General features: G+C 66.0%; 415 protein-coding genes and 11 pseudogenes (2 of these 426 only partly in view). 185 read left to right on the top strand and 241 right to left on the bottom strand.

Going from position 1 to position 461,373, the window contains the following annotated elements:
• From BJ970_RS23595 to BJ970_RS23550, 10 genes are all read right to left on the bottom strand, one after another.
• Window positions 1–820 carry the 5' portion of a HoxN/HupN/NixA family nickel/cobalt transporter gene (locus BJ970_RS23595; protein ID WP_184728264.1) on the bottom strand. It extends 257 nt beyond the left edge of the window, so 820 of the gene's 1,077 nt are visible here — the first part of the coding sequence; it begins with the start codon at window positions 818–820; its stop codon lies beyond the left edge, outside the window.
• Between the two features lie 26 nt (window positions 821–846).
• Window positions 847–1,479 (bottom strand): GPR1/FUN34/YaaH family transporter, encoded by a 633-nt coding sequence (locus BJ970_RS23590; protein ID WP_184728263.1) that lies wholly within the window; start codon window positions 1,477–1,479, stop codon window positions 847–849.
• Window positions 1,480–1,587: 108 nt separating this feature from the next.
• The gene (locus BJ970_RS23585; RefSeq protein ID WP_221467289.1) at window positions 1,588–3,015 is read right to left on the bottom strand and encodes a purine-cytosine permease family protein; all 1,428 of its coding nucleotides are present in this window, start codon (window positions 3,013–3,015) and stop codon (window positions 1,588–1,590) included.
• Window positions 3,016–3,069: 54 nt separating this feature from the next.
• Window positions 3,070–3,543, bottom strand: a complete 474-nt coding sequence (locus tag BJ970_RS23580; protein WP_184728262.1) for a nitrile hydratase accessory protein — start codon at window positions 3,541–3,543, stop codon at window positions 3,070–3,072.
• On the bottom strand, window positions 3,540–3,899 hold the full coding sequence (locus BJ970_RS38990) for an SH3-like domain-containing protein (RefSeq protein WP_184728261.1): 360 nt from the start codon (window positions 3,897–3,899) through the stop codon (window positions 3,540–3,542). The genes BJ970_RS23580 and BJ970_RS38990 overlap by 4 nt, the downstream gene beginning before the upstream one ends.
• Complete coding sequence (locus tag BJ970_RS38985) at window positions 3,899–4,222, bottom strand: SH3-like domain-containing protein (protein WP_184728260.1); 324 nt, start codon at window positions 4,220–4,222, stop codon at window positions 3,899–3,901. The genes BJ970_RS38990 and BJ970_RS38985 overlap by 1 nt, the downstream gene beginning before the upstream one ends.
• Window positions 4,219–4,845 carry a nitrile hydratase subunit alpha gene (gene nthA, locus BJ970_RS23565; RefSeq protein WP_184728259.1) on the bottom strand — a complete coding sequence of 209 codons (627 nt, stop codon included), beginning with the start codon at window positions 4,843–4,845 and terminating at the stop codon, window positions 4,219–4,221. Before nthA ends, BJ970_RS38985 begins: the two co-directional genes overlap by 4 nt.
• A 65-nt stretch (window positions 4,846–4,910) precedes the next feature.
• Entirely contained in the window at window positions 4,911–6,734 is a 1,824-nt protein-coding gene (locus BJ970_RS23560; RefSeq protein WP_184728258.1) for a nitrilase-related carbon-nitrogen hydrolase, read from the bottom strand.
• 237 nt (window positions 6,735–6,971) lie between these two features.
• The gene (locus BJ970_RS23555) at window positions 6,972–8,144 is read right to left on the bottom strand and encodes an iron-containing alcohol dehydrogenase (RefSeq protein WP_221467288.1); all 1,173 of its coding nucleotides are present in this window, start codon (window positions 8,142–8,144) and stop codon (window positions 6,972–6,974) included.
• Window positions 8,145–8,148: 4 nt separating this feature from the next.
• Entirely contained in the window at window positions 8,149–9,642 is a 1,494-nt protein-coding gene (locus BJ970_RS23550; protein ID WP_184728257.1) for a CoA-acylating methylmalonate-semialdehyde dehydrogenase, read from the bottom strand.
• 109 nt (window positions 9,643–9,751) lie between these two features.
• On the opposite strand from BJ970_RS23550, the gene BJ970_RS23545 reads away from it, so the two are divergent.
• Entirely contained in the window at window positions 9,752–10,645 is an 894-nt protein-coding gene (locus tag BJ970_RS23545; RefSeq protein ID WP_184728256.1) for a LysR family transcriptional regulator, read from the top strand.
• Between the two features lie 10 nt (window positions 10,646–10,655).
• On the opposite strand, the gene BJ970_RS23540 is transcribed toward BJ970_RS23545, so the two are convergent.
• Window positions 10,656–11,720 (bottom strand): substrate-binding domain-containing protein, encoded by a 1,065-nt coding sequence (locus BJ970_RS23540; protein ID WP_184728255.1) that lies wholly within the window; start codon window positions 11,718–11,720, stop codon window positions 10,656–10,658.
• Window positions 11,721–11,819: 99 nt separating this feature from the next.
• Here BJ970_RS23540 and BJ970_RS23535 point away from each other — a divergent pair, with 99 nt between their 5' ends.
• A complete protein-coding gene (locus BJ970_RS23535) occupies window positions 11,820–12,266 on the top strand; it encodes a MarR family winged helix-turn-helix transcriptional regulator (RefSeq protein ID WP_184728254.1) in 447 nt (148 codons plus the stop codon).
• Between the two features lie 264 nt (window positions 12,267–12,530).
• Here BJ970_RS23535 and BJ970_RS23530 read toward each other — a convergent pair whose 3' ends face one another.
• The gene (locus BJ970_RS23530; RefSeq protein ID WP_184728253.1) at window positions 12,531–13,208 is read right to left on the bottom strand and encodes a GntR family transcriptional regulator; all 678 of its coding nucleotides are present in this window, start codon (window positions 13,206–13,208) and stop codon (window positions 12,531–12,533) included.
• A gap of 142 nt (window positions 13,209–13,350) precedes the next feature.
• On the opposite strand from BJ970_RS23530, the gene BJ970_RS23525 reads away from it, so the two are divergent.
• The 12 genes from BJ970_RS23525 (at window position 13,351) to BJ970_RS23470 (ending at window position 28,010) form a co-directional block, all read left to right on the top strand.
• Window positions 13,351–15,045, top strand: coding sequence for an L-lactate permease (locus tag BJ970_RS23525; protein ID WP_184728252.1), 1,695 nt, complete (start codon window positions 13,351–13,353; stop codon window positions 15,043–15,045).
• Between the two features lie 39 nt (window positions 15,046–15,084).
• Complete coding sequence (gene larA, locus BJ970_RS23520; RefSeq protein WP_184728251.1) at window positions 15,085–16,383, top strand: nickel-dependent lactate racemase; 1,299 nt, start codon at window positions 15,085–15,087, stop codon at window positions 16,381–16,383.
• A complete protein-coding gene (locus BJ970_RS23515; protein WP_184728250.1) occupies window positions 16,384–17,397 on the top strand; it encodes a glycerate kinase family protein in 1,014 nt (337 codons plus the stop codon).
• Complete coding sequence (larE, locus tag BJ970_RS23510) at window positions 17,394–18,236, top strand: ATP-dependent sacrificial sulfur transferase LarE (RefSeq protein ID WP_184728249.1); 843 nt, start codon at window positions 17,394–17,396, stop codon at window positions 18,234–18,236. Before BJ970_RS23515 ends, larE begins: the two co-directional genes overlap by 4 nt.
• Entirely contained in the window at window positions 18,236–18,919 is a 684-nt protein-coding gene (gene larB, locus BJ970_RS23505) for a nickel pincer cofactor biosynthesis protein LarB (protein ID WP_184728248.1), read from the top strand. Before larE ends, larB begins: the two co-directional genes overlap by 1 nt.
• Window positions 18,916–20,076: a nickel pincer cofactor biosynthesis protein LarC gene (gene larC, locus BJ970_RS23500; protein WP_184728247.1), complete on the top strand. Its 1,161-nt coding sequence runs from the start codon at window positions 18,916–18,918 to the stop codon at window positions 20,074–20,076. Before larB ends, larC begins: the two co-directional genes overlap by 4 nt.
• Window positions 20,077–20,891: 815 nt before the next feature.
• Window positions 20,892–22,277 carry an MmgE/PrpD family protein gene (locus BJ970_RS23495; RefSeq protein ID WP_184728246.1) on the top strand — a complete coding sequence of 462 codons (1,386 nt, stop codon included), beginning with the start codon at window positions 20,892–20,894 and terminating at the stop codon, window positions 22,275–22,277.
• Window positions 22,278–22,601: 324 nt separating this feature from the next.
• Window positions 22,602–24,089 carry an aldehyde dehydrogenase gene (locus BJ970_RS23490; protein WP_312864369.1) on the top strand — a complete coding sequence of 496 codons (1,488 nt, stop codon included), beginning with the start codon at window positions 22,602–22,604 and terminating at the stop codon, window positions 24,087–24,089.
• A gap of 14 nt (window positions 24,090–24,103) precedes the next feature.
• Complete coding sequence (locus BJ970_RS23485; protein ID WP_184728244.1) at window positions 24,104–25,252, top strand: zinc-binding dehydrogenase; 1,149 nt, start codon at window positions 24,104–24,106, stop codon at window positions 25,250–25,252.
• The gene (locus BJ970_RS23480) at window positions 25,249–26,451 is read left to right on the top strand and encodes a CaiB/BaiF CoA transferase family protein (RefSeq protein ID WP_184728243.1); all 1,203 of its coding nucleotides are present in this window, start codon (window positions 25,249–25,251) and stop codon (window positions 26,449–26,451) included. The genes BJ970_RS23485 and BJ970_RS23480 overlap by 4 nt, the downstream gene beginning before the upstream one ends.
• Window positions 26,452–26,463: 12 nt before the next feature.
• Window positions 26,464–26,865 carry a Zn-ribbon domain-containing OB-fold protein gene (locus BJ970_RS23475; RefSeq protein ID WP_184728242.1) on the top strand — a complete coding sequence of 134 codons (402 nt, stop codon included), beginning with the start codon at window positions 26,464–26,466 and terminating at the stop codon, window positions 26,863–26,865.
• Complete coding sequence (locus BJ970_RS23470; RefSeq protein ID WP_184728241.1) at window positions 26,865–28,010, top strand: thiolase family protein; 1,146 nt, start codon at window positions 26,865–26,867, stop codon at window positions 28,008–28,010. The genes BJ970_RS23475 and BJ970_RS23470 overlap by 1 nt, the downstream gene beginning before the upstream one ends.
• Before the next feature lie 74 nt (window positions 28,011–28,084).
• On the opposite strand, the gene BJ970_RS23465 is transcribed toward BJ970_RS23470, so the two are convergent.
• Window positions 28,085–28,801, bottom strand: a complete 717-nt coding sequence (locus tag BJ970_RS23465; protein WP_184728240.1) for a GntR family transcriptional regulator — start codon at window positions 28,799–28,801, stop codon at window positions 28,085–28,087.
• 328 nt (window positions 28,802–29,129) lie between these two features.
• Between BJ970_RS23465 and BJ970_RS23460 the strand changes: the two genes are divergently transcribed.
• Entirely contained in the window at window positions 29,130–30,491 is a 1,362-nt protein-coding gene (locus BJ970_RS23460) for an MFS transporter (RefSeq protein WP_184728239.1), read from the top strand.
• Here the strand turns inward: BJ970_RS23460 and BJ970_RS23455 are convergent.
• Window positions 30,488–30,838 carry a hypothetical protein gene (locus tag BJ970_RS23455; RefSeq protein ID WP_312864368.1) on the bottom strand — a complete coding sequence of 117 codons (351 nt, stop codon included), beginning with the start codon at window positions 30,836–30,838 and terminating at the stop codon, window positions 30,488–30,490. The two genes, BJ970_RS23460 and BJ970_RS23455, sit on opposite strands and share 4 nt — an antisense overlap.
• 503 nt (window positions 30,839–31,341) lie before the next feature.
• Here BJ970_RS23455 and BJ970_RS23450 point away from each other — a divergent pair.
• Complete coding sequence (locus BJ970_RS23450; RefSeq protein WP_312864367.1) at window positions 31,342–32,448, top strand: hypothetical protein; 1,107 nt, start codon at window positions 31,342–31,344, stop codon at window positions 32,446–32,448.
• 179 nt (window positions 32,449–32,627) lie between these two features.
• Window positions 32,628–32,906, top strand: a complete 279-nt coding sequence (locus BJ970_RS23445; RefSeq protein ID WP_184728238.1) for a hypothetical protein — start codon at window positions 32,628–32,630, stop codon at window positions 32,904–32,906.
• On the opposite strand, the gene BJ970_RS23440 is transcribed toward BJ970_RS23445, so the two are convergent.
• The 5 genes and pseudogenes from BJ970_RS23440 to BJ970_RS23420 all read right to left on the bottom strand — a co-directional run bounded on the left by BJ970_RS23440 (window position 32,884) and on the right by BJ970_RS23420 (window position 38,015).
• Window positions 32,884–33,474 (bottom strand): hypothetical protein, encoded by a 591-nt coding sequence (locus BJ970_RS23440; RefSeq protein ID WP_184728237.1) that lies wholly within the window; start codon window positions 33,472–33,474, stop codon window positions 32,884–32,886. The genes BJ970_RS23445 and BJ970_RS23440 overlap by 23 nt on opposite strands.
• A gap of 822 nt (window positions 33,475–34,296) precedes the next feature.
• Window positions 34,297–35,292 carry a DUF6454 family protein gene (locus tag BJ970_RS23435; protein ID WP_184728236.1) on the bottom strand — a complete coding sequence of 332 codons (996 nt, stop codon included), beginning with the start codon at window positions 35,290–35,292 and terminating at the stop codon, window positions 34,297–34,299.
• A 428-nt stretch (window positions 35,293–35,720) separates the two neighbouring features.
• Window positions 35,721–36,441, bottom strand: a pseudogene (locus tag BJ970_RS23430) (aldo/keto reductase); the annotation flags it as partial.
• 449 nt (window positions 36,442–36,890) lie between these two features.
• Window positions 36,891–37,037 carry a hypothetical protein gene (locus tag BJ970_RS23425; RefSeq protein ID WP_184728235.1) on the bottom strand — a complete coding sequence of 49 codons (147 nt, stop codon included), beginning with the start codon at window positions 37,035–37,037 and terminating at the stop codon, window positions 36,891–36,893.
• A 27-nt stretch (window positions 37,038–37,064) separates the two neighbouring features.
• Window positions 37,065–38,015, bottom strand: coding sequence for an NADP-dependent oxidoreductase (locus BJ970_RS23420; RefSeq protein ID WP_184728234.1), 951 nt, complete (start codon window positions 38,013–38,015; stop codon window positions 37,065–37,067).
• A gap of 132 nt (window positions 38,016–38,147) precedes the next feature.
• Between BJ970_RS23420 and BJ970_RS23415 the strand changes: the two genes are divergently transcribed.
• Window positions 38,148–38,636: a MarR family winged helix-turn-helix transcriptional regulator gene (locus BJ970_RS23415; RefSeq protein ID WP_184728233.1), complete on the top strand. Its 489-nt coding sequence runs from the start codon at window positions 38,148–38,150 to the stop codon at window positions 38,634–38,636.
• Between the two features lie 362 nt (window positions 38,637–38,998).
• On the opposite strand, the gene BJ970_RS23410 is transcribed toward BJ970_RS23415, so the two are convergent.
• A complete protein-coding gene (locus tag BJ970_RS23410; protein ID WP_246470983.1) occupies window positions 38,999–39,466 on the bottom strand; it encodes an amidohydrolase family protein in 468 nt (155 codons plus the stop codon).
• On the opposite strand from BJ970_RS23410, the gene BJ970_RS38160 reads away from it, so the two are divergent.
• Window positions 39,350–40,117, top strand: coding sequence for a GbsR/MarR family transcriptional regulator (locus tag BJ970_RS38160; protein WP_246471859.1), 768 nt, complete (start codon window positions 39,350–39,352; stop codon window positions 40,115–40,117). The two genes, BJ970_RS23410 and BJ970_RS38160, sit on opposite strands and share 117 nt — an antisense overlap.
• 68 nt (window positions 40,118–40,185) lie before the next feature.
• Here the strand turns inward: BJ970_RS38160 and BJ970_RS23405 are convergent, their stop codons facing one another.
• Window positions 40,186–40,719 carry a substrate-binding domain-containing protein gene (locus tag BJ970_RS23405; RefSeq protein ID WP_184728232.1) on the bottom strand — a complete coding sequence of 178 codons (534 nt, stop codon included), beginning with the start codon at window positions 40,717–40,719 and terminating at the stop codon, window positions 40,186–40,188.
• A 45-nt stretch (window positions 40,720–40,764) separates the two neighbouring features.
• Between BJ970_RS23405 and BJ970_RS23400 the strand changes: the two are divergent.
• Window positions 40,765–41,409, top strand: a pseudogene (locus tag BJ970_RS23400) (transposase family protein); the annotation flags it as partial.
• A gap of 19 nt (window positions 41,410–41,428) precedes the next feature.
• Here the strand turns inward: BJ970_RS23400 and BJ970_RS40130 are convergent.
• Together BJ970_RS40130 and BJ970_RS23390 are read right to left on the bottom strand one after the other, a co-directional pair.
• A complete protein-coding gene (locus BJ970_RS40130; protein WP_184728231.1) occupies window positions 41,429–41,734 on the bottom strand; it encodes a hypothetical protein in 306 nt (101 codons plus the stop codon).
• Window positions 41,735–41,776: 42 nt separating this feature from the next.
• Entirely contained in the window at window positions 41,777–42,550 is a 774-nt protein-coding gene (locus tag BJ970_RS23390; protein WP_184728230.1) for a helix-turn-helix domain-containing protein, read from the bottom strand.
• A gap of 241 nt (window positions 42,551–42,791) precedes the next feature.
• On the opposite strand from BJ970_RS23390, the gene BJ970_RS23385 reads away from it, so the two are divergent.
• From BJ970_RS23385 to BJ970_RS23375, 3 genes are all read left to right on the top strand, one after another.
• Window positions 42,792–43,850, top strand: a complete 1,059-nt coding sequence (locus BJ970_RS23385) for a carbon-nitrogen hydrolase family protein (protein ID WP_184728229.1) — start codon at window positions 42,792–42,794, stop codon at window positions 43,848–43,850.
• Entirely contained in the window at window positions 43,843–45,174 is a 1,332-nt protein-coding gene (locus BJ970_RS23380; RefSeq protein WP_221467286.1) for an MFS transporter, read from the top strand. Before BJ970_RS23385 ends, BJ970_RS23380 begins: the two co-directional genes overlap by 8 nt.
• Window positions 45,175–45,389: 215 nt before the next feature.
• Window positions 45,390–45,974 carry a phosphoribosylanthranilate isomerase gene (locus BJ970_RS23375; protein ID WP_312864366.1) on the top strand — a complete coding sequence of 195 codons (585 nt, stop codon included), beginning with the start codon at window positions 45,390–45,392 and terminating at the stop codon, window positions 45,972–45,974.
• Here the strand turns inward: BJ970_RS23375 and pdxR (BJ970_RS23370) are convergent.
• The 15 genes from pdxR (BJ970_RS23370) to pdxR (BJ970_RS23300) form a co-directional block, all read right to left on the bottom strand.
• A complete protein-coding gene (gene pdxR, locus BJ970_RS23370; RefSeq protein ID WP_184728227.1) occupies window positions 45,916–47,367 on the bottom strand; it encodes a MocR-like pyridoxine biosynthesis transcription factor PdxR in 1,452 nt (483 codons plus the stop codon). The genes BJ970_RS23375 and pdxR (BJ970_RS23370) overlap by 59 nt on opposite strands.
• A 63-nt stretch (window positions 47,368–47,430) precedes the next feature.
• A complete protein-coding gene (locus BJ970_RS23365; protein ID WP_184728226.1) occupies window positions 47,431–48,084 on the bottom strand; it encodes a B3/B4 domain-containing protein in 654 nt (217 codons plus the stop codon).
• Window positions 48,081–49,403: a Gfo/Idh/MocA family protein gene (locus tag BJ970_RS23360; RefSeq protein ID WP_184728225.1), complete on the bottom strand. Its 1,323-nt coding sequence runs from the start codon at window positions 49,401–49,403 to the stop codon at window positions 48,081–48,083. The genes BJ970_RS23365 and BJ970_RS23360 overlap by 4 nt, the downstream gene beginning before the upstream one ends.
• Window positions 49,400–50,506: an Ldh family oxidoreductase gene (locus BJ970_RS23355; RefSeq protein ID WP_184728224.1), complete on the bottom strand. Its 1,107-nt coding sequence runs from the start codon at window positions 50,504–50,506 to the stop codon at window positions 49,400–49,402. Before BJ970_RS23355 ends, BJ970_RS23360 begins: the two co-directional genes overlap by 4 nt.
• On the bottom strand, window positions 50,503–51,786 hold the full coding sequence (locus tag BJ970_RS23350) for a M20 family metallopeptidase (RefSeq protein ID WP_184728223.1): 1,284 nt from the start codon (window positions 51,784–51,786) through the stop codon (window positions 50,503–50,505). Before BJ970_RS23350 ends, BJ970_RS23355 begins: the two co-directional genes overlap by 4 nt.
• Complete coding sequence (locus BJ970_RS23345) at window positions 51,783–52,607, bottom strand: sugar phosphate isomerase/epimerase family protein (protein ID WP_184728222.1); 825 nt, start codon at window positions 52,605–52,607, stop codon at window positions 51,783–51,785. Before BJ970_RS23345 ends, BJ970_RS23350 begins: the two co-directional genes overlap by 4 nt.
• Complete coding sequence (locus tag BJ970_RS23340; RefSeq protein ID WP_184728221.1) at window positions 52,604–53,725, bottom strand: DegT/DnrJ/EryC1/StrS family aminotransferase; 1,122 nt, start codon at window positions 53,723–53,725, stop codon at window positions 52,604–52,606. The genes BJ970_RS23345 and BJ970_RS23340 overlap by 4 nt, the downstream gene beginning before the upstream one ends.
• Entirely contained in the window at window positions 53,722–54,852 is a 1,131-nt protein-coding gene (locus BJ970_RS23335) for a DegT/DnrJ/EryC1/StrS family aminotransferase (RefSeq protein ID WP_184728220.1), read from the bottom strand. Before BJ970_RS23335 ends, BJ970_RS23340 begins: the two co-directional genes overlap by 4 nt.
• The gene (locus BJ970_RS23330; protein WP_184728219.1) at window positions 54,846–55,808 is read right to left on the bottom strand and encodes a Gfo/Idh/MocA family protein; all 963 of its coding nucleotides are present in this window, start codon (window positions 55,806–55,808) and stop codon (window positions 54,846–54,848) included. Before BJ970_RS23330 ends, BJ970_RS23335 begins: the two co-directional genes overlap by 7 nt.
• On the bottom strand, window positions 55,805–56,611 hold the full coding sequence (trpA, locus tag BJ970_RS23325) for a tryptophan synthase subunit alpha (RefSeq protein ID WP_184728218.1): 807 nt from the start codon (window positions 56,609–56,611) through the stop codon (window positions 55,805–55,807). The genes BJ970_RS23330 and trpA overlap by 4 nt, the downstream gene beginning before the upstream one ends.
• Window positions 56,595–57,794, bottom strand: coding sequence for a tryptophan synthase subunit beta (gene trpB, locus BJ970_RS23320; RefSeq protein ID WP_184728217.1), 1,200 nt, complete (start codon window positions 57,792–57,794; stop codon window positions 56,595–56,597). The genes trpA and trpB overlap by 17 nt, the downstream gene beginning before the upstream one ends.
• Window positions 57,791–58,570, bottom strand: a complete 780-nt coding sequence (locus BJ970_RS23315; RefSeq protein ID WP_184728216.1) for an indole-3-glycerol phosphate synthase TrpC — start codon at window positions 58,568–58,570, stop codon at window positions 57,791–57,793. Before BJ970_RS23315 ends, trpB begins: the two co-directional genes overlap by 4 nt.
• Window positions 58,557–59,603: an anthranilate phosphoribosyltransferase gene (gene trpD, locus BJ970_RS23310; RefSeq protein WP_184728215.1), complete on the bottom strand. Its 1,047-nt coding sequence runs from the start codon at window positions 59,601–59,603 to the stop codon at window positions 58,557–58,559. Before trpD ends, BJ970_RS23315 begins: the two co-directional genes overlap by 14 nt.
• Complete coding sequence (locus BJ970_RS23305) at window positions 59,600–60,889, bottom strand: nucleotide sugar dehydrogenase (RefSeq protein WP_184728214.1); 1,290 nt, start codon at window positions 60,887–60,889, stop codon at window positions 59,600–59,602. Before BJ970_RS23305 ends, trpD begins: the two co-directional genes overlap by 4 nt.
• A 136-nt stretch (window positions 60,890–61,025) precedes the next feature.
• Window positions 61,026–62,480 (bottom strand): MocR-like pyridoxine biosynthesis transcription factor PdxR, encoded by a 1,455-nt coding sequence (gene pdxR / locus BJ970_RS23300; protein ID WP_184728213.1) that lies wholly within the window; start codon window positions 62,478–62,480, stop codon window positions 61,026–61,028.
• 22 nt (window positions 62,481–62,502) lie between these two features.
• On the opposite strand from pdxR (BJ970_RS23300), the gene BJ970_RS23295 reads away from it, so the two are divergent.
• Window positions 62,503–63,420 (top strand): DMT family transporter, encoded by a 918-nt coding sequence (locus tag BJ970_RS23295; protein ID WP_184728212.1) that lies wholly within the window; start codon window positions 62,503–62,505, stop codon window positions 63,418–63,420.
• A gap of 54 nt (window positions 63,421–63,474) precedes the next feature.
• On the opposite strand, the gene BJ970_RS23290 is transcribed toward BJ970_RS23295, so the two are convergent.
• From BJ970_RS23290 to BJ970_RS23275, 4 genes are all read right to left on the bottom strand, one after another.
• Window positions 63,475–63,618 carry a hypothetical protein gene (locus BJ970_RS23290; protein ID WP_184728211.1) on the bottom strand — a complete coding sequence of 48 codons (144 nt, stop codon included), beginning with the start codon at window positions 63,616–63,618 and terminating at the stop codon, window positions 63,475–63,477.
• A 2-nt stretch (window positions 63,619–63,620) separates the two neighbouring features.
• Window positions 63,621–64,046: a nuclear transport factor 2 family protein gene (locus BJ970_RS23285; protein WP_184728210.1), complete on the bottom strand. Its 426-nt coding sequence runs from the start codon at window positions 64,044–64,046 to the stop codon at window positions 63,621–63,623.
• Window positions 64,047–64,152: 106 nt separating this feature from the next.
• Window positions 64,153–65,037: an NAD(P)H-binding protein gene (locus BJ970_RS23280; protein ID WP_184728209.1), complete on the bottom strand. Its 885-nt coding sequence runs from the start codon at window positions 65,035–65,037 to the stop codon at window positions 64,153–64,155.
• Window positions 65,034–66,458: an MFS transporter gene (locus BJ970_RS23275; RefSeq protein ID WP_184728208.1), complete on the bottom strand. Its 1,425-nt coding sequence runs from the start codon at window positions 66,456–66,458 to the stop codon at window positions 65,034–65,036. Before BJ970_RS23275 ends, BJ970_RS23280 begins: the two co-directional genes overlap by 4 nt.
• Window positions 66,459–66,559: 101 nt before the next feature.
• On the opposite strand from BJ970_RS23275, the gene BJ970_RS23270 reads away from it, so the two are divergent.
• Together BJ970_RS23270 and BJ970_RS23265 are read left to right on the top strand one after the other, a co-directional pair.
• Window positions 66,560–67,000 carry a MarR family winged helix-turn-helix transcriptional regulator gene (locus BJ970_RS23270; protein ID WP_184728207.1) on the top strand — a complete coding sequence of 147 codons (441 nt, stop codon included), beginning with the start codon at window positions 66,560–66,562 and terminating at the stop codon, window positions 66,998–67,000.
• A 117-nt stretch (window positions 67,001–67,117) separates the two neighbouring features.
• Window positions 67,118–67,318 (top strand): annotated as a pseudogene (locus BJ970_RS23265) (maleylpyruvate isomerase family mycothiol-dependent enzyme); the annotation flags it as partial.
• Window positions 67,319–67,565: 247 nt separating this feature from the next.
• Here the strand turns inward: BJ970_RS23265 and BJ970_RS23260 are convergent.
• The gene (locus BJ970_RS23260) at window positions 67,566–75,608 is read right to left on the bottom strand and encodes a WXG100-like domain-containing protein (RefSeq protein ID WP_184728206.1); all 8,043 of its coding nucleotides are present in this window, start codon (window positions 75,606–75,608) and stop codon (window positions 67,566–67,568) included.
• 269 nt (window positions 75,609–75,877) lie between these two features.
• Window positions 75,878–76,102: a hypothetical protein gene (locus BJ970_RS23255; protein ID WP_184728205.1), complete on the bottom strand. Its 225-nt coding sequence runs from the start codon at window positions 76,100–76,102 to the stop codon at window positions 75,878–75,880.
• A gap of 372 nt (window positions 76,103–76,474) precedes the next feature.
• On the opposite strand from BJ970_RS23255, the gene BJ970_RS23250 reads away from it, so the two are divergent.
• The 3 genes from BJ970_RS23250 to BJ970_RS23240 all read left to right on the top strand — a co-directional run bounded on the left by BJ970_RS23250 (window position 76,475) and on the right by BJ970_RS23240 (window position 78,886).
• Window positions 76,475–76,678 (top strand): cold-shock protein, encoded by a 204-nt coding sequence (locus BJ970_RS23250; protein ID WP_184728204.1) that lies wholly within the window; start codon window positions 76,475–76,477, stop codon window positions 76,676–76,678.
• A 405-nt stretch (window positions 76,679–77,083) separates the two neighbouring features.
• Window positions 77,084–78,073: an amidohydrolase family protein gene (locus BJ970_RS23245; RefSeq protein WP_246470981.1), complete on the top strand. Its 990-nt coding sequence runs from the start codon at window positions 77,084–77,086 to the stop codon at window positions 78,071–78,073.
• 18 nt (window positions 78,074–78,091) lie between these two features.
• A complete protein-coding gene (locus tag BJ970_RS23240) occupies window positions 78,092–78,886 on the top strand; it encodes an IclR family transcriptional regulator (protein ID WP_184728203.1) in 795 nt (264 codons plus the stop codon).
• Between the two features lie 22 nt (window positions 78,887–78,908).
• Here the strand turns inward: BJ970_RS23240 and BJ970_RS23235 are convergent, their stop codons facing one another.
• From BJ970_RS23235 to BJ970_RS23225, 3 genes are read right to left on the bottom strand one after another with little or no spacing between them, the layout of a single operon-like run.
• Window positions 78,909–79,730, bottom strand: a complete 822-nt coding sequence (locus BJ970_RS23235) for a fumarylacetoacetate hydrolase family protein (protein ID WP_184728202.1) — start codon at window positions 79,728–79,730, stop codon at window positions 78,909–78,911.
• Window positions 79,731–79,733: 3 nt separating this feature from the next.
• Window positions 79,734–80,660: a VOC family protein gene (locus tag BJ970_RS23230; protein ID WP_184728201.1), complete on the bottom strand. Its 927-nt coding sequence runs from the start codon at window positions 80,658–80,660 to the stop codon at window positions 79,734–79,736.
• 25 nt (window positions 80,661–80,685) lie between these two features.
• Window positions 80,686–82,311 carry a bifunctional 3-(3-hydroxy-phenyl)propionate/3-hydroxycinnamic acid hydroxylase gene (locus BJ970_RS23225; protein WP_184728200.1) on the bottom strand — a complete coding sequence of 542 codons (1,626 nt, stop codon included), beginning with the start codon at window positions 82,309–82,311 and terminating at the stop codon, window positions 80,686–80,688.
• 247 nt (window positions 82,312–82,558) lie between these two features.
• Here BJ970_RS23225 and BJ970_RS23220 point away from each other — a divergent pair, with 247 nt between their 5' ends.
• Both BJ970_RS23220 and BJ970_RS23215 read left to right on the top strand, forming a co-directional pair.
• On the top strand, window positions 82,559–83,299 hold the full coding sequence (locus BJ970_RS23220) for an SDR family NAD(P)-dependent oxidoreductase (protein WP_184728199.1): 741 nt from the start codon (window positions 82,559–82,561) through the stop codon (window positions 83,297–83,299).
• A gap of 25 nt (window positions 83,300–83,324) precedes the next feature.
• On the top strand, window positions 83,325–84,827 hold the full coding sequence (locus BJ970_RS23215; protein ID WP_312864365.1) for an aldehyde dehydrogenase family protein: 1,503 nt from the start codon (window positions 83,325–83,327) through the stop codon (window positions 84,825–84,827).
• A 66-nt stretch (window positions 84,828–84,893) separates the two neighbouring features.
• Here BJ970_RS23215 and BJ970_RS23210 read toward each other — a convergent pair whose 3' ends face one another.
• Together BJ970_RS23210 and BJ970_RS23205 are read right to left on the bottom strand one after the other, a co-directional pair.
• Window positions 84,894–86,348 carry an aldehyde dehydrogenase family protein gene (locus BJ970_RS23210; RefSeq protein WP_184728198.1) on the bottom strand — a complete coding sequence of 485 codons (1,455 nt, stop codon included), beginning with the start codon at window positions 86,346–86,348 and terminating at the stop codon, window positions 84,894–84,896.
• Window positions 86,349–86,359: 11 nt separating this feature from the next.
• On the bottom strand, window positions 86,360–87,478 hold the full coding sequence (locus BJ970_RS23205; protein ID WP_312864364.1) for an NAD(P)-dependent alcohol dehydrogenase: 1,119 nt from the start codon (window positions 87,476–87,478) through the stop codon (window positions 86,360–86,362).
• Between the two features lie 260 nt (window positions 87,479–87,738).
• Between BJ970_RS23205 and BJ970_RS23200 the strand changes: the two genes are divergently transcribed.
• Together BJ970_RS23200 and BJ970_RS23195 are read left to right on the top strand one after the other, a co-directional pair.
• Window positions 87,739–88,911 (top strand): MFS transporter, encoded by a 1,173-nt coding sequence (locus BJ970_RS23200; RefSeq protein WP_184728197.1) that lies wholly within the window; start codon window positions 87,739–87,741, stop codon window positions 88,909–88,911.
• Window positions 88,904–89,815 (top strand): MBL fold metallo-hydrolase, encoded by a 912-nt coding sequence (locus BJ970_RS23195; protein ID WP_184728196.1) that lies wholly within the window; start codon window positions 88,904–88,906, stop codon window positions 89,813–89,815. Before BJ970_RS23200 ends, BJ970_RS23195 begins: the two co-directional genes overlap by 8 nt.
• Window positions 89,816–90,057: 242 nt before the next feature.
• On the opposite strand, the gene BJ970_RS23190 is transcribed toward BJ970_RS23195, so the two are convergent.
• On the bottom strand, window positions 90,058–90,825 hold the full coding sequence (locus tag BJ970_RS23190; protein WP_184728195.1) for an IclR family transcriptional regulator: 768 nt from the start codon (window positions 90,823–90,825) through the stop codon (window positions 90,058–90,060).
• Between the two features lie 204 nt (window positions 90,826–91,029).
• Here BJ970_RS23190 and BJ970_RS23185 point away from each other — a divergent pair, with 204 nt between their 5' ends.
• From BJ970_RS23185 to dmpG, 3 genes are all read left to right on the top strand, one after another.
• Window positions 91,030–91,296, top strand: a complete 267-nt coding sequence (locus BJ970_RS23185) for a hypothetical protein (protein ID WP_221467285.1) — start codon at window positions 91,030–91,032, stop codon at window positions 91,294–91,296.
• A 120-nt stretch (window positions 91,297–91,416) separates the two neighbouring features.
• On the top strand, window positions 91,417–92,364 hold the full coding sequence (locus BJ970_RS23180; protein WP_184728194.1) for an acetaldehyde dehydrogenase (acetylating): 948 nt from the start codon (window positions 91,417–91,419) through the stop codon (window positions 92,362–92,364).
• A complete protein-coding gene (gene dmpG / locus BJ970_RS23175; RefSeq protein WP_184728193.1) occupies window positions 92,361–93,380 on the top strand; it encodes a 4-hydroxy-2-oxovalerate aldolase in 1,020 nt (339 codons plus the stop codon). Before BJ970_RS23180 ends, dmpG begins: the two co-directional genes overlap by 4 nt.
• Window positions 93,381–93,390: 10 nt before the next feature.
• Here the strand turns inward: dmpG and BJ970_RS23170 are convergent, their stop codons facing one another.
• The 5 genes from BJ970_RS23170 to BJ970_RS23150 all read right to left on the bottom strand — a co-directional run bounded on the left by BJ970_RS23170 (window position 93,391) and on the right by BJ970_RS23150 (window position 99,045).
• On the bottom strand, window positions 93,391–93,852 hold the full coding sequence (locus tag BJ970_RS23170) for a hypothetical protein (protein ID WP_221467284.1): 462 nt from the start codon (window positions 93,850–93,852) through the stop codon (window positions 93,391–93,393).
• Window positions 93,833–94,291 (bottom strand): hypothetical protein, encoded by a 459-nt coding sequence (locus tag BJ970_RS37115; RefSeq protein ID WP_221467283.1) that lies wholly within the window; start codon window positions 94,289–94,291, stop codon window positions 93,833–93,835. Before BJ970_RS37115 ends, BJ970_RS23170 begins: the two co-directional genes overlap by 20 nt.
• Before the next feature lie 139 nt (window positions 94,292–94,430).
• Window positions 94,431–96,929, bottom strand: a complete 2,499-nt coding sequence (locus BJ970_RS23160; RefSeq protein WP_184728192.1) for an ATP-binding cassette domain-containing protein — start codon at window positions 96,927–96,929, stop codon at window positions 94,431–94,433.
• A gap of 41 nt (window positions 96,930–96,970) precedes the next feature.
• Window positions 96,971–98,047, bottom strand: coding sequence for an ABC transporter permease (locus BJ970_RS23155; RefSeq protein ID WP_184728191.1), 1,077 nt, complete (start codon window positions 98,045–98,047; stop codon window positions 96,971–96,973).
• A gap of 38 nt (window positions 98,048–98,085) precedes the next feature.
• Entirely contained in the window at window positions 98,086–99,045 is a 960-nt protein-coding gene (locus BJ970_RS23150; RefSeq protein ID WP_184728190.1) for a substrate-binding domain-containing protein, read from the bottom strand.
• Between the two features lie 455 nt (window positions 99,046–99,500).
• Between BJ970_RS23150 and BJ970_RS23145 the strand changes: the two genes are divergently transcribed.
• Window positions 99,501–100,499: a LacI family DNA-binding transcriptional regulator gene (locus tag BJ970_RS23145; RefSeq protein WP_184728189.1), complete on the top strand. Its 999-nt coding sequence runs from the start codon at window positions 99,501–99,503 to the stop codon at window positions 100,497–100,499.
• A gap of 168 nt (window positions 100,500–100,667) precedes the next feature.
• On the opposite strand, the gene BJ970_RS23140 is transcribed toward BJ970_RS23145, so the two are convergent.
• From BJ970_RS23140 to BJ970_RS23115, 6 genes and pseudogenes are all read right to left on the bottom strand, one after another.
• Window positions 100,668–102,167 (bottom strand): amidohydrolase family protein, encoded by a 1,500-nt coding sequence (locus BJ970_RS23140; RefSeq protein ID WP_221467282.1) that lies wholly within the window; start codon window positions 102,165–102,167, stop codon window positions 100,668–100,670.
• Between the two features lie 452 nt (window positions 102,168–102,619).
• A complete protein-coding gene (locus BJ970_RS39590) occupies window positions 102,620–103,642 on the bottom strand; it encodes a ketopantoate reductase family protein (RefSeq protein ID WP_184728187.1) in 1,023 nt (340 codons plus the stop codon).
• Window positions 103,643–103,657: 15 nt separating this feature from the next.
• On the bottom strand, window positions 103,658–105,118 hold the full coding sequence (locus BJ970_RS23130) for an NAD-dependent succinate-semialdehyde dehydrogenase (protein ID WP_221467281.1): 1,461 nt from the start codon (window positions 105,116–105,118) through the stop codon (window positions 103,658–103,660).
• 26 nt (window positions 105,119–105,144) lie between these two features.
• The gene (locus BJ970_RS39585; protein WP_221467280.1) at window positions 105,145–106,392 is read right to left on the bottom strand and encodes a M24 family metallopeptidase; all 1,248 of its coding nucleotides are present in this window, start codon (window positions 106,390–106,392) and stop codon (window positions 105,145–105,147) included.
• Window positions 106,389–107,375, bottom strand: a complete 987-nt coding sequence (locus tag BJ970_RS23120; RefSeq protein WP_281399474.1) for an NAD(P)-dependent oxidoreductase — start codon at window positions 107,373–107,375, stop codon at window positions 106,389–106,391. Before BJ970_RS23120 ends, BJ970_RS39585 begins: the two co-directional genes overlap by 4 nt.
• Window positions 107,345–107,698, bottom strand: a pseudogene (locus tag BJ970_RS23115) (VOC family protein); the annotation flags it as partial. The gene BJ970_RS23120 and the pseudogene BJ970_RS23115, both read right to left, overlap by 31 nt.
• Window positions 107,699–107,876: 178 nt before the next feature.
• On the opposite strand from BJ970_RS23115, the gene BJ970_RS23110 reads away from it, so the two are divergent.
• Window positions 107,877–108,947, top strand: coding sequence for a LacI family DNA-binding transcriptional regulator (locus BJ970_RS23110; protein WP_184728183.1), 1,071 nt, complete (start codon window positions 107,877–107,879; stop codon window positions 108,945–108,947).
• Between the two features lie 38 nt (window positions 108,948–108,985).
• Here the strand turns inward: BJ970_RS23110 and BJ970_RS23105 are convergent, their stop codons facing one another.
• The 4 genes from BJ970_RS23105 to BJ970_RS23090 all read right to left on the bottom strand — a co-directional run bounded on the left by BJ970_RS23105 (window position 108,986) and on the right by BJ970_RS23090 (window position 113,504).
• Window positions 108,986–110,113, bottom strand: a complete 1,128-nt coding sequence (locus BJ970_RS23105; protein WP_184728182.1) for a zinc-dependent alcohol dehydrogenase — start codon at window positions 110,111–110,113, stop codon at window positions 108,986–108,988.
• The gene (locus tag BJ970_RS23100; protein WP_184728181.1) at window positions 110,110–111,495 is read right to left on the bottom strand and encodes a M24 family metallopeptidase; all 1,386 of its coding nucleotides are present in this window, start codon (window positions 111,493–111,495) and stop codon (window positions 110,110–110,112) included. Before BJ970_RS23100 ends, BJ970_RS23105 begins: the two co-directional genes overlap by 4 nt.
• A gap of 31 nt (window positions 111,496–111,526) precedes the next feature.
• Window positions 111,527–112,954: an amidohydrolase family protein gene (locus tag BJ970_RS23095; protein WP_184728180.1), complete on the bottom strand. Its 1,428-nt coding sequence runs from the start codon at window positions 112,952–112,954 to the stop codon at window positions 111,527–111,529.
• 247 nt (window positions 112,955–113,201) lie between these two features.
• Window positions 113,202–113,504, bottom strand: a complete 303-nt coding sequence (locus BJ970_RS23090) for a Dabb family protein (protein ID WP_184728179.1) — start codon at window positions 113,502–113,504, stop codon at window positions 113,202–113,204.
• A gap of 2 nt (window positions 113,505–113,506) precedes the next feature.
• On the opposite strand from BJ970_RS23090, the gene BJ970_RS23085 reads away from it, so the two are divergent.
• The 3 genes from BJ970_RS23085 to BJ970_RS23075 all read left to right on the top strand — a co-directional run bounded on the left by BJ970_RS23085 (window position 113,507) and on the right by BJ970_RS23075 (window position 117,354).
• Window positions 113,507–114,661 carry a ketopantoate reductase family protein gene (locus BJ970_RS23085; RefSeq protein WP_221467279.1) on the top strand — a complete coding sequence of 385 codons (1,155 nt, stop codon included), beginning with the start codon at window positions 113,507–113,509 and terminating at the stop codon, window positions 114,659–114,661.
• 44 nt (window positions 114,662–114,705) lie between these two features.
• Complete coding sequence (locus BJ970_RS23080; protein WP_184728178.1) at window positions 114,706–115,383, top strand: helix-turn-helix domain-containing protein; 678 nt, start codon at window positions 114,706–114,708, stop codon at window positions 115,381–115,383.
• A 588-nt stretch (window positions 115,384–115,971) separates the two neighbouring features.
• Window positions 115,972–117,354, top strand: a complete 1,383-nt coding sequence (locus tag BJ970_RS23075) for an HNH endonuclease signature motif containing protein (protein ID WP_184728177.1) — start codon at window positions 115,972–115,974, stop codon at window positions 117,352–117,354.
• 123 nt (window positions 117,355–117,477) lie between these two features.
• Here the strand turns inward: BJ970_RS23075 and BJ970_RS39580 are convergent, their stop codons facing one another.
• Window positions 117,478–118,149: a GntR family transcriptional regulator gene (locus BJ970_RS39580; RefSeq protein WP_184728176.1), complete on the bottom strand. Its 672-nt coding sequence runs from the start codon at window positions 118,147–118,149 to the stop codon at window positions 117,478–117,480.
• Between the two features lie 23 nt (window positions 118,150–118,172).
• On the bottom strand, window positions 118,173–118,676 hold the full coding sequence (locus tag BJ970_RS23065; protein ID WP_184728175.1) for a VOC family protein: 504 nt from the start codon (window positions 118,674–118,676) through the stop codon (window positions 118,173–118,175).
• Window positions 118,677–118,789: 113 nt separating this feature from the next.
• Between BJ970_RS23065 and BJ970_RS23060 the strand changes: the two genes are divergently transcribed.
• The 3 genes from BJ970_RS23060 (at window position 118,790) to BJ970_RS38140 (ending at window position 122,813) form a co-directional block, all read left to right on the top strand.
• Window positions 118,790–120,970: an alpha-ketoacid dehydrogenase subunit alpha/beta gene (locus BJ970_RS23060; RefSeq protein ID WP_184728174.1), complete on the top strand. Its 2,181-nt coding sequence runs from the start codon at window positions 118,790–118,792 to the stop codon at window positions 120,968–120,970.
• 25 nt (window positions 120,971–120,995) lie between these two features.
• Window positions 120,996–122,246 carry a dihydrolipoamide acetyltransferase family protein gene (locus BJ970_RS23055; RefSeq protein ID WP_184728173.1) on the top strand — a complete coding sequence of 417 codons (1,251 nt, stop codon included), beginning with the start codon at window positions 120,996–120,998 and terminating at the stop codon, window positions 122,244–122,246.
• Window positions 122,247–122,519: 273 nt separating this feature from the next.
• Window positions 122,520–122,813 carry a hypothetical protein gene (locus BJ970_RS38140; RefSeq protein WP_246470977.1) on the top strand — a complete coding sequence of 98 codons (294 nt, stop codon included), beginning with the start codon at window positions 122,520–122,522 and terminating at the stop codon, window positions 122,811–122,813.
• A gap of 99 nt (window positions 122,814–122,912) precedes the next feature.
• Here BJ970_RS38140 and BJ970_RS23045 read toward each other — a convergent pair whose 3' ends face one another.
• A complete protein-coding gene (locus BJ970_RS23045) occupies window positions 122,913–123,425 on the bottom strand; it encodes a peptidoglycan-binding domain-containing protein (RefSeq protein WP_184728172.1) in 513 nt (170 codons plus the stop codon).
• Window positions 123,426–123,782: 357 nt separating this feature from the next.
• On the opposite strand from BJ970_RS23045, the gene BJ970_RS23040 reads away from it, so the two are divergent.
• From BJ970_RS23040 to BJ970_RS39575, 7 genes are read left to right on the top strand one after another with little or no spacing between them, the layout of a single operon-like run.
• On the top strand, window positions 123,783–124,661 hold the full coding sequence (locus BJ970_RS23040; RefSeq protein ID WP_184728171.1) for an FAD binding domain-containing protein: 879 nt from the start codon (window positions 123,783–123,785) through the stop codon (window positions 124,659–124,661).
• Window position 124,662: 1 nt separating this feature from the next.
• Complete coding sequence (locus BJ970_RS23035) at window positions 124,663–125,202, top strand: (2Fe-2S)-binding protein (RefSeq protein ID WP_184728170.1); 540 nt, start codon at window positions 124,663–124,665, stop codon at window positions 125,200–125,202.
• The gene (locus BJ970_RS23030) at window positions 125,199–127,577 is read left to right on the top strand and encodes an aerobic carbon-monoxide dehydrogenase large subunit (protein WP_184728169.1); all 2,379 of its coding nucleotides are present in this window, start codon (window positions 125,199–125,201) and stop codon (window positions 127,575–127,577) included. The genes BJ970_RS23035 and BJ970_RS23030 overlap by 4 nt, the downstream gene beginning before the upstream one ends.
• 11 nt (window positions 127,578–127,588) lie before the next feature.
• The gene (locus BJ970_RS23025) at window positions 127,589–128,467 is read left to right on the top strand and encodes an XdhC family protein (protein WP_184728168.1); all 879 of its coding nucleotides are present in this window, start codon (window positions 127,589–127,591) and stop codon (window positions 128,465–128,467) included.
• Window positions 128,464–129,354: an AAA family ATPase gene (locus BJ970_RS23020; RefSeq protein WP_184728167.1), complete on the top strand. Its 891-nt coding sequence runs from the start codon at window positions 128,464–128,466 to the stop codon at window positions 129,352–129,354. The genes BJ970_RS23025 and BJ970_RS23020 overlap by 4 nt, the downstream gene beginning before the upstream one ends.
• Complete coding sequence (locus BJ970_RS38135; protein WP_246470976.1) at window positions 129,347–130,555, top strand: vWA domain-containing protein; 1,209 nt, start codon at window positions 129,347–129,349, stop codon at window positions 130,553–130,555. The genes BJ970_RS23020 and BJ970_RS38135 overlap by 8 nt, the downstream gene beginning before the upstream one ends.
• On the top strand, window positions 130,477–131,499 hold the full coding sequence (locus BJ970_RS39575) for an AAA domain-containing protein (protein ID WP_312864466.1): 1,023 nt from the start codon (window positions 130,477–130,479) through the stop codon (window positions 131,497–131,499). Before BJ970_RS38135 ends, BJ970_RS39575 begins: the two co-directional genes overlap by 79 nt.
• 114 nt (window positions 131,500–131,613) lie before the next feature.
• Here BJ970_RS39575 and BJ970_RS38120 read toward each other — a convergent pair whose 3' ends face one another.
• Window positions 131,614–132,762: a WXG100 family type VII secretion target gene (locus tag BJ970_RS38120; RefSeq protein WP_184728166.1), complete on the bottom strand. Its 1,149-nt coding sequence runs from the start codon at window positions 132,760–132,762 to the stop codon at window positions 131,614–131,616.
• Window positions 132,763–133,488: 726 nt separating this feature from the next.
• On the opposite strand from BJ970_RS38120, the gene BJ970_RS23000 reads away from it, so the two are divergent.
• Window positions 133,489–134,217 (top strand): GntR family transcriptional regulator, encoded by a 729-nt coding sequence (locus BJ970_RS23000; RefSeq protein ID WP_246470975.1) that lies wholly within the window; start codon window positions 133,489–133,491, stop codon window positions 134,215–134,217.
• Here the strand turns inward: BJ970_RS23000 and BJ970_RS22995 are convergent.
• The 12 genes from BJ970_RS22995 to BJ970_RS22940 all read right to left on the bottom strand — a co-directional run bounded on the left by BJ970_RS22995 (window position 134,184) and on the right by BJ970_RS22940 (window position 147,931).
• Entirely contained in the window at window positions 134,184–135,590 is a 1,407-nt protein-coding gene (locus BJ970_RS22995) for an NAD(P)/FAD-dependent oxidoreductase (protein ID WP_184728165.1), read from the bottom strand. The genes BJ970_RS23000 and BJ970_RS22995 overlap by 34 nt on opposite strands.
• A gap of 20 nt (window positions 135,591–135,610) precedes the next feature.
• Complete coding sequence (locus tag BJ970_RS22990; protein WP_184728164.1) at window positions 135,611–136,504, bottom strand: dihydrodipicolinate synthase family protein; 894 nt, start codon at window positions 136,502–136,504, stop codon at window positions 135,611–135,613.
• Between the two features lie 94 nt (window positions 136,505–136,598).
• On the bottom strand, window positions 136,599–137,699 hold the full coding sequence (locus BJ970_RS22985; RefSeq protein WP_184728163.1) for a mandelate racemase/muconate lactonizing enzyme family protein: 1,101 nt from the start codon (window positions 137,697–137,699) through the stop codon (window positions 136,599–136,601).
• A gap of 67 nt (window positions 137,700–137,766) precedes the next feature.
• Window positions 137,767–138,654: a dihydrodipicolinate synthase family protein gene (locus BJ970_RS22980; RefSeq protein WP_184728162.1), complete on the bottom strand. Its 888-nt coding sequence runs from the start codon at window positions 138,652–138,654 to the stop codon at window positions 137,767–137,769.
• A gap of 83 nt (window positions 138,655–138,737) precedes the next feature.
• Window positions 138,738–140,240, bottom strand: coding sequence for an aldehyde dehydrogenase (locus BJ970_RS22975; RefSeq protein WP_312864362.1), 1,503 nt, complete (start codon window positions 140,238–140,240; stop codon window positions 138,738–138,740).
• Window positions 140,237–141,004, bottom strand: a complete 768-nt coding sequence (locus tag BJ970_RS22970) for an amino acid ABC transporter ATP-binding protein (RefSeq protein WP_184728161.1) — start codon at window positions 141,002–141,004, stop codon at window positions 140,237–140,239. Before BJ970_RS22970 ends, BJ970_RS22975 begins: the two co-directional genes overlap by 4 nt.
• Before the next feature lie 4 nt (window positions 141,005–141,008).
• On the bottom strand, window positions 141,009–141,980 hold the full coding sequence (locus BJ970_RS22965; RefSeq protein ID WP_221467277.1) for an amino acid ABC transporter permease: 972 nt from the start codon (window positions 141,978–141,980) through the stop codon (window positions 141,009–141,011).
• Between the two features lie 81 nt (window positions 141,981–142,061).
• A complete protein-coding gene (locus tag BJ970_RS22960) occupies window positions 142,062–142,925 on the bottom strand; it encodes a transporter substrate-binding domain-containing protein (protein ID WP_184728159.1) in 864 nt (287 codons plus the stop codon).
• A gap of 275 nt (window positions 142,926–143,200) precedes the next feature.
• On the bottom strand, window positions 143,201–144,592 hold the full coding sequence (locus tag BJ970_RS22955) for a flavin monoamine oxidase family protein (RefSeq protein WP_184728158.1): 1,392 nt from the start codon (window positions 144,590–144,592) through the stop codon (window positions 143,201–143,203).
• 64 nt (window positions 144,593–144,656) lie between these two features.
• Window positions 144,657–145,661 (bottom strand): proline racemase family protein, encoded by a 1,005-nt coding sequence (locus BJ970_RS22950; RefSeq protein ID WP_184728157.1) that lies wholly within the window; start codon window positions 145,659–145,661, stop codon window positions 144,657–144,659.
• A gap of 205 nt (window positions 145,662–145,866) precedes the next feature.
• Window positions 145,867–146,388 (bottom strand): hypothetical protein, encoded by a 522-nt coding sequence (locus tag BJ970_RS22945; protein WP_184728156.1) that lies wholly within the window; start codon window positions 146,386–146,388, stop codon window positions 145,867–145,869.
• A 1-nt stretch (window position 146,389) separates the two neighbouring features.
• Window positions 146,390–147,931 (bottom strand): molybdopterin-dependent oxidoreductase, encoded by a 1,542-nt coding sequence (locus BJ970_RS22940; RefSeq protein WP_512700297.1) that lies wholly within the window; start codon window positions 147,929–147,931, stop codon window positions 146,390–146,392.
• 259 nt (window positions 147,932–148,190) lie between these two features.
• On the opposite strand from BJ970_RS22940, the gene BJ970_RS38115 reads away from it, so the two are divergent.
• On the top strand, window positions 148,191–148,349 hold the full coding sequence (locus BJ970_RS38115; RefSeq protein WP_246471858.1) for a hypothetical protein: 159 nt from the start codon (window positions 148,191–148,193) through the stop codon (window positions 148,347–148,349).
• On the opposite strand, the pseudogene BJ970_RS40125 reads toward BJ970_RS38115, so the two are convergent.
• Window positions 148,319–148,687: pseudogene (locus BJ970_RS40125) on the bottom strand (SDR family NAD(P)-dependent oxidoreductase); the annotation flags it as partial. The gene BJ970_RS38115 and the pseudogene BJ970_RS40125 overlap by 31 nt on opposite strands.
• Window positions 148,688–148,770: 83 nt before the next feature.
• Between BJ970_RS40125 and BJ970_RS40120 the strand changes: the two are divergent.
• From BJ970_RS40120 to BJ970_RS22915, 3 genes and pseudogenes are all read left to right on the top strand, one after another.
• Window positions 148,771–149,070: pseudogene (locus BJ970_RS40120) on the top strand (Rieske (2Fe-2S) protein); the annotation flags it as partial.
• A gap of 28 nt (window positions 149,071–149,098) precedes the next feature.
• Window positions 149,099–149,524 (top strand): oxidoreductase C-terminal domain-containing protein, encoded by a 426-nt coding sequence (locus tag BJ970_RS38105; protein WP_184728155.1) that lies wholly within the window; start codon window positions 149,099–149,101, stop codon window positions 149,522–149,524.
• A gap of 303 nt (window positions 149,525–149,827) precedes the next feature.
• Window positions 149,828–150,400 carry a hypothetical protein gene (locus BJ970_RS22915; RefSeq protein ID WP_184728154.1) on the top strand — a complete coding sequence of 191 codons (573 nt, stop codon included), beginning with the start codon at window positions 149,828–149,830 and terminating at the stop codon, window positions 150,398–150,400.
• On the opposite strand, the gene BJ970_RS22910 is transcribed toward BJ970_RS22915, so the two are convergent.
• Window positions 150,397–150,705, bottom strand: a complete 309-nt coding sequence (locus BJ970_RS22910; RefSeq protein WP_184728153.1) for a hypothetical protein — start codon at window positions 150,703–150,705, stop codon at window positions 150,397–150,399. The genes BJ970_RS22915 and BJ970_RS22910 overlap by 4 nt on opposite strands.
• A gap of 133 nt (window positions 150,706–150,838) precedes the next feature.
• On the opposite strand from BJ970_RS22910, the gene BJ970_RS22905 reads away from it, so the two are divergent.
• Window positions 150,839–152,344 carry an aspartate aminotransferase family protein gene (locus BJ970_RS22905; RefSeq protein WP_312864361.1) on the top strand — a complete coding sequence of 502 codons (1,506 nt, stop codon included), beginning with the start codon at window positions 150,839–150,841 and terminating at the stop codon, window positions 152,342–152,344.
• A gap of 130 nt (window positions 152,345–152,474) precedes the next feature.
• On the opposite strand, the gene BJ970_RS22900 is transcribed toward BJ970_RS22905, so the two are convergent.
• The 3 genes from BJ970_RS22900 to BJ970_RS22895 form a co-directional block, all read right to left on the bottom strand.
• Entirely contained in the window at window positions 152,475–153,527 is a 1,053-nt protein-coding gene (locus BJ970_RS22900; protein WP_184728152.1) for a cytochrome P450, read from the bottom strand.
• Between the two features lie 94 nt (window positions 153,528–153,621).
• On the bottom strand, window positions 153,622–153,702 hold the full coding sequence (locus BJ970_RS40115) for a tryptorubin family RiPP precursor (RefSeq protein ID WP_221468181.1): 81 nt from the start codon (window positions 153,700–153,702) through the stop codon (window positions 153,622–153,624).
• A gap of 1,258 nt (window positions 153,703–154,960) precedes the next feature.
• Window positions 154,961–155,572 carry a TetR/AcrR family transcriptional regulator gene (locus BJ970_RS22895; RefSeq protein WP_184728151.1) on the bottom strand — a complete coding sequence of 204 codons (612 nt, stop codon included), beginning with the start codon at window positions 155,570–155,572 and terminating at the stop codon, window positions 154,961–154,963.
• Window positions 155,573–155,676: 104 nt separating this feature from the next.
• Between BJ970_RS22895 and BJ970_RS22890 the strand changes: the two genes are divergently transcribed.
• Together BJ970_RS22890 and BJ970_RS22885 are read left to right on the top strand one after the other, a co-directional pair.
• A complete protein-coding gene (locus BJ970_RS22890; RefSeq protein ID WP_184728150.1) occupies window positions 155,677–156,423 on the top strand; it encodes an SDR family oxidoreductase in 747 nt (248 codons plus the stop codon).
• 27 nt (window positions 156,424–156,450) lie between these two features.
• Window positions 156,451–157,338, top strand: a complete 888-nt coding sequence (locus BJ970_RS22885; RefSeq protein ID WP_184728149.1) for an SDR family oxidoreductase — start codon at window positions 156,451–156,453, stop codon at window positions 157,336–157,338.
• Here BJ970_RS22885 and BJ970_RS22880 read toward each other — a convergent pair.
• From BJ970_RS22880 to BJ970_RS22845, 10 genes are all read right to left on the bottom strand, one after another.
• A complete protein-coding gene (locus BJ970_RS22880; RefSeq protein ID WP_221467276.1) occupies window positions 157,310–158,314 on the bottom strand; it encodes a CaiB/BaiF CoA transferase family protein in 1,005 nt (334 codons plus the stop codon). The two genes, BJ970_RS22885 and BJ970_RS22880, sit on opposite strands and share 29 nt — an antisense overlap.
• Window positions 158,311–158,751, bottom strand: a complete 441-nt coding sequence (locus tag BJ970_RS37105) for an acyl-CoA dehydrogenase family protein (protein ID WP_221467275.1) — start codon at window positions 158,749–158,751, stop codon at window positions 158,311–158,313. Before BJ970_RS37105 ends, BJ970_RS22880 begins: the two co-directional genes overlap by 4 nt.
• Window positions 158,748–159,200 carry an MFS transporter gene (locus BJ970_RS39560; protein WP_312864475.1) on the bottom strand — a complete coding sequence of 151 codons (453 nt, stop codon included), beginning with the start codon at window positions 159,198–159,200 and terminating at the stop codon, window positions 158,748–158,750. Before BJ970_RS39560 ends, BJ970_RS37105 begins: the two co-directional genes overlap by 4 nt.
• Window positions 159,125–159,457, bottom strand: a complete 333-nt coding sequence (locus tag BJ970_RS39555; RefSeq protein ID WP_312864360.1) for an MFS transporter — start codon at window positions 159,455–159,457, stop codon at window positions 159,125–159,127. The genes BJ970_RS39560 and BJ970_RS39555 overlap by 76 nt, the downstream gene beginning before the upstream one ends.
• Window positions 159,458–160,534: 1,077 nt before the next feature.
• Window positions 160,535–160,912 carry a hypothetical protein gene (locus BJ970_RS22870; protein WP_184728148.1) on the bottom strand — a complete coding sequence of 126 codons (378 nt, stop codon included), beginning with the start codon at window positions 160,910–160,912 and terminating at the stop codon, window positions 160,535–160,537.
• Window positions 160,913–160,979: 67 nt separating this feature from the next.
• Window positions 160,980–161,537, bottom strand: coding sequence for a hypothetical protein (locus BJ970_RS22865; protein WP_184728147.1), 558 nt, complete (start codon window positions 161,535–161,537; stop codon window positions 160,980–160,982).
• A 62-nt stretch (window positions 161,538–161,599) separates the two neighbouring features.
• Entirely contained in the window at window positions 161,600–162,874 is a 1,275-nt protein-coding gene (locus BJ970_RS22860) for a hypothetical protein (protein ID WP_184728146.1), read from the bottom strand.
• Window positions 162,871–163,629, bottom strand: a complete 759-nt coding sequence (locus BJ970_RS22855) for an ABC transporter ATP-binding protein (protein ID WP_184729293.1) — start codon at window positions 163,627–163,629, stop codon at window positions 162,871–162,873. Before BJ970_RS22855 ends, BJ970_RS22860 begins: the two co-directional genes overlap by 4 nt.
• Before the next feature lie 2 nt (window positions 163,630–163,631).
• On the bottom strand, window positions 163,632–164,075 hold the full coding sequence (locus BJ970_RS22850; RefSeq protein WP_184728145.1) for a hypothetical protein: 444 nt from the start codon (window positions 164,073–164,075) through the stop codon (window positions 163,632–163,634).
• 645 nt (window positions 164,076–164,720) lie between these two features.
• Window positions 164,721–165,761: a helix-turn-helix domain-containing protein gene (locus BJ970_RS22845; RefSeq protein WP_281399597.1), complete on the bottom strand. Its 1,041-nt coding sequence runs from the start codon at window positions 165,759–165,761 to the stop codon at window positions 164,721–164,723.
• A 237-nt stretch (window positions 165,762–165,998) separates the two neighbouring features.
• Between BJ970_RS22845 and BJ970_RS22840 the strand changes: the two genes are divergently transcribed.
• Window positions 165,999–166,337, top strand: a complete 339-nt coding sequence (locus BJ970_RS22840) for a hypothetical protein (RefSeq protein WP_184728143.1) — start codon at window positions 165,999–166,001, stop codon at window positions 166,335–166,337.
• Window positions 166,338–166,498: 161 nt separating this feature from the next.
• On the opposite strand, the gene BJ970_RS38965 is transcribed toward BJ970_RS22840, so the two are convergent.
• On the bottom strand, window positions 166,499–166,630 hold the full coding sequence (locus BJ970_RS38965) for a hypothetical protein (protein ID WP_281399473.1): 132 nt from the start codon (window positions 166,628–166,630) through the stop codon (window positions 166,499–166,501).
• A gap of 154 nt (window positions 166,631–166,784) precedes the next feature.
• On the opposite strand from BJ970_RS38965, the gene BJ970_RS22835 reads away from it, so the two are divergent.
• Genes BJ970_RS22835 through BJ970_RS22825 form a run of 3 tightly spaced genes read left to right on the top strand, consistent with a single transcriptional unit; the run spans window position 166,785 to window position 171,851 of the window.
• Window positions 166,785–167,726 (top strand): ABC transporter ATP-binding protein, encoded by a 942-nt coding sequence (locus BJ970_RS22835; protein ID WP_184728142.1) that lies wholly within the window; start codon window positions 166,785–166,787, stop codon window positions 167,724–167,726.
• Complete coding sequence (locus BJ970_RS22830) at window positions 167,723–169,081, top strand: ABC-2 transporter permease family protein (RefSeq protein WP_184728141.1); 1,359 nt, start codon at window positions 167,723–167,725, stop codon at window positions 169,079–169,081. Before BJ970_RS22835 ends, BJ970_RS22830 begins: the two co-directional genes overlap by 4 nt.
• Window positions 169,082–169,085: 4 nt before the next feature.
• Window positions 169,086–171,851 carry a bifunctional YncE family protein/alkaline phosphatase family protein gene (locus BJ970_RS22825; RefSeq protein WP_184728140.1) on the top strand — a complete coding sequence of 922 codons (2,766 nt, stop codon included), beginning with the start codon at window positions 169,086–169,088 and terminating at the stop codon, window positions 171,849–171,851.
• A gap of 189 nt (window positions 171,852–172,040) precedes the next feature.
• On the opposite strand, the gene BJ970_RS22820 is transcribed toward BJ970_RS22825, so the two are convergent.
• The gene (locus BJ970_RS22820) at window positions 172,041–173,474 is read right to left on the bottom strand and encodes an MDR family MFS transporter (RefSeq protein WP_184728139.1); all 1,434 of its coding nucleotides are present in this window, start codon (window positions 173,472–173,474) and stop codon (window positions 172,041–172,043) included.
• Window positions 173,475–173,870: 396 nt separating this feature from the next.
• Window positions 173,871–174,128 (bottom strand): hypothetical protein, encoded by a 258-nt coding sequence (locus tag BJ970_RS22815; protein WP_184728138.1) that lies wholly within the window; start codon window positions 174,126–174,128, stop codon window positions 173,871–173,873.
• A 151-nt stretch (window positions 174,129–174,279) separates the two neighbouring features.
• Between BJ970_RS22815 and BJ970_RS22810 the strand changes: the two genes are divergently transcribed.
• A complete protein-coding gene (locus tag BJ970_RS22810) occupies window positions 174,280–174,675 on the top strand; it encodes a methyltransferase (RefSeq protein WP_281399596.1) in 396 nt (131 codons plus the stop codon).
• Window positions 174,676–174,768: 93 nt separating this feature from the next.
• Here the strand turns inward: BJ970_RS22810 and BJ970_RS22805 are convergent, their stop codons facing one another.
• The 8 genes from BJ970_RS22805 to BJ970_RS22765 all read right to left on the bottom strand — a co-directional run bounded on the left by BJ970_RS22805 (window position 174,769) and on the right by BJ970_RS22765 (window position 180,148).
• On the bottom strand, window positions 174,769–175,089 hold the full coding sequence (locus BJ970_RS22805; RefSeq protein ID WP_184728136.1) for a GYD domain-containing protein: 321 nt from the start codon (window positions 175,087–175,089) through the stop codon (window positions 174,769–174,771).
• Window positions 175,090–175,387: 298 nt separating this feature from the next.
• Window positions 175,388–176,200, bottom strand: coding sequence for a hypothetical protein (locus BJ970_RS37100; RefSeq protein WP_221467274.1), 813 nt, complete (start codon window positions 176,198–176,200; stop codon window positions 175,388–175,390).
• Window positions 176,201–176,515: 315 nt separating this feature from the next.
• On the bottom strand, window positions 176,516–177,043 hold the full coding sequence (locus BJ970_RS22790; RefSeq protein WP_184728133.1) for a DUF488 domain-containing protein: 528 nt from the start codon (window positions 177,041–177,043) through the stop codon (window positions 176,516–176,518).
• A 95-nt stretch (window positions 177,044–177,138) separates the two neighbouring features.
• Entirely contained in the window at window positions 177,139–177,228 is a 90-nt protein-coding gene (locus BJ970_RS22785) for a DUF2945 domain-containing protein (protein WP_221467273.1), read from the bottom strand.
• 30 nt (window positions 177,229–177,258) lie between these two features.
• Window positions 177,259–178,311 carry an alpha-hydroxy acid oxidase gene (locus BJ970_RS22780; protein ID WP_184728132.1) on the bottom strand — a complete coding sequence of 351 codons (1,053 nt, stop codon included), beginning with the start codon at window positions 178,309–178,311 and terminating at the stop codon, window positions 177,259–177,261.
• Complete coding sequence (locus tag BJ970_RS22775; protein ID WP_184728131.1) at window positions 178,312–179,625, bottom strand: MFS transporter; 1,314 nt, start codon at window positions 179,623–179,625, stop codon at window positions 178,312–178,314.
• Window positions 179,622–179,873, bottom strand: a complete 252-nt coding sequence (locus BJ970_RS22770; protein WP_184728130.1) for an aminopeptidase P family N-terminal domain-containing protein — start codon at window positions 179,871–179,873, stop codon at window positions 179,622–179,624. Before BJ970_RS22770 ends, BJ970_RS22775 begins: the two co-directional genes overlap by 4 nt.
• Window positions 179,870–180,148 carry an MFS transporter gene (locus BJ970_RS22765; protein WP_184728129.1) on the bottom strand — a complete coding sequence of 93 codons (279 nt, stop codon included), beginning with the start codon at window positions 180,146–180,148 and terminating at the stop codon, window positions 179,870–179,872. The genes BJ970_RS22770 and BJ970_RS22765 overlap by 4 nt, the downstream gene beginning before the upstream one ends.
• Before the next feature lie 232 nt (window positions 180,149–180,380).
• Here BJ970_RS22765 and BJ970_RS22760 point away from each other — a divergent pair, with 232 nt between their 5' ends.
• Window positions 180,381–181,061, top strand: a complete 681-nt coding sequence (locus tag BJ970_RS22760) for a TetR/AcrR family transcriptional regulator (protein ID WP_184728128.1) — start codon at window positions 180,381–180,383, stop codon at window positions 181,059–181,061.
• Window positions 181,062–181,157: 96 nt separating this feature from the next.
• Here BJ970_RS22760 and BJ970_RS22755 read toward each other — a convergent pair whose 3' ends face one another.
• On the bottom strand, window positions 181,158–182,339 hold the full coding sequence (locus BJ970_RS22755; RefSeq protein WP_184728127.1) for a CaiB/BaiF CoA transferase family protein: 1,182 nt from the start codon (window positions 182,337–182,339) through the stop codon (window positions 181,158–181,160).
• A gap of 377 nt (window positions 182,340–182,716) precedes the next feature.
• On the opposite strand from BJ970_RS22755, the gene BJ970_RS22750 reads away from it, so the two are divergent.
• The gene (locus BJ970_RS22750; RefSeq protein ID WP_184728126.1) at window positions 182,717–182,971 is read left to right on the top strand and encodes a hypothetical protein; all 255 of its coding nucleotides are present in this window, start codon (window positions 182,717–182,719) and stop codon (window positions 182,969–182,971) included.
• Window positions 182,972–183,145: 174 nt separating this feature from the next.
• The gene (locus tag BJ970_RS22745) at window positions 183,146–184,417 is read left to right on the top strand and encodes an MFS transporter (RefSeq protein WP_184728125.1); all 1,272 of its coding nucleotides are present in this window, start codon (window positions 183,146–183,148) and stop codon (window positions 184,415–184,417) included.
• 254 nt (window positions 184,418–184,671) lie between these two features.
• Here BJ970_RS22745 and BJ970_RS22740 read toward each other — a convergent pair whose 3' ends face one another.
• Entirely contained in the window at window positions 184,672–193,920 is a 9,249-nt protein-coding gene (locus BJ970_RS22740; RefSeq protein ID WP_184728124.1) for a WXG100-like domain-containing protein, read from the bottom strand.
• Window positions 193,921–194,238: 318 nt separating this feature from the next.
• Between BJ970_RS22740 and BJ970_RS22735 the strand changes: the two genes are divergently transcribed.
• The 3 genes from BJ970_RS22735 to BJ970_RS22725 all read left to right on the top strand — a co-directional run bounded on the left by BJ970_RS22735 (window position 194,239) and on the right by BJ970_RS22725 (window position 197,984).
• The gene (locus tag BJ970_RS22735) at window positions 194,239–194,979 is read left to right on the top strand and encodes a Crp/Fnr family transcriptional regulator (RefSeq protein WP_184728123.1); all 741 of its coding nucleotides are present in this window, start codon (window positions 194,239–194,241) and stop codon (window positions 194,977–194,979) included.
• Between the two features lie 123 nt (window positions 194,980–195,102).
• Window positions 195,103–195,939: a hypothetical protein gene (locus BJ970_RS22730; RefSeq protein WP_184728122.1), complete on the top strand. Its 837-nt coding sequence runs from the start codon at window positions 195,103–195,105 to the stop codon at window positions 195,937–195,939.
• The gene (locus BJ970_RS22725; protein WP_184728121.1) at window positions 195,936–197,984 is read left to right on the top strand and encodes a hypothetical protein; all 2,049 of its coding nucleotides are present in this window, start codon (window positions 195,936–195,938) and stop codon (window positions 197,982–197,984) included. The genes BJ970_RS22730 and BJ970_RS22725 overlap by 4 nt, the downstream gene beginning before the upstream one ends.
• A gap of 262 nt (window positions 197,985–198,246) precedes the next feature.
• Here the strand turns inward: BJ970_RS22725 and BJ970_RS22720 are convergent, their stop codons facing one another.
• Window positions 198,247–200,172 carry a helix-turn-helix transcriptional regulator gene (locus BJ970_RS22720; RefSeq protein WP_246470972.1) on the bottom strand — a complete coding sequence of 642 codons (1,926 nt, stop codon included), beginning with the start codon at window positions 200,170–200,172 and terminating at the stop codon, window positions 198,247–198,249.
• Window positions 200,173–200,205: 33 nt separating this feature from the next.
• On the opposite strand from BJ970_RS22720, the gene BJ970_RS38095 reads away from it, so the two are divergent.
• The gene (locus BJ970_RS38095; RefSeq protein WP_246470971.1) at window positions 200,206–200,709 is read left to right on the top strand and encodes a hypothetical protein; all 504 of its coding nucleotides are present in this window, start codon (window positions 200,206–200,208) and stop codon (window positions 200,707–200,709) included.
• 51 nt (window positions 200,710–200,760) lie between these two features.
• Here BJ970_RS38095 and BJ970_RS22715 read toward each other — a convergent pair whose 3' ends face one another.
• Window positions 200,761–202,851, bottom strand: a complete 2,091-nt coding sequence (locus BJ970_RS22715; protein WP_184728119.1) for a xanthine dehydrogenase family protein molybdopterin-binding subunit — start codon at window positions 202,849–202,851, stop codon at window positions 200,761–200,763.
• 385 nt (window positions 202,852–203,236) lie between these two features.
• On the opposite strand from BJ970_RS22715, the gene BJ970_RS22710 reads away from it, so the two are divergent.
• Window positions 203,237–204,058 carry an alpha/beta fold hydrolase gene (locus BJ970_RS22710; RefSeq protein WP_184728118.1) on the top strand — a complete coding sequence of 274 codons (822 nt, stop codon included), beginning with the start codon at window positions 203,237–203,239 and terminating at the stop codon, window positions 204,056–204,058.
• A gap of 131 nt (window positions 204,059–204,189) precedes the next feature.
• Here the strand turns inward: BJ970_RS22710 and BJ970_RS22705 are convergent, their stop codons facing one another.
• Window positions 204,190–205,056: an SAM-dependent methyltransferase gene (locus BJ970_RS22705; protein WP_184728117.1), complete on the bottom strand. Its 867-nt coding sequence runs from the start codon at window positions 205,054–205,056 to the stop codon at window positions 204,190–204,192.
• Window positions 205,057–205,266: 210 nt separating this feature from the next.
• The gene (locus tag BJ970_RS22700; protein WP_184728116.1) at window positions 205,267–205,803 is read right to left on the bottom strand and encodes a helix-turn-helix domain-containing protein; all 537 of its coding nucleotides are present in this window, start codon (window positions 205,801–205,803) and stop codon (window positions 205,267–205,269) included.
• A 224-nt stretch (window positions 205,804–206,027) separates the two neighbouring features.
• Here BJ970_RS22700 and BJ970_RS22695 point away from each other — a divergent pair, with 224 nt between their 5' ends.
• The 12 genes from BJ970_RS22695 (at window position 206,028) to BJ970_RS22640 (ending at window position 215,485) form a co-directional block, all read left to right on the top strand.
• A complete protein-coding gene (locus BJ970_RS22695; protein WP_184728115.1) occupies window positions 206,028–206,357 on the top strand; it encodes a hydrogenase maturation nickel metallochaperone HypA/HybF in 330 nt (109 codons plus the stop codon).
• 2 nt (window positions 206,358–206,359) lie between these two features.
• Window positions 206,360–207,109: a hydrogenase nickel incorporation protein HypB gene (gene hypB / locus BJ970_RS22690; protein WP_184728114.1), complete on the top strand. Its 750-nt coding sequence runs from the start codon at window positions 206,360–206,362 to the stop codon at window positions 207,107–207,109.
• Between the two features lie 143 nt (window positions 207,110–207,252).
• Complete coding sequence (locus BJ970_RS22685; protein WP_184728113.1) at window positions 207,253–207,474, top strand: hypothetical protein; 222 nt, start codon at window positions 207,253–207,255, stop codon at window positions 207,472–207,474.
• Between the two features lie 131 nt (window positions 207,475–207,605).
• Window positions 207,606–208,676 (top strand): NADH-quinone oxidoreductase subunit B family protein, encoded by a 1,071-nt coding sequence (locus tag BJ970_RS22680; protein WP_184728112.1) that lies wholly within the window; start codon window positions 207,606–207,608, stop codon window positions 208,674–208,676.
• A 28-nt stretch (window positions 208,677–208,704) separates the two neighbouring features.
• The gene (locus BJ970_RS22675) at window positions 208,705–210,510 is read left to right on the top strand and encodes a nickel-dependent hydrogenase large subunit (protein WP_184728111.1); all 1,806 of its coding nucleotides are present in this window, start codon (window positions 208,705–208,707) and stop codon (window positions 210,508–210,510) included.
• Window positions 210,511–210,528: 18 nt separating this feature from the next.
• Window positions 210,529–211,398 carry a NifU family protein gene (locus BJ970_RS22670; RefSeq protein WP_184728110.1) on the top strand — a complete coding sequence of 290 codons (870 nt, stop codon included), beginning with the start codon at window positions 210,529–210,531 and terminating at the stop codon, window positions 211,396–211,398.
• On the top strand, window positions 211,395–212,069 hold the full coding sequence (locus BJ970_RS22665) for a DUF5947 family protein (RefSeq protein WP_246470969.1): 675 nt from the start codon (window positions 211,395–211,397) through the stop codon (window positions 212,067–212,069). Before BJ970_RS22670 ends, BJ970_RS22665 begins: the two co-directional genes overlap by 4 nt.
• A complete protein-coding gene (locus BJ970_RS22660) occupies window positions 212,059–212,694 on the top strand; it encodes a DUF6084 family protein (protein ID WP_184728109.1) in 636 nt (211 codons plus the stop codon). The genes BJ970_RS22665 and BJ970_RS22660 overlap by 11 nt, the downstream gene beginning before the upstream one ends.
• Window positions 212,691–213,980: a hypothetical protein gene (locus BJ970_RS22655; RefSeq protein WP_184728108.1), complete on the top strand. Its 1,290-nt coding sequence runs from the start codon at window positions 212,691–212,693 to the stop codon at window positions 213,978–213,980. Before BJ970_RS22660 ends, BJ970_RS22655 begins: the two co-directional genes overlap by 4 nt.
• On the top strand, window positions 213,977–214,495 hold the full coding sequence (locus tag BJ970_RS22650; RefSeq protein ID WP_184728107.1) for a hydrogenase maturation protease: 519 nt from the start codon (window positions 213,977–213,979) through the stop codon (window positions 214,493–214,495). The genes BJ970_RS22655 and BJ970_RS22650 overlap by 4 nt, the downstream gene beginning before the upstream one ends.
• Window positions 214,492–214,683 carry a HypC/HybG/HupF family hydrogenase formation chaperone gene (locus BJ970_RS22645; protein WP_312864359.1) on the top strand — a complete coding sequence of 64 codons (192 nt, stop codon included), beginning with the start codon at window positions 214,492–214,494 and terminating at the stop codon, window positions 214,681–214,683. The genes BJ970_RS22650 and BJ970_RS22645 overlap by 4 nt, the downstream gene beginning before the upstream one ends.
• 10 nt (window positions 214,684–214,693) lie before the next feature.
• Complete coding sequence (locus BJ970_RS22640) at window positions 214,694–215,485, top strand: DUF6390 family protein (RefSeq protein WP_184728105.1); 792 nt, start codon at window positions 214,694–214,696, stop codon at window positions 215,483–215,485.
• Here BJ970_RS22640 and BJ970_RS22635 read toward each other — a convergent pair.
• Both BJ970_RS22635 and BJ970_RS22630 read right to left on the bottom strand, forming a co-directional pair.
• The gene (locus tag BJ970_RS22635; protein ID WP_184728104.1) at window positions 215,469–215,780 is read right to left on the bottom strand and encodes a hypothetical protein; all 312 of its coding nucleotides are present in this window, start codon (window positions 215,778–215,780) and stop codon (window positions 215,469–215,471) included. The two genes, BJ970_RS22640 and BJ970_RS22635, sit on opposite strands and share 17 nt — an antisense overlap.
• A gap of 144 nt (window positions 215,781–215,924) precedes the next feature.
• Window positions 215,925–216,248, bottom strand: a complete 324-nt coding sequence (locus BJ970_RS22630; protein WP_184728103.1) for a muconolactone Delta-isomerase family protein — start codon at window positions 216,246–216,248, stop codon at window positions 215,925–215,927.
• A 413-nt stretch (window positions 216,249–216,661) separates the two neighbouring features.
• Here BJ970_RS22630 and BJ970_RS22625 point away from each other — a divergent pair, with 413 nt between their 5' ends.
• Together BJ970_RS22625 and BJ970_RS22620 are read left to right on the top strand one after the other, a co-directional pair.
• Entirely contained in the window at window positions 216,662–218,974 is a 2,313-nt protein-coding gene (locus BJ970_RS22625) for an ATP-binding protein (protein ID WP_184728102.1), read from the top strand.
• 333 nt (window positions 218,975–219,307) lie between these two features.
• Window positions 219,308–219,733, top strand: coding sequence for an SsgA family sporulation/cell division regulator (locus tag BJ970_RS22620; RefSeq protein ID WP_446689093.1), 426 nt, complete (start codon window positions 219,308–219,310; stop codon window positions 219,731–219,733).
• 68 nt (window positions 219,734–219,801) lie between these two features.
• On the opposite strand, the gene BJ970_RS22615 is transcribed toward BJ970_RS22620, so the two are convergent.
• From BJ970_RS22615 to BJ970_RS22610, 3 genes are all read right to left on the bottom strand, one after another.
• On the bottom strand, window positions 219,802–219,939 hold the full coding sequence (locus tag BJ970_RS22615) for a hypothetical protein (protein WP_184728101.1): 138 nt from the start codon (window positions 219,937–219,939) through the stop codon (window positions 219,802–219,804).
• A gap of 318 nt (window positions 219,940–220,257) precedes the next feature.
• A complete protein-coding gene (locus tag BJ970_RS40360) occupies window positions 220,258–220,449 on the bottom strand; it encodes a barstar family protein (protein ID WP_446689101.1) in 192 nt (63 codons plus the stop codon).
• 115 nt (window positions 220,450–220,564) lie between these two features.
• Entirely contained in the window at window positions 220,565–221,350 is a 786-nt protein-coding gene (locus tag BJ970_RS22610) for a GntR family transcriptional regulator (protein WP_246470967.1), read from the bottom strand.
• Between the two features lie 66 nt (window positions 221,351–221,416).
• On the opposite strand from BJ970_RS22610, the gene BJ970_RS22605 reads away from it, so the two are divergent.
• From BJ970_RS22605 to BJ970_RS22595, 3 genes are read left to right on the top strand one after another with little or no spacing between them, the layout of a single operon-like run.
• Window positions 221,417–221,941, top strand: coding sequence for a DUF5943 domain-containing protein (locus tag BJ970_RS22605; protein ID WP_184728100.1), 525 nt, complete (start codon window positions 221,417–221,419; stop codon window positions 221,939–221,941).
• Window positions 221,942–221,979: 38 nt separating this feature from the next.
• Window positions 221,980–223,275 carry an MFS transporter gene (locus BJ970_RS22600; protein WP_184728099.1) on the top strand — a complete coding sequence of 432 codons (1,296 nt, stop codon included), beginning with the start codon at window positions 221,980–221,982 and terminating at the stop codon, window positions 223,273–223,275.
• Complete coding sequence (locus BJ970_RS22595; RefSeq protein ID WP_184728098.1) at window positions 223,272–224,930, top strand: amidohydrolase; 1,659 nt, start codon at window positions 223,272–223,274, stop codon at window positions 224,928–224,930. The genes BJ970_RS22600 and BJ970_RS22595 overlap by 4 nt, the downstream gene beginning before the upstream one ends.
• 225 nt (window positions 224,931–225,155) lie before the next feature.
• On the opposite strand, the gene BJ970_RS22590 is transcribed toward BJ970_RS22595, so the two are convergent.
• Window positions 225,156–225,998 carry an SAM-dependent methyltransferase gene (locus tag BJ970_RS22590; RefSeq protein ID WP_246470965.1) on the bottom strand — a complete coding sequence of 281 codons (843 nt, stop codon included), beginning with the start codon at window positions 225,996–225,998 and terminating at the stop codon, window positions 225,156–225,158.
• Between the two features lie 49 nt (window positions 225,999–226,047).
• On the opposite strand from BJ970_RS22590, the gene BJ970_RS22585 reads away from it, so the two are divergent.
• From BJ970_RS22585 to BJ970_RS22560, 6 genes are all read left to right on the top strand, one after another.
• A complete protein-coding gene (locus BJ970_RS22585; RefSeq protein WP_184728097.1) occupies window positions 226,048–226,320 on the top strand; it encodes a hypothetical protein in 273 nt (90 codons plus the stop codon).
• Window positions 226,321–226,456: 136 nt separating this feature from the next.
• Window positions 226,457–227,341 (top strand): hypothetical protein, encoded by an 885-nt coding sequence (locus BJ970_RS22580; protein ID WP_184728096.1) that lies wholly within the window; start codon window positions 226,457–226,459, stop codon window positions 227,339–227,341.
• Window positions 227,342–227,344: 3 nt separating this feature from the next.
• Window positions 227,345–228,877, top strand: coding sequence for a hypothetical protein (locus BJ970_RS22575; protein ID WP_184728095.1), 1,533 nt, complete (start codon window positions 227,345–227,347; stop codon window positions 228,875–228,877).
• Between the two features lie 165 nt (window positions 228,878–229,042).
• Window positions 229,043–229,465 carry a hypothetical protein gene (locus BJ970_RS22570; protein ID WP_184728094.1) on the top strand — a complete coding sequence of 141 codons (423 nt, stop codon included), beginning with the start codon at window positions 229,043–229,045 and terminating at the stop codon, window positions 229,463–229,465.
• Between the two features lies 1 nt (window position 229,466).
• A complete protein-coding gene (locus BJ970_RS22565; protein WP_184728093.1) occupies window positions 229,467–230,117 on the top strand; it encodes a DUF6338 family protein in 651 nt (216 codons plus the stop codon).
• Window positions 230,105–230,266: a hypothetical protein gene (locus BJ970_RS22560; RefSeq protein ID WP_184728092.1), complete on the top strand. Its 162-nt coding sequence runs from the start codon at window positions 230,105–230,107 to the stop codon at window positions 230,264–230,266. Before BJ970_RS22565 ends, BJ970_RS22560 begins: the two co-directional genes overlap by 13 nt.
• On the opposite strand, the gene BJ970_RS22555 is transcribed toward BJ970_RS22560, so the two are convergent.
• The 4 genes from BJ970_RS22555 to BJ970_RS38960 all read right to left on the bottom strand — a co-directional run bounded on the left by BJ970_RS22555 (window position 230,263) and on the right by BJ970_RS38960 (window position 235,553).
• Window positions 230,263–233,043, bottom strand: coding sequence for a CHAT domain-containing protein (locus tag BJ970_RS22555; protein WP_184728090.1), 2,781 nt, complete (start codon window positions 233,041–233,043; stop codon window positions 230,263–230,265). The two genes, BJ970_RS22560 and BJ970_RS22555, sit on opposite strands and share 4 nt — an antisense overlap.
• Before the next feature lie 170 nt (window positions 233,044–233,213).
• Complete coding sequence (locus BJ970_RS22550; RefSeq protein ID WP_184728089.1) at window positions 233,214–234,143, bottom strand: glycosyltransferase family 2 protein; 930 nt, start codon at window positions 234,141–234,143, stop codon at window positions 233,214–233,216.
• A complete protein-coding gene (locus BJ970_RS22545) occupies window positions 234,140–235,171 on the bottom strand; it encodes a polysaccharide pyruvyl transferase family protein (protein WP_184728088.1) in 1,032 nt (343 codons plus the stop codon). The genes BJ970_RS22550 and BJ970_RS22545 overlap by 4 nt, the downstream gene beginning before the upstream one ends.
• Window positions 235,172–235,418: 247 nt before the next feature.
• Window positions 235,419–235,553 carry a hypothetical protein gene (locus BJ970_RS38960; protein ID WP_281399469.1) on the bottom strand — a complete coding sequence of 45 codons (135 nt, stop codon included), beginning with the start codon at window positions 235,551–235,553 and terminating at the stop codon, window positions 235,419–235,421.
• Between the two features lie 96 nt (window positions 235,554–235,649).
• Between BJ970_RS38960 and BJ970_RS22540 the strand changes: the two genes are divergently transcribed.
• Window positions 235,650–236,009 (top strand): DUF4429 domain-containing protein, encoded by a 360-nt coding sequence (locus BJ970_RS22540; RefSeq protein WP_184728087.1) that lies wholly within the window; start codon window positions 235,650–235,652, stop codon window positions 236,007–236,009.
• 245 nt (window positions 236,010–236,254) lie between these two features.
• On the opposite strand, the gene BJ970_RS40420 is transcribed toward BJ970_RS22540, so the two are convergent.
• The 32 genes from BJ970_RS40420 to BJ970_RS22380 all read right to left on the bottom strand — a co-directional run bounded on the left by BJ970_RS40420 (window position 236,255) and on the right by BJ970_RS22380 (window position 270,815).
• Window positions 236,255–236,761: a helix-turn-helix domain-containing protein gene (locus BJ970_RS40420; protein ID WP_184728086.1), complete on the bottom strand. Its 507-nt coding sequence runs from the start codon at window positions 236,759–236,761 to the stop codon at window positions 236,255–236,257.
• A gap of 482 nt (window positions 236,762–237,243) precedes the next feature.
• On the bottom strand, window positions 237,244–238,131 hold the full coding sequence (locus tag BJ970_RS22530) for a hypothetical protein (RefSeq protein ID WP_184728084.1): 888 nt from the start codon (window positions 238,129–238,131) through the stop codon (window positions 237,244–237,246).
• 9 nt (window positions 238,132–238,140) lie between these two features.
• Window positions 238,141–238,713: a hypothetical protein gene (locus tag BJ970_RS22525; RefSeq protein WP_184728082.1), complete on the bottom strand. Its 573-nt coding sequence runs from the start codon at window positions 238,711–238,713 to the stop codon at window positions 238,141–238,143.
• A 98-nt stretch (window positions 238,714–238,811) separates the two neighbouring features.
• Complete coding sequence (locus BJ970_RS22520; RefSeq protein ID WP_184728081.1) at window positions 238,812–239,144, bottom strand: hypothetical protein; 333 nt, start codon at window positions 239,142–239,144, stop codon at window positions 238,812–238,814.
• Window positions 239,145–239,175: 31 nt separating this feature from the next.
• A complete protein-coding gene (locus BJ970_RS22515; RefSeq protein ID WP_184728080.1) occupies window positions 239,176–241,263 on the bottom strand; it encodes an ATP-binding protein in 2,088 nt (695 codons plus the stop codon).
• Window positions 241,260–243,884, bottom strand: a complete 2,625-nt coding sequence (locus BJ970_RS22510; protein WP_184728078.1) for a hypothetical protein — start codon at window positions 243,882–243,884, stop codon at window positions 241,260–241,262. The genes BJ970_RS22515 and BJ970_RS22510 overlap by 4 nt, the downstream gene beginning before the upstream one ends.
• A 4-nt stretch (window positions 243,885–243,888) precedes the next feature.
• Complete coding sequence (locus tag BJ970_RS22505) at window positions 243,889–245,094, bottom strand: hypothetical protein (RefSeq protein WP_184728077.1); 1,206 nt, start codon at window positions 245,092–245,094, stop codon at window positions 243,889–243,891.
• Between the two features lie 25 nt (window positions 245,095–245,119).
• Window positions 245,120–246,049, bottom strand: a complete 930-nt coding sequence (locus tag BJ970_RS22500) for a hypothetical protein (protein ID WP_184728076.1) — start codon at window positions 246,047–246,049, stop codon at window positions 245,120–245,122.
• Window positions 246,046–246,993: a hypothetical protein gene (locus BJ970_RS22495; RefSeq protein WP_184728075.1), complete on the bottom strand. Its 948-nt coding sequence runs from the start codon at window positions 246,991–246,993 to the stop codon at window positions 246,046–246,048. Before BJ970_RS22495 ends, BJ970_RS22500 begins: the two co-directional genes overlap by 4 nt.
• Window positions 246,990–247,970, bottom strand: coding sequence for a hypothetical protein (locus BJ970_RS22490; RefSeq protein ID WP_184728073.1), 981 nt, complete (start codon window positions 247,968–247,970; stop codon window positions 246,990–246,992). Before BJ970_RS22490 ends, BJ970_RS22495 begins: the two co-directional genes overlap by 4 nt.
• Before the next feature lie 15 nt (window positions 247,971–247,985).
• The gene (locus BJ970_RS22485; protein WP_184728072.1) at window positions 247,986–249,212 is read right to left on the bottom strand and encodes a hypothetical protein; all 1,227 of its coding nucleotides are present in this window, start codon (window positions 249,210–249,212) and stop codon (window positions 247,986–247,988) included.
• Window positions 249,209–251,191 carry a putative baseplate assembly protein gene (locus BJ970_RS22480; protein WP_184728071.1) on the bottom strand — a complete coding sequence of 661 codons (1,983 nt, stop codon included), beginning with the start codon at window positions 251,189–251,191 and terminating at the stop codon, window positions 249,209–249,211. The genes BJ970_RS22485 and BJ970_RS22480 overlap by 4 nt, the downstream gene beginning before the upstream one ends.
• Window positions 251,188–251,607: a gp25 family contractile injection system sheath assembly initiator gene (locus BJ970_RS22475; protein ID WP_184728070.1), complete on the bottom strand. Its 420-nt coding sequence runs from the start codon at window positions 251,605–251,607 to the stop codon at window positions 251,188–251,190. The genes BJ970_RS22480 and BJ970_RS22475 overlap by 4 nt, the downstream gene beginning before the upstream one ends.
• A 2-nt stretch (window positions 251,608–251,609) precedes the next feature.
• A complete protein-coding gene (locus BJ970_RS22470; protein WP_184728068.1) occupies window positions 251,610–251,999 on the bottom strand; it encodes a PAAR domain-containing protein in 390 nt (129 codons plus the stop codon).
• Window positions 252,000–252,097: 98 nt separating this feature from the next.
• Window positions 252,098–252,754 carry a phage baseplate assembly protein V gene (locus tag BJ970_RS22465; protein WP_184728067.1) on the bottom strand — a complete coding sequence of 219 codons (657 nt, stop codon included), beginning with the start codon at window positions 252,752–252,754 and terminating at the stop codon, window positions 252,098–252,100.
• An 8-nt stretch (window positions 252,755–252,762) separates the two neighbouring features.
• Window positions 252,763–253,836 (bottom strand): phage late control D family protein, encoded by a 1,074-nt coding sequence (locus BJ970_RS22460; protein WP_184728066.1) that lies wholly within the window; start codon window positions 253,834–253,836, stop codon window positions 252,763–252,765.
• Window positions 253,833–254,510 carry a CIS tube protein gene (locus BJ970_RS22455; RefSeq protein ID WP_184728065.1) on the bottom strand — a complete coding sequence of 226 codons (678 nt, stop codon included), beginning with the start codon at window positions 254,508–254,510 and terminating at the stop codon, window positions 253,833–253,835. The genes BJ970_RS22460 and BJ970_RS22455 overlap by 4 nt, the downstream gene beginning before the upstream one ends.
• Before the next feature lie 12 nt (window positions 254,511–254,522).
• The gene (locus BJ970_RS22450; protein ID WP_184728064.1) at window positions 254,523–254,729 is read right to left on the bottom strand and encodes a hypothetical protein; all 207 of its coding nucleotides are present in this window, start codon (window positions 254,727–254,729) and stop codon (window positions 254,523–254,525) included.
• The gene (locus tag BJ970_RS22445; protein ID WP_184728063.1) at window positions 254,726–255,166 is read right to left on the bottom strand and encodes a phage tail protein; all 441 of its coding nucleotides are present in this window, start codon (window positions 255,164–255,166) and stop codon (window positions 254,726–254,728) included. The genes BJ970_RS22450 and BJ970_RS22445 overlap by 4 nt, the downstream gene beginning before the upstream one ends.
• Window positions 255,159–256,760 (bottom strand): phage tail sheath family protein, encoded by a 1,602-nt coding sequence (locus tag BJ970_RS22440; RefSeq protein ID WP_184728062.1) that lies wholly within the window; start codon window positions 256,758–256,760, stop codon window positions 255,159–255,161. The genes BJ970_RS22445 and BJ970_RS22440 overlap by 8 nt, the downstream gene beginning before the upstream one ends.
• A 70-nt stretch (window positions 256,761–256,830) precedes the next feature.
• Entirely contained in the window at window positions 256,831–257,277 is a 447-nt protein-coding gene (locus BJ970_RS22435) for a phage tail protein (protein ID WP_184728060.1), read from the bottom strand.
• A gap of 28 nt (window positions 257,278–257,305) precedes the next feature.
• Window positions 257,306–258,889 (bottom strand): phage tail sheath family protein, encoded by a 1,584-nt coding sequence (locus tag BJ970_RS22430; protein WP_184728058.1) that lies wholly within the window; start codon window positions 258,887–258,889, stop codon window positions 257,306–257,308.
• Complete coding sequence (locus BJ970_RS22425) at window positions 258,890–259,561, bottom strand: Pvc16 family protein (protein WP_184728056.1); 672 nt, start codon at window positions 259,559–259,561, stop codon at window positions 258,890–258,892. It lies immediately after the preceding gene.
• The gene (locus BJ970_RS22420) at window positions 259,537–260,403 is read right to left on the bottom strand and encodes a hypothetical protein (protein ID WP_184728054.1); all 867 of its coding nucleotides are present in this window, start codon (window positions 260,401–260,403) and stop codon (window positions 259,537–259,539) included. Before BJ970_RS22420 ends, BJ970_RS22425 begins: the two co-directional genes overlap by 25 nt.
• A gap of 43 nt (window positions 260,404–260,446) precedes the next feature.
• The gene (locus tag BJ970_RS22415) at window positions 260,447–261,574 is read right to left on the bottom strand and encodes a collagen-like protein (RefSeq protein WP_184728053.1); all 1,128 of its coding nucleotides are present in this window, start codon (window positions 261,572–261,574) and stop codon (window positions 260,447–260,449) included.
• 1,206 nt (window positions 261,575–262,780) lie between these two features.
• On the bottom strand, window positions 262,781–263,197 hold the full coding sequence (locus BJ970_RS22410) for a YeeE/YedE thiosulfate transporter family protein (protein WP_184728052.1): 417 nt from the start codon (window positions 263,195–263,197) through the stop codon (window positions 262,781–262,783).
• Window positions 263,197–263,853: a YeeE/YedE family protein gene (locus BJ970_RS22405; RefSeq protein WP_184728051.1), complete on the bottom strand. Its 657-nt coding sequence runs from the start codon at window positions 263,851–263,853 to the stop codon at window positions 263,197–263,199. Before BJ970_RS22405 ends, BJ970_RS22410 begins: the two co-directional genes overlap by 1 nt.
• A 1,059-nt stretch (window positions 263,854–264,912) precedes the next feature.
• Complete coding sequence (locus BJ970_RS22400; RefSeq protein WP_184728050.1) at window positions 264,913–266,685, bottom strand: RND family efflux transporter; 1,773 nt, start codon at window positions 266,683–266,685, stop codon at window positions 264,913–264,915.
• On the bottom strand, window positions 266,678–267,499 hold the full coding sequence (locus BJ970_RS22395) for a DUF5666 domain-containing protein (protein WP_184728049.1): 822 nt from the start codon (window positions 267,497–267,499) through the stop codon (window positions 266,678–266,680). The genes BJ970_RS22400 and BJ970_RS22395 overlap by 8 nt, the downstream gene beginning before the upstream one ends.
• Window positions 267,500–267,575: 76 nt before the next feature.
• A complete protein-coding gene (locus tag BJ970_RS22390; RefSeq protein ID WP_184728048.1) occupies window positions 267,576–268,808 on the bottom strand; it encodes an ABC transporter permease in 1,233 nt (410 codons plus the stop codon).
• Window positions 268,805–269,530, bottom strand: a complete 726-nt coding sequence (locus tag BJ970_RS22385; RefSeq protein WP_376775072.1) for an ABC transporter ATP-binding protein — start codon at window positions 269,528–269,530, stop codon at window positions 268,805–268,807. The genes BJ970_RS22390 and BJ970_RS22385 overlap by 4 nt, the downstream gene beginning before the upstream one ends.
• Before the next feature lies 1 nt (window position 269,531).
• Window positions 269,532–270,815, bottom strand: coding sequence for an efflux RND transporter periplasmic adaptor subunit (locus BJ970_RS22380; RefSeq protein ID WP_221467272.1), 1,284 nt, complete (start codon window positions 270,813–270,815; stop codon window positions 269,532–269,534).
• A gap of 772 nt (window positions 270,816–271,587) precedes the next feature.
• Between BJ970_RS22380 and BJ970_RS22375 the strand changes: the two genes are divergently transcribed.
• From BJ970_RS22375 to BJ970_RS22355, 5 genes are all read left to right on the top strand, one after another.
• The gene (locus BJ970_RS22375; RefSeq protein ID WP_184728047.1) at window positions 271,588–271,962 is read left to right on the top strand and encodes a VOC family protein; all 375 of its coding nucleotides are present in this window, start codon (window positions 271,588–271,590) and stop codon (window positions 271,960–271,962) included.
• A 462-nt stretch (window positions 271,963–272,424) separates the two neighbouring features.
• Window positions 272,425–275,619 (top strand): DUF6603 domain-containing protein, encoded by a 3,195-nt coding sequence (locus BJ970_RS22370; protein ID WP_184728045.1) that lies wholly within the window; start codon window positions 272,425–272,427, stop codon window positions 275,617–275,619.
• Complete coding sequence (locus BJ970_RS22365) at window positions 275,616–277,886, top strand: hypothetical protein (RefSeq protein ID WP_184728044.1); 2,271 nt, start codon at window positions 275,616–275,618, stop codon at window positions 277,884–277,886. The genes BJ970_RS22370 and BJ970_RS22365 overlap by 4 nt, the downstream gene beginning before the upstream one ends.
• Before the next feature lie 8 nt (window positions 277,887–277,894).
• Window positions 277,895–281,452 carry a hypothetical protein gene (locus tag BJ970_RS22360; RefSeq protein ID WP_184728042.1) on the top strand — a complete coding sequence of 1,186 codons (3,558 nt, stop codon included), beginning with the start codon at window positions 277,895–277,897 and terminating at the stop codon, window positions 281,450–281,452.
• Window positions 281,453–281,463: 11 nt separating this feature from the next.
• Window positions 281,464–282,960: a hypothetical protein gene (locus tag BJ970_RS22355; RefSeq protein WP_184728041.1), complete on the top strand. Its 1,497-nt coding sequence runs from the start codon at window positions 281,464–281,466 to the stop codon at window positions 282,958–282,960.
• A gap of 154 nt (window positions 282,961–283,114) precedes the next feature.
• Here BJ970_RS22355 and BJ970_RS22350 read toward each other — a convergent pair whose 3' ends face one another.
• Both BJ970_RS22350 and BJ970_RS22345 read right to left on the bottom strand, forming a co-directional pair.
• Window positions 283,115–283,861: a class I SAM-dependent methyltransferase gene (locus BJ970_RS22350; RefSeq protein ID WP_184728040.1), complete on the bottom strand. Its 747-nt coding sequence runs from the start codon at window positions 283,859–283,861 to the stop codon at window positions 283,115–283,117.
• Window positions 283,862–283,931: 70 nt separating this feature from the next.
• The gene (locus BJ970_RS22345) at window positions 283,932–285,359 is read right to left on the bottom strand and encodes a radical SAM protein (protein ID WP_184728039.1); all 1,428 of its coding nucleotides are present in this window, start codon (window positions 285,357–285,359) and stop codon (window positions 283,932–283,934) included.
• A 934-nt stretch (window positions 285,360–286,293) separates the two neighbouring features.
• Between BJ970_RS22345 and BJ970_RS22340 the strand changes: the two genes are divergently transcribed.
• Window positions 286,294–287,931 carry an amidohydrolase family protein gene (locus BJ970_RS22340; RefSeq protein ID WP_184728038.1) on the top strand — a complete coding sequence of 546 codons (1,638 nt, stop codon included), beginning with the start codon at window positions 286,294–286,296 and terminating at the stop codon, window positions 287,929–287,931.
• Window positions 287,932–288,274: 343 nt separating this feature from the next.
• Here BJ970_RS22340 and BJ970_RS22335 read toward each other — a convergent pair whose 3' ends face one another.
• The 5 genes from BJ970_RS22335 to BJ970_RS22315 form a co-directional block, all read right to left on the bottom strand.
• Entirely contained in the window at window positions 288,275–289,297 is a 1,023-nt protein-coding gene (locus BJ970_RS22335; protein ID WP_184728037.1) for an NmrA/HSCARG family protein, read from the bottom strand.
• 50 nt (window positions 289,298–289,347) lie between these two features.
• On the bottom strand, window positions 289,348–290,175 hold the full coding sequence (locus BJ970_RS22330; protein ID WP_312864463.1) for a polysaccharide deacetylase family protein: 828 nt from the start codon (window positions 290,173–290,175) through the stop codon (window positions 289,348–289,350).
• 5 nt (window positions 290,176–290,180) lie between these two features.
• Window positions 290,181–291,437 (bottom strand): aminotransferase class I/II-fold pyridoxal phosphate-dependent enzyme, encoded by a 1,257-nt coding sequence (locus tag BJ970_RS22325; RefSeq protein ID WP_184728036.1) that lies wholly within the window; start codon window positions 291,435–291,437, stop codon window positions 290,181–290,183.
• A 51-nt stretch (window positions 291,438–291,488) separates the two neighbouring features.
• The gene (locus BJ970_RS22320; RefSeq protein WP_184728035.1) at window positions 291,489–292,598 is read right to left on the bottom strand and encodes an NDMA-dependent alcohol dehydrogenase; all 1,110 of its coding nucleotides are present in this window, start codon (window positions 292,596–292,598) and stop codon (window positions 291,489–291,491) included.
• A gap of 61 nt (window positions 292,599–292,659) precedes the next feature.
• Window positions 292,660–294,105, bottom strand: a complete 1,446-nt coding sequence (locus BJ970_RS22315; RefSeq protein ID WP_184728034.1) for an aldehyde dehydrogenase — start codon at window positions 294,103–294,105, stop codon at window positions 292,660–292,662.
• Between the two features lie 70 nt (window positions 294,106–294,175).
• Between BJ970_RS22315 and BJ970_RS22310 the strand changes: the two genes are divergently transcribed.
• Window positions 294,176–295,183: a GlxA family transcriptional regulator gene (locus BJ970_RS22310; protein WP_184728033.1), complete on the top strand. Its 1,008-nt coding sequence runs from the start codon at window positions 294,176–294,178 to the stop codon at window positions 295,181–295,183.
• A gap of 668 nt (window positions 295,184–295,851) precedes the next feature.
• Window positions 295,852–298,176, top strand: a complete 2,325-nt coding sequence (locus BJ970_RS22305; RefSeq protein ID WP_184728032.1) for an ATP-binding protein — start codon at window positions 295,852–295,854, stop codon at window positions 298,174–298,176.
• 151 nt (window positions 298,177–298,327) lie between these two features.
• On the opposite strand, the gene BJ970_RS22300 is transcribed toward BJ970_RS22305, so the two are convergent.
• Window positions 298,328–299,437, bottom strand: a complete 1,110-nt coding sequence (locus BJ970_RS22300; RefSeq protein ID WP_246470962.1) for a DUF418 domain-containing protein — start codon at window positions 299,435–299,437, stop codon at window positions 298,328–298,330.
• Window positions 299,438–300,074: 637 nt separating this feature from the next.
• On the opposite strand from BJ970_RS22300, the gene BJ970_RS22295 reads away from it, so the two are divergent.
• From BJ970_RS22295 to BJ970_RS22280, 4 genes are read left to right on the top strand one after another with little or no spacing between them, the layout of a single operon-like run.
• A complete protein-coding gene (locus BJ970_RS22295; protein ID WP_312864358.1) occupies window positions 300,075–301,118 on the top strand; it encodes an amidohydrolase family protein in 1,044 nt (347 codons plus the stop codon).
• A gap of 41 nt (window positions 301,119–301,159) precedes the next feature.
• Entirely contained in the window at window positions 301,160–302,662 is a 1,503-nt protein-coding gene (locus BJ970_RS22290) for an aldehyde dehydrogenase family protein (protein ID WP_184728029.1), read from the top strand.
• A complete protein-coding gene (locus BJ970_RS22285; protein WP_184728028.1) occupies window positions 302,659–304,017 on the top strand; it encodes an MFS transporter in 1,359 nt (452 codons plus the stop codon). The genes BJ970_RS22290 and BJ970_RS22285 overlap by 4 nt, the downstream gene beginning before the upstream one ends.
• Window positions 304,018–304,038: 21 nt before the next feature.
• A complete protein-coding gene (locus tag BJ970_RS22280; protein WP_184728027.1) occupies window positions 304,039–304,728 on the top strand; it encodes a VOC family protein in 690 nt (229 codons plus the stop codon).
• Window positions 304,729–304,739: 11 nt separating this feature from the next.
• On the opposite strand, the gene BJ970_RS22275 is transcribed toward BJ970_RS22280, so the two are convergent.
• The 4 genes from BJ970_RS22275 to BJ970_RS22260 form a co-directional block, all read right to left on the bottom strand.
• On the bottom strand, window positions 304,740–305,663 hold the full coding sequence (locus BJ970_RS22275) for a LysR family transcriptional regulator (RefSeq protein ID WP_184728026.1): 924 nt from the start codon (window positions 305,661–305,663) through the stop codon (window positions 304,740–304,742).
• Window positions 305,664–305,750: 87 nt separating this feature from the next.
• Window positions 305,751–305,999 carry a carboxylesterase family protein gene (locus BJ970_RS22270; RefSeq protein ID WP_312864462.1) on the bottom strand — a complete coding sequence of 83 codons (249 nt, stop codon included), beginning with the start codon at window positions 305,997–305,999 and terminating at the stop codon, window positions 305,751–305,753.
• A 189-nt stretch (window positions 306,000–306,188) separates the two neighbouring features.
• Window positions 306,189–307,007, bottom strand: a complete 819-nt coding sequence (locus BJ970_RS22265) for a beta-keto acid cleavage family enzyme (protein WP_184728025.1) — start codon at window positions 307,005–307,007, stop codon at window positions 306,189–306,191.
• Window positions 307,008–307,036: 29 nt separating this feature from the next.
• Window positions 307,037–307,810 (bottom strand): cyclase family protein, encoded by a 774-nt coding sequence (locus BJ970_RS22260; protein ID WP_184729285.1) that lies wholly within the window; start codon window positions 307,808–307,810, stop codon window positions 307,037–307,039.
• A 92-nt stretch (window positions 307,811–307,902) separates the two neighbouring features.
• Here BJ970_RS22260 and BJ970_RS22255 point away from each other — a divergent pair, with 92 nt between their 5' ends.
• Window positions 307,903–308,592, top strand: a complete 690-nt coding sequence (locus tag BJ970_RS22255) for a GntR family transcriptional regulator (RefSeq protein WP_184728024.1) — start codon at window positions 307,903–307,905, stop codon at window positions 308,590–308,592.
• Between the two features lie 228 nt (window positions 308,593–308,820).
• Here the strand turns inward: BJ970_RS22255 and BJ970_RS22250 are convergent, their stop codons facing one another.
• The 4 genes from BJ970_RS22250 to BJ970_RS22235 all read right to left on the bottom strand — a co-directional run bounded on the left by BJ970_RS22250 (window position 308,821) and on the right by BJ970_RS22235 (window position 317,319).
• Complete coding sequence (locus tag BJ970_RS22250) at window positions 308,821–311,343, bottom strand: MFS transporter (protein ID WP_184728023.1); 2,523 nt, start codon at window positions 311,341–311,343, stop codon at window positions 308,821–308,823.
• A gap of 5 nt (window positions 311,344–311,348) precedes the next feature.
• Complete coding sequence (locus BJ970_RS22245; protein WP_184728022.1) at window positions 311,349–311,858, bottom strand: MarR family winged helix-turn-helix transcriptional regulator; 510 nt, start codon at window positions 311,856–311,858, stop codon at window positions 311,349–311,351.
• Between the two features lie 418 nt (window positions 311,859–312,276).
• Window positions 312,277–314,571 carry a 2OG-Fe(II) oxygenase gene (locus tag BJ970_RS22240; RefSeq protein WP_246470960.1) on the bottom strand — a complete coding sequence of 765 codons (2,295 nt, stop codon included), beginning with the start codon at window positions 314,569–314,571 and terminating at the stop codon, window positions 312,277–312,279.
• Between the two features lie 354 nt (window positions 314,572–314,925).
• Window positions 314,926–317,319, bottom strand: a complete 2,394-nt coding sequence (locus BJ970_RS22235) for an SdrD B-like domain-containing protein (RefSeq protein ID WP_246470959.1) — start codon at window positions 317,317–317,319, stop codon at window positions 314,926–314,928.
• Window positions 317,320–317,686: 367 nt separating this feature from the next.
• On the opposite strand from BJ970_RS22235, the gene BJ970_RS22230 reads away from it, so the two are divergent.
• Window positions 317,687–318,400, top strand: a complete 714-nt coding sequence (locus BJ970_RS22230) for a hypothetical protein (protein ID WP_312864357.1) — start codon at window positions 317,687–317,689, stop codon at window positions 318,398–318,400.
• A gap of 7 nt (window positions 318,401–318,407) precedes the next feature.
• Here the strand turns inward: BJ970_RS22230 and BJ970_RS22225 are convergent, their stop codons facing one another.
• Window positions 318,408–319,631 carry a right-handed parallel beta-helix repeat-containing protein gene (locus BJ970_RS22225; RefSeq protein WP_312864356.1) on the bottom strand — a complete coding sequence of 408 codons (1,224 nt, stop codon included), beginning with the start codon at window positions 319,629–319,631 and terminating at the stop codon, window positions 318,408–318,410.
• 184 nt (window positions 319,632–319,815) lie between these two features.
• Between BJ970_RS22225 and BJ970_RS22220 the strand changes: the two genes are divergently transcribed.
• The 7 genes from BJ970_RS22220 to BJ970_RS22190 all read left to right on the top strand — a co-directional run bounded on the left by BJ970_RS22220 (window position 319,816) and on the right by BJ970_RS22190 (window position 324,999).
• The gene (locus tag BJ970_RS22220; protein WP_184728019.1) at window positions 319,816–320,967 is read left to right on the top strand and encodes a Dyp-type peroxidase; all 1,152 of its coding nucleotides are present in this window, start codon (window positions 319,816–319,818) and stop codon (window positions 320,965–320,967) included.
• Between the two features lie 106 nt (window positions 320,968–321,073).
• Window positions 321,074–321,598: a DUF2020 domain-containing protein gene (locus BJ970_RS22215; protein ID WP_184728018.1), complete on the top strand. Its 525-nt coding sequence runs from the start codon at window positions 321,074–321,076 to the stop codon at window positions 321,596–321,598.
• 176 nt (window positions 321,599–321,774) lie between these two features.
• Window positions 321,775–322,605: a class E sortase gene (locus tag BJ970_RS22210; protein WP_184728017.1), complete on the top strand. Its 831-nt coding sequence runs from the start codon at window positions 321,775–321,777 to the stop codon at window positions 322,603–322,605.
• On the top strand, window positions 322,606–322,764 hold the full coding sequence (locus BJ970_RS22205) for a hypothetical protein (RefSeq protein WP_010694616.1): 159 nt from the start codon (window positions 322,606–322,608) through the stop codon (window positions 322,762–322,764).
• A gap of 308 nt (window positions 322,765–323,072) precedes the next feature.
• Entirely contained in the window at window positions 323,073–324,446 is a 1,374-nt protein-coding gene (locus tag BJ970_RS22200) for a tyrosine-type recombinase/integrase (RefSeq protein WP_184728016.1), read from the top strand.
• The gene (locus BJ970_RS22195; RefSeq protein WP_184728015.1) at window positions 324,413–324,814 is read left to right on the top strand and encodes a hypothetical protein; all 402 of its coding nucleotides are present in this window, start codon (window positions 324,413–324,415) and stop codon (window positions 324,812–324,814) included. Before BJ970_RS22200 ends, BJ970_RS22195 begins: the two co-directional genes overlap by 34 nt.
• The gene (locus BJ970_RS22190) at window positions 324,811–324,999 is read left to right on the top strand and encodes a hypothetical protein (protein WP_184728014.1); all 189 of its coding nucleotides are present in this window, start codon (window positions 324,811–324,813) and stop codon (window positions 324,997–324,999) included. Before BJ970_RS22195 ends, BJ970_RS22190 begins: the two co-directional genes overlap by 4 nt.
• Before the next feature lie 166 nt (window positions 325,000–325,165).
• Here BJ970_RS22190 and BJ970_RS22185 read toward each other — a convergent pair whose 3' ends face one another.
• Window positions 325,166–325,477 (bottom strand): hypothetical protein, encoded by a 312-nt coding sequence (locus tag BJ970_RS22185; RefSeq protein ID WP_184728013.1) that lies wholly within the window; start codon window positions 325,475–325,477, stop codon window positions 325,166–325,168.
• A 175-nt stretch (window positions 325,478–325,652) separates the two neighbouring features.
• On the opposite strand from BJ970_RS22185, the gene BJ970_RS22180 reads away from it, so the two are divergent.
• Window positions 325,653–325,883, top strand: coding sequence for a hypothetical protein (locus BJ970_RS22180; protein WP_184728012.1), 231 nt, complete (start codon window positions 325,653–325,655; stop codon window positions 325,881–325,883).
• Between the two features lie 104 nt (window positions 325,884–325,987).
• On the opposite strand, the gene BJ970_RS22175 is transcribed toward BJ970_RS22180, so the two are convergent.
• Genes BJ970_RS22175 through BJ970_RS22165 form a run of 4 tightly spaced genes read right to left on the bottom strand, consistent with a single transcriptional unit; the run spans window position 325,988 to window position 327,918 of the window.
• Window positions 325,988–327,139: a methyltransferase domain-containing protein gene (locus BJ970_RS22175; protein WP_184728011.1), complete on the bottom strand. Its 1,152-nt coding sequence runs from the start codon at window positions 327,137–327,139 to the stop codon at window positions 325,988–325,990.
• A gap of 5 nt (window positions 327,140–327,144) precedes the next feature.
• A complete protein-coding gene (locus BJ970_RS38955; RefSeq protein ID WP_281399468.1) occupies window positions 327,145–327,276 on the bottom strand; it encodes a hypothetical protein in 132 nt (43 codons plus the stop codon).
• A 29-nt stretch (window positions 327,277–327,305) separates the two neighbouring features.
• Entirely contained in the window at window positions 327,306–327,743 is a 438-nt protein-coding gene (locus BJ970_RS22170) for a hypothetical protein (RefSeq protein WP_184728010.1), read from the bottom strand.
• Window positions 327,724–327,918, bottom strand: coding sequence for a hypothetical protein (locus BJ970_RS22165; protein WP_184728009.1), 195 nt, complete (start codon window positions 327,916–327,918; stop codon window positions 327,724–327,726). Before BJ970_RS22165 ends, BJ970_RS22170 begins: the two co-directional genes overlap by 20 nt.
• Window positions 327,919–328,080: 162 nt before the next feature.
• Between BJ970_RS22165 and BJ970_RS22160 the strand changes: the two genes are divergently transcribed.
• The gene (locus tag BJ970_RS22160) at window positions 328,081–329,199 is read left to right on the top strand and encodes a helix-turn-helix domain-containing protein (RefSeq protein ID WP_184728008.1); all 1,119 of its coding nucleotides are present in this window, start codon (window positions 328,081–328,083) and stop codon (window positions 329,197–329,199) included.
• 268 nt (window positions 329,200–329,467) lie between these two features.
• A complete protein-coding gene (locus BJ970_RS22155) occupies window positions 329,468–329,890 on the top strand; it encodes an AraC-like ligand-binding domain-containing protein (protein ID WP_184728007.1) in 423 nt (140 codons plus the stop codon).
• A 215-nt stretch (window positions 329,891–330,105) separates the two neighbouring features.
• Here the strand turns inward: BJ970_RS22155 and BJ970_RS22150 are convergent, their stop codons facing one another.
• Window positions 330,106–330,873 carry an IclR family transcriptional regulator gene (locus BJ970_RS22150; protein ID WP_312864355.1) on the bottom strand — a complete coding sequence of 256 codons (768 nt, stop codon included), beginning with the start codon at window positions 330,871–330,873 and terminating at the stop codon, window positions 330,106–330,108.
• Window positions 330,874–331,304: 431 nt separating this feature from the next.
• Here BJ970_RS22150 and BJ970_RS22145 point away from each other — a divergent pair, with 431 nt between their 5' ends.
• The 3 genes from BJ970_RS22145 to BJ970_RS22135 all read left to right on the top strand — a co-directional run bounded on the left by BJ970_RS22145 (window position 331,305) and on the right by BJ970_RS22135 (window position 333,949).
• The gene (locus BJ970_RS22145; RefSeq protein WP_184728005.1) at window positions 331,305–332,120 is read left to right on the top strand and encodes a GntR family transcriptional regulator; all 816 of its coding nucleotides are present in this window, start codon (window positions 331,305–331,307) and stop codon (window positions 332,118–332,120) included.
• 130 nt (window positions 332,121–332,250) lie between these two features.
• Window positions 332,251–333,675, top strand: coding sequence for an aldehyde dehydrogenase (locus BJ970_RS22140; protein ID WP_184728004.1), 1,425 nt, complete (start codon window positions 332,251–332,253; stop codon window positions 333,673–333,675).
• Window positions 333,676–333,745: 70 nt separating this feature from the next.
• Window positions 333,746–333,949, top strand: coding sequence for a 2-hydroxymuconate tautomerase family protein (locus tag BJ970_RS22135; protein WP_184728003.1), 204 nt, complete (start codon window positions 333,746–333,748; stop codon window positions 333,947–333,949).
• An 11-nt stretch (window positions 333,950–333,960) separates the two neighbouring features.
• Here BJ970_RS22135 and BJ970_RS22130 read toward each other — a convergent pair whose 3' ends face one another.
• The 10 genes from BJ970_RS22130 to BJ970_RS22085 all read right to left on the bottom strand — a co-directional run bounded on the left by BJ970_RS22130 (window position 333,961) and on the right by BJ970_RS22085 (window position 342,918).
• Window positions 333,961–334,170, bottom strand: coding sequence for a hypothetical protein (locus tag BJ970_RS22130; RefSeq protein WP_184728002.1), 210 nt, complete (start codon window positions 334,168–334,170; stop codon window positions 333,961–333,963).
• Window positions 334,171–334,323: 153 nt separating this feature from the next.
• Entirely contained in the window at window positions 334,324–335,223 is a 900-nt protein-coding gene (locus BJ970_RS22125) for a VOC family protein (RefSeq protein WP_184728001.1), read from the bottom strand.
• A gap of 159 nt (window positions 335,224–335,382) precedes the next feature.
• On the bottom strand, window positions 335,383–336,369 hold the full coding sequence (locus BJ970_RS22120) for a fumarylacetoacetate hydrolase family protein (protein WP_184728000.1): 987 nt from the start codon (window positions 336,367–336,369) through the stop codon (window positions 335,383–335,385).
• Window positions 336,366–337,058 (bottom strand): class II aldolase/adducin family protein, encoded by a 693-nt coding sequence (locus tag BJ970_RS22115; RefSeq protein WP_184727999.1) that lies wholly within the window; start codon window positions 337,056–337,058, stop codon window positions 336,366–336,368. Before BJ970_RS22115 ends, BJ970_RS22120 begins: the two co-directional genes overlap by 4 nt.
• 61 nt (window positions 337,059–337,119) lie before the next feature.
• Entirely contained in the window at window positions 337,120–338,028 is a 909-nt protein-coding gene (locus tag BJ970_RS22110; RefSeq protein ID WP_184727998.1) for a VOC family protein, read from the bottom strand.
• A 17-nt stretch (window positions 338,029–338,045) separates the two neighbouring features.
• The gene (locus tag BJ970_RS22105) at window positions 338,046–339,197 is read right to left on the bottom strand and encodes an oxidoreductase (RefSeq protein WP_184727997.1); all 1,152 of its coding nucleotides are present in this window, start codon (window positions 339,195–339,197) and stop codon (window positions 338,046–338,048) included.
• Window positions 339,198–339,679: 482 nt separating this feature from the next.
• Window positions 339,680–340,612 (bottom strand): DODA-type extradiol aromatic ring-opening family dioxygenase, encoded by a 933-nt coding sequence (locus tag BJ970_RS22100; protein ID WP_184727996.1) that lies wholly within the window; start codon window positions 340,610–340,612, stop codon window positions 339,680–339,682.
• Entirely contained in the window at window positions 340,612–341,550 is a 939-nt protein-coding gene (locus tag BJ970_RS22095) for an alpha/beta fold hydrolase (RefSeq protein ID WP_312864354.1), read from the bottom strand. Before BJ970_RS22095 ends, BJ970_RS22100 begins: the two co-directional genes overlap by 1 nt.
• A gap of 21 nt (window positions 341,551–341,571) precedes the next feature.
• Complete coding sequence (locus BJ970_RS22090; RefSeq protein WP_184727995.1) at window positions 341,572–342,087, bottom strand: cupin domain-containing protein; 516 nt, start codon at window positions 342,085–342,087, stop codon at window positions 341,572–341,574.
• A 15-nt stretch (window positions 342,088–342,102) separates the two neighbouring features.
• A complete protein-coding gene (locus tag BJ970_RS22085) occupies window positions 342,103–342,918 on the bottom strand; it encodes an SDR family oxidoreductase (RefSeq protein WP_184727994.1) in 816 nt (271 codons plus the stop codon).
• Window positions 342,919–342,939: 21 nt separating this feature from the next.
• Between BJ970_RS22085 and BJ970_RS22080 the strand changes: the two genes are divergently transcribed.
• From BJ970_RS22080 to BJ970_RS22065, 4 genes are all read left to right on the top strand, one after another.
• Window positions 342,940–343,785: an IclR family transcriptional regulator gene (locus BJ970_RS22080; RefSeq protein ID WP_184727993.1), complete on the top strand. Its 846-nt coding sequence runs from the start codon at window positions 342,940–342,942 to the stop codon at window positions 343,783–343,785.
• A gap of 436 nt (window positions 343,786–344,221) precedes the next feature.
• Window positions 344,222–344,377 (top strand): hypothetical protein, encoded by a 156-nt coding sequence (locus BJ970_RS22075; RefSeq protein WP_184727992.1) that lies wholly within the window; start codon window positions 344,222–344,224, stop codon window positions 344,375–344,377.
• 132 nt (window positions 344,378–344,509) lie between these two features.
• On the top strand, window positions 344,510–344,956 hold the full coding sequence (locus BJ970_RS22070; RefSeq protein WP_184727991.1) for a cupin domain-containing protein: 447 nt from the start codon (window positions 344,510–344,512) through the stop codon (window positions 344,954–344,956).
• Window positions 344,953–345,336, top strand: a complete 384-nt coding sequence (locus BJ970_RS22065) for a nuclear transport factor 2 family protein (protein ID WP_184727990.1) — start codon at window positions 344,953–344,955, stop codon at window positions 345,334–345,336. Before BJ970_RS22070 ends, BJ970_RS22065 begins: the two co-directional genes overlap by 4 nt.
• Before the next feature lie 334 nt (window positions 345,337–345,670).
• On the opposite strand, the gene BJ970_RS22060 is transcribed toward BJ970_RS22065, so the two are convergent.
• Window positions 345,671–346,372: a 2-keto-4-pentenoate hydratase gene (locus tag BJ970_RS22060; protein ID WP_184729281.1), complete on the bottom strand. Its 702-nt coding sequence runs from the start codon at window positions 346,370–346,372 to the stop codon at window positions 345,671–345,673.
• Between the two features lie 56 nt (window positions 346,373–346,428).
• Window positions 346,429–347,226, bottom strand: coding sequence for a 2-keto-4-pentenoate hydratase (locus BJ970_RS22055; protein WP_184727989.1), 798 nt, complete (start codon window positions 347,224–347,226; stop codon window positions 346,429–346,431).
• Window positions 347,227–347,644: 418 nt separating this feature from the next.
• Between BJ970_RS22055 and BJ970_RS22050 the strand changes: the two genes are divergently transcribed.
• The gene (locus BJ970_RS22050) at window positions 347,645–348,172 is read left to right on the top strand and encodes a nuclear transport factor 2 family protein (RefSeq protein WP_184727988.1); all 528 of its coding nucleotides are present in this window, start codon (window positions 347,645–347,647) and stop codon (window positions 348,170–348,172) included.
• 284 nt (window positions 348,173–348,456) lie between these two features.
• Here the strand turns inward: BJ970_RS22050 and BJ970_RS22045 are convergent, their stop codons facing one another.
• From BJ970_RS22045 to BJ970_RS22035, 3 genes and pseudogenes are all read right to left on the bottom strand, one after another.
• On the bottom strand, window positions 348,457–349,491 hold the full coding sequence (locus BJ970_RS22045) for a ketoacyl-ACP synthase III family protein (protein WP_184727987.1): 1,035 nt from the start codon (window positions 349,489–349,491) through the stop codon (window positions 348,457–348,459).
• Between the two features lie 36 nt (window positions 349,492–349,527).
• Window positions 349,528–354,624: pseudogene (locus tag BJ970_RS22040) on the bottom strand (type I polyketide synthase); the annotation flags it as partial.
• A 158-nt stretch (window positions 354,625–354,782) separates the two neighbouring features.
• Window positions 354,783–355,907, bottom strand: coding sequence for a nucleotide disphospho-sugar-binding domain-containing protein (locus BJ970_RS22035; RefSeq protein WP_184727986.1), 1,125 nt, complete (start codon window positions 355,905–355,907; stop codon window positions 354,783–354,785).
• Between the two features lie 386 nt (window positions 355,908–356,293).
• On the opposite strand from BJ970_RS22035, the gene BJ970_RS22030 reads away from it, so the two are divergent.
• The 3 genes from BJ970_RS22030 (at window position 356,294) to BJ970_RS22020 (ending at window position 358,803) form a co-directional block, all read left to right on the top strand.
• Complete coding sequence (locus BJ970_RS22030; RefSeq protein ID WP_184727985.1) at window positions 356,294–357,163, top strand: alpha/beta fold hydrolase; 870 nt, start codon at window positions 356,294–356,296, stop codon at window positions 357,161–357,163.
• Window positions 357,164–357,238: 75 nt separating this feature from the next.
• Entirely contained in the window at window positions 357,239–357,511 is a 273-nt protein-coding gene (locus tag BJ970_RS22025; RefSeq protein WP_184727984.1) for a hypothetical protein, read from the top strand.
• Window positions 357,481–358,803 (top strand): IS630 family transposase, encoded by a 1,323-nt coding sequence (locus BJ970_RS22020; RefSeq protein WP_221467270.1) that lies wholly within the window; start codon window positions 357,481–357,483, stop codon window positions 358,801–358,803. The genes BJ970_RS22025 and BJ970_RS22020 overlap by 31 nt, the downstream gene beginning before the upstream one ends.
• 496 nt (window positions 358,804–359,299) lie before the next feature.
• Here BJ970_RS22020 and BJ970_RS22015 read toward each other — a convergent pair whose 3' ends face one another.
• From BJ970_RS22015 to BJ970_RS21975, 9 genes are all read right to left on the bottom strand, one after another.
• On the bottom strand, window positions 359,300–360,019 hold the full coding sequence (locus tag BJ970_RS22015) for a U32 family peptidase (protein ID WP_184727982.1): 720 nt from the start codon (window positions 360,017–360,019) through the stop codon (window positions 359,300–359,302).
• Window positions 360,020–360,239: 220 nt separating this feature from the next.
• Window positions 360,240–361,013 carry an amino acid ABC transporter ATP-binding protein gene (locus tag BJ970_RS22010; protein ID WP_221467269.1) on the bottom strand — a complete coding sequence of 258 codons (774 nt, stop codon included), beginning with the start codon at window positions 361,011–361,013 and terminating at the stop codon, window positions 360,240–360,242.
• Entirely contained in the window at window positions 361,010–361,948 is a 939-nt protein-coding gene (locus tag BJ970_RS22005; protein WP_184727981.1) for an amino acid ABC transporter permease, read from the bottom strand. Before BJ970_RS22005 ends, BJ970_RS22010 begins: the two co-directional genes overlap by 4 nt.
• Before the next feature lie 40 nt (window positions 361,949–361,988).
• Window positions 361,989–362,870, bottom strand: a complete 882-nt coding sequence (locus BJ970_RS22000) for a transporter substrate-binding domain-containing protein (protein WP_184727980.1) — start codon at window positions 362,868–362,870, stop codon at window positions 361,989–361,991.
• Window positions 362,871–362,937: 67 nt separating this feature from the next.
• Window positions 362,938–364,317, bottom strand: coding sequence for a flavin monoamine oxidase family protein (locus BJ970_RS21995; protein WP_184727979.1), 1,380 nt, complete (start codon window positions 364,315–364,317; stop codon window positions 362,938–362,940).
• Window positions 364,318–364,380: 63 nt separating this feature from the next.
• Entirely contained in the window at window positions 364,381–365,391 is a 1,011-nt protein-coding gene (locus tag BJ970_RS21990) for a M24 family metallopeptidase (RefSeq protein ID WP_184727978.1), read from the bottom strand.
• A complete protein-coding gene (locus BJ970_RS21985) occupies window positions 365,388–366,173 on the bottom strand; it encodes an SDR family NAD(P)-dependent oxidoreductase (RefSeq protein WP_184727977.1) in 786 nt (261 codons plus the stop codon). The genes BJ970_RS21990 and BJ970_RS21985 overlap by 4 nt, the downstream gene beginning before the upstream one ends.
• The gene (locus tag BJ970_RS21980) at window positions 366,170–367,300 is read right to left on the bottom strand and encodes a mandelate racemase/muconate lactonizing enzyme family protein (RefSeq protein ID WP_184727976.1); all 1,131 of its coding nucleotides are present in this window, start codon (window positions 367,298–367,300) and stop codon (window positions 366,170–366,172) included. The genes BJ970_RS21985 and BJ970_RS21980 overlap by 4 nt, the downstream gene beginning before the upstream one ends.
• Before the next feature lie 4 nt (window positions 367,301–367,304).
• Window positions 367,305–368,279: a dihydrodipicolinate synthase family protein gene (locus BJ970_RS21975; protein ID WP_184727975.1), complete on the bottom strand. Its 975-nt coding sequence runs from the start codon at window positions 368,277–368,279 to the stop codon at window positions 367,305–367,307.
• A gap of 193 nt (window positions 368,280–368,472) precedes the next feature.
• Here BJ970_RS21975 and BJ970_RS21970 point away from each other — a divergent pair, with 193 nt between their 5' ends.
• The 3 genes from BJ970_RS21970 (at window position 368,473) to BJ970_RS21960 (ending at window position 370,844) form a co-directional block, all read left to right on the top strand.
• The gene (locus BJ970_RS21970; protein WP_184727974.1) at window positions 368,473–369,102 is read left to right on the top strand and encodes a GntR family transcriptional regulator; all 630 of its coding nucleotides are present in this window, start codon (window positions 368,473–368,475) and stop codon (window positions 369,100–369,102) included.
• A 194-nt stretch (window positions 369,103–369,296) separates the two neighbouring features.
• Window positions 369,297–370,478 (top strand): mandelate racemase/muconate lactonizing enzyme family protein, encoded by a 1,182-nt coding sequence (locus tag BJ970_RS21965; protein WP_184727973.1) that lies wholly within the window; start codon window positions 369,297–369,299, stop codon window positions 370,476–370,478.
• A gap of 153 nt (window positions 370,479–370,631) precedes the next feature.
• The gene (locus BJ970_RS21960) at window positions 370,632–370,844 is read left to right on the top strand and encodes a hypothetical protein (protein ID WP_184727972.1); all 213 of its coding nucleotides are present in this window, start codon (window positions 370,632–370,634) and stop codon (window positions 370,842–370,844) included.
• A gap of 470 nt (window positions 370,845–371,314) precedes the next feature.
• Here the strand turns inward: BJ970_RS21960 and BJ970_RS21955 are convergent, their stop codons facing one another.
• Both BJ970_RS21955 and BJ970_RS21950 read right to left on the bottom strand, forming a co-directional pair.
• Window positions 371,315–372,196, bottom strand: coding sequence for an MIP/aquaporin family protein (locus BJ970_RS21955; protein ID WP_281399593.1), 882 nt, complete (start codon window positions 372,194–372,196; stop codon window positions 371,315–371,317).
• Between the two features lie 97 nt (window positions 372,197–372,293).
• Window positions 372,294–373,244 (bottom strand): alpha/beta fold hydrolase, encoded by a 951-nt coding sequence (locus BJ970_RS21950; RefSeq protein ID WP_184727970.1) that lies wholly within the window; start codon window positions 373,242–373,244, stop codon window positions 372,294–372,296.
• 202 nt (window positions 373,245–373,446) lie between these two features.
• Between BJ970_RS21950 and BJ970_RS21945 the strand changes: the two genes are divergently transcribed.
• Window positions 373,447–374,067, top strand: coding sequence for a TetR/AcrR family transcriptional regulator (locus tag BJ970_RS21945; RefSeq protein WP_184727969.1), 621 nt, complete (start codon window positions 373,447–373,449; stop codon window positions 374,065–374,067).
• Window positions 374,068–374,211: 144 nt separating this feature from the next.
• On the opposite strand, the gene BJ970_RS21940 is transcribed toward BJ970_RS21945, so the two are convergent.
• Entirely contained in the window at window positions 374,212–375,360 is a 1,149-nt protein-coding gene (locus tag BJ970_RS21940) for a carboxylate-amine ligase (RefSeq protein ID WP_184727968.1), read from the bottom strand.
• 221 nt (window positions 375,361–375,581) lie between these two features.
• Window positions 375,582–375,842, bottom strand: a complete 261-nt coding sequence (locus BJ970_RS21935) for a hypothetical protein (protein WP_184729422.1) — start codon at window positions 375,840–375,842, stop codon at window positions 375,582–375,584.
• A 315-nt stretch (window positions 375,843–376,157) separates the two neighbouring features.
• Here BJ970_RS21935 and BJ970_RS21930 point away from each other — a divergent pair, with 315 nt between their 5' ends.
• The 4 genes from BJ970_RS21930 to BJ970_RS21915 all read left to right on the top strand — a co-directional run bounded on the left by BJ970_RS21930 (window position 376,158) and on the right by BJ970_RS21915 (window position 379,000).
• Window positions 376,158–377,069 (top strand): L-histidine N(alpha)-methyltransferase, encoded by a 912-nt coding sequence (locus BJ970_RS21930; RefSeq protein ID WP_312864352.1) that lies wholly within the window; start codon window positions 376,158–376,160, stop codon window positions 377,067–377,069.
• Window positions 377,070–377,132: 63 nt separating this feature from the next.
• On the top strand, window positions 377,133–377,786 hold the full coding sequence (locus BJ970_RS21925; protein ID WP_312864351.1) for a HemK2/MTQ2 family protein methyltransferase: 654 nt from the start codon (window positions 377,133–377,135) through the stop codon (window positions 377,784–377,786).
• Entirely contained in the window at window positions 377,779–378,027 is a 249-nt protein-coding gene (locus tag BJ970_RS21920) for a CDGSH iron-sulfur domain-containing protein (RefSeq protein WP_184727966.1), read from the top strand. Before BJ970_RS21925 ends, BJ970_RS21920 begins: the two co-directional genes overlap by 8 nt.
• On the top strand, window positions 377,987–379,000 hold the full coding sequence (locus tag BJ970_RS21915) for an iron-containing redox enzyme family protein (RefSeq protein ID WP_184727965.1): 1,014 nt from the start codon (window positions 377,987–377,989) through the stop codon (window positions 378,998–379,000). The genes BJ970_RS21920 and BJ970_RS21915 overlap by 41 nt, the downstream gene beginning before the upstream one ends.
• A gap of 268 nt (window positions 379,001–379,268) precedes the next feature.
• Here BJ970_RS21915 and greA read toward each other — a convergent pair whose 3' ends face one another.
• From greA to BJ970_RS21895, 4 genes are all read right to left on the bottom strand, one after another.
• On the bottom strand, window positions 379,269–379,739 hold the full coding sequence (greA, locus tag BJ970_RS21910; protein ID WP_184729277.1) for a transcription elongation factor GreA: 471 nt from the start codon (window positions 379,737–379,739) through the stop codon (window positions 379,269–379,271).
• 263 nt (window positions 379,740–380,002) lie between these two features.
• On the bottom strand, window positions 380,003–380,572 hold the full coding sequence (locus BJ970_RS21905; RefSeq protein ID WP_184727964.1) for a hemerythrin domain-containing protein: 570 nt from the start codon (window positions 380,570–380,572) through the stop codon (window positions 380,003–380,005).
• A 311-nt stretch (window positions 380,573–380,883) separates the two neighbouring features.
• Entirely contained in the window at window positions 380,884–381,834 is a 951-nt protein-coding gene (locus BJ970_RS21900) for a manganese catalase family protein (protein ID WP_184727963.1), read from the bottom strand.
• A 248-nt stretch (window positions 381,835–382,082) separates the two neighbouring features.
• Window positions 382,083–382,340 (bottom strand): molybdopterin-dependent oxidoreductase, encoded by a 258-nt coding sequence (locus tag BJ970_RS21895; RefSeq protein ID WP_312864461.1) that lies wholly within the window; start codon window positions 382,338–382,340, stop codon window positions 382,083–382,085.
• 275 nt (window positions 382,341–382,615) lie between these two features.
• Between BJ970_RS21895 and BJ970_RS21890 the strand changes: the two genes are divergently transcribed.
• Together BJ970_RS21890 and BJ970_RS21885 are read left to right on the top strand one after the other, a co-directional pair.
• Window positions 382,616–383,074 (top strand): SRPBCC family protein, encoded by a 459-nt coding sequence (locus BJ970_RS21890; protein WP_184727962.1) that lies wholly within the window; start codon window positions 382,616–382,618, stop codon window positions 383,072–383,074.
• A gap of 291 nt (window positions 383,075–383,365) precedes the next feature.
• Window positions 383,366–383,596, top strand: coding sequence for a DUF2188 domain-containing protein (locus BJ970_RS21885; protein WP_184727961.1), 231 nt, complete (start codon window positions 383,366–383,368; stop codon window positions 383,594–383,596).
• A gap of 214 nt (window positions 383,597–383,810) precedes the next feature.
• On the opposite strand, the gene BJ970_RS21880 is transcribed toward BJ970_RS21885, so the two are convergent.
• Both BJ970_RS21880 and BJ970_RS21875 read right to left on the bottom strand, forming a co-directional pair.
• Complete coding sequence (locus BJ970_RS21880; RefSeq protein WP_184727960.1) at window positions 383,811–384,614, bottom strand: cytochrome b family protein; 804 nt, start codon at window positions 384,612–384,614, stop codon at window positions 383,811–383,813.
• Window positions 384,615–384,781: 167 nt separating this feature from the next.
• Entirely contained in the window at window positions 384,782–385,648 is an 867-nt protein-coding gene (locus BJ970_RS21875) for an SDR family oxidoreductase (RefSeq protein WP_184727959.1), read from the bottom strand.
• A gap of 192 nt (window positions 385,649–385,840) precedes the next feature.
• On the opposite strand from BJ970_RS21875, the gene BJ970_RS21870 reads away from it, so the two are divergent.
• The gene (locus BJ970_RS21870; RefSeq protein WP_184727958.1) at window positions 385,841–386,146 is read left to right on the top strand and encodes a thiamine pyrophosphate-dependent enzyme; all 306 of its coding nucleotides are present in this window, start codon (window positions 385,841–385,843) and stop codon (window positions 386,144–386,146) included.
• Window positions 386,147–386,533: 387 nt separating this feature from the next.
• Window positions 386,534–386,725, top strand: coding sequence for a ubiquitin-like protein Pup (locus BJ970_RS21865; protein ID WP_184727957.1), 192 nt, complete (start codon window positions 386,534–386,536; stop codon window positions 386,723–386,725).
• 116 nt (window positions 386,726–386,841) lie between these two features.
• Here the strand turns inward: BJ970_RS21865 and BJ970_RS21860 are convergent, their stop codons facing one another.
• Window positions 386,842–388,029, bottom strand: a complete 1,188-nt coding sequence (locus BJ970_RS21860; protein ID WP_184727956.1) for a zinc-dependent alcohol dehydrogenase — start codon at window positions 388,027–388,029, stop codon at window positions 386,842–386,844.
• A gap of 172 nt (window positions 388,030–388,201) precedes the next feature.
• The gene (locus BJ970_RS21855) at window positions 388,202–388,600 is read right to left on the bottom strand and encodes a ChaB family protein (RefSeq protein WP_184727955.1); all 399 of its coding nucleotides are present in this window, start codon (window positions 388,598–388,600) and stop codon (window positions 388,202–388,204) included.
• A gap of 350 nt (window positions 388,601–388,950) precedes the next feature.
• Here BJ970_RS21855 and BJ970_RS21850 point away from each other — a divergent pair, with 350 nt between their 5' ends.
• Window positions 388,951–389,289 (top strand): hypothetical protein, encoded by a 339-nt coding sequence (locus BJ970_RS21850; RefSeq protein WP_184727954.1) that lies wholly within the window; start codon window positions 388,951–388,953, stop codon window positions 389,287–389,289.
• A gap of 110 nt (window positions 389,290–389,399) precedes the next feature.
• Here the strand turns inward: BJ970_RS21850 and BJ970_RS21845 are convergent, their stop codons facing one another.
• Complete coding sequence (locus BJ970_RS21845; protein WP_184727953.1) at window positions 389,400–389,588, bottom strand: hypothetical protein; 189 nt, start codon at window positions 389,586–389,588, stop codon at window positions 389,400–389,402.
• Between the two features lie 150 nt (window positions 389,589–389,738).
• Here BJ970_RS21845 and BJ970_RS21840 point away from each other — a divergent pair, with 150 nt between their 5' ends.
• The 9 genes from BJ970_RS21840 to BJ970_RS21800 all read left to right on the top strand — a co-directional run bounded on the left by BJ970_RS21840 (window position 389,739) and on the right by BJ970_RS21800 (window position 397,665).
• Window positions 389,739–391,763: a CocE/NonD family hydrolase gene (locus BJ970_RS21840; protein WP_184727952.1), complete on the top strand. Its 2,025-nt coding sequence runs from the start codon at window positions 389,739–389,741 to the stop codon at window positions 391,761–391,763.
• A gap of 294 nt (window positions 391,764–392,057) precedes the next feature.
• Window positions 392,058–392,255 (top strand): DUF2795 domain-containing protein, encoded by a 198-nt coding sequence (locus BJ970_RS21835; RefSeq protein WP_184727951.1) that lies wholly within the window; start codon window positions 392,058–392,060, stop codon window positions 392,253–392,255.
• 156 nt (window positions 392,256–392,411) lie between these two features.
• Window positions 392,412–392,597: a hypothetical protein gene (locus tag BJ970_RS21830; RefSeq protein WP_184727950.1), complete on the top strand. Its 186-nt coding sequence runs from the start codon at window positions 392,412–392,414 to the stop codon at window positions 392,595–392,597.
• 205 nt (window positions 392,598–392,802) lie between these two features.
• Window positions 392,803–394,056: an ATP-grasp domain-containing protein gene (locus BJ970_RS21825; protein ID WP_312864350.1), complete on the top strand. Its 1,254-nt coding sequence runs from the start codon at window positions 392,803–392,805 to the stop codon at window positions 394,054–394,056.
• A 448-nt stretch (window positions 394,057–394,504) separates the two neighbouring features.
• On the top strand, window positions 394,505–395,860 hold the full coding sequence (locus BJ970_RS21820) for an MFS transporter (RefSeq protein ID WP_221468162.1): 1,356 nt from the start codon (window positions 394,505–394,507) through the stop codon (window positions 395,858–395,860).
• 143 nt (window positions 395,861–396,003) lie between these two features.
• The gene (locus tag BJ970_RS21815; protein ID WP_184727947.1) at window positions 396,004–396,231 is read left to right on the top strand and encodes a hypothetical protein; all 228 of its coding nucleotides are present in this window, start codon (window positions 396,004–396,006) and stop codon (window positions 396,229–396,231) included.
• A gap of 207 nt (window positions 396,232–396,438) precedes the next feature.
• Window positions 396,439–397,077 (top strand): endonuclease, encoded by a 639-nt coding sequence (locus tag BJ970_RS21810; RefSeq protein WP_184727946.1) that lies wholly within the window; start codon window positions 396,439–396,441, stop codon window positions 397,075–397,077.
• 274 nt (window positions 397,078–397,351) lie between these two features.
• A complete protein-coding gene (locus BJ970_RS21805; protein WP_184727945.1) occupies window positions 397,352–397,504 on the top strand; it encodes an alpha/beta fold hydrolase in 153 nt (50 codons plus the stop codon).
• Complete coding sequence (locus BJ970_RS21800; protein ID WP_184727944.1) at window positions 397,501–397,665, top strand: hypothetical protein; 165 nt, start codon at window positions 397,501–397,503, stop codon at window positions 397,663–397,665. Before BJ970_RS21805 ends, BJ970_RS21800 begins: the two co-directional genes overlap by 4 nt.
• An 82-nt stretch (window positions 397,666–397,747) precedes the next feature.
• Here BJ970_RS21800 and BJ970_RS21795 read toward each other — a convergent pair whose 3' ends face one another.
• Window positions 397,748–398,392, bottom strand: a complete 645-nt coding sequence (locus BJ970_RS21795) for a phosphate signaling complex PhoU family protein (protein WP_184727943.1) — start codon at window positions 398,390–398,392, stop codon at window positions 397,748–397,750.
• Window positions 398,393–398,475: 83 nt separating this feature from the next.
• Here BJ970_RS21795 and BJ970_RS21790 point away from each other — a divergent pair, with 83 nt between their 5' ends.
• Entirely contained in the window at window positions 398,476–399,732 is a 1,257-nt protein-coding gene (locus tag BJ970_RS21790) for an IS701 family transposase (RefSeq protein ID WP_184726914.1), read from the top strand.
• Between the two features lie 293 nt (window positions 399,733–400,025).
• Here the strand turns inward: BJ970_RS21790 and BJ970_RS21785 are convergent, their stop codons facing one another.
• The gene (locus BJ970_RS21785) at window positions 400,026–400,382 is read right to left on the bottom strand and encodes an STAS domain-containing protein (protein WP_184727942.1); all 357 of its coding nucleotides are present in this window, start codon (window positions 400,380–400,382) and stop codon (window positions 400,026–400,028) included.
• Window positions 400,383–400,452: 70 nt separating this feature from the next.
• On the opposite strand from BJ970_RS21785, the gene BJ970_RS21780 reads away from it, so the two are divergent.
• A complete protein-coding gene (locus tag BJ970_RS21780) occupies window positions 400,453–401,673 on the top strand; it encodes a PP2C family protein-serine/threonine phosphatase (protein ID WP_184727941.1) in 1,221 nt (406 codons plus the stop codon).
• A gap of 541 nt (window positions 401,674–402,214) precedes the next feature.
• Here the strand turns inward: BJ970_RS21780 and gvpJ are convergent.
• Both gvpJ and BJ970_RS21770 read right to left on the bottom strand, forming a co-directional pair.
• Entirely contained in the window at window positions 402,215–402,556 is a 342-nt protein-coding gene (gvpJ, locus tag BJ970_RS21775; protein ID WP_184727940.1) for a gas vesicle protein GvpJ, read from the bottom strand.
• Between the two features lie 72 nt (window positions 402,557–402,628).
• Window positions 402,629–402,964, bottom strand: a complete 336-nt coding sequence (locus tag BJ970_RS21770) for a plasmid stabilization protein (protein ID WP_184727939.1) — start codon at window positions 402,962–402,964, stop codon at window positions 402,629–402,631.
• A gap of 459 nt (window positions 402,965–403,423) precedes the next feature.
• Between BJ970_RS21770 and BJ970_RS21765 the strand changes: the two genes are divergently transcribed.
• Window positions 403,424–404,269, top strand: coding sequence for a DMT family transporter (locus tag BJ970_RS21765; protein WP_221468160.1), 846 nt, complete (start codon window positions 403,424–403,426; stop codon window positions 404,267–404,269).
• A gap of 319 nt (window positions 404,270–404,588) precedes the next feature.
• Window positions 404,589–405,656 (top strand): NAD-dependent epimerase/dehydratase family protein, encoded by a 1,068-nt coding sequence (locus tag BJ970_RS21760; RefSeq protein WP_184729274.1) that lies wholly within the window; start codon window positions 404,589–404,591, stop codon window positions 405,654–405,656.
• A gap of 283 nt (window positions 405,657–405,939) precedes the next feature.
• On the opposite strand, the gene BJ970_RS21755 is transcribed toward BJ970_RS21760, so the two are convergent.
• From BJ970_RS21755 to BJ970_RS21745, 3 genes are all read right to left on the bottom strand, one after another.
• Window positions 405,940–406,098 carry a hypothetical protein gene (locus tag BJ970_RS21755; RefSeq protein WP_184727938.1) on the bottom strand — a complete coding sequence of 53 codons (159 nt, stop codon included), beginning with the start codon at window positions 406,096–406,098 and terminating at the stop codon, window positions 405,940–405,942.
• A gap of 432 nt (window positions 406,099–406,530) precedes the next feature.
• Complete coding sequence (locus BJ970_RS21750) at window positions 406,531–408,084, bottom strand: ISL3 family transposase (protein WP_446689100.1); 1,554 nt, start codon at window positions 408,082–408,084, stop codon at window positions 406,531–406,533.
• 158 nt (window positions 408,085–408,242) lie between these two features.
• Window positions 408,243–408,503 carry a hypothetical protein gene (locus tag BJ970_RS21745; protein ID WP_184727937.1) on the bottom strand — a complete coding sequence of 87 codons (261 nt, stop codon included), beginning with the start codon at window positions 408,501–408,503 and terminating at the stop codon, window positions 408,243–408,245.
• 2,064 nt (window positions 408,504–410,567) lie between these two features.
• On the opposite strand from BJ970_RS21745, the pseudogene BJ970_RS21740 reads away from it, so the two are divergent.
• The 3 genes and pseudogenes from BJ970_RS21740 to BJ970_RS21730 all read left to right on the top strand — a co-directional run.
• Window positions 410,568–410,936, top strand: a pseudogene (locus BJ970_RS21740) (transposase); the annotation flags it as partial.
• A gap of 166 nt (window positions 410,937–411,102) precedes the next feature.
• Window positions 411,103–411,549: a tyrosine-type recombinase/integrase gene (locus tag BJ970_RS21735; protein WP_246470954.1), complete on the top strand. Its 447-nt coding sequence runs from the start codon at window positions 411,103–411,105 to the stop codon at window positions 411,547–411,549.
• A 1,056-nt stretch (window positions 411,550–412,605) separates the two neighbouring features.
• Entirely contained in the window at window positions 412,606–413,082 is a 477-nt protein-coding gene (locus BJ970_RS21730; protein WP_184727936.1) for an RICIN domain-containing protein, read from the top strand.
• A gap of 791 nt (window positions 413,083–413,873) precedes the next feature.
• On the opposite strand, the gene BJ970_RS37095 is transcribed toward BJ970_RS21730, so the two are convergent.
• The 11 genes and pseudogenes from BJ970_RS37095 to ltrA (BJ970_RS21680) all read right to left on the bottom strand — a co-directional run bounded on the left by BJ970_RS37095 (window position 413,874) and on the right by ltrA (BJ970_RS21680) (window position 424,542).
• On the bottom strand, window positions 413,874–413,984 hold the full coding sequence (locus tag BJ970_RS37095) for a cysteine desulfurase (protein WP_221467267.1): 111 nt from the start codon (window positions 413,982–413,984) through the stop codon (window positions 413,874–413,876).
• Between the two features lie 21 nt (window positions 413,985–414,005).
• Window positions 414,006–414,242, bottom strand: a complete 237-nt coding sequence (locus tag BJ970_RS21725; RefSeq protein ID WP_184727935.1) for a hypothetical protein — start codon at window positions 414,240–414,242, stop codon at window positions 414,006–414,008.
• A gap of 374 nt (window positions 414,243–414,616) precedes the next feature.
• A pseudogene (locus tag BJ970_RS40105) lies at window positions 414,617–414,805 on the bottom strand (integrase core domain-containing protein); the annotation flags it as partial.
• 60 nt (window positions 414,806–414,865) lie between these two features.
• Window positions 414,866–415,165: a DUF6262 family protein gene (locus BJ970_RS21715; protein ID WP_184722820.1), complete on the bottom strand. Its 300-nt coding sequence runs from the start codon at window positions 415,163–415,165 to the stop codon at window positions 414,866–414,868.
• Window positions 415,162–417,066 carry a tyrosine-type recombinase/integrase gene (locus BJ970_RS21710; protein ID WP_184727270.1) on the bottom strand — a complete coding sequence of 635 codons (1,905 nt, stop codon included), beginning with the start codon at window positions 417,064–417,066 and terminating at the stop codon, window positions 415,162–415,164. Before BJ970_RS21710 ends, BJ970_RS21715 begins: the two co-directional genes overlap by 4 nt.
• Entirely contained in the window at window positions 417,035–418,117 is a 1,083-nt protein-coding gene (locus BJ970_RS21705) for a tyrosine-type recombinase/integrase (protein WP_184722814.1), read from the bottom strand. The genes BJ970_RS21710 and BJ970_RS21705 overlap by 32 nt, the downstream gene beginning before the upstream one ends.
• 85 nt (window positions 418,118–418,202) lie before the next feature.
• On the bottom strand, window positions 418,203–418,943 hold the full coding sequence (locus BJ970_RS21700) for an IS3 family transposase (RefSeq protein WP_184727934.1): 741 nt from the start codon (window positions 418,941–418,943) through the stop codon (window positions 418,203–418,205).
• Between the two features lie 124 nt (window positions 418,944–419,067).
• The gene (gene ltrA / locus BJ970_RS21695; protein ID WP_184727933.1) at window positions 419,068–420,327 is read right to left on the bottom strand and encodes a group II intron reverse transcriptase/maturase; all 1,260 of its coding nucleotides are present in this window, start codon (window positions 420,325–420,327) and stop codon (window positions 419,068–419,070) included.
• Between the two features lie 182 nt (window positions 420,328–420,509).
• Window positions 420,510–421,811, bottom strand: a complete 1,302-nt coding sequence (gene ltrA / locus BJ970_RS21690) for a group II intron reverse transcriptase/maturase (protein WP_221467022.1) — start codon at window positions 421,809–421,811, stop codon at window positions 420,510–420,512.
• A gap of 1,008 nt (window positions 421,812–422,819) precedes the next feature.
• Window positions 422,820–423,140 carry a transposase gene (locus BJ970_RS21685; protein ID WP_184727932.1) on the bottom strand — a complete coding sequence of 107 codons (321 nt, stop codon included), beginning with the start codon at window positions 423,138–423,140 and terminating at the stop codon, window positions 422,820–422,822.
• A 139-nt stretch (window positions 423,141–423,279) separates the two neighbouring features.
• Window positions 423,280–424,542, bottom strand: coding sequence for a group II intron reverse transcriptase/maturase (gene ltrA, locus BJ970_RS21680; RefSeq protein ID WP_221467265.1), 1,263 nt, complete (start codon window positions 424,540–424,542; stop codon window positions 423,280–423,282).
• 598 nt (window positions 424,543–425,140) lie between these two features.
• Here ltrA (BJ970_RS21680) and BJ970_RS21675 point away from each other — a divergent pair.
• From BJ970_RS21675 to BJ970_RS21645, 7 genes are all read left to right on the top strand, one after another.
• Window positions 425,141–426,466, top strand: coding sequence for an IS4 family transposase (locus BJ970_RS21675; RefSeq protein WP_184727930.1), 1,326 nt, complete (start codon window positions 425,141–425,143; stop codon window positions 426,464–426,466).
• 382 nt (window positions 426,467–426,848) lie between these two features.
• Window positions 426,849–428,372 carry a TIGR02677 family protein gene (locus BJ970_RS21670; RefSeq protein ID WP_184727929.1) on the top strand — a complete coding sequence of 508 codons (1,524 nt, stop codon included), beginning with the start codon at window positions 426,849–426,851 and terminating at the stop codon, window positions 428,370–428,372.
• The gene (locus tag BJ970_RS21665; RefSeq protein ID WP_184727928.1) at window positions 428,372–429,484 is read left to right on the top strand and encodes a TIGR02678 family protein; all 1,113 of its coding nucleotides are present in this window, start codon (window positions 428,372–428,374) and stop codon (window positions 429,482–429,484) included. The genes BJ970_RS21670 and BJ970_RS21665 overlap by 1 nt, the downstream gene beginning before the upstream one ends.
• Window positions 429,481–434,373: an SbcC/MukB-like Walker B domain-containing protein gene (locus BJ970_RS21660; protein WP_184727927.1), complete on the top strand. Its 4,893-nt coding sequence runs from the start codon at window positions 429,481–429,483 to the stop codon at window positions 434,371–434,373. Before BJ970_RS21665 ends, BJ970_RS21660 begins: the two co-directional genes overlap by 4 nt.
• On the top strand, window positions 434,370–435,635 hold the full coding sequence (locus tag BJ970_RS21655; RefSeq protein ID WP_184727926.1) for a Wadjet anti-phage system protein JetD domain-containing protein: 1,266 nt from the start codon (window positions 434,370–434,372) through the stop codon (window positions 435,633–435,635). The genes BJ970_RS21660 and BJ970_RS21655 overlap by 4 nt, the downstream gene beginning before the upstream one ends.
• A gap of 247 nt (window positions 435,636–435,882) precedes the next feature.
• The gene (locus BJ970_RS21650) at window positions 435,883–436,401 is read left to right on the top strand and encodes a hypothetical protein (RefSeq protein ID WP_184727925.1); all 519 of its coding nucleotides are present in this window, start codon (window positions 435,883–435,885) and stop codon (window positions 436,399–436,401) included.
• Window positions 436,402–436,891: 490 nt separating this feature from the next.
• Window positions 436,892–438,706, top strand: coding sequence for an ATP-dependent nuclease (locus tag BJ970_RS21645; RefSeq protein ID WP_184727924.1), 1,815 nt, complete (start codon window positions 436,892–436,894; stop codon window positions 438,704–438,706).
• A gap of 694 nt (window positions 438,707–439,400) precedes the next feature.
• Here BJ970_RS21645 and BJ970_RS21640 read toward each other — a convergent pair.
• Window positions 439,401–439,565 (bottom strand): hypothetical protein, encoded by a 165-nt coding sequence (locus BJ970_RS21640; RefSeq protein ID WP_184727923.1) that lies wholly within the window; start codon window positions 439,563–439,565, stop codon window positions 439,401–439,403.
• A gap of 110 nt (window positions 439,566–439,675) precedes the next feature.
• Window positions 439,676–440,584 carry an AfsR/SARP family transcriptional regulator gene (locus tag BJ970_RS21635; protein ID WP_221467263.1) on the bottom strand — a complete coding sequence of 303 codons (909 nt, stop codon included), beginning with the start codon at window positions 440,582–440,584 and terminating at the stop codon, window positions 439,676–439,678.
• 730 nt (window positions 440,585–441,314) lie between these two features.
• On the opposite strand from BJ970_RS21635, the gene BJ970_RS21630 reads away from it, so the two are divergent.
• Complete coding sequence (locus BJ970_RS21630) at window positions 441,315–441,479, top strand: hypothetical protein (protein WP_184727922.1); 165 nt, start codon at window positions 441,315–441,317, stop codon at window positions 441,477–441,479.
• Window positions 441,480–441,992: 513 nt separating this feature from the next.
• On the opposite strand, the gene BJ970_RS21625 is transcribed toward BJ970_RS21630, so the two are convergent.
• The 5 genes and pseudogenes from BJ970_RS21625 to BJ970_RS40355 form a co-directional block, all read right to left on the bottom strand.
• A complete protein-coding gene (locus BJ970_RS21625) occupies window positions 441,993–442,901 on the bottom strand; it encodes a pyridoxamine 5'-phosphate oxidase family protein (RefSeq protein WP_221467262.1) in 909 nt (302 codons plus the stop codon).
• A gap of 183 nt (window positions 442,902–443,084) precedes the next feature.
• Complete coding sequence (locus BJ970_RS21620; protein ID WP_184727921.1) at window positions 443,085–443,954, bottom strand: SDR family oxidoreductase; 870 nt, start codon at window positions 443,952–443,954, stop codon at window positions 443,085–443,087.
• Between the two features lie 180 nt (window positions 443,955–444,134).
• A complete protein-coding gene (locus BJ970_RS21615) occupies window positions 444,135–444,875 on the bottom strand; it encodes a class I SAM-dependent methyltransferase (RefSeq protein WP_184727920.1) in 741 nt (246 codons plus the stop codon).
• A 379-nt stretch (window positions 444,876–445,254) separates the two neighbouring features.
• Window positions 445,255–445,395 (bottom strand): annotated as a pseudogene (locus BJ970_RS38075) (SDR family NAD(P)-dependent oxidoreductase); the annotation flags it as partial.
• 335 nt (window positions 445,396–445,730) lie between these two features.
• A pseudogene (locus BJ970_RS40355) lies at window positions 445,731–446,519 on the bottom strand (IS701 family transposase); the annotation flags it as partial.
• Between the two features lie 27 nt (window positions 446,520–446,546).
• Between BJ970_RS40355 and BJ970_RS40090 the strand changes: the two are divergent.
• From BJ970_RS40090 to BJ970_RS21530, 14 genes are all read left to right on the top strand, one after another.
• Entirely contained in the window at window positions 446,547–446,777 is a 231-nt protein-coding gene (locus tag BJ970_RS40090) for a hypothetical protein (protein ID WP_184727916.1), read from the top strand.
• A 151-nt stretch (window positions 446,778–446,928) separates the two neighbouring features.
• Window positions 446,929–447,183 (top strand): hypothetical protein, encoded by a 255-nt coding sequence (locus BJ970_RS40085; RefSeq protein WP_184727915.1) that lies wholly within the window; start codon window positions 446,929–446,931, stop codon window positions 447,181–447,183.
• Between the two features lie 141 nt (window positions 447,184–447,324).
• Window positions 447,325–448,368, top strand: coding sequence for a methyltransferase (locus tag BJ970_RS21585; protein WP_184727914.1), 1,044 nt, complete (start codon window positions 447,325–447,327; stop codon window positions 448,366–448,368).
• Window positions 448,369–448,429: 61 nt separating this feature from the next.
• Window positions 448,430–449,521: a cytochrome P450 family protein gene (locus BJ970_RS21580; protein WP_184727913.1), complete on the top strand. Its 1,092-nt coding sequence runs from the start codon at window positions 448,430–448,432 to the stop codon at window positions 449,519–449,521.
• Window positions 449,522–449,527: 6 nt separating this feature from the next.
• Window positions 449,528–450,790, top strand: coding sequence for an activator-dependent family glycosyltransferase (locus BJ970_RS21575; protein WP_246471728.1), 1,263 nt, complete (start codon window positions 449,528–449,530; stop codon window positions 450,788–450,790).
• 55 nt (window positions 450,791–450,845) lie between these two features.
• Entirely contained in the window at window positions 450,846–451,169 is a 324-nt protein-coding gene (locus tag BJ970_RS21570) for a muconolactone Delta-isomerase family protein (RefSeq protein WP_184727911.1), read from the top strand.
• Window positions 451,166–452,347: a class I SAM-dependent methyltransferase gene (locus BJ970_RS21565; RefSeq protein ID WP_184727910.1), complete on the top strand. Its 1,182-nt coding sequence runs from the start codon at window positions 451,166–451,168 to the stop codon at window positions 452,345–452,347. Before BJ970_RS21570 ends, BJ970_RS21565 begins: the two co-directional genes overlap by 4 nt.
• A gap of 70 nt (window positions 452,348–452,417) precedes the next feature.
• Window positions 452,418–453,686 carry a beta-ketoacyl-[acyl-carrier-protein] synthase family protein gene (locus BJ970_RS21560; RefSeq protein WP_184727909.1) on the top strand — a complete coding sequence of 423 codons (1,269 nt, stop codon included), beginning with the start codon at window positions 452,418–452,420 and terminating at the stop codon, window positions 453,684–453,686.
• Window positions 453,676–454,893: a ketosynthase chain-length factor gene (locus BJ970_RS21555; protein WP_184727908.1), complete on the top strand. Its 1,218-nt coding sequence runs from the start codon at window positions 453,676–453,678 to the stop codon at window positions 454,891–454,893. Before BJ970_RS21560 ends, BJ970_RS21555 begins: the two co-directional genes overlap by 11 nt.
• Window positions 454,894–454,898: 5 nt before the next feature.
• The gene (locus tag BJ970_RS21550; protein WP_184727907.1) at window positions 454,899–455,144 is read left to right on the top strand and encodes an acyl carrier protein; all 246 of its coding nucleotides are present in this window, start codon (window positions 454,899–454,901) and stop codon (window positions 455,142–455,144) included.
• A 109-nt stretch (window positions 455,145–455,253) separates the two neighbouring features.
• Window positions 455,254–455,544, top strand: a complete 291-nt coding sequence (locus tag BJ970_RS21545) for an antibiotic biosynthesis monooxygenase family protein (protein ID WP_184727906.1) — start codon at window positions 455,254–455,256, stop codon at window positions 455,542–455,544.
• A gap of 34 nt (window positions 455,545–455,578) precedes the next feature.
• Complete coding sequence (locus BJ970_RS21540) at window positions 455,579–456,622, top strand: methyltransferase (protein ID WP_184727905.1); 1,044 nt, start codon at window positions 455,579–455,581, stop codon at window positions 456,620–456,622.
• A 350-nt stretch (window positions 456,623–456,972) separates the two neighbouring features.
• Complete coding sequence (locus BJ970_RS21535) at window positions 456,973–457,422, top strand: nuclear transport factor 2 family protein (protein ID WP_184727904.1); 450 nt, start codon at window positions 456,973–456,975, stop codon at window positions 457,420–457,422.
• A 66-nt stretch (window positions 457,423–457,488) separates the two neighbouring features.
• Complete coding sequence (locus tag BJ970_RS21530) at window positions 457,489–458,328, top strand: AfsR/SARP family transcriptional regulator (protein WP_184727903.1); 840 nt, start codon at window positions 457,489–457,491, stop codon at window positions 458,326–458,328.
• Window positions 458,329–458,417: 89 nt separating this feature from the next.
• Here the strand turns inward: BJ970_RS21530 and BJ970_RS21525 are convergent, their stop codons facing one another.
• Entirely contained in the window at window positions 458,418–459,185 is a 768-nt protein-coding gene (locus BJ970_RS21525; protein WP_184727902.1) for an SDR family NAD(P)-dependent oxidoreductase, read from the bottom strand.
• Here BJ970_RS21525 and BJ970_RS40080 point away from each other — a divergent pair.
• The 3 genes from BJ970_RS40080 to BJ970_RS21510 form a co-directional block, all read left to right on the top strand.
• Window positions 459,184–459,531, top strand: coding sequence for a hypothetical protein (locus BJ970_RS40080; protein ID WP_184727901.1), 348 nt, complete (start codon window positions 459,184–459,186; stop codon window positions 459,529–459,531). The two genes, BJ970_RS21525 and BJ970_RS40080, sit on opposite strands and share 2 nt — an antisense overlap.
• A gap of 182 nt (window positions 459,532–459,713) precedes the next feature.
• Window positions 459,714–460,778: a tyrosine-type recombinase/integrase gene (locus tag BJ970_RS21515; protein WP_184727900.1), complete on the top strand. Its 1,065-nt coding sequence runs from the start codon at window positions 459,714–459,716 to the stop codon at window positions 460,776–460,778.
• Window positions 460,775–461,373: the 5' portion of a hypothetical protein gene (locus BJ970_RS21510; RefSeq protein WP_184727899.1), read on the top strand. It continues 517 nt past the right edge of the window; the window shows 599 of its 1,116 coding nt (coding positions 1–599); its start codon is at window positions 460,775–460,777; its stop codon lies beyond the right edge, outside the window. Before BJ970_RS21515 ends, BJ970_RS21510 begins: the two co-directional genes overlap by 4 nt.

Genomic DNA, 461,373 nt, shown 5'->3' with positions numbered 1-461,373 from the left:
GCCGGCGGCCCGGACTGCGGTGCGCCCAGGAGTAGGCGCGAGTCATGAGCAGGCTGTCCGCGGTGTCCAACATCGACATCCCGGCGGCGAAAAGCAGGGGCAGGGAGAGAACCGCGAGGAATGGCAGGTGGCCTTCCGATGCGGTCGAGGCGGAGAGCGTCAGCAGGGTGACCTCGCTCGCGGTTTCGAGTCCGAGGCCGAAGAGGAAGCCGACCGGAGCCATGTGCCAGGAAGACCGGGTGAGCATCCGGGCCCGGGCGCCGAAAATGCGGTTCATGAGCCCGCGGTTGAGGAGCAGTACGTCGATGTCGTCCTTGTTGAGCGTCCTCGCGCGGTACTGCCGCCACAGCCCGATAAGGCCACGTAGCACGGCGATGTTCAGCACGGCGACGAGCAGGAGGAACGCGATGGCGACGAAGACCGACACCACGCCCCCCACCGACCGGATTTCCTCGAGACCGGCTCCGGTGAGCTGCGAGGAAGCCACCGCGGTGATGACGGCCAACATCAAGACAACCGAACTGTGGCCCAAAGCGAAGAAGAAGCCGACCCCGGCGGGCCGTTTGCCGCGCAGCAGCATGAGGCGGGTCGTGTCGTCGATGGCCGCGATATGGTCCGCGTCGAAGGCGTGCCGCATGCCGAGCACGTAGGCCAGCGTGCCGGCCCCGGCGAAACCGGTCGCCGCGCCAACGCCACCCGATTGCCACAGGTACAGGGTCCAGCCGACGATGTGCAGCGCGACGATGGCGCCGATGATGCCGCCGAGGCGAAGCCTTTCGGATCGCGTCCAGCCGCCGTAGGTGGTCGCCAGTGCGTTCACGGCCGCTCCTCTCGCCGAGATACCGGTCACCGACGCAGAAGGGGACTCCCGACGGGGAAGGGCTTACCCCCGCCGGACTCCATCACCGCACCGGTCAGCAAGTAGGCGCCGATCAACGCGAAACCGAGGGCGGACACGCCGGCAAGGGTTCCCGCCCAGCTGCTCCCGCCGAGCGCGGCGATGAGGTTGAACGCGAGGCACAGGTCGACGAGGAGCAGGACCGCGGTGAACGTCTTGGGCAGGCGCAGCGATCCGATCGTCAGGGTCCCGATCACGACGAGCCAGCTGAGCAGGAACAGCCCCTGTGCGCGCCCGGCGTGCTCGGCGGGAATCGCCAGCCAGTTGTGGGTCAGGGCCATCACGAGCAGGGTGTAGCTGACCCAGAACCCGGTGAAGGTGACGAAAATGACCGCCACGGCGTTCTCCCCGGCTCGTACCCCCCACAAAGTGGCCACGAGGGTGCTGATCGCACTCGCACCGAAGGTGATGGGCAGTACGACCGTCGCGGCATCCGCCGGCACGAAACCCAGCAGCTGCAGGGCCAGTGCGATCGACCCGATGACGAATCCGGGCAGCCCGGCGATGATCGGATTCCCCGACGGCGCGGCGACGATCGGGGTGGCGGCAGGTGGCGCGATCATCTCAGACTGTGCGGTCATGGCCAGCTCCTTTTGCTCTTGATCAGGCCGCCGGGACGTCCGGCCTGTGTGTCGTTCGAACGGGATGGTCCTGGTTGCGGTGTTGTGCGCTCGACGCGACCGCGGGGCCTACGGTGAAGCGATCACCTGCTTCGTGGCCGCCGATTGGGCGCTGCGCGGCAGGTAAAATCGGCCGCGGGTCGCCAACGTGAGCGGGATGTGAACGGCCGGCCCGATGATCATGGCCAAGAACGAGGCGTAGTAGGTCGGGTACACCTCGAAGACACCGAGCGCACCGACGATCACGCCCGCTGCCATGGAGATCAGGCCGCAGGGGTTCCATGCCCGGACCCGGTCTTCTTCGTAATCGATGTTCTCGGTCGGGGCGCGCTTGCACAGCTTGCGGCAGACGAAGTAGTCGGCCAGCAGGATCAAGATCCAGGTGTTGGTCATGATCCCGGTGACGGCAAGGAACGTGTCGGTGTAGTTGAGGATGTTGATCGGGTAGCCCAGGATTCCCACCATGAACAGGGCCAGCATCCACCACTGGCGGCCGATCTTCCTCGGCGCGACCGCGTCCCAGGCGTTGGATAGCGCCAGTGAGCCCGAGTAGAGGTTGACCACGTTGATCCGGACCTGGGTGACGACCGCGAAGATCACCCCGATCAGGCCCATGAAGGCGACGAAATAGACCCCGGGGTCCGTGGCCAATGATGTATCGCCCAGATGGGGAACGAGGCTGAAACTGATCAGCGCTCCGACGAGCATGACGACAGCGATCATGAGCAGCTCGACGAGCATCACCACGCCGGTGCCTCGGTATCCGACGCTCTTCTTGATGAAGCGGCCGTAGTCGGTCGCGATCAGAGCCTGGAAGATGATCTGCCCGTTGGCCAGGTTGAAGCCTTGCCACAGCGCGGTCGATGTCACCCCGCCGGTGGCTTCCCACTGACCAGGGCCGACCAGCACGTAGCCGCGCGCCAGCATGATCATGCCCACGACGAACAGAACCAGGAAGACCGGAGTACCCCAGCGCTGCAACAGGTTCATCGAGTGCATGCCGCGCCACGCGAAAACCACGGCCGCCAACCCGACAAGCGCGAACACGGCGGTCGCGGCGAACGAGTTGATCGATATGTGGAAGAACTGGCTCAGCGAGTGCGCGACGATGCTGCCTTCGAACAGGAAGTAGAAGACGTAGTTGAACCCGTAAACCACAGAGGCCACGGCCGCGCCCTTGCTGCCGAAGCCGAGGCCACGGGTGAGCAGGGGCACCGACAGTCCCTCACGGCTGGAGATCCGCATGATGAGGCTGCCGAAGACGGTCGCGAGCAGCACCATGTACGCCAGCGGCAGTAGCATGCCAGGCCAGCCGAGCAGGAAACCCAACTGCCCGCCCAGAGAGAACCAGAACATCGCCGTGACGTTCGCCGTCAATACCAGCAGCACCGCTGGGCGGGGCCACCGCTGGCTTGCTGGTACGCGCGAGGTCGCATAGCTTTCGACCTGGTCGTCCAAACTGGTGGTGGGCCCGGTGAAATACATGCGCAGGGACAAGGGGCACGCTCCGGAGCGGTCAGGGGTCCACTTGGCTGTCGATGCTTTCTTCAGTCACACGGACGCTTTTCGCGCGCGGTCTATGGCGACCGGCTTCGCCTTCGCGAGAAGCTCTTCCCGGCTGATCATGAAATGCTCGTGCCCGTGCTCGTGCTCGTCATGGTGCTCGGCAAGCCGCGTCGGGCAGTTGGTGTAGTTGCCGAGCTCGATCGGCCGGCCGTGCGGAGTGCCGAGATAGGCGCGGCGCCATAGTTCGACCCGCTCGTCGAGTTGCGGAGCACTCATGCCGAGGTATTTGTCGAGGAGACGTTCGAGCGCCACCGTCCACTGGCGGTAGTAGGCGGTGGTGATGGTCTCCCCCGGAGCCGCGGGTTGCTCGGCGGCGATCGAAGCGAGCGTTTCGGCCCATTCCGGCCAGGTGAAGACGCCACGGCGAGTGAGTGAAACAACGGTGGCGAACGCCTCGACCTGCCATGGCTGGTCGAAACTGTTATCCGGATTCTCTTCCGGAGCGAGGAAGTGCGTCATGACGTCACCGGGTCCAAGTAGGACTCCCACATGTCAATGTAGACGGTGTCCGCGGCGTTACCGTCATGGTCGCCGAAGAGCTCGGTGAGCGTGAACCGCACGTTGTAGAGGTGCTGAGGGTGCGGCCCTTTACCGTGCGCCATTGTATCGGGAAAGACGAAGCAGCCGTGGTGCCGCTCGATCACACCGACGCGTCCCTTGGCGTATCGGGGAAGCCGGGTGTGTCCCCTGGGATTGAGGTTGCGGACCACGACCTCCTGGCCGACGGTGAAGCGCGGCGGTTCGGTCTCCTCGCGGGTGAAGTTCGTGGGTGTCCGGATCGCGTCGTAGACCTCGTTGGCTTGCAGCAACCTCATCAGGCACTCTCCCTCTTCTCGTGCGCTTCGATCTCCTCGATACGAGCCTGCAGTTCCTCCGGGGTGAACAGGCCGTTCCAGAAAGCGAGGTTCTCCGCGGCGCGGAGCCAGTGGACGTAGTAGGGCGTGGAGAGGTACTCGGCGGGATCCATCACTTCGATCGAGTGGCGGAACTCGTCGAGCGGGCACAGCCCGGCGGCGAAGTAGATTCCGATCACGCTGAACACGTCCCGCTCCCACTGGCCGTGGAATACCGGCTCGTTCGCCTCGGTCGTGACCGCGCCGAATCCGTGTTCGCCCCCGACGTCGTGGATGCCGTTCATGCCGCTGCTCCTTCATAAGGCGTGGCGAAGCGGGTCCCGATCATGGAGTCGCGGTTGACCAGCTCGGCGAGCTGATCGACCGAGAGCCCCTCGGTTCCCGACGGGCGTTGTGGTATGACGATGTACCGGATCTCAGCCGTGCTGTCCCACACGCGGATTTCCTTCTCCGACGGGACCGTGGTGCCGAACTCCGCGAGGACCTTCCGTGGCTCCAGCACCACGCGGGACCGGTACTGCGGGGCCTTGTACCAGGCCGGCGGTAGGCCGAGCACCGCCCACGGGTAGCACGAGCACAGTGTGCACACCACGACGTTGTGTACCTGATCGGTGTTTTCGACGAACAGCACATGCGCACCCTCGAACCCGGTCATGCCGAGCTCAGCGAGCGTCCCGATTCCATCTTCGAGGAGCCGCGCCTTGAACTCTGGTTCTACCCAGGCCCGTGCGATCACCGCTGCGCCGTCCTTCGGCCCGATACGGTTCTCATAGATGTCAACGACCTCGTCGAGCGCGTCCTGGGCGACCAAACCCTTTTCCACAAGCAGCGATTGAATCGCCTTGATGCGCAGCGCCACGTAGGGCGGCGGCTGGGTGTAGCCATCACTACGAGTGATTTGATCCATAGTTTCCAACTCCCTGCAATAGCGATATTTCAACGAATTCGCGGAATCCGATAATGGAGTTCCGGCTAGCCCACGTCGAGCGACTGGCGTTCTTTACCGGAGTCGTGGGACGCGACATCGCGCTCCTCCACATCGCCGGTACGAGGCGCTTCGGTGGGCGTCGGCGCCGAAAGGGCCCCGTAGTGGTGCGGGAGGCGCATCGACACCAGGTCCTTGCGCCGAACCGTCGTGGCCGGATAGCGCCCGCCGCCATCTCGGGTGTCCACCACCATGGATACCCAGGTCGAATCGCGGCCGGCCATACGCTCGATTCGGGGAAACGCGAACGTGTCCGGCCCGAAGATGCCACTCGCGCCCACCGCCGGCGTGTTGGCGAACGCCAGGTACACATTGTTCTCACCCGCGCGTACCCGAATATGGTGCCAATGCACCGGGTCGGCCCCGTGCGGAATCGGATACCCGTGCTCGATCGTGCTGCCGTCATGGCCTTGCGTCATTCGGTGCTGGAGGTCTGCGCCAGCGACCACCAGATCACAGCCTCGCAACGCGAGAATGCGCCCGGTCTCCGGCTGCCAGATATCGTCACCGTGCGCGATGCCAACTCTTCCGAACGGTGTGTCGACCGTGGTGAAAACATCACCGGCGGCAACCGCGGATTCCGTTTCCGCCAAGTGCACTTTCCGATGCCTTGCGGCGACACCCCCAGGGCCGAGGAGGAACAGGGTGTTGTGCACCCGATCGTCGTCCTCATCGGACTCGTACATGCCGACCAACATCCATACGCCCAGCCGTGCACAGGCACCGAGAAGGAGGTCTACCTGCCTGGCGGATTCCCGGGCCAGAGATCGCAGCTGCCCACCGGCCGCGGCGCCACCGGAGAGCGCGAGCTCAGGAAAGACAATCAGCTCGCCGCGATCGCGCGCGTGGACCTTGTCGGCGTATTCGATGATCTTGGCGGCGTTGTGCGCCGGGGTCGCGGTGAACTTCTCCTGCACCACCGTCACGACGCTTTCGCGTCCTGGCGGAAGGGGGCTGCGGCCATACAGGGGGAAGAACTCCAACGGGTTCCACAGGTACGTGTTCTTCTGCAGCTCTCGATAAAGCTCGGGCCTGCGCCGTGACAGCGACGAATCGGCGGCGCGTTTGGCCGCGCGCGCGGCGGCCGGGTCGATCGTCGCGAAAACGAGCCCGTCACCGCTGTCCCGGCTCGCCAAGATCGTGGCATCGGGACCGATGACGCAGGACCCGCCACTGAACTGGACGCCGCGCTCCAGTCCCCACCTGTTGCTCTCGATCAGGTAGCTCGCGTTCTCGTAGGCGCGGCTGATCCAGTAAGGAGCCGGTGTCCGTTCGGCGAGCCAGTTGCTGAGGTGACAGATCACGTCGGCCCCCTCCAGGCCAACGAGCCTGCCGGTCTCGATGAAGTGGAGGTCCATACAGATCAGCACCGCGATCCTGCCCACAGCGGTGTCGAAGACCTGGTGGCCATGGTTGCCCGGGGCCGCCCATTTCGGCTCGGCGATGTAGGAGTGGGACTTGCGATGGGTACCGATGACGCCGTCGGGGCCGATCAGCACAGCCGCGTTGTACAGCAGTCCGCTGTCCACGTCCCGCTCCGGCATGCCGAGCACGACGTGGATGCCGTGGGCCGAAGCCAAGGCCGCGAACCTGTCCACTGTAGAGCCTGGAATCGGCTCTGCCATCCGCTCGGCTTCGGCTTCGTCAAAGAAGCAGTAGCCCGTGGTCGCCATCTCAGGCGTCGTCACCAGCTTCGCCCCGGCATGAGCGGCCTGTTCCACCAGGTCGAGCAGCCGGCTGATATTCCGGTCCTTGTCGAACAGTGTCGGTTCGAACTGGACACTCGCCGCAGTGAAGGCTTCGTTGGCCACTTCGGCTCCCTTCGGTCGCGAAAGCTCTGAAGTCACGTCCGTGAGGCTATGAGCCCGCAGTTTCGTTGACTCTCGCGATGTATTGCGCCGACGTAACTCGTGCCCATCTCATGTTTTATGGATGTTAACGACAAGGCTCTGTACTGCGTAAACGATCTGGCTGCAATAGTTGCCGGTAGAGCGTAGACGGCCGCGCCGCCCGCGTAACGCGCTGCGCCGCCGAACCGCGCGAGGTGGTCAGTCGAATACGTTCCGGTAGAGCTCCTCGATGTCTGAAATGCCTGGAACTCTCGGGTTGTTGGCCGGCGACCCGGAGGCGACGGCCTGCTTGGCCATCGTCAGGATGAGGCTGTCCCACTCGCGCCGGTCGATTCCGTACGACTTCGGCGTGGGCACATCGAGTTCCCGGCACAGCCGCGTCACAGCTTCGACCAGCTTGTCGGCCGCTACGCCGTCCGGGTCCGCGTCGCCCGCGGCCCCGTACGTGCGGGCACAGTCGGCGTAGCGGCCGACAGCGCCCGAGACCGAGAATCGCGTCACCGCGGGCAGCAGCATGGCATTCGACAAGCCGTGCGCGACGTGGAAATGCGCGCCGATCGGGCGGCTCATGCCGTGGACGAGAGCGACACTGGAATTGGAGAACGCCATCCCTGCCTGCGTCGAAGCGACCATCATCGCCTCCCTGGCGCCCCGGTCCTGGCCATCGCGATAGGCCGTCTCGAGGTTGCCGGCGATCGTGCGGATCGCCGACAACGCGAGCGCATCGGAGACCGGGTTCGCCTTACGGCTGACGTAGGCCTCGATCGCATGGGTCAGCGCGTCGACGCCGGTGTCCGCGGTCAGCCGGGCCGGCATCGACATGGTCAGTTCGAAGTCGACGATCGCGGCGATGGGAAGAAACGATGGTCCCGGACACAGCATCTTCTCATCGGTCTCGCTGTCACTGATCACGCTGAACTGCGTAGCCTCGGAGCCACTGCCGGCAGTCGTGGGTACCGCGATGATCGGCAGCGCGGGACCGGTGTAGACATGCGGAGCCTTGTAGTCGCGCATCCGACCGCCGTTGACAGCCAGCACCGCCAGCGCCTTGGCCGTGTCGATCGGGCTCCCACCGCCGAAGCCGATCACGCTGTCCGCGTCATGTGCTCCGGCAACGTCGAGCCCAGCCTCGAGAGACGCGGTGGTCGGGTCAGGCACCGTCCCGGAGAACAGCCGTGGCGAGAGCCCCGCACGGACCAGGGCCTTCGTGAGCCGCTCGGCGGTACCCGTCGTGGTCAGATAAGAATCGGTCACCACCAGAGGCCGCTTCAGGCCCAGGTGCGTAAGGACAGTGCCCAGCTCGTCGACTGCCCCGGCGCCGATCCGGGTGAATCGCGGGAAAGAAAGTTGAGTTGTCATCGCGCCATTCATCCGGTCAGTGGTTGCTGGGGAAGCCGAGATCGAGTCCACGGCGGCTCGGATCGGCCCAGCGTGCCGTCACCGCCTTCCCGCGGGTGAAGAAGTGGACGCCTTCCATGCCGTGGGCATGGGTATCGCCAAAGAGACTGTTCTTCCAGCCGCCGAAGCTGTAGTAAGCCATCGGGACCGGGATCGGCACGTTGATGCCGACCATGCCCACTTCCACCTCGGTTTGGAACCGTCGCGCCGCACCACCGTCGCTGGTGAAGATCGCCGTTCCGTTGCCGTAGGGGTTGGCGTTGATCAGTGCGAGGGCTTGCTCATAGGTGTCCACCCGGACCACCGAGAGCACGGGGCCGAAGATCTCGTCGTCGTAGACGGACATGCCTGGGCGGACGTGGTCCAGCAGCGTCGGCCCAAGCCAGAACCCATCAGTGCGGTCCTGCACCGCCACGAGCCGGCCATCGACGACTACCTTCGCTCCGGCCGCCTCGCCTGCATCGATGTAGGACGCGACCCGGTCGCGGTGCTGCCGGGTGACCAGCGGCCCCATATCGGCGTCCTTCGTTCCATCACCGACCTCAAGCGACTGAGCACGCTGCGCGATCTTCGCAACGAGGTCGTCAGCGACCGAACCGACCGCGACGACGACCGAGATCGACATGCATCGTTGTCCCGCGGACCCGAAGCCCGCGTTGACCATGGCATCGGCGGCAAGCTCCAGGTCCGCGTCGGGGAGCACGACGGCGTGGTTCTTCGCGCCCCCGAGCGCCTGTACCCGCTTGCCATGTTCCGCTGCCCGCGAGTAGACATACCGCGCGATCGGTGTCGACCCGACGAAGCTGACCGCCCGCACGATGGGACTCTCCAGCAGCGCGTCAACGGCGGTCTTGTCTCCCTGCAGGACGTTGAACACGCCTGGAGGCAGACCGGCCTCGCTCCACAGTTCGGCAAGCCACAGCGACGCACTCGGATCTTTTTCCGAGGGCTTCAGCACGACCGTGTTGCCCGCGGCGATCGCGATGGGGAAGAACCACATCGGCACCATCGCCGGGAAATTGAAGGGAGAAATGATGCCGACGACACCCAGCGGCTGCCGGATGGAGAACGCGTCGACTCCAGTGGAGGCATTCTCGGTGTAGCCGCCCTTGACCAGGTGCGGGATCCCGCATGCGAACTCGACGACCTCCTGGCCACGCGAGATCTCACCGAGCGCGTCAGACAACACCTTGCCGTGTTCGCGGGTGATGATCTGCGCCAGCTCGGCCTTGCGCTCGTTGAGCAACTCGCGGAAGCGGAACAAGATGGCGGTTCGACGGGTTAGCGACAAATCGCGCCAGGCGGGCAACGCCGCCGCGGCCGCGTCGATGACGGCCTGGGCGTCCTGACCATTGGCCAACGCGACCTGCCCCGTCGTCACCCCGGTCGCCGGGTTGGACACGGGGGCGGTCGACGTACTGGATCCCGCGAAAGTTTTTCCGTCGCTCCAATGTCCGATCGTGTCGCTCACTGTCTTCCCTCCGTCGTGCCTGGCTATGAGCGACGACTCTCGTTGAGAATTTCTATGCGGTCAAGAAGGCAAAGTCGCACCTAGATGTGCATCGATGCACAATGGCTGCATGCGGAGTGCTGACGACATGAAGTTCCTGCTCGAACTGGCCCGGTCCGGACGCCTGGTCGACGCGGCTCGACGACTCGGTGTCGAGCACACCACCGTCGCCCGCCGCATCGCCAACCTCGAGCGGGAGATCGGCCAACGGCTCTTCGACCGGTACCCGGCCGGATGGCGCCTGACCGAACGGGGCCGGCAGCTTGTCCCCGTTGCCGAATCGATCGAGACGGCCATGGCCGCCGCCTTCGACGACACCTCCGATTCGCAGAGCCTGTCAGGCACCATCAAGCTCGCCGCTCCCGACGGTTTCGGCGCCTACCTCCTGCTCCCCGGACTCGGCCCCCTGCGCCGCCAGCATCCCGACCTGGTGGTCGAGGTGACCACGGCAACTGTTCACGGCCTGCTGGGATCCGGCGACTTCGATGTCGCCGTCACCCTGGAACGACCAGCCTCGCGAAGCGTCGCGATCAGACGACTGACCGGATACTCACTGAAGCTGTATGCGACGCGCGAGTACTGCGCCGAAAACGAGCCGGTCACCTCCATCCGCGAACTGAGCAACCACACACTCATCTGGTACATCGACTCCGTTCTCGATGTGCAACCGCTGAAGACGCTGAGTCAGCTGCTGCCGGACTGCAAAGCGACAATTCAGACCAACAACATCAGCGGCCACCTGACAGCCACGAAGGCCGGTCTTGGAATCGGGCTGCTACCCACCTACATCGCCGCCGACGAGCCCACCCTCCGTGAGGTGCTACCTGGGGACTTCTCGGCACAACGCACGTACTGGCTGGTCGTCCCCAAGGAACTGGCCCGCCTCAGGCGCGTCCAAGTCGTCAACGAGCTATTGACCTCGATCGTCACCGCGAACCCGGAACTGCACGACTCATCCGGTTGAACTCGAATCGTCACCGCTTGGGCAACAGGTCGGTCAAGATCCGGAAATCCAAGCCCTCGGCTTCAGCCAGGTACGTGGTGGCGATAGCGTGCCGATCACGAATCACTTGCCGCCCCCGCGGCCCGTCGAGCACGACGCTGTCCGCGGCCTGGGACATCTTGGAAATATCCAAGCTTCCCGCGGCCGCCGCAAGCGCGGCCAGCAGGTGCATGCCCTCATAGCACGACTCAGCCATGGTCCCCACAACCGGAGCGTCTGGGCCGAACCTTCTCGCATAGCGACCCGTGAAGTCGAGACTTCCCTCGGTCGGCAGCACCGAGAAATACGCCGCGCTGACGAAAAGGTCGTGCGAGGCTTCAATTCCCGCCGCGTAAACCATGTTCTCGTCCATCAGCGGGGTGAGGCGCGTAATGCGACGCGATAGACCCCTGGCGGCGAACCCGCGATGAAACTCCACACCGTCCTGACCGACGAGCAGGACTACAACACCCTCAACACCGGTTGACGAGAGCCACTCCAGGCTGCCGGAGAAATCTTGCCTCCCCAAAGGTTCATACCATTCTCCAACCAGCTCCTGCTCCACACGGGCGAGATGACGACGAATGTATGCCGCGGTAGCCCTCGGCCAAATGTAGTCATTGCCGACGACTGCCCATCTCTTGATGCGGCGGTCCTCCGCCAGAAGCCGCATGGCCGGCGCGATTTGAAGGTCGGGGGTCTCTCCGGTGAGGAAAACCCCAGGATTGCGCTCGCCGCCCTCGTACAGGGAAGTGTAGACATAGGGGTACTGATTACGAAGAACAGGCGTGACCCGCTCTCTTACCGCGGACGTATGCGTACCCACAACAGCGTCGATGAGACCTCGGGCGACCAAGGACTCTATCCGAGCTGCCACAGTCGCCGGTGCAACACCACCGTCTACCGACAGGAGATGCACCTGCCGCCCCAGGATGCCGCCACGCTCGTTGATCTCCTCGAGCGCGAGTTGAGCACACAGCTGGGCAGGCGGGCCAATGATCCCCAGTGGCCCTTGCATCGGATTGACAACCGCAATCATCACACTGTCGGCATCCATCTGTCCCGGCTCTCGGTTGTACCCCGTTCTGGTATGACGCAACGTTGACGAACACTGTAACCTCAGGGCGAGTCGCTCTACCGACGCGGAGGACGAGGCATGGGCGTGATCGCTACGGCCGCGCAAGAGCTCGCTCGTCTCGACCGCCTGCTGACCGACCGGTTCGACCACCTCCTGTCCGTCGAGGGTGCCAGCGTCGGGCAATGGCATGTCCTGGACAGCCTCGCGAAAACGTCCGGCATCTCGATGACGAAGCTCAGTGGCGACACCGGACTGACACTTCCCCATCTCAGCAAGCTGGTCGACCGTCTGGTCGTCAACAACCTTGTGTACCGCCGGATCGACGACGCCGATCGACGACGCGTAAAGCTCCTGCTGACGCCCAGAGGCCGCAACGTGCACCGCCAGCTCAGTGAGCTGCTCGACCGAGCAGAGCTCACCCTTCCCGAGCACGTCGTGCACAAGCTCCACCAAGTGGGATCACTGTCCCAAGAGATTGTGTCCAGTTTGAACGGTTCGGACGTGGCGGTTCAAGAGAGTCGCTGACCGGATCGCGCCGGTCAACCGGTCAACCGTGCGGCGCGCCACCCCGACACTCTGGCGAGCGACGATCCAGTCGTCCACTGTGGATCGGCGCGCTCCCTAGAACTGACCATGGAATTCCCCCAACTCCCAACAAACAAAAGAAGACCTGACTCCCGACTGCGTATCAACCGGCCCGGGATCCCGGTGAGGCGACGAGCGGGCTGCCTGTAGGGCCGGCTTCGCGTCCGCTGCGGTCGGGTCGGTGGATGCGGGTGAGCGACAGTGTCAGGAGCTCTCGGCCTCGCCGTACGTCGTGGTTGCCCGCAGTGAACGGGTCAGGTCGCGGCAGGCGCGCTCGAGGTGGTTGGCGACGGTGCGGGCCGCAGCGTCGGCATCGGCGGCCTCAATCTGGTCCAGAATGGCCTGGTGCTCAGCGGAGATCACTGACGCTCGCGTCACGCCATAGGACTGGATCTGGGCCATGCACAACCGCATCTCTCCCATCAGCACCTGATAGAGCCTGCTGGTCCGGGAGCTGCCGACCGCGTCGACGAGCGACTGATGAAACCGCACGTCGGGTTCGACGATGTCAATAGTCCACGTGTCCCCTGCGGCAACGATGTCAGCTTGCGCCTTTCGCGCAGCCTCCGGCACGATCCGACCCGGCGCCAACCGGCGGGCGACCTCTTTCTCGATGCAGGCCCTGCTGAGGTACAGATCCTCGATGTCCCCCACGTCCAAGTGCGGGATCCGAGCCGTCTTGTGCACGTCTCGGCGGAGCAGACCTTCCGTCACCAGCTTCTCGATCGCCGCCTTGGCCGTCGGTCGCGCCACGTCGTACTTGGTGGCGAGTTCTGTCTCGGTGAGCCGAGTACCTCCAGCCAGTTCGCCGCGGAAGATCCGCGTGCGCAGGTCCTCAGCGAGCGCGTCGATGATCGACAGCGCCTGAAGCCTGAGCGACATACCGTCCCCATCTCTCGGTCTCGCCGCTCGGTCGAGCGGTCCCGGATCCGAGTATTTCAGACCAGGCTCTTGACCCTGACAGGTGGATTGTCTTACAAGTATACCGGTCTTGCTTCCGGGTTTTCCTCAATGAGGAGGTTGCGTGTTTCAGCAAGTGCTTGATCCGATTGCCGGCTCACTTCCACTGACAGCCCTCTGCGCCGCTCTTCCCCCGGTGACCTTGTTCGTCCTGCTGGGCGTGTTTCGGGTCAAAGCGCCGGTCGCTGCCGTAGCCACCCTCGGACTCTCGATGGCGCTGGCCGTGCTCGGCTGGCAGATGCCGCTCGGACAGGCCGCGAGTGCAGCCTTCTACGGTGCGTTGTACGGGTTGTTCCCGATCTTGTGGATCCTGATCAACGCGGTATGGATTTACAAGATGACCGAGGTGACCGGCTGGTTCCCGGTGCTGGGACGCAAGATCCGTGCTGTGTCGGACGACACCCGGGTCCAGGCGATCCTGATCGCGTTCTGCTTCGGAGCGCTGATGGAGGCGCTGGCAGGATTCGGTGCCCCGGTGGCGATATCGGCTGTGATGCTCATGGCAGTGGGCCTGCGCCCGGTCAAGGCCGCGGTCGTGGCGCTGGTCGCCAATACCGCTCCAGTCGCCTTCGGGAGCATGGGCGTACCGATCACCACCCTGGCCTCCGTCACGGGACTGCCCCTGGAGACGCTCGGACAGATGGCCGGACGCCAGACCCCGTTGATCGCCGCGTTCATCCCGCTGGTCCTGGTGTACCTGGTCGACGGCCGCCGTGGTGTGCGGCAGACCTGGCCGGTCGCGCTGGTCGCCGGGTTCGCCTTCGCTGCCAGCCAGTTCATCACCGCCAACTACGTCAGCGTGGAGATCACCGACATCGTCGCGGGAACCGTCACCATCGCCGTCGTGCTCGGGTTCCTTCGCATGTGGCAGCCCGCGGAGGACACGTTGGCCACACACGCCCCCAGGGTTCCGTCCGTTGTGGGCAGCGCGTCAGCGGACACCCGGGGTACCAGCGACGGGGACACAACCTTCGACGAAGCGCCGGAAAAACCGGAGCGGGGCAGCGGGACCAGCGACACCAGTGGCTCGACCATAATGGCCACCGCTCCCTACCTCATCATCATCGGACTGTTCGCGATCAAGCAGTCCGGCCCGGTCAAGCAATGGCTCATCGACATCGGTACGTTCAAGTTCAACTGGCCCGGCCTGCACCTCGTCTCCGCCGGCGGACAGCCGATCGCCACGGAGTTCACGCTCGAGCACATCAACGGCACCGGAACCTTCCTCCTGTTCGCGGGCCTGCTCACCATGCTGGTGTATCGCGTGGGGCTGAGCCGGGCGGTGCGCTGCTACGCGGACACTCTTGTCCAGTTGAGGTGGACCATCGTGACCGTCACCTCGGTACTCGGCCTGGCCTTCGTGATGAACTTCTCCGGTCAGACCGCCAGCCTCGGCGCCGCAATGGCCTCGGCAGGAGGGCTGTTCGCGCTCCTCTCTCCCGTCGTCGGCTGGTTTGGTGTCGCGGTCACCGGCTCTGACACCTCATCCAATTCGCTCTTCGGTGCCCTGCAGGTCGCCGCAGCTCAGAAGACGGGGCTGAGCCCGGTGCTGCTCGCCGCCGCCAACTCGTCGGCAGGTGTGCTGGGCAAGATGATCTCCGCTCAGAACCTCGCGGTGGCAGCCGCCGCAATCGACAGGCCCGGAGCCGAGCCGGAGATCTTCCGGAAGGTGATCGGCTGGAGTCTCGGACTGCTCGCCGTCTCATCGGTCCTGATCTATCTCCAATCCACTCAGGTGCTGGGCTGGATGGTGCCGTGACCACACTGCCCCCAGCCTCCCGCGAACTCGAGGACCGCAATGGTTGAGCTCCAGACGACCTCCGTCCGGTTGGCCTACGGCCGGACCGGCTTGCTAGTCGACCTGCCCAGGGATCGGCTCACTGTGGTGCAGCCCCGGTTCCTTCCGGGTGTCCCGGACCCGATGGGGGCTCTTCGGCAGGCACTGCGTCAGCCGCTCGCCGGCCCGCCACTCCGTGAACTGGTCCACAAGGGACAGACGGTGGCCGTGTCACTGTGCGACAGCACCCGTCCGCAACCGCGCCACCTGATGATCCCGGCGCTGCTGACCGAACTTGAGGGTGTGGTGCGCCTGGAAGACGTAGTGCTGCTGGTCGCCACCGGTACGCATCGTGCGAACAGCGATGCCGAGCTTCGAGAGATGCTCGGCGACGAGGTCGTCGACACGGTACGGATCGTCAATCACGATGCCCGGGACGACGCTTCGCTGGCCTGGTGCGGGCACCATGGCGATGCGGTCCCGGTCTGGTTGAACCGGGAGTGGCTCAATGCCGACGTCCGGATCACGACGGGGTTCGTCGAGCCGCACTTCTTCGCAGGCTTCTCCGGTGGGCCCAAGCTTGTCGCACCCGGCCTGGCCGGACTGGCGACGGTGCTGACGCTGCACGACGCCGGTCGCATCGGACACCCGAACGCCACCTGGGGCCGGTGCGAGGGCAACCCCGTGCACGACGACATCCGGGCGATCGCAGCAGGCACCGGAGTGGACTTCGCGTTCGATGTGATCCTCAACCGCAACCACGAGGTGGTCCGGGCCTTCGGTGGGGAGTTGGAGAGTATGCACCGGGCGGCCCGTGCCGAGGCGAAGCGGATCGCCATGCGGGAGGTACCAAGCCCGTTCGACGTGGTCGTGACGACCAACTCCGGCTATCCCCTTGACCAGAACCTCTACCAAGCGGTGAAAGGCATGTCCGCAGCAGCGAAGGTGGTCAAGGAGGGCGGGGTGATCATTTGCGCGGCGGAGTGCCGGGACGGCTTCCCCAACCACGGCTCCTACCACGACGTGCTGGCCTCCGCGCCATCACCGCAAGCCTTGCTGGAGGACATCGCGGCGCGCGAACGCACCATGCCTGACCAGTGGCAGGTACAGGTACAGGCCCAGATCCAACGCAAGGCCAGGGTGCTGGTGCACAGCACTTACCTCGCAGCCGACGATCTGCGGGCGGCCCATCTGGAGTCGGCCCCCGACGTTGCCGATGCCGTGTACGAGGCACTCAACGAGGCCGGACCCGATGCGCGCGTGTGCGTTCTGCCGGAAGGTCCGCAGACCATCCCCTACGTCGCAGGCGAGGTGGGGTGAATGCACGTCGTTGCTGCGCCCGACAAGTTCCGCGGGACCGCCACGGCCCCCGAGGTCGCGGCGGTCATCGCCGAGGCGGTCGATGCACTTGGGGGAACCTGCACCCAGCTTCCGCTCGCCGACGGCGGTGAGGGCACGCTCGAAGCATTCGGCGGGCCCAATCGCAGCACGGAGGTAACCGGCCCGCTCGGCCTTCCAGTTCAGGCGGACTGGCGGCTGGACGCCGGCGGCCGAGCCGTGGTCGAGATGGCGCGTGCCTCGGGTCTGGCCCTGGCCGGGGGCCGGGAGGGCAACGACCCTCTCGCGGCCACCACACGAGGTAGCGGGGAACTGATCGCAGCGGCGATCCGATCCGGTGCCCGACGGGTCATCGTCGGTCTCGGCGGGTCGGCCACCACCGACGGCGGTGCCGGCGCCCTGGAGGTACTGGCCGACCTGGCACCGCTGAACGGTCCCGGCGCCGTCGCGGAAGTCGTCGTCTGCTGCGATGTCCTGACCCCGTTCACCGAAGCGTCGAGGGTGTTCGGTCCGCAGAAGGGGGCGACCCCCAGTCAGGTGGAGGAGCTCACCCGCCGGCTGGAGCGGCTGCAGGGGGCATACCTGGATCGGTTCGGCGTCGATCTTGCGCAGCTGCCCGGGGCGGGAGCGGCAGGCGGACTCGCCGGAGGGCTGGCCGCGCTCGGAGCACAGCTGGTCCCGGGCTTCTCGGTCATCGCCGAGGAGGCTGGCCTCCGGGACGCGCTTGCCCATGCCGATCTCGTCGTCACCGGCGAGGGGTTGCTCGACGCCGGTTCGTTCGACGGAAAAGTGGTCGGTGGCGTGGCCGCCAACGCCGCGGAGTTCGGGGTCCCGGTTCTGGCGGTCGTCGGAGCCATCGACGCCGACGCCCGGGACCGCATCCGCGCGGTGTCCCTGCTAGAGCAGTTCGGCGAAACCGCGGCCATGCAGTCCACAACGGACTGCATCCGGCTCGCCGTTGCGAAACACCTCACGGACAGGATGGATCTGCCATGATCAAAAGCCTGCTGTCGGCCTTGCGCAGTCGACTGGCCCAGGAGCGGCGCCTCATCGTCGCCTACTCGGGGGGAGTCGACTCGGCGCTGCTGGCCGCTGTCGCACGCGATGTGCTGGGCCCCGCAGCGCTGGCCGTCACAGCCGTCTCGCCAAGTCTTCCGGCTGCCGAGCGCCGTGCCGCAAGGGCTTTCGCCGTCGACCACGACATCGCCCACCTCGAAGTGTGCACCGATGAAGCCGAGCGCCCTGACTACATCGCGAATGGCGAGAACCGCTGCTACCACTGCAAATCGGCGCTGTTCGACGCCCTGCGTCCGCTGGCGACGGCGCTGGACGCGCGCATCGCGCTGGGCACGAATCTCGACGACCTCGGCGACCATCGGCCCGGACAGCGTGCGGCCGCCGAACGCGGTTCGATCGCGCCGCTTGTCGACGCCGGGTTCACCAAGCAGCAGGTACGAGAGGCCAGCGAACGGCTCGGACTGCGCACGGCGGCCAAACCGGCGGCGGCGTGCCTCGCGTCCCGAGTCGCCTACGGGGACCCGGTAACCCCGGCTCTGCTGTCCCGCATCGAGACAGCCGAACGTGCGCTGCACGATCTGGGCTTCCCGGTCTGCCGAGTGCGCGCCCACGCCGGGGGCCAGGTCGCCCGCATCGAGCTGCCAGCTGCGGAACTCGATCGGGCGATCGGCGAGCGAGACAAGATCGACAGCGCCGTGCGCGCAGCCGGATTCCCGTTCTGCTCGCTCGATCTCAGCGGGTTCGCCACGGGGCGAATGAACGTCTTGTTGTCCGCCCCCACCGTGTTGCAGCAGACTATCGCGAGGCGAGGCGCGTGATGCCAGGAAGAGGATTCTCGGATCTCGGCTACGCCAGGGTGGATACCCACCGCGAACGGCGACAAGGGCTTCCGGAAGTCGTGTACGCACCGGGAAAGGCCGTCGAGGAGATCGTCGGGATCGTGCAGGTCCTGCTCGACCGGAGCAACGGTCCGGTACTGGTGACGAGGATCGAGCCGGACGTCGCCGAGGCAATCCGGAACCGGGTGACCGGAGCCCACACCGATGCGGACGCCGGGATCCTGTTCTGGCGACCGGCTGAACCAAGACCGTTCCGCGTCGCCATCGTCACCGCCGGCACTTCTGACGGGCGGGTGGCACATGAAGCCGCTGCGGTCGCCAAGGCGATCGGGCTCGACGTCCGGCTGTACCGCGACGTCGGAGTAGCCGGTATCCACCGACTGCTCGCCGAGGCCGATGCCATCGCCGAAGCCGACACCGTCATCGTCGTGGCGGGCATGGAGGGGGCGCTGGCCAGCGCTGTCGGGGGGCTGGTCGCCTGCCCGGTCATCGCGGTGCCCACCTCAACCGGCTACGGTGCCGCGCTTGAGGGCCTGACCGCACTGCTCGCCATGCTCACGTCATGCGCTGCCGGACTCACTGTGGTCAACATCGACTCCGGCTTCGGCGCCGCCATGGCGGCCCACCGGCTCGCGCACGCTGCGACCAGGGAGCGCCCGTGATTCTCTGGCTCAACCCGATCTCCGGGCTGTCCGGCGACATGCTGCTGGCCACACTGCTCGATCTCGGCGCACCGCTCGGCGAAATCCGCGAGGCCGTGGCCGGCACCGGACTTCGCGGGTGGCAACTCGATGTGGAGCACGTCCAGGCCAACGGGATCGTCAGTACTCGTGCCGTGGTGACGATCGACGACACCGCGACCGAACGCCGCGCCTCCGAGTTGCTGGAACATGTGCGCCGTGCGCAACCCGCCCCGGTCGCCGACGTCGCCGCCGCCGCGGTACGCGGCATCGCCGAGGTGGAGGCCGCCTTGCACAACAGCCGCCCCGAGGACGTCCATTTGCACGAGATCGGCGGCCTGGACACCGTCGTGGACACCGTCGGCGTCGCCGCCGCGGTCCACCTCCTCGGCATCACGGACGTGGTGTCGGCGCCCCTCTCTCTGGGGGCCGGTACCGTCCGCTGCGCTCACGGGACCCTGCCGGCACCGGCTCCCGCCACCCTTGCTCTGCTCCGCGGCGCCCAAGTGAGAGGCATCGACGTGCAGGGTGAGACCGTGACCCCGACCGGAGCGGCCCTGCTTGGTGCGCTCGGCACGACCTATGGTCCGGTCCCCGCCATGGAGGTGTGCGGAACGGGCTACGGCGCTGGCACACGGGTGTTCGCGAACCGCCCCAACATCCTTCCGGCGACGCTGGGCAGGCGAACGCGTCCAGACGCAAGTCACGTGGTTATTGAGACCAACGTTGACGACGTCACTGGCGAGGTGCTCGGGCACGTAGTCACCAGGCTGCTCGAAGCCGGGGCAGCCGATGCCTGGATCACCCCGGCCGTGATGAAGAAGGGACGGCCCGCACATGTGGTTCATGTACTGTGCGCGGACAGGCAAATTGAGAGCCTGGGGTGCGTTCTGCTTGCGGAGACCGGAAGTCTCGGCCTTCGCCATTACCCCGTTGACCGCCTCGCTCTCCCGCGCTGGAGGACAACCGTCGACGTACACGGCCACGCGGTGCGGGTCAACCAGGGCCCGTGGCATGCCAAACCCGAGCACGACGACGTCGTGGCCGTCGCGCGCGCTCTTAACATGCCCGCTCGCCAGGTCGCGGCTGATGCGCTCGGCGTGGTTCCTGTGGCCACCGCGGAGGGAGGGGAATCCTAAAGTGTCGGTACCCAGGGCGACCGCCAGTGTCTTCGCTTGGAGCAAACCAGTCGAATCTACCGTTGAGGCCAAAGCGACACCACCTGCTGCCAGCGCCACCCGGGCACTCACTTTGGTAGCCCGGCCGATCCCCTTCGCTGTGCGGTCACTGGCTCAGTTGTCCCGAGCGTACTGCTCGGCGAAGTCTCCGAGCTTATCGATGACCTCGCCGAGGCCGGCGGATTACACGTCGTAGTCGTCAGCGTGATCGAGTGCGTTGCCGCTGACAACAGCCATCCTGCGGCCCCACCGGTAAAGCGCGAAGAACCGGTTTGGGCCAGGGTGGCATATGCGGCCGCTGGAGTTGCCACCGGCGTCGGCATGGTGGGGGCCTCGATCGCAGGGATGGCCTACGAAGCTGCGGGTGACGATGCGGTCGCGGTGTTCGATACCGACGGCAGCGAAGACCTACCGAGTCCTACCGGCACTCCCGGGCTCGACAAGCTAGATTTGTCCGTACCTATCGGGCGATAGTAGCGTTGACTAGGCGGATTGTCTGCCCTAGTGTCCCTCGAAACAGCCGTACAAATCGATGCTTTCCGCTTGGTGAGGTGGTGGTCTGGAGCCTGCGGGGCCACGAGCCCAGCGGCGGTCGTGGCCTGGCGTTGATCATTCGCCGCGGACGTGCCACCAGGACGACGACCGTGGACCACCTACCACCACGCAGCTCTGATCGAGCTCGTGGGAGCCCGATCGGCGGTCAGCGACGGCAATTCCACGATTGTCATTGCGTGCGGGCGGCCGAGTCGAGCGCTCGGCGGCAGGAGGGTTATCGAATGAGCACAGCAATCCAGCGGATGGCGGAGTTCACGGCGGGGCTCGACCTCGCGTCGGTACCGGCGGCAGTGGTGGCGCGAGCACAAGACTGCCTGCTCCACGGCCTCGTCGTCGGAATCGCGGGCCGGGACATCGGGTTCGGCGAAACGGCAGAGGCGGCGGTGTACGACGGAGGCGCGGGCGGCTCGGCACACCTGCTCACCACAGGCGGGCGCGCTGGTGCCGTCCCGGCCGCCTTCGCCAACAGCGCACTACTTCATGCGCGCGCCCAGGAGGACACGCACGGCACGTTCCACCCAGGGATCGTCACGATTCCGGCCGCGCTAGCGGCGGCGGAAAACGCGGAAGCGGATGGCGCTACCTTCTTGGCCGGGATGATCGCGGGGTACGAGGTCGCAACGGCGGTCTCCGATCCGCTGACGGAGCTAACGACGCCACCGTTCCGGGCCACGGGCCTCTACGGGCCGCTGGCTGCCGCGGCGGCGGCCGCACGTGTCTTCGGACTCGACCGGCCGAAAACAACCTCGGCGCTGGCGTTGGCAGCCGCCTTCGCAGGAGGAACGAGCGAAACCTTCGCGGCCGGCACTGACGAATGGCACTACCAGGGTGGCGTGGCGGCAGCCAACGGGCTGATGGCGGCCCTGCTGGCACGCCAGGGCGCCCGTGGCTCCGTGCACGCGCTGGAGGGCCGGGCCGGCTTCATCGACTCCTTCGCGCGCGGGGCCGAGAAACCCGGCTGCCTCGCGGATCGGCTCGGGGCCGAGTGGCGGATCCTGGACGTAACGTTCAAGCCCTTCCCCGTCTGCGCCTTCAACCAGATCCCGGCGCTGGGGGCCGCGAAGCTGGCGTGCGAAGAGGGCATTCGTGCGCAGGACGTGGTGACGCTGGACCTCAAGGTCAACGAGCGAGAAGGCACCTACCCGGGTGTCGGCTATGACGGGCCATTCACCGAAGTCGCACAAACGCTCATGAGCGTCAGCTTCGGAGTCGCGACGGCGTTGGTGCACGGTCAGGTTGACTACGCCGCGTTGCAGCGTTTCGCCGACCCCGACGTGTTGTCGCTGATGCGGCGGATCACTGTCATCCCCGACCCGGCGCAGCCGCCGAAGTCTGTGGCGGCGACGGCGACGCTGGTGGACGGCAGGCAGGTCCGCATCGTCATCGATGACGCGGCCAAGGAACTGTCGTGGAGCCGCGACGGGGTGCGCGAAAACGCCCAGCGGCTGCTGCCCGAAATGGATCTCACCGCCGAGCAGTTGAACCGGCTTTTCGCGGCCGTCGACGCCCTCCCTAACGCTGCCGACCTTTCGGTCCTGCTGGCCGCCGTCCTGCCGTCCTGCCGTCCAGTGAAGATACATGCGGATGAATCCATCCCAGCGCCGTAGCGGGCAGCCTGCTCAGGACGTGGGAAAACAGTATTTCTAGTGGGATTTACTGGGCTTGACTTGTCCTGTGCCGGGTGTCTAAAGTAAATTTGTACGGACGAATTATCATTCGCTGTCGACCGGTCGGCATGGCCACCCGATACCGCGCAAGCGGACACCCCGCGACGCGCATCGGTGTGCGGCGACCACCCGGAAAGAACGAAGCCGTACCGGACCGCGCCAGCTACGGAGCGCCCCGCATCCAGGGGCGACCGGCATGCGGCTGGACGGACGAGGAGCGTGACGCGACGGCGTCGCGGAAACGAGTGATGAGGACATATGGTCGTGCCAAGCACCGAACTGCGCCATTGCCAGATGTACATCGGCAACACCTGGATGGAAGCCGAGACGGGGGAGAGGTTCGAAACCGTCAACCCGTTCACGGGGCGGCCGTGGGCTAGTGCTCCGCTGGCCGGACCTGCCGACGTGCGCAAGGCGGTGCAGGCCGCCGAACGCGCGCTTGAAGGACCGTGGGCAAAGATGTCCGCCACCCAGCGCGGTGACCTCATCCGAAGGCTGGCGGACCTGATCGGCGAGCACGCCGAAGAGCTGGCGACCATCGAAACGACCGACAACGGCAAGGTTATTCGCGAGACTCGCGGTCAGCTGCAGGGGATGCCCGCAACCTACGATTACTTCGCGGGTGCGGCCGACAAGATCCACGGCGCGACAATCCCGTCGCCGCACACCAACTTCTTCACCTACACCCGGCGAGAGCCGATCGGGGTCGTCGCGGCCATTCTGCCGTGGAACAGCCCGCTGTACCTGCTGGCGAGCAAGCTCGCGCCGGCCCTAGCCGCCGGATGCACCTTCGTGGCCAAGCCTGCGGAACAGACCCCCATGTCGACCCTGCGGTTCGCGGAACTCGTTGCCGAGGCGGGCTTTCCGGACGGGGTGTTCAACGTGGTCACCGGCGGGGGCGAAACCGGAGCCGCGCTGGCGGCCGATCCCGGCGTCGCGAAGGTGACTTTCACCGGGTCGACCGCGACCGGCACTGCGGTGATGAAGTCCGCTGCCGATCACATCGCCGATGTGACCCTGGAACTCGGCGGGAAGTCGCCGAACATCGTGTGTGCGGACGCGGACCTCGACGCCGCGATGAACGGCGTGCTGGCGGGCATCTTCGCGGCGACCGGGCAGACCTGCATCGCGGGCAGCCGGTTGCTGGTGGCCCGCGAATTGCACGACGAACTCGTCGATCGTCTCGTCCGCCGGATACAAAGCATCAAGCTGGGAGATCCGCTGCTGATGGAGACCGAGGTCGGCCCGATCGCGTTCGCCGAGCAGCTGGACAAAGTATGCTCCTATGTGGACATCGCTCGTACCGAGGGTGCCTCGCTGGTATGCGGGGGCAAGCGGCCGAACTCCGCGAACCTGCGGGATGGCTACTTCTTCGAGCCGACCATCCTCACCGAGGTGCACAACGACATGCGCGTGGCGCGGGAAGAGATCTTCGGCCCCGTACTGTCGGTAATTCCATTCGACACCGAAGACGAGGCCGTTCGCATCGCCAATGACACCAGCTACGGGCTGGCGGCCGCCGTCTGGACTCGCGATATCCAGCGTGCCCACCGGATGGCACACCAGATCCACGCCGGGTCGATCTGGATCAACTCCTACCGCGTCCTCGCCTACAACGTTCCCTACGGCGGGTTCCGGCAGAGCGGCATCGGCCGGGAGAACGGGATCGAAGGCCTGGATGCGTATCTGCAAACGAAATCGGTGTGGGTCGAACTGACCGGCGCCAGTCGCGATCCGTTCAAGCTCGGCTGAGGAGATAACCTGACATGAGCATTCCGAAAGTGAGCCGCGCGGCCGTGCTGACCGAGCACGGTGCGCCGCTTGAGGTGCAGGAGCTGCCGGTCCCGCAAGAGCTGGAGCCGGGTGCGTTGCTGGTCAAGATCGAGGCCGCCACCGTGTGCGGCTCCGATCTGCACCTGTGGGACGGTTCCTTGGCTGGTAGCCAGGCGCTGAACCTGCCCGTGATCCCCGGCCACGAGATGGTCGGCAGCGTGGTCGCGATCGGCCCGGACGCGGACCGGGACACCTTCGGCCGACCGCTCGTCGAAGGTGATCGCATCTGCTTCACGCATGCGTCCTGCAACCAGTGCGATCATTGCCGGCTGGACAACCAGCCGACGTTGTGCACCAACCGGCAGTACTACATGTTCACCACCTGTGCCAGGCCGCCGTATCTAGTGGGAGGCTTCGCGGAGTACTGCTACGTGTTTCCGAACTCGGGGCGAGTGAAGGTGCCGGACGAGGTGCCGACGGAATGGGCGTCCGCGGCCAGCTGCGCGCTGCGCACCGTCGTGCATTCCTTCGACCGCATCGGCCGCCTGAATCCGTGGGAGACGGTCGTGATCCAGGGATCGGGCCCGCTTGGCTTGTTCGCGACCGCCTTGGCCGATCACCTGGGGGCGGGCCGGATCATCACGATCGGGGCGCCGGAGGACCGGCTCAAGATCGCGACGAAGTTCGGCGCGACGGACGTCATCTCCATCGAGCAGGTGCCGAACCCGCAGGACCGGGTCGACGCCGTTCGGGAGCGGCTCGGCGGCCGCGGTGCCGATCTGGTCTTCGAGTTCTCCGGTGCTCGCAGCGCATTCACCGAGGGACTCGGAATGATCAAGGAGGGCGGCAGGTACATGGTGACCGGGCAGATCGACGGACCGGGCAAGGAAGTCCCAGTCCGGCCCGGATTCATCACCCGTCAGCAGCTGACGATCATGGGCACCTGGTCCGGGCACATCGCCGAGTACCACAAGGCGCTGCAGTTCATGCGCGTCACCCGGGATCGCTACGATTTCGGCGCACTGGTGCCGAATCGGTACTCGCTGGAGGAAGCGACCGAGGCGCTGACGCGGATGCGTGCCCAGCTGGACATCAAGCCGGTGCTCGTGCCGCACGCCAAGCAGCCGAAGGCGCCGGCATGAGGCCACTCGAAGGGCTGACGGTCGTGGAGCTGGGGCAGTACATCGCCGCACCGTACTGCGCCATGATGCTCGCCGACCTGGGCGCCGACGTGATCAAGATTGAACGGCCTGGTATCGGTGATCCCCGCCGCTCCTACGATCCGCTCATCGAGGCAGACGGCGGTCGCCTCAGCGGCGGATTCTTGAGCTACAACCGCAACAAGCGGTCGGTGACGCTGAACCTCGCCGCGGAAGAAGGCCGGGAGATCTACCGTACGATCGCTGCCCGGGCGGACGTCATCGTCGAAAACCTCCGCCCGGGCGCCGTTGATCGCCTCGGCATCGGGCAGGACGTCCTCCGTCGCGACAATGATCAGCTGATCTACTGTGCGATCAGTGGATATGGTCGTTGGCCGCAGCGTCGCGGCCAGTATTCCGACCGCCCCGCCTTCGACACGGCGATCCAAGCGATGAGCGGGCTCATGGCGGTCTCGGGAGAGCCCGACGGACCACCACTGCCGACCGTGACCGGGTTCGCCGATGTCTTCACCGCCGTACATGCGGTCGCCTCGATCCTGGCGGCACTGCACGGCCGGCAGCTAACCGGGCGAGGGTGCTTCGTGGACCAGAGCATGTATGACTCCACGGCGTCGCTGCTGGAACGGGAGCTGATGCTGTGGGACTTCACCCGCCAGCCGCGTCGAACGGGTGTCGATCGGTACGCCGCGCTTGGGACGCTACAGGCCCGCGACGGGCATGTCGCGCTGATCATCCCGACCGATGAGATGTGGCGGCGGATGTGCCTGGCGATCGAGCGCGAAGACCTGCTCGACCATCCGAAGCTCGACAGCGTGCTGGCCCGGGCGGAGAACTTCTCGCACGTGATCCGTCCCGAGGCGGAGAAGTGGACCCGTTGCCGGAGCCGAGCCGAAATCGTGTCCAGGTTTTCGGGATTCGGTCTACCGGCAGGCGAGGTCCAGACGGTGCAAGAGGTCTACGAATGCCCCCACCTGTCCGCACGCGAGATGTTCCTCGACATCGACGACCCGGTCGCCGGAAGGCGGCGGATGATCCGGACTCCGGCGATGCTCACCGGATACGACCCGCCGGCGCAGGGCTCGGCACCTCAACTCGGCTCCGACAGCGAGCGCGTGCTGCGGGACCTGGCCGGGGCGACCAGCGACGACCTGGCGCGATGGCGCGAGGCCAACGCGATCTGACCGAAGGGTTTCATGATGCACGACGTTTCGTTTCGACCGGACGTTTTCCACCCGGATCCGCCCACGCTGCTCGGCTCGCGGTGCCCGATGTGTGCCGGAAAGGTGTTTCCACCGCGCGATGTCTGTCCGAGGTGTGGCGAGGCCAACGAGGAGCACCCGGTCGAGTTGTCGCGGCAGGGCACCGTTTATTCCTACACCGTCGTTCGGCAAGCACCGCCCGGGCTGACCACGCCCTACGTCCTCGCCTGCGTTGACCTGCCGGACGACGAGGTCCGCGTGTTGTCCCGCATTGAGGGGGGCGACCCCGCCGCCGTGGCGATCGGCCTTCCCGTGCGGTTGGGCGCTCGCCCGGTGGAGGGCTCGGACGGCGGGCACCTCATGTTCGTGTTCAATCCTGTCGAGGAGGCTAACTGATGGCCGACGCCTTTGTTGCCGGCGCGGGAATGATCCGCTTCGGCAAGCATCCGCCGGAGACCACCCTGGAATTGATGGGCGCAAGGGCGGCGCGCGAGGCGATGCGCGACGCGGGTGTGAACCCGGCCGAGGTCGAGGCGATGTACGCCGGTCACGTGTTCGGCGGGCCCGTCGCGGGCCAGCGGATCGGCGCGCGGATCGGCCTCGCGGGTAAGCCGATCAGCAATCACGAGAACTACTGCTCCAGCGGCGCGACGGCCTTGCGGGAAGCGTGGATCGCCGTGTCCGCGGGGATCTACGACGTGGTCCTGGTCGTCGGCGTCGAGAAGATGACCGACCGCATCAAGGGCGGTGTACAGCCCGATCCCGGCGATCTCGACGCGGCGGTGGGATTCCTCTTCGCGGCCGGTCATGCGATCAGTGCCCGCAGATACATGGCCGACTACGGCGCCACCCGCGAGCAGATCGCCGCCGTGGCGGTCAAGAACCACGCGCATTCGGTCATGAACCCCTACGCCCATTACCAGAAACCGGTGTCGCTGGAGGAGGTATTACGCGCCCGCCCGATCGCGGACCCGCTCGGTCTGCTCGACTGCTCACCCATCAGCGATGGTGCGGCGGCCGTCGTGGTGGCCAGTCGGGCGGGGCTGCGCCGGCTTGGCATCGACTCGGCGCCTCGAATAGCCGGCTGCGGTCTCGTGAGCGGGACCGTGCAATATGGACTTGGTGACCTGAACGAGGAGGATGTCTCTCGCCGCGCCGGCGCGGAGGTGTACCGGATCGCGGGCATCGGCGCCGACGAAATCGACTTCGTGGAGATGCACGACTGCTTCACCATCGCCGAGATCGTTCGCCTGGAGGGTCTCGGGGTGCTGCCGCGTGGCGAAGGGGCCAGGTTGACGGCAGCCGAGCACACCAGTCTCGGGGGTAAGCTCCCGGTGAATCCGAGCGGCGGTCTGCTGTCACGCGGACACCCCGTCGGTGCTACGGGCGTCGCTCAGATCTGCGAGATGTTCTGGCAACTCACGGAGCGAGCGGGCGGCCGTCAGGTGGAAGGCGCCAACGTCGGACTCGCGTACTGCAAGGGCGGTTCGGTGAGCGGGACCGATGGCGCTTCGGTCACCACAGTGATCATGACGCGGTGACCGGTCCATGGGGTGCGATTTCGCGCGAAATCGCCCCTTCCGGCACCGGGGCCGCCATGTTCGCGGACAAGGTGCTAGTCGTTCCTCCGGCGCAGCTCCATCCGGTAACCGTAGCGGCGTGGGTTGAAATGCGATTCGGTGAACTCGACGAACTCGCCGGCCGTGTCGTAGTAGAGGCGCTCGATCAGAAGAATCGCATCGCCGGGGGCGCACCCGATCATTGCCGCTTCCTCCGGAGGCGCATTCATGGCCGTGATTTCTTGCCTCGCACCGGCCACGGCGCGAGGCAGAAAAGGCTCGGCCAAACCTATCACGGTTCCCGGGCCGCGGGAGGGAATACCGTGGGCTTTCAGGCGCTCCCCGAGTTCCGGATCGACGTAATGGCGGGTGAGCACGAATGGCACGCCCTTGAACGAGCGGCGGACCACGGCGCGACTCACCTCGATATAAGGCAGTTTCAGCCGCGCCGCTATCGGCGGGTTCACGTGCGTGCCGAACGGCTCGATGACTTCGGTCTGGGTGTCCGGCCAGAAGACGATTTCGTCCAGCGAGGCGACCGAACGCAGGTAGCGTCCGGTGGCCTGATGTCCGCTGACGTAGGTGCCGCTCCCCTGGACGCGGTAGATCAAGCCCTCTTCGAGAAGCTTTTGGAGAGCCTGCCGAACGGTGTGCCTGCTGACCTTGTACTGCGCTTGCAGTACCGTCTCGGTGGGCATTTTCTGGCCTGCGGTGTAGGCGCCGGCTTCGATGTCCCGCCGGAACGCGTCGGCCAGCAGTCGGTAGGCGGGCATGTTCCCTGAGGTTCGAGGCTTCACTGTCGGTTTGTCGGTCACTGCTTTCCCTCAGGCTCGCCACGGTCATCGTGCGGATGGATTCGCTGTATCGTACTGCTTGTCCGTACCTTTGGGCAACCTGCGGTAGATCAAACAATGGTCGGCGCTGCCTGCTCGGCCGGCGCTTCGTTCTTTCTGGGCAGCAAAAGTGACCGTTGACACGGTGCTCAAGGTGTCCTATCTTTCACAAATACGTACGTACAAATCCGCCGACGAATCAGGTCGGCGACGAGGCCGCCGGAGCGCGAGTGCGCTCTTTGGCTACCTTGCGGAAGGGTATTCAACGATGAATTCCACACCGGGTGAGGAAATGGTGTCAGCGAAGTCGAGGCGCACCGTGGTAGTTGCGGCGGCGGCCGGGAATCTACTTGAGTGGTACGATTTTGCGGCGTACGGCTTTTTCGCCGCGATCATCGGGAAACTGTACTTCCCATCGGGTAACGCCACCACGTCGCTACTCGCGGCGCTGGCCGTTTTCGGGGTTGCCTTCGTAATGCGTCCCGCAGGCGGTTTCGTGCTGGGGCGGTTTGCAGACCGAGCGGGACGCCGCCCGGCACTGACACTGTCGGTGTTGATGATGGGCGTTTCCACGACCTTGATCGCGTGCTTGCCCACGTACGCCGGAGTGGGGCTGTTGGCTCCAGTGCTGCTGGTGTTCCTGCGCTGCGTTCAGGGATTCTCCGCCGGTGGAGAGTACGCGGGTGCGGCGACCTACCTCATCGAGTACGCGCCACGAAATCGCCGAGGTTTGTGGAGCAGTGTCATCTCGGCGACCGCTGCCCTGGGGGTCCTGGTAGCCGGCCTGACCGCCTTGTTGCTGTCCGCCTGGCTGTCCGAAGCCGAACTCACGTCCTGGGGCTGGCGGGTGCCGTTTCTGCTGGCCGCTCCGCTGTCGCTCGCCGGCCTCTACGTCCGGTTCAAGCTGGATGACACCCCCGTATACCGCGAGCTCGAACGGCACAACCACCTGGTTGCGGATCCGCTCAAGCAGGTCGGGAAGAAGGCGCTGGCCAATGTCGCGATGGTCTTCGCTTGTACCGCGGTCGCCGGACTGGGTTTCTACTACCTGGCGACGTATGTGATCACGCACCTCACCGTCGTGGTGGGGCTGGATCGGACGACGGCGCTGCTGATCGCGATCGTGGGACTGGCCATCTACTCGGTGCTGTGCCCGGTGGCAGGTCTCATCGGTGATCGGATCGGTCGGCGGCGGACCATGATCGTGGGAGGTCTCGGGCTGGCAGCGGTGGCGGTGCCCGCATTCGCCATGCTCAGTTCGGGCGGTATTTGGCTGTCCCTGGGCGGTTTGGCGGTCTTTGCGCTGTTCGAGGCCCTGGTCAACGTCATGCTCGGTGTCTTGCTCGTGGAGCTGTTCCCGGCCAATACCCGCGTCAGCGGGAGTGCGGTCGGCTTCAATCTCGCGCAGGCCATCATCGGCGGGCCTGGGCCGCTGGTCGCCGCCGCGCTCGCGGCGAGTTTCGACACCGCCGTGGCACCGGCTTTCTACATGACGGCGGTGGCTCTGATCTCGACCGTGGTGCTGCTGCGCTTCCTGCCGGAGACGCTGGGCAACGATCTTGTCGACGGCTCCCCATCGATGCTGTCGCGGGACCGGAAAAGGCCCGAGGCGGTAGCCGAAGCGAGCTAATCGAGGAAATCATCGTCGGCGCGAACCGCACGCGCGGGCACTGGCGGGCACTGGAATCGCAGGCTCGCCGGTGGCCCCGCGGTATCAATGTTCGAGAAGTTGATATCGCGGTTGACCACATAGGTGATGTCCTCGCCGACCACCTCCCCGCGTCGCGCGTCGGCGATCCCGGCAAGCCCGTCCAGCGCGGCCCCGTCGCAGGTCATCAAGGCCATCGCCGCCGCGGTGCGGCCCTCGTCGAGCAACGCGGCCGGGTCGGACTCGGCCAGCCGTAACCCCTCGCGCACGTCGGCGTCCAACCGCTCCGGAGCGGCGTCGGCGGGCAGTTGCCGGCGCAGTTCGTCCAACCGCCTTTTTATGATCTTGGACTGGTTGATACCGACTGAGGTGGAAAAATGGCTAGTGAGCAGAGGTCTCGCAAAACCGCCTGAACCTCACCGCTCTGTCGCACGAGCCAGCCACCACCACATCACCGTGGACCAACCAAGATCCTCGCCCCACATCACTCGTTGCGCGGAAGCGCGCATGTGATCGAAAACGTAGCGTCGCACGTCGGTGTCGATCACGCAGTACTGGTTGCAGTCCGTCTAGTGCCCCATAGGAGCAATGGTGTTGAAGCCGGCAGAAGACGTGCTGGGAGATCTCGTTCAACGCTCGAACATCTCTCTCCACTCGGATTCCGGTCTGGTCAGCGCCGTAGACCGCGCCGCAGCGAAGTACGACGAGAAGCGCGCGAAGAAGCAAGCCGATAAAGACACGAAGGACAAGGACACCGCCTTGCGGCGGAAGCCCGAGCTACAAGCCCATACCCGCCCGAGGCGAGCGAACCGTCCAGCTGACTCCGTGGGCCGTGCTGCATGCGCTCGGCCAGGCCATCGCGCTATCAAGACAAGGAGCCGCACGCGGACTCGCTGAGCACTGGGGAGCGCTGAAGTACAGTCAGGCGCTGACCGGCGACACCAGTTCCTTCATGAAGCTGTCCGCTCAGGGCAAGGTGACGGCGAAGCACTACAAGACCCTCCAGTCGGGCGAGCTCGGCATCGGCTTCGCCTTGGCGGCGGCCCAGCGGATCTTGGCGCAGCACCATCCGGACCACGTCGTCTCGATCGTGCCCGCGGACACGACGCTGCTCGCCGGCTGGAGCGCACGAGGTACCTACCACCCGCAGTTCTTCGCCGAACTGTGGAAGCCGGGAGAACCTTCCCTGACACTCCCGATCGCCTGCAAGGGCAACCACAGCAACGCCAAGTACTCCCACGGCCAACTCGCCTCCGCGTCAGCTCACGTGGAAGCGGTGCACATCGGGCCCTGGAACGAGACCCCTGCCCTGATCTTCAGCACCGAACTACCCCCGGACGGCCACGTCACCGTCCACGCGCTCCACGCCGAGGGACGCGGCGGCCGGCTGAGCGAGGCCAACGCCGAGGGTGGTGCTCTGGACATCAAGTCCAACGAGATGCACCACTACCCCGAAATCCGAGTGCCCGCCGAGGGCGACAAGCCTCTTTCCTCGGTCACCGGATTCCACGTCACGCCGGAGCGGTACGAATGGTTCGGGCGGATGCTCGCGCGCACGGCCGCCGCTGGCGTGACGGCCTTCGCCGGCGACGGCGAAGCGACCACCCAGTACCTGACCAAACGCCAAGGGCAGAAGCACTTCACCGGCTTCGCGCATGCGGCCGCCGGTAGCGTGCAGGATGCTGATCACACTCTCCTCGACATTCCCTTCGCCGGCACGGACCACGTCTTCCGGCTCAACGGGACCCGTGTTGAGGCCTTCTCTGGCGCAGACACCGCCCTGTTAGACCTCCTGGCGCGCGGCCAAGTGGAGCAGTACCGCCGCAAGATTTACGAGTGCCGCTCCTCCTGGCCCAGCGATTCCTGGGACCACTCGTGGAACGGCCCGGTGTCGGTCCACCCGGATGGAACCGTGCTCGCCATTCGCCTGCTCTCCTGACGTGAAACAGAAATCGACCCGAGCAGATCAAATCCACTCGGGTCGAAATAGCTTATTCTTTCATCTTCCGCCGCTAACTAGCTGGATACAAGCGACTTGACTCCCGCGCGATACGGAACAAGTTCAGTTTCACCGGAACGCCTCATTCGGATCGCTTCATCGAGGTGCACCAAGAAAAGTTGAAGCGCCCCAACTATCGGCTGCTCATCCGGGAACGTCAGCTTCCCGTCGCGCTCCATCATCCGCAAATGTTCCGCCAACGACCGCGGACTCACCTGAAGCCGGAGCGGGGTATCGAGATCGACATCCTGCCAAGACCGAATCTCGACGTAACCTTCAGGCGAGCTTCGCACTTGCTCATCACTGAGCCTGAACAAGAATTCCTCGAAGATACTCTGGTCATCCGTTCGGTCCAAATTCATGATGATCCGTCTCTCAGCGCGCGGGGAATGCTGTGATGATTTTCTGGTCCCCACTTGCTACCGACACGAAGGGACGGTAGGTGTCTACGACATTACCATGGGAATCACGAATCTGGACTGGCGCTCGATACGTCCAGGTGTCGTTGTTCTTGTTGTAGGCCGGGAATCCCGGCTCGGGAACCTTGAGGATCTCTGCGATAGCGAAGTCGGTAAACGACCGCCAGTCGCTGCCTACACGCGCAGCCAGGTTCTGCCAGTCCGCCATGTGGCGGTCCTTGATGTGCCGGTAACCGAAACCAGCGGTTCCGCAGAGCAGGTTCGATGTTCCCCCCGCACCAGGAGCCCCACTGCGCGGGAAGGCGCGAACCAGCTTGTCCGCTGGGGAATTCGTGCCGCACGCACCCCAGATCTCCCTAGCGCTGGCACCAGTGAAGCGAACGCCAGCAACGTCGATGGTGTACGTCTCTAGTTGATCCTGGCTCACCGCCAAGCTCGACGCCGACTGCGATCTAGAGGCAGTTGCTGGTGCAGCCACGCCCGCTGTCGACAGTGCGCTAAAAGCAAGAACTGCCCCGAGCACACGCGCGCGGAGTTTCTTCAACATTAGTGCAGACCTCTCCAGTGGATCTTTCCGAATACAGGGCAGGATAACGATCACCGGAAACCCGCGCGACCGCGAACCTCCGAAATGGTGAAATTTAGCCAGCCACGATCGCGACAGTTACCACGACAACGGCCACACCTCAACAGACAGCAAATCTTGACTAAAGCCGTCACTGAGGAAGGCGAATCCAAACTCGGGATGTGGAGCGGAGAAGCCGCCTACCAATTTCGATCGGCCTTCGACGGCGAGTCGACCAAGTAGCCGGAGACCGGCGACTGTTTCCACGCATCGAGTAGGGCGTTGGAGACCTACGCCTCCACGCTGACATGGGCTCAAGACCAAGCGGCCAAGGCGATGCCTGTCCCACCAAGACGCCCCAGATGGACTCCCGACTGGACAGGCGGAACAGCAAGCAGCTCCCTACCTCACCCGATGCCGGGAAGGCGAAGGCGTGTAGTTGGCGTGCAAGTCCCCCTCGGGCACACTTACTAGCTACACGCGGAGCGGTCGTCACCTGGGCGGCCGCTTCTTCGTGTTCGTACCGGAGTTCGATCCCGAGCGTGTCGTACAGCTAGCCGAGCCGGTCCGGTTTCCGTTCAGTCAGCGTGGCCGCGATATTGCCGAGTAAGTCGATCATCCCGTACATCTCGGCCCGCCCGCGGATATGGTATGTCAAGCTTCTTGACCCTGCCGTGGACGCGGAGAGAAGATCGACGGTCCTTAGTAGAGGCTATTGCGGCCCCGGCCGGAAGCCCGATCACCCGGCCTGCCAGGTGATCGGGCTTCCGGCGGCTCTTGGCGAGTTGCCGGAACCGCGTGGGGTCAGTAGGTGGGGTTGACCGTGGCTTGGTAGGTCAGGATTTCGGTGCCGTTGCCCTCGTCGCCGTTGTCCGGGGCGACCCACAGGGTGAGGGTGTTGCCGTTGGCCGCGATCTTGAACGGGTTACGGGTGGCCACGTGACCAGCCGTAGACCACTGCTGGAACGGAACCTCGTGCACGATGTCGTGGCTGCGGAGATCGGTCAGGCCGATGCCGCCGAGCTCGTAGGTGGCCTTGGTGCCACCGGCGGCCGGGGTCTGCGGCAGGTTGGTGGTGCCGCCGCAGATCATCTTGCGGTCGCTCAGGTGCTGGCAGTCCTGGTAGTCACCGAAGAAACTGGGGTTGTCCCAGGCCGCGATCTGGTGCCCTGCCAGATCCCATTCATAGAAGCGCCTGGAGCCCCAGTTGTTGCCGATCAGGTGGCCGGTCTGTGCATCGCGGATGATGCCGCCGATGTGGTCGGCGACCTCGAACTGCTTGTGCACCTCCAGCGTGGTGGCGTCGATGCTGTAGATGATGGCGCTGCTGTTGGGGCGGTACTCGGCAACGGGAACCCAGATGTTCTTGCCGTCGAAGTCCATGCCCGCGGGGTGGTACATGTCCCCTTCACCGAGCACGACGTCCTTCTGCAGGTTGCCCTGGCGGTCCATGACGAAGACGTGACCGATGCCCTTGCCAGGGGTGCGGTCGTACCTGCCCTGCGGGCTCGGGTACTTCGTCGTCGGTTCGGTGACCTGAACCGCGGATAGGAAGACGCGGTCACCGGCGAAGGCGATCCCCTCGGTGTGGTAGGTAGGGAAGTTCAGCTTCAGCTTGCCGGTGAGTTGCCACTTGATGCTGCCATTGACGGCTTGGAAGTCGTGGGCGACCAGGTCCGGGTTTTCGGCGGACTTCTCGGAGGAATCGCGGTCGTCGAGTGCGTTGGCCGTGGCTGCACCGCCCAGGAGGGCGGCGATGGCTGCTGCCGCGATCACCGCGCGTCGAGTCGTGTTCTTCATGTGACCTTCTCTGCCGACACGGTTCTAACAGTCGACCGAAACTAGGCCGCCCAAGTGAACGCGAGTCGACGAACGGCAGCACTCTCCACGTACATTCCGGCGACGTTCGCATGCATTCCAGGGCTTCACAGCATCGACGCTGCCCCGGTAGACATATGGGATGATCTCCCGCAGGTTGGCTGATCATTTAGTCCATCGACCACAGTGGACAATCATTTGTGGTCCACATTCGGGCGCGAAAATGACCAGATAGCCGTCGCGACCGGGGGCTTCCCACCCGAGACGAATGCCTGGTTCGCTTGCGGACCAAGGGCACCGGCCCGGGGTGGTGCCCACATTCCGTGGCCACCACCCCGGGCCTTCCGCAGTCGAGCACACGATGGGACTACGGACCGATCGATGCCAGGGTCCGTTCGCGCCTTCAGCGGTCAGCGGCCAATGGTGCGCTGCAAGCCCTCGGGGTAGCGGGCGCCAGCAACGGAGCCCTCGGGGGCGGCCGCCTGGACGGCGGCGAGCTCATCTGAGGTGAGCACGAGTGTCGCAGCGGCGACGTTCTGCTCCAGGTAGCTGCGGCGCTTCGTCCCGGGAATGGGCACGACGTGCTCGCCGCGGCTCTGCACCCACGCCAGCGCCAACTGCCCCGCCTTCACGCCCCGTTTTTCTGCCAGCCGCTGCAGGGTCTCGACAATCGCGAGGTTCGCGGCGAAGTTGTCGTCGCTGAAGCGCGGCAGGCGCCGCCGCATGTCGCCCTCGCCGAGTTGACTGGTCGAGGTGATCGCGCCGGTGAGGAAGCCGCGCCCGAGCGGGGAGAAGGGCACGATTCCGACGCCCAGCTCCGCACAGGTGGGTTGCGATCTCCGGCTCGATGTCATGGGTCCACAGTGACCACTCGCTCTGCAGCGCGGTGATGGGATGCACCGCATGCGCCCATCGGATGGTGGCCGCGCCAGCCTCCGACAGCCCGATGTAGCGCACCTTCCCCGCCTGCACGAGCTCGGCGAGTGTGCCGACGGTCTCCTCGATCGGGATATTGGGGTCGACACGGTGCTGGTAGTAAAGATCGATGTGGTCCACACCCAGCCGGGCAAGCGACTCATCGCAGCACTGCCGCACGTAAGCCGCGTCGCCCCGGGCACCCTGCGCGCCATCCGGTTCACGGACGATCCGATATAGGTGAGGATGCGCTCGCGGAACAGGCGAACATGGCTCACAGCAACGGTTTCTGCCGTCTCCGGGCCGTGGTCCTGGTAGGCGTCGATGAGCGCGGAGTGATCGTGGCTAACCCGTGTGAAGTGGTCAGTGCCGGTGCCGTGGGTCAGCGGATGCACGCCGGCTCCGCGCAAGCTCGGGACCGCCATCCCCGCCGGGTGGCGGTCCCGAGCTGTGCGTTGACCGGATTAGCGGGCATCTATTCCGACCCCGGCCACGTCATGATGTACGCAGATGGCGAGCTGCGCCAGCAGTTTGCCGTGTGCTTCCACGCCAAGCCGCTTCTAGGTGAACCGCGCCCGGATCACCTAGAAACGATCAACGCTCCATCGGCACGGATACTTCCGAGAAATGACCGAGGTTGGCCCAAGCGGAGTTCCCATCGCAGGTCAGCCCGCAACCACCGGAGATCCGCAGTGGCAGTCCCGCGCGGCGTCGGCGAACCGGTGAAAAATCCGCTGGGTGAGCAACGCGGCATGGCGATGCGGTTGGGCAGGCTTGCCGCCCAGATCGATGTGGTCGAACGCGGTCGTCATCTCGGTTTCCTTTCCTGTGTGGGGGAATCAGGCGGGGAGTAGGACGGTCTTGCCTGCCAGGCGGCCCGTTGCGGCTTCCTCGTGAACGGCTGGGAGGTCGGCCAGCGGGCGGCGGTCGGCGACGTCGATCCGCAGTTGTCCGGCGTCGACGCGGGAAACGAGTTCGGCGAGCTGGTCGGCCTTGCTGAGGACGAACACGCGTGCGGCGCGGATCCCGCGGCCGGGGTTCTCCGGAGGCGGGGTCGTAGTGCTGACCAGTGCTCCGCCGTCGCGGACGAGTCCGGCGAGGGCCGCGGTCTCGTCCGGCGTGGTGGTCACGAGGTTGAACACGACGTCGAACGGCGCCGCCTCCGCCGTGAAAGGAGTGGTCGTGTAGTCGAGGTAGCCGATGATCCGGTCAGCTCCGTAACCGCGGAGGCGATCCGCGCGATGGCCTTTCGCGGTGGCGGTGACGACGGCTCCGGCCTGCTTGGCGAGCTGGACCGCGTAGCCGCCGACCGCGCCCGCGGCACCGTTGATCAGGATCGCCTGCCCCGCCCGAAGCTCGGCAAGCTCGAACAGCGCCTGCCAGGCGGTGAGCCCGACCGCGGGCAGCGCCGCGGCGTCTGTCAGTTCGACCGTTCGCGGCGCGGCGGCCAGTGCCTCGGCGGGCGCGATCGCGTACTCGGCTGCGGCGCCGTCGGAGTTCATCGGCAGGAACGCCACGACCGCGTCGCCGACCTGCCAGCCCCCGACCCCGACCCCGACCCCGGCGCCGAGCTCCGCGACCGTCCCGGCCACGTCGATTCCGGGGATATGCGGGAACTCCAGCGGGAACACCCCGCTCAGGGCACCGCTACGGATCCCCATGTCTACCGGGTTGAACGAGGTGGCCGCCACCTTCACCAGCACCTGTCCCGCGTCTGGCGCCGGCCGCCCGGCCTCCTCGTAGGTCAGCACGTCACTGTTGCCGTACCGGTGAAAACGCACTGCTTTCATGCCTGCCTCCTCGAAAGGTGCTTCGATATCGAAGTGATTTTGAGGCTAGAGCGTACTTCGACATCGAAGCAAGTTGCCCGAGCGGTGAGCCTCGCCACAACGCTTCGAAGTCGAAGCAACTAAGATGTGCGGATGGCCGACGCCCTGGAACCCGAGCAGCTGAACACGTACTTCGCGCTCATGGAGTCCGTGAGCCTCCTGCACCATGCCGTCGAGCAGCAGGTGCGGGAAGCGGGCGATCTCAGCTATGTCCAGTTCCAGCTCCTGGCCCGCCTCGCTGACGCCCCGGAACGGCAGCTGACGATGACCGAGTTGGCCGACGGCGTGGTCTACAGCCGCAGCGGGCTGACCCATCAGGCCGGACTGCTGGAGAAGGCCGGCCTCATCACGCGTTGCCCCAGCCCCGACGACCAGCGCGCCACCCTCGTCGCGATCACGCAGGCCGGTCTCGCCCGGCTCGCCGAGATCCTGCCCGGCCACATCCAGGTCGCACGCAGCCTGCTGTTCGCGCCATTGTCCGATCAGGACCTACACGCGCTCGGCGACATCATGGCCAGGGTCCGCGATCACATGCGTGCCCGGCCGCCCCGCTCTGCAGCCACCCGCAAACGCCGCGCCTGAACACAGCAGGCGCGCTGTCGATATGCGGACGAACATCGCACGCGGCAGCGTCCTCAATGAAGCTGCCGGAGGTGCAGGTCATGAGCCGCAGGAAGGGTGCGCCGCTGCTTCCGGTGGAGTACGCCAGCCCCCGCGCCCCGAACAGTGACCATCCGGATGCCGACAGATCGAAACCAAGACAACCCACGAGCGTCAGCGCGAAATCGAGCCAGACACCCGGACGATCGCCACCCACATCATCACTGCGCGAAATGAACTGTCCTCGTGCGGGACTGGCGGCGATTTCGCGCGAAATCGCCGCCACCCACGGTGGCCGGATCGCCGCTCGCGGGGATGCTCGGACCGCTCCGGGTGTCCGCCCGTCAGTCGGCGCCGGCGAGCGGAACAGGCTCGATCGATGTGTGGAACCGGCGGGCGATCCGGCCCCCTTTGAGGACCAGGCGCAGCCGGTCGTGGTGGGTGCTGAGGTCGAAGGGATCGCCGGCAACCGCAATGAGGTCGGCGAGCCGCCCGGGTGCGATGCGGCCGCGGTCGGCGAGCCCCAGGAGCTCAGCCGCGCTGCTCGTGGCGGCGACCAGGACCTGCTGGGGTGTCATCCAGGCACGCTGCATCAGGGCGAGTTCGCGTGGGTTGGTGCCGTGCGGGACGATGCCGGCGTCGGTGCCGAAGGCGATGCGTACCCCGGCGCGGACTGCCCGTCGAAGCATCTCTTCGTGGCCGGTGACGACTTGGCGCGCCTTGGCCACAACCGTGTCGGGAAGGCCCGGCGTGGCAAGCACACCGTGTGGTGCGACCAGGGTCGGAACGAGCCAAGCGCCGGTGGCGCGCATGAGCTCGAAGCATTCGTCGTCGGCGTAGATGCCGTGTTCGATCGAGCGAACACCGGCGCGAAGTGGTCTGTATACTCACCGGACAGTGAAAGTTCAGTCAACAGTGAATATTCACCTTTATCTGAACGTTACAACGAGGGCAGGTGGATTGTGGGCGACGCGACGGCCGTGGGGCTACCAGGCACCGTCGAGAACTTCGGCATCGAGATCGGCAACGCGATGGGCTGGCCACCCATGGCCGGGCGTGTCCTCGCCACGCTGATGCTCCACGACGGACCGATGTCAATGAAACAACTCCGAGAGGCCCTCGACGCGAGCGCCGGCACGATCTCCGAGATGGCGCGTCTCCTCGACCGCAACGGAGTCGTCACCCGCGTCAAGATCCCCAACACCCGCCAGACCGGCTACGAATACCGCCACGACGCGTGGCTGGGCTGCCTCCAACACCAGATCGCGATCACCACGCAACTGCTGCACCTGGCCGAATCATCCAGCCGTACCCCCGAAGCGAAAGCCAAACACGCGAAGGGCCGCTTCGCGGACATGCGCGCCTACTACACACTCCTCACCAGAAAACTGCGGGAAGCCGAGGAAGAATTCGGCACCGGCCCCACCACCGTCCAGCAACGAAAGGCAGCGCGCAGCGCTTGACCACCACGTCAAGGCTGGACTTCTCCTGGATGCTGGTCAAATTCCGCGCTCTCCGGCTGTTTGGGAGTTCACTTTTGTGTCGCTGAGTTGTGCAGTTCCGGGTTCGCGGTGACGATCGAGGTCAATAGCTCGTTGACGACTTGGACGCGCCTGAGGCGGGCCAGTTCCTTGGGGACGACCAGCCAGTACGTGCGTTGTGCCGAGAAGTCCCCCGGTAGTAGCTCACGGAGGGTGGGCTCGTCGGCGGCGATGTAGGTGGGTAGCAGCCCGATTCCAAGACCGGCCTTCGTGGCTGTCAGGTGGCCGCTGATGTTGTTCGTCTGAATTGTCGCTTTGCAGTCTGGCAGCAGTTGGCTCAGCGTCTTCAGCGGTTGCACATCGAGAATCGAGTCGATGTACCAGATGAGTGTGTGGTTGCTCAGCTCGCGAATGGAGGTGACCGGCTCGTTTTCGGCGCAGTACTCGTGCGTCGCATACAGCTTCAGTGAGTATCCGGTCAGCCGTCTGATCGCGACGCTTCGCGAGGCTGGTCGTTCCAGGGTGACGGCCACATCGAAGTCGCCGGATCCCAGCAGGCTGTGCATGGTTGCCGTGGTCACCATCGTCGGGATGAGGCTCTCCCACTCGCCCCGGTCGACCCACCGTGAGAAGTGGCCACCGACAACGAGATCGGCAAATCCACGGCGTATGACTACCTGCACGGGGCATCACGGTCCTGGCTGCTCGCGCGCCGAAGCTGGAATCCGCACTGCTGGCCGCGAAAATGGCCGGACACGGCCATATCAGCATCGACAGCACGCTGATCGAAACCGACCGCTGCCGCACCCCCAGGACCCACCGCCGAGGTGGGTCTGTGGTGGCCAGGAAAACACGGCAACCACGGAGGGAATATCCAGGTCATCACCGCACCCGACGGCTGGCCACTCTGGACTTCCGAGGTGCGTCCCGGCCGCGAGCATGACACCACCGCGCTGCGCAGGCACACCGAGGTCCTGCCCGCACTGGCCGCCTGAACGACGCGGATCTACCCGTGTTCGGCGATCTCGGCTACGAAAGAGAAGCCGACACCGTCACCGTGGCCTTCAAGAAACCCAAAGGAGGCGAACTCGCCGACGAACAGAGGGACCACAACAAGGTCCACAACAGCAAACCGGCTATCGCTAAACGCGGAAACTCCCTGCTCAAGACCACATTCAAAGCCCTCCGTAACATCAGCCTGCCCCTGGAAAATCGGTACGATCGTCGCCGCAGCCCTCGTCCTCCTGCAGATCGACCACGCCCGCACCACGTGATCACCCCTGCAACAACCCATTACTCGGAAAGGCTCAGTGTCCAAGCACTGGCCGACCGCAACTGGCACTCCATCTGCGTCCCGGGGTTGACCCGCTGACCGAAGTCGCCGCCGGTCAGCTTTCGGATGATTCCGAACCGCATCAGATCGAATTGGAGCAGGAGCAGACTCCACTGTGGTCTGTTCCTCGGCGACGAAGCGATCTCGCCGATGGCTTTGGTGATGCACCCATCGACGGAGATGTCTTCCAGCAATAACCCGACGATGCGGTCGTAGGCCACCAGCACGATCTGTTTGAACTGGGCGAAGACACCAAGCGCCGGCACTCCGTTCAGCATCCCCGTCGCTGAGGTGTCCGATCCCGTCTGTCACGCTGGCGCGATCGGGTCGGTGTTGCTGGCCGACCACAGGACGTCGAACAGGTTGCCCTGCATCTCCGCGTACTCCGAGCTCTCGATTATGAGGGCGAAGTTCTCCTGTTTCGACGAGAGCATCGCCACCGCGTCTCTCCCGATGATCATGGTCATCGTGAAGATGTAGCCGTCAGGTGCGTACCGGGTTCGCCGGAAATCCTCGTCGCTGGACGGCCACCCGTGCGGATAGTCCTTCCCGGGCGACCGCACCACATGGAGCCAGAGCCGCCGCTCGCGGCGGCCCGCGATGTAGTCGCGCATCGCTGCGGCCCCAGGCACTGTCATCAGATCACGCATCGACAGCACACCACGCAGCGGCGAGGGCCAGTCAAGTGTCTCGAAGAGGGCGGTGCGGATGCCGACGGCGCCCTCGAGGTAGCGCGATCGAGGCGCGGCGCCCCCCTTGGCGTGCATGGCCCGAAGCTGCGGAACGAGACGCTCCAGCACTTGGCGGCGCTGATTCCAGTCATCCAGCAAATATTGCGGATCAGCGGCCCGCAACACTGTCCGACCTCGGCCTCCGCCCCCGCCGGGCACGGCAGGACCGCTTTCGATCAGGGACAGCATTCCCTTGTGGGCAAGCCGCTTGGCGATGTCGTAGGCGTTGGTCCGGCTGACTTCAGCAGCCTCGGCGGCCTGCGCGACGGTCGGTGCGTCCATGGTCAGGACTGCGAGATAGAACTTGGCGTCCTTGGGCTCGAGACCTGCATCGACGAGTTCGTTCCACATCAGCACTCCACTCCGTCCTGCTGCCTATCATTCGACTCTTGTGTTGTCGAAAATAGTCGACACTAACCTGTCCGCGCCACGGGTCGCGAATCTTCTCGCGAGCCTATTTACTCGGTTAACGAGCGGCTGTATCTTCGCCACACTCTAGTTCAGGTTTGGTCATTGTTGTCGAGCTCAGTCGACGATCACGCGTTCCGCGAGGGTAGGCGACAGCCGGCTCGCCCGAGACCGAGGAGTTTTCATGTCCGCGATCGACCTGCCGAGGGTCTCCGTGGCTGCCGTCCAGGCGGCACCCGTATTTCTCGACCGTCGCGCGACTCTCGACAAGCTGGATTCCCTCGTGCACGAAGCGGCAAGCCACGGGGCGCAGGTCGTGGTATTCGGGGAGACGTTCATCCCGGGCTTTCCGATCTGGAACGGGGTGCTACCTCCAGTTGACCAGCACAGCCTGCACCAACGACTGACCGAAGAGTCGATCGTGGTGCCAGGCCCCGAAACCGATCATCTGGGGCGCCTCGCCGCGCGGCATGGCGTCGTGCTATCCGTCGGCGTGAACGAGCGCAACCCAGTGAGCCTCGGCCAGCTCTGGAACAGCAACCTGATCTTCAACCAGGACGGGCAACTCGTGAACCATCGGCGCAAGCTGGTGGCCACCTGGTACGAGAGGTTGACCTGGTCCCACGGCGACGCCCACGACCTCGCTCCGGTGCCGCTCGACGGGCTCTACCTTGGGGCGCTCATCTGCGGCGAGAACACCAACACCCTGGCCCGTTTCACGTTGCTCGCGCAGGGAGAACGGCTGCACATCGCCACCTACCCGCCGAGTTGGCCTTTTGACCCGCGTGCCGATGGCGTCGAATACGACCTGGAGGACAGCATCCGCCTGCGCAGTGCCGCACATGCCTTCGAAGGCAAGGTGTTCAGCGTGGTCGCCGCGACGGCGCTAAGCGAGGACGCCGTCGATGCCGTCGCCAACGGCGACACCAGAGTGGAGAGGATGCTGACCGCACATCCGACGGCATCCATGATCGTTGACCCACATGGCCGTGCCATCGCAGGGCCGCTGCTGGGCACCGAAGGCATCCTCTATGCGGAGATCGACCTGCGCGACGAGATCGTCGCCAAGCAGGCACACGACATCGTCGGCACCTACAACCGCGCCGACATCTTCCAGCTGACAGTAGACACTCGCCGCCACACGCCCTTCCTGCAGCACAACGCGCATCCGACGCCAGACGTTATGCGCGGCAGCACCAGCAACCACGACGATGCCGCGAAGGACGGTGGCCACAATGAATGAGATGGTCGCAAGCGTTACGGATCTCCGGCATGGCGACGCCAAGCACGCCGACCCCGGTCGGCGCACGCTGCGAGCGGCAATGTTCGGCTTCTTCGTTGACATGTACGACGTCTACCTGCCGGTCGTCGCACTCGCACCAGCTGCCGGCTACTTCGCGCCCGCCGGAGCCAGTACAGTCGAGATGGCAACCCTGACCGCCGCCATCTTCGCGGTGTCCCTCATCGGCAGGCCCATCGGCGCCATCGTGTTCGGCGTGCTCGGCGATCGGGTCGGTCGCCGAAAGACCACAGTATTGGTGGCCGCCGGTTTCACGATCTGCACTGGGCTCATCGCGCTCCTGCCCGGGTACTCGACCATCGGCCTACTCGCACCCGTGTCGCTTGTGGCGTTGCGGTTACTCGACGGGATCTTCCTCGGCGGCGAGTACACGGCCGCGAACCCGCTCGCGATGGAGTACGCGCCCCGCGAGAAGCGCGGCGTCTACGGCTCACTGCTGAACGTCGGCTATCCAGCCGCGCTCGGCTCCATCACCGTCCTGACGATCGTGCTGCTTCAAATCCTGCCCTCTGATGGCGCCGATTCGGCCTACGCCGTCTGGGGTTGGCGCATCCCATTCGTTATCGGGTTCGTACTGTCGGGCGCGATCTTCCTCTACTACCTGCGCTCCGTACCGGAATCCGAGATCTGGACGAAAGCGGAGAAGCCAAAGAAACCATTGCGTATCTTGTTCGCCGGACGCAATCTACGACGCCTTGGCTTCGCCTTCCTCGTAGGATCGGGCGCCTGGCTCACCCTCGATGCCACGGTCGGCATCTTCGCAAGTCACTTCAAGAGCCTTGGGGCGAACCCTTCCGTAGTCAACACCGCCATCCTGATCTCAGCGCTCGTCGGCATCGGAATGTTCCCGTGGATCGGAGCGGCCGGTCAGCGCTATGGCCGTCGCCAGGTCTTCCTTGTACTCGGCGCGGTCAATCTTGTCGTGGCGCCGACTTTGCTGGGCCTGGCCGTCAGCGGAGCCAAGTCGACCACGATGGTCCTGCTCTGCGGGTGCATCGTGCTGCTCTCGACCCTGGCCGTGTGGTCAGTGATCTCCGCATACCTTATGGAGCTCTTCCCCACCGAGGTCCGTTCTTCCGGCTACGGCATCGCTTACAGCCTGCCCAGCGTGATCCCCGCGCTCTACCCGTACTACATGATCTGGCTATCCGGGATTATGCCCTACGGCTACACCCCGGTCGTGCTCCTGTCTGCCGGCGGACTGTTCCTCATGGTCGGTTCCTGGCTGAGCAGCGATCTCCGGCACATCGACCTGGAAAATGCCTGAGCGGCAACTGAATACGCCGTCGGCAACATCCTGCATCGACACGAAGTGCTGATGCGCCGCCGCAATGAACGCCCTGGGTTCGGTGATGGACAGTCCCGGAACCCCATCGCGGCGTGCATGGCAATGACTCCCTCCGTAGCCCAGTAAGATCGCGAGTGTCGGGATTACCGGGATGACGACACGGGGGCCAATTAATGTTCGTGAAGATCTGCGGCTTGAAGCAGGCAGAAGATGTCGAGTGTGCGGTCGAGGCGGGGGCCAATGCCGTGGGGTTCGTGCTGACCGAGAGTCCACGCCAGGTCAGGGTGGCCGATGTCGATCTGCTGGTGGACCTCGTCCCGCCCGGCGTTCTGGTGGTGGGTGTCTTCCAGGGGATGCCGATCGCACAGGTACGGGCGATCGTAGCGGGCTCGCGGATTCAGGCCGTCCAGCTGCACGGCGGATACGCCCAAGCGGACTTTGCCGAACTGAAGGACCTGCCGGTCCAGTTGATCCGGGCGACCTCGTTCGACGACGGCGAGCAGGCCCAGGTGGGCAGCCACGGCGAGGACTACCTGATCCTGGACTCCAAGCACGCTGGTTCCGGACAGACCTGGGACTGGTCTCCGCTGGCCCGCACTACGGTGGCCGGCCAGTGGATGCTCGCCGGGGGCTTGACGCCCGAGAACGTGGCCGAAGCGATCGCCGCGACGCGTCCGTGGGGAGTGGACGTGTCCAGCGGAGTCGAATCCACCCGGGGTGTCAAGGACACCGGCCGGATTCGCGAGTTTCTCGCCGCGGCACGGTTCTGCGCAGGCTGATCGCCAGATGGCGCAGCACGCCGAGGGCCTCCGCCAGCCAGGCACCTGATTCCTTGGCGTAGCCCAGCACGATGCCGGGCGGGCTGTCCGCCCGCTTCAGCCGGAACCGGCTGGCCCCGTGCAGCGCGATCCCCCGCAGCTCCGCTTGGTGCAGGAACTCCTCCTCGCACAGATCCTCAGGGAACCGCAGGTGTGCATGCAGTCCGGCGGCGACCCCGGTCAGCTGGATTTCGGGCAGCTTGTCGCTGTGGCCGTCGATCAAGTACTCGCGGATCAGGTTCCAGCGCTGTCGGTAGGATTCACGGACGCGCCGCAGGTGCTTGTCCTGCAAGCCCGACTGAACGAATTCGGCGTAGGCCAGCTGTTCCACGGTTCCGCTGCCCAGGTCGAAGGTCTCCCGGACAACCTGGAGCTCCCCGGAGATTGTCTTGGGAGCGGCCAGCCAGCCCATCCGCAGCCCGGGAGCGAGGGACTTGCTGGCCGTGCCGCCGTAGACGACCCGCTCCGGTGACAGACACTGCAGGCTGTGCGGCCTGCTGGAGTGGTCGTACCAGAATTCGCCGTCGTAGTCGTCCTCGATGATCCAGCCGTCGACGTGCTCGGCCCACTCCACCAGTGCCTGCCTGCGTTCGGCGGTTAGCACCACACCGGTGGGGAACTGGTGGGCCGGTGTGACGAGCACGGCGCGGACTCCGCTCCGGGCCAATGCCGCGACATTCAGGCCCTGCTCGTCGACGTTGATCGCCACCGTGCGCATGCCCAGGTTCTCCAGGTACAGGCGCTGACCAGGATGTCCTGGGTCCTCCAGCCCGATCTGGTCGATGCCCCGGCGCAACAGCAACCGGCAGACCAGGGTGAGGCCCTGGGCAAAGCCCGCGGTCATCATCACCTGCTCTGGATTGGTGCGCACCAACCGGACCCGGCCGAGATAGTTCGCCAGAGCCGCCCGGGCCGACGGCACCCCGGCGGGTGGCGGATAGTCCATGTCCCTGTCGGACATGCGGCGAATCACGGTGTTCATGCAGCTCATCCACTCCCGGCGCGGGAAGCTGCGGACATCCGCGCTGCCCGGTACCAGGTTCCAGCGTGTCCTTGGAGCCTTGGCGGTGGCTGTGGTCACCAGGGTCCGCGGCTCGTTTGCCGAGTGCTGGGACACCGTCGTGCCCGACCTGTTCCGCGACAGCAGCCAGCCTTCCGAGGTGAGCTGCTGGTAGGCCTCGACAACGACGGAGCGGGATACACCCAGGTCCCGGGCGAGCTGTCTGCTTGACGGCATTTTCGTGCCCGGCGGTAACGCCCCGTCGTTGATCAGATGGATGATCCGCTGCCGAATCTGCTCATTCAGTGCGAGGTTGGTGCGTCGATCGACATCCAGAGTCAGGACGACGGACACTACTGCGCTCCCCAGGTGGATGAAGCTTTCGCGAGCGGATTGAACTCTGTGCGGCTGCGGGGACTAACTTCCGTGGATGCCCCGAACCGCACGTTCGACCGCCTGCGTCACCTCACCTTCCTCGATGCCCGTCACAAGGCAGCCGAGCACAAGTACGTTGGTGGTCTCCTTCCCGACCGCCTGTTGCACCCCGTCCCGGTAGCTGAACAGCGACAACACCCGCTCGTCATCGGCCAGCACCAGCCTTCCCGGCTCGAGGTTTTCGGCCTGCTCCGCACCCAGGGCATGGAACGGCTCTCGCTCGCCGGTGAGGCGCAGCCGCACCGGTCCGTGTACCTGATCGGCGTCGAAGACCCCCAGGGCGATCATGGTGGCCACCGCGGTGGCGTTGAGTAGGTCCACAATGGGATTGATCCGCAGCCAGCCGCCGAGCGGCTTGTTCCGCAGGCCCCGGTCGATCAACGCCTGGATGGAGGGCGCCTGGCGATCCGGGTCGATGCCGAGCCGGGTGCTGAACTGACGGTAGGCCGACACGTTCGGATGCCTGCGGATTTCACCGCGACTGACGCCGGACCAGCGTTCGTGTTCGGTGGCCCAGAGCTGGTCGGCCGCCGCCTGGATCTCCTCGGGCGGGCTGGCGGTGGTGGCGGCGCACAGCACCCGGACATCCGGGAAGCGTGCCGCCACCTCGGGCGCGACGTGGATGGGTTCGATCATTGGCTACCCCTTTGGACATGGATTGCGTCACCTGGCCGCAGGTCTAGGTCGGCGGCGGTGACCAGTGCCGGCACCTCGATGAGAACGTTGTAGTGATTGGGGAAATGGCATTCGTCAAAACCGATGATCTTACCGAGTCGTTGATCACCTCCCAACCACACTTCGTCCCCGCGTTCCAGCACCGTCGCCTGGAGGAACTCGGCGAACCCCAAGAATCCGACGTTGTCCACCCGCTCGCCCTCCCGGACCGGCCGATCCGTGGTGGTGACTAGCTCGTGGATCTCCCCAGCGGACACGCAGCGGGAACCCCAGGGCGACAGCTTCATGCCCCGGTCGTCCCGGGTGTGGAAGAGCAACTTGACCATTGCCGCGGAGCAGTCCTTCTTGGCGACCATCCGCTGCCGGGTCTCTTTTGTCCTGGCTACCTTGTAGGCGTGGGCGACCAGGGCTACCACGTCCGGCCCTGGGTCCCGGTAGGTCCGGCCCTCGGCGACGGCCTCTCGGAACGCGGTCAGGATGCCGCTGTACTCGTGTTCCAGCGAGGATTTGAACTCTGTGTACCCGGCGAGCAGGTCCGCGCCGAGCACGGTGCCGTCGTGCAGGTGCACCTCGATGTCTTTGACCTCACCGGTTGGCAGCGCCCAGTCCAGTTCCACCCGGACCGCGACCCCGCTGGCGCTACGCAGATCCAGTTCGGCGTAGAACTCGTTGCCGGATCGCACGTCCCCGATGGTGGCGTCCACCAACCGCAGGTCGCCCAACAAGTACCGGACGGCGTCCAAGGCGTTGGGCCCGTTGTCGATCACACATCCCCCACCACAGCGGGCGAGGTCGAGGTACCAGGCGTCGCCGCCGGTGTGTTCCTCGATGTTCTCCTGGTATCGATGTACGACATGGGCGATCCGGCTGTGGTCGGCGGGCAACCTCGCGGCCAAGTCGAGCAGATGCCGGTTGTAGCGCCGGTGGAAGGCGGTGAAAAGCACTGTCTCTGACCGGTTTGCGACGTCCACCATCCTGGCCGCCTCTTCGACGGTGACGGCCATCGGTTTCTCGCAGCACACGGCCACGCCCTTGGCCAGTGCCGCGCAGGCGACCTCGGCGTGCAGGTCGTTCGGCAGTGTGATCACGACTCCGTCGATGAGCCCGGAGTCGAGCAGCTCGCGGTAGTCGGTGAAGGTCGCCACCCCATTTTGGCGCCACGACATGAGTTTCATGTCATCCAGGTCGCAGACGGCCGCCAGGGTCAGGGTCGGGTCCCGGTCGATGGCGGATACGAAATACGGCGCGATGGCGCCGAGTCCGATAACGGCGAGTTTCATGCCGCCGCCACCGAGACGAGCCCGGCCGGCTCGGCGACGGACAGCTCTGCGGCGAGGGCCCGCAGCCTGGTGGCCACGGCGTCCGGCAGTTCGACGCCCTCGGCCAGCGACCGGGCCGCCCGCGCGGCTTCCGGGGCACCGGGGTAGGTGACCGGCCGGCCGTCCACCGCTGGCGGGCAGGCGCGGACGGTGCTCAGCAGTTCGTCCATCCCGGAGGTGAAGGCGGATGCGGTGCCGAACGCGGCCGGGTCGATGGCGATGGCCACATGCCCGACATTGCTGTCGGCCTGCGGCATTCCGCCCCCCAAAACCTGACGGTTCGGCCCGAAGGCGGCACCGGCCAGCGGGCCGCACAGGATGTCCACCAGCAGCCCCAGCCCGAATCCCTTGGCCCCGCCGGTGGCCAGCGGACCGCCCAGCCAGGCCACGTCGGCGGTGCCTTCGTAGTAGCGGGCCGGGTTGGTGACCACCGCCCCGTTCCGGCTGTAGAGCCAGCCGGGCGGCACGTCTTCCCCGCGCAGCTGGGCGGCCTGGATCTTGCCCGTGGCCACCACCGTGGTGCTCATGTCCAGCACGAACGGCGGGTGCTCACCGGAGGGAACGGCGGCCGACAGCGGGTTAGTGCCCAGCATCCGCAGCGCGCCCCCCAGCGGCGGGGCCACCCCCTGCGGGCCGCAGTTGGTCAGGGCCATACCGATCAGGCCCTGCTCGGTGAGCCGCTGCGCGTAGAACCCCGCGCTGCCGAAGTGGTTGCTGCCGCGCACAGCGACCATGCCGATGCCCTGGGTCCTGGCCTTGCGCCCGGCGAGGTCGGTGGCCGCGGTCATGGCGAGCAGCCCCAGTCCCCCATTGCCGTCGACCACGGCGACCGCGCCGGTGTCACTGACCACCTCGGGCCGGGCGGCCGCGGCGATCCGGCCGTCGCGCAGCCGGGGTGCGTAGATGTTGGCCAGCGCGTTGGTTCCGTGCGTGGTGAAGCCGTGCTCGTCGGCATAACAGACCACGTCCGCTGCGGTCCGCGCCGATTCCGGGTCCAAGCCGCAGGCCCGGAACACCTCCACCACGAACCCGCGCAGGCTCGCTGCCTTGATGTGGACGGTCATGTGGTTCCCTCCAGTTCGGTGTTACGTACGTGCGCGCCGAAAGCCAGCACCAGATCACGGCAGTGATCCGCATACCGACTGAGTTCGCCGAGTGCAACGTGTTCGTCGGGGGTGTGCGCCCCGTTGGCGTCCAGGTCACCAGGACCGCAGGCCGCGACGTAGCGCCCCGGGGCCGGCGCCCAGATGGCGTCGCAGGTGAAGGCCGACCCGTCGGCGATGGCGTCGTGGCGCGGGAAGCCGGCCGTGCCCAGCAATGCCTCCATCTCCGGGTCCCGGTTGGCCAGGGCGGGCAGACCGCGCTTGAGCCAGGTCAGCCGCACAGTCGTCGACCAGTCGGCGAGCAGCCTGCATGTCACCGGGTTGTCCCGGAAGCGAGCGGCGAACTCTTCCCCGGCGTTGTCGGCTACTCGCTGCACCTCGGCGGCCAGCGCGGTGGCCGACTGCTCGTCGTAGTAGGCGATGTTCAGCCGCAACTCGCCGCTGCCATAGACCCGGTTGTGTTCGGTGCCGCTGTGTACCCCGGCCACACAGACCTTCGCGCCGAGCTTCTCCGCGAGCGGCCCCAACTCCTCGGCCAGCCGGCAGGCCAGGAACCCCAGGGCGACGGTGGCGTTGTGCCCGCGCGCAGGATGGTCATCGGTGCTGTCCTCACCGTGCACCGACAGCATGGGGGTCATCGCGGCGCTACAGGCGTCGAAGACCCGGCCGCCGGTGGGTTCGGCGAATAGCATCAGCCGGCCCACACACCCGGATTCGACGAGCCAGCGGGTACCGTAGACCCCCATCGCGCCGCCTTCCTCGCCGGGCACGCTGGCCACCTGCACCTCGATGTGCTCGGCCAGCCACGGCGCCCGGTCGAAGGCGGCGGTGATCCCGGCCAGCGCGGCCACCCCGGGGCCCTTGTCATCGACGGCGCCGCGCCCCCGAAGCACCTCCCCGTCCAGGCGAGGTGGCACATGCGGGCCCACGGTGTCCATATGGAAGTTGAGGACGATCCGCCGCGCCACCGGTTGCGGACCGCCGAACCCCACCACCACCGACGGCTGCGCGGCCAGCAACTCCGCCGTGGCCACCGCGCGTACCTGCTGCGGCAGATCCGCGCGCAGCACATCGGCCAGCGGTGGGTGATCGTGGCGCCGGACCTGCCATCCCCGGGCCAGCGCCCCCTCGATGAACGACTGCTGCGCGGTGACGAACCCGCTGAGGTCACCGCCTTCCAACGGGCTAACCGTCGGGATCGCCATCAACTCGAGCAACCAGTCCAGATCCTTGCCATTCATGCCGTCGCCACCTTTTCCAGGCGGCGGACGTAGTCGATGTACCCCGCCGTCATCAGCTCCGGATCCCCGGTGACACCCAGGTGCGGGATCTTCGCGATGTGCGGTTCCACGCTGTACCAGCCCTGATAGCCGGACTCGCGCAGCACCCGCAGGCAGTCGGTCAGTTGCGCCTGGCCCTGGCCAGGCCAGCCGAACACCGCCCTGCCCTGCTCGGTGTGGCCGTCCTTGACGTGCACGTGGTCGACGTAGGGCAGCACGTCTCGTAGGAAGGGCAGCGAGGGGTAGCCGTAGGCGATCCCGTTGCCGATGTCGAACAACAGCCGCAGACCGTCCACTTCGGACAAAAGTTCTAGGGAGCGTGCCGCGCTGCTCCCCGCCCACCCGTTGCAGTTCTCGTGCAGCAGCGTCACATTCAGCTCGGCGGCCAACTCGGCGAGCAGACGCACCTTGCGGATGGCCTCCGCCCGCCACTGCGCCGCACCGCGACCGTCGTTCGGGTAGGACATGATCCGCAGCCTGCGGCAGTCGAATCGGGCGGCGTTGCGGGCTGCCCGGCGTAGTACGTCGGCCTCGGACTCGTCGGACACGCCGACGGTGACCGCCCAGCTGCCCAGCGGAGTGGCCACCACGGGCACCGTAAGACCGGCCGCCTCCACCGCCTCCGCGGCGGCATCCGCCTGGGCGTCGCTCAGTTCGTGGATCCCCACTCCGTCGATGGTGCGCAGTTCCAGGCCGGTCAGCCCGAGCTCACGGTGCACCGCGATTTGCCGCAGCAGGCCCGGCGCCGCCTCGTCCCCGATGCCACAGAGACGTTCGATCACGCGCCACCGCCGTAAAACGCCTGGATCGCGTCGCAGACCCGATCGATGTCGTCGCGGCCCAGGTCCGGCCGCAACGGCAGCGCGAGAACCTCCTGCGCCAGCCGTTCGGCCACCGGGAACTCGCCCTGCCGGTGCCCCAGGCCCCCGAATACCGGCTGTAGGTGCAGCGGCATCGGGTAGTAGATCATCGTCTCGATGCCCCGCTCAGCAAGGTGCTCCCGCAACGCGGTACGCGACCGGGCACGGACCACGAACGTGTAGACAGCCCGTCCGGTGTAGTCCTGCGGCGGCAGCACCAGATCCGGGGCCAGCGAGTTGAGCCGTTCGGTATACCAGCCCGCCCGTTCCCGCCGGGCTTCCAGCACCTGCTGATGCCGAGGAAGAACGTGCAGCAGGTACCCGGCACTGAGCTCATCCATCCTGCAGTTGAAGCCGACCAGCTCGTGCAGGAATCGCTGGCCGGGTCGCTGACCGTGGTTGCGCAGCACCCGCGCCCTCAGTGCCAGGTCATCGTCGTCGGTGACGACCATGCCCGCGTCCCCGATCCCGCCGAGTGGCTTGCCGGGGAAGAAGGAGAACACCCCGGCGTCGCCGTGTTTCCCAGCCGGAACACCGCCGACGACGGCACCGAAACTGACCGCGCTGTCCTCAATGAGCCGCAACCCCCGGCCGTCCGCGATCTCCCGCAGCGTGGGCATGTCGGCCATGCAGGAGAACAGGTGCGCGGGCAGCAGCGCGGCCGTGGACGGGCTGATCGCCGCGCGCGCGGCAGCCGGGTCCAGGGTGAAAGTGCGTTCGTCCACATCGGCGAACGCCGGCCGGGCACCGGCCAGGGCGATGGTGCTCGCCGAGGAGATGAAGGAGAACGCGGGCGTCACCACCTCATCGCCGTTGCCGATCCCCAGTGCGGCCAGGATCAACGTCAGCGCACCCGTCCCGCTAGCACAGGCCACTGCGTGCCGCGCCCCCAGTGCGGCGGCGATCTCCTGCTCCAGCGCGGCGACCTTGGACTTCAGGATGAACTCGCCGGACTCGCCGACCTCCCGCACGAGATCGACGACGAGGTCAGCCTCTGCGGCGTAGCGCTGCGGCCAGCCGTGAAACGACACCGCACTCATCGCGTGCCCCCCTGGTGAAAATCGGTGATCAGCGCGCAGACACGGTCGACCTGAGCGTCGGTGAGGTCCGGATACAACGGCAGACCCACCGCACGCCTGCTGGCGACGGTCGCGACAGGTGTGGGCAGGCTCGCTCCCGGCAAATCCCGCAACGCGGGCTGCTCGGACAGCGACCGCGGGTAGTACACCTCGGTGCCGACCCCATGCGCGTCGAGGTGCTCGACCAACGCGTCACGCCGGTCAGACTCGATCAGGTACACGTACCAGACCTGGTTGCTGGGCGACTTCGCCGGAGCCAGCCACGGAGTGTCCACCACTGCCGCCAGCCGCTCGGTGTAGCGGGCAGCGAGCGCGGCCCGGCGTTCGATCTCCGCGTCCAGAGTTTCCAGGCGGCTGAGCAACACCGCGGCCTGCAACTCGTCGCACCGGCTGTTCCAGCCCAGCACCTCGTAGACATACGCCCCGTCGGTGGCCTGGCCGTGGCACCGCCTCCGGCGTACCTCGGCGGCCAGCTCGGCATCATCGGTGATCAGCATGCCGGCATCCCCGATGCCGCCAAGGGTCTTCGTCGGGAAGAAGGACAGCACGCCTGCCCGGCCCCACAGGCCCGCGTGCCTGCCGTTGACCCACATCCCGATCGCTTCCGCGCTGTCCTCCAGTAGCCGAAGGCCGTGCTGGGCGGCCAGTTCAGTCAACGCGACCAGGTCGGCGGTCTGGCTGAACATGTGCGCGGGCATGATCGCCTTGGTACGCGGGCCGATCGCGGCAGCCGCCCGTTCCGGATCCATCGCGTAGGACCCGGGCAGCACGTCCACGATCACCGGCTCGGCGCCGACCCGCAGCACCGAGGACACGGTGGCAAAGAAGGTGTAGGCGGGCACGATCACCTCGTCGCCGGGGCCTATGCCGGCCGCCTTCAGCATGAGTATCAGCGCGTCGGTGCCGTTGTTGCAGGCCACGGCATGCTTGGCACCGGTGTAGGCGGCGATGGCCGTCTCCAGCTCCGCGACCATCGGACCGGAGGTGAACCGCCCGCTGTCGGCCACCGCCCGCACTCGCCGCTCAAGCGATTCCCAATTGCGGCGCACCGAATCGGCGCAGGAATAGAAAGGGATCGGTATCAACACGCCACGGTTCTCCTTGAGCTCGACATGGCCGCTGCCCGTTCCAGCAGGGCGATTACGCTGACGTGATCGGATAGCGGGGCCAGTGGCGGTGGCCCCACCCCGGCGGCGTGCGCGTAAACACGCTCGATGAACTGGGTCAGCGGGGCGTCCACAAGCACTTCGCGGTCCTCCCCCACCACGCGGACCTGCCCGAAGTCATCCTCGGAACCCACCGGATAGTCGGCGACGATCTCCCCGGCCGTGCCGGTCAGCCGCAGTCTGCGGATCCGCACGGGCGAGGTCAGGTCGCTGACCAGGGTGCTGGTCGCCCCGCTGGCGTGGCGCAGCACCATCACCGCCCCGCCCAGCGGGCTGCACAGTGGACTGTCCCAGGCTCGGGCCTCCACCAGCTCCTCCACCGCGCCCGCGAGGTGCAGCGCGAGTAACACCTGGTGCGGCAGCTCGACCTCGAACGCGCTGCGGTGGCCGCAGTGGCGCATACTGCGCCGGAACCTTGGCTTGCTCTGCTCGAAGTGCAGCTCGGTCAGCTCGCCGATCCGGCCTGCGGCGAGCAGCTCCCGCACCCGCTCGGTGATGCGGCTGGCCGGCCACACGCTGACAGGCGCGACATCGGCTCTGCTGGTCAGCTGGGCGAGCTCCACCGCCTCGTCGAAGGTTGCGGTGATGGGTTTCTCCAAGATCACCCGGCTGGCCCCGGCCGTGAGCAGCGCCCTGGTGACCGGCAGGTGCTGGTCGACCGGGGTCAGCACGTGGAAGATCCCCGCGCTTGCATCCGACAGCTCCGCCAGGGCACTGGGCAGGTCCGGCAGCCAGCGCGTGCCGGGCGCCAGCCGGTCCGGGCGCAGGGGGTCGACCACCAGCACGTTCTCAGCCAGGCCGAGGGTGCGCAGACTGCGGTGGTGCAGGTCCCGGCCCGCGTGCCCGTATCCGATCAGGACCGGTCGCAACACACTCATAGGCCCGCTGCCTTCAGCTCACCGACCAGCCGGGTCACCGCCGCGCGCCGCCCTTCGGCGTTCCCAGTGGCCGCGATCTCCCGCAATAGCGCACTGCCGACGATGACGCCGTCGGTGAGTCCCCGCAGCGCCGCCACATGCCGTGGGTGGGAGATACCGAAGCCCACGGCCAACGCGGCGTCGGTGGCCGCGCGCACCCTCGCGAGATAGGCGGGTAGCCGCTCGTCGAGGTCCTCGCGTGCCCCGGTCACCCCGTCGGTGGCCAGGCAGTACAGGAATCCGCCGGTCGCCGCCCCGGCTGCGGCAAGCCGCTGTGGGCTGCTGCCCGGGGCCGCGAAAAACACCAGGTCGACGCCTGAGGCGGTCGCCTGCTCGATCCACTTCTCGGTAAACCCGGCGGCGTCGGGCGGCAGGTCCGGCACGATGAAGCCGTCCACTCCCGCCTCGGCGGCGTCGGCGAACAGCTGTTTCACCCCATAACGCAGGAACGGGTTGAGATACCCCATCAGCGCGATCGGAGTGGTCACCCCCGCCGCCCTGGTTGCCGAGACCTGCTCCAGGGTGCCCGTCAGGGTCATACCCCCGGCCAGTGCGACCTGGCTCGCCTCCTGGATGACCCGGCCATCGCCCATCGGGTCGGAGAAGGGCACGCCGAACTCGATGACATCGGCACCGCCGTCCACCGCCGCCCGGACCAGGTCGACCGTCTCTGTCGTGTTCGGGTAACCCGAGGTCAGGTACGGCACCAGCGCGAGTTCGCCCCGGCTGCGGGCGGTGGCGAACGCTTCAGCGATCCTGGACATGGGGCTCTCCGTCTTTCCTGGCCGCCAGGGCCTCGAACGCGCTGCTCAGATCCTTGTCTCCACGGCCGGACAGGTTCACCAGCACCTGCGCGTCGGCGGGCAGATCTGCCAGGATCGTGGGCAGCGCGGCGATCGCGTGAGCCGATTCCAGCGCGGGGATGATGCCCTCAGTCGCGCTCAGTGCCGCGAAGGCGTCGAGGGCCTGCGCGTCGGTGACGACGAGGTAGGACACCCGGCCGAGGTCACGCAGGTGGCAGTGTTCGGGTCCCGCTCCCGCGTAGTCCAGGCCTGGCGCGATGCTGTGGGTGGGCTGGATCTGGCCGTCCTCGTCCTGGATCAGGTCGGTGCGAGTGCCATGCAGCACGCCGGGCTCCCCGTACAGCAGTGGCGCTGCATGCCTGCCCAGCCAGGTCGTGCCTTCGCCGGCGGCCTGGACTCCGTACAGTGGCACAGGATCGTCGAGGAACGCGCTGAAGATGCCGAGCGAGTTGCTGCCACCGCCCACGCAGGCCACCACCGCGTCGGGCAGCCGCCCGATCTCCGCCAGAATCTGGGCCCTGGCTTCGCGGCCGATCACAGACTGGAAGTCCCGCACGATCGTCGGATACGGGTGCGGGCCGATGACCGAGCCGAGTAGGTAGTGAGTGTCGGCGGGATGGGCCAGCCAGTCCCGGATCGCTTCGCTGACAGCGTCTTTGAGGGTGGCGCTACCCGCGTCGACCAGCACGACATTGGCCCCCAGCAGCCGCATGCGCTGCAGATTCGGTTCCTGACGTTTGGCGTCCACACTGCCCTGGAAGATCGTGCAGTCCAGGCCCAGGTGCGCACAGACGGCGGCCACGGCCACCCCGTGTTGCCCGGCTCCGGTCTCCGCGATGATCCGGCGCTTGCCCATCCGCTGGGCCAGCAAGGCCTGCCCGATGACATTGTTGATCTTGTGAGCGCCGGTGTGGATCAGGTCCTCCCGCTTAAGCCACACCGTGGCCTCGCGCTCGCGGTGCAGGCGGCGCAGCCGCGTGATCGGCGTGGACCGTCCGACGAACCCGCGCAGCAGATCGTCGATCTCCGCCTGATACGCAGGATCCTGTTTCGCCGCCTGGTATTCGGCCTCGACCTGGTCCAGCGGGCCGACCAGGGTCTCCGGGACGAACTGGCCCCCGTACTCACCGAACATGCCGGTCATCGGCGCACCCCCGCCAACTCACCGAGGGTCTGTGCCAGGTCGGCGCTGGCCAGCAGCGTCTCACCGACCAGGATCGCGTCGAAACCGGCCTCCGCCAGCAGCTTCACGTCGTCGGCGGACCCGATGCCACTCTCGCTGACCGTCACGACCTCCTCGGGCAGCAAGCGCCGCAGCCGCACCGAGTTCTCCAGGTCGACCTGGAAGGTACGTAGGTCGCGGTTGTTGATGCCGACGATCCGGGCACCGACCTCCAATGCCCGGCCGATCTCCTCCTCGGTGAAGGTCTCCACAAGCACGTCCAGCCCAAGCTCGGTTGCCGTCTGGAACAGCTCGCGGAACCCGGCGTCATCCAGCGCCCTAACGATGATCAGCACGGCGTCGGCGCCACTGCGCGCGGCCAGTTCGGCCTGCCGTGGATCGACCAGGAAGTCCTTGTACATCACCGGAACCGTGACCTGTTCGTCGGTTGCGATCTGCGATACCAGCGCCGGTGATCCACCGAAGAACCGGTCGTCGGCCAGCACAGAGATCGCCCCGGCACCGAACGCGGCGTAGTCACGCGCCAACGCCAGGCCCCGCTCCGCACTCCACAGCGCTCCCTTGGACGGAGACTTGGGCTTGACCTCGGCGATCACCGTGACGGTGTCTTTGCGCAGGGCCTCGCGCAGCGCGCCCGGGCGCACCGGCACGGGTCGCCGCTGCGGCACCCCGGCCGTCAGCGCGGTGTCGTTGTGCCACACCGCCCGTTTGTGAACGAGGATCTCATCCAGGTACATCAGCCTTGACCTTCCGATTCGTGAGGGCCGTGGTCAGGTCGGCCAGCAGCCGCGCTGCCGCACCGCCGATGACGGCTTCGCGGACGCGGTCGAGTTGCCGGGCGATCTCCCCCACCCGGTCCACGGTGTTCAACTCGGCGGCCAGCAGGGCCGCCGCGTTCAGTGCGCAGGTTTCCACCAGTCCCGGCGCGGCCGTCCCGCGCAGGACCGCGCGAGCGATCGCCGCGTTGTCCTCGGGTCCGCCACCCGCCAGTTCCTCCGGCAGGGCGCGGCGCACCCCCAGGTCCGCCGGGTCCAGCGTGAAGGTCTCGGTGGCGTCCTCAGCCACCACGATGACCTTCGTCGGGACCAAGGTGCTCAGCTCGTCCATCCCGTTGTGGGCCCGGACCAGCCAGGCCGGGCACATCCCGAGCCTGGCCGCAGCCTCGGCCATGACCTCCTGGTCACGTTCCTTGGCCACGCCGATGATCCGGGCACCGGTGGCCACCGGGTTGGTCAGCGGGCCGGACAGGTTGAACAGAGTCGGGAACCCGAGCCGCCTGCGCAGCGCGGCGAGCCTGGTCACCGCAGGATTCACTGCGGAGGTCAGCACGAAGGCGAACCCGGGGTCTCGCAGCGCGTGGGCGATGCCCTGCGGCCCGGGATCCACCGGCACCCCGAGGGCCTCCAGCAGGTCGGCACTGCCGCACCGGCTGGTGGCCGCGCGGTTGCCCGCCTTGGCAACCGTCGCGCCAGAGGCCACGGCCAGAAGTGCCGCCAGCGTGGAGATGTTGACCGACGCGGATCCGTCACCTCCGGTGCCGACGAGGTCGCAGGCCCGGCCGTCGTACGGCACACGGACGGCAGCCGAGAGCACAGCCCTGGCGAGCGCTTCGACATCCTCGGCGGTCGCCCCGGCCTGTGCCTTGGCGGTCAGGTACGCCGCCACATCGACCTGTTCGGCCTCCGGGTCGAGGAGCAGGGTGGCGGCTGTGACCGGGTCTCCCGCCCTGCCGGCCGCCACCTCCCTGGTCAGTTTGGCCAGCTCGGTCACAGGTGCACGACCCCGTCACCGGCCTGCACGATGTGCCAGCAGTCCAGCAGCATCGGCGCGGCGTACCACAGCGGTCGCCGCATAATTTCCTCGTGCGGAGTGGTCAGCACCAGGCAGTCGGCGGCCGAGACCGATTCCCGGCTCCAGTCGACGTAGGGCACCACCTCGTTATCCACTTGCAGTTCCGGCACCATCGGGTCGGTGTAGGACACCTTTGCGTCCGCAGCCCGCAACGCCCGGATGAGGTCGATTGCGGGCGCGTTGCGAGTGTCGGCGACACCCGGCTTGTAGGCCACACCCACCACGAGGACATGGCTGCCCGCCAAGTCGGTGCCCCGTGCACGCAGCAGTTCATTGAGTCGTTCCGCCACGGTCAACGGCCGGGCCCGGATGCGCCGGTAGGCCGAGCAGATCATCGGTAGGTCCACGCCGGCCTTGTCGGCGACCGAGGTGAGGAACATCGGGTCCACGGCGATGCACTCGCCGCCAACTCCCGGTCCGGCCCGGTGGGCCAGGAAGCTGTACGGCTTGGTCGACGCCGCGTCGATCACCTCGTTGACCGGAATGGACATGCTTGCGCAGAGATCGGCCAATTCGTAGGTCAGCGCGATGTTGACCATGCGGAAGGTGTTCTCGAAGACCTTCGCCGTCTCGGCGACCTCCAACGTGGACACCGGCACCACATGTTCGATGACCTGGGCGAACAACTCTGTGGCCGCGGAGGTGCAGGCCGGCGTCAGGCCACCGACGAGCTTGGGTGTGTTCGCCAAGTTCCACCCGGCCTTGTTGGCTGGGTCGATCCGTTCCGGCGCGTGGGCCAGATGGAAGTCCTTGCCGGGCAGCAGACCGGAGCGGTCGGCCAGTCGTTGCGCGAGGGCCCTGGTGGTTCCCGGCGGGACGGTCGACTGCAAGACGATCAGGCAGCGGGGCTTCATCCGGGGCCCGACGGTGTCGATCACCGAGAACACCGCGGAAAGATCTGGAGCCCCGTGAGCGTCCAACGGCGTCGGAACACAGATCACGACCGAATCGGACATGCTCAGCTTGTCCGGGTCGGTGGTGGCGTGGAGCCGATCACTGGCCGCGGCCAGTTCAGCGTCGGTGACGTCGGGCAAATAGGACTGTGCTGAAGTGATGGCAGCGATCTTGTCCGGATCATTGTCCAGACAGATCACTGACAGACCGGTGCGAGCGAAACCGAGCGCCAAGGGCAACCCGGTGTAGCCGACGCCGACCACGGCAACTCGTGCCTGCGATTGAGCATGACGTACGGAATTAGTGCGCATCAACGGTAATTCCCCCATGCGGATGATGCCCCGGACAGCCCACGTCTTGCGCCGGAGCACCTAATTGTTGTCACCACCCCATTTATCGGTGACACGACTAGGATTACCGCCTCGGTGTCCTTCGCACCAGACCAGTTTAGAAGTCCGCGACCGGACCAGTTCCGGAACATACCTGGCCCACCAAGTCAGCCAGCCGCGTCAGTGCAGCGGATTTGAGCGAGGCGAAGCCGATGACCAGGCCACTTGTCCGCCCCGACACGCCACCCAGACGGCATTCAGCTAGGCCTTGGACCGCGAATCCGTCGGCCCGCAGCACCGACAGAACTACACGTTCGTGTGCCGGTGACGGCACCTCCGCAAGCAGGTGCAAACCACTGCTGTCACCGCATACCACAACATTTGGCGCTTTGTTCGCCAATTCAACTATCAGTTCTCTACGTCGGGCATGGTAAGTGCGACGCATCTGCCTGACATGCTTGTCGTACGTTCCACTACGCAGCAAATGAGCGAGCGCCAATTGGTCGACCGTCTGCCCTGCGAGATTGGTGATCACCCGCCGTTCGACGAGGCGTTCCTGCAGCGCCCGCGGACCGATCAGCCAGCCCAGCCGCAGCGCCGGGGCGAGGGTCTTGCTCACCGAGCCGAGCAGAACGGTGACGTCCGAGGCGAGTCCCTGAAGGCACCCCACCGGCTCCCGGTCGAACCGGAACGAACCGTCGTAGTCATCCTCGATCAGCACCAGATCGTGCCGCCGGGCGAGCTCGATCAAGGCCCTGCGGCGTTCCGGGCTCAGCACCACCCCCGTCGGATACTGGTGTGCCGGGGTGAGGAAAATGGCACCGAGTCGCTCTGGGGACTTGATCCGGGCCACGTCCATGCCCGCCTCGTCCACCGGGATGCCCACCACCTCCAAGCCGCGCCGGGCGAGCAGGTCACGGGCACCCGGGCTGGCCGGGTCCTCCACCGCCACGGTGGCCCGACCGGAGTCCAGCAGGACGTCCGCCAGCAGGGCCAGCCCTTCGGCCACCCCGTTGATGATCAGTATTCCGTCGGCCTCGGCGACAGCACTCCGGGTGCGCCGCAGGTGCCCGGCTAGTTCGGTCCGCAGCCCACTGTGCCCGCGGGGGTCGCCGTAGCCAAGGTCCGCGGAGCCCATGGAGCTCAGCGCGTGCCGATAGGCGGCGAGCCACCGGCTCCGCGGGAAGTCCCCCAGATCCGGCAGGCCCGGCCGGGCCACGGGCGCGGGCGCCGAGGGCGGCGGGCCCGGCGGTGTCTCGATCGCAGTGCCGACCCAGGTCCCCGCCCCCTGTCTGGCGTCCAGGAAGCCCTCGGTGATCAACTGGTCGTACGCGGTGACCACCACACCCCGGGAGACTCGCAGGGCCGCGGCGACCGACCGACTAGGGGGCAGGCCGGTGCCCGAGGGCAACCCACCACCGCGGATCAACTCGCGCAGGCTGCCCGCCAGCCGGGTACTCAACCGCCCAGTACCGGGCGGCGGCCACGTCAGGGCGGCACGCAGTTCCTCGGCCGAGCAGTGCCCGATTGGCCCACGAAACCGGGGTGGTGATTGGTCCTTGTTGCGAGCCATTTACGCACCATACGTTGCCAGCATGGTTAAGGGCAGTGTCTGCGCCTTCCTGGCGATGATCATGGTGGGCAGCTCGGTCGCGGTCATGGGAATGCTCCGCGACTTCCCGGTGTATGCCGGCCAGGCGTTCCGGTTCACTTTGGCGGCCGCCCTGCTGCTGGTCGTGCTGCGGGTGCGCACCCAGCGTTCCGCGTCGACGGCCAGCACCGTGACACCCCGGCAGTGGGTGCGGATCGGGCTGCTCGCCGCGATCGGTATGGTCGGCTTCAACGTGGCCATCGCCGCGGCCGAACAAGACACCGATCCGGCACTGGTGGGGGTGATCGTCGGCTGCGCCCCGATCGTGATCGCGCTGATCACGCCACTGATGGCGCGCAGGCCACCCAGCTACCGGATGATCCTGGCTGGCATCGTGGTCGCCGCCGGAGCGGCGTCCGCGCAGGGCCTGGGATCAACGGGAAGCGCCACAGGCATCCTGCTATCCATCGGCGCCATGGCCGGTGAGGTCGTGTTCGCGCTGGTGGCTGCCCCGATCCTGAGCGATCTAGGCGCGTTGCGGGTGTCTACCTACGCCTGCGTCCTGGCCGTGCCGCTGTGTCTGCTCGGCATGCTGATTACCGGCGAGTTCCGGCTGCCGGACACCGAGCAGTTGCTTGCCCTGGCATGGCTCGGGGCGGTCGTCACCGCCTGCGCCTACGTACTGTGGTTCACCGCCGTCGGCACCATCGGAGCGGAGCGGGCAGGCCTGTTCCCCAGTGTCGTGCCGATCAGCGCCGTCGCAGTGACCGCCCTGCTCGGCACCGGCACCCCCACCTGGGGGCACGTGGCTGGCGCCATAGTGGTCCTGGTCGGCCTGCTCATCGGGCTCACCTCGCGGACGAAGTCCGACGTCATCGTCGCCGAGGTCGACAAGCCTACTGATCAGATGCCACAACACTGACCGAGGAAATTCTCGGCGTCGTGGCTGTTCCCGTGCACCGGTTGTTCCTGGTTCTCAGCCAACTCGGCCGGGCCCCAGGCTGTCGACCGGGTCGCGCTCCAGATCCGAAGCGTAACGGCGAGAAACCCCGCACAGAAATCGGGCGGACTTGTGCTTGTCGCGGGCCCCGATGATGGTGTGGTTGAGTTCGACGCTCATCGTTACCATCCTTCCGGGTTTTCCTGTGGTGCCGCTGGATTCCGGGCGAACGCCGGCGGCGCTCCGATCGGACTCAGCTGGATTCCGGCCAGCAGCCACCGGCCGTCGCGGCGGATCGCGACGTGGGTGGAGCGGAACTCGCCGTCGACGCGATTCCCCTGGTACGACGCCTTCTGCGCGTGCACGCCGACGACGACCGCGCAGTCGCCGTAGTCGCGCACCTCGGCGTCGTGCCAGTCGAGCGACTCCGTGACGAGATCTCCCGTGCGGTAGCGCTCCACCCACTGCGGCCTGTTCAGCACGAATCCCAGCGGCCCGACCAGCACGAAATCTTCGGTGGCCAGCGCGGCCAGGGCGTCGGCGTCACCGCGCTCCTCGGCCTCCACCCAACGCTGTTCGAGCTGACGCACCTGATCCTCAGTGGACATTTCTCCTCCTCGTGGTTCTTATTCTCTGAACTCGTTTTGCGTGGCCGTGCAAGTAGCGGCCCCCTGCGGGAGTTACGGTCGCCGTCTGGACTCTGGGATCCCCGACTCATGGATGACCAGGTTCAGAAACAGGCATTGAGGCGAAAGCACTGGTGTGGGTGCGGACCCATTGCGCGAAGGTGTTCGGCTGCCGACCGAGAAGCCTTGGCATGTCCGGCAGAACATGGGCACCTATGTCGGTCTTGAGGGTTTGCTCGATGACCTCGTCGACAACCGCCGACGGCATTGCGGAGGCGAGCAGTCCGGCCTTCGCCTCCTCCGTGGAGAGCTCGATCGGCCGGAACCGCCGCCCGAGCATTTCCCCTAGGATTTCGAGTTCCTCGACCGGCGTCAGCACCTGTGGCCCGGAGAGCTGGTAGGCGGCGTTGCGGTGCTCATCGGTGGTGAGCGCGGTGACGGCGATCGCGGCGATGTCGGCGGGGTCGATCGACGCCGCCGGCCTGGTCGCGAACGGGATGCGCACCTCGTCACCGCGCCGGATCATGGGCGCCCAGTGCAGCGCGTTGGACATGAACCGCCCCGGCCGCAGGATCGTGTAGTCGATCCCGGTGCCGATCACGGCATCTTCGGCCTCGGAGTGCCAGCGGTAGATCGCGTTGTCGCCGCCACCGCCACCGGCGCCGTAGACCGAAAGCTTCACGACCTTCGCGGCACCGGCGCGGCGTGCGGCCTCGGCGAGGTTGATGTCGTGCGTCGGGCGCGGCGCAGAGCCGGTTTGCTGCGCGGTCATGAGGAAAGCGCGGTCTGCGCCGTGGAACGCGTCGTCGAGGCTGGCGGGGTCGGCGGCATCGCCGTAAACCACCTCGACGCCGTCTGGCATGCGCGCTTCACGAGGTCGGCGGGTCATCGCGCGTACCGGGTGCCCGGAAGCCGCCAGCATGGCGACCACCTCCGCACCGACATTGCCGTTCGCGCCGGTTACCAAGATCATTTCGACAATCTCCCTTGCTGCCGCTTGGGTGCTTTGGCGTTGATGAGGACGGCGGTGACCAGCGCGCCGGTGGCGAAGGCCAGCGCCGCCCAGAAGGCGGCAGCGGTGTAGCCGGCAACGAGCGCGTCGGCATGCGCCACGGCCGCGACCCCGGTAGCGATGGCGTTCAGGACGGCCACCCCGATCGACCCGCCGACCTGCTGCGCCGTGTTGACGACGGCGGCAGCGACCCCCGCGTCACGCGGATTGACCTGTTGGGTCGCCACGCTCATCGCGGACGGGAACACGCACCCCATCCCGAGACCCAGCAGGATTTCGGCGGGCAGCACGTCAGTGGCGTAGGCACCGGTCGAGCTCAGACCGGTCAGCAGTCCGAGCGCCGCGGCGGCAACCAGCAAGCCGGAGGCGATCAGAGCCCGAGGGGGCAGGTGGGCTTGCAGCCGGGCGGCGAGTTGCGAACTTGCGAGCACCGCGGCCGACAGCGGCAGGAACGCGAGGCCGGCCTGGACCGGCAGGTAGCCGAGCACCGTCTGCAGGTAGTACGTCAGGAACAAGAACATGCCGAGCATTCCGGCTACGCTGAAGGCGACGGCCAGATAAGCGCCGACACGGTTGCGGCTGCGGAGGATTCGCAGCGGTAGCAACGGCTCCGGCACGCGCGCCTCCCAAACCGCGAACGCGGCGAGGAGCACAAGCCCGACACCGAGCAGCACAGTGTTCTGCGTGCATCCGAAGACAATCGAGGTCATGCCGCCGATCGCGAGCAGCCCGCCCGGGAGGTCCAGCCGCGTCCGGCGAGTCGGCCCCGAACCGCCGAGCACGTACCGGACGCCGACGGCGGCGACCACGGCGATCGGCGCGTTGACGTACATGCACGCCCGCCACGTGAGGTCTTCGGCCAGAACGCCTCCCAGCACCAGTCCCAGGGCCCCACCACTGCCCGCGATCGCACCGAAGATCGCGAACGCCTTGGACCGCTCCTTCGGCTCCGTGAAGGTGGTCGCGATCAGCGACAGCACCGTCGGAGCCAGGAGCGCGGCGAATGCGCCTTGCAGCCCGCGGGCCGCAACCAGCACTCCGAAGTTCGTCGCGAAGCCGCCCAGCATCGAGGCCGCGGCGAAGCCGAGCAGGCCGACGGGCAGCGCACGAGCCCGTCCGAGGTGATCGGCGAGGCGGCCACCCAGCAGCAGCAGGCCTCCGAACGCCAGCGTGTAAGCGATGATCACCCACTGCCGGTGCTCGTCGGAGAAACCGAGGTCCGCCTGCGCGGATGGCAATGCGATGTTGGTGACGGTGGCGTCGAGCGCGATCATCAGCTGCGCCACGGCGATGAAGGCGAGCGCGATCCAGCGGCGGCTGTCCGCGGCTCCCGTGGCCGCGATCGGCTCGGCGGAACGTGCAGGCGATTCCTTCTCGGTCATGAGATGCCCCAGTCCTGTGCGGCGACTGCGGCTAACGATAGGCATCTAACGATTCGACGTCAAATACTTAGTTGTCGATTCGTTTTTGCTAGACTGCGCATGTGCCAGGACCCGTTCGCCAGCCGCTGGGGCTGTACCTCACGCAGACCGCCAAGGCCATCAGCCGCGCCTTCGACGACGCGCTCGCCGCCGCAGGCGGCTCGACGCCCGTCTGGCTGGTGCTGCTCTCACTGAAGACCCGCGCCGTGAGCAACCAGCGCGAACTCGCCGAAGCCGTGGGAATCCAGGGCGCGACCCTGACGCACCACCTCAACGCGATGGAATCCGACGGCCTGCTCAGCAGGCGCCGCGACCCGTCGAACCGCCGGGTCCACCTGGTGGAGCTGACCGACGAGGGCGAAGCCATGTTCCACCGGCTGCGCAAGGCGGCCACCGCGTTCGACAAACAGCTGCACGGCGACCTCGCCAACACGGAAGTATCCGAGTTCAAGCGAACGCTCGCCCAACTACGAGAGAACGCTTCCGCCCTTCCCAACCCGTGAGCGCGTTGGGCTGCTACGGCCGCCGTTTTGGATGTGGTTGGCGTCGGATTGCGATAGGGGCGCTCATGTCTTTGAAGCGCCGAGGCCTTCACATACCCTCCCAGACCCGGGACGAACGGTCCGGGGATCCACCTCGCCGCGACCGACACCGGGGCGTCATGGCTGCTGGGCCCCGGCGACCCGATCGCCACGGTCAGCGCCACCGCACAGGAGCTCCTACTGCTGCTCTGGAAGCGGACACCCGCCGACGACCGGTTCTCCTGGAGAGGAGACCACAAGACCGCACTGGAAGTACTGGCCAGCCCACTGACCCCATGACCGTCTACTGAGGACGGTAAGCGCGCACCGGAAAACCCGGACACCGGCCACGATGATCGCATCCAACTCGTCGTCCTCGACCGGCTGCGCGCCCCAGAACGTCCGGCTACCAACGCTGACTCAACGGCCGAAGCAAACCCCTCGTCATCGGAACACCCGCCGGCTCAACGGCCGCAGGTTCCGCAGACACCGGGACGTCTTCCCGCGGGTCCGGACCCGCTCCGGCACGAACGCCCAGCCCCGTCCCTCACGTCTCCAGCCTGGCCGCCAACTCCCGGGAAAACAGCACTGCCTCATCACGACCCACCTCACCAACCTTCGCCGCCACCAAAGCCACCACATCATCCAACGACACATCCGCGTCCTCCCGCGCCAACGCCACCACATCATGCGTACCTTGCACAATCCGCACCGCCACATCACGCGGCCCGCCCACCGACCGAGCCCACTCAATCTCCGTCCGCGGAACCGACTCCGTCCACCCCGCCACACCGACCGACTCAACCTCCAACTGCGGCCACTCACCACCAACCCCATCCGAGAAACCCCCCGCCAACACACCACCCGCGGAACCCGATGCCTCACCGGCAGGACCACCCACCTCATTGATCTCAGCAATCCGATCCCGCCCCCGCTTCCGACGCCGCGAAACCGATGGTGCTGCACCACCCTCATTCCTGAGTTCCACAAGGCGCTGCCACCCCCATGTCACACTCTTTCCAAATCTTTTCCCCAACGTCTCACTGGTGTGGGGCTCGCCCGCGTCACGAGCACGACGCGCCTCCACCCGCGCCTCCTCCCGCAACCGCTCCCTCTGCGCAGACAACTGCTCCCTGGCCGACCGAGCCACACCGCTCCCACCCCTGATTTCCGCAAGCCGCCGCTGCCCCCACATCGCACTCTTTCCGAACTTCTCCCCCAACGCCGAGCAAGAGTAAGGCTCACCCGCATCCCGAGCACGACGCGCCTCCACCCGCGCCTCCTCCCGCAACCGCTCCCCCTCCTGCCCGCGCACAGCCGACCGAGTCACACCGCTCCCACCCCTGATTTCCGCAAGCCGCTTAGAGCCGGAGTAAGGCTCACCCGCATTACGAGCACGACGCGCCTTCGCCCGCGTCGCCTCGTTCGGCAACTCGGCACTTTCAGGCCGCTCAACCGCGTCCACAGCTCCCGGTGCCAAATCCACCACCCCGTCACCAGGCTCCACCGGCGACCATGCAGCATCGTCAGCGGTCGAACCCAATCCTCCGGCACCAAATTCAGCCGCGTCCGCCCCGAAGTCCAACAACCCCAATTCCGCCACATTCACATACGCAACGCCCGACCCCAGATCCAGAGCCGCCACATCCGGCGCCTCATCAACCCCCCACGGCCAGGACTCCACTCCCGACCGGCCCCCATCCGCGACACCGGTACCCACAACTTCCGGCAAAATCGGGAAACCTTCCTCCGGGCCCGACTCCGTCCGCTCCCCACCGCCCAAATCTGCCGATGGGACACCCTCGGTCGGCACATCATCGCGACCCCACCACGCCTCGGTACGCGCCGCCTCATTCAACAGCTCCGCACCATCCAGACCCGTGATATCAGGCATTTCGTGCGCATATACCGCTTCGGGCACCGGATCCACCGCGCCGTCGGCGGGTTCCTCAGGCCGACGCTCTGCAGTCTCGTCACCCGAATCATCGCGACGATCCCGGTTACGGCCACTGCTCTCAGCAACCGCCAAATACCCCGCGTCCTCCGGCCCCGCCCCCAGCACATCATCACCCCACGGCCATCCCGCACCGTCCGGCGAGTCAAACCAAGACTCGAGAGCCGCATCAAAATCCAACGACGACAGATCGTCCGCCGACTCGACCACCGCACCGCCGACTTGACCGCTGTCCGCAGACTCCTCGAAACCCGGTGCCTCCGCCCGCGGATCCGGCCGTCCCGCGCCACCCTCGGCATTGATCTCCGCAAGCCGCCGCTCCCCCCACCTTGCGCTCATTCCGAACTTCTCCCCCAACGCCGCACCGCTGTGGGGCTCGCCGGCGTTACGAGCACGACGCGCCTCCGCACGTGCCTCCTCCCGCAACTGCTCCCCCTCCTGCACTCGCAAAGCCGACGAGGTCACACCTCCCTCCCCTCTGATCTCCGCAAGCCGCCGCTGCCCCCACGCCGCGCTCATTCCGAACCTCTCCCCCAGTACCGCGGCGGTGTAAGGGTCGCCGACATCCCGAGCACGACGCGCCTCCACCCGCGCGTCCTCCTGCAACTTCGCCCGCTCCTGATCTTTTTCCCGCAAGACCCGCGCGGTCCCATCTTCAGCACTGATCTCCGCAAGCCGGGCCGCACCCCACGTCGTGCTCTTTCCGAACTTCGCCCCCAACGCAGCACCCGTGTAAGGCTCACCCGCATCCCGAGCACGACGCGCCTCCACCCGCGCCGCCTCCCGCAACCGCTCCACCTCCTGCCCGCGCAGAGCCGACCGAGTCGCACCACCCTCAGCCTTGATTTCCGCAAGCCGGGCCTTACCCCACGCCGCGCTCTTCCCGAACTTCGCCCCCAACGCAGCACCCGTGTAAGGCTCACCCGCATCCCGAGCACGCCGCGCCTCCACCCGCGCTTGCTCGTACGCCCCCGCCAAGCCCCCTTCGGCTGCACTGGTTGCCCCAATTTCCGGCGAAATCGGGAAATTCGGCTGCGGCCCCGCAGGCCGACGCGCCGCACCCTCATCGACCGAATCAGAGGCATCGCCACGACGTCGCTTACGGCCACGGCTCGCACCGGCCGAAGCCTTTCGCCTGACATTCGAGGGCCATCCCCGAAAATCCATCGAATCAAACGCAGCATCGACGTCCGGATAAAAATCCCGCGTTATCGGAACACCCGCCGACTCAGTGGGTGCAGCCACCTCGGACACCGGGTCCTCCGCCCGCGCATCCGGCCCCGCACCAGCACGAATGCCCAGCCCGGTCCCTTGCGAATCCGGCCTGGACGCCAACTCCCGGGAAAGCCCCGAAGGGGCCGCTGCCGCACCCGCTGAAGGGATACCTTCCGCCGGCACACCATCCCCGGGCCCCGAACCACCCCCCACCTCATCCGCTATCTCACGAAGCCGCTGCGCACCCCAGACGGCGCCCTTTCCGAACTCCTTGCCCAACGTCACACCCGTGTGGGGCTCGCCCGCGTCACGGGCACGACGCGCCTCCGCACGCGCTTCCTCCAGCTCCTGCGCCCGCTCCTGCGCCAGCACAGCCCGCCGATTCGCGCCACCCTCACTCCTGATCTCCTTAAGCCGCTCCCCACCCCACCCCCTGCTCTTTCCGAACTTCTTCCCCAACGTCACAGCCGTGTAGGGCTCGCCAGCATCCCGAGCACGACGCGCCTCCACACGCGCCTCCTCCTGCACCTGCGCAGCCGACCGGTGCCCACCACCCTCACCACTGATCTCCGCAAGCCGCCGCCAACCCCATACCTGGCCCTTTCCAAACCTCTTGCCCAGCGCTGCGGCGGTGTAGGGCTCGCCCGCATCCCGGGCACGACGCGCCTCCCCACGCGCCTCCGCACGCGCCGCCTCCCGCTCCTCCTCCTGCAATGACGCAATCGTCGCGCCACCCTCACCGCTGATCTCCGCAAGCCGCGCCTTACCCCACGCCATGCTCATTCCGAACTTCAGTCCCAACGCCGCAGCGGTGTAGGGCGCACCCCCGGCACGAGCGCGACGCGCCTCCACCCGCGCCGTCTCCCGCAACCGCTCTCCCTCCTGTTCCCGCGGGACCTTCCTGGTCGCACCACCCTCATCATTGGTCTCCGCAAGCCGGGCATGACCCCACGCCCGGCTCTTTCCGAACTTCTTCCCCAACGCGGCACCGGTGTAAGGCGCACCCCCGGCATGAGCACGACGAGCCTCCGCACGCGCCTCCTCCCGCAAGCGCTCCCTCGCCTGCCGCTCCGGCAGAACCGACCGGCGCGCACCGCCGTCATCCTTGATTTCCGCAAGCCGCTCGCGCGCCCATGTCTTGCTCATTCCGAACTTCTCCGCCAATGACTCCGGGATGTAAGGCTCGCCCACGTCACGAGCACGACGCGCCTCGACTCGCGCCTGCACCCGCAACCATTTGCCCTCCTGCGCCAACACAGCACGCCAGTTCGCACCAACCTCAGTCCTGGCCTCGGCAAGCCGCTGCCCTCCCCACTCCGTACTCTTCCCGAACTTCTGCCCCAACTCCTCAGCGGTATAAGGCTGGCTCGCGTCATGAGCACGACGCGCCTCGACCGCTGCCTCATCCTTCAACAGCCACGGGCTATCAGGCCTATCGAGCGAATCCACGGATTCAGGTGCCGAATCCGCCTCCGCGTCATTGAGGTCCGCCGGCAACCCCGCGGCATCTTCAGCGATCGAATCCATCTCCGTACCCATCCCGCCAGGCACACGATCAGCCGCGTCCGCACCGAAAACCCACCGCCCCGCTTCATTCAACCCGTCCCCCGACACACCACCTCCAGAACCCACATCTCCCCCTGACCATCCCGCAACCGCCAACGGATCAAACGCCGGCCCGGCAGCCGGATCAAACGCCGACTCGGCACTCATACCACCGAATTCCTCGCCAGCCAACAATTCGCCAACCAGCTGCGACCACTCATCCGCCGGCACATCCACGGACGGGACACCCTCCGCCGACCCACCACCCCCAGAGCCAGAAGCACCACCGGCAGAACCACCCACCGCATTCCTGACCCCACCACCCTCACCCCTGATCTCGTTGAGCCGAGTCTCACCCCATGCCAAGCCCATCCCGAACTTCTGCCCCAGCGCCTTACCGGAATAGGGCTCGCCCGCGTCCCGAGCACGACGCGCTTCCATCCGCGCCGCCTCTCGCACGTTCGCCCGCGCCTGCTCCTGCTCCCGCAATGCCTGCCGGGGCTTACCACGCTCGTCCCTGATTTCCTCAAGGCGCCGCTGCCCCCACGCCGCGCTCATTCCGAACGCCTTCCCCAACGCCGCACCCGTGTAGCGCTCACCCGCGTCACGAGCACGACGCGCCTCCACGCACGCTTCCTCCCGCAACCGATCCTGCTCCCGCACCCGGATTGCCCGCCGGCTCGCAGCACCCTCAGTCCTGATCTCCGCAAGCCGCTGCTGACCCCACGACACGCTAAGTCCGAACTTCTTCGCCAACGTCGCACCGCTGTGGGGCTCACCCGCGTCACGAGCACGACGCGCCTCCGCACGCCCCAACTCCCGCAACCGTTTCCTACTTTCAGGCCGGTCGGCCGCATCAACCGCCTCCGGCCCCGGATCCACCGCCGCGTCACCGAGCTCCTCCGGCGACCATGCAGCACCGTCAATGATCGAATCCCAAGCACCGGTGTCCACAATCTCCGGCAAAATCGGGAAGTCCTCCTCCGGTCCCGACTCGGCCCACGACGCACCGGCAAGCCAGGGATCCACCGCACCGTCACCGGGCTCCACTGGTCTATGACCGTTGCCGGCGTTTTCCCCGAACGCCGGAACCTCGGTCTGGGAAAGCGAGCCCGCTCCGGCGTGGATTGCCAACCCCGACCCTTGCGTATCCAGCCTGGCTGCCAGCTCCCGGGAAAACCGCACCGCCTCACCACGACCCACCTCATCAACCTTCGCCGCCACCAAAACCACCACCTCATTTAACGAAATCGCCGCCTCGCCACGAATCAGTGCCACCACATCGTGTGTGCCCCGCACGATCCGCAGCGCCATCTCACGCGGCCCGCCCACCGACCGTGCCGAATCAACTTCCCTACGAAGATCCGATGCCGTCCACTCCGCCACGACACCACGATCAGCTGTGTTCGCACCAAAGCCCGACAATCGCACTTCATTCGGTGTCGGGTACTCGCCGCCCGCACCCGGATCCAGACCGATCGCACCCGCCACGGGACGGGGACGGAACTCATCAGGAGCAAACCGCATCCACCGCAGACCACGCCGACCATAGCCCGGCATCAACGCGACAACATCACGCCCCAGCACACGCGCCGCCACCGACGCCTGACGCGACGACACCACCACACCAGGACTCGAACCGTCTCCCGACACCAATACCACCGGACTCACACCCACATCCCCCACCCGATCACGCACAAACTCCGCAACCCCACCATCAGCAGCCACATCCACCGGCACCGATACCCGCACCGCACCGTCTGGCAACCGCAACGGGCCGTCTGGCGACACCACCCCCGACGAACCCGGAAACATCGACGAGTGCGTCGTGTCATCGCCCACGCGAGCCGCATCGGCATTCTCCGCAACTGAATCCCTACCCGCAGGAACACCAGGAGCGATCGCTCCATCCCACGCGAAGTCCTGTCCGGGCAACGTGGCGCCGACGTCGGAACCCGGAACCACCGCAGCCGCTTGGGAATACCTTGACACCGCGACATCCGAAAGCGGATCAGACACGTCGCCGACACCCGGCAACGACGACCTTGCCGCCGAAGCGTCGTCCAGCTGGGCCAAGGGCTCTACCAACCGCATATCTTCCACGGCCTTGTAGGCGTCCACCCTGGACGTGTCGACGCTGGGATGATCACGATCGGCCGGACCACCGGAACCCAGTGCATGGCTGTGGGAAAGCTCGTTGCCCTGAGGCGGGCTGTACGGTGGTGGCGGCGTCAGCGGCCTGTCCAAATCCCGCAGCTCATCCGGGGCGCTTTCATCGTCCGCATACCACGACGCCGACGCGGTGTCCTTTGGCATCTCACGCGCGTCGGTCTTGGAGTCCTGCCCCGCAATGGCATCGTCCACACCCCTAGGCACACCACCGGATGCGGCCCTCCCGTCAGCGGGCGAGGCCACCCTCCTGTCCAGTACCGAGGCCCTATAAGCCAGGCTATCCGGCGACGGCGTACCCGACGGCGAGGGCAGGACAGCCGCATCTTCCTTGGCCGTCGCGCCGAAACCGCTTTGCGGTGCACCGAACCCGCCGCCCAGCGTTCCCTTTTCGGCGCCGAAGCCAGTAGACAGGAAGCCTGACGTCACCGGAATACTCTTACCCACCGAGCCCCGATCCGGTTTCAGTTCCGTGGCCACCAGTTCGGAACCCGGCACCGGCTCTGTGGAGTCCCAATTGGACAGATCCTTCGCAGGGCCGATTTCTCCCGTCTGCGTCCTGGGGGCCACCTTCAAGTCCTCGGATGGCACCGCATCCGTCTCGGTGTCGGCGCCGCCGGAGTCCTTCTCCCCGCCGGAGGTGTCCCGGGCCCGGCGCGCCGGGATCAACTGGCCTCGCAACGCCAGGCCCGCCAGATTCCCGATACCCGAACCCACCGCCTCGGACAACCCCGCCGTGAACGAGAATGGATTCCACTGCGCCCCCTGACCACTCAACGCCCCATACCCCGCCTCGCCCAGCATTTCGGTCAGGCCCTCCTCCAGCGACTCCCCCAGCCCATGACCGAACCGGGCCACCCACATCGCCCGCACCGACATCCCCGTGTAATCATCCACGCTCTTGGCCACCACATCGGCAAAGCGCGCCATCGACGACAACGGGTAAAACTGCGCATGCTCCTCCGCAGCATGCTTGGCCGCCGCCGTCAGCACCTCAGCATCGATCTCATCACCCAGACCACGCACCAGGACCTTGGTGATCGCGTTGCCCACCACATTGCCCAACGCCGACAGCGGCACCGCCAGCAACGCGCTGAAGGACCCCACCCCCACCGCCATCCCCGTCAGCTGGCCATCCCACTTCTTCCGCGTCCCCAACGTAAACTGTGCCCCCTGCGCACCCACCTCCACCAGCAGCTGCAACCCGATCCCCACCACCTGGGCCACCGCCAACCGCATGAACAGCTGCCCCCACCACCGCGACAACAGAAACCGCATCACCGCAAAGCGCGCCGCCAACCACGCCATACTCGCCCCACCCGTCAGCCCCGCCATCGCCACCGCCCACGCCACCTCCGCCAACAGCAGTAGCAAACCCCCCACTGTGACGAACTTCAAATACTGCACCTGCAACGCCAGATTCCGCACAAACCCCGCCAACTCCCGCAACCCCGCACCACCCGCCTCCAACACCGGAGAGAACTCGTCCAACCGCTCTGCGAACCGGTCCGCCGCCTTGCCCGAAAACCCACCCCGTACCTGCCCCATCACCTCCCTCACCACCGGATCCAACACCTCCACCGCCACCGCACCCTGCTCCAACCGCTCCGCCACCGCGAACAACGCATCCTCATCCGCATCCGTCATATCCTCACCCGTCAACACCTGAAAAAGCCGCCTCACCTCCTCCGGCACCAACAGAGACACACGGACCACCCACTCAGCTCTCGCACCAACCAGCCCGAAACGACCATCGTGCCACTAGTCCGGCAGGCGGCGTGGCTGGCCACCCCGGTGTTCGGTCTCAGGGGGTGGTTGCAACACCGAGTGCTTTGGCCATTGTTTGTGATGGTGTCCATCCAGCCGAGGCTTTGGCGGGGATGAGTGTTGATTTCGTGGGCGATCGCGTCGAGGCCTGCTAAGGCGTGAGCGCGGAGGTCGGCGCCTTTGGGCAGGCAGAAGCCGACAAGGTCACCTCACGATGCCGAGGCGCCAGCGGCGCGTCCACACCGTTTACCGTCCGCGGCTTTCAGCCCGAGCATCGCCAACAGCTCCTCGCAGTCCTGCGCGTTGACAGCGTAATCGGCGACGGTGCGCGCGGCTCTGCCGCTCTGGATCGCTTCCTGAAGCTGCCCGCTGGCGCGTGCTTCGGCGAACCTTCCCCGTTCCTGTGGCGCTCCGGCGTGTCGTGCCAAGGTCATGCGGCCCCTCCTTCGTCCCACCTGCCGCGGGTGCGGTGAAAGCAGGACATCACGATCGGGATCCGTGCGACGTGCATCGCTGACGAGCGACCAACGCGGCGCAGACCATCCACGAGGAACAGGCACCCGCGGAACCTGGTCATCATCACAGGCCACCGGCCTCCGCCACAATGGGGCCACGACGTGATCGTTGAATGTCAGCTTCTCGTGCTAGAGTTCTCGACGGTCGTTAGTTTCTGGGTACGTGTTCCGCATGTTCGCAGGATCTCGTGCGGACGTGCTGTTGTCTTCGAAGCAAGCTGGAGAAACCGCCGTCTGAAGGCCCGGTTCGCCGTGCGGCGTTCCGCCATCCAGCATTCGAAGGAGACAACAATGGCACAGGGCACCGTGAAGTGGTTCAACTCGGAAAAGGGCTTCGGCTTCATCGCCCCGAACGACGGTGGTCCGGACGTTTTCGTCCACTACTCCTCGATCGACACCAACGGGTTCCGCAGCCTCGAGGAGAACCAGGCGGTGGACTACGAGGTTACCCAGGGCCCGAAGGGCCCGCAGGCGAGCGGCGTTCGCCCCCTCTGAGCTGTCCGCTCTACGCCGACCCGGCCGATCGGAGCATCGGCTGAGCCTCGATGCGGCTCCCCTTCCGACCCAGGAGGGGGAGCCGCATCGCGCTTCGCGCCAAGAAAACAGCGAATACCCGCGTCCCCGGATCAACGCTGCGATGCACCCCTCTATAACCGTCCCGGGATCCCGAGATCGAACGGCTCATGTGAGAGGCGCCCTTTCTGCTCGTGGGTGAGGGCACCAGCGAGATCCAGAAGACCAGCATCAACAGCCAAGGCGGCGCACCGTAGTCCAGTGATCGCGGGCAGTACGGCGGCTCACCTGTGCCCTGCCCGCGTACCCCGGCCAAAACTTGTCCTGTTTTGCGGGTCTATATTCCTGTATAAAAGGACTAGCTTGGTTGCCTTGGAGGTCCTGCCCATGAACAAGATTGATCTTCACGCCCACTACGTTCCGGACTTTTACCGCGAGGCACTGCTGGCGGCTGGACATGCTCAGCCCGACGGCATCAAGGCGATACCCGAGTGGGACTCGTCGCTTGCGCTGCAAACGATGGACCGGCTCGATGTCCGTACGGCGATGCTGTCCATCTCGTCGCCGGGGGTGCATTTCGGTGATGGCGGCAAGGCGAGCGAGCTCGCGCGGTTGGTGAACGAGGAGGGGGCCCGGCTCGTCGCAGCGCATCCCGCCCGGTTCGGCTTCTTCGCGAGCCTGCCCGTCCCGGAGATCGATGCGGCGGTGGAGGAAGTACGGTTCGCGCTCGATGTGCTTGGCGCGGACGGCATCGTGCTGGAGACGAACCAGCAGGGAATGTATCTGGGCGATGAACGCCTCGAACCCGTCTATGCGGAGGTGGCCGCGCGCAACTCGGTCGTCTTCGTCCACCCGACGACGCCCTTCGGAGCGGAGCATCTCGCGCTGGGTTATCCGCGGCCGATGCTCGAGTTCATGTTCGAGACCACCCGCTCGATCGCGGACTTGGTGCTCTCCGGCACGCTCGGGCGCCACCAGGGCATGCGGGTGATCGTGCCGCACGCGGGGGCAGCGCTGCCGGTGCTGGTCAACAGAATCGAGCTCCTGCTACCGCTGCTGACCCGAGACGGCGAGGGCGAGGTGCCCAGCGTGCGGGACGCGATGCGGGGCCTGCATTTTGATCTGGCGGGGGCGCCGGTAGCCGAGTTGCTGCGTGCCCTGCTGGCGGTCGCCGATTCGCACCGGATCCACTACGGCAGCGATTTCCCGTTCACGCCTGTTGACTCCTGCGTCGAACTAGCGCGCCGCTTGGAGACCACCTCGTTGCTCGACGGCGAACTGCGCGAGGAGGTCTTCTCCCGAAACGCACGGCGGCTGTTCCCGCGGCTGGCACACGCGGAGAGACCACAGCAAACCCCTGGCGACCAGTCCCTTTAATCAGGTAAACTATCCTATATGTCAGGATCAGATAAGCTGGCCAGCTCCTACCGCGAGCGTAACTCCACTGCGGACCGGGCTCTGGATATTCTCGGTATGTTCAAAGAGGACCTACCGGTGATCTCCGGCACCGAGGTTGCCGCACGGCTCGGGGTGGCCAAGTCGACTGCCTACCGCTATGTGCAGAGCCTCGTGGGCACGCGCTTTCTCGAGGAGGCGCCGGGAGGCGGATTCCGCCTGGGGCTGCGCGTGATTGAGCTCGCGCGGCTGGCACGGCAGACCTACGGTCTGTCCGACGTCGCCGCGCCGGTCTTGGCCGAGCTTGCCCGCTCGGTGGGCGAGACCGCCCTGCTCACCAGGCGGGTCGGCGACTTGGTCGTGTGCTTGGATCGCGCGGAATCGGACAAGCACCGGGTGCGGATCTCCTACGAGCGGGGCAGCACCCTGCCGATCAATGCGGGTGCCTCGGCGCTGGTCTTGCTGGCATGGTCCCCGGCCGAGGAAGCGGAGGCCGTGCTCCGTGGTACGACCTTGCGCCGGTTCACCGAGGCGACGCTCACCGACGTCAGCCAGTTGCTGGCACGGCTGGAGCAAATTCGCACCGACGGTTATTCCATCACACGGTCCGAAGTGGACCATGATGTCCTTGGCATCGCGGCCCCGATCCGCGGTGCGGCCGGTAATGTTGTGGCCGCGGTCAGTGTCGCGGCGGTCGCGAACCGTGTGTCGGACTCGGTCGAGAGCGAGATCATCAAGCGGGTGTGCGCGGCTGCGGAGACGATTGCCGCCGGCCTTCAGCAGATCGAGGGCTGACTGAGGCCGGCGGCCGGGCTCATTACTCGGCTCGTACGCGGTTGGTCAGCGTGCCCACTCCGTCGATTTCTACGGTGATCTCGTCTCCAGGTGCGAGAAAGACCTGAGGCTCTCTCCGGTATCCGACTCCGCCTGGCGTGCCGGTCAAGATGATGTCACCCGGCAGGAGCGTGGTGAACTCGGAGACGGTGGCGATGAGGGTGGGAATGTCGAAAATCAGTTGGCTGAGGTCAGCGGACTGTACTTTTTCCCCACGCAGGATCGTGCGTATGCCAGCGGAGGCCAGGTCGACTTCGGCTGGTGGGACCAGACAGGGACCGAGGGGTGTGGCCCGGTCCCACGCTTTGCCTTGCAACCACTGGTGCGTTTTGTATTGGAAGTCGCGCATGGTCACGTCGTTGGCCACGGTGTAGCCGAGGATGTGTGCCGGCGCCGCGTCGCGTGAGATGCGGCGCCCCGGCTGCCCGATCACGACCGCGAGCTCACCCTCGTAGTCGGTCTGACCGGACTCGGGCGGAAGCAGGATGTCGTCGCCGGCACCGATAAGGCTCGACGCGAACTTGGTGAACAGGACCGGGTAACTCGGTAGCTCCCGGTGCGTCTCCCCGACGTGGGAGTGGTAGTTCAGTCCCACGCAAATGATCTTGTCGGGGTTCGGCACCACGGGCAGGAGCCGGACTTCGCGTAGCGGGACGGCTTCGCCGGTCAGTTCATGGGCACGTGCCAGGGACGCGGTGCTGGTGTCGCGGCCGAGCTCGGTGAGCCCGGCCAGCGGCACGAGCGTGCCGCCGTCGACCCGGCCGACCTGCCGCCGGCCCTGGTATTCGAACGTTGCGTATGCCATGGGTCAGTGCTCCTCCGAGGTGTGCCGCCATTTCGCCAGCTGCCCGCCCCAGAGATTCACGCTGCGGGGGACGGGGTCCCAGCGGCGCGGGGCGTACTCGACGCGGTCGTCGTGGAACTTCTCCATCTCCGCCGACAGCTCGATGTGCTGGCCGGCCGGGTCGTCGAAGAACACGAACAGATTGTTGCCGGGACCATGCCGGCCCGGGCCCCAGGTAACGTCGACCTCTAGGTCGGTGAGCCGGTCGCACCAGGCTTTGAAGTCGGCCCACTCGGCCAGGTCGTACGAGTAGTGATCGAGGCCCGGCCGTCCGGTCTCCACGATCGCTAGCGTGTGGTGGTCCCGATTGCTGCGCAGCCAGGCGAATCGGCCGTCGGAGAGCTGGTCGGAGATCCGGAACCCAGCCACCCCGACGTAGAAGGAGACCATGCCGGGCAGGTCGTCGGTCGCGAGCGTCACGTGCTGGTACTTGATCGGGCGGCGGCCGGTGTCGGCCGAGGACTCGCCCTCGCGGCGGACCGGGCCGTGGAAGTGCACCGTGTTGCCATTCGGGTCGGCGGTGCTGAGGCCGGTGGCCTCGCCGACCGCTTCGTCCAAATAGGAATCGCTCAGGTCGTGCACCGGGTAGCCGGCGTCACGCAAGCGCTTTTCCAGTGCTTCCAGGCCACCCTCATCGCGGACTTCGAAACCGACATGGTCGAGAGCGGGCCCGCCAGTTCGCAGGTCGAGGACGTGGTGACCGCTGCCCCAGCCGAGGCGGGCCCCGCCGTCCGGGAGCTCGTCATGAACCGCGAGGCCGAGGACAGCCCCGTAGAAGTCGACGGCGGCGGGTACGTCGGGAACGGTGAAGCCGATATGCGAGGTCGCCGTGTGCCGCAGTAGCCCGGCTGCCGGTGGCTCGGCCAGGACGAGTCGTTGAGGCGTGCTCATTCGAGGACCTTTCTCGTGTGAGTGATCAGCCGGCTAGTGCGGCCGGTTCGGCGGAATGTGCTCGGCGCAGCGGCCCGGCGAGGTCTGGCGTCTCACCGGGCCGCCAGGCGGCGGCGACGAAACGGTCGGGCCGCAGCAGCACGAAAGTGCCCTGGTACGGGGCGAAGGTGGCGTCCAGCCCGCCATCGACATCGATTAACGTGGGCGGGCCGGTGGTGTTCGACGCCATCCGCTCGCTCACGGTGACGTCAACGCGAACCGGATCGAGCCACTCGGTCAGCGACCAGGCATGCTCAAAGTGCGTCGCGTCGACCCCGACGCCGGCCAGCGTCCAGCCGCTGCCGATGATCTCGTCCAGCATTCGCACCTTCCGCTGGGCGTTGTCGAAGGCACGCGGCTGGGCGATCGGCACGCCCACCGGGTACCGGGAGTCCGGCAGGAGCAAGCCCGTGGCGTAGCGGTGTTCCGGGCGGTATCGCATGTGCTCGAAGAACTCGCGGCCGACGTCGGTGCGCAGCGCCTGCTTGACGAGCCGGTCGCGGCGCCGGGCGAAGCGGGGATCGGTTGTCATCACGATCCGGCCCAGCCGGGTAGACAATCGAACTGTCGCTTCGGCGTGCGGCCGTCGTTCCGCCTCGTAGGTGTCCAAAGCAGACTCCGCAAGCCGGCCTTCGAGCCTGTCGGCGATCTTCCAGCAGAGGTTGGCCGCGTCGCGGATGCCGGAGTTGAGCCCCTGCCCGGCGAAGGGCGGCATCATGTGGGCCGCGTCGCCGAGCAGGAAGACCCGGCCGTCGCGCCACCGGTTCGCGACCACGGCGTTGAACCGGTAGGTAACGGCCCGTTCCACCTGCTCCGGATTCAGCGGGCGGTATGGCGCCAGCAGCGCCCGCACAAGCTCGAACGGCGGACGCACGCCGGCCAGGCACTCGCCCGGGTGCAGCAGAAACTCGTATCGGCAGCGCCCGCCTAGGCCGGGCACGATCACATGCGGCCGGCGTGGATCGCCGTGGTGCATGCCGTACCGCTCGTCGTGCGGGTCCTCCAAGACGTCGGCGACGAGCCACACATCCTCATAGCTGCGCCCGGTCATCCCGATACCGAGCAGTTCGCGCACCGTGGATCGTCCGCCGTCGCAGCCGAGCACGTAGCGCGCCCTGAGCCGGACCGGCCCGTCAGCATTGGCTTCGCAGCGCAGCTCGACTTCATCGTCGTGCTGGGTGATGCCGGTCAGCGTCGTCGCCATCCGGATCGCCACGTCCGGTTGCGCGGCCAGGTGTGCGTGGAGTTCGCGTTCCAGGTCCGGCTGGGCAAAGGGGTTCTTGAAGGGATGTCCCAGATGAAACGGCGTCGCCGACCGCGCGTGGAAGACCGGCTCGCCGGATGCGGAGTAGTACCGCGTCCCGGTTCCGGGCACGACGATCCGTACCAGCCGCTCGGCCACGCCCGCGGACTGATAGATCCGCAACGCCTCGTCGTCGATGCTGATCGCCTTGGGTTCCTCACTCGTTGCAGCGTTGCGTTCCACCAGCGCCACCTTCACGCCGCGTGCGGCCAGCAGGGCGGCAGCGGTCATCCCCACGGGGCCCGCGCCGACCACGGCGACCTCGACTGGCTGTGCCCAGGGGTCTGCAGAACTTCGGCTTCGCACCATGAACTCGACACTAACGGCGTGAAGTCCTGAAAACAAGGATTTGATTTCTGTTTTTCAGGACATTACTTTGGGTCGAGTCGACCGTCAATGACGAGGTGCCCCCAGGGCATCGGGGCGGAGCTCGCCGAGGTCCTGGGGACCGCCCGGGGCTGTCTGCTCGCCCAGCACGGTCTAGTCACCGCAGGCCGCCGAGCCAGATCGAAGCCGGCCGGAGCTACTTCGTCCGGCTCGCGGAGAAGGGAAAACGATGAACACGGAGAACAAAACGGTTCTGGTGACCGGTTCGGGGCAGGGCATCGGGCGGGTACTCGCACTCGGTCTGGCCGAGCGTGGCTGGCGGGTCATCGTCGCCGACCTCGACGGGCAGCGTGCCGAAAGCGTGGCCGCCAAGGCAGGGGGCGAGGCCGTCACGGTCGACATCTCATCGGCCGAGTCCTGCCGGGAGGCGGCGCACCTGCTCCAGCACGAGGACGTCGTGCTGGACGGTCTGGTGAACAACGCGGCGTTGTTCTCCACACTGACGATGAAACCGTTCTGGGAGATCGACGAGCAGGAGTGGGACCGCGTTTTGCGGGTTAACCTCACCGGCACGTGGCAGATCACCACCGCGCTCCTGCCGCTGCTGCGCCGCTCCGCGGCGGCGTCGATTGTGAACATCGCGGCGAGCGCCGTGTGGATCGGCAGGTCAAACTACGCCCACTATGTGGCGTCCAAGGCGGGCGTGATCGGCCTGACCTACGTGATGTCGCGCGAGCTCGCTGACGACGGGATACGGGCCAACGCTCTCACACCCGGTTCGGTGCGCACCGAGATCCCGCGGCACACCATCACCCCCGAACAAGTTCGGGCCCAGGTCAACGCCCAGAACGTGCAGCGCCCCGGGACGCCTGAGGATCTGCTGGGAGCCGTCGCGTTCCTGCTCGGCCCGGACAGCGGCTTCGTATCGGGACAGACCCTCAACGTCGACGGCGGCCTCACCGTCCGCTGAGGACAAACAAAAGGCAGGGACCATCGTGGCTCAACAGGAATTCGCCGGTATCGACGCAGCGGAACTCACCGAATACACCCGCCGACGGCAGTGGCCGCTACTGCTCGCCGGCGCGCTCAAGCCCGCCGGCTCCGGCCGGGTCTACGAAAACGTCTCACCCGTGACCGGCGAGGTGATCGCCGAAGTCCCGGACGCCGACGGCGATGACGTCCATGCGGCGGTCCAAGCCGGTACCGCGGCATTCCCCGCCTGGGCCGCGACGAGCGTCTCGGAACGGGTGGCGATCGTGCGGAAAATCGCGGCCCGGCTACGCGAACACGCCGCCGAGCTCGGCGCGCTCGACACCCTGGACGGCGGCAACATCATCCGCCTGTCCACCGCCGACGTCATGGCGGGCGCGGCCATGCTCGACTACTTCGCCGACCTGGGACAGGCGCTGAAGGGCGAAACGAGCCCGCTCTCCCCGCACGCCGTGCACTACACGACGCCGCAGCCGATCGGCGTGGTCGCCCGGATCATCCCCTACAACCACCCGATCATGTTCGCCGCGGGCAAGATCGCAGCGCCACTGATCGCAGGCAACTGCGTGGTCCTCAAACCACCACACCAGACTCCACTGTCGGCGCTGCGGCTAGGCGAGCTGACCGTGGACCTGCTGCCACCCGGCGTCCTGTCCATCCTGCCCGGTGCCGGTCCCGCTACGGGCGAGGCGATCGTGCGGCACCCGCAGATCCGGCGCGTTGCATTCATCGGCAGTGCGGCGACCGGCCTGGCGATCCAGCGGGCCGCCGCCGAGACCTCGGTCAAGCACGTGACGCTGGAGTTGGGCGGCAAGAACGCCCTCGTCGCATTCGCCGATGCCGACCCCGTGCGAGTCGCCGCGGCCGCGGTGCGAGGGATGAACTTCTCCTGGTCCGGCCAATCGTGCGGATCAACGAGCAGGCTCGTCGTGCACGAGGACATCCGCGAGCAGACGGTAGCCGAGATCATGCGGCTGATCGACGGACTGAGCCTCGGGTCCCCTTTCGACGAGCGCACCGATGTGGGCGCGCTGGTGTCGGAACAACAGTTCGCCAAGGCCATGTCCTATGTGGACACCGCACGGGAGGAGGGGGCTCGGCTTGTCACCGGGGGCGAGGCCTTCCACCCGCAGGGATGGGACCGTGCGCTCATCGTGCGGCCGACCGTGTTCACCGAGGTCGACACGGCAATGCGGATCGCCCAGGAGGAGGTCTTCGGGCCGGTGTTGTCCGTGCTGTCGTTCCACGACGAGGCCGAGGCGGTGCGGATCGCCAACTCCACGGAATACGGCCTGACCGCGGCGGTGTGGACGAACGACCTGCGCCGGGCGCACCGAGTGGCCGCTGCGCTGGAAGCGGGCTACGTCTGGATCAACGACTCCTCTCGTCACTTCGTCGGCGCGCCGTTTGGTGGTGTGAAGTCCTCCGGGCTGGGCCGTGAGGAATGTGTCGAAGAGCTACTCAGCTTCACCGAGACCAAAGCGGTACATCTGTCCTATCAGGACTGAAATCAGACGAGCTTCTCCCAGCCCTCCGGCATCGCCTCTCGGTGTGCCGGAGGGTGGCTGTTAGAGCTACAGCAGCGACTCGCCGTGTAGATAGAAAGTGCGCTGCTCAGTGAAGAACTGCCAGGACTCCGCACCGCCAAGCCGTCCCGTCCCGGAGAGGCCAAGCCCGCCAAAGGGGACATGCGGCTCGTCTCCCACTGACGGGCCGTTGACGTGGACCGCGCCTGCCCGCAGCCGGCGGGCGACCTGGAGCGCATGCGTGGTGTCAGCGGACAGGACGGCGGCGATCAGGCCGAACTCGCCCCTGTTGGCCTCGGCTACCAGGGCATCCTCATCGCGGACCGCGTGCAGGGTCACGACCGGGGCGAAGGCCTCCTCGGTCACTAGGCGAGCCTGTCCGCCAACCCCGGTCAACACCGTCGGCTCAGCCAGGAGCCCGTCGGTGTCCGGCCCGCCGGCCAGCAACCGCCCGCCCGTTGCGAGCGCGTCGGAGACCAGCTCTCTGAAGCGGCTGGCCGCCGCCGCGCTGATGAGCGGGCCGATTTCGGTGCCGGGCTGCCGAGGGTCCCCGACCTCGATCGCCTTCGCGCGCGCGGCGATCCGCTCGGCGAGCTCGTCGTGGGTCGCGGCCGGCACGAGAACCTGGTCGGTGCTCATGCATACCTGGCCGGCATTGGCGAACGCCGCCGTTGTGATCGCGGCGGCGGCTTCGTCGAGGTCAGCGTCCGGCAGGACGAGAGTGGCGTTCTTCCCGCCCAGTTCCAGGACGGAAGGCTTCAGATGCGCTCCCGTTGCGGCCGCGATCGCCCGGCCGGCAGGCGTCGAGCCGATGAACACCAGCCGCCTGACCTCGTGCCGGGACAGCAGCGTGTCCAGCAGTGCCGGGCTGTCCTCTGGCGTGCAGGAGAGCACGCTGACCGCGCCGGCGGGTACGCCCGCCCGTACGAGAGCCCGGGCGAGCAGGTGGCCTGCGGCGAACGGGGCCTGCTCACTCGGGCGGAAGATCACTGTGTTGCCGGCGGCCAAGGCGATGGCGCTCGCCCGCGCCGCAAGGACGAGTGGGGCGTTCCACGGGATCATCGCCACCACGACACCGGCGGGGCAGCGCAGGCTGAGATTGGTGCTGGCCGGATCGGCGGACGGGAGCAGCACGCCAGCCGCCTTGCTCGTCATCCCCGCGGCTTCCCGCAGCGTCGCGGCTGCCTCGGCCACGTTCATCGAGCCCCAGGCATGGACCGCCCCTGTCTCGAGGGCCATCGCGGCGATGTGCTCATCCGCGTGATTCTCCAGTTCCTCAGCCGCTTTCAGCAGCACCGACCTGCGGTGCGCGTAACTCGTCGCCGACCACGAGGAGAACGCCCGCGCCGCGCCGTCAACAGCGCGCTCGGCGTCCTGCGGGCTCGCGGCTGCTACCGAAGCCAGCCGCTCACCGGTCACCGGCGACGTTGAGGGAAAGGTACGGCCATGCCAAGCGCGTGCCGAGGAGCCGGCGATGAAGAGGGGAAGAAAATCACTGTCCACTATGGATCTCCTCAAAACAGCAGTACCGGCTTGACAGTGCCGCCACTGGCCGCGTCCGCGGCGGCCTGATTGATCTCTTCAAAGGCATATCGCCGCTGCAGCTGGTCGATCGGGAAGTCGCCGCGACGATAGGCGTCAACCACCAGCGGGATAAATGAGCGCGGCTCGCTGTCGCCCATGGTGACGCCCCGCACGGAACGGCCCGGCAGCAGCCGGTTGACGTCGAACGAGGCGCGCGAACCGGCCCGGGGCGCGCCGATCACGGCGCATTCGCCGCCGATCGCAAGCGAGTCGATCAACTGCTCCAGCACGGTCACGTTGCCGGTCGTCTCTACCGCCAGGTCGAGTCCGCGCTGCCCAGTCAGCTCGAGCAGGGCCTCGGTCAGCCCGGTGCGGGACGTGTCCACGACCTCCGTCGCGCCGATTCGGCGCGCGAGATCGAGCCGGGAGCCGACCCGGTCCACCGCGATGACTTCGGTCGCCGGAGTCAGCCGTGCCGCCATGACCGCCGCGAGCCCGACCGCGCCGGCTCCGGTAATGGCGATCGTGCTGCCCGCTCTGGGGCGCAAGACGTTCAGCACCGCGCCGGCGCCAGTCTGCAGGCCGCAGCCCAGCGGTGCCAGTACCGCGAGCTCATCGGCCGTGGTGGCGGGCGGCAGCACGACCACGCTGCGCTCGTCGACCAGCGCTTCGCGGGCGAACGAGGACTGGCCGAAGAAATGCGCGCTTAGCTCGCGGCCGCGGTGACGGACCGTCGCGCTGCCGTCCGCACGGCGCCCGCTCAGCAGGTTCAGGCGCAGGTGATCCCGGCAATGGGCGGGATGACCGCCCCGGCACGCCGGGCATTGGCCGCAGGAGGTAAAGGTCAGCAGGACGTGATCACCCGGGGAGACGGTCGTGACGCGGCTGCCGATCTCTTCCACAACCCCCGCGCCCTCGTGGCCCAGCACACCGGGCACGGGGCACGGGATCACGCCCGAGGCGGCGCTGAGATCCGTATGGCATACGCCAGTCGCGACAAGCCGGACGCGGACTTCGTCCGGGCGTAGCTCGTCGAGCTCGACCTCTTCGAGGCTGAACATGGCATCTTGAGCGGCTTCATGGGTCCAGACGACCGCTGCTGTGGTCACGGCGAGTCCTTCCGGTGCTGGCACGCGCCTTCCCGTGCCTGTCGTTTCCTGCCCCCTCAAGCGGATGTCCTGAATTATAGGCGTTGACTCCTGAGAAATGAAACCTATGCTCTGGATGTCTGCTGGGCCACCGTCCCCCTAACTCAACGGAGAGCATCGTGGCGACAACCGCACACACTTCCCTGAAAACCGGCCCCCCTGCCCGGGCGTACCGTCGACCCCGGCTGGCCGGTGCCGCCGCCATCACCGTTTGCACGGTCGTGACTGTGATGGAGGGCTACAGCCTCATCGTCTACGGCTCGGTGGTGCCCTTGCTGCTCACCGACACCCAACTCGCATTAACCCCCGCAACGGCGGGCATGCTCGGCAGCCTCATCTACGCGGGCATGCTCGTCGGCGCATTCTCCGCAGGGGTCATCAGCGATCGCGTGGGGCGCCAGCCCGCACTGCTGGCCGCGATCATCCTGTTCGGGGCCGGCTTTCTCGCCACAGGCTTGGCGATCTCGCCCACAATGCTCGGGCTCGCCCGCATCTTGTCCGGACTCGGCGTGGGCGGCGCGGTGACGACCGCACTCGCGCTGGCCCGCAACCACGCGCCCAGCGGACGGGCCAGCCTCGTCGTCAACATCACGATGGCCGGCATCCCGGTCGGTGGGGCGGTGGCGTCGCTGGTCGGCATCGGGGTAATGCCTGCATACGGCTGGCGGCCGATGTTCCTTATCGGAGCCGTGCTGACGCTGGTCATCCTGATCGTGGTCGCGTTGGTACGTCTGGAGGGCCGCTCGCTGGCCCAGACACCGGCCGACGACACACCATCGCAGTCCTCAGTGCGCGAACTCTTCCGCGGTCGCGGTGCGCTGCTCGCCGCGCTCCTTGTCGCGGTAGCGATTCCCAACATGTTCACCTGGTTCGGGCTCAACGTGTGGCTCACCGCGGCGATGACCGCCCTGCACTACCCGCTGACCTCGGCGCTGCTGTTCGGCTTCACGCTGACAGCGGGCGCCGTAGTCGGCTCGCTGGTGATTTCACCGCTTGCGGACCGGCGTGGCCCCGTCGTGGGTGGGATCGTCACGGCGTCCTTCACCGTGCTCGGTCTCGTAGGCATCGTCGCGGGTATCCGCTTCATGCCGCTGCTGTTGCTGTGCGTGGCCCTGCTCGGCGCAGGCGGGCACACCACGATGAACCTGCTGAACGCCGCCGCGAGCAACCTGTTCCCAGCCGCCATCCGCGGTACCGCGATGGGCTGGACGAACAGCATGTCCTACCTCGGCGCGTTCGGTCCGCTGCTCGGCGGGCTCATTATTGAGTCGAGCCTCGGCCCGTACGGCGTGTTCGTCCTATTCGGTTGCTCGGCCTGTCTTGCGGTTCTCATGCTGGCGGTGTTCGCCGCCGTCACTCGTCGGCCGACCACAACGGGAGTGGCTCATGTCTGACAACATCGGTATCTGGTGTCAGGAAGGGTGGACCAGGTTCCAGCACGGGGGTTTCGAGTGCACCGTCGTCAGTGACGGCCTGCTGGAGATGGGGCCGGCCCGGGAGAACTTCCCCAACGCCGACCCGGACGAGGTCGACGCGCTGCTGGAAGCCCACTACCTCTCGCCGGAGCGCGTGCTGCTCAACCAGAACCTGCTCATCGTCGACACTCCCAGCGGGCGCGTGCTTTTTGACACCGGCGTTGGCACGGTGCCCGAGCTCGGAGTGCGGACGTTCGGCCCGCAGACGGGAAAGGCGGTGCCGAACATGAAGTCCGCCGGGATCAGCCCGGAGGACATCGACATCGTCGCGATCACTCATGCCCATCCGGACCACTGCTGGGGCCTGGTCGACGCGCAAGGTAAAGCTCTGTACCCCAACGCGAGGGTGATCGTGAGCGAGGCCGACTACCGGCACTGGACGGATCTGTCGCAAGTGGACGCGGCGCCGAACCAGCACATGAAGGACCACTACATCGGCGCCGACCTGAACCTCAACGCCTACAACGGCAGGCTGCAGCTCATCGGCGATGGCGAGGAGGTCGTACCCGGGATCACCGCGATTGCGACACCGGGACACAGCCCGGGCCATATCGTGTACAAGATCGCCAGCGGAAACAAGACCATGATCTGCTGGGGCGATTTATGCCACCACTACGTCCTGCTGCTACAGCGTCCCGACTGGGGCTTCCAGTTCGACTACGACAAGCCCGCCGCGACCACACAGCGGCGCCGGATCTACGACCTTGTGGACACACAGCGTTATTCGGTGTTCGCGTACCACTTCCCGTTTCCGGGCCTCGGGCACCTGCGACGGATAGGTGAGGGATACACCTGGCTCCCCAACCAGCCAGGACAAGACTGATGCGGGACGGCAAACACGCGGCCCGCGACCGGATCTTCCGGTCGCGGGCCACTGTGCGGTTGTCGGCCTTGTCACCGACGGGCAAGACGGGCGAGCAAGTGCCTCTGTTGCCATTGCTTGCTTCTCCTTTGCGCTCCAACCGCCGTCGAGGGTCAGCTGCGTGCCGGTGACGGATTCCGCCTCCGGCGAGCACATACGTCCTGGGGCCAGGTCATCACGTCGAGCTCCGTGACGGCCGAACCTCAGCGCAAGCGTGATCGGCGCGCGAGTGTCGCGGCGACGCCGGCCGCGGCCGCGCGTACCGCGCTCGCGCAACGGATCGGCTCGAAGCGACCTACTGGTCCCGTGACGCTCACGCCCGCAAGGACTTCGTCGTAGTCCCCGAGTACAGGTGCGGCCACACAGGTGACGCCCACGGCGGATTCTTCGTGCTCGAAGGCCACGCCGCGTTCGAGGACGTCGTCGAGTTGGCGGCGCAGCACTGCTCGGTTGACGATAGTGCGGGGCGAACATCGTCGAAGTCGCCCGGCGAGCACGTCCTCGCGCACCTCCTCGGGCGCCCATGCCAGCAGAGCCTTGCCGATCGCCGTGGCGTGCAGCGGCATGCGTCCACCGAGCCTGGAAGGCGATGTGACCTGACGATGGCCGCCCATCTTGGCGACATAGACCACCTCGTGTCCCTCCCGGACACCGAGGTGGACGGTTTCGTGGGTGCGCTCGTAGAGCTCCTCCAGGAAGGGAATCGCCACCTCAAGCAGGGTCCGCTCCACCGAGGCCCGCATGCCGAGCTCGAAAACGAAACGCGAGAGCCGGTACGCGCCGTCGACCTTCTCCAGCAGCCGGGCGCCCACGAGATCACCGAGCAGCCGATGCAGGGTCGCCTTCGGCAGTTCGGTACGCAGCTGGAGATCCGTGAAGCCGAGTACCGCGTCGTCCGCGGTGAAGGCGCCCAGCACCTTCATGGTCTTCCCGAGCACCGTTTCCGGACCGGGGGGCAGCGGTTCGGCCATGGCTATGCGGCCTCGTCCGGCCTCAGCCGCTGTCCGAAGTGGACAACGAAGGCGGGTGCAGACATGGAGTGCTCCTGGACGTCGCGAGGCTGTGCGGGCGAGCGCCGCTGGACGGGATCGCGCCGCTCACCAACCCGAGTGTAGTTCCGGTGAGCGGAACTTGACGGTAGTCAGGCCCTAGCGGGTCCGCAGATCATGCGTCGCATGAGTAAGCCAGCCACGACAGTGGACACCGGCGTCATCGAGGAAGCCGCGCGCAGGTTGATCACGGCGGCCACCTCCGGTGAGCCCTGCCCGCCGGTCCGCGACCTGATCGGGAGGGACGACCTCGCGGCCGCCTACGCCGTCCAGCGGCGGATCACCGAAACCCGTCTTGCCGGTGGTGCCTGCCTTGTCGGCCGCAAGATCGGCTTGACCTCCGAGGCCGTCCAGCACCAGCTTGGCGCGAGCCGCTGCGAGCGGGGCAGGTGATCCTCTCCGGCGCCCTCGGCCCGATGCGACCGGTCGAACCCGGCTCCGCTGTCGAGGCCGCCATCACCGGGCTGGGTTCAGTCTCGGTTTCCTTCAGCCCCAAGGAGGCGTGAGGACACCATGAGCACAACGAAGGTCGCCATCATCGGCTCGGGCAATATCGGCACCGATCTCATGATCAAGGTGCTGCGCACCTCGAAGCGCCTGGAGATGGGCGCGATGGTCGGCATCGACCCCGACTCCGATGGCCTGGCCCGCGCGCGGCGCCTCGGCGTTGCGACCACCCACGAGGGCGTCGACGGCCTCCTCGCGCTGCCCGGCTTCGACGAGATCGAGATCGTCTTCGACGCCACATCCGCCAAGGCGCACCAGGCCAACGCCGCCCGGCTGCAACCGTTCGGCAAGCGGCTCATCGACCTCACCCCCGCCGCGATCGGCCCATACGTCATCCCGGCGGTCAATATCGATCAGCACCTCGACGCGCCGAACGTCAACATGGTCACCTGCGGTGGGCAGGCCACCATTCCGGTCGTCGCCGCGATCTCCAGAGTCGTCCCGGTCGCCTACGCGGAGATCGTGGCCTCCATCGCGAGCAAATCCGCGGGCCCCGGCACCCGAGCCAATATCGACGAGTTCACCGAGACCACCTCGGCGGCGATCGTCAGCGTTGGCGGCGCCCGACGCGGCAAGGCGATCATCATCCTCAACCCCGCAGAGCCGCCACTCATCATGCGCGACACCGTGTTCGCCCTCATCGACGCGCCGGATCCGGCCGTCCACGACCAGATCCGCCAAAGCGTGGAGAAAATGGTCGCCGATGTGGCCGGCTACGTCCGGGGCTACCGCTTGAAGCAGGCGGTTCAGATCACCGAGATCGCCTCCGACCAGCCCGTCGAGACCCTGCTCGACACGCAGACCCCGCGTCCGACCCACCAGGTGTCGGTGTTCCTCGAAGTCGAGGGCGCCGCACACTACCTGCCGGCCTATGCGGGCAACCTCGACATCATGACCTCCGCCGCCCTGCAGATGGCCGAGCGGATCGCCGCAGCCAAGGAGACAACCCGGTGAATACCCCGATCTTCGTCCAGGACGTCACCCTTCGCGACGGGATGCACGCCATCCGCCACCGCATCACGCCCGAGGACGTGCAACGCATCGTGCTCGCGCTCGAGGCGGCCGGCGTCGACGCCATCGAGGTCGCCCACGGCGACGGCCTAGCCGGTTCCTCGGTCAACTACGGTCCCGGCTCGCACACCGACTGGGAATGGATCGAGGCTGCGGCGTCGGTGCTGAAGAACGCCCGGTTGACCACCCTGCTGTTGCCGGGAGTCGGCACCATCGACGAACTGAAGCACGCCTACGAGCTGGGCGTGCGGTCGGTCCGGGTCGCCACGCACTGCACGGAGGCCGACATCTCCGCCCAGCACATCGCGGCGGCCCGCGAGATCGGCATGGACGTCTCCGGTTTCCTGATGCTCTCCCACATGGCCCCGCCGGACGAGCTGGCGAAGCAGGCGAAGCTGATGGAGTCCTACGGCGCGCAGTGCGTCTATGTCACCGACTCCGGCGGCAGACTCACCATGAATGACGTCGCGGCCCGCGTGCGGGCCTACCGCGACCTGCTCGACCCGGGCACCGAAATCGGCATCCACGCCCATGAAAACCTCTCGCTCTCGGTCGCCAACAGCGTGGTCGCTGTCGACAACGGTGCCTTCCGCGTTGACGCCTCACTCGCCGGCCATGGCGCGGGCGCCGGGAACTGCCCCATCGAAGCCTTCGTCGCCGTCGCGGACCTGATGGGTTTCACGCACCGCTGCGAGCTGTTCGCGCTGCAGGACGCCGCGGACGACATCATCCGCCCACTCCAGGATCGGCCTGTCCGCGTCGACCGCGAAACCCTCACCCTCGGCTATGCCGGCGTCTACTCCTCGTTCCTCCGTCACGCCGAGATCGCCGCCGCCCGCTACCAGGTCGACGTCCGCGACCTCCTCACCGAATGCGGCAAGCGACGGCTGGTCGGCGGCCAGGAAGACATGATCTACGACATCGCACTCAGCACTGTCGCCGAGCGCGAGAGCGCATGATGCGGAACCGTCAGATCTCGCGCCCCCTGTCGTGGCCTCGCTGTTGCGCGAGACCACGGATCAGGGAGACGAAGGGACCCACGTGCGAGCTGTAGGGCACACCATCGAAGCTGTTGGTCACCGACAGCCCATCCGTGACAGCCCGCCCCAGCACCGCCAGCTCGTCGATGAAGGCCGCGTCGACTTCGCCGCCATTCGGCGCGAAAATCGGGGTAAGTGCCTCCACCCAGGACGCGTGGGCGTAGTCCCGGATGCGACGCACGGTTGCCTGTACCGGCTCCGCGTCCTTGTGTGGGCCAACACTGATGGCCAGCAAGAGGCGAAGGTACTCGGGCTGCTGATCGAGGGAGGCGCAGGCCGCCGTGAACCACATCTCGAACCGCTCAAGCGGTTCGCGGTCATCGAACGAGCCGGGGCTCGGAAACTTCTTGTGAAATTCCTCCAAAGAGCGCTCAAGCAGCGAGGCCAGCACACCGAGCTTGTTTCCGAAGTGATAGTAGATCGAACTGGCCGGTAGCCCGGACAACGAGCACAGGTCCGAGATGACCATGCCGTCGTAAGCCTTTGCTGGCGATGAGGGTTCGGGCCGCGTCCAGGATGACCTCGCGACTGCTTACTCCGCCAGCGGACAATGCGGACCCACTTCCTTTCGACACGCGTTCATGATAGATCCACCACTGGCCGCCCGAGTCTCGCCGGAGCAACACCTCGATATCGCCACCGAGCTCGTTCAGGTCGCCGGGGATGGCGCTCGTGTCGGCCAGCTGGGGCACGTCGATGCCGCGCACCACGAGATCGAGTTGGGAGTTGCCGGGATAACCCCCGGCAAGGCCAACGTTCTGGTTCGCGACCTTGCCCGTGCCGCCGGACACGACAAGCGACAGTGTGCCGGCCTGGTCCGGATACTGCACGTAGCAGACCGAGCCACTGTGGACGGATCTTTCCGGTCGGGCGACGAGTTACTTGGTCGTTCTCATCCTCCCGCCGGAAGATCCGTCCCCTCGGCCGCCCCGATCACTCTGGCGTCAACAACGTCATGACCCGCAACAACTAGGGCCGGGAACTTGGTCCCGCGGCACGACGCCGAAGGAGGCTGTAGACGGCGGCGGCTACCACGACGACGATTCCGCTGACGTAGTACTGCCAGGATTGGTCGAGCCCGAGGAACGGGATCGCATTGATCATCTGTACCAGGAGAACGGCGGCGATGACCACCGGCAAGAAGGCGCCGCGACCGCCGGTGATGCTGGCTCCGGCGAGCACGACAGCCGTGATTCCAGTCAGCGTGTACCCCACCCCGGCGGTCGCGTCACCGATGCCGATTTGTGCCGTGAGGAGTAGAGATGCGGCTGCGGCTAGCAACGAACAGCCGGCATAGGCGCTGACGGTGAGCAGGCGTACGCGGGCGCCGACTCGCTGAGCGATGCTCGTTCCGGAGCCTACGGCGCGCAGCCCGATGCCCCAGCGATGCCAGCGAAGCAGCGCCTCGAGCCCGAGCGCGACCACTACCAACACGACGAAAGCCACCGGCACGGCGCCGAGGTTCTGCTGAACCCCGTCGATGAACGCAGTGTCGACAGCACCGTCCGGCGACGGGCGTAGCGTCAGCGAAACGCCCTGCAACGCGATGTAGGTGGCCAATGTCGCGACGACGGGCGTGATGTTGGCGAACGCGATCAACAACGCATTGACCAGTCCGACGAGTACGCCGAGACCGAGCACGACCAGCACACCCACCACCGTCTGACTTGAGCTCGCGCCGGACGGTATGAGGAGCGAGGCTGTGACGAGACCTAATCCCATCATGGGGCCGATGGACAGGTCGATCCCGCCGATGACGATCGCCATCAACTGTCCCACACCGGCAAGGCCGAGGGCGGCGGCGAGCAGCAGAATGGACTGGACATTGAAGGAGCTGAAGTAGCGAGCGGACATCACGCCCATACCGAGCGCAAGGAGAAGGGCGACGGCGACCAGGATGGCGGCGGGGAATTGGTCGCCGGACAACCAGCGCCGCCATCGCGGTGTCACCGTCTCCTCCTTGGCCTCATCGCGGACCGCCGTCGCGGTAACCGCCGCCGAGGTGATTGCGCGCTCGGTGACCTCGTCCCCGGCCAGTTCCCGGACTACGGTCCCACGCGAGAACACCAGTACGCGATCGCAAAGACCCTCGAGCTCGACCCCGTCGCTCGACACGAGCGCAACCCCGACGCCGCTCGATGCGGCGCCACGCAAAGCCTCATAGATCTCCACTCGAGCCCCGGCATCGACCCCCTGCGTCGGCTCGTTAGTGAGCAGGACAGCGGGTTTGGCCAGCAGACACCTGGCGAGAACAACCTTCTGCTGGTTGCCTCCCGAGAGGTCTCCCACTCTGGTCTCAATGCTGGGAGACTTCACCTGCAACGCCCCGAACTGCAGGCTGACGGCGTCGCGCTCATCACGGCGCCTAAGGAGCCCGCCGCGACTGAAGAAACGCAAAGCTGAGATCGCAGCATTCTCGCGGGCTGTCATGTCGAGAACGACGCCCTCGCTATGCCGGTCCTCCGGGACATAGCGGAATCCTGACTCCGCCGCCCGCTTCGGCGTGGTGACATCCACGCGCTCACCATTGAGCCGCACCTCACCACGTGACCGTTCAAGACCGGCGAGTGCCCGGAGACAGCCCTGCTGCCCATTGCCCTGCACGCCGGCCAGACCAAGGATCTCACCGCGGCGGAGCGTGAAGTTCACGGGCCCAAAGCCGGGCCCGGACAGGTCCTTGACGTCAACAGCGACGGTGGTCTCCGCGCGCAGGTCTTCGGCGTCGGCCTTCGGCGGGAAGGTGGACTCCAGCTCGCGTCCGACGATCAAGGTGACCACGTCCTGTTCGGACAGGCTGTCGGCGGCATGAGTGCCTCGGATCCGCCCGTCTCGCAGCACAGTGAGCCGGTCCGCGACACGAAGCACATCCGGGATCCGGTGCGAGATGTAGACGACCGCGACTCCCCGCGCGGCGATGTCCGCGATCAGGTCGAACAGGGTCTCGCACTGCGCGGCGTTGAGCGGCTCGGTGGGTTCATCGAGCAGCAACACCCGTGGATCGGTGGCGAGCGCCTTGCTGATTTCAACCAGGTGGCGATCGGCGACGCTCAACGAGGCGATCCGGGCAGCCGGGTCGACGTGGTCGGCAGCGACAGCGAGCACCTGCCTGGACCATCTCCTGCGACTCCGGAGCCCACGCGGACGCTGGTGCGGCGGCACCCCGAAGTAGAGGTTCTCCTCGACTGTCAAGTCAGGCAACAGGGCGGGGTGCTGGTGGACTACGGCGAGCCCGAGCGCCTGTGCGGCGCGCGGATCGGCTCGTGGCAGCGGCGTACCGCAGATCTGAACGGTGCCTGCGTCCGGGGCAAGGGCACCGGAGGCGATCGCCATCATCGTGGACTTACCGGCGCCGTTCTCGCCGACGACCGCGTGGACCTCTCCGGCCAGCACTTCAAGTGAGGCGGAGTGCAGCGCGACGACGCCCGAGAAACGCTTCGTCACATCGTTGAGAACAAGCAGTTGCTCCATCCGCGAGCGAATCTCCTGATCGGGTTGACTGTGTTCGAGGGTCATCGCCGCACTTCCAATACGGTGTTGGTCGGATCGTCCGTTGCCGAAGTCAGGTCTTCCGCTTCGTGGGGAGACGACCCACTTCGCATGACCCTCGACCGCGCCCGCCGCGAAATCCACGGCGCGATACCGCGCGCACCCATTCCCAATGCGATGATTCCGCCCTGAATGAGGTACTGCACCGCGGTCGTGGCGCCCTGAGCGAGAACGACCTGGTTCAGCTGTGTCAGAAACACGGCACCGCCGGCAGTAGCGATCACGCTGCCCATTCCGCCGGCCAGCGAGGTACCACCGAGCACCACCGACGCGATCGACGGAAGCAGATAGCTGTCGCCGACGAAGAGCCCGGGGGTGCGCAGGAATCCCGCGATGAGCACCCCGGCGACCGCATAGCAGAGCGCCGCCCCGACGTAGGCAGTCGCGATCGTCCGGGCCACAGTAAGCCCAGCCGCCCGCGCGGCGCGCGAGTTCGCACCGACGAACTCGAACTGCCTGCCGACTGCTGTCTTCTTGATGACCACCGTAACGGCAACGACGAAGACAACGGCGATGAGCACAGTCGTCGGGATGCCGAGGACATGCGAGAGCGCGGCGCGCGTCAGTACGTCCGGCGCTGCCGTCGGCGCGCCGCCCGAGACCGCTTGGACGAGCCCCAGCAGGAGCGAGTTCACCCCCAGCGTCGCGACGATCGGGTTGACACCCAGCAGCGCCACGAGGCCGCCGTTGACAAGACCTATCGCCACGGCGACCACGAGCGCCAGCACCAACGCGATTGGTAGCCGCGAGCCGTCCAGCGCGGCGTAATTCGTGACGACGACAGCCGTGGCGGAAATCGTGCCTGCGATGGACAGGTCGATTCCGCCCTGCTGGACCACCAGGGTTTGGCCGACGGAAGCGATAACCAGGATCGCGGCGAACGGGAGCATCGAGTTGAGCGATGCCGCGCTCATCACGCCCGGGGCGAGCAGCGGGCTGACGGCGAACAGCACCGCCGTCATCACCCACACCGCCGCGCTGGCATTGATCGGGATTGACAGGACACCCGCTCGACTGCGCGGGCGTTCTATGGTCGTCATAGGTGCACCTCAGGGTTCGGGGAATCCGCGCCGGGGCGTCATTTCGCGTTCAGGAGTTGCTGCAACTCGGGAAGAGACAGCTGCGCCGACAGCAGCGCGTCCGGAGGCAGGCCCGGTTGGCACTGAGGAGCCTTCGCCGGGTCGAGCGAGTCCTCGAACAACGGGAGGGTGACGATGGACGGCTCGTTGTCCGGAATGCCCTGCACCTGGGCGATCCCCTTGCGCAACGCCACGCGGATCAGCCAGGTCCGGGCGGACGCGGTGGCAATCTGGAACCGAGGGTTGCTGGGCGCGAGCTTCTGCCAAGTGCACGCGAAGTCGTTACCGTCCTCTGCCGCCCAGGGCACGAGCGGCTGGCCTGCCTGCTGGTAGGCCCTGATCGCGCCGACCGACCCCAGGCCGTAGTCGGCGACCACGCCATCGATCTGGTTGGGATACTTCGTCAGCAGGCCGGCCATCACCTTCTGGGCCTGCGCAGGGTCCCAGTTCGTGTCGATGGGAGCGTCGGTGAGTAGCTTGACCTGCGAGCCGGCAATCCCCTGCTTGACTCCCTCGAACTCGGCCTTGCTCGTCGGGTTTCCGGGCGTACCGCCCAGGAAGACGATGTTGCCTTTCCCGCCGAGAGCCTTCACCATCCATTCGCCCTTGACCCGGCCCTTGGCGACGACATCCTCGGTGACAATTTGCAGGAAGTCCGTACCGGGGGTACCCGCATAGTCGGTGCCCACCGCGAACGGAATGACCACCACACCGGCCTCGGTGGCCTGCCGGTAAGCCGCGTTCATCGTCGGGCCGGCGTCTGGGTAGGACAGGATGATGTCGACGCCCTGCGCCACCAGAGACTTGACGTTGGAGATGGCGGTCTGGGTATCGCCCTTCCCGTCGGTGTATTTGACCGGCTTGATATTCGGGCACTTGGCCGCTTCGGCCTCAAGTTCGGCGCGCACCGTCTTACGCCACGAGTTACCGCCGGATCCATCCGCGTAGCCGACCGTCACGGGCTTGCTCCCGCACAGTGCCCCGATGGACTGGAGGTCGGCTGCCGCGCCCACCTTATGCGCAGACGCCGCCGAGACGTTCGCTCTCGCGGCGCCGGATCCGGCTCCTCCCGTCCCGCCGCAGGCGGCCGCGAGAAGAGCGACCAAGCCCAATGTCAAAGCGGATAACCCTCGCCGGGAACGTCGGCGGACTCGTGAATACGGGGTCGTCATCGCCATCGCTGACAGCCTCTCTGCTGTAGCATCGCCACGTTTGGCGAACGTTTGCCGCAAACGATAGCCATGCGTACGCTCATGTCAAGGGGTTGCGCGGCAACGACTTCCGAGCGATCACGCCCGGACCACCGGAACCAGCGCGGCCCGGCAGCGGCTACGCTGTCAATCGATTGCCAAGTACTCGAGAGGGAGAAGCACCGTTGCCTAGACGACGGAATGGTCGCGTAACGCTGGTGCAGGTGGCCGAGGCAGCGCGGGTGCACGTTGCGACGGCTTCCCGCGCGCTGGATCCGAACTCCGAGCATGGGGTCGCCGCGGCCACAGCTGCCCGAATCCAGCAAGTCGCCGAAGAGCTGGGCTACGTACGCGACACGGTGGCCCGGTCCCTACGCAGCGGCAGGACCATGACGGTGGGACTGCTGGTCGCGGACCTGGGAAACCCCTACACGCCCCCATTGCTGAAGGGCGTGGAAACACGCCTGGATCAAGCGGGCTACATGTGCCTTATCACCGAGTCACGGTCGTACCACGAACTTCCCTACGCCGCGGTCGAGCAACTTTTGTCCCGCAAAGTCGACGGCCTGATCATCGAGGCGGTCCGTCCACGGGATCGCGATCAAATCAAGCGATGGGCCGCCCAGATCCCGGTAGTGCTCGCCGTCCAGGCACTCAGTCGTTCGGCGATCCCGGGAGTCCGCACCGACGACGTGCGCGGAGCCGAGCTGGTCGCCGACCATCTGGCCGACCTCGGTCACCGCAACGTCGCCCAGATCGTCGGGCCCCAGGACGTACGATCCTTCGCCGACAGGCGCGGCAGCTTCGAATCGCGTTGCGCCGAACGCGGACTCGTCGTGCACACGAGCGATCCAGTATCAGAGCCGACAAGTTCCGAAGCGCATTCGGCCACAGCGACGCTCCTCAGCGAGCGGGTTCCCCCGTTCACCGCCGTCTTCGCGCATAACGACGTGATGGCGATCGGCGTACTTTCCGCGCTCAGAGAGGCTGGTCGCCGCTGCCCGGACGAGGTGTCAGTCGTCGGCTACAACGACATGCCGTTCGCCGATGCCTTCGCCCCGCCACTCACCACGGTCCGGTTGCCCAGCTTCGATATTGGCACCACCGCAGCCGAACTACTCATCTCGCAGATGGACAACCCGGCACGTCGGCCACGGTCGGTGACAATGCCCGCCGAGCTGATCGTTCGCGATAGCAGCGGGCCCGCACCGACGACAACATAGATTCGACCTTTGATGAACGCCCTCGTTTCGACTCCTTGATGACCGCAGGCAGCAGGGTTGGCGATCTCGCGCGAGATGTTCGGTCTGGCTGCGGAGCCAGCGGCGATTTCGCGCGAAATCGCCCATCACCCACTACAGATGTCCCGATCAGGGTTCATAGCCGATGCCCTAGTCCACGATCGCCGCCGCTCGCGGCGGTTGAACCGATCCGGGAATCCATCCCCCGCCGAGCGCGCATTCCGCGATGTACGGATCCGTCTTCGCCTGCTCCACGAGGTAGTCCCTCGTCTCGATCGCCATCGCCCGGATGCGGTTGACGTCAAGCTCAGTAAGCTTGCCGTCCCGCTTCACGAATCGCCCACGCACCATGACCGAGTCCACGAGGCCGGGATGGCCGTTGTAGACGACAGCAGCCGCGGGGTTGTTGAGCGGCGTCATCGTCAGCGCGTCGGCGCGGAGCAACACGATGTCCGCGTCCTTGCCGGGAGTCAAGCTTCCGGTCACCCTGTCGAGCCCGTTGGCCCGAGCGCCCTCGATCGTCGCGAACTCCAGAACGTCCCTACACGTGAGGCGAATTCGGTCTTGCTGTCCTGGGCGCTCCTCAGCGGCGTTGTCCAAAGCGCGCTGCACGGCGAGCGTTGATCGCATGGCGTTGAACATGTTGCCCGCGTTCGACGTGCACACGTCAATAGAAAGGCCAGGCCGGATTCCCACATCGAGCAGCCGCCCGGTCGCCGGCCACCCGTGCCCCATCTGCGTCTCGATATCGGCCGACACCGAAGCAGACCCGCCAGTGTCCGCGATCATCTTCAGTTCGTCATCGCCGATCGTGTTGCAATGCACGTAGGTGACCTCGGGCCCCAGTAGCCCATGTTCGCGCATCCAGGCGACCGGGCGGCTCTTTCCCCATTCCCCGTCGCCGACATGCACCGTGATCCGAACGCCGAGCTCACGAGCAAGCTGCCAGTCCTCGATCGCGATTTCCGGCGTCGTGAATTGCGGGCCACGGGCCGCGAACGCCATCGTGACAAGCTGATCATCGGACGAGAAGTAGCGGTCACGCAGCCGGAACACGTCGCGATCATGCGGAATTGCACTGGGCACGTGCCACATTGATGCTCCCCCGCCGTGCGCGAATACCGCACGCGAACCGGAATCCAGCAACGCCTGCACGGCCGAATCCGCATGGTCCGGCGTTTCGAGGTTGTGCGACCAGTCCAGAAGCGTCGTGATCCCGGAGTCAAGCGCCTCCGCCACGCCCAGCAGATTACCCACGTACGTATCATGCGGACGAAACAGCTTGCTGAAACCGAAATGGATGCCGGCCAGGTACTGGCCCAATGTCCAGTCGGAACCGATATTGCGGACCGGCGCCTGCCACGTGTGGCGGTGCGTGTCGACGAATCCTGGCAGGACTATCATGTCCGTCGCGTCGATGACTTCGGCTTCCACCACATCCAGGCGCGGGGCGATCGCGGCGATCTTCCCGTTTTCGACCAGGACGTCACCCTTGTCGAGCCGACCGTATTCGGGATCCACGGTGAGCACGGTTCCACCGGTAATCAGGGTGCGCTCAACACTCATCGGCAATTCCTCCTCATTGAGTACCTGGAGTCCGGGGATCTCACCCAAGGAAGGACCGTCCGCCCACTTTGTCAGCAACGGCATCCGACGCCAGGAAATATTTGCCGCAAATCTTTGCCATAAGCCAGAATCATGATGGCTAGGGAATCTCACGTCTGTCAAGCACGCGGGGCCCCGCGCCACCGTCGTTCGGTTCGACCGCCGGTTAGGCAATCTCGCTGGCCGCCCCGACCAGCGTTCCAACACGGGGCCGTGGCGGATACGGGTCGGGGCGAGCCGCTACCACTCACCCCGACCGATCCGTCCCGCCTACGATCTGTTTTATAAGCGGCGTAAGCCGCTTGCGGTGTGGGACTCAGCCTGCACCGCCGCCCCAACAGGGTCCCAAACGGCTCAGACGTCGCCTGGCGAGGACAGCCCCAGTGCCGTGTATTGGGCATACATAAGTCGGGGATCCCGGAGACCAGGCGGCGACGGTAACTCCCGCAGGGGGCCGCTACCCGCACCGCCACGCAAACCACTCGGGAAACACTCGCTCAGGTCCCAACCAACAACACCGCATTCTCGGGTCCCGCCTCGAGTTCGCCACGCTCGATTTGGTGGGCGATCTCGACCGTACGGCTGTTGACCGGGCACGTTCCGCCCAGTGTCTTGTTCGCGCTCACAACGAGGCCGTTCACCTCGTTGACCTCGCAGTGCCGATTCTTCAACCAATCCTGTAGCACGGTGGTCCTGGTCTCGGGACCCGACCATTTCCGGTACACGGCGTCGAGCATCACGTCGACAAAGCCCTCGGGATCTTCGGGATCAATCGCGTCGATCCCGAAGATCGGCACCACCTGGTGGCCGAGACCGATCGCGGCACGGATCGCCTCCTTGCCGGCGCGGATCATGAAGTCGTGCATGCCAGGTAGCTTTGCGGCTTGCAACAACGGAAGGTTGACGATGGCCGACGGGACCAGTTCGCCGGCATTGACGGCGAGCTTCATCCACTTCGCTGAGCGGATGTCGTCAACCACCTCGACCGCGCCGGCGTGCCGCAGGATCTCGGCCACCTCCGGTGCGCGCTCGTGTGCCTCCGGTGTAACGCCTCCGAGCGCGAACCACGACTCCGAGGCCGGAGTGTGCCGCTCGACGAGGCCGGGGACGTACATCGCCGCGCAGACCTCGATGACGGCGCCGAGCGTTCTGGCAGGGCCGAACACGTCGAGGACATCGTCGACGGTCATGCCGTTCTGCAGTCCGACGACCATGCCGTCGGACTTGACGTAGGGCTTGATCAACTCGCATGCCCAGCGTGTGTCGTAAGCCTTGACGAGCAGAAACACGAGATCGAATTGTTCGCGCAGCGTCGCAACCTCGCACAGGTGCAGGGCGCGCACTGACGTAGTGGTGGCGTCATATGGAGTTTTGACATGCACCCCGTCGGCGCGAATGGCCTCCACGTTCTCCGGCCATTGCTCGATGAACGTGACGTCCACACCCGCGCGCGCCAGGTCAGCGCCGATTCCGGCACCGTTGGCACCGGTGCCGAGCACGGCGATCTTCTTGATACTCACAGCAAGCTCCTGTTCCTACCAGTCGAGTGCGATGTACTTGCTCTCCGTGAACTCGAGCATTCCCTCGTGCCCGCCTTCACGTCCCAGACCAGACTGTTTGGTACCGCCGAAAGGCGCGGCGGGGTCGGACACCACGGGGCGGTTGAGACCCACCATTCCGCTGTCTAGGCGTTCGCTTACGGCCAGCCCCCGCGCGAGGTCGCCGGTGTACACATAGGACACCAGGCCGAATTCCGTCGCGTTGGCAAGAGCGATCGCTTCGTCCAGATCAGCGAACGGCACGACCGGGGCTACCGGGCCGAAGATCTCCTGGCCGAGGATCGCGGAGTCCTGCGCAACGTCGCCGAGCACCGTCGGCGCGTAGTAGTAGCCGGGTCGATCCGGCACCTCCGCTCCCACCACCGGTGTCGCTCCGTCGTCCAACGCCGTCTGCACCAGGCCTGCGACCTTGTCCCGCGTCTTGACGTTGACCAGCGGCCCGATGTCAGTGCCAGGATCGAGGCCGGGCCCCACGGTGAGCCCCGCCATCGCCGCGGCAAACCGCGAAGCGAACTCTCCCGCCACCGACTCGTGCACGAGAAAACGGTTGGCCGCTGTACATGCCGATCCCCCGTTGCGCAGCTTGGCCACCATGGCACCACTGACAGCGAGATCAAGGTCGGCATCGGCCAGCACGACGAACGGGGCGTTGCCGCCCAGTTCCATCGAGGCGCTGACGATGGATCGCGAGGCATGGCCGAGCAGGGTCCTGCCCACTTCGGTCGAGCCGGTGAACGAGACCTTACGAACGCGATCATCGTCCAGCAAGTGCGACGCCAGCGGGCCCGATTGCCGTGAGGGCACGACGTTGACGACGCCATCGGGCACTCCCGCCTCGGTCAGAATCCCCGCGATCGCCAGCGCGGTGAGCGGGGTCTCCGAGGCGGGTTTGAGCACGACAGAACACCCGGCGGCAAGTGCCGGACCGATCTTGCGGGTGGCCATCGCCGCAGGGAAGTTCCAGGGTGTGATCAGCAGGCTGACCCCGATCGGCTGCCGGAGCACCAAGATGTTGTTGGTGCCCGACGGCGCGGTCGCAACCGTGCCCGAGAGACGGACGGCCTCCTCGGAGTACCAGCGGAAGAACTCCGCAGCGTAGCTCACCTCCGCCCGAGCGTCGGTCAGGGACTTTCCGTTCTCCAGGACGATCAACTGCGCCAGGGCCTCCGCGCGTTCATGCATGAGGTCGTAGGTCCGCCGCAGCACATCGCTGCGCCGACGCGGGCTCGTCTCCGTCCACGCGCGCAGGGCGTCGGCTGCCGCATCGACCGCCCGTACCCCCGTGGCCACGTCACCGGCACCGATCTCGGTGATGGTCTTCTCCGTAGCGGGATCGACGACCGATATCACCTCCGCACCGGCAACGACCTCACCGCCGATGATCGGTGCCTTCGGGATCGGGCCGATGGCCCGCTCAATGTCAGCGAGAACATCCATAGTGCACATGACTTTCTGCGAGGGGGTCAGTATTCGTTGGCCACAAAGAGATTCTGGGCAGGGAAGAGAGTGAGGATCTGGGCGCCGTCGGCTGTCACGACGACCTCCTCCTCGATTCGCGCCGCGGAAACGCCGTCCGAGGCCGGACAATACGTCTCCAGCGCGAACACCATGCCCTCCTTGAGCTCAACGGGCTCGTTCATGCTGTTAAGCCTCGAGATGATCGGACGCTCATGAAGACCCAGCCCCAGGCCATGCCCGAACTGAAGCCCGAACGCGGCCAGCTCGTTGTCGAAGCCGAACTCCGTGGCCTCCGGCCATACGGCGGCGACCTCGTCGGTACCGACGCCCGGCTTGATCATCTCGATCGCCGCGTCCATCCACTCGCGTGCCTTGGCGTACGCGTCGTGCTGCGGTGACGTGGCGCTGCCGACGTTGAACGTGCGGTAGTAGCAGGTCCGGTATCCGTTGTAGGAATGGATGATGTCGAAGAACGCTTGGTCGCCGGGCCGGATTAGTCGATCCGTAAAGTTGTGCGGATGCGGGTTGCACCGTTCGCCGGAGATCGCGTTGATGGCCTCAACCTGGTCGGAACCGAGCTCGTAGAGCCGCTTGCTGGCCAGAGCGACGATGTCGTTCTCCCGGATCCCAGGCTTGAGGACGTCGACGATGTCCTGGTAGACCCCGTCCACCATGGCCGCCGCCTGGGCGAGCAGCATGATCTCGTCGGAAGACTTGATCTCCCGGGCGTCGAGCATGAACTGCTGCGCGTCGACCACATGCAGCCCCTGCTTCTCCATCTCGAATAGGAAGGGCGGCTCGACGATGTCGACCCCGATGGGCTCGTTGGCGAGGCCCGCTTCCTCAAGCAGCCCCTTGATCTCTCGCACAGCCGTTTCCATCAGGCCCGCGCTCGGCGCAACGGCGCCCCTCATACCGAGCATGCCCGGTCGGCAGTTCTCGTCCGGAAGCCAGTTCGAATAGAGTTGATGATGCCGGACAGCCGACCCGAAGTCCCACAGCCACGGCTCTGCCGCATCCCGGGTGAGCAGTGCATACCGGGTCATCTTGTCGCCCAGTGCGCCACCGATCCAGGTCTGCGTCGTGTACCGGATGTTGTAGAAGTCGAACAGCAGGAACGCGCCGCAGCCGCTGGCTTCCAGCGCTGCCTTCGCCCTGTTCAGCCGGTAATTCCGCAACCGGGCGAAGTCCACTCGCTCCTCGTAATCGACGGCGCTGTGCCCCGGGGCGGCAATCGGTCGTACGTTGGTCACGCGACGCCTCCTTCTGCGCGCAGGAACTGCGCAACCGCTGACTCGTCGTGCTCGCCATAACCGGCGCGCGAAGCTTCGCGGAAGATGGCCACGTTCTTCTCCGCTTGCGGAAGTTCGGCCCCGACATCCTCCGCCAGCTCCAACGCCAGCCGTAGATCCTTGATCGCGAGATCGAGCAGGAACGCCACCGGAGTCTCCGCCGGCCGCTCGAAGGCGGCTTGGCGGTAGGCGACGAATGGCGCGGCGATGGCACTCTCCAGGAAGACCCCGTACGCGGCCGTCCGATCGATGCCCGCCCGTTCCGCGAGCACGAGCGCCTCGGAGACCGCGTTGTTCAGCCCGTGCACCACGGTGTTGACGGCCAGCTTCATCGCCGCACCGGCCCCATTTGAGCCGAGGTGCACGATCTTCTTCCCGAGCGGGGACAACACCTGTTCCGCGGCCGCCACGTCGGCCTGCTCCCCCGCGCACAGGATCGTGAGCGTTCCGGATTCGGCAGCAGCCGTGCTTCCGGACACCGGTGCGTCAACGAACCGAAGCCCGCGCGCAACGGCCGCCTCCGCCAGTTTTCGTGTGGTCACCGGCGAAACCGTGCTCATACCGATGACCACGGTGCCCTCATCCGCGGCGGCGAACACGCCATCTGGTCCCGTGTGTACGGTTTCGACGACCGCGTCGTCGGCGAGCATCGAGATGACGAAGTCGGCGTTTTCGGCCGCCTTCGCGGGGGTGGCCGCGATCCGAGTACCATGATCAGCGGCGAACGCCTCAGCCTTACCGGCCGTGCGGTTCCATACGGCAACATCCAGTCCCGCGGCAACGAGCCGCGCCGCCATCGGCGCACCCATCCGCCCGAGGCCCAAAAAACCCACTGTGGTCACTGCACTCCTTCGTACAAACGTTTGCACACTTGCCTCGCAGACCCCGTGGCGGAGTCCGAAGGCCCGGACGGTCAGCGCCCGACCGCGTCCGGGGCGGCCCATGACTGCGGGGTTGTCTTCCCGGGCTGCGGCCAACCGGAGAACACTTCGGCATAGCTGTGCGACATGATCTCCAGCGTCGTGCCCCACGGATCACGGCAGTACACGAGCCGCCACGGCCGCCCCGGCACGAACGTCGAAATTGGACAGACCTGCCGACCGCCGTGCGCGACTACTCGTTGCGCGGCGGACACCACATCGGGGTCGGTGAAACAGAGATGCCACAGTCCTTGCCGCCAATATTCCATTTCCGACCCGCTCGGGACAACCTCGGGAACCAGAAACTGGAACAGCTCCAGCCCGACACCGGCCGCAGTCAGCATATGTGCCTGCGGCGACGAGGATGTGCTCCTCGCTAAGCAAACCTTTCATGGTTCCGCCTTTCGACCTGTTTGCGGCGGCCCGATCGCCCGGTGGCGGCTCCGGTGAGCCGTCAGCACTGGAGCTGCCGTGCTCCACCGCATTGTCATGATGTGGTGTGCGAATCGGTTATCCTTACTAGCCATGAGGGCACGGGTCACCTTGCACGATGTGGCGGCTCATGCCGACGTGCACATCGCCACGGTCTCGCGCGCGCTGAGCCCCGCGACGCGCGCGAAGGTTCACCCGGTGACAGCGCAGCGCATCGACGACGCGGTCCGCGCACTCGGGTACGCTCCGAACGCGCTGGCCCGCGGCCTGCGCAAGCAGCAGTCCGCTACTGTCGGCGTGCTGATCCCGGACTTCACCAACCCCCTTTACCCCCCGATGATCCGGGGAATCGAGAGCGTACTGCTCGGCCAGGGAATGACGGCCCTGATCGCGAACACCGACGGTGAACACGACAAGCAGCGCACAGCGTTCGAAACCCTCAGCGCCCGCCAGGTGGACGGATTCATCTTCACCACGGCGATGCGCGACGACCCCTTCCTGCGCGACGTACACGGGCAGGGCGTCCGCGCCGTCCTGCTGAACAGGACGACGGACGAGCCACTCTTCCCCGCCGTCGTCAGCGACGACGCGTCGGGGATCCAGCAGGTTTTCGCGCATCTTCGTAAGCTCGGCCACGCCTCTATCGCGCATCTCGCCGGCCCGGAAAACACGTCGGCCGGCCACGACCGCAGGCGTTGTTTCGAAGCGGCCGTCGCGCAAGCCGGCCTGGAGGCAACCGCGTGTCCGGTCGTGACCGGCGACGGTTTCACCATCGAGGCCGGCCGCCACACGATGCGGAACCTCCTCGACTCCGGGGCCGAGATCACTGCCGTGGTCGCCGGAAATGATCTGATGGCGGTCGGCGCGATGCGCGAGCTGCGCTCGCGCGGGATGACGTGTCCCGACGATGTCTCGGTCGCCGGGTACAACGACACACTCTTGTCCGCCGACATTGGCCCGGGCCTGACCACGGTGAGCGTGCCCTTGGCCGAACTCGGCAGGGCTGCGGCGGCCGCTCTGCTCGCGGACACCGCGACGCAGCAGCTGGTACGCCTGCCCGTCCACCTGACCGTCCGCGGTTCGACCTCTCAGCCACGTCTCCGGGCCCGCAAACGCGCCCGGAAGGCTCGTGCCTCGGGCACATATGGCCTTGAAGGGGAATAAGGCCGTCCGGTAGGAGGCTGGCACCATCGAGCCGGTGGTCACGGCGCACCGCTTTCCGCCACGCCGGTCCGCAGCGGACGAGAGATCGTCGCACGCGGATCGAGAAGCGTCTTGACCGCGAGCCGTTGGCCCTCACTCATCGGTCGGAGCACCTTGTCAACCAGATCCGTCATGGGTTCGACCCGAGGCGCGACGAGATGCCAGAGACCCCGGCCCCGCGCGACAAGTTCGACGGCGCGCGGAAAGTCGATCTCACGGACGAGGGCGTTCGTGCCGATGAGGATCTTCTCCTCCAGAGTGACCGCGGCAAGGTCGATCTCGACCGGAGCCTGCTGAATTCCGACCAGCACAATCCGGCAGCCTCGCGGCGATATACCGAGTGCCGAGAGCACCCCTGACCGGGAACCGCTCACCTCGAAGACGACCCGCAATTCGGCGTCACCGACGGCTTCGCGGACGTGGTGCTGGTCGCCCGCCCCTCCAGTGACCAGCACCGTCGCGCGAGCGCCCAGCCGCCCGGCGAGCGTCAGCCGGTCTGGGTCCATGTCGGTCGCGACGACGTCCGCACCGGACTGCGCGAGCGCGAACACGAGGAATGCCCCGATCCCGCCGACGCCCTGCACCAGTACCGTCTGCCCCGCCACCTCGCCGGCACGCGACACGTTGTGTACGGCGATCGACATGGGCTGGCACAGCGCAGCCTCGTCGAGAGTCAGCCGTATCTCATCTACGGCCAGGCAGTTCTCCGCCGGCGTCGCGACGTACTCGGCGAGCGCACCCGCGCGGTGCAGCCCCACTCCCGCGTACTGCATGCATTGATTCGATTGGCCACGACCACACGCGGCACAGCGCCCACACGCCACGGAGCCGCAGGACGCCACCCGCCGCCCGAGCCACGATTCGTCGACGGCTTCGCCGACCGCCACCACGGTCCCGGAGAACTCGTGTCCCGGCGTGATCGGGCCGACGTGGCCGGTAGCGGGGTGGGGCGCGTCGATGGGATGCAAATGCGGCCCGTGCGCCCACTCCGCCACATCCGATCCGCAGACGCCGACGGCGCCGACTTCCAGAAGCAACTCACCCGGGCCCGGGCGGGGCCGCGGGACATCCTCGAAGCGAATATCACGCTTGCCGTGGTAGACGGCGGCGTGCATGTGCCGGGTCATCGCGCTTCCACCTTGCCGGCGCTGGTGTTGAGGTGCGACTGCGACGAGCGGATGGAGTTCATCGGTCCGTCGACCGTGTAGTAGCGGTTCCCACCGGCCACGAGCAGGTCTTCGGCCGGGAACTTTGTGATCACTTCGCATCCGGTTTCGGTGACCACGAGTTCCTCCTCGATGCGCGCCGCGCCGATTCCGTCCTTGGACGGCCAGTAGGTCTCCAGCGCAAAGACCATGCCCGGTTCGAGGACCTCCGGATGATCGAGGGAGACCAGCCGGGAGAAGATCGGCTTCTCCCAGATCGACAGCCCTACCCCATGCCCGTACTGCAGGGCGAACGCCGCCTCCTCATCCGGGAATCCGAATTCCCGCGCAGTGGGCCAGACCGAGACGACATCCGCCGTCGTTGCGCCCGGGCGGACCGCCGCGATCGCACGGTCCATGTACTCACGGGCGATCTTGTAGGCGTCGCGCTGCGCGGGGCTGGCCGAGCCGACCGCGAACGTGCGGTAGTAGCAGGTCCGATAACCGTTGTAGCTATGGAGAATGTCAAAGAAGGCGGGGTCTCCGGGGCGGATGATCCGGTCCGAGTACACGTGGGGATGAGGTGCGCAGCGTTCGCCCGAGATCGCGTTCACCCCCTCCACGTACTCCGAACCGAGGTCGTAGAGCGTCTTGGCAACCAGTCCGACCGCCTCGTTCTCCCTGACCCCAGGGCGAAGGAACTCGTACAGCTTGTCGTACGCGGCGTCGACCATCGAAGCGGCGTGCGTGAGCATGCCGATCTCGTCGGGTGTCTTGATCCGGCGGGCCTCAAGAAAGATCTGCTGCCCGTCGACCACGGTGACGCCGACCGCTTCCAGGGCGGACAGAATCGGCAGCTCGACGACGTCGACGCCCAATGGCTCATTCGCCACGCCGAACTTCTCCAGTTCGCGCTTCACTTTCGCGGCCACGTTCTCCGCGATGCCTGCGGCGGGGTGGAACGCACCGCGCAAGATCGAGATGCCCGCACGTGCCCCGCTCTCGGCGCGTGGGCGAGTCGCACCGTGATGCGGAGCGTGGGGGTCGGCATCGGCCTCCGCCGTAGTCTCAGACAACCACGGGTTGAACAGCTGGTGGTGCTTGGCGGCCGAGCCGAAGTCCCACGAGATCGGGTCGGAGTTGCGCGTGATCAGGGTGAAGCGGATCAGCTTGTCCATCGCCCACGTCCCGATGTGGGTGGCGGTCATGTAGCGGATGTTGCCAAAGTCGAAAGCCAGCAGCGCGCCGACGTCGGACTTCTCGAGCTCGGCTTTCAGCCGTGCCAGCCGGTCACGGCGCATGCGGTCGACGTCGAGCCGGTTTTCCCAGTCCACGCTCATGCTGCCGTAAGTGGCCGTGCTCATAGTGAATTCCTTTCCGTTGCGCGTAGGCCGCTCAGCGGTCGAATACCGGGAGCTCGACGGGCGGCTGCGGAATGAACCCGCCGTGGCAAGCCATCTGGTCGTAGAGGTAGTCGTGTGATGTCGCGAGCACGGCGAGTGCGCCAGCGAGGTTCACGTGCGTCAACCGGCCGTCCCGTTTGACGATCCGCCCATCGACGAGAACCGTGTGGACATTGCCCGAGTTCGTCTGGGCGATGACCGCGCCACAGGGATCGTGCCGGTTCCAGCCGGCCTGGCTGATCCCGCTCATGTCGAGCAGCACAATGTCCGCCCGCTTGCCGGGAGTGAGACTGCCCGTCACGTCATCGACGCCCGCCGCGCGCGCACCGTTGATGGTGAGCCACCGCAACGCGTCGCGGGTCGTCCACCGCATCCGGGTGGGTTGTCGCGACTGTGCGTACTCCGGCTGGTCCTCACGCCACCGCGTCACCTGGAGCACCAGGCGCGCATGCGAGATCATGTCGCCTCCGGTGCTGCTCGTGCAGTCGATGCCCAGGCTGGGCCCCGGAGTGTGTTCGGTGGCTTCACGGATCACCGGGAAGCCCATGCCCATCTGCATCTCGGTTTCGGCACAAACCGAGACCGTGGTTCCCGTGTCGCGCAGCAGCTTCCACTCTTCCTCGGTGGTGAAAGTGGCGTGCACGAGCAGTAGATCCTCGTCGAGGAGACCATGGGCGTGCAGTACCTCGATGTCCTTGAACAGGTTGCGCACGAGAACCTGGTTGGAATGGAACGTGATCCGAGCGCCCAGCTCGCGCGCGAGCTCGAATTCCTGACGCACCTCTTCGATCGGGGCGATCGCAAGCTCCTGCGGTGCCACTGCGAACCGGAGCAACTGGTTCTCACTGGCGAAGTACTCTTCGCGGATCGCACGAGCCAGGGCCGCCCGCCAGCCGAAGCCACCGTCCCGCTCCGGTGCTCCGCCTCGACGAGGATCCTCCGACCACGTATTGGCGGTGACGGGAACAAGACCGTGCCCGTACAGCGCGCGTACCCCGGAGTCGCGCAAACCCGTCACCGAAGCGTGGGCATGGGCTTCGGTGAGGATGTTGTGGCAGTAGTCCACTACCGTTGTCACACCGGAGTTGAGGCAGTCCAGACCGCCCGCGTAGTTACCGGCGTACATGTCCTCCGCGCGGTACTTGGTGGCCATCTGCAACCGGAAACCCCGAAGGTAGTCAGGGATATTGCCGTCGGCGAGAATTCCCCGGAGGCCGGTTTGCCACGTGTGCCGGTGCGTGTCGACCAAGCCCGGAATCGCGATCATCGACGAGGCGTCGATCCGCTCGGCGTCACGAACATCGAGTCCGGGACCGATCTCGGCGATCGCTCCGTCCTCGACGAGGATGTCCGCCCTGGCGAAGTCGCCGAGCGTTTCGTCCATTGTCACGACCGCGGCATCCTCGATCACAACGCGCATAGGGCTCACACCCCAACCTCGGACATGCCCCGGCGCGGGGCTCGTGGCGAGGTCCCGTACGGCCGCTGCCCCGGCCATGAACGGCACGGGTGGGGACCAGAGAGTGAAAGCACCATTGCTGGACTCCTTGGAGTGTGTCACGCCTCGATGCGCAACGTTTGCATGAGCGCTGGCGTTCATCGTAGGTGAACGCCGGGAGTATCGACAAGACGGAAAAGTAGAACGATCACTCGAACACGGTCACGTCTCAGGCAAGCTCGTAGTCGACCACGGCACGCGCGGCGATCAGCGGACTGATCGCCTTGGCCGCCCGCACATGTTCGGGGTGCTCCTGGTAGCTCGCCAGGTCGTCGGCGGACGCGAAGTCGGAGACGAGCACGGCGTCCCAATGTCCTTTGACCAAGCCTAGTTCCACTCCGACATGCAACTCCTGGATCTGCGGAACGAGCCCGACCAGCGACTCGAGTTCACGCTTGATGGTCCGCGCGTCCTCGCCGCGCTCGGCTTCGTCGTGGGCGACAAGTTCAAAGGCCACGATGTGACGGATCATGATTGGACTCCCTCGGATCGATCGGGACTACTAGCGGATACCGTTCACTAATGCTTAACATCAGTACAACGGGCGACCGCCTGCGACCACCTCACGAAAGGCGTGCCGTGACGATCTCGGATGCGACCAGGACGAAGCGGATCCTGATTCTCGGCGCCGGCGCGAATGGCGCCTCGATCGGCGCCGACCTCACCAGGGCGGGCCTCGACGTGCTGCTGGTCGATCAGTGGCCCGAGCACGTGCAAACGATACGCAAGGATGGCCTGCGAGTCGAGCTGCCCACGAGAACGGAGCGAACCGAGGTACGTACTGCGCACTTGTGCGAGGTAGCGACCTTCCGCCACAAGTTCGACATCGTGCTGATGCTGATGAAGGCCTACGACTCACGCTGGGCGGCTCATCTCATCGCCCCCTATCTGGCCGATGACGGGCTACTGGTCGGCGTGCAGAACGGCATGACGGTGGACACGATCGCGGACGTGGTCGGCCCCGAGCGCACCCTGGGTTGCGTCATCGAGATCACGTCGATGATGTTCGATCCGGGCGTGGTCGAACGACATTCACCACACGATCGATCGTGGTTCGCCGTGGGCAGCATCGATCCCGCGACCGCCGGGCGCGAGCGCGAGGTTGCCGAGCTCCTCGAACTCGTCGGGTCGGTCGAGGTCGTGGCGGACATCCGGGCGACCAAGTGGATGAAGCTGGTCAGCAATGCGACCACCCTCGTGACCACTGCCATTCTCGGGTTGCCGATGCTCGAAGCGGTCGCGCTGCCGGGGATGCGTGATCTGATGCTGCGATCCGGACAGGAGGCGCTGGACGCCGGTGCGGCGCAGGGGTACCCGGTCCTGCCGATCTTCGGTCTGGGGCCCGCGGACGTCGGGGAGCCCTCTCGGGTGGTCGAGACGCTGCTCGACACCTTGCTGGGTGGTTTCGTGCTTCCCAGCAGCAAGACCACGATCCTCCAAGACTGGATCAAGGGTAGGCACAGCGAAGTCGACGACATCAACGGCCAGGTGGTACGCGAACTCGCCCGGGCCGGGGAGGCGAGCCCGGTCAATTCCGCCGTGGTGGAGGTCGCGCACCGGATCGAGCGCGGCGACGTGAAGCCCTCGCCGGATAACCTGGCCTTGCTTCGGGAACTGAGCCGGACGTGAATCACACGAGGGGCGGCCCGGTGCCGCCAACCGACTGGAGGGACATGGTCGACGAAGCTGAGCTCGGGGCGGGACTGCGACAGGCCCGCACGAGCAAGGGACTGAGCCTCCGCTCGGTCGCCTCGGCCGTTGGGATATCCGCGAGCCTGCTGTCGCAGGTCGAGAACGGCAAGACACAGCCGTCGGTGAGCACCCTCTACGCGCTGGTCACGCATCTCGGCATCTCGCTCGACGGGCTCTTGCGGAACCCGTCGAGCGCCCCGGTCGAAGCGACGCGCTCGCCTCAACCTGTGCAGCGGCACGAGGACAGCCCCCGCATCGAGATGACCAACGGTGTCACCTGGGAACGACTGGCGGTCGCCGGATACACTTTCGTCGATCCGCTGCTCACCACCTACGCTCCAGGCGGATCCAGCTCCGCGAACGGCAAGCTCATGCGCCACTCGGGTATCGAATATGGATATCTGATCCGGGGCGAGCTGACGCTCAAGCTCGATTTCGACACCTACGTATTGCGGCCCGGCGACTCGCTGTGCTTCGAATCTCAGCGACCGCACCTCTACCTGAACCACACCGACTCGATCGCGCAGGGGCTCTGGTTCGTCGTGGGCCGGGCCGAGCTCGCAAGCGGCGACGCCGACCGAGACCTCCCAGAAGGCAGCCCGCTCACATCCGCGGCCGATGCGCTTGAGTTGCTGGGCCGGCGATCGCGGCAGTCCTAGCGCCTTTCGAGGGGATTGGGGCTGTGGGAGGTTTTCGTGTTGGCATGGTTGGGAGGCGCGTTTTCGGGGGAATTGGCGCCTTTCGAGGGGGTTGGGGCTGTGGGAGGTTCCGTGTTGGCATGGTTTGGGGGCCGCCTTGGCATGATTCGCGCACCTTTCGAGGGGGTTGGGGCTGTGGGAGGTTCGGTGTTGGATGGGCCATCCCCGCGATCGGTGGAGTGTGGGGGCTGTGTTCCGGAGGTCAAGCCCGGCCTGGCGGCCGCCTCTTCGAGGTTTCAGGCTTGACATCCGGCCCACAGCCCCGGTTTGGCTTTGTATCGCGGGGATGGCCCCGGAGTGGGCTGGCGCAACCGGCGGGTTGCGTTGCCGGGTTGGCGGATTCGGTCATGGCTGGGGCTGGTGCCCGGTCGGCTTGGGGTTGTTCCGTAAGGATTTTTGATCGGTCGTGGTGAGGGGGCGCCTTCGGCGTGTGGTGGATGAGTTTTTGTTGCTGGGTGGGGGTTTTCGGGGTTTTGGTGGAGGTTTTCACCTGATCAAGCGATGCTGGAAAGCGTGCGAATGGGTGTTCGAATCTGGGAGAATGGAGGCATGGCACCGTTGACGGACACCCGGGACGCGAACGTGGAGATGACCTCTTCACGCTCGTCTGTGGTGTCGTGCTCGGACGCCGAGCTCATCGCCCGGATCCAGCGCTGTGAGCAGGCCATGCGGGTGGCGATGATGGAGCAGTTGCAGATCATCGCCGAGGCCGACCGGCGAGGGCTGCACGCCGAACGTGGCGCGAGGTCGATGCAGGTGTGGTTGCGGGAACTGCTCAACATCGACCACCAGGACGCCACAACCCGGGTGACGGTCGCCCGCAACGTCGAGGACCGGGCCTCGCTGTATGGCGAGACGATGCCCGCCGAGCTTCCCCAGACCGCTGCCGCCTTGTCGCAAGGGGCGATCAGTGTTGAGCATGCGCGGGTGATCGTGGCGGGCATTCGCCGGCTGCCCGACTACGCCCGTTGTCACCGGGTGGGGGAGGTCGAAGCGACCCTGGCCGGCTACGCCCGCCAGATGCCGCCGCGTGAGCTGGAGACAATCGCCGAACGAATCAGGTATCTACTCGACCAGGACGGCGCCTACCACGACGAAGCCGACCAGCACGAGGCGCGGGAGCTGCATTACGGGACCGCTCGTGACGGGATGACGGTCGTCAAGGCCCGGCTGGACCGCGAGACCGGCGCGAAATTCGTTGCGCTCATCGAGCCGCTGGCCGCGCCCTGCCCGCAAACCGACGGGGAGAAGGATCCTCGCAGTGCCGGGCAGCGCAATGCCGACGGCTTCGCCGCGCTGCTCGACCTGGCCACCGACTCCGACGGGATACCGCGTGCCGGAGGGCAACGGCCGCACCTGACGATCACCATCGACTTCGAAGACCTCAAACGCGGGCTGGGCTTCCCCGACGAGCACGGCATGCCCGGCACCCTGAACACCGGGCGTGCCATCACCGCCGAGAACGCGCGGCGCATCGCCTGCGACAGCGAAGTACTGCCCATGGTTCTCGACGGAGCTGGCCTGCCCCTGGAGGTCGGCCGGGCCAGGCGAACCGCACCCGCGCACCTTCGCGCCGCGCTACTCCAGCGAGACGGTGCCTGTTCCTTCCCCGGCTGCGACCGGCCACCGGGGACCCCCGACGCCCACCACGTCGTGAGCTGGATCGATGGCGGCCCTACCGAACTGGCCAACATGACGATGTTGTGCGGCTCCCACCACCGGACCGTGCACAGTCAGCGGTGGGAGATCGCGATGCGCGAGGGCAGACCCGTCTTCATCCCACCGTCCACGGTGGACATCGACCGAAGACCGCGACCAGGTGGCAAGGCGCTGCCTGCCCAGCATCGCGAATACCTCCGGGACCTCATCCCCTCCCAGCGGGACCCGGCGGGCGAAACGTGCCGCTCGCGTCCCGCAGCGGCAGCCAGCTGACCGGCGCCGTGGACTTTGCGGCTACCACGGCCGCAGCCAGCCGCCAGGAGGCATTCGTACCGCTGCGGCGCAGTGCCCGGCGGGCGTTACGCACCACGGCTGTGGCTTCGTCTGCGGCAGTCCCTAATCGTCCTGGAACAACTCCGGATGTTGCGCGAGCTCCACGCGGGTTCGCCGGATGTGCAGTTCCAGGATGCGTTCAGCGGAGACCAGATCTCGGTCCCGCAGGGCCTGGATCAGCAGGCCGTGCTCGGCGTTGATGATCCAGCCCCTGCGGGCCACGGTCAGACGAGTGAAAGCCCTGCGGTAATGCTGAGTTGTGTCCCACAACCGCGCGATGATCGAAGCGAGCTCGCCGGCCTGGTGGTGGCGGTATGTGCCCCAATGCAGCCGCCGATCGAGCACCAGGAACTCTTCGACGTCATCCGTCTGCTCGATGCGCTCCTGCAATCCGGCCAGCTCGGAAAGGTCTGCCTCCACGAGATGCGGTGCGGATTCGGCGAGCAGGAGCGGTTCGAGGCGTTCCCGGATCTTGTAGCTCAACTCGCACTCCCGCATGTCCATCTTGGTGACCCAGGCACCCTGGTTCGCACGCAGTGTGACTAGGCCGCGAGACTGCAGGATCCGCAAAGCCTCCCGAACGGGCAAGCGGCTCGTCTGAAGCTCGGCCGCAAGATCATCCTGAATGATCCTGGTCCCGGGCGCGAGCTCGCCCGCGAGAATCTTCCCCCGCAACTGGTCGGCAATCCGCTGGCTGGCGACCGAAGCAGGCACTGCACCATTGCGATCCGGCACACCCCCGCCTCCTCCCGGTGTGGTCACCTGAAGGCGTCCGGATCCCGGTCGAACGCCTTACCGTGTGGGTAGGACACTAGCTCACACTGAAGACCCCACGGCGACAGGAAGTAGATCCATCGCTGTCCCTCGTGCGGCCCCTTGCTCTTCGTCGGCTCGCCGAGGACACGGAGCCCTCGGCGCCGGAGATCAGCGACAGCGGCGTCGAGATCCGCTACGTAGAACGCGAGGTGGTGACCACCGATGTCACTGTTTCGCGGCAACTCCTGACGCTGGGCGGGCGCTTCGTACTCGAACACCTCCAAGATCGCCCGGCCGCCGATGCGGAAGAACTGGATCCGCTGCGCCACGGCCCGGTCATCGACGTTGAGGTGCTCGCTCATCCACCGTCCGCCGTCGTCACGCAGCGGGCCCAGCGTGTAGAGGTACTCGCAACCGAGCACGTCGACGAAGAACTCCCGAGCCTGTTCCAGGTCAGGAACGGTCACTCCGAAATGATCGACTCCGGTGATTCCCGGGATGGGCATCAGACCTCCAATGGATCCAATCTTCCTTGCATCTGGTCCATGACCCTGCCTAAGCTACACCAAAGCGGGTTGATTGGATCCATTGTCGAGAATTTTCGTTCCGAGGAGCATCGATGCCCACCCATGACAACCTGGCCGCCGCTTCCCCGTGGGTTGAGCTGAGGACGTCGTCCGAGGACTGGGACACGGCGGACCCGGATCTGCTCTTGCAGATGCTGGGGCAAGCACTGTGGATCCGGGTTTTCGAAGAGTACGTGCTCGAACTTGCCGGCCAGGGACTCATTCACGGTCCGGCGCACTCCAGCATCGGCCAGGAGGGCGGCGCTGTCGGGTCGATTCTGCCGCTGCGCAGCGACGACTACGTCAACGGTTCACACCGCGGACACCACCAGTTCCTGGCGAAAGCGTTCGGCCACGTCACGTCGCGCAAACCAGGCCTGTTGCCGGAACTCACCGATGACGTGCGTGTCGTGCTGCGTCGCACTCTCGCCGAGATCTGCGGGCTGGCCGACGGATTCTGCCGTGGCCGCGGCGGGTCGATGCACCTGCGCTGGCGCGACGCCGGAGCGATGGGCACCAACGCGATCGTTGGCGGCGGCGTTCCGCAGGCCGCAGGCTTCGCGTTCAACCAACGCCACGCGGGAACCGATGCGGTGAGCGTGACCTACTTCGGCGACGGAGCAGTCAACATCGGGTCGGTGCTGGAAACCTTCAACCTCGCCGCGGCGTGGCGCCTGCCTGTCTGCTTCTTCATCGAGAACAACCAGTACGCGGTCTCCACCTCCGTACAGGAAGCAACTGCGGAGGCCCGACTGTCCGCGCGGGGCCCGGGGTTCAACATCCCGAGCTGGCGCGTCGACGGCATGGATCCACTCGCGGTGAACCTCGCAATGAACGAGGCCCTGGACCACATGCGCGCGGGCAACGGCCCGACGATCGTGGAGGCGGACCTATACCGGTACTTCCACCAGAACGGCCCGTACCCCGGCAGTGCCTTCGGTTACCGCGATAAGTCCGAGGAAAAAGCCTGGCGGGATCGCGACCCGATCGAGCAACTGCGTACTCATGTGCTCCGGCGCAGCCTTGCGACCACAGAGGACATCGCGGCTGCCCTCGAAGAAATCACCGAAGCCATGCGCCAGATCGGTGACTCGCTGCTGGAGTCGGTGCCGGGCGGAAAGCCGGGTCAGCGGCGAATCAAGGCGGCAGAGTGGCCGGACCCCGGCTTCGTCGATGTCGGCGTCCGCGGCGACCTCAGCGAGCTGGAAGGCAGCCGTTACGAGGAAGCCGACACCTTCTCCGCTGAGCTCGGCGAGCGCCGGTTCATCGACGCGGTGAGCGACGTGCTGGCGCGCCGGATGGCGACCGACGAGCGGGTCGTCGTGCTCGGCGAGGACGTCCACCGGCTCAAGGGCGGTACCAACGGCGCCACCAAACGCGCGCTGGAGCTGGTCCCTGACCGCGTGCTCGGTACCCCCATCAGCGAGAACGCCTTCACCGGGCTGGGCGGCGGCATGGCGCTCGATGGTCGGATCCGGCCTGTCGTGGAATACATGTACGCCGACTTCATGTGGGTCGCCGCGGACCAGCTGTTCAACCAGGTGGCAAAGGCACGCCACATGTTCGGCGGCGACAACGCCGTCCCCTTCGTGCTGCGCAGCAAGCTCGCAGTCGGCACCGGGTATGGATCCCAGCACTCGATGGATCCGGCGGGGATTCTGACGAGCGCCCCGGGCTTGCGCGTGGTCGCGCCGTCGACCCCGTTCGACTACATCGGACTGATGAACACGGCTCTGGCTTGTGAGGACCCGGTGGTGGTACTCGAGCACGTCGACCTCTACCCGACGAGCGGTCCGGCTCCGATAGACGATCTCGACTATCGGATCCCGGTGGGCAAAGCGGCCGTGCGCAGGGAAGGCGACGACCTGACGATCATTTCCTACCTCTCGATGGTGCGGCACTGTCTTGACGCGCTCGACCAGGTCGCCGAGGTCAAGGCGGATCTGATCGACCTGCGCTGGCTCGACCGGGCAAGCCTCGACTGGGAGACCATCGCAGGCAGCGTGCGCAAGACCAACCGGGTATTGATCGTGGAACAAGGAGCTGTGGGCACCTCCTACGGCGGCTGGCTCGCCGACGAAATCCAGCGACGGCTCTTCGACTGGCTGGATGCGCCGATCTCACGAGTTACCGGCAAGGAGTCCTCACCCAGTATCAGCAAGGTCCTTGAGCGCGCGGCGATCGCCCGCACCGATGAAGTCGTGACCGCCCTGCGTGAATTCGCTGCCTACTGACCCGAAAGACCAAGGAGCCCACACCATGGCAACGCTGCTGCGCATGCCCGAAGTCGCAGCCGGTGCGACGGAAGCCGTCCTGCTGGAATGGCTCGTGAAAGAGAACGCGCCCTTCAACACGGGCGACCCGATCGCGGTCGTCGAAACCGACAAGGCGTCGGTCGAGGTGGCGGCCGAGACCGGCGGAGTGATCCTGCGAACCCTCGTACCGGGTGGAACCTCGGTCGAGGTCGGCGCACCCATGGCGTTGCTGGGCGCCGACGGTGACGACGCTGCCGACGTCGACCGGCTGCTCGTGGAACTCGGCGTCGGTGTCACGCCCACCCCAAAGTCGGCTCCGGAACGCCGTGAGATTCCCGAATCGGCAACGGAGACGACTCGGCAGCCGACCAGGCCGTCAGAAGACGAGCCACGCCGCGTGTTCATCAGCCCGCTCGCCCGCAAGCTACTCAAGGAAGCAGGTCTGACACCGGAACAGTTGCAGGGCACCGGCCCCAACGGACGCATCATCCGTCGCGACGTCGACAAGGCAATCGCGGAGGCACAAGCCGCCGTGCAGCCCACCCCGGCTCGTCGCTCGGAACAGCCCATTGGCGCGTCGTTTAAGGAGATTCCACACTCAAGACTGCGTCGCGTGATCGCCGAACGCCTCACAGCGAGCAAACAGACGATCCCGCACTTCTACCTCAAACGACGCGCCCAGGTCGACGAACTCCTCGCCTTACGCACGAAGCTCAACCAGGTTTCACCGTCCAAGATCTCCGTTAACGACCTGATTCTGCGTGCTGTCGCGGTCGCACATCAGGAAGTTCCCGAAGCAAACGTCATCTGGACGCAGGACGCGTTGCACCAGTACCAAGCTGTGGACATCGGCGTCGCGATCGCCGGCGAGCGCGGGCTGGTCACTCCGGTGCTACGCAACGTCGAGAAGACCTCGCCGAGCGGTATCGCGGCCCAGGTCCGGGCCTTCGTCGAGCAGGCTAACGAAGGCCGGTTGCGACAGTCCGATCTCGAAGGTGGCTCGATCAGCGTAACCAACCTCGGCATGTACGGTGTCGAGGAGTTCTCCGCGATCATCAATCCCCCGCACAGCGCGATTCTCGCGGTCGGAGCCGCGGTGCCGGAGGCAGTCGCAGCCGGCGAGAGCGTCAACGTCGCCACCCGCCTGTCACTGGTCCTGTCGGTCGACCACCGGGCGATCGACGGCGCCTTGGCTGCGCGTTGGATGGCCGCTTTGGTGCAGGCACTGGAAGAACCGATGCGACTACTCGCCTGAAATGGCGTGTCGATGCCAACCACCTCCGTTACCTTTTTCGTGGCTCTGATCAAGGGCCATGGTCGCCAAGCCCGGCATGGCTTAGGCCCCCAGTCGCACGCGTGATCGGGGGTGTCACCGGGCTTGGTGGCATCGATTTCGTTACCGGCGGCGGATCTCGGCGCCACGGTTGTCCGTGAGCTTGTGTAGGACTTCGCGCTGCATAGGAGCGGGCCATGCTACAAGCAGGTGCTCCTCGGTCGGCTCGCCCTCGGTCACCGGGTGTTCAATTCCGTGGTCACGGCCGCGAGCATGGGCTCGAAAGCGGTAAGTGCCCGGCGCCAATCTTGGTATGTCGCGGGCTTCGATGTCGACCGGCCCGAACACGATGCAGCTCAGCGCGCCGTTCTGCGATCTTGTCGGCGCTGTCGATCGCCGCGTCGGTCCGGACAGGCCACCTTCGACGCCGACGCCGACCTGCTGGCGGCCTTCGTCGACGACAGCTACGAGGTCGTCGCGCCCGGTGACGAGCACCTGTTCATGAATATCGACGAGGCGCTGAGCCAGCTGATGCAGCACGAGCTGTGACCGGCACGCTGCCTTGCAGCGCGCCGCCAGGGCCACACCCGCGCTCTGCTGATCTCCGGGTGGGACATTTTCCGCTCCAGTAGCAGTGTGCGGGAAATGTCAGTGTGCGACGGGCGCCTCGGCGAACTCCAAGCCGACGAACCTCTCAAAGATGCCGCCCGCCCCTGCCAGCTCCACTCCCCACGTCCTGTCGCCGACGACGCCGTCGACTGGTATGTCAGCCCAATCCTGTAACGCCTCCACCGATGCCTTGGTTTTCCGGCCGAAAATGCCGTCGATTCCCTGTGGAGTGATCTGCCACCTGCTCGGAGCCTCGTCGGTGAGCACGGTCTGCAACCGGCTGACGACTCGACCGGTCGAGCCGTTCTTGAGTACCGGCATGGCACTGCCATCCGGCAACGCTGCCCACGTCTTGGAACCGACAATGCCGTCGGGGCGCAGGCCCGCACGTTCCTGGAACCGCTTGACACACTCTTCGGTCGCTCGGCCGAAGACGCCGTCGACAATGAGCTCGGGGGAACGGCCGCGACGCAGTGCTCGTTGGGCACGCTTCACAGGCTCACCCTTGCTGCCGCGCTGGATCGTCGGTTGTCCTGGATTCGCCATGATCATGTCCCCTTTCCTCCCCTTGGATGGTCGGCTCCTGCGAGTGCTATGCATATGGATCCGGAGATTCAATGGAGATCCGGGGACCTGGACTCCCTGCCCAGGATGAACCCTCAGTCCCCTTGGTCCGGCTGCCAAACTAAGGAGCAGCCCCTCCTCCGTGGCCATCGTTGGTGAGCGCGTGACGCCGGTGGCGATTGTTGCTGCTGCGGCGTCGATTCGGATCGCCGTCGACGCGTGAGGGCGCGGTCGGGAGTCCCTGCGGTCGTGCCACCGTGTCGAGGTAGGTACTTACGCCCCTTGCGGAGGGCGGGCCGTCGGCAGAGCGTCACATTCGCGCGGCCCCGTCGACGGGAGGGACGCATGCAGGTACCAGCGACGTTCCAATACGAGAAGGCTGCGAGCGTGGCCGACGCGCTTGCCCTGCTCGCCCGGTACGGGCCCGAGGCGAGGGTGGTGGCGGGCGGGCAGAGCCTGCTGCCGATGATGAAGCTGCGGATGGCCGAGCCAACGGCTCTGGTGGACATCAACGGACTCACCCAACTCGCCAGGATCAGCGTGGACGGAGACGAGCTGTCCATCGGTGCGATCGTCCGGCACGCCGAATTGCTCGCCTCCCCCGTCGTCGGCGAGCACCTCCCGATCCTGCGCGACGCGGAACGCTTGATCGCTGACCCGATCGTGCGCAACCGCGGCACAGTCGGCGGATCGCTGTGCCAGGCCGATCCCTCGGAGGATCTGTCGGCGGCCTTCGCCGCCCTGCGGGCCGTGCTCGTGGTCGAAAGCGCCGGAGGACGCCGGAACGTGGCGATCCGGCAGTTCTTTACCGGCCCCTACGAGACCGTGGTCGAGCCAGGCGAACTGCTGGTGGAAATCCGCGTTCCGATCCGGTCGCACGCCAGCGCCTACCAGAAGGTGGAGCGCCGCGTCGGGGACTGGCCGGTGGCCGCCGCCGGTGCCGTGCTGGAGCTCGATCGGGATCGGGATCGGGTTCGCGAGGTCGGGATCGGCCTGACCTCGGTCGGCGCCGCCGGATTCGTCGCTGCGGAGGCCGAGGACGTCCTGCGCGGCAGGCCCGCTAGCGAAGAGCAGTTCGTCGAGGCCGGGCGGATCGCCGCCCAGCACTGCAATCCGGTTTCCGACCAGCGCGGACCGGAGGACTACAAGCGGCACCTCGCGGGCGTCCTCGTGACTCGCGCGTTGCGCAAGGCGACCGCCCGCTCGCGCGGCGAGGAGGCCTGACATGCAGATCACCACGACCGTGAACGGCCGGGAGTGCACCCAGGACGTCGAACCGCGGCTGCTGCTGGTGCATTTCCTCCGCGACCACCTCGGACTCACCGGCACACATTGGGGCTGCGACACCTCCAACTGCGGTGCCTGCGTCGTGTGGCTGGACGCAATGCCGGTGAAGGCGTGCACGGTTTTGGCGGTGATGGCCGACGGTTGCGACGTCCGCACGGTGGAAGGCCTGGAGACAGAATCCGGGCTCGATCCCATCCAGCAGGGCTTCGTCGAATGCCACGGACTGCAGTGCGGATTCTGCACGCCCGCCATGCTGATGACCGGCCGCTGGCTGCTCAACCACGACCCGGACCCTTCCGAGGAGACCATCCGGGAAGCGATCTCGGGCCAGGTCTGCAGATGCACGGGCTACGAGAACATCGTCCGCTCGATCCGCTGGGCCGCCGAGCACGGATCTGGCGCGCCGGCTGCGGTCGCGGAGGCCGACGAATCCGCAGTGCCCGGCCAGCGGTCCGCCGCCGAGGAGGTGCGGGCATGACGGCAGTAGAAGAACACGGGGCGCCGATGGGATTCGGCCCCATGCACCGGAAAGAGGACGCCCGGTTCATCCGCGGGCGCGGGACCTACATCGACGACGTGCAGTTGCCGGGGATGCTGCACGGCGCGGTGCTGCGCAGTCCGCTCGCGCACGCGAGGATCGTGTCGATCGACACCAGGGCGGCCGAAGCCCACCCGAAGGTCCGGGCGGTGATCACCGGCCAGACGCTCGACGGGCTCGGTCTCGCCTGGATGCCGACCCTGTCCTACGACACACAGGCCGTGCTCGCCACGGACAAGGTGCGTTTCCAGGGCCAGGAAGTCGCTTTCGTGATCGCCGAGGACCGGTACGCCGCTCGGGATGCCCTGGCGCTCATCGACGTGGAGTACGAGCCGCTGCCGGCAGTAGTGGACGCCCTCAAGGCGCTCGACCCGGACGCCCCGGTCATCCGCGACGACAAGGACGGCAAGTCGGACAACCGCATCTTCGACTGGGAATCCGGTGACAAGGCCCGCACCGACGAGGTCTTCGCCCAGGCCGACGTGGTCGTCGAACAGGACCTGCTGTACCCGCGAGTGCATCCGGCGCCCCTGGAGACCTGCGGCGCGGTGGCGGACATGAACCCGGCCACCGGCAAGCTCACCGTCTGGGAGACCAGCCAGGCACCGCACGCCCACCGCACCGTCTACGCCATGGTTGCCGGTCTGCCGGAGCAGAAGATCCGGGTGATCTCGCCGGACATCGGCGGCGGGTTCGGCAACAAGGTCCCCATCTACCCGGGTTACGTGTGTGCGGTCGTCGGCTCGATCGTCACCGGCAAACCGGTGAAGTGGGTGGAGGACCGGGCCGAGAACCTGATGAGCACGAGCTTCGCCCGCGACTACCACATGCGCGGCGGCATCGCGTCCACCAAGGACGGGAAGATCCTCGGAGTCCGCGTCGAGGTGATCGCCGATCATGGCGCCTTCAACGGCACCGCGCAGCCGACGAAGTTCCCGGCCGGGTTCTTCCACGTGTTCACCGGCTCGTACGACCTCCGGGCGGCGCACTGCCACGTGACCGGCGTCTACACCAACAAGGCGCCCGGCGGAGTGGCCTACGCCTGCTCGTTCCGCGTCACCGAAGCCGTCTACCTCGTCGAGCGGATGGTCGACCTGCTGGCCCGCGAGCTGGACGTCGACCCAGGCGAGCTGCGGATGAAGAACCTGTTGCGCCCCGAGCAGTTCCCCTACACCTGCGCCACCGGCTGGGAGTACGACTCCGGGGACTACCCCGCGGCGTTGCAGCTGGCCATGGACATCGCCGGGTACCCAGAACTGCGCGCGGAGCAGCAGCGGAGGCGGGAGCGGGGCGAGTTGATGGGCATCGGCATCAGCTTCTTCACCGAGGCGGTCGGCGCGGGACCCCGCAAGCACATGGACATCCTCGGGCTCGGCATGGCCGACGGTGCTGAAGTGCGGGTGCACCCGACCGGCAAGGCGGTGGTGCGGATCTCCGTGCAGACCCAGGGCCAGGGCCACGAGACGACCTTCGCGCAGATCGTGAGCGACCAACTGGGCATTTCGCCCGACGACATCGAGGTGGTGCACGGCGACACGGACCAGACGCCATTCGGCCTCGGCACGTACGGTTCGCGCTCCACACCGGTCTCCGGCGCAGCCGTCGCGGTGGCGGCGCAGCGGGTGCGCGAGCGGGCGAAGGTCGTGGCCTCGGCGATGCTGGAAGTCAGCCCAGACGACCTGGAGTGGGAGTCGGGACGCTGGTTCGTGCGCGGCGACCCCGAAGCGGGCAGGACGATCGGCGAGATCGCGCTCGCCGCACACTCCACGCTCGAACTGCCGGAAGGCGTCGAAGGCCACCTGGACGCCAGCTGCGTTTACAACCCGCCCAACCTGACGTTCCCCTTCGGCGCCTACATCTGCGTCGTCGACGTGGACGGCGAGACCGGGAAGGTGGCGGTGCGCCGGCTGGTCGCGGTCGACGACTGCGGCGTGCGGATCAACCCCATGATCGTCGAGGGGCAGGTGCACGGCGGACTCGCCGAGGGCGTCGGCATGGCCCTGATGCAGGTGATGGCGTTCGACGAGGAGGGCAACAACCTCGGTGGTTCGTTCATGGATTACCTGCTGCCGACGTCGGTGGAATGTCCGTCGTGGGAGCTCGGTGCGACGGTCACGCCCTCGCCGCACCACCCGATCGGCGCCAAGGGGGTCGGCGAGTCGGCGACCGTCGGGTCCCCGGCGGCGGTGGTGAACGCGGTGCTGGACGCACTCAAGCCGTACGGCGTTCGCCACGCGGACATGCCGTTGACCCCGGCCGCTGTGTGGCGCGCCATGCAAGGTCGTCCACTGAGGACGGATTTGGCGATCGGCTGAGGTGGTGGGATGTGAGCGATCTCGTGGAGCGCAGAGCGGATCTGCGCTCCAGGCGCACGCCGTTCGTGGTCGCGACCGTCGTCCGGGCGCAGCGGCCCTCCAGCGCGAAGCCCGGCGATTCCGCGCTGGTGCTGCCGGACGGGACCGTGGAGGGCTTCGTCGGCGGTGCGTGCGCGGAATCGACCGTGCGCGCGCAGGGACTGCGACTGCTGGACGGCGGAGCTCCGGTGCTGCTGCGGATCACTCCCGCAGTCTCCGAGGAGACGCGCACCGAAGGGCTCGTCATGGTGAGCAATCCTTGCTTGTCCGGCGGATCCCTGGACATCTTCCTGGAACCGATGCTGCCGCCCGTCCTGGTGCGGGTGTTCGGTGATACGCCGGTGGCCCGCGCACTGGTTCGTCTCGGCAGGGAACTCGGGTACGAAGTGGACAGCTCGACAGATGCGGATGCCGGGCTTCCCGCCGACATCGGGGCCGTGGTCGTTGCTTCGCAAGGCCGATCCGAGGAGCCGGTGTTGACCTCGGCGCTGCGGGCCGGCGTTCCCTACGTCGCGCTGGTCGCCAGCCGCCGCAGGGGCGCCGCAATACTCGACCGGCTGGACGTGACCTCAGAGCAGCGGGCGCGGGTGCGGACACCGGCGGGACTGGACATCGGCGCTCAGACCGCATCGGAGATCGCGCTGTCCGTGTACGCCGAACTGGTCATGCAGCGGCCACGCCGGGCAGGGTCGGGCGAGCACGCGCCCATGGCCGTGGACCCCGTGTGCCGAATGGCGGTTGCGATCAATGCCTGCACCCCGTCCGCACACCGCGACGGCCGATCCGTCTACTTCTGCGGACCCGCGTGCCGCGAAGCTTTCATCGACGAGCCAGCGAGATACCCGACATGAGCGAGCCGCCCAGCCCGTTCCGCGATGCCGCCGCCCTGCGGGCGGAGTTGGGCAGTGTCGGATACCTCGCCGACGACGCGCTCACCACCGCGCTGCTGCTCGCGGTGCGGATGCAGCAACCGATCCTGCTGGAAGGCGAGCCCGGTGTCGGCAAGACGGAGGCGGGCAAGGCGCTTGCGGCGGTGTTGGACACCCGCCTGATCAGGTTGCAGTGCTACGAAGGTCTCAGCGCCGCGGAGGCGCTTTACGAGTGGAACTACCCGCGCCAGCTGCTCGCCATCCGGCTGGCCGAGTCGCGCGGTGCGGTGCTGCGCGACGCCGACCTGTTCACCGACGAATACCTGCTGGAACGGCCGCTGCTGGCCGCGATCTCCCACCCAGGACCGCGCCCCGCGGTCCTGCTCATCGACGAGGTGGATCGAGCCGACGACGAGTTCGAGGCGTTCCTGCTCGAACTGCTCGCCGACGCCGCGATCACCATCGCCGAGCTCGGCACCCGGCGAGCCATGGTGCCGCCGATCGTGGTGCTGACGTCCAACCGCACCCGCGACCTGCACGATGCCCTCAAGCGGCGCTGCCTGTACCACTGGATCGCCTATCCCGATGCCGACCGGGTCGCCGCCATCATCCGGCGCCGGGTGAACGCGGCCGATCAGCTGGCTGCCGCCGTGGCCGCATCGGTCGGTCGCCTGCGCCGCCTGGACCTGACCAAGCCGCCCGGAGTGGCCGAGGCGATCAACTGGGCGATGGCGCTGCAGGTTCTCGGCTTGTCCACAGTGGATGAAAGTGCCGCGGAACGAACGCTCGGTGCCGTGCTGAAGTACTCCGAAGACGTCAAGGCAGTGCGCGAAGCGGGGACGACGGTTCTGGTGGGCGAGGATGGCTGATCTGGCTGACCTGGTGGACCTGGTGGCAGCGTTCGGCGCCGCGTTGCGCGCCGAGGGACTGCCGGTCGGGCCGGATCGCTGTGCGCGCTTCACCGACGCCATCGGAGTGGTTCGACCGGCGAACACCCGGGAGCTGCGCTGGTGCGCACAAGCGACCCTGATCTCCGATCCGGACCAGATGCCGGTGCTCGATGCAGTGTTCCGCGCGGTGTTCGAGGGCGTCGTGGACCCGGCTGAGCAGCGCGGACAACCGGAGCATCCGCCGGCGGAGCGGGCGACTCCGCCGACCGGGCCCGGTGGCGTAGAACGGGACAGCGCGAATCCCGGCGGTGCGAACAGGTCGACCACGGACATCGAGGTTCCGGAGTTGGCCAGTGCCGCGGAACAGCTGAGCCATCGCGAATTCACCGAACTCTCGGCCGACGAGCTGCGGTCATTGGCCGCCCTGATGCGCCGATTCGCACTCGTCCCACCGCTGCGGCGGTCACGACGCGACCGCCGCACCGCGCACGGTCGGCGGATCGACCTGCGCAGCACGTTGTGCGCCGCTCGGCGAACCGGCGGGCACCCCGTGCGGTTGAGCAGGCGCAGCCCGAAGCTGCGAGCGAGGAAACTCGTCGTCCTGTGCGACATTTCCGGCTCGATGGAACCGTTCGCCCGAGCATTGCTGCAATTCCTGTACTGCGCGGCCGGCGGAACGCACGCGGAGGTATTCACCTTCGCGACCCGACTTACCCGGCTGACCCGGCTGTTCGCCCACACGCGGCCTCGCACCGCGTTGACGTGTGCGGGTGAGGCCGCCCCGGACTGGTCCGGCGGAACTCGGATCGCCGACGCAGTTGGGGAATTCCTGGACCGCCACGGTCGGCGCGGCATGGCCAGGGGATCGGTGGTCGTGATCGTCTCCGACGGGTGGGAGACCGGAGATCCGCGCGAGCTGGGACGGCAGATGGCGCGGCTGGCGCGGCTGGCGTTCCGGATCGTCTGGGTCAACCCGCGAGTGGCACGTCCCGGCTACCGGCCGATGGCGGGCGGGATGGCAGCGGCGTGGCCGTACTGCGATGTGGTGCTCAGCGGGCACCGGCTCGACGCGCTCGACGAGCTGACCGCAGCGATCCGGCCATCATCGGGTTCTGCAACAAGAAGTTCTACGACGGCGAACTCATTCCGTACACCACCAGCGGCGCCGAGCGGCCGATGATCGTGGTGCGCACGGTCGAGGGAAACCACATGCGCCAGCACCGCGGAGGAGGCCGCTCGAACCAGCGTGAGGTGGACGTCATCGCCGGCGAAGTGCTCCCGGAGTACTGCCGGGGAGTTGCCGACACCGACATCGGCGTCACCACGCCGTACCGACTCCAGGCCGACAAGGCTACCGACGCGCTCGACCAGATCGAGGCCCACACAATCCACAAGTTCCAGGGTCGGCAGAAGAAGGTCGTCATCCTGACCACGGTCCTGGACGAGACCTGGCGTGGGAAGACCGGACTTCGCTTCGTGGACGACCCGCAGATGATCAATGTGGCGGTGTCGCGGGCGGTCCAACGGTTCATCCTGGTGACGAACTACGACATGCTGCCCACCAGCCGCCACATCCGGGACCTGGTCGGCTATATCCGCTACCACAACCCCGGCGAGGAGGTCGCGGACAGCGCGGTGATCTCAATCTTCGACCTGCTCTACACCGCGTACTCGGAACGACTGCGACCGCTCGCCGCGAGGCTAAAGAAGGAACTGAAATACCCGTCGGAAGACATCATCTGGACCGTCTTGCACGACATCCTCGCTGAGCAGCAGTACGCGCACCTGACGGTGAGTTGCCAGATCCTCCTGCGAAACCTCCTTTCCGACCTGAGCCGGCTCACGCCGGAGCAGCTGGCCTACGTGAGAAATCGAGCGTCGGTCGACTTCGTCGTATACAACCGGGTGACTAACCAGCCGCTGCTGGCCATCGAAGTCGACGGCTTCGCCTTCCACGAGAACAACCCGGCCCAGCTGAAACGAGACCTCGTTAAGAACGAGATCCTTCGCGCATACCAGATGCCACTGCTGCGGCTCCCGACCACGGGCAGCAGAGAGGCCCAACGAATCCGGGAGGCATTGGACCACGCCGAAGCCCACTGGGCTCGACTGTCAGCTCGGTGACCCCCGCGTTTCATGTCGCCCGCCACTCTTGATGGGCGACATGGCCTGACGTGGCTTACGCAGGGTCCTCGGTTTCAACGAAGCGTGCTGCCCCCTCGGGTAAGGCTAGCGGAGTCACCACTTCGAGATGCCCATGGTTTCCGCGGCACGATGGATCGCGTCGTATTGTTCTTTCGTCATCCCGTTGTACGTGTGCTTCGGAAGACCCGCATTCTTGCCTTGCTGCTGGAACTCATCCCGTGCCGCGGCCAGCAAGGATGCCCCGTGGTTACTCGGCGCACTGTCCTTGTCGTGCTTCACGTGCGACTTCCTCGCGGTCATGCTGCCGATGTCGGCCAGGATAGTTTTCGCCTTGTTGTAATCTTGGATATTGATCCTCGGCGGGTTCGGTTTGGGCTCGGGCCGTCCTCCGCGCGTTGTCTCACCGCCCTGCGGACCCCTGGAGTTCGGGCCGTCGTTCTTGGGCGGGCGGTTCGGGGGTGGCTTCGGGCCGCTGTTCTTCCCGCTGTCGGCCTTGATCTTGTCGAGGGCCTTCTTCGCATCGCGGAAGGAGCTGCCGAGCTTCTTCAGCATCGGAGCCAGCGCCTTGAGGGCCTTGACGAGCTTCATCGTGATATCGGCGATCTTCGCCGCGACCTTGGCCACCGCAGCGGCCACCTGCGGCACGACCCACGTCATAGCGATCCCCGCGGTGGCGAGCACCTGCAACGCCCACGAAACGAGGCGGCCTACGAGCTCCGCGATGATATCGCGGACGAGCGTCCGAACCGCCGCGACGACTTCCCCCGCCGTACCGATCCCGCTCGACGCACCTTCAGCCCCTTTCTGCGCGGCTTCGAGGAGTTTTCCGGTATCCCCGCTCCGCGCCCGGTAGGCATCCCCAGCCTCACCAATCCAGCTGGCGGTGTCACTGTTGACCAGATCCGCCATCTCGGTGTTAATCGCGGCCAGTTCGTCGCCGACGTTCTTCCAGGTCTCCGAATGCGCCTTGATCTCATCCGGATCACCGGTCAACGAATCCAACGCATCCGACAACGGGCCAACATGCTCCATCAACCAGCCGACACCAGCGGCGAGGATCGAACCGAACGGATCCAACGCCATGCCCAGCGCATCCAGACCCGTCACTGCCGCACCTAGGACACCAGATGCCCAGTCCCCGGACTCGAGGGCCTTCTTCGTCTCATCCACGGACTCCAGAATCGGCACCCCGCTGAACCCCGTCGTGGAGTCCACGCGGTCGGCCACCAACGGATTTGTCACGCATCATCACCTCGAAATCACGAAAGCCCATTAAATTTCTGAGATCTACTTGCTGTCGTGGGCCGGCGTCGCCGCCTGCGGAGCGACCAGGATGAACACGGTTCGCTGATAGCGTTCGGCGCCTCGGCAGCGGACCTGGTGAGTGCTTTGGTCACCTGCTGCGCCTGCTTCACGCGCACGTTCTCGTCAGTCGTGCCCAACGATTCTCCCCACGGGCCGCTAGACCTGGTCCGCAGTTTGAGCACCCCCCAACATCGACGCTCATGCGTATCATAGGACCTTTCGTCCTGGGTTTTGTTGCGAAGTACGCGAATCCGCTTGTTCGGCCCAGTGATATTGCTGCGGCCAGCCGAGACCTCGGCCGAAATTGATTCCGCCGACTGGTGTATTGCACCGGCGGGGAAATCTGGGATATCGCGGGTTGCGCCCAGGTGAAAGCGGGCGACAAACAGGTGTTACCCGCCACAACTTCGCCTGCTGGCGGGGTCACGCGGAGGATCAGGCGGGAGCGGCCGCAGCATTCGAGAAGTTGCTCGCTGACCCGTCTCGGGTGCTCGGCTATGACCCCGACATCCTGCGACTGCGGCATGAGGTTGTCGCGGTGTGCGTACGGCACGGCTCCCTGCATGAGATACCCGGGTTGGTAGTCGGTAACATTCTACTTAGAACGGGGTGTCCAAGCGGACGCGGTTCGCCTGATGGGCGACATGAGAGCAGGAGGCGGACATGGCGGAGCAACGGCCGGGCAGGACAGACGGCGGCAAGATCGCGGCCACGTCGACGAGCATGCAGCGTTTGTCGCTGAGTGAGCAGGCTCTGGCCGTGTTGCGTCAAGCGATGGTCAGTGGCGAGATCCAGCCGGGCGAGATCTATTCGGCGGCGGCTTTGGCCTCCCAGCTCGGGGTCTCGAGTTCGCCGGTCCGGGAGGCGATGCTGACGCTGGTGAACGAGGGACTCATGGTGCCCGTGCGCAACCGTGGCTACCAGGTCGTGCCCATTTCGGCCAGCGAGCTCGAAGAGATCCAGCGGATCCGGATCCTCCTTGAGGTGCCCACCATGGTCGAGGTGGCGAGCCGGCACGCTGAGCTCGACCTGGCGCCCTACGCCGGAATCGCCCAGGAGATCGTCGACGCCGCCCACGAAGGTGACATCACCGGCTATCTGGAGCGGGATCGCGACTTCCACCTGGGTCTGATCGGGCTGGCCGGTAACGCGCGTCTGACCAAGATGGTCGGCACGCTACGTGACCACACCCGTTTGTTCGGGCTTAAGGGACTGAACGAGCAGGGCCAACTGATCGCGTCGGCGAAGGAGCACCTCGAGATCATCGCGGCCATGCAGTCCGGCGACACCGCGAAGACCGAGCAGCTGATGTCGGTGCATCTCGGCCACATCACCCATGAATGGTCGGGCGAGGGTGGTCAGCCGGCGTCGGACGATGCCGACGAACGTTGACATCGGAGGCGTCGATCGACGCGTGCCGCGGCCTCGATCGCGGAGCCCGCGGCAATCTCCATATTGCCGAGTTCGGCGAACCAGTCTCCGCAGAAGTGGATCGAGGTGTCGGTTCGCTGGCAATAGCGCAGCATCGGCGAGAAGTCCATGTTCGACCGACGGTAGACGTTGCCCAGTTCCCAGCGTTGGACGATCGTCTCCTTGACGGCCTCCCGCAGCCGTGGGAAGAGCCGGTACAGGTCGGCGAGGTAGATCTCGGCCACCTCCTGATCCGTTTTCGTCATCAGCTCGGCGGCGGGGGCACCGCCTGAGTAGACCATCAGGCTCCCGCCAGGTTGACGGGTGCCGCGGCGCAGCGGGTTAGCGTGGTTAAAGAGCATGTCGAAGGACGCATCGGGCGTGGTCATGGCGTAGATGTCGTCGTAGGGCATGGGGCCGGTCTCGTCCGTGAGCACCCCCATGGTGAGAAACGGCCCGTAGGTGACCTCACCGAGTACGCGGTGGACGTCAGCCGGCAAGCCCTCGACCACTCGGTGCGCCACCGGGGCGGGCACCGCCATCACGACCTGACGGGCGCGGATGGTGGACTTCTGGTCGCCCTTGACGTAGTCGACCAGGACTGTGTCGCCGTCTGGCGCAATTCGAACGACCCGCGAGTGGTAGGAGACCGCGGTTCCGAGGTCGGCTGCGGCGGCCTCGCCCAACCGGCCGGAGCCGCCGTCGAGGTTGAGGGCCATCGAGCTCTTGTTGCCGCTCCACACCGCGCCGAAAAGGGACACACCGACCCCGGCGCTTTGCTCATCGATCTCCGAGGCAGCGCGCCGGGCGGCGGAGCGGAAGATCGCGTCGACACGCTCGGGCGGCTTCCCGATCAAGTCGCGGAACGTGCGGTCGGCCAGGTACTGGGCAACTCGATCTCGCCGCTGGGCCTCGGTCTCGCCGGTGCGGGGCTTCATCGCCCGGTGCCAGCCGCGCACGGCACGGAGAATCGTGAGGCCGACTTTGACCATGCTTGCTCGTTCTCTCAGGGTCAAGCGAAGGGTGAGCGGATAGGTCTCGACGCGCTTGTTGCGCCGCAACTTCCCGGCGAAACCCAGGGCGAACTTGATGCCGGGGATTTCGATGGTCCGCAGGCCGAGGTCGCCGATGATCTCTTGGGTGTGGGAGCCCTCCCCCGGGAACAGGTGGCCGCCGAGGTTGATCCAGTAGCGGCCGCGGGGCTCGGACTTGAGCCGTCCGCCCAGGCGATCGGTCTCCTCCAGCAGAAGGATCTGGTGGTTGCGCAACTGGCGGGCGGCGGCGATCCCGGCCGGGCCGCCTCCGACGATGACCACGTCGACATCGATCGCGGCGTCGGCGGTTGGTTTGCTCATGGCCATGTGCTCCTTGCGGCTCACGCGAAGTAGGCGGGATCGAGGGCGGCGATCCGGGTCTCAAGCTCCTTGCGGCCCTGTGCCGAAATGGTGGGCAGTGGCGCGCGAACCGGGCCGACATCATGGCCGAGGATCGAGCAGGCGGTCTTGACGGCGCTGGTGTAGGGGTTCGACGCCAGGCAGACGACCAGGGGAAGCGTCTCTCGCCACAGTCGGCTCACTGTGGCGTAGTCGCCGGCCTGCGCAGCCCGGAGCATGGTGGCGTGGACGGGCATCATGAAATTGAAGCTCCCCGTGACGAGGCCGAGGGCCCCGATGGTGAGGGCGGCGCCCACGAGGACGTCCTCGCCGCAGAATGTCCCGATCTGGCCACCGTATTCGGTCACGAGCTGGCTGAGCAGGAACGCGTCGGCACTGGAGTCCTTGACGAAGCGGATGTTGTCGTGTTGCTCGGCCAGGCTCACGATCAGGTCGGCGTCCATCGCCAGACCGGTGCCGTGCGGGTGGTTGTAGAGCATGATCGGCAGCTCGGTCGCGGTCGCGACGTCGCCGAAATACTCCTCGGCCTGGGCGGCGGAGAGCGGCTCGTAGAACGGCGGCACGACCATCAAGGCGTCCGCGCCGACCGAGGCCGCATGCTCGGCATGGGCGATCGCCTCGCGGGTCGAGAGCCCTCCGGTCTGGGCGATGACCGGAATCCTGCCCGCGGCCTGCTCGGTAACGATCCGGACCACCTCGCGCCGCTCCCCCGTGCTCAGCGCGGTGAACTCGCCGGTTCCGCCGCACGCGATGATGCCGTCGGCGCCGGCGGCGACGGTGCGATCGACCAGGTCGCGCAGCGCGCGTTCGTCAACGGCAGCGGCGTCGGCGGTGAACGGGGTGACGATGGCGGAAATCGCTCCGTGGATGGTCATATTTTCTGCTCTTCTCGTTCGCTGCCCGGAGACTGCTCCGGGATCGATTGGCACGGGATGGATTGGCGCGGGATGGTTCCGGGGATCGGGCCGCTCAGCTGATGGTGAACAGCGGCTCACCGAGGGCTGTGAGGTCGACTTCGACGCCCAGGCCGGGCGCTGTGGTCGCGCGTCCTCGGCCCGCATGGGAAGTGGGGCCGACGGTGGCGACGTGCTCATTGGTCCAGTCATTGAAGAAGGAGACGCTGAGCAGGTCGTCGGCCGCCGTGTTGGCGGCCAGATGGGCAACCGCGGCCGTAACGATGTCGCCGCCCCAGGTGTCCTCGATCGACACCGTCATGCCGAGGCCGACCGCGAGGTCACGCATCAGCCGCAATGGTCCGATGCCACCGAGCCGCCCCAGCTTGAGGTTGACCGCGCCGGCTTCCACCTGCGCCTTGGCATCGTAGAGATCTGCCGGGGTCACGACCGTCTCGTCCATCACCAGGGGAAGCGCGGTGACATGGCGCACGCGCGCCGAGTCCGCCGTCGTCCGGCACGGCTGTTCCAGGTAGATCGGCAGGTCTGCCATCGCGCGGGCCGCGATGATGGCGTCGTTGAGGCGCCACCCGCCGTTGGCGTCACAGATCACGCGGCTCTGGCCCGCTGCCTCGACGGCGGCGGCGGCACGCCGGGCGTCGTCACGGGGGTCGTTGCCGACCTTGACCTGGAAGCAGGTGATTCCGGCCTCACGGCGTGCCGCGATGAACTCAGCCATCTGGTGCGGCTCGGCCAGCGGAACGGCCTCATAGAGGGGAAAGTCCTCCTGCAGTACGCCGCCTAGCAGCATCGAGACCGGCTTGTTCGTCGTCTTGCCGAGGATGTCCCAGCAGGCGATGTCCACGGCGCTCTTGCCTCCCTGCGCCCCCAGCAACGTGGCGTTCATCTGCGCCCGGACGACGGCCGTCTGGCACGGGTCGAGGCCGAGGAGACCGGGTCCGAGTTCGGCGATCGCGGCACGCACTCCGTTCGGGAAGTCGGGCAGATAGGTCCCCCCGAGCGGACAGCACTCTCCCCATCCGTCGATGCCTTCGTCGGTGCGGACGCGCACGAGCGTCGACACCTGATGCGTGGCGACTCGGCCGCCCGACATCGCGTACTGCCCGTGGGCGTAGCTGAGGAGGTGCTCATAGACGTCGAGTCCGATGATCTTCATCAGTTGACTCCTGGCGAGGCGGATCAGGCTGTTGGTGGCTCGGGCATGAGAAGCGAACCTGCCCTTCTCAGACGCCAGAAAGAGCGGCGAATGCCGCCTCGAAGTCCTTGCGAGCGCGTGCGGCCTGATCGGGTTCCAACGGGAGCCGGGGCAGTCGCACCGGGCCGCCGTAACGTCCGGCCATGTCCATCGCCAGCTTGATGGCCTGAATGAAGGTGTGCCGCGAGTCCCAGGCGAACGCGTCGTGGACCCGCCGGTACAGCGGCAATCCCTCCTCGACGTTACCCGCCACGGCCAGGTCATACAGTTTCCGGCACTCGCGCGGGAAGGCGTTGGAGAACCCGCCGATCCACCCGACCGCCCCCATCAGAACCAGTTCGAACAGCACGTCGTCGGCACCGGCCACGATGTCGATGCTGGGCGCCAGATTCTTGATCTGGTGGACTCGTCGCACGTCGGCGGAGAATTCCTTGACGGCCACCACATTGTCGAACTCCGCGATGCGAGCAATCAGCTCCGGCGTCAGGTCGACGTTGGTGTCGTAGGGGTTGTTGTAGGTCACGATCGGCAGACCGACCTTGGCCAGTTCCCGGTAGTGCGCGACCACTTCGTCTTGGCTGGCTCGGTAGGCGTTCGGCGGCAGAGACAGCACACCGTCGGCGCCTGCCTCCAAAGCACGCTCGGCCCACATGCGCGCCTCGGCCGCGCCGTAGGCTCCGGTGCCGGGGACCACCGAGAACCCCTCCGGGGCAGCCTCGACCGCCGCCCGGACAACGTCGTCACGCTCCTGAGGCGTCAGGACCTGGTATTCCCCCAGGGAGCCGTTGGGACTTACTCCGTCGCAGCCGTTAGCGGCCAGCCAGGCGACGTGCTCCTGGATCTTGTCGTAGTCGATGGACAGGTCGTCTCGCAGTGGCAGCGCCGCCGCGACGACGATCCCCAGCCAGGGCTTCATGATTCTCCTTATTACTCTATCGGTAAGCGGTAATGCACTACTAAGTTTTGGTTTTGGCGATACCACTTCGCGTTGCGGACCGGCTAGCTGAGTGCGAACCAGGTGGTCTTGATCTGGGTGTACTGGTCGATGGCTTCGATGCCCTTGTCGTAGCCGCCGAAGCCGGAGGACTTGAACCCGCCGAACGGCGTCGTGATAGCGCCCTCGCTGTAGCAGTTCACCGAGACGGTGCCCGCTCGTACGGCCCGCGAGATCCGGTGTGCCGCGTCAAGGTCGCGGGTAAAGACCGAGGCGGCCAAGCCGTACTCGGAGTCGTTTGCCAACGCGATCGCCTCTTCCTCGGTCTCGAAGGTCAGGACCGAGAGCACTGGCCCGAAGATCTCCTCGCGGGCAATGGCCATCGTGGGCCGCACATCGGTGAAGATGGTGGGCTCGACGTACCACCCGCCGGTCTCTTCCAGGACGCGGTGTCCGCCGGCGACGAGCGTGGCCCCGTCGTCGATCCCGCTCTTGATGTAGCCCATGACTTTGTCCAGATGCGCCTTCTCGATGAGGGCGCCGATCTTGGTGGCCGGGTCCTGCGGATCGCCGACGGACCATGTCGCGGCCTGGGCGACCAGCCGTTCCACGAGGGCGTCGCGCAGGCTGGCGTGCACCAGGATCCGCGACCCGCACGTGCAGTTCTCCCCCATGTTCCAAAAAGCGGCACCGGCCAGCTCTTCGGCGATGGCGTCGAGGCGGTTGGCCACGTCGGCCATCACGATTTGTGGGCTCTTGCCACCGCACTCCAGGATCACCTTCTTCAGGTTGCTGTCGGCCGAGTACCGCAGGAAGTGGCGTCCGACCTCGGTGGACCCGGTGAAGGTGACGGCATCAACGCCGGGATGGCGGCCCAGGGCCCGTCCGGCAACGTGGCCCAGGCCGGGAACGACGTTGAACACGCCCGCGGGGATGCCCGCTTCGGCAGCGAGCTCTGCCGTCCGCAGGGTGCTGAACGGGGCGAGCTCGGCCGGCTTGACGATCAGCGAGTTCCCCGCGGCCAGCGCCGGACCGGCCTTCCACGACAGGGTCGCCATCGGGAAGTTCCAGGGCAGGACCGCTGCCACTACCCCGATCGGCTCCCGGGTGATCAGGCCGAGGTTTCCGCTGCCGGTCGGACAGACGCGCCCGAAGAACTTGTCGATGCCTTCCGCGTACCAGCGAAAGGTGTTGATGGCGTCGGGCAGATCCACGTCGCGGCAGTCCGTGATCGGCTTGCCCGCGTCGATCGAGTCGAGCATCGCCAATTCCTCGATGTGCTCTTCGAGGAGATCAGCGAAGCGGAGCAGCACCGCCTTCCGGTCGGCCGGGTCCGCGTTGCTCCACTCGCCCCGTTCGAAGGCTCGGCGCGCCGAGGCCACCGCGACTTCGATGTCCTGCTCGTCGCAGGCGGCTACCGGGGCGATCACCTCCCCGGTAGCGGGATTGATCGAGTCCACCGTCTCGCCGGAGACCGCCTGCACGGGGGCGCCGTCGATGAACGGTGCGGTGATGAATCGATGGGCGGTGTTGATCACGTGCCTCCTGTCGATGGCGGCGCTGCTCACAGGACCTTCTCCAGAAAGGAGCGGCAGCGCTCAGCGGTGGGATTGTTGAAGAGTTGGCCGGGCGTCCCGGACTCGACGACGCAGCCGTCGTCCATGAACACGACCGTGTCGGCGACCTCCCGGGCGAAACCGAGCTCGTGGGTGACCAGGATCATCGTCATGCCCTCGATGGCGAGCTGCCTCATGACCGAAAGCACCTCGCCGACCAGCTCGGGGTCGAGTGCCGAGGTCGGCTCGTCGAAGAGCATCAGCTGCGGCTTCATTGCCAGCGCCCGGGCAATGGCGATCCGCTGGGCCTGGCCACCGGAAAGCTCGCTCGGGTAGGCGGATTCCCGGTGCGCGAGGCCGACCTTGGACAGCAGATCGCGCGCGACCTCGATCGCCGCGCGCCGCGGGATCTTCTTGACCCTCGTCGGCGCCTCGATGATGTTCTCGAGGACGGTCATGTGCGGGAAGAGGTTGAAGTGCTGGAAAACCATCCCGATCTCGGCACGGCGCTGCGCGGTCTCCCGCGGTGACAGCTCGTAGAGCTTCGAGCCGGACTGGCGGTAGCCGACGTACTCGCCACCCACCATCAGGCGGCCGCCGTCGATCTTCTCCAGGTGGTTCACGCATCGCAGGAAGGTGCTCTTCCCCGAGCCCGACGGCCCGATGATGCAGACCACTTCGCCCTCGGCGACGCTGATGTCCACACCGGTCAGGACCTCTTGGTGGCCGAAGCTCTTCCGCACGGCCTCGGCGAGCACATAAGGCTGGTCGACCATCAGATCATCCCTCCGCGTTTCCCGCTTCCGCCGCATTCCCCGTCCCGAGGCCGTGGCCCCTGCTCGCCTGACCGTCGCGCGGCCGCTGCGGCTCTTGTGGGCGCGACCGGCCCGTCGTGCCGTGGTGGCCGCGGTTGTAATGGCGTTCGATGTAGTACTGGGCCACCGACAGGATCGAGGTGAGCAGCAGGTACCACAGGCTCGCCACGATGAGCAGCGGGATCGGGTTGAAGTTCCGGTTGTAGATCAGCTGGGCCGAATAGAGCAGGTCGGGCAGCGCGATCACGCTCACCAGAGACGTGGTCTTGAGCATGCCGATCACCTGGTTTCCGGTGGGCGGCACGATCACGCGCATCGCCTGCGGCATCACGACTCGGCGGAAGGTCAGGAATCGGCCCATGCCAAGTGCTTGTGAGGCTTCGAGTTGGCCCCGGTCGACCGAGTTGATACCGGATCTGACGATCTCGGCCATGTAGGCCGCTTCATTCAGTCCAAGGCCAAGAAGCGCCGCCACATAGACGGTGATCACCTGGTTCGCGTCGAATTCAACGAACTGGGGGCCGAACGGAATCCCGAGGCTGATTGCGGGAAAAAGCGCCGAGAGGTTGAACCAGAAGATGAGCTGGACAAGGACCGGCGTTCCCCGGAAGAACCAGATGTAGGCTCCGGCGACCCACGACACCAACGGATTGACCGAAAGCCGCATCGTGGCCAGCAAGATGCCGCCGAGAATGCCGATCAGCATCGCACAGGCGGTCAGGACGATCGTCCTTGCCAGACCCTGCATGATCTGACCAAAGGTGAGGTAGTGCCAGACGACATCCCATTGAAATCGATCGTTCGTGATCAGGATGTCGACGAACTTCGCGACGAGAATGGCGATGACCGCGCCGCTGACCAGCCGCCAGGGTCGCCGTAGGCGGACGACCTCCAGGTCATGCGCCGAGCGGGGCTCGGCTTTGCTGGAAATACTCATTGTCTCCATCCTGCTCAGGGTGATCCCGACCGTGGGGCAGGCGGGCTCGACTCTGGTCCTCGGCCCGCCCGGCCCGCGGGCTCAGGAGTAGTTCGGCGGCGTGGAGTCGGCCGTGTAGATCTGCGGCTGGTCCAGGGCACCGTACTCGGAGTTCCACTGTTTGAGGACCTGTGCGTATACGCCGCTCTTGATGAGTTCGGTGTAGCCGGCCTGGACGGCCTTCAACATCGCGGCCGAATCGCCGTTGCGGGCCACGGCGGTTGCGCACGGACCGCCGCCGAACTCGCCGGAGACCTTGAACCCCTTGGTGGTCTTGGCCGCAGTCTCAAGCTGACCTCGACCGGTCACGATCGCGTCGGTGCGGCCGCTGTTCAGGGCGAGGAACGAGGCCGACTGGTCCGGGAAGGAACTGATGGTCATCGGCGTCGAGCATTTGCCGTTGAAGGCGATGAGGCTTGCCTCCTCCGCCGAACCCTTCATCACGCCGATCCGCTTGCCGCACAAGTCCTGGCCTGTCATCGGATTCCAGCCGTCGTTCGTCCGGGTAGCGAAGCTGCTGTAGTCGCGCCAGCCGCTGACGAAATCCGCCGACTTCAGGCGATCGGCCGTCACGTAATACTCACCCATTGCCAGGTCGAATTTCCCTGCTTGAAGCCCTGGGATTTGAGAATCGAATGACCCAGCCGTCAGCGTGACTTTGAGGCCCATCAGGCCGCCGAGCGCGCGAGCCAGGCTAGGGTCCATGCCCACCACCTGACCGGAGTCATCGACCGAGGACAGGGGCGCGGACCCGTCTGGGACGGCGACGCGAAGCTCCCCTCGGTTCCGGATGCTCTCGGGAACAAGGGCAGCGATCGCATCGACCTTGCCCACATTGGGACCTGCGCCTGCACCGTCGCCGGCCGGGTTCGACCCGCAGCCGACGAGCGTCGCGAACAGGGCCAACACCAGAGCGGTGACGCCGCTGGTCCGGAGAATGTGCGGTCCGGGGACGGTGAGTCTCTTCATCCTGGCTCCAGGTGGCTGGATATGACCGGTAACCGATTACGTTTAGCCGGAAGTCTGGCGCGCTGGACAACGGGTGTCAACACGTCGACCGCCAATTTGCGCTGCGGTAACACCCGGGGGCAGGCGGCAAGATCACCTTGCGATAGGGAGATGGGCCGCCCCACGGTCGGCCATCCCCTAATTCCGGCTGCGCTGCCTGTTCCTGCCCGGCGTCACGCGGTGCTGCTCGTGCGAGACTCCCGCATTAGCTCACGGGAGACCATCTCGGCGGCGGCCTTGCCGGAGGTGACCGCTACCTCCATCTGCCCGAGAGGCGCGAAATAGTCGCCGGCGAAGTGGATGCGGTGCCCCGGCTCGCGGCAGTACTCGATCAGGGGCTCGAAGGCCGCCGCGTCCGACACGGTCCGGTAAGTCCCACCGATCAGCCACCGCTGGATATGGGACTCGACGATGTGCCCCCGAAGAGTCGGGAAGAGCTCCAGGATCTCGCGGGTGTAGATGTCGGTGATCTCCGCGTCACTCAACTTGAGAAGCCGTTGCGCCGTCTCGCCACCCGCGTAGCACATCAGACTGCCACCGGGCTCACGACGGCCGGGCCGGCGGAGCGGATTGGCATGGTTGAAGAACATGTCGAAGGTCCGGTCCGGCGTCGTCATCGCGTAGATGTCGTCGTACGGCATGGGGCCCGGCTCGTCGGTGATCATCGTCATCCCGACCCACGAGCCGTACCGCGGCACCTGAAGCGCGCCATCCACCGCGGCCGGTATATCGGCGACCACCTCGCGAGCAAGATGCGCCGGCACCGCAACAACCACTTGACGCGCCGTAACCGTGTGCTCACGTCCGTCCTGTAGGTATCTGACGCGAACGAGATCACCATCCTGGCGCACGGACTGCACCGCGGCGCCCACGCGGATCCGGTCCCCCAGATGCTCTTGCATGGCCTGCCCGAACCGCCCCGACCCGCCGTCGAGATTCAGCGCGGTATTGTCCTTCTTCCCACTCCACACGGCCCCGAACAGCGCGACCCCGACTCCGGCGCTCTGCTGCTCGGGCTCCGCTGCCGCGCGTCGGGCAGCTGCCTGGAAAATCTCGTCCACTCGACGCGAGGGCCGTCCGAGGAGATCCCGGAAGGTCTTTCCGAAGCGGAACTTCGCGATGCGCTCCCGCCGGGCCGAATCCGGCTCGCCCTGGCGGGGCTTGGCGATGCGGTGCCAGCGGGCGACCGTGGTCATCAGCTTGGTTCCGACCCAGACGAGCTCGATGCGCTCCTTGAGCGACATCGGCAGGACGAACGGGTACGCCTCCACTCGCTTGGAGCGGTAGACCTTGCCGGCGAAGGTCATCGCGGTCTTGAGACCCGGGATCTCAATGACCTCCAGTCCGAGTTCCCGGACCAGGTTGTGCATGTTAGAGCCGGCACCCGGGAACAGGTGCCCGCCGAAGTTCATCCAGTACGGCCCGCGTGATTCGGACTTCAGCCGTCCGCCAAGGCGCCGACGCTCCTCAAGCACCACCAGCGAGCGTCCGCGCAGCTGCCAGGCGGCGGACAGTCCGCTCGGCCCGCCACCGACGATGACGACGTCAAGGATTTCATCATTCACTTCGAGCACTCCCGTCACTGAGAGGGGTCACTGAGAGGGGGTCATTGATAGGGGGTCACTGAGATCAGATCGGGGAAAACCCGTCACACAGACGGTCGTAGGGGTCCGCGACGACCCGCGAGAACCCCGTCACGTGGGCCGTTCCGGTCAGGAGCGGCCTAACCACGACGCGGCCGGCGTCGTCGGCGATCGAGTCGGTTCGTACTTTGAAGACGGTGTCGATGATGCTGCGCGTGGTCAGCGTCTGGCTCGCGGCGACGTCGCCGCGAGCCACTCGCAGGGACAGGAGTGCGCTCGACCCGGTCCCGCACGGCGAGCGATCGATTTCGCCCGGCGGAGCGACTACGACGACACGCGACGTGGGAGCCTCGGCGTCGATGGTCCGGTGGAACATCACCTGGTAGACGTCGAGCTTGGTCCCAGTGCGCGGGTCGCGGACCACCTGGTCGGCAATTGACGCAGCGAGCTCGCGCGCGAGGCCCACGATCTTCAACGCGGACTCCGGCTCAAGCCGGAGGCCGAGGTCGTCGGCATCGACGGTGGCGTAGTAGTCACCGCCCCACAACAGGTCGACACCGACCGGGCACCCGCCCAGCTTCTGCTCCCAGCGGTCGACCACGTAAGAGTCGACGTTGGTCAGCGTCACTTCGGTGGCGGCGGGACCGCCACCGCGCACGGACGAGCCCACCAGACCGGCCGGCGTGGCGATCGTGAACCCACGAGCGCCATCGATTCGCGGCACGTCGGGGAGCAGGTCGAATTCGTCGATCACCATCGACAGCCCGATCATGCAATGGCCGCACATCGGGGGGTAGGAACCGGGCTCGAGGATCACCGCGCCGATGTCGTGGTCCGGACCGGCGGCCGGGAGCGGGAGCACGGCGCACGTCAAGCCTCCGCCGCGTGGCTCATGGACCAACCGTCGTCGCACCCAGTCGGCGGAATCGCGCAGCCACCGACGAGTGGCCTCGACACCCTCGATGCCCGCGGGGACATCCAGGCCGCCGATGACGATCCGGGTCGGATTCCCCGCTGTGTGGGTATCGACGACGTCAAGCCCGGGGCGCACTCCCCGACTCCATGAACCAATGGCGCGCTCAAGCGCGCCATCTGAACCCCACTCCATGGGTAGACGGTAACACGTTACACATCGCCGATGTAGGGATCCGAACTGGCAGTGCGGCCGACTGCCGTTCACCGCAGTACGACGCGGTCCAGGCCAACACACCCGTCAACAGGCGATGGATGTCCGGCTCACGAGCCCTGCGTAGTGATCAATGCTCTGTCTCGTGTTCATTCGTGAGCCCGGTCTGCCGCTTCGCCTGCCGGTGCGCGTAGCAGAGGCGGACGCAGTAGAGGAGTGTGCTGGCGGCGAACAAGCCGACGGTGATCAGCAGCCATCGGGAGAGGAAGGGCTCTTGGGTCTGCCCGGTGGCGGCGAGGTAGGTCGGGGCTCCTTGTCGGATGATGCCCGGGAGGAACAACAACAGCAGCAGACCGGTCGCCAGCACCGGGACGCGGATGTAGTTCACCGGTGATACCAGCGGACCGGTCGTGTTTCTCGCTCCGCGATGCGCGCCGGTCAGAACGCGGTCAGCGAGGGCATACAGCGGGAACAGCACCAGATCGTGAAGGATGATCGCGGCGGCGAACCAGATGACGATGCGCACCAGCAGCGGCTCGGCCAGGAGTTGGAACACGACGTACCCAGTGAGCGCGAAACATCCCAGCACGATCACCAGATGCAGCGGACCGGCGCCATAGAAGCGCATCCAGCGGGCAAGCGGGCGAAACATCTCAGCCGCCCCGGAATTCGATCGACTGCACCCACTTGGTGTTGTGCACGCCCGGCACCGCCGGGGCGATGATCCGGGCCGGGAAGCCGTGGTCGAGGGCGAGGTCGACGCCGTTGACCCGCAATGCCAGCAACGAGTCCGGGTCGAGGACCTGGTTCGCCTGCAGCATCGCCTGGTTGAACGCTCCCACCTGTTCCAGTGACCGCACGTGTGCCCAGCGGGGATGCGGCACACCAGCCAGACTCGCGAGGTCCCGGAGCCGGACCCCGCTCCAGGTCTGGAGGGTGGACCACCCCTCGACGCACGCTATGGGCAGGGCGGCGGTGTGCTGCGGTAGCGCCAGCAGGCTCGCTCTGTCCAACGCCACGAGGTGCGGACCGCCGGTCAGCGCAAGCCGCCAGCCCTGGGCGATGTCGCCCGGGTTGATCGCGGCCGCCGCTGCCGTGCGGTTGATCTGGAAGTCGTTCGCGCCAAGTCCGTAGGAACGACCACGCGGCAGGAGCAGGGCGGAGCTCCTGATGCCGTCGATCGTCTGTCCGGCGGTCACCGCGGCCACCGCCAGGGCCCCGCCGCCCACGAGCAGGAGGGCACCGCGCCTGCTCAGCGTGGCCTCGGCAGGCTCGGCCGCGACCAAACCGTCCGCGTCCTGGGCCTCCGGGCGGGTCTGGGCCCGCGAGGTGCGCATCTCGGCTCGAAACGATCGCGACCGCAGCGCCCTGAGCATCCGGGGCAGCTTCACGACCACGTGGACCAGGAACGCCCCGAGGAACACCCAGGCGCCGAAGTAGTGGGCCGTGTAGAAGCTGAACCCGAACACGTAGTCGTACTGGATGTTGAGCACGCCTGTGACAATCTCGAACAGGATGCCGCCGACGAGCAGCAGCAACGACGCTCGTTCGACGACCTCCGCCATAGATCGGGCAGGAGGCCACGAGAACAACCTCGGTACCACCGACCACAGCTTGGCCAGCACGACCGGGATCAGGACCAGTCCCAACCCGACGTGCACTCCCTGGTTGAGGCGATACAGCCAGGACGGCCGGGTGGGCCAGTCGAAATAGGGCAGGTGCAGCCAGCCCACATCCGGCGGAAACGCCTGTCCGAACCGCGGACCGTACGCGATGTAGGACAACAGCCCCGTGATGATGACGATCGGCAGTCCCGCCAGGAGTACGAGACCGAACACCGAAGTCAACCACGGGCCGCGCAGCGGGCTTCGCCACAGTCGCGACCGTCCCATGCCGGGCGGCCGATGCCGCTCCAGCGCCCGCCACAGTCCAGCCGGGAATCCGTACGAAGACCCACCCGCAACGGCTTCGCGCGAGGACTGAACGCCTTCATCTGGGGGCTTTCCATCGCCTTCCGCGCCGGGCTCAGCAGCCGGCCCCTCCTCTATAGGCGTGCCGACTTCCTCGGGGTGTGGGGCAACCGCCTGGCCAGATTCTTCAGCCACCTCTGCGGGAGACTCGGCAGGTACCTCTAGGGGAGACTCGGCGGACGCGGGCGTTACAGATTCCTCCGGGGCGGTCTCGCCAGGTTCCACGTTGCCACTCACACCCCGTGAAGGCTCGTCAGCAGGAGGTGTGGTCAACCACGACCCCCCTTCGGTTTTGGTCCGCCGGCGCACCGTCGGTCGCACTGTTGCGTGCTGAGCAAGTGCTGAGCAAACCCCACCGTAGATGCGCGGACGGCCAGGACTGAAGGGGACTTTGTGCCCTGCCGGTGCTACGGATGGTGTGTCAGAGGCGTTAACGATGTCATCGCATCGAGAGGGGGCGGTCCTTGGCGACGGGGAAATAGCCTTGCCCGATACCGTTTTCCCGGTTCGGCAGCAGTGCGGCGCGGTTCCAGGACATGATCTCGTCGCCGTCGTGGTTGAGCCCCGCGTGCGCATCGAGACGATGCCGAACCCTGGGCGCGAAGCACTCGGCCGCAGCCCCGTGCAGATGCTCTCGGCATAGAGCGTGTCGCCGACGTACACCGGATGCGTCAGCTTCAGGTCATCGATGCCCAGGTTCGCGACGGCGTTCTGACTCATGTCGAGCACGCTCAGTCCCAGCACGACCGCGATGGTCAGGCCGGAGTTGACGATGATCCGGCTGCTGTTCAACGGTGTTTCCACGATGCCGGGCGCGACGGCGTTGCAGTTGATGCCCGATCCGGCCAGTTCGAGTGCGATCGATTTGGTCAGCATCGTCAGCCCGGCCTTGGACACGTTGTAGGCCGAGCGGTTCTTGAAGCCCAGAGTGGACGCGACCGACGTGATGTTGACGATCTTGCCGCCGCCACGGTCGATCATGTGCGGGATCGCGGTCTGGCACTCTGGGCGCGGCGGCTCATGGCCAATGGCGCGGCTCTCGCCGGCGCGGAATTGGGTGCGCGATGAGCGAGCACCACATTGGACTGTTGACCGAACTTCCCCTTCGGAAGGTGCACAAGGTGGAGCTGGCCGGGCGCATGGTCGGCATCATCCGCACCGAAGCCGGCATGTTCGCCTTTGGCGACCGGTGCCCGCACCAGGGCGGGCCCATGTGCTCCGGACACGTCACGGGGACGATGCTGCCGTCGGCGCCGGACCAGTACGTGTACGGGGAGGACGGCATGGTCATCCAATGCCCTTGGCACGCCTACGAATTCCGCGTCGACACCGGCGAAAGCGTCGGAAGTGTCCTTCGTGGACGCTTGCCCACCTACCGGGTGGACCTGTGCGGTGACGGGCGCCGCCGGCGTCGTCGCGGCCGGAGACGCGGCGAACTGGTACAACCCCCTATACGAACGGTTTATGCGGGTCGAACACTGGACGAACGCGATCGAGCAAGGCACCTACGCGGCCCGAAGGCCGCTCGGCACGCACGACCCGGACGGCTTCGCGAGCGCCCCCTACTTCTGGTCGGATCAGTACGGGATGCTCCTGCAGAGCGTAGGTTCCACCGCCGGGTACGACGAAATCGAAATCCTCGTGCGCGACGGCGAAAAGCTGCTCGTCGCCTACGCCAGGCACGGCAGGCTCATCTGCGTGGCAGGACTGCACGCGGGCACGGCGGTGATGTCCTACCGCTGCCTGGTCTCGGCGCAAGCCACGATGGACACCGTCCGCGCGAAGGAACACGAAACAGCGGAGGCCGTCCGGCCTTGACGGCCCCACCAACGGAGCAACCGGCTATTGCGGTGGCGGCGAAGACGTGACCGGCCTATGGGTGGATGTCCAGATCGAACGCCTCATGAAGGGCCGCTGGACGGACACGGGGAGCTCAATGAAGAACCTCGAGCCATGCCGGGACGATGAGATCAAGGAAAGGTGTATCCGGATGGCGTTCGTACCGTGGTGCGAGGATGGCGCCTATCGCACGAAAGCCCGGCTCCGCGTCACACTGGCATCCGGACGACACGCGTCCGGGGACTGGAAGTACGCCCCCACCACGGGAGGGAAGGACATCACATGCTGACCAAGTTGTATCCCATGACCCACACCGTGGTCCGGTCCAGTCACGTCGAACTGAGCGAACTGGAAGAGTCGGCGCTTGATGAACTTGCTGATCTTGTCCTCGCCCATCACGGCGCGGCGATCCCTGTGGTGACCAGCCGCCCCGTGCGGGGCTCCACCCATCACGAGGTACGGGAGAGCCTGAAAGCGATGGCCGAGGACGACAGTCTCGGGTTCATACCCCCCGATTGGGAGATCACCTTCGTGGCCCGAGCGGATGAACACGTTGCTGGGGTGGTCAAGCTGCACGGCCAGCGCGACTACTGCGGACCCGATCTCGACATCGAGGTCATGCCCTGGTTCCCACCACACCACCGGAACACCGGAACAGTGGCGGTCAACGCCATGGCAGCGATGATCTTCGAGCACCTCGCGCCCATGCTGACGCCCATCCACGTGCGCACTGTGATGGCCAGGGACCATGCGCAGATCACCGCCGACCAGGTCCGTGCGACGGAATCGGTTCGGCTGTCGGGCGTTGATGAGCTCGCCTCGATGATCCCCTGCGACGACGAAGGACACCTCTAGACCGTTCGCCTCCGGGGCGACGGTGAGCAGGCCGCCCAGTCCTCTGCCCTGCTGGTCGTTGTCGACGAACAGGTAGTCGAGTTCGCCTTCACCTCGGTGCCGCGGCCCGCGATCATCACCAGGTAGAAGCCCACCGGCCGAGATCCGTCGCGCGCCACCCACACCAGACGGGTCTTCAGGCCGTCGGCGGTGATGTTCACCTCGGCCACCATCGGCGGGTATTCGCCCTGGAAGGCGATACTGGAACGAACCAGCCCGGTCAGCAGTGGGAGGTCCTGGGCGGTGGCGTCGTCGACGATCGTCATAAACGGACGTTGACTCGCCCGCCGGGTGGGGTAACCGTGCGGGAGACGACACGCCCGCGAGTCGTGTGGGGGCAACGCCAGCGGGACCGAGGTGCGTGTACCAGACGACGGCGCGCTTACCTCGGAGGCCATCGTGTCGATCACAGGACGGCTGATTCCCGCACACCCGGAACTGCTCAGCGTCGACGAGGCGACGCGGCTCGGTCAGGACACGGTCGCCGAGATCTACCGGCAGCACATCAGCCCTGGCCAGTGGACGGCGTTCGGGCTGCTGGGATTTGACCGGATCGCCGTCGACCACGCCGAGGACGTGTACTACGTCGATCGTTCCGGCCGCCGCATTCTCGACTTCTTTGGCGGGTTCGGCGCGATGGCACTCGGTCACAACCATCCGCGCGTGTTAGAGGTCCGCAGGCGCTTCCAGGAGCAGCAGCGCCATGAGCTCGGGCTGACCCTGCCGTCGCAGTACGTCGCCGCCCTGTCGCGGAACCTGGCCACACTGGCGCCGGACGGCTTGGACCGCGTGATGCTCTACTGCACCGGTTCGGAGGCGGTGGAGGCCGCGCTCAAGCTCGCCGAGCGGGCACAGGGCCCGCGCCGCGCCAAGGTGGCATACGCGTGTAACTCCTTCCACGGCAAGACGATCGGCGCGTTGTCGGTCACCGACTCGGAGTTCTACCGGGGACGTTTCGAGGTCCTGCCGCGCCGCCAGGCCGTTCCCTTCGGCGACGCCGCGGCGCTGGAGGACCTGCTGCGTCGGGACCGCGGCATCGGCGTGCTGATCCTGGAAACCGTGCAGGGCGGCGCCGGAGTCGTGCTGCCGCCGCCGGGCTATCTGGAGCAGGTACGGCGATTGTGCGATCGCTACGGGGTGCTGTGGATCGCCGACGAAGTGCAGTGCGGCGTCGGCAGAACAGGCCGGTTCTTCGCCTTCGAGCACGCCGGGGTCACTCCCGACATCGTCACGCTGGCCAAGGCCCTCGGGGGCGGCAAGACGGCGATTTCGGCCGTGCTCGCAGGCCACGAGATCCACGACCGCGCATACGGCGGCGCTCGCAATGCGCTCGTGCATGGGCCGGCGACCTTCAGCGGCATGGGCGAAGCCTGCTGCACAGCGATCGAAACGCTGCACGTCCTGCACGACGAGAACCTGCTGACCAACGCCGCTGAGCAGGGCGAGCACCTGCTCAGCGGGTTGCGCTGGCTGCACCGCCGCCACCCGAAGCTGATCCGCGACGTCCGGGGCAGCGGGCTGATGGCCGCCGTCGAGTTCGCCGACCTCAGCGGTTGCCTGCCGGGCTTACCCGGACGTGTGGCGGGGGTGCTGGACCGGCCACTGCGGGGCAGCGTGGCCATGCTCGCCGGCAGCCAACTGCTCTCGGAGTTCGGCATTCTCGTCGCCTTCACCGATTACAACCGCAACGTCGTGCGGCTGGAACCGCCGCTGACCATCCGCCCGCAGCACGTCGACATGCTGGTGGGAGGCTTCGACGACCTGCTGGCACAGGGCCTGAAGGGCTTGGCGGCCGGATATCTCCGCCGCCGCTACCGGTCGCAGATCACCGAGCCGCTGACAGCCGCTCCCGCGCCAGCATCCCGTAGCGGCACGGAAGTAGCGGACCAGCCGAGGCGATCGTAGGTTCCGGAAAAGGCCACCGCGCCGGCCTCGCCGATGAAGTCGCCGGGGAATCCAAGGGCGAAGTCCACTCCCCGATCAGCCGCTCCACCGCTTCGGGTTCGGTTCGGCACGGCAACCATCCGCGCCTCGCTCACCGGTCTTGTCGGCCGATCTGCACACCGACGACCTCCATTAGCCCGGCGAGCGGCACCTTGGCCTCGGTCTGCTCGGGCATGACCGCATAGCCGTCGCGGCGCAGCAGGTCGAGCAGGCGCTCGGCCAGCGGCATCACCATGTGCCGGCCCCAGCAGCGCTCGTTGACGTGGCCAAACGGCAGGTAGCCGGGGTAGGTGTCGGGGTCAAGGTCGCGCCAGCGCTGCGGCCGGAACTCGTCGGGCGCGTCCCACAGCCGCGGGTCGCGGTGGCTGAGCAGCGGCAGCAGCAGCACGTCGTCCGCCCGGCCGATCCGGCCGTCGACCTCGGGGAACTCCGGGCAGGACCGGCGCAGGATGTTCCACGATGGCGGCAGCAGCCGCAGCGCCTCTAGCAGAATGTGCTCGTTGGAGACGTCCTCGTCGAACGGGGAGCCGAGCCAGAGCGCGCCGGTGACGAGCGCGGCGACGGTGAAGCAGATCGGCGCCGCGACGCGGCGGTAGAGGCCCATCGCGCGCCGCCGCTCCTGGTAGCTCGACGCGTTGGCGGTGAAGCCGGCGACCGTGGAGGCCGGGTCGGTCGGCCGCAGCCGCCCAGGCAGCGCCGCACCGGCCACGATAACCGTCCAGGTCAACTTGGGTGTCAGCTCCAGCGCGCGGTCCACCAGCACCTTGAGCCGGTACGGGTCGACGCCGAACACCAAGTCGCGCAGATAGTTGTGCCCGACGAGCGGCCATTCGCCGGACAGGTCGACCTCGTCCTCAAGCGGCTTCTTCAGGGCCACCCGCACGTCGTGTCCGACGGCCTGCATGAGCGCGGACGCCTCACGCCGCGGGATGGACCGTCCATTCAGCGGCTTGAACGTCGGCCGCTCCATTTCGTTGGCCGACCGCACCCGCATCAATTCATTCATCAGGGCGGCATCGCCCACGCCGACCGTGTCCTCGTCCAACCGGAAGACCTCGGCGCCGCGATATTTTCGCAACAGCGCGTCGATTCGCGGGGTGAACGTGGTGACCCGAGAAAGGCGACTTGCTTCCGAAATGCTCACAAATCGGTCCCCAGCACGAGGGGGCGGAGCCCGACCGGAGCCGGGCACCGACCCACGAAAGGCTAACTACCAGGCCAGAACCTGGTTCACGGGTTTAGTACCACCCGTACCAGGCGTACTCCTTCAGGCTCTTCTGACGCGTGAGCTTGCTCTTCAGGAAGAACACGAGCTTCATGGCAGCACCTCCCTTTGGTGTTGAACCAACCGGGAGTCATCAGACCCCAGTGACCACCCATGCGTGGATTCTCTAGGCCTACCAGGAGGATCGGCCTGCGGCAATGACTAGGTCAAAGTCACCCCTCGACGGATCAACGGGAAGCGCAGTTCCTCCTTGGCAATCCACGCGGTCAGGATGCCGACGCCGACCGGCCCGGCCGCTTCCAGCTTGGTGCTGGCAGGTCGGCGATCAACAAGCTGCCGTCATCACGCGGACCTGAGCGACTGGCACGCCCATCGGCGGCAAGCCCGTTTTCTACGGCCATTCGACGAACGTGACCTCGAAGCCGCACGGCGCCGGCTATGAGGCAGCAGGCTTGGTGCTGCCGTTGAGTACCAAAATTACCGCCGAGTATTCAGTAACGGGGCCCCGATCGCATCGATCGGGGCCCCAAGATTCTACGGCTTAGCGAAGTCTATCCACCACACGAGCGGCAAGGACCCGGTCCGGAAAGTCGCACTGTGCGACGGAATCCCGTCCGCCCCCCACGAACTCTACGCTTCCGCGGACCACGTATGTGTCGCCAAAGCGTGGCTGGCATCGCACCTCCACGCGAAACCTTTCACCTGGGAACTCCGGGCCGCTACAATAGCCCCTTGCTCCGCCCGAAATCGGGCTCCACTCACAGTTGTAAGCTCGGGCGTCTGCTCCTGAAGATCCTTCGGCCGTACTGGTTCCTGGGATGGCCAGCGAGAGCATTCCTGCGATCATGACGGCAGTAATCGCACTTCGTCGTTCCATCATAAACACCTTTCAGGCGGCCAGCTGTGCGCAACAAAAAGAAGCGTAGATTCCCGGCACCGCAATCGCTTTACCGATGAGCCGAGATCACCACATTGGGATCAACAATACACCCTTTTTAGTGAGTTATTTCCACGCAATCCGAAAATCACTAAAAACGAAGCGCTCAGCCTAAGCATTAGCCACGAGAGTTACCAGCCAAGTCGGCAGAATTCGAGCGCCGTAATGATACGAATGACAGTGGGAAATTCGGCGAGACGCCATCGATAGCGGGTACCTCTGGTTACCGAGCGAGCCCCACCATGCCTGAGCCAACACGGGGCGCAAGAGGGTGCATTAGGGGCCGCGACCAGGGCTAACGCCAGTCGCGGCCCCTGTGGCCTTGAGGGGCTGCGCACGTTGGGCGTTGCCGTGCGCGCATACCCGCGCGAGGCCTTCGGGTCCTCGATCACGCCCGGGGACGGGCCCCGCGAATTCAGCGTGGGCGCGATGCCCCGGGGCGGCGCCGGGAGACCGGGCGATTGATGCCGTTGAACAGATTGTCGATCAAGGTGTCTGCGAAGGCGTGGTCGATCGGCAGGTCCGGGATCAAAAGCCGGTGGTAGCAGGCTCCCCAGAGTTGGTCGACCACGCTCTCGGGATCGAGGCCATCGCGGAGCTGGCCCTCGGCCAGGGCTTTCTCCATCCGCTGCACCGCGAGTTTGCGACGGGGGGACGAGTAGGTGCGCAGGAAAGCCGCGCGCAGCTCCGGATCAGTCTGTGCCAGGCCAATGAGTTCGGCCATCGTCGGCCCGGCCTTGGTGGCGGTCAGCAGACTGACGAAGGCGTGCAGCTGGTGGCGCAGGTCCGCCTCGACATCCCCGGTGTCCGGGAATTCCAGGGCCGATTCGACGGTGGTGAAGTAGCCCTCTAACGCGAGGGTTCCCTTGGAGGGCCACAGCTTGTAGATCGTCATCTTGCTGGCGCCCGAGCGCCGGGCCACCTCCTCGACGGTGAACCCGCGCACCCCCTCGGCCAGCAAGAGCTCGCCAGCGGCCGCGAGGACATCGCGGCGCACCTCTTCCGTGGGTCTGCGGCCGCGGGCCATGACACACCTCCAAGTATTTGTACTCGTCGTCCATATGTGGTTATATGGACTCATCGTACACATACACCGGGACGTCGGACGTACCGGACTACGAAGGGACACAGATGAGCACCACGCAGATCGCCAGCCCGCGCGTCGCCCTAGTGACCGGAGGTTCCGGCGGCATCGGCCGCGCGGTAGCCGAGCGACTCGGCGCTGAGGGCATGGCCGTGGCCGTGCACTACGCCGGCAATCGCAACCGTGCCCAAGAGACGGCCGACGCCATCACCGCCGCCGGCGGGCGCAGCGTGCCGGTCACCGCCGATGTGTCGGACGAGGGTGCGGTCACTGCGATGTTCGACCGGGTGCAGGAGACCTTCGGCGGGATCGACGTCGTGGTCAACACCGCGGGAATCATGTTGCTGGCGCCGCTCGCTGAGCTCGATCTCGACGACTTCGACCGGATGCACCGCACCAACGTGCGCGGCACCTTCACGGTCAGCCAGCAAGCTGCCCGCCGAGTGCGCCCAGGCGGGGCCATCATCAACTTCTCCAGCACGGTGGTCAAGCTCACGCTGCCCACTTACGCCGCATACGCCGCCACCAAGGGCGCGGTCGACGCGATGACGATGATCCTGGCCAAGGAGATGCGTGGCCGCGATGTCACCGTGAACGCCATCGCCCCCGGCCCCACCGCCACGCCGCTGTTCCTTGAGGGCAAGCCACAGCAGGCCGTGGAGAGCCTGAAGAACATGGCTCCGCTGGAACGGCTCGGTGAGCCCGTCGACATCGCCGAGGCCGTCGCGTTCCTCGCCGGCCCCGCCCGCTGGGTCAACGGCCAGGTCCTCTACATCAACGGCGGCGTTGCCTGATCACACCCATCGAGAGGAGCAAACGACATGGGCAAGACCATCCTCATCACCGGCGCCTCCAGCGGCTTCGGTGCCCTCACCGCACGTGCCTTGGCTGCCGCCGGGCACACCGTTTACGCCGGCATGCGCGACCCAGCTGGTCGCAATCAGCAGGCCGCCGCCGACGCCCGGGCGTATTCCACCGAGCATGACGTCCGGCTGCACGCCGTCGAGCTGGACGTCACCGACCAGGCATCGGTCGACACGGCCGTCGCCGACGTAATGCTGGCCAGCAACAGGCTCGACGTACTCGTGCACAACGCCGGCCACATGGTCCTCGGGCCGGCTGAGGCGTTCACCCCAGAGCAGATCGCCCAGTCCTACGACGTCAACGTCGTGGGCACCCAGCGGGTCAACCGCGCCGTGCTGCCGCATCTGCGCAGGCAGCACGACGGTTTACTCGTGTGGGTGGGCTCGTCCAGCACTCGCGGCGGCACGCCCCCCTACCTGGCGCCGTACTTCGCGGCGAAAGCGGGCATGGACTCGCTCGCGGTCTCCTACGCCGCTGAACTGGCTCGCTTCGGCATCGAGACCTCCATCGTGGTGCCAGGAGCATTCACCGTGGGCACGAACCACTTCGCACACGCCGGTCACGCCGCCGACGAGACCGTGGCCGAGGCATACGAAACTCAGTACGCAGGACTGATGGAGCAGGTCGCCGACAAACTCGCGCAGCTTACTCCAGACCAAGACCCGACCGAGGTATCACGCGCCATCGTGCGGGTAGTCGACACCCCCAAGGGCCAGCGCCCGTTCCGGGTGCATATCGACCCTGCCGACGACGGCGCCGAGGTCGTCAGCGCGGTAGCCGACCGCATCCGCACGGAGTTCTACCGGCGTATAGGCCTCAACGACCTCCTGCACCCGGCTGTCTAAGCCTCGATCCACGTGCGCCGTGAGGCGCGCTCGTGGTCACCGGTTCGTGTGCCGCGAGGACCTCCGCGGTGTGCTCGCCGAGCAGCGGGGGCGCGGTGCGCACCGGTGGCCGCTTCCCTTGATAGCTAACGGGGAAAGCGACCTGCCGGATCGGCCCGGCAACGGGGTGCTCGACCGTTTGCACGATGCCCAACTCGTGGGTCTGGGCGTGGTCGTAAACCTCGGCGAGGGTCTGGATCGGCGCGACCGGCACGCCGCCGTCCTTGAGGAACACACACCAATCTGCGGCCGTGCGCGTTCGCAGAGTCCGTTCCAGCTCGGCATTGAGTTCGTCGCGGTGCGCAACGCGGTCGCGGTTGAGCGCGAAGCGTGGGTCAGTGGCGAGTTCGGGACGGCCGATGAGCGTGCACAGTCGCCGCCACAGTTCGTTGTTCCCGACGGCGATCACGAAATGTCCGTCCGAGGCCGGATATGCCTGGTAAGGAACGAGGTTCGGGTGCCCAGAACCGAGCCGGGTCGGATTCTCGCCGGTGGCGAAGTAGCCGGTGGCCCAGTTGATGTGCAACGCGAGTTGCGTCTCGTACAAGGAGGTCGACACGCACTGACCGAGCCCGGTGCGGTCCCGCTCGACGAGCGCGGACAGCACTCCGATGATGCCGAACAGTGCCGCGCCGAGGTCCCCGGCGGCGAGCCCTGCCTTGACCGGCGGGCCGTCGGGTTCGCCGGTGAGCGACATGAGCCCGGACATGGCCTGGGCGACCATGTCGTACCCGGGTTCATCGCGCAGCGGGCCCCGATCGCCGAACGCGGAGATGTGCAGCACCACCAGCCGGGGGTAACGCTGCGTAAGAGCGGTGTGGTCGAAGCTCCGCTGCAGGCTGCTGCCGGGCCGGAAGTTCTCCACCACGACGTCGGCGTCGGCGATGAGGCGGTGCGCGACCGCCTGCCCCTCCTGGGATTTGAGGTCGAGGGTCACCGATCGCTTGTTGCGGTTGGCCGCAGCCGCAGCACGCGCGCCGCGGAGTCCGTCATGGACAGTGGGCAGGCCAGCCCGAACTCCGACTGCACATACAGGTACGAAAGGGCGTACTTCACGACATGCGGGGCGATGCCGGGCCAGCAGTTGACGCCGGGACGGTGCGACATCGCGGCGAGCCCGAAGCGACGGAAGGCGATGTCATGCATCCGGTCGTAGGCGGGGTGGAACTCGATCTCGTCGATCCGCTCACCGGACGCGGAATACTGCCGCAGCACGGGCGGATTGCGGTCGGCAGTGCTGGCGAATTCGTCGAGCTCACCGGCCGCGACCCGGCCCATCTCGTCCAGCAGCGGCTCGATCCGGGCGCGGTCCTGCGACGCCAGCACGTGGTCGAGCATCGGGCGCAGTGCCGGGTCGTGATCGGCGAAGTTCATCGCTGCCTCTTCTCCTCCCCGGACCGAGCCGGGACGGCCTTTTTCGTGGCCGCGGACGGCGACCAGGAGCTGCGGCGGATCAAGGCCGTCGTGCAGACCAGGGAGATCACGACGTAGGCCAGTCCGAGTGCGACGACCGGCCAGATCGAACCGGTGCTGGTCAACAGGAACTGCGACATCAGTGGGGCGGTTCCGGCGAACACCGTGGTGCACAGCTGGTAGGCCAGCGAGTTTGCGGTGTAGCGCACCCCGGTCGGGAATACCTGCGACAGGATCCCCGCTAACGCGGCGCAGAACATCGCGTGCGGGAAAGTCGCGATCGCCATGCCGAGCGTCGCCAGCCCGAACGAGCCGGTCTTGACGAGCACAAACATCAAGGGAAGCAACAAGATTTCGGGCAGCAGCAACCACAGCACCGCGCGCGTGAGCGACAATTTGCTTGCGACCACGGCGCCAAACGGCTGCACGAGCTCGGGGTCGGCAGGACACCGATTCCCGCCGTAGCCAGCCCCATCAGAGCCAACGTCATGATCAGCGCGCTCTTCCGGCCCCGCCGGTCACCGATGTGCCCGAAGATCAGCCCGCCTAGGGGACGCGCGAGGAACCCGACCCAGAAGGTCCCGAAGGCAGCCAGAGTTCCTAGTGCCGGCGAGACCTCCGGGAAGAAGAGCTTCCCGAAAACCAGCGCGGAGGCCGATCCGTACACGTAGAAGTCGAACCATTCGACGGTCGTACCGACGAAGGCGGTGATCCCGGCTTTGCGCGCTCGCGCGGCACGGCCGGGCCCCGGACGGCCGGCGCAGCGCCGACGGGAGGAGATGTCAGGTTTCCCAGCCGCTTGCCTTCAGCGTCTGGTGCCAAGGGATGTCGTCGTCGACCGTGAGCGTCGCCGACGTCCACTCGCCGTTGGTCAGGTGCCGAACCGAAGAGTCGATCATTCCTCGGACGCTACCGGCAGGCGTCGGCGTGCTCGCCCGCTAGGCGCGGTTGTCTCTCGACACCCTGCACTCCCGGCCGTCATTGTCGTTGTGAGCTGGGAATTTGCCGTTGCGGTTCAGGGTGAACTTCTGGTCGCAGGACCGGCACACGCGGCGGCTTCGTGGGCGAGTGCACCGGTCAACGCGGTCGACGAACCTGGTGGTTCCCGAGGCTGGGCATCGTTTCTGCGCCCAGCCGATCATGGGCACATCCTCCAGGTAGTGGACCGGCACCCTTCCTGCCTTGGTCTTCCTCAGAGGGAGGCAGCATTCCCCACAGTGCATCCCGGCCCCTTCCCGTCCAATCGTTTCTGTGGATCATGCCCCGCAAGCTGGCGCGAAGCAGCGCCCAATGGGGTTATCAACGCACGGACAAGGCGCCGCCGCCCTGGCTTTGCGCGTGACCTGTGACGGCAGTTGTTCATGACGACGACTGCCGGAGGCGCCGCACGCTGGGCGATCAGGTCGATGTGCGCCAGAACGGGAGGCAGTCGGTAGCGGGTTCAAAGATCCGGCGTATGCGGCCAGTCATAGTGGGGCACGACCGGAATACGGAACCTGCCCTACCGTCCTGTTTCCGCTGGTAAATGGGCACACAGTGTCCACTGTGGCCTATCTCGGCAACTGTCGTAGCGCTCCATCACCATGTTGGTCAGGCCAGTGTGGATCCCGGTGACGTCATCCAGTGCTTTTCTCTTCCCGTAGTAGAAGCTCACGTGCTCGAACGGGGCTTGCATATTCACCCCGCGTCCTGTTCAGCCGCACCAAACCCCTCGGGGTGGTTGCCCACCCCGAGGGATTCGAACTCAGCAGAAGAAGTTGAGCGGACCTTCACGAGTGTTTCCGGTGTTGCTAATCGTGTAGGTGTAGTACCTGGTGCGGTCTTCGCAGAACCCCCGCGGGGATAGGTGCACGGTTACTCCCGACAGGGTTTCGGCGGCGAGCGTCGAGTCAACCCAGAACGAGATGTTCTTCTTGAGCTGGACGGTCACCTCCGCCGGGACATCGCAACCGACCCGGCCTCCGCGTGCGATGAGCCCGTTCCCTGCCTGGGTGACCGCGTTCGCGTACAGGGCGCACGCCTGCTGCTCAGCCGGAACGGCCCAGGCCGGAGATGCGAGGGCGAGCCCACCCGCGGCTGTCATGCTGAGCATCGCGGCCGCGGTGGCTACTTTCTTGATCATTTTTTGCTCCCCAGTTCTCTGTTTTTTGTGAGACGAGCCCGAAAGGTCGAAGGTGGCTCGGGTGGAGTCAGTCGTTTCGCCCGAGCCGATGCGCCCACGAGGTGGTGCCAAGGGTCCAGGCGTGCACACCCATCGCTACGACGACTGCTATCACTGCAAGTGCCCAGTTCCCTTCAGGGCCGGGATAGGGGACCAACGGCAACCACGGGGTTTCCCGAAACTCCAGGTTGTCGGCTATCGCGATCCCGAAGTAGCTGACGAGACTTGTCGCGGCGCCGATAGGAGGTCCCAGCAGCGCCGCGAATATCAGTGTGAACGCCCCCATGGTCAGCACGTTCGATACAAGCCAAGTCCAGGGCATATTCGGTGGAAGCCTCATCGCAGTGGTGAACACCGGGACAACTGCCGCGGCGCAGGCCACGGGGACCATGGCAGCTGCCACAAAGCGCGTGCGCACAGTGCCCACCCGCTCCCACTCCCAGAAGCGGGGACGTAGGACCGCCGTTGCCAGTACACAGGTCACAACCGCGAACAACTCCGCATACGGAATCCGGCGTGGTGGATTGACAACCGAGAAGTCGATGTCCAGGGTGTAGAGGCCGAAAATGCCGGAGAGTGCGGACATCGTGACTACGAGGGCCGCCAGCCGGTGCATCCCACGGGACAGCAGAAGAAGTCGAAATGCTTTCACGGGAGATTTTGCTCCGTAAGGGAACACGACGCGATGCGAGGCTCGTGCTTAGCTATCCATGCCCTGACCAGCCTCGGGTCGAGCTGATCGAAACGGGATGGTGGACCGGGACTGGGATCGCCAGCCTGTTTGAGCAGCCACTGTTCGAGTTCGTCGGACAGCCTCATCGGGGTACGCTCAACGGGGCCACCGGCGGCTAGCTTCTGGGCGCACGCGACGTCGCCCGAGAGGTAGCCTGCCAGCGCGTGCTGCGTGGTAGCTCCCGTCGAGTTATACGGTGACAGCGGAACCCAGGCGGTGTTGCCGAAGTTCGCCCCGGACACGCCCTTGCGTGCTGCTACGTCCAAAACCTCCTCCAGGAATGCGGGCTTCTCCCCGTAGACCGCAAGCACAGTGTCGCCGGCCTCGGCGACACTGCCGAGCTCAGATGATCTTCCAGCGTGTACGCAGTAGCGCACTCGTTGGTCTACACAAGACAGAGGTGGATGCTGTTCTTCAGCTAGCAGCGCTGGAGTGCTGATGGCCGGCAGGGCAACCATTACAGCGACGACAAGCGCTATTGCCGCCGACATCGGCGAGGGGACTCCGAGTTTGCGTCTGCGGCGCATGGCGCGACTTGCGATCACTCCGCAGGCCATCACGATAAGGAGGAAGAACGCGATGCGATACACATTGAGTGGGGGATTCTCCATCCGCCCCAGGTCGGCAGGTACATGCGTCACGGGTACTGTCGCGACGAAGGCGTCACGGCCGGCGTTGAGCTGCATCGCCAGGAAACCGAGGATGAACGTCAACGGTGTTGTCCACGCCGTGCCGGTCAGAACACCGGCCGTGTAGCCGGCAGCGATCGAAGCCGCTAGCCCCGTCACTCCGGACAGCATGGCCAGAAGGTCGGGCCCCCCCGTGCCAGCGGTCTGCGCTGTGATGATGAGAAGGGGAGTCATTCCGAGGAGGTAAGCGAACATCAGCGGAATGCCGAGAACGGCCAGATGTCGCACTGTTACGGGAAGCCCAGCTCGAACCGAGTTAGGGAGCGCGAAGATACGGCTGCTGTGCGTCAGACGTCCGGCGTAGTAAGTCGCCGCTGCGGCGGCGATGGGTGCGATCAGCAGTAGCTGCTCGTGTACCTGTGAAGAGGTGTTTGCCCATTCCTGGTAAGGAAGCGCCCAGTATTTCCGGGTTTGTCCGAGTGTCAGTATCCCGATGATCAGGGCGGGCAGAAGCGTCGGTAGGAGTCCGAACGGACGGGTTGCTGAACGAAGACGGCTCACGGCTCCCCCAGGCGCGCGATCAGCGTTTCGTAGGCCCGCTCGAAGCCCGATCCCATCGTGGCCGAACCGTCATCGGTGTTGTCGACCAGCGCTTGGAACTGCGTTACGGAGCCGTCGAACACAAGCTTGCCCTCCGCGAGGACTGCGACTCGCTGGCAGAGATGCGAGATGTCTTCCAGCAGGTGGCTGGAAAGCACCACCGTGCGCTTGCGTCCGATCGAAGCCACGAGTTCGCGTACGCGCAGCCGTTGACCCGGGTCAAGGCCCACCGTTGGCTCGTCGAGGACTACGACCTTCGGATCGTGCGCCAAGGCGGCCGCGACGCCCAACCGCTGACGTTGCCCTCCCGAGAGGCTGCGGACGCGTGAACGCGCGCGATCGGCGAGGCCGACCTCGGACAGTGCCCGGTCTGCTGCCGCGGACAGCCCCGGTTCAGGGGTTCCGTTGACCCACGCCGCGTACTCGACCGTGTCGCGTAGACGTAGCTCGCCAGCGAGAGAGAAGCGCTGTGGCACGAAGCCGAGCAGCTTCCTTGCTTCCCTTCGTCCGGCACTGCTGGCGAGATCGTGCTCGCCGAGCGTTATCCGACCGCCTTTCGGTTTGGCCAATGTGACCAGAAGCGAGAGGAGAGTGGTCTTGCCCGCTCCGTTGGGGCCTAGCAATCCGACCGTGCCAGGACGGACCTGCCACGTGACGTCATCCAGTGCCTTTCTCTTCCCGTAGTAGAAGCTCACGTGCTCGAACGTGGCTTGCATATTCACCCCGCGTTCCGTTCAGCCGCACCAAACCCCTCGGGGTGGTTGCCCACCCCGAGGGATTCGAACTCAGCAGAAGAAGTTGTGCACACCTTCACGAGTGTTTCCGGTGTTGCTAATCGTGTAGGTGTAATACATGCTGCGCTCTTCGCAGACCCCCGCGGGGCGAGGTGCACGACTCGTCCCGTCACGGTTTCGGCGGCGAGCGTCGAGTCAGGCCACATCGAGATGTCCTTGTTGAGCTGGACGGTCACCGTCGCCGGGACACCGCAACCGACCCGACCTCCGTGTGCGACGAGCGTGTTCCCTGCCTGGGTGACCACGTTCGCGTACAAGTCGCATGCCCGCTGCTCAGCCGGAACGGCCCAGGCCGGAGATGCGAGGGCGAACCCACCCGCGGCTGTCATGCTGAGCATCGCGGCCGCAGCGGCTATTTTCTTGATCATTTTTACTCCCCAGTTCTCTGTTTTTTTGTGAGACGAACCCGAAAGGTCGACGATTGCTCAATCCGAATCGCTTTCCGGTTTCGGTTCCGGCAGCCATTGGCAGCCCCCCGTGCTGCCAATGGCCGGTTCCCCCGGTGCGGGCTCCGGCGACCCCCGGCCATCGGTGCCCGTGGTGATCTGTCGCACGGCTTGCGTCATCGTCAATCTTTCCCAGTCGTTGTTCCTAGCCCCCTACTTCGGGAGCCGTTCCTTCTCGAACCTTGGAGGTGGCCGCTGGCAGCCCCCTGATGTGCTGCCAGCGGCCGGATCCCCCAGTTTGGGCCCGGCAGCCTTTTGGACAATTTTGCAATGTGCTTGAGTGCCTCGCGGGTGAGGGTCGTCCAGTTGGACGCTACACCCATTTCTCCCCTAGCTTTCTTTGGGTTGATCTCGTTGGCTGCCAGTGCTTTTCACACTAGGACCATGCGTATGCGGTCAGCCAGGTTCTTTTTGCACAGTGAGGCGGGGCGTGCGGTACGAAGATGTTCAGTCAGGATGAGGGTTTACCGGCTGTGTACCCGATTGGCGACCAAAGATCGTCCGGACGTGTGAAGACCACGCCGGGCATCCGGGTCAGAGGCGTCGCGTTTGACGGGTAGTGGGGAGTCAGAGGTCGTGCCCGTCGTGTATGCGCAGAGCGAGCCACAGGTCGTAGCGGGCCGACGGCCCGATGAGCAGCGACCGTTGGAGGAGTCTTTCGACACGCAGCAGGCGCTTGCGGGTACCTGGTACGGAGATTTCAAGGGCCGCTGCCGTCATATCGAGGCGAGCGTCGCTCGCCAGCCAGGCACGCAGCGTTGTCAACGACTGTTGTGCATCGTCAGTGAGAAGTGGTGTGAGCTGGCGCTGCGCCCACAATCGCACAGCGGCGGTGTTCAGCAGCGCGTTGATGCTGTCCTGGTGATCCCCGGACGATGAACGGGGATAGTGCAGAATCCGCAAGGCCAGATCCAGCGTTGCCTGTGTCCTGATCTGGTGTAGATCGCAGCCCAGGAGACGCTCGATGTGACTCAGCCGCGCTGACAGCGTGTTTCGGTGGATCTTCAGTGCTTTCGCCGAGACGTTGTAGGCCATCAGCCAAAATTGCAGCGTCCTGGCGAGTTCCTTGGCGTCAGGATCGTGGCAGCGGTCGGGAATGTACTCGATCAGCGGCGCTAACAGTTTCCCCGCCCAGTCTCGTCCGGTTTGGCCTAGTAGCGCGGCCAATTCTTCCTGGGGCCTGAATCGCGCGTAATGCTCGGCGCCGCTCTTGGCGGCTGCCAACGCGTGGAACGCCTGCTCGTACCCGGCGGCCGTCTCGCGCAGGGACACAACCTGGCTGGCACCCACGTGCACGTCGCCTCTGCCCTGGACAAACCCACGAAACCGCTCCTCGACCGGATCAGCCTCGACACATGGTCGGCCAGTGTCGTCCCGCGCCGAGGATGACGGGTCACCGACAGGAGCCAGCACGATCACGTGGCGGCGATACCCAGGACACAGCACGACCCACGCCTGGCCATCGCACACCTCGGCGCACTGCGCCGCCAATGCCTCACGTGTCCCCTTCCGCGGCTCGTATTCGGCCACATACACCCTGATGGGGTCGGCAAGGGGAGGACCAAGCATCGCTGCCACCCGCGCAGCACCGTCGCGGTCTCCCACCATGAGCAGATTCAGAACTACTTCCCTGAACTGGAAATACGTTTGATCGAGTCGCTGCCGGGCACGGCGGGCTTCCGTGACCTGCCAGCACAACCACAGCAGCCGCGCGGAATCGGCGAGTAGTTCCCTGGCCTGTAAGAAGACCTGCTTCCCGCTCGCCGTGACGAGAACAGGGCCGGGTCGTGGGTGACTGATCGACAGGGCAGCGACCATCTGTGTGTCGTGTTCCACGGCAGCCGAGTGGACCTGTCCGAGACGAATCCGTTCGACTTCACCGGCAACAGCCGCAAGAAGGTCATCCCGCATTTCGGGAAACGCGTGCAACGGCCGACCAGTTCTGTCGAGCAACACCGCGTGGCCGTCGACACTCCGCGCCACACACCGCAGAAGGCGACTCAGCCCATCCGGCTGTGTCGCCTCACGCTGCATCAAGCGAAGCTGATCAACGCGCTGCCGCAGGGCAGGCATCGAGTCATTGTGTGGAGCCACGGTACATCTGGTCCCGTATGTCGTATATCGCGCGGCCAGGACACGAAGCTAGTGAGCGTTAATGACGGTTCGGAACCCGAACCACAATGATCAAACCATGTATCCCTCTTGGAATATTCACGACGGTGTTCGGAAGGACTCCGATCAAGGACGGTATAGGGCCGGGTGATCTTGATGGGGAGGATTACGAACATTCGCCATATTCACCCCTCTTCTGGGCTAATGCCGGCCAAGGTCAACCCCGTGATCCCCTAGTGCGTCATCCAGCTCACCACCGCCATATCGCCGAGATCGGTGCCCATGCCGGGCACGAAGCCCTTGTCGATCTTCACCTTGTCCACCGTCAGCTGCCGCAGGTAGGCCAGCGACATAAGCACGTTCAAGGGGTGGCACTGCTCGCGATCTCAAGTGTTTGAGCGTGTCGTTGACGACCTGGCGGGACCCAGTCGCCCTCCGTTTCCTGAACGTTCAGCCAGCGTCCCTGCCCAAGTTGATGGGTGTCCCTACATTCCCAACCTGTCACGAAGGAAGGGAACCATGGACACACCCCTCGCAGTGCGAGCTCGCGGGATCACCAAGTGTTTCGGCGATGTCGTCGCGCTCGACACCATCGATCTGGATGTGGCACAGGGGCAGATCCACGGGTTGGTCGGGCCGAACGGCGCCGGCAAGACGACCTTGCTCGGCTTGCTGCTGGGCCTGGCCGTCGCTGACAGCGGCACTCTCGAAATTCTCGGTACGCCGGTCGGCCGAGCGCTCACCGCTCCCGACGCCGTCGCGGGTTTCGTCGACGGGCCCGGCCTCTACCCCTCGCTCACCGCCAAGCAGAACCTCGCCGCGCTGGCCGCGCTTCGCGGCTGCGACGCGCGGACGGCGGGCATCGACGATGTGCTCGACCAGGTCGGCCTCACCGATGTCACCGACGACCGGGTCCGGGGCTTCTCCCTAGGCATGCGTCAGCGCCTCGGGCTCGCCTCGGCCTTACTCACCAAGCCCCGCCTCCTAGTGCTCGACGAGCCGTCCAACGGTCTCGACCCGGCCGGCAAGCAGCACGTGCACGGTGTCCTCACCCGGCTCGCGGCCGACGGAACCTCCGTCATGCTCTCCAGCCACCGGATGGACGACCTCGAAGCGCTGTGCTCCGAGGTCACAATCGTCGCCACCGGACGCGTCGTCTTCTCCGGCCCGCTGAGCAAGCTCGCCGCCGAGAACCAGGAACTCGACTACCGGCTCATCACCTCCACCCCGGAGGACGCCCGCCGGCTGGCCGCCGACACGGCCGGGATCCGTGTCGTCGACGACGCCGGGGCACGGCAGGACGCCGAGGTGCTCGTAGTGCGCGCGTTTGTGCCCGCCCTCGACGAACTGGTGGTGCGGCTTGTGCACGCGGGCATCGCGGTGCGCGAGCTCGCACCTGTGGTGTCGCCACTCGAAACCGCGTTCCTCGCCCTGACCGAGCAACAGGAGTCCAACCGATGACCGCGACCGTCGCCGATGCTCCTGCTGTCGGTGCCCGCCCTGTCTCGGTGGCGCGCGGCTACCGCTTCGAGCTGGTCAAACTTCTCTCGCAATGGTGGGTGCGCCTGCTGGTCCTCGCCTGCTGGATCGCGCCTGCACTCTTCGTCGCCGCGGTGAGCCAGCAGAATTCGCTCCCCGTCGACACTCTCTTCGGTCGCTGGATGAATGCCACGGGCTGGGCCGGATCGCTGGTGATGCTTGGTTTCGCGGGCACCTATGCGCTCCCCCTGCTGACCTCGCTGGTCGCCGGTGACGTGTTCGCTTCCGAAGACCGGCTCGGCACCTGGCGCCACCTGCTGGTGGCGGTCCGTTCGCCGCGACGGATCTTCGTCGCGAAGGCACTGGCGAGCCTCACCGTCATCCTGGTGCTCGTGGCCGGGCTGGCCGTTTCCAGCGCGGCCGGCGGGGTTGTGGCGGTCGGCAACCGGCAGCTGGTCGGGCTCGACGGCCACCTGCTGGCGCCTGCGGACGCCGCCGGGAAGGTCCTGCTCGCGTGGGTCTGCGTGCTCGCCCCGACCCTGGCCCTCGCTGCGATCGGACTACTCGGGTCCGTCGCATTAGGACGGTCCCCGATGGGACTGCTGTTACCTCTCGTCGTCGCCCTCGCCATGCAGCTCGTCCAGATGCTGCCGGTGCCCGTCGCGGTACGCCTCGCCCTGCCCAGCTACGGCTTCATCGCCTGGAACGGTCTGTTCACCAGCCCGGCACAGCTCGGGCCGCTCCTGATCGGCATCGTGGTCAGCCTGGTGTGGGCCGTTGCCGCAACCGCCTTGGCCTACCTGTTTTTCCAGCGGCGCGACTTCACGAACCTGACTTACGGCGGCTCCGGGCGCCGCGCGATCAGCACCGGCCTCCTGCCGCTCGTCGGGCTGCTCGCCGTCACCGTCGCTGTCGTGACCCCAGCGACCGGAGCCACGGGTTCCGGGATCGAGCAGGACAAAGTGCAGAGCTCGGTCGCCACGGCCTTCGCCCACCTCTACCGCCTGCAGACCACACAGCTGAACCGACCCGACGTCACCGAGGCGCAGCTGAGGGCCACGGCGACGTGCAACAAGGGCGGCGGCCAGGTCGCCGCCCACGGACCGGGCAACGACTGGCGTTGCGTCATCTCCTGGCATCTCCCCGACGTCGAGGCCGCAGGGACGGCCATCTACCAGCTCGACGTCACCGCAGACGGGCGGTTCATCGCCGACGGCGACGGGCCGAAGGAAGTGAACGGCTACTTCCAGGTGCGAACCCCCACCGGGGACGCGCCGAACCCGCTCTGGCAGTTCGACGCGAATGTCGAGCTGCTACCCACCATCCCGAAGGGATAACTCAATGCAGGTAACACGCCGCAGGCGGCGTGTCGAGAAGGGCCATTCCGGCCTTCTCGGTCGACGCATCAGCCGCCGGATACCCCTCGTAACGGCAGGCACCACCGCTGTCGCCGTCGTCGCCGCCGGCACCGGCATCGGTTTCGCCCAAACGCACCGGTTCGGCACCGACCAGGTGGGCCAGACCACCGATCAGGGGCAGGTCGTCTCCGCCGACCAGTACATCGCCCCGATCGGCGACCGCCTCGTCATCAACAACGGCAAGATCATGTCGTCTTCGGTCAGCCCGGATGGCACCCACCTCGCGGCCTCGGTCACCGACGGCGGGATGGCTTTGTCAATTGTGGACTTAAAGAACTGGAAGGAGCAGCAGGTCGTCGGCAACTCCGCGTCGGCGAACCTGCGCATCAGCGGCAACGACGTGGGCCAGGAAGGCCCCACATACTCGCCCGACGGTTCGCAGCTGTGGCTGGGTCAGATCGACGGCTACCGCAAGTTCTCCGTGAACCCGGACGGCACCGTCGGCAACCCGACCTTCGTCTCGATTCCGGCGGACGGGCCCAAGCACGCGCTGGTGGGTGAGGCGGTGTTCTCGCCCGACGGCTCGACCGTGTACTCCGCCGTCAACGGTCAGAACCGCGTCGTCGCCATCAACGCGGCGACCGGGGCCATCCAGCAGACCTGGGCCGTGGGCAACGCGCCGCGTGACATGGTCAAGGTCGGCACCAAGCTCTACGTCAGCAACGAGGGCGGGCGCCCGGCGAAGCCCGGCGACGCCACGCAGAACTCCTACAACACCCAGGTCCCGGCCGACCCCTCCACCGGTGCCACCACCACCGGCACGGTCAGCGTCATCGACCTGGCGAACCCGGCCGCTGCCGTCGCGAGCATCGACGTCGGTCTGCACCCGACCGCCCTGTACGCCAAAAACGGGGCGCTGTTCGTCACCAACACCGCCACCAACGACGTGTCGGTCATCGACACCGCCAGCAACAAGGTCGTCCAGACCATCGCCACCCAGCCGTGGCCGGAGGCGTCGGTGGGCTACGAGCCCGACGCGGTGACGCTCACCGACGACGGGCACCTGCTGGTGACGCTCGGCCGCGCCAACGCGGTCGCCGTCTACCGGTACACGAGCCCGCTGGAGCCAGTCAGCTACGTCGGCCTGCTCCCGACGGACTACTTCCCCGCGGAGATCACCACCGTCGGCAACGACGTCCTGGTCTCCAACACCCGCGGTATCGACGCCCGCCGCCCCACGAACAAGGCCGGGCACGGCACCCACGACACGACGTCGAGCCTGCAACGGTTCACGCTGCCGGACGACAGTGTCATCAAGTCCGAGACCGGCAAGGTCTTCAGCCAGAACGGCTGGAACGGCGGCTCGGTCACGTTGACCGAGGGCAAGGGCAACGCAAAGCCGGTGCCGGTCCCGCTGCGGCTCGGCGACCCCTCGACGATCAAGCACGTCTTCCTGATCGTCAAGGAGAACCGGACCTACGACCAGGTATTCGGTGACGTCCCGCGTGGCAACGGCGACCCGTCCCTGGCGCAATTCGGCGAGAACGTGACGCCGAACCAGCACGCGATGGCCCAGCAGTTCGGGCTGTATGACAACACCTACGACATCGGCACGAACTCCGCCGAGGGGCACAACTGGCTGATGCAGGCCGACGACCCGGAGTACACCGAGTCCTCGGCCGGCGAGTACAAGCGCAGCTACGACACCGAGGACGACGCGCTCGGCCACCAGCGGACCGGCTTCATCTGGAGCGGTGCGCAGGCGGCCGGCAAGAGCGTGCGGGACTTCGGTGAGTTCCAGCAGTTCCTGACGAAACCGCCCGGCGCGACCTGGCAGAACCTGTACTGCGACACCAAGAACATGCAGGCGACCGGTCAGGACACCGCCTACCCCATGAATTCGTCCTCGCCGATCCCGTCGCTCAACGACGTATCGGTGCACGGCTTCCCGAAGTTCGACACCAGCGTCCCGGACATCTACCGGACCGAGATCTGGAAGCGTGACTTCGAGAAGAACGGGCCGGCGAACCTGAACATGTTCTGGCTCTCCAGCGACCACACCGGTGGTCCGCCGAACGGGGCCGCCCAGGTCGCGGACAACGACCTCGCGGTCGGCAAGATCGTCGACACGATCTCGCACAGCCAGTACTGGAAGGACTCGGCGATCTTCGTGGTCGAGGACGACTCCCAGGCCGGCCTCGACCACGTCGACGGCCACCGTGCCCCGATCCAGATCATCAGCCCCTGGGCCAGGCACGGCATCGTCGACAGCCACTACTACTCGCAGATCACGATGATCCGGACCATCGAGCAGATCCTCGGGATCCACCCGATGAACCAGAAGGACAGCGCGGCCTCCCCGATGAGTGGGGCGTTCACCCAGGCGCCCGACTACACGCCGTTCACCGCTCTGCCCAACCGGACCTCGCTGACCGCGGGTCTGAAGACCCCGCCTGCCTGTGGTCTGGACACCCCCGCGCCGCAGAACGCCGCGGCCGCGACGGTGCCAGCGGCCACAGCGGTGCCGGCGGACAAGCAGCAGGTGCCGGCGCAGTGGGACGAGTGGCTGACGCACCAGCACCTGTCCGGACCCGACGCCAAGCCCGACTTCGCGAACCCCGCGCAGATGAACCACTTCACGTGGTACCAGACGCACGGGTGGACGCAGCCCTACCCGGGTGAGGACAAGGTCTACGCGCCGGCCGACGTGCCGGGCGCCTACATCCCGTCGTCGGAGTCCGACGGCTGACGTAGGCTGATCACACCAAGAGGCCCCTGACCGGTGAACTGCACCGCCGGTCAGGGGCCTTCTGCTTTTCCTATGGGAACACGGGATTCGGACCGGCAAGGCCGGAAGCAGCCAAAGTCCCGCTCGCCCGTCTCGGCATCTCCCCGCACGATCTCGTCAACGGGCCCGCCTCTCGACCGCGCTCCGACGTTATCCGTCGGCGGCCGTGATCCGCCGCGGCAGCTTCGCCGCAACGACGATCGTCACCAGGGCGAGGGCGGCCGCGACGCCAAAGGCCAGCTTCATCCCGCTCACCTGTGCAGGCACGGCGGCGACGCCGGCGGCGACCAGGTGGCCGGCGCGCCCAGACATCACCGTCACCACAAGCGCGGTCCCGAACGCCGCGGCAACTTGCTGGAACGTCCCGAGCATCGAGCTGCCGTGCGAGTACAGGTGCTCAGGAAGCGCGCCCATGCCCAGCGTGAAGACGGGGGTGAACGTCGCCGCCAGGCTCACCATCAACAGCGCGTGCAGCCCCAGCACCTGCCAGTACGGCATGGTCATCGAGACCTGGGTGAACCCGCCGAGGGCGAGCACCATGCCGATCGAGCCGGGCAGCACCAGCGGCCGACTGCCGAACCGGTCGAACACCCGCCCGACGCTCGGCCCCAGCAGGCCCATGGCCAGACCGCCCGGCATGACCAGCAGGCCGGTCTCCAGCGGGCTAAGCCCCCGCAGGTTCTGCAGGTACAGCGGCAGCAGGATCATCGACCCGAGCATCGCCAGGAACCCGATGGACATCAGGGCCAAGGACAGGCCATAGGTGCGGTACCCGAGGGTGCGCAGGTCCATCAGAGGCACACCGGTGCGTTGCAGCTTGAGCTGGCGGATCACGAAAACAACGATCGCCCCGGCCGCGGCGATGACCATGCCGACACCGAGTCCGACCCCGCCGCCGCTTTCGCCGAACAGGCTCAGCCCATACACCAGGCCACCGAAACCGACCGCCGCCACAGCGACGCTCAACCAGTCGATGGAGCTCACCTGCGGTTCGCCGATGTTGTCCAGCTTGCGCAGCCCGAACACGGTCACCACACCCGCGATGGGCAGGACGGCCACGAACAGCAATCGCCAGGAGCCGACCTGCAAAATCAGCCCGGAAATGGCAGGCCCGAGCGCGGGCGCCACCGATATCGCCAGGGTGACGTTGCCCATCACCCTGCCCCGGCCCTCCTCGGGCACCACCGTCGTCAACGTCGTCATCAACAGCGGCATCATCACGGCTGTGCCTGAGGCCTGCACGATCCGACCCAGCAGCAGCAACCCGAACGACGGCGCGACGGCAGACAGGACGGTGCCCGCGAGGAACACGCCCATCGCGATCGCATAGGCCTGGCGGGTGGTGACCCGCTGCAGGAACCAGCCGGTGATCGGAATAACGGCGGCCATGGTGAGCATGAACGCGGTGGAAACCCACTGCGCCGCCTGCTCGGTGACGCCAAACGAGTCCATCAACCGCGGGATAGCATTGATCATGATGGTCTCGTTGAGGATCACCACGAACGTGGCCAGCACCAGCAGCCGCACCACGGTCGGTGTGCGGCCCGCCTGCACGGCCGGTCGTTCTTGGATCGCAGCTGACATGGCAGCACCTCGCTGGGTTCCTGGTCACAGTCGCCTCGCAGCCAACGGCCGCCGACATGGACGTGGGTAGTGGCACCGGTAAAGACCGGCAAGCCCGGCAGAATTCATCGCCCCGCCCGAGAGTGTTCCGCATCGATGCGCCGATGTCGCCCGAATTTTCGCCTGAATCACATCCCTCCCCACCGCGACGAAGCGAACCTCACCGTGCATCCGGCCGGGTTCGCGCTCGCGCCGCTAGCGGGGCGCTAGCGTGCCCATCATGGACGGTGACGGGCCGGTGACAGTGTGGGACGACGCGACGGTTGCGCGGGAGTTCGGCGAGTTCGACACGACGCTGTGGTGGGAGTGCGGATACCGCCACCTGCCCGGTGAACTGGCTCTAGCTCCGACGTCGCATCATCCTTGCTCGCGAACTCCTTGGTCGTGGCCGCCAAGCACGTCGCCCGAGCGCGCGACGGCGGCGGACGTGTGGACCCGCAGCGGTGCGATTTTCGGCATCACCAGGAGATAGTTGATCGCGCCGGCCACCGCGACGAGGCCGATCGCCAGGAGCTGGAGAGCGTGGGAGCCGGTCTTGTCGAGCATGATGCCGAGGAGAACCGGGGTGAAAATGCCGGCGAAGTTGGATGCGAAATCGCGCCACGTCGCGTCCATCGGGGGCATCCATGGGCGCTGCCCGCCGACCCGGCAACCGCTATGGTTGCCGGGCCTTCGCCGACTCCAGTGTCGACCAACAGTGCGGGGCCCTCACGTGACGGCCGATGGCGGCTAGGCCCCCCGCAGCGACAGGCCTTGGCACGGCGACCTGCGACCAATCAACGAGCAGGCCCGGATCGAGGGGTGCGACCACAGGATTGATTTCCCGTTGACACGCATGACAAAGTGCATCTTCGCGGGAGCGGGAGCCTATTTGTTGTTCGACATCCTCCACAACTGGCATGACGAGCACGCCCACCGCATCCTGAGCCGTTGCGTCGAGGCCGCTCAGCCAGCCGGGCGAGTTCTGGTCATCGAAGCCGCCGGGGGGCTGCGGGCCAACAGCGAGAGCGACCTATCCATGCTCGTGATTTTCGGCAGCCGTGAGCGCCGAATCAACGAGTTCCGCACGCTCGCCTCGCCGCACGGCCTGGTCCTTGACGCTGTGACCGACCTGACCGATGAACGCTGCCTGCTCGAATTCCAGTTCGCTGCCGGCCAATGAAATAACGACGGCGTCGCGGTATCCGACAGCACGGGCCAGTGCCCAGCCGGCTCCCGTCGAGCACAAGCGCGCCGCCACCGAAATAAGCCGCGGTCAGGCTCCGGGGGCGCGGAAGTCGACAGCCTTCCTCGCGGCCTCGTCGATGTCCTCGGGACGGAGGAGCCGCACCGCCCTGGACGTCACGGCCCCGGAGGCTTGCACTGCCATAGCCGTGGCGGCCATGGAGACATCGTCGGGCATGTCGACAACGATGTAGAAATCATGGTCGCCGAAAGCGAAGTACATCGACTCGAGCGTTCCGCCGCACGAACCGAGGACCCTTTCAACAGCCTCCCGCCGCCCGGTTCCGCCCTCGGCGAGCACCCCCTTTGTCCCCTCGGCGGTGTAACTGCCCTGCACCAAGAACTTCGGCATGTCGCTCCCCCACTTCGCCGTGCGGCCGCCAGCGGCCGCAGTGCTGCTCCCACCCTCGGGCACGAGAGCAGGCTGGGCCACTCGAAGCGTCCGACCGGAATCCTCGCCCGCAGGACGAGCGGGCGCCGGGCTCACCGCCATGCCGCCCACTCCTTCACCGCGAACCGGTCACCCACGCGCCGCACTTCGGCTGCGCCCGGCCCGGGGAAATGCGCGGGGAACAGCAGTGCACCGCGGCCTCCCCCAGCACCCGGCGCCGGGTGTCCCGTGCGCGGGGCTCGCGACCAGGCCGTCCGAATCACCATGCGCCATGTAGGTGCTGTTCTTCGGTGTCGGCTTCAGAAGCCGCGCTGATGCCGAGACCATTGGTCTCCACGCCTGCGGCCTGCTCCTCCGTGCGGGTCTCGCCAGGCCCGTCGTCCGGCAGGCGCAGCCCTCGTATCACGGCCGAATGCTTGACGACCTCCTGCAGCAACGACTCCAAGGCCGCGCCCGTCTCCAGTTTCCGCTCTTCGGCCTTCTCGCGGATCCGGCGGCTATACGCTTCGCTCTCGGCGTTTCGCCGCTCGCAACGACGCTGTGTGTGATCGAGCAGACCTTCGGCATCGTTCTGCGCTATCGCTGTGATCCGTTTGTACTCTGTTTGGACCTTTCGCCGAAGGCGGTGTTCGCGCTCGCTTTGCTCCCTCTTCCGCCTGGCGGTTTCTCGATCAAGGGCTGCCTGGCGCTCCGCGATGCCGCGGGCGAAATCGCAAGCCTGCGTCCTGATCTGTTCGGCGGCTCGCTCTGCCTCCGCCAAGAGCACCCCAGCCTCCGTTCGCGCCTGTTCGATGATCGCGGTCGCACGCTTCTCAGCGAACTCAACGATCTCCGAGTCGGACGGTACGCCAGTGTCTTTGGCCCGAAACGCTTCGTCTTTGGCCCGAAACGCTTCGTCTTTGGCCCGCAACGCTTCGTCTTTGGCCCGCAACGCTTCGTCTTTGGCCCGAAACTCTTCACGGAGTCGACGTAGCTCGGCTTCGAGCAGATCAACATGCTCGATGACCTGTGCCCGATCGAATCCACGCCAGCGTCCGACAAAGTCCGGCCGAGCCGGAACAACATCATCCATTGCGTCTCCATCCCCCACATCTGGAGCGCGGTACCTGCACGCTGCGAACCCGAATGCCTATGATCGGCCACACCCACCACGATCTTGTCCAGCCGCAGGCGAGCCAACCTCGGTGACAGCGAAACCATCATGGGCGCAACAGAGCCACGCAGCGAGGTCAACGCACCTCTGTCACCCGAGGTAGCGACAACATAGGACATCGCAGCGGAGCAGACCAACGTTGCGAAGCCAGTCGCGTCACCGTAGGAAGCGACAGAGCCAGCCGGGATAGCGCGGACTGCTTCACGGACATCCTCCATGATGCTCATGCCGGCATCAGGGGTGAGGCGGGTAGGTTAGGTGCCCGTTCTGGACATGCGCGTGCTTGTGCAGGACCGCCGGCTTCGTCGTCGTGGTCGACATGATGTGCGCCACCTCCGCGCCCGCGACGATCAATGCATCAGCGATCAGCCTGCGATGGCAGCGCCACGGCACCGCCTCGCTGCACATGATCGCCGGCCGTTCGTTTTCGGCCAGGTCAAGCAATTCATTCAGGCCCGCCATGAATTCATCGCTACCCAGGTAGTCGGCGTAATCGCGGAAGGCTTTGACCCGCCATGCGCCGTTCACGCTCGACACGCCCTTCGGGGTATGTCGCCGGCCACCCAATTTCGGGATCCACCGGTATCCGATATCGGGCGGCAGTGCGTCGATGATCGCCGACTTGTTCCATTGCGGGAACTTCCTCGACGAGGGAAACGAGCGAACATCGACCAAGTATGTGATCTCATTGCTTCGCAACATCGCCAGCAACTCGTCGAAGTCGCGCGTTGAATGCCCCACCGTACAGATACGGTTCGTCATCTGCTGCCTCGCCCAGGTCACTCACTTGTTCGTCCAGGTTGCTGAATCGGTCGTGTGATGCCCCGAGTATGGCCTGGAAGCACCCGGCCGGCTCGTTACAGTTTCGTCGGTGCGCTTCCCTTGTGCATGGCGATGTGCTCGGTTTTGTCGCTCTTGATCTCGTAGTGCGGGTCACTTTCCGGCACGGTGCAGCTCTACCTACTGACCGGACCTGTTCAGGGTCTCCGCTCCGGGCGAGCGCCGAACGCTGAGCCGACCGGCACCCGGGCATGCAGCCGCGAGAGCTGGTGACGTGCTTCGGGGTCAGTTCCTCCACCGACCGTGCGCCCAGCAGTTTCATAGTCCGCACGATCTGTTCGGCCAGGATCTTGGTTGGACAGCACGATGCCGTCGACGCCGAGGTCGGCCAGCTTCCGGGCGTCTTCGAGGTTCTGCACGCCCTTGACGGCCAGCTTGCCGGGCCAGATTCGGCGGATGGCATCGAGGTCTTCGAAGGTGACCGTCGGGTCCATCGCGGCGTCAAGCAGGTCACCCACGGTGCCACCGGTGCTGGACAGGGAGGCGAATTCGAGCTTCGGCGTGGTGAGGAAGTCGAACCACCACCACGGTCTGGGGATCGCGTTGGACACGGTGGACAGGGTGAGTTGTGGCGGGATGGAGAAGCCGTTGCGGTTGTCCCGGAGCCGGGCTCCGGCCACGGGGGTGTCGACGGTGAAGAAGAGCGTGTCGAAACCCGCTTTCGCGGCGCGTTCCACGAGGTCGTGGGAGATCTCGCGGTGACGCATGACGTAGAGCTGGAACCAGTTGCGGCCAAGGGGGTTCGCTTCCTGGACGTCCTCGATCGAGGTGGTGCCCAGGGTGGACAGCGAGAACGGGATTCCGGCCGCCGCGGCCGCTTGCGCGCCCGCGATCTCTCCATCGGTGTGCATGAGCCGGGTGAAGCCGGTCGGGGCGATGCCGAATGGGAGCGCGGAAGCTCCGCCGAACACGGTAATGGAGGTGTCGACGTCGGCGACGTTGCGCAGGACGTAGGGGTGGAACTCGACGTCTTCGAATGCTCGGCGGGCCCGGGCCAGGGAGAGCTCGCCTTCGGCGGAGCCGTCTGTGTAGTCGAAGGCGGCCTTCGGGGTGCGCCTGCGGGCGATGTCGCGCAGGTCGTGGATCGTCAACGCGGCGTTCAGGCGACGGCGTTTCGCGTTGAGCTCGGGCTTCTTGAAGCGCATCAGCTCGAAGACCTCGCCCGGTTTGGGAAGCTGGCGTCGAACCACTTATTGACTCACCTGCTTCGTGCCGGACGAGGCTACCTCCGCGGTGTTGCTTCGCGGGATGGTGAAGGACAGAAGTCCACAAAGGACCAGGGCCAGTGCCATGACGCCGAACGGAAGCTGGTAACCGCCGCTGAGCTCACGCAACCAGCCCGTGGCGTACCCCGCGATGAACCCGCCGATGGCGCCGACGGTGTTGATGAGCGCGAGGCCGCTCGCGGCGGCGGCGCCGTCGAGGCCCGCACTTGTGATGCTCCAGAACACCGGGATGGCGGCGTAGATGCCGATGGCGGAACAAGCGACACCGGCGACCAGCAAGGGGAACGACGTGCCGGCGAAGGCGCACAACGCCACCCCCACTCCGGCGAGCAGGGCGGGCAGCGCGAGATGCCGACCGCGCAGCGTGCGGCGGGCCATCCGGCTCCAGGCGGCCGAGGCGATCGCGCCCAGTGCGAACGGGATGAACGTGACCACGTCCACCGCGGTGCCGCTGTGGTCGGCGACGAGGCCGGTAGCGACCAGCGGGACGAAGAACGTGATCGCGAACATCGGGAAGGTCAGGAGCAGGAACACGATCGCGAGCCGGATGGTTGTCGCGCTGCGCAGGGCCGACAGGAAGGAGTGCCTGCCGCCGTCCTCGCGCCCGGACTGGTTGGCTTCGATGAGGGCCTGGCGCTCGCCCGGGGTGAGCCAGCGCGCGGCGGCCGGGGTATCGGTGAGCAGGAACAGCACCACGAACCCGAGCACGACGGCGGCGATGCCCTCCACTGCGAACATGAAACGCCAGCCCTCGACCCCGAAGGTCTGCTGTCCGTGGTGGATGAGCCAGTTGGACAGCGGCCCGCCGATCGCGGTGGAAAGTGGAACCGCGACGTAGTACGCCCCCAGCACGAAGACGCGTCGCCGTCCGCTGAACCACTGCGAGATGTACCAGAGAATTCCCGGCAGCAGGCCGGCTTCGGCGATCCCTAGCAGGACACGCGCCACCACGAAGGTGCCGGTGCCGCTGACGGCCGCGTGCAGGGCGGCGACGACGCCCCAGGTCAGCGCGATCCGGGCCAGCCAGCGGCGGGCGCCGACGCGGTAGAGCACGTAGTTGCTCGGCACTTCGAGCAGGACGTAGCCGACGAAGAAGAGGGCGACGCCGAGCCCGTAGCCGGTGGTGGTCATGCCGAGCGCGGGATTCATGGTGGGCGCCGCGAAGCCGACGTTGACCCGGTCGAGGTAGTTGATGAACAGCAGCAACACGAGGATCGGGACCAGGCGGCGGGTCGCCTTGCGGTGGGCAGAGCGCAGTTCGGTGCTGTCGGTGTTCATACGCCCGCCTCGATGATCCGGTGCTGCCTGTCGGGGTGTGTAAGGTTCGTCGTGCGTTCTGGTCCGATGTGGACGAAGTCCTCGAGGTGGAAGCCGTGCACCGGGTCCCACAGGTCGGGGTGGTAGAAGCCGGACAGGTACGCGGTGTTCTCCGGCCATGTCGAGACGATTGCGTCGAGCCCGCTTTCGGCGAGGAGCCTGCGGATGCGGGGGATGTCGGCATAGGGCGGGTTCTTCGTGCTGGTCATTGAAACCCTTCCGGTCTAGTGCGACGGCGAGCGACGGCGCCGACCACCAGGGGCACGGCGGCGTGGAAGTGCCGTTCCTGCATGCGGTCGCTGCTGCGTGCGACCAGAAGCACCGCGACCGAAGCGACTGCATACGGGATAGCGGTCAGCACAGCGGTCCTCGTCAGCGTCACCGGCTGCCCGAACTGCCGGTACAGTTCCGCGATGACCTGCGGCAAGAAGAACGACAGGGCGTAGCCGCCGATGTTGGAGGCAAACGCGATCAGCGAGACCACGTAGATCCGCCAGTCCTTCGGGGCTTCATCGTCGCCGCGGCGAAGCCGACGTTGACACGATCGACATAGCTGATCACGTACATCACCGCGACCAGCGGCACGATCCGCACCGCGGCCTTGCGTCGCGGAACGCACCGCCACCGCCGGTTCGGGGAGTTCGGGTCTCACATGACCACCTCCTTTACACCGTATCTGGATTTAGTACGCCGTATATGGCCGGTAAGCCAAACACATGTCGCGCCCCGACACCAGCCCCGAAAACCGGACTCCACCGGCGGTAACCACCCAGATTTCACAGCCGGACGTCGTACGGGCGGCGCTCGAGCTCTCCGCAAACAAGGGCCTGGAAGCGTTGTCGATCAGAAGGGTCGCGACCGCACTCGGCATCTCGCCGATGTCGGTCTACAAGTTCGTCACGTCCAAGGACGAACTGCTGGACGCGATGCTGCTGCACCTGCTCGACCGGATGGAGATCCCCTACACCACGACGACGGACTGGCGCGAGCAGATCGTGCAGACGATGCTCGCGTGGCGGGACCTCGTCGAGGAGCAGCCCGGTGCCGTGCAGATGCTCGCCACGCGGCGCCTGCCGCCGGGCTCGGCAGGCCTGGCGCGCCTGGCGGAACAAGTGCTCTCCGCGCTCGAACACGGTGGCATCACGGGCCCCCGGGCAGCCCGCGCGTTCTGGCAGACGTTCTCAGCCACCGTCGGACACATCGTGTTCGAACGCGCCCGCGCCAGCCTGGACGACCGCGACCAGGACGCCGCCCGCGAAGCCATGCACCAGACAGCAGTCGAACGAGGCTTCGACCACGTCGCGAACCTTGCAACCGACCTGACACGAATCGAAACACGAGGCACCCTCGACGACGCGCTACGCGTGCTCCTCACCGGGCTCTCGGCCCGACGGTGAAGCGCTTTCCTAGCTACTTACACCTGAAAAAGTCGTTGTGGTGATGGTGGATTGTGCTGGGGCCCGCTGCTGCGGCTGGATGGCGGGTCAGTGGGTTCAGCGGCGGTTGGAGGCGCTTTCCGCGTAGCCGAGCTCGGTGAGCAGGTCGCGGGTATCGGCACCGAGCAGCGGCGGCGCCTTTCTGATCGAGGAAACCCGGCCATCGAGCCGGATCGGCGAGGCGATCGTGCGTACCGTTCCCGCCTCGGGATGTTCCATCTCGACGATCAGCCCACGCGCCTGGACCTGGGCGTCGGCTTCGAGAGCGCGGTAATCGTAGACCGGACCGCTCCAGATGTTGAACCCGTCGAGGTGCTCGATCCACTGCTGCGTCGTCCGCTCGGCGAAGCGGGGACGGATCCGCCGATAGATCTCGGCCGAGTGCAGCTGCGCGTCCTCGTGGCGGGTGTACGAGCGAAGCACGTCGTCATCAAGCGCGTCACCCAGTACATCGACGGGACACATCGCCAGCGTCAACCACCCGTCGGCGGTGCGGTAGACCCCGTACGGCGCACCGACCCAGGCGTGCGCGCCGGCTTCCGTACCGCGTGCGGGAACGACTCCGGCGTTGAGGTACGTCACCAGTTCCTGCACCTGCGCGTCCAGCACCACCGAGAGCATGTCCACCTCGACGTGCGTGCCTACTCCCGTCGCGTCCCGCCCTCGCAGCGCGGCCAGCACGCCTATCGCAACCTGGTAGCCGGTCATCGCGTCGATGGCCGGGATCCCGCCCGGCACGGGCGGATCGCTTTCCGCGCCCACAAACCACATCGAGCCCGAATAGCCCTGCAGCACCAGATCCTGACCGGGACGCCCCGCACCCGGGCCGGACAGGCCATAGCCGCTGATCGACGCGTAAACCAGCCGGAGGTTGATCTTGTGCACTGCCTCGAAATCGATCCCGAGCCGCTGCACGGTGCCGACACGGAAGTTCTGCACCAGCACATCGGCGCCGGCCACGAGCTTGTGGAACAGTTCGCGTCCTGCCGCGGACTTCAAGTCCACGGCGAGGCTGCGCTTGTTGCGGTTCAGCCCCAGAAATGTCGTCTTGTGCCCCTCGATATCCACCCCGGCATAGCCATGGGTCCGGTTGAACTCCCCGGCCTCCGGCGGCTCGATCTTGATCACGTCGGCCCCGAGATCGGCCAGCCTCATCGCCGCCATCGGCCCCGCCAGCATCTGGGTCACATCCAAGACCCGCACGCCTGCCAGCGGTCCGCATGCATCGCCTTCGAGCACGATCGAAAAACCTTGTAGCAATATAATATTGCTACATGCTCACAGGCCCGGTGTAAGGCTAGACCGCAACCGAGGACTGTGACAGCGACCAGGCAGCGAGCGCTTATCGAACAGAAGTCCGATGGCCGGAGTGGGTCGCGGGTCGCCAGCCCCCGGCCTGGCCGGTCTCACCGACCGCGTCGAGGCCCCCGGTGGCCGCCTGCGGCTGCACAGCCCACCCGACTCCGACGGTCCACAGTAGAATGGACCGCTGCGCAGCCCACCGGCATCGACCTGTACTACCCGTAGCCGACGCGCTTCGCGATGGCTGCCGCGCCGTATGCGACGACCAGCGCGGATTGCGTGTGGATGATCGCGCCGAAGGGTAGATACAGTGCATGGCCAAGAATAAGAAGTCCAGGAAAACCATTACCGACGCCGATGAGGCGCTTGCCCGGGCGCGGGCGGCGGCCCCCCAGCTGAAGCCGAACGCTGAGGCGCTGTACTGGGCAACGATGGCTCAAGTCCTGCTCTTGAGCGAGGTCCGCGACATGATGCGCGAGGCCCGCACCGATCACGGCAGCAGCGTGCAACTACCCGAACAGGCGCCGCCACGAGAAAAAGCCCGGGTTACGGTCGTCAACGAGCCGTAGGCCCGGCACGCATCGAACCTTTCGAAAAGCCAAGACTCATTCGCGGCCCCATACGATCTCGTAGCGCGAAGGCACGCAACGTGATTTTCCACCCGCGCACCCCCGCGAGCGCTTTGCTCAGCATGTCGTCGATGCCATCCTGGGGCCTTGGCGCCACAAGGACGGTGTCAGCCGATGACGTTCGCAAACCCGAGAGTCTGGTTCCTGTCCAGGAGTGGCTCACCGCGATTCGGCCGACGCGTGAGTTTCGCCGTGGTGACCTATGCGTTCACGGTAACCATGATTGGCACCACCCTGCCGACGCCGCTGTACCCGATCTACAGCAGGGAGTTCGGCTTCTCCGAGCTGATGGTCACTGTGGTCTTCGCGACGTATGCGGTCGGAGTCATTGCCGCGCTCCTTGTCTTCGGCCGCCTGTCCGACGAGATCGGCCGACGACGGGTTCTTCTTGCGGGGCTGGCACTATCCGGACTCAGCGCCGTGGTGTTCCTCGTCGCTCAAGAGATCGGCCTGCTGCTGGCAGGGCGCATACTCTCGGGTCTGTCGGCGGGGATCTTCACCGGCACCGCGACGGCAGCACTTGCGGATCTCGCGCCGCGCAAGGCAGCGGGACACGCGACGGTAGTCGCCACGTTGGCCAACATCGGCGGATTGGGCTCCGGCCCGCTGATGGCCGGCCTACTCGCACAGCTCGCCGTGGCACCGTTGCGGCTCACGTTCTGGGTGGACCTCGCTCTCATCATTCCGGCAGTAGTGCTCGTGTGGTTCTTGCCGGAGCCGGTGCAGACTGAAGGCCGGGTCCGCCTGCACCTGCAGCGCCTCAGAGTGCCTCCGCAGGCGCGAGAGATCTTCGTACGGGCCGGCTTGGCTGCCTTCGCGGGCTTCGCCGTACTGGGCCTGTTCACGGCCGTGTCGCCGGGTTTCCTCAGCCAAGTGCTAGGCATCGCGAACCACGCGATTGTCGGCCTGGTCGTGTTCGCCGTGTTCGCGGCATCGTTAGCCGGGCAGACCATGCTGGTTGTGGTCTTCCGGAAACGCGCGCTGGTCGTCGGGTGCGTCGGTTTGATCATGGGAATGTGCCTGCTCGCGCTCGGCCTCGCACTGCCTTCACTGCTGTTGGTGATCCTCGGCGCGGTGGTGGCCGGGCTCGGCCAGGGGCTGAGCTTCCGAACCGGTTTGGCTGCGGTCAACCGGGCCGCGCCGCCGAGACAGCGGGCCGAGGTCGCATCCAGCTTCTTCGTGGTGGCCTATGTGGCAATCTCCGTGCCGGTCGTGGTCTGCGGCGTAATCGCACAACTGCAAGGTGTACAGGTCGCGGGGTTGATCCTCGCCGCCACGGTAGCGGTGCTGGCCGCGACGGTCCTGCTTCTGCTAGCGCGCAAGCCCGTACCGCTCGGTGAGGAACACCGCGAGCCCACGGAGGCCCGGGACAGCGACGACTCGTGAAATCTCGGCACGAAGGCGCTCGGCGGGCGGTGGTTGATACTCCGGCAGCACTTCGTGATCTTGCAGACTTGGGGTAGCGCGCAGACAGGTGCGGCCACTGTTGATCAGGGTTCTCTTGCGTGTCCAGTCTTTCCGCCAACTTCCGGGAAAACCGGACCGTCTCAGCACGACCCACCTCATCAAGCCGCACCGCAACCAAAGCCACCACATCCTCCAACGACACGCCCGCGTCGCCACGGGCAAACTTCGTCACGTCATCTTCTGCGCCACCCCTGCTCCCGCGAAACCGACCGACTAGCACGACCCTCGCCACTGATCTCAGCAAGCCGCTGGTACCCCCACCCTTCGCTCTTCCCGAACTTCTTCGCCAACTCCGCAGCGGTGCAGTGCTGACCCGCGTCACGCGCGCGACGAGCCTCCGCACGCCCCTCCTCCCGCTCCCGCGCAAACTTCTCCCCCCGCAAAACCGACCGGCTAGCACCACCCTCGCCACTGATCTCAGCAAGCCGCTGCCGTCCCCACTCCTTACTCTTTCCGAACTTCTCCCCCAACTCCGCAGCGGTGTAGGGCTTACCCGCGTCACGCGCACGGCGAGCCTCCGCATGCGCCGCCTCCCGCTCCCGCGCCACCTCCTGCGCCCGCAAAACCGACCAGGTGACATCACCCTCACCCCTGATGTCCGCAGGCTTCTTGCCCAACTCCGCAATGGTGTCTGGCTCGCCCGCGTCATGAGCACGACGAGCCTCGGCGTGCGCCGTCTCGTCGAAGGCCTCCGCATCACCAAGCATCCCGACCGAGTCCACGCCCTCTGGCGACGGAACCACCATCACGTCATCGAATTCCAGCGGCAACCACGCGGCACCTTCGGAGCGCGAGTCCATTTCTCCGGTACCAAGTTCAGCCGTGCCCGTACCGAAGTCCAACAACGCCATTGCATCCGGATTCAGATACCCATCGTTGCCCGCAAGATCCAGACCATCGGCACGCGGCACGTCATCAACACTCCACGCCCACGGCTCCAACCCCGACAAGCCCCCATCGGCCGCCGAGTCACCGCCCGCGTCGAGGCCCGCAACTTCCCGCAAAAACGGGAAATCCTCCTCCGGAGCCGACTCAGCCCACTCCGCACCAGCAAGCCCGGAATCCACCGGCCAGTCAACGGGCCTTTCGCGCACGCGCGCCGTACCCTCATCGACCGAATCCAATCCCCCGACACCGTGATCAGAGGCGTCCGCACCGAAATCGAACCAGTCTGCTTCGTCCGCCCCGGCTCCAGGCACACCACCCCACGGCTCCGCACCCACAACATCACCCCGCGACCATTCCTCGACATCCAACGGATCAAACGGCCACGACGCCGGATCCACGGCCGGCTCGGCACTCATACCACCGAACTCCGCGACCGCAGCCGACTCACCAACCGGCTGCGACCCCGCAACCGCTGACAGGATCCCCGCCGCCGAGACAGCACCCCCAGAACCCGAAGCACCACCCGCGGAAACACCCACCTCATTCCTGACCTCGACAAGCCGCGCATGGCCCCAATACCTGCTCTTGCCGAACTTCTGCCCCAGCGCCACACCGGTGTAGGGCTCCCCCGCATCACGGGCACGACGCGCCTCCGCACGCGCTGCCTCCCGCCTCTGTTCCTGCAAAGCCGACCCGGTCGCACTACTCTCGTCACCGATCTCGGCGAGCCGCCTCCACCCCCACACCGCGTGCTTTCCGAATTTCCCCCCCAACGTCTCACCGGTGTGGGGCTCTCCCGCGTCACGAGCTCGACGCGCCTGCACCCGCGCCTCCTCCCGCAACCGCTCCTCCTCCTGCCCCTGCTCCTGCGAAGCCGACCAGCTCGATCCGCCACCACTCTTGATTTCATCAAGCCGGGCCTTGCCCCATGACTCGGCTTTTCCGAACTTCAGCCCCAGCGCCCGACCGGTGTATGGCTTTCCCGCGTCACGAGCACGACGCGCCTCCACCCGCGCCTCCTCTCGCACTTTCGCCAACTCCTCGTGCTCTGGCCGCATGACCTGTCGGTGCCCGCCGCTGATTTCATCGAGCCGCTCCCGCCCCCACCTCACACTCTTTCCGAACTTTTTCCCCAACGCCGTACCGCTGTAGGGCGCACCCGCGTCACGGGCACGCCCCGCCTCCACCCGCGCCTCTTCCCGCAACCGTTCCCGCTCCCGCATCAGCAGCGTCAGCCGCGTGACACCACCTTCATGCCTGATTTCCACGAGCCGCTGGTGTCCCCACTGTTTACTCTTCCCGAACTTCTTCGCCAATGTATTAGCGGTGTGCGGCTCCCCCGCGTCACGAGCACGCCGCGCCTCCGCACGCCCCGCCTCGATCAACAACTCTTCATTCGCCCGCCGCTCTGGCGCATTTACCACCCCAGGCCCAGGCCCCGCCGGCCTGCGCGTCGCACCCTCATCGACCGAACCACCGCCACGACGCCGCTTACGGACACTGCTCTCACCGACCGAGCCGATCCCGCCAGCACCACGACCAGCCGCGGCCACACCCTCTGCCGGCCCACCCACCGCATTTCTGGCCTCGGCACTCTCACTCCTGATCTCATCAAGCCGATTCTTACCCCACGCCACGCTCTTTCCGAATCTCTGCCCCAGCGCCTTAGCCGTGTAAGGCTCGCCCGCGTGATGGGCACGCCGCGCCTCCACGCGCGCATTCTCCCGTGCCCTCGCCCACCTCTCCAACCGCAAAGCCCGCCGAGGCACACCACTAATTTCCACATTTCGCCGTTGCCCCCACGCCTTGCTTCTCCCGAACTTCGTCCCCAACGCCGCATCGCTGTCGGGCTTACCCGCGTCCCGAGCACGACGCGCCTGCACACGCGCCGACTTCCGCAACCGGCCCTGCTTCCCCAAAGCCTCCCGAGTGACACCATCCTCTGCGCTGATCTCATCAAGCAACTGCCGTCCCGACGCGGCACTCTTCCCGTACTTTTCGCCCAACGTCTCACCGTTATGGCGCTCTCCCATGTCGAGAGCACGACGCGCCCGCAACCGCGCCGACTCCCGCAACCGCGCCGGCTCCTGAACCTGCAAAGCCGCCCGAGTGACACGAGGCTCAGCCTTGATTTCGGCAAGCCGATCCTGACCCCACGCTGTGCGCTTTCCGAACTTCTTCGCCAATGTCTCAGCGGTGTGAGGCTCCCCGGCGTCGCGAGCACGACGCGCCTCCACCCGCGCCGCCTCATTCAACAACTCCGCACTCACCCGCTGCCCTGCCGCATCCACCACGCCCTCACCAGGCCCCACCGGCCTGCGCGCCGCACCCTCATCGACCGAACCACCCGCACGCCGCCGCTTACGGCCAGCGTTCAACAACTTCGCACTATCCAGCCGTTCTGCCGCCTGCGGATCCGGCCCCGCCCCGGCACGAACCCCGAATCCCGTGCCTTGCGTACCAAGCCTGCCCGCCAACTCCCGGGAAAACCGCACCGCCTCATCACGACCCACCTCATCAACCCGCACCGCAACCAAAACCAACACATCGTCCAAGGACGCACCCGAGTGCCCACGCGCCAGCGTCACGACATCATGCGTGCCTTGCACGATCCACCTCGCCACATCAGGGGGCCCACCCACCGAGCGAGCCCGCTCAACCTCGCGACGAAGATCCGACTCCGTCCACTCCGCTACCACCACATCCCCCACCGGGACACCACCCGCAGAACCCGAAGTATCACCCGCAGAACCACTCACCTCCTGATCTCGCACGACCGGCCGGGTCGTACCACCCTCGCCTTTGATCTCGGCAATCCGGTCCCGCCCCCACTCCCTACTCATCCCGAACCTCGCCCCCAACGCCTCACCGCTGTAAGGCTCACCCGCGTCACGAGCGCGCCGCGCCTCCGCCCGCGCCTCTTCCCGCAACCGCTCCCCTTCCTGCCGCTGCCAGTCCGACCAGGTCACACCACCCTCGTCCTTGATCTCCGCAAGCCGCCGCTGTCCCCACTCCCTGCTCTTCCCGAACTTCTTCCCCAACGCCGCACCGGCGTAGGGCTCACCCTCGTCCCGAGCGCGCCGCGCCTCCACCCGCGCCGTCTCGTTCAGCGATTCCGCACGCTCCGGCCGCTCGGCCGAGTCCACCGATCCCGGTACCGAATCGACCGCCGCGGCATCCGGCTCCCCCGCCAACCGTGCGCTACCGTCAGCGGCCGAATCCTTTCCTCCGACACCCGCCGTCTCCGCGGCAAAATCCAACGACGCCCATTGGCCTGGGTGCAGATACTCCTGGCCAGTCCCCACATCCCGAGCACCCGAATCCGGCACGCCATCAAGCGTCCACGGCGCAATCGCCGGAAAGCCGCCACCCCCCGAACGGTCGGCGACCGTTCCACCGGCCCGATCTCCGCCCGTTGCTTCCTCGGAGACCGGGACCTCCGGCTGTGGACCCGGCCCCGCTGCCGCACGAATCCCAAAACCCGTCCCTTGCGTACCGAGGCTGGCCGCCAACTCCCGGGAAAACCACACCGCCCCATCACGACCCAGCTCAGCAACCTTCGCCGCAACCAAAACCACCACATCATCCAACGACATACCCGCCTCATCCCGCGCCAACGCCACCACATCATGCGTACCCTGCACAATCCGCATCGCAACATCACGCGACCCACCCACCAACCGAGCCCGTCCCACCTCACGCCGCAAATCCGACTCCGACCACCCCGCCACGCCAACCGACCGCTCAGCGGCAACCTCAGCCACCAACGCGACACCCCCCGCCGGCACACCACTCCCAGAACCCGCAGAACCACCCACCTCACCCTCGATCTCACGAAGCCGTGACCGACCCCACCCCCTGCTCTTTCCGAACTTCTTCCCCAACGCCGCACCGCTGTAGGGCTCGCCCGCGTCACGAGCCCGACGCGCCTCCGCGCGCCCCGCCTCCCGCTCCTGCTCCTGCGAATCCGGCCCAGTCGCACCACCTCCACCCCTGATCTCCGCAAGCCGGGCAATACCCCATGACTCACTCTTTCCGAACTTCCTCGCCAACGCGGCACCGCTGTAGGGCTCGCCCGCATCCCGAGCACGCCGCGCCTCGACCCGCGCCTCCTCCCGCAACCGCTCCCTCTCCTGGCCCCGCAAACCCGGCGTGGTCCCACCACCCTCACCACTGATCTCCGCTAGCCGGGCCCTACCTCCCGACTCGCTCATTCCGATTTTCTCCCCCACCGCCTCAGCGGAGTAAAGCTCACCCGCATCCCGAGCACGACCTGCCGCTATTCGCCCCGCCTCCCGCGACCCCTCCCTCTCCTCCCGCCGGGAACCAGACCAGCTCACGTCGCCTTCATCCTTGATTTCGGCAAGTCGGTGCCAGCCCCAGGCCTGGCTCTTTCCGAACTTCTTCCCCAACGCACCACTGGTGTAGGGCTCACCCGCGTCACGAGCACGACGCGCCTCGACGCGTGCCGCCTCCCGCTCTTTCGCCCACCCCTGCCCCTGCAAAGCCTGCCGTGACACACCCGCCTCACGCGTGATCTCAAAAAGCCGGTCCCTACCCCACGACGCACTCTTCCCGAACTTCTTCCCCAACACCGCAGGGGTGTAAGGCTCACCCGCATCCCGAGCACGACGCGCCTCCGCCCGCCCGGCCTCCCGCAATCGCTCCACTTCCCGCGCTTGCACAGCCGACCAGCTCGCACCGCCTTCAGCCCTGATTTCGGCAAGTCGCTGCCCGCCCCATGTCTGGCTCTTTCCGAACTTCTCCCCCAACGCCACTGCTGAATAGGGCTCACCCGCGTCACGAGCACGACGCGCTTCCGCACGCGCCGCCTCGTTCAACAGCCTTGCAATACCCGCCTTTTCGCCCGCGCTCACCGCTTCCGGCGCCGGGTCAACCGCGGCGTCGCCGGGATCCACCGGCAACCGTGCAGCACCTTCGGCAACCGAACCCATTCCCGCGACATCACGATCAGCCGCATCCGCGATAGGACCGAACAACCCCGTTTCATCCGGATTCAGAGACCCCCAGCTAGCCGCCAGATCCCCAGCACCCGCACCCAGAACGCCATCAACACCCCACCACCACGACTCAACCCCCGACAAGCCCAAACCACCGCCCGCAGTGCTCTCCAGAAACTCCGGCAGAATCGGGAATTCCACCTCCGCACCCGGCCGACCCGCACTACCCAACCCCGCATCCACCCCGACACCAGTGGGCCCCACCGGCCTGCGCATCGCACCCTCATCGTCGAAGTCACCGCCACGCCCCCGCTTACGGCCACTACCTTCACCGCTCGAACCCACTCCGCCAAAACCACGATCAGCCGCGTCGCCACCGAAACCGAACAACCCAGCATCTTCCGGCCGCGACCTCAACCCGCCACCCCACACCAAATCCGGCGCAGACTCGACGGCCGGATCAAGCACCCACCCCATCGGAACACCCGAGAACCCGTCATCCGCAACTCCCCCGGACTCCTCCACCCCCGAATCCGACCCCGCACCCGCACGAACACCCAACCCCGTCCCCTCCGTGCCAAGCCTGGCCGCCAACTCCCGGGAAAACCGCACTGCCTCAGCACGCCCCACCTCCTCCGCCCGCGCCGCAACCAAAGCCACCACATCATCAAGCGACACACCCACACCACCACCCACCAGCGCCAGCACATCATGCGTGCCCCGCACAATCTCCACCGCAACATCACGCGACCCGCCCACCGGCCGAGCCCGCTCGACCGCCCTACGCGGATCCGACTCCGTCCACTCAGCCACACCGTTCGAAGCCGGTTGTTCCTCGGCATGGCTCCGCATGCGCGATTCAGTCGTGTCGGTAGCTGTGGAATCAGTTCCCGCCGATGCCGTCTCAGCTTTCTCCGCCTCGGCCGGTCCCGCAACCACGCTCTCGACCGGGCCTTCGGGAACAGCAGTCGACGAACTCGCCAGACCATCCAGCCCGTCACGCCCTTGGCTGGCCTGCCGATGGGTCGCAATCCAGCCGGGCCCGCCCACCGGGCGGGGACGGGAGCCGTCGGCAGCGAAGCCCATCCACCGCTGACCACGCCAGCCACTCCCCGGCATCAACGCGACAACATCACGCCCCACCTCGCGCGCCACCCGCGACGCCTGTGCAGACGACACCACCGGAGCACCCGAATCCTCCCCCGACACCAACACCACCGGACCACCCACATCCCCCACCCGGCCCCGCACGAACCCCACGACCCCACCGTTGGACACCACCTCCGCCGGCACCGACACCCGCACCGCATCCGCAGGCAACCCCACCAGCCCCGCACCCAACGGACCACCCGAAGCCACCGCCCCAGACGAATCCGGCGGCACTGCCGACTGCGACGCACCGTCGCCCAAACGGCCCGCATCCGCATGTCCCGCAACCGAATCCGCTCCGGCAGACACTTCAGGAACGGCTGATCCATCCCACACCCGCCCGTATCCAGGAACTATGGCTTCGCCGCCGGTATCCGCAACCACCCCAGCCACCGGAGTATGCCCCAGAGCCACGACCTCCGAAAGCGGATCGGACACATCAGTGGTGCGGGTCAACGGGCTTTCAGTGGAAGAGTCGCCGACCTGGAATTGCGGCGCCACCGCTCGCACATCGCCTACAGCCTTTTGGCTGTCCATTGGGGAGTTTCCCGCGGCGCGATAGTAATCTCGGCGCGGCGAATCAAAACGGGATTCCCGAACTCTGTCCTTGCCGTCAGGACGCACCATCGCGTCTACATTGGACAAGTCCGCATCCGGATTCGACGCCGTTTGGTTATCGCCAGCAACCGGGTACGCCGAGGGTGTACCAGCTCGGGTTCGCGCCGCCGCGAGCGCACCATCAGACATCGACGAACCGTCCCGGTGCTCCTCCGGGCTTTCCATACCAGGCGTGTCAGGCCTGGCATTACCGTCACGTCGCGGCGAACCGGCATGGGAATCACCCACCGTGGCACCATTGTCAGAACCCAGTGAGCCGCCCCGGTACTCACCGATGCTCTCCACACGCGACGATGCGACATCGGCACGGACATCGCCGGTAACCGCGCTATACGCAGGAGGCATACCGGCAAGGGAATCCCCCTCCCGGGCCGCACCATCGGAACCCTGGGAACCGACGCGGACGGGGCCATCTGCCTGAGGCGAACTGTAGGGGGGTGGCGGCGTGCCGGGCCTGTCCTGATCCCGCAGCGCAGCCTGCGCAATGACATCACCCTCATGCCACGACAACGGCGCGTTGTCCTGCCGCGCCTCACGCGCGCCGGCCTTGGCGTCCTGCCCCACCACGGCATCGATATCCGCTGCCCTAGCCACGCCACTGGACGTGACGCTGCTCGGGGAGCCGGGTTTCTCGGTGAACGTCTCCGCAAAGCCGGGCTTTTCGCTCGTCTGTGACCCGGAATCGGCCCCTAGCTCCTGGGCAGTGTCGGTGTTGGTGGAGTTCTTCTCTCCGCCAGTGGTGTCCCGGGCCCCGTCGGCCGGAATCAACTGGCCCCGCAGCGCTAGGCCGATCAGGTTCCCGATACCCGAACCGATCGCCTCCGACACCCCGGCGGTAAACGAGAACGGGTTCCACTGCGCCCCCTGGCCGCTGATCGCGCCGTACCCGGCCTCGCCGAGCATTTCGGTCAGGCCCTCTTCCAGCGATTCGCCCAGGCCGTGACCGAACCGGGCCACCCACATCGCCCGCACCGACATACCCGTGTAATCCTCTAGGTTCTTGGAGACCACATCGGCGAATCTCGCCATCAACGCCACCGGGTACTGCTCCGCATGCTCCTCAGCCACCTGCCTCGCCGCCGCCGCCAACACCTCAGCATCGATCTTGTCGCCCAGACCCCGCACCAACACCTTGGTGATCGCGTTGCCGACCACATTGCCCAGCGCCGAGAGCGGCACCGCCAGCAGCCCGCTGAACGAGCCGACCCCCACCGCCATCTTCGACATCGCCGCATCCCACTTCTCGCGCGTCCCCAACGCGAACTGCAACCCCTGCGCCCCCGCATCCATCACCACCTGCAACCCGATGCCCACCACCTGAGCCATCGCCAGCCGTATGAACAACTGCCCCCACCACCGGGTCAGCAACAACCGCATCACCGCAAACCGTGCCGCCAACCACGCCATACTCGCCCCACCAGTAGGCCCCGCCATCGCCACCGCCCACGCCACCTCCGCCACCAGCAACAACAACCCACCCACCGTCACAAACTTCAAATACTGCACCTGTACCGCCAAATTCCGCACAAACCCCGCCAACTCCCGCAAACCCACACCACCCGCCTCCAACACCGGACCAAACGCCCCCAGCCGCTGCGCGAACCGATCCGCCGCCTTACCCGAAAACCCACCCCGCACCCGCCCCACCACATCCCCCACCTCCGGGCCCAACACCTCCACCATCGCCGCACCCGACTCCAACGCCGCCGCCACCGCGAACAACGCATCCTCATCCGCATCCGTCATATCCTCACCCGTCAATACCTGAAAAAGCCGCCGTACCTCCTCCGGCACCAGCACAGACACGCGAAAACTCCCACCCAGCTACCCACGCGGACTAGACCGACACGACCATTAAGCCGGTAGTATGAGCCAGCTATACACCCCGGTAAAACCAGGACCCCACTCACGCAGCAACTAGGTGCGTTCAGGCAGCAAGATTGGGAAACAAGGGTTTTTCGGTTGCGCCAGCGACCCTTTGAGGGTAAGGGTCTGTTGCTGTGGGGGGTTCATGTCCCTTGAACGCGACGGTGATGGTCCCCGGCGGCCATCCGCCGGGGACAATGCTGGCCTGGGCGTTCCCGCCACGGTGACCTAGACAACCTGATCTCTGGGAGGTCCGTATTGGACGGTCACACCGCAGCGCCCGCCTCCAGAAACGGAGACGACAACGTCGGATACGCGCTCGCCCGCGGCACGTTCATCAAAAAGGCAGGAAAGCGGGTCTGGGCCGAGCTTCGCGAGCTAGGCACTCAGCTGCATTTCGACCGCAACGAGATGCTCATCGCCGTCGGCGCACCGAGTGACCACGCGCTCCTCATCGAACATGGGCTGGTCAAGGTCCTCCTGCCAGGGAAAGGCCGGGAACTGGTCGCGGGGATCTACGGCCCGGGGGAGTTGATGGGCGAGGAGGGCGTGTTGTTCTCCGAACCCCGTAGCGCCACCTTGGTGGCGCACACGCGAGGTGCGGCGACTCGGGTCCCTGGTCGCCTGTTCCGGCACTACCTGGACCGGAATCCGGCGGTTCTGGGCGCGCTTTACGGCATTCTTCGGGACCGCCTCCGCAAGGCGGACCACCGCCAGCTGAGCCTTGTCTTCCAAGACGTTTCGACCCGGGTCGCGCGCCAGCTGCTCGCATGGTCCGAAACGCTCGGCATCACGACAGCCGACGGCGTGGTCATCAGCGGATTGAGCCGCAAAGACCTTTCTCAGTGCATCGGCGCCGGCGAGACCACGGTCGACGCGGTGCTGAAGGACTTCACTTCCCGTGGCTTGGTGCGCACCCACTGGCGGAAGTACGTGCTTCCGTCGCCGCAGCACCTGCTCGATCATGCCACCAGGGAGGATCACAGTCACTCACAGTGATCGCGTGAACACGGCTGATTCCCTGGAACAAGGGAGATTCGGCCACGCACGTCGGCCAAACTTCGTTCAGCCCAATGCGATGAACGGAGTCGTACCTTGTCCGGAACGCCCGAGCCTGCCTTGATGCCCGAGCACAGCGCGCTTCTCGCAGTAGACATGATCGGGTCGGGAAGCAGCCGACCCGAACACCTCAGCAGCATCCCCGAATTGGTCGGTGACCTGACCCAGGCAGCACTACGCGCTGTCGGGCTCAGCAGCGCTACCGCCCAGGACGACCAGTTCACCGGGGACGGGTTCCTGCGCGCGTATCCGAGCAGGCTCCTGCCGACGCTGGTCGACATGGTCAGCGTGCTCGACGAGCTCCTGGCCGCGCACAACAGATCCGCGAAGCCCGAGATCCGGCTCCGCGTCGCCGTGCATCTGGGCCCGTTGCCGGCCGATCGCGGCTTCTACCGCCCGAATATCGACGTCAGCCGACTGCTCGGCGCGGCCGCGTTCAAGCAGGTCGTCCACCATTGCCGGAAGCACATCACCGCGGACACCTTTACGACTGCGCTCATCCTCTCCGACAGCGCCTACAAGACGGTGTTCGAGGGAGACTACACGCGCGTGATCACTCGCAACGAGTTCGCACCCTTACTGATCACGAACAACGAGTTCAACGAGCATTCGTGGGTCCGCGTCACCGGAGTCCACCCGACCCAGATCAGCAGCATCCCGCTCAAGGACGAACCGGCTCCGGTGCCACCGGAGGAATCCACCGCGACGCTGGGCAACGCTCCCGGCGAGCGTTCGATCAGCAACGGCGGACCAGTTCGGGGAAACCAGGTCACCGGAGACGGCAACACCTTCTACACGACTCCCAACCTCAACGTGAGCAACTACGTCGGCGGGACGAACACCGGAGTCCAGACCGGCACGTTCAATGGAAACCTCAACCAGGGCGAAGAACGACGATGACCGCTACGACCGAGCGACCCGAACAGCGCGCCGACGCGCCTGACGCATCCTCCGGTGAGTCCGCCCAGCAGCCGGCTTCGACGAGCAACGCCGCCGAGCACAACAAAGGAGTGCAATCCGGCACCTTCAACGGGAACTACAACGTCTACAACTGGTACGCGGAATCCAGGAAACCTCAGCTCGACGACCGCCGAATCTCCGACGAGGAGATCGTGCGCGCCCGGGAGCACTTCGTCGAGCGCCCGGGGTTTGGGGAAGCGTTGGCGACCTTGCGGCGCAATCGCCTGCTGTTCCTTTTAGGCAAAGGGGCGGGGAGATCGCTGGCGAGCATCCGCCTGCTGGACGAGTGCGCGGTCAGGTCGATATCGCGGCTCAGCGAGCGCCGGTCGTTCGACAGCCTCGCGGGAGCCGACCTCGAACCCGGATGTGGGTACATCTGGGAAGGGCTGGACACCGAGTGGCAGGACGAGATCACACCGGCCTCCGTCGACCGAGCCACGGCCTGGGCGACCAAGCACAACTGCTTCGTCGTCGTGATCGTGGACTACGCCGTCAGCTCTGACCTGAGGAAGTACGCAGAGCGTCTAGGCCGCCCGAACCCCGTCGATGTTGCGCTAGCCGTACTGCGGTCCCAGCTTGGACTGAACCCGGACAGGGCCGAAGAAGTCCTCGACTCCGACTTCCGGGAGCGGCTGCCCGGTGACTCGGCCCCGAACGACGCCGAGTTCGTCGCGATACGTGCTTGGGAAGTCGACACGGGCAAGCGGAACAAAGCCGAGGCGTTGGAGGAAGCCTCCCAGGACCTCCGCAAGTCCGTGACCTCGTGGTTCCGGCTGGACCGGAGCCCGATCGAGTACGCGATGCTCGTGGCGATCTCGGTGTTCGAAAACCGGGACTACGACGACGTCATCGCTTCCGCTGAAGAGCTCGAGAACATGATCTATCAGCAGGACCAAGGCAAGAGCGTCGCTTCGCGGAAGATCTTCGAATTCAGCAAGACGCGGATCCTGTTCAGCTTGAGCGCCACGATCACCCCGCATCGGCACACTGACGGGCGAGGACTGCACAAGGAAACGGTGCACTTCCGGCGGTCCGGTTGGGCGCAAGAGGCGTTCCGGCGAGCGTGGAGTGAGTACGACCTCCTGCGCCCGGTTGTCGTGGATTGGATGGCCAAGCAAGCCAAGAACGGCTTTCAGTGGTACTGCGCGAAGGCGCTCCACGACGTCCTGGTCAACGTGCCGCACAGCAATCCGGTGGCGCACGTCGACGCGCTCGCGGGCAAACAGTCTCCGGACGCCAACGAATTGGCCGCTGAGCTGCTGGGACGACTTGCGGGGGATCCCCAGACGAGACACGTCGTCGCGCCGACGCTGCGCGAGTGGTGTGCTAGCTCGCGCGACTTCCACCGCAAGTGGACGGCTGCCTTGGTCTACGCGACCGATTATGGGCTGCGCCAGCCCGAGGTGGCACTGCAGGAACTGGAGAAAATCGCACGAACAAACGCCAACCTGAACTCCGCAGTCGGCAAAGGGATCATTTCACTGCTCGACGAGCCTGCGAACCGTGCGCTCGTGCTTCGCGCGCTGCAACAGTGGACGCGCCCGGACGCCGCCGATCTCGATGACGACGAGCAGCGTGCGAATCTGCGTGCCGTCGGGCTCGACTGCGCGCAGGCGGCCCTCGGACTCGCCCACGACACTAGCTATCTTCGGTCGCTCCGCGCCAGCGACGCCTTCGGAGATCCGGACCCACGACCGGTGGCCAAGCTCTTCCGGCGCCTGTTCCAGGACGAACGAACACGCGACAAGTCCCTGCACACGTTGCTCGACCTCAGCGATGACAGCGCGGACAACCCGACGAGCGACGAAGCCAGGGGACTCGCGCAGCTCGTCTTCACCGTCGCGCCCGATCTGCACCGGACAACAGCCCACCCGCTCTTCGAGCATTGGAAGAAGATCTTCCCCGGCAACGCCCGGAGGATCGATCGCGCGTTCACGACGCTGCAACTCCTGCACCAGATGTACAGCCCGCATCCCGAACGGTAACTGCCCAAAGCCGCAGGGGGCGCTTCCCATCACGCCCGTAGGGGCGGCTCTAGCCCCACACAGCCAGCTTGCGTACTGAGGACAGCATCGCGTACCTGACCAGATCTCGATCAACACTATCGACAGCGAACAAGCGGTAAGCACGGGCAGGGGCAGCTCGACCTGGCGACGAGAGCTCCGGGCCACAGGCCCCTTCGGCGGCCGGACTGAACCCCTTGCCGCCCCCGGAGGCTCCTCGTTGTCGCATCGTCGGTTTGTGGGATCAAATCTGTTCAGAAGTCTCGCCTGCCATCCATGCGGCGATCTGAGTTCGTGAGGTAAAACCGAGCTTGGTCAAGATATGTTCGACATGAGCCTCCACGGTTCGCTGCGATATCAAGAGCTTGACCGCGATCTCCTTGTTCTGCAGTCCTCGTGCCATCAGCGCCGCGACCTCGTGTTCACGCTTGGTCAGCGTCGGCTGGGAGGCGGGACTGGCGCCTGTCGAACCCGTGGGTTTTACGCCGAGCGCTTGAGCGGCGAGCGCTTCCGGAGTCATCTCGGAACCTGCTCGGAGAAGAGCCTCGTAATCCTGGTCGCCCAGCGCGGCCCGGGCGGCTGCCCGATTGTGCTCACGCTGGGTCAGCAGAGCTTGGAAACCAAACAACGGTGTGCCGATCGGCTTCCACAGCTTTTCGGCAGCGCCGAAAAGCACAGCCGCCCGCTTCGGGTCGTCCTCGGCGATTGCCACCCAAGCCAGCAGTTCGACGCAGAACGGGACGCCCAATTGATCGCCGAGATCGAGTTTTTGCTGGAGCGATTCCCGGAGTAGTGCGCGGGCGATCTGGTGCTCACCGGCGAGCCACCGTGCCAACCCGAGCGTCCACCGCGTCCACGACCGCGCCCAGCGCTCGCCCAGCCTGGCGCAGACAGCTTCGCCCTCTTTGTCCAGGGCAAGCGCACCCTCGGTGTCCCCGAGTATGCCGGCCGCGATGATCCGTTGGGGGAAAAAGAACAACGCCGGCGCGGTCCAGGAATCCCAGTCGCTAAAGCGCGTGAACGCCTCGTCCAGCAACTGCACAGCGCGCGGGAGATTGTTGCTGAACAGCTCGATTTCGCCGATCCGTTGAAGGGCGTGCGCCAATGCGCCCGGGTCTCCCAGCAACTGCGCGAGGTCGTAACACTCGCGGCCCAATGCCCTGGCGTCGCTGGTCCTACCTTGAAGAACGCTGGCCCACGAGTCGATCCACAAGGCTCTTGCGCGTTCTCGGCTTGCTTCTTGGTCCGCCTTCAACACTCGATCGAGCCAGTAGTGACCTTCGCGGACGAAGCCGCAGGCGATCCAATAGAACCACAGGGCGGATGCCAAGCGCAGGCCTTCCCTCCCTTCTCCAGGCACCACGAAGCAGTAGTCGAGTGCTTTCCGCAGATTGGCTCGTTCGACCCGCAGGCGCTCGGCCCACTCGTACTGCCCCGGACCGCACGAGTTCGCGTCGGCCTGTTCGGCCAGATGCAGGTAGTAGTCGCGGTGCCGGCGGCACAGCGCCAGCGTTTCCCCAGCCTCGTCCAGCCGCTCTTGCCCGTACTGGCGAATCGTCTCCAGGACCCGGTAGCGCGCTCCGAGCGCATTCTCCTCTCTTGTCAGGATGGACTTGTCAACCAGCCCGAAAACAGCATTCAACACGTCGCTTGCAGACAGGCCCGCGCCAGCACATACGTTCTCCGCCGCAGCCAGGTCGAAGTCACCGGCAAACACAGAGCACCTCGCCCACAGCAGCCGTTCCGGCTCCAAGCAAAGGTCGAAGCTCCACTCGACAGCCCCCCGCAGCGTTTGGTGGCGCTGTTCGGCTGTGCGACTGCCGGCCGCCAGTAGCGCGAACCGGTCCTGCAACCGGTCAAGGATCTGGTCCACGGACAGCGCCCGCATCCGCACAACGGCCAGTTCGATCGCCAACGGCAGACCGTCCAACCGTCGGCACAAGCGCGCAACTGCCTGCTCGTTGTCCTTGTTCAGGGTGAACCCCGGAAGGATCGCAGCCGCTCGTTCTTCAAACAACGCCAGCGCGTCATACGGCCCAGCCGGTAGCTCCGGGCCAGCGTCATCCGGCGGAACGGCCAGCGGCGGAACGGGCCAGACATACTCACCGCTGATAGCGAGCGGTTCACGACTGGTGGCCAGCACGAACAGGTTCGGGACTTCCGCGAGCAACCGCGCTACGAGCCTGGCGGTCCGTTCCACCACATGCTCACAGTTGTCCAGGACGACCAGGATGTGCTTGTCGACCAGAAAGTCAGCCAGCACCGTCCCGGGGTCGCGGCCCGACTGGTCGCGTATGTCCAGCGCGGCAGCCACGGCTTCTTCGACCAACCCGGGGCCCCCGAGTTCGGCGAGCTCAACCAGCCACACACCGTCGGGGAAGGCCCGGTGAAGGCTGTCTGCGACATGGAGGGCCAGCCGAGACTTACCCACACCGCCGGGGCCGGTCAGGGTGACCAGCCGGGAGTCGGAGAGCGCGCGCTTCACCTCAAGCGTGGCGCGCCGCCGACCCACAAAACTCGTCCTACTGATCGGCAAACGCCCGGCGTTCGCGGTGATTCCGATCTTGGTACTCATCACATTCCCGCCTACAACGTGCAAAGAGGAGCATGCGCTGTCTGCGGCGCGCCCGCCGGACAGGGACGTGGGGATCACGATGCGTTCCGGAACCATGGGCCCGACCTCGGGCTCGGACCGGCGTCCATATGAGGCGTCAGCACTCCCTGCCTGGGCGCTCCGCTGAGATCGGCGGGCCCGCTCTCAGGAGAGCAGCTTGTCGAGCGTGATCGGCAGATCCCGCACGCGTATCCCGGTGGCGTGGTGTGCGGCGTTCGCGATCGCTGCCGCGGTCCCGACGATGCCCAGCTCGCCGATGCCCTTGGTACCCAAGGGGTTGACGTACGGGTCGTCCTCGTGGAGGAAGTCGACCTCGATCGTGCCGACGTCCGCGTTGGTTGCGATGTGGTAGGTGGCGAAATCGTGGTTGACCACGTGCCCGAACCGGGGGTCGACGAAGCCCGCTTCGTGCAGGGCCATCGACAGTCCCATGGTCATGCCTCCGAGCAGTTGGGAGCGGGCGGTCGTCGGGTTGATGATGCGGCCCGCGGCGAAGATCCCGAGCAGACGGGGTACTCGGATCTCGCCGCTGTCCTCGCGAACCCATACCTCGGCGAACTGCGCCCCGAAGCTGTGCATCGCGTACTCGCCTTCGTACGGAGTGCCCGTGTCCGTGCCGATGGCCTCGAGTCCCTCCTCCGGGACTCCGCCGGTTTCCAGGCGTTCGCGCAATTCGCGGGCGCCGTTGTGGATGGCCGTGCCCCAGCAGCCCAGGCCGACCGACCCACCGGCCGGCGCGGCTCCGGGCAGCGCCGAGTCCCCGATCTGCAGCTCGACCTCCTCGAACGGCGCCCCGAGTTCGTCGGCGGCGAGCTGGCGCAGCGCCGTCCAGGTACCGGTACCGATGTCCATCGCGGCGATCTGCACGACGTAACGCCCATTGGGCGCGACCGCGACTCGTGCCGACGACCCTGGTATCCGGAACACCGGGTAGGTCGATGCGGCCACCCCGGTGCCCACCAGCCAGCCGTTCTGGCGCCGGACGCCCGGGGTGGGTTCGCGGTGTGCCCAGTCGAACCGGCGGGCGCCTTCGAGCAGGCATGACACGAGGCTTCGGCTTGAATAGGGCAGTCCGGTTTCGGGATCGAGTTCCGGCTCGTTGCGGATCCGGAACTCGACGGGGTCGAGATCGCACGCGATAGCCATCTCGTCCATCGCCGATTCGAGCGCGAACATGCCGGGGGCTTCCCCCGGCGCGCGCATGAACGTCAGCGGCGGGATGTCCAAGGCCACCAGACGGTGCGTCGTGCGACGACTGGGGGCGGCGTACATCGTCCGGGTGCACACCGCCGTCTGCTCCGCGAATTCCTTGAACCGTGGGGATTCCTCGATCACGTCGTGGCTGATCGCCGCCAGCCCGCCCTCGGTGTCGGCGCCGAGCCGGATCCGCTGCGCAGTGGCGGTCCGGGAGCCCACCACGCTGAACATCTGATGGCGGGTCAACGCCAGCTTGACCGGTCTACTCGCGACGAGCTTCGCGGCCATCGCGGCCAGGACCACGTTCCCGTGCGGCGTGACCTTGGCACCGAATCCACCGCCGACGTGCGGGGCGATGACGTGCACCTGCTCGGGAGCGAGCCCGAACAGCGGGGCCACCGCGTGCTGAATCATGGTCACGCCCTGCGTGGCGTCGTAGAGGGTGAGTTCGTCCTCGTACCAGACGGCGATGGTGGCGTGTGGTTCCAGCGGGTTGTTGATCTCGGGCGGCGTCGTGTAGGTCTCGTCGAGCGTCACGGCCGCCGAGGCCAGCGCGGCCTCGACATCCCCCTCGTCGGTGTCGGTGGCGAAGGAGGGGTTGATGTGGTCGGGGGCGTAGAGGTCGTCGCGGTCGACCCTGAAATCGGCGTCGTGCGGTTCCGGCTGGTATTGGATGCGGACCAGGCTTGCGGCGTGGCGAGCGGTCTCCAGGGTTTCGGCGATGATGCCGCCGACGAACTGGCCGCGGAAGGCTATTCGGTCCGATTGCAGGATCGCCAGCTCGGGATCGTCGCCTGGAGCCAGCTCGGGTGCGTTCTCGTGAGTGAATACCGTGAGGACCCCTTCTTCGGCCAGCGCGGCGCTGGCATCGACGGAGGTCACGCGCCCGGCCGCGATGGGCGCCTGTAGGGGAAACAGGTAGGCCGGGCGGTGGACGGGCTGTTCGAACGCATACCGCGCTTGACCGCGGACCTTCTCGCCGCCTTCGACCCGGCTGATCGCCTGACCGACGGAGCGGGTCAAGGTGGTCGTGGTCATCGTTGTCCCTCCGCCAGCTCCAGCAGCGTGTGGGTGATGAGGTTGCGTGCCAGGGGCGCCTGGAAGGCATTGCCCGGCAGCTATCCGCAGCTTTCGCTCGGTCCCAGTGATCTCCGCCGCCGCGACCAGGTTCCGTCAGGTTCGGCCGACCGCCATGGCTGTCTGTAGAGGCGAAAGACCTCGTCATCGGCACCGACAGGGCTGCCAACCTGTATCCGGTGCAGGCCACGGCGGTGTGGGCCTGGAGACGTCCGAGAACGCCCGCCATGTCACGAGCCTGGTCCGGTTGCACTCCAAGGAACGCCTTATAAGGTCGAACTGTGCTCCCGACCGGCAAAGAACACCCCGTGCCCAGATAAGGCAGTTCAGGAGGAGAGATCGCGCCATGAGTTGGATCGCTACCAAGGACGGAACCACTATCTACTACAAAGACTGGGGCAAGGGCCCGGTGGTGACGTTTTCGCACGGCTGGCCGCTGAACGCAGACGCCTGGGACGGCCAGATGCTCTTCCTCGTGCAAAACGGCTTCCGCGTGGTCGCGCACGACCGTCGCGGCCACGGTCGGTCAAGCCAGCCCTCTGACGGGAACGACATGGACGGCTACGCCGACGATCTCGCTGCCGTGATCGAGGCGCTCGACCTTCGGGAGGCCACGCTCGTTGGACATTCCACCGGCGGGGGCGAAGTCGCCCGCTACATTGGACGCCACGGGACGAGCCGAGTCGCCAAAGCAGTCCTCGTCTCCGCGGTGCCGCCGATCATGCTGAAGTCAGCGGCAAATCCAGAGGGCCTGCCGATCGAGGTGTTCGACGACCTGCGGAGCGGCATCGCCGAAGACCGATCGCGGTTCTACCAGGACCTGGCGATCCAGTTCTACGGTGCGAATAGAGCGGGCGCCGAGGTCTCGCAGGGGCTACTGGATCAGTTCTGGCTCTGGAGCATGCAGGCGGGCCTGAAAAACGCCTACGAAAGCATCAAGGCCTTCTCGGAGACCGATTTCACCGATGACCTCCGTCAGATCGACGTCCCAACCCTGGTCCTGCACGGCGAGGACGACCAGATCGTTCCCGTCAAGGACTCGGCAAAGAAATCGGCCAAGCTCATCAAGGGCGCACAGGAAATCTACTATCCGGGCGCGCCGCACGGCCTGACGGCCACGCACCAGGATCAAGTCAACGCCGACCTGCTGAACTTCCTCCGAGGCTAGCCCTCGCCCGCCCGGGACAAACGTGGCCAGCACACACGCTGACGCTCGGCAGCAGGAGGAAACCGGGCCACGGTCTGTAACCCCAGTCCACAAGAGACAGTTACCGGCGAGAACCGGGAATGCAGATGCGGTCAGCTCTTCTCGGCGCTCACGGACAACTCCACTTCCGATGCCGACAGCCACCGCCGGTTGGGAACCAGGTAGCGGGTGGCGAACTCGCGAGGACCGGCCTGCTCTACCTCGCGCCAACCGTATTCGGTGAGGAACCCTCCGACTTGGGCCGGGTCCAGCCCGAAATGCCACAGCCGCCGTCGGCTCACGTATTCCCGGTAGGCCGCCTCGGCGCCGTAGAACTCGCACCCGTCGAGGAAGTCCTTGCGGACGTAGGTGAACACGAGCCGACTGCCGGACGCTGCGGTCGCCAGGAAGCGGAAAGTCGCGCGGACCGCCGTTTCGGACAGGTACTGGCTGACCGCCTCCCAGACGAAGAAGGTCTTCTCCCCTGGCCGGTAGCCGTGCGAGAGGAGCACTTCCCCCAGGCTTTCGGCCTGGAAGTCGATCGGGACCAGCGTGACGTGATCGGGAACCCTGCCGAACAGCTTCTCCAGCACCGACCGCTTGCGGTTGATGTTCTCCGGAAGGTCGACCTCGTAAACAGGCGTGCCGGCCAGCCACGGAAACCGGTAGGCCCGGGTGTCGAACCCGGCTCCGAGGATTACCACGGCACCAATCTCCTCGTCCACCGCGCCGCGAAGTTTGTCATCGATGTAGCGCTTGCGGCACACCATGCTCGCCCACAACCCCGGAAACTTCCGTTCCACCGCGCGGATCATCAAGCGTCGAACCGGGCGCACGCGGTTCACCGCGACGATCGGCCTCACACCGGCAGGCAGGACCCGGTACGCCAACGAGTCCACCACCAGGGGAACGTCCTCGTACTGGTCGATGGCCACGATCGCCATCGGCGCCACCGCAGTCCGCGCAACCTGACTGCTCATTGTGATGCGCTCCTGGACGAACGAAACGATCTCGATTCATTGATCACCACGGGAACCACCCCAGCCAACCAGCCCGCTGACCTGTGCTCGCGTGCATCGCCAGCGGTCTGTTACGAGCTACGGCGAACTTCGAATCCACGTCCCCTCCCCAGTGCTGTCCGAACAAGTGCGCGACCCGGCAAAAACCGAGAAACCGCAGGACCAAGCGTGTCATGGTGCCCAGACTTTCGAGACGAGCAGCCGCGGTCTGCTCCAACAGCCGCGTGCGATTCGCGCCGAACTGGCCTGCCTCCGGTGCTCCAAGCCGTCGTAAAGCAACTCACCCAGCGAATTGTCCGCCGCGACGTTGAGCCAGCGATCCACTAAAATGGCCGGCACCGCAAACGAGTCGAGCAAGCGCTGTAGGGCACCCAACCGTTCCTGCCCGAGACGTTCGCCCGACTCTCCCGTCTCGCCGGCGGTGGCGAGCTCACCAAGGTAGTTCGCCGCGGCAGGTTCGAGCAGCAACGCCGCAGACAACCCGTCTATCACTGTGCGCGAAGGGCGCCGTTCCCTGCCCTGCTCCAGGCGGATGTAGTAATCCGTGCTGATTCCGGCCAGCATGGCAACCTCATCCCGGCGCAGGCCCAGCACTTGGCGCGCACCGCCCGGCTCAAGCCCATGGTGCTCCGGACGCACCTGTTGACGTCGGGCACGCAAGAACTTTGCCAGCGGCCCACCTCGCGAGTCTGCTTTGAAAGAAGCCACGGCTACGAAGGTAGGCCACCTGCCTTAAGCGCCGGGTATGAGTGAGACACCTACCTGACTTGGGGTGTGGTGGCTGGTGTGGATCACGGTCGACTCCCCGCTCCAGATCACCGATCCTGCGGGCGGCGATCAGCGCCTGGCTCTGGTACTCGGCGCAGCGCACCGGTGCCGCGGGCGGCATAGCGGACTAGTGTGGATACACCTGCTATCGAAGCCGGTGTGCGATGCACGAGTTGGCCATCACCCAGGGCGTCGTCGAGGCGATCAGCCATCGGATCGGCGAGGGCCGAGTCGTCGCCGTTCGGTTGCAGATCGGCAAGTCCTCTGGGGTGGTGGCCGATTCGGTGCGGTTCTGCTTCGGTCCGGTCACCGAGGGAACGATTCTCGAAGGCGCTCGGCTGGACATCGACGAACCGGTGGGCCAATGCTGCTGCCGGACCTGTGGTGAGGTGTTCGAGCCCGATCCGCGATTCGCGCTGTGCGCTTGCGGGAGCGCTGATGTTGAGGTGCGAAGCGGTCAGGAACTGCGCATCTTGTCAGTGGAGGTGGTGTGACGATGTGCGACACGTGCGGCTGTTCCGATTCCGGGGTGCGGGTCGTGCGATTCCCGCACCGCTCCGGCGAAGCGGGCCATGTCCACGGGCACACTGCTCCGGCGCGCACGGTCGTGTTGGAGGAGCCGATCCTGGCCAAGAACGACGAACTGGCGGCGCGGAACCGGTCATGGTTCGAGCAGCAGGGGATCACCGCGGTCAACCTGATGAGCTCGCCGGGCGCGGGTAAGACGACGCTGCTGGTGCGCACGATCGAGGACCTGGCCGTTCGGGGGCTCCGGATCGGAGTCGTGGAAGGTGACCAGGAGACGCTGCTCGACACCGAGCGCATCAGCGCCACCGGCTGCGACGTCGTCCAGATCAACACCGGCGCGGGCTGCCACCTCGACGCGGAAATGCTGGCCAGCGGAGTGCGCTCGCTCGATCCCGCCGCCGGCTCCGTGGTGTTCGTCGAGAACGTCGGCAACCTCGTGTGCCCGGCGTTGTTCGACCTGGGTGAGAGCGCGCGAGTGGTGCTCATGTCGGTCACCGAGGGCGAGGACAAGCCGCTGAAGTACCCGCACATGTTCCGCTCCGCCGACCTGGTGGTCCTCACCAAGACCGACCTCCTGCCGTATGTGGAGTTCGATCCCGGCCACTGCCTCGCGCATGCGCGCCGAGTCAACCCCGCTCTCGGCATGATCGAGGTATCGGCGACCCGCGGCCGGGGGCTGGAGGCCTGGTACGACTGGCTCGCCGCGCGCCGCGCCTGACGCCCGCCTGCCTTGGGCGGGACCTCGCGGTCGCTACGACACCGTAGTCACCCGCAGGTCGCGGCGAATTCGGGACGGATTCGAATGGCGATCAGGTCCACGGGTGAGGACGATAAAGGGGTCTGTTCGTGGTCGGAGGCGTGATGAGAGCGAAAGGCGCGCTCCTCGTGCTCGGCGGAGCCGCGGGCGCCGCGGCCTATCTGTCGCGGGCGGAGCTGAACCGGTACTTTAGGATTCTGCGGATGTCGCACGACCCGGCACTGGTCGGGGTTAGCGTGACACCGCAGGGAAACGAGGCTGCGCTGGGGCAGTCCAGTGAGCAGCGGCGGCGCAACCGTCAGGCCGCCAGCGTCACCGCCGATTGAGTGGCGGAAAGAATCGGAAATTCCTGGAATTCCCGAGTGAACGGCTGGTTCCGGGGATTGCGCGACGCATCGGATGCGTCCGCAATGTGGCGGAACCGGCGCGAATTCGAAGGTGGAAAGGCGGGTTGGCCATGTCCACCACGCCTACGCAGTCGCAGGCTCCGCAGGAGACCGGCGACGAGGTTCTCCACGTTCTCTGGATCAACGCGGGGCTGAGCTGCGACGGGGACTCGGTCGCACTGACCGCGGCCACCCAGCCCAGCATCGAGGAGATCGTACTCGGCGCGCTGCCGGGCTTACCGAAGATCCAGGTGCATTGGCCGCTGATCGATTTCGAATGCGGTCCGGAGCAGGGTGCCGACACGTTCATCGAGTGGTGGCACAAGGCCGACCGCGGCGAGTTGGAGCCCTTCGTACTGGTTGTGGAGGGCTCGATCCCCAACGAGGCCATCAAGGACGAGGGCTACTGGTGCGGCTTCGGAAACAACCCCGCGACCGGCCAGCCCATGACGACCTCGGAGTGGTTGGACCGGCTGGCGCCCAAGGCCACGGCGATCGTCGCGGCGGGCACCTGCGCCACCTACGGCGGCATCCACGCGATGGCGGGCAACCCGACCGGGGCGATGGGGGTGCCGGACTATCTGGGCTGGCAGTGGAAGTCCAAGGCGGGGCTGCCGATCGTGTGCGTTCCGGGCTGCCCGATCCAGCCGGACAACCTGTCCGAGACCCTGGTCTACCTGCTGTATCAGGTCGCGGGGCAGGCGCCGATGATCCCGCTCGACGACGCCCTGCGCCCGCAGTGGTTGTTCGGTGCCACCGTGCACGAGGGCTGCGACCGGGCCGGGTACTACGAGCAGGGTGACTTCGCCACCGAGTACGGCTCGCCCAAGTGCCTGGTCAAGCTCGGCTGCTGGGGTCCGGTCGTGAAGTGCAACGTGCCCAAGCGCGGGTGGATGAACGGCATCGGCGGCTGCCCGAATGTCGGTGGCATCTGCATCGCCTGCACGATGCCCGGTTTCCCGGACAAGTTCATGCCCTTCATGGACGAGCCCCCGGGCAGCAAGGTGTCGACGACCGTGAGTTCGGTGTACGGAAGGACGATCCGGCGGCTGCGGCGCATCACCGAGAAGTCGGTCGACCAAGAGCCGCAGTGGCGCAGCAGGGGCAAGCAGCTGACCACCGGCTTCAGCAAGACCTGGTGAGCTACCTCGATCGCGGTTGGAGGCGATGATGACCACCATCCACAGGAGACCGTCGGCCAGCGCCGAGGACACGACGAAGTCCGACGTAGTGGAGATGGCGTGGGATCCGATCACCCGCATCGTGGGCAGTCTCGGGATCTACGCCAAAGTCGACTTCAAGCAGAAGGCAGTGCGCGAGTGCCACAGCACGTCGTCGATCTTCCGCGGCTACAGCATCTTCATGAGGGGCAAGGACCCGCGGGACGCGCACTTCATCACCAGCCGGATCTGCGGGATCTGCGGTGACAATCACGCGACCTGCTCGGTCTACAACCAGAACATGGCCTACGGGGTGGCTCCACCGCACCTCGGCGAATGGATCATCAACCTCGGCGAGGCCGCCGAGTACATGTTCGACCACAACATCTTCCAGGAGAACCTGGTCGGTGTCGACTACTGCGAGAAGATGGTCCGGGAGACCAACCCGGGCGTGCTGGAACAGGCCAACAACACCGAGGCACCGCACGCCGGTGAGCACGGCTACCGCACCATCGGCGACATCATGCGCTCGCTGAACCCGCTGGAGGGCGAGTTCTACCGCGAGGCCTTGCAGATGAGCCGGTTGACGCGCGACATGTTCTGCCTCATGGAAGGCAGGCACGTGCATCCGTCCACTTTGTACCCCGGTGGAGTGGGAACGGTGGCCACGTTGCAGCTGTTCACCGACTACCTGACCCGGTTGATGCGCTACTGCGAGTTCATGAAGAAGGTCGTTCCGCTGCACGACGATCTGTTCGACTTCTTCTACCAGGCCCTGCCCGGCTACGAGCACGTCGGGCAGCGGCGGGTGCTGCTGGGATGCTGGGGTTGCCTCAACGACCCCGCCCACTGCGACTTCCGCTACGAGCACATGAGCGAGTGGGGCCGGAAGATGTTCGTCACGCCGGGCGTCATCGTCGACGGCGAACTGGTGACCAACGACCTCGTCGACATCAACCTTGGCATCCGGATCCTGCTCGGCAGTTCTTACTACGAGGACTGGGTGGATGACGAGCACGAGGTGTTCGTGACCCATGACCCGCTGGGCAATCCGATCGACCGGCGCCATCCGTGGAACCAGCACACGATTCCCAAGCCGGCCAAGCGCGACTTCAACGCCGCCTACAGCTGGACGATGTCGCCCCGCTGGTTCGACGGGGAGAACCACCTGTCGATCGACACCGGTGGCGGCCCGCTGGCCCGGATGTGGTCCACGGCGCTCAACGGCTTGGTCAACACCGATCTGGTGCAGGCGACCGGAAGCAGCGTGCGGATCACGCTGCCCAAGACCGCACTCAAGCCCGAGACGACGTTCGAATGGCGAATTCCGAAGTGGAGCAACGCGATCGAGCGCAACCGCGCGCGGACCTACTTCCAGGCCTACACCGCCGCGCTCGCCATCCACTTCGTCGAGCAGGCGCTGGACGAGGTCCGCGCCGGGCGCACCGAGACGTGGACCCCGTTCAAGGTGCCCGACCAGGCCATCAGCTGCGGGTTCACCGAAGCCGTGCGCGGTGTGCTGTCACACCACATGGTCATCAGGGACGGCAAGATCGCCAACTACCACCCGTATCCGCCGACGCCGTACAACGGCAGCGTCCGCGACGTCTACGGCACACCGGGGCCGTACGAGGACGCGGTTGAGAACACGCCGATTTTCGAGGAGAACCCGCCGGAACGGTTCAAGGGCATCGACATCATGCGGACGGTCCGCAGCTTCGACCCGTGCCTGCCATGCGGTGTCCACATGTACGTGGGCAACGGTCTGGAAAAGGAGTACACGCACTCGCCGACAGGAGTGGTCAAGCCGTACTGACGGCAAGGGGGCGGGGACATGGAACACGACGCCCGCGCACTGGGGATGAAGATCGAGGCGCTGCTGGAAGAACTCGACAGCACCGCGGAGCCGGGCGTCCGCGCCCGGGTGGAGGACCTGGTCGGCGCCGTCATCGGGTTCTACGGGGCGGGCCTGGCGCGGGTGGTGTCGATCCTGCGGGAGCAGGATGGTGGGCAGCAGCGCTTGCGGGCGTTGGCCGAGGACGACCTTCTCGCAGGCCTCCTCGCTTTGCACGACCTGCACCCCGACGATGCCGACACCCGCATCCAGGCCGCTCTCGACCGGGTCCGCCCGTATCTCGGTTCGCACGCGGGCGGGATCGACTACGTCGGTATCGACGCCGACGGCGTCGTCGGGCTGCGCCTGCGCGGCAGCTGCGACGGATGCCCGTCCTCGACGGTCACCGTCAAGCTCGCGGTCGAGCAGGCCGTTCTCGACGCCGCGCCCGAAGCCACATCGGTGGCCGTGGAGGGCATGGTCGAGGAACCGGCGCAGCAGCCGCTGCTCCAGATCTCCATGGAGCGGGTGCGTTCCGAATCCGGCCCGACGAGCGCGTGGCAACCGCTGGAAGTCGAGGTCGCGCCCGGTGAGCTTCGCGTCTCGGACATCGCGGGTCTCGCCGTGATGACGTGCAACGTCCGCGGGACTTACTACGCCTATCGCGACGAATGCGCCGCGTGCGGCTGTTCGCTGGCCGACGCCGCCTTCACCGGCACCCGCCTGGTCTGTTCACGATGCGGCCAGGTCTACGACGTGTGCCTGGCCGGGCGGGCCGAGGACGATCCCGAGCTCGCGTTGGCCCCGCTGCCGCTGCTGCCCGAGGCGGATGGGTGGAGCATCGCGCTGCCGCAGCGAGCCGCGACATGACCGGCCGGACGCCCTTCGCCGTGCTCCGGTCGTTGGCTCGCCCCGCGGACGAGAGCCCGGTCGCTGCCGCTTCCGGACGCCGGGTGCGCCGTCCAGGCGAGGCATGCGAGATGTGCGGAGAGGGCTTGTCGGAGCGGCACAGCCACGTCGCCGATCTCGACCAGCGACGGCTGCTGTGCACCTGCCGCGCCTGCTACCTGCTGTTCACCCGGGAGGGAGCGGGTGCGGGTCGCCGCCGGGCGGTGCCCGAGGACTGCGGATCCGACCCGGACTTCGTCCTCACCGACCAGCAGTGGGAAGCCATGCAGATCCCGGTCGGGCTGGCGTTCTTCTTCCGCCAGTCCGATCTGGGCCGCCACGTCGCCTGCTACCCGAGCCCGGGTGGCGCGACCGAGTCCGAGCTCGATCTCGAAACCTGGGACGAGGTCGTGCGGGCCAACCCGCTGCTGCGCGACCTGCGGCCGGACGTCGAGGCGGCGCTGGTCCGCAGGCGGGATGGGCGCTTCGAGTGCTTCCGCACGCCGATCGACGCCTGCTACGAACTGGTCGGGATCGTGCGCAGGCACTGGGTCGGCTTCCACGGCGGCGAGGAGGTCTGGCAGCACATCGACGCTTACTTCGCCGACCTGCGGCGGCGGTGCACGCGCGGAGGCGACCGCGATGGACCTTGAGTTCACGTGCCTGGGCGCCGAGCCCGACCGGCAGGCCGCGAGCCCGACGCTGCTGCTGCGCCTGGAGGTCACCGAGACCACCGGCACGGCCATACACGCCCTCGTGCTGCGCTGCCAGATCCGCATCGAACCGCAGCGGCGCCGCTACGACGACGCCGAGGCGGAGGCGCTGCTGGACCTTTTCGGTGACCGGCCGCGGTGGTCGCAGACCCTGCGGCCGCTGCGACTGGCGTTCGCCACTGCCGTGCTCCCCGGCTTCACCGGCTCCACCCCGGCGGCTTTGCCGGTTGCCTGCACCTACGACTTCGACGTGGTGGCGGCGAAGTACCTCTACGCCCTGGATACCGGCGAGGTCCCGATGCTCCTGTTGTTCAACGGCACCGCGTTCACCGGAAGCCCGGGAACGCTATCGGTACAGCCGATCGCCTGGAACAAAGAGGCCCGTTTCCGGCTTCCCGTAGAAACGTGGCGGCAAGTCATGGAGCTGCACTTCCCCGGTACCGCGTGGCTGCGCCTGGGCCGGGAGACCTTCGACGCCCTGCACCGCTACCGCGTCCGGCACTCGTTGCTGACCTGGGACGGCGCCGTGCAACAACTGCTGAAAGAACGTGCGGAGGACGGATGAACACCTTCACCGCCGCGCAAGCGGTCGCCGACGCCGTGCTGTACGAGGGCTACCTCCTCTATCCCTACCGTGCCTCGGACGCCAAGAACCGGGTGCGCTGGCAGTTCGGCGTCCTCATGCCACCCGCCTGGGCCGAACGCGACCGCTCGGAGCGGGCCTCACTGCGCGCGGAGATCCCCGTCGAGGGCGACCTCGACCGGCTCGCGGTCCGAGTGCGCTTCCTGCACGTCCAGCGGCGTGACGTGCACGTGTTCGAGGGAACCGGGTTCCGCCTGGTCGACGCGCTGGACCTCGGCGATACCCGGTATCAGCCGTGGGACGAGGCAGTGGAGCAGGAAATCGACTGCGAGACGTCCTTGGCGGAACTGCTTACCGGTCCCCGCGACATTCCCTTTGACGTCCCCGGGGTCTGCGACATCGAGACCCTCCACGAGCGGGAGCGGCCTGTCGGCAGGCTGGTGCGTGAGCGGACACAACTGGCGGGCGCGATCCGCCTCGCGGCGGAGCAGAGACCGGGCCCATACGGGATCGTGCGGCTGCGGATCGAGGTGGACAACCGCACTCCGTGGAGCGGCGCGGAGCGCGCCGACGCGCTCACCTCGGCGCTGGTCGCCGCGCACGTGCTCGTCTCGGTCGACGGGTCGTTCATCTCGCTGCTCGACCCGCCCGAGTGGGCCCGGCCCTACGTCGCCGAGTGCGACAACGACGGCGTCTTCCCGGTTCTGGCGGGCGAACCCGCCAGCCGCGATCTCGTGCTGGCTTCGCCGATCATCCTCTACGACCACCCGCAGGTGGCCCCCGAGAGTCCGGCCGAAATGTTCGACGCCACCGAGATCGACGAGTTGCTGAGTCTGCGCACGCTCACCCTCACCGACACCGAGAAACGGGATGCCCGCGGTACCGACGAGCGGGTGCGCACGTTGCTCGACCATGTGGAGAACATGCCGCCCGAGATGCTCGACCGGCTCCACGGCACGCTGCGCTACCTGAGGTCGAACACCCCGGCCCCGCGAAACGAGTCCGACGCCATCACCGTCTCCGGCGTGCGCGTCCAGCGGGGCAGTTGGGTGCGGCTGCGCCCCGGCGCACACAGCGCCGACGCGCAGGACATGTTCCTGGCCGGTCGCACCGCAACCGTCGAGCAGGTGCTGGCCGACGTCGACGGCCGCGTCCACCTCGCGGTGATCCCGCACGGGAGCGAGGAAGCCGCCGAGGTGCAACGCCTGCACGGCCGCTACCTCTACTTCACTCCCGAGGAGGTCGAACCGGTGGAGGCCGGATCATGACGCGAGTACTGCTCGCCGGTATCGGCAATATCTTCCACGGCGATGACGGGTTCGGCAGCGCGGTCGCCGCGCGGCTGGACGCCGACCGGTTCCCCGAACAGGTCGACGTCGGCGATTACGGCATCCGCGGCGTCCACCTCGCCTACCAACTCCTGGAGGGATACGACCTCGTCGTGCTTGTCGACGCCGTCCAGCGAGGTGCGGCTCCCGGAACGCTGCACGTGATCGAGCACCAACTGGAAGAGGCGTCCGCCGAAGCAGCCGTGCCCGCGATGGACGCGCACGACCTGTCACCGGACGCCGTGCTCGCGCTGGTCCGGGCTTTCGGGGGCACACTGAAGCACGTCGTCGTGGTGGGCTGCGAACCAGAGTCGGTCGAGGTCGGCATGGGCCTCAGCCCCGTCGTCCAGGCCGCGGTCGACGAGGCGGCCCGCGTCGCCACCGACCTCGCGCTCACCGCGTTCGAGCGGGGAGAGGAGGAGCCGTGTGCCTCGGCATCCCAGGACGGGTCGTGACCGTCTCCGGCACCGACGACCTGGCGCAGGTGGACGTCGCCGGCGTGCTCCGCGACATCAACGTCGGCCTGCTCGCCCCGCCCCCCAAGCCCGGCGAATACATCCTGATCCACTGCGGATTCGCGCTCGAAATGATGACCGAGGACCAGGCCCGGGACGCGCTGGCGCCGTTCGGGCCGCAACCCTGAGGGGGCGCCGATGTCCGAGGCAGCGCAGACCGCTTCAGCACCCGGGCCGGTGCTGTTCGTCCGCTACGCCTTCCCGCCGAACCAGCGCGGCTCGTGCGGCCCGCCGGACAGCGGGCAGTTCTTCGAGTACGGGGTCACCTGCACGGTCGATCCCGGTCTGGTGGAGCTGGCCCGGCAGTTCACCGGCGCCTGGCCGTACCTGGAGCTCATCGCCGACGCCACCGGAACACCCGATCCGCTCGACCGGCGCGTCGTCGAGGCCTACTGGATCGGCAACGACCTGCTCGACCGTGTCGGAGCGCGGGCGATGGGCGACTCGGTGGAAGAGCGGTTCCGGCGCCGGACCGGGCGGTTCGGTCCGCTGGCCGACTCCGTGCTGGCTGGGGGGATGCCACACCACAGCTACCACGTGTTCTGCGTCTACCCCTGGCTCGGCCTGCTGGGTGGCGGCGGAACCGCCGCCGAACACGCGCTGACCGTGCTCGACCGTTGCCGCATCCGGTGGGGCCGGGTGCGCGCGGTGGAAGGCGACCAGGTCGTGGTGGACACGCGCGCGCTGACCTGGGACGGCAGGTGTCTGGGTCTCGGCCCGGCCGAGACCGAGATCGCCACCGCGGCGGTCGACGGAGTCGGCTTCGTCTCCGATCTCCGGCCGGGTGACCAGGTCGCGCTGCACTGGGACTGGGTCTGCGACCGCCTCACCCCGCAGCAGCTGGCGGCGCTGCACCGCTACACGCGGCACCACCTCGACATCGCTAACCACCGGCTGGAGAAACCCGGCCTGGCTAAGCACCTCGGTTGAGCGACCGGACGCGCGTGGCTTCGGCTGGGACGCCGGGCGCGAGGATCAGCGGAGCCGCGCCACCAACGAGCCGCGCCGCCGGAGCCGTCGGCCGGCACTCGTCCGCATCCGGCTCCCACTGGCGCGGCGCAGTGGTGAGCCCGAGCAGGAACGTCGTCGTGCACTCCAAAACCTGCGCGAGTTCGGGCAACCGGGCGACGTCCACACCCGTGCCGTGCTCCAGGCAGCTCAGCGTCTTGTTCGTGGTCTCCACCCCATACCGACGCAGGCGGCTGACCACCTGCTGCTGGGTCAACCCCAGCTCTCGGCGTCGCTCGCGCAGCCGGTGGGCGACCAGCCAACGCCGGTCACCACGCGGACCGTAGTTAGCGATGATGCCACCTCCGGAGTCGGTGAACTCAGTGTCGACCGGCTCCGCGGGCCCGTCAAACGGCTCAGATCACCGGATGATTTTGGTGTCCAGCCCGCTCTCCTCGGCCGCGGCCGTGCCATCGCCGCCGACTTTGGCCATATCGGCCAGGGTATACACGTCGTAGTGCGCGAAGTTGAACACCGGAGCCATGGCGAGCAGCCGCTCGAACTCCTCGTGGGAGTCCACCTCATAGATCCACGCCCCGCCATGCGCGCCCACGACGTGGTACCGACTCACCACCTTGCCAGTGGCTTCCAGCTTTTCGCCGTAGGCGGGCATGTTCCCCACGGCGCGCTGCATCTCCGACGACAACAAACCCAGATCGATCTTCCATAGTACGAGAAACTTCACGACCGCCTCCCACCACAAACTTCCGCCGACACCGTTGCGGACCAAGGTCCTTGCGGACCCCATGTTCACCTACACACCGCTTTACCGCCGTGTGAAAAAGGTGTTGACCACGCAATGTCAGCGATGATCTTCGGTCACCTCGCGCCCACCCTGCGAATGTGACCCTTTCATAGACCAGTTGCTCCGATTCGCTGTTCGGGCCGGGGAAAGCGACGCGTTCGCTAGGAACTTGCGGAGTAGGTCACCTCAGGGCGCACCCTGCCAGACTAGGGGCACTTGGCTGGGTGTCGACCGCCGTCCGCTGTGGACCAACCTCGGCCAGGGACTTCGGGGTGACCACAGCGGACAGGCCGTTCATTCCGATACCATTTGAGTACTCTTGCGTCAAGACAAACCAGCGTGGATGGGCATCAATGGCACTCGTCTCGGCAGAGGGCCTACAGGCAATCGCACTGACGTCGTTTGTCGGGCGACGCGCGGAGCTCAGCGACGTCAAGCGCGGGCTGTCGGCTTCCCGGATGTTGACCCTCACCGGCGTGGGCGGGGTCGGCAAGACGCGGCTGGCCATGCGCGCCGCATGGGAAATGCGCCGTTCATTTCCCGACGGCGTCTACTGGGTGGAGCTTGCGAGCGTGGACGACGGATACCTGCTGCCGCAGACCGTCGCTACGGCGATGGAGATTCGAGACCAGTTCACGACATGGACCGCGGACGCGCTGGCGGAACGATTGCGGGAGCTCCGAGCGCTGCTGGTGCTGGACAACTTCGAACACCAGTTGGACGCGTGTGCCGAACTCGTGGCAAGGCTGCTGACCCGATGCCCTGGACTGCGGGTTCTCGGCACCAGTCGCGAACCGTTGAGCACCCCGGGAGAGCGCGTGCTGCCGGTACTGGCTCTTGGCGTGCCCCCCGACGACACCCGACGTCCCGCCCACAAGCTGCGTGCATTCGAGGCTATCCGGCTCTTCGAGGACCGCGCGGCGGCAGCAGTACCGCACTTCGAAATTGACGACCACAACGGTCCAGCAGTGGCAAGGCTGTGTCGGCGACTGGATGGAATCCCGCTCGCCATCGAACTTGCCGCTGCGAGTCTGCGAGTGCTCTCGGTGGAGGAGCTCCTGCGGCGTCTGGACGACCGGTTCCGCGTATTGACTTCCGGCAATCGTGCCGCGCTGCCGCGGCTCCAGACCCTGCGAGCGTCGATCGATTGGAGTTTTGATCTCTGCACCGAGCGCGAGCGGACCCTCTGGGCTCGGATGTCAATCTTTCCGGAGAGTTGTGACATGGACGCGGTGGAAGCCGTGTGCGCGGATGCCGCATTGCCGCACGGCGAGATACTGCCGGCGCTGACCGGGTTGGTGGGCAAGTCCGTCGTCATCCGCGATGAGCGGGAAACCGGTGTTTGGTACCGGTTGCTGGAATCGATCCGGCAATATGGCCGCGAGGTGCTGCACGCGGCCGGGCAAGAGCAGGAACTCCGGAAACGGCATCGGGATTGGTATGTGAAAGTCGCGGAGGAAACGCGGCGCCAGTGGTTCGGTCCTGCCCAAGTGGATTTGTCCCGACGGGCACGTCTGAATGATGCCAACGTTCGCGCTGCGCTCGACTTCTGCCTCGCCGTATCCGATGAATCTCACCAAGGATTGCGGCTGGCCGACGCCTACCGTGATGTGTGGCGGGTCGGTGGACTCACCAGTGAGGGGCGGCTCTGGTTCGAGCGCCTGCTGGACAAAGATGTCGAACCCAGCGTGCCCAGGGTCCGCGCGCTCGCCAGCGCCAGCTACCTCGCGCTGATGCAAAACGACCTGGCCACGGCGAAGGGGATTCTTGAAGAAAGCCGAAAGCTGGCCGTGGACTTTGCCCAGGAGCAGTCCGCGACCCTGTACCAGGTAGCCGAAGCAGTCGCCGCCATGCAGCAATACGACTTTTCCAAAGCCGTTGTGCTGCTTGAGGAATTCGTAGCGCGGCACCGGAATACCGAAGAGCTTGACTGGCTCGCCTCCGCGCTGCTGAACCTCGGCATCAGTCACTCGGTCCGTGGCGACGGAGAACGCGCAATGGCCAACTGGACGAAGCTGCTGGACCTGTGCGAGCAACACCGCGAGACTTGGCGCCGGACATGGGCCCTGTGGGGCCTTGGACTCGAGGCATGGCGCCAGGGCGATTGGGACAGGGCCGAAGCTTGTGAACTCCAGTGCCTGGACGCGCAACGCGTCTTCGACGATACGACCTGCGCGGCTAACTGCATCGAGACGATAAGCTGGATCGCGGCGAGTACCGAGCGCAGTGAGCAAGCCGCTGAGCTGGCCGGAGCCGCCCACACTCTCCGCGGGCACCGCAGCGGACCACGTTCACAATTCCCCTTTTTCGCCGAGTACCAGGACCGCTGCCAAGCGCAGGTGCGGCGAGCCCTCGGCGAGGAGAAATACACCCGGGCCTTCAACAAAGGTACCGGCCTGACGTTCGATCAGGTGGCGACTCGACTTCTCGGAGAACCCGCCGCCCGCGGGAAATCCGTTCGAGAGGAAACGGCCGAACACCCGCTCACGAAACGCGAACGGGAAGTCGCCAACCTCGTCGCGCAGGGAATGAGCAACAAGCAGATCGCGGAAACCCTCGTCATCTCGCAACGCACCGCCGAAGCCCACGTCGAACATATCCTCACCAAGCTCGGCTTTACCTCGCGCACTCAGATCGCCGCGCTGGTGGCACAAGGCAGAACATGAGGAGTGGGCAAGATCTGCCGGCATCATCGCCAACGGCGAACTGGTGAAGCGTAGGGGCCGTGCCGCGCGCCTCGGGCCTCCGCGAAGTCCTACGATCTGGGCCTTTGCTCTCACGAGGCGGCGATGTGACGCAGGTTGCAGTCCTGTCGTCTAGAGACCGCCGGACAGGGCAAAAGTGCAGCTCAGAGCGCCGTTCTGCGATCTTGTCGAAGCTGTCGATCGACGCGTCGGTCCGGTCCTCCCAGCCGTCTGTAGATGACGTGAAGAAGTCCTCGACCGGGGTCGGTCAAGCTTGAGTCAACCAGGGAGCCAACACTGAAGGAGTGCACCACCATGATGGCCAGCGACCACAAGACGATCCAGACCGCCACCTTCTTCCACCTGGTGGCCCCGGCCAGCGTGAACGCGCCGGTGGGCGTGGAGCTGCGCTACGACAGCCGTAACCCCTACGAGGTGTCGATGAGCTTCAACACCGGTAAGCCCAACACGGTCGACTGGGTGTTCGGCCGCGATCTCCTGGCCGACGGCCTGTTAGCCGACAGCGGTGAAGGCGACGTGCGGATCAGCCCCCGCTCCGACGAGCCCACGCGGGTCCTGATCACGCTGACCTCGCCGTCCGGACAGGCCACCTTCGACGCCGACGCCGACCTGCTGGCGGCCTTCGTCGACGACAGCTACGAGGTCGTCGCGCCCGGTGACGAGCACCTGTTCATGAATATCGACGAGGCGCTGAGCCAGCTGATGCAGCACGAGCTGTGACCGGTCGCTTACCAAGATGGTCGCGGTTGTGAGCAACCGCCGCCCGGTCAGCTGACGCCCTGCGCTGATCAGCGCGGACTCCTGGTGGCCGCCGATGCCAAGGAGTACCAGGCCGCAGCGTGCAGGCCGCTGAACCGGGCCAGAAAGACCCAGTCATCGACGTGATCGCCGAAGCGAGCCCATTCGAAGTCCAGCAGGGCCATCACGCTTCGATCGCACACCAGGCAGTTGCCCCAATGACAAATCCTCCGGTCCTCATAGCAACCCGATTCACGTCGACACCATTTGCCTTCGCGGACCTTACGCCTAATTCGTGATGGGGGTTCGCCCAGCGCCGGGCTGATCAAACCGGAGGTCAGTAGTAGTTGGTTTTACCGGTTGAGTGGTCGACAACGGGAATGGGTTTTTCCTCGACTTGGCTCGACGCGATGGTGGAGCGAAGGCGTTCGGCCTGCTGTTGGAGCGCTCCGGAGATCGTGCGATCGCCGACTCTGTCCGGCCCTGTGAATACGACGTGGTAGATCTCAGTCTGGTACTGCGGCCACACCCCCCGGCCAGAGCTCGCAGAAACTTGCGAAGTCCTCTTTGGACCACGTGGCGAGATGGGTGCAGTCGTTGATCACGATGAGGTAGCCGACCGGGTTGTCGATCCACTCCAGATCGCCTATCCAGTCCTCGACCGCATCCCAGCTGTCTGCTTCTTCAGGAAAATCCAGCGACCGTGTCTAGCAGCAGACCATCCTCCATCTCGACAGTCCGCTTGATTCTGTCACCCTGTGCCAGCGCCCCGTAGCGGGTTCGCGGAGCCTGCCTGCGCGCAGGCCCGGCGGGTCACACGCTCGCTTCTCGCCGCGTCTCGTCCGCGATGGCCCGTTGTAGCTCCTTGGTGGTGATGTGGACCGACGTCATGACGTCGCCCCCGAGGTCGACCTCATCGGCGCCGCTGGACGCGATGTAGGTGAGGATGCGCTCGCGGAACAGCCGAACATGGCTCACCGCAACGGTTTCCGCCGTCTCCGGGTCGTGGTCCTGGTAGGCGTCGATGAGCGCGGAGTGATCGTGGCTGACCCGGGTGAAGTGGTCATCGAGGCGGTTGGCGTTCCAGTCCTCCGCGCCACCGAAGGCGAGGTAACCCAGCCGCTGCCCCTCATCGTAGATCCGGGCGGCGAGCACCGAGAGGTACTCATTCCGCGCGATACGGGCTTCCAGGTTGTGCAGCGCGGCGTTGGCCTCGGCGATATCGGGCGCGGACCGCCGCCGGATCGCGTCGTTGACCAGCGCATCGGTCTCGCGGAGTTCGGCGATTTCCTCGGGGAGAACGCGAATGGCGACCAGCCTCGCGATCGCTTTCGCAGTGACGATGTGCGCTTCGAACAGGCTGCTGATGCCGGCGATATCCAGTGGTCGCACGGTGAAGCCGCCACCCGGCTGCGCCCGGATTAGGCCCTCGGAAGCAAGGAGGAACAGTGCTTCGCGCAGCGGAGTGCGGCTCAGCCCGAGCTCCTGGCTCAGCTGCATGTCATCGATCCACTCACCGGGGGTGAGGCGCAGCGTCATGTATCGCGCCTTGATCTCCGCATAGGCCCGTTCCATCTGTGTCCGCTGTCGCCGTCCCATGCCGACCATCCTGGCATACCGATTTCGCGCCCTTGACCCATCTTAGCCGCTCTGTATTATTTCTGCATGCAGAGCCACGAGGCGCATGAGCTGCCGGTCACGGTCCAGATCGATGGCGAAACGGGCAGGTGGAGCGTCGACGGTCTGCCCATGGTGCTGGTGCCCCAGCACCTGCTCGTGAACAATCTGGATGCCGTGGAGCGGCACGTCGGGCGGGACTGCTCTGCCGAGCTGTTCCGAGGCGCCGGCCGCAGCTCGGCGCGACACTGGTGCGCACACGAGGCCACGCGCCTCGGGCTATCGGGAGCCGCGATCGTGCGGCACTACCTGGACCGCCTGACCCGCCGCGGGTGGGGCCGCTTCGAGATCGACGAACTCGACCCCGTCCACGGCGTACTCCAGGTACGGGTGGCGCATTCCGCGCTGCTGTCGGTAGCGGGCTCGACGCGATCCGTCGACAGGGCCTGCTACCTGTTCGAGGCATGGCTCGAGGGCGCGCTCGAGTACGCGTCGGAGGACTCTTCGCGCGTGGCGGTCCGCGAGATTCAGTGCGCTGTCAATGCTGAGGAGTGCGTCTTCACCAGCAACTAGAAGGTGCCATGAAAAGTCAAAATGCCCATGATGCAAAGATGCTGCGCAAGGTCATCCGTGCAGCATCCATCGGCAATTTCGTCGAATGGTTCGACTTCGCCCTCTACGGTTTCCTCGCCACCGAGATCGCCACCAACTTCTTTCCCAGCAACGACGCGACGGCCGGTCTGCTCAAGACCTTCGCCGCGTTCGCGGTTGCCTTCGCGCTGCGCCCGATCGGCGGGGCGTACTTCGGTGCGCTAGGCGACCGCATCGGCCGCAAACGCACCCTGGCCGTCACCATCCTGCTCATGGCGGGATCCACGGTCGCCCTCGGCATCCTGCCCAACTACGCCACGATCGGCATCGCTGCGCCGATCCTGCTCGTGCTGATCCGATGCGTGCAGGGATTCTCCACCGGTGGCGAATACGCCGGCGCCTGTGCGTTCGTACTAGAGCACAGCCGCACGGACAAGCGTGCCTGGTACTCAAGCTTCCTCCCGGTGAGTACCTTCACCGCGTTCGGTGCAGCGGCCATCGTGTCCTTCGCGTGTAGCGGCATGCTCGGCTCCGCATCGATGACCGAGTGGGGTTGGCGAATCCCCTTCCTCATCGCGGCGCCGCTTGGCGTATGCGGCTTCTACATCCGTCAGAAGCTCGACGAGACACCGGATTTCCGGCAGGTCGCGGACAACGAGACGGTCGCATCCGCACCGGTGCGGGAAGCCTTGCGATCACACGGACGGTCCATGGCCAAGCTCGGGCTCTTCATCTGCACCACCGCGCTGTCGTTCTACATGTTCACCACCTACATGACGACCTACCTCAAGGTCACCGCGGGCCACAACGCGTCGACGACACTTCTGTCCAATGTGCTCGCCCTGCTGTTCGCGGCTGCGCTGTGCCCGGTCGTTGGCCGCCTCTCCGACCGGTTCGGCAGGCGCATGACCATGTTCACCGCCGCCGGTCTCCTGGTCGCCGGTGGGCTTCCCGCGTTCCTGCTGGCCGGAAGCAGCGGGCTGACGATGGCGGTCACGGGCCAACTGCTGCTGGCATTCGGCACCGTGTCGTGCAACGTCGTGACTGCGGTGATGCTCGTCGAGCTTTTCCCCACGCGGGTGCGCTACACGGCCTCCGCACTCACCTACAACATTGCCTACGCGGTGTTCGGCGGAACAGCGCCTTTTATCGCGACGTTCCTGATCGGGGCGACCGGTGATCCGCTTGCGCCCGCCTACTATCTCGTGATCGCCTCGGTTATCGCGCTCGTCGCGGCGTGCAGGATTCCCGAAACCTCTCGCCGCGCGCTCTCCGCCCCCGACCCGGTTTCCCATCCTGGAGCGATTTCCTCATGAACCCCACAATCACCGTGTTCCCGGCCAGGCGCGTGCTGACCATGGATCCGGGACGTCCGAGCGCCTCCGCCGTCGCCGTCATGGACGGCCGAGTGCTGTCCACCGGCAGCATCGAGTCAATGAAGCCATGGCTCGACCGCCACGATTACGAGGTGGACGACACCTTGGCCGACAAGATCATCATGCCGGGCTTCATCGACCCGCACACGCATTTCGCGCTCTCCGCTGGCTACCTCGGCGTGCCCTACGTCGGTCCGATCGACTCGCCGGGGCCCTGCGGTACCAACCCAGGGCACCCCACGCGCGAGAGCGTCATGACGGAGCTGCGCGCCCTCGACGCCAAGATGCCCCCGGGCAAGACCTTGGTCGCCTGGGGATTCGATCCGGCCATCCAAGGTGGACACCTGCATCGCGACGAACTGGACGGGGTGGTGGGCGATCGGCCGGTGTTCATCATCTCCTACGCGCCGCATTTCCTGTACGCCAACACGGCCGCGCTGAACACGACACACGTCGGCGAGGACAGCACGGTGCACGGCGTCGGACGCTACGACGACGGCCGGCTCAACGGCCAGTTCATCGAGCTCGCCGCGCACAAGGCCGCCGTAGGCCGCTCGGCCGCCGACCTCGTGGAGGACACCGGAGAGCAAGGCCTGCGCGACATGGCGGGGCTGGCCGTGCGCTCGGGCGTCACCACGACCGCGGAACTGCTGTTTGGCCTGACCGACCCCGAGCACGAGTGGCGCATTCACGACGCCGCGTTCAACGATCCCGCCACACCCGTGCGCATGGCGCTGGTGTCCTACGAGATGACCCTGCACGACCAGCACGGCGCCAAGGCAGCCCACCACTTGGCCGAGCTGCACGACCGCAACAGCGAGACGCTGTTTTTCCACGGCGTCAAGTTCCTCGCCGACGGGTCGTTCCCCGCCATGTCCCTGCGCGTGCGTTTTCCCGGGTATCTCGACCTGAGCAACGGGGTGCGCAATGACGTGCCATGGGAGCAGCTGCACGAGCGCATGCTGCCGTTCTGGGAAGCCGGCATTCCCATCCATTGCCATGCCAACGGGGACGAGAGCATCGACGCCGCACTCGACGCACTGGCGGCACTGCAGAACATCCGTCCTCGCTTCGATCACCGTTTCACCCTTGAGCATTACTGCATCAGCACGCCCGACCAGGCCCGGCGGATGAAGGCACTGGGCGCGCAAGCCAGCGTCAACTGCTACTTCGTCCACTACCGCAGCCATGTGCACAGCCATAAGGGCTACGGCCCGGACAGGTCCGAGGCCGTCGGACGGCTCGGGTCGCTGGAGCGCGAGGGCGTGACCTTCGCCCTCCACTCCGACTTCTCCCTCGTCGCGGTGCCCATGCACCCCCTTACCGCGGCCTGGGTGGCGGTCAACCGCTTCGGGGCCGACGGTACGACCGTCCTCGCCCCCGGCGAGCGCATCGGCGTTGACCGCGCGATGCGCGCGATCACCGTCGATGCCGCGCACATGCTCGGAATGGAACGCACCGCCGGCAGCCTGGAGCCAGGCAAGTTCGCCGACTTCGCCATTCTTGACGAGGATCCCTACCAGGTAAGCCCGACGGAGCTGCGCGACATCCCCATCTGGGGCACCGCCCGCTCGGGCGTGCTCCGCCAGGCCTAGCCTCGGTCATCCCGGGATCGCACCGGCCCGGCGCTACCCCGGCAAAGTTGATGGACCAGCCAGACGACGGCGTAGGACGACGAGTCGCCCGATCACGGAAGCTGGCAGGGCTTACGCAGGAGCGCCTGGCCGAGAGGGCCAACCTGTCCGCATCCCTTGTTTGAGGTTGCCCCTCAAGACCGGACACCGTTCTAGGATCACCTTGCACTGGAGCCTGTACCCGCACTACACCTTGGCACCAGTCAAATTCTCGGGGCAGCCGGTGGGCTTGCGGGCGACCACGCCGTGGGTGCGCAGGATCGGCGCCGCTTCCTCGTCGGGGTGCCACTCGTTGGTCCGCACGATGCCTGGTGGCTCCAGGTCGAAGCCGTCCAGCCAGGCCGCCAGTTCGCTCCGCCCGCGATGGACGAACGGCACTCTGGTGGACTTGCGGTACTCATCGAGCATCCGGGCCTGCTCGGCAGGCAGGTCCTCGTCGTCGTCCGCGTGCGAGAGCGCCACGAAACTACCCGGCGCGGTCCGCTCCAGGTATGTGCGGACGATCTCGCCCGGCCGGTCGCTGTCCGGGATGAAGTGCAGCACCGCGATCAGTAACACGGCGACCGGCCGCGACAGATCGAGCAATTCGGTGACCTCGGGGTGACCTAACACGTCCGCGGGCTGCCGCAGGTCCGCCTGGATCACGGTGGCGCGGTCGTTGCCGGCCAGCAGGTGCCGACCGTGGGCCACTGCGACCGGTTCGATGTCGACGTATGCCACCTTCGCTTCAGGGTTGGCCGCCTGCGCCACCTCGTGCACGTTACCGACGGTCGGCACCCCGGAGCCCAGGTCGAGGAACTGATCCACCCGATGCTCGGTAGCCAGGTAGGTGACCACACGGCGAAGGAAAGCGCGGTTGGCCCAGATCGCCGCCCGCAGCGTCGGCATCACCTCAGCAGCCTTGCTGCCGACCTCGCGATCCACGGCGAAGTTATGGTTGCCGCCGAGCCAGTAGTCGTAGATCCGGGCGGGACTCGGGATGGATACATCGATCTCGGGCAGTGGGTGCCCTGCCTCGTCCATGCTCATGGCGACATTGTCCCCTAACCGCCGCTCCCGCTGAAGGCACGAGAAAGCGATGAGCGACCAGAACACCGGGCTGCGGCGCAATGGGGATTCTCGCGGTCCGGGGGCTGGGTTCGCGCGGTGGGCTCGTGCGGCGCCCGAAGCACACCCCACGTGGACGAGAAGCGCGCTGGAAACGCTGCTGAGCCAGCACAGCGCCACCGCGGCGTTCCTGCAAGACCTCGCTCGCCTCGGTTCGTCCACGAGCTTGAGGCGCAGGTTCGTCCACGAGCTTGAGGCGCAGCGAAACCATGGCGTAGTGGCAGTCGCACCGCGCCAGAGCTAGTGGCTAGACCCGCGCTGAATCCCCGGTGGGCCAACCGAACTATTCTCCCTGGTTCCCCGCCAAGAGACGATGGAAACGCGGAGGGAGTATCGCCTCGCTCCCTCGGTGTGGCCAGGTTGACCGAGACGCGGTCGGCGTGGTCGAGGCCGCTGGCGACGCTGCAAGGACGCTCGCACCAACAAGAACACAGGGAGGCGGGGTACCCGTGACTGTACTTGAAATTCGCGATGGTCAACCTTGGTGGTTGAGTCCAGATGTGTGGATTGTTCCCGGGGATGACCCAGAGGGTCCGCCGGGGCAACCGGTCGCCGGAGCACCCGCGTACCTGTGGGCACGTGTGCACAACGACGGCGAGTACGAGGTACGCGATGCCGTGGTCCGTTTCTACTGGGCCAACCCTGCCGTGGGTTTCGATCGCACCACCGCGAACCTGGTGGGTTCTGCCTTCGTCTCCTTGCCACCGAAGCAGAATTCAGCAGTGTTGTGCTTGGCTCCCTGGAGTGTCACCGCCATCAACGATGGGCATGTGTGCGTGCTGGCCGAAGCCTTCCACCCCACACTCGACCCCTTGCCCGCGAGCCCCGCCTTCAACGTCACCTCAGACCCTCACGTGGCCCAGCGCAATCTCAACATCGTGCAGGCGGCGGACGTCGCGCCGGTCTTCGTGAGTTTCGAAATCCACAATCCGGACCGGGTCACGCGCTCGTTCACACTCACTGCCGAAGTCGCGGACCCGGCCAGTCTGCGGCGGCTCGGCCAGACCACGGGAATCGATAGCCAGCATCTCGACCACGGTGGTCGAGTCGAGGTCTTCGGGTTCGCCCACGCGGCCTGTCTCGGCCCGGACGAACTCACACACGTCCCGGACAAGGTCGAAGTGAAACTCGCCGCCGGCCAGCGCGCGGGACTGTTTCTCGCCGCACGACAACAGGAAGGCACCACGGGGCTGGTCAACGTCGTGCAGTCGGCCGGCGGCCGAGAGGTGGGTGGCCTGTCGTGCCTGCTGAAAGGGCGGGTGTGAGCGATGAACACTATCGCGATTGCCCACCGACCGTTTGCGGTGCATCCCGCGACGGGCCTGATGACACCCGACGGGATCTTCGACGTCGCGCTAGGCGTGCAGGAGCTGCAGGCGTCGGTCCACAACCTCACCGCGGCACCGCTGGTGGACACCAAGGTATATCTCGAAAGCGTGTCCGATCCGAGCCTCACGGTCGTTCCCGCCACCTATGACGTGAGTGATCTGCCGCCGAGCGCCGCCCGTCGACTGGCGTGGCGCGTCGATGCCACGCACGCCTCAGCAGGCGAGCATCGGGTCAGTTTTATCGGTGACGGCCCCGCCGGAACGACGCGGATCATCCAGAAGATCTTCGTGGCGCGCACGAGCGCGGATCCCACGACCGGCACGTTCAACCTGGATCTGCCTCAAGGGCGGCTGAACGTCGAAATCGTGTCGCTGTTCGCCTCAGCACAACGATGCTGCATACCGCCCCACCCGCACGGTGGTCAGCTCGGCGTTGGGCCGCTGGAGCACGCGGACAAGTCATTTCTCGATCTCGCCCGCGCGCTGTATACCCAACACCGCGCGGACTTTGTGTTCTGTCCACCGGGTTACCTTCCCAAACAGGTGCGGTTGACCTTGACTCCCACACCTGCCTACGACGGGCAATACGGTCCTCTCCCGTTCGAAGACCCCTGGTGGAAGATCGCCCTGTGTTTGCTCGCCCTCGTTCTGCTGATCGCGGGGGCCGTCGCCGAAGCGGAGGAAGGCTCAGGGTCCATCACGGTCTCGACCGGCGGTACTGACCCGAACTGCTGCGGCGTGGATGCCGAAGGCGGCGGCACCAGCTACGTAGCCGCAGGACTCGTGGCCGCCGCCGCTACCGCCCTCATCCTCGCGGGGGAATCCGACGAGCGCGACGTTCTACGCCGAGGCGAGGACCACACCGCACCCAGCGCCGGGGAACTGACCGTGTCCGAGGCACTCGACATCGAATTCATTCCTCGCGACCCGGTCGCTCTCGGCCGTCCATTCTCGGTGGATGTGGCCTGGGCCTACCAACGGCACACCAACTCGGGGCGAACCCTGAGCCATACGGTCCCGCAGGAAACCGGCACCAACGTGCATGTCCTCTCGCGGTATGAGATCAACGCCCCGGACACGATTCGGGCCTACCAAAAGGAGCCCTTCGAGATCACCGCGAAATTCTTCGATGCCGACGGTGCGCAGTTGCGCGGCGAGGCGTTGTTCGTTCAGTGCTTCCTGTTCGGCCCCAGTGGCCAAACCCTTCGTTTCCCGTTGACCGACGACGGCATGAAACCAGACACCGCGGCCACCGACGGCACCTACACAGGGCAAGTTTCCTTCCTCCGTCAGGAACGCGGGATGTGGAAGTATTTCGTCCTCGCCCAAGACGTAAACACCGCCACACCCGAGATGAAGCCCGAACAAGCCGCTCAGATCATCGGCGGCATGGTCCTCACCCACCAACTGACCATCGGCTTTTCCGGCGGCACCTGCCCACTGGTTCCCGATGGCCACGTCAACGTCATCTAGCTGCGAGCAGCGTACGAGAAAGAGCTGTCGAAGGGCCTTGACAACGCCGCGCGATGCCCTGGGCCAGCAGCGTGCCGCGGAGACCGACAGAAGGGGTCGAATTTCACCCTGTTCGCCCAACGCCCTGCGGGACCGGTCCCAGGGGTGGGCTTCTATGTTAGGGGCGTGCTCTCGTCTGTTGCCACGGCATTCTTCGTGTTTCTCGTCGTCGTCATGCCCAGGAACGGGAGGATCCGGCTGCGCACGTTCGTCGCTGCGGCATTCGTGGTGCTGGGCGAGTCGGGAGTGGCATTCGGCGCGACCGGTGATCTCTTGCAGAACGCGTTGCTCTACCTCGCGGCCGGTCTGTTGTTTCTCGCCGAGATGGCAACCAGCCCCCGTAACCTGCTGATCCCGGTTCTGTGGATAGTTGGGGGGATCGTCAGCTTCGTGAACCGCGACGAGATCCGCGACTGGGCTGATAGCGTGCGGCCATGGGTGATGGTCGGCGGCGTGGTCGGCGCGCTCGGCCTGGGCGCATTGGCGGCGGCGCGTCAGCGACGGATAAGCCGGCCGCCGTACGATCCGCATGACATGACAGGCATCTGAGATGGGACAGGCCCCTTCCACGCTGGTCCAAGCGGTGCTGCTGGTGCTGTTCGTGCTTCCTGGCGTCACCTATCAGTTTTTGCGTGAACGCCTGCGCGGCCCAGTCGCGGGCGAGCGCAATCTGGGCGAGCGGGTGCTGCGCGCGGTGACGGCCTCCGTCATGTTGGACGCGCTGTACGCGATCGTGGCCGGACCTGCCTTGGTAGACCTGGTCCGGGGCGGTGACCCTAAGGGGTGGGACGGCGTGGTCCGGCAGCCCCGCCTGGTAGGGCTGGTGGCGTTAGTCCTGTTCATCGTGGTCCCTGCCGCCGCAGCGGTTGCCGTCTCCGCGTGGCAACGGCGTCGGCTTTCCGTGCGCTACCGGCCCACGCCCACCGCGTGGGACCACATGTTCCGGCGGCGCGGCTCCTGCTTCGTACGGGCGCGGTTGAAGGACGGGACATGGGTGGGCGGTTGGTATGGTTCCCGCTCCTATGCGACGTCGTATCCGGAGTCGGCGGAGCTGTTCCTGGAGTCGGCGTGGCGGATGAACCCGGACGGCAGCTTCGCTGACCGGATCAGTCAGACGGCGGGCCTGCACGTCCGGGCGAGCGAGATCGATGTGATCGAACTTCTGAATCCACCAGAACCGGAGGCCCCGTGTCCGAGTTGACCCCCCACGAAAAGCGGCTGCTCGCGAACGCTGGCGAGTTTCGGGGATATTCCCCGCACGACGGGGTTACCGAGCCCGATGTCGCGCCGACGGGCGTGGCCAGCGCATCGTCGACCCCGGACGATCCGGAGCCAGGCGAACAGGATTAGGGGCCGACGTGGATGTGGCCGGCCCACAGGGCCGGGAGGTTCGGGTACATATCGCGCGCGGCGCGCGTCGCGTGGTGCACGGCCACGCTGGCCTCGACCGATCCGGAGAGTTGCCGGTAAACCTCGGTGGCGAACTCCAGCGCCACGGCGTCCAGTAGCGGCCACAGGGTCGCGATGACCTGGGAGAATCCGGCGAGCTGGAACGAACTGGCGAGGTGGATAGCCTCGTCGGACAGCCGGTAGCCGGGTTGCGCGGTGTGGCAGGAGGACAGGTAGGCCACTTCCGCGTTCCGTAGGTCCAGGCGGGAGACGTCGACGACGGTGAACGGGCGCTGCTCGTGGTCGTGCAGCAGCAGCCGGCCTTGGGACGGGGCGTCCAGGTCGGTGACGGCGTGGCAGGCGAAATGCGCCAAAGTGCTGCGCGGCAACTCCTCCAGCACACATTCCACGAGAGCCTCGTCGTCGGCCAGGATCTTGGTGGCGGGGAACAGATCGCGCACCATCGCGGCCTCCGCGTGCGCGTTGGCCAGCGGCGCCGCTCCCGGCGTATGGGACATGGACACGACCAGGGGGCGCGGTGTTCGGTGTCCCCGCATCCGTGCCCGGGCGCGGGCGAGCGCGCGCACGGTCGGGGTATAGGAGGAGACCGCGCGGTCAAGAAGCGTTGCGCCGCCGGTGTTGTGGCGCCCTGCGGCGTGAATCGGCAGCAGGGCCAACGACCCTGTCGGCACCCACCACAGGCGCGGCCAGTCCTGCCCTGGCTGCGGCTGGTGGACGTCGAGGGCGTCGAGGACTGGTTCGACAATGGCGTCCCACAGCCAGGCCAGAACCTCGGCGAAGCCCTGTTGCCGCTGCCGGTCGATGAGGTGTTCGGGCCGCACAGCATCGGCGAGCTTGAGCACCTGCTCGTGCACTGACTTCGGTGTGGCATCCGGCAAGGGGACTGTTCGCATGCCGCCGGGTTCCAGGATGATGGCGTCGGATCGGTATTTGCTGACGTTGAGGAACACCAGCGGCCCCTGGCTTGTCTGCCCAACCAACTCATCGAGGCTCGGTCCCCGCGCGAAATCCGAGAATCCCTTCTTGGCGCGGATGCGCTCCAGGACGGTATCCCACCGCGCGGCCATCGCGCGGCGGGCCTTGCGGATCTGCTCACGCCCCATCCCATCCTCATCGTCGAGGTCGGCGACCGGATCAGACATCGCGTCCAGCTCGCGTCGCACCTGCTCGAACTCATCCGCCAACTCGGGATGCCGCCTGCGCAACGGGGCGAGGCTGGTGCGCACATCGAGCGCTTGCGACAGCAGCACGCCACGCCCCTGTTCCAGCAGCATCACCGCTTTCTCCGGCCGCTCCTGCGCGACTGCGCACGCCGCCGCCGTCACCGCGACCCCCGTCGACTGCCCGAGCCGATATTCCTGATCCGCACGCCGCAGTTCGCGTGAGGCGATGTGTGGCAGCAGTCTGATCGCGGTCTCGAACGCCTCTACCGCCTCCCGGTACTCGGCGGCCGAGGCCGCGATGTCGCCCCAGGCGAGCCCGGCCGCGACCCTGGTCGGCAGCTCCGCCACCGCGTTGAACGTCGCTTTTCTGGCCAGCGCCAACGCCTTCACGAGGTGGCGGCGGTCCTGGGTGGCCAGGTACCGCTCGTGCACCGCCAACGCCAGGTTGAGCAGATGGCTTGCCCGCCCGGGGTCGTCGTCGGGCACGGTGGCGACCGCCCGCTTGGCGCGGCCGATCGCCTCGTCCAAATCACCCTGATTTCGCAAGCACTGATAGCGGACGCGAAGCGCGAGCGCGAAATTGTTCTGGGAGGGCTCATAGAGGCGGTAGCCGGCGGACACCTGATCGGCGCCCTGCCGGCCGACCTCCACCGCGCGGTCGAGGTCAGCGGCCTGCCCGGTCCGTTCATACCGCTGGACCAACGCGCGACACAGCGCGGTCAGGTGGGCCACCCGCACGAACGGCCGGTCCGCCGACCGAGTAGCAAGGAGAACTTGTTCGAGGGTGTCGACCGCCTCATCCAGGTCCGCAAGATCCTCGGTACGCGCATACCGGCTGAGCAGCACCGCGCTCAGCTCGCCCAGGCACAGCACGCGGTCTCCGGGATGACGACGAGAGACGCTGACCGCCTCCCGGCCGGCGTTGAGCGCCTCGTCCAGGTCGGCCAGGTCGCCGGAGCGGTCGTGTCGCGCCCGCAGTGCGCTGCTCAGCTGGGACAGCAAGCCGCCTCGGCGCGGGTCTCGGACGGGCTCGGTCCGTGCCGCATCCCGACCGACCTCAATCGCGTCATCCAGATCACCGTCGCCGCCCAGCCGTTGATACCTGCCGCGCAGCGCCATGACCAGGTTCGCGGCGTACTCGGTCCGCTGCGGTTCCCCGGAACTTGCCCGCACGGCCTGCCGCAGCAACTCGACGCCCTTGTTCAATGCCTGCACATCACCGGTGCGGTCAAAGCGTTGCAGGAGTGAGCGGCCTTCAATGTTCGAATTGAACGCCCGATTCGGGTCCAGCGACGGGTCGGCCCGTTGCCGCTTGAACACCATTTCGTTGCGCACCAGATCGACGAACGCTCCGCAGACCACCATGGAGATCGCCACGGCCGTGACCCAGGAACCAGCAGGCGCAGCGCCACCGATGGTCAGCGGATAGAGAGCACCCATTCCGCCGCTGATGAAAATCATATGGTGCTGGCGTCGGCTGACGCTGCGGTCCACGGTCAGCGCATAGAGCAGTACGACAGCACCACTCAGCAGCGCGACGATGTCTCCCCACATGGCACAAGACTATTCCGCAGTGTCCGAAACACGTTGGTGGCGGCCAGGCATGCTGAGCGGGCTGCTCGCCTTCGCCGTCGCCTCGGGCAAGGTGCAGCCGCTGCGCCATTCTCCCCAGGTGCGGCGCCCTCGTCGCGTCCAGTCCGGCCGCGCCACCAGGAGCAGGGCGCTCAGGTCGGTCTTCGTGGCCACACTCCTGGTCGCGGGCGCCAGACCCGGTACCGAAGGTTGCCCGCCACCCGGCCTGCGCTGTAGGCCGCGTCTCTGATCCAGTTCAGCAAGCGGTCGCGCGAGACAAGGTCGGGCAGACGTCGGACGAGGCGCCACCATTCGGCGGCTGCAACGGAGACGGGCTCGGCAGGCATGCCGTGGGCGCGGAAGTCGCAGACCAGTTGGATATCCGCTCGACCGTGCTTGAACTGCTGTTTGGCCATCGACCACGACCTGGCACGCAGGCGATAGTGCACGACGGCGTCTGGTGCGAAGGCGATGGAGTACGAGGAGAGCTGGGCGCGCAAGCTGAACTCCACGTCATCGCCGCCACCATGTGCATAGCGCGGGTCGAACCCGCCGAGTGCGGTCAGAACGTCCGCGCGTACGCCCATGTTTGCTCCCACCGCGTAAGGGAGGAAATCCATGATCACTGGAAGTCTGTCAGGTGGAAGCATCGAGTGAGTGAAACGGACCCGAGGGGTGTTGAGGGCGTCCAATTCCAGGTGGCCCCCTACGACATCGGCGGTGCGGGCCGCTGCGACCATCGCGTCGAGCCAGTTCGGGGCGGCGACGTCGTCCGCGTCGCAAAAGGCTAGGAAGTCGCCGTGGGAAGCGGCTGCTCCCGCGTTTCGGGCGTAGTTGACGCCTGGACGCGCGACGGAAATTACCTCTAAGCGAGGGACTTTGCCGGTCCATCTACGGGCGAGCTCGGCGGTACCGTCTGTGGAGCCGTTATCGACGACGATGACTTCCCAGGGGCCCTGGTACTTCTGCCGGCTCAGCGCTTCTAGTTGACCGGGCAGCATTCGCGCAGCATTGCGCGCCGGGATGATCACGCTCACAAGCCTGGGAAACGACAAGGACTGAGTGTGTTGCGCCTCTGTCATAGCGCCTCCGGTTCGACGACCCGCGTGCGCCTGCGAACGGCAGCCAGTGTCGCCGCCAGGTCGACGGCCGCCTGAGGAGAGTCGGCCCAGCGCGCATCCGGGCAGCTGGAGGTCCAGGTTTCCCACAGCGCGCGGACCTTGCCGTACCGGTCGGGGATGACGACGTGCGGCAGGTTGAGCAGTAGGCTGAGTACGTGGCCGTGCAGCCGGTCGGTGACCACACTCTGGCCACGGCCAAGCAATTCATACCCGCGGGCCACCTGGAGCGCGGCATATGTGTCGTAGGCCGCTGCCAATGCTGATATCCGGGGGACGTGGGCGGAGTCGCCGGCCAGGGCGGACTGGCGCGCACGCAGCGCGGCGTCCCGGTCCTGTTGCCAGTGGGCATCGGACGCGTGGTCCTCGGCCCAGTCCACGCGCTGGACGCTGCGTTGCGCGGTGAGGATGGCTGGTGCGGCGGATTCGTGATCGGTGCGGCTGAGCCAGAGGACGTCGCAGTCGGGGCTATCCGCCAACTGCGGGCCGGTGAGGGCGAAAGCGGCGTCGGGGCACAGCAAGCTCAGGGTCTGGAATTCCTCCCGCGCGGTCCGGAGGCTGTCGCGGTCGCGCAGGAGGAGCGTGAGGTCGGGATGTGAGTCGAAGACCCTCCGGGCTCGGTCCAGATTCCCTTTGTGCCGAAAGCACAGGGACTGCGGCAGCTGAATGATCCGGTGCTGCGGGAAGCTGCGTACGATGTGCTCACGAAGCTGCTGGTGGAGCGGCCACAGATCACCCAGATTGCCGCCGCCGGTGATGAGGATCGTGCCGGTCGGCACGCAGGCCCGCAGGTCATCGGCGGAGAAGGACTGGGCGTCGCAGACGTAGTCGACGGAAACGTTGGCTGCGCGCAGCAGTATCCGCTGACCTAGCCAGATCGCGCTGTCACCGACGTTCGGATAGAGCGGGAAGTCGACGAGCGCGCAGGGTTCTTCCGGTCGCAGAAGCGACGTTAGGATGGCGCTGAGCTCTCGCTGAAGGCGCGCTTGCAAGGTGCTCGTGGAAGCTGCAAACCCACGGGCGCCGGTTTGCGGCGGCATTGGGCTCCTCAACATTTCGCCGTGCAGGGCTGTTTGGTGTGTGTCCCCGGCCTTCCGGAGCGGAGCATTTAGGGACGGTCCGTGGAAACCGCTACTCCCCTCATCGAACGGAGCTGACCGCCCATGCGGGCCCGACGCGGCGACCACATCGACCTACCGCGCGCACCGGTCCCCACCGCCACCCTGCCGCCCAACCAAGTCAGTAGCAGCCACCGAGCGGGTGATCATCCGGGGACGTCAACATCTCTCGGTAGGACAGTTCCAACGCGGCCTGCGCGTTCTGGTAGTGGCGATCGTGGAAACCCTGCGGCACAGCAGAGCGCGCTAGCTGCATCAGGAGCGGCCCGCATCAGCTACCTGCAACGAAGACGGGCTCGGCAGGCATGCCGTGGGCGCGGAAGTCGCAGACCAGTTGGCTATCCGCTCGACCGTGCTTGACGCTCTGGACGCTGCGTTGCGCGGTGACTATGGCTGGTGCGGCGGATTCGTGATCGGTGCGGCTGGGCCAGAGGACGCCGCAGTCGGGCGATCCGCCATCTGCGGGCCGGTGAGGGCGAAAGCGGCGTCGGGGCACAGCAACGTCAGCGACGTTGTCGGAATCGAGATTCACCCGGCCCGCCTCGGGTTCAACGGCTACGTCACGGTCGTAACCAATGGCACGGTCCGACAACACACCGCTCTCGGCCGGCAGTCCGCGGACCAGTCCAAGGACCCGATGTCGGTCCAGATCAGACGACATCACAACGAGGCGGCACTAGCACTCCGCGCAGGCTTCGAGGCCACCCGCTGAAGAAGCCCCGCCCGGATCATCCGCAGGACGGGCTTTTTGGTGCTGTCACTGCCCGAGGACGGGAACTAGCTCCCGCAAGAGGTAGGCGCCGCACCAGCGCGCCTCCGTGTGCTGAACGTCTACCGCGTCCTTTGCCAGGCGCTTGGCCAGACGAACGGGGTCAGGCGCCGTTCCGGGCTCCTTGACGATACGTAGACACGTCTGCCAGTCGTACTGCATGAGTCGGGACACCGACGATGCAAGGCTCAGAACTCGGACCGCTCGTCAGTCTCCAGCACTTCGACTATCGGCATAGCATCCCCGCGATCGCTACGGCGTGCTAGGACGCTCAGCGAGTTGACCCGGAGCGTGGAGGTTTGTCCCTCCCGCATCCACCTGCGGAGGTGCTCGACTCCGTCAGGAGAGACCTTCGACGCCAACAACTCGTCTACGACCAACGACGTAGGTGTATCCAGCAGCGGTCCCGGCTTGCCTTCGTTGACCGACCGGATCAGGTCCGCGAAGTTGGCTCTCTTGAGTTGCATGACTCGGGGATGGGTGGTGTTACGGCGACGCCACATATCCTCACCAATCGGGCCGATTACACGCTCGTACGCGATCACGATATCCGTTGGAACTGGTCTCTGTCCCCTCTCGACGAGGCTTAGATAAGACTTGTCGTACGACGTAAGCCGGGCCATCTCGCTCAGGCTGATACGTACGTCCTGTCTCGCTTGCCGCAGCAACGCCCCCCACTCGACGGCTGTCAACACCTGTCAACCCCCAGATACTTCCACCTGGAATGGCTGGCCCGTGCACGGGAACTCGACTTTCATCCCTATCGGCTGGCGTTGACGAGGTTGAATCTGGATCGGCTGCGAAGAAACGAGCTCGGCGAGCCGCCGTTGCCCGGAAAGAACCTGAGCAAAGGCGAGCACGTTATCGATGGTGACCGGTTCACCCTGGCCGCCGACAGCAGCCCCAGCGGCGGCTCGAACCTGGAGTGGGTTACCGCTCCCCTCAACAGCCGCGGCGAGGTGAAACAGGTCATGAACGCGGTCGTCGAGATGATCCGCACTCTCAACTGGCGCTGGCGGTCTACGAGCTCGTGGACGGGGTCAACAAAGGCCGGATACCGCCCTCATCGACGGTCCTCGACAGGTTGCGCCGCCTGCTCACCCGGCGCAGGTGAGTTACCGCCGATCACAGTCGAGTGGAGGTCTTTCTTGAGTTTTGGCTGGCCGCGGCATCGGTCCTACTGATCTTCGTAGTCGGGAAAGATATCGCCCAGTGTGGCCAGTCCTGACTTCTTGGTCATCGCCATACGCTGGTTGAGCGGCACGAGCGCGTGCTGCTCACCGGTTGCCCCGTAGGAGGTCAGGTAGGAACCTCTCTTCTTGAATCCGGTCACGAGTTCGGTGAGTGCCTGGTACTGGTGGTTGGAGACGGCATTCATCACTACGAGCCGGTCATCCGGGCCCGCCGCCAGTCCCTTGAGCAGGGCTACGGCCCGCTTGTCCAGTTCTGATGTGGTCAGCAACGGTGCGTGTGCATTGACATGAACGTGGATTCCGTTCTCCGAACTGCTCAACTCCTGGACGGGGTCGCCTTCCCCGGTGTTGAAGTTCATGGCGATGACAAAGAACTTCCGCTGTTCGGCCTCGGCGAGAAAGTCCGGACGGATCTGCTTGCCCATGTCGAGCTGAGGCTGCCCGGTGGGGTTTCCCCAGGCGTCGGCCGGGTTCCCCACACCAATCCCCAGGTATACCAAACGCGGTCGGCCTGTGACAGCCTCCGCCGTCACCTTTTCGACGGCGGCGGTAATCGTGGTCAGATCCTCCTGGGCGATCGAGCGCCCGAACGTGCCGCCGTCATTGGTGGGATTGTTCCAGGGTTGTTTGATTTCCCACTGTCGTTGCAGGACTGGCCCACTGACCTGGCCGGGCGCTTTCTCCGGTGCGGGCGTGCGTTGCACGGGAGCGGGTGGCTCGGAGCGGTCGGGGGCGTGCCAGGTGGTATCGAGTACGTGGATCGCGGCGCCGGCTGACACACCACGGTCGACGGTGGCGGTTGAACTGTCCGGCGTTTCGGAAGTGGCGATCGAGTGGTGGTCTTTTTTGAGTTTCTTGGCGCGGGGCGTCATCTTCTCACCTCACGAACTCTTGACGTAGGCGCAAAAGAGCTTTCCCGCGTGCGCGGCGACCGTGATCGGAACAGGTGAGGAGAAGGGTGCCTGCCGGTCGGCGCTCCAGCCGAGACCGTCGCTGACACTCCAGTATATCGTCGTGTTATCGACATTTTCGCCGTCCACCCCCCGGTGGAAACAGTGCAACACCCCCGCGAAGACACACACCGCCGGATCGGGACCGCAGGCGGTGTTGGGAAAGGTGTACTCGCTGCTCCACTTGGTCGACCGAAACGTCCGCCAGAACAGCGGCCCAGTCGGGTCCTCTCCGGCGTGGACGTACCGCACCGCCCCGCGATAGCAGTCGGAGGCCACGATGAATTCCCGAAGACTGGGCTCGATTACCGACAGCGCCTGGTACGCCTCGGTCTGAGAATTCAGCTCGGCGAATCGTTGCTCATCAGTCTCGTCGTTGGAGATCACCTGACCGGCACTACCCTTTTCGTCAAATGGCAGCACCTTCTCCTCATCGTCCGCCGAAAACAGGAGGTTCAGCTTCTCCTGCTGGACAACCATGGCCAGATCGGCTGGATCGTCCACATCGCCGACCGGCGTTTCCGGTGACCACGCGTTCCCGTCGAAGGTGAGCCAGACCAAGGTGTTCGCCACCATTCACTCCTTCCCCTTGCGTGGGACGGTCATTTCTTGGGTGTCCCCATGATGCCGATGGCGACAAAACTGAACTTCCGCCCCAGCGGCAGGCCGTTGGGCGCTCCGGTGACGATCTGGAACTTGTGGGGCGTCACCCATCGAATCACCACATTGGACAGCGTGTTCGGCGTGATCGCCGGATCGTCTTTGTCCGGGTGGATCTGCGTCGCGACCACGGCCGGCGGTTCGGTGAAGATCCATCCGGGCAGGAAGGTCACGGTGATGATTCCCGGCTGACCGGCCAGCTCAGCGGTGAATCCCTCTCCTGCCACCGGTTTCCCGTCCGCGCCGACCGTACCGGCTACGAAGTTCCCGAACATGGCCACCTCCTAGACTCGTCACCGGAAAACGTCAGTCCTGGGCTGTCGTTTCCGTTTCTTTTCCGGCTACGGCGAGCAGATCCTGCGTCACCCAGTCGTAGAACTTCTCGCCGAAATCCGCCGGCGTGATCGCGAGACCGAGCTTCCGGTACTCCCGGCCCACCGACACAACCAGTTCACGCAGCCCGATCGCGGTGGCGTCCCGGTCGGCGCCCAGCACCCGGAACGCCGCGTCCAGCACGACGTTCCTGATGTCACCACCAGAGATCGGGAACCGCTTGGCCAGTTCGGCCAGCTCGGCGGGGTCCGGCGGGGTGACCGATGCCGGGAACATGCCCGACCAGATCCGGTGTCGCGACTCGGCGTCGGGCAGCGGGAAGTCCACCACGGCGTGCAGCCGGCGAAGCAGTGCCGGTTCGACGTTCTGCCGCAGGTTGGTCGCGAGGATGACCGCCCCGCTGAACTCCTCGACGCGTTGCAAGAGGAACGCCATCTCCATGTTCGCCCAGCGGTCCCGCGACTCGCGGACCTCCCCACGCTTGGCGAACAGGGCATCGGCCTCGTCGAAGAACAACATGGCGTTGGTGCGTTCGGCATCCTCGAAGACCTGCTCCAGGTTCTTCTCGGTCTCGCCGACGTACTTGCTGACGATCGCGGCCAGGTCGACGCGGTACAGATCCACCCCCAGACCTTCGGCGAGTAACCGGGCGGCCGTGGTCTTCCCCGTCCCCGGGACACCGGTGAACATGGCGAGAACGCCGGTGCCCAGACCGAGCCGGACACCGAAACCAAGTTCGTCGACTACCCGCCCGCGCGCGGCGATCCTGGTGGCGAGGTCGGTGAGCTGGCGGCGGCTGCGGACGGGTAGCACCAGGTCGTCCAGGGTCATCCCCGCGCTCGACGGCATCCGGCGGGCGAAGGCGACCAGGCCACGCCCGAACTGGCGGCGGCAGCCCTCCCGGAGGTCCGTCGTGTGCAATCGGGCCGGACCGGGTGATCGCAGCCGGGCCAGTCCGGTCGCGGTCTCGATCGAGGCGCTGATCTGGCCGGGGGTGAACCGGAATGTCGCGGCCAGCGTCGCGGCGAGATCGTCGGGGTCCGGGGCCGGTGCGGCGAAGGCCGACGGTGGTGGCAGCATCGCCCGCCACCACCGTCGGCGGTCCGGAAACCCTGGGATGCCCAGCTCGATGCGCAGAAACCGGCAGGGGTGCTCAAGCGGGTCCCACTCCGTGTCGCCGATCAGCAGGGTCAGCCGCGGGTAGGCCGCCGCGGCGTGGGCGAGCACGGCCCAGTGGTCATGCTCCCGGCTGGTCACTTGTTCAACGCCGGTCCAGCAGACGATCGCGTCACGCAACCGCGCTTCCCGGTAACACAGCCGCACCGTGTCCGGCCACTGCCCGGTGAGCGCAGCCCGCGCGTCGACGAACAGCAGGGTCGCGCCGGCTTCCACGCAGGTTGCCGCCGCCAGTGTCCGGCGGCCGGCGCCGGGTCGCCCATGCAGCAGCAGCATCGCCGGTTCGCGTTCCACCGCGAGGGAGCACAGTGCCGCGGCGCGGTCGTGATCGGGCATCAGGGCCGCGGCGGGGCAGCGCGCTGGGGCCGCTTGCCTGACGATCCCGGTGAGCCGGCTGTCCACCAGGTCCGAGCCCAGCAGGTGACGCATGATCCGATCGGCGAGCCGTAGTTCACCCGTGGGCTCCACGACGACGAGGCCGTGGGCGAGGAGGGGGCCCTCCGCGGCAAACACCAACCACGTCTCGGCCATCCCGGCCAGGTCAGCCGCCACGGTCCGCAGCGCGAGGCCGACAGTGACCGGACCGTCGCTCAGGTCACCGACCAGTCGCCTGCTGTCGGCGTCCACTTCGGACAACAGGCACAGCAGCAGGGCGTCCCGTTGGTGGGTGTCCAGCCCGAAGGCGTCCACCAGGGCGGGTAACCGCAGTTCGACGGTTGATGCCGCCACCCGCTTGCCGATCAGGATCGCCATGTTCCGCGCCTCGCGGCGGTAGTCCGATTCCGCGCCGGACTCGTCCTCGGCGCATGCCCGCAGTAACAGCTGTATCCGGGCCAGTTCCTGCCGCAGATGCGTCAGGCTGTCGGGGTATCCGTCCTCGGTCATCGCGCACCGATCCGGTAGGTCACGCTCCGCCTGCCCAGCCAGGGAACCGCCGCGATGGGCGCGTCGTGTCCGGCGAGGTGCAGGATGACGTCGAGTGGGCCACCGGTTAGCTCGACCACGACCTCCTTCTCGGTCAGCCGCACCGTCCCGGCCCGGCACAGGAAATGGCCGGCCAGATAGCCGGCGCTGGACTCGGCGAACTGGCCAAGCCACCGCGACCACGCCCGCAGCACGGCGACGGCCACCAGGCCGACGGTCGCGTCGGCCGACGGCACTCCGAGCAGCCCGTCCGGCAGCGCGTCGGCGGGATCGCCGTCCAGCGTGATCCGCTGGGCTTGCGCCGCCAGGGTCACCGCGTCACGGACCTTCGCACAGCGGTCGCCGTCGGCCTGCCGCCACAGTTCCAGCAGGGTGTCCGGTGACTGCTCGGGAAGCCCAGCGAACACGTGCGCGGCCGGATCGCTTGTGTTGGCGCCCGTCAGGCGGGTGGCGACGGCCAACAGCGTTGCCGAGAGGCCGTCCGCGAAACCGGCGCGCGTCAGCAGCGCGGGCAGGCGCAGGTCCGACACGGCGCGCAGGAGCAGCAACACTCCCGCGTTCGGGCTGGTGACGATCTCGTCGAGCCTGTTTACGGCTGTCATCGCCAACACGCGGGCCAGCCCGTCGGACTCGGCCGACCCGTCAGGGTTCCGCCAGGCGGCCACCGCATCGGTGACCACCTGCATGACGGTGGGCTCGCCCGCCCAGTCCGGATGTTCCGCGATCAGGGCCGCGGTGAGCAGAACCGTCGAATAGTGTCCCGGCCCGGCGGCTCCGATCCGCTGCCCGAGCTCCAGCGCCCCGGGTGCGTCGGTGAGCAGTCGGCGCGCCGCGTCCCGTACCTTCACCGCCGGCGGCCCGGCCGCCGGGGTCGGCGTCGCTGGAGCCGACTTGGCCGGGGTCGGCGTCGCTGACGTCGGCGTGGCCAGGGTCGGCGTCGCTGGAGCCGGAGTGGCTCGGCCGAGCTCGACCGGAACTCCGCCCAGTCTGTGCGCCATCGCGACCCTCCACTCGGCGAACACGCTGTCCTGGGCGCGAGCGATCGATCCGGGGTGCAGCAGGGGAACGCCATGGTCGGCAGAGAACGCCAAGACGGTGCCCAGTGTTTCCCCACCGAGCTCCGGTCGTATCGCCCCGCCAATGGGATGGTCCTGGTTCGCCGGAACGACAGCCGGGCGAAATCCGGTGAAGTCCGGGATCAGAAGTGACGACGTCACGTCCCCCACTGCGGACGGTACACTTTCCGCTTCGCGCATCACGCCTTCCGGCGCGGACGGCACTTTCTCCGGAGCGGGCGGCATGCTTTCCGGCACGGGCGGAACGCTTTCCAGCACGGACTGCACGTTTTCCAGCGCCGACGGCACTTCTTCCGGCGCGGACGGTACATTTTCCGGCACCGGCGGCACGTTTTTCGCCGTGGACAGCGCACCGGCGCCGGATGCGGTTTGGTGGTCACGATCGGCGGCCATGTCGACGGCGAGTGCCGCGCCAAATCCCAGCAGCACCGGCGTTCCGCCCAGCCTAGCCGTTAAGGCGGCGAGCCAGCCCTGGACCAAGTTAGCCACAGTGGACAGATGGTATTCCGGCATGCTTATCAGTGACAATCGCCAGTCGCGCCTAGGTGTCTCACGGGGGAACACCAGGTTCAGCTCCATCACCAACCGCGAGAACTGCCACGAGCCCGCCACACCAAACGGCCAGTAGCTAGCCGCGACCGAGAGAGCGGCATCTGATAACCAACGATCAAACCGGGGAACACCGAGTCGATTGAGTTCCCACGGCACCCGGGCGAGGGCCGCCTCCGGCAGGACCGTCCCGATACGGCGCAGCAAATCTCGGAGCCCGAGTTGTCGCAGAACACTGACAACGGCGTCGGCGAGCGCCGAGGACGAACGCCAGTGACCTAGCCGCCGGACGATGTCCTCCGGGAGCACCACCTCAAAGGTCCACAGTGTACGGTTGTCGGCGATGCGAACCGCGGCCGGCCGAAGTGGTTGCTTTGCCGCCGGTTTCGCGTCAGTGGGAAGGCACCACTGTTCGACCACTGCGGCGTGGGCATCGTCATCCAGCACGCTCAGGACGTCCGGCAGCGTTCCCTGCCGGTACAGGGCCGCCAGAACCGGACCGGCGGACGGGCCACGGATCGCGTCGAGCACCGTGACAGCAGGCGGACGGTGGCCGGAGGGCGCCAGTGGCCGGTAGTACCAGCGGCCAACCGCTCGGCCGTGGACATGGTCGGCGAGATAACGTGCGGTGTAGTCGGCCTGGTCTACGAACCGCATCACGTTCGTCCCGTCCTGCCCCTCGTCGGCGATCGCGCGGGTGATCGCGGCGGCGAGCGCTTCGGCCCAGCGACGGGCGAGGTCCGGCGTGTCTGGGTCGAGTACGCAGTCGGATCGGATGTCGCGGCACACGTACACGGCCTCACCGACACCGGTCAACGCCGTCAGCGCGGTATCCAGCGCAGTATCCAGCGCGTCGGGCAGGGTGGTGTGGGCGATCTGATCGAACGCCCGAGCTGCCGCGGAATCCCGCTGGCCCACCACGTACTCGCAGTGCAGCGAGTCGATCCGGCTGTCCATCGCCTCAGCCCTGCGGGGTGAGCCGCGCGGCCAGCGCCTGCGCCGTATCGGGGTAGTTCGTGAGCAGGCTGGTGGCCAGGGCGGCGAGGATGTTCGGGTCGGCGTCGAGCAGTGTGGCGATGGCCAGCGGCAGGTTCGCGTCCTGGGAGCCGCCGGTGACACCGTCCATGGCGCCCCGGACGACCAGCGTCCCGTCCACGGTCACCGTGCGATCGGAGGCGACGGTCAGGCAGGGCAGAAACTTCTTCTCCAGCTCCGACCACGCTCCGACAGTCAGGGCCGGCTTGTCCTTGCCTGCCGGTAGTTCAATCCGGAGTTCCCGAAGACCGTTATTGTCAGCCAGGTACATCCCCCATGGTTGTGCATCGGAACCTCCGGTGATCGGCTCGGCGAATCGAAGCGTTCGTGCCGCGAGTTCCCCGGGCACGGTAAGCCCCTGAGCCACCCTGACGCCGTCATCACCTACGGTAAGGTCAGCTACCCTGCCGGTCTCGGTGCCGTCCCCGTCAGTAGTGTCACCGTCGGTAGCGTCCCCGTTGCCATTCTTTTTGATCTGCACGGAGAACCGGTCCGGACCGACTTTCACCGCCGTGGTCTTGGTGGGGTGTTCGACCTTCGCGGCAATGACTCGGACATAGCGACGCTGACCGGGGTCGATGGTGAGCTGGGGATCGGTCGGGTTGGTGGTGATCCGGGCCAGGAACACCGGCCATTTCTTGTCCGCCCTGGGTGGTGGGCAGGTGGCGTCGAAAGACCAGTCACACGGGGGCACCAGTGGTGGCTGGTCTGGATTCGGCGGTTCGGACGGCTTTGTCACCTGCCGCACATACGGGACCGGTTCTTCCGTCCAGCGAGTGGGCCCCTGGTCCGGATCGAACTCCTTCGGGGCCGGGTCGCTCGACGTTTCCTGGTAACACAGGAAAAGGTCATAGGTGAACGCGCTGTCGGTTCTCGGCTTGATCGCCTCCACCTCGGTGGGGTTGGCCAGCACGAGTTCCCGGCCGTAACCGTCCACGGCGAACCCCGGTTGAATGGACACCGTGTTGTTGTCCTGCGTGACCTTGAGGCCGGAAGCGATTCCCCAGGCGTGGCCCGAGATGTTGTGCCGCCTGCGCATGGCGACGTGGTAGTCCTGTTCGTCGGTGAAATCCCGAAGCCGCAGGATTTGGTTGTCGTAGTACTGCACCCGCTTGATCGGATCGCTCGACATGGTCACCTCCGGTGCGTCAGATCGGTCACGACAGGTCAAGTACTCCGCTGGCCTGGCACAACACACCGCCCGGCAGGACACCGAACGCCATCGCCGTGACGTTTTTCGCCCTGCTGTCCACTGTGGCCGAAACCGTGATGACGCCCTCGACCTTAAGAAACGGGGTGCATGGAACCGGCTTCGGGTTCTGGCCATCGTCGACCAGCACGATAGTCAGAGCGCTGATCAGCTTCGAGCAGAGATTGACGACCGTGATGTCCACGGTGACCTCGTTGCTCCCCGCACCATTATCTTGTTTCCGCAACGAGACACCGAGGGCCGCAGCGTTGGTGGCAGAACCCTCCGGGGCGGCATGGACTATCGGACCGCGCACCCTGAGCCGCCCGCGTACGGCGGTGTTGCCGCCCGCATCGACCGTGAGCACCGGGACGAAGTCCGATGAAGGCACCGTGCCAACGACGAACCGGCTCCGGTCCGCCGCGCCGGGTATGAGCGGCGGCTCCAGTTCGATTCGTAACTCGGGCCCCTCGGTGCTGTCGGGGCGGTAGCAGTTCCACGGCCAAGCCTCGGTCTGTATCTCGTCCACCGAGCCGATCTCCGCCTTGTCGGTGGTCACGTCCTGGGCGTTGAGCCCGCTGGCCAGCTCGCATTTTCCCTCGGCGGTGATGGCCAGCAGTTCTCGAACGGCACCGTCCGCACCACGGACGCGGAAGGCGAATACGGGTTCGAGCGCCATTTCATAGCCTTCGGGGCCACAGACCGCGGCGGCGACAACCTTCGCGCCGGTTCCCGGTTCCCGGGATTCGTCGAAGGCCGGGTTGCCGTCGTGCAGGTTGAACTCGTGCTGGCGCCGCTTTTCCACCAGGTAAGCCTGTTCGTCCACCAGGTCGCACTTGCCCAGAACCTGCCCTTCCAGGTAGTGCGGACGTTCGGGCGGCGTCGCGGATGCGTTCATGGCAGTGTGCCGATCTTTTTCAGGCCCGTTACCCACGGTGTCTTCCCGCCTGGCGGGATGGCGTGCCGGACCTGAACCAGGTCGCCGGGGCCGACGGTCGGGAAAAGGGTGTCGACCTCGGCAACGGTGGCCGGGTTCCATTCGGCCCATTCGGCTACGACCACGCCCCCTGCGGTGAACATGGCGGTCGCCGCACTCAGCCCCCGGCCATAGGCATCCGCCGGTAGTCTCGCGCCGCCTAGCGGTCCGTGCAGCATCCTGCGCACGGTCATGTCGACCTTCGGCGCGCCGTTCGTCCCAACCAGCACCTGGGCGAGAGTCAACCCGTTGCCGGTGGGCCGCTTGTCCGCGGCGGTCCGCAACATGTCGGCCGCCCACCAGCCGAGCAAGTGGAGGAAGTAGCCGGGCAACTGCCCCCACGCACCGCTGATCCACTCGGCGTCGAAGCAGGCACCACCGGGCTGATTCGTCGTGACGCGCTTGGTCAGCCACTCCCGCAGCGCCGCTTCGTCTTTGAGGTCCAGCTTCGTTGCATCGGCGATGGCTTCGTTCACCACGGCGCGCGCGTTTTTGGCCGGGCCCACGGTGATCTCGACGTCCTCGGTGACCAAGGGATGGTCCTTGTCGCCGCTATTCGTTTCGGCGTAGGCGATACTGACGTCGTATGTTCCCGGCGTCGTCCCGAAGGGCGTCTGCCGATCATCAACCAGCACCAGGTCTTGCCCGGTGGGGCTGATCGCGTAGCCAGGGCCGACCGTGACGTTGCCGGATGTTGCGGAGACGTCAAGTCCCTGCACGACACCCCAGCCTTCGCGCAGCCCGGCCAGCCGCCGGACCGAGGTGACCCACGAGATGATCCTGTTGAGATCGTCGCTGGTCAGCACCTGTCCACAAGTGAACGTCGGGTACACCGGTGCACTGCTGGGCAACGAGTCTGTGCTCATGGCGTCACCGTCGCGCCAGTCTGGAACCAGCTGTCGAACACGCCGCCGGGGACGCCATTGCCGCTCGGCAACTGACCGCCGAGATGGCTACCGTCGACCGGCAGACCGTTCTCGTCGGTCAGGAAGTCGCAGAGCAGCGAGACGTACACCCAGTGTCCCACCGGGACAGCAGGAACCGGGTAGGTGATGACCTTTCTGGTCGAATCCAGTTCCGGCGTTCTCCCATCCGGACAGGGCAGTCTTGTCCGGTCCGCGAACTGGCTCGCAGCCGTGTGAACGAGGAAGGTGTTGGGGGAAACGCCATGCGCCGTGGCGTGCAGCGGACGCTCGAAACCCACGACCAGATCGCGCAGCGGTGCTACCCCGTTATGCGGCCAGTTCACCGATGAGATCCGGGTCAACCGGCTTGGCGAAAACAGGGATTGCCGGACGGATTCGACCGCGCAGGGTTGCCCGTTGCCACCGTTGCCGACGACGGCAAGCGGAATCAGGTCCAGGTCGTCGTCACTCTGGTTGAGCCAATCATTGGTGACGATTTTCTGCCATCGTGTGGGGTCGGCCACCCACACGGGTTCCGCGCTTTCCCGCACCCGGTTGTACTCGGACTGCGGTGCGCTGGCTGATGCCACGGATACCGGCGGGACCGGTTCGGTCGTTTCCTCGTGATAGCGGATACACAGCAGCGCCGGCAGGGAACAGGGGTTCATGTCGACGTCCGGCTGCGTGCCGCGAACCACCTCCCGGCCGTATCTGTCGAGGCCGACGCCGGGGCTGACCCGAACGCAGGTCGACGAGACGGCACTGACAACCAGCCCGTCGAGGATTCCCCAGCCGTGGCACAGCCGGTTGTGTGCCCGGTGGACCCGCAACGAATAATCTGGGTCGGCGGCGAAGTCCCTCGCGGCCATCGCCTTCCCGGTGAAGTACCGGTTGCGTTCGAGGTGCTGTGTGGTCAGGGGATCAACGGTGCTGGGCATTACCGGGCTGCCACCTCAATTCGTGGTCGCGGCGGGCAGAGGAGGGGCAGACACAATGGTGTCGACACCCACGGTGGATTGCGCTCCGACGACGACCCGGCCGGACACCGCACAAAGTTCGTAACTGGCGGTGGCCGGCCGTTCCGCGTCGATCAGCGCGCGGACCGCGTCCCGGACACCCTCGATCTTGAGCCAGGCCGCCGGCAGGTAGACCCGGAAGTGGTGCCCGGTGGTCATGACGGCGGCGGCGTCCTTAGCCGGATCGCCCACACCGATCAGCTTTGCCTTGCCTACCTGGGAATAGGTTCCGATCCGCAGCCGGCCGACCGCTTCCGCGCCCCACAGCTGGGTCGGGCCGCACAGCACCGCCCGGTCGGGTCGGCCGAGAATGAACCAGCCGCCTACCGCGGGCTTTCCCTCCAGCAGCACCGGAAAGTGAGTGCGCCCGATGTCGACGCCGGTGAGATTGGTCAACAGCGCGATCAGCAGTATCCGCAACGCCGCCGGGGTACCCCTGATTCGCATGGCCGCGACGCCCGCTTGAAGCATTCTGCGTTCGCGTTCGTACTGCACGGTTTCCGGCGCGGCGGTGGGGCCCGTGGCCAGTGCGATGCCGAACCAGCTCGCCAGAAACCGCATGGGCACCCCGCCCGGCACGGCGCCGAGATCAAAGGATGCCGGCAGATCGCGGATGCGGGCGATGGTCGGGTCCCATGCACCGCCCAGCGCGCCGAAAAAACGCTCCAGCAGGTCCCGGCTCTCGTCGTCGGCGCGGAACACCGCAGGAAGGAAATCCAGCCACGTCGCCTTGGGATAGTGCACCCGCATCGCGTGGATGGCGAGGGTACCGCCGCTCGGCCGCGACAGGCGCAACCGGACGGCGAGATAGCGGCCCGGTGCGGACCGTACCGGCCAGTCGACGGTGTGCGCCGCCAGGTCGTTCGGTGCGTGGTGATGGCCGCTTCTGGTCCAGTCGCCCTCGCCGATCTGCCACGGTGGCTGGTGAAACGATGCCGTCTCCACGGTGACCACGCTCTGCGCAGGCATGCCGGAGAAGTCCAGTTCCACCCGGTCCCACGCGCACTGGTCGATCCGGCTGTCCAGTACCAGGCCGGTCCAGGTGCCAACCGCGTGGGTCGACGCCACCCTGAGGTCCCCGTGGTCGGACACCTGATCCCGGGTCGCGGTGCGCCATCCGGTGCGCTGGTCCAGCAGCCAGTGCGTCGGTCCCCTCGGCCTCATCTGTCCTCGCCCTTCGTGAACGTGACCGTGACGCCGTCGGGTTTGAGCACGGCGAGCTGGCCCGGTTTGAGCCGCACCGTGTACGTCTGCTGGTTCGGCGTCTCCGTAGGCGCGGGCTGCACGTCGATCTCGATGTCGGTCACTTCCTGGAACCCGGTCACCGAAAGCAGTTCGCGCCACAGGTCAGCGAACCGCAGCTCGGTGCGGAACATCGCGCCCGGGCCGGGGGCGAAGGGGTCCATGAACCGCTTGACCGCCTTGATCACGTCCTGTCTGACCTGATCCTCGGTCCGGTCCGGGGGAAGCCGCCGCAGCGTGATCGTGATCGTGAACTCAACCAGCTCCGGCTGACTGACGTGCAGTTCGGTGGCGAGCACCCGGACCCGCTCCAGCGACCGGCAGACCTTGGCGAGTAGCACCGGATCCACGCGCGGCCCGTACGCCTCGCGGCGGGCGGCGATGACGACCGTGACCACACCGGGAACCTGCTCGCCCGGATGATCCGGGTGGACCAGCGGCCGGGCGATCGCGTCGGCGACCCCGGGAACCTGCCGGGCGAAGCTGGCATAGTCCTCGGCGGTGACCGCCCGGCGTTGGCTGCGCAGCATCGCCTTCGCGTAGGTCTTGAGCTCCGCAAGTGACTGCCGGTCGGCGCCAGCGGTGGCGGGTCGGTGGTTGGTGACATGGTCGACCCCGGGGAGTTCGGCCAGCAGGGTCATCACCGCCCCGGCGGGAACATTGCCCGCGACGCCACCGCCGTGGCGGTAGCTCGCGGCCACGATTTCCGCGTTGGCCGGGGGAATCAGGCCACGTCGGCCGTCGCCGAAGGTGACCACCCCGGTGGTGGGTTCCAGCGTGAAGTCCGGATCGGCCGGTCCGGATGAGAGCAGATCGGCCTTGGCGTTCCAGCGTCTGGTGGGGCCGGCGTCCGCACGCGTCTCCAGGACGACGCTGGTCGGATCGACCGGGGTCTGCCGGAGCTGGTAGGTCTCGCTCGGGTGCCCTTCGGAATGTCCCAGCAGCTCCTCGTGCTCGGTGTCCAGGTTGCGGGCGCTGACAGTGTTCAGCGACACCGCTTCGACCAGCGGTTCCAGTTCCTCCGCGTAGGCGCCCTTGGCCAGTCGGCACCGCAGCCAGTAGCGCTCGCCATCGACCTCGCGCACCGACGTCAGGGGCACGTCCTGGGGGCCCGCAATCACCAGGTAGCCGTCGTGGGTCAGCCGGCCGGTCGTATCGCTCAGCACGGACACCGGCCGCCACTCCAGGGAGGTGTCGGAACCGCGATGCGTCTGGTACTCCCAAGCCAACTGCACCGGCGGGTCCGGTAGCTCGTCCGCCTCCGCCGCGCTGAGCGACTGGAGCAGGCCCGCCTCCGGCGGCACTGTCACCCGCAACCGCAGCAGTTCGGGGAAACGGGCCGGTGGCGCGGGTGTGTCGTCGGCGGCCGGACCCAGCGGGGCGAACCCCAGATACAGCGCGTCGCCGCGCTTGGGGCGGCAGCCGAACGGCCGGTACGTGGGCGGCGGGTCCATCAACGGCTGAAGCACGGGTGAGTACTGGCCCTGGTGCGCGACCCCGATGTGCGTCAGGGGATAGGACACCAGCGCCAGGTCCTCGTCGGTCTCGAACACGACCGGTGAGCCGTCGGCGCCGATGGCCGATGCTTGGGTGCCGCTGGGCACCCGCGCGTCGGGCACCTGGGCCATCGGCACGAACGTGAGATCGACGGCGGCCGGCACCGCGGGATGCTGCGAGAACCCGACCAGTTCGAGGAACTTCACGTAGGCCAGGTCCGGCATCCGGTTGGTCTCGTAGAGCAGGGTTTCGGTCAGCCAGCAGAACAACTCGACCAGCGCGGTGCCCGGATCGCTGGCGTTGAAGTCGGTCCACTCCGGCACGAACCGGACGATCCGCCGCCGCGCCTCGGCCACCAGGTCGTCGTAGGTCCGGGTGTCCAGGTTGGGGAAGTCGAGTGTCATCGCCCGCCTCCGGGCACGGCGGCGTCGCCCTCGCCAAGAACGAACGGATAGACGACGTTCTGGGTCGCGTTGTTCGCGCGGATCCGGTAGTCGACCCGGATCAGCAGGCAGTGCGGGGTATCCGGCGGTACCTCGGCTCTCACGTCCAGCAGGTCGATCCGGGGCTCCCACCGGATGAGCGCCTCCCGGACCTGCTCGATGACCACGCCATGCAGGGTCGCGGTGTTGGGCTGGAACACCAGATCGTGGATGCCGCAACCGAAGTCGGGGCGCATGACGCGTTCCCCGAGCGCGGTCGCCATGATCATCAAGATTCCCTGCTGAATCTTCTCCGATCCTGCGGCCAGCCGCGGCCGGCCGGCCACATCCCACCGGATCGGAAACGCCATCCCCTTGCCGAGCATGTCGATGTCCATGCTCAGCCCCCGATCCGTACGGTGCCTTCGGCCTGCACCCTGCCGACGGGAAGGTCGACCGGGTCGTTGCACGTCAGCACGGGGTCTCCGGCACGCGCCGCGGGCTTGCCGTTGATCCGGACGGTAAGGCTGCCGAGCATCACCCGGCCCTCGTTGGTCGGCGGTTTGACGAATGTCCCAACCGGCGGGATGTGCGGGGGCAGGTTCGTCGCGGTACTGCCGACGGTGGCCGCGGGCCGGCTCTCGATCCGGACGGTCCGGGACAGCTGCCCGAGCAGCGTGCCGTTGAAAGGCAACGGCACCGGGCTCGGTTGCACCGGGCCGGGTGGTTGCACCAGGTGGGTGTCCGTCCCGGTGACCCGGTCCCCGAGCTTCGCCGCCGGCTTGCCCATGAGCTGTCTTCCCTCCAGGAGCCATCGTGCTTAGGGTCTGTTTCATCAGCGGCGTAAGCCGCTTGCGGTGTGGGACTCAGCTACCGCCGAAACGCTCTCTAATTGATGTCCACGGTCCGGCCGCGGATGGTGACCTCCCGCACGGCGGTGGCGGACAATGTGGTGTTGGCTTCGGCTTCCAGTGACGTGCCCGCGGTCAATCCGAGGCTCTGACCGGCCTTCGCCTTGAGGGTGGTGGTCGCGTCGAGCTCGATGGTCTTGCCCGACAGCGTGATGGTTCCTTCCGGTGCGGACAGTGTGATGCCGCCGGAGCCCGCCTTGATCGTGATCTGCTTCCTGGTGCTGTCGATGGTCACCGAGCACCGTTTGTCCTTGTCGATCACCTCGACCTTCTCCTTGCCCGGCGTGTCGTCGAACCGGATCACGTGGCCGCATCGGGAGGTGATGAACCGCCAGTTGTTCTCGGTTGCCTTGCCGTCGTCGGCCGGGGGCGGGTCGGCGGCGTTCCACACGGAGCCGAGGACGTAGGGCGCACGGCTGTCGCCCTGGAGGAAGCCGACCAGCACCTCGTCGCCGGTTTCCGGGCGGAACACCATTCCCCGGCGTTTGCCCGCCATGGGGGTGACCAGCCTGGCCCAGTCGCTGCGCGCGTCGCCCAGTTCCGGGTAGCTGACCTTCACCCGGCCGAGGTGTTCCGGATCGTTCAGGTCGATCACGAGACCGACCAGCAGGCCCTGTCCGGCGAAATGTGGCATTTGTGCTCTCAGTCCTCTCGGCGGCAGTCGAAGGAGGTGCGGTAGCCCGAATCACCCAGCGAATGCCGGGTTCCCGTGACGAAGTAGGTGCCGTCGAACCGACGGCCGAGCCCGTCGATGCGTACCTTGCGGCCGGCCCTCAGCTCCGGCAGGCCGACCGTGGACCCGGTGGCCTGAACCATGCTCTGCCCGATCTCCGCGAGCCGGTCCTTGGCGATCCGGTGTGCCTCCTGCTCACTGGCGACCACGGCGGATATGACCTCGCCCCGGCCGGCGAACGCGGCCCGCACGGCCGGGTCGCCGGAGGCCCCCCGTTTCGCGGTCGCGGTGATCTGCTTCTTGCGCCTGCGATCCCACGCCCGCACCACCACCTCGTTGACCTGCCGCGCGGTGTTCAGCGTCGGCTCGAACTCGATCAACGACTTGCCCCAGGTCAACCGGTAGTCGACCCGACCGGCCGCGGCCGATGGTTCGAAGTGCAGCATGGCCTTGCCACCGCCGCGCTCCTCGTCCACCCACAGGTCGTAGCCGGCCCGCGCGGCCAGTCTCATCAGGAACAGCACGTCGTACTCGTTGTCCTGCAACAGGTAGGGATACGGTTGTTCGGCCGCGGGCGCGGTGCGGATCGGCACACCGAGCCGGTCGGCGACCTGCTTGGCGATCTGGCTGTCGGTTTTGTTCTCGTAAACGAAGGTGTTCTGCTTGTCGCGCAACCGATGCAGCAGGTTGAGCACGGTCACCACCAACGTCGGCCGGCCGGAGGCCGGGAAACTCGGTCGCATCGCGGTGATCTCGCCGGTCATCAGCCGGCTCAGTGCGCCCTTGCCCCGGTAGCCGACCCACAGTTCCAGTTTCTTGCCGGGCAGGAACGTGGCGCTGTCGCTATATTTGAATGTCCTTTTTGCACTGTCCCAGTTGTTCACCGTGATCGAGAAGCTGTCGACTTCGTCGATACCGTCGCGGTAGGTCACGTCCAGCACGTCGTGCAGCACGTCGCGCGGCATCCGTTTACCCGGCGGGTTCACCTCGAACGCCGGAACGTAGAAGTCCTGGTCTTGATAGATCGCCTGGCTGGTGCTCATGAGGTCCCCAACGGGAGCGGAGGAATCTCCAGCAGGGTGCCCGGCTCTGGTCGCCTCGGATCGACGCCGGGGTTGGCGTCGGCGATCATTCGCCAGTGCCGGGGATCGTCGTATGCCTCGGCCGCGACGCCGGCCAGCGTGTCCCCCCGGGCGATGACCCGGATCTTGGTGTGATCCGGGGACTGGAGCTTCAGCTCGGCGAGCTGGGTCTCCAGCGACTTGTACTCCCGCATGGACAGGGTCACCGTCGCCCGCAGCGGGATTCCCGCCGGGCTGAACAGGGTGAAGCGCTGCTGCACCTGCTCGGCCACGGCGGTGAACGACAGTCCCTTGCCCCAGGTGACCCGGAACCGGGGGGCGGCATGGGTCGCCGGCTGGATCTTGACGAGCTGGTAGACGTGCCTGGTCAGCGTGGTCACGTCGACCGCCTTGTCGCCCATGCCGGAATCGGTGGTGTCAAACAGCAGCTCCAGGGTCAGCCGCTCGGTGTCGCCCCGGACGAACTGGAGAATCGGCGAGTCCACCCCGGGGATGCCGATCTCGGCGAACTGGGCGCCCTTGGCCAGGGTGTAGTCGGCCGGGTTGAACTGGGCGTCGAACTGGTCGAGCAGGCCACGCGCCCGGTCGACGGCGGCCTTGTCCAGGACCTCGAAGTGGATCTTGGTCAGGGTCATCGGCTGGACCGCTTAGCCTGCGCTCGACCGACGGCCACCGGCGTCCGGCCATAAGCCGGTGGCCTCCGCCAGCATCGCGGCGGCCCGCCGGTCGCGGTCCAGCCGGGCGACCACCAGGTCCACGATCCGGTCCAGCTCCACCTCCGTCCACGAAGGACTGTCGGGTTGGGTGCGCACCTGACTGGTCAGGTTCTCGATGTGCAGTGGCACGGCTGTCATCTCCTCCGCTCAAGACCCTCGTGGGCCAGTTCGATCGTCTCCACCGCGACCCGGCTCTGCGCCGCGTCGAGCTCCGGGCCGATCCAGGTCACCGGCAGGGCACGCTGGAACCGCCATTCGGCCACCACGTTGCTACCGCTCGCGTCGCGCACCAGGATCGCGCCGCCGCGCCGGCGGACGGTTCCTGCCGTCAGCTCGGCATACCAGTCCCACAGCACCCGGTCCGCCACCCCGCGCCGCAGGGTGATGTCGCTCTGCGTAACCCGCACGGGCAGCTTGTGCACGTGGGTGTTCAGCCCGCCCTCAATGAAGTCCTGGATCTCGGTGCGCAGCCGCAGGCCGCCGCACTCGCTGAACCCACCGACCGGAAGCGCGTCCAGTCGCACCTCGAACCGGAAGCCAACGAACGGGTAGGTCTGCGTGCCCAGCTCAGCCATCGCCGCCTCCCGGCTGCTCGGCCAGCACACCCGCCGGGGTCCGGACCATTCGGACCACCAGGAACTCGGCCGGCGGTGGTGGCCGAATCCCGATCAGACAGACGATCCTGCCTTCGGCCAGCTCCGCAGGAGGATTGACGGACTCGTCGCAGCACACCGAGTACGCCTCGTCCGGTGTCGCACCGACCAGCAGCCCCCTGCGCCTGGCATCTTCGAGGACATCGCGCACCAAACTTTCCAGCTCTCCGCAGAGTCTGGTCCCGTTGGCCTCGAACGTGGTCCACGCGGTCTCCACGGCGACCTGTTCCTCCAAGGCCACCAGCAGCCGCCGCACGTTCAGCCGCCCCAACCACGAGTGCCGCTTGGTCAGGGTCCGGTTGCCGAGCACCCGGACACCGCGTGCCATCCGGATCACGTTGACGCCGGCGTGGTCGAGGTCGCCGTGCTCCACCGCGTCCAGGTCGACGGCCGTGTCGATGGCCAGTTGGAGCACGCTGCCCGCCGGGGCCTTGTGCACGCCGGTCGTGTTGTCTCCCAACGCACACAGCCCGGCGACGTGGCCACTGGGCGGGACAAGGGTCCGGCTGGTCACGTTTCGGTCGGGCACCACGATCCAGGGGTGGTACAACGCGGCGTAGGAAGAGTCGAACTGGTCTCGCCACGCGATCACGTCGGCCGTGCCCGCGGGGAGACCGTCCGCGCCTTCGCGGGGGACGTCCAAGAGAGCGACCCGGTCTTTCCGCCGTTCGCAGTGCCAGACCGCGGCCTGCTGCACCCGGGCGACCGCCTCGAGGTCGAACACCGGGCGCGGCGGACGAAGCTCCACTGAGGACTTTGGGGCGCAAGGCCGCGGGCTGGGCACCCCGCGCTGTGACGCCGGAGGCGAGAAGCAGTCCGGCACGCTCACCAAGGAGACCTCGTCGACCAGGTCAAGCGCCTCGACGCCCCATCGGGTCGGCTCCGCGCCGAAATGCTCGGGACGCAGGGTGGTCAGACCGTCGGCACCGCCGGTGAGCAGCACGCCGTCGGCGGAGCCGATTGACGGATACCCCACGGCGCCCGCCGGATTCCCCACACCGTCGGCCCACCACCGCACCGTCACCAACCGGGAACCGGTCTGCAGGTCGTTGAGGACGGCGATCGGGTCTCGGCCAGCCAAGGCGTCCGGGGCGCTCGCCAGCCCACGCCAGACCTCGCGAACCCCACCACAGCGCAGTTCCAGCACGAATCTTCCGTGCATCATCGGCCGCACATGGCACTCAACCGCATTACCCCAGGAGCCAGGACTGCAGGCGGTCACCACCAACGCGGTATCGGCGTCCCCGACCGGCACTATCGCGCTGGCGGCCACGGCGTCGTCCGGGTTGGCGACCCGGACGACCCAGCATCGGTTGCCGCCGTTGGCGAAGAACGCCTCCACCGCGTACGCGAGGTAGGCATACGGAAGCGTCCTGCCGAACACCCCCTGGAACTGGCTCAGGCCATCGACCCGGACCGCACTGTGCAGCGGTCCGCGCTCGGCCACGCCGACGAAACCGGCGACATCGGTCGGCACGACACTGCGGCCCTGCGGTGCGGCGTCCAGCCATTCCATCCGCACACCCGGGGTACGGTGCGCGCCAAGCGGATTCGAGAGCACGGTGCTGGTCGAGTGGCCGCGCATGTTACGCCGCGTCCAGCTCGAAGCTTTCCACGACCAGCACCAGTTCCTCGATCGCCACCTCGGTGGCGGTGCCGCTCAGCGAGGGCGCGGAGTACTGCTTCGGCCAGGCGTTGGTGAACTTCCAGCGCAGTGCGGGCTTGCCTGCCTCGTCGTTGAGCACGATGTGGCCGGTGCGACGCACGACGGTGCCTTCCAGTACCGCGCGCCGCCACTCCCACAGCTCCCGGTTGGTGGTGAAGCCCCGTTTCAGGGTGATATCGCCGAACTTCTTCAATCCAGGCAGTTTGATCACTGCGAAGTCCATGTTGCCCTCGCGGTACTCGATGACGTCCTGCTCGGTGTTGGCCCCACTGCACTCCGAGAAACCGTGCGACCCGGCCAGTCCGTCGATGTCGAGGGTGAAGTTGAACGACGCGAACGGGTCGACTCGTTTTCCGGTCTGTGCCATCGTCTTTTCTCCAGACGGTCGGTCGGGATCAGGCGGCGGCCTCGATGGTCTTCTGCGAGAAGCGCAGCACCACGAACTCCGCGGGACGCACCGCGGCGAGGCCGATCAAGCAGATCAGGCGGCCGTTGAGGATGTCGTCGACCGACATGGTGGAGTTGTCACACCGGACGAAGTAGGCCGCCTGGCGGGTGCTGCCCATCAGCGCGCCGTCCCGCCATACCTGCTCCAGGAAGGTGTCGACCGTCCGGCGCAACCTGGCCCAGGTGGGTTCGGAGTTCGGCTCGAACACCACCCACTGCAGGCTTCTTTCCACCGATTCCTCAACGTAGGTGAACAGCCTGCGCACGTTGATGTAGGTCCAGTCCGGTTCGCTGGAGATCGTCCTGGCGCCCCATACCCGGATCCCTTGCCCGGTGGTCCGGAAGTCCCGGATCACGTTGACGCCCTGCGGGTTGAGGATGTCTTGCTGTCCCTTGGAGATCGTGAACTCCAGCGGCCCGACACCGGGTTGCACATCCCGGGTGAGGATGCCCTGCACCTGGTAGTTGGCCGGCGCCTTGTGTACGCCCCTGGTGACATCGTTGTGGGCGTAGATCCCGGCGATGAATCCGCTGGGCGGTACCAGGATCGGTGCCCGGCTGGTCGAATCGAGGATCCGCAGGTGCGGGTAGTAGATGGCCGCGTAGTTGGACCGGCGGGAGACGAACTGGGTGGCGATGGACTTGACGTCCGACGCGCCCTGTTCCACGTCGAGGATGGCGAACCGGTCCCGCAGCGACTCGCACTGGTCGAGGACGCTGCCGACGATGGTCACGCGTTCGTTGCTGTCCGGTATCAACGCCGCGTTCACGGCGTCGGGCACCGCGAGGATGGCCACCTCATCCACGGCGGCCAGCGCGGCCAGACCGGTGGGGCCGGACCCGCCGGATCCGTCACGGCCCTGAAAGTCCGTGGCGGTGGGTTTCACCGAGGGGTCGTCGGCTTCGACTGTGAGCGGGGTCCAGTCCCCGCTGCTGGGCACGGAGGGGATTTTGTCCTTCGGCCAGGACAGGGAAATCAGGTGCGAGGCGGGGTTGACCACACCCTCCGCGAACCGTCCGGCGCTGCGGTCGGCACCGAGTTCGTCGTAGTCCTCCGACACCGTCGGCGGGAATTTGACCACGTCGATGGTCTCCGGGGGCTTGCCCCGGTAATAGGCCACCGAGAGCCGGAACCCCTTGGCGTTCTTTGTGGCCGGGCCGACTTTGACGTACACCCGCCCGCCCCACCCGCCCGGGCCCACCGCGGTGACCGTCGGCGCTGCGTCGCCATCGGCGGGCAGGGTGAGCGTCGCGGTCGTGGCCGACTCCGGCACGATCCTGGCCACGAACACCCGCTGGCCGCCATTGGTGAAGAACCCCTGCACCGCGATCGGCAGATATGACTGGGCCGGGTCGAGGATGCCGCCGTACCAGCGCTGGTACTCGGGCCAGGAGGTGAGCAGTGTCGCTTGGGTCGGGCCACGTTCGGTCAGGCCGGCGAATCCCGCGGTGCTGGTGCTCACCCCCTGGATCGGAAGCACGTCGCTCGGCAGCTCTTCGACGTAGGTGCCGGGAGAAAGGTACTCGGGCATCTACCCTCCTCGGTTGCGTTCATGGACGGCTGGTTCACCGTTGGGTGGGGCGAAATGGCGGTCGGAGATCTCCAGGGGAACCGTCCCCGACCGTGGCCACAACGACGAGTAGATCGTGCGCACGTCGACGACCAGTGCTGTGTCGTCCACCCGGGTACTGTCGATCCGCACCACCCGCACCACATAGGTGACCGAGAGCCGGTACGGGGCGTGGAGTGCTTCCCAGATCCCGGTCAGCTCGGCCTGCTCCGGCCGGCCGAGCACGACCCTGATCTCATCGACCGTTCCCGCGACCGGGTCCTGGACGTAGACGATGGCGTTGTCGTGCAACAGTTGCATCGAGCTGCTGAGCAGGATCTGGTCGTTCTCGGTTGACGAGGTGAACGGGGTCAGCAGGTAGTGCAGGTCCAGCGACAGCGGCGGCTGCCGACGGGTGGTCGATCCCGGTGGTTCCTCGACGGGGATGTTGCGGAGATGACCGTTCTCCATGACCCGGTACAGCCACAGCGACAGGCATCCCGGCGCGTCCTTGGCCGTCTCGCCCGGATCAGTGAACACGACACCCTTCGTTCCCACGAGCGCGTCCACCACCGGGTCGGCGCGGTATCCGATGGCCAGTACCTCGCGCAACGCCCGGCTGACCAAGTTCAGGGCGAGGTGGACGTGGCCCACTCCGCCACCTCTTCAGCCCGCTGTTCATCCGGTGCCGGGTCCACTGACCGCAGCAGTGCCGAGGTCCAGCGCCGCAACAGTTCGGCGATTCGGTCATTGCTCAGGTCTTTCACTGCCTGCTCGACCGTTGTCTTCTTGCCGGCGAGCTTGGACACCTTGTCCTGAGCCTTCGCCAGTTCCCGTTGGGTGCGGACCACCTCGCCCCAGCGGGCGAACACGAGCTTGTGGAATTCAGCCACGGTCGGTACGAAGAGTTCTTCCTCGAACTGCCGAATGATCTCGTCGGCCGTGGCGTACGCCTCGAAGGCTCTGGTGGGATCCTGTGCGGCATCCTGCACCCGCTTTTCCAGGCCGGTCATCGTGGTCAACTGTTTCACCAGATCAGCCGGCAGGGTCAGCAGGTCCTTGAGGGCCTGCTGTTTGTCGGCGAGTTCCCGGGTGCGCGAGTCGAGTTCCTGCTGCGCCCGCGTCAGGTGCTCGGTGATCTCCTCCAGTTTTTGTCTCGCCTGGAGGATGTCCTCGCGAAATGTCCGTATGACCAGGTCGGCAAGGTCGGCATTCTCCTCGAGCACCCGGCGCAGACAGGGCCATTTGTCGTCGATGCGTGCCCGCAGTTCGGCAAACTTCTTCAGATAGTCGCCCGCGACGTAGTCTTTTTCGCTCTTGTCGATATCGGCGCGATTCTTGGTCAGTTCACCGACCGCCTTGTCGATCGTCGTCGAATCTTTGGCCAGCGTCGCCGCGAACAATTTTCCGTAGTCAGCCTGATTTTTCAGCTCTCGCAGTACGGCGTCCGGGTCGTCGGGTGGATTCACGTTGCTCTCGTCGAAGTCGTCTGCCATGACCAGCCTTCACGTTCGGAGTGGGAGAAGATGTTCGCCGAATTCAGTCGCCGAACTGGGTGGGGGCTGCGGAGTAGACAACGGTGCGCACCAGGACCTTACCGTTCTTTTCGATCCAGGCCGGCTCGGTCACCTTCCGGAGAAAGATGGTGAAGCCATCTTTGAAGCGCTCGTAACCGGACACTTCCACGGACGCCAGGTAATCATGCGCGATCCCCTGGGCCTCCTTGGACGACAACAGGACGGTATCCTGGGAAAGATTTTTCACGGTGACGGTCCTGGACCAGATCGTGTTCAGCTTACGGGTTCGCAACTCGTTGACTGATATCGTGTAGTCGTCAACAAGAATGGCGTGCCCGCCGCCTCCGTCCTTTCCAGGATCTCCCTTGTCGCCCTTGGGACCGGCGTCGCCCTTAGGACCGGCGTCTCCCTTCGGTCCGGGGTCGCCCTGTTCCCCCTTGTCTCCCTTGGGGCCGGTCTCCCCCTTGGGGCCAGCCTCTCCCTTCGGCCCGGTCTCCCCCTTCGGGCCAGCCTCTCCCTTGGGGCCAGCCTCCCCCTTTTGGCCAGTTCCCCCCTTCGGGCCGGGATCGCCCTTTTCTCCAGGGTCACCCTTCCGGCCGTTAGAACCAGCGGCACCCGGTTCTCCCTTGTCCCCGCGGTCACCTTTCGGACCGGGCTGTCCCTTGGGGCCGGGGTCCCCCTTCTCACCCGGATCGCCCTGGTCCCCCCGGTCTCCCCTGGGCCCCCTGGGGCCGGTGTCGCCTTTGTCCCCCTTGGGGCCGGGGTCGCCTTTGTCTCCCTTATCGCCCTTGGGGCCGGGCGGACCGGCCCTCCTCATTTTTGCCGCAGCGTCAGGATCGGACGATTCGCTCACCGTGAAAGTGACATTACCGACCACGTCGCCGTCCGGCCCGTCCCTGCGCACTTCGATAGCCTGTTCCCCGGGCGTCAGGTCAGAATTGATTGCGATGTCGCCCGACGCCGTGACCGCACCGTCCGATCCGACGGTCACCTCGAGCGTTTGCGGTTCTGAACCGCCTTCGACGGCCGCGGACACGATGCTGACCGACCGAACATCGGACGGCAGTCCGCTAATGCTGACTTGTACGCTGGAACCCGGTTCGACCTTGGCTGGAGTGAAAACGGCATCGAGTGTTTTCGAGGACGACATTAATGGTTTCCCCTTCACACAAAGGACGCGCAGGTGACCGCATTCAGCCGACTGTTACACAGCTCCCTATTTTCCCTACCCAGGTTTCTGATTAGGCCGGCGGAAGTTTCTAGGTCACTAGACTGCCGTAGTTGATCCGCGAAGTGTATAGGTCAATCGGGTGATGCCACGCCGGAGGTGAACGCTTTTTTAGATTAGCGACGACACCAACCGGACGTCCATTCAGCGGAGTGATGCGGGGTCGTCTTGCCACTCGGACCGCGGTCTTCCTTCGGGTAGCACGCCCCACGCCAGTCGGGCAGCGGCGGCGCATTGCCGCCCCGCCGCCCCTACTTCCCTGCAAAGAAATCCTGTTTCTTAACGCTCTGTTTGTGGCATGATGGCTATTTCTTTGTGTAGTTACGCGCGGATGGGCGCGGATCTTGGAATCCAGGTACCGGCAAGTTGGGTACGCAAGGTCCGTGTCCGCGCGTGCGCAGATCGTTACGTCGCACGCGGCGGGGCCCTCGGTTGGGGTATCGCAGAAGAAGCGGGAACGACCGCGCTGCCTACGTACAAGCGGCCGAGAGGGCATTCTAGTCCGATGTGGACGTTTCAGTCAATCGGAAGTCCAGATCGACTGCCGGAGGTGTCGATGGCGGTGCGGTCGCGCGAATGGTTACTCAACGCGCGAGGACGGGCGACCGAGACATTCGTACTGTGTACATAGTGCTTCGTGTTTCAACAGCCCTGCCCGTCGCAGAACCCAAGAGATCGCTTGATATCCCTCAACAACGACCGTTGATGCCGACGCGGACGAACCGATCTAAGGTCTGATCTGGACAGGCCTCGACGCCCAGCGGCATTGGAGCGCCGACAGTCCTCGTTGGACCGGCCGCGATTGCTTTCCACACCCGACATTGGAGAGGAGGACGGCATGCGTTACGGCTCCGCCATCAATCACAGTCGACGAGGCGCGAGACATCATCACCGAGTTGACGCCGCTCCAGACCGATGGGCTGGCGTGCGTCGAGCGCGGGTCTGACTCGGTCGACGCGCTGCCGCCACGGTCGGCAAGATTGTGCCCGGGACCGCAACAACCGTCCACATAAGACAATCAGCCATCGTGCACAGTGACTTGTACGGGTTGGCCGATGGTGACGTCAAGAGGATGCGGGGGCTCAGTCCAGGAGTCAGGCCCCCGCATCGGTCTCGCTGAATGTACCGTTACAGCCCGCAGGAGCCGCGGTCGAGTTGGAAGAACCTGGCGTTGGCCCAGCGACACAGCCAGATGCCGACCATGACACCGGCGATTGTGACGAGAGCGGGCAGGTATCCGCTGGCGACCTGGATGATCGGGATCGCCGGGCAGCCACCCGAGATCGCCCAGCCGGTACCGAACAGCACCGCCCCGGGGACCACGCCGCCGTGGATGCGCCCTGGCGTACGGCGGACACCCACCACGGCGAAGACCACCACGATGATCGCCACGGCTCCGGCGAAGGCGTACAGCATGCGCGGGTCCTGGAAGGTGAACATGCGGTTCAGCTCGGCGTAGTCACCGAACCCGATGTTGGCGACGATGTAACCGAGGGCAAGCCCGGTGATGATGTTGGCGACGAGCACCGCGCCCTTGGTACGCATCAGATCACCTTCCACAGCAGGAACGACACGGCAACAGCGGTGCCGAAAAAGACGACAGTTGCGACGAGGCTGACCGGGCGCAACCGACCGCAGCCACTGAGTCCGTGGCCGGAACTGCAGCCCCCGGCCAAGCGAGTGCCAAAGCCAACGAGGATGCCTCCCACGAACAGCACGCCGATCATGACGTTCGAATCGGCGGTGACGAGCTGGCGAAAACCATCGCCCATGTCAAAGCGGATCTCGAATCGGCCAGCGGTCACGGCCGCTACCCATCCGCCGACGAAGATCGACAGGAGCAGGGCAGCCTGGGTGACCAGAGGCGCCGAACGCACGCTCGCGGTCGTGGCCTGCTCGCCCGCCGCGGATCCGGTGTCCTGGCCGTGCGGCTGCGTGTCACCGCGCATCACGTCCGGCGAGGTGGGTGCTCCAGAGCGGGTCCCGAACTCCGCGGCGGTCGCCGCGGCGAAAGCTTCCGCGAGGTCACGGTCGTCGGCGAACTGGGCCTCCTGCCGTTCGATGCGGCGTTCGGCACGCCAGTGCAAGACGCGATCCCACGCCGAGGACACCCCGAAGGACCGATCCGTGATCAGCGTGTAGTTGACGGTGACCAGGGCAAGCCCGATCGCGCCCGCCCACCAGGGCCAGTAGTTGCTCATGCGGGACCTCTCATCCACTCGGCGAGTCGGGTCCACCAGCGGCGTTTCGAGCCCTGCGCTCGCGTGGGCCGTGTTACCCGGTCTGAGGCTGGTGGGGTCGTTGGGAGGGTCGTTGGGACCCGTGGGGCCGGTGAGCGTAATGACGGCTCGCGCGGCCTATCCGGGGCCGGTCTCGGCGCCGGTTCGAACCAAACCACGGTGTCCGGCGACTCGGAAATGAGCGGTGACGGCGGGGTCGGCTCGGCCGCGGCGGACCGCTCGGCAGCTTTCCTGATGTGCCCCACGTCAGCACCGTTCGGGAGCAGTGAGATCGGAACGAGCTGGCCCCTGGACGCCAACTTGTATCGAGCGCACTCGCGCCACCTGGCCTCGCTGTCGCAATAGGAGTCGCGCCAGCCGCGCAAACTTGCCCTTAACAACGGGAAGAGGGGGCATGATCCGGCATGGGAGCAGCCCATATCGCTCCGATCTGACCGGCTCATACCACCCGGCCGAGGGTAGGCGGCATGGCGCGATCTTGTCGTTTTTGTATTTGCAGAACCCGACCGGCGATCGCAGCGCGTAGCGGAATGCAACGCGCCGTAACACGATCCCCCTCCGGGTTATTAATCCGGCGGATCCCCCAGCCCGTTACATCCTTCAGCAAAAGGCGAATTTCAATCGGAAAAGTACGATGACCAGCCGTTTTCCTACATGTTTACGATCAAATAACAAACCATCGATGGATATAGTTATCGCACCGCGATAAGAGCGTTCTCGAATCGATGGCGGATCATGTGGAATTGATCCTATTTTATATCCCGTAGTTATGCCACCGTCCCGCGGCTGCATGCCGAGAGGCGAACCTGGTGTAGTCATTACTGTGGCGTGCTGGCTCACATGCCGCACACGGCCCGTCACTGGTCAAATGGTGCACGCCGGACGAAGTCCGCGGATTATTCGCCAGTTACCGAGGGCATGGCCGGTCAGCGGACACCCTCCCGGCTCATCCCGGGACTATCCACCTTTCCCCGGTTTCGATGTCACCGGGCTTAGCCCGCTCGGCGATGCAGATAGCGATCAGTCGCCGCGGCCTGCGCCGCCACCACCTCCGGGCCGGGCGAAACCGCCACCACCGAAACCGCGCTGCGTCGTGTTGCCGCTCGGCAGCGGTGTGTCGAGGTTGGCCAGCACGACCTGATCACCAACCCGCAAACCGGAGGTGACCTCGGTCAACGTCGCACCGACGACTCCGACCGTGACCGGCACCGCGATCAGCGTGCCGTTGCGGAGCACGCTGACGATGTGTCGTGAACCCGCTGCGCGGACGGCGGACGTCGGGACGGTCACCGATGCGTGCGTCCCGCCGACCATGATCGAGACCGCCGCGGTCGCCCCGGCAAACAGCTGTTGCGAGGTCGGATCGAGCGAGATCGTGACAGGGTAGCTGGTCCCGCTCGACGAGGCGCCGGACGAGGTCGCCGGGGACGTGCCGGTTGTGGATCCACTCGTGCCCGGCAGAACGCCGACCGAGGCGACCTTTCCGGTCAGCCGCAGGCCGGTGCCATCCGGCGTGACCGTCACGTCCTGGCCCGGGTGGACCTGGCCGAGCTGGACATCGCTGACCGAGGTGGTGACCTCGTCGGAGCCCGGTCCGATGATCACGATGTTGCTCTTCTCGCTCGCCCCGGCGACCGTCTGCCCGGCAGCGACGCCGACCTGCGCGACGGTGCCCGCGATCGGGCTGATCAGTGTCGCGGCATCGAGATTCTGTTGCGCGGCGACCAGATCCGCGTTCGCGGAGTCCACCGACGCCTGGTCGGCGGCGAGCTGGTCGGCTGACGGGGGCGCCGTCGCCGTGGTGCCGCTGCGGTTCTGGGCGCTGGGGTTCTGGGCGCTGCGGTTCTGGGAAGGCGGCTGAGTGCTTCGGCTCTGCGAGCTCGGCTGGGTGCCCCGGCTCTGCGAGGCTGGTTGGGGCGCTTGGGCAGCCTGAGATGCTGCCGACGCCGCGCGGTTCACGCTCGCGATGGCCTGGCCGAGCACCGTGTTCAAGCTGTTTTCGGCGTCGCTGAGCGCTTTCTCGTCGGCCGCGGTCTTGCTCTGCGCGGTCATGACCTGCTGGATCAGCGAGGTGCATTCCGATACCGCCTCGCTGCCGCCGGAACCGGATGAGGGTGCCGAGGAGGTCGTCCGACTCGGGGTGGGTTCGGTGCTCGTGCTGGGCTGGCTGGATCCGGTCGAGCTGGAGCTCGCCGACTGCATCGCCTGGTCGCACGTTGTCTTTTCCCGGCCTGCCAGGGAACTGACCGCCGTGAGGTCGGAATCGACTTGCTGCTGCGACGTTTTCACCGTGTCTTGAGCGGACGCCAGCTGCGGCGGCGGTGCGATCGGCTTGGCATCGCCACCCGGGCTGCGGCTCGTGCCCGATGCGTTCGCCGTGGACGGCTTCGCCGGCGCGGGCGACGCCTGCGCGGCGGCGGTTTGACGGTCCTGGTCGGACGCGAGTTTGGCCTGCGCGGTGGCCAGCCTGGACTGCGCCGAGACGACCTGGCTGGACACGGTGGTGGTGTCGAGTGCCGCGACCACCTGACCCGCCGACACCTGCTGCCCGACCTGGACGTTGACCGCGGAAACCGTGCCCGACACGGGGAAGCTCAGCGTCGCCTGGTTGACCGACTGGATCGTGCCGGTGGCCGACAGGGTGCTGGTGACCTCGGCCGGGCCGGCACTGGCGAGCCGGTAGGCCGGATCCGAAGGGCGCATCGCCGCCCATGCCCCGGCGCCGCCGCCGAGCACCGCCACGGTGGTCACCCCGGTGATCCAGTGCCGCGCGCTTCGCCGACGTTCAGCCATTGCTACCACCGTTGCTCTGTCCCTGGTCCTGGCCTGGACGCCGCCCCTGGCCGCGGCCGAAGGTCGGGCAGCCGTTGGGGCCAGGGGTGCTGATGGTGATCGAACGGGCGGTGACCGCTCCGGTGTCGTCGGCCGGGCCGAGTGCGACGACGCACTTGCCGACCGCCAGGGCATGCGAGTCCGCGGGCACTGTCCTGGTGTAGGTGGTAGAGGAGTCGGCGGTGACCGTGACGTCGGTGGTCTGGTTGCTCCTGGGGTTGGTTTCGCGCACCGTGAAGCCATTCGGCTGCACCGCGGTCACCGAGCCGAAGGCCCCTCGCGGTCCCTGGTTGTTCCCCGCGCTAGGACTGGGTTGGCGACTGGGATTGGGTTGGCGACTGGAACTGGTCCGCCCCTGGTTGCCACCACCGCCGCCGCCGAAGAGTCCGCCGCGCGTGCAGGTGTTGTTGGCCGGTTGGCTGATCTCGACGGCCGGCGCGGTCGGGTTCGCGGTCGTGCCGGCCGCCGCGGTGACCATGACGCAGGAACCGACCGTGACGTCCGACAGGCTCGCCGGGACGGTGCTGTCGAACGTGGTCGAGGCGGTGAAGTTCACCGTCACCTGGCCGCTTTGCTGGTTTTGGACCTCCATGGCGGACGCCGTGACGGCAGCGATCGTCCCGAACGCGCCTTGCGGAGCGCGCGCTCCCTGATCCGACGAGCTCGGCGGGGGCGCGGAATTGCCCGGCCGGCTACTGTTTCCGCCGCACGCGGCCAGCGCGAACAGCGCCGCGCACGAGCCAGCGAGGACGCTGTGGCTGAGACGAATGGTCATGGCGTACTCCTGGAAGATTCATTGCGGAATTCGCGCGGGATGGAAGCTCTCTCCGCAAGCCAATCCGATCCCTCCCTCATTCGCTTCGCAGCGCGTCGATCGGTGCGAGCCGGGCCGCGCGGCTGGCCGGATACACCCCGAACACCACCCCGATCAAGATCGAGGTGAGGATGGCCCCGATGGTCGCGGTGGGCGAGATGACGATCGGGATGGAGATCAGACTCGGCAGCAGAACCGCCCCGGCGATGCCGAGAATCACGCCGAGCAGTCCGCCCGCGAGGCCCAAAGTGGCGGCCTCGACAAGGAACTGGCGCCGGATGACGACCGGGCTCGCGCCGATCGCCTTGCGCAGCCCGATCTCCCGAATCCGCTCGGTCACCGACACAAGCATGATGTTCATCACCCCGATTCCCCCGACCAGCAGGGAGATCGCGGCGACCCCGCCGAGCAGGACGGTCAGCGTCCGGGTCACCGAGGTTGCGGTGCTCAGCAGCGCCTGCTGGCTGGAGATGGTGAAGTCCGACTGCGTCGGGTCGGTGATGTGATGGGTGTTGAGCAGCTCCTGGTCGGCTTCCTGGTAGGCCGCCGAGAGCGTGTCCTGCGAGGTGGCCTCGACGTAGATCGACTGCACCGAGGTCCGGGTGGTGCCGCCGAACAGCCTGTCGGTGGCGGTGCTGATCGGCACGATCGCCTGGTCATCCTGGTTCTGGGCGGCCGAGGACGATCCGGCCGAGTTCAGCACGCCGATGACGGTGAGTGGGGTGCTGCCCACGGTCACGGTCTGCCCGACCGGGTCGCCGCCGCCGAACAGCTCCTGCGCGGTGGCCGGGCCGAGCACGGCGACCGCGGCGTCGGCGACGACGTCCTGATCGGTGATGAACCGCCCTTCGGCGACCGTGCGGTCGCGCACCTTCGCCCAGTTCGGCGTGCTGCCGACCACCGAGGTTGTCCAGTTCGTGCCCCCGGCTTTGACGCTCGTGGAGCGGCTCGTGCTGGGCGCCACCCCCGCGATGTCCGGTGCGACCGTCCTGCTGCCCAGCGCGTCGGCGTCGCTGAGCGTCAGGGTGGTGGCCGAGCCGAGACCGCCGCGGACCCCGCCGCTCGAACTGCTACCGGGCGTGATCACGAGCAGGTTCGTGCCCAACGAGTTGATCGCGGAACTGACTTGCTGCTGCGCCCCCTCGCCGAGCCCGACGGTGAGGATCACCGCCGCGATCCCGATGAGGATCCCGAGCATCGTCAGCCCGGAGCGCATCCGGTGCGAGCGGAGCGCGTCCAGGCTGGTGCGGATCGTTTCCGTCCAGTTCATCGGCGCACCCCCGGATTGCGGGTGTCGGACTGGATGATCCCGTCCCGCACGCGGACCGTGCGTTTCGCGTGGGCTGCGACGTCCTCTTCGTGCGTGATGAGCAGAACCGTGTGGCCCGCCTGGTTGAGCTCGTCGAACATCGCCAGAACGTCCTGCGTGGAATGGGAATCCAGTGCGCCGGTGGGCTCGTCGGCCAGGATCAGCGCGGGTTCGTTGACCAGCGCCCGGGCCAGCGCCACGCGCGACTGCTGACCACCGGAGAGCTCACCGGGTTTATGCATGATCCGCTCGCCTAGGCCGACTCGCTCCAACACCGCGATCGCGCGTTCCTTGCGTTCTGCGCGGGGCCGGTTCGCGTAGCAGAGCGGAAGTTCCACGTTGCGCCATGCCGGGAGAGGCGCCAGCAGGTTGAACTGCTGGAAGACGAATCCGATGCGCTTGTTGCGGATTCCGGCCAGCTCGGCCTCGGAGAGTTCGCTGACGTCGACGCCGGTGAGGCGGTAGGTGCCCGACGTCGCGACATCCAGGCAGCCCAGGATGTGCATCAGCGTCGACTTCCCGGACCCGGAGGGACCCATGATCGCGACGTACTCGCCCTCGTCGACTCGCAGCGAAACGGTGCGCAGCGCCTCGACTTCCAGCGAGCCGGCCCGGTAGATCTTACCCAGGTCGACGGTCTCGATGACCGGGCCGGGCAGCGGCGTGGTGGGTAGGTCGGTCACGTCAACCCCTTCCACCGCCGCCGAAGCCACCACCACCGAATCCACCGCCGCCGCCACCGAAGCCGCGGCCGCCGGTCTGGGTGGTGGGGCGATTGGTCGGCTGCGTGCTCGGCACCACGACCTGCTGTCCTTCGGACAGGCCGCTGAGGATCTGCGTCCTGCCGTTCGACGACATGCCGGTGGTGACCGTGACCGTGCTCTGCTGGCCGTTGGCCATCACGGTGACGGTCTGGTGTCCGTCGGCGTAGTGGATCGCCCCGGAGGGAACGGTCAGCACGTCGCTGAGCTGCTTCACGATGATCGACACCTGCGCTCCGGCGCCGGGGAACAAGCCGCTGGGGCTGCCGGTGATACCGATGGTGACCGGGTAGCTCGGCACCGACGACGAGTTGGCGAGCAGACCCACCGACGTCACCGTGCCGTAGACCGGGGTGGTGCTGCCGTTCGGCGTGATCACGGCCTGGTTACCGATCTTGACCTGGCTCACTTCGGTGTCGTCGACGGTGGCGTTGACGATGTAGGAGCCGTCCGAGATCACCACGATCTGCGCGTTCGTGCTCGACGAGTTGCCGGAACCGGAGCTGTTTTGGCCGCTGCCCGCGCCCTGACCGCCGCCGCCTTGACCCCCGCCGCCCTGACCGCCGCCGCCTTGACCACCGCCGGCAGTCGAGCCGTTCCCGTCGCCGGAGGAGGACCCGCTGGAACCGCCTGCCGAGGAGCTGGCGGTGGACGAGCCGCTCGACGAGCCGCCGGCCGAAACCTGCTGTCCCACCGTCAGGTTCACCAACGCGACGGTGCCGTCCTGCGGCGAGGTCAGGGTGGCCTCGTGCAGCGAGTTCTGGGTGTTGGTCAGCTGGTTCTGCGCCGCGGAGAGCGCGGCCTGATCCGCGTTGAGCTGCGTCGAAGACGCGTTGGCGGACTGGTCGGAGGACAGCCGGGCCTGGTCGGAGGCCACGGTCGCCTGCGCGTCGGCGACGGAGGCGCGCAGCGACGCCGAGTTCACCGTGGCGAGCGCCTGACCCTGCGAAACGTGTTGGCCCACCGCCACATTGACCGCCGTCACCTGACCGGACACGGCGAAATTCAGGTTGGCCTGTTGCGCGGGTTCGATGGTTCCCGACGAAGAGATCGTCTGGCGAAGGGTCGCCGTGGTGGCCGCGAGGGTCCGCACCTGCGGCGTGCTACTGGTGCGAGTCAGCAACCACGTGCCGACACCGGCCGCGATCACCACGACGACGCTCACGACGATCAGCCATCGCCTGCCGACCGCTAATCGGTGTTTCACCGCAATCAGACTCCTCACGCCCAGACGAGTGTGGCGGAAGCTTTGCCCGTGAAGCTGAGGAATTGCTGGGAAAAGCGTGTCAGAAGAGTATGAAGCCCGCCGCGCGCGAAGATCTTTCCCGCGCCGAATAGCCAACTACGCGCATTTCGGCGCAATCACACATTTCACTCGAAGAGGCCGTATCCGGGCGACTGCTTTAGCTGTGGGCCGACGGGCAAGACCGTCGACCGGCTCGGCCGGCGCCGACCGCTGGCGGCCGCGGCCGTGTCTCACGGCGAAAAATCAGTAGCCAGATAGGCGCACCGTCCCCTAGCCTGCTCTATACACGGGAAAGGAGGTGGTCCAACGTTGAATACCAACAGGACTTGTGAGGTGGCTGTCCGCTAGGACCGCCCTCGGCACACCAGCCGACCCGACGTGTGATGATCCTGTGTGACTCGACGCGGGCATGCGGTCGGCGAATACTAGGCAGCTACCCGACCCCGGAGCCCCGAACTGTGTCCGGTTCGGCCTGTACGGACAAACCGGCAGGAAACGGCTCCGGGGTTGCTGCTTGTCCGGCCGGCAAATCTTGTCGGAGCCAGCCAGATCAAGTAGCGTCACCCACCGTGAACACCGGACCGGCGCTACGCCACGCAGAGATTGGCTATCCGGTGGAGGGCTGATCGCACGGCGGGTGCGCAGAAGGCACCCCCTCGGTTCGGCACGCGGACCCCCGGCGCTCGTGCGTCGCGAGTCCGTTCTTCTGTCGAACAACAACGAGGTCAACCGAATGACAGTCACGTTCAACCACACCATCATCGCTGCCAAGGATCGTAACGAGTCGGCTCGATTCTTTCGAGAGTTATTGGAACTCCCGGAAGCACCGTCCTGGGGCGTGTTCACCAACATCCAGCTCAACGACGGTGTGCTACTTCAGTTCGCCGAGCCGCCGGTAGAGATCCAGATGCAGCACTACGCATTCCTGATTGACGACGAGCTCTTCGATCGGGCGTATCGACGGCTGTGTGATCACGGCATCGAACACTGGGCCGATCCGCAGATGCGACGCCCGAGCGAGATCAACAATGGCCAAGGCGGTCGCGGGGTGTATTTCAAGGACCCCGCCGGCCACGCGATTGAGCTGATCACCCGCCCGTACCTGTAACCGAGGGAGTGCCTGGTCGGGTACCCGAAACACGGTGCCCGACCAGGCAACCAACCGGCCGAAGCCTACCGTTGCGGCAGGCGCCAAAGAGAACCCGAGCTGGGATACCGCCGGCTTCACGGTGAATTGCTCGCGCCGCCGATTTCAGCAGATGCGAACTCGCGACACTTCGGCGATCACCGTCCACAGTGGATTATTTTGCATCGCGGTAACACCAGTCCGGGCCGTCTCCAAGTCTGGTCACGGCCCTCGAAACAGCCACCCGTCGGGGTAGTTCCGCTGGCGCGGACGCGCGCTTGAGGTGATCGTGGAGCCGTTCGCAGCCGGAGAAAGGGAGCAGAATGGCCGACGACGGTACCGGTCGTATTCATGTGCTTAGCGGCCGCGAATCAAACCGCCAGCGGAACGAAAACGCAACCGCGACCTACAACGGCCGCGGTTTCCAACGTACGGAGGAGCGCGGTGCCACTCGCGGTGAGTGAGCTGAAGAATCTGCTAGCGGCCAGTTCCGGGAAGACGTTCTCGCTTTCGGGTGACAAGCTCGGCGTCGGCCGATCTGCGGAGTTGTTCGGCGCACATCTGACGGACGGAACGCTCACGGTGAGCAAGGCCGTCACGGACTCGGCGCGGCTCACGGTCAGCGGGAACATCACGCTGAAGTCGCCGGCGAGCGCGACGGTCTCGGTCACGTTCACCGCCGACGGCGCTGGCGAATCGGTGTCGGGGTACACCGTCACGATCAGCCTGAGCACGTGGGCCTTCGCGACCGTCACGGTGTCCGCTGACTACGGCGATCTGTCGACACATTTCGGGTTCACACAGCCGGGAATCGCACTGACCGGGCAGGGCGACACCGGGCGGGCGCTGTTCACCTGTGCTCTCGACAACACCCCGTTCGAAGCGCCGCTGGACGGTTCCGCGTCGCTCAGCGCGTGTAGCGGAGCGACCAAGGACACCTCGTTGTATCAGGTCGCCAGCACGATGGGCTTCGCGCTGCTCAAAGACCTCGACGTCAGCCTGACAGACCTGTGGTTTCGATACGACACGAAGGCCAGGTGTTTGCTGTTCTCCGGCACGGTCAAGCTGACCACTACCAACAACGTTCGTTGGGTACTTGTCGGCCGGCGCGGGCAGGACAAGGGGCCCTCCTTCGCAGGGGTGATCGAAGCCAGCCTCGACCTGGCCCTGTCAGGCTTGCCAGTGCTCAGCAGTTGGATTCCGAAGGAGCACGACGTTGTTATGACGCAGGCGGCGTTGGTGTTCGCCAAGGACTCGCTGACAAATCAGGACGTCGTCGACATCAACGCGGCGATCGGAGCCGGCGGCAAAACGCTGCCTACGCTACCCCCTGGACCACTCGCGGCCGGGGTGACCGCGACACTGGGCTACAAGTTCGGCGGCGTCGCCAGGGATGCGCTCAAGATCCAGCTCGGCTCGGCCTCCAGCCAGGTCGCCGAGGACGACCAGAACCCCTCCGCGCAGACAGAACAGCAGTCCAAGCCCGAGTCTCACGGACCGATCCGGCTCGACGGCATCAGCCTTGGCTACGCCAAGGGCTGTCTCCAGATCTTCACTAATATCATTGCCGCCATTCACGGCTTTACCGTCGAGATTTCCAGATTCACCGTCGCAGTCCCGCTTAACAGCGGAGTGGTCGACGGCGTCCGGATTGATGGGTTCGGTATCAGCGAGACGCTCGCCTCAGTCACCATCAAGGCCGTCCTGCTACTCCGGCAAGACAAGACATATCCAGTACGACTGGATGGTCTCGGCATGCTCAGTGCGCCGGCGATCAGCCTGGCCTTCGTCGGGTCCTACGCGCGAAAGAACGACGGCACGACGTCGTTTTTTCTCTTCGGAAGCATCGGTGTAGGCAGCGGCAAGGAGGGGTTCGGGCCAACAGCGTTTCGGGTCAAGCAGGTCTATCTCGGCGGCGGCCTCAACACCGCGATGCGCATCGGCACGGTCGCCGAGATCAGCACGTGTCCGTTCGTGGCTGGGCTGGACGATCCGAGCATCATCGGCGAGAACCCCGACCCGATCCAGTTGTTGGACGTGCTGCGAACGCAGGCTCCGCCGTGGGTCACGGACCAGGCCGGCGAGAACTGGTTCGCCGCCGGCCTGCACTGGACCACCTTTGAATTCGCCGAATTCCGGGCGCTGGCAGTGGTGGAGTTCGGCACCGATCTGGTGATCACACTGCTTGGGCTCGGACGGTTCGACTTCCCCAAGACCAGAACACCGGGCGAGACGCTGACCGCTCACCTCGAGATTGCGGCGGAGGCGCTCTACCGGCACAGCGAGGGCTTGCTCTCACTGGCCGCGCAGTTCACCAGGAACTCCTTCGTCTATTTCACCAACTACAAGCCGACCGGGGGTATCGCCCTGTGCATGTGGGTCGACCCGAGCCCGCATCAGGGCGACTTCGTGATCTGCGTCGGTGGATACCACCCAGCGTTCGTCAAACCCGGGTGGTATCCGAGCGTGCCACGGATCTCGGTGGTTGCCGACATCGACGAGCAGACGAACCTCACCGCCGCGGGCTACCTGACGATCGCGCCGCACGGCCTCATGTTTGGCGGGGCGCTCGCTGTGCAGTTCCGTAGTGGTTCGCTCTCGGCCTGGGCAACCGTCCATCTGGACACGCTCATCCAGTGGGCGCCGTTCTCCTACGACATCTCCGTCGGCGTGTCGTTCGGCGTGTCCTACACCATTAAGGTCTGGTTCGTGCACGTGACGATCAACGTCGAGCTCGGCGTTGACGTTGAACTCTGGGGGCCGCCGTTTGGTGGCAACGCCACCCTGCACCTGGAGTTCGTATCGTTCACGATCGGCTTCGGTGAGCCCCGGCCCGACGATCTCCCACCCTGTTCCTGGACGCAGTTCCAAGCGCAGCTGCCGCCCAAGGAGCAGGCAGTGCAAATGACACCGACCGAGGGGCTCACGCCCACGCCAAAACCCTCGTCATCCGGCACCGGCCCAGCCGAGACCGGCTTTCCCGGGGCCGACGAAGCGGAGACGTGGGTGGTGTCGACGCATGGCTTCACGTTCACCACGGCCACCGCCGTCCCGGCGATGTCACTTGTCTTCTGCGGAAAACCGGTTCAGTCGACCAAGGGAACCCTGCCGATCCGTGCGATGGACACCGATGCCACGTCGACGCATGCCGTCACGGTGACTCACCAGGACGGCCCGGCCGTCGATGTCGACCGGTGGATCATCGCACCCATTCTGGGCAACACACCGAAAGCCCTGTGGGGTAAAGATGCGCCGGATCTGAACGACCCAGACGGTGGCCTGGTGCCCAAGCAGCTCATTGGCCTGCGGGTGACCGTCCCAGCACCAGATTTCTCGGGCACGCTCACAACCGGGGCCGGCAACCTCAACGCCGACCCGTTGCCGGACGGGCCGATGCCCTACAACGGCACGGCCACCCCGGTCGGCCCGAAACCAACGGCCACGACCAACACCATCCAGCTCATCGCCACCGGGATCGCCGCCCCCGGACCGACAGGACAGCGTGCCGCACTGCACAACCAACTGCAAAGCCTGGGGTACGACGTGCCCGACGATCCGCTGCCCGGATACGCGGCCAGTGCCGGTCACAGCCTGGCCGCCCAGCCCCTGCTGGTTCCCGCCGGAGGTGAACCTCGATGAGCGAGGGCGTCGAATACGAGTTTCACGACACACTGATCCCGAACCTCAAAGTGGGTCTCTACACGATCACCACCAAGCACGAGCTGAGTGTGGATGACACCGGGTACTTCGACACTCCGGTCGTGCGCACCCTGGATGTCCGAGCGCCCCGGTTCGGTCTTCCCGAGAAAGCTGTCCATGCGGTCTACCCGACGGCCGGCTGCACTGGAAAGTTCGACCAGATCCTCCCCCACATCACACTCGACCGGCCCGCCCTGCCCTGGGAGAGCACGATCAGCGAGTCTCCGGCGGACGCCAAGCGGCCATGGCTCGCGCTGCTCCTGTTCGCTGCCAAGGAATTGCCCGGCGACCCCGAAGCGGTCGGCGTTACCGACTCCCGCACCGTCCGGGGACTGCGGCAAACACCCAGTAATGAGGCGATCGCGCCGGAACTCGCTGACATCGAGCCCGATCTGTTGGACAGCGTCTGCCGCACGCTGGATGTGCCGGGCGAGCTTTTCGACCAGATCGCGCCTAAGTACGACGAACTGGGTCTGCTGACCCACCTACGGCGCAGCGGGGACGAGACCGCATCACTAGCGACCTTGGCGGCTCGCGCCCGCGCACGATCGCTGCGCGGTGTGCCACGCACGGTCAGCCTCAAAGGGTTCGCCGACGGCGACGATCCCCGCTACGCCGGCCTGCACGCAGTGGTCATCGGCAACCGGTTCCCCGATGAAGGCGGTGGGCAGTTCGCGGCGCACCTGGTCAGCCTGGAAGGCTTCCGGCCCTACCTCACCCGGGAAAAGAAAAGCACCCTGCCGTTGCGCATGGTCGCGCTGCATTCGTGGACATTCCGGTCGCTACCGGACACCGGTTCGCACTTCGGCGTGTTGATGGAGCATCTCGCCGAACCGGACGGTGCGGCGCAGACCGATCCGGATCGGCTCACCCTGCGGCTGGACCCGACCGGCGCGTCCGGCGAGGTCAAAGACAGGCTGACAGCTGGCTACGTTCCGCTGACCTACCAACTCGGCTCCGGCGAACGGACATTCGCCTGGTATCGAGGCCCGCTCACGGCCACACCGGCCCAGCCGGTGCCCACCCCGACCGCGCCGGAGGCGGTCCTCACCTCGGATGCCTGGCTGGTGTACCTGGAGCGGTACGGCCTGTTCGACGCCAGCTACGCCACCGCATGGACCATGGGTCGGTCGCTGGCGTTGGCCGATCCCGGTTTCGCTCCCGCACTCATGGCATGGCGCAAGGCGGCGTGCCGGCACCTTGGCCGGCTGCTGTCGGCAACGGCCAGGCCGAGCCATGGCAGTCAGGCCGGCGCGGGGATCGCCTTCCAGGGCTTGTCCGCGGTGACGGCACTGGGCCATCGTCCCGTACGGGACCGCTTTGAAAAACGCGTCCGGCAAGACTTCGCAGCGACCCTGACCAAGGCGTTGTCCAGTGCAACTCTCGAACGCCCGCCAGCTGGTGTCGACCAGGACTCATTGTCCGCCATGGCCGTCCTGCGCGACGCATGGGAGAAGGATCCTTTGGTGCAACAGTCCGTGTCGTCGGCCACTAAGCCCCAGGCCGACCCGGTGTTGGACTGGTTGGACCGCCTCGCGCTGTTGTACCCGGTCCCCTTCGATCACCTAGTTCCCCGTGATCATCTGCTACCCACGGAGTCGTTGCGATTCTTCCACGTCGATCGTGGCTGGCAGACCGCGCTGGTATTCGGCGCGCTCAGCATCGGAGTCGCCGGTTCCCTGGACGCTGCCCTAAACACGTTGCTGCACCAGGTAATCACCTCTATCCCGGCCACGATGTCGGGAGTGGTCATCCGGTCGGCGCTGGTGCCGAGTTGGCCTGCCTTGCGCGTCCATGTCAGTGGCACGGAAAAGAACGGGAAACGCGGCGAGCTGGCGGTGTTGCGAGCGGACACGCTGGCGCCGGACGTTGCGCTGATCCTGGTAGACGGCGTGCTGGACGAATTGACCGTCGCCGAGCCCGCCCAGGGTCTGCATTTCGGATATGAGATCGACGCGAAGCACGGCCCACACGTCCACCTTCGCGACCTGAGAAACGACATCGGTCACCCGCTCGACGAGGTCTACCTGACCGGATTCACCTCCGATTACCTTCGAGGCGGCCAGCGAGTGCTCGACGTGAGCCAGCTACTTGCGGACATCCCTGCCAAACTCGGTGCCCACTCCCAGCCGGACGGCCTCACCCCTGCCGGTCTGGCCGTCCAACTGGTCGCCGCGCCCCAACAGATGACCTTCCGTCGTCATTAGGAGGCTTGATGAGCGGGAACCCACCCACGAACACCGCCCCCAATCCACTGATAGTTCCGATCGAGGTGGAGGCCCTGGTCGTCAACGACGAGGTGCGCGACAAGGTAGCGTTCCAACGCTGGAAGGCCAACTTCGCCAATCTTCCGCTCGGCCTCTCACCCGAGCCGCGGCCCTTCGACGACAACACCGCAGCCGACTGGCGCAACTGCCCCGAGGCCAATGGCGTGTATTTGCACTGGCATCTGCCCAGTGCCTTTCGTCAGGGCCACCACGACACCGCCAAGGGCGACACCACCTTTCCACTGGTTCCAAACCGGTGGCTGGTGGTGCGCTACTCAGGCGAGCCGCACCCCCGAACAGTGACGGCGTGGGTGGTCGAAAGTGACTGGCTTCCCCCACAAGGTAACAAGGGCGGAACCACCCCCTACGTCAGGCCCCATACGCAGGAGAACGTCCACATCGGACGACGAGTGGCTGCCGCCGACTGGACGGGAGAGACTGCGGACCTCCCCCCTTACCTCACCGCGATCGGTCCCGGGCTCCTCACCTTTTCCGCCTACCAGCCATACAACGAGGACGTGCTATCCATTCACGACGACCTGACCGGTGTCGCCGACGATGGCACGCTCAGCTACCTAGTGGTCGGTTGGTACTCGGCGGCCAAGCACGACCCGAGCACTCAAGTGGACAGCCTTGCCAAGCTGAGCTGGCAGGTGGCGGGCAGCACGGACACCACACCCCCAGCCACCACCCTCTACTCGGGGTACTCAATCGGCGTGCACTGGCAGCGGACCGGCAGCGTTCCGGTATCACAGCGGCCAGATGGCGAGTCAGTCGGCGTCGCGGTCGGCAACAACGCGGCTGACGCGCTTACCGGGCTGCTGCTGTCGAAGAAGGCCGACCCCCTGGACGCCGCACTTCTGGAGGCCCTGCACTACGGCCTGCTCGACGACCTGGACGACGCCGGAACAGAATCGGTGGACCAGTCCATCCATCGCGCGTGGTTCGGTGCGACCGACGGCGGTCACGTCTGGGAGATTGTGGACCGGACCTCCAATGCGGAAGACCGGGACCCTCCGCCTCCTCCGCCACTCACGAAGGCCGAGCGGGACGCCGAAGAACGACTACTGTCCACACTAAACACCGCGCAGGGCCACCACGACGCCGCTGTTCGGGAGCTATTTGACGCACAGTGGAAACTTTACGGCGTGTGGTGGCTGAACAACAGCCCAACGCTTCCGGACATCTTCGCGGATCCGTTCGCCGCCGCGCTCGACCCGGCCAAGTCCGGGTTGGCGGCAGGAGTGAGACAACGCTTCGCCGACATCGCCGCACGGCGGTCCAGCAGTTCCAACCACCCAGAACATATCCCGTGGGGCGCGACTCCAGAGGAACTGGCGCAGGCGGCCGACGCCTACCTCAAGGACCACGGGATCGACATCGCACATCGCGAACTCAAACGCGTCCCGCTGGGTGAATTCCACCGCGCCAATGACCCGGTAACGTTGCTGTGCGGTCTCAAGGGACCGGCACGCGATGATACGAACGGCCCGCTCACCTGCCGGCTTCCCGGCTCGCTGCTGACCCAAATCGACCTGGGCAACGGACTCATTTCCGCCCCGCCGACGCCACCAACTCCACCGGTCGACAAGCTCCCCACAGCCGCCGCAGTTCGCGCACTGGTCGCCGAACTGTGGCTGCTCGATCAGGCGTTCACCGCCGGCACCCTGACCAAGGTCGTGGCCGATCCAAAAGCCAAGGCGGTCGGCACGCTGCCGCAGTTCGGCGCCACGCCATGGACACAACCATGGTCCCCGCTGTATCTGATGTACGAACTGAATTTCTTCCCCATCCCCTACCAGAATGAGCACCAGACCAACTGGACGTTCGACGGCACCCGGTACCATTGGCAGGGAACAGGAACCGGCGACGCCCCCGCATACGAGATCTACAGTGGACGAATTCACCTTACTTCCAACGCCACCTTCACCCTGGCAGCGCAGATCCGCAGGTACATCGCGACCCATCCCGACACACCGACCGACAGCCTGAAGGAACTGGAACGCCAAGTCGCCCGATGGGACTTGCTCAGCCAGGCACTGGATGGCCTGACCCTGCAGATGACGCGGCGCGACCCCAGCGTGGCCGGCCACCCATACGACGAGCGCAACGAACCGACCTCGCTGGCCACTCTGATCGGCGATCAGCACCGGACGTTCCCGATCCCCGGTGATCCACCCAAGGGGTCGTCCTGGCCACAGTCGCACTTCCAGCAGACCCGAAGCGGGCAGTTCGCCTTCACCCGACTACACGTGATCGACGTGTTCGGCCAGGTCTGCGACGTCATCAACCCGGACGGAACAGGCAGCCCGCAGGACAGCGACCGCAAGCCAATCGCGTGTCCGGACTCGACCCGACCCGGCCAGACGGTGCTGGCAAAGGCTCCATACCGATTCGTCGAGCTGCGCCCGCGACTGGTCCAAAGCGCCCGGCTTCGATTCGACCACGTATCCGCACTCGACGACGACCACGTGCTCGCATTGGACATCGGAGGCAATCCGGTATGCGGATGGCTGCTGCCGAACCATCTTGACCAAGGGCTCTCGGCGTATGCGCCAACGGGAGAGGCACTCGGGGAGATGCGGGTCGTGTACGGCTCCAACAACCAGCCCGAAGTCTGGTGGGACCCGGCACCTGGGGGCCAGTACCCGGACATCGCGTCTCTGTGCCACGACTTTCGGCACCTGGCGGATTTTCTCGCTGGTCTCCGCGATGCCGGGCCAGCCTCGTTCTCCGCTTTGCTGAAAACGATCGACGAGACACTGTGGTCGGTCAACCCACTCGGCAACTGGGACGACTCGACCATGACCGTGCTGGCCGGTCGGCCGCTGGCCCTAGTCCGGGCCCGCCTGCGACTGGAACTGGACGGACCACCGTTGTTGGACCCAAGTTGGGAACAGTGGCAGTACGTTGTGGGACTGAAGGACAACCAGCCGCTGCCTCCCTTTGTGAGCTATCCGTGGTGGGTGCGGCTGGGATCGGTGTACAACCTCGACGACGGCCTGATCGGCTACCAGACAGAAGCGGACGGTTCCCGGTTCCTCGCCGTGCACGCCGCCAGCGTGTCCGACCCATACATCGAGCCGATCGGCGCGGGGTTTCCGCTCACGGTGGCTGGGACACCGGATTCAGCCCACCTCACGATGCTGATCGATCCCCGAGCCGCGGTACACGCGACCACGGACGTCCTGCCGGTGTCGGTGCTGCGGTTGCCCAGCGGATTCATTGACGTCCCACTGTCCCGAATGGAGATCGCCTTGCGGATGGGACCGCTGCTGTCCCAGGTCGCGATGCTTGGTGCGCAGGAGCAGGACCGGCGGCTGGTTCTACCACGCCCCTCGACCCGGCACGGAGACTGGACCTGGACTGACATGGGTCATGGCGGGGAAACCCTGCCGCTCGCTGCCGCCTCACCGATTGCGCACGTGCCGACCGCCCCACCGATCCTCCGCACCGGCTGGCTACGACGCTCTGGCGGCACGCGCCCCACGCCTTCGACGCCATGAAGGAGACATCCATGTTCGTTCGCCAAGTCCGCGACCCCAGCTGCGTGCTCGACTACTCGATCGACACCACACCCGCCCCCCTACAGGTCACACCGGCCAAATTCTCCCCGACACCCTCGACAATCACCGTCCTGGTGTCCAACAACACGGGCAAACCGATCACCTGCCAAAGCCTGACGTTCAATTTCAGCGTAGGCCCCGACGCCGCGGACCTCACCGAGCACCTAGACGGCGTCCACCCCCAAGTCTCCCCGGCGGGATGGGACGTGAGCCTGAGCGGCACGGCATTCATAGCCGTCCCCAATCAGCAGCGGCCCCCAAACCTCGACACCACAGGTTACGCATTCAGCTTCACCGACATCAACGTGAACGCCCAGGTCGGGGTCACCGTTCTCACTGTCGAGGAACGAACGGACTCCGGACGCGCCAAGACCACCTTCTACATCGGAAAATACCCACACGGCTTCTACTTCGGGGACTTCCATCCATCCACTTTGGATGGATCTGGGCACGCCAGCATCAATCCAGGTGACGGGATCACATTGAGCTGGTCAGCATCGGAGGGCGCCGGCTACACGCTGTTGTACGACAACAACGACCCGATCGACGTCACGAACGTGCGCTCCTGGCCGGACAAACCGCTTCCGCTGTCCCGAGACACCACGTTTTATCTCAAGGCAAGCCTCACGGCCAGCGGCAACACCATCGAGCACTACCTGGCCACCTCGGTCACCGTGACGAAGCCGATACTAGAGACCACCGCGATCACCACCAGCCAACTGACGTTCACCGACTCCCCCACGATCACCAGCGACAAGCCGATCCGGGTGACCGCGCCAGTGCTCATCGAGGGACCGCTCACGATCACCGGCCTCACCTACGCCCAAGGCGATCTCACCGTCAAGCAAGCCGGAGCCCAACAGGACAAGCTGACCACCAGTGGGCAGAACGGGGTGGCGGTCAACGGCGACACGAGCATCACGGGCGGGCTTGTCATCGAGGAAAACGCCGTCGCCAAGAAGGACCTCAAGGTGTCTGGAACGCTCGACGCCGAAGGGGACCTGACGTCCAACGGCCGACTGCTGGTCAGCCAGCTCGCGGACATCCTCGGCTACACCCCGACCCAGCTTGACATCGGTACATACCAGAGTTCGACCGGAGGTTTGGTCCTCGCCGAGGTCTGGACCACCGACCTCGACGACCTAAGCTTCGGCCAAGTTGGCATCGAATACGCCGGTCACACTCGATGTGCCACAGCGGCCCGCCCGACAAGCCCTGACCACCACAGTTTCAACGATGAGTGGCGTTTCTGGTGCGAGGACAACTCAGTTCTGCTGCCGATCGCCTCCGACAGCGCATTCACCCTCTCATTCTCCTACGACAGCGAGCATCCTGCCGCGTCCTACCAGTTCTTCTGGTATCCCCTCGGTTCGTCCAAACTGGTCCCGGTCAAGACCAAGGACTCAACACCCACTGCCGTCTCTCTCAGCAAAAGCTTTCGGCGCTGACCGCCGACTACTGTCGCGGCAACGGACCCGATCCCAGGTGGCAACATGCTTGGAGAACCACGAGATCGGCAAGACCGGCTCCGTATGCCGCGCCACCAGCTTATTGATCACACGACGGTACTCATACGCCCCTCGCCCTAGATCCCGAATCCCGTCAAGCCTTGGAGGCGACGAAGATTAGCGAACCTTGCCCGCCTCTAAATGGGGGATCTTTACGGAAGTTCCGGAACGTCTCGACAACCTTAAGCCCTGCCTCCTGCAGCATGCGCCGCAATTCAGGAGCAGTGATCACCGTCTGATCAAAGAAATTTTCGTACATCGATAGCTGGCCGTCTTGTTCGCGTACGAGCATCGTTTCCTCGTGGCGCCAATTCCCCTCGTGCGCGTTCAGCGAATGGCGAATGAAGCGGGTAATAAGAATTCTATCGTCTTTATGATGGGCAGTAATATAGGGCTGATAGTTCTCCACAAACTGGAGCAGATAGCTGACATCAACAACGAAGATTCCGTCCGGTCGCAGCCAGGAGCTAACCTTATTCAGCACGGCGCGCATTTGGTCATGCCGCAGATAGTTCAGTCTCACGAAAAGACTGTAGATGAGATTGAATTGATCATTTGTCTCATATTCATCGAGTTTGCCGCGAACGTACCGTATGTTGTTGTTACCCGCGGAATTAGCATAATCGATAAAACTTTGGCTCTGATCAACGCCTAGCAGGGTGTACTTTTTCCCCAGCCCTCGTAGTGCCCTCAGGTTGGTGCCCGTGCCGCAACCAAGGTCCAACACGTGGCCATCGTCTGGAAGGTATGATGCGAGAAACTGAGTCTCTTCTTCCAAATTGCGATAGTCTCGGCGGATGATTTCATAATACTTGCCCGGAAACTCAAAGCTCTCCGACACCTAATCCTCCAAGTAAGTTGCATCCGGGAACGCGAACGGTCCAGATTCCTAAAACCGCGCTGCTTCTTAGCTAGATGAACTCATGATTTGAACGGAGCAAGCGATAATCCAAACTGTGGATACGTCGACCATCGGCAATCTCGCGAAGCTGTCGGAGATTCGGGCTGTGGTCCCAGATATGTTCGATAGGCTCCGTGAGCGCGTTGTACCCGCCCGCATAGTCAGAGCCCTTGAGCTTTCCAGCGGTATACGACGATCCCATGGGATCCAAACGCAGTCTGCTAAAGGGCCACTCGGTCACATACGGGAGCTTGTCAATGATTTCAATGAGATCGTCGAAGGGTTCTTTCTCCTGCGCCCGGTGCAGGTAGTGTGCATGAGAAGGAATGTAGTCGCCTTCCCGCACACCCGCCAAGTATGAATCTAGGCTGGAAATAATCTCGTGGCGATCAAGCACAAGATTCCCCAGGTCGGCACCGCGTCCAACCGGAGAAAGGAAACCAATATCGAACCACCGCGCTCCGAGTTCCATCGATAGTCGACCCATTTGCCGGACCGTCTCATAGTTGTTCTTGTGCAGAGTGGCTCCAACTGATACCGCGATGCCCTCGGACGCCAGTACCCTGACACGCTCCTTAAATGTTTCAAAAGCGCCCCGGCCCCGCATCCAGTCGTGGGCGACGGCATCGGCGCCGTCGAGGCTGGTACCGACGTGCCAAAGATGACGAAGGGATCTGATCCGGTTGAGGCTGGCCCCATCGAGAGCGACAGTGTCGCTACGCACGTACACGCTAAGACCCGCGTCGTCTGCGGCATCCACGATGTCAAACGAGTCATCTCGGAATAGCGGGTCGCCGCCCGTAAGCTGCACGATAAGGACGCCCGCTGCGGCTAGTTTCTTGAACACCGTCGACCATTGTTCTGCCGTCAACTCGTTCGACAAGCGAGCAGTGGGTGAGGATTCATAGGCACAGTGCCGGCACGCACGGAAACATCCATAGGTGACTTCGATTTCGGCAAGGACCGGACTCTGCAAATACTCAAGATCTATGTTTCGAACGGGAAAGTGCCGGACAACCGTGTTAGCAGGTGACACACTGAGTAGGTTGTTGCGGATCAGTGCAGCGATGGTGGATTCGCCATCGGACCCCACTCGGGACACGGATAGGAGTTGCTGTGGCGTTAGCCCGGGCGTGAGAGCGGACTTAAGCAATTCGTATGCGGTCGAGTCGACCATGAAATGCCGGTGTCCGTCGCAGTCGTACAGGATACCGCCGAAAAATTCTTGGCGAAGTTTTGCGTTGAATGGAATATAGAGCGGCCGATCTACGATAGGCACATTCCGCTCGCGAACCGGAGCCAGGGCAAGCTCGGGAGAATTCCCGCAGTCGAGCATGGGATGAAGGTCCCGACCGCGAAAGAATGGTTCTGAATAGGCGAAATTTTCCCGCATAATTTTCTCCTGCAAAGGAGAAAGACTTCGGGTAGAGACGGGCATATCGACTCCTAATCCGTGATGAGACGTAAGGCTCTGCCGGGATACTTTGGGCAAGTGGCCACACATTGCGGCTACTAGCGAATGTGCGGCATCTGAAGTTTTCGTAAGGTCGTTTCATAAGTTCTTACCAAGAGTTTGTCGACCTCGCGTGTCCATGGTCAACAAGAAGCACTCGAACGGTTGTCACCCTGATCGTTTGGCGAGCGGTGTGCATAAAGCCGGTTGTCGGAGTGCGAATGCCTACAACACCGGGATCGCGTTCGACCTGCGCGATGTTGTGCTCCGTCGGCGTGCAAGGGCAGGAAAGTGTCCTAGGTATTCGGGGCGCCGTTGATCGCAGGGACGACGCTGATGGCGTTACGGGGAGCGGCTTGGTGTGCCACCGGTTTTCCGGACGTCTACGTCAACGTCGCCACGCTGCACGATGATCTCCGCAAACAGGTCCGCCCCTGATGGTCTGACAGCCGATCGGCTATTTCCCGTTTCCCTCGATCAGGTTCCGGCCGCTGGATCCCGGACGATCGCGTGACACTGCCGAGTCGCGCTGCGCAGTGGCGAGGACGTGGCCGATCTGGGTGCGTCCCTACCAGGACGGGGGACCAAGGCATACCGGTGGACGTCTCGTGGCGTTAGCGTCGGCGCCCGGAAAGGTGGTGGCACCATCCCGGACGAGGCAGCCGGGCGCCACCCCGACCACCACGCCCCTCAGACAGGCGTCACTCGCGTGTTGGGAAGCAACGGTATGGAGGTCACACACCGTAGGCCGATTCCCAAGCCAACCACAATCTGTGAATTCAATTCGAATTGTTGTTGGCTACCATTCTGATCTCCACGTAACTCTCAGCAGTCGGCAGAGGACAGGAGTGCCAATGCCCGGCTCCAGCCCAGGCGACTGGAATCCCGTTGTGGTCGCTGGCGCAGACCCGTGACCGCTATGCGAACCCGACGATCGGAGACGACGCAGGGAGGGCCTCGGCGGCATCGCCTCGGGCGAGCGGGCCGCGCGGTCGTGGTCGCCGCCACGCTGTTCCCCCTGCTCGCTCCCACCGCCCCGGCCGTGGCCCACGACCAGCCGCCCACGGCACGGGCCATGCAGCCCTTGGGCGGGGACATTCATCACCACCTGCACGGAGCGGTGAACACAAACACGATCATCACCTGGGCGATCATGGACGGACTTTGCCTCGATGAGGCGACCTGGACCGCCCGAAACCGGGTGGATGACCAGTGTCCCGGAGCCACCCGCCCGATCACCGGGCAGGACCGGCCTAATCTCCTGCGGCAGTGGTCCATGCGAGACTTCCAGTTCCCGCCCGACGGCGATCCCAACCCCGGCCACGACCACTTCTTCGGCACGTTCGGCCGCTACGACGCGGCCATCGCCGGCCGCGACCAGGACATCCTCGCCGAGGTCGCCCGCACCGCCGCCATTGAACATGTCAGTTACATCGAAACCCTGCTGGGCGCCCAGTCCAGTCAACTTCGGCGCTTCGTCGCCAACACGCCCCTGCCGGACCCCAACCCGGACAACCTCGGCGAGTTCTACGACCAACTCACCCAGGCCGACGGGTTCACCGGTATCGTCGACGCAGCCGCCGCCGAATACCAGAGCAAGTATGTCGGCTACCGTAGCCCGAATCACCTCAACTGCAACGAGGCCAATCCCACCCCGGCATGCCGCGTGGTGATCCGCTTCGACTTCCAGGCCCGGCGCACCGACACGCCGAAGTTGGTGTTCGCCCAACTCATCCTCGGCGTCCTCCTGGCCAGCGACGCCAGTACCAAGGTGGTTGGCGTCAACCTCGTCCAACCCGAGGACGACCCGACCGCGCTGAGGGACTACCGCCTGCACATGGCCATGGTCGGATTCCTGACCAACAAACTGCTCAACGCCAAATTCAGCCTTCACGCCGGCGAACTCGTCTACCGCCTCAACCAAGTCCAGCGGTACATGCGGCAGGACCCGCCCCCGGAGGACCCGTTGTCCTTCCACGTCCGCGCAGCGGTGGAGGCGGGGGTCAAACGCATCGGCCACGGCGTCGATTTCTTCTCCGAAGCCGACCCGGAAGGCCTGGCCGCCACGATGCGCGAGAGACATATCCTCGTCGAAGTACCGTTGAGCAGCAACGACGGAATTCTTCGCGTCACCGGCCGTGACCATCCGTTGCAACGCTGGCTCAACGACATGGCCGACCGGGTGCCCGTAACGTTGTCCTCGGACGACCCCGGCATCACCAACAGCACCCTGGCCAGCGAGTACCAGTTCGCCATCGCCACCCAAAGCCTCACCAATGAACAGCTCGTGACCCTGTCCCGCGCCTCGCTCGACCACGCCTTCGTCGAAGGCGAGAACCTCTGGATCGTCCCGGACAACTACCAGCAGAACAACGTCATCGACATCTGCCGCGCCATCCCCCTCGGCACCACCTGGGACCAGCTGGACCCCGCGTGCCGCGACCGGCTGCACGCGAGTACCAAGGCGACCCTGCAATGGCAGTACGAGATCGACCGAAAGGCCGCGCCCCACGCAACCCTGTCCCACGACGACCGAACCCTGGCGCCCGCCAGGTAGCTGTCTACAGTGGACATAGCACCCGCATGCCCATGGCGCTTCGCTACCAGCTGGCCGCCGACCCCGATGCCTCCATATCGGCGCACCCAGAACAGCACTTCCACCGCCACCCCGCCCCGCCGACGCCCGGGCCCGGATCGCGGATCCGTTCGCCTTTGAACCCGCTCCGGGCCCTTTCGTCCAAACCGGACCCACGAGGTTCTGGCCGTCACCACCTGACCTTGACTACGTCCTCGGCATCAGCCACCGAACTCGTCCGCGACGGCACCGGCCGCAGCGCCGGTCCGTCGCGGACGACCAGGCGTTGGCCCAGGAGCGGATGGGGGCGTGTCGCTGCGTACGCTCAGCCTTCGTGGCGCGCGGGATCGTCGCGGCCACCGACCTGGACCGGCCGGGCCTGCACCTCGTGGACGGTGCCGTCCCAGCCGGACGCGCGGACCCAGTTCTCGAATGACATCAACTGCGGATGAAGGCGACGCAGGTAGGCGACGTCCCGGGCCCGGTCGAACACGTTGTAGTCCTGGAAGAACTCGAACATCGCCGCCAGGTCGTGACCGATATCGGGCATGGCCGCGCGCACGTCGTCGAGCGGCACCGGGCGGTAGATGCTGGGGATACCGGTAACGCGCTCGAAGGTGGCGGCGATCTGCTCGCCAGTGAGACTGTCGGCCACCACCCGCAACGTCCGGCCGCGCCACTGCTGCCAGTCCTCGAGCATGAGGCTCGCGAAGAATGCGATGTCGTCGAGTCCGATGAGCGGGTACCGGCCAGCGCCGAGCGGCACGGCGAACGTCAGGCCCTCCCGACCGTCGGGCAGCCGTCCCCTTTCCGGTGCCATCCGGAATTGGAAGTTCTCGAAGTACGGCGCGGTCACCAGCACCGCGACGCTCGTCGAGTACCAGCCGTCGCTGTTCTTGCGCATCGCCTCCTCGGATTGCCGAAGCGCGATGTGGGCCGCCACGGCCGCCTTGGCGTCGTAGTGTGGCACGGGGATCCGGCCGTCGGTCAGCACCCCGGCGTAGTCCAGCGAGGACCACACGAACCGCGCGACGCCTGCTTTCTCGGCGGCCTGCAGCGCATTGAGACCTTGCTCGTACTCCCGCGCCGGCGACATCGTGGCGAAGAAGTCAGTGTTGCAGAAGACGCCATCGACGCCTTTCATCGCATTCTCGACCGACGCCGGGTCCGCCAAATCACCCTGAACGAGCTCCACCCGTCCTCGACTGGCCGTGCGCAGGGCCGTCGCCCGATCCGACGATGGGTCCCGCGTCAGCACGGAAACCGTTGTGCGCGGTTCGGCGAGGAGGCGACGGACGACGGGGGTCCCCATCGCTCCGGTGCCGCCGATCACCAGCACAGTGCTCATGCATTGCTCCTTGATCTTGTGGGGTTTGCCGTTGTTTGGGTCGGAAATTGCTACGACGGCTTGTGCTGTTCGAGAATCCAGGACGCGATCTCGGCGTGGGTCGCGATCCACACGGCGGAGCCCGCGGATTGGATGTGGTCGAGGATCTGCTCGAAGGCTGCGGCCATCGCCGGCCGCCCGCTCACATGCGCGTGGACGGTGACGTTCAGCACCTCTGGTCGTCCGGTGGACAGCAGGTAGTCGAACGTGTCGCAGTAGATGTCGCGAACGCCTCGCGGCCCGGCCGAGGCCGCCCGCACGTCCGTCACGTCGCTGTGCATGATCGCGACGAGCGATCCGCTTGCTGTGTTCACAACCTGCGGCAAGTCGTGGTCGTTGTGGTCGCTCCACCACACGTATCCGCACTGCGCCAGCAGCTCTGCCGTTCGTGGTGAGGCCGTGGCGCGCGGGCTGAGCCAGCCCCGGGGCCGGACTCCGGTGAGTTCTTCGAACGCCGCCGTGCAGCGCCGGATGTTCTGCAGTTCCGCGTCCCGGTCGAGCGATGACACCATGACGTCCTGGGCCAGCGAGTGCCCGGCGATCTCGTGGCCGGCGGCGCAAATGGAACGGACGGCCTCCGGTGCCCGCTCGACGGCCAGCGCGTTCGTCGGCCAGGTGGCCCGGATTCCGCGCTCGGCGAGGATGTCCAGGAGTCGCCACACGCCGGTCGTCGTGCCGTAGTCGGCCCACGACATGCTGTGCAGATCCAGGGTGCCGGGCGGTAGCGGCCACGACGTCGCCATCGGGGCGTAGACCGGCCAATGATGACGGGACCACTGCTCGTAGGCGACCGTGATCATGACGGCGACTGAGCTCTGGTCCGGCCAGGCCGTCGACACCGGTCTCAAGAGCCGCTCCCGTCATCGAACCTGCTCGACGCGTCGGCCGGAGCCGAATTTCGCGCGCGGGCGGGCAGCATCCCCCGCTGCGCACACGCGCGGTCGAGCGCATCGAGGACACGGTCGATGTCCTCGACCGTGTGCGCGGCCGACGCCTGCAGACGCAGCCGCGCCGCACCGCGGGCCACGATCGGGAAGGTGAGCGCGGTCGCGAACACGCCGAGCCGTCGCAACGACCGGCTCACCTCGCGCGCAGCGTCGTCGTCGCCGATGATCACCGGCACGATCGGATGGTCTCCGGACACGCTCGGCAGCCCGAGGCCAGCGACACCGCGCCGCAGTTGGTCGGTGCGGCTGCGCAGGGTGGCCAGGGGCTCGGAGTCGTCGCTAAGGATGTCGAGGGCCGCTAGAGCACCGGCGACGACGGGAACCGAAGGGTTGTTGGAGAAGACGAACGGTCGGGAGCCGGTGCGCAGCCACGCCGACAGATCGGACGTGGTCGCGACAAATCCGCCCGAAGCGCCGCCCAGCGCCTTGCCGAGGGTCCCGGTTACGACGTCGACACTGCACAGGACACCTTGAGCTTCGGCCGTGCCCCGGCCCGTGGTTCCGACGACCCCGAGGCCGTGGGAGTCGTCGACCACCAGCAGGGCATCGTGTTCGTCCGCCAGCTTGACGAGCGTCGCCAGGTCGGCCTGGTCACCTTCCATGCTGAAGACCCCGTCGGTCACGATGACCTTCACGGCGGTCGCGGGCTGCCCGGCGAGTCCGTCCCGTAAGGACGCTTCCGAGCCCCGTTCGTATCGGCTCAAGTGCGACAGGGTCGCCCGCTGCGCCCGGATCGCGTCGATGATGCTCGCGTGGTTGAGCTGATCGGAGAATACGGCGAGGGTCGCACCGACTCGGTTCGACAGTTCGGCCAGCATCTCGAAGACTGCGGCGTTCGCGGTCCAGCAGGACCCGAACAGCACCGCGTCGTCGGTCCCGCTCCAGTCGGCGAGCCGCTGTTCGAGCCGGCGATGCAGGCCGGTCGTGCCGGACAGGGGCCGCGTCGACGCGGTGCCCAGGCCCCACCGCCGTATCGCGTCGCCGGCCGCCGCGACCACCCGTGGGTGCCGCGCGAGACCCAGATAATCGTTCGACGCCATGTTGATCAGGTCGGTCGACTCGACCCGTACATGCCCTGGCGAGCCGCCCTCGACGACCACCGGGGCGCCGGACGCGGAATCTCCGGCGAGTTGTCTCAGCGCGCGCGGAATCATCGGATCCGCCGAGGGCGACGGAGACGACGGGTCAGGTGCGCGCTGCGGTGGTCAGAAGGTGATGACGCCGCGCAGAATCCTGCCCTGCCGCATGTCCTCATAGCCATCGTTCACCTCGTTGAGCTTGTACCGGTGCGTGATCAGTTCGTCGAGCTTGAGCTTGTCGTTGCGGTAGAGATCCAGCAGGCGCGGGATGTCGACGCGCGGGTTGGCCGAGCCGAACAGGGCTCCACGCACCTGCTTTTCCATCAGCGTCAGGTCGAGGGGGTTCATCGAGACCGTCGACTCCTCGGCGTTGTGCACGTTGGTGACGACGACACGGCCGCGCTTGCCGCACAGCCGTAGCGCGTCGCCGATGTCCGATCCCGTGCCCAGGTCTTTGGTATTGATCACGACGTCCGCGAGTCGGCCGCGGGTGAGCTCCTGCAGCAGGGCAAAACCCTCATCGGTGTCGTGGGCCACGTGGGTCGCGCCGAACTCGGGTGCGCGATCCCGCTTGTACTGGACGGGATCGACGGCCAGGATGCGCTCGGCCCCGGCCAGGGCCGCCCCTTGGACGGCATTGATGCCGATGCCGCCTATTCCGATGACGACGACGGTGTCTCCGGCGCGCACCTCGCCGGCGTTGACGGCCGATCCCCATCCCGTCACGACGCCGCAACCGAGAAGGCAGGCACGGTCGAGCGGCACGTCCTGTTCGATCTTGATGCAGTTGGCCTCGTTCACCACGGAGTGCTCGGCAAACGTTCCCAGCATGCAGGTCGTTCGCAGATCTTGTCCCCGCGCGTGATGCCGAGCGGTGTGGTCGCTGACCTGCCAGCCCTCGGGCATGTACATGCCCAGGTCGCACAGGTTCTGATGGCCGGTCGAGCATGCCGGGCATCGGCCGCATGCGGCGATGAATCCGAAGACGACGTGGTCGCCCGGTTCGAGCCCGCGCACACCCGGTCCGACCTCCTCGACGACGCCGGCGCCCTCGTGGCCCCCGATCATCGGCAACGGAAACGGCAGATCGCCGCGCAGGATGTGCTCGTCGGAGCGGCAGAGGCCGGACCCTCCCATCCGCACCAGTACCTCTCCCGATTGCGGTGGATCGAGGTCGATCTCCTCGACCGTCCACTCAGTATTTTGTTCCCAACAAATCGCGGCACGGGTCTTCACGTCGACTCCTCATTGAATAGACGGCGGCACTGGATAGACGGCAGTACTGGGCTCGGGTGGGTCAGAGATAGATGGACTTCAGCTGCTGGTAGTTGGCTAGCCCCTCGGGACCGAACTCGCGGCCGAGACCGCTGGCCCGCACGCCGCCGAAGGGGGCGATGGGATCGGACATGTAGTGGTTGACGCCGATGGATCCGGTGCGGATCCTGCGGGCGATGTCGCGTCCGTGCTCGGCGTCGCGGGTCCACACCGATCCGCCGAGCCCGAAGTCGGAGTCGTTGGCCAGCCGGATCGCGTCCTGCTCGTCCTCGTAGGGGGTGATCACGAGGACCGGGCCGAAGATTTCCTCCTGGGCGATCACCTGACGGTTGTCCACGTCGGCGAAGACGGTCGGCTCTACGTACCAGCCGCGGTCGAGATGACCCGGCCGACCGCCGCCCACGGTCAGCCGGGAGCCCTCGTCCTTGCCCTTCGCGATGTATGCCTCCACCCGATCACGCTGGCGGGCGGTGGCCAACGGCCCTACCTGCGTCGTCGGATCGAGAGGGTCGCCGACCTTGAGGGATTCGGCGAGCGACGACACAGCATCGACCACCTCGGCGTACCGGCTGCGCGGTGCAAGCACCCTGGTGCTGGCGAAACATGCCTGGCCGTTGTTCATCATCGTGGCCGCGAACAACTCCTGCTGCATGGCCTCGGAGTCCAGGTCGGCGTCCTCCAGCACGATCGCGGCCGACTTGCCCCCCAGTTCGAGCGTCGCCGGTCGCAGCAGCCGTCCGCAGGTCTCGGCGACGGCCCGGCCGGCAGCGGTCGAGCCGGTGAACGCCACCTTGTCGATGCCGGGGTGCGCCACGAGGTAGGCACCGACCTCGCGACCCGCCGGCACGATGTTGATGACGCCGTCAGGCACCCCGGCCTCGATCAGCGCCTCGGCGAAGAACACCGAGTCGAGCGGCGCTTCCGGTGATGGCTTAAGGACCACTGTGGCACCGGCTGCGAGCGCGGGGGCGTACTTGAGCGACGCCAGCGTCTGCGGAGCGTTCCACGGCACGATGGCCGCCGCGACGCCTACCGGTTCTCGGCGCACGATCACTGGGCGACCCAGCAGCCCGTCCCGGTGCTCCTCGCTCGGCGTCGCGCAGATCAGGTCGGCGTAGTAGCGCAGCAGCAGCGACGGCAATGCGCCCTCAAGCACCTCGGCGAGAGCCATCGGCATGCCGTTCTCCCGGCAGACAGTGCGCGTGAGCTCGTCCTTGCGCGCGTCGAGTGCGTCAGCCAGGCGGCGCATCACTTCGGCGCGCGCGGTCGGCTCCCAGTTCGACCAACCGGTCGGGTCGTCGAACGCGCGTCGCGCGGCTGAGACGGCCGCGTCGATGTCCGCTTCCTGTCCCTCCGGCACGCCGCCAAGCACCTCTTCAGTGCTGGCGTCGATGACGGTGATGCGCCGGTCGGAGGCGGGGCTGCGCCACCTGCCGTCGATGAAGAACGAATGCTGGTCCGTGGTCATGCGGACACTTTCATCGAAACTTCGACGCGGCGGTATTGGCCTGCGAGCCAATAGCCGTAATAATCGGGCCATGCCGCATCGGGTCGCCGTCCTCGCGCTGGACGGAGTCAAACCTTTCGATCTGGGAATCCCCGGTCAGGTCCTCGAACAGGCGGCCGACGCCTCGGGGCGGCCGTTGTACTCGGTCTCCATCTGCTCTTTGGGCGGTCGGCCGGTGCGCACCAATCAGGGCTTCATCGTGTCGCCGGAGCACGACGAGCGCCTGCTCGCTGAGGCCGACACGGTCGTGATCGCGACCCAGGATCCGAGGCGCGACATGCTGGGCCGCGGTCCCCTCTCGCCCGACCTCGTCGCGGCGCTCGCCTCGATTCCCGCGACGACGCGGGTGGTCAGTCTGTGCAGCTCGGCCTTCGTGCTCGCGGCGGCGGGCATGCTGGACGGCCTGAGCGCCACGACGCACTGGGCGTTGTGCGCCGAGTTCGCGCAGCGATTCCCGCTCGTCGACGTGAATCCGGGCGTGCTGTTCGTGGACAACGGTCGGGTCCTCACCGCCTCCGGTGCCGCCGCCGGTATCGACCTGTGCCTGCACCTGGTGCGTCGCGACTTCGGAGTCGACGCTGCCAACGCCGCGGCCCGCCGCTGCGTGGTCGCGCCGTGGCGCGAGGGCGGTCAGGCGCAGTTCATCGAGCATCCCGTGCCCGTCCACGGCGACAGCTCGACCTCGTCCACCCGACAGTGGGCCGTCGAACGGCTGGCCGAGCCGTTGCGCTTGGCAGACCTCGCCCGGCACGCCCACATGAGCGTTCGGACCTTCACCCGGAAGTTCCGCGCCGAGGTGGGACAGAGTCCGCAGCAGTGGATTACCCGCCAGCGCGTCGACCGCGCCCGCCGCCTGCTGGAAACGACCGACCTGACCATCAACGAGATCGCGACGGCGGTCGGGTTCGCCGACCCGGTCCAGCTCCGCACCCACCTCCGAGCGGCCATCGGACTGTCCCCGCACGCGTACCGGCGCGCCTACTCAGTGACACGGTGGTCGGACGGCGAGACAGCGGTCCCCGGGGCGAAGACGAGCTGACCGCGCCGATCTCGTTTCCAACAGCGCTCTGCTGGCATGACCGCCGTGTACGCGAGCGCGAACGGCCGCCCGAACAAGATCGGCCTTGCGCTGGTGGGTGCACCGCGGTTTCCAGGGGTCCAAAACAGGTGGCAGGCGGATGTGACTATTTTCGCCGGGCGCCGTAGGGAGCTGAGCGAGGTAAGACGGGCCTTGTCGTCGTGGCTGGTGACCCTGGTTGGGATGGGAGTGGGGCGGTAAGACGCGATTGGCCTAGCGTGTCGCATGGGAATTGCGGCGTACCTCCCCCGATGGGGTCTGGATGGTCGAACTTGGTGTGTTGGCCGAACAGATGCGGCGTCACTGGTTCGGACCTGACCAGGCCGGCTGGTTTACCCGGATGCGGGAAGAACACGCCAACGTCCGAACAGCACTCGAATTCTGTCTTTCCGAGCCCGGTGAGATCGCAGCGGGAATGCACATCGCGTATGCCTTGCGGGACTACTGGCGGTTCAGCGGGCTCATCAATGAGGTGCCACTCCGAGCAGGAATCGCCTGCGGCTGCTCGTCAGTGCCAGTCCCCTCGTGCTCCTGCAAAGTAATGTCCCCGCCGCAGCCGAACTGATCGCACGCCCTGGGGGTTCGGCGTCGAGGCGTTTCACGGGCCACCGAGCTAGCCTGGAACTGCTATGACCGACGTGTCCGCGCAGCGCTTGCCGGAAAAATGGCCGACCGAGGTCACCAGCTTCGTCGGCCGGCGCAAAGAGCTGAGCCAGGTCAGGCAGGCGCTGTCCTCCTCCCGGCTGGTCAGCCTGACCGGCGTGGGCGGCGTGGGCAAGACCAGGCTGGCCTCGCGCGCCGCCTGGAACATGCGGCGAGCCTTCCCCGACGATGTCTGGCTGGTCGAACTCGCGGGCCTGGAAGACGAGGGGCTCGTTCCCCAAGCGATCGTGTCCGCACTGGGCATCCACGATCAGTCCACACGCTGGACCGCCGAGACAGTAGCCGAGCGTGTCGCGGACCGGCGTCTGCTGCTGGTGCTCGACAACTGCGAACATGTGCTTCACACCTGCGCGCTCACCGTGGCGGCCCTGCTCGAACGGTGCCCTAAACTGCGGATCCTGGTCACCAGCCGCCAGGCGCTCGGCATCGCCGGCGAGTCCATCCTGCCGGTCTCCGCCCTGGAATGCCCGGATGCCGACAGCGGTGTCAGGCCCAGTGCGTTGGCCGGTTACGAAGCTATCGCGCTGTTTTCGGACCGTGCGAAAGCGGTCCTGCCGGACTTCGTCCTCGATGACCGCAACGGACGTGTCGCCTCCGGCATCTGCCGACGACTGGACGGCATTCCCCTGGCAATCGAACTGGCGACGGTGAGCCTGAAAGTGCTGTCCCCCGAGCAAGTCCTGCGACGGCTGGACGACCGGTTCAGCCTGCTCACTACCGGCAACAGGGCCGCGCAGCCGCGACATCAGACGCTGCGCGCCCTGATCGAATGGAGTTGCGATCTGTGCTCCAGCAACGAGAAGAAGCTGTGGGCACGTACCTCTGTCTTCGCCGACAGCTTCGATCTCGACGGTGCCGAGGCGGTCTGCGCGGACGAAAACCTGGCCCAAGCCGACGTTCTAGGCGCACTGGCGGGACTGGTGGACAAGTCGATCCTCATCCGCGATGACCGTGGCGACCAGGCCCGGTACCGGCTGCTGGAGACCATCCGGCAGTACGGCCGCGACATGCTGCGACATTCCGGCCAGGAGACGCCGGTCCGCCAACGGCACCGGGACTGGTGCCTGAACCTGGCCGAGCAGATGCAGCAGCACTGGTTCGGCCCCAATCAAGCCCGTTGGTTTGCACGCCTGCGAACCGAACACGCCAACATTCGCACCGCACTCGAATTCTGCCTGAACGAGCCGACAGGTACCGTGGCTGGAACGCGCATCGCCGACGCCCTCAGCGACTACTGGCGCGTTAGCGGACTCACTAGTGAAGGCCGCCGCTGGTGCGACCGAATCCTTCAGCAAGGCACCGAGAAAGACGGCGACCGGCTGCGTTTGCTCATTAGTGCCAGCTATCTCGCCCTTCTGCAAAGCGATGTTCCCGCAGCAGCCACTCTCATCAGCGAGGCCCGCACGCTCACTGCCGACCACGACGGAGACACAGCCGCACTGCTCCGGGTTGCCGAAGCCCTCAACGCAGCGCTGCAAGGCGACTTCTCAAATGCGGTTAAGTTCTGCGAAGAAGTGATTCCCCGGCTGCGGTTTTCCGGGGACCTGCCCTGGTTTTCCACCGCCCTCGTCGTCCTCGGCGTCAGCGCCTCACTGCACGGCGACTCAGAACGCGTCACCGCCGCATACGAGGAACTTCTCGCGCTCTCACGCGAATACGGCGAAAGCTGGCGCTGCTCGTACGCCCTCTGGGGCCTCGGCGTTGAGGCCTGGCGGCAAGGCCAGCCGCAACGAGCCGCCACACTCGCCCGCGAAAGCCACGACCTCCAGCAGGCATTCAACGACCACCACTGCACCGGACTGTGCGTCGAAACGCTCGCATGGGTCGCCACAAGCGAAAACCGCCACGACGACGCCGCCCAGCTGTTCGGCACCGCCGAAACCATCCGCCGCGAAGCCGGCGCACCACTGCTGACCTTCTTCAGCCACTACCACGACGAATGCGAACAACGGACCCGCCACGCTCTCGGCGACGACCAGTACCGCCGCCGCTACGCCCAAGGTGCGGACGTCAGCCTCGAACAAGCCATCGCCTACGCCCGCGGCAAACCGCCACGCACCGCGCCCGCTCCCCGGCAAAAGCCGGGCGCAGGCCTTAGCCGACGCGAGCGGGAAATCGCCGAACTCGTGCGCCAAGGCATGAGCAACAAGCAAATCGCCAGCAACCTGGTCATCTCCCAGCGCACCGCCGAAGCCCACGTCGAGCACATTCTCATCAAACTCGGCTTCACCTCACGCTCCCAAATCGCAGTCTGGGCCACCGAGCACGACAACACCCCGCACGCCAGCTAGAAACGAACGCGCAGGCTCCTGCACGTGTAGGGCTTATGCCGAGAAGATTCTCTTGTGCACGGTTCATGCAGCCGATGCGGTTCAGTTAGTTCAGGGCACTTTTCTCCGTTTCCCAACACCACTCAACCCACAATGCAACGAAAGCAGTGGGCTAGTGTTTCGCTGCGGAGGCACGCCCATAGGTCACTCGGCGCAGCAGAACCTCTGCCGGGCCCCGCACGCTCAGTCGCCGCATGATGTCGGCCATGGCAACGACTACACACCAAATCAGCACCGCCAGCACCGCCGCTTCCGCTACCCCCAGATGGTCCCCTAGCCCACCGCCATATGCCGGCAGCACAGCCACGAGGAGGACAGACTGGCCGAGGTAGCACGTCATCGACCGCTGCCCGCAGGCCTTCATCGCTCTGACCACGGGACCTTGCCGCACGCTGAGCCGTATTGCAATCAGTCCGGCCAGCGCCGCATATCCCACACCACCCGCGTAACCGGTCACCGCATGCAGCACGCCTGCCACGATGTTCGCCACCGGGGTCGGTTCCGTCCACACCTCGGAAGCCATCAGGGCCATTGGCAACCCGCCAGCCACGGCCGCGCCTACCCCCAGAACCGCGACACCTCGGAGGCATCGCTGATACCGCTCGGGCTCGTCGAGCAGGCGGCGGCGACCTGCCCAGGCGCCAATCAACATCGGCGAAATCAGACTGAATGACACCTGCACGGGCGACTGTTTTCCCCATTCCTCCACGCGGAATCCCGCAGCCTTCAACGGGGCGGAAGTCGAGATCGACGACTCCAGCGGCGGGGCGTGCTCAGGCACCGGTATCCCCTGCAGAGCACCGTAGAACGCCGCCGGAATCATCCATATGCCCGCAATCAACAACAATGCCCTGTCGCTCGCCCCCACGACAACGCCCGTCAGAAGGACGGCAAGCATCCCATACGCGCCGATGATATCGCCCGAGAACAGAAACAGCGCGTGCGCGAAACCAAGCAAAACGAGTCCGCAACCCCGCCGTCGCAGAATCCGCCGAACGGCGCGCGGTTCAAGCCCTAACCTCGCCTGCCGCCGCGCAAGCTGAACGAGGCCGTAACCGAACAAAGCGGCGAACATCGGGTACCCCCGACCGTCCACGAATGTCATCTGGAACAGCGCGAGCACTTGGTCCGGAACTTCTTCGAAGATCGGGTACCGGCGCACACCGATCTTGTGCCCGTATAGGAACACGTGTGCGTTTCCGAGCACGATCACCAAGAGCATGCAGCCGCGGGCTAGGTCAGGCGCCAATGAGCGGGCATCGGGCGCGGCGCCCCTTGCCGACCCGCTGGCATGGGCACCGGCCGCCTCAGCCATCGTCCCCGACGAGGATCGATGCACTCATAACGGCCCCCAGTGGGTGTTCGGCGGCTGGTCCACTCCCGGTCGTCGCAGTATGAGGTGCTTTCCCCCCGACTACCAACGCGCTTCACGTCTTCAACTTGCCGTCATCATCAAAAGCGCCTCACCGACGAAGGCCAATCTCCCTGACAGCGGCGTCGCACACCACACGCGGACTGGCCGCACTACCTTTCTGGGTGAAGATGGGCGCGAGCCGTTGTTCACTCCAGGTGCTGAAGTGACGGCTGTGAGCGACATACGATCTCGTCTGCCAGTTCGACGGCGAAATCTCAGGCAGCCACTCGCAGTCAACGGAGATCGGCCAGACTGAGCCCCCGGACACGGGTGCTGTGACTGCGGGAGCATAGACCTGATCTATAGCCTCTATCACGAGAATGGGCTTCCTTTATAGGCTGTCGCTGCCCAACATTGAACGCATCGCGGCGCAACGTCGCAGTGCAATGTTGAGAGGCGCCCCATGTCCAGCGATGTCACTAGTTCCGTATTTCCGACCGTAGACGTGCACGCGCACGCCTGGCTGCCGGAAGTCGAGTCCCTGGTGAAGGGCCGTCCGGAATATGCGGCACATGCGGATCTCGAAGAGTTGCGTGCGGGCGGGGAATCGATCGAGGTGAGCAAGCGCCGTTTCGGCGAACGCTGGGAGCGGCTGACCGATGTGCATACCCGCATTGAAGTGATGGCCGCGGCCCAGGTGAATGTCCAGGTCGTCTCGGTGTCGCCCACCCAGTATCATTCCTGGGCGGATTCCGCGCTTGCCTGGGATCTGGCGCAAACCACCAACGAAGGCATCCGGGCACACTGTGCTGTCTATTCCGACCGATTGTGCGGCCTGGGGGTGGCGCCGCTGCGGCATCCCGCGGTCGCCGTGGCCGCCTTGGAGCACGCCGTGGGCTGCGGACTGCGTGGGGTCGAGATTTCCTCGCACGTACCCTATCGGCTGGGCGGCGGGACGATCGAACTGTCCGACCCTGGACTGGACCCGCTGTGGAAACGCGCCGAAGAACTCGATGCCGTCGTTTTTCTCCATCCCTGGGGATGCACGCTCGACGCGCGCCTTGACCGCTGGTATCTGTCCAATTCAGTCGGGCAACCGGTCGAGCATGCGGTCGCTTTGTCGCACTTGATATTCGGCGGTGTCCTGGACCGTTTTCCCCGACTGCGTCTGCTCGCCGCACATGGCGGTGGATATCTGCCGGCTTTTCTCGGGCGGAATGACCATGCCTGGCGCAACCGGCCGGAAGCCAAGGGATGTCGGCAGTTGCCGAGTACCTACCTGCAACGGATTTGGTTCGACTCGCTAGTCCACACCCCCGAGTCGTTGCGCGCCCTGGTCCGTGCCGCAGGCCCCAACCGGGTCGTCCTCGGCTCGGATTACCCGTTCGACATGGGTGTCGAAGATCCGGTGCAGCGCTTGCAAGAGGCGGTGTCCGACCCGGTCACCGCCGCGGCCATCAAGGGTGGCAACGCGGCGAACCTCAACCTGCTGCCCGCGTCGCGGCGCACCGGTCGACGACTAGAAAGCCCTGCCCCCGGCCACTGGTGACCGGAAGGCAGCCCCCGTTGCAGAAGGGAGGATGTCTGTCCATGACATTCGAAACCAGCCAGGTCCGGCGGACCCGGTGGTCGTCGGAAGACGACGCTGATCAGTTCACTGTGGACAATCCGGCTACCGGTAAGCCTCTGACGGTCATGCAGGGAGCCGGTGCGGAACAGGTGGATCAGGCGGTCCGTGCCGCCTACGAGGCGCATTTCGCGTGGAAAGCCCGCACGCCACGGGAACGCGGCCGGTGGCTCTGGAAGATCGCCCAGGCGGTACGCGAGCATGCGGACGAGATCGCGACGCTGGAAACAAGTGACAACGGCAAGCCGGTCTCGCAGTCGCGGGGATTCGACCTCGAAGCCGCCATCGCCATTTTCGAACTGTTCGCCAGCCTCTGTGAGGCGATGCCGAATCAGGTGCGTGACGCGGGCAGCATCCTGGACGTCACGGTGCTGGAGCCCTATGGGGTCATCGGCGCGATCGTGCCGTTCAACTGGCCTCCGCTGCACACTGCCGGCAAGCTCGCCCCCGCGCTCGCGGCAGGCAACGCCGTGGTCATCAAGCCACCTGAGCAGGCACCGCTGTCGGTGCTACGGGTTGTGGAATTGGCGCAGTCCGTCCTCCCGGACGACGTCGTGCACGTCGTCCCGGGGACCGGCAAGATCGGCGCCGCGCTGGCCGGACACAAGCTGGTCGGAAAGATCTCCTTTACCGGCGCCCCCACCACCGGCACGGCAGTGATCAAGACGGCGGCGGACAACCTGACCCCGACGCTGATGGAACTCGGCGGCAAGAACGCACTGATGATCTTCGACGACGCCGACCTGGACTCGGCCCTGCCCTGGGCCGTGGAAGGTGGCTTCTTCAACCAGGGCGAAGCCTGCACCGCCGCATCCCGCGTCCTGGTACACGCCGATCTCTACGACGAAGTCGCTCGTCGCTTTGCCAGCGCCGTGGCCCGGCTGAGAGTCGGCAATGGTGCGGACGCGGACACGCACGTGGGTCCGCTGGTGACACCGGCGCAGCGGCAGCGGGTGCTGGACTACATCGACATCGGCGTGGCCGAAGGCGCGACGATCGCGGCACAGGCGGTGCTGCCCACGGATCCGGAATTGGTCGACGGGTTCTACGCCCCGCCGACCCTGTTCACCGGCGTCTCCCGGGACATGCGCATCGCCCACGAGGAGATCTTCGGCCCCGTGGTGTGCCTGATCCCCTTCCACGACGAGGCCGAGGCGATCAGCATCGCCAACGGCACCGAATTCGGCCTAGTGGCCGGGGTGTTCACCCGCGACTCCGAGCGCGCCCTGCGGGTCGGCCGAGCGCTCCGCGCGGGCATGGTGTTCGTCAACCACTACAACCGCGCGTTCACTGGAACCCCGTTCGGCGGTGTGGGCGCTAGTGGATACGGCCGCGAACACGCCCTGGAAACCCTCCATGAGTTCGGCTACAGCAAGAGCCTGCGGCTGCCCTCCGGCACGGCGGACATCCCGCGCTGGGCACCGTCGCTGGAGGTCGTCGACGGCCAGGGCGATGATGCCCAATGAACACGACCTCCAACCGGGAGATCCGCCGCCGAGCCGCACGCAAGGTCGCCTGGCGCCTGGTTCCGCTGCTGCTGGCCATGTACACGGCTAACTACCTGGACCGGGTCAACCTGGGCACTGCGGCGCTGACCATGAACAAGGATCTCGGGCTGTCCGCGGCGGCATTCGGATTCGCGACCGGGATCTTCTCGGCCGGATACATCGCCCTTCAGATTCCCAGCAATATGGCGTTGCAGCGAGTGGGGCCACGCCGATGGCTGTCCTTGCTCATGATCTGTTGGGGAGTCGTGGCCACCTGCACCGGTTTCGTCACCGGGGAAGGCTCGCTGGTTTTCGTACGAATCCTGCTCGGGGCCGCGGAAGCAGGCTTCCTGCCCGGTATGTTGCTGTACCTGACCTATTGGTTCGCCCCGACGCGCAGAGGGCTGATCAGCGTGCTCTCCACGCTGCCGTTCTACGCCGTCCTCGGCACGCCGCTGTCGGCGATCATCCTCCAACACGCTGACGGGCTGGCTGGTCTGGCAGGGTGGCGGTGGATGTTCGTTTTCGAGGGGCTGCCCTCGATTCTGTTCGGCGTGCTGATCCTGCTGTGGCTCACCGACTCTCCCGCGAAAGCGGACTGGTTGACCCCCGAGGAGCGGGCCGCCGTGCTGGCGGAGGTCGAGGACGGCGCGCAAGACCGACCACGGATCCGGCTTGCCGATCTGACCGACCGGATGCGCGACGGGAGGCTCATGGTCTTCGCGACCGCCACCGGCATGTTGTGGATCGGCTTCGCCGCGCTGACAGCGTTCCTCCCGCTGATCATCGCGGGATTCGCCGCGACTTATCACACCAAGTTCAGCCTGGTCCAGACCGGATTGGTGACCTCGGTGGTCTATCTCCCGGCGATAGCCGCGGCCTTGTTCTGGGCCCGGCACTCGGACCGCAGTCGGGAACGCGTCTGGCACTCCGCAGCAGGCGCGCTGGTAGCCGCCGTTGGTGTGCTGATCACAATCAACGGTCACAGCCTGCCCATCACGCTGATCGGTACGACGCTGCTGACCGCCGGCATCTACGCCAGCCTGTCGCTGATGTGGCAATTGCCCATCCAGCATTTGCGCCCGGGCGTCGCGGTCGCGGTCGGCGTCGCGTTCACCACCACCCTGGGCAATATCGCCAGCTTCGCCAGCCCGTATGTCGTCGGTTGGCTGCGCGACGCCAGCGGTAATTACAACAGTGGGCTGTACTTCGTCGCCATCGCGCTCACGGGCTGCGCGGTGCTTACTGTGGCGGCGAAACGGCTCCGTGGACCAGGGGAGCGTCCGGACGATGAACCGATCATCGCCGACCCCCAGCACTCCGCCAGCAACTGAATCCTGAGGAGGCATTTCCCGTTGCTCACCATCGACCACATCTCGCTGGGCACCAAGAACCTCTACGAAGGCACGGTCCGACTCTGCGACGAAACCGGCCTGGGGCAGTACGAAGGCGGCTGGTTTCCCGGCCTGGGCATCGCCAATCGCATCGTTGCATTGGGCCCGGACCAGTACATCGAGGTGGAAAGCGTCATCGACGCCTACTCCCCGGAGCACAACCCGGTGGACAAGTGGTTCTACGACCAAATTCGCAACGGCGACGTCTACATCGGCTGGTGCCTGCGGGTGGACACGCGCGACGAACTGGAGACGATCGCGGCACGTCTGGGTAGCGAAATCTTCGAGACCGGGCTTCGGCGTAAGCCAGACGGCTCCATGAGCGCCCCGGCGCGCCCCCCGGACACCGTCTACTGCTGGCAACGGGGCTTGCCCAATGTCTTCCTCATTCCCGACATGGACGCCCACCCGGCTCGTCAGCCCCGCGACCACGAGACCGTGTCACCGCAGGGGGTCACGTGGATGGAGGTCGGCGGCACCGAGCAGGACATGCGCCAGTGGCTCGGCGACGGTGTCGATCAGCTACCACTGAAATACAACGGCGACCGGCCAGGTCTTTACGCGGTGGCCGTGGGCACCCCGTCGGGAGAGATCGTGATCCGCCGCCCGGCGGTCACGCCGCTTCCCGCCGACGCGGCGACCACCGGCTGATCCGGCGGCGTTCAGGTGATCAGGGCGCTGGCCTCCGAAAGGAGGCCACGCAACCAGACATGGCCGGAATCCTGATCGTGCATCGGATGCCACCAGAACGCTTCGACGATGGGCACCGCGTCGAACGGGCAGGCCACGATCCGCACATCCAATGCCTCTGCCATCCCAGTGGCGAGCTTGTTCTGCATCAGCGCAAGACCACCGGTACGGCGGACGAGTTGCGGCATGGTCAGGAAGGAATCCGCAGTGGCGCACACGCGGGGAGTCACCCCGAGCAGTTCCATCTGCCGCCACGCCGGCGCCCGGCCGAATGGGTCGCCGAAGGTGGCGACCCACGGCAGCCGGTGCAGATCATCCATGGTCAGCCGGTCCCCGACGTCCGGGTTGTCCGCGGCCACCAGGCAGATCCACTGGTCCTCGAACAGATCCATCGACCGCGGAAGGTCGATGTATCCGTGTGGCATGAAAACGCCATCCATCGTCCGGTAGAAGTCCGGATTCCGGCTCAGCGCTTCCGGGGTCACCGGCTCGAAACGAACGCACGCGCGAGGCGCCCGCTTTTCCAGCAATGCCACCAGATGCGCGCCGACCACGCTGATTCCGTAGTCCGAGGAAACGATCGTGAAAACCCGGCCGGAACTCGCCGGATCGAATTCCGACTCCGCCGAAAACACTCGTTCGACCGCAGCCACGGCCACACTGGTCAGCGGACGCAACTGCTCCGCGAACGGAGTTAGCTGGTAATGATTCCCGACCCGGGTCAGCAGATCATCGGAGAAATGCCGACGTAATCGAGCCAGCGCGGCCGACAACGTGGGCTGGGTGCGCCCCAGGCGAAGTGCCGCCCCAGTGACCGTGCGCTCGGTCAGCAGTGCGTGCAATGCGTGCAGGTGATTGTTGTCCAGACTGTGCAGCTCAGCCGACTCGGATGCCATCTCGATCTCCACCGGACCGCCGTTCCCGCCAGACCGGTCACTCGGGCGCCGGGCCAGCTTTCGAGGTAATCGAAAAAGTCTATACATTCATGCAAGATATTGGCTTCCTTTGTTGCGACGGTCGGCGCACTTCAGCGCCGCGATCTGGTCCTGCCGACCGAGGTTCACCGCCTCCGGCAGATCGTCGCCGATCAGTCCGAAGTGAACCAGGCCGAGCGCACCCATCCGGTGGTTGGGCCGAATGACGATCATGTTGGCCTCGCGCGCCAGATTCGCGCCGCGTTCAAGTCCGAACGATCCGGAGCTGACGGCGTTCGCGCCTCCGTGGTAGTAGATGTACGGGACGGGAGATGCGGAACCGCAGCTCCCCGACCGGGGGTACGCAGTCCGGCTTTGAGCGCGTTCTGTACGAATTGCGCGCGACCGGTCAACAGGAGATCACCGTCTGTCGTAACGGTTCCGGCTCAGCCGCCGCGTGCGAGAAGGGGCTGGAGGCTGGTCATCGGCGCTGGTGGCCACCGCTTGTCAGCGGGGCGGGAGATTGAGCAGCTTCTCGGTCGCCTCGACACCGGCCACGCCGAGGTCGAGGTCGTTGGCGAGTTGCACGGCACGTTCGACCAGCGGGAGGTTGCCGGGGCTGAGTTCGCCCTTGCGCAGGTACAGCGCGTCTTCCAGACCGGCGCGGGCGTTGCCACCGAGGGCCAGTCCCATCGCGGTCAGCGACAGGTTGGCGCGGCCAATGGCGATCACCTGCCACACGGCGCCTTCCGGCAGCCGCCGAACCATCGTGAGCAGATTGTCCGGCGTCGCGGCCATCCCACCCGCCACGCCGAGGACGATCGAGAACTGCATCGGCTCGTCATCCAGCAAGCCCTCATCGCGCAGCCGAAGGCAGGCGTCCAGATGTCCGGTGTCGTAGATCTCCAACTCGGGTTTCACACCGAGTTCCCGCATCCGCGCCGCCAACCGGCGCACATCGGCCGGAGGGTTGCGAAACTCCCCCGCACCGAAGCTCATGCTGCACGGGTTGAGCGTGGCCATCCGGGGACGCAGTTCGACCAGTGCCGCACGCTCCTCGAACGGCACGCTAAGGCCCACCCCGGTGGAGAGCTGGATGAGAATCGGGCAGCGCTCGGCGATCAGGTCCATCGTGCGCCGGGCGATGGCCAGGTCGGCGGTCGGCCGGTGCTCGGTGTCCCGCAGGTGGATGTGTGCGACGGCGGCGCCAGCTTCGTACGCCTTCGCGACGGCGTCGGCGATCTCCTCGGGCTGGGTCGGCAGGTACGGGTTGTCGGTCTTCGAGGCGATCGGGCCGGTCGGCGCCACGGTGATCACGACGCTCATGTGCGTAGAACTCCGCTCTGTCGGGTCGGTCAGTCGTCGAAGATCGCCACGGCGCGGGTCCACCCCGCGGACGCCGCGTGGATCTTCACGGGAAAGCAGGCGATCTGGAAACCGCTGGGAGGCAACGACTCCAGGTTGTGGAGCTTCTCGAGGTGGCAGTAGCCGATCTCACGGCCGGCCCGATGGCCCTCCCAAATCACTGACGGATCCCGGTCACGGGCGTAGCGGTCAGCGGTGTAGGCGAACGGGGCGTCCCAGCTCCAGGCGTCCGTCCCGGTCAGCCGGACGCCGCGTTCCAGCAGATACAGCGTGGCGTCGCGGCCCATCCCACAGCCGGAAGTGACGTAGTCGTCCCGCCCGTAGCGCACACCAGCGGCCGTGTTCACCACCACGATCTCCAACGGCCGCAGCAGGTGGTCGATACGCTTAAGCTCGGCTTCCACATCGGCGGCCGTGGCGACGTAGCCGTCCTCGAAGTGCCGGAAGTCCAGCTTCACGGCTGGCTGCAAGCACCATTCCAACGGAACCTCGTCGATGGTGATCGCCCGCTGCCCACCATCCATCACCGCGGAGTAGTGGTACGGGGCATCGAGATGCGTCCCGTTGTGCGTGGTGACCCGCATCCGTTCGATCGCCCAGCCCTCACGGTCAGGCAGATCGTCCTCGGTGGCGCCGGGAAAGAACGCCAGCACATCCGTCGCGGTGTCGGCATGGTCGTAGTAGTCGATCTCCGGTAAGAGACTCGGCGGATCCGAGGCGATCCCGGCCTGCAACGGCACCGAGAGGTCCACTAACCTGCGCAATGTCATTCTCCAAGGTCGACTTCGGCGTTGCGGGGCGGAAGTTCTGCCCGGGGTGTTTGGTCGCACGCTCGAGTGGTGGCAACAATGTGGGCATGACCGAAAGGGCGGCGAACGACTCGCAGTCGCTGACCGACCGCGTGACCGACCAACTCCGGGACGCGATCTTCGCGCACGAGTTCAAACCCGGTGATCGACTCGCTGCGACCGCACTGGCCAACCGGTTCTCGGTCAGCGCCACGCCCTTGCGGGAGGCATTCGCCCGGCTCGCCGGTGAGGGCTGGGTTAGCTACCTGCCCCAGCGGGGCGTGCGGGTCGCCGAGATCTCCGTCAAGGAGATGGAGGAGATTTACGAGCTGCGCACGATGCTCGAACCGATGGCACTGCGCCGATCGGTAGCGGCCGGTGACGATGCCTGGCGCGACGAGGTCGACCAGGCATTTCGCCGCATGCAGGACGCGGGCGGCGACAACGTCACCGAACTCACCGGCCGCGCCTACGCCGCCTACGAAGAGGTGCATGTCGAGTTCCACAAGACGACGCTGCGGTGCTGCGACTCCGCGTGGCTGCTTCGCATCGCCGAGTTGCTCACTGATCAATCCCGGCGCTTCCGACAACTGTCGCAGCCGATCCGCACTGACTACGGCTCCGTCGCCGACGAGCATCGCGCGATCATGCAAGCCTGTCTGGACGGCGACGAAGACGCGGCGGCAGAGGCTGTCCTGATCCACATGAACAACACCCGCAAAGCGATCCTGCAGTGGGCCGAGGAATCCACCGACTGAGCAGCCCAACCTTCGGCGGCGTCTGGCCATCGCCGCCAGCGCTCGGCCGTGCCGCCTCCGGCGCACAGACACAGCGCTCACCAGCCGCTCCTTCGAGGCATCGGAACTAGGTTCGCCAACCGTAAAAGGCGGCCCCGACCGGACGCAAGAGAAATCTATAGATTTTTGGGTGGGCTCTCCCGTACATACCAGTCAGCGACGAGGCGCCCGCGGCGTTGGCCAGTGCCGTCAAGAGACAGAGTCGTAGCTGAGCCGCACATCGTGCGTCGCCCCATCCCCGAGCAGGTTCACCCGGCTGGACACCGGTGGATATCCGCTTACCACCACGGTGTAGTCGCCCTCCTGGAGGTCACTGATCAGATAGCGTCCCTCCGCGTCGGTCCTGGTCACCGCAGCTGTTTTGCCGTCAGTGTCGAGCACCGTGATCTGCGCGTCCGCCACGATGCGGCCCTCGTCGGTGCGCGCAGTGCCGGTGAGCGGCACGGCAGTGGCCAACTCGATGTCGTGGCGCAGCAATCCGCTGTCCGGCACGGTCAGGGTCGCCGCGATCGGGCGATAGCGGTCGCCGCTGGCCACCAGCGTGTAGTTGCCCGCTCCCACACCGCGGAAGGAATACGCGCCGTCGTCCCCGGTGACGAACGCGCCATTCACTTCGCCGCGCTCGTCGGTCAATGTCACGGTGACGCCGGCCAGCGGGTTGCCCTGCCCGGGCGAGCGGACGACGCCGGTCAACTCACCAGAGCCGGTCAGTGTGATGTCCAGCTTTGTCGATCTCGCGTCGACGACCACGCTGGAGGCTTGGGGCTGGTAGCCGGTCGCGGAAACGATCAGCACGTGGTTTCCGATGCCGGGGACACTGATCGTGTAGCTGCCGTCGCTGGAGCCGACGGCCCTGGCTACCTGCCTCCCGCTCTGGTCGATCAGGGTCAGGACCGCGCCTTCGACGGAGGTCCCGTCCTGACGCCGTACCTGTCCGGTGATCGATAAACCCGCATCCGGCGCGTGAGCCGCCGCTGCGGACATCGGCGCGGTGAACGGGCGCTGGTACTCGCCATGCCCGTTCGACAACGCATGCTTACCCGCGTCGACCAATTCTGTGTCCGATGTGGACTTCGGCTCGGTCCAGACCGGCACGACTTCCGGCTCTCCCTCGAGCAGCGCCTCACCGCCCTCCACCATCGACGCAGCCGGTGCCGGACCACCGGCGAGCGGGATTTCCTTCATGAACATCAGGACCAGGCAGCCCAGCAGCGCGATCCCGGCTGCGACGTAGAGCACCGTGGTGATCGACTCGGTGAAGCCGACTAGAACCGGAATGCGCAGCGCATCGGGCAGTTGCTGGATCACGCCCGTGTTGGACTGCAGGCTGCCCAGCTGCCCTCTCGCGGCGACCGGCAAGGCACCGCCGAACGCCTTCTCGATGTTGCCCGGCAGCACGTTGAACAGGATGGTCAGGAACACCGCGACACCGATCGTCCCGCCCATCTGCCGGAAGAACGTCGCCGCCGCAGTGGAAACGCCCATGTCTTGGCGCGGACCCGCGTTCTGCACCGCGATGATCAGCGTTTGCATGCAGTTGCCGAGACCGAAGCCGATGATTCCGGCGGCGATCAACGGCAGCCACAGCGGGCTGTCGTACTCGACCTGGGCGAACACCACCGCGCCGACCGCGATCAGGAAGGTACCGATCACCGGCAAGATCTTGTATCGGCCGGTGCGCGACGTGACCTGCCCCGAGATGATCGACGCGGACATGATGCCCGCCATCAGCGGAAGCGTCAGCAGCCCCGACTCGGTGGGCGTGTAGCCCTGCACGACCTGCAAGTACTGCGGAATCATCGTGATCGCGCCGAACATCGCGACACCGACGATGACTCCACCGAGGATCGCCACGGTGAACGTGGAGTTCTTGAACAGACGCAGCGGAATTAGCGCCGCGTCCTTCATCACGTACTCGATGAACAGGAACAGCACCAACCCGACGGCGGCGACCGCGTAGCAGATGATCGCGTCCGTCGACTCCCAACCCCACTTGTTGCCCTGCTCGGCGATGAGCAGGAGCGGAACCACCGTGGTCGCTAGGGCCAGGCCACCCCACCAGTCGATGCGGTGGTCGTGGCGCTGGTGCGGCACGTTGAGGACCTTGGCGACGACCGCCAGCGCGACGACCCCGATCGGCACGTTCACCAGGAACACCCACCGCCAGCCGTCGATGCCCCCCAGCGTGTCGAACCCAGCGAACAGCCCGCCCAGCACCGGGCCGAGCACCGTAGAAACACCGAACACAGCCAGGAAGAAGCCCTGGTACTTCGCGCGCTGACGCGGCGGCACGATGTCGCCGAGGATGGTCATCGCCAGCGACATCAGGCCGCCGGCGCCGAGCCCTTGGAGAGCGCGGAACGCGGCGAGTTCGTACATCGACTGCGCGATCGTCGCAGCCGCGGATCCGATCACGAACACCGAGATCGCGATCAGGTAGAACGACTTGCGGCCATAGATGTCGGAAAGCTTGCCGTAGATCGGCGTAGCGATGGTAGATGTCATCAGGTAGGCGGTGGTGATCCACGCCTGCAGGTCGAAACCGTTGAGGTCGTTGGCGATCCGGACGATCGAGGTGCCGACGATCGTCTGGTCCAGCGCCGCCAGGAACATCCCCGACATCAGGCCGATCAGGATGGTGACGATCTGGCGGTGGGTGAGGTTCGGGCCTTGTTCGGCTTCGGCCGATCCCCCCGATGTCTTCGTTGCCATCCTTGTCATGCGTGGCCCCCCTTGGCCTGCGGCGCACACGCCGGCTCGGCGAGGTTCGGAGTGCGCGTCTCGATATCGGTGTTGAGTCGAGCGAAAAGACTGTTCAATGCCAGGCGGTCCGCCTGCGACCAGTCAGCCAGCACCTCGGCCAGCCACCGAGTGCGTTGGTCATGCGCTTCCCGGAAGATCCGCTGCCCCTCGGCCGTCGGCGCCAGCAGGCAGGCACGGCCGTCATTGGGATCGGCCTGGCGCTCCACCAGACCGTGCTGAACCAGCGCATTGCTCTGGCGACTGATCGTGGAGATCTCGGAGTGCAGCGATTCAGCGAGCCGACCGGTACGCTGCGGCCCGTCCTGAACGAGGTGGAACAGGATCGCGTACGCGGACTGCTCGATCCCGTCCGGCCCCTTCTTGCCGGTCTGGGACTTGACGCGATGGATCAGCCGAACCAGGCGGACGAGCTGAACGCCGAGCTCCGCGGCGGTGTTCGGATGCGCCTCGGGGGGATGAGCCATGGTTGAACTTTCGGTCCGGTTGCCGCTTTTATGCCGATTTACTTGCTAGCTACAACTAGTTGCTGGCCGCAAGCATGCATCCGAAGATCCCGCCGCGCCACCGAATAACGGGAAATGTGGTCGAGCGCACCTCGGTTTACCAATGCAACTTTGTTTCCCGGGCCAACAAGATCCACATCGCGACACAAAAAGGCCCGCTGAGCTACGTGGAACCTGCGACCCCTTGACACCCCCAGCGGCGTCCACAAGAGACAGTGACCAGCAAAAGCCCCAAAACACAGGACAAACCGGTGCAGATCGCTACCGTTCAGTGCGTGTCCTGTGTTCGCGGTCGGTGGTCTGCGGGAGAGCGTCGGTTAGATCAACACGTCGGTCCTGATCACGCCGACGGCTCGACCCGGTGACTCACAGCTCCGGCTCATCGATGCGGAGTAAAACTTGCGTTGTCTTCCCCGACTCCCCAGCTCGATCTCAGCCACGCCAGGTCCGCCACCGCCTGCTGCCGCTCCTCCTCGGGCCGGGTGAACAGCGCCTTAGTCTTGGTCAACACGAGGGTGTAGGGTCGGCCCTGCCTGCGGGTCTGGTGTCGTACCGGGAGGTCGGCCGAGTCGATCCGGGAATGCACGTGCCGACGTTTCTCCGCCGCCAGCGGCCACTCGAAGCCTCGCTGCGATCGGGAATGAAGGAAATCCCCCAGCGTCCCGCACAACTCGCACCCGCACCCGGTCCAGTCGATCGACCAGTCGTCCTCGGCACGCGCCGGCCGCGCGATGATCGTGTCGAGCAGCGCCGCGCAGTCCTGGGCAAGGACCTCCAGCCCTGCCGACCGCCGCTCATTCGCCGAACGCAGCGCCGACATCACGCACACCAGCACCTTGTCTCCGCGCTCGCGCAGCGCCGCCCTGATCTCGTCGCGCTGTGCTTCCTCGGCCGCTTCGAACAGCCGCGCCAGCGGTGATCCGAGCCGCTGCAACTGCGGCCGACGCTTGTCGGCTCGCCCGCTGACGATACAGGACCGGAGTTGCAGATCCGCCCAGTACCAGGTTCGGCCGGTCAGCAATCGCGCCACCTCCGGCGCGCCCGCCGCACGCAGCGCCTCACACAACCCTGGCAGCGTCTCGATCCACCCGTCTCGATCTGGTCCGAGGTTGTGTCGGGCGCCGAACCACCCGCCGATGACGTCCGCGGTCCACTCCTCGCCATACCGCCCAGCCACCTCGGCCAACGCCTCGGCATGGTCCCGCGCGAGCGCCTCGATCCCGAACGGCTCAAGCAACATCGCCGCCGTCTCGGCAGCGTCCAGGCCACCCGCCACAGCCAGCGCCACACCCAGCAACTCCGGCTGCGGCCCCGTCGTCTTCCAGAACGGCGCCAGCGACTCCGCCGCGCCACGCGCGCCCGCCACATCATCCCTCTCGATGCGGTCACGGAGTTCGTGCAGCGCCCAGCCCGACCCAGCCTCGGCGCGCGCCGCGAACGCCCGCTCCCTCGGCCACACCACGATCGCTGCCCGCCGATACCACCGATCCACCGTGTTGCCGTAGTTGCCCATGTAGCCCTCGTACTCGGACTGGTAGGGCTTCAGGTCCGCGCTCGCAGTGGGGGCACAGACCTCATGGTCAGGGACGTACAGCGAGATCGACTCACCACCATCGTCCTGGTTAGTCCACCAGCCCAGGGTGATCTCGTCGTCGATCAACGACCGCAGTTCGTAGTCCTCGGTGACCTCTTCGTAGTCGTCGGTGACCTCGTCGTAGTAGGTACCGTCATCAGAGTCGGCGTCCCAGGTCTCCCGCACCTCCGCCAGCGCCAACACCGCCTCGCACCCGGCCTCCTCCGCCGCGGCGCGCACCAACGCGGCCCGCTCTGCGTCGACACCCTTGAGCCGACTCCAGCCCAGGCCGCGCTGCGTGTACTCGTGGTCAAGCAGGAACACAAGTCGATTCGGTAGCCCGAGATCACGGCCCCCATAGCGCGAGGTCGCCGGAGTACCGAAATGCTCGGTCAGACACTGCGCCAGCTCCGCGACCGAACCGGGCTCCTCCGTCGAGGCCTCGGTGACGGCCAGCAGGTTGAACGTCAGCGTCACCCGATACCCGGACCGCACCGGCGTCACCTCGTGACGGCAGTCGGAATAGAACGCGACCATAGCCAACTCCGACTTCGACGCACGATAGGTCCGCGACTCACCCGCGTGCTCGACAACCAACTCCCCACCGGTATGCGTCGACGGCAACGACACCACCAGCGTGCCCACCATCGCGTCGTGCTTCTCCGAATCCTGATGCGGCAGAAAGAACTGCCCCTTGCCATACACCAGCATCGAATGCGGCTCCGCGACCAACCGCACTGCCCCGGCAAGCCCCAGCGCGTCACGAAAATGCTCCAGCGCACCCTCCAACAACGCCGCCCACCCCGACCCACCCAGCGACACCTGATCCGGCGTCAACTCCCAGGTATCCCGCACCCCCGTGTCGGTCAGCGTCTCCTCACCCCGCCCGAACATCGCAGGCCGCGCCACCGAGATCAACTTCCTCGCCGCAGGCGCCCGGATCGGCAGGCTTACCGGCCCCACACCGGACACCTCAAGCTCGAAGAGATGCGACGGCGCGATCAGCTCGGCGCTGAACGCCCCCGCCGACTCCGAGCCCCTGAGCAACCGAGCCAACCGCTCCCGCGCCGTCGTCGCCATAAGTCCCCACTTGATCGTCATCGTCCCGGACCCGCCACACTAACGGCCGCTAATGACTTTGTAGTTTCAGGGTTGGCGCGCCCGCCGGTCATTGCAGGGTTCCGGCAAAGTCCGCGTCCGGCTCGGCCGGGTCTGAGTAAGCTTGCTTGCTGATACTCATGTGTTCGGCACGCGATTCTTAGCAGGAGTCACGGCTTGCGGGCTAATGGCGACGGCGCAGCCTGCCCGGACAGCCGCGACGAGAAACTTGGCTTCAACGACGATGGCAGCATCGACCTCTACATCTGACCTGACGCCCTGCGGGAGCCGAGAGCAACAGGCATGGTCTGCCCGCCCGCGCCATTCCGAATCGCAGGCGGGCAGACCACCCGTTTTTCAGCGTTGCTTGGCGCGACGCTTCCGGCTCACGAACACGAATGCCGCGCCCGCACCGAGGAGCACTACACCGAGGAAGATTATCGCTGGCAGGCTGGAAATACCGGTGTAGGCCAGCGAGTCCGTCCGCGTGTTGGATGGGGGCGGATTGGTAGGCATCGTCGGGTCCGTCGGAGGCGTAGAGGCCGGCGGCGTGGACGTCGGCGGCGTTGACGTCGGCGGTGCCGCCTGTGGGATGTACACGCCGGCGTCGATCGTGTGATCAACCCCTCCAGGGTTGGCGGGCGCCGTGACAGGTGCGTATCCGTTGCACAGCTGCCCGGTGGTCGGCGGGATCACGTTGGAGTCATGTGCCCGGTCATTGCCGGCCAGCGGGAGCGTGAACCGCAGCTCGGTTGCCGGCGGCTGGCTTGGCACCTTGCTGGTGTTCGCGGTACACACGTCGAACTGCACGGTGTACTTCGCACCCGGCGTGAGCTCGTAGGCGGCGCCGACCCCACCGAAGTAGTACTCGCCGGCGGCATCGGTCTTGGTCGTAGCGACCTTCTTGCCACTGGCGTCCAGCAGGTTGATCGTCGCATTCGGTAGCGGCACCTGTCCGGCGTCCTGGATTCCGTTGTGGTCGCCGTCGAACCACACCACGTTGCCGATCTGGATCGGCGCATTCGCCGCCGTATAGGCGATATCGCCGAGCCCACCGGCCTTACCGAACCCATTCTCGGCCTGACCGACGAACTCGTAGGCGTTGGCGGCCGGGTTGTTACCGGGGCCCTCGCCGGTCCTGATGTTGTGGTAACCGGTTCCGCTGGTTTCGATGTGGACGGTCGGGTCGAACTCCGTGCTGATGACCCATTGCTGCTGCGGAATGTAGGCCACCGAGCCTAGCGCGGTTTCCTGGTGCCCGCCGGAAAAGAATTCGCCCGGGAAGTATTCGACGACACCAGTGCCCTGGCCGCCGTTGGTGGCGGGTTTCGCGTGGTTGGGGCAGTTTCCGGTGCCTTCCCACGAGTATCCACCGGCGGGATTGGCGCAGGCCATGTTGATGTCACCACCGGACATGCCGAGTTCCGGGGTGTTGTTGCCCGGCCGAGGGTCCAGCCCCCTCGCACTGAGAACGTCCATGAACCGGTCGCGGAAACCCAGGATCATCGAACCGTCACGGGCGAAGGCGAGGCTGGCCAACTCCGGCTGCGGATCGATGAAGGCGGTGCCACTAGGGCGGAATGCGTCCCAGGTTGACAGGTCGGTGTTCCACGGGTTCCAGTGGTTGTTCTGCCCCGCGCTCGGGCTACCGGCAAAGACGGCACCGCGCTCGGCAGTAAGCGGCTGGGTCAGGACCGTGCTGAATTGCTTGCCGTCGTAGGCGTAGACGACAGCCTTCAGGTCCGCCCGGTTCTGGGTGCTTTCCGCGGAACACACGCCACCGACATAAAGCGTGTTGTTGTGGGTTTCAAGCCCGAACGGCCGCCAGTCGGTGGGCGCCGCGCAACCCGGGGCCGGGATCGGCACCGTCGCTTTGGGTCGTAATGCGGTGGCCCCGGTCGCATCGAAGCTCACCAGGGTCCGGGCCAGCAGGTTCACCGCGTACAGGGTCGAGCCGTCTTCCGACAGGGCCAGGCCACCGATGCTCTCCTTACCAGGCGCGTTGGTGAACCCGGGATCCTTAATCATGTTCGCGGTGTCGTGCGGCGTCACCGTGGCGAACGGCACCTTCGCGAACAGGGTCGGCGCGCTTCCGCCTTTGGCCGGCACGGTGTAGATGGCGTCTCCGCCATCCGGACCGTACGGGGCGTACCGCCGGGCGAACTCGCTCTGGAACAGCCGGTGCCGGTACTTGTCGTAGGCCAGCCCGAAAGTCGTGCCCACCTGGGATTGCGTGGCGAGCGTGGTCGGGCACGCCACGTCGCCGGGACACGAGCCCCGGGTGTTCACTCCGAACGTCACCAATGCCCGGGTGTCGGTCCCGCTAGCGCCATTCTGGATCGGCACGAAATACCGCGAATCGGGGAGCGTGTAGTCGGCCGCGTCCCAGACCCCGGTGATTACCGAGGCGTTCTTGCCGCCCGACACGTCGACGAACGTGGTGAAGCTGTCGAAGTGGTTCGCTGCGGTCGAAGCCGGCGCCGCCCGCAAATAATTGCTGTAGGGAGCGGGAACAGTGACATCGACGCGGTACTGGCCGCCGGTCAGCACGGTCGACGGCGACACCACGACTTTTCCGGTGGCATCCGTGATGCCGGTGACGTGATGGCCGGCCGGGTCGGCAACGTCAACCTTCATCCCCTGCTGCGGCACGTCCATGGTGGCGTTGATCACGCCGGTGCCAAAGAAATCCCGCAGTACCTCGACCGTCAGTGTGCCGTCAGCCGCCGAAGCCCCGGCCGTGCCCACCATCGGGCCTGTCGCGCTGCCTATCAGCAACAGCCCGGACAACCCCACACGCGCCAGCCGGCCCGTACTTTTCCCGGCTGTCCGGCTGAATCCTCTACCGGCTCGGTTCATAGCTATAGCTGTCCCCTTGTCATGATGAACAAGCCCTTCTCTGGCTGAACATCGGTTTCGTGGCCCAAGTGACACGCTGGCCCCGAAAGATCCCCCCGAACCGCTATATAGAACCAGAACGCCGTGCGGCTGCCAAGATAGGTAATTTAGAAACGCATCAGCGGACCTGTTAGCGTCGCGCCGTGTGCGGAGCATGAGAATCCGGCAAGGTATCCCGCGGCGCGCGGCCGGCCAGCGCCGATGGTTGCGGCCACGCTGGGTGGCAGCCGTCATCGGCATCGCGGCCGCCGCAGTGGTCGCGTTTCTGGTCATTGGCAACGGCTCAGGCCCTACCGGTCCACGTGCATTGACCCCGGATGAGGCGAACCGGCTGGCAATCACGCGGTTTCGCAACTACCAAGCGGGGGGCCGCGCGGTGACGATCACCGTGCCAAGCGCCGCTGGTGGGCTGGTCATCACGGGGTCCATCGACTACCGCGGCAAACTCGGTTACGGCGTGGTGCACGGCACCGGGCGCGATACGTCCAGCGACGGGCTGATCGAATGGACGGCCGCCACCGTGCTTGTCCACCCGATGGCGAACACCCCGGCGCAAGCACCGGAATCGCCGCCCGGGTCGGATTGGTATAGCCGTCCGATGCAAACGACCGGCAGTGCGCTGGACACCTCGTTGGCCATCGCGCTCGGTCTCGGCAGCGACCGGCCTGACAACGCCGCACTACTGCCGCAGAACGGCGCCACCTGGACTGGGCAGGACCAGTTGGGTGGCCACCAGGTGGACGTCATGACTGGGCCGAACGCCAACGGCAAGCCCGGTACGGCGGGCAACGTGCGCTACTGGATCGGCTCGGACGGCACCATGTATCGGGTTCAGGTCAATGTGGCTTCCGAACCGCAGCCAGTGGTCATCGATTTCGACACGCAGAGGTATATTCCGGTTCCGCCGGTACCCGGAGTCGGCCCGACTCGGTAGCCGCCGCTCAGGATGTCTGCACCAGCGCACAGCCGGCGAGTAGTGACGCCGACGGCAGCGGGATGCTTGCGGTGTCCGGTAGCGCCGGAACGGCCGGAACAGCCGTGGCGCCGGTGGTGGTGGCATTGGGGAACTGTGGCTGTGCGTCAGGCACAGCCACATCGGTGAACGGGATACCGCCGGGTGCCTTCGGCATCGCCCACGTGCCGGACGGCGTGGACGATTGGGCAGGAACCGGGCAGGACGCGGTCGTCACGAGCTGAGCGGGCACCGTCGTGCGCAGATCATTGGCGTGCAGGCAGTTACCGCGTCCCTGCGTGGCGGTGGGAAACGTCCAGCCGACGTCAATGCCGTTGGCGGCGAAAGCGTTTTCCACGATCTGGTTTCCGTCCGGTGGCAGGTCGGTGGTTGCGGTAATCACCAGCCCAGCGTTGATATTGCCGGCGATTCGGTTGCGGCTGAACTGATTCTCGCTGCCGCCATCGATGCCGATGCCGATGCCCCACCCGCCGTCGGCCTGCTCGGGGGTCGGTGTCTGCTGGTTGCCCGCGACCAGGTTGCCGGCGACGACGGAACCCCGCTGCGGGAGCAGCTTCTCCTGGTGGTCGGAGTTGATGGTGAGTCCGACCCGGTTGCCGACAAAACGGTTACCCACCACGTACATGTCGCCACTGGCGTTGGTGCCTTCGTAACCGACCGCGTTGAGTTCGGAAATGTTGTCCCGCACCACGACGTGACACGGCTTGCATTGGCCGACATAGATCCCCGAGTCAGCCCCACCTGACGTGTAGGAGTGCTCGATGACGCCGTTCTGCGCGGAGAACGCGTAGATGCCGTACAGCCCGTTGCGGGTCGCGGTCACATAGGAGACCAGGAACGATTTCAGGAAAGTGACGGGCTCGTCGCCGGTGTCGTAGCCGCCGCTTTTCCCCGGCAATCCGGCAACCGCTTTCGCCGAACCGGTGACCAGTACCCCGTTCTGCGTGTTGTTCTCGACGGTCAGGTTCTCCACGGCCACCCCGGGTGCGGCGACGACGATGCCGTTCGGCTGCTGCAACCGCCCGTCGATAATGACCTTGTCCCGAGACTCGCCACGAAGCGTAATTTGAGCCGTGGCGATCTTCACGGACTCTTGGTACACGCCCGGCGCGACCAACACGAGGTCACCGGGCTGAGCGAGAGACACCGCAGCCGAGATCGTCGGGGCGTCGGCCGGCACTCGGATCGTCACGTGCGCACCGGTCGGCCGTCGGCCCTGGCCCGATCCGTCATCGCCGGCGCCACAGCCGACCAATACGAGTGTCAGTGTACCCAGCATCGCGACTATCACGCGAAAACCGAAACGAGGCATGATCGAAGTTTGGCATGGACCCCGGATTCGCCTGTGGGAGGGCGGATATGGCACTCTCCATACCGTGAGCCGAGCCGATTATCGCCCGTCACGCCGCGCGTTCCTCGGTGTCACCGGTACCGCGATGGCCGCCGGCCTCACCGCCGGGTGCGAGTCGGGTTCCCCTCAGTCGGGCCAACTTGATGCCCCCGCGTCAACCACGCCGGTGTCACCGACGGGCCGGTATCAAGCGGGCATCACGCTCCCCCGATCGGCCCAGCCCAATCTGCTGGCCGTGGTGGCCGATCTCGGCGATGCCGTGGCTGTCGGCCCATTATTGGCCGACCTCGGCCAGGCCATCCTCACGCTCACCGCGGGGACCGATGCACGACTGCTGGGCCTACCGCCGGGCGATCTCACCGTAACGATCGGAGTGGGCCCCCGACTGGTACGCATGGTCGATCCTTCCCTACCCGGCGCCGTGGATCTCCCACAGTTCTCCCGGGAGCGGATCGCCCCGCAGGCACGCGGCGGTGACCTGCTGATACAGATCTGCGCCAGCGACGCCTTGGCAGTATCGGTCGTCGCTGCCGCGCTTTTGGACCAGGCTGGCGACCGGATACGCGAACGCTGGCGGCAGTCCGGGCGCCGCGGTTCGAACATTCCCGTAGATCAGGGCCTTACCGCGCCACGAAACCTGTTCGGTTTCATCGACGGCATCGTGGGCCCGCATACCACCGTCCAGGAACAACGAGACCTGTGGCTGGCCGGGCCGGCTCCGGTCGCCGGCGGCACCATTGCCGTACTACGACGCATGGAACTCGATCTGCCGCGGTTCGCCACGCTGCCCGTTGCCGGCCAGGAGGCAGTCTTCGGTCGGCGCCGAGCCACCGGCGTGCCTCTCTCCGGTGGCACCATCACATCGGACCCGGACCTCGGCGCCAAAACGCCGGACGGACGGTACCTCATCCCGGCGGACGCCCACGTCCGCAGGGCGCACTCCAACGTCGTTGGCGTCGGCCTCATGCTCCGTCGTTCCTACAGCACCGACGAACCCGTCCCCGGCCTGCTTTTCATGAGCTTCCAAAACGACATACGAACTTTCACCAACACCCTGACCCATATGGATAATTCCGACGCACTGCTGCAATTCACCACCACTACCGCCAGTGCGACCTTCCTGATACTCCCCGGTTTCGACCAACAACACCCGCTTGGCGCCACGCTGTTTCACTGAACAGTTCGACCACAGTAGACAGTGGTGCACGTTCGGCACGGTACGAGTCCCAGCCTGCTAGAGGGGTCACACCCGACAACTCGTCTTTTTTCGGGAGAATGCGGCCATGCGACGAACCGTACTTGCCCTCGGGATCACCGCCGCCCTCACAACGGCCTGCTCGCAGACTAACCAGTCCGCGCCCACCAGCACTACACCGACCACCACGACGACACCGGTCCAGCTCCCGCCCGATCCGCAACCCACCGGTGCCGGGCCGTGCCCCTACCTGACCAACACCTTCGTTGCCGACGCGAACGGACAGCGCGTGTCGAAAGTCCAGACCTCGGCGGACAAGCCACACCCGGCGTGCTTCTTCTATGCGCTCACCGGGAAGCTCCAACTCACAGTTCGGGTGTATTCCGGCGACCCGGCAGTGGCGAAGGCACTCGTTGACAACGCGGCGCCGGTAGACACGAGCAACCCCGCGACCGACCCGGCAGGCTGGCAGGGCGGCTACCAGTCGACGGAAGCCGGCGCGGTGTATGCCGTGGTCAAAGGCGGTGCGGCGGTCATCGTGACGACCAACCAGAAGCTGACCGTGAAGGCGAGAAGCGTTGCCAGGCAAGCGATTTCCGCTCTCGGACTCTAGGTATGGGGTTCGATCCGTTCTACGCCGACTTCAAGGGTCAGGGTGGCGGTGACTTCGGTACCTAAAAGAACGTCTCGGATGCGACGGCCCGGCAGCGCGCACCTTGGTCGGCGACTCCGCGCGCAGCCACCTGCACCTGACACGCTAACGTAAACGAGTTCTGGAAAGGAGCACGCGTGGCGATCCTGGAAGCACCGAAGTTTTCGGGGGGACTCGGCGCGAAGATCGTGCGAACCTTCGGCGAGCTGCTGATCACCGCTGGGCTGGTCGTCCTGCTGTTTGTCGTCTACGAGCTGTACGTGACCGACCTCTTCTCGGCGAAGAAACAGGCCAGCGCGACGATGACGCTCAACGGGGACTGGGCACGGGGCCGGCAGCCGCATCCCGAACTGATCGACGGCAAAGCGTTCGCCAAGCTGTACATCCCGAGCTTCGGCGCCGACTACCACTTCACCATCCAGGAAGGCGCCGAAGCGGCGGCACTGGAGGTCGGGCCGGGGCACTACAAGGGCACCGCGCTGCCCGGCGAGCCAGGCAACTTCGCGGTCGCCGGGCACCGGGTCGGCAAGGGTGCGCCCTTCAACGACCTGGACCTGCTGAGCTCTTGCGACGCGATCGTAGTGGAGACGCAGACGGACTTCTTCGTCTACCGCGTACTGCCGCCCTCCGACGAGATCGCGAACTGGTCGACCGGGAAGGGCGCGCAACCGCAGTGCTCGCATGTCGGCACGCTGCGGACGAAGGCGGCCGACGGCGGCCCATACGGCGAGACCTATGGCCGCGAGATCGTCAGCCCGAACGAGGGCGATGTCGTGGCGCCGGTGCCGCACAAACCGCTCGACATCCTGCCGCCCGCACAGCAGGTCGCACTGCTCACGCTGACCACGTGCCACCCGCAGTTCTCCGACCGGCAACGGCTGATCGTGCACGCGGTGCTGACCAACCAGTTCCCGAAGACGGCCGACGCCACGTATGTCCAGTTGTTGCAGGCGATCGGGGAGGCATAGATGTACGGCTGGATCTGGCGTCACCTCCCCGGGCCGCTGGGCGCGAAGCTGGTGCTCGCGCTGCTGCTGGCCCTGGGAGTGATCGCGCTGCTGCTGTTCGTGGTCTTCCCCTGGCTGGAACCGATGCTCCCGTTCAACCAGGTCTCGGTCCCGAACTAGGAGCGTTCGGCCTGTTGCCACGGGACATCGGACCACTTTTGGTCCGGCGCCGGCCGCACGGGCCCGCCAGGCCGTAGCGGGCAAGGTTATTGGTCATAAGGGGACCTTATTGGCCCTAGGCGCGGCGGACCGGGAGCGATCGGCCGAACCCGCTGGTCAGCGGCTTGTGAGTGGATCACGGGCCGTGGGCACGCGTGGGCGTGGGAACAGACTGTTCCCATGGGTTTGATCGTTTCCGGGTCGCCGGTCTAGCCTCCGGTCTTGCAGGGATCGCCGCGCGTGCGCGAGCGAGAGGGGCACGATCCCCGATGAGCACCAAGCGCAAGGCGCCCCGGCGCGGTCCCGGTTACAGCGTCGAACAACTTCCTTCCGGCCGGTACCGGGCGACCGTGTGGAACGCGGTGGCGAAGCGCAAGCAGCCCGTTGCGGCGGCGGACGGTTCCAAGACGTTCGACTCCTATGAGGCCGCCGACGCCGCCGCGCGGGCCGCTAAGACGCGGACAGACAGCACCTACACCGACGCGGGTGTGCCGGTCGCGCGTCAGCGGCAGCGGCTGGCCTTCGCCGAGTACGCCGCCGCGTGGCTGGCCGGTCCGGGTAGGTACACCGCGCGCGGGGAGTTGGCGACGCTGGGCACGATGAACACCCGCACCGGCATCGTGAACGCTTTGATCAAGCAGTTTGGCCCCCGCCTGGTGGACGAGATCACCAAGACCGAATACCAGGCCGCCGACGCCGGGTGGGCGGACGCGGGCTACGCGCGCAAGACCCGCGAGGCCCGGTTGACCACGTTCCGCGCGATCCTGAAGCAAGCCCAGGACGACCACCTGCGCTACGACGACCCCACCAAAGGCGTCACGGTGTACGCCGAGCGGGAACGCGAACCGCGTCTGCTCACCGAGCAGGAGTTGTTGCTGCTGCTGTGCTTCCTGCCGGTGTGGTTCTGGCCCGCCGCGCTGCTGGCCCACGACTGCGGGCTGCGCGCGGCCGAGGTGTGCGGGCTGCGGTGGTTCCGGCTGACGCTCGATGGGGACGACCCGTCCGTGTTGGTCAAGGACGTGATGGAACCGGACCGCACACTGCGCGGCTACCCGAAGGGCAAGAAGACCGCCAGGGTGGCGCTCACGCCGCGTGTCGTGGCCGCCCTGCGGGTGCTGCGCGCATCGCGCCCTGACGACAGGGACGACGATTTCGTGTTCCGCAACTCCCGCAACCTGCCGCTGCGGCCGAAGGAGCCGAACCGGTTGCTCGCCACGGCGTTCGGCCGCTCCGGGCTGACTGGGCAGCGTCCCGTGTTCCACGATCTGCGGCACTCCTGCGGGGACAACCTGGCCCGGCACAACGCCTCGGCCGTGGTGATTATGAACGTGCTCCGGCACGGCAACCTGAAAACCTCGCAGGGCTACATCGGCGCGGTGTCCACCCGGGAGCAACGGGAGTGGATGCTGCGGGTCCAAAGTGGAGCCGCACTCGCGCCGGTCGTGCCGTGGTGGTCGCCGACCGGCGCGCGGACCGCCGTCCGATCGTCTACGACCTCGCCCTACGGGAGGACAGTCACGACCGGTCGCCCATGTCTGCCCGTGGCGATACGGGCGGACATCCACGTCCCGAACGGGCGGACATCCATGACCGGCACGGGCGGACACCAGTGTCCGCCAAAAGGTCCTCTAAAAAGACCCTGAAAGGTCCTCCTCCGCGCGCGAGTGGAATCGCTCGCCTCGCTGCCGATGCCGATGCGACCGAGGACGAGATCACGCAACTGATCGAGAAGACGCGGGCCGAAGGACGGGACATCCGCTCGCCGCTGCCGTGGCTGCGGACGTGCCACGAAAACGGTGACCTGCAAGCGATGCTCGTCACCCTCCGCGCTGAGCGCGGCGCAGCCGAACTCCAGGAATGGGGCAACTGGCGCGAACAACAGCCGAAGTGCCCACACGGTGAGGCCGGAGGGAGAGAACTTCACCCACAGAGCGGCGAGCCCATCTGTGCGATCTGCCGCCACGACGCCAGATCCATCCACATTGGACATAAAGAAGAGGTGAAAGCATGACTACACAACGAAAACCGCTCAGCGCCGAGGCCGAACGCACCGCCCGTCTGGACGCGCTGGCCGTGTTCCGCGCTGCTGTCCACCAGGACCCGGCCGGGCTGGTCGCGATCGTGAAACAGCCGGACTGGGCCGTACTCGACACCCGCCGCGTGGTCTCGGTGACCGTGCCCGCCGAGACCAGCTGACGATTCGCGAATCGCGAAACGTGGCGACCGGCCGCCGCTCGGATTCCGTCCGCGCATCGGACGGAGCCGCCGCGCGTGCTCTCTGGACCAGGGGGTTACCCCTCCCTCCCCGCGGCCGGTCGGATCGTCGGTCAGGCAAGAAGGTGCGCCGACAGGTAACCGCAGGTCACCACGCGGAGAAACCACGATGATCACCCACTGTAGTCGCTGCGGACAGCCGCTCGGCGAGCCTGCCGGGACCGGTCGCCCGGCTGCGTATTGCACGGTCGGGTGCCGCCGCGCAGTCGAGTACGAGATCCGGCGCACCGCCACCGCCGCCGAGCACGCCGAGGCCGAACACACCCGGTGGCGGCAGGCCGCCGCTGGGCTCGGCCCGCTGGCCGCCGCCCCGCCGGGGCAGCCCGAGGCCGAGGCCGCCTGGTGGGCCGCCGAAGTCTCCCGGCTGGACGCAAGCTGCGGGACCTGCTGGACGATCCACCTGCTAGCCCGGATGTTGAATCGGTTTCAACACAGCCTCCCGAGGACGTGTAACGGGCCGCTCCGGTCGTTCGATTTTCTGTGGACTACCCCGCAGTTATCGAGAAAGACCGGGTAAGCCCATGTCCGAAGGGCTTCACTGTTCCCCCGCCACCGGCCCGAGCTGCGGCCGGAATGTGGAATTCACCATAAGCACACGCACCGCCGTCCTCGACGGCGAAGCCGTGGCCTACCTCGGGATTCTGATCACCCGCACCCTGCACGGCCGCCCGGTCGCCGAGGAGTGGCTACCGGTGGGCGAAGACCCGACCGAGGCCGACGACGAACACGCGATACAGCGACTTCATGCGGCTTTGTGCTGGCAGCACGGCGCCGACAGCAACGAGATGCGCCCCGGTGCCGCCTGAGCGGAACCGGGGCGCGCACGGCCGTGGACGACGAGCAGGGGTGTTTAGTAGACGCCCCCTCGGGTGGGCAGGAAAATGATCGTCGTCAACGAGCCTGGCCGTTCTCAGTGACCGGAATCGTGCGGCAGGATGACGCTCTGCCGTTCCGGGGTGATGGTCCATTCCCACGTCGACAACGGTGGTTCGCCGCGAGATTTCCACCAGCGGTAGGCCGTCTCGGCGGCATCCCACAAGCGGCGCGGCCCGGCTTGCCGCACCCGGAACCGTTCGCCCTCGGGGGTCACGCTCGCCCACGACCCGGACAGCGAATCGGCCAGCCACGCCACGCCGGGCCGGTCCTCGTTGGCCTTCCACACGTCGTAGCGGCAGCCCGGCAGGGCTACCGCGATCGGCCACCGATGATCATCGGCCAGCAGCGGCACCCACGGCGCGAGATCGGTCCACGTCTTTTCGGCCGAGTCGTCATCCCATTGCAGGGACCCGAAATCGACCGTGGGGACCCGGTGTGAGCGCATGTCCATGAAACCGACTTGCAGCCAGGGCACCGCGTGCCCGGTCGCGGTGCCGTCCTCGCCGACCACGAACCGCACCAGTGGCCCACTGGCCATGTCCGCGCGCATCGGCGCGACGATCACCCCACCCGGGCGGACTCTTTTCACCCACGAATACGGCAACTGTCCTATGTGGACACCAGCGGTTGCGATGATCCTGTCGAAATAGTGCTCAGTGGACAGCTCCGCCGCGTCGCCCTCGATGGTGCCCACCCGCGAATAACCGGCCTCGCGGAGATTCCTCCGTGCCTGCGCGGTCACCTCGGGGTCGATCTCCACGGTAGTCACATGACCCGAGCGGCCAACGATTTCGGCCAACAGCGCGGCATTCCACCCGGTTCCGGTACCGATCTCCAGTACCGACTGGCCCGGCTCCGGCTCCAGCGCCCGCAGCATCCCGGCCACCACCGAGGGCATCGACGCCGAACTTGTCGGCCGATGCCCGATCTGCGGCCACGCGGTCGCCCCGTCATCGAACTGGGTCACCAGCGCGCGATTTGAGTACACAGTGGACAACCAGAGATCCGGGTCCGTGGTGCGGTCTACGGCCGTGTCGATGTCCCCATCGCTGTCCTGATACCAGAAACGATCCGGCACGAACCATTCCCGCGCGGCAGCACGGAAAGCAGGACCGAACTCGGCGGGTAGCACACCCGCCGAGTCCAGCTCCACGACAAGGTCTCGCACCCTATCCAGGGCGGCCATTTCGGTCACTCGTCGCCGCTTCCCTGTCCGTACTCCTTCGGATCGATGTCATCGGCGGTCTTGCCGGTCTGGCCGTCCCGATTCACATCGTGCTTGCCGCCGTCGGTCGTACCGCCGTCGTTCTTGTCCTTGCCCACTGCCGTGACCTCCACTCGATCGGTTCACTCTAGAAACCCGCGTCACTCGCGCGGAACTGTGCTCGCTCACCTGGGCCAACGGCCCCGGCCAGCGCAGTCGGCCGGATACTGACCGGCCGCCGTATCTGTATCGGCACGCCGCAGGCGGGAACCGGCCGCAGTACCCCCATTGGGGCGTCCGGATGCCCCGGAGGGGCGATCGTGAGCACCGCCCGCAACGTCCAGGCCGTTGAGGCGTGGTAGTGCCACGACACCAGTTCCGGGGCGAACACATCGGTGCCCGGGAAGGTCGGCAACCGGTAAGCCGTCGCGTCGTCCTCATCGCGCAGGATCACCACGTCCGCGCAGGTGTCCCACTGGAACACGTGCGCGACCGCCTCCGGCGCGTCCTTCGGGCCGAACACGTACAACACCCACCCCCGGCGGCGAAGCTCGTTCAGCAACTCGTCAACCTCGGAACACCGCACGTCCCGCCGCCTCCCGCCAGTCACCGGTATCGGTGTCGGTCTCGCCAGTCTGCTGGGCGGCCCGCCGCTGTATCCGCCGCCGTGACCGCTCGTTCACCGCGAACGCCAGCCCGCTCATCACCGCCGAACCGACGACACAGCACGCCATTAGCGCCAAGACGGCGATGAACGACATTCGGCACTCCTTCCCGCATGGTCAGGCCGTTCCCGGCCGGGTCGGGGTGACTTCGGGGAAAGTCGATCACCGACCGGGGCGGCCCTGCCCTGTAGCCTCGTCATCACAGTGGGGTGATGGGAATGGGTTTGGCGTCTACCGGCGTCTACAGGTGGTGCGGCAGTGTCTGACCTTGGCGCGAACCTGCGGGCGACCCGCGAGGCCGCCGGAGTCAGCCTGTCCGCGATGGCAGCCCGCACCCACTACAGCAAGCCCCTGCTCGGCCTGCTGGAGACCGGGAAACGGGCCATCAAGCCCGAGCACGTCACCGCGTACGCCCGCGCGCTCAACGTCTCCCTGGACACCCTGTACGGCCTGCCGGACGACCCGCTCCGGGTCGCTCACGAGTGGCTGGTGGCCGACACCCCGGCCGAGATCCACTCGGCCGCCGGGCGGCGAGTCGGGGCGACGCTGGCGACCAAGCTGGAAGACCGCGTGATCGAACTCCGCCACCTTGACGATGTGATCGGCGGCCGGGACCTCTTTCCGTTGGTGCGTAAGGAACTCGCCAGCGCTCAGCACGTCGTCAACGAAGCGAGCTACACCGAACCGACCGGCCGCCGACTGCTGACCGTGGTGGGCGAACTCGCCCAGCTCGCCGGATGGGTCGCCAGCGACGCCGGTCACTACACCGAAGCTCAGCGCGTCTACCTCTCCGGCGTCTCCGCCGCCCGCGACGCGGGCGAGCCCGCGCTAGCCGGGCAACTGCTGTCCAGCCTGAGCTACCAGATTGCCAACGTCGGCAACCCGGCCGACGCGGCACTACTCGCCCGCTCGGCCGTCAAAGGGACCGAAGGCCGAACCACCCCGGTTGTCCGTGCGCTGCTACTGGAGCGGGTGGCCTGGGCCAGCGCACGCGCCCGGGACCGCGACGGCACCCAGCGGGCGCTGGACGCGGTGGACGACTCCTACGAACAGCGATCCGCCGGAGTGGATGAACCGGAGTGGGTCTACTGGCTCGACCGCAAGGAAATCGACATCATGGCCGGGCGCTGCCTGATCGAACTGGGCGACCCGCTCACCGCCGAGCCACTGCTGTCCGGTGCCATCACGGCATACACCCCCGAGCACGCCCGAGAGGTGGCGCTCTACCAGACGTGGCTGGCTGAGTCCTACGCCCGAGCCGGAGTATTCGACGCCGCGAGGACCACGATCAACCGCGCCCGTAAGGCCGCGCGAGGAGTGAACTCGACCCGGCTAGACCTCCGAATCGGCGCCGTAGAACAACTCCTACCCGCCTGACCGGTCACCACACACGGCGACCTGACTCAGCAGACAAGAGGCCGGGCACAACACCTCCCCGCGTGGGAACTACATGGGAACAAGCCCAATTACCGCTGGCAATGTGTGACTGAACGTGGCTAACGCTGGCACACGTTGACGCGATAAAGGCCCTGGTGAGAGGACATCTCACCACAAAACACCAGGTCAGCACGCGCAGTCGGCTCATAAAGGGTGCTTCTTCCTCATCTTCCGACGCGGATCGGCGACGCGGCCCCAGGGTGAAAACGTGATCGAGACTGCTTTTAACACGCAGGATCTGCCACCCGGCGAACGTTTTGCTTACTGGAACGCCATGACGGACCGGTCGTTGTGCCCTACCCTGATCAGCAGCGACCACGCCAACGACTTTCGGGCGACACTGCGGAATCTGGACTTCGGTGCGGTACAGGTCTCGATACCGGGGATGCCATCCCTTCGCTCGGCGCGAACACCGAAACTCATCCGGAAATCCGATCCCGAGCTCTACAACGTCGCTCTTGATCCCCGCGGAACGATGAAAGTCTCCCATGTTGGCCGGGATCTGGTGCTCAGGCCGAGGGATCTGGTGGTCTACAGCAGTTCCCATCCGTTCGACGCCCGGGTCACTGCCGGAGAGCAGGGCTTCGCCCAGCTCGTAGAGCATCTCGGGAATCGGCCACGAAGTCGTTGATGATGCGCGCCATCTCATTGACTATGCGTGCCCATCGCCCGTCTCCGAGCGGCGGGCGACACGGCGACCAGCCGAGTGACGGACATTGGATCCGTGGTGCGGTCATCGGGCGAGGTATCGGTGGAAAGACGGAGTCCTGCTCATCGCGGATAGCGATCAAGGTTGTGCTTGCTCAGCAAGGTCGTGCGGGCAAGTGCGGTCCGTGTGTGATCCCCTCACTGGCCGGCGAAGGTGCGGGACAGCGCCAACGCGACAGTCCGGACCGCAGGTGCGACGCGCTCCGTGCGCATCCGGGTCGCCCAGCCGGAGATGGAGACCGCCGCGATCGCGGTTCCGCCCGCGTCCACGAGCGGGCTCGCCACGCACACCACCCCCACCCCCGACTCCTCGCGCTCGAACGCGATCCCGCTCTCCCGGTAGCGCGCTAGCTGCCGCCGCAGCAACCCCGGCGCGGTGATCGTCCGGCTGCTCACCCGCGGCAGTCCCGCCTCAATCACCCGCGCCACCACCGTCTCCGGCGACCGCGACAGGATCGCCTTCCCCACTCCCGTGGCGTGCGCGGGGAACCGGCCGCCCGCGCGTGACGGGAGATTCGGCGCATCCGGCCCCCGCAGCACGTCGAGGTACACCACCTCCGTGCCCTCCAGCACCGCCAGGTGCACGGTGTTCCGTGTCGCCTCGCGCAGGTCCGCCAAGTACGGCCGCGCCGCCTCCACCAGACGCTCCCGCCGCACCACGAGCTGGCCGATCTCGAACAGCCACAGCCCGAGCCGCACCGAGGTGCCATCGCGCTCCAGCAGGCCGGTGTCCGCGAGGTGGCCTGCCAGCCGGTGCACGGTCGTCTTCGCCATGCCGGTGCGGCGGGCCAGCTCGGACACGCCCAGTGCGTCATCGCCCTGCCGGAAGGCGCCGAGCAGGGTCGCGATGCGGGCCGCCACCAGCCCGTCGGCCGGGGCGCCGTCGTTGCGTTGAGTGGTACGCACCGGTTGAGTGTGCCCCATCCCGCCAGGACCGTTCGGGACACTCGGGCACTATCCTGCTGATATGCGATCCGCTGTCCTGGCGGCGGCAAGAACCATTCCGCGATTCGAGCACCTGATGTCATCGTTTTCACGGGCCCGACAGGGCGCAGGCAGCGCTTCACACCGGACAGACCGCCGCGGCTACTTCGTCCCGTCGCTGGCCGCAAAGGCGTTCCGGCAATTGTGCTGTGACACCAGCGCACACAACCGCGAGGCCGCCGCATGCCGCCAACCGCATCACATCTTCGGCTCAGCTAGCGACCGGCCACGCACCGTTGGGCGGGCCGTGGCCGCCGCCGACGACGCGACCATCTCCTACTCTTCTCCGGTGCGTGTGATGTTCACGCTGGAGGGCGGCGCGGCCGCCGGAGGACGCGGCCCAGGAGGAACAGATGTCGGAGGATAAGGAGACGGGTGCCGCGAGCCCGCCTCGGCGAGGACGTAAGCCCGCGCCGGCGCCGGAGGTGATTGCTCCGCTCGCTATCGAGAACCGGCGCGAGTCGTCGCTGCGGGTGCATGGTTACCTGCGGGATCTGATCTTGTCCGGCGCGTTGCGGCCGGGCACGATACTGGCCCAGAAATCAGTGGCCGAGGCCCTGGGCACCAGCCGCACCCCGGTTCGCGAAGCGATGCGGATGCTGACCGAAGAGGGCCTGCTCGATGGCCAGCTCAATCACCAATCCAGGGTGCGCGGCTTCGACGCCAGCGATCTCGACGGGGTGTTCGCATCCCGAATCATGCTGGAGGTCTTGGCAATCCGCGTCACGGCCCGCCACCTTGACCGCGCGGACGCCGATAGCATGGACGATGCGGTTCGGCGGATGAGTGCCGCGCGCGACCGTCCTCAGTGGCACATCGCGCACCGTGACTTCCATAACCAGGTCGTGCGCTCGGCCGCGCCGCCGGTCCGGGAGTCGCTGCGCAACCTCGGTGATCGCTGTGACCAGTACGTGGAGTTGCTGCGCTCGACTAGCGACCGCGTAGCTCTGGATGACGCCCGCAGCCGTGAGCACCAGCAGTTGGCGGCCTGTGTGCGGGAAGGCCGTTACACCGACCTGGAGGTGGGGACCGCTCTCCATCGCGCGCGGACGGCCACCATGCTTCTGGCCGAAGTGGCGCCCGAGTTCGAACCCATCTCCGTTCGTGCGGCGCTTAACGTCGTCGCGGCCGATGCCGCAGCCCCGCTCCCCGCGCTCTGGAGCAGGTGACCGGGCCCGTACGACGGGTTGCACCCGTCTTTCCGCCCCGGTTCCTTGCTCTGTTCCGTGCCGCGCCGGATCTTGACAGCCACACGCCGTCGATGAAAAAGTGTATGCAGTAAAATCGGGAGGCTGAGCAATGACCATCCGGTTCGGGCATGTGATCGACGGCGAAGAACGCGATTCCACCAACGCGAGCCAGTTCGAGTCGGTGGACCCGTGGACCCAGCAAATCTGGGCCGAGGTCGCCCTCGGCGGAGCCGACGAGGCCGCGCAGGCCGTTGCGGCGGCCCGGCGGGCTTTCGACTCGGGCCCCTGGCCCCGCATGGGCCGCGACGAGCGCGGCGCCCTGCTGCACCGTCTGGCGGATCTCATCGAGGAAAACGCCGACGAGCTGGCCCTCGCCGACTCCCGCGACATGGGCAAGCCGATTGCCGACGCCCTGGGCAAGGACGTGCCGCGCTCGGCACAGAACTTCCGGTTCTTCGCCGACCACGCACGCCTGTCGCCGTCCGAGGCCTACCCGATGGACTCCGGGCACCACGCCTACACACGGTTCGAGCCGGCCGGAGTCGTGGCCGCGATCGCGCCGTGGAATTTCCCGCTCATGCTGGAGACCTGGAAGATCGCCCCGGCGCTGGCCTGGGGCAACACCGTGGTACTCAAGCCCGCCGAGGACACCCCCGCCAGCGCGACTCTCCTGGCTCGCCTAGCCCTGCAGGCGGGGCTGCCGGCAGGGGTGCTCAATGTCGTGCACGGCTACGGCCCCGACTCCGCAGGCCAGGCGTTGACCCTCGACTCCCGGGTGGATCGGATCACGTTCACCGGGGAATCCGGCACCGGGCGGGCGATCACCGCCGCCGCGTCCGCCAACCTGACCCCCGTCAGCCTCGAGCTCGGCGGAAAGGGCGCAAACCTGGTGTTCGCCGACGCCGACCTCGACGCGGCGGTGCACTGGTCGATTCAGGCGATCTTCACCAACGCCGGCCAGGTGTGCTTGGCAGGATCACGACTGTACGTCGAACGAGCCGTGCTGGAGGAGTTCACCACGCGGTTCGTACGGGCGGCTGAAAGCCTGCCGCTCGGCGCCCCCAGCGACCCCGCAACCCGCATCGGGCCGCTGGCATCCGAGAAGCACTGGCGCAAGGTCACCGGCTACCTCGACGTGGCGGAGGGCCGCATGCTGACCGGAGGCCGCGGGAAAGGCTGGGCGGTCCGCCCGACCGTGCTGGCCGACGTGCCAGACAACGCGCCCGTCCAGCGCGAGGAAGTGTTCGGCCCGGTCGTGACCATCACGCCGTTCGACACCGAAGACGAAGCAGTCCGGCTCGCCAACGGCACCCGATACGGACTGAACGCGATGCTGTTCACCGAAAACCTGCGCCGAGCTCACCGGGTGTCCGCCGCGTTGCGGGCCGGCACCGTCTGGACCAACTGCTTCTTCGTGCGTGACCTGCGCGCGCCGTTCGGCGGAGTCGGCGACTCCGGATGGGGCCGCGAGGGCGGCAACTTCAGCCGCGAGTTCTTCACCGAGCCTAAGGCTTGCGTGATGGATGCCCGATGATCAGCCCGCCTGTGTCGGCACACGACGCGGCGAGCATGTCCCGGGCTGAACTTCAGATGGGAGTGTGGCCGTGCCGTTGATCCAAGTGAGCATTGTCAAGGGGCGCAGCGACGAACAACTGCGTGCGCTCGGCGCTGCGCTCACCGCCGCTACGGTCGACGCGATCGGCGCGAGACCGGAGTCGATCCGGGTCGTGGTGCAGGAATGCGAGGCTGAACACTGGTTTGTCGCAGGCGAATCGCTGGCCGAGCGCCGAGCTTCCGGGCACAGCTAGCACCCGAACCTTCAGACCTCGCACCGCCCTATCGTCGGCCGGCCCGAATACAGCAGCCCCGAATACAGCAGCACCGAATACAGCAGCACCGAATACAGCAGCATTGCAGGCAAGAATGCCGGCGTGCGGGCCGGCTGGCAGAAATCCCTTCGACTCGTCAGGGTCAGCACGACAATGCCGTGCTGACCCTGACGACGAACCTCCCGTGCAAGCCCGGCCACGTCGGTGCGTTCGGCCTACGACCCGGCCCAAAAGGCGCGACGTCCACTGTGGTCGGCTGGGGCGCCACATCAGCCCACAGTGGACGGGCAAGGTGTTCTGCGCGGGTCGATGCCGCCGCCCAGCGGGCGGACGACAATCGGGTGCCGCGGGGGTCAGTGCTCAAGCAAGCTGGGATTCAGCGGCCCCCACTGATTCACCGTAGCGACGTCGACCTCCCACGTACGCGGTCCCATGGGGTGCTGCTCGTGCCAAGGGCGTGGCTCCCAGTAGGGCTTGGTTTCGTCCAGAACGAGATCGAGCTGGGTGAACAGCTCGACGACGTTGCCATCGGGATCCTTGTGGTAGGTGAACAGGTTGTGCCCTGGGCCGTGGCGCCCGGGCCCCCACTCCAGGCGGAATTTGTTCTGTGCGAGGTGGTCGACCATCGACACGAGGTGAGCCGGGTCGCGCATCTCGTAGGCGACGTGGTGCATGCCCTCGAACTTGCTGCTGGCCATGAAGTTCGCCGCGTGGTGGTCGGAGTTGCAGCGCAGAAAGACGAAGAAATCGCCGACGGTGTCCGACCAACGGAAACCCAGCAAGTCCTGATAGAAGTCCTGCATCCGGTCAAGCGACGGCGTGAACGCCGCGACGTGACCGAGCTTCGTCGGGCGCAATGGCGTGGGAGTGGCGCCCTCGACGAGGTCTTGTCCACTGATCAGATGCAGCGGCGTGCCGGTGCCGGGCTCTTCCAGGACGAGCACATCGGGCGTACCGGGCCCGATGTCGCTGCGGCGTTCGGTGAGATAGCCGGCCTGCTTGAGATGCCGTTCGGCATCGTCGAGTGCCCCGGCGATCTCGTAACCCACGGTGGTGCGGGCACGCGCCGCTCCGCGGGTGAGAACGACGCAGTGGTGGTCGGTGCCGGTGGTGAGGAACGCGCCGTTGCCGTCGGAGTCGACGAGCCGGAAGTCCAGCACCTGCGTGTAGTAGTGGATCATGCGGTCAAGGTCGGGAGTCTCGACACCGAGATAGGCGAGCTTGGTTACCGAGACCGGGGTGTCACGTGTCATGGGAGTCTCTTTACTGGTGAGAGCCGAGTGTGAGCCGGCTGGGTGTGCGGTGGCGGACGCGTCGAACAGGGGCACAAGGTCGGAGTAGAAGCGCAGGTGCGTCACCGTCGGTGATTCAGTCCTCCATGTCGTCCCTCTTCGTTGACGGGGTGGCGGCCGTCAGGCGTGCAATGCAGGGTGCGCGACCCGTACCGGGTTGCGCAGTGTCCCCAGGTCTGTGATCTCCACTCGCAGGTCATCGCCATCAACGAGCGCCGCGCCGTGAGCGACGCCGACGCCGGCCGGTGTCCCGGTCGCGAGCACGTCCCCGGCTTCGAGGCACATGATCTCGCTCGCCGCAGCGATCAGCCGGGCAACCGGGAACAGCATGTCGGCGGTGTACCCGTCCTGTTCGAGTTTGCCGTTGCGCCACAATCGGATGTGCAGGTTCTGGGGGTCGGGTACCAGCCAGGCCGGAGTGATCCCGGGGCCCAGCGGGGAGAAAGTGTCACGGCCTTTGCTCGCCAGCCAGTCGAACGTGAACGGCGGCGCGAGAGGATTCGCCCTGCGGTGCAGGCCCCGTGCCGACACATCGTTCATGATCGTGTAGCCGGCGACGTGCGCGAGCGCGTCGGCTTCGGGGATGTCTCGGCCCGGTGTGCCGATGACGACCGCGAGCTCGGCCTCCCAGTCGACACGGGCCTGCTCCTCGGGCGGGATGCGGACCTGCTCGTCCGGGCCGGTGATGGAGGTGGACGGAAGCAGGAAGAAATACGGCTCGATTCCGCCGGGGACTTCCGCGATGCCCATTTCCGTCAGGTGTCCGCGGTAGTTGGCGCCCGCACACACGAGTTTGCCCGGCGCGCGCAACGGGGCTCGCAGGGTCCCGGTGGTGGTCTGGCCGCCAGCCGGGTCGAAAGAACGCAGCAGCGGTGCGAACTCCGGCCACCGCGCGATCACCTCTGTGACGTCCGCGCCGTCGAGGCCCGGGATCTCGACGAGGCTGTCCCCGCAGAGTGCGACCGCGCGCGGCGCCCCGCCATCGGCGTGATCGACGCTGGCCAAGCTCCACGTCGACCCGCGCCACGTGTGCGCGGCGCCAGCATCATCGGGAGCGTGCCCGGACTGGCCGGGGCCGGAAGTCGGTCCGGCTGCGGTCGTTCTCATGTGGTCCTCCTCGAGGATGTGTCTGTGCGCAGGTGGTGCCACAACCGCCGCAGCAGCGGTGGCGCGGCGTCGCGCCACGCGGCGATATCGTCGTCGTCCAAGACCATCGGATCCGCCCCGCGGGTGGCGAGATGAATCCGGCAGGCGGTCTCCAGCAGCCACATCCGGGTGACCGCTTCCCCGGGCGAGGTGCCGGTGGTGACCGCGCCGTTGCCGCGAAGCACCAGGGCGTCGTTGTCGCCGAGACTGCGGGCGGCGGCATCGCCCAGCCGGGCGTCGCGGATCAGCCGCGGCGACTGGTGCACCGGGATCCGGTGGCCCAGCCAGGCTGCCTGGCCGTGCAACAACGGCAGCTCCGTTGCGGTGGCCCCGGCGCCCAGCGCCGACTCGGGCTGGGCACGCACAACCGCGGTGACATCGGGACGTGCCCGATATATCGCGCAGTGCAAGTGCGCCTCTCCCGGTACGTTCGCGGGCAGGGCGGCGCCGTCGACGCCTGGGACGATCTGCACCGTCACCAGTTGGGTGGGAGTCACGGTCGCCAGGTCCGCGGTCGGGGTGATCATCAGCTCGTTCTCGGCCCGGACCGACACATGCCCGAAGGCGGAGACCAGGCCGAGCCGGGCCAGGACCTGTGCCGCCTCCACCACTTCCGCCGCGCCGGGCACCGATGATGCGCCCGCGGTCATGCCGTCTTCGCGAGCGTGTGCCGTGCGATGACCTCGCGGTACGACATTGCGAGGAAGATCATCAGGTCGCCTTTCGAAGGGGCAGCTCGCTCGTGGTCACAAGCTGCGGTTGGGAAGTGGGGCGGCTCGTCGGTCCGAGCCACATGTCGATTGATCCGCGTTCTGCGGGGTCGAAGACGCGGGGCCGCCAGGTCGCGTCGTCCTCGATGCGGCGTACGCCGTAGGAATACTCGTAGGTGAAGCCCTCCGGGCCTTGGAAGTAAAGGAAGACGGCACCGGACTGCGGGTGGCGCCCCGGACCCATTTCGATCTCGACGCCCTGCTCCACGAGGAAATGCCAGCTGCGGAAGATGTCGTCGATCGCGGCGACCTGAAAGTTCATGTGGCACAGTCCGGGCCCGTCGGCGGCGAACACGGCGAGCTTGTGGTGCACCGGGTTGATCCGCATCAGGCAGGCGTCGTCGCCGATCCAGTCCGATACGCGTGCGTTGAAGGTGGATGACCAGAATCGGTAGGCCTCGCGAACGTCGGGGGCGTCCACGCACAGATGCCCGAATTCGGTGATCCCGGCCGCACGCGAGTAATTGACGGGCGTAGCGAGAGAGTGCTGACCGGCCACAAGCTCGATCCGGTTGCCGAACGGATCGTCGAAGCCGATTCCGGCACGGACCCGGCGTGAGCGGCAGCCGTACGGGTCGATCCGCGCCGCGCGGATTCCGCGGGTTTCGAGCGCGGTTTCGGCCGCGGCGAGAGCTTCTTCGTCGGCGACGGTGAACCCGGATGCGATCACCCCGGACTCACCTTCCACCAACGCCAGGCGATGGTGCGCGGAGTCGGCCCGCAGGTGCGCCACCCCGGGCTCGCCACCGTCGACGAGCTCCAGCCCGACGATGCTGGTGGCGAATTCGGTCGCCGTGGCCAGATCAGCTACGCCCGACCGGACATAAGCGATATCGGTCAGCTCGATCATGTGCTCTCCCTAACGTTTCAGTCGTCCAGCCCGAAGTAGCCGCGTTCGGCCGCTGGTGCCGGCCAGGCCGCGCACACGGCTCCGGTCAGCTGGGTGCGGGCACAGATCGGCGGGGAGCAGGCGCAGTGCCGCACCGGTTGCCCGGCTGCGACCTTGCGTGGCCAGTCGGGGTCGGCGAACAGCGCCCGGGCCAGTCCGACGGCGGCGACGTTGTCGTGTTCAAGGACCTCCTCGGCGTCGCTGGGATCACCCAGACCGCCGTTGGCGATGACCGGGATGCTCACAGCGGCGGCGAGCGCGCTGCTGGCGGAGCCGCCATAGCCGCGCCGGGCGAACAGTCCCTGGTTGGCTGGCAGCCGGAGTGTCTCGAACGTGGCCGGAATCGCGAAAAGGAACTGCACGCCTTCGTCCTCGAGGAGCGGTGCCAGCCGCACCGCGTCGTCGATGCTCCAGCCTCCATCGACGAGTTCGTCGCTGATGAGGTGCATGCCCACCAGGAAATCCGGTCGCGTGCGGCGGCGAACCTCGCGGACGACCTCAAGGGCGAACCGTGCACGGTTGTCGAACGATCCGCCCCACCGGTCCGTGCGCCGGTTGGTCAATGGCGAGAGAAAACCCGAGATCAAGAAGCCCTGGGCCCCGTGGATGTCGACCCCATCGAATCCCGCCCGCTGGCACAGTTCGGCTGCGCGGCCGAACTCGGCGATACTGCGCCGGATCTCCTCGTCGGTGATCTCGGCCGGAGTCTCGATGCGGCCGGGGGTCAGCTCGAACGGGACCGCCGACGGCGCGAGCCGACGTGCCTGGTCGTAGACATCCCAGGGGCCGGCGTAACGACCGGCGTGGACGATCTGCACGATCGCCAGAGCTCCGTGCGCGGTGATGGCCGAGGCGAGCCGGGCCAGCCCCGGCAGGTGTTCTTCGCCGGCGACGAGCGTCTGCCGGGGCATCTGCCGGCCTGCCGTGCTGATCGCGAAGTTCTCGGTGACGACAATCCCGGCGCCCCCGCGTGCCCGTCGCGCGTAGTGCTCGACCTCAGCATCGCTGACCTGGCCCGCCTCGTCGCCGTAGCACACCGACATCGGGGCGAACACCACCCTGTTGCGGGCCTCCCGGGAGCCGATCCGCAGGCTGGAGAACAGCTTGCCGGTGGTGGTGGGCGCGGTCATCGCGCGTCTCCCGCGACCAGGTCGAAACGAGATCGGGAGCTATCGACCATCGAGACTCCTCTCGGGTCGGTGGCGGCAACGCCGCACCGCCCTGTTTGTGTACACATTTACGAAGTGCCGCTCCACCTGAACCGTTGGACGCGTGACGCGGTCAGCGCCGCCCCAGGCCGCCATCGACGAAACCGTGTCTGTCCGGTCAAGAAGGCCGCGTCAATGGAGGCGAGGAACGAGACCGCGCCGACGAGATCCTCGGGCATCCCAGCCGCTTGACGGTCTGCCGCGAGAGATCGCGCCGAAGAAAAGTGTGCACACTATTTTAAGGCGCGTCAAGGCGCCGATGACCGGTCCGGGCGGCTGGTACTGGACTTCTGACTTCGGAGCCCCACTTCAAGGGCGCCGAGCCGACGGTGCCGACGACCAGAACCGGCTCGCCCGGCCGAAAACCGCGAAGAATACGGCCGAACGCGCGCGGCCTGTGGTGCTCACGGCACCGGGAAAGTGGTCCCGATTCCCATGCCGGTGATCCATTCGGGCACGGGCTCGTAGCTGTGCCACACAAGCGGAAGTCCGGCGGCCACCTGGCCGGTGAGCCAACACCGCACCTCGTGCCCACCGGTACCTGCGGCCTCCTCCAGGCCCTCGTGCCCCAGCGCGGCGATCGCACCGGCGTCCCCACCTGCCAGACGGTCGAGGAACCACCGATCCCAGTCGGCGTCGACCCGCGCGGAAGGATTTCCGCCCATAGCCCGGACCCGAGGCTCACGCGCCGCAGCGAAGGCCTGGACGTCGGATCGGCCGTGGATGAGTGCCGAGCGCCGTTCACCGGTCACGCTGGGGTCGCGGGGATCGTTGGAGGGAAGCCAATGCGACAGGCCGCCGCTGGCCGCCACCAGCACGCATCCCGCGAAGTCGGCCGACCGCAGCGCGGCCCCCAACGCCTGTCCCAGCTCCACACAGCGCTGCAGCGACGGCAGTGGTGGCGCGGCCGTGTTCACCACCAGCGGGATCATCGGGATGCTCCCGCCGGTGGCCATCTCGTAGGTCTGGACGATGCCGTGGTCGACGGTGAGCGAATACGACAGCGACAGGTCAAACCCTGCGGCGGTGACCCCATCGTGAACGGCCCAGGCCAGGTCGGTTTGCAGCGCGAACGGTCCCGCCGCGCTGCCGAAGTCGCCGAAGCCAATCGCGGTCTCGACGCCGAGTACGAACGGAGGCATGACGTCATAAAAGTTCCCGTGGAAGTGATCGGGCCCGATCACGACGACCGCGTCGGGTGCGAGGTCGTCCACGGCCCGGCGCACCCGCGCCGCGTCGGCGAGGAACTGCGCTCCTGGCCCGTGAAGGTGCTGTGGTGGCAGCAGGGACGCGAACGGACTGTGCGACATGCCAACGAAGCCAGCGATCTCTGCCATCAGATCGGGTCCTGTCCGGTGAGCAGCCACCTGCGGTGGACATTCAGGAACTCGCCGACCTTCTCCCATTGCGGCCAGTGGCCGGCGTCCTGGATCACGTGCAGGCGGGCGTCGGGCAGCCAATCCAGCAGCAGCTGTGCCTCGTCCAACCCGCCGGTCGGGTCGTGGCTCGTCCACAGCAACAGCGTCGGAGCGTCCACCTTGGACACCCACGAGGGGTCCCATGCGTAGTCCTTGCGGATCTGCGGATCCTGAAGCACCAGCGTGTTGGTGATCGCGCGGAGGAAACCGGGCTGGGAATAGACCCGGCGACGCAGGTTGACCAGCTCGTCGGTGACCATGTCCTTGTGATGAAAGAGGAACTCGACGCGCCTACGGACCGTGGCATCACTGGGATCGCGGACTGCGGCCATGGTGCTGTCGCGCATCCGTGTCATCACCCCGGGCTTGTTGGCGATGTTGCCCGGCGTGTTGAGCACCAGTCGCAGCACACGCTCCGGGTAGTGCGCGGCGGCCCATGCGACGACCCAGCCACCGAGCGACTCGCCGGACAGGTGCGCCTGTCCGATGCCGAGCGCGTCCATCAGGCCGATGAGGTGGTCGACCAGCACGTCGATGGTGTAGGGCCGGTCCGGTAGCGCCGACCAGCCGTGGCCCACCATGTCGTAGGCGGTCACGTGAAAATCTTGGGCCAGTCCCGCGATGTCGCGCGCATAAGCCTCCAGGTGGCCCCCGGTCCCGTGCAGCAGGATCAACTCGGGTCCGGTACCGGCCTGCAACACCCGGGTACGGACCTCTCCCTCTTTTGTCTGCACCCGAACGTACTGCAGCGTGTGCGCGACATCGCCGAGTTCGCCCCAGATGCTGATGTGCTCGGGCACCGGCGGTCCCGCCGAGCTGTTCTGACCGGCCGAGGCAGCACTGTCTACTGTGGTCACGATTGCCTCCGTTTCTTTCTGTCAGTGCTGGTCGCCGGCGCGGGCCTGGGCGAGGCTGACAAGCCCGGCGCTTTCGCGGCGGCCCAGGCCGAACAGGTCCAGCAGACGGGAGTTCTCAATGGTCAGGAATTCCACCGGCCGGTCCGCGGAGTCGTTGAAGTGGCGGTGCCAGGTCCACGGTGGCGTATAAACGAACGAACCGGTCCACCAGGCGACGACCTCGGGCTCGTTCTCATCCGCGCCGCGTTCGATCTCGCTGTGGCCTTCACCGGCGATGACGAAATGGACAGTCTCGTGGTGGTGGCGCTGCATGTCCGAACTCCCGCCCGGCGGAATCTCCTGCCGGAACAGCTCGAACGTCGTGGTCGGCAGCGCGCCGGCGATCCGCAGCGGCGCGGGGTTGGGCACCGCGCCCTGCGGGATCGGCCGCAGATCCTCGTCGTGCACGACCAGTGGCCGTTGGCGGCCCGGCCGCACCTCGTGGGAGATGTCCGCCAAGAAATCGGCGACGTCGAAGCCTCGGCCCGCACTCGTCATGGTCGATTCGTCCTTTCAGAGCAGGTACTCCGTGCGGCCGCCGTCGACGGTCAGCACAGTGCCGTTGACATAGCTCGCCTCGGGTGAGGCGAGAAAGTTCACCGCGGCCGCGATCTCCTCCGGATCGGCCGCGCGCCCCGCCGGGATGTCGACGGTGTCCTGGGCGAGTGCCGTACTGAGGTCGACGCCCGCGACGAGGGCGCGGTGCCGGACCACTTCGATCCGGCGCGGTGTGTCCGTGGCCCCGACAGCGACGCAGTTGACCGTCACCCCTCGGGACGCGCACTCGCGGGCGGCAAGTTTCGCGGCGGCCGTCGCCGCCGTCCGCAGGACAGTGGAGGCGGCCAGCCCCGGCTGCGGCTGGCGCACCGCGGTCGAGGTGACGAGCACGATCCGGCCGAATCCGCGCTCGGCCATGCTCGGCAGGGCGGACCGCATCAGGGCCAGCGGCCCCAGCACCAGTAGATCAAGGTCGTGATGCCACTGCTCGTGCGGGACATCGAGCACCCCGCCGGGCGCCGGGCCGCCCGCGTTGGCCACCACGACGTCGAGTGCGCCATGACTCTGGTGTACCTGCTCGACGGCCGCGGCAGCGTCGGCCGGATCGGCCAGGTCGCACACGACGTGTCCGGTGCCGGGGCCCAGTGCCGCTGCGGCGGCCGCGAGGGTGGATTCCGTGCGCCCGGCGAGAATTACGTCGTGCCCGCTGGCGCGCAACGAGGCTGCGATAGCGGTGCCGATACCACCCGCACCCCCACCGACGAGCGCGACACGAGGCTCTGGCCGTATCGGGCCTGAAGAAGTATTGTCCGCCGCTTTCACGTTACTCATGATGTCGCCTACATTCGGCCCATGGGTGACGCAGAGCCAAGCGACGGTCCCACTGCACGGGACCCGGAGTGGGGTGCGGTGGAAGCCGCGGAGGCCGCAGGGGGCGCACTGGAGCGTGCAACGTGTCTGCTGAACGCCTTTGACGCCACGCATCCCGAGCTCGGTCTGGCCGAACTCGTGCAGCGTTCGGGGCTACCGCGGTCGACGGTGCACCGCACCGCCGCCCGCATGATCCGGCTGGGCTGGCTCGACAAACCCGGTGACCGGTACCGGGTCGGCAATCTCCTGTTCAAGTTGTCGGGCCTGGTCCCGGTCCGCCACGAGCTGCGCGAGGTGGTCCTGCCGTACTTGCATGACCTGCACTCGGCGACACGCAGCACCGTCCAGCTTGGCGTGCTCGACGGCCACCAGGTGCTGGTCGTGGAGAAGATCACCGGGCATCGCCGGATACCGATGCTCTCCGCCGTCGGCGGGCTGATCCCCGGGTACTGTTCCGGGCTCGGCCGCGCGATCCTGGCATACTCGCCCGACGACGTCGTGGACAGTGTGATCGACGCGGGCCTGAGCCGGCGCACCGTACGCACGATCACCTCGCCCGCCGCGCTCAGGGAGGAGCTGGCGGCCGTGTTCGGCCGCGGCTGGGCCTATGACCACGAGGAAGGAAATCCCGGCGTGAGCTGTGTCGCCGCGCCGATCTTCGACGTCACCGGGGTCGTGACCGCGGCGCTGTCGGTCACCGGGCCGAGCGCCTCCGTGCTGCCCGATCGGGTCGGCCCCGCGGTGCGCATGGCCGCCGCCTCGGCGAGCCGCGCCTACGCCGCCCGGCGGTGGGCCGCACCAGCCTTCCCCGACCAGCAGTCCCGCTGACTAGGACTGGCACTTGGTGTCCCGGTCACGGCCGTCCTAGGGTGGATTCCCGCGTCGAGCCGAATTCACCGGCGGCGAGCGGGAGGACCACTCGTGGGGGTAGCGCTCGTGGCAGCAGGCATCGCCGGGTTGGCGACAGCGAAGTTGCTGCTGCGCCACCGGTTCACCGGGCTGTTGTGGAAGGTGTACCGCCGGGAGGCGGGCGTGCTGAACTTCAAGGCTCTGCTGACCCACCTCGGTGAGGCGCTGTTTCGCCACCGCATGGCGAAGTTCCCGCACGGTCGCGGGAACGGGCTGCGCCGCATGTTGCTCAACTCCAGCGGCTCAGTCTCGGTGCGCCAGTTCGGGCTGCGCGAGAAGGACTTTGCTCCCCGCGGCCGGATGGAGCACATCGTCCGAGGCGCGATTGGCTTGGTCGCCGAGGGCTTCTTCCCCCGTGACCGCGCGACTGTCCTTCATGGACGGCGCGACTGGCGAACACCATTGCCTCGGCACCAAGACCATCGCCTTATCCCTGCACCACGTCGACGAGGTCCGCAACGACCTCGGACTGCGGATCGGGTGGCCGACCCGGGCCACGCGCACTGGCTGATGCCCGTCCAGCCCTCGCCCCATCGCAAGGTCACCTCCCTGCTTGCGAGGCACTCGCCCGGCAGACATCCGCCGCGCCGGCGTCGCCGCACCCTGACCCGCGCCCAGCCGACACTGAACCCGAGGAGAAGCAATGAGCACAGCCAACCACCGCGTCATCCGCTCCGGTGACGGCACCGATGTAGGCGCGATCGGCCTCGGTATCTTCACCCGTCTCACCGGGGCAGACACCGGAGGCGCCTACTCGGTGTTCGAGTACATCGTTCCGCCGGGTCTCGGTGGTCCGCCCACGCACATCCACAGCCGTGAGGACGAACTGTTCACCTGTGTGCGGGGACGCGTCGCGGTCGAACTCGACGGTGAGAAACACGAACTCGGGGAAGGGGATTGCCTGCTGATGCCGCGCGGCGTGCCGCACGTGTTCTACAACCCGTTCGAGGAGGAGACCCGCATCGTCGCGGTCGTGTCACCGCCCGGGCTGGAGAACTACTACCGGGAACTCAGTGAGCTGCCTCCCGGCCGGGACATGACGCTGGTGAGCGAGGTCATGACCCGCTACGGCCTGACGCTGCAGAAATGAGCCTGACGATGACCCCCGAAGAACGCGTAGCCATGGTGCACGCGCAATGCGCTGCAGTCGACGCCGGCGACGCTGAGTCCTTCGGCGCGTGGTTCGCCGACGACGCGACGTACACCTTTGCCTCCAACAACACCGTGGTCGGGCGACATTCGATCGTCGCAGCGACTGCCGCGGCGGCGAACACCCTGCCCTGGGTTCGGCATGTCGTCGACCAGATCGTCGATACCGGGGACGGGCAGCTGTTCTGCCGCTTCACGATTGAGACCGAAGCACCGGACGGAACGCCTCTGGCGCTGCCGTGCGTGACGGTCATGTGGCTGAAAGGAACACAGGTCGTCGACTACCGCGTCCACATGGACATCACCCCCGCGCTGCCCTGAGGAAGGCCGCACAGCCCGGAGGAGACCCTTCGGGGTCTCCGTCTCGGCCGCAGGAAACCGATCGTTGTGCAGAGCGGTATTGAGTCCTGACCCACCGCGACCATCTGTGGTCCCCGTCGTACTTCGCCGCATCCCGCGGCGGAGCCCCCTGTCGATCATCCGGCATTACCACCCGGCCTGACGGCCCGCTACGCGGGCCGGAAAGCAAGAATCGGCTCCCCGCCCTAAAGGACGAGGCTTGCGCCGATTGAATCTTGGTCATCGCCTGGTGCTGTCTCGGCGTGACCCTGCGGCTTCGCCGGGATCGCCCGCGTCGCCCATCAGTCCCGATCCGTCACGCCGTCAGCGTCACCGAGCCGAGATTCGAGAAGTGCGCAGCCACGCGGGAGCCGGACTTCATCTCCACGGCATCCGTCATGCCGCCGGTCAGCACGACCCAGCCCGGCTCGATCGCGAGGCCGCGCGCGGCGAGGGCGTTGGCGGCCAGCGCGAGCGCCTCCGCCGGGTGCCCCTGCACTGCGGCGCCGGTAGCGGTGTCCACGATCTTGCCGTCGACCTCGACCAGCGCGGCCTCCAGCGACAGGTCCAACTCGGACGGTGGCTTGCTCACCGGGCCGAGGCTGAAGAACGCCGAGGAACCGTTGTCCGCCACCACGTCCGGCAACGTGAACTTGTAGTCGCAGTACCGACTGTCGATGATCTCGATCCCGGCGCACACGTGCGACACCGCGGCCAGCGCGGTCGCGGCCGTGGCACCCGGGCCCGCGAGGCGCTTTCCCATCACGAACACCAGCTCCGGCTCGGCGCGCGGGTGGATCAGCTCCGGCACAGGCACCCCGGCGGGCAGGATCATCGCGTCGGTGAGCCACGCGAGCAGCGGCGCGTCGATGCCCATGCGCTGCTGCTTGGCGCGCGAGGTGAGGCCGAGCTTGAGGCCGACGAGCGTCTCGCCGCGCTCCCGGCGCAGGCGCAGGGCCTCGTCCTGGATGGCGTAGCCGGTGGCGACGTCGAGGTCCGGCCAGTCCTCGGTGAGCATCGAGCGCTCTTCCTTCGCGGCGAGCAGCTCCTGCGCGGCGGCGCGAATGGCGTGGATCACTGTTCCTCCTCGGGGGCGAACATGGCGGTGACGCTGCCGAGCCCGGCCATGGTCGCGACGACGGTGTCACCGGGGCGCACGGGCTGCGCGGCGGTCATCGAACCGGGCAGCACGACATGCCCCGGTTCGAGCGTCACGCCGAGCGGCCCGACGGTGTTGGCCAGCCAGACGAGCGCGTTGAGCGGGGAGCCCAGCACGGCAGCGCCGGCACCGGTGTCCACCAGCGAGCCGTTGACGTGCAGCGTGCAGCCGGTCAGCCGCAGGTCGACCTCGCGCAGCGAGGTCGGGCGGCTGCCGAGCACTACGCCGCCCGAGGAGGCGTTGTCGGCGATGGTGTCGAACAGCGTGATGTTCCAGTCGCGGATGCGAGAGTCGACGATCTCCAGCGACGGCAACACGAAATCGACCGCGCGCACGGCGTCGGCCACGGTCAGGCCGGGCCCGCGCAGCGGCGCGCCGAGCACGAACGCGATCTCGGGCTCGATGCGCGGCTGCAGGAACCGCATGGTCGAGATGGCCTGGTGTTCCAGGTGGAACATCGAGGCGGTGAGGTGGCCGTAGTCGGGCTGATCCACACCCATCTGCCGCTGCATCGCGGCGGAGGCGAGGCCCACCTTGTGGCCGCGCACGGTATCCCCCGCGTCGACCCACCGGCGCACCAGCTCCTGCTGCACGCGGTAGGCATCCTCCGGCGACGCGTCCGGGAAGGTCTTCACGAGCGGGTCGATGGGCTCCCGCTTCTCATGGGCGCCGATCAGCCGGGTGACGGCGTCCTGCAGCTCAGTCGTTTCCATGGGCACTCCCTAGACTTTGCCGCCCTGGCTTGGCCGGGCCAACCCGGTCGTTCCACTGGCCGGTACACGCAACGGCCCGGTACACGCAACGGCCCGGTACACGCAAAGGCGGAGTGCTGATCCCCGCCGACGACACTGAGGCCGCAGTCGATCTGCTCCGCTGGCCGCAGCACTCGGTCGGAATTCGGTCGGAATGATGAGGTTCCCGGTGGCGTCGCCCGGTATCCGCCGCTGCATCGGCAGGCCGGAGAAGCTTTCGCGACCTCTTGGGGTGGGCACGGGACCGGCACGCGGAGGCTGAGCCAGTCTCACTGTCCGGGACTCGCGTGCCGCTGTGGTCACACTCACCCGGAATACTCGCCGTCCTAAGCACGGCGCCGGCGCCGTAAAGGCAGTGGCCGATGAGGAGGTGCGAACGATGGCTTCGTCCAAGATCGCAGCTAAGACCGTTCCGGGGATCGCCCCGGCCGACGACGCGGCCGTGGAGGTGGCGGCGGCGGCGTTCTGCGGGATCCAGCGCGGGGCCGCGACCGGCGTGTGGGATGACTTCGTGGACCTGCTGGCCGAGGACGTCCGCATCATGATCCCGGTGCCCGCGACGGAGGAGAACGCGCCGGAGGGCGTACTGCGCGGCAGGGACGTCGCGCGGAGGATGTTCTCCAATCGTCACGTCGAGAAGGTGCAAGGGGCTCGGCTGGAAGGGAAGCGGATCGCCGCCAACGGTCCGCTGGTGGTCATCGAGAGCCGCGTTGAGGGCAATCTCGGCGGTGAGGACGTAGCCAACCACTTCATCTTCGTCTTCGAGGTCCGCGACGGCGAGATCTCCTCGATGTACGAGTATGCGTCGTGGACGGCAAAGAGCGCGCACAGCGGCTGGTCCGATCCCACGTTCGCCCGGGACGCATTCGACGAGACGGTGTTGCCGTTCGACGCCGCCAGCCACTGACGAGCAGCCTTGACACCACAACCATCCCGCCCATAATTTCCACCATTCAGGCGCGATCATGCGACGCATCTCAGCCGAAATCGACGAAAACGAGTAGCTGAGAGGCCCAACGAGGTGCACCTCGCCGACGTCGGCGACCGCCTGCGTGGTTCCAGGTCGGCCATCGGCAGCAGACCGCGATCACCGGACAGCTCGGCCTACTCAGCCTCGTTCTCGACCTGCTGTGGATCGGCTTCCCCCAGAGCTGCGGGCTGGGCCGTAATCGCTTGGGCGCCACGGTGCGGTCATGTCGTCCAATTCGGGATGTCCAGTACCTGCACCACAGCCGCGGAGAGGACCACGCCCGGTGCTTGGCCAACCAGCAGCAGGTGGTCTCCCGGAGCCAGCTCGCCGGCCGCGAGGAGGTGTTCGAAGGCCAGGAACTGGTCCGCGGCACCGCAATGGCCGATGCGCCGGCCGAATTCCCACGTCGATTTCGCCATGTCCAGGCCCAGGGGGACCATCAGGCGCTGCTCGACGATGTCCCGGGAGTGCGTTTCGAAGGCGACCCTGGCCAGGTCCTTGATCTCGATACCGGCTTCCGACACCGCGGTCTCGACGAGTTCCAGCATGAGGCCCGGGATCTGCGTGAGCACTCCGGCGCCGTCCGGCGGGTTGGCCCGGTAGTGCTCGAAGCGCGCGGTGAAATCCTGGGGACGGCCCTCGGTCACGGTCGGTGGGAACATCGGCTCTCCGCTGCGATGCAGTTCCTCGCCCGCGGGCGCGCCGATCGAGGAGACGGAGAGAAGCCGCGCGAAGCCGGGGTTTTTCGTGACCACCACGGCCACGGCGGCGTCGCCGGCGATCATGCCTGGGGCGACCCGCCACCGGTCGATCAGCGGGGTGCCGTAGTTGTCCGCCGCCACCAGAAGAGCGCTTTCGCGGTCCGGCTCAGCCCGCAGGTAGCAGGCCGCGAGCTCGAGCGCGTCGAACATACCGTTGCACCCTTGGCGGACGGCCATCGCGGGCACCCGGCCGCCGACGAGGTGGCGCTGCAGGTACGCCTGGGGCGGCCAGCCTTCGGGCCCTTGGTGCCACGTGTTGGTGTAGAGCAGGAGGGCGAGCTCGGTCGGTTCGCGGTCGGCTCGCTTCAACGCCGTCTTGGCCGCCTCCAGCGCCATGTCCGGCGCGGGACGCTCACCCGCGACGGCCACCCCGAGGTACTCGTGCACCTCGGCCTCCAGGGCCGGGTACAGGCCGTCCGCGACGGCGCGTTCCACCGGGAACACCGGCGGGACGACCGAGCCGATTCCGTTCAGGTACATGTCCGCAATGCGCATAACGTCTCTCCCGTCGTGGATGTCGGGCCCGGGTCACCGATTCGCTTCCCCGGCGGCAACGCTCAGCAGGTCCGCCACGTGCCCCGCGATCGCGGACACCGTCGGGGTCTGCCACAGCAGGGTGGACGGGAGCCGGCACTCGAACCGCTTCTCTAGGCGCCGCCGCACCATGATGGTCAGGATCGAGTCCATTCCCTGCTCCGCCAGCGACCGCGTGGGCACGAGGTCCGCAGGGTCCAGCTTCATCTCCTTCGCGATCAGCGACCGGACTTCGCCGGCGAGCGTGGCCTGCAGCTGCTCCGGGTCGAGTGTGGACAGTTCGTCCGTCTCGACAGGCTCCTCCGCGACGGCGCCGAGCTCGCTCAGCACCGGCAGCGCACGCTCGAGCAGTTGCGGCTGGTCGTCCTGGAACACCGGATAGACGCCGGGCCCACGGCGGTCCGCCACGTCCCAGGCGGCGGCCACGGACGCAACAGTGATTCCGTGGCCAGCCACGACACCCAGACTCAGTGCGCGCTCCCCGGCCTCCGCGCGCTGCGCCACGATGGCGTCGAGCAGGGCGCAGGCCGCCCCGTCAAGCTCCGCCCCGTCAAGCTCCGTTCCTGGCAGGCTCAGCATCTGATCACCCGCTGAGAAGACCGTGAAGAAGTCCAGGGTTCCCGGCGGGAAGAGCTCGTGCATCACCTGGGTGCCGCGGGCGCGTGACCCGAATTCCTGGGCCCCCGGCTCGGTGAGGCTGACGACGCCGCGGACGGGCGGGAACCCGGACCGGTCCGGGTCGGCGAGCAGCGCGGCCTGGGTTGAGTCGGCGATGTCCAAGGCGAGCACGCGCACCGTGATGCCGCGGGCTTCCAGTGCCAGCACCCCATTGACCTGACCCGCCCACTTGTCGTCCACAACGGACTCCCACTGGGATCGCGAGGGGAACTCCTCCGGCGTGACGAACAGGATCCGTTTCGCTCCCAGGCCCACGAGCCGATCCGCCGCTGCCAGGCCGAGCGGACCGGGACCCCCGCTGATCAGATAGGTGCCCTCGGGACGGCACGGTGCCGGCGGGTGGCTCGGCTGAGTCGCCACCCTGCTCAACCGGGCCACGAGCGGTTGTCCCTGCCGAACCGCGATCACGGCCTCGCCGGACGCGGCACCGAGCATGCGGAGCACGGTCTTCGCGGTCCCTGCCGCGTCCGTGACGGCGGCGTCGTCCAGATCGACGACCGCACCCCACGACTCCGGCCAGGTTCCCGCGAGCGTGCGGCCGGCTCCTATGACGGCCGCGGTGTCCGTGCACAGCTGCGGCTCGGTGTCCGCGCCCGTCCGCACCGCGCCCGTGGTGAGGCACCACAGCCGACCGGAGCCCGCCTCGGCCAGGCGCTGGGCGACCGTGGCGAGCGGCCGGCGCCGCGCCTCGGCGCCGTCCGGTGCGTCCGCCGGCAGCATCAGACAGACGTCGGCGTCGGCTAGGTCGTCCACCTGCTCGGGATCGGCGAGCAGCCGGCAGTCGCGTCCCGCCGCGCGGGCCTGCACGGTCAGCTGCTCGGCCAGCGCGTCGTGCGGGCCGACGAGGACAAGGGCCCGGTCCGCGCTCACGTCCGCGACGGGTTCGTACGGATGCCAGGCGACCTCGTGCACCAGTGTGCGGGGATCGGCGGAGACAGCGTCCTCGGCGCCGATGACCGCGTACCGCAGGCCGCTGACGTGGGCCGTCACGACGTCGTCGGTCGTCACCACGGTGACGTCCACGGTGTCCGGGGAGTCCGCGCGCACCGCGATGTCGATTGTCGCGGACTCGGGCGGCTCGCCGCTCACCGTGACCTCGTCCGCCTCGACGACCATGCGCAGCACCGGATCCCCGGGATACGCGACGGGCGCGAGCGTCATCACCGCGTCGAGCACGGGTGCCCAGGTCATCGACCGTCCAAATGCGACGGTGCCGCGCAGCACGCCGTCGCCGCGCCAGAGTTCCTCGACTGTCCAGTCGAACCCGGTGGAGGGAACTCCGACCGCGCTGAGCCGATCGTGGACAAGGGTGGCCGCTGCCCGCTCCACCGGAGCCGGCAATGAGAGCCGAGCGGGGAGCTCGCCCGGTTCGGCGGCGACGGTCGCGTCGGTGTGCGTGTCCCACCCCGGCCCGGAGTCCACGTCCGCGGCGCGGGAGGCCAGCCGTAGCGTGTCGCCGTCCAGCACGACCTGGATTTCTCTGCGGTCGGCGGTCATCAGGGGGCTGCGCATCGCGATCTTCCGCAGCGTCGGCGGTGGGCAGGCCGGCGCGGCGGCCGCGAAGAAGGACGTGATGAACACCGCGGCGGGCACGATCTCGACGCCGTTGATGCTGTGGCTGCCCGGATAGGGACGGTTGCTGTCGTCGAGGCTGCTCTGCCACACCCGGACCGCGCTACCCGCAACCGGGATCTCCGCGCCGAGCAGGGTCTGGCTGTGCGGGTCGTGCGACTGGGCGCCGCCACCGCCACCAAGCTGCGGCCGCCACCAGAGCGACCGGTGCCGCCACGGGTTCGCCGGGGCCGCGACCAGCTCGCCCGCCGGGAACAGCCGGGACCAGTCGACGTCGAGGCCGTGGCAGTGCAGCGACCCGAGCGCGGCGAGCAGGCTCCGCTGCTCGGACCGGTTGCGACGCAGAGTGCCGCCGACGAACGCGGCCTCGATCCCTTGCTGAGACAGGGTTTCGCTGATCGAGTGCGTTACCACCGGGTGCGGGGAGATCTCCAGGAAAGCGCGGTGACCGTCCTCGGCAGCCGCGGTGACAGCGCCAGCGAGACGCACCGGGTTACGCAGGTTGGCCGCCCAGTACGTCCCGTCGAAGACCGGGACGGTGCGCGGATCGGGCAGCGCGGTGGTGTAGACCGGTATCTCCGGCTGCGCCGGACGCAGTTCGGACACGGCCCCGGCGAGTTCCTCCGCGAGCAGGTCCATCCGGGGGCTGTGGAACGCCACGTCGGAGGCGACCCGGCGGACGACCAGTCCCTCCGCCTGCCACTCCCCCGCGACGGCCTCGACCGCGCCGGGATCGCCCGAGACCACTGTGGACATCGGCGAGGAGTGGATGCCCGCCACGACCCCGGGGCGATCGGCCAGCCGCTGCTCCACCTCGGCGAGGGGCAGGCCGACCATGGCCATCGCGCCCTTGCCCGCCTCCTGGCTCAGCAGCTTCGAACGCCGGCAGCTCAGCCTGGCGCCGGATACGAGGTCGAGCGCGCCCGCGCAGACGGCAGCGGCGATCTCGCCCACGGAGTGCCCGATCACCGCGGCCGGGGCGAGCCCGCGGTCGCGCCAGACCGCGGCCAGGCCGACCTGCATGGCGAAGATCATCGACTGGATCCGGCTCACCTCGTCAAGGGCGCCGTCCTCCAGCACCTGCCGCGGCGTGAAGCCGATCTCGTCCGCGAACACCGGCGCAAGTTCGTCGAGCACCGCGGCGAAGGCGGGTTCGGTGGCCAGCAGCTCGCGGCCCATGCCCGTCCACTGCGAGCCGTGTCCGGAGAACACCCACACCAGGCCGGCGCCTCCGTCGGGCAGCGGGCTGCCGGTCACCACGTCGTCGGCCGGTTCGTCCTGGGCGAGCGCGTGCAGCCGCTCGATCAGGCCGGCCCTGCTCGCAGCGGCGACGGCCGCGCGATGCCCGAGGTGGGACCGGCGGGTCGCCAGCGTGTGCCCGAGCGAGTCGAGCGAGACCTCCTTCCCCTGCTTCGACAGCCAGTCCGCGAGGTCGCTGGCCCGGCGGCCGAGCGCCTCCTCGGACGCGGCGGACAGCGCGAACAACCGGTCGCGCGGAACGTCGGCTTCCCGTGTCGGCGGCGCTTCCGGTGCCTCCTCGAGCACGATGTGCGCGACGGTGCCGCCGTAGCCGAACCCGGACACGCCCGCCCGTCGCGGCTCCCCCGTCCCGGGCCACCGGACGCGCTCCGTCGTGAGCCGTAAACCGTTGTCCTGCCAGGGAATGCCCGGGTTCGGTCCGGATGCCATCGGAGTGGCGGGGATCTCCGCGCGGCTGAGCGCGAGCACGGCTTTGATCACGCCCGCCACACCCGCGGCGCCTTCCAGGTGACCGATGTTGGCCTTCACGGAGCCGATGAAGCAGCCGTCGTCCGCGCGGTCCGCGCCGTACACCGCGCTGATCGCGGCCGCCTCCAGCGGATCGCCCAGCAGGGTCCCGGTTCCGTGGGCCTCGACGAACCCGACCGTGCGCGGGTCGACCCCGGCGTGCCGACAGGCCCGCACCATGACGTGCTCCTGCGCGACGGGGTTGGGCGCCATGATCCCGTTGGTGTAGCCGTCCTGGCTCACCGCGCTGCCGCGGACGAGGGCCAGCACCCGGTCGCCGTCGCGCTGGGCGTCGGCCAGTCGCTTGAGCACCACCACACCGCAGCCCTCGCCACGCCCGTACCCGTCGGCGGTGGCGTCGAACGCCTTCGACCGGCCGTCGGCGGCGAGCGCGCCCGCGAGGTCCAGGGTCACCGTCTCCCCCGGGGAGACCAGCAGGTTCACCCCCGCCACGAGCGCGAGACCGCTCTCCGCCGAACGCAGGCTCTGACAGGCCAGGTGCAGCGCCACCAGCGACGCCGAGCAGGCGGTGTCGACGGCGAGGCTCGGACCCCGCAGGTCCAGCACGTGCGACAGCCGGTTGGCCACGGCGCACCTGGCCGCGCCGATGCCGCTCCAGGCGTCCATGTTCGCGACATCCTCGAGCAGGTGCCGCCGGTAGTCGTCGGTGCAGGACCCGACGAACACCCCGGTCTCGCTGCCGGCGAGCGAATACGGCGGGATACCCGCGTGCTCCAGCGCTTCCCAGGCCACCTCGAGCAGGATCCGCTGCTGCGGGTCCATGAGCTCCGCCTCGCGCGGCGTGATCCCGAAGAAGTCCGCGTCAAACCCGTCGATCCCGGTCAGGAAACTGCCTCGTCCCACGGTGTTCCGCAGCACCGAGGCGTGCTGGTGGCTCAGCTCCACATAGGACTGCCACCGATCGCCGGGGACTTCGGAGCTGGTGTCGGTCCCGGCCAGCAGCAGGTCCCAGAACGCGTCCGGGCTGTCTGCCTCCCCCGGGAATCGGCAGCCGATCCCGATCACGGCGACCGGCTCGAGAGCGGCCGGAACATTCTCTGGCACGTCGATGCTCACTACGGCAGTCCCTTCGGGCGGAATTGTCCGTTGACGAAAGCCCACGTGATATCATTTCAGGACAACGCCGTCCAGCAACGGATCCGGCTGCGTTCCCCGGAACAACCTTCAGCGATTTCCCGGCAAAACGGTAAAATACGACTCGGGTCAAGAGTATTTCATTCGAGCAGCCGGGGCAGTTCGGCGGCGACCTCCGCCGGGCTGGGGCGGGTTTCGTTGTGCTCGGCGAGTCCCGTGGCGGCTTCCCGCCAGCGCGGTTCGGTCAGCAGCTGATGCACCTGAGTGGCGACCGTGTCGAGGTCCCCGGCGACGCCGGCGCCCGTCAGGGCGAGCTGCGCGGCGTTGAAACGCTGATCGACGACCGCCGGCAGGATCACCTGAGGCACCCCGGCCGCGAGCGCGGTCATCGTCGAGCCGGCTCCTCCCTGGTGCACGACGGCCTGACAACTCGGCAGCACCACGTGCAGAGCGAGTGGACCGTCAGCGAAACGCACGTTGTCCGGCAGGGCACCGAATCGCGGCCGGGACTTGGGATCAGTGGCGACCACGACCTCGATGTCGGACACGGCCAGCGCGTCGACCACGCGCGGCGCGCGGAAAAGCCTGCCATCTTCGTCCACTTCGGACATCAGCGTCCCCCACGTGACGCACACCCGCGGCCGCGACGGTGGTTGCCACAACCACGACGGTTGCACCGCGGTTCCGTTGTAGGGCACGAAACGGATCGGCTGACGCGGGGCACTTCCCGGCGGAACCTGCATCGCCGGTGGGCACGGGTCCAAGACCAGGTCCGGGGCCTCGGGCAGCCTGTCGATCCCGAACCGCCGCACGAGATCCCCGGTCGCGACCTCCTCTTCGAGCGGGATACCCTCCGAGAAATCGGCCGCCCACAAGTGTTTGACGGCCGGTACACCGAGAACCCGCGCCGCCACCGGGGCAGCCAGGTTCAGCGGATCGTGCACCACCACGTCCGGCCGCCAGCCGTGTCCGAACGCGACGAGGTCGTCGACCATCGCCTCGGCACAGCGCGCCGCCGCGCCATCGACAGTGACCGATTCGCCCTCTTCCGCGGCTTTTCCGCCGAGTCCACTGGCGAATACCTCGATGAAATCAAGGTCTTCGCCGACCGCGACCGCGGTAAGCCCGGAACCGATGATGGATTGCACCATCGCCGGCTGACTGGCCACACTGACCTCATGTCCCGCCGCCCGAAGGCCCCACGCGAACGGGACCATCGGATAGTAGTGAGAACGCCAACCCCAGGTGCTGACCAGCACACGCATGCAGTTGATCATTGCGGGACGCCGACCCGGGCGTCAATCGGTCGCACCGCAGACTCCGCGAAGGGTGCCCATTGGTACAGAGCGGGATTGCTCATGCGGGCAGAGAATTTCCTGTGACCGCGCGCCGCGTCGATCCGGCACTACGATCGCACCGCGGATCCGGCCCTGGCACTGCGTGGCCTTCGCGAGCCTCGGCACAGCCCTGGTCAATGGCGCCGGCGCTGCAGGTGCGCCGCTGCATCGAAATCCCACAGTGTCCATTGCGATTCTTGTGCTGCCGCAGTGGAATTCGCCAGCAGTAGGAAGGATCTGGAGTGGCCGACGAGCTACGAAAACCGAGTGGCGTACGGTCACCGCGTGGCGGTGCGGCGTGGGAGCCCGACCACGTGGACACCCTGGACGTCCCCGGCGCACACTTGAGCTACCAGGTGCGCGGCTCCGGCCCCGTGCTGCTGCTGATCCCGGGCGGGCCGGCGGGCAGGTCGGTGTACGACGACGTGGCGACGCTGCTCGCCGACCACTACACCGTGATCACCTATGACCCACGTGGCCTGTCCGCGTCCACAATCGATGATCCGAGCCAGGACATCACGATCGAGACGCAGGCCGACGACGCGCACCGGCTGTTGCGCGAGGTGACCGGCGAGCCGGCATACGTTTTCGCCAGCAGCGGAGGCTCCAACACTGGTCTCGTGCTGGCCGCGACGCACGCCGAGCAGGTGCGCACACTGGTCGTGCACGAGCCGCCGATCACCGAGATGCTGCCCGACCCCGAGGAGCACCGCGCGCACAACGCCGACATATACCAGACCGCGCGGACCATCGGCACCAGCGCGGCCATGGGCAAGTTCCTGCCCGACGCCGGTTTCAACGTACCCGAGGATCCGGACGCGGAGGAACTGGTTGCGATCGCAGCGATGCGGGAGCACCTGGAGGACTTCTTCGGACCGGCGAACCTGAAGGTCTTCTTCGGCCCGATGTGGCGCCCGCTCGCCAGCTACACGCCGGATTTGGACGCGCTGCGCGCGACGCCGACGCGGGTGGTGGTCGGGATTGGCACCACGTCGGAAGGCCAGTTCGCGTACCGGACCGCGGTGCTGCTCGCCGAGCGACTGGGCCTGCGGCCCGTGGTGTTCCCCGGTGATCACGGCGGGATGATGGGCACTCCGTGGGAGTTCACCGCGCGGTTGCTGGAGGTGCTCGCCGAGCAGACGGACGTGCCACCAGAACTGCCGACGTCCATAGTGGATCTGTAGTGGACGTCTCCGATTCCGGAGCAGCAAGAACGCCCGGTAGGACATCCGTTCGCCCAGACCTCGGCGGCGGTTTTGATGAGCGACCCCGGGCACGAACTGGCCGTCTTCCCACCGGGCACGGGCTACTCGCCGTCGAAGATGGCGCTCAACGCCATCACCGTGCAGTACGCCAAGGAACTACTCAAGAGCGGCATCCTCCAGCAACGGACACGCGGCCGCGAGCCCAGGACTGTAGGTGATCGCCTGGACACAGTCGGCTCCAACGACGCTAGTGTCCTGCGCCGAAAATTCGTGGTTTATTTTGATATGATCAGTTGGTGGCGGGTTCTGGTGTTGAGTTCGTGTTGAGCGATGACGAGCGTGAGCGGCTCCTTGAGTGGTCGCGGGGGTCGTCGCGGTTGGCGCTTCGGGCGCGGATTGTGTTGGGGTGCGCGGAATCCGGTGTGGTGTACGAGCGGGTCGCTGCTGATCTGGGTGTGACCACGATGACCGTGGGTAAGTGGCGTAAGCGGTTTGGTGAGGCGAGGTTGGATGGGCTGGTTGATCGGCGACGGCCGGGACGCCGCAAAGCTGATCTGGTGCTCACCGGTGAGGAACGGGAGCAGCTTGTGCGGTGGTCGCGGCGGGCGACCTCGTCGCAGGCGTTGGCGTTGCGGTCGCGGATCGTGCTGGCGTGCGCGCAGCCGGGGGTGACGAATAAGCGGGTCGCGGCCGATCTGCGTATCACAGCGAACACGGTGAACAAGTGGCGGAGACGGTTCGTGGACAAACGTCTGGAGGGTCTGGTGGATGAGCCGCGGCCGGGTCGCCCGCCATCGATCCTGCTGGACAAGGTGGAGGAGGTGATCACGGCGACGTTGGAAGAGGCGCCGAAGAACGCCACGCATTGGTCGCGCTCCTCGATGGCCCGGCGAAGCGGATTGTCGAAGTCCACCATCGGACGTATCTGGCGAAAGTTTGAACTCAAGCCACATCTGGTCGACGGGTTCAAGCTGTCCAGTGACCCGTTGTTCGTGGAGAAGGTCGTCGATGTTGTCGGCCTGTACCACAATCCGCCGGAGAAGGCGGTGGTGTTGTGCGTGGACGAGAAATCCGGGATGCAAGCCCTGGACCGGTCGCAACCGGTGCTGCCGATGATGCCCGGCATGCCCGAGCGCCGCAGTCATGACTATGTCCGGCACGGGGTGAGCAGCCTGTTCGCCGCGTTCAACATCGCCGACGGCACCGTGATCTCCGAGATCCACCGCAAGCACCGGGCCGTGGAGTTCAAGAAGTTTCTCGTCGCGATCGACAAAGCCGTCCCGGCCGAACTGGACGTGCATCTGGTCTGCGACAACCTCGCCACCCACAAGACCCCCGCTATCCAGGACTGGCTGGCCAAGCATCCCCGCTTCACAGTGCACTTCACCCCGACCGGGTCCTCGTGGATCAACCAGGTAGAGCGTTGGTTCGCCTTCCTCACCGACCAACTTCTGCGCCGTGGTGTCCACAAAAGCGTTGTGGCGCTGGAAAAAGACGTCCGGGAGTGGATCAAAAACTGGAACGAAGACCCCAAACCCTTCGTATGGAGCAAGACGGCAGACGAGATACTCGACTCCCTACACAAATATATCTCACGGATTTCCGGCGCAGAACACTAGAGTGCCGAATGTGTCCAGCCATGCGCGTTCCCTTAGCCCTTTGGGGTGGTTCGTGCCTGCGCTTCCGCTCTACGGCCAAGACCACGAACGCGGCGCTCTCGCCTGGTAACCGGCTAGAGATCCAGACCCCTTCGATGCCGGCCGCGCTTCCCGAATAGGCGTGCGCCGTGAATGCTGGCCGCTGGAAGGAAACCCCCTTGGACACCGACGCCATGTTTGAGCAGTTCCTCGCCAACCTCCCCAAGGTCGAGTTGCACGTGCACCTCGAAGGATCGATGCAGCCGCGACCTCCGGGTGGATCTCCGGATCCGGGTTGGACAGCGCGGACACGATGGCGTCCTCGGCCATCGTCGCCACCAGCTCCTCGGCGAGCTGCCCGACCGACACCCCGATCACCACGTCGGCACCGCGCAGCTCCTCGGCGGCCCCGCCGGTCACGCCGTTCGGGTTGATGCCGAGAGTGTCGGTACCGCCCACGACCAGATGCGCAGATTATTCACGCGACCGGGATCCCAGCGCGGTCGCATGATTTGTCGACTTTGAGATCGGTGCCGGCGCGGGCCAGGTGTTCCAGTCCGATCGCGGCGCGACGGATGCGTTCAACGGTGGTCTGTTCGGCCATGGCATGCAGGTGTGACCCCGTCGGGTACATCGGCACGACGTTGCGCAAACCGAATTTCACGTACACCGGGGCGGCGACTCTGATGATCTCGGCGATGTCGTGGTAGCGCAGGAAACCGCCGAGGCTGTCGGGGCCTTCGACATAGAGGTCGAGGACGCCGTCGGTCACCGAACGGAACGCGGCGAGCTCCGGCAGCGACGTCTCCGCCGGAATGTTGATCGAATCGGCCCCGATGCGGTGGATCACCTCGGCCGAGTAGGGATTGGAGATGCCCATCAGCGCCGAAGCCTTCACGATGAGGTCGGCGGGTAGCGAGCCCTCGGTCTTAGCCTTGGCGATCAGCGCCATCAGTCCCTCGTCCGCGACGAGCACGCTGCGAATGCCGTGATCGACTGCGCGGTACACATCACTCAGGGCACCGTGCAGTGACGCGAGGCCGACGTTGCGCGCTCCGATCGCTGCTCCCTCGGCGGTCGCCCGTGATGGACTCGCGCCGTCCCAAGCTGCCCGGGGACCGACGAACAAACAGACCTCGATATGGTGTGCCGCACCGAGTTGCGCATAGCCGGCCAGCTCTTCGTCGGTCAGCAGCATGATCCCGCTGCCCTGCGAGATTCGATGGATCGGGACCTCGCGTCGAGTTGCCTCCTTCACGGCGATGTCGAAGGCGGCAAGCGTTTCGACGCTCGGGATCTCGATTCGGTAATGCCCTCCCCCGTCGAAGGTGAGCGGGGACGAGTCGAGCGCCGCGCTGCTTCGCCGCAGCCTGGCGATCTGTTCGAGCATCGCAGCTCCTCATCAGTGGTGGGGTGCGTCAGAGCACCTGCTGCAGAAACACCTTGGTGCGTGGGTTTTGTGACACCGATAGCACCTCACGGGCGGGTCCGTCTTCGACGATCCGCCCGCCTTCCATGAATACGGCACGGGATGCGACTTCACGCGCGAACCCGACTTCGTGCGTGACAACGATCATCGTCATGCCGAGTTCGACGAGTTTCTTCATGGCCTCTAGGACCTCGCGGACGAGCTCCGGGTCGAGTGCCGAGGTCGGCTCGTCGAAGAGCATGACCTTCGGGTGCATCGCGAGGGCCCTGGCGATGGCTACGCGCTGTTGTTGTCCGCCGGACAGCCGGTCCGGCATGTCGTTCGCCTTGTGCTCCATGCCGACCGTGGCCAGTAGTTCCTGTGCCTCGGCGACGGCCTCGGCTTTCGGGCGACCCAGAACCCCGACCGGAGCCTCGATCACGTTCTCGAGCACGGTCTTGTGTGAGAACAGGTTGAACGACTGGAAGACCATGCCGATGCTGCGTCGCTGTCGAGCCACCTCGCGCTGGGTGAGTTCAACCAGGTGGTTCTGGTTCTTGGCGAGCCGGTATCCGAGCAGCTCACCTTCCAGGAGGATCGCACCGGAACTGGGCTTCTCGAGGTAGTTCAAGCAACGCAGGAAGGTGGTCTTGCCCGCACCAGAGGGACCAAGCAGGCAGACAGTCTCTCCTTTCTGCACCTCGATACTCACGTCCTCGAGAATCGTGTTGTGCTTGATCGTCTTGCTGACCTTGCGAGCCTCCAGAATCGGCAACGGACTCATGAGCGACCTCCGAAGGCGTTACTGAGAATGCGGCGTCGCAGTGAGTTCGACCGGGTGAACGCGAACCTGGACTCGAGCGCCGACTGGACGAAGGTCAGGATGGTGACTACCACCAGGTACCAGATGGTGGCAACCACGAGCAGCGGGGCTATCTCGTAGGAGATCTGATAAATGGACTGGACGGTGTACATGAGGTCGAACACGCCGATGAAAGCCACGATCGAAGTGCCTTTGAGCATGTTGATCAGATTGTTGAATATCGGCGGTATCGCGATCCGGATCGCCTGGGGCAGCACCACCCGCCGGTAGACGCGTGCCTTGGTCATGCCGAGCGCGACGGCCGCTTCCTCCTGCCCGCGAGGAACGGACAGGATGGAGGCGCGCAGAATTTCCGAGGAGTAGGCACCCTCGTTGAGCGCGAAGGCGATGACCGCGGCCAAGATGGGCGTGAGCAAATCCGTTGATGGCGCCGACCACCACATCGGCCCGGTCGGAATGCCGATACCGACCTCCGGGTAGAACAGCGCGAAATTGTAGGTCAGGATCAGGAGAACGAGCAGCGGCATCGCGCGAAACAACCAGGTATAGGCTTGCGCGACCGTGCGGAGTAGCTTGCTTTTGGACAGCCGCATGAGCGCGATGGTCACGGCGATCACGAGCCCGAGTGCCATGGCCATTGCCGTGATTTCGATCGTGGTCAGGACGCCGTGCAGAATGCGCCCGTCGAACAGGTATCCGATGACGATCGGCCACTGGACGGCCTTGTTGGTGAAGAAGCTCACCAGCACGGCCGCTGTCAGGATCGTCGTGATGATTGTCGCCACGATGAGCGGTATCGAGATCCGCTCGCGCGTGGGCAGATCCTCCAGGTTCGGCCAGCCGTCCTTGACTCGCGGGGGTTTCAGCACATCCTGGGCCTGGGTTTCACCGTTCATCTTCGCCCGTTCTTCCTGGGTATCGCGGGTCGTCTGCTCGTCAGTTCACACTCGGATTCAGCTCCGCCTTGTCGGCGATGTTGCCCTGCAGACCCCACTTGGTGAGGATCTTCTGGTAGCTGCCGTCCGCGATCATCTTGTTCAGCGCCTTCTCGACGGCGGGCGCCAGCTCGGAGTTCTTCGGGAAGGTCCAGCCGACCTTGCTCTGCAGGTAGGTCGGGCCGGTCAGCTTCCACTCCTTACCTACCTTGTCCTGATCGGACTGGATAAAGTAGCCGAGCGTCGACACGGGGGCGCTCAGCGCCTTGATGCGACCGCTCGCGGCGGCAAGGTACAGCGAGGGCACGTCCGGCAGTGCGACCAGTACGATCGCGCCCTTGCCCTCCGAGGTGCATTTCGTCGAGAGCTTCTGCAGATATGCCGTGTAGTTGGCGCCGGACTGCGTGCCGATGGTCAGTCCACACAGGTCCGATTCCGAGCTCCCGATATCGGGATTGTCCTTTGTGGCCAAGAAAGTGTAGCCGTCTTTGAACTGTGATAGCTGCGTGTACTTCGCCGCGCGCGCGGCCGTGATGTCGGTCTGGAGCACGAAGTCGTACTTGCCCTGATCGAGGCCGAGCAGCATGCTCTCGAATGCGGCCGGCTCCACCTTGATGTGAATACCGAGCACTTTGGACAGTTCGGCGAGCAGTTCGGGATCCTCGCCGACGGTCTGCCCGTCTTTCTGGAAGGACAGCGGCGGTTGGTTGGTCTGCAAGGAGACCGTGATGCCGTCCCGGAACTTCTCGGGAACCGAGGAGTACAGGGGCGCGCTGGTGTCGGCGGGCGCGGCGGATGACCCCGAGCTTCCGGAGGAACCGCACGCTGCCGTTGCCATGAGGAGGACGGCGGTCAGGCCTGCCATGGCGAGCTTTCGCTTCATGATCTTCTCCCGTCGTGGTGATAAACGCGGTGTTCGGAGATCCAGGCTCACTGACGCCCTAGGAGATTCATCGGTGGGCGGATTTGATCTTGTCGACGGCGAGTCGCGCCGCGCGCACGGCTTGTTCCATGCCGCTCAGGGGGTCGAAGTAGTCACCGGCGAGACCGACACGGCGGTCGGGGTGTCCTGCCTCCAGCACCGACTGATACGCGTTTCGGCCGGGAGCCGCGTATGCCGTACCCAGCGGCCAGCGCTGCACGTGCACCTCGACGATCTTGCCCTGGTACTCGGGAAGGATCTCGAGGAATTGCGCGAGATAGGCCGCGGCGATTTTTTCGTCGGGCTCGTTCATCAGCTCCTCGGCGCGCGGACCTCCGCGATAGGCCATGAATGCTCCACCATCGCGGTGCGCGGAACGCGGGTGTACCGGGTTGGCGTGATTGAACAGGAAGTCGAACTGTTTTCCAGGCGTGGTGATCGCGTACAGATGATCCGTCGATGCGGGAGCGGTCTCGTTGGTGAATATGCCGACGCTGAGAAATGCACCATACGTCACTGAATCAAGACCGGCGCCAAGCTCCGGCGGCATCGGGTGCAGAATCTTCCGCGCGATGGGGGCCGGCGTCGCGACAATGACCGTGTCGGCCGTGACCGTCGATGGTCCGGAGGGCGACTCGAAATCGATTTGAATGTTCTTCTCCGACGTCGCGTCGACCATGGTGACCGGAGCCGAGAGCCGCACGGCGTCATTCCCGAGCGCCGCAAGGAGTCCCCCGATAACGGTCTCCGTTCCGCCGACCATGACGCGAGCGGTTGCCCCGGGCGCATTGGCTGGTCCCATGACGTGCGCCAAGCACATGAGCGCGGCGCCCGCCGAGACTTGTTCCGGCTCGCCGGCGGACCGGCGCGCGAGCGCGCGGATGAGCGGGTCCATCGCGGCCGGGACACCGTTGATGAATTCGGCGAAAGTCCGGCCGGCCTCGAAGTCGACTGTCTGTCGGCGTTGCTGTTCGCGTTCCTCGTCGGTGGTGGCAACCCGGTGCTCGATCCGGTTGAACCTCGCCATGGCGAGGGCGAGCTTCAGCCCCTTGCGCACGAAGGCCACGCGCTGCCGAATCGGCATCGGCAGAACGAACGGGAGCATCTCGGCGCGCGACGGGTTGATGATCTTGTCACCGGCCACGATTCCCCTAAGGGATCCGGGAATGTCGATGACCTCGAGCCCCAGCTCCTCCGCGAGAGCGCCCATGATGCTTTCCGGGTTCGGATAGACGTGCGCACCGACGTTCACCCAGCGATTGCCCATGCGGTGCGATCGGATCCGCCCGCCGACGCGTTCACTCGCCTCGAGCACGAGGACGCGACGGCCGCGCAGCTGATAGGCCGCATACAGGCCGGCCAATCCGCCGCCCACGATGACGGTTTCGTAGTGGGTCTCCGTCGCCATGGCATACCTCTCATCCGGTCCGGACGATCCTCGATAGTCAATTTCATCTGCACGACGTACCGCTTAGACGAGTGCGAGGGAATGTGTGGTCAACAGTTCCGCACCTCCCGCGCCCACTCGCATCACGTGCTCGACCCGTATGCCGAAACCCTCGGCGTAGCCACCTGGCTCGATGGCGAGGACGAAACCTTCCCGGAGGACCGCCGTCGATACCGGACTGAAGAGCGGATAATCCTGTTGTTTGAGTCCGACGCCGTGCCCGGTCAGGTGCGGACAGGTGTATCCGGCCTCAGCCAAGATGTCTCGAACGGCGCGGTCGATCTCGCCGACAGTCCGCCCTGGCTCGACCAACGCGATAGCGCGCTCGAGCGCTTTCATGGCGGCCAAGTGCAGCCGCCGGATCTCCTGATTCGGCGTCGCTGCGACCACTACCGTGCTGCACGAGTCGGACCAGTAGCCATCGATGAGCGGAGCGAAGTCGAGTAGTGCGGTCTCTCCCGCCGCGAGGCGCTTGCCCGTCGGTGGCATACCCACGAGAGCACATCGCGAGCCGAACATCAGGTCCACAATGGGCGCCGGTGCGTCGTGGGGGCGACTGACGGCTTCGAATACCGCCGCAGCCACCTCGGCCTCACTTACGCCCACCGCAAGTCCCTCTCGGAACACCGTCTGCGCGCGGCTGGCCAGCCGACTCGCGAACCGAACGCGAGCCAGCGCGGCTTCGTCCAAACAGGACCGAAGCGGCGCTAGCAGGTGCGTCAGGTCGCACAAACTCCGCCCGCCCAGCACCCGGCCGACCGCCGCGGGAAGCGCCGATGTCTCCACCCCGACCACGGCCAGATCCAGTCCCAGCCGCTCTCGGACCTCGCGCGGGTCACCGGCAAAATCGTGACCGGTGACCGGTCGCAAGCCCGTCTCCGTGACAATGACGCCGGTGGCTTCCTTCGGTTCGTCGTCGAGAAGCCACCGGACGGTGGCGTGATCGGTGGCGACGAATGCCCCGATGGACAGCGGCCCCATCACTGCGCGGGCACTGTCCAGCCGTGACGGCAACTGCGCTCTATCGGCGTTCACAACGTCAGCACCCCGGCCGCGAGCACGCCCCCGTCGCACGTGATCGTGGCGCCCGTGACGTAGGACGCCGCGTCACTCAACAGCCAGCTGACGGCCGCGGCGGGTTCCGATGGGTCGGCGATACGGCCCAGCGGAACCTCGCCCGCGATCTGCTGGCGCATCCGTGGCACCGTGGCGGGATCAGCATTGGCCCACATAAGCGGCGTCTCAGTGGCGCCAGGAGTCACCGAGTTGACTCTGATGCCACGACTCGCGTACTCCACCGCAAGGTTGCGGGTGAGCGCGGAGACCCCACCCTTCGACGAGGCGTAGGCAGCCACGCCGCCTGGGGGCGACACGGTCGCGAAGGGCGACGAGATGCATACGATCGCCCCAGAGGTCTCCTGGCTGACGAACGTGCGCAGCGCGCCTCGGCACAGGTAGAACGTGCCAAAGAGGTTGATCTCCACAACACGTCGGAACGCGTCGTCTCCGAACTCATGGCTTGGCCCGCCGTCGTCGACCCCGGCGCAGCTCACCAGGCCGGTGAGTCGTTCACCTCGCTCGACGATCCCGTCGAACACCGCATCCACCGCGGCAGAGTCGCGGACGTCGAGCTGTACCGCGAGCAGTTGGCCATTGTCGATGGCCTTCGCCTGCTCCGGAGACGGCGCCAATGCCTGGATGTCGACGCCGATGACTCGTGCGCCGAGAGCCAGCTGCGCCTCGACCACCGCTCTCCCGATGCCGCTGGCCGCTCCCGTCACCACGACGAGGCGCTCGGGCGAACCGATGGTGTTCATGCCGCGACGACCGTCGAACTGCTCGTCTCGTACGAGACGAGCGTGGCCGCATCCATTGCCGGCCAATCGATATCGAGTCCCAGCCCGTTGCCCGACGGCGGGCGAACCATTCCGTCCTTACCGACGCGGATCGGGTTCAGGATGCCGTATTCGTAGGCCTCGTACGGCACCGGCGATTCGAAGTAACTGCTCGACAGATTCGACAGCCCGATGTGCAATGCGGCGGCTTGGATAAAGGAATAGCCCCAGCTCTGCTGCTCGGCCGGCAGGCCAAGACAGTCCGCCAGTGCAACCAGTTTGCGGGCCTGTGAAATGCCACCGCTCATCGTGGCGTCGAACCGCACCGCGTCCCACGGGCCCTGGGCCGCGTAGGTATAGAACTCTTGCAGATCGAGCAGCCAGAGGCCATGCGGCACAATCGGTACGTCGATCCGCTCACGCAGCCGACGGTAACTGTTCAAGTCGTAATCCTTGAACGGCGCCTCGAACCAGCGGAAATTCATGCCACTGAGTTCACGGCCGACTCGCAGCGCACCCCAATAGTCGTAACGGTTTTCCGCGTCGTGCATGAGCGTCAGCGTGTCGCCGAATTCCTGGTGCGCCGCCCGCAACATTTCCAGGTCACGTTCGGGCACATTCCACGCGTGGAATTTGACGGCGGTGAACCCCTCGTCGGCCATCTCCTCGAGATGTTTGAGATAGTCGCTGACGGTGTCGAGTTGCGCCGTCGACGCATACGCCGGCATCTCATCCCGCGCTCCACCGAGGTAGCGGTAAAGCGGCAAGCCCGCCCTTTTCGCGGCGAGATCCCACAGCGCGATGTCGACCGCTGCCACGGTGCCGGGCGTCGCGGGAGTGATGACGGTGTGCAGATCGTGCCATCGCGCCTCGATGTTGGCGGCTTCCTTGCCGATGACGAACTGAAGCAACGGGCGAATGGACTCGAAGTTGGAGTGGTCGTACTGACCCGCTCCATAGCTCTGCGCCATGCCGTAGCCGACGGCGCCGTCGGAGTCTTCGATCTCGACAAGTGTCATCAACATGAGTTGCGGCGGCATGTTGGCCCAGGTGGTTCGTGGGATCTCCGGACCGATACCGCGCACTTTGATGCGTGCGATGGACGCCATTGCCTCAGCCCTTCAGGCCGGCGGCCGCAAGAGCCGTGGTGAGGGCCTCGACGGTCCCGGGCGTTGCGGGCAGGGCCGGCGGGCGTGGATCGCCGACCGGCTTGCCCGCCGCGGCCAGCGCCGCCTTGACGTTCTGCACGTAACCGCCGGACAGGACCGGCTGCTCCAGTTTCCAGATCGTCGACCAGATCTCGCGTGCGGCGGCGATGTCATTCTTGACCACTGCGGTTTCGTACAGTGCGACCGCGAGGGCGGGGAAGTAATTGGCGGCGCCCCATACCGAGCCGACCGCGCCGACCGCGTAGGTGGCCAGGGTGACTTCGTCCCAGCCGTTGAAGACCTTGATGTCGATCTCCGGGTCTTCGAGCAATTCGACCAGGAGGCTGAGATTGCCGGAAGACTCCTTCATATACGTGACGTTCGGGATCGCGGCGAGCTCCTTGAACTGATCGATCGTCAGGTCCAGCCCGGTCGTCTCCGGAATGTGGTAGTACATGATCGGCAGGTCGACCGAATCCGAGATCTTCTGGAAGTGGGCCAGCACCTCGGCCCAGGTGTTGGGCTCGAAATACGGCGGGATGACCATGATCGCCGCCGCGCCTTTGTCCTTGGCGTGCTGGCTTAGTTCGATCACCTCGGCGGTGTGCAGCGCGCCCGTGTGCGGCACAACCGGGATACGGCCGGCCACCTCGTCGATGACGATCTCGGTGACGAGCTTGCGCTCGTCCTTGGTCAGATTGATGAATTCACCGGTGCTCCCGCACGGGATGATGCCGTGCACTCCGGCGTCCACCAAGTCCGAGACGTGGCTGCGCAGACGCGGCTCGTCGACCGCACCGTCCTCGGAGAACGGGGTGGCGAGCGCGATGAGGATCCCGTGGAGGGTGGTGACGGATGTCATTGAGGTCCCTTCCTCGAAGCGGCAGAGCGAACTATTATCGATAATCTGTTCCCTGTCAACCCGCGAGGCTGCCCGCATGCCCGCCCCCGGGGGACGACTGCGATACTGGATCACGACTATCGATAAACGATTATCCTCATACCATGGAACTCCGCGGGCCTGATGGGCTCGACGGGGGCAGCTGTACGAGTCCAGAAGAGAGGTCGTGACGACGTTGTCCGCAACTGCGGTGCCTGCCGGTGGTCACAGGCAATCCCTACCTGTAACTTCGGTGCGCGAGGCGATTGTCGCGACGCTGCGTGAAGACATTGTCACCGGCTCCCTGACCGCGGGCACCCAACTCAAGCAGGATGACCTGGCGGCCAGGTTCGGGGTCTCCCCCGCCCCGATCCGCGAAGCGTTGCGCCAGCTCGAGAACGAGGGCCTCGTCGAGCATTTCCCGAACCGAGGCGTCTTCGTCACCGACATCAGCGCCGAGGACATCGTCAACCTGTTGCTCCCGGTGCGGCTCGCGATCGAGACGTTCGGCGTCAAGAAGAGCGCTGCCACCCGGCGAGAGCAACTCCTCTCGGAACTGGACGACATCGTGGGCCGGATGCGCGACGCCGCCGCGATCGACGACCTCCGCACCGTCAACGAGCTGGACGTGCAGTTCCATCAGACGATGGTGCACCTCTCCGGTTCGGAGCAGGCCATCCGGCTCTGGCACAGCGTGCATTCGCGGATCCGCGCGCAGATCTACCGGATGTCGACACGGCTCGAGTCCCCAACGGTCGTCGTCGACGATCATCAGGCGATCCTCGACGCCATTCGCAGTGACGACCCGGGCACCATCGACGAGGTGATGCACGAGCACATCATCGAGCATCCGACCGAGCAACTGCGCGGCCAGTCCGACTGACCAGCCCGCGCGCCACAACGACACACCGACGGCGATCAAGGACACTGGCAACAACAGCACCAGGAGTACCAGCGACGACGGGATCAACTTGCTTGTAACTCGTCGGCGCTGCGCACCGAGATGACTGTGACCGCTCGACAGTCGCACCAACTAACGATAATCTATAATCTGTAGCTTCGTGGAAAGGTGTGCCCGTGCGGATCGACGCCGTGGATTTCTTCTACGCGAGCATGCCGACGGTGACCACGGCGGTGGACGGGAGCCAGGATGCACTCCTCGTCCGAGTGCGTTCCGGTGACGACATCGGCTGGGGAGAGTGCGAGGCATCGCCGTTGGTCTCGATAGCGGCGTTCATGACACCGCCGTCCCATGGCGCCTGCCAGCCGGTGTCCGCCTCGGTACTCGGCCGTCGCCTCGACAAGCCCGAGGACATCCTCGCCATCTCGGCAGATGTGACCTATCGCAGCATGGACGTGCTTCAGGCATCCCACACCTACTCAGGCATCGAGATGGCGTTGTGGGATCTGCTCGGCAAACGCCGCGACGTTCCCGTCTGGTCGCTGCTCGGCTACGACCGCAGCCACGGGCGAATTCCTTACGCCTCAATCCTTTTCGGTGACACACCGGACGAAACCTACGACCGTGCACGAGAAATCCGCAGCCAGGGATTCGTCGCGGCGAAATTCGGGTGGGGCCCCTTCGGCCACGGCACACCGAACGACGACGCGGCACATCTCTTCGCGGCGCGTAACGGACTCGGCAACGACACGGCCCTCATGGTGGACGCCGGCCAGGTCTGGCGCACCGACGTCGACGCCGTTCGCGCCCGTTGGGATGTTCTCGTGGACGTCGACGCGACCTGGCTCGAAGAGCCGTTCACCGGCTCGGCATTCGATGCCTACGCCGCGATCTCGGCATCGACCGATCCCAGCCGTGGCCCTCGGCTCGCCGCCGGAGAGTCCTCGCACAACCCGCACATGGCCCGGCACCTGATCGACTACGGCAAAGTTGCCTATATCCAGATCGACACCGGCCGCGTCGGCGGAATTCACCCGGCGTACGAGGTGGCCCAGCACGCCGACCACCGTGGCGTGACATACGTGAACCACACGTTCACCTCACACCTGGCTCTTTCGGCAGCGCTGCAACCCTATGCCGGGCTACGGCGGCACCGATGGTGCGAATACCCGGTCGCGCTGAGTCCCCTCGCCCAGGCGGTCACCCCCGACCGCCTCGAACGCGACGAAGACGGCCTCGTCTCGGCGCCCGAGAAGCCGGGCCTCGGCGTCACTGTCGACCTCGATGCGCTGGCGCCGTACCTACACGACATACAGATCACCATCGACGGACATCCGGTATGGACCAGCGGCCAATGAAGCTCGACGGGCCTTCGCCGCGCTCCTGGACCGAGTGTCCTTACGTTCGCGACACTCGCCGTGGCCGGTCCGTTGTAGCGATTGCGGCAGTTCCTACGATGGACTATTGCTGCTCGATTTGGGGCAGCGCTTGGCGCTCGAAATGGGGGCAGCATGAGCGACCTGTGGCCACTACTCGCCCTGGTAGTTGCTCTGCTCGCCCTGGCTGGGGCTATCTACTGGGACCGGGTCCGCCCGGTCACGCCGCCGCCAGAGTGGTCAACCCCGCTGGATTTCGACATGCCCATCGACTTGGACGGCGACGGCGGTGGTGACGGTGGTGACGGGGGTGGCGGCGGTGGTGACGGGGGTGGCGGTGGCGACTGAATCCCAAAACGCCGAGCCGTGGGCAACCGTCTTGCGTCTGCTCCCGCTGCCCTACCCCAACTACCGCCAGGAGGGGGCGCCGTGACCACCGAACGGCAGCACGCACAGTACCGCGCCGAACACGACCTCATCGCCAATGCCACCGAGACGCTTCGGAAGCAGTCCCGCCAGCAGCACGTGCGATCGCTGCCGGTGAGGCCGAGGCGCTGCCTTGTTTTCCCGGCGAGATCGACAGCCGACGCACTGAATCTCGCCGACGAGCCACGTCAACGATCAGGGCCCGCTACGGCGTTGAGTTCGAGGACGCCTTTTCCTCACACGCTCGTCCCGGCGTGGGCGGGGTACGAGCCCGGATGGGCTGGCGCCACAGCCACCTGCGAACCTACAACAGGCCACCGACACGGGATCACCGCTGGACGTGGGCCCGGCTTCTCGCTCCAGTGCGTGTAGCAGTGGGCCGGAGAACACCGTCAAGGCGTCCAGTTTGCTGAACGCCTCTGGCAGGGTATTCGGGTGACGATCAGCGAGCGGATCGAGGAAGGCCGTCTTGAGCGGCGCGTGCTGGCGCGGGCCGCGTGGCGGTTGGAGCAGGCCGAGCCGTCCTCGCCCAAGCCTTCTACATCTGACTGCACCTTGCCCCAAAAGCGGATGCACCGGTAACAGTCTCGGGCACGGCTGATGCACAGTGCCAGAGTGGCCCCGGCTGGTGGCACGACAAGATAGAGCCACAACTGGTCGTAGATGCCGGAGACGACCGCCGGCCCGAAGGTGCGAGCCGGGTTCGTGCTCAGGCCCGACAGCGGAACGGCGACAACCGCCATCGCACCGTACAGCGCGGGGATGAGGTGGAACCCGGTCCGCAGGCTGATGCGGCCGCTCGTCAGAGCCAACACCGCGCATCCCAGAAGAGCCGTGCTGATCAGCTCGGACCCGATCGGCGCCCAGAGACTTACCCCAGGGGCCGGAGTCGTGGCCCCGTAGCCGACATCCGCGCCGAGCCGACCCCACAGCAGCAACAAGAAGGCACCTGGGATGGAGCCGGCGAGTTGCGCGGCGAAGTAGATCACGGCGACGTACGTGGGTTCTCCGGCGACCCACCGCATGAACGTGATCGCCGGGTTGTAATGGGAACTGATGCGGCCGAGCGGCGAAGCGATGATCGCCATGACAACGTAACCGAAGGCGAATCCGGAAAGGCTATGCAGCGCATGACCGCCCCACGACTTCCCCTGCAACAAGGGCCCGGCGATCCAGTTGGCTGCGATGATCGCGGAGACGCCGAGGAAGACCAGCATCGCACTGCCGATGAACTCCGCGCTCGCCCGGCGGAACAGGGACGGCCTGGTCGGCATCTTGGTTCGCTCACTCATGGATCTCTTTCGCGAAGTGCACGAGGACGTGGGGCCCGGAGCGGATCGAGCGCGCGGTCCGCTCCGGGGCGCGTTGTTCTCAGCTGAAGTGCTTGTAGGGGGCGAGGAACTCGCGCAGGGCGTCCAGCAGTGCGTCAGGGGCCTCCTCGGCGACATAGTGTCCACAGTGGGGGATCACGACACTGATGACGTCCTCCGCGACGCTGCGCATCTCGGTGCCGACGCTGTCGCCGCACGCGTCCTCGCCGGCGATGGCCAGCACCGGAAGGGTCAGTTTGTGCTTCTTACGCGCCTCGCTCTGCTCGATGGTCTGGTCGATGGCGCGGTAGTAGTCGAAGCTCGCGCGCAGAGCCTCGGGATCCCGCAACGTCTCGACGTAGTGGTCGACGGCGTACTGCGGGATCGCGGTTGGGGTCGCCGCCTTGGTGGCGAACTGGTGGCCGAAGTAGATCTCCTCGCGCCCTTGGACCAGACGTTCGTTGGCATCGAAGGCACGGTTGAAGTTGAAGTGCCACAGGAAGTCGTTGAGCCATCGGCTGCCGAGCAGGGGTGGTGAGGGCGAGATACCGGGGATGATGGCCTCGGCGACGGCGAGACGCTCGAGTCGTTCCGGGTGGTCCACCGCCATCGCGTATCCGGTCCACATCCCGATGTCGTGTCCCACCATCGCGAACTTCGGGTACCCGAGTGCGTCCATGAGCCGGACCATGTCGGTAGCCAGAGTCGCCGAGTCGTAGCCGTCCTTCGGCTTGTCCGACAGCCCGACACCACGCGGGTCAACCGCGACGACGGTGAAATCACGTGCCAGCGCCGGCATGACGAAACGCCATGCGTACCAGGTCTGCGGCCAGCCGCCGAGAAGGAGCAGCGCGGGTCCTTGCCCGCCGATCACGGCGTGCAGGCGAAGTCCGTCCACAGTGACGTACTCGCTGCGGAAGGTGGTGGTGAAATCGTCCGGGAGGTTCGGCGCACCGCTCACTGAACCGAAGCCCGACGGGACAGCCGTCCCGAGATCGTCGTGCAGGGTCATCAACTACTCCAAGGGTGGGCGGTCATGGGAGACCGCGAATTTTTTGTCGATCGTTATAAAAACAGGGCATGGGTGCCCCCACAAGGTCGAAACCTATTTTTGTGTCGAGTGGCACAAAAAGGTTCGTTCGCGGGGTGCACTCAGTACGCTGGTGGGCGCAGGTACCTATGCAGCAGCCGTGCCCGCGCCGAGGAGGATGTTCATGCCGGACGGGGGCAAGTCGCGACTTGGTCGACCGCGTGCTTTCGACGAGCACGAGGTGCTCGAACGAGCCATGCATTTGTTCTGGGAGAAGGGGTTCGACACGACCTCGATGTCCGATCTGGTCCGCGCGACCGGCATCAACTCCCCGAGCATCTATGGCGCTTTCGGCAGCAAGGAGCAGCTCTATCTACGCGCGGTGGGCCTGTATACCGAGATCGAGGGCGGACTCACGGCGCGTGCGATGTCGGAACACGGCACGGCGAAAGCTGCCATCGAGGCGATGCTCAAGCAGCACGTCGTCCTGTTCACGCGTTTCGATTCACCACGGGGCTGCCTGATCGTGATGGGAGCGGCCAACGCCTCGAGCGCGGGCGAGGAAGTGCGGAACTTGCTGGTGCGACACCGAGCCGAGATCGGTGAGACGATTCGCGCCCGGATCGTGCGGGCGGTCGAGGACGGAGAGCTTCCGTCGAGCTCGGACCCTGCTGCCCTGGCTCAGCTGTATCACGGGTTTCTCAATGGCCTGTCCATCCAGATCTCCGACGGAATTCCGCCAGAGGTCCTGTGCCTTGCCATCGACAACCTGATGGCCGGGTGGGGGGCACCTCTCGGACGTTGACGCGGCCCGTCGGCAACCCGTACCGACCATGCGCGCTCCGCGTTCGCCGTCGGCCCCTTCGATGGCGACCGAGTACGCCGATGGCTGACCGATGCCGCGCAACCGCTACCGGCTTGTCTTCTGCCGCGACAACGGTCAGCCTCTTTAATACTGAGCATTCAGGTGCCGCATTGTCTCGGCCAGGACGTAGTCCACGACCTCCTTGATATCGTCGCGCTGGCGATAAACCGCGCGCTGACGGCTCGCGGCACTGCCGCGCAACCGCAAGGTCTGCAACAACTGCGTGATCGACTCGACGTCGCCGTTCTCTTCCAGCACCGGGCGCAGATGTTCAACGAGATCGTCGAGGAGCTGCCAGGCGGGGACCAGCCGACCGGTGGTGACGTCGAGGGCATCTCCCTCGATTCCGCTCCGAGCGGCACGCCAGCAGGCAGCCCACAACATCTGGTCGTCGACGTGCTCGGGCCAGCGCACTAGGTCATCCCGCACAAGGGCGGCGGCGACCAATCCACGTGTGAGCCCGGCGAGCAGCACGGCCTCGTCTACGGTCGCGGCGGCGTCGGCGACCCGAACCTCCAACGTCGGCGCGTGCGTCGACGGTCGCGCATACCAGTAGAGCATGGCGGGGTCCAGCACCATGCCGGATGCCAGAAAACAGTCCAAAATGCGGCGGTAATGCGACACCGAGGTGATGTGGGGAGGCGGGCGTGCGGTCGGCAAACGCGACCAAAGGGCCAACCGCCAGCTCGCGTAGCCGGTGTCGACATCACGGTAGAACGGCGAATTGGTGGTGATCAGCAGGAGGGCTGGTAGCCACGAGCGCAGCCGGTTGCTCGCGCGCAGTGTCGACTCCAGATCGGGCGTGCCCACGTGAACGTGACACCCGCACACCCCCTGCCCCTCAATGATCGACCCGTATTCGGCGTACATCCGCCGATATCGCGGAGTGTCGGCGACCGGCGGAGGCCCCAGCTGTCCGGTCGGTGCCATCCCGACGGCGGCCAGTCGCCAGCCACGCTTAGCGGCAGCGGCCGCGAGCTCTGTCCGCAGGTGCGTCAACGACTGGCGCAGTTCATCCAGATCACGACACACTGAAGTCGCCGCCTCGATCTGAGCGGGGGCCAACTCGGGGTGTACCTCGCCATCGTCGTCGCCGTGCCGAATGCGCGAGACAGCCAACCCGTTGCCCGCAGGTTTCGAAGTCTCCGGGTCCACGAGCAGGAACTCCTCCTCTACTCCCAGAGTGGGGAGGGAGGACCGCCCGCCTCGGCGCCGATCGCCTGACCCAATCATTTCCGTGTCCGGCTGTCCGGGTAGCAGGCCACGTTCAATAGCATCGGTGCGTGCGCCGAACGGGCCATCGCCGCTGCCATACCCGCCTGCCGACGAGTTCAACCCTGGCAATCGGCCACACCCTGGCGGGCTCACCCACCTGAGCGGAGCGTCGTCGTCCTGGTTCAGCTACCACTCGCGGCCACCGGCGTTGGCGGCTCACCGCTCGCTGTCGGCGGTGATCACCACTGGCCATCCTGCGGCAGCAGGGGACCAAGCGGTCCGAGGTCGCGGTGGAGATCGTGGTAAAGACTTGGCCGATCGCGCAGCGCCGTTTCCGCAGCGCTGGAAGCGGATTCTGGGCAACTGACATCGACGCCGGCTGACTGCTCCCGGGCGAGCTCGCCGACCTGCTCGATGGCCTGCAACAACACCAGCCCGACCTCGGCCCAAGTCCGGCGGACGCAGTCACCGGCTCTGCGGAACGGGCCTTCGCGAGCCACCTCGAGTGCGCTCCAGCACTATTGCGGATCAGGTGTTTTCGGTGGGTCTTTCGGGTAGCACGCGGTATATGACTCTGATAGAAGATGCAATGAGCGCCGAGCCGACCACCTGTACTGCCGCACAGTCAACAGGGAGCGTCGGTTAGGACGTGGTAGCCGGCCAGAAGAGCCTCAAAAACCACAGTCTTGGCGAACCATGCGAGCTGCGAGTTCCAAGACGCCCAGCAACGAACGTTGGTGAACCAGTTGGAAGGCCGCACTCGGATCGAATCCGTAGATGGTGACACCGGTTTCTGGACCGATAGCGAGGCACTCGTGAACTGTTTGCGCGAGTCACCGCCTCGAATTCCGCCGCACTTCGGCTACGACGCGCTCGGTTCGGAGCTCTTCGAGGAGATCACCAAGCTACCGGACTACTACCTGACCCGCGTGGAGGACGGCTTGTTACAGCGTCATGTTGACGCGATCGCGGACGAGCTTGGAACACCGTGGGTCGTGGAGCTAGGCAGCGGCAGCGCCAAGAAGACACGTGGTCTCCTCGCCGCGTGCGCCGCCCGGCGTCGGACGACGTTCCTGCCCATCGACGTCAGTCGTGAAATGCTCATTTCCAGTGCGGACTTGCTCGCCGCTGACTGCCGCGACGTGACCGTGCGAGGGTTGTGGGGCCGGTACGAAGCGGGGCTTCGATGGATCCGCGTAGAACGGTCAGCCCCGGTCACGATGATGCTGCTGGGAAGCACGCTGGGGAACACGACCCCCACCGAACGTCACTCCCTGCTCGCCGAGATCACCCGCACACTCGCATCCGGGGACCGCTTCCTGGTTTCGGCTGACCTGATCAAACCGGCCCACATCCTCGAACCGTGCTACAACGATCCGCCGGGCCATTCCGCGTTCGTGCGCTTCCGGCTCAACCACCTGGCACACCTCAATCGGTGCTTCGACGGCGATTTCGTGCTCGACCGCTTCCAGGCACGGGCCCACTACAACGAACACACCCGCACGGTGGAGGGGCATCTCTACGCCGCGACGGATCATGGGGCGAAACTGCACGCGCTGGGAGTGGAGCTGAAGTTCCGGGTTGGCGATTCGATCAACGTCGGGTTTTCCGCGAAGTTCGACCCGGCACGCTTCATCGACGACATGCGCCACTTCGGCCTCGTCCACCACACGCACTGGATAGACCAGCGCTGGCAGTACGGCCTCTTCCTATTCCACCGCCGCTGAATTTCGCCGCGAGGTACCGGACGCGCGATGTTTCACCCTTAACGGGAGGGGTATCAGGCAGGAGTGCTCCTCGTGCGACCTCCCGGGGTATATCGGGTAGCCAACGACACTTCGTTGTTGGCAGATGTCATGCGCCGAGGACGCTACGCACAGGGACGGCGTGTCCTGGACGTTGGCTGCGGAACGGGCGCACTCGCCCTGGAGGCAGCACGCGCCGGAGCCGCATCGGTCACGGCAGTCGACCTGTCCCTGCGATCTATCGCCGCGACTTGGCTCAACGCCCGGGCGCACCGAATCTCGGTCCACGTTCGCCGCGGTGACCTTTTCGAACCCGTGCAGGGTAAGCAGTTCGATCTTCTGCTGGCAAACCCGCCCTACGTGCCCGCATCCACTTCGACGCTCCCCCGCCACCGGCTCGCCCGCTGCTGGGACGCCGGGGTCGACGGCAGGCAGATACTCGACCGAATCTGCGCGGGGTCTGCTCAGGCACTCACCAGCGGCGGAATGGCCTTGATCGTGCAATCCGAGGTGTGCAATGAGAACGCGACCGCGGCGCGCCTGGCGGAAGTTGGCCTGCGAGCACAAGTTGTGGCGCGATCGATCGTGCCGTTCGGTCCGGTAATGCGAGCCCGCGCCGCGCTCCTCGAAGATCGCGGCCTGTTGGAGCCCGGCCGCCGAGAAGAGGAAATCGTCGTCGTGGAGGCCTACCGTGGCTGACCGCTTCCCCACACGGGTCGAGATCACCGGGGAGGGACCTGTTCTCATCCACGGCCCGGTCGAACTGTTCACACCAGACGGACGGCGCGTGCGCTGCGAACGCGCGGTCACGGCTCTGTGCACATGCCGGCGGAGTCGTCGCTACCCGATGTGCGACACCAGCCATCGCCGCTGCGCCCGAAGCCGCCGGAGGGAGCACGATGACCACCAAGACCAGACCGAAACCGATCAGCGGCGCTGAGACCCCAGAACTGCCCGGCGCCCGTGGCCCCCTATCAGCCGAAGTTCTCGAAGCCCTTCGCGGCAGGCTCGCTCCGGCACTGCCCCAGTACGACATCGAAGCCTACGGTCAAGACCTGCAGCTCGCCCTCTACTGCCTTTACGAGCTGCACTACCGCGGCTTTCGCGGTGTCGACCCCGAATTGGAATGGAACCCCACGCTGTTGGCGCTCCGCCAAGAGCTGGAGCGGATATTTCTCGCCGCGCTGCGTGCGGATGTCCCCGCAGGCGATGACGTGGAAGCCGAACTGCGAAGCCTTCTCGCCGATGCCTGGGGCATCACGCACTGCCTCCGTCGTGACGGGCAGCTGTGGCAGCTACGCGAGTACGTAGCACACCGGTCGCTGTACCACCTCAAGGAAGCCGACCCCCAAGCCTGGGTAATTCCCCGGCTCTCCGGAGCGGCCAAGGCCGCCTTGGTCACCATTGAACATGACGAATACGGTGCTGGCGCCCCCGAGCGCATGCACTCCCACCTCTTTTCCAGGATGATGCGGGCCCTCGGCATGGAGGACCGCTACGGCGCCTACCTCGATTCCGTGCCGGCCGAAACACTCGCCGAAGTCAATCTGATGTCGATGTGCGGACTACACCGCGATCTGAGGGGCGCCTTGCTGGGCCAGTTCGCCACAGTCGAGCTCACCTCCTCTCCTGGCTCTGATCGCCTCGTCCAGGCGATGCGACGGCTGGGCTGCAGCCCGGAGGCAACGGAGTTCTACGCCGAGCACATCGAAGCCGACGCGGTCCACGAACAACTGGTCAGACGGGGTGTCCTTGCGCCCTTGCTGAAGGCCGAGCCAGAACTCGCGACCGACGTCGTATTCGGCATCCGCGCCAGCACCCACCTGGCCGCCAAACTCGAAGCACTGCTGCTCGACCGATGGGCCCACAACCAGAGCTCGCTTCTGGCGCGCCACGACCAGGAACCGTGTTAGCGCCATGTGAAGCGATGACGATCAACCGTCTGCTGTCCTCCGACTGGCGATGTCCGCGCTTACCCGCCGCATAACGAGCGATTCGGTCGAGCGCCGCCACCGATCGAGCCGGGTTGCCGAAATGCACTCCACCGAACTCTTGCGGCTCGTTGGTGCGGCCAATGTCTCGTCAGCGTCGACCGGAAGCAGTGGCGGTGGCTATCACGATCGGTGCCATGGTCTGGTCCATTGAAACAACCGACGCGAACGGCGCACCGGGTCGAACGGATCAGGCTTGGTAGGGCACCGCATCGACCAGTTTCACCCGCATGCTGCGCCCGTCGGGAAGCTCATACTCCCGAGTCTCCCCTTTCCGCGCTCCCAGCAACGAGTGGCCGAGCGGCGACTCCGGTGAGTAGACCTCCAGGTCGCCGTGCATGCCCGCCGCTCGCGTCGCCAGAAGAAACGTTTCAGTGTCGTTGTCCTCGTAGCGCACCGTGATGACCATCCCCGGCTCGACGACACCACCAGCCGTCGGACGCTCCTCGACCTTCGCGTCCCGCAACAGCTGTTGCAGCTGCCGGATCCGGGCTTCCTCATTGCCCTGTTCCTCCCTGACCGCACGGTAAGCGTCGTTTTCCCGGAGATCGCCTTCCTGCCGACGCGCGTCGATCTCCGCGGCGATGATCGGGCGGTGCGCGAGCAGCTCGTGCAGCTCGCATTGCAGCCGCTCATAAGCCTCCCGAGTCAGCCACACCATGTGCGACTCATTCACGCCAACCACTCCTCACAGGCGTTCCCGCAGGCGGACTGCCCAGAGCCGACGTTGCTGGCAAGGACGCATTCGAGCCGTTCCCGCTCCCCTGCAATGCCAAATACCAGTGGCAGCGGTCATCTCATCAAACTGCCTTGGAATCGTCCTGGGCAACACATCCGGCGTGAGCAAGGTGTCTATCGCCACTCTCTGCCGATCGCTGAGCCCGCGCACCGAGGAACGTATCCCGGTGTCTACGTCCTTCGACGTCATCGACCGCGATGGGAAAGGGCGTCCCGCATTCGGTCGATCAAACCTACTCCAGGGTCAAGCAGCATATTGGCTGGCGGACGATCTGGCGCGGAGGGGTGCGGACGGGTGGGTGCGACCTTCTTCGCTGACGTTATCTTGTCGCCCAGCTCATCTAGCTGTTCCCGCGTACACGCCTGCTTTAGACGTGGGAACAGATCGCGTTCTTCCTCCTCGACGTGATGGCGGACCTCGTCGATCAACTGCCGCGTCAGGTGGTCGAAATCCGCGTCCGTGGGGTTCAGCCCCTCCAGGCGCTTCATCAACTCCTCGGCCTCTGCGTGTTCGGCGATCTCATGGTCGGCGAGTTCGGCGCCGTCGGGCAGAGTTTGCCGCGCGGCAGGGTAGAGGTACTGCTCCTCTGCGACGGAATGGCGTACGAGCTCGGTGATGATGTGATCGACCAAGCTGCGACGTTGCTCATCGGACAGGCCGCCACGTTCGTAGTCCGCAAACGCCTGCTCGACCTCGCGGTGGTCGGTGACCAGTTCGTCGATCAGGTCGCCACGCTGCCGTGTTTCGGGTGACATGATGCTTCCTCCGAGGAAATCGGCTCAGGACCCTCGCGTATTAACGATTTCCTGCTCTCACACCGGCTAAACCTCAGGGTCCGCCCATAGCGGCACTGCTGCGCTCCAGAGCAACAGCGAGGCCGGTCTGGTACGGCTGATCTATGCCCTACGTCGCAGAGGTTGGCGTTTCTTCTCCCCGACTCCGCACTAGCGCGCCGTCAACCCTGCCCGCTGTGTTTCCCGCCGACATTCGGGGCCATGCGGCCCAGCCGGTCGGCGCGCGCTTCGGTTGGCAGTCGTTCTTGGAGGTGGTTACGGCGTCATACCGGCTAGCTGGTGGGCCCGTAGCGCCACGGCTCGTCGGCCTCAGCGAGTTCCTGTTCCGCCGTGGCCTGCACAAGCTCGAGCAGCGCGGGATCAAGGCCCGGGGCGAACTCCTCGGGACGAGGGTCGGCGATCTCGATGGGAACGCCTTCCGGAGCCTGTGCCGTGGTCAGCGTGCCATCATCATCCGAGGGCGACGCCTCCCGGAAAATCTTGCCCGCCTCGGAAAGGTGGTCGAGGTCGAAGGTGTACTGCTTGTTCTCCAGACCTTGCTCCAGCAACGCCGCAACTTCCGGGTATCGCTCCGCCCGCGTCTTGGGGATCGGCAGCACTTTCCCCCAGTCGACCCCCAAGGTTTCCAGGGCTCGGGCGTAGGCGTTCTCGTGGGCCTGGTCACGCACGATCAAATAGGCCACCGTGGAGCGCAACGTGCGATTCGAGCTCATCTCGTAGATCCGGCACTTCTGCAACCGCCCGGTCGACTCGAGCATCAAGTTGTACAGCAGATCCAGCACCAGGTTCCCGCTGTTGTAAACGTAGGAACCGGACCATGGGTTGCCCACGGCATCCACTGGCAAGGCCCCTTGGGCCCCGACGAGGAAATGATGGATGTTCCCCTGGGACAATGCATTCGACAGCGGGGTGACACCCCCGGCGGCAGGTTCGTCGAGGGCGGTCGGTGACCCCTGGTAGCGCGGAGATCCGTCGGTGAGCCGCGCGATGGTGGTCGCGATCAGCTCTACATGGCTGATCTCCTCGGTGCCAATTCCGTGCAACAGGTCACGGTATGGTTTTGCTTCCGCATTGCGGAAGTTGAAGCTCTGGAACAGGTACTGCAACATCGTCCGCATCTCGCCGAACTGGCCACCCAAGCCTTCCTGCAGGGCATTGGCCGCGCCCGGGTCGGGCTCGTCCGGCACGATCTCATTGATCATGCGTTGCACATGAAAGAACATGACCATCCTCCCTCGCGCCTTGCGCGGAGCGCACTGCGCATCGGCACAGGCGCCTGTGCATGGTTGTTTATTGATGGCGAAGGCGCCGATCAGGCAGGGCTAGCCGGTCCGTGCGAGACCGCCTCACCGCCATCAGGCCTCACCTCGCCCCAGTGCGCTCCGAGCCACCTCGGTGCTTCCGGGCACGTTCACGCGCCGGCCGGCTCGTGTTCAACAGCTGCATCCCGCAGACCACGCCGCGCTGAATCTCATCGAGCTCCCACGAGGACTCCGCACGACGCCCTGACCGGAGGCGCTTCGGGCGCGCCTCCAGCCTGCGCCCCCGCAACGGGTCTCGCAGGGCAGGGTGCCCCGTGCACGGCCGGCAGCCAAGCGTGGTTCATCGCCCATGCCAGCAGGACTTCGCCGCTGCGGGCCTTCGAAGCAGGGATCGAGGCACCGAACCGTCCTGGCGGGGAGGCGATCTCGGAAACGTGGTGCTTCGAAAGGGGACGTGCCCGGCACACCGAGTAGATCGCCGCACGAACCTTCGACGAGGACCGGCTCAACGCGGTCGGGCGAAACAGCAGAGCAAGACGGATCCGGCCGGTACGGGCCCGGTTGCCGGACCAAGAAGCAGCTGTACCAGGATGCGCGACGGTAGAACATCAATCCCATGACCATGACGTGACGTCCGTGGCTCCGACCGCGTGATCCTGTAGGGGGCCGATTCTGGTTTTTCCGCGACGCTGATGGGTAGTCAATGTGGGGTCACACCTTCCGACAGAGCGGAGAACGTCCGATGGGATCGGCAGCGCACTATCTGGAAATCAACGCACCTGCCCAACGGTGCTACGACTGGTGGCGGCCGTTGACGCACGTTCCCGAGATCTTCCCTGACGTCGAGCGGGTGGAGCCGATCACCGGCCAGGCCGGCGACACTCACTGGGTCGTGACCGGCCCGGCAGGCAAGAAGGTCGAGTGGGACGCCCGGATCGTCGAGGACGAACCGGGCCGCAAGGTGGCCTGGAAATCGATGGAGGAAGGGACGGCGAAGAGCACCACCGTGGCCAACGCGGGCGTTGTGCGCTTCGACGACCACGGCGACACGACCGGTGTCGAGGTGAGCTTGCAGTACGACGCGCCCGGTGGAACTGCTGGCGAAGTGGCTGCCACCTTGTTCGCCGACCCGCAGAAGAAGATCGAGCGAGCCCTCGACTCGTTCAAAAACCTCATGGAGTCCGCACAAACAGGCCGCTGACCACTCGGCGTCGCAGAAGCTTGCGACGTCCTCTTTGGACCACGTGGCGAGGTGGGGGGCAGCCGTTGATCACGATGATGTAGCCGACTGGTTGTCGGCGGCTGAGCGATCTCAGCACCATCCTGCCAGGATCAGAACGCCGGACCTGATCAGCTACGCCCTCAACCGCGCCCCCGCCGCTGTGCATGCCCCTGCGGGGCACTTGCGCGGCGAACGCCGGTGGTTCGGAGTCGGCGCGACCGGGTATGCCGGGAACCAGTGGCCGCACATGCAAGGTGAGGGGGATCGGCGATGGCTACCCGGCACGTAGCTCCGCATCCAGATGGTGGGTGGCAGGTGACCGACCCGGTCGGCCACGACTCGCCGGGGCACACCACCACCCAAGAAGAAGCGGTCGCAACGGCGCACGAGCAACTCGTCCGCGACGGTGGCGGTGAACTCGTCATCCACGGCACCGACGGCAAGGTCCGCGACAAGCGCACCGTGCCACCTGGCCACGATCCCTACCCACCGCCCGGCTGATCGAGGGCAGCAGTCGAATCACGTGTCCTCCGCGAGACGCCGCCACAGTTCCCGACGACGAGCAGCTAAAACCTGTTCGGCTCCCGCGAGAACTTCGCGCTTTCTTCTGCCAACAGGCCACTTGGCGGGTGTGCCGCCGGATTCGGGTCCGTTGTTTTCACCGCCAGCAGCGGATTAGGGCGAGCGGAGAGGCGCCCAACGACAAGTGCATCGCTCACCAGCGGCAGGCTTGGCCTCGCCCAGCGGTGCGTCGGGCCGCTCCCCACGGTAGTGACGAGCAGTGCTGCGGTGGTGGAGCTGGCGGGGTTGGGGCGTCAAGCGGAGCGGTCAGTATTCTGGGCGCCTTGCCGTTGGGTGGCAGTGGGCAGTCGGTTCCCGTAGCGCGGTCAAGCGCATGCTGATCTCCGAGGACGTAAGCGATCGCGGGCAGGACGAATACTGCGATGCGTCCCGCCCACACCAACCACTCGAACGGAATGCTGAACGCGGCTGCGAGTACGTCGTCTCCTCCCGCACCCAGCAGCACGAGATAAAAGGTGATAGCCATGGCACCGATTCCGGTTCGCGCCGCGTTGTCCCGGGGCCTCTGCAGAATATTGTGGCGCGCCCTGTCTCGGGTGACCAGCCGCTCCAGGAACGGATAGATCCCGGCGATGAGGAACATGACCGCGGGCAGCGCGATACCGGGCCAGAACGGGGCCGGCACGGCGAACGGCCCAATGTTGATGTCCCACGGCGGAAAAAGCCGCAAAGCGCCGATCAGGAACCCGATGTACCAGTCCGGCTGCACCCCGGTCGAGCTATCCGACGGCGTGTACGGCCCCCACAGGAACACCGGGTTGATCTGGAAGACCGCCCCGAGCAGCGAGACCACCCCGACCACGGCCACTCCGTTGGCCAGCGTCCTGGCCATGAACCCCGGGGCGGCCCGGTCGCCGACCACGTTGGTCTCGCGAGCTCCGGGGCCACGGAAGTGGGAGCGCTTCTGATACCACACCAACAACAAGTGCACGGACACCAGCGCGAACCTTTGGGGCGAGCCAGAGTGGTGATCTTGACGAGATTGTGGACGAGGAGGCCGTGGCCGCACCAGGGCCAATCCGACCCGGTGCTCCGTGTTGAGGACTGCGACCACGGGTGTCGCCGGTCAAGAACACCACCCTCGCGTTCTGCATCTAGCACCCGTCAGCCGGGGTGCGTCTCACCGCCGACCGGCGCGATCACTTCGCCCGTGTAATAACTCGACAAGCGTTCCGAAGCGAAGAACACATACGACGGTGCGATCTCATCCGGGTGCCCCATGCGCTGCATCGGCGTCTGGTTCCCGAAGCCCTCCACCTTTTCCTCGCCGAACGTGGACGGGATCAGCGGCGTCCACACCGGCCCAGGCGCTACGCAGTTGACCCGAATGCCCGTTGCGGCAAGCGATTGAGCCAGCGATTGCGTGAACACGTGCACGGCTCCCTTGCTGGCCGAATAATCCATCAAGCCAGCGTTGCCGCGCAGGCCGTTCACCGAGCCGGTGTTGACTATCGCTCCTCCGCTGCCGAGATGCCGCAGCGCGGCCTTGCACAGCCAGAACAGCGAATACACGTTGACCTTGAAAGTCCGGTCGAACTGCTCGGTGCTGATGGCATCGAGGTCCCGTTGCGGAGCTTGTGTGCCCGCGTGGTTGACCAAGACGTCCAAGCCGCCCATTCGATCGGCAGCCTCCTCCACCACATGTGTGCAGAACTGCTCGTCACTGAGGTCGCCCCGCATCAAATAGCAGTCACGGCCCTGCTCACGCACCAGCGCTGCGGTGTGTTCGGCGTCTTCGTCCTCGCTCGTGTCGAGATAGGCGATGGCGACAGTGGCTCCTTCCTTGGCGAACGCCACCGCCACAGCCCGGCCGATGCCCGAATCGCCACCGGTGATCAGAGCCTTCTTCCCGGCAAGATGCCCAGCACCGACATAACCAGCCATCTCGTCGCGGGGGCTGGGCTCCATCGGAGCCGTGGTACCGGGCGGTGTCTGCTGTTGGCCTGGTGCGGTGGTAGGCAGCTCCGACATCGCACGTCCCTCCCTTGACATTCGGCGCTCTAGACGGGCCTACCCGTCGACGACAATCGGCTAACGCGACTGCCAAGGCCGCATCAAAGAGTCGCCTCACGATAATGGGTGAAAAACACCTCCGGATTGACAAGCCACAGCCTCTTTCCCGGTCAACGACGGCAATCCGGACGCCTCCGCGAGTGGTGGGACATGTTCGCCAGTGCGGGTGGCCGAGGGCTGCGGGCTGACCGCATCGACGACGCCGACCAGGCCCGCGACACGCTCGGCCAAGCCTTGCAGCACGACGGGCCCACGCTCGTCGAATGCGTCGTCGACCCCTACGAGACGCCGTTCGGCGACGTCCTCAAACCGGCCCACGCCGACAACATCGTCACCGCCTACGACAACGGGGAACCCGCACGCCGGCGGATGTCCCGAAGCCTGCTCGACCCGCGCCGCCGCAACCTGTCCCCCGCGGTCGGCAACGTGGCAGACCGCCTGACCGAGCACACCTGAGCACTTCCGCACCCTTGCGCTCGACGAGTCGACCGATGCAGAGGATCTTGGGCCGGTCGTGCTCCGGACCGCCCCGTGGAAACGGGCGGAACCGTCCGAGGTCGATGCCGCAGGGCACGATGGCGGTTCGATCGGCGGGCAGCCCCATCTCCGCGAGTTCGGAGATCTCGTCGGAACCGGTCGCGGTCACCGCGTCCGCCGCACGCGATGTCGGCTTCGAGCTCACGAAAGCGGCGATCGCCTCGGCGAGCACCTGCGGACGAGTGGTGACGACACCGGCTTCGGGTGGAACGGCTTCGACCCCCTCGGTGCTGGCAAGCGCGTTTTCGGCTTCGCCACGGGGGTAATGCGGTAAATGTTTGGAGGACACTGCGAGCGAGGTCGCTCATGCGCCACGAGAAGAATCACCAGCGGCACCGGGAGCACGAGGACGAAGACCCCGAGCCGACACCGGTTGGCGGCCAGCGGCGGGACAAGCTCAACGAGGACACCGAAGCCACGTTGGATGAGATCGATGACATCCTGGAGGGCAACGCCGAGGACTTCGTCCGCTCCTACGTCCAGAAAGGTGGCGAATAGGCGCGGGGTTCGGCGAAGTCGTTGTCCTTGGCGAGCAGGCAGCGCTGATCATTCTGCCGCTCCGGCACAACTCCTTGCGGTGTGAGACTCCGCTCGCACCGGTTCCGGAATACTCGCTAGCCGCCGGGTCGCAACAGCACCTTCACCGCGCCGTCCTCCTTCCGCTGGAAGATGTCGTAACCGTGCGGCGCTTCGTCCAACGGCAACCAGTGGGTGGCGAGATCCCGCACCCCGAGCGGATCCGACTCGTCTTGGACCAGCGGCAGGAGGTCGCCGATCCACCGCTTCACATGGGCCTGCCCCATGCTGATCCGCACACCTTTATCGAACATCGCCAGCATGGGCATGGGATCAGCGGTCCCGGCGTACACCCCGCTGACCGAAATCGTTCCGCCCCTGCGCACCGCGTCGATGCACTGGTGCAGAACCGCCAACCGGTCCACTCCCGCCTTCGTCATCATCGGCTCCGCCACGGCGCCGGGTAGGGCGCTGACCAGCTTCTGCAGGAACTCTGGCCCAGGCGAACCGTGCGCCTCCATGCCCACGGCATCGATCACCGAGTCCGCACCACGGCCACCGGTCATGTCCCGGACCTGGGCCGGCACATCGTCCTGACCGCGCACGTCGACCACCTCGATGCCGTTGCGGAGCGCCATCTCCAGACGATCCGGTTCGAGATCGACCCCGATCACGCGAGCGCCTCGGAACTCGGCGATCCGCGCGCACATCTGCCCGATCGGGCCGAGCCCGAAGACCACCACCGTCCCCGCCTCCGGGACCGCGGCGTACTCAACCGCCTGCCAAGCCGTCGGCAGCACGTCGGAAAGGTAGACGAACTGCTCATCCGGCGGCCCGTCGGGCACCTTGACCGGCCCGAACTGAGCCTGAGGGACCCGAAGCAGCTCGGCCTGACCACCCGGCACGCTGCCGTAGAGCTTGGTGAAGCCGAACAGCGCCGCTCCACTCCCGTACTCACGCACCTGCGTCGTCTCGCATTGAGCGAACAGGCCGCGGTCGCACATCCAGCAGTGCCCGCAGGAGATATTGAACGGAATCACGACGCGGTCGCCCGGCTTGATGGCGTCGACCGCCGAGCCCGTCTCCTGCACGATGCCCATCGCCTCGTGCCCGAGCACATCACCCGGTTCCAGGAACGGACCGAGCAACTCATACAGGTGCAGGTCGGAGCCGCAGATTCCGGTGGTGGTCACCGCGATGATCGCATCGGTGTCGGCTTCGAGCCGCGGATCAGGCACTTCGGTCACCTGGACGTCCCGCGGCCCCTGCCAAGTCAGCGCCTTCACAGGCTCCTCCTAGATCGACTGCGTACCTTTCAAACCGCCATCTGCCGGGACCACCCGCCTCGAAGAGGACGCGCGGCTCGCGGCTGAGTGCCTCCCGGACCGCCACCACATCACGCGGCCAGTCCGGGGCTGTGCTCGTGGGCGGCTCTTTCTGATCTAACGACTGCCGCCATCACGACCGCGCGCGCTTGGTCTCGCGACCGCTTTCCCCGCGCAAGGCGTCGACCAGCTGGCTCTTCGTCATCTTCGAGCGTCCGGAGATATCGAGCTCCCGAGCCCTGTCGTACAGATGCTTCTTGCTTGCCTTCTCGTCAACGCCCCCGCTGGTCGGCATCTCCGGTTGCCCTGCTCCTCGTTTGGCCTGTTCGTCCGACGGACCCTTGCGCTGTTTGGGCATCCACCGGTCGCCGAGCTTCTCGTACTTGTGCTTCAAGGCCGAGTAAGCCGTCTGATGGGCTCGTCGTCCTTCGCCATACGATTCGACCGCGCTGTCGTGTGCCTTGATCCAGGTCTCCTGCGCTTCCTTCGACGAGCGGCGCAACGTCGAAGGGATTTCTTCACGAGCGGGCATGACCGTTGCCTCCTTGTGCTCGCCTGTTCTCTTCTGGCGACCGCGTTTCGGGCGACGCGCGGTGCGGAACTCACGGCCACGTCACAACACCCGCAAAGGCAATGAAGAACCCGATATGCCGTCAGGTTGCGTCGGGTGCAGCCTGCTCGTGCGCTTCACACCGGTCGGCCGAAGCCTTTGCCCTCATGTACCCGGAACTACGTCGCTCGAACATCGCAGCACCGTTGGTGGGAACTTCCTCGCTCGACGCTTCGGCGGGCGCGCAGACGGATAAGCCGCTCCGGCCGTACCAGAACCTCCCACCGGGTATTCCGAATGGACAGGTCGCCGCACAACGGGAAGTGATAGCGATGGCGAGCACGAGCATGGTTGAGGTCCGGATCGGTGCGCCCGGCAGCGTGCTGGCCGTCGAGGTGGGCAGGGTGCGGGTGGACGTGCCTCGGTCGGTCGGGTATTTCGGCGGTTTGGTCGCGGCCGTGGGACTCGGCCTGATCGAACCGCCGCTGGCCATCTGCATCGCGGCGGTACCGGCGTTCAAGGCGCTGACCAACAGCGCGCTGCCCAAGACGGTGCGGGTGATGGGCGAGTTGCTGGAGGGCGCGGCCAAACCGGTGGGTAGCGACGCCGAAGGCGTAGTGGCTCTGAAGGACCAGCGACGAGCCGAGACCGCAGTGGCGAGGTTCGGTTAAACGGGATGGTCAACGGGCTGGAAGGAGGCCGGAGAGAGCCGGAACCCACAGCCCCGCCGACGCATAGCCCGCGCCTGGCTTCATGAACTTGGACGGGCCGTTATCGTTCCCTAGTCCACCCTGTGTACGCGAATGCCGAAGTTTTCGATCCGCGAGCCGGTTGGCGGTGCTTCGGCCAGGCGGTTGGCGACCGCAACGCCGAACCAGTCGTCGATCAGGAAAACGATCTCCACGCTTGCGATCTGAATCCGCTGCGTCGTTATGCCGCGTCCCTGAGGCGCGCCGAGCCGGCCGACCACGGCTGCCGTATGCGAGTTTCGACCCGTTCGCGCCAAGGGGCGCGGCGCCGCCTGCCTCCCGGCTGCCCGCGAGCGGATGAGCATGGTCGGTAGTTCAACTGGGTAGGCGACGGGGCAAGACGGTGACGAAGCACACGCGGTGAGGCCCCTATGCAGGTTGTGACCGAGCTGGCCCATTCCATAAAGGAGGAGGAGCAGGTTTGGATACCGCTCTCGGATGGGACCAGGCTGGCTGCGCGGATCTGGCGGCCCGCGAGTTCCGACGCCGAAGCGGTCCCGGCGATCTTGGAGTTCATTCCCTATCGGCAGCGGGACCTCACCGCACGCAGGGATTCCATCAATCACCCGTACCTGGCCGGGCACGGCTACGCGTGCGCCCGTGTCGACCTGCGCGGCAGCGGCGACTCCGAGGGTGTACTCAGTGACGAGTACCTGGACCAGGAACTGCAGGACGGCGAAGAGGTCCTAGCGTGGCTTGCCGAGCAGCCGTGGTGCAACGGACGAACCGGCATGATGGGTATCTCCTGGGGTGGCTTCAACGCACTGCAGATAGCCGCTCGCCGACCGCCTAGTTTGGCTGCGATCGCGGCATTGAGCTGTAGCGACGACCGCTACGCCGATGACGTGCACTACATGGGCGGGTGCCTGCTCAGCGACAACCTCTCCTGGGCCTCGACGATGTTCGCCTACACCTCCTGCCCGCCGGACCCGGCCAGTGTCGGCGGAGGCTGGCGAGCGCAGTGGTTCGAGCGGTTGGCCGGCAGCGGCCTGTGGCTGGAGGAATGGCTGCGCCACCAGCGCCGGGACGCTTACTGGCGGCACGGTTCGGTGTGCGAGGACTATGGCCGCATCCAATGCCCAGTCTTCGCTGTCAGCGGCTGGGCCGACGGCTACTCCAATGCGGTCTTCCGGCTGATGGAGCACCTCAACGTGCCTCGGCTCGGCCTCATCGGCCCCTGGTCGCACAAGTACCCGCACCTCGGCGAGCCGGGGCCGCCGATCGGGTTCCTGCAGGAGCTCGTCCGCTGGTGGGACCACTGGCTCAAGAACGTCGACACCGGTGTCATGGACGGCCCGATGCTGCGTACCTGGATGCAGGAGAGCATGCCGCCCTCCACCTCCTACGAGGAGCGCCCGGGTCGTTGGGTGGGCGAGCCGTCCTGGCCTTCTCCGCATGTGGACCGAGTACGCTGCCCGCTGGGCCAGAACCTCATAGCCCGTCCGGGCGACAAGCCGCAATCGCGGCCGCTGTCCATCAAGTCCCCGCTGTCGCTGGGCCAGTTCGCCGGGAAGTGGTGCTCCTACAACGCCCCACCTGACCTGCCCTACGACCAGCGGGAGGAGGACGGCGGCGCACTCGTCTTCGACACCGACCCGCTCGCCGAGCGCTGCGAGCTATTGGGTGGGCCCGTGGCCGACTTGAACCTGGAAGTCGATCGCCCGGTGGCGATGCTGGCCGTGCGGCTTTCCGACATCGATCCGGACGGGCGCGCGACCCGCGTCACCTACGGGCTGCTCAACCTCTGCCACCGCGACGGGCACGCCGAGCCGCGACCGCTGGAGCCGGGCAACCGCTACCAGGTGCGGGTGCAGCTCAACGGCGTTGCGCAGGCGTTCCCGCCCGGTCACAAGATCCGCATGGCCCTGTCGAGCTCGTACTGGCCGCTGGCCTGGCCGCCACCCGAACCGGTACGCCTCACGGTGCACCCACAGGCCAGCGCGTTGATCTTGCCGATACGGTCGATCCGGGAACCCGACGAGCTGCCGTCAGCGCCGTTCGGCGCGCCCGAGGGCACGCCTCCGTTGGCAAGCACCCAGCTGCAACCCGGAGAAGGGCAGTGGACGGTCTCGCGCGATCTCGTCGGATACGAATCGATGCTGGAGGTGGTCAAGGACCTGGGCGTGGTTCGCTTCGAGGGCATCGACCTCGCCGTGACGCGACGCGCCTACGAGCGCTACAGCTGGACCGCCGACGATTTCGGCTCCACGCGGGGCGAAGTCGAATGGAACATGGCGTTCGAACGCGGTGACTGGTCGGTGCGCACCCGAACCCGCACCGTGCTCACCTCCACGGAGGTCGACTTCGACCTGCACGCCGAACTCGACGCCTTCGAAGGAAATACGCGGGTGTACTCCCGAAACTGGCAGCGGCGCATACCGCGCGACCACACCTGACCGCGGCGTCGGGACGAGCGGTGGACGCGCGAGCCCGAGCGGCGGAACCGCTGACGGCCGCTTCCCGCCCACGACCATGGCTCGACCTTCATCGCGCCAAGCCATCGCGGTGCCAGCTGAGCGCGCCGGTCCCGCGCCATGCGCCGAGGCCGCCTCCACCGGTAACTGCGACAGCTCGGCAGTACCCGTGCGGGCCGGAAGAACCCACCCGGTGGTGACCCCGCCGCAGGCGGGTACCCGGACGGCGAGAACTCGTCAAGCGGTTCCGCACCGAGCTCGGCAATGGAGGAGACGATGACGAAGGCCGATAAGCGACGTGTCCGGAAAGCACTGCAAGGAGCCGATTTCCCGGCGACAGAGGAGGATCTCGTCAGCTACGCGCAAGAACGCGGCGCCGATGTGAAGACGATGATCGCGTTGCGGTCCCTTCCGGCGGGCATCTACGACGACAGCGAGGAAGTCGCGGATTCGGTGCCGCAGCAACCGGGCTGACTGGGTCGAAGCGGAGTCGGCGACCGTCTGGTCTTACCAATGCCCGAAAGCTCCGCACAGCATGTATCCCGGACTCCCAACATCGATTCCCACCCGACTGCCAAGCACCACGCCCACGTGGAAGCCGATAATGCCGCACCCTGAGGAGGGCTACAGATGAGACGCGGGTCGGACAAGCACGGACCGAGGAAGGACGACGAACTCGAGAAGGAGATGGAGGGGTATCTCCGAAGCAGCCACCCGACGCGGGCCGACGAGTCGCTCGAAGCCGAACCTCCTGCCGATGATGACCGGGAAACCGATGTTCGGCCCCCACCGCCGGAACGAGGAGAGTCCGGCTGACCCTGGTGTGGACACGAGGTACCCGTGCATGCGGGTGCACCTTCTGCGCCCTCGCATGGTGCGGGTTGGCACGCGTGATTCCGGACGCGGCATCGATGTTGGTGAATTTCGACTGCGCAGTCGAGGTGGCCTGCGATGCGGGACCGTGGGGATAAACGACGTGATGACTGGGTAGCTTCCAGACGTGGCGGATAGAACGAGAAACGTGTTCACCCTCGGGCTCGACGAACGCAACGTTTCGCTGCTGCGAGAACTACAGCATCTCGGACCCTATCGGTTCCACGCCTTGCTGGACAAGGCGGAACTGATGATGGGCGATGTTTCGCTCGCGCAACTACTCGACAAGGCCCAACACCGGCTCGAATCCTTTGCGGGCCAGGTGGATGCGATCACAGGCTACTGGGATTTCCCTGTCAGCTCTATGGTGCCCATCCTTTCCACCCGCCTCGGCCTGCCTGGGCCAAGCCTGGAATCGGTCGTCAAGTGCGAGCACAAGTACTGGAGTCGCGTCGAACAGCGCAAGGTGACCGACGCTCACCCCGGATTCGGCCTGATCGATCTCGACGAGCCGCATCCACCACCTGGCCTGGCCTTCCCGATGTGGGTCAAGCCGGTCAAGTCGTACTCATCTGATCTTGCCTTCAAGGTCGAGGGGCCCGCGGACCTGGAGCGCGCGGTCGCCGAGATACGGGAGGGCGTGGGTCGCATCGGCGAAGCCTTCGATTATCTACTCTCGATGCTTGAGCTACCGCCGGAGATCGTTGCGGCCGGTGGCAAAGCATGTCTCGCCGAAGAAGCAGTGGGAGGGGTGCAGGTCACCGCCGAAGGTTACTGCTTTGACTCGGAGCCGCACGTCTACGGCATCGTCGACTCCGTGTGCTATCCGGACTCCGCCAGTTTTCTCCGCTACCAGTACCCCTCCACGCTTCCGATCGGGGTCCAAGAGCGGATCAGGAACGTATCCACCAAGGTCATCCGACAGCTTGGGCTGGATCTCTCCACCTTCAACATCGAATACTTCTGGGATTCGGACGAGGACAAGTTGCGGATCCTCGAGATCAACCCGCGACTGTCCCAATCCCACGCCCCGCTGTTCGAGTTCGTCGACGGCGCATCGAACCTCCTGTGCATGGTGCAGCTCGCGCTCGGCGAAGAACCGGACATGCCGCACCGCCTGGGTGCATTCGCCATGGGGGCGAAGTGGTTCCGGCGTGTCTTCTCGGACGCATTGGTTCGAGGTGTCCCGTCCGAGGCGGATGTCGAGCGCGTTCGGCACGAGATCCCCGAGGCGACCGTGGATATCGTCGCGGAGGAGGGACGTCGCTTGTCCGAGCTACCCGCGCAGGACAGCTACAGCTTCGAATTGATGGCCCTCTACCTGGCAGGGCAGAACGAGGACGACCTTTGCAACAAGTACCGCCGGTGCGTGGAGATTCTGCCGTTTACGCTTGAGTCCTGACGGCTGCGCTACCCTTTACGCGGTGAGTCTGGCCCTGCTCGTCGGCGGCCTCGGGCATGAGGTGTAGGGCTGGTGCTCGATGGGTAGCTACGTACCTGTAGCGAACTGTCCGGCCCGTGGACGGTGTGAAATGGACAGCAGGCCAGATGCAGAAGGACCTCCACGCGAAACTCAGTGCGGAATGCACGCTTTCGGAGCGTGGTTGAAACCGTGACCGCCTACTGCTTCCGGGGCACAGGTAAGACATTTTGCACCAGGTCTTTATTAAAAACCGCGCCGTAGGAAGACAGCGGCCGCGAAGACAGACCCCTCCTGACTGAGGCAGCACGGTTTGAGGAGTGCTCCGATGAAATCGTCTGAAGGGAAAAGCGGCGCCGGGCGGCGCCGCGCACCCGGGCGAGGTCTGCCCGGTCGAGGTCTACGGAGTGTAGACGAGTCAGACGTGACCATGGTGGACGAGCGGCAGGCGAAACGCGCCGTTGCAGCCGCCGCGATCGGCAACACCATGGAATGGTTCGACTTCGGTGTCTACAGCTACATCGCTGTGGTCATCAGCCAGGTGTTCTTCCCTCCGACGAGCTCAACCGCGCAATTGCTGTCCACCTTCGCCACGTTCGCCGTGGCGTTTCTGGTGCGGCCGTTGGGCGGCTTCTTCTTCGGCCCGCTGGGCGACCGCATCGGCAGACGCAAGGTGTTGGCCACCACGATGGTCACCATGGCGCTGGGGACATTGGCGATCGGGCTGATCCCCAGTTACGCGACGATCGGGCTCTGGGCACCGGTACTCCTGCTCGTGGCTCGGCTGGTGCAGGGTTTCTCCACCGGTGGCGAGTACGGCGGGGCGGCGACGTTCGTCTCCGAGTACTCGCCGGACCGGCGGCGCGGGTTCATGGCGAGCTGGCTGGAGTTCGGCACGCTGGCCGGGTACTCGCTAGGTGCCGCGCTCGTGACCGTGCTGACTGTCACCATGACCCCGCAGGACCTGACCGGTTGGGGATGGCGGATCCCGTTCCTGGTGGCCGGGCCGTTGGGAATCATCGGCCTGTACCTGCGTTTCCGGCTCGAAGAGACCCCGGCATACCGCAAGTCCTCCGAAAGCGAGCAGCCGCGGACCGCGGCGACCTTCCGCGACCTCCGCACCATCTTCGGCCGCCATTGGCGCCCCATGCTGAAATGCCTCGGCCTGGTTTTGGTCTTCAACGTGACCAACTACATGGTGACCGCCTACATGCCCACCTACTTGTCCTCCGTCCTCGGCTTCCAGCACACCAGCTCGCTCACGTTGGTGCTGGTGACGATGGTGCTGATGATGGGCCTGATCGTGATCCTCGGCCGGTACTCCGACCGCATCGGCCGACTGCCGATCGCCGGTGTCGGCAGCGTTGCGTTGATCGCGCTGACCTTTCCCGCATTCCTGCTGCTCAGCCAGGGCACCGTGGCCGCGGTGCTCGGCGGTCTGCTCGTTCTTGGCCTGACGCTGGTCTGCTTCAGCAGCACGATGCCATCGACCCTGCCCGCTCTGTTTCCCACGGACATTCGCTACGGCGCGGTGTCCGTGGGGTTCAACATCTCGGTCGCCTTGTTCGGCGGTACCACCCCGTTGGTCGCCGAGGCGCTCGTCGCCGCGACCGGCATGAAGTCGGCCCCCGCCTTCCTGCTCGTTGCGGCCGGTGCAGTCGGTCTGGTAGCCGTGTACTTCACACACGAGCCCGCAGGACGTTCGTTGCCCGGTTCAGGGCCGACCGCGACCAGCCGCCGCGAAGCGCGGAAACGCGTAAGAGAAGAGGAGAACGAGCAAGGCTGAAGCGGGACACCCGCAGGCGGTGACCACCGGCTTCAGCGTTGTTGTTGGACGGGTTCACCTGAGCGAGAAGTGATTCGGGTTTAAGAGCCTCGTGCGGGGTTAATCCCTGGGGCTGAAGGTAGTTTTCTTCCCAGGAGGCTTCGATGTCGGCACCCAGCAGTCCGGTCAAGGACAAGAATTACAACCTGATCACCGTCCTTCAGCTGTCTCTGAACAACGTGTGGATGCTGGAGCAGTACGTGCAAGATGCCGAGTCCCAGGGTGACGAGGAACTGGCCAAGTGGTTCCGCCGCATCCAGGAGAACAACCAGAAGGCGGGCGAGCAGGGAAAGCAGATGCTCAAGGAGCGTTTGCAAAAGGAGAACGGCTGAGGGCCGTCGTCGGGCGCCTGGCGGCTCCGAGTGGGCAAGCGCTGGGGAAGCTTCTCCGGTGGATGCATGAATCACGGAAGAACGGCCGGTGTCCTGATCCCAACGATCAGGACAGCTTCCTGCTGCCCGGCGTCGCAGCCGTTGACGTCGCCGAGGCAGTCGCAACGCCCGAATTCACCGTCCAAGGTTTACAGGGGAACTTTCGAGATGTCCGGAAAGATCGAAACACTGCTCGACCAGGCCGGCACAACATATGCGGCGGAGGCCGGGATCAAGCTTGCCGACAAACCAACGGCGCTGCACAGGCTCCTGGTACTCTCCGTCCTGCTGTCCGCGCGGATCAAGGCTGACATCGCGGTAGCGGCGGCGCGGGAACTCAGCAAGTTCAGCACGCCACGCAAGATGTACGAAGCCCGGTGGCAGGAACGAGTAGACGCGCTGGGACGAGGGCATTACGTGCGCTACGACGAGAGCACCGCGACCGCGCTGGGGCAGGACGCGGAACTGCTCCTGGAACGCTACAAAGGCGATCTCCGGAATCTGCGTGCACAGGCAGGTGGTGATGTCCGGAAACTCAAGCGGCTTCTCACCGAGTTTCCGAAGCTCGGCCCCGTCGGCGCCGACATATTCTGTCGCGAGGCGCAAGCCGTCTGGCCCGAACTGCGCCCGTACTTCGACAAGAAAGCGCTGGACGGCGCGGCCAAGATCGGCTTGCCGAAGAACTCACACGAACTTTCGGAGTCCGTGTCCGGCGATGACCTCGCCCGGCTCGCCGCCGCATGCGTCCGGGTAACGCTGGAGAAAGGACTGGCCGAGAAGGTCAAGAACGCCACCAGCGAGTCCTGATGACTCCGCCGCGATCTCAACAGCTCACGATCCTCGACCTCATGCCCTGAGCACTATCCAGCTGGTTAGCGGCCCCGCCTTTCTGGAGACTTTGGCGGTGGCTGCGAAATGGTACGCACGAGCCACGGGGACTGGGCGCCCTGGTCCTCCGCGACTATCGGGACGCCGGACCACGACGGGTAGCGGCGGCATTCACCGCAGCCCTCCACGATCCGGTCGAGGAAAAGCTGCCGAAGGTCCAACTGCCGACCTTGGTCGTGGCGAGCACGACAGGATGGTGCCCAACGCCTGGGCGGAGGAAGTCACCCGCCTGCTCCCCAGGGGACGACTACGAACCTGGCCGGGCACCGCCCACATGGTTCCCTTCGCCGACCCAGCCGGTCTCGCCGAAGCGCTCGACGAATTCGTCTCGGAGGTGGATCGGTGAGGCCCGGGCGGGCAGTGGCCTCTTTCGACTCGACCACGGGTTTGCTGCGCGGCCTGTCCAACTACCTCGCCGGTCGCGACGCCCCCTTGCTCGATCAGCTGCCCGCTGCACTGGAGCCCGCGATGAACGGTTTGATGGCGGGCGTCAACCGGCTTCACTGAATCTCGCGGCGCGATGCAGGGCGAGTCCTTGGTGTGCGTAGCCGGGGTGACCCGCGATGACACGTCCTGGTCCGGGCTTTCCCTACCTTGGGAGAATGCCTGTGGCGGCGAATTCGAGGCGACGCGCTGTGTCGACGGCCTGGTCGGCGAAGCGTTCAAAGAACCGGACCAGCAGCGCCGCATTCGTCGCCATGCGCACCCCATGTGGCCATGTTTGGCTGGTGACGGTGGTCAGGACATCGGCACAGAGTGTGTCGACCGTGTCGTCGGTGCGTTGGAGTTCAGTGAACCCGCCGACGGCCGAACCCGTGATGAGATCGCGAAGGTGTTCAGCCATGCCGATTGTGAGCTGGCCCAGTTCTGAAAAGTTGCCGCGTAGCTCGGGAGGGATTGCGGGCTTAGGGTGGCTGAACTTGACGCTACTGGCAACGTGCGCCGCTAGATCGCCCATGCGTTCGATATTCGAGGTGCAGTACAGAGTTGCCAGGATGGTGCGCAGCTCCGTGGCGACTGGGGCTTGCAGGGCTAGCAGCGATTGTGCGTGTTCCTCGCACTCGTTGGCTGCTTGGTCCACGTTGATGTCAGCGGCGATGACTTCCCGGGCCTGCACGATGTCGTTGGCGAGCATCGCATGAGTGGCCTGGCGCATCGCCACGGCGGCCATGTCGCTGAGGTTGCTCAATTGGTCGGCTAGCTGCGCCAACTCCCCGTAAAATTCCTCGCGCATAGCTTGAAGCGTAAGCCGCTGTGCACGGGGTGACGCTAGTAGGGCTTTGTTACTTGTAGATCATCGTGTGGGATGATCTTGGGATGCTGCCGGCTGAGCTTGACGCTGTCCGTGACCGTTTGGAGGAATTCGCGGGTGAGGTGTTCACGTCGTTCGTCCGTAGTGAGCAGCGGGCGAATGGTGGGCTGTATCTGCGGGGGCTGATGCTGGACGGGCGGCGTAAGTCGATGCAGCCGATGGCCGAGCGGTTGGGGGTGGATCATCAGCGGTTGCAGCAGTTCATCACGTCCTCGACGTGGGATTATGCGGTGGTGCGGCGGCGGTTGGCGGCGCGGGCGGTGCAGGTGGTGTGCCCGGAGGCGTTCGTGCTGGATGACACCGGGCATCTCAAGGACGGCGAGGCCTCGCCGGGGGTGGCCCGGCAGTACACCGGCACGGCGGGCAAGGTCACCAACTGCCAGGTCGCGGTGAGCGTGCACGCGGTCACCGATGCCTGTTCGGCCGCGCTGGACTGGCGGTTGTTTCTCCCGCAGAGCTGGGATGATGAGTGCGCGACCGGCGCCGAGGCCGAACGCATCGCCGCCCGGCGGGCACGTTGCGGCATTCCTGAGGATCAGGGGTATCGCCCGAAGTGGCGGCTGGTGTTGGAGATGCTCGACGAACTGGCCGCCTGGGGGCACATTCCGCCGGTGGTGGTCGGTGATGCCGGCTACGGCGATAACGCGACCTTCCGGTGCGAACTGGGCGCACGAGGACTGCCGTATGTGATGGCCGTCAAGGCGGCCGCCACCGCTCATCCCGCAGACGCCGAGCCGGTGGCCGCGTCGTATTCCGGCCGGGGACGGCGGCCCGCACCCCGCTACCAGGACACGCCCGCCACGTTGCGGGATCTCGTGCTCGCCGCCGGACGCACGGGCCTGCGGTGGGTGACCTGGCGGCAGGGAACCAAGAAAACCCAGGGCAATCCCACCGCTGCGATGCGCTCTCGGTTCCTGGCCCTGCGGGTGCGGCCGGCCAACCGCGATATTCCCCGGGAGGCTGACGGCAGTCTGCCGGTGTGCTGGCTGCTGGTCGAATGGCCGCCCCGCGAGCCCGAACCCACCGACTACTGGATCTCCACCCTGCCCGAGGACACCCCGGTGCGTGAGCTGGTGAGGCTGGCCAAGATCCGGTGGCGCATCGAACACGACTACCGGGAACTCAAGACCGGGCTCGGGCTCACCCACTTCGAAGGGCGTTCCTTCACCGGCTGGCACCGCCACGTCACCCTCACCTCCGCCGCCCATCTGTTCCTCACCGAACTCCGGTTGACCAGCCCAAAAGCACCTGGGGCGGCCTGACTCTCTACAAGATCCTCCACGCCCTCCAGGTCCTGCTGGCCACCTGGACAGGCCGATGCCCCACCTGCCACCAGCAACCACCATGACCACCTAACAAAGTCCTACTAGTGCCTTGGGGGGTAACACTCTTGCGTGATCCGAAATGCGTGGCGGACGGCGAGTTTGCACATTGGGGAGGACATCAAGTTGGGAGCGCGGTTTGAGTCTTGATCCACGGACTCGGTTGCCGTACGAGCGGCCAGCGGTCGCTTCACGCGCCCGCCAGGCGAATTGGCTCGGCGTGGGCAACGGTTTTAGCGGGCGAGTGTTCGCGATGCCTTGGTGTGGACGGTGTCCATTGTAGAAATGTGCGCAAGGCTTGAAGTAGGCGCCGCTGGTTCCAGATCAGGGCCCGGTCCAGAAGCTCCCGTCGACGATGATCGTCCAATCCGTTCCGATTGCGCCGACCGCTGGACAGGTTCAGCGAACATGATGTCCAGGACCAGCACCGCAGGACGTTCGTCGAGCGCCGCCATGAGCTCGGACTCGACCCGCGGCGCGTTGAGCAACTCGACCTCCCCCGCGACCTCGACCAGCAGCACCCGGTCGAACCACCGGGTCTTCAGTCTCAACGGGGCGGCCGGGTCGCTGGAATCTGCAAACGTGGGCATGCCCCCATGGTGGTCTCCCACGCAACCAAGAGCAACGCCGCCCGACACCCAGCGGACTATGCTGTTGCGCATGCGGGCTTCGGCCAAATCGTCCGACGACACACAGACGCGGCTACGACGCATCGAGCTTGTCACCGACAGCGCGCTCGCGCACCTCGAGCCCGACGACCTGCTGCGTGAACTGCTGCACCGCGTCCGGGACGTACTAGAGGTCGACACCGCCGCAGTGATGCTCTACGAACCCACCAGCAAGGTACTGATCGCCTCCGCCGCAGTAGGCATCGAAGACGAAGTCCTCCAAGGCGTCCGCATCCCGGTCGACAGCGCATTCGCCAGCACGATCGCCGCCCGGCGCCGCCCACCGATCCTGGACAGCGCCCAAGACCCGACCCTGATCAGACCCGTGCTCCGCGAACACGGCATCCGCTCACTACTCGGTGCCCCGATGCTCACCGGCGGCGAGACCGTCGGCGTGCTCTACATCGGCGCCTACCAACACCGCCGCTTCAGCGAACCCGACATCCACCTGCTTCAACTCGTCGCCGACCGCATCGCACTGGCCACCCGAGCCAGCACCTCCCGCACCGAACGCACCGCCGCCAGGGTCCTCCAACACAGCCTGATGCCCACCCGCCTGCCCGCCGTAACGGGCCTCACCCTCGACGCACGCTACGTCCCAGGCGCCGCCCCGAGCATCGGCGGCGACTGGTACGACGTCTTCGCACTCCCATCCGGCCGCATCGGCATCGTCATCGGAGACGTGGTCGGCAACGGCCTACCGGCAGCCGTCATCATGGGCCGACTGCGCAGCGCCCTGCGCGCCTACGCCCTGGACAACGAGAACCCCGCCCAAGTCCTCCGCAAACTCGACCGCAAAGCGACCCACTTCGAACCGAACGCGATGGCCACCGTCGGCTACGCGGTGTACCAACCAGCGACCTGCCAGCTCCAGGTCTCGCTAGCCGGGCACCTCGCGCCCGCACTGGCCGGCCCCAGCCAACACGGCCGACTCGCCCCAGTACCAGTCGACCCACCAATCGGCCTCGGCGTCACCCGCCGCACCCGCCGCACCAGCACACTGGAACTCCCCCCAGACGGAGTCGTCTGCTTCTACACCGACGGCCTCGTCGAACACCGCAACACCTCGATCGACGACGGCCTACGCCGACTCTGCAAAGCCATCACGCCCGCACCAGCCACCACCGTATGCACCACCGTCATGAACGAAATGGTCGGCGCCGAACCCCCAACCGACGACGTCGCGCTGCTTACCATCAGCCGCATCGAATGAACACCCCCGACATCACGGCCACCCGTAGGCACACCCCGGCCGTGATGATCGTCCTATCCGGCTTGGGGGTGTTCTGGATCCCCGGCGACTTTGATGTGAACAGACCGGCAGCAGAACATCGGAAGCGACACCCGCGATGAAGGACAGGGGACGAGTAGCCTTGATTGTGCTCGGCGTCATGTTGATGCTCGTAGGGGCCGTTCTTGAGACCCGACCGCCTCAGTGCTGCAACGCCATGCCGCCAAGAAAAACTCGGCTGTCATCAACGCTCTCTTCCTCGATGCACCTCGACATGGCACGTCACGAGCCCTGTCCACACAGGATGAATGAGGATGGGCGGCGTGCGGCGCCGAGAACACGATCTTCGGCAGACAAACACACGATCACGCCTCCGGTCACGTCCTGCTGGGCTGAGGCGAGGGCGCGGATTGCCCACCCCGCAGCCTGTAGTAGACGAGGTTGAGTAGCTTGCGGGCTACCGCTACGGTGAGGTCACCGGGCCTGCTCGGATTGGACGTCGTAGGTCTCTAGCCGCATGTGGTCATCGCTCACGCCTGCGACTATCCGATTCCCCACGCGGTTCACGACGGTGAGCGGCTTGTTTCTCTCGCTTCTCCCCGTCGTCGGCGGTGCGAGGCTTAGCGTCGGTCATCCTTTTGCTCGTGTCGTCGCCGCTTTGTGAGGTGCCCTCCGTCAGCTGTGCGATGTCCTTGCCGCCCTTTAGCTCCAAATCCAGCCTGTTGGTTGCTTCGGCGAACCGCAGGTAGGTGTCCACACCGGCCGCGACGACGCGCGCATCGATCGTCGCCACCTGGATTCCCACAAGTGACACTCGAACGAAGGCATCGATGACCAGTCCCTTGTCCAGGATCAGGTCGATCACATCCGCGAGGCTGCTCGCAGCGAAATGCGTTTCCGCACCCCGAGCGGCAAGTGCCGGATACGAACACGAGTCTCAGCTTCGTGAAAGAGCTTGCTCCAGCTGCTCCTTGCTCATCTTGGAGCGTCCCTTGATGTTCTGACGCCGTGCGTCTTCGTAGAGTTGCTCCTTGGTACGACCGCCCGGCCCGTACCGGTTGCCCGAGCGGATTCCGCCACGGCGCTGCGGCGGGATGTCCTGCGTCGAGGTCTTGCTCTGCTGTCGCGCCTGCCCCTTCTGTGCGCGGTCCTTGTTGACGGTACGCGCGGCGATCTCCTCGGCGCGCTCCTCACTCGAACCGCGTTCCTTGGTCTGCTTCTTGATGTGTTCGTACTGTCGCTCTTGCTTCTTGTTCCATGCTTGCTGGGGCATCGTTCCTCCCCGCTGGTTGACTCGCCCAATTGCTTACCCGCTCCTAAGCGAAACAACACTGGGGTGGGCGAGGAGAACCATTCCACCGATGCCTGGCGGCCCCCAGCAACCGTGAATCCGGGTCGAGTGGCCGTGCGGCGGGTGCGAAGGGCAGCGCCGTGCGCTCGACGCGGGCGAGCTCGGCGGCGTGCAATGGCAGCGCGGCTTTCTACGCGCTGTTCGGGCGTGCTGTGTTCAGTCGAGGCGGCACGGAAGCACGAGGCCGGACTTGTCGCCACTTCGGACGCATCGGACTCCCTTGTGCTCTGATGTCCCAGAAACATCAGTACTTTCCGCGACTCTGGCCGACATCCGCAGTACAACGTTCGCCTCGAAGATTCCCCACGACACCACGAAACAACGGACCGCAATGAAGCGGAGGGCGTTCGGGTAGCCGTGATTGTGCTCGGCGTCGTGTTGATGCTCGTTGCGGCCTTGTTGAACGCAACGGCATCCGTGCTGCAACGCCACGCCGCCAAGAAACTACCTCAGTTGTCGGCGTTCTCCCCCACGATGCTCCTCGACTTGGCACGTCATCCCAGCTGGACACTGGGCATCGCCACCATGACCGCCGGATTCGTACTGCACGGCGTGTCGATCTCGGTATCCCGGATCGCGCTCGTACAACCACTGTTGATCGCCGAGCTTCCCTTCACGCTCCTGCTGGCATCCTGGGTGTTCCGGCTGCGAATCCAGAGCCGGGACTGGCTGGCCATCGCAATGGCCTCGGTAGGCCTCGCCACCTTCGTGGCCTGCCTGAGCCCGGAAGGCGGTGACCCCCGGGTATCTACCACGGCGTGGGCACTGGGCATCGCAGTGACCATCGCCCCGATCGCGGTACTGGTCGTGCTGGGCTACCGCGGCCGACGTGAACACCGGGCCGCACTGCTCGGCATCGCCACGGGCACGGCGTTCGGATTGAACTCCGCCCTGATCGCAGGCGTCGGCGCGGAACTGAGCCACGGCGGCAGCCTGCTCACGACCTGGCAGACCTACGGCATCGCAGTCCTGGGTCCTGTGTCGTTCTTCCTTCTCCAAAACGCGCTGCACGCAGGCAACCTCTTCGCCTCCCAGCCGGGGTTCACTCTGGTCAACCCCCTGGTGTCAGTAGCATGGGGACTTGCGGTGTTCGGCGAATACGGCCGGGGCGGACTGTTCCTGATCGGCGTTCTCCTCGGTACGGCGTTCCTCATCGCCGCAACGATCATGCTCTCTCAATCGCCCCTGCTCGACCCGGATGCGCCCGGACACCAACAGCACCGGTGACCCACGAAGCTGAAGTTCCGACGCCACAGCCATCGCCTTCCCCAACGGTCTTCAATGCCATGCGCGACAACTGAATCAAGCGGCCACCTCATCGGCATCGACGCGAGCCAGTGCACGATCAACAGTGAACTCCCTGCGTCGGCAGACGTAACGCATTCGGTTTATCTTCTGGCTCCTAAGCATGCTCGCGCCGTGCCAACGAACCGAGTGCCAGGGGCTTTGCCGCAGAGACCCCGCCCTCGGCTGGTGCTGTGTTTGCCTTGGGAGTGCCCGGGAATCCGGCTGGGAAACAGTCTGGTGCCGACCGAAGGAGCTTGTGATGGAAGCATCCCAAAAACCTCAGCGCGTTGCCGTCGTCGGGGCGACCGGGAACATCGGAACCAGTGTGGTCGATGCGCTCGACACCGACCCGGCCATCGCCACGATCATTTCCCTTTCCCGCCGCGAGCCTCCCGTCACCAGTACGAAGGTCCGGTGGGAACGCACCGACATTACCGAAGACGATCTGGCGGCGCGCTTTGCCTCCGCAGATGTCGTCATCCACCTCGCATGGTTGTTCCAACCCACTCACGACCCGACCACGACCTGGCGCAACAATGTGCTCGGCAGCATCCGGGTGTTCGAAGCGGTCGCCGCCGCCGGCGTTCCGAGCCTCGTGTACGCATCCTCGGTCGCCGCCTACAGTCCAGGGCCGAAGACACAGCCGATCGACGAGAAATGGCCGACGCACGGGTGGCCGACTGCCGCGTATAGCCGGGAAAAAGCCTATCTGGAACGCTACCTCGATTCCTTCGAAGGACAACATCCCAACATCCGGTTACTCCGAATGCGAACCGCATTCTGCTTCAAGCCGGAGTCGGCCTCTCAGCAACGTCGTCTCTTCATGGGCCCCTTGCTGATGAACCGGCTCGTCAGACCCGACCTGCTACCAGCGCTGCCCACACCTGAAGGCCTACGGTTTCAGGCAGTGCACAGCAAGGATGCCGGGGAGGCATACCGGCTGGCTACGCAATCCAGCAGCACCGGGGCTTTCAACATCGCCGCTGACCCTCTCATTGATTCCAAGGTGCTCGGCGACCTCTTCGGCAAGCAAACGGTGGGCATCCCCCCGCGATTGGCCCGAACAGCCCTTTCCGCGGCTTGGAACCTGCACCTCGTTCCCGCTTCGCCCGGCCTGTTCGACACCTTGCTCCGGCTTCCCATCATGGACACCTCACGAATCCGCGGCGAACTGGGGTGGACCCCGCAGCGCAGCTCCACGGACGCCGTTAACGATTTCCTCCACGGCTTGCACGAAGCTGCTGGAGGAAATAGCCCACCACTACAACCCCACATCCCTGGAGGACGTCTGCACGAGCTCCGCACGGGGGTCGGCCAACGCCCCTGAGCATCCGTGAAAACAAGGAGGTAACCACACCGCGCCGCGAGCTTGTCCTTCTGGATGGCGACACCACTCGATTGCCGCTCGAAACAGTGGCAGGTCCAGACCGATGATTGCCATCAGGGCAACAGACAACACAGCCAAGCCGCGTAAGCGACAAACGGTAGCGCGTCCCTGAAACCTGACGGCAGGACCAGCTGCACAGGTTTCGCGCAGTGATCCGAGCTGTTCTAGGCGGCAGGACTGGTTTCGTGCTGGTGGCGATGAAGGAAGGCCGATCGGATTCAACTCACCTGAGCCAGCACGGTTTCGCAAGGAGCGCGGCCAGCGTGGCGGCCCCGAACAGCAACCAGGCGATGTAGTCGCCGACGTGGCCGGAGTAGATCTTGCGCAGAAGGTCGGCGCAGAGCTGAGTTACCTGCTTAATCGGCCGAAAAACGCCCGGCACCAGAGGGAAGTCGGGTCGACAGCAGGCCCAGACCGATCCTGGCACTAGTCCAGGTGCGTATCGGCAGCGTGACTTCTGTGCCCGAACATCGTTCAGTACTTCGGCTGTGTAGCGGCACCGTCGCGCAACTGGCTGGCAGCACCGCTGAATCCGGTGGCGAGGCCGCGGAACCACCGAGGCCCAGCAGCCGGGGTGCCAGGATCGCCGCCAATGAGGTTGCTGGTGCACGGAGCTGCCGGTCCGGAACCTCGGGTTGCTCATGCGCCCCACTGGTGATTTCGGAAAGGTCTTCCTCACGCACGGGCGCATCGAGACCAAATTGGATCCGCAACCGCCCCGCAGCACTGCGGCTCCGGTGACCGCAGGAGTGAGCACTGTCGGCGGCGGGTGAAAACTGGATCTGTCCCACTTTCCGTGAATCTGGCCTGGGGCTCAGTCGCTGAGCAGGATGCGCTTGCGGAGCAGGTCGGCCTTGGCTCGGCCGAACATCTGCCTTTTGATCATTTTTATGCGGTTGACGTGGCCTTCGACCGGGCCGCTGTTGTAGGGCAGGGTTAGTCCGGCGGTGACGGCGTCCTGGTCGCGTCGGAGGCCGACGACGAAGGAGTGCAAGCCGGGTTGGTCGTCGGCGTCGACGGCGGCCATCCATTCCTCCAGTTCGTGGCCGCGGAGGCCGCACATCATGGTGGCGAAGGCACGGACATGACCAGCAAGCGCGGCGAGTTGTGAGCTGGTGGCGAGAATGGCGTCGAGCCGGCGTTGGTCTTCTTCGTCCATGTTGGACGGATCGCTCATGATCCAACCCACGACCCGCCGCACTGAAGGCGGCTTTGGGGGCGGTTCGGGAGTGCGGCCTGCGGCGCGGAACGGGCGCAGGTACTCGCGCACGATCTTCTGGCCACCGCGGTAGCCGCGTGCCTTGATCTCAGCGAACAGGGCAGCGGCATTGGTGCACCCGTCGCCCCAGCGTTGGTGCAGGTAGGGCTTGAATTCCTCCAACAGGCTCGGTCGTCGTCCGGTGCCGTTACGGGTCAGCAGTTCCCCTACCGTTTCGGCGCGGGTGAATCGGCGCACGGTCCCGCGTGCCAGGCCAAGCCGGGCAGAGATTGCTCTGATGCCCACGCCTTCGGCCAGCAAGGCATGGATGGCGGTGTAGCGCTCCCGAGTTCGGGTCGCGATCCGATCCGTTCTGTCCTCGGGCTGGGCAGGCTGCACCGGCGCCGTGACCTGATCGTCTTGGCCGTGCTGGTGATCAGCGTCAGGATCGGGGCCGGACTCGGTGACCGTGTCCACCGCTGCACTCAGGCATTCCTGGTGTCGGGCGACGGTGCGCTCCACCGCGCCGGCAAGGTTGTTCCACACGTGCCACCTGTCGGCCACCTGCAGCGCATCAGGTGCGCCTTCGCGGGCGCCCTCGGCGTAGGCGCCGGCCCGGTCCCGGCAGACGATCTCCACACCAGGATGGGCATGTAACCACGCGGTCAGTGTCTCGGCGGTGCGGTCGGTGAGCACGTCGACCGGGCGGCTGGACTCGACATCGATCAGGATCGTGCCGTAGCGGTGGCCCCTGCGCAGAGCGAAGTCGTCCACGCCCAGCACCCGAGGAGTCGCGTATTCGGGGTCGGGCAGGGCACGAACCATACGCAGCAACGTCATCCGGCTGACCGCGGCGGCCAGGCGCTGGGTCAACCGGGCCCCGGCGCGACCACCCAACGCCAGCGCGACCGCACACAACACCCGCTCCAGCGCTGTGGTGCGCCGGGCGTAGCGAGCCGCCAACTCCGACACCGCTTCGGCGAAGGTCTTCTTGGAGCATTCGGGGTTATCGCAGAACAATCGACGGACTCGCAGCCGAATCAGTGCCTCCCGGCCGGAGATCGCGGTGTCAGACAACCGCCGTTCGTAGCGGCTGTGCACCCGATCGGACAGCGTTCCGCAGCCAGGACACGCCACACGGCCGGCCAGCGTGCTCGCCTCGATCCGCACCACCGGCCCCGCAGCATGCACATCGTCTATCCGTAACTGCGCCAGATGCGGAAACAGGACGCCAAGCACTCCAAGATCAGCACACCAAGCACATGATCAACTACCCGCCAGACGGGAAGCATCCGGGTCCATCACGGAAAGTGGGACAGATCCAAAATTCAGACGCCGTTGACAAGCACGAGCAGCACGGCGATCCAGGGCAATCCAGCCGAATCCGCGGCCTCCTCCGCAGCAGCCTTGCATGCTGCGATATCACTGGGCGGCAGACCAGCCACAGTGCGCCAAGCAGTAAGAACCACGAGGTCAACGCACGGAGCCACCCGACCGTGCATTTCCTTTTCGGCTACGCCGCCATAGTTGTCGAGGACGCCGACGATCAGAAACAGTTTAGACTTGATCAGCCTGAACACTGTGGCCAACTGGTGCACGAGGGGCTTGGGCCCGCACCCCATGTGGGTGAAGGGGCGGAACCCAAGCACTTACACGTGTCCGGCCCGGTCGCTACAGCCTTCCTCGTCCCTGTGCGCCGGAGGTACCACGCGCCTGCTGGCTACCCGGGGGAGTTCGTGCACAATCCAGCGGCATGGGTGGGCTCAAGAATGCCTGCGGAGCGAGCATGGAACTGCGGCTCGGCCACTGTGCTTCAGCCACGCTACGACCGCGGGCCGACGCGGTACGAACCGTACAGGCATGGCCTGCACTTCCCTGCTTGCGTCAGGGCGGATCGGCCGTCGCTTCCCTTCGGTAAATTTTCCTGCGCTTCGGAGTTCGGGCGCGCAGCCGGGACCAGGGCCAGTGGTCTCCCCTTGAGCAAAGGTGACCTGGGTGAGATCTTCGTTGTTGAGCACCGCGATGACGACGCGGGAATCGCTTCACTCCCGCTATTGCGCCAGTTGATCTGTCTCCTGCGTCCCCGACAACGAAGCCCGCATGCCTGCGCGGATCTTAAGATGCGGGTGCACCAAGTTCGCCGCCGACCCGGAAACCGACCTCAAGGTCACATCCCTGGGAAGCTGCGAGATCGGGGCGATCGTCGACTACATCTCTGACCGAGACGATGTGATATGCAAGTGGCCAATGTGATCTAAGTGGCATTCATTCCGGCTGAATACTGCGAATAGCAGCACCCAGGTGCGGGTAGTCGAACGACAAGAACGATTTCCACCTTGGCGGTGAGAACTGTGTTGCCGTTATGTCAAACGGATAGTGCCGTAGTTTTCGATGGCAATTGGGAGGACATCATCAGCGAAGCCGAGACGGCCGGACGCTTAGCAGCGTGGGAGCTCGTCCACCGTTGCAACACCTACGAACTGGCACGCAGTGGTCGGGGCGAAGTCGATGTCGGCCCGCCCGGAAGCCCTGTGGCGGCGTGGCTCTTGTGCACGCGCCGGGCCTCTAGCTGCAATTCCCGTATGGCACGGGTTGATATCGACCTTGCTGGAACGGGCATCCGTCCAGCAACATCACTGCCCCTACGGCAAGCGTATGCGGCGGCGTACTGCAGCGTGTTGACCGAGGAAGTCGGCGCCGTGGCTGACAAGCGCGTCGCTCTCATAACAGCACCTTCAGCCGAGGTGCCAGGGCCCCGTGCCGGAGCGGGTGTGCAGGACCGAGTGACCGCCTATTAGGGCGGCCATCGCATGAGCCGTTCACGGTCACCGATGTACGGCACCTAGTCGCGTACCGACCCTGTCAGTGCGCCTGGCGTTCCGGTCAGTCGTAACGCGCGTGGTGAGCGAGCTCCGGAAAGATCATCTTTGATTCGCGGCAACACGCCTGTGCCGACATCAAGTGCGCCAGCTCAAGATCTTCGGTGCGAGGCGCCCAAACCCGTCCCAATCGATCCCGATCAGATCCCCTCAGAATACCGAACGGACAGCGCCTAACGTATCGAGCGCCACCTCTCTTGATCAAGAGTACCGCTTACACCGACGGGCACTCGGCGCACCCGTCGGCGCGGCATGAACCGACGCCGAAACGCGCCGTGCATTCACTTGGTGCGCGGCGTCGTACGACAGCTACCCGCCAGAGCCATAGCGCGCAATAGTAGCCCGAACTTGTAGTCTGCAGCGGCCACGCCCGAACGATCGCCCCCGACTCCCCGACGGCCCTCACCCGCCGCCACACCGACGAATTTCGGAGCCGACGTTGGTTTTGCTAGGACGCGGTCAACTCCCCCAGTGCTTCGGTAATCATGGTGGCATGAAGGACCAAAGCTCTTCGTCGTCGCCGCAACCAGTGCGGCTGAGCCGAGTCCGGTCTGGGCGCGCAGGACAGGTCCGTGGAGGCGCTTGAGTTTGTCGGCAGATGTTGTCGTGAGCACCCTGGTTTCGGCGGCGTTACTGGCCGCTGCCTGACTCGTTACCAAGGTCAACGAAACCTGGACCCGCCACGCCAATGCCTGCCACCTGCCGGCGAGCCGGGCCAGCGGCCAACGGAACGCGCCGAAATGCCGACGGCTTCAGCCGTGGCAAGAGATCATCCTGTCCCAGCCCGGTCTGGGGCCGGTCCTCGGCGCCCGGGTGCTCGCAGAGTTCGGCGACGACCCCGACCGCTACGCCAGCGCCAAAGCCCGCAAGAACTACGCGGGCACCTCCCCGATCACCCGCGCGTCGGGCAAGAAGAAGGTCGCCCTGGCCCGCTTCGTCCACAACGACCGGCTCATCGACGCCCTCATGACCCAGGCGTTCAACGCGCTGCTGCGCTCGCCAGGCGCCCGCGCCTACTACGACCGGCAACGAGCCCGCGGCTCCAGCCACAACGCCGCCCTGCGCCAACTCGCCAACCGCCTCGTCGGCATCCTCCACGGCTGCCTCAAAACCGGCACCCTCTACGACGAGACCACAGCCTGGCCATCCTGGGATGTCTTTCAGGCGTGGATGATCGCGAGCCGGTCAGCGGCCACAGCCGTCAACAAACACAAAGCGCTGCAGCAATTCTTCACCTGGCTCGCCGACGAGAACGAGATCCAACGGTCACCGATGGAACGCACCCGGCTCCCGAAAAACACCCACGAAGTTGATCCCGATCATCGCCGAGGATGACACGACGAAACTGCTGGACGCCTGCAAAGTACGTGACTTCGCCGGTATCCGCGATACCGCGCTCATCCGCCTGTACGCCACCGCCGGTGCGCGCCTCTCCGAAATCGTCCTGTTGTCCCTTGAGGACATTGACATGGCCACCGAGTCCATCCGCATCCACGGCAAGGCAGGCAAAGACCGGCAGGTCCGGTTCGGCCCGAAAACTGGGCGGGCGCTAAGCCGCTACCTACGCGCCCGGGCCAAACACCCCGGAGCGCACCTGCCCGCGCTGTGGCTTGCGGTGCGGGGCGGCCGGGCCTTGCAACCCAACGGGGTCAAACTCCGCCTACGGCGCCTGATCGCGGTCCGTGCTGGTCCGCTTCGCCTACCTCACTGTCGCCCACGCCTTCGCCGCGCTGCGACTGCCGATGACCGACCGTGAGAGGATATCGAGATCCTGGCCTTACGCCACCAACTCACCGTCCTGCAACGGCAACTCGGCGACCAACGCCTGCACGATCCGGGGAACTTCCCATCCCGATCTCGGATCAGATAACGGGCATGGCAGGCTGCGTCCTCCAGGTCCATCGCGGGATTCTTCATCGCCTGGAGGACCCAGCTCGCGGTCGGGTGAGAGGTGGTGCCCAGGACGCGGGCGCGTCTGCTGGCGTGCTCGATGACGGCCAGGATGTGCCGGTGCTTCCCATTGAGAGTGACGGTCTCGATGAAATCGCAGGCACGCTTGCGGCACAGCATGCTCCCCCACAACCCCGGCACCCCCTTCTCGTGACGCCGACCATCCACCGCCGAATCAGCGGTATCGAGGTACACGAAGCGATCGTCTTCACACCTGCCGGGAGGAGCCGGTAGACCAGCTTGTCCCGAACCAGCGGAACCTCCTCGTGCTGGTCGATCGCGACGATGGCCATCGGCCCAACCACGGTCTTCGCGGCCGGGCTACCCACTCTGCAAGTCCTTTAGAGCTGTACCTGCTCAACGGCACCGGTTTCCTCGACAGCAGCGTAAGCCCAAGGAGCCGGCGCATGACGCGCACGACGAGATGGCGTTCGAGGAGATGAAGAGGTCCTTGCGCGGCCACAGCGGCGGCGGGGTCGCGAACCCGGCGAGCCCGGCACCCGCAATCAACGCACGTCCACCCACCGGCATGACGGCTCCGTCCTCAAAGCACCACTACGTCACGCCCCCCAGACTTCCCGGCACATCATCGACACCGGATCCGGTGTCGATGGCCACCACCGTCGACCACGTTCGGATACTTCTGAAGACCACGAGAGATCGGGATCCCCCCGGCCGGCGGAGCGCCTCCAAGTCCGCCGAAGGCGCCGGTCGCGAGGGTTGTACCCGGTCCGCGCGTCGTGGGCCAGTGCTCGCCCACAGTGGTGTGAATTGGGGATTTTCCGCTGGAACAGCAGTGAACTCGGTGACGCACGTGCTCGAACAACGCGTGCTACATGAATCTACTACACGATTCTATGAGGTGAGTTCATTGCGTAAATTGAGCCGCTGGACCCTGGCGGCATTGGGTGCGCTGTGCCTGAGCGGCTCGGGGGCGCTGCCGCTCGCCGCGGCGGACCCCGCCGCCCGGGAAACCGCGCTGCACAACGTGGCCGATGACGGGTGCCTGTACAGTTCGGACGGCTACGGGGTCGCACTGACCCAGTGCGACTCGAGCAGCCCGTCCCAGAACTGGTCGCGCGAGTACCTCAGCGACGCCGAGCTGCTCAGAGTCAACGGCACGAACAACTGTCTGGGCCAGGTCAACGGCCCCGACGTGCGCCTTTCCCCGTGCGACTCCCACGACAGGACCCAGCAGTGGCGGGTCGAGCCCGCCGACTCTGGCAACCTGATCCGGCACCCGGCCACCGACAGCTGCCTCGGCAACCTCGGCCAAGAGCGAGTTCAGCTGTTCCGCTGCGACCCGTCGAACCCGGCGCAGCAGTGGACGCTGAACTGACGATCCGCGCGGAATCGGGTATCCCAGGCTGCGGTATCGCGCGAAATCGCCGCTCACCCTGCCCCGGATGAGGTACCCGATCCGAGTGGTTTCCGAGCGGGCGGGGACAACCGGTCCCCGCCCGCTTCAGATGCTGTCACCCGAACGCTGGGCGGATCAGGTTCCGGACTGCCAAGGCGTGAGGTAGTCGCGCTGGCCTGAAGGCGTGTTTATCGCAAGTTGCACTATTCGTCGATGCCAGGCGGATACGCCTCGGTCCGCATAAATGTGCCCTGGTGGTGTGGCAGAGCCACTCACCTCTGGTGCGAATCCAGATCGACGCCCGTAGCGACGCTCTCTCGCCTTGCCATGCTCTGCAGGTCAAGCAGGAATCGCTCGCCAAGGCCGGTCACTACCCGAGCAGCCGTCTCAGCTCTCGCACCAAGGCTGCAACGTGGGCTTCAGTAGTGCGGCCCTCCTGCTGCCGTAGCCGAGTCGACGGACCCCCGGTTAAAGAGTCGATCTTGCCCTCCAGCATGGCCAGCAATTGATGGCGGCGGTGGGTGTCCGGTGCTGCTCGGCACTCGCGGGTGTCCACCCGCGAGCCCGCTCCATACAGCAATGTTGCGTTCAGCGAGTTCCAGGTCGGACGCCACGTTGCGAGTGCTGGTGGTGTCGAGGTCCGGCGAGACGGTCATCGCCTGCACATCGACGACCGGCGGAACCGCAGTGGTGATGTACCGGTCGGAAACGTACGCGAAACCCGTACCGCGTGGCCCGCAGAGGACTTCCGTCCTGCGCCAGTGTAGATGTCAGGGCATCGCCTCGACGTCCACGTCGATGTTGCCGACGGTTTGGCAGCCGTCCACGGCGAAGAGCGCACGGTACAGCTTCAGCAGCCGTCCCAGGCCGACCGTGTCCACGACGATGCCGCAACACGACGATCACATCTTTCGGGAAGAGCTCAAGCCGACAATGCTGATCATGCCCACGGCGGTGAATCCCGCTACCACCGCCCAGGAACCCTGCGAGGAAAGCACGGTCGACAGCGGCAGGAAGACGACCGGCGTGGCCAGCACAACGATGTTGACTCCGGCAGCGTAGAACCCTATGTTCCTCGCCTTCAGTTTCGCTGGAGAAATCGTGTTGACATGGTCCAGCATGGCGGGGAAAAGAATCATCTCGCCGATGGCCTTGCCGATAACATCATCCGCCCTCGCGAGAAGGTGCGGACACGGCGCACGGATAGGTCGACCAGCTTGGCTGGGACAGCGCCGACCGCAATCTCACCGCCCGCACCACAAGCACCAACCCGGCCGCCCCGACAACCCCTCCCGCACTTTTTCCCGGCCAAACGCTGCGAAGGGAAACCGCACACCAGGGCGTTGATCGCGCTCTCGCGCCGCCTGGTCGACGTCATCTGGGCGCTCCTGTGCGACGGCCGCACGCTCCAGATCACACCGCCCAAGCTCAAGCGGCTTGACACGATCATTGAAACGCCTGAGGGACTACCTGAGGTTCCCCCCCGAGTGGTGGACAGGGGGTTTACGGGGATTCAGGCAGCCGCTCGAAGTGAGTTCTCGTAGTCGTCGGGACTGAGCATCCCGATCGCGGAGTGCCGCCGGACAGCATTGTAGAAGCGAACCCAATTGTCAACTGTGACAACAAGTTCCGCTTGTGTGGCGTAGGTATTCCGGTAGTAGTGCTCGTGTTTGAACGTGGACCAGAACGATTCCGCAGGGCTGTTGTCCCAGCATTATCCGGCTAATGATCGTGGTTTCCGGTTGTTGGCCGGTTAACGCTTTCAGTCGTTTCGAGCTGTGAGGCGTCGGAGTTGTTCTTCGTGGCGGCGTACTCGGGTGGCGAGGGCGTCGAGGGCGGCGCGGAGGGTGGTGATCTCGTCGGTGAGGCTGGTGAGGGTGCCGCTGGTGGCGGATCGAGATCGGTGTTCCTCGATGACGGCGCGCAGGGTTGGGTTGCGGTAGAGGGTGGTGCGGCCCAGCCCGGTGTGGGCGGCGACGGCGGTGAAGGTGACGGCGTGGCCGTCGTGGTGGAGCTGGACGCAGGCGCGTTCGACGCGGCCCAGGGTGCTGGTGGTGGTCATCCGGCTTGGGCCTCGTTGATCAGAATGTCGAGTCGGGCGATGAGTCGTTGGTGGCGTTGGGCTTCGGCGATCCAGCCTCGTTGTTCGGCGTCGCGGGCGAGTGCTTCGGCGTCGACGCGTTGGGCGGCCAGGATGGGCAGCGAGCTGGGTTCGGTGTGGAAGCTGGGGCAATGCTCGCAGATGTTGGCGTAGGCGCAGGCGCCTTGGGCGGGTGCGCGGAGGCAGAACCCGCCGGCCAGACGGGATTTGAGCAATGGGGTGTTCTTCCAGTCGGCTCCGCCGGTGATGTCGGCCAGTGGCAGGCTGATCGTGCCGGTGGTGGGGGTGCGGGCCTGTTGTTTGGCGAGGTCGAGGGCTCGTTCGTATTCGGCTCGGACGGTGGTGTCGAACAGCCGACCGTAGCGCAGGCTCATCTCGGCGGAGACGTGGCCAAGTAGCGCCATCAGTGCTTGGAGTGAGACGCCGGCGTTGACCAGGGCGGTGGCGTAGGTGTGGCGGAGCTGGTGCGGGGTGAGGTGGTCGAGTCCCGCGGACTGGGCGGCGCGGTCGAGTTCGTGACGGACCGCGCTTTGGGAGAGGCGTCGGCCGTGGTGGGTGAACAGGAACTGGGCCCGGCGCCGGTAGCGAGGGTGCGGCATCGGCCGTCCGTGGGAGCGGATGGCGGTGATGTGGTCGATTAGGTCGAGGATGTCGTCATCGATGGGGATCATGCGCTCGGTCTCCAGTTTGCCGAGCGGGATTTTCAGCCAGCTGCCGTGGTCGGGGACTTCGTGGACGCAGTCGAGCTCGAGGTCGAGCAGTTCCCCGATCCGCAGTCCGCAGCTGCGTTGCAGTCGCAGGGCGGCTGCGGCGAGTTCGTTGCCGGGGTGTTCGGTCAGCACTGCGGTGAGTCGGCGGTCGACGTCGAGGGGCAGGTAGCGGGGCAGCGTGTGCGGGAGTTTGGGGACATCGTCGCGGAATATCAGCTTGCGGGGTGGCGCGTCGGGCCAGTCCCACTCGGTGATATCGGTCAGGAATCCCATCAGCGCGAGCACTCGCCGGGATCGGTCCGCGACGGTGATCGGCTGATCGTTTTTCGGGTTGACCGCGTCGACCAGCGACCTCAGGTAGGGCTCGATGTGCTTGCGGCGATCCAGCTCGGCGATGGAGCCGAGTCCGGGATCGACCTCGGCCAGGAAGACCCCGAAGTGCTTGAGCCGGGTCGCGAAGGCCGACACCGTTTTGGGCTGACAGGTCGCCCGCTTGCGTTCCAGATAGGCGATCACCGTCTCGCGGATCGGCGGCCGCAGGTCGGCGAGCCGGTCGGCGAACGGGACCGGCCCGCCCGAGCGTGGCAGCTCATCGACGATTCCCAAGTAAAACAGCACCCGTTGGGCATTGCTGACCGACGCCAGATAGTGCCTGTGCCCCTTGCCAGTTCGCGTCTCCCGCTCCTGGCACGCAGCCCGGAACTCGTCCAGATCGGCCACGGTGAGCAGATCCAGCGACCGTCCAGTCTGGATCAGCAGCCGGACCGGAACTTGGGAACCGGTGGCGAACCGGACCCGTTCGGTGAACCCGAGCTCGGCGGCCGCGGCCATGAACCGATCGAGATCCGGACCCAGCGGTGAATCCTTGACCTCCCTCCAGATGCTGGAAAGCTTGCGTTCCAGCAGATAGTCATAGCCCGGTTGCAGCACCCGATGCAGCATCAGGAACGTGATGATCGGCCGGGTCGAGCTTCCCGCCGACAAGCGGGTCTCCAAAGGCTGCACCGCCCACTGCCCGGGGTCTGGCCAGCGCTGGAAGAACACCCGAGCCGCCCCCGTGTAGGCGGTGTTTCCGCGTCCGGTCCGCCGCAGGTAGTCCAAGTAGGCGGCGTGCAGATCATCACTGGGAGCGGATGCGATCGCGAGCGGCATCGAATTCTGCTTTCACATGCGCCGGAGCCAAATGGATGTAACGGGCGGTGGTGTCGACATGAGCGTGTCCGAGCAACGCTTGCATCACCGCGAGATCGACCCCCGCTTCGGCCAGGGCGGTGCCGAAGGTGTGTCGCAGCGCGTGAGGATGCCCGCCGACGACGCCGGTAAGCCCACGGTGATAGCGGAAGATCGTGCGCAACCCGGCCGCAGTCAACGGCTGGCCCCGGTTCGGCCCCTTGGCCACGAGAAACAGACGGGCGCTTGCGGATTCGGGCCGCTCGGCCAGCAAATACACCTGGATCACCGAAGCGACGTCGGCATCCAGCGGGACCCGGCGTTCCCGCTGGCCCTTACCGACCACCCGCAGCCATCGGCCGCCGATATCGGCGTCGACGACGTCCAGGCCCAGCACCTCGGCGGAACGCAGCCCGCAATACAGCATCAAGCCCGCGATCGCCCGGTCCCGCCACGCATGAAAACTCGCCAGAAGCTCCGCCGCATCCGACTGCGACAGCGCCGTGGGCAGACGACGAGGCTCCCGGAGCCGAAGCGACGAACGGGTTTTCGGCCGACGGACGGTGTGCGCGAGCATCCCGCTGCGCTCACCCGCTACCAGCCAGCGGGCCTCCTTGCCTCTGGGGACTGGGTTTTTCACGTCCGGATCCCGCATCGCGGCGAACGCGAACAAACCCGAGATCGCCGCCAACCGCCGATTGATCGTCGTGGGGGCATACTGATCCATCCGACGGCCCGACAACGTGACCACGTTCGGCCCCGGCCTGCCCGCAACCGTAGCCTCCCGGCAGGCACGCAAGAACCGCAACAACACCTCCGTGGTCACCTCCGGCAACGGCTGCTCCTCAACGACGAGCCACCGGCAGAACGCCAACACGTCGTATCCATAGGCACGCACGGTCTTCGGTGAATAGTTCCGATCGGCCAAATACGCCAGGTACTCATCCACCAACCCGAACCGCGACGCGGCCGGCCCGGCCAACGCCCAGCCACCGTCCCGTTCCTCAAGCCGAAGACCGGCCTCGATACCCATAAGGAACAGACGTACCAGCCATGAACGCAGCCAACCGGCAAGTACCACTACCGCAGCGTGTCGCTGACCTGGACAAACACAACCATTAGCCGGTTAAGAGGGAGATCCCGGTCGCGCCCATCGACCGGCGCAGCCCGTGCCGGAAACACGCCTGCACGGTCAGGCCACCGGTGTACTCCCCGCCACGGTCGGAATGCAGGATCGTGCCACGACACCGGCCGCCTCGGGTAGCGACAGCGGCGTCGATGGCCTCGGTGACCATCTCCGAGCCGATGTGCTCGGAGATGCTGTAGCCGAGCACTTTCCGGGAATGACCGTCCCGGACCGCGCACAGATACATCTCGCCCTCACCGCAGGACAGGTAGGTGATATCGGTCAGCCACACCGCGTCCAGGCGGCCTTGGTCGAATTCCCGGTCGATGAGGTCCGGTGGGAACGACGCATGCGGGTCGGCCACGGTGGTTTTCACCTTGAATGTGCGCGGGCTGATGCCCTCCATCCCGATGCCGGCCATGATCTTGGCGACGGTCTTCTCGCTGACCACCTCGCCCCGCGCACGCAGTTCGGCGGTGATGCGGGGTGACCCGTAGGTGCCGCCGGACTCCTTGTGTATCTGGGTGATCTTCACCTCGAGGTCCGCCCGGCGCTGTGCGCGTGGTGTCAGCACGGTAGCCGCCGCGCGTTTGACATGCGCGTAGTAGCCCGAGGCCGACACGCCCAGAAGTCGCGCCATGCGACGCACCGAGAACCGCCCGGCCTTGCCTCCACCGCTGTTGGTGTCGGTGCCGGTCTCGGCGAGCGTGTCGGGGCCGGCGTACTTGGCCATCAGATCGAACCGTTGGGTTTCTTCTGCATCGCGGCAAAGTCGGGTGGCCCGGGGGATTTTCACCCCCGGGCTCCCACAGAACCGTACGTGACGATCTCTCGTCATACGGCTCTTGTCGCTCTGGTCACCAGATTCGGGAAGGTTCGGTCACCCACGCCCAATGCGCGAACAAGCGAGGCGATCTTTCTACCCCGTTCCACCACGCGCGAAGCGTCACTGACCAGCTCTTCCGCAGTTTCCGGTATTTCTCTCGCAGCCAGCGGACCAGGTAGGCGTTGATCCGTTTGAGAAGGGGACGAAGGGCCGACTTATTGAAGGCCCCGTAGTACTGCATCCATCCTCGCACGACCGGGTTGATCCAGTCCGCGAGCTCTCGGGCGTCTCCCCGCACCCACCGGTGAATGCGCCAGCGGCGCACCACTTTCCCCATCCTTTTCAGCGCCGCAAGCGAGACCGCCGGTGAAAAACTCCGGAAAAGTCCGTTGCGGCCATCCACGGTGCGTTCGCGGAACTCATATCCCAGGAAGGTGAACTTTTCATGCTCGAAGGAGCCTTTCCGGTTCGCGTCCTTGCAATACACGATCCGCGTCTTGTCGGGGTGCAGGTCAAGACCGACTTCGTTCATGCGCTGCTCCAACGCGGCCAGGACCGCTCTTGCCTGATCAAGGCTGTGGCAGTGCACGACACCGTCATCCGCGTAACGCTCGAAGGTGACCTGCGGGAAGTTCCGATCCAGCCACGTATCGAGCGCGTAGTGCATGAACAGGTTCGCCAGGACAGGCGAGACCGCCGAACCCTGCGGCGTTCCCTTCGTGCGTTCCACCAGGACGCCGTCGGTGTTTTCCAGCGGGGCCGCAAGCCACCGCTTGACATACAGTCGCACCCAAGGCAGATCGCACACCGAGTCCACCGCTTTGAGCATCAGGTCCCACGGCACCGAATCGAAGAACGACTTGATGTCGAGATCGATCACCCAGTCGTACTTCCAGCACCGCACCCGGCACGCCCCGACCGCATCGATCGGCCCGCGCCCTGGCCGGTAACCATAGGAGTCCGGATGGAAGATCGGCTCGACCTTCCTTTCCAGCACCATCGCTACCACGGTCTGCGCCACGCGATCACCGACAGTCGGTACGCCCAATACCCGGACGCCACCATGCTGTTTCGGTATCTCCACCATGCGCACCGGCGGAGGGAAGTAGCAGCCCGAGGACATCCGATTCCAGATCTTATACAGGTTACCCAGAAGGTCCTGCTCGAACTCCGCGATGTCCACCGCGTCCACACCCGGTGCGCCCCGGTTCGCCCTGACCTTCTCCCAAGCCTCCTCTACCAGCCACTTCGAGATCTCGAACGGCTTACCCGGTGATTTCAACCCGTTCACACCATTCCTCCCGGAGAACATCCGGTTGATCGAATGAACAAAGCCACGAACGACCCGGCCCCTTCGCTCCACTCCCGTTACAGAAGCTTCCTCACTGTCGGGTCGGGGGAGGCGGCGGACCAGGGTCCGCTACCTCCGCCCGCCCTGCCGAACCGCTCGTGCAGTTTTCCCGCAAGCGGCTCTCAATGGGTATAGCCCTTCTGGCGGTAGTAATCGCGCATGCTGGGAATCAGTTGCAGCAGGTTGACCAGGCCATATTCACCGTAGAGGCGTTTCTCCGGCAGCGTGCGCCATCCGGCGTTTCGCCATCGTTTGAACCGCCATCCCCAGATTCGTCGCACGATCCACATGTTGAGTCGATTGAACAACCTGCGCACGTTCGCGCGCCGGTAATACATGCCCCATCCTCGAATCACCGGGTTCAGCATGTCGATCAACTCTTCCAGAGGCACCGCGATGCGCCGCCGTGTCAACGCGCGCACCTTGTCCTTGAACCGGTCGATCGACTGCTGCCGGGGAATCGCATACAAACCAATACCACCTTGTTTGAAGCGCAAACCCTTGCCCAAGCCGATCTTGTAGCCCAAGAACTCGAACCCCTGACTGACGTGCACGATTCTGGTTTTCTCCGGATGAATCCGCAGACCCAGTTCCTCCAGCACCGCACAGGCGCTCGCCAGCGCCCGCTCCGCTTCCTCCCGAGTCCGGCAGACTGCCAGCCAATCATCGGCATACCTGGTCACCTGGAATCCAGCCCGCTCCATCCGCTCGTCGAAAACGTGCAGATAAATATTGCTGAGCAAAGGACTAATGACTCCGCCCTGAGGCGTGCCCGCGACCGTGCTTTCGTAGACGCCGTCCCGCAGCGCTCCGGCCGTGAGAATCTGACGTATCAGACTCAACACTTTACCGTCGGCAACTCGTTCCGCCACAAGGGATACGAGCCTGTCATGCGAGATCGTCCCGAAGAAATCGGCGATGTCCGCGTCAACGATCCATCTCCCACCCGCCTGCAACTGTCCCCAGATCCGACGCATCGCCATGTGCGCCGACCGCTTCGGACGAAACCCGAAGCTGACCTCGGAGAACGTCGGCTCGAAAATCGGCTCCAGCACCTGCCGTATCGCCTGCTGGCATACCCGGTCCATGACCGTAGGAATCCCCAGTGGACGTTTGGCCGTCGATCCTGGCTTATCGATCTCCACCCGACGCACCGGCTGCGGACGATAACGCCCATCAGCCAGCCGCTGTCGCAATACCGTGAGATAGCGATCCTGCTCGCAGTCGAACCGGTCAATACTGACCCGATCCACACCACCCGCACCTCGGTTCGCTCGCACACGCTCCCACGCCCGCACCACATTGCGTGGATCGTGGATCTGACCGATCAGCGAGTGCGCCTTCCGCACCTGCATACGTTTCTTTCCTACCTGGCCCACCGTTGCGTGATTCCGAGTCTCCTCAGCCAACGCCACCTCGGTCATTGCCTCAGCAACCATCAGTCCGGCGCCACCTACTCACTCGACACCACACCCCGACTCGCCATTTCCACCGTGATCCCTTCCCCAGGTCGATGCCTTTTGAGTCACCGCCCGCCGTCGCACCACCACGACGATCCCAAGGTTTCTGTTGTTCCTTGGTTCCTCAGTACCGTGGATCACTCCGACTTCTCGCACGGCATCACCAGCGATTTCACCTCGCGGCTTATACGCCCAGCTACCCAGCCCCGTCGAGCGGGACCGTACGAGACCTCCCGGGGTAACGCAGAGAACTTTCCCACCGCGCCGCCCGCACACACCTTGTTGTGTCCAGATGCCCCAAGTATTTCCTTCGCCCCCATAGTGCAGGCTCGGCATCACCTGGATCGGGCCGACCGGTTCGCCATATTCGGCTACGGCTCGGTGTTTCGCCTCAAACCCTTCAGACCCCACCTCACGGTGAGCGCCCTGTCCTGCGCCACTGGTCAGCACGACCCAACAGCCCAAGGCCATCACATCCACCTCCCAACAGCGCCCAGCGAGGCATTACCCCCGCCTTCGGCTACGGACCCCGCTTGGGGCCGGTCCGGCTGGACTTTCACCAGCAAGCTCTCTGCGCCGCCCGGCGCACACTACGAACCGGTCCGTCGGCACACAAGACAATCCTTGTGCGCCTTCTCCTGTTCCACACAAGTCCCGCAGATCGGGCTCGCGCCACCTTCACGCCGGACACCACCTGGCCAGCAAGCGGAGCATCCGCCAGGCTCATCCCTCGGTGCGTACAAACCTCGGTTTCGATGTCATCCAAGCATTTCGACGCTTCAGCAGTGGTTCACTCGCGTTCGCCTTCCCGATCCCCACCTGACGCCCTCCTGGACGCCTTTTCCTCCTGCGCTCACCACGACGGTCTTCAGCCAACGCAGCCGGAGGCGGTTTGGAGCCTCCCTCCGCCAGGCGACTCCGAGGGGCCAGAAACCCTCATCACTTGTGCAGCACCATCAGGAAACTACCGTCCTACTCCGGCAGCCCCTTTCCGTTCAGGACACACACGTACGCCGAGGCTTTTACCAGGAACGCGTTGTCCTTCTCCAACTCGGCGACCTGTCTGCGCAACCGCAGCAACTCGGCCCGCTCCGCCGCCTCCAAAGGTTTCTCGCCCTGGACCTCGGCCGCGGCGATCCTGCGCCGCTCATCCTTGACCCAGTTATTCAGCAACCCGTCGTTGAGACCCAACTCACGAGCTACTTCAGCGATCGTGCGGCCGGAATCGATCACACGATGCGCAGCCTCGACCTTGAACTCGGCCGTGAACGACCGACGCTTACGAGGAGGCATGAGGACATCCTTCCAGCAGGAACCAATCCTGCCAACGTGGTGTCCACTACCCCGGTCGAGTAGCCGGGGGCGTTTCAGCCCCCGGCTCTCACAGAACCGTGCGTAAACCTCTCGATTTACACGGCTCTTGCTGTCTTGGTCACCAGACTTCCGGGGCCCAAGTGACCCAAGTCCAGTGTGCGAAGAACCGGGGCCTGTTGGCCACGGCTGTCTCCCACGCCGTTCGGGCCGCTTTGCGTCCCTGGAACCGTTTGAATTTCTCGCGAAGCCAGCGCACCAGGTAGGCGTTGATACGCGCCAGGAGGGGATACAGCGCCGACCGATAGAAGGCGCCGTAATAGTTCATCCAACCTCGCACGATCGGATTGATCGCTCGGGCAAGGTCCGCTTCAGACAGGTTCGTGCGCCGGTGCAGTCGCCAACGGCGGACTTCACCGCTGATCTTCTTCAGGGCGTCCTTGCTGATCGCGGGCAGGAACGAGCTGAACATCCGCCCATCCCTGCTGCGCGCTCCCCGAGTCCGGAACGTGAACCCCAGGAACGTGAAGGAGGTGTATTCGTACGAGCCACGCCTCTTTCCGTCCCGGCAGTAGACGATCCTGGTCTTGTCCGGATGCAACGCCAACCCGACCTCGACCATACGCCCCTTGATCGCCTGAAGCACACGGCGTGCTTGGCGTTCGCTGACGCAGTGCACCACCGCGTCATCCACATACCGCTCGAAGGCGACGTCCGGGAACTCCCGGGCCATCCACACATCGAACGCGTAGTGCAGGAACAGATTCGCGAGCACGGGCGAAACCGCCGAACCCTGCGGGGTTCCACGGTCGCGTTGCCGCAAGGCGCCATTGCGCAGTCGCAGCGGTGCTTCCAGCCACCGCCGCACATACAGCACCACCCACGGAAGGTCGGTGTTGACCTCCACCGCCTTGATGATCAAATGCCACGGCACGGTGTCGAAGAACTTCCGGATGTCCAAATCGATCACCCAGTCGGTCTTCCAGCAGCGCCTCCGGCACGTTGCGACCGCATCCAGGGCCGATCGGCCCGGCCGATAACCATAGGAGTCCGGGTGGAAGATCGGCTCGACCTTCTGCTCCAGGACTCCGGCCACGACCGTTTGCGCGATCCGATCGGACACGGTAGGCACGCCCAAGATTCTCGATTCGCCACCATGCGGTTTCGGTATCTCCACCGCCCGCACCGGAGGCGGAAAGTAACTGCCCGAGGACATCCTGTTCCAGACCTTGTAAAGGTTGCCCTTCAGATCCTTCTCAAAGTCCTCCAGCGAGACCCCGTCCACGCCCGGCGCGCCCTCGTTGGCCTTCACCTTCTGATACGCCTCCCAGACCGCCTGCTTCGAGATTTCGAACGGCTTGCCCGGTGATTTCAGCTCGTCCACACGACTCCTCCCAGGCATAAGCCCGGTTGATCGAACGAACACCAGCCACAGACAGCCCGGCCCCTTCGCTCCACCCCATTACAAGGGCTTCAGCACTACTACAGGCCGGTCCGCCAGCGCGCCCGGCGACGGTACTCAATCCCTCACGACTTCGGGCCGTTCGAGACGCTCCCTCTCCCCCGCCCAACCGGGACAGGGCGTTTCCAGGCACGCCTTCTCCTGTTCCACACGGACGCCGCAGACCGGACTCACGCCACCTCCATGCCGGACACCACCTGGCCAGTAAGCGGACTCCCGCCAGGCTCATCCCGAGACTTTCCCCACGCCCCGGTTTCGATGCCATCTCATGAGTTTCGACACGTCAGCAGTGGTTCACTCGCGTTCGTCTTTCCGGTCCCCACCTGACATCTCTTCCGATGCCGTTTCCTCATCGCTCACCACGACGGTCTTTAGCCAACGCAGCATGAGGCGGTTTGGAGCCTCCCTCCGCAGGGCGACTCCGAAGGGCCATACCTTCATCATCCGTGCAGCACCGATCCAGACAGCTCCACCTACAACACGAGCTCTCCTTTACGTTCAGGACACACGGGGAACCTCAATGGTCGCGCCCGGCCATCTGGGCGAGCTGACCCGGATCGTGCCGTTTGAGATGGTCGATGACGTGCTGGCCGGCTGCGGGCGGGTCCAGGCGCGGGTGCGCAAACTCCCGTCGCGGGTCGTGGTGTACCTGCTGCTGGCGGCGGGATTGTTCGAAGGTCTGGGATTTCGGGGTGTGTGGGCCAGACTGGTCGCCGGGCTCGACGGGCTGAGGGTGCCGCGTCCGAGCGCGACCGCGATCAGGCTTGCCCGTCAACGCCTTGGTGTGGCGCCGTTGAAGGCGTTGTTCGACCTGCTGCGGGGCCCCGCGGCAGGGCCCCGCACCGCCGGCACCCGGTGGCGCAACCTGCTGGTGACCGCGATCGATGGCACCACAATGGACGTGCCCGACACTCCCGCCAACACCGGTTGGCTGGGCAAACACGGCGGCACGCACCGTAAGGCGGGCTATCCGCACGTGCGGGTGGCCGCGCTGGTGGCCTGCGGGACACGCACGATCCTCGATGCGGTCTTCGGGCCCCGCAGCCAGGGCGAGACCACCCTGGCCCGGCAACTGGTGCCCAGCATGGGCACCGGGATGCTGGTACTGGGCGACCGGATGTTCGGCTGCCAGAGGCTGCTGGCGGCGATCACCGGTACCGGCGCGCATGTGCTGGTGCGGCTCAAACGCAACCGGAAAACCCCGGTCCTGCACCGCTACCCGGACGGGTCGTTCCTCTCGGTACTCGGCGGCCTGAAGGTCCGCGTCATCACCTGCGAGATCACCATCGCCACCACCGCCGGGCGCCGCAGCGAGATCTACCGGCTGGCCACCACCCTCTGCGATGACCGCCGTTACCCCGCCGGCGAGATCATCACTCTCTACCACCAGCGGTGGGAGATCGAAACCGCCTACCTGGAACTGAAATCCACCATCCTGGGCAGCCGCGTGCTGCGCAGCCAGACTCCCGACGGCATCGCCCAGGAGATCTATGCCCTGCTCACCGTTTACCAGGTCCTGCGGATCGCGATCACCGACGCCGCCGAGGCGGCCGGAGTCGATCCCGACCGGGCCAGCTTCACCACCGCTCTGCACACCGCCCGCGACCAACTCGTCCAGGCCGCCAATGTCATCACCGGCACCGTGATCGATCTCGTGGGCACCATCGGAGGCCACGTCCTGGACAACCTGCTGCCCCCACGCCGCCTGCGAGTCAGCCCCCGTGCCGTCAAACGCCCACTCTCCCGCTACGCACACCAAAGCCTGCGCATCGACAGAACCAGCTACAAAGCCACCCTCGACATAAACCTCCTCACCGAGGACTTGACAACATCACCCAGCCCCTAACTTCACGGCCTTGCCACAAAGACCATGGCCGGGGCGATATCGGCGGCCACGTCAGCGGCGTCCGGCAGCCAATGCGGTTTCGTCCGTGTTGTGTGAAGTAAACCCGGAACCTCGCCGATTCGATCACATTCCCTTGAAGTGGATAACATGCCGAGACAGCTTATTACCCGGTGGCCGGAGCGCAGTGAATCGTATCGCCCACGGCAGGAGGCGTGCAAAAAATTTCCAGTTCAGCCCGACTGAACTGAAGTTCAGGATGATTGGTATAAATGAGTGAACTCGGCCCCTTGTTCAGGAAAACTCTCTTAAAACAACCGTTTCTTCGGCTCGCTGCTGCTTGCATGTACATCCGTGCTCACAACCGGAAGCAGGAGGCTTGCACGTGCGACGGGGGTCAGGCGACCAGCAACCGCTGTTCGCCTACGTCACGACTGAAGAAGCTCCTGAGTACAGGGCAATCATCGACGTGCTCTTCGACGCCGCCGCCGAGTACCGGTCCGATCTCACCCTCGCCGTGATCGATGAGGCGCTCCGGTGTGGTACGCCTGCGGTTCTCCTCGACCGGGACGTGCTGGAACGCCGGCTGACGCAGCTCCACAAGTGGGGCAACGTCGATCGCGATCGCGACGAGAGCTGGGCCCCAGACCTTCGGTCCTACGAACTCCGCGCCTACGTCTACAACCTCAGCGCCAAGGGGGAATCGGCGCACGAGGCAGTACTCGGGCTCGAGGAGGCACTCCTCAGGACGATCAGCCTGCAGAAGGTGGCTCTGCTTCGTGTGCGCGCCGTCCTCGAGGAGCTCGTGGAACAGGTTCTCGTGGACACCCCGGATGGGGACGCCGTCCACAACCTGGCCGAGGAACTCCACCGAACGTTCAAGGCGCTCACTGGAAACGCCAGCCGTTTCCTCCAGCGGGTGAACCACGTTCTCAACGCGCCCGCCGTCCAGATCGATGAGTACCTGCTGTTCAAAGTGGACACGATCCACTACTTGGCGGAGTTCACCGATCACCTGGAGGCCGTGTCGGAAGACGTGGTGGTCCTCTTCGCTCGCGTGGACGACGCTCCGGCCAAGCTGTCGGAAGCACTCGAAGCAGGCGCGAAGTCGTACGGAGAACAGATCATCGACCAGTCAGATTCCGCCACGTCGTGGGCCGTGCTCACCTCGCTACGCATCGACGGTGTGCGACGCTGGTTCGTCCCCACGGACGATACTCCGACCGGCGGCCAACGGCTGCATCGCATGGTCCGCCGCGCGGTGCTGGGCATCGGTCCGGTGCTGGACCGCATCCGCGACGCGCATCTCGCGCGCTCCGGTCGTGCCGCTGACCTGCTGTCACTGGCTGGCCGGTTCGCCCGGTCGCCCACCGACGAAGCCGCGCACACCATGTGGCACAACGAGTTTGGCTTGACCGGCGCACGGCACTTCTGTGACGAGACGGTGAACGAGGCCGTCCCGCCCTCACGGGACTGGTGGGACGCACCGGGGACCCGCCACACGATCAAGCTGCGCGCCATCTCCTCGCACGACAACACCGGTCGTGTGGGCAGGACACCCAACCACGCGGCCACGAAGCGCCTGCTCGCCGAGGCGGCCCGCAGACGCCTCGCCGAGGCTGAGAACGCGTGCGTGGCCCTGGTGCGGCTGGGCCGCACTCGGCTCTCTGCCGTAGGACGGCTGCCGAACCACGCCACGCTTGAGCTGCTCGCTCGGCTCGTGGCGCGTGCCGAGCAGGCCACGGCGGATCCGCTCAACGGCCGACGGGTCGGGCTGAGCGTCGATGGCAGGCTGCGCGTCACGCTGCACGACCCGCCCGCCGGAAGTGCTGCGCGCATCGTGTCCCCCGGCGGTCGCTGGATACTTCCCGACTACGAGATCGACATCGCCTGGGCCAGGGAGAGCTGATGGTCGCCGGAGTTTCAGCGGAACACGACGCCGCGGAACGTGCGCGGGCGATCCGCGCCCTGCTGCGCACGCCAGTGCTGGACCGGACGAACCACGCGTTCGACCTCGTCGTCAGGCACGAGCGCAAGCTCCGCACGTGGTTCCACGACACCTGTGACTGGCAGCTGGTGGTCGACCGGCGCCGGGGATTCGCCCGGCTTCACAAGGCTCTTGACGCGGACTCCCCAGCGCGCCCGCCGCTGCGGTCGCTCCGGTCGGAGGCGAAGCCCTTCGACCGCAGGCGCTACACCCTGTTCTGCGTGACCGTCGCGGCGCTGGGCCAGTTCCCGCGCGGCCAGGTGTCGTTGCAGGACCTATCCGGCCGCATCGTCGACATCACGGGTAGCGAGGAAGGACTGGACCAGTACACGGCGTCTGACAAGTCCGAACGCCTCGCGTTTGTCGACGTCCTCACCCTGCTCTCTACGTTCGGTGTTATCACCACCGTCGAGCGGCGCGATGATTACGAGAACAACGAACACGCCAACGCTCTCTACACGATCGACGACCGCCGACTCGCCCAGCTGTTCCTGCGACGCGACCTCGACGCTGAGCAGACCGCGCGGCACAGCGTGATGCGCCGCCTCCTGCACGACCCCGTGCTGCACAGCGACGAGGTGGACGGCGACCAACGCGAGTTCCTCAGTGGCTCAGCCGGGTGGATCCGGCGCGGCCTCGGCGACGCGGGTCTGCTGCTTGAACGCCGCGCCGGGGGCTGGTGTGCCGTGGACCCGACTGCTGAGTCGACGGATGTGCGGTTCCCCCAACCGAACACCATCACGCACCAGGCCGCGCTCCTGGTGATCAGCAGGCTCAGCAGCAGGCCAGAGGACATCAGCGGCTGGATTCCGCGGACACGCCTCCGGCACGTGCTGACCGACGTCATGGCTGAGCACACTCGCTGGGCCAAGGGATACCGCGTCGAGGGCGGCCTCGACAAGCTCACTGACGAGGTGCTGGACGTGCTGAACGCCTTCAGCCTGATCCGGCTCGACGAGCTCGGCTTCGAGCTCAGGCCTGCCGCCGGCCGATTCTGCGACATCGTCGTCACTACCACTGGGGAAAAGCCATGACCACCACCGCTCCCGCCGAGTCGCTGTACGGCCCCGCCCATCCGTCACGACGGCGCTGGGCACCACTGCGTGCTGGCATCACCGGCCTCTTCCGCTACGACGAGCAGGTGTTCACCTTCCACCGCGGGCGGCTGTTGTTACGCGGCAACAACGGCTCAGGCAAGTCGATGGCACTGGAGGTCTTGCTCCCTTACGTGCTGGACGCCGATCTCGCGCCGGAGCGGTTGTCGACGTTCGGCGTCCGCGACCGCGGGATGTTCGTGTGGCTGCTTGGTCACGACGCGAACCAGGACCGCACGAGCGCCCGCGGCTACGTGTGGGTCGAGTTCGGCAGGGTGACAGAGGAAGGCGACGAGTTCTACACGGTCGGCGCGGGCCTTCACGGCACCCGCGCGAGCAAGCGCGTCAACGCCTGGTACTTCACGACATCGGGCCGTGTCGGACACGACCTCGAACTGGGCACCGCGGGCAGCGAGCTGAAGAGCGCGTCCCAACTCTCCCAGACGCTGGCTGATCTGACCTCGAACGGTGTGGCTGGCCGGGTACACCCGACGCCCGACGAACACCGCAAGGAGGTCAACCGCGTCCTCTTCGGACTCGAAGATCGCCAGTTCGAGGCACTGCGCAAGACATTGCTGCACCTGCGCAAGCCCAAGCTTTCAGACAAGCTCTCGGAGAACAAGCTGGACGAGCTCCTCCGCGACTCCTTGCCACCGGTCAGCCAAACAGTGACGAACGAGCTTGCCGACGGCTTCGAGCGGCTCGACCGGCACCGCGAGGTGATCGGCGAGCTCACCGCAGCACACGCGGCGCTGACCGAGCTCACCACTGCCTACACCGACTACCTGAACGTACTGGTCGGTCGACGTGCGGCCGACGTGGTTGAGGCAGTTCGCCAAGTCGACGAGACCACGGCACTCGCCGCCACCGCCGTTGCGGAACGTGCGAAAGCCGAGGGTGAGCTGAATCTGGCGCGGCAGCAGGTGGAAGTCATGCGGAAGGACGTGCGCTCGCTCAGCACCGATATCGAGGCGATCAAGGAGCTCGACCTCTACAAGGAGGGCGCTCAACTGGTTCCGCTGCGGGAGAAGGCCGCGGCATTGCACGAGTCCGCGAAGACCAGCCGGGCTCAGGCTATTGAGCTTCAGGAAGCGGCGACGCGCTCCAGGAATGCTGCCACGACAGCCCATCAAGAGGCGGGTGCGGCAACCGTCACGCGAGGCGAGCGCGCGGCAAGTGTGGACTCCGTCGCCGGTCGACTGTCACACGACGCCTTACCGACGCTGGTGTCAACCCTCGTCGCTCGCCTCGACAAGTCGTCTCCAGACGGCGACGCGGCCCTGACGGAGTTGCGTGGCTCGGTGCGAACGCGGCTCGAGGAGATCGATCAACTGCGTGCCCTGGTTAGTCGTGCGCGCACGGCCGCCCAACTCTTCAGGTCCGCCCAGGGGAATACGACGAAGGCGAAGAAACGCGTGGCCGCCGCCGAGATGGAGGCTGACGTGGCTCGCTCCGCGCGGCGCGAGCAGCTCGCTAGCTATGTCGAAGCCGTCGGCGAGTGGATCGAGCGAAGCCCGCAGCTCGTACTCGGCGCACCGCCACCGGACACGTGGCCACCCGACTTTCCAGGACGTGAGGTCAGCACCTGGTGCGGCCGCGCGGCACAAGCGCGTCGCAACGCGCTTACCACGGAGACCCGCGCTCTGGAGAAAATCCCTCCGGCGGTCCATCCTTTGGTGCAACAAGCGACAAATCTGTCCGATAGGTGCGGCGCGCTCGGCACGTCGCTGTCGAGAGTATGGACGACGGCATGCGACGCGCGTGACGCCCGGATCGACTTCGCAGACCGGATCCGGGACTGGTCCACCAGTCTGATCGAGTTGCCTGGAGCCGCGGACGTGCCGGAGTTCGTGCGCACGCCCGCCCCACGAACGCTGACTCGCACCAAGGTAGTTGAGTGGGCAACGACCGTCGCCACGGCGCGGCTGCGGGCGCTCGAGCGTGAGTCAACTGTCGTCCGCGGCGAGCTGGCATCCGTCGTCCAAGTCCTCGACGGCAAACAGGCGGAAAACAGCCGTCTGTCCCAGGGCGGGCTCCCCGCGCTTCCGGTTCCCCACACGAGGCTGGCCGACCGCGGTCGTCTCACCGGCTCGCCGTTCTTCCTTCTAGTGGACTTCGTCACGGACCTCGACCAAGAGGACGACCAACGTGCCTTGCTCGAGGCCGCGCTGATCGGTTCCGGGCTGGCCGACGCCTGGGTGTTCCCGGACGGGACGATCGCGGCCGGTCCGGACGGGGGCCCGTTGCTCGACGTCCAGCTCACCGCGGAGCACCCACGGTCGCCCTCTCCCCTGTCGGCCGCGTTGCGCCCCGACCCCGCGTTGCCTCCCGACGGACCGGTTCCCGTCGACGTGGTCCGCGCCGTGCTGGCCCGCGTCCAGCTCGCGGACACCGCGCATGGGGCGGCTGACGGCCTCACCGTGGCGTGGGACGGCACCTGGGCCGCCGGGCCGTTGCGCGGCGCCTACCACAAGGACAGCGTCGACCTCATCGGCACAGGCAGCCGCGAGGCGATGAGGCTGCGTCGGATGGCGGAGCTGGCTGCCGAAATCGAGGAGCTCGAACTCAACTGTTCATCTCTGCGCGAGCGGCTCCAGCGCTGCGAGGACGCCGCTGACCGTGCCGATCAGGAACGTTCCACGGTTCCGGCTGACGAGCTCGTCCAACGCAGTGACACGGAGCAGGCGAACGCGATCGGTCAGGCCACCGGCCTCGTACGCAGGATCGTGGAGGACGCCGAGGAGCTGGCGACGGCCGGAGAGCAGGTCGCCACGAGTGCGCTGGGGACCTTCGGGTCCCTGGGGTTGCCGCCCGGTGAGCCACCGGTCGCGCAACTGGTGCTAGCCGGCCTCGCACGTGACGTCGCCGCCAGACTGGCGTCGATGCGCGACGTGGTGTGGTCGGACCGCCCAGTGGAGCCGGCCGGAGCGTCGGTCGCCGCAGCCGTCCAGGTCGTCGGCGCGGCGTCCGCCGGCTGGCAGGCGATCGCGGTTCGGGCGACCGACGCGCTCGCCTCGGTCGTGCACCGCTCCTCCGAGCTCGACGACCAGATCCGGCAGCAACCCTCGGACACGGCGTTGACGGAGGCCACCAATGAGGCGGACGTGAAGTCGCGCATCGTGCAGGACCGGGTCGCCGAGCTCAAGGCGGCGCAGGACGAGGAGACCACTGCGGCCGGTGAGCGTGACGATGCAGTCGCCGCCGCGGAGACCGCGCTCGAGGTCGCCGAACTGTCGGGGCACGGCGAACAGCTTGACGGCCTGCGAGCCGACACCGAGCGGTTCAGATCCGCCGCCGAGGACTGGATCAACGCGGCGGCGCATTGCGCGCGGCTCGCGCACGCGGCAGGAGTGGCGACCGCGAACGCCGACAAATCCGAGGAAATCGCGAAACGATCAGCAGACCGTGCCACCGCGGCCGAAGAGAACGCCAGCCTCGCTCAGCGGAAGTACACCGACCTCAACACGCAGATGGGCCAGCCTTATCAGGAGCTGATGCACAAGCTCGGCCTGCTGCAGACCAAGCGAGACCGTCAGTCGAAGGCGCTGGACGAGCGTGCGGCGGAGGAAATCGAGCTGGGGCGGTCCACCGAGCGGAAGTCGCTCGAGGCTAGGAATGCCCGCGTCAAGATCGACGACGCGACCGCCAAGCTCTCCACGATGACCGAGACACTCGCCGACGTCCACCGCCTCGGCCTGCTCCGCGTCCCAGACGTTAGCGAGCAACCCGCGCGGTTCGGTCCCGAGCCACTGCGTCCCGACCAGGTAGAGGCGGTATGCGGCTGGGCCCGGTTGCTGGTCCCCCGGACCCGCCGCAGTGCCGATCAGCAGGACAAGGCCCAGACGATGGCCGTGCGGGTACGCAACAAAATCGAGCCAGCCCTCGCCAGTCAGGTCGTGCTGCACGAACGCGTCGACCGCGGGGTGTTTGCGATCTCCGGAAGCCGCAACGGGCACGAGCGTTCAGTCCACGACACGCTCACCGCGCTCGCACAGGACCTCACCCAGACCGAGAAGCTACTGGAGAAAGAGGAGGCCGAGCTCTTCGAGAGGTTCCTGTCCGACGAGGTCCGTCTCGAGGTGGGCCAACGCGTCCAGGCGGCGCGGTCGCTCGTGGACCGGATGAACGCACTGATGAAAGGGCACCCCACGTCATCCGGCTACATGTTCAAGTTGCGGTGGGAGGCGGCACCCGACTGCGAGATGCCAGCGGACATGCTGCGGCTGCTGGAGAAACCGGAAGGCACGCTTTACCGGAGCGAACGGGAACGCCTGTCAGAGTTCTACCGGCGACGCATCGCGAGCACGCGCGCCACGACAGCTTCGTCGCCATGGCGCGACCAGCTCGCGACGATGCTCGACTACCGGTTGTGGCACCGGTTCGACCTCTTGGCAAAGCAGGGGGACGGTGGCGCGTGGGCGAAGCTGGACCGCCGCCGCCACGGGTCGATGTCGGGCGGCGAGAAGGCGGTGGCATTGCACATGCCGCTCTTCGCCGCGGCCGCGACGCACTGCGAAGCGAGCAGGCTCCTCGTGAACGAGGACGGCAGAACGTCTCCCGGATGTCCTCGGCTCATCCTCCTCGACGAGGTCTTCGCCGGTGTGGACGCGAAGAACCGCGGCGCGTTGTTCGACCTGATTACCCGCCTGGACCTGGATCTCGTGGCCACGAGCGAGTCCGAGCTGGGTCTCTACCCCGAGCTCGACGGGATCTCGATCTACCACCTCATCGTCGACGACGCACTGCCCGGAGTGCTCGCCGCCCGCAGCGTGTGGGACGGCAAGGCGAGCCACGAGATGCTCGACCACGACATGGATTCGGACACATGACCAACGAACCAACCGATGTACCGGACGTCCTGCACACCCCGAGCTGGGCATGGCTGCGCACGACGGTGCGCAACCGACTCGAGACGGACGGGAGCGCCGCCACGGTCGTCATCGACACGGACAAGTTGACCGACGGCGAGTCTCGGGTGTTCCGCTGGCTCCTCAAGGTGCCCGCGACGCGGCGCGGCGAGGTCCGGGTGAGGTTGAGCCGCCTGGACCGCGAGCTGGCGGAGCGCGTGACGAACGGAGTCGACCTGCACAGCACGCTCGCCTTCCTCGGCGGCCCTCTCGACGATCAGCGGGCACGGAAGCGACAACAGCGGGAGGACAGGATCGTGCGCGACCAGGAGACATACGACGAGGTCGTGCGGCTGGCCGCAACGGTGCCAGAACTGGAGAGGGAGTACACCGCGCTGGTTAGCTCGCCACCGTCGCCCGCGCTGCGGGTGCCACCGGGTTCACGCAGCGGCACGACGTCCTGGGCGGTGTACGAGCTCGCGCTCCGCGCGGCGGTCGTTTGGTGGGCGGAGGACCGCGACGGCCGCAGAGTTACCGCCAAGGAGCTGGCGGGCAAGGCGTGGAGAAATACCAAGACAGCGTGGACGCTGCCGCGCAGGTTCGCGTTCGGCAACCTGATCCACGACTCGTTCGACGCCGCCGTCGACGAGGCCGACACCGAGCTTCGCATGCGGGGCCCGCTCACCTGGGTCGCGGAAGACACCGTCGCGGACGCGTCCACGAGCACACCGTGGATCGGCCTGCCCGCTCTCGGGCTGCGCACGTTGGGGTACAGCCGTTTCACGGCGCGAGGCGTCCTCCTGGTCGAGAACAGCGACGCATTCGAGCGGGTGTGCAGGATGCCAGAGGTCGTCGACTCCTGGTTGTGCATCTGGGGTGGCGGGTTCGCGAGCGAGGGACTGGTCAGGTTCCTGCGGCCGCTGTCCGTTCCGATCGCGGCGTGGCAGGACCTAGACGTCGACGGCATCAGGATCATCGACGACCTCTCAAAACGCCTGGGCCGCACCGTCTCAGCGATCGGCATGTCCGTGGCGCTCTGGGAAAACGGAGTCAAGCGGGTTCAGGACCCCGAGAGCCTGTCCCGCGCACGCGGGCTCGCCGAAGAGCTCGCGGTTCACGGCCCGGCCCAATTGCGTGGGCTCGCCGCGCGCATCGCCAAAACAGGTAAGGGATGTGAGCACGAGACCCTGTACAGCCAGGTTCTACCCACGCTCGGCCGGGACCTGAAGGCGCTAGAAGTTTGAGCACGATTCGGGCGGTGACCTCGAGACAACACGAAGACCATGACTAGTCAAGGAAGTTACAAAGCTACTGAACCAGTACGCAAGTAACATCTCGCATCTCGGAGAGGCAATGAGATGATGAACAGGTGAGTGAGAAGGAGCCGAAGCCCCCCGACATCACTGAGCACTCGACGTGGTTCGGGTGGGGCTACGGTGGCAGCGACGGCACCATGATCCTGGGCATCCACGCGAACTGGCCTGCCTACCCATGCGCGCCCGGCGGGGGCTTGGCCTGTTCCATCTGGCACAATTTCCGGCGAGTACTCGCTTCTTTCCAATCGACGATATTGACCTGTGTGTGCTCTTCAGCGCATACAACTACGACTCGACGAAGCCCGGGCGCGCCAAGGATCCGTTGTCGCCCGATGCGTTCCAGGTCGCGATCTGGCATGAAGACTTGATGAATCTGCAGGAACAGGGCCTGATCAGCGGGATCACGCCGGTTAGCGAGCTAGAGTACGAGATCCGCCGGCGGGCCGAGTGGGGCTGGCCGAAGGCGCAGTTCTCCAACAAGCGCGACGATGGGGCCTTCGAGAAGGTTGTTCTCCCGCCGTTGCCGACCGCGCCGACCGAAGAAGATTTCTGGGAGGGGAACCCTTACAGATTCCCGGCCTTTGACGACGAGACCGGAAGCGAGGGCGCCATCACGATCATCCTACTGGCTGGGAGGTGGTCACCCAACAGCTCCCCGTGCATCTTGACCTTCCAGACAGCATGGCTGACCTGAAGAAGCTCCTGGACTACGGAGCTGGACGACCATGCAGTCCGTGAGGTCGGCATCGCTGTCGAGGGGGGAGCTGCGGTTCGTAGTGGGCAACGATGACGGCTTCGGACAACGGCTCGTTGGTGAGTTCATACTAAGCTAAGAAGATCGTACTGTAACGGCTGCAGTCGGCGTCCTCCGAGCTGTTCATCCTTCAGCAGCGACGCACAGTGTCGGCACGAAAAACCATCGGCCCGCTGTAATCGGCACGAACCAGGACAACTCAACCCCACCGCGACCTGCCTCTTTACTCTCGGGGTTATCGTCCCACCTACGTGCTGTTGCAACGAGTGGAGCACGGCCACCGGAACTCAACCCCAGGCACGCTCTCCCGGCGTGTCGGATTTCTCCACACGGCGCGGAAGTCTAGAGTTGCTAAGAACCATCGCGTCCGCCTTGGCGCGGGGGTCGGGGTTTCAGCTTTAGCCACGAGTCGCCTTGGATGGTCCCGTCAGTGCATCTTGAGAAGTACTCCGTACGCGGCTTTCGCTCCCTTGCCGACGTCTCGGAAATACCCATCAGTAGTCCCACGATCCTTGCAGGCCCGAACGATGGCGGGAAGACCACGGCGCTGGACGCCCTCGCGTTCCTGCTTGGCGAGTACCCCCTGACCGACGACGATCGGGCGTACGGCGGCGGCGAGACGGGCAGTCGATGTTCTCTCACCGAAGTCATCGGCGATTTCCGCTTGGACTCCTGGGAGCGGGAAACATTCGATCTCCCGGCTGAGCTCCGCGTGCGGCGAAGCGTCGACGCTGAACTCGCCCCTCGATATGAGATGTGGGCCCCCGTACCTGATGACGAGGAGCTACGAGACCTTTCGAGCAAGTCCGTTCAAGAGTTAAAAGAACTGCTGACACAGTTCGAGGTGCGCCCCGAGAAGCCCACCAAGCCGTATCTATTGGCGGCTCTCCGTGCATACGCCAAAGATCACTCCAATGAAGCCGGCTGGGTTGGTGTCCCGTCCGGCTTGACAACGCGACTACCACAATTGGCGGTGTTCGAAGGGCGATCTCTGGAGCCGGAAGCCGCGATCAAATCGTTGCTCTCGTTGCGGCTTAAGGATTATGTGGCCCAAGACGCCGTACAAGAGCGGGTACGTGAGCTTGAGACCGACGTCCAGGAATGGTTGAAGATTGAGGCGAAACCGTTGGCTGACCACATCGTCGAGCGGTGTGGAGACATAGCCTCTGTCGACATCGATCCTAGTGTGAGCCTCACACCACAGCTTCGCTCAACGCCTCTTCGGCTTGAACGATCATCAGGCGAGTCGGTTAGACTAGATCGGTCCGGACTCGGTAGCTCACGCCGCATTTCAATTGCGGTCTGGGAGACGACCAGCGACTTTTTGCTGGACCAGCCCAAGGACACAGAGGAGACTGAAGAGCACGAGCCTCCACTGCAGGTCATCGTTGTCTACGACGAGCCAGACACGCATCTTGACTACCACTTCCAGCGCGAGGTCATGCGGCTTATCCGACAGCAGAGCGCGGCGGACCGCGTGAACGTCGTCGTGGCTACGCATTCGATGAACCTGATCGACGGCGTCGATATACATGATGTCGTGCTCCTTCGTCTTGACGACGACCGGCGTACCGTCATGGAGCGCCTTGGCAGCGGCACGCACGCGGATTTCGACCGCCACCTCGGCATCATGGCAGCGGCAGTGGGCCTGCGAAACTCGGTTCTGTTGCATGAACGGTGCTTCCTCGCCGTCGAGGGCGAATCCGAGCAACTTGCAATCCCAATCTTGTTCAACCTTTCGGAAGACCTCTCACCGCAGGCAGCAGGTGTGGCGCTCTGGGCATGTGGCAACAACGAAGGCGCGCTACATCTAGCGCGCTATCTGTTCAAGCATGGTCGATCGGTTTTGCTCATGGTCGACGCCGACAGCGAATCTACGAACAAGATGTTCCGAACCGACCGACTGAAGGCCACATTCGACAACCGCGATGAGGAAGTGGTCGTGATGCTAGGCAAAGAGCACGGCCACAGAGAACTTGAAGAACTCTTCAGTGACGAGTTGTGGGCACGCACCGCGAACACTGTCTGGCCACGCGATCACGACTGGACCCCCGAGGACTTCAAAGCCCTGCGCGATGGAAAGTTCAGCGCCGATGTGCTCGAAATGTTGCGGGAGCACAGCGAGGACGCCCCCCGAGGCAAGCCAGCGATGATGCTCGGACTCGCAGCTCAGCTGGACAAGCCAGAAGAAGTCCCTAAGGCTCTTCGTGACGTCTTTCGGCGACTTCGAGAGCTAGCAGGCTAGAAGCTCGTCATCGTCCCCCTGACGTCGGATCCTTCGTCGGTCAAGCATCCGGCGTTTCCGCTGCTCAGAGGTAGGTTCGGTCCAGGCGTGTAGGCGAATGCCAGGCACCCACCGTTGGAAATGTTCGTAACGGTCGATCCCGCACCAGCGGCATCCGTCGGGGTTCGGTAAGGGCTCCACGTGTCCGATTTCGTGCGTCATGTCATCCCCTTCGACCACCTAGTTCTACCTCAGGCCACCGACAATTCTGGGACCGAAGCGTTTCGGCCGCAGGCCCAGCATTTGAGCACGGTTGATAGGGTCAGTCCGGCGGTGACGGCGTCTTGGTCGCGTCGGAGGCCCGACAACGAAGGAGTGAAAGGCTGGTTGATCGTCGGCGTCGACCGCGGCCAATCCATCGCGCCAGCTCGTGGCCGCGCAGGCCGCACATCATGATGGCGAAGGCCCGGACATGGCAGGCCAGCGCGGCCAGTTGTGGCTGGCGTCGAGAATGGCGTCGAGGCGGCGTTGATCCTCACCGTTGGGCTAGCAAGACCCCACATCTGCCAGGTCGGCTGCCCGAGACGCGCCAAGGCGAAGATCAGCGTCCTGCTGACGAAGGAGCCGTAGCGGTGCGCAGTCCGATCTCTCTCCCCCAGGCGGACGCTCGCAGCCAAGCGGACTGGGAGCCAATAGTTGCGGAGACGCACGCGCATCAAAGATGTCGCAGTGCTGCCACACCCAGCGCGATCTGCAAGGGGCGAGGCGTGACGGACGGCAGGATCCCGCGCAGCAGCACGTTGGGCACCAGCGTGACGCCAATGCCGAAAGCCACCATCGCCAGCCGCGCCGCCCCGGAATAGCAACCCACTCCCGTCACGCGACGATCCACACGTGTTGAACACGCCTTGGGTCCCAGGTTCGGACACTCCGTTGAGATCTCCGTCGTCGGTCTACTTTTAGAGACCGGCTCTTCACTCACGACCGAGGTCACACCAGTCCGTACGACCGCAGCGAAAGCTCCGGCGTGTTGGACAGCACCGCCTGGTGCAGTTCCTGCAGACGGCCGGACGGTTCGACGCCGAACTCCTCGATCAGGGTCGTGCGCAGGTTCCGGAACACTTCCAGCGCGCGCCATGCCGCGCCTGAACGCTGGAGGGCGATCATCAGCAGCGCGCAGAAGTTCTCGTGCATCGGGTTCTGCACGACCAGCATGCGCAGCTCCGGGATGACCACGTCGTGCTTGCCCAGGGAGAAATCGGCAACAATGCGCCGCTGGTGCACACGCATCCGAGCCTCCTCCATACCGATCGCCTCCGTGGCCAGCATTCGCCCGGTGGGCACGTCCGCGAGCGCCGGGCCGCGCCACAGGTCCAGCGCCTGGCCCAGGTACTTCGAAGCACTCACCGCGTCGCCCAAATCGAGCGCGGTTTCCCCGTCGGCGGCCAACCGCTCGAACTCGTGCAGGTCCCACGAGCGCGGAGTAGCCATCAGTTGGTACCCATTGAACCGGGTAACCAGCAGCTCCTTGGCAACCCGCTGGGAATCGGCTGGTAGCGACCCGCCGATCAGCCGACGCAATTGCATAACGTAGGTCTGCAAGGTCGTCATCCCGCTGCGCGGGATGACGTCGCCCCAGAGCTCCTCCATCAACGTCGACACCGGGACAACCTGGCCATACCGCAATGCCAGAAGCACGAGCAGCTGCCTCGGCTTGCCGGCGGTAGGCATGATCGACTCTCCGCGCAAGGTGATCGAGATCGGCCCCAACATCCGGATGTCTACCGACCCGTCGGCCGTTGCCCTGTCCACCAGCGGCGGCACCACGGTGTGGGAACCCCCAATGTTGCCTTCGCCCGCCGAACGGAGATCAGCGACCTTCGAACGTGTGAGACGCATTATACGCTTCCCCCAACTTCTCGTGGGTGCGGGTTCACATGTCGTACACAATTATCCGGAGCATACATGAATATTAACTATTCATCTGTCAACCATCCGAAGCGACGCCCTGGTGCCCGCGTGGAAATGCAAAACGATGCGCGACAATATGGAGCGAACGGCCCACCAGTAACGCTCATAAGCGCATCTGCCGAATACCACTGACGACCGGCGGGCTGAATAACCGGTCGACCGCGGGCCAGCACAGTATCGTACAGAGCACGCGAAAACCCGATCCCACCTGCCAGCTTGCGCCGTTTTCGCCCGATACAGTTGCGCAGATCGAGAGAATTCGAGCACCGGCCGGAGAATAAACTCGGATGATTTCGCAATATCGGCACTATACGGCCAAACGTTGCGTGATATTTACTTCCCCTCCCCTTGTTATCCCCAGAGCGGCTTTCCCCGGATCGCCGCCGACTTTGACCCTAGTACCCCAGACTATCACCAGCATCCGTCTTTTGGGTGAACGTGTAATCACCGGCAGGACCACTCACTTGAATCGCCGTATCAGTGAGTGAACGAATGCGTCAGCTCGACCTATTGAGCCGCACGACTCTCGTGGTAAAGCACGTACGCGCGCGGGACGTCGACTCTGGATTGACGGATGCAGATGTTGCGCGGCGTGATGGCCGGACACCGACGCGTTCGGTGATCCGGTCACTGCCCCCATCGTATCGCGATCAAGTCGTTGTGCCAGCGCATCCCGGACTTGCACGACGAGGTCGGTCTGTTCGCTGCCCAGATCGCCGCCCTGATCGACGAGATCGTGCCCGAACTGTCCCAAGCCGTCGGTGTCGGGCGCGAGGCCGTCGCACGACTTCTCTGCACCGTCGGGGAAAACCCCGAGCGCTGAACAGCGAAACCTTGTTAGCCGTGCTCTGCGGCGTCGCACCGCTGCCCGCATCCTCGGGCAAGACTCAACGCCACCGACCAACCGCGTTGGCGACCATGCCGTCAACAGCGCCATACACGTGGCCGTGATCAACCGCATTGCGCATGGGCCAGCACACCAAGGACTACGTCTCCCGACACACCATCGAATGCCTGCCCAATCCCGAGATCATGCGGTGCCTGAAGCGCTACTGCGCGCGTCTACTACCTGATCAAAGAATCACACCTCGCCGCGGCATTGACTTGACCAACGGGACAGTATCCATGTGGGTGGAGTGCACAGCGGGCCCGTCGCAACGTCCTGCGCTGGATGAGCTTTCACAACCAGCGGCGACGGCACCGGGCATGATCAGCCCCGCCGTATATGAGCACACCGACTAACCACGCTCACCAGTCGCGGCGAGAAAATTTAGCCACTGTTGGTAAGTGCGCACACTGCACCGGCTGATCGACTATGCTGTCCCCTACGGCAGGTTCAAGGTGCCGCGAAGACCGTCCAGTCGATCTCCGGCGGCTGGAGCCCGCGCCGTTCGAGATAGCGGTGCGCCCGCGCGCTGGCGTCGCGGAACCAGGACTTCTCGTCGCGCACGGACCCGAATTCACCAGGCATCCGTTCCGGGACGAAAGTCCATTCACGACCGTGCTGTGCCAGGTTCCCGGTAACCAGCAGGGTACGCATCTCGCCACCGCAACCGTTGTGCCGGTGCCACAGCAAGTTCGCTTGGCCCGGTAGACCGCAGAATGGTTGCAAGGGTTGCACCTGAAGCGGACCGGCCCCGTCCTGCATGACAGTCGCCCGGGTCGCGAAGGGAAACCCGCGTTCGTCCCGGGAACACAGCACCGCAGTGGGGTATCGCTCAAGAGCATCCACGATCCGTGTCGGCATCGTGGATGCGCCGGGTAGGCAAGGTTCCCAGGCGCCACCGGCGTCTACGGCATCGGCCAAGTGGACACGCTCCGGCGTAACGATGATCCGCAGCCGCCAGAGGTACCAGTCCATCGTGTTGCGGAAGGCCTCGCTGCCGTACCAATCGGTGGCGTCCGGGTACCTACGATGAACCTCCCGCCAGAACTCCGGTATGTCCTGCGGTGCCGCTATACGCGTGGGTGCGCTCGCGGTACCCTGCACCAATACCGTCTGGTTACCGGCAAGACCGCTGCCGGTGAAGTCCGAGTAGAAAAGAGCCACCCTGCCGTCCCGCCGGACATTGTATGCCTTCTGCGGATACGCTATCGGGACCGTCAACATGATCTGTCCGGTTTCTGATGACCAGACGCTCGACATAGGTCGAGTGTTTAGATCACCACCCTTTGTGATGGTGCTAAATTCGACAACGCGCACCTCGTTCAGAACATCCGCCATGTATGGATCGATCGCCAGCACGCGTTTCCCTCCCGGTGAAGTGACCTGCAATTCCCTGCCAATTCAGCATGACTCCGTCAAGGACGGGCAAAATATCAATGACGAACCGCCAATCGTCGCGATAGCGACTCGGCGAATTTTTTCAAGGAACCTTCGTTCCAGCGGTACCCGGTGTGACGTTCGGAGTTCTAATAACACTCAAGGCTAACGGTAAAAATCTTGCGCGTGGTCCTTCGCCCATTGTAAGAATGTACGAGCGGGTCTTCCGGTAACGGCCTCTGCCGTTGGCCTGGGCCCAAGCGACGAGTAATCCAATTTCTCAATGTCTGATGGGTTTGCCTCGTTACCATCATAATCCCTGAATCCCAGAATGAAGTCGGCGTACTCAGCCGCGATCCCGCCCTGAGCGAGATAGATCTTCCGGGCTTCGTGCGGTGTCACCACTTCGAAGCGGATATCCTCCCGTATCGCCTCACCAATTAGCTCAGCCTGCTGCCGTCGCGTGAGGAGCTCGGGGCCGTCCAGCGTATAAGCTTGGCCCGCGTGTCCATCCGTGGTCAGCGCGAGGAACGCCACGTCAGCGATATCCTGCTCGTGGACCGGGAACGAAGCGACACTCGGTGCGGGGTCACGCACCACGCGCTCGGCGCGAATCGGGGGACCCCACAGAGCCAGTTTGTTAGTGGCGAACTCGCCAGGGCGCACGTGGGTGTACTCAAGACCGGACGCTTCGACCGCTTGCTCAACCGCGAGGTGGAAATCAGTGTCGATACCGGTAGTGACCGCAGCGGACGAGAGCACCACGATACGACGCACGCCTGCTTTCTCAGCTTTACTGACCACGGCCTCAGCGGTCTCAGGTACGGGAAACAGAAAAAGCGCCTCGACATTACTCAGAGCATCTGTCAGCGTCTCGGGTCGGCTAAGGTCCCCTATGCAGACATTTACTCCCTCTGGAAATGCCGAAGCCTGCGCCCTACGTGTCAAGACCCGCACGTCCCAGTTTTCTGTCACCAATTGGTGGACGACGTTCAATCCAACGTTGCCGGCCGCCCCTGTCACCAGAACCTTCATAAGCACCCCTCATATCTCAAGTTCCGCTGCATCGCAGCGTCCAGGTTATATTCTTTACTGTCGCGAGCCGACGATTAGGCGCCAGTAGGGCGACGGATTCACCATGTCGCAGTCGGCAACGGCTTGCCTAATTTGAGAACAGGCGAACAGGGCACAGAAGCGCCGTGATGCTGGAATAATTCAGCGTCGCCGGGCGCGCAGTCGCCAGACCGGAGTCAGGACTTGTCCCTGGTCGTTGACCTCACTCTCACTTGGTTTGACCTTGGGAAAACCTGTATCTCGCGAAGTCAACAACTCTAAGTCCGCGCGGGTCAGCCGCGAGACGTACCGCGCAATATCGATAGACGAAATCTCCCATTCCCCGTTTAGATTGGCACGAAGGTCCTCCATGCTGACCTGGAACGGCGCCGGGAAGCAACCGGGGCCTTCGTCGGCGAAGCAAAACAGGTGCAGGGTGGCGCCCGGCCGAGTCACCCGGTGCAGCGCCGCGCTGTATCGGCGACGTTGTTCCTGCCCAAGGCAATGGTAGAGCGCACTGTCCAGAACGGTATCGAAAAGCGATTCTATCTTTCCGAGTGACGTCACATCATCGAGCACGAACAGGGTCTCCGTGTCGCACTGCCCTGCACGCTCCCGCGCATTCTCAAGTGCGGTCGACGAGGCGTCCACGCCCGTCACCACGTAACCGCGCTGCGCCAGAAACACGGCATTATCCCCTGTTCCGCATCCCACGTCGAGTATCGCGCCTCGAAACTCGCCGACGCGTTCAAGTTCGACGATCGCGGGCTGGGGGCCGCCGATGTCCCACGGCACGCCGTCAAAGCTCAGATCCATCTCGTCGAGTCCTGATTTCCCACGGTACAGCGCGTCGTAGTTGGCCTCCCCAACGGCGAATGACTCTTGCGCGTTTCCCTGTTCCATGTCCAGTTCTCCCAGCCATAGCAAATGACAACGTAGATAAATATTTTCATTTTCGATGTGGGCACCTGACGGCAAAGCGTTAACGCGGAGCTGCCGGGTTGGCGGCCCAATGGGTGGAGGTCAGTCCTCCTTGATTAGGCAGTCGAACGCCGCACGATTGAGCAGCACAGGCGCGAAGGTTGACCCCTATCTGGCGACCTATCGCGCCGCAATCGACGCCGCTCAGCCGGCTCGGCCCGCGACACCGGAGTTGTTGACGAGGGCGTAAATTCTCCCCAATTTGTCCAGCGCCGTGGAGACGATGGCCGACGGGGGCGTTCTCATGGGTGATGTTGATAGCGAGCGGATAGATCGAGTCGTCCCCAGCTACGGTCCCGACCAGAGCCTGTTCGGGCCAGCCGACGATGACGACACAGTAGCCTTTCGCGGCGAGTTCCCTGGCAACTGAGCGACCGATCCCCGTGGCGGCGCCGGTCACAATGGCGACACGCCGGAGATCGTCACTTGCGGAAGTGGCCATGACCGCAAGTGAACACCGTCGCGCTTGAGCGTGGCTTTATTCCTCCTCATGACGCTCCGCCCATCGGCGTTGAGGATCCGAGCTCATACCGCCGTCGCAGACAATGGACGACCTGGTCTGCGCATCTGTCACCGCAATGCCTATGCGTCCCAGCTGTTTGGCAAATCGACCGGTCGCCCGCAATTCTGTGATCAGACAGCAGGGCACAGACTAGCTCGACTTCTTCATGGCCGTTGAGCTCGTACTCTCGTTGTCGAAGGGTCGCTTGCAGAGGTCGCATGCGCCGGCCATGACGACGAGGAGTCGTTGCAGTTCTCGGACAACGGCGTAGATGGTCAGGTCGGCGCATCCGCTTTTGGGTCCAGGCGGAGCAGGGTGCTGAAGGCTTGGGCGATGACAGTGAAGGTGACGTGGCGGTGCCAACCGATGTAGGCGCGTCCTATGAAGTGATCCAGGCCGAGGCCGTGTTTGAGTTCGCGGTAGTCGTGTTCGATGCGCCAGCGGACCTTGGCCAGTCGTACCAAGGTTTTCGGCGGGGTGCCAATGGACATGTTCGACAGCCAGTATTTGATGGGTTCGGCCTCCTCGGGTGGCCATTCGGCAATCAGCCAGGCCTCTGGCAGGCTGCCGTCGGCGGCGCGGGGATGTTGCGGTTGGCCGGGCGGATGCGGACGGCCAGGAAGTGCGAGCGCATATCCGCGGACGGGTTATCGCTGGTCTTCTTTGTGCCGGTGCGCCAGGTGAGGCGTCGGCAGGTATTGCGTCCGGCCGCCAGGGCGAGCTCGCGCAGGGTGGAAGGCGGATCCGGATAGGCCTGCCCAGGTGGGCGGCCCCGCCCGTGGTAGGGCCGCGTGACCGGAAAGGGCCTGGCCGGGGTGAGCGGTGGGGGTGGGGGTGGGGGTGGGGTCAACCTGGAGCACGTAGGTGAAGCCACGTTCGTCCAGGCCCAGCCGGAACAAAGTGGCGTCGCCATAGCCGGAATCACCGACCACGGGCCCTTTCGGCAGTTGCCATTCGACCGTCATCTCGTCGAGCGTGTCCAGCGCCAGCCGCCACTTTTCCCGATGCCGCACTTGCTCAGGGATACCGGTACGAGCACGTCGGTGGCGCGCCTGCATTCGGGCCGACTGCGCTGGGTAATGGAATTACCCATGCTCAAGATCCTGGCGGGCAAGCACCTCTCGACAGCGACCAAGGATTTCCTGCTGTTGCGTTCGATCCTGGTTTCGAAGCAGACATGTCGTCCGTGTGGCATGGCGATGGTGGTTCTGTGTTTGCGTGCCATCTTCGTCACGCACGGTTCGGCGGCATCCCGTTGCACCGCAACAGACAAGCGTTCCTCGGCGACCGCTCGACCGATACGAACCCCGCAGCTGGACTGATGACTCGACCCGCGGCGCGGCTGCCGGAGTACCGGCCGGCACCGCCTTCACCACCAAACCCGAGCTGGCCAAGCGGATAATCGCCCGTGCGCTGGACGGGGCTGATGTGCGACGGGTGGCTGCCTACTAGGTTTACGGTGTCGATCCATGGTTGCGCACGGAGCTGGAAGCCCGCCAGGCAGGTTATGTGCTCGCGGTTGCGTGCGATGCGTCGATCACCACCGCAGCAGGCAGGATGCGCGCCGATGAGATGGTCTCCATGCTGCCCAAATTGGCGTCGCAACGCCTCTCGGCCAGTCGAAGCGGCAAAGGACATCGGTACCTACGACTGGCCTGGACGGACATCCCAACGCTCGCACTGGAGCAGACAGCACCAGCACTGGCGCAGCAAGCCCGCTACCAGTGACAACAGAACCACGAACCATGAACATCGCGAACTGCTGTCGAAATATTTGAACCCTACTCAACATTCACGACCGCGACTCGAGTTGCTATCTAGCAGCCCCCCGTAGCTTTCGAGAAAACGTCCCGAGGTTGGGGGAATGAGATGGCTTCGGCCACCGATTACGAACACATATTCATGTTGTTGTCGTCCACCGTCGCCGGGCAGGCGCTTGCCGTTGCGCTTGACCTCAAGATCGCCGATCGCATCGATGCCGGATCCGGCGATCCGGCCGACTTGGCCCAGAGCCTCGGGGCGGACCGGGACAATCTGACCAGGCTGTTACAAGCGCTCGCTGCGCTCGGCTTGTGCATCGAAGACGACAACGGCCATTTCGCGCTTACCGACGTCGGCGCACTGCTCCGTACGACGGACCCCAACTCGCTCGCTAACCTGGCCGAGCTGAACGTCGTGCGGATCGGCGACCTCGTTACCTGGCACGAGATGAAAAGCTCTGTGCTGACAGGGAAATGCGCTTTCAAGCATCGCAACGGTGTCGACTTCTTCGAGTACCTGAGCGCCCGTCCCGAGCTGTACCAGATGTTCAACCTGGCGATGCGGCAAGGCTCCAAGCTGGTCGCGAAGGACATCGCTGAGGTCTATGACTTCTCGAAGGCCGCGACGATCATCGACATCGGTGGCAATGACGGCACTTTGCTGGCCACCATACTCGCGGCGCACCCCCGGCTCACCGGAGCACTGTTCGACACGGCCGGCGGTGTAGCCGAGGCACAAGCCACGCTCGACGAGGCCCAGGTGGCTTCCCGGTGTACCGTCACCGTGGGGGACTTCTTCCAGTCGGTGCCTGGGGTAGCCGACGTGTACATTCTCAAGAGCGTCCTTCACGACTGGGACGACTCCGCCGCGCACGAGATCCTGCTGAGCTGTCGTCGTGCGATTCCTGACGACGGACGGTTACTCATCATTGAACCAGTTCTGGACAAATCGGCCTCCAGCACAGTGTACGCGCGGCTCAGCGACCTCAACATGATGGTTGCGCTTGGCGGCCGCGAACGCACCCGAGAGGATTTCGAGGAACTCTGCCGGGGATCCGGATTCGAGGTGACCCAGGTGCGCCGGTTGGATCAGCTTGACCTCTCGCTGATCGAGGCGGCGCCCACCGCCATGCCGACAGCCATTCAGCAGTGATCCGAAGAACACACCCACCGTACCGCAGGTCCAATGAGGCCGTCGTTGTCGAAGGTGAACAATGACTGGGGATTGCGAAGACACGGGGTTCGACGAGCGCCTGCTCACCGCACGTGCCCTTCAGCGGGTCGACGCGTTTCACGGCGACCTCGTCCAGCAGTGGCTGCTCGCCGAGCAGGACGGCGACGCCGAACTTGCTGCCAAGGTGCGCGCGGCCGGGGCGCTCTACCGATGCCGAGACGGCTCGGCCGCGGTGACCGACGCGCGGCTGGCGGGCGATGTGCTCCACGACCGGCGGTTCACGAACGTCCCCAGCTCGCCGGATGTGCCATCGTACACGCTGGCGGGTGTCGACGGGGTCATGCGCGCCGAAGCCACGGTCGAAGTGCCCTCGCTGTCGGTCGCCCAGCACGACGTGGATACCGCCGTGGAACGCGCCGTGCGAGCGCGTGGCACGCCGGCCGAGCTCGATCTGGTCGCGGAGGTGATCTGGCCGACGGTTGCCGACCTGCTCCGCGTCGCCCTGGACATCGAGCTTGACCGGCGGGACATCTTCCGGCGGCTGGCGGAACAGGCGGCCATCTCGTTGGACGCGGCCGTCTGTCCGCCGAGGCTGCCGGACGCCCACCGGCTGAAGGCGTCGCTGCACGAGCTACGGAACCTGTGCGGTGTCGAGAAGTTCGCGGTCGCCGTCATTGCCAGCGAGCTAGCCGTCAACCTCACCACTAACACGGTCCTCCGGCTTTTCGAGTCAGCACCTTCGGCGTCCACGGCCGGGGCCTGGCGGGGCGAAGTCACCACACTTGTGGAACGCGTGCTGCTCCGCGACTCGCCGCTTCGGCTGCACAGAATGTTCACCGAGGAAGATGTTGAGCTCGCCGGCCACCGGATCGAAGCGAACAGCCGGATTCTCGTCATGGGAGCCGACGCCGGCCGCGAGCCGGGAAACGGGTACGCCACCGCGCTGGCTGTTGCCGCCCACCCGAGGCTGGCTTCACTGGTGATCGCGGTCGCGGTCGCGGTGAGTACGGCCTTGTGTGGTCAGCTGCCTCGCCTGCGGCCAGTAGGCCGTCTTATTCGGCGGCTCCGGGCTCCGGTGACGCGCGCGGTTGTTCGATTCCCGGTGACCGTCACAGACTTCGAGGTGCAGTGAGTGACTATGCGCGTTCTCATGATTTCCCTGCCGATCGAAGCACATTTCAACACCATGGTTCCGCTCGCGTGGGGCCTGCAAGCCGCCGGACACGACGTGCACGTGGCCAGCAAACCTCGGCTGACCGACCACGTGACGGCCGCCGGCCTCACTGCGGTTCCGATGGGCTCCCGCGACGAACACACCCAGCTACTGGACCGGCTCGGCACCGATCTGGTGAACTTCTATGCAAGCGTCGATTTCACCGGAATGCGGGATGAGTCGGCCGATAAGGTCCTGAGTGACAACGATGTTCTCGTCGGAACGTTCTATGCGCTGGAAAATGACGCGTCCTTCATTCATGAGCTGGCCGGCTATGCGGATCACTGGGTTCCGGAGCTGATCATCTGGGAACAGTTTACGTTCGCCGGGGCGGTCGTCGGCGCCGCGACGAACATTCCTCACGGTCGGCTCGTATGGAGTCCAGATCTTTTCTACCAAATGCGACAGAAAGTCTCCGTCGCGTTGGCCGACCGCCTGCCGTGGCTCCGGGACGACGCACTCCGGGACTGGCTGGAGTCCGCCGTTGGAGCGTTCGGCCGTGAGTTCGGCGACGACCTGCTCTTCGGGCAGTGGCAAATAGAGCTCTCGCCTCCCGAGTTGCGGCTACCATCGCCTCGCCCCAGTCTCCCCATCCGCTACGTGCCCTATAACGGGGTTTCGGTGGTCGAGGATTGGGTGCGCGAGCCGCCGAAGCTGCCGAGGGTGGCGCTGACTATGGGTATCACCGCACGCTCCGGGCATTACGCGAATCCGGTGGACATCAAGGAGGTTCTCCGGAAATTGGCCGAGCTGGACATCGAGGTGGTGGCGACGCTCAGCCAAGCCGAGCAGGCTGAGATCGGTCCACTCCCCGACCGGGTGCGGCTGGTCGACTTCGTGCCGCTGCGCGCGCTCCTTCCGACCTGCGACGGAATCATCCACCATGGCGGCTCGGGTACCTGGGCCAGCGCACTCGCGGCCGGTGTCCCGCAAATCGTCATCTCGAACCTGTGGGACAACGTTTATCGCGGCAGGCAACTGGCCGAGCTGGGGGCCGGGGTTTTTCTGCCACCCGCCGAGGCGACCCCGGAGACCATTCAGAACAAGCTCATCTCATTGATGACGGCGGACGGATTCCAAACCGCCGCGCGACGGCTGCAAGAAAGCATGCTAGGTCAGCCCGCGCCGACCGACATCGTGCCGCAGCTTGAGGAAATTGCGACGTCCCCGGGATACGTCTTGCGTTGACCGCCTGCGGCGACCGCTCTGTCACGCCAATCGACCGTGTCCTCGGAGGTCTGGTATGTCTTTGTTCGCTGTGCTCGTCGCACCCCTGCCGTCGAGCCAGACGCTGCCCGAGTTCCGCAACGTGCTGCCCAAGGGTTTCGATTACCACCGCAAGCTGATCGACGAGGGTGTGATCCTGCACAGCTGGATCCGGGTCGGGATGCAAGGCGGACTGAACATCTATGACGTCGAGTCGCACGAACAGCTGCTGGCCGCGCTCTACGCAAACCCGATCAGCCAACATCTCCAATTCGAGATCATTCCGCTCGCACGCCGCGACAGTTTTGACCCCAGCGAATGGGGCGAGGACGCCACGCACCCGAGCACCAATGCCTCATGAAGGAGCAGACTGTGGACGGCCTGAACCTGGACGAGCTCGAGCGACTCATCCGCGCGGCGGACGCACGCGACGACGAGCTCTGGAAAACGATAACCGGCATCGGGGTCGACCGGGTGGCGCGGCTGCTGGTCGAGGAGGTCGCGTTCCGGGCCGACCCAGCGACTGTGCATCGCACGTTCGACGTCGGTCTGGAGATCACCGGCGAGGAGGCCGCTGAGCCGATCCGCTACATCCTTCAGGTGCTGCCCAGCGGGCAGATCGAGTTCTTCGAAGGCACGAGCCCGACCACGGTGCATGTCATCGGTTACCGCTGCGCCGATCTCGCCCGCGACATCTTCGGGCGCGCGCGAATCACTAGGCCGATCAGACGAGTGCTAGGTTCGCGGTTCGAGGAATCACACGATCCATCGGCGGACAGGCCGCTGCTCGAGTCGGTGCTGTACTCCCAGCGCGCGACAGCCGCGGTGCTGTCCGGCATTGACCCAGTCGTACCCGACCTCGGTGAGCTGTCGACTCGCTATCTTTCCGATAAGTGGGGCGGAGTGCACTGGTTCACGCCGCATTACGAACGCCACTTCGCTGGGTTGCGGTACGAGCAGCTCCGGATCCTCGACATCGGGATCGGTGGGTTCGAAGGGCGCAGCACCGGTGGTGGATCGCTGCTGATGTGGCGTCGCTACTTTCCTCGCGCGCTCATCTTCGGCATGGACATCTTCGACAAGTCCGGCCTGGATCAGCCGCGAGTCACGACGCTGCGAGGCGACCAGAACAATGCCGCCTGGTTGTCGGAAATCGCCCGCGAGTACGGACCGTTCGACATCGTCATAGACGACGGAAGTCACGTCAACGAGCATGTGCTGCATTCATTCTCGGTGCTGTTCGAGCACCTGCGGCTCGGGGGCACATACGTGATCGAGGATATGTGGACCTCCTACTGCCTCGGCTATGGCGGTGACGACTCGACGGTAGCCGGACAGTCGACCTCGATCGGGCTAGTGAAGAGGTTGGTGGACGCGCTGCACCACGAGGAGCATCACGCTGGGGCGAGCGTGGCTGAGGACAGCATCGCGTCAATGCTGGCCGGTCTCCACGTCTACCGGAACCTCGCGTTCATCGACAAAGGAACCAACATTGACGGCGGGATACCAGCGTTCATCCCGAGGCAAGCGCTCGCGTGACAAACGCGCTGACCGGCAACGGCGCCACGTGCCAAGTTGTGACCTGGTTTCCAGTTCTAGTGAGGTGAGAATGTCACAGCGAATCGCCGTGACGGGCCTTGGTGTCGTGGCTCCGGGAGCGATCGGTACGCGGAACTTCTGGTCGTTGCTAGCGGAAGGACGGACCGCGACCCGGCGGATCACGCTTTTCGATCCCTCTCCCTTCCGATCACAGGTGGCCGCGGAGATTGACCTCGATCCTGCCGCGATGGGCTTTTCTCCGCGTGAGCTTCGCAGGATGGACCGCGTCGCGCAGCTGTGCGTGGTCGCTGCCCGTGAGGCCGTGGCGGCAAGCGGCGTCGATTTCGCGAACGCCGATCCATATCGCGTGGCAGTCGTGATCGGAAGTGCGGTCGGTGCCACGATGTCGCTGGATTCGGAGTACCGGATCGTCAGTGACGACGGCAAGACGTGGCTCGTCGATCATGATTACGGCTCACCCCGGCTCTACGAGCAACTCGTTCCCAGCTCGATAGCCGCGGAAGTGGCCTGGCTGGTGGACGCGCAAGGGCCGGTCACGGTGGTGTCCACCGGCTGCACCTCGGGCATCGACGCGGTCGCCTACGGCGCGGAGCTCATCCGCGAAGGAAGCGCGGATGTGGTGGTGGCCGGAGCGAGCGACGCGCCGCTCTCCCCGATCACGCTGGCGTGCTTCGACGCGATCAAGGCGACAACACCCCGGAACGACACCCCGGAGACCGCGTCACGCCCGTTCGACGGGACCCGGAACGGATTCGTGCTCGGGGAGGGAGCGGCCGTCATGGTGCTCGAGAACAGAGAGCACGCCCGTCGGCGCGGTGCGCCGATCCATGCCGAGATAGCGGGATTCGCGTCGCGGGCCAACGCGTATCACATGACGGGGCTGCGCAAGGACGGCTACGAGATGGCCAATGCGATCACGACGGCGCTGGACGAGGCGAAGGTTGCGCCGACGGGTGTCGACTATATCAACGCGCACGGCTCGGGCACGAAGCAGAACGACCGCCATGAGACGGCGGCATTCAAGAAGAGCTTGGGTCCCACCGCGTATGAGGTGCCGGTGAGCTCGATCAAGTCGATGATCGGACACTCACTCGGGGCGATCGGCTCACTGGAAATCGTGGCGTCGATCCTGGCGATGGAGAACGACGTCGTCCCGCCCACGGCGAACCTATGGCATCCCGACCCGGAATGCGATCTCGACTACGTGCCGCGGACCGCGCGGGAACACCGGACGGACGTAGTCCTCACGGTGGGCAGTGGCTTCGGTGGATTCCAGAGCGCCATGGTGTTGACGACTGGGCGGAACGGTGAACGGTAGTGTCGTCGTCACCGGCCTCGGCCTGGTGACCCCCAACGGACTCGGCACCGAAGACGTGTGGTCCGCTACATTGCGGGGACGCAGCGGGCTGGCCATGGTCGATCGATTCGACCCTTCCCAGTATCCGGCTTGGATAGCGGGGGAGGTGTTTCCCTTCGCGCCGGAACAGCACATTTCCAGCAGGCTGATTCCGCAAACCGATCACATGACGCGGCTGGCGCTAACTGCGGCCGACTACGCGGTACGCGACGCCAAGATCGACCTGACCGAGCTTCCCGAGTTCGGCGCGGGAGTCGTCACTGCGGCGACGACCGGTGGCTTCGAGTTCGGCCAGCGGGAGTTGGAGCGATTGTGGAGCAAAGGGCCCCAACACGTGAGCGCCTATCAGTCGTTCGCGTGGTTCTACGCGGTCAACACCGGCCAGATTTCCATCCGCCACGGATTGAGGGGGCCCGCCGGCGTGGTCGTCGGTGACCAGGCGGGCGGACTGGATGCGATCGCGCAGGCACGACGTCAGGTGCGAAAAGGGACGAGCCTGATGATCGCCGGAGGCGCGGACAGCACGTTGTGTCCGTGGGCCTGGGTTGCCCAGCTCGCGAATAACTTGATGAGCCGTGCGACCGAACCGGATCAAGCGTATGTGCCGTTCGATGATCGAGCTTGCGGTTACGTTCCTGGCGAGGGTGCCGCTATGCTGGTCCTACAGCCAGGCGCCGGCAGTGACGTCGGGCCGGTTGCGGCATACGGAGAGATCGCAGGCCATGCCGCAACTTTCGATCGCAGGGCGGCAACAGGGATGTCCGCGGGGCTGCGCAAAGCCATCGAGTTGGCCCTGATCGATGCCTCACTCACTCCGAGCGACATCGACGTCGTGTTTGCCGACGGCTACGCGGTCAAGCGGTTGGACGACAGTGAAGTGACGGCCATCGCGGACGTGTTCGGCGTTCGAGGCGTGCCGGTGACGGTGCCCAAGACGATGGTCGGCAGGCTCTATTCCGCGGGCCCGGTCCTGGACCTGGCGTTGGCCTTGCTGGCCCTGCGCGATGGCGTCATCCCACCGACGATCAATAGTGCCCCCGGATCGCATCATGCGCTGGACCTGGTGGTCGGCCAACCGCGTACGGCAGCGCTGAACGCGGCATTGGTCATCGCGCGGGGATACGGCGGATTCAACTCGGCGATGGTCGTGAAATCCCTGGAGGAGTGATGTCAATGCCCGCACAACGGTTAACGATCGACGATCTCAGGCGGATTCTGGCAGAGGTTGCGGGCGAACCGGACTCGATCGACGCCACGAACGGTGTAGATACCGAACTCGCGGACCTTGGCTACGACTCGGTCGCTGTGCTGGCGGCGATCGGAAAGATCGAGTGTGATTATGGCATCAAAGTGGATGAGGAAGGGTTGCTGACCGCGACGACATTGTCCGATGTCGTGAACCTGGTCAACCGGCACTAGCGCCGTGTTAAGCGACGTTGGCCCGGTAGTCGAAGGCGTGGAAACAGCCACGCAACCTTGCGGGCGCTGAAGAACTTCGTCGAGGGGAATACTGGGAGCTGAGCTTGTCGTGTTGATTTTTGTCAACCTCTTCCGGGTGCACGGCGGCGCTGGGGACTTCGAGCGATGCTTCGCCGAGACATCGGAATTCATGATGAATAAGGACGGGTACCTGCGGCATCGACTCGTCAAGGTGAACGACGGGGAGCCGCGATACCTCAACATCGCCGAATGGACCGATGAGGACTCCCTGCGGGCGGCGGTTGCGGATCCTCGCTTCGAGTCGCATGCACGGGCACTGAGTGAACGTGCGTCGTCGGAGTCGCTGCTGTGTGAGGTTGTTCAAGAGTACGAGGCATGAACTGTCGGGGTCGCGAGTAGAAACGGGAGTGCACATGTCGAAGCGAGTCGACGAGCGTACGGACTCAGCGTCGGTGGTTGCGGCTATGACGGAGTTCCACAGTGGACTGAGAATCGGCCACATGCTAAGCGCCGTTGCGGAGCTCGGTGTCGCCGACCAATTGTTGGACGGCCCGCTGTCGGTCGAGGAGCTGGCCGACCGGACGGGATCGCACAGTGACGCTTTGTACCGAGTGCTGCGGGCATTGGCCAGCAAGGGAGTGTTCACCGAGGTCTCCCGGCGCACGTTCGACCTCACGCCTTTGGCCGATACGTTGCGAACCGATTCCGCGCGATCGATGAGGGACGTGTTCCGGTTGCAGGGTAAACCGTTCATGCGCGACGCCTACGGAGCGATCGAGCACAGCCTGCGAACCGGCGGGCCGGCATTCGAATACGTCAACGGCACGACATTGTTCGAGTACCTGGCCGACCGGCCGGAGATGAACGAGCTGTTCAGCAGAGCGATGGGAAACGGCGCTCGGCAAGTGCAACGAGCCGCGGTCGCGGCGTACGACTTCAGCGGTATCCAACGTCTCATCGATGTCGGTGGGGCACATGGTCATCTTATCGCGATGATCCTCGATCAGTGTCCGGGAATGCACGCGGTGCTCTTCGACCAGCCGCACGTGGTGGCCTCCGCCGAAGAATTCCTGAAGAGCACCAGTCATCGGGCGCGGATCGAGGTCGTAGGCGGCAACTACTTCGAGTCGGTGCCGGAGTCCGGTGACGGATACGTGTTGTCTCATGTACTGCATCAGCTGAGTGACGACGAGGCCGTGGTCGTGCTGAGGAACATCAGGACCGCGATGTCCGCCGACGCCAAGCTGCTGATCGTCGATCCGATCCTGCCGGAAGGTGACACACCGCACCCCGGCAAGTTCATGGACATCACGATGATGGCCCTCACTCGAGGGCGGGACCGCACGGAGCAGGAGCTCCGCGAGCTTTTGGGCAAGGCCGGCTTGCGGCTGGTCGACACGGTGGCGCTGACGGCACCGTCGAGCATCGCGGTCGTGACCGCGGGCGGCGCGGCGTGACTCGCCCGGGCACGCTGGCCGAGTTGGCCGACGGAGTGCCCGCATACATACACGGCCGACGCTGCCGCCCGCCGGGAATTGTCCATGATGGACATCTTCCAGAAAATCATCGAGTTCAACCGTCGTCAACTGACCCGATGCGATGCCTAGTGTCGGGTGCTACCGCTCTAGCGACGTCCGCGAGTTCTGCGTTCCGGTACTACGCGCTCGCCGTCTCGAACGCAGAACTCGCTGTTGCGAAGGACCAACTCGCGATCCCGTAACGGACTCGCGAGTCGAGCACGCAGGATCACGCTTCACTACGCCACGTCGATGGGAAGTAAGGAGTGAACAGGATGTCTGAGTTATCCATGCCCGAGGAGAGCTCGCCACGACATGTCGTTCGGGCTGAGCTCGAACAGTTCTATGCCGAGCAGATGGCGATGCTCGATGAAGGAGACGCCACGAGCTGGGTGGACACCTTTACCGAAGATGGGAGTTTCGTACCACCGAACGGAGCCCCCGAAGTCAAGGGTCGGACAGCACTGAGGGAGGGCACGGATCAAACCATCACGCGGCTCTCGGATGCCGGCACCGTGCGTCGGCATGTGCTGACCAACCTGAACCTCGTTGCGCTGGAGTACGGGCAGGCCCAGACAGTCGCCTACGTGCTCGTCGTCGACTCGACCAAAGGCGAGTCCCAGATCACAACGTCCACGGTTATGCGGGACGAGCTAACGTCCGACGGCACACGCTGGCGCGTGGCACGCCGTGTGGTGCGACGTGATGATCTCGCGGCGGCGGACCAAATTGAGCCGTGAGTGCTCAGCAGAGTGAGAACCCCAGCTCTTCACTCACTACCCGCGACATTAGGGGGATGCGAAGGAATGTCGATAAGGATCGAAGTTCTCGGTTCCCTCGAGGTCAATGTCTCCGGCGTCGATATGATCCCGACGACACCCAAACCTCGGCAACTCTTCGCGCTGCTCGCGCTCAACCACCGCAAGGTCGTTCCCACCACGACGATCTTGGAGGAGCTATGGGGCGACTATCCGCCGAAGAGTGCTCTTACCACGCTGCAAACCTACGTGTTGCAGCTGCGCCGGAAACTGGCGGCGGTGGCAGGTGTCAGCAGCCGGAAGATGATCGCCACTCGGAACAACGGCTATATGCTGGCCCTACCGGAGAGCAGGGACTTCGACCTGGAGAAGTACGGCCGACTCGAGTCCCGGGCGCTCGAAGAGTTCCGGAATGGAAGGGCCGCGACGGCGATTCGCACGGCGCAGGAGGCGCTCGAGCTCTGGCGAGGTGATGCGCTGGCCGACGTGCCACGCGGTCGGTACCTGGAGGGTACTGCCGTCGATCTCGACCAATCGCGATTGGCGTTGATCGAATGTCGGCTGGAGGCCGCGCTGAGTTTGGGGCGCCATCGGGAGTCGCTGACCGAGTTCCCGAAACTGATCACAGAGCACAGCTACAACGAGAACCTGCATGCGTCCTACATGATCGCACTGCACCGTTGCGGGATACGTGACAAGGCCCTGAACGTGTACCACCAACTGCGGTCGAGCATGAGGAACGAACTCGGGGTCGAGCCTTCGCGGAAGATGCAGGAGCTCCACCGTGCCCTACTGTCCGCGGATCTCGAGCTCGACGAGCCGTCGGTCCTGTCGTGGTCGCGCGCCTGTCACCGACCGTGGCTACGGCGCAGCGAAAGGCACGGGTAGCGAAGGGCATGGTGTCGCCAGAGTCCCGGTCTGCGTGATGGGCTCGCGCAGCCGGGACTCCAGCCCTATCAGCGGTCGCGGAACCGCGCTCAGGTGACGCTGATACCACCGTCGATCACGAATATCGTCCCCGTCGCGAATGCCGCCTCGGGTTTGACCAGCTGTGCTATCCACCAGGCGACGTCGTCCGGTTTGCCCACACGCTGCAACGGTGTTCGCTTCGCTATCTCGGCCAGGAACTGGTCGTACTGCTCCGCGTCAGCGCCCATCGGGCCGCCGGGCCCCCGATCGACCACGCCCGGCGCCACCGAGAGAACCCGAATGCCCCGTGGTGCGAGCTCGACGGCCCACGTTCTGGTGAGGAAATCGAGCCCCACCTTCGTCGCGCCGTACACAGAGAACTGCGGCCAGCCGCGCCGACCCAGTACCCCGGCCGACGACAGGTTGATGACGACGCCGCGAGCGGCCGTGAGGGCCTCGGTGGCTTGTCTGGTGAGCAGCATCGGTGCGCGGAGGTTGACCGCGACTTGACGGTCGATCGAGTCGCCGGTGAGACCGCTCAGCTCGCTCGGTTCGGCGAGGCCAGCGTTGTTGATGAGAATGTCGATTCTTCCGAGCTTGTCGAGCGCGGTGGAGACGATCGCCGCCGGGGCGTCCTCACGAGTGATGTCCGTGGCGAGGGGATAGATCGAATCGTCGCTGCCCATGGTGTCGACCAGAGCCTGCTCGGATCTGCCGACGATGAGCACACGATGGCCCTGGGCAGCGAGTTCCCGGGCGACGGAACGGCCGATTCCCGTCCCGGCGCCGGTCACAATGGCGACGCGTCGCACATCGTCCTCTGGACTGTTGGACATGGTCGCCATCGAACCCGATGCCGCTCGGGCGAGGCTCGACTCCCACTACACACGGGTATTGCGGGGTGCTCACTGGCTCAGCGTCGCGATCAGCGACGTGCCGTGTTCCGCGACGCGGATCGTGGTGCAGGCCGACAACGTCGACGACCTTCTCCCGAACAACGGATCACTGGACAGCTTGAACCCGTCGACCAGATGTGGCTTGAGTTCAAAATTTCGCCAGATACGTTCGATAGTTGACTTCGACAATCCGCTTCGCAGCGGTGGGATTTCCCTGGCCTTTCATGGTTCCCTGCCGCCAGGTCACCCGCCACAGGTTCGAACCTTGATGGCGCTCTGTGAATAGGGTTCTGGCACACATTCGATGACGCGCTGGGGCCGGTCACGTTCTGGCAAGCACTCGGCGGCGGAGCAGGTCGAAGTTCGCGCGGCCGAACATGGCACGCTTGATCAGCTTAACAGTTACGTGGAATCTGGCCGGATGGATGATCATGTCCGTCCGGTGCGACCACGGACTTGGGAGATGGCTTGAGCGACGGCGTGGTGCTGGAGCGGAGGTGGCCGGTGCTCGGCCGGCACGACCGGGCGGCTGAGTGGCTGCGGGTGTGGGCTGATCTGGGGCGTGCGCGGCGGACGATCGACGCCTACGCCCTCGGGTTGGCTGAGTATTTGCAGATGTGCGAGCGGGAGGGCGTCGACCCGGTCACCGCCAGTCGGGCGCACATCGCGGTCTATGTACGCGAATTGACGGAGCGTCCCAGCCGCAGGGGCGTGAACGTGGTGTCGATCGACTCTGGATCAGGGCTGGCCAACGCGACCATCCAGCAGCGATTGGTGCCGGTGCGGCTGTTCTACGACTACTTGATGGAAGAGGGGCTGCGGGAGGCCAACCCGGTGGGCCGGGGCCGTTACACGCCCGGGCGTCGCAGGGGCGGCCACGAGCGTGGTTTGGTGCCCAGGTTGACGAAGCTGCCGTGGATCCCGTCGGAGCGGGAATGGGCGGAATTGCTTGCTGTGGCGTCGAAAGAGCCGGTTCGCAATCGTGTGATGCTGGCGTTGGCCTACGACGCCGCGTTGCGGCGGGAGGAGTTGTGCTCGTTACGCACTGACGATGTGGACCCGGCTCATCGGACAGTGCGGGTGCGGGCGGAGACGACCAAGAATCGGCTTGAGCGGGTGGTGCCTTATTCCGCGTCCACCGGGGTTCTGCTGTCGGGTTATCTGGCCCATCGGGCGGGGTTCAGCCGGGCGCGGGGGCCGTTGTTCCTATCCGAGTCCCGGCGCAATCACGCGCAGCCGTTGAGCTTGTGGACTTGGTCGAAAGTTGTCCGGAGGATCGCGCTGGAGGCCGGTGTTCCGCGGTTTTCCACCCACACCACAAGGCATCTGTGTTTGACAGATCTGGCGCGGATGGGCTGGGAGCTGCATGCCATGGCGACGTTCGCCGGTCATCGCTCGACCGACGCCACGCTGGCCTACATCCATCTGTCCGGCCGGGAGTTGGCCGACAAGCTGAACAAGGGCATGGAGCACATCCATGCCTGGCGTGTCGCCGCGCTCACCGGCGGCTCGGCAGTGGGAACGCCGCGGTGACCGTGCCACAGCCGGGGACTGCCGAGGCGGTCTCCGGGTCTCGGTGGCGCTCGCCGTTAGCCGGGCGGCGGTTCGACACCACGGTCGAGGTCCGGCCCGAGGAGGCCACGGCGATCAAGGAGCTGGGCGTGGACAACCTGCGCCGGCTGCGACGGCACGATGCATCCGCGCCGGGCTGGCGTGTGATCCGGCGGCTGCTGCGCCCGATCGACACGGTCAACGCCGGCTTGGACTCGCCGCCGACCCCGCATCGGCGACGCGCCATGTCGGATGCGGTCGCCGTGCTGTTGGTACGCTCGGCCGAGCTCGGCCGGACCTTCTGGGGCTGGACCACCGAGGAGTGGGTCTACCTGCTGGGCCGTGACCAGCCGGAGTTCTGCCGTCATGCGCCCGCCTGGGCCGGTGACGAGGTCCGGCCCTACCTTGCGGCGCACGCCTATCTTGTGGGCTCTTTCAACGAGTTCCACGCGATGGGCGGGTTCCACCGGCTGAGGCTGTGCTGGCGGATCTTCGGGCAGGACCGCGTGAACAGAGAGATCGCGCGGGTCCGCGCGGTCCTGGCGCAGTGGGGCTACCAGCTCGGTCGCGAGGACGA

Source organism: Saccharopolyspora phatthalungensis, assembly GCF_014203395.1.
Lineage (GTDB): Bacteria > Actinomycetota > Actinomycetes > Mycobacteriales > Pseudonocardiaceae > Saccharopolyspora > Saccharopolyspora phatthalungensis.
The sequence above is the reverse complement of the archived record's forward strand: the minus strand, read 5'-3'. Positions and strand labels throughout refer to the sequence as shown.

Excerpts from the sequence above, each read along its gene's own strand:
- BJ970_RS23075 (WP_184728177.1), top strand. The coding sequence starts at position 115,972 with ATGGCACCGTTGACGGACACCCGGGACGCGAACGTGGAGATGACCTCT.
- BJ970_RS38135 (WP_246470976.1), top strand. The coding sequence starts at position 129,347 with ATGGCTGATCTGGCTGACCTGGTGGACCTGGTGGCAGCGTTCGGCGCC.
- BJ970_RS22420 (WP_184728054.1), bottom strand. The coding sequence starts at position 260,403 with ATGGCAGACGACTTCGACGAGAGCAACGTGAATCCACCCGACGACCCG.
- BJ970_RS23000 (WP_246470975.1), top strand. The coding sequence starts at position 133,489 with ATGGCGGAGCAACGGCCGGGCAGGACAGACGGCGGCAAGATCGCGGCC.
- BJ970_RS22825 (WP_184728140.1), top strand. The coding sequence starts at position 169,086 with ATGCAGGTAACACGCCGCAGGCGGCGTGTCGAGAAGGGCCATTCCGGC.
- BJ970_RS22340 (WP_184728038.1), top strand. The coding sequence starts at position 286,294 with ATGCGAACCCGACGATCGGAGACGACGCAGGGAGGGCCTCGGCGGCAT.
- BJ970_RS21905 (WP_184727964.1), bottom strand. The coding sequence starts at position 380,572 with ATGTCACCCGAAACACGGCAGCGTGGCGACCTGATCGACGAACTGGTC.
- BJ970_RS22670 (WP_184728110.1), top strand. The coding sequence starts at position 210,529 with ATGGAACACGACGCCCGCGCACTGGGGATGAAGATCGAGGCGCTGCTG.
- BJ970_RS21705 (WP_184722814.1), bottom strand. The coding sequence starts at position 418,117 with ATGGGTATCGAGGCCGGTCTTCGGCTTGAGGAACGGGACGGTGGCTGG.
- BJ970_RS23040 (WP_184728171.1), top strand. The coding sequence starts at position 123,783 with ATGCAGGTACCAGCGACGTTCCAATACGAGAAGGCTGCGAGCGTGGCC.
- BJ970_RS22760 (WP_184728128.1), top strand. The coding sequence starts at position 180,381 with ATGTCGCGCCCCGACACCAGCCCCGAAAACCGGACTCCACCGGCGGTA.
- BJ970_RS21955 (WP_281399593.1), bottom strand. The coding sequence starts at position 372,196 with ATGCCGACCAGGCCGTCCCTGTTCCGCCGGGCGAGCGCGGAGTTCATC.
- BJ970_RS23315 (WP_184728216.1), bottom strand. The coding sequence starts at position 58,570 with ATGTACCTGGATGAGATCCTCGTTCACAAACGGGCGGTGTGGCACAAC.
- BJ970_RS23160 (WP_184728192.1), bottom strand. The coding sequence starts at position 96,929 with ATGGAGCAACTGCTTGTTCTCAACGATGTGACGAAGCGTTTCTCGGGC.
- BJ970_RS38960 (WP_281399469.1), bottom strand. The coding sequence starts at position 235,553 with ATGCAGCTAGCGCGCTCTGCTGTGCCGCAGGGTTTCCACGATCGCCAC.
- BJ970_RS22445 (WP_184728063.1), bottom strand. The coding sequence starts at position 255,166 with ATGGCTGAGCTGGGCACGCAGACCTACCCGTTCGTTGGCTTCCGGTTC.
- BJ970_RS21725 (WP_184727935.1), bottom strand. The coding sequence starts at position 414,242 with ATGATTCTTTTCCCCGCCATGCTGGACCATGTCAACACGATTTCTCCA.
- BJ970_RS21790 (WP_184726914.1), top strand. The coding sequence starts at position 398,476 with ATGCTGCCGGCTGAGCTTGACGCTGTCCGTGACCGTTTGGAGGAATTC.
- BJ970_RS22590 (WP_246470965.1), bottom strand. The coding sequence starts at position 225,998 with ATGAGCATGGACGAGGCAGGGCACCCACTGCCCGAGATCGATGTATCC.
- BJ970_RS21875 (WP_184727959.1), bottom strand. The coding sequence starts at position 385,648 with ATGTCGGAGCTGCCTACCACCGCACCAGGCCAACAGCAGACACCGCCC.
- BJ970_RS22415 (WP_184728053.1), bottom strand. The coding sequence starts at position 261,574 with ATGTCGTCCTCGAAAACACTCGATGCCGTTTTCACTCCAGCCAAGGTC.
- BJ970_RS21550 (WP_184727907.1), top strand. The coding sequence starts at position 454,899 with ATGCCCGCACAACGGTTAACGATCGACGATCTCAGGCGGATTCTGGCA.
- BJ970_RS23250 (WP_184728204.1), top strand. The coding sequence starts at position 76,475 with ATGGCACAGGGCACCGTGAAGTGGTTCAACTCGGAAAAGGGCTTCGGC.
- BJ970_RS23295 (WP_184728212.1), top strand. The coding sequence starts at position 62,503 with ATGGTTAAGGGCAGTGTCTGCGCCTTCCTGGCGATGATCATGGTGGGC.
- BJ970_RS23305 (WP_184728214.1), bottom strand. The coding sequence starts at position 60,889 with ATGCGCACTAATTCCGTACGTCATGCTCAATCGCAGGCACGAGTTGCC.
- BJ970_RS23030 (WP_184728169.1), top strand. The coding sequence starts at position 125,199 with ATGACGGCAGTAGAAGAACACGGGGCGCCGATGGGATTCGGCCCCATG.
- BJ970_RS22980 (WP_184728162.1), bottom strand. The coding sequence starts at position 138,654 with ATGAAGCCCTGGCTGGGGATCGTCGTCGCGGCGGCGCTGCCACTGCGA.
- BJ970_RS23235 (WP_184728202.1), bottom strand. The coding sequence starts at position 79,730 with ATGGCATACGCAACGTTCGAATACCAGGGCCGGCGGCAGGTCGGCCGG.
- BJ970_RS22125 (WP_184728001.1), bottom strand. The coding sequence starts at position 335,223 with ATGACACGTGACACCCCGGTCTCGGTAACCAAGCTCGCCTATCTCGGT.
- BJ970_RS23475 (WP_184728242.1), top strand. The coding sequence starts at position 26,464 with ATGATGCACGACGTTTCGTTTCGACCGGACGTTTTCCACCCGGATCCG.
- BJ970_RS23220 (WP_184728199.1), top strand. The coding sequence starts at position 82,559 with ATGAACACGGAGAACAAAACGGTTCTGGTGACCGGTTCGGGGCAGGGC.
- BJ970_RS22200 (WP_184728016.1), top strand. The coding sequence starts at position 323,073 with ATGAGCACCAAGCGCAAGGCGCCCCGGCGCGGTCCCGGTTACAGCGTC.
- BJ970_RS21560 (WP_184727909.1), top strand. The coding sequence starts at position 452,418 with ATGTCACAGCGAATCGCCGTGACGGGCCTTGGTGTCGTGGCTCCGGGA.
- BJ970_RS22835 (WP_184728142.1), top strand. The coding sequence starts at position 166,785 with ATGGACACACCCCTCGCAGTGCGAGCTCGCGGGATCACCAAGTGTTTC.
- BJ970_RS21780 (WP_184727941.1), top strand. The coding sequence starts at position 400,453 with ATGCGGGCTTCGGCCAAATCGTCCGACGACACACAGACGCGGCTACGA.
- BJ970_RS22325 (WP_184728036.1), bottom strand. The coding sequence starts at position 291,437 with ATGATTCCGCGCGCGCTGAGACAACTCGCCGGAGATTCCGCGTCCGGC.
- BJ970_RS22725 (WP_184728121.1), top strand. The coding sequence starts at position 195,936 with ATGACCGCTACGACCGAGCGACCCGAACAGCGCGCCGACGCGCCTGAC.
- BJ970_RS22145 (WP_184728005.1), top strand. The coding sequence starts at position 331,305 with ATGTCGGAGGATAAGGAGACGGGTGCCGCGAGCCCGCCTCGGCGAGGA.
- BJ970_RS22515 (WP_184728080.1), bottom strand. The coding sequence starts at position 241,263 with ATGACCGAGGACGGATACCCCGACAGCCTGACGCATCTGCGGCAGGAA.
- BJ970_RS22470 (WP_184728068.1), bottom strand. The coding sequence starts at position 251,999 with ATGGGCAAGCCGGCGGCGAAGCTCGGGGACCGGGTCACCGGGACGGAC.
- BJ970_RS22510 (WP_184728078.1), bottom strand. The coding sequence starts at position 243,884 with ATGGACAGCCGGATCGACTCGCTGCACTGCGAGTACGTGGTGGGCCAG.
- BJ970_RS21805 (WP_184727945.1), top strand. The coding sequence starts at position 397,352 with ATGGTGCCCAACGCCTGGGCGGAGGAAGTCACCCGCCTGCTCCCCAGG.
- BJ970_RS22915 (WP_184728154.1), top strand. The coding sequence starts at position 149,828 with ATGCTGACCAAGTTGTATCCCATGACCCACACCGTGGTCCGGTCCAGT.
- BJ970_RS22595 (WP_184728098.1), top strand. The coding sequence starts at position 223,272 with ATGAACCCCACAATCACCGTGTTCCCGGCCAGGCGCGTGCTGACCATG.
- BJ970_RS22070 (WP_184727991.1), top strand. The coding sequence starts at position 344,510 with ATGAGCACAGCCAACCACCGCGTCATCCGCTCCGGTGACGGCACCGAT.
- BJ970_RS22235 (WP_246470959.1), bottom strand. The coding sequence starts at position 317,319 with ATGGTGGGCACGGCCGGGGCTTCGGCGGCTGACGGCACACTGACGGTC.
- BJ970_RS22600 (WP_184728099.1), top strand. The coding sequence starts at position 221,980 with ATGCTGCGCAAGGTCATCCGTGCAGCATCCATCGGCAATTTCGTCGAA.
- BJ970_RS22250 (WP_184728023.1), bottom strand. The coding sequence starts at position 311,343 with ATGGCAACGAAGACATCGGGGGGATCGGCCGAAGCCGAACAAGGCCCG.
- BJ970_RS22830 (WP_184728141.1), top strand. The coding sequence starts at position 167,723 with ATGACCGCGACCGTCGCCGATGCTCCTGCTGTCGGTGCCCGCCCTGTC.
- BJ970_RS23435 (WP_184728236.1), bottom strand. The coding sequence starts at position 35,292 with ATGAAGAACACGACTCGACGCGCGGTGATCGCGGCAGCAGCCATCGCC.
- BJ970_RS22745 (WP_184728125.1), top strand. The coding sequence starts at position 183,146 with ATGACGTTCGCAAACCCGAGAGTCTGGTTCCTGTCCAGGAGTGGCTCA.
- BJ970_RS22050 (WP_184727988.1), top strand. The coding sequence starts at position 347,645 with ATGGCTTCGTCCAAGATCGCAGCTAAGACCGTTCCGGGGATCGCCCCG.
- BJ970_RS22695 (WP_184728115.1), top strand. The coding sequence starts at position 206,028 with ATGCACGAGTTGGCCATCACCCAGGGCGTCGTCGAGGCGATCAGCCAT.
- ltrA (WP_221467022.1), bottom strand. The coding sequence starts at position 421,811 with ATGACCGAGGTGGCGTTGGCTGAGGAGACTCGGAATCACGCAACGGTG.
- BJ970_RS21900 (WP_184727963.1), bottom strand. The coding sequence starts at position 381,834 with ATGTTCTTTCATGTGCAACGCATGATCAATGAGATCGTGCCGGACGAG.
- BJ970_RS23280 (WP_184728209.1), bottom strand. The coding sequence starts at position 65,037 with ATGATCTTGGTAACCGGCGCGAACGGCAATGTCGGTGCGGAGGTGGTC.
- BJ970_RS22995 (WP_184728165.1), bottom strand. The coding sequence starts at position 135,590 with ATGAGCAAACCAACCGCCGACGCCGCGATCGATGTCGACGTGGTCATC.
- BJ970_RS21830 (WP_184727950.1), top strand. The coding sequence starts at position 392,412 with ATGAGACGCGGGTCGGACAAGCACGGACCGAGGAAGGACGACGAACTC.
- BJ970_RS37100 (WP_221467274.1), bottom strand. The coding sequence starts at position 176,200 with ATGGATGATGTTGTTCCGGCTCGGCCGGACTTTGTCGGACGCTGGCGT.
- BJ970_RS22730 (WP_184728122.1), top strand. The coding sequence starts at position 195,103 with ATGCCCGAGCACAGCGCGCTTCTCGCAGTAGACATGATCGGGTCGGGA.
- BJ970_RS21840 (WP_184727952.1), top strand. The coding sequence starts at position 389,739 with ATGCAGGTTGTGACCGAGCTGGCCCATTCCATAAAGGAGGAGGAGCAG.
- BJ970_RS21850 (WP_184727954.1), top strand. The coding sequence starts at position 388,951 with ATGGCGAGCACGAGCATGGTTGAGGTCCGGATCGGTGCGCCCGGCAGC.
- BJ970_RS23255 (WP_184728205.1), bottom strand. The coding sequence starts at position 76,102 with ATGACCTTGGCACGACACGCCGGAGCGCCACAGGAACGGGGAAGGTTC.
- BJ970_RS22190 (WP_184728014.1), top strand. The coding sequence starts at position 324,811 with ATGACTACACAACGAAAACCGCTCAGCGCCGAGGCCGAACGCACCGCC.
- BJ970_RS22685 (WP_184728113.1), top strand. The coding sequence starts at position 207,253 with ATGAGAGCGAAAGGCGCGCTCCTCGTGCTCGGCGGAGCCGCGGGCGCC.
- BJ970_RS21710 (WP_184727270.1), bottom strand. The coding sequence starts at position 417,066 with ATGCCGCTCGCGATCGCATCCGCTCCCAGTGATGATCTGCACGCCGCC.
- BJ970_RS21675 (WP_184727930.1), top strand. The coding sequence starts at position 425,141 with ATGGTCGCGCCCGGCCATCTGGGCGAGCTGACCCGGATCGTGCCGTTT.
- BJ970_RS23285 (WP_184728210.1), bottom strand. The coding sequence starts at position 64,046 with ATGTCCACTGAGGATCAGGTGCGTCAGCTCGAACAGCGTTGGGTGGAG.
- BJ970_RS22705 (WP_184728117.1), bottom strand. The coding sequence starts at position 205,056 with ATGAGCAGTCAGGTTGCGCGGACTGCGGTGGCGCCGATGGCGATCGTG.
- BJ970_RS23140 (WP_221467282.1), bottom strand. The coding sequence starts at position 102,167 with ATGCCGTTGCTGACAAAGTGGGCGGACGGTCCTTCCTTGGGTGAGATC.
- BJ970_RS22045 (WP_184727987.1), bottom strand. The coding sequence starts at position 349,491 with ATGCGCATTGCGGACATGTACCTGAACGGAATCGGCTCGGTCGTCCCG.
- BJ970_RS22090 (WP_184727995.1), bottom strand. The coding sequence starts at position 342,087 with ATGACGAGTGCGGGCCGAGGCTTCGACGTCGCCGATTTCTTGGCGGAC.
- BJ970_RS21700 (WP_184727934.1), bottom strand. The coding sequence starts at position 418,943 with ATGGCCAAGTACGCCGGCCCCGACACGCTCGCCGAGACCGGCACCGAC.
- BJ970_RS21960 (WP_184727972.1), top strand. The coding sequence starts at position 370,632 with ATGAGCGACCTGTGGCCACTACTCGCCCTGGTAGTTGCTCTGCTCGCC.
- BJ970_RS22100 (WP_184727996.1), bottom strand. The coding sequence starts at position 340,612 with ATGGCAGAGATCGCTGGCTTCGTTGGCATGTCGCACAGTCCGTTCGCG.
- BJ970_RS22010 (WP_221467269.1), bottom strand. The coding sequence starts at position 361,013 with ATGAGTCCGTTGCCGATTCTGGAGGCTCGCAAGGTCAGCAAGACGATC.
- BJ970_RS23275 (WP_184728208.1), bottom strand. The coding sequence starts at position 66,458 with ATGACCGAGAAGGAATCGCCTGCACGTTCCGCCGAGCCGATCGCGGCC.
- BJ970_RS23190 (WP_184728195.1), bottom strand. The coding sequence starts at position 90,825 with ATGGCCGAACCGCTGCCCCCCGGTCCGGAAACGGTGCTCGGGAAGACC.
- BJ970_RS21810 (WP_184727946.1), top strand. The coding sequence starts at position 396,439 with ATGTCCGGAAAGATCGAAACACTGCTCGACCAGGCCGGCACAACATAT.
- BJ970_RS23535 (WP_184728254.1), top strand. The coding sequence starts at position 11,820 with ATGGGCGTGATCGCTACGGCCGCGCAAGAGCTCGCTCGTCTCGACCGC.
- BJ970_RS22620 (WP_446689093.1), top strand. The coding sequence starts at position 219,308 with ATGATGGCCAGCGACCACAAGACGATCCAGACCGCCACCTTCTTCCAC.
- nthA (WP_184728259.1), bottom strand. The coding sequence starts at position 4,845 with ATGGATCAAATCACTCGTAGTGATGGCTACACCCAGCCGCCGCCCTAC.
- BJ970_RS21570 (WP_184727911.1), top strand. The coding sequence starts at position 450,846 with ATGTCTTTGTTCGCTGTGCTCGTCGCACCCCTGCCGTCGAGCCAGACG.
- BJ970_RS21785 (WP_184727942.1), bottom strand. The coding sequence starts at position 400,382 with ATGCCCACGTTTGCAGATTCCAGCGACCCGGCCGCCCCGTTGAGACTG.
- BJ970_RS23530 (WP_184728253.1), bottom strand. The coding sequence starts at position 13,208 with ATGTCGCTCAGGCTTCAGGCGCTGTCGATCATCGACGCGCTCGCTGAG.
- BJ970_RS22575 (WP_184728095.1), top strand. The coding sequence starts at position 227,345 with ATGAACACTATCGCGATTGCCCACCGACCGTTTGCGGTGCATCCCGCG.
- larA (WP_184728251.1), top strand. The coding sequence starts at position 15,085 with ATGGTTGAGCTCCAGACGACCTCCGTCCGGTTGGCCTACGGCCGGACC.
- BJ970_RS23245 (WP_246470981.1), top strand. The coding sequence starts at position 77,084 with ATGAACAAGATTGATCTTCACGCCCACTACGTTCCGGACTTTTACCGC.
- trpA (WP_184728218.1), bottom strand. The coding sequence starts at position 56,611 with ATGTCCAGGATCGCTGAAGCGTTCGCCACCGCCCGCAGCCGGGGCGAA.
- hypB (WP_184728114.1), top strand. The coding sequence starts at position 206,360 with ATGTGCGACACGTGCGGCTGTTCCGATTCCGGGGTGCGGGTCGTGCGA.
- BJ970_RS23340 (WP_184728221.1), bottom strand. The coding sequence starts at position 53,725 with ATGAGTGCGGTGTCGTTTCACGGCTGGCCGCAGCGCTACGCCGCAGAG.
- BJ970_RS21655 (WP_184727926.1), top strand. The coding sequence starts at position 434,370 with ATGACCAACGAACCAACCGATGTACCGGACGTCCTGCACACCCCGAGC.
- BJ970_RS21575 (WP_246471728.1), top strand. The coding sequence starts at position 449,528 with ATGCGCGTTCTCATGATTTCCCTGCCGATCGAAGCACATTTCAACACC.
- BJ970_RS22000 (WP_184727980.1), bottom strand. The coding sequence starts at position 362,870 with ATGAAGCGAAAGCTCGCCATGGCAGGCCTGACCGCCGTCCTCCTCATG.
- BJ970_RS23350 (WP_184728223.1), bottom strand. The coding sequence starts at position 51,786 with ATGAATGGCAAGGATCTGGACTGGTTGCTCGAGTTGATGGCGATCCCG.
- BJ970_RS23230 (WP_184728201.1), bottom strand. The coding sequence starts at position 80,660 with ATGAGCACGCCTCAACGACTCGTCCTGGCCGAGCCACCGGCAGCCGGG.
- BJ970_RS23035 (WP_184728170.1), top strand. The coding sequence starts at position 124,663 with ATGCAGATCACCACGACCGTGAACGGCCGGGAGTGCACCCAGGACGTC.
- BJ970_RS22255 (WP_184728024.1), top strand. The coding sequence starts at position 307,903 with ATGACCGAAAGGGCGGCGAACGACTCGCAGTCGCTGACCGACCGCGTG.
- BJ970_RS22290 (WP_184728029.1), top strand. The coding sequence starts at position 301,160 with ATGACATTCGAAACCAGCCAGGTCCGGCGGACCCGGTGGTCGTCGGAA.
- BJ970_RS23555 (WP_221467288.1), bottom strand. The coding sequence starts at position 8,144 with ATGAATGGCGCGATGACAACTCAACTTTCTTTCCCGCGATTCACCCGG.
- BJ970_RS22035 (WP_184727986.1), bottom strand. The coding sequence starts at position 355,907 with ATGCGTGTGCTGGTCAGCACCTGGGGTTGGCGTTCTCACTACTATCCG.
- trpB (WP_184728217.1), bottom strand. The coding sequence starts at position 57,794 with ATGACCGGCATGTTCGGTGAGTACGGGGGCCAGTTCGTCCCGGAGACC.
- BJ970_RS22430 (WP_184728058.1), bottom strand. The coding sequence starts at position 258,889 with ATGCCCGAGTACCTTTCTCCCGGCACCTACGTCGAAGAGCTGCCGAGC.
- BJ970_RS23380 (WP_221467286.1), top strand. The coding sequence starts at position 43,843 with ATGAATGAGATGGTCGCAAGCGTTACGGATCTCCGGCATGGCGACGCC.
- BJ970_RS22675 (WP_184728111.1), top strand. The coding sequence starts at position 208,705 with ATGACCACCATCCACAGGAGACCGTCGGCCAGCGCCGAGGACACGACG.
- BJ970_RS22275 (WP_184728026.1), bottom strand. The coding sequence starts at position 305,663 with ATGGCATCCGAGTCGGCTGAGCTGCACAGTCTGGACAACAATCACCTG.
- BJ970_RS22310 (WP_184728033.1), top strand. The coding sequence starts at position 294,176 with ATGCCGCATCGGGTCGCCGTCCTCGCGCTGGACGGAGTCAAACCTTTC.
- BJ970_RS23545 (WP_184728256.1), top strand. The coding sequence starts at position 9,752 with ATGCGGAGTGCTGACGACATGAAGTTCCTGCTCGAACTGGCCCGGTCC.
- BJ970_RS22015 (WP_184727982.1), bottom strand. The coding sequence starts at position 360,019 with ATGCTGCTGACCGACGAAGAGCTGGCCGGCTATGCGCAACTCGGTGCG.
- BJ970_RS23405 (WP_184728232.1), bottom strand. The coding sequence starts at position 40,719 with ATGGTGACCACGGCAACCATGCACAGCCTGCTGGGATCCGGCGACTTC.
- BJ970_RS22060 (WP_184729281.1), bottom strand. The coding sequence starts at position 346,372 with ATGCTCACCGAGGACTGGCCGGACCTCGACGTCGCCACCGGCTACGCC.
- BJ970_RS22315 (WP_184728034.1), bottom strand. The coding sequence starts at position 294,105 with ATGACCACGGACCAGCATTCGTTCTTCATCGACGGCAGGTGGCGCAGC.
- BJ970_RS22240 (WP_246470960.1), bottom strand. The coding sequence starts at position 314,571 with ATGACGATCAAGTGGGGACTTATGGCGACGACGGCGCGGGAGCGGTTG.
- BJ970_RS23180 (WP_184728194.1), top strand. The coding sequence starts at position 91,417 with ATGAGCACAACGAAGGTCGCCATCATCGGCTCGGGCAATATCGGCACC.
- BJ970_RS22300 (WP_246470962.1), bottom strand. The coding sequence starts at position 299,437 with ATGCTCTTGGTGATCGTGCTCGGAAACGCACACGTGTTCCTATACGGG.
- BJ970_RS21865 (WP_184727957.1), top strand. The coding sequence starts at position 386,534 with ATGCGCCACGAGAAGAATCACCAGCGGCACCGGGAGCACGAGGACGAA.
- BJ970_RS22085 (WP_184727994.1), bottom strand. The coding sequence starts at position 342,918 with ATGAGTAACGTGAAAGCGGCGGACAATACTTCTTCAGGCCCGATACGG.
- BJ970_RS23515 (WP_184728250.1), top strand. The coding sequence starts at position 16,384 with ATGCACGTCGTTGCTGCGCCCGACAAGTTCCGCGGGACCGCCACGGCC.
- BJ970_RS22890 (WP_184728150.1), top strand. The coding sequence starts at position 155,677 with ATGAGCACCACGCAGATCGCCAGCCCGCGCGTCGCCCTAGTGACCGGA.
- BJ970_RS38990 (WP_184728261.1), bottom strand. The coding sequence starts at position 3,899 with ATGAGGTTGCTGCAAGCCAACGAGGTCTACGACGCGATCCGGACACCC.
- BJ970_RS23185 (WP_221467285.1), top strand. The coding sequence starts at position 91,030 with ATGAGTAAGCCAGCCACGACAGTGGACACCGGCGTCATCGAGGAAGCC.
- BJ970_RS22110 (WP_184727998.1), bottom strand. The coding sequence starts at position 338,028 with ATGATCGAGCTGACCGATATCGCTTATGTCCGGTCGGGCGTAGCTGAT.
- BJ970_RS22855 (WP_184729293.1), bottom strand. The coding sequence starts at position 163,629 with ATGCAAGCCACGTTCGAGCACGTGAGCTTCTACTACGGGAAGAGAAAG.
- BJ970_RS23485 (WP_184728244.1), top strand. The coding sequence starts at position 24,104 with ATGAGCATTCCGAAAGTGAGCCGCGCGGCCGTGCTGACCGAGCACGGT.
- BJ970_RS22610 (WP_246470967.1), bottom strand. The coding sequence starts at position 221,350 with ATGGGACGGCGACAGCGGACACAGATGGAACGGGCCTATGCGGAGATC.
- BJ970_RS22390 (WP_184728048.1), bottom strand. The coding sequence starts at position 268,808 with ATGAACTGGACGGAAACGATCCGCACCAGCCTGGACGCGCTCCGCTCG.
- BJ970_RS23080 (WP_184728178.1), top strand. The coding sequence starts at position 114,706 with ATGGTCGACGAAGCTGAGCTCGGGGCGGGACTGCGACAGGCCCGCACG.
- BJ970_RS22845 (WP_281399597.1), bottom strand. The coding sequence starts at position 165,761 with ATGGTGGGAGACCGCGACGGTGCTGCGCGGGTGGCAGCGATGCTTGGT.
- BJ970_RS22790 (WP_184728133.1), bottom strand. The coding sequence starts at position 177,043 with ATGACGAACCGTATCTGTACGGTGGGGCATTCAACGCGCGACTTCGAC.
- BJ970_RS23410 (WP_246470983.1), bottom strand. The coding sequence starts at position 39,466 with ATGCGCGCCACCGGCGCTTGGCTCGTTCCGACCCTGGTCGCACCACAC.
- BJ970_RS21945 (WP_184727969.1), top strand. The coding sequence starts at position 373,447 with ATGCCGGACGGGGGCAAGTCGCGACTTGGTCGACCGCGTGCTTTCGAC.
- BJ970_RS22585 (WP_184728097.1), top strand. The coding sequence starts at position 226,048 with ATGAGCGACCAGAACACCGGGCTGCGGCGCAATGGGGATTCTCGCGGT.
- BJ970_RS23240 (WP_184728203.1), top strand. The coding sequence starts at position 78,092 with ATGTCAGGATCAGATAAGCTGGCCAGCTCCTACCGCGAGCGTAACTCC.
- BJ970_RS22305 (WP_184728032.1), top strand. The coding sequence starts at position 295,852 with ATGACCGACGTGTCCGCGCAGCGCTTGCCGGAAAAATGGCCGACCGAG.
- BJ970_RS22660 (WP_184728109.1), top strand. The coding sequence starts at position 212,059 with ATGGACCTTGAGTTCACGTGCCTGGGCGCCGAGCCCGACCGGCAGGCC.
- BJ970_RS21815 (WP_184727947.1), top strand. The coding sequence starts at position 396,004 with ATGTCGGCACCCAGCAGTCCGGTCAAGGACAAGAATTACAACCTGATC.
- BJ970_RS23365 (WP_184728226.1), bottom strand. The coding sequence starts at position 48,084 with ATGATCGAACCCATCCACGTCGCGCCCGAGGTGGCGGCACGCTTCCCG.
- BJ970_RS22005 (WP_184727981.1), bottom strand. The coding sequence starts at position 361,948 with ATGAACGGTGAAACCCAGGCCCAGGATGTGCTGAAACCCCCGCGAGTC.
- BJ970_RS23330 (WP_184728219.1), bottom strand. The coding sequence starts at position 55,808 with ATGAGTGTGTTGCGACCGGTCCTGATCGGATACGGGCACGCGGGCCGG.
- BJ970_RS22910 (WP_184728153.1), bottom strand. The coding sequence starts at position 150,705 with ATGACGATCGTCGACGACGCCACCGCCCAGGACCTCCCACTGCTGACC.
- BJ970_RS21540 (WP_184727905.1), top strand. The coding sequence starts at position 455,579 with ATGTCGAAGCGAGTCGACGAGCGTACGGACTCAGCGTCGGTGGTTGCG.
- BJ970_RS23355 (WP_184728224.1), bottom strand. The coding sequence starts at position 50,506 with ATGACCGTCCACATCAAGGCAGCGAGCCTGCGCGGGTTCGTGGTGGAG.
- BJ970_RS23055 (WP_184728173.1), top strand. The coding sequence starts at position 120,996 with ATGGCAACGCTGCTGCGCATGCCCGAAGTCGCAGCCGGTGCGACGGAA.
- BJ970_RS40080 (WP_184727901.1), top strand. The coding sequence starts at position 459,184 with ATGGTCGCCATCGAACCCGATGCCGCTCGGGCGAGGCTCGACTCCCAC.
- BJ970_RS22820 (WP_184728139.1), bottom strand. The coding sequence starts at position 173,474 with ATGTCAGCTGCGATCCAAGAACGACCGGCCGTGCAGGCGGGCCGCACA.
- BJ970_RS22640 (WP_184728105.1), top strand. The coding sequence starts at position 214,694 with ATGTCCGAGGCAGCGCAGACCGCTTCAGCACCCGGGCCGGTGCTGTTC.
- BJ970_RS22500 (WP_184728076.1), bottom strand. The coding sequence starts at position 246,049 with ATGAACGCATCCGCGACGCCGCCCGAACGTCCGCACTACCTGGAAGGG.
- BJ970_RS23540 (WP_184728255.1), bottom strand. The coding sequence starts at position 11,720 with ATGGATGCCGACAGTGTGATGATTGCGGTTGTCAATCCGATGCAAGGG.
- BJ970_RS22435 (WP_184728060.1), bottom strand. The coding sequence starts at position 257,277 with ATGGCACAGACCGGAAAACGAGTCGACCCGTTCGCGTCGTTCAACTTC.
- BJ970_RS22990 (WP_184728164.1), bottom strand. The coding sequence starts at position 136,504 with ATGACCATCCACGGAGCGATTTCCGCCATCGTCACCCCGTTCACCGCC.
- BJ970_RS21685 (WP_184727932.1), bottom strand. The coding sequence starts at position 423,140 with ATGCCTCCTCGTAAGCGTCGGTCGTTCACGGCCGAGTTCAAGGTCGAG.
- BJ970_RS22335 (WP_184728037.1), bottom strand. The coding sequence starts at position 289,297 with ATGAGCACTGTGCTGGTGATCGGCGGCACCGGAGCGATGGGGACCCCC.
- BJ970_RS21760 (WP_184729274.1), top strand. The coding sequence starts at position 404,589 with ATGGAAGCATCCCAAAAACCTCAGCGCGTTGCCGTCGTCGGGGCGACC.
- BJ970_RS21855 (WP_184727955.1), bottom strand. The coding sequence starts at position 388,600 with ATGCCCGCTCGTGAAGAAATCCCTTCGACGTTGCGCCGCTCGTCGAAG.
- BJ970_RS21940 (WP_184727968.1), bottom strand. The coding sequence starts at position 375,360 with ATGATTGGGTCAGGCGATCGGCGCCGAGGCGGGCGGTCCTCCCTCCCC.
- BJ970_RS23290 (WP_184728211.1), bottom strand. The coding sequence starts at position 63,618 with ATGAGCGTCGAACTCAACCACACCATCATCGGGGCCCGCGACAAGCAC.
- BJ970_RS21615 (WP_184727920.1), bottom strand. The coding sequence starts at position 444,875 with ATGGAACAGGGAAACGCGCAAGAGTCATTCGCCGTTGGGGAGGCCAAC.
- BJ970_RS23100 (WP_184728181.1), bottom strand. The coding sequence starts at position 111,495 with ATGAGCACGGCCACTTACGGCAGCATGAGCGTGGACTGGGAAAACCGG.
- BJ970_RS21795 (WP_184727943.1), bottom strand. The coding sequence starts at position 398,392 with ATGCGCGAGGAATTTTACGGGGAGTTGGCGCAGCTAGCCGACCAATTG.
- BJ970_RS23020 (WP_184728167.1), top strand. The coding sequence starts at position 128,464 with ATGAGCGAGCCGCCCAGCCCGTTCCGCGATGCCGCCGCCCTGCGGGCG.
- BJ970_RS22770 (WP_184728130.1), bottom strand. The coding sequence starts at position 179,873 with ATGACCAGCACGAAGAACCCGCCCTATGCCGACATCCCCCGCATCCGC.
- BJ970_RS22140 (WP_184728004.1), top strand. The coding sequence starts at position 332,251 with ATGACCATCCGGTTCGGGCATGTGATCGACGGCGAAGAACGCGATTCC.
- BJ970_RS21770 (WP_184727939.1), bottom strand. The coding sequence starts at position 402,964 with ATGCCCCAGCAAGCATGGAACAAGAAGCAAGAGCGACAGTACGAACAC.
- BJ970_RS22865 (WP_184728147.1), bottom strand. The coding sequence starts at position 161,537 with ATGTCCGCACTCTCCGGCATTTTCGGCCTCTACACCCTGGACATCGAC.
- BJ970_RS22365 (WP_184728044.1), top strand. The coding sequence starts at position 275,616 with ATGAGCGAGGGCGTCGAATACGAGTTTCACGACACACTGATCCCGAAC.
- BJ970_RS22285 (WP_184728028.1), top strand. The coding sequence starts at position 302,659 with ATGAACACGACCTCCAACCGGGAGATCCGCCGCCGAGCCGCACGCAAG.
- BJ970_RS23580 (WP_184728262.1), bottom strand. The coding sequence starts at position 3,543 with ATGACGCACTTCCTCGCTCCGGAAGAGAATCCGGATAACAGTTTCGAC.
- BJ970_RS23105 (WP_184728182.1), bottom strand. The coding sequence starts at position 110,113 with ATGACCCGGCACATGCACGCCGCCGTCTACCACGGCAAGCGTGATATT.
- BJ970_RS22680 (WP_184728112.1), top strand. The coding sequence starts at position 207,606 with ATGTCCACCACGCCTACGCAGTCGCAGGCTCCGCAGGAGACCGGCGAC.
- BJ970_RS22410 (WP_184728052.1), bottom strand. The coding sequence starts at position 263,197 with ATGCGTACCAAGGGCGCGGTGCTCGTCGCCAACATCATCACCGGGCTT.
- BJ970_RS22175 (WP_184728011.1), bottom strand. The coding sequence starts at position 327,139 with ATGGCCGCCCTGGATAGGGTGCGAGACCTTGTCGTGGAGCTGGACTCG.
- BJ970_RS22165 (WP_184728009.1), bottom strand. The coding sequence starts at position 327,918 with ATGTCGTTCATCGCCGTCTTGGCGCTAATGGCGTGCTGTGTCGTCGGT.
- BJ970_RS22895 (WP_184728151.1), bottom strand. The coding sequence starts at position 155,572 with ATGGCCCGCGGCCGCAGACCCACGGAAGAGGTGCGCCGCGATGTCCTC.
- BJ970_RS22245 (WP_184728022.1), bottom strand. The coding sequence starts at position 311,858 with ATGGCTCATCCCCCCGAGGCGCATCCGAACACCGCCGCGGAGCTCGGC.
- BJ970_RS23045 (WP_184728172.1), bottom strand. The coding sequence starts at position 123,425 with ATGATCATGGCGAATCCAGGACAACCGACGATCCAGCGCGGCAGCAAG.
- BJ970_RS22715 (WP_184728119.1), bottom strand. The coding sequence starts at position 202,851 with ATGACCACGACCACCTTGACCCGCTCCGTCGGTCAGGCGATCAGCCGG.
- BJ970_RS22485 (WP_184728072.1), bottom strand. The coding sequence starts at position 249,212 with ATGAGGCCGAGGGGACCGACGCACTGGCTGCTGGACCAGCGCACCGGA.
- BJ970_RS21580 (WP_184727913.1), top strand. The coding sequence starts at position 448,430 with ATGACTGGGGATTGCGAAGACACGGGGTTCGACGAGCGCCTGCTCACC.
- BJ970_RS22750 (WP_184728126.1), top strand. The coding sequence starts at position 182,717 with ATGGCCAAGAATAAGAAGTCCAGGAAAACCATTACCGACGCCGATGAG.
- BJ970_RS21950 (WP_184727970.1), bottom strand. The coding sequence starts at position 373,244 with ATGACCCTGCACGACGATCTCGGGACGGCTGTCCCGTCGGGCTTCGGT.
- BJ970_RS23095 (WP_184728180.1), bottom strand. The coding sequence starts at position 112,954 with ATGCGCGTTGTGATCGAGGATGCCGCGGTCGTGACAATGGACGAAACG.
- BJ970_RS21715 (WP_184722820.1), bottom strand. The coding sequence starts at position 415,165 with ATGACCACCACCAGCACCCTGGGCCGCGTCGAACGCGCCTGCGTCCAG.
- BJ970_RS22710 (WP_184728118.1), top strand. The coding sequence starts at position 203,237 with ATGAGTTGGATCGCTACCAAGGACGGAACCACTATCTACTACAAAGAC.
- BJ970_RS21975 (WP_184727975.1), bottom strand. The coding sequence starts at position 368,279 with ATGCGGGCAGCCTCGCGGGTTGACAGGGAACAGATTATCGATAATAGT.
- BJ970_RS21635 (WP_221467263.1), bottom strand. The coding sequence starts at position 440,584 with ATGCGTCTCACACGTTCGAAGGTCGCTGATCTCCGTTCGGCGGGCGAA.
- BJ970_RS22105 (WP_184727997.1), bottom strand. The coding sequence starts at position 339,197 with ATGACCGCGCCCACCACCACCGGCAAGCTGTTCTCCAGCCTGCGGATC.
- BJ970_RS38095 (WP_246470971.1), top strand. The coding sequence starts at position 200,206 with ATGCTCACAGTTGTCCAGGACGACCAGGATGTGCTTGTCGACCAGAAA.
- BJ970_RS22650 (WP_184728107.1), top strand. The coding sequence starts at position 213,977 with ATGACGCGAGTACTGCTCGCCGGTATCGGCAATATCTTCCACGGCGAT.
- BJ970_RS23590 (WP_184728263.1), bottom strand. The coding sequence starts at position 1,479 with ATGACCGCACAGTCTGAGATGATCGCGCCACCTGCCGCCACCCCGATC.
- BJ970_RS21915 (WP_184727965.1), top strand. The coding sequence starts at position 377,987 with ATGACCACCAAGACCAGACCGAAACCGATCAGCGGCGCTGAGACCCCA.
- BJ970_RS22550 (WP_184728089.1), bottom strand. The coding sequence starts at position 234,143 with ATGACAGAGGCGCAACACACTCAGTCCTTGTCGTTTCCCAGGCTTGTG.
- BJ970_RS22345 (WP_184728039.1), bottom strand. The coding sequence starts at position 285,359 with ATGCCCGTCTCTACCCGAAGTCTTTCTCCTTTGCAGGAGAAAATTATG.
- BJ970_RS23065 (WP_184728175.1), bottom strand. The coding sequence starts at position 118,676 with ATGCCCATCCCGGGAATCACCGGAGTCGATCATTTCGGAGTGACCGTT.
- BJ970_RS21890 (WP_184727962.1), top strand. The coding sequence starts at position 382,616 with ATGGGATCGGCAGCGCACTATCTGGAAATCAACGCACCTGCCCAACGG.
- BJ970_RS22505 (WP_184728077.1), bottom strand. The coding sequence starts at position 245,094 with ATGTCGAGCGATCCGATCAAGCGGGTGCAGTACTACGACAACCAAATC.
- BJ970_RS23225 (WP_184728200.1), bottom strand. The coding sequence starts at position 82,311 with ATGGTGCGAAGCCGAAGTTCTGCAGACCCCTGGGCACAGCCAGTCGAG.
- BJ970_RS22215 (WP_184728018.1), top strand. The coding sequence starts at position 321,074 with ATGCGACGAACCGTACTTGCCCTCGGGATCACCGCCGCCCTCACAACG.
- BJ970_RS22605 (WP_184728100.1), top strand. The coding sequence starts at position 221,417 with ATGCAGAGCCACGAGGCGCATGAGCTGCCGGTCACGGTCCAGATCGAT.
- pdxR (WP_184728213.1), bottom strand. The coding sequence starts at position 62,480 with ATGGCTCGCAACAAGGACCAATCACCACCCCGGTTTCGTGGGCCAATC.
- BJ970_RS22885 (WP_184728149.1), top strand. The coding sequence starts at position 156,451 with ATGGGCAAGACCATCCTCATCACCGGCGCCTCCAGCGGCTTCGGTGCC.
- BJ970_RS22450 (WP_184728064.1), bottom strand. The coding sequence starts at position 254,729 with ATGACAGCCGTGCCACTGCACATCGAGAACCTGACCAGTCAGGTGCGC.
- BJ970_RS22400 (WP_184728050.1), bottom strand. The coding sequence starts at position 266,685 with ATGGCTGAACGTCGGCGAAGCGCGCGGCACTGGATCACCGGGGTGACC.
- BJ970_RS23120 (WP_281399474.1), bottom strand. The coding sequence starts at position 107,375 with ATGGGCCGCCCCGGACGCGGTCGGGCGCTGACCGTCCGGGCCTTCGGA.
- BJ970_RS21620 (WP_184727921.1), bottom strand. The coding sequence starts at position 443,954 with ATGAAGGTTCTGGTGACAGGGGCGGCCGGCAACGTTGGATTGAACGTC.
- BJ970_RS22565 (WP_184728093.1), top strand. The coding sequence starts at position 229,467 with ATGGGACAGGCCCCTTCCACGCTGGTCCAAGCGGTGCTGCTGGTGCTG.
- BJ970_RS22480 (WP_184728071.1), bottom strand. The coding sequence starts at position 251,191 with ATGACACTCGACTTCCCCAACCTGGACACCCGGACCTACGACGACCTG.
- BJ970_RS23385 (WP_184728229.1), top strand. The coding sequence starts at position 42,792 with ATGTCCGCGATCGACCTGCCGAGGGTCTCCGTGGCTGCCGTCCAGGCG.
- BJ970_RS22965 (WP_221467277.1), bottom strand. The coding sequence starts at position 141,980 with ATGAGTATTTCCAGCAAAGCCGAGCCCCGCTCGGCGCATGACCTGGAG.
- BJ970_RS22870 (WP_184728148.1), bottom strand. The coding sequence starts at position 160,912 with ATGATCAAGAAAGTAGCCACCGCGGCCGCGATGCTCAGCATGACAGCC.
- BJ970_RS22455 (WP_184728065.1), bottom strand. The coding sequence starts at position 254,510 with ATGACCCTGACCAAGATCCACTTCGAGGTCCTGGACAAGGCCGCCGTC.
- BJ970_RS21995 (WP_184727979.1), bottom strand. The coding sequence starts at position 364,317 with ATGGCGACGGAGACCCACTACGAAACCGTCATCGTGGGCGGCGGATTG.
- BJ970_RS23440 (WP_184728237.1), bottom strand. The coding sequence starts at position 33,474 with ATGTTGAAGAAACTCCGCGCGCGTGTGCTCGGGGCAGTTCTTGCTTTT.
- larB (WP_184728248.1), top strand. The coding sequence starts at position 18,236 with ATGCCAGGAAGAGGATTCTCGGATCTCGGCTACGCCAGGGTGGATACC.
- BJ970_RS21835 (WP_184727951.1), top strand. The coding sequence starts at position 392,058 with ATGACGAAGGCCGATAAGCGACGTGTCCGGAAAGCACTGCAAGGAGCC.
- BJ970_RS22115 (WP_184727999.1), bottom strand. The coding sequence starts at position 337,058 with ATGACCGCGGGCGCATCATCGGTGCCCGGCGCGGCGGAAGTGGTGGAG.
- BJ970_RS22405 (WP_184728051.1), bottom strand. The coding sequence starts at position 263,853 with ATGAGCAACTACTGGCCCTGGTGGGCGGGCGCGATCGGGCTTGCCCTG.
- BJ970_RS22205 (WP_010694616.1), top strand. The coding sequence starts at position 322,606 with ATGTACGGCTGGATCTGGCGTCACCTCCCCGGGCCGCTGGGCGCGAAG.
- BJ970_RS22460 (WP_184728066.1), bottom strand. The coding sequence starts at position 253,836 with ATGAGCACCAGCCAGGCGATCTATCAAGACCAGGACTTCTACGTTCCG.
- BJ970_RS40090 (WP_184727916.1), top strand. The coding sequence starts at position 446,547 with ATGCTCAAGATCCTGGCGGGCAAGCACCTCTCGACAGCGACCAAGGAT.
- BJ970_RS22655 (WP_184728108.1), top strand. The coding sequence starts at position 212,691 with ATGAACACCTTCACCGCCGCGCAAGCGGTCGCCGACGCCGTGCTGTAC.
- BJ970_RS23415 (WP_184728233.1), top strand. The coding sequence starts at position 38,148 with ATGGCCGACGCCCTGGAACCCGAGCAGCTGAACACGTACTTCGCGCTC.
- BJ970_RS38985 (WP_184728260.1), bottom strand. The coding sequence starts at position 4,222 with ATGAACGGCATCCACGACGTCGGGGGCGAACACGGATTCGGCGCGGTC.
- BJ970_RS21660 (WP_184727927.1), top strand. The coding sequence starts at position 429,481 with ATGACCACCACCGCTCCCGCCGAGTCGCTGTACGGCCCCGCCCATCCG.
- BJ970_RS22665 (WP_246470969.1), top strand. The coding sequence starts at position 211,395 with ATGACCGGCCGGACGCCCTTCGCCGTGCTCCGGTCGTTGGCTCGCCCC.
- BJ970_RS22375 (WP_184728047.1), top strand. The coding sequence starts at position 271,588 with ATGACAGTCACGTTCAACCACACCATCATCGCTGCCAAGGATCGTAAC.
- BJ970_RS21820 (WP_221468162.1), top strand. The coding sequence starts at position 394,505 with ATGGTGGACGAGCGGCAGGCGAAACGCGCCGTTGCAGCCGCCGCGATC.
- BJ970_RS23470 (WP_184728241.1), top strand. The coding sequence starts at position 26,865 with ATGGCCGACGCCTTTGTTGCCGGCGCGGGAATGATCCGCTTCGGCAAG.
- BJ970_RS40115 (WP_221468181.1), bottom strand. The coding sequence starts at position 153,702 with ATGAAGCTCGTGTTCTTCCTGAAGAGCAAGCTCACGCGTCAGAAGAGC.
- BJ970_RS37105 (WP_221467275.1), bottom strand. The coding sequence starts at position 158,751 with ATGAACTTCGCCGATCACGACCCGGCACTGCGCCCGATGCTCGACCAC.
- BJ970_RS23155 (WP_184728191.1), bottom strand. The coding sequence starts at position 98,047 with ATGACGACCATAGAACGCCCGCGCAGTCGAGCGGGTGTCCTGTCAATC.
- BJ970_RS23465 (WP_184728240.1), bottom strand. The coding sequence starts at position 28,801 with ATGCCCGCCTACCGACTGCTGGCCGACGCGTTCCGGCGGGACATCGAA.
- BJ970_RS22625 (WP_184728102.1), top strand. The coding sequence starts at position 216,662 with ATGGCACTCGTCTCGGCAGAGGGCCTACAGGCAATCGCACTGACGTCG.
- BJ970_RS22985 (WP_184728163.1), bottom strand. The coding sequence starts at position 137,699 with ATGAAGATCATCGGACTCGACGTCTATGAGCACCTCCTCAGCTACGCC.
- larE (WP_184728249.1), top strand. The coding sequence starts at position 17,394 with ATGATCAAAAGCCTGCTGTCGGCCTTGCGCAGTCGACTGGCCCAGGAG.
- greA (WP_184729277.1), bottom strand. The coding sequence starts at position 379,739 with ATGGTGTGGCTGACTCGGGAGGCTTATGAGCGGCTGCAATGCGAGCTG.
- BJ970_RS22475 (WP_184728070.1), bottom strand. The coding sequence starts at position 251,607 with ATGGACATCGACATGCTCGGCAAGGGGATGGCGTTTCCGATCCGGTGG.
- BJ970_RS23425 (WP_184728235.1), bottom strand. The coding sequence starts at position 37,037 with ATGACGACCGCGTTCGACCACATCGATCTGGGCGGCAAGCCTGCCCAA.
- BJ970_RS22360 (WP_184728042.1), top strand. The coding sequence starts at position 277,895 with ATGAGCGGGAACCCACCCACGAACACCGCCCCCAATCCACTGATAGTT.
- BJ970_RS22265 (WP_184728025.1), bottom strand. The coding sequence starts at position 307,007 with ATGAGCGTCGTGATCACCGTGGCGCCGACCGGCCCGATCGCCTCGAAG.
- BJ970_RS23090 (WP_184728179.1), bottom strand. The coding sequence starts at position 113,504 with ATGATCCGTCACATCGTGGCCTTTGAACTTGTCGCCCACGACGAAGCC.
- BJ970_RS23495 (WP_184728246.1), top strand. The coding sequence starts at position 20,892 with ATGAGCACAGCAATCCAGCGGATGGCGGAGTTCACGGCGGGGCTCGAC.
- BJ970_RS21530 (WP_184727903.1), top strand. The coding sequence starts at position 457,489 with ATGTCGATAAGGATCGAAGTTCTCGGTTCCCTCGAGGTCAATGTCTCC.
- BJ970_RS22815 (WP_184728138.1), bottom strand. The coding sequence starts at position 174,128 with ATGGACGCGACGTGGCGCGATTTCGCATCCAACTTCGCCGGCATTTTC.
- BJ970_RS22495 (WP_184728075.1), bottom strand. The coding sequence starts at position 246,993 with ATGAGCACAGACTCGTTGCCCAGCAGTGCACCGGTGTACCCGACGTTC.
- BJ970_RS21985 (WP_184727977.1), bottom strand. The coding sequence starts at position 366,173 with ATGAACACCATCGGTTCGCCCGAGCGCCTCGTCGTGGTGACGGGAGCG.
- BJ970_RS21980 (WP_184727976.1), bottom strand. The coding sequence starts at position 367,300 with ATGGCGTCCATCGCACGCATCAAAGTGCGCGGTATCGGTCCGGAGATC.
- BJ970_RS23390 (WP_184728230.1), bottom strand. The coding sequence starts at position 42,550 with ATGTGGAACGAACTCGTCGATGCAGGTCTCGAGCCCAAGGACGCCAAG.
- BJ970_RS23360 (WP_184728225.1), bottom strand. The coding sequence starts at position 49,403 with ATGAAACTCGCCGTTATCGGACTCGGCGCCATCGCGCCGTATTTCGTA.
- BJ970_RS22850 (WP_184728145.1), bottom strand. The coding sequence starts at position 164,075 with ATGATCAAGAAAATAGCCGCTGCGGCCGCGATGCTCAGCATGACAGCC.
- BJ970_RS23060 (WP_184728174.1), top strand. The coding sequence starts at position 118,790 with ATGCCCACCCATGACAACCTGGCCGCCGCTTCCCCGTGGGTTGAGCTG.
- BJ970_RS22080 (WP_184727993.1), top strand. The coding sequence starts at position 342,940 with ATGGGTGACGCAGAGCCAAGCGACGGTCCCACTGCACGGGACCCGGAG.
- BJ970_RS22355 (WP_184728041.1), top strand. The coding sequence starts at position 281,464 with ATGTTCGTTCGCCAAGTCCGCGACCCCAGCTGCGTGCTCGACTACTCG.
- BJ970_RS22945 (WP_184728156.1), bottom strand. The coding sequence starts at position 146,388 with ATGTTTCGCCCGCTTGCCCGCTGGATGCGCTTCTATGGCGCCGGTCCG.
- BJ970_RS23480 (WP_184728243.1), top strand. The coding sequence starts at position 25,249 with ATGAGGCCACTCGAAGGGCTGACGGTCGTGGAGCTGGGGCAGTACATC.
- BJ970_RS22775 (WP_184728131.1), bottom strand. The coding sequence starts at position 179,625 with ATGAACACCGACAGCACCGAACTGCGCTCTGCCCACCGCAAGGCGACC.
- BJ970_RS22025 (WP_184727984.1), top strand. The coding sequence starts at position 357,239 with ATGAGCGACCCCGGGCACGAACTGGCCGTCTTCCCACCGGGCACGGGC.
- BJ970_RS22120 (WP_184728000.1), bottom strand. The coding sequence starts at position 336,369 with ATGAGAACGACCGCAGCCGGACCGACTTCCGGCCCCGGCCAGTCCGGG.
- BJ970_RS22805 (WP_184728136.1), bottom strand. The coding sequence starts at position 175,089 with ATGCCGAAGTTCTTGGTGCAGGGCAGTTACACCGCCGAGGGGACAAAG.
- BJ970_RS23420 (WP_184728234.1), bottom strand. The coding sequence starts at position 38,015 with ATGAAAGCAGTGCGTTTTCACCGGTACGGCAACAGTGACGTGCTGACC.
- BJ970_RS22065 (WP_184727990.1), top strand. The coding sequence starts at position 344,953 with ATGAGCCTGACGATGACCCCCGAAGAACGCGTAGCCATGGTGCACGCG.
- BJ970_RS22055 (WP_184727989.1), bottom strand. The coding sequence starts at position 347,226 with ATGGAAACGACTGAGCTGCAGGACGCCGTCACCCGGCTGATCGGCGCC.
- BJ970_RS23130 (WP_221467281.1), bottom strand. The coding sequence starts at position 105,118 with ATGGATGTTCTCGCTGACATTGAGCGGGCCATCGGCCCGATCCCGAAG.
- BJ970_RS21565 (WP_184727910.1), top strand. The coding sequence starts at position 451,166 with ATGAAGGAGCAGACTGTGGACGGCCTGAACCTGGACGAGCTCGAGCGA.
- BJ970_RS21665 (WP_184727928.1), top strand. The coding sequence starts at position 428,372 with ATGGTCGCCGGAGTTTCAGCGGAACACGACGCCGCGGAACGTGCGCGG.
- BJ970_RS21650 (WP_184727925.1), top strand. The coding sequence starts at position 435,883 with ATGCGCGCCCGGCGGGGGCTTGGCCTGTTCCATCTGGCACAATTTCCG.
- BJ970_RS21585 (WP_184727914.1), top strand. The coding sequence starts at position 447,325 with ATGGCTTCGGCCACCGATTACGAACACATATTCATGTTGTTGTCGTCC.
- BJ970_RS22520 (WP_184728081.1), bottom strand. The coding sequence starts at position 239,144 with ATGTTCGGGAACTTCGTAGCCGGTACGGTCGGCGCGGACGGGAAACCG.
- BJ970_RS22530 (WP_184728084.1), bottom strand. The coding sequence starts at position 238,131 with ATGACGCCCCGCGCCAAGAAACTCAAAAAAGACCACCACTCGATCGCC.
- BJ970_RS22970 (WP_184728161.1), bottom strand. The coding sequence starts at position 141,004 with ATGGTCGACCAGCCTTATGTGCTCGCCGAGGCCGTGCGGAAGAGCTTC.
- BJ970_RS22465 (WP_184728067.1), bottom strand. The coding sequence starts at position 252,754 with ATGCCACATTTCGCCGGACAGGGCCTGCTGGTCGGTCTCGTGATCGAC.
- BJ970_RS22555 (WP_184728090.1), bottom strand. The coding sequence starts at position 233,043 with ATGTGGGGAGACATCGTCGCGCTGCTGAGTGGTGCTGTCGTACTGCTC.
- BJ970_RS22395 (WP_184728049.1), bottom strand. The coding sequence starts at position 267,499 with ATGACCATTCGTCTCAGCCACAGCGTCCTCGCTGGCTCGTGCGCGGCG.
- BJ970_RS23110 (WP_184728183.1), top strand. The coding sequence starts at position 107,877 with ATGAGGGCACGGGTCACCTTGCACGATGTGGCGGCTCATGCCGACGTG.
- BJ970_RS21870 (WP_184727958.1), top strand. The coding sequence starts at position 385,841 with ATGTTCGCCAGTGCGGGTGGCCGAGGGCTGCGGGCTGACCGCATCGAC.
- BJ970_RS21525 (WP_184727902.1), bottom strand. The coding sequence starts at position 459,185 with ATGTCCAACAGTCCAGAGGACGATGTGCGACGCGTCGCCATTGTGACC.
- BJ970_RS22440 (WP_184728062.1), bottom strand. The coding sequence starts at position 256,760 with ATGGAATGGCTGGACGCCGCACCGCAGGGCCGCAGTGTCGTGCCGACC.
- BJ970_RS21535 (WP_184727904.1), top strand. The coding sequence starts at position 456,973 with ATGCCCGAGGAGAGCTCGCCACGACATGTCGTTCGGGCTGAGCTCGAA.
- BJ970_RS23195 (WP_184728196.1), top strand. The coding sequence starts at position 88,904 with ATGTCTGACAACATCGGTATCTGGTGTCAGGAAGGGTGGACCAGGTTC.
- BJ970_RS22490 (WP_184728073.1), bottom strand. The coding sequence starts at position 247,970 with ATGCCCAGCACCGTTGATCCCCTGACCACACAGCACCTCGAACGCAAC.
- BJ970_RS23460 (WP_184728239.1), top strand. The coding sequence starts at position 29,130 with ATGAATTCCACACCGGGTGAGGAAATGGTGTCAGCGAAGTCGAGGCGC.
- BJ970_RS21765 (WP_221468160.1), top strand. The coding sequence starts at position 403,424 with ATGCTCGTTGCGGCCTTGTTGAACGCAACGGCATCCGTGCTGCAACGC.
- BJ970_RS21885 (WP_184727961.1), top strand. The coding sequence starts at position 383,366 with ATGGCTACCCGGCACGTAGCTCCGCATCCAGATGGTGGGTGGCAGGTG.